Source organism: Psychrobacter sp. GP33 (assembly GCF_014119005.1).
Lineage (GTDB): Bacteria > Pseudomonadota > Gammaproteobacteria > Pseudomonadales > Moraxellaceae > Psychrobacter.
Window position 1 is genome coordinate 1 of the sequence record NZ_JACGYX010000004.1, and the last position, 330,220, is coordinate 330,220.

The 330,220-nt window shown below is 41.7% G+C and carries 264 protein-coding genes, 5 tRNA genes and 1 other RNA gene; 123 read left to right on the top strand and 147 right to left on the bottom strand.

Annotated elements, in window-relative coordinates; translation table 11 throughout:
- The 5 genes from dnaX to H2245_RS06495 form a co-directional block, all read right to left on the bottom strand.
- The coding region (gene dnaX, locus H2245_RS06475; RefSeq protein ID WP_182406590.1) for a DNA polymerase III subunit gamma/tau at positions 1–1,422 on the bottom strand (1,422 nt) is incomplete at its 3' end.
- A 215-nt stretch (positions 1,423–1,637) separates the two neighbouring features.
- Positions 1,638–3,167: a lysine--tRNA ligase gene (gene lysS, locus H2245_RS06480; protein WP_182406591.1), complete on the bottom strand. Its 1,530-nt coding sequence runs from the start codon at positions 3,165–3,167 to the stop codon at positions 1,638–1,640.
- A gap of 109 nt (positions 3,168–3,276) precedes the next feature.
- Entirely contained in the window at positions 3,277–3,771 is a 495-nt protein-coding gene (locus H2245_RS06485) for a hypothetical protein (RefSeq protein ID WP_259365121.1), read from the bottom strand.
- Between the two features lie 61 nt (positions 3,772–3,832).
- Complete coding sequence (gene prfA / locus H2245_RS06490) at positions 3,833–4,927, bottom strand: peptide chain release factor 1 (RefSeq protein WP_182406592.1); 1,095 nt, start codon at positions 4,925–4,927, stop codon at positions 3,833–3,835.
- A 210-nt stretch (positions 4,928–5,137) separates the two neighbouring features.
- A complete protein-coding gene (locus tag H2245_RS06495) occupies positions 5,138–6,283 on the bottom strand; it encodes a beta-ketoacyl-ACP synthase III (protein WP_182406593.1) in 1,146 nt (381 codons plus the stop codon).
- Positions 6,284–6,565: 282 nt separating this feature from the next.
- Between H2245_RS06495 and pnuC the strand changes: the two genes are divergently transcribed.
- From pnuC to H2245_RS06515, 4 genes are all read left to right on the top strand, one after another.
- Positions 6,566–7,294, top strand: coding sequence for a nicotinamide riboside transporter PnuC (pnuC, locus tag H2245_RS06500; RefSeq protein WP_182406594.1), 729 nt, complete (start codon positions 6,566–6,568; stop codon positions 7,292–7,294).
- On the top strand, positions 7,245–7,832 hold the full coding sequence (locus tag H2245_RS06505; protein ID WP_182406595.1) for an AAA family ATPase: 588 nt from the start codon (positions 7,245–7,247) through the stop codon (positions 7,830–7,832). Before pnuC ends, H2245_RS06505 begins: the two co-directional genes overlap by 50 nt.
- Before the next feature lie 57 nt (positions 7,833–7,889).
- Positions 7,890–8,546, top strand: coding sequence for a hypothetical protein (locus tag H2245_RS06510; protein ID WP_182406596.1), 657 nt, complete (start codon positions 7,890–7,892; stop codon positions 8,544–8,546).
- A 94-nt stretch (positions 8,547–8,640) separates the two neighbouring features.
- Positions 8,641–9,531 carry a DMT family transporter gene (locus tag H2245_RS06515; RefSeq protein ID WP_182406597.1) on the top strand — a complete coding sequence of 297 codons (891 nt, stop codon included), beginning with the start codon at positions 8,641–8,643 and terminating at the stop codon, positions 9,529–9,531.
- 25 nt (positions 9,532–9,556) lie between these two features.
- On the opposite strand, the gene H2245_RS06520 is transcribed toward H2245_RS06515, so the two are convergent.
- Both H2245_RS06520 and hrpA read right to left on the bottom strand, forming a co-directional pair.
- On the bottom strand, positions 9,557–10,156 hold the full coding sequence (locus tag H2245_RS06520; RefSeq protein ID WP_182406598.1) for a bifunctional 2-polyprenyl-6-hydroxyphenol methylase/3-demethylubiquinol 3-O-methyltransferase UbiG: 600 nt from the start codon (positions 10,154–10,156) through the stop codon (positions 9,557–9,559).
- Between the two features lie 123 nt (positions 10,157–10,279).
- Positions 10,280–14,560 carry an ATP-dependent RNA helicase HrpA gene (gene hrpA / locus H2245_RS06525; protein WP_220464393.1) on the bottom strand — a complete coding sequence of 1,427 codons (4,281 nt, stop codon included), beginning with the start codon at positions 14,558–14,560 and terminating at the stop codon, positions 10,280–10,282.
- A 224-nt stretch (positions 14,561–14,784) separates the two neighbouring features.
- Here hrpA and H2245_RS06530 point away from each other — a divergent pair, with 224 nt between their 5' ends.
- Entirely contained in the window at positions 14,785–15,366 is a 582-nt protein-coding gene (locus tag H2245_RS06530) for a hypothetical protein (protein WP_182406599.1), read from the top strand.
- Positions 15,367–15,609: 243 nt separating this feature from the next.
- On the opposite strand, the gene guaD is transcribed toward H2245_RS06530, so the two are convergent.
- The 7 genes from guaD to H2245_RS06565 form a co-directional block, all read right to left on the bottom strand.
- On the bottom strand, positions 15,610–17,001 hold the full coding sequence (guaD, locus tag H2245_RS06535) for a guanine deaminase (RefSeq protein WP_182406600.1): 1,392 nt from the start codon (positions 16,999–17,001) through the stop codon (positions 15,610–15,612).
- A gap of 83 nt (positions 17,002–17,084) precedes the next feature.
- Complete coding sequence (locus H2245_RS06540) at positions 17,085–18,116, bottom strand: XdhC family protein (RefSeq protein ID WP_310734120.1); 1,032 nt, start codon at positions 18,114–18,116, stop codon at positions 17,085–17,087.
- Positions 18,109–20,676, bottom strand: coding sequence for a xanthine dehydrogenase molybdopterin binding subunit (gene xdhB / locus H2245_RS06545; RefSeq protein ID WP_182406601.1), 2,568 nt, complete (start codon positions 20,674–20,676; stop codon positions 18,109–18,111). The genes H2245_RS06540 and xdhB overlap by 8 nt, the downstream gene beginning before the upstream one ends.
- A gap of 89 nt (positions 20,677–20,765) precedes the next feature.
- On the bottom strand, positions 20,766–22,403 hold the full coding sequence (gene xdhA, locus H2245_RS06550) for a xanthine dehydrogenase small subunit (RefSeq protein ID WP_182406602.1): 1,638 nt from the start codon (positions 22,401–22,403) through the stop codon (positions 20,766–20,768).
- A gap of 770 nt (positions 22,404–23,173) precedes the next feature.
- Complete coding sequence (locus H2245_RS06555) at positions 23,174–23,866, bottom strand: 1-pyrroline-5-carboxylate dehydrogenase (protein WP_182406603.1); 693 nt, start codon at positions 23,864–23,866, stop codon at positions 23,174–23,176.
- 11 nt (positions 23,867–23,877) lie between these two features.
- On the bottom strand, positions 23,878–27,117 hold the full coding sequence (putA, locus tag H2245_RS06560) for a bifunctional proline dehydrogenase/L-glutamate gamma-semialdehyde dehydrogenase PutA (protein WP_182406604.1): 3,240 nt from the start codon (positions 27,115–27,117) through the stop codon (positions 23,878–23,880).
- Between the two features lie 639 nt (positions 27,118–27,756).
- A complete protein-coding gene (locus H2245_RS06565) occupies positions 27,757–29,052 on the bottom strand; it encodes an NCS2 family permease (RefSeq protein ID WP_182406605.1) in 1,296 nt (431 codons plus the stop codon).
- Between the two features lie 470 nt (positions 29,053–29,522).
- Between H2245_RS06565 and tolQ the strand changes: the two genes are divergently transcribed.
- From tolQ to H2245_RS06585, 4 genes are all read left to right on the top strand, one after another.
- Positions 29,523–30,254, top strand: a complete 732-nt coding sequence (gene tolQ / locus H2245_RS06570) for a protein TolQ (RefSeq protein ID WP_182406606.1) — start codon at positions 29,523–29,525, stop codon at positions 30,252–30,254.
- Positions 30,255–30,258: 4 nt separating this feature from the next.
- Complete coding sequence (gene tolR, locus H2245_RS06575; protein ID WP_182406607.1) at positions 30,259–30,717, top strand: protein TolR; 459 nt, start codon at positions 30,259–30,261, stop codon at positions 30,715–30,717.
- A gap of 194 nt (positions 30,718–30,911) precedes the next feature.
- Complete coding sequence (locus tag H2245_RS06580) at positions 30,912–31,934, top strand: cell envelope integrity protein TolA (protein WP_182406825.1); 1,023 nt, start codon at positions 30,912–30,914, stop codon at positions 31,932–31,934.
- A 162-nt stretch (positions 31,935–32,096) separates the two neighbouring features.
- Entirely contained in the window at positions 32,097–33,389 is a 1,293-nt protein-coding gene (locus H2245_RS06585; RefSeq protein ID WP_182406608.1) for a PD40 domain-containing protein, read from the top strand.
- 171 nt (positions 33,390–33,560) lie between these two features.
- On the opposite strand, the gene H2245_RS06590 is transcribed toward H2245_RS06585, so the two are convergent.
- From H2245_RS06590 to H2245_RS06615, 6 genes are all read right to left on the bottom strand, one after another.
- Positions 33,561–34,214: a cytochrome c gene (locus H2245_RS06590; protein WP_182406609.1), complete on the bottom strand. Its 654-nt coding sequence runs from the start codon at positions 34,212–34,214 to the stop codon at positions 33,561–33,563.
- Positions 34,215–34,264: 50 nt separating this feature from the next.
- On the bottom strand, positions 34,265–35,863 hold the full coding sequence (locus H2245_RS06595) for a flavin monoamine oxidase family protein (protein WP_182406610.1): 1,599 nt from the start codon (positions 35,861–35,863) through the stop codon (positions 34,265–34,267).
- A gap of 86 nt (positions 35,864–35,949) precedes the next feature.
- Positions 35,950–37,377: a cytochrome c gene (locus H2245_RS06600; protein WP_182406611.1), complete on the bottom strand. Its 1,428-nt coding sequence runs from the start codon at positions 37,375–37,377 to the stop codon at positions 35,950–35,952.
- Between the two features lie 769 nt (positions 37,378–38,146).
- Positions 38,147–38,758: a flavodoxin family protein gene (locus tag H2245_RS06605; RefSeq protein WP_182406612.1), complete on the bottom strand. Its 612-nt coding sequence runs from the start codon at positions 38,756–38,758 to the stop codon at positions 38,147–38,149.
- 76 nt (positions 38,759–38,834) lie between these two features.
- Positions 38,835–39,806 carry a polyphenol oxidase family protein gene (locus H2245_RS06610; RefSeq protein WP_182406613.1) on the bottom strand — a complete coding sequence of 324 codons (972 nt, stop codon included), beginning with the start codon at positions 39,804–39,806 and terminating at the stop codon, positions 38,835–38,837.
- A 51-nt stretch (positions 39,807–39,857) separates the two neighbouring features.
- Positions 39,858–40,979 carry an RluA family pseudouridine synthase gene (locus H2245_RS06615; protein ID WP_182406826.1) on the bottom strand — a complete coding sequence of 374 codons (1,122 nt, stop codon included), beginning with the start codon at positions 40,977–40,979 and terminating at the stop codon, positions 39,858–39,860.
- A gap of 792 nt (positions 40,980–41,771) precedes the next feature.
- Here H2245_RS06615 and H2245_RS06620 point away from each other — a divergent pair.
- From H2245_RS06620 to yfaE, 9 genes are all read left to right on the top strand, one after another.
- Positions 41,772–42,923, top strand: coding sequence for an outer membrane protein assembly factor BamD (locus H2245_RS06620; protein WP_182406614.1), 1,152 nt, complete (start codon positions 41,772–41,774; stop codon positions 42,921–42,923).
- A 188-nt stretch (positions 42,924–43,111) separates the two neighbouring features.
- Positions 43,112–45,331 carry a DNA primase gene (locus H2245_RS06625; RefSeq protein ID WP_182406615.1) on the top strand — a complete coding sequence of 740 codons (2,220 nt, stop codon included), beginning with the start codon at positions 43,112–43,114 and terminating at the stop codon, positions 45,329–45,331.
- Positions 45,332–45,831: 500 nt separating this feature from the next.
- Complete coding sequence (rpoD, locus tag H2245_RS06630) at positions 45,832–47,751, top strand: RNA polymerase sigma factor RpoD (protein ID WP_182406616.1); 1,920 nt, start codon at positions 45,832–45,834, stop codon at positions 47,749–47,751.
- Between the two features lie 182 nt (positions 47,752–47,933).
- Positions 47,934–48,293, top strand: a complete 360-nt coding sequence (locus H2245_RS06635; protein WP_220464394.1) for a YbeD family protein — start codon at positions 47,934–47,936, stop codon at positions 48,291–48,293.
- A 504-nt stretch (positions 48,294–48,797) separates the two neighbouring features.
- Positions 48,798–51,074, top strand: coding sequence for a class 1a ribonucleoside-diphosphate reductase subunit alpha (gene nrdA / locus H2245_RS06640; RefSeq protein ID WP_182406617.1), 2,277 nt, complete (start codon positions 48,798–48,800; stop codon positions 51,072–51,074).
- Between the two features lie 201 nt (positions 51,075–51,275).
- Positions 51,276–52,040, top strand: coding sequence for a DUF4145 domain-containing protein (locus H2245_RS06645; protein ID WP_182406618.1), 765 nt, complete (start codon positions 51,276–51,278; stop codon positions 52,038–52,040).
- A 108-nt stretch (positions 52,041–52,148) separates the two neighbouring features.
- Complete coding sequence (locus tag H2245_RS06650; protein WP_182406619.1) at positions 52,149–52,544, top strand: hypothetical protein; 396 nt, start codon at positions 52,149–52,151, stop codon at positions 52,542–52,544.
- Positions 52,545–52,648: 104 nt separating this feature from the next.
- On the top strand, positions 52,649–53,782 hold the full coding sequence (nrdB, locus tag H2245_RS06655; protein ID WP_182406620.1) for a class Ia ribonucleoside-diphosphate reductase subunit beta: 1,134 nt from the start codon (positions 52,649–52,651) through the stop codon (positions 53,780–53,782).
- 105 nt (positions 53,783–53,887) lie between these two features.
- Positions 53,888–54,154, top strand: a complete 267-nt coding sequence (yfaE, locus tag H2245_RS06660) for a class I ribonucleotide reductase maintenance protein YfaE (protein ID WP_182406621.1) — start codon at positions 53,888–53,890, stop codon at positions 54,152–54,154.
- 121 nt (positions 54,155–54,275) lie between these two features.
- Here the strand turns inward: yfaE and H2245_RS06665 are convergent, their stop codons facing one another.
- Positions 54,276–55,601 carry a S1C family serine protease gene (locus tag H2245_RS06665; protein ID WP_182406622.1) on the bottom strand — a complete coding sequence of 442 codons (1,326 nt, stop codon included), beginning with the start codon at positions 55,599–55,601 and terminating at the stop codon, positions 54,276–54,278.
- Positions 55,602–55,859: 258 nt separating this feature from the next.
- On the opposite strand from H2245_RS06665, the gene H2245_RS06670 reads away from it, so the two are divergent.
- Together H2245_RS06670 and H2245_RS06675 are read left to right on the top strand one after the other, a co-directional pair.
- On the top strand, positions 55,860–56,735 hold the full coding sequence (locus H2245_RS06670) for a Nif3-like dinuclear metal center hexameric protein (protein ID WP_310734121.1): 876 nt from the start codon (positions 55,860–55,862) through the stop codon (positions 56,733–56,735).
- Between the two features lie 524 nt (positions 56,736–57,259).
- The gene (locus H2245_RS06675) at positions 57,260–58,498 is read left to right on the top strand and encodes a transglycosylase SLT domain-containing protein (protein ID WP_259365123.1); all 1,239 of its coding nucleotides are present in this window, start codon (positions 57,260–57,262) and stop codon (positions 58,496–58,498) included.
- A 90-nt stretch (positions 58,499–58,588) separates the two neighbouring features.
- On the opposite strand, the gene H2245_RS06680 is transcribed toward H2245_RS06675, so the two are convergent.
- The 3 genes from H2245_RS06680 to H2245_RS06690 all read right to left on the bottom strand — a co-directional run bounded on the left by H2245_RS06680 (position 58,589) and on the right by H2245_RS06690 (position 63,827).
- The gene (locus tag H2245_RS06680) at positions 58,589–61,552 is read right to left on the bottom strand and encodes a LysM peptidoglycan-binding domain-containing protein (protein ID WP_182406623.1); all 2,964 of its coding nucleotides are present in this window, start codon (positions 61,550–61,552) and stop codon (positions 58,589–58,591) included.
- A 289-nt stretch (positions 61,553–61,841) separates the two neighbouring features.
- Complete coding sequence (locus tag H2245_RS06685; RefSeq protein WP_182406624.1) at positions 61,842–62,336, bottom strand: hypothetical protein; 495 nt, start codon at positions 62,334–62,336, stop codon at positions 61,842–61,844.
- A 369-nt stretch (positions 62,337–62,705) separates the two neighbouring features.
- Positions 62,706–63,827, bottom strand: coding sequence for a hemolysin family protein (locus tag H2245_RS06690; protein WP_182406830.1), 1,122 nt, complete (start codon positions 63,825–63,827; stop codon positions 62,706–62,708).
- A gap of 476 nt (positions 63,828–64,303) precedes the next feature.
- Between H2245_RS06690 and yajC the strand changes: the two genes are divergently transcribed.
- The 6 genes from yajC to H2245_RS06720 all read left to right on the top strand — a co-directional run bounded on the left by yajC (position 64,304) and on the right by H2245_RS06720 (position 70,881).
- A complete protein-coding gene (gene yajC, locus H2245_RS06695; protein ID WP_182406625.1) occupies positions 64,304–64,582 on the top strand; it encodes a preprotein translocase subunit YajC in 279 nt (92 codons plus the stop codon).
- Positions 64,583–64,923: 341 nt separating this feature from the next.
- Positions 64,924–66,801: a protein translocase subunit SecD gene (gene secD / locus H2245_RS06700; protein ID WP_182406831.1), complete on the top strand. Its 1,878-nt coding sequence runs from the start codon at positions 64,924–64,926 to the stop codon at positions 66,799–66,801.
- Between the two features lie 9 nt (positions 66,802–66,810).
- Positions 66,811–68,088 carry a protein translocase subunit SecF gene (gene secF / locus H2245_RS06705; RefSeq protein WP_182406626.1) on the top strand — a complete coding sequence of 426 codons (1,278 nt, stop codon included), beginning with the start codon at positions 66,811–66,813 and terminating at the stop codon, positions 68,086–68,088.
- A 262-nt stretch (positions 68,089–68,350) separates the two neighbouring features.
- Positions 68,351–69,751: an MATE family efflux transporter gene (locus H2245_RS06710; RefSeq protein WP_182406627.1), complete on the top strand. Its 1,401-nt coding sequence runs from the start codon at positions 68,351–68,353 to the stop codon at positions 69,749–69,751.
- A gap of 139 nt (positions 69,752–69,890) precedes the next feature.
- Positions 69,891–70,535, top strand: a complete 645-nt coding sequence (locus H2245_RS06715) for an AzlC family ABC transporter permease (protein ID WP_182406832.1) — start codon at positions 69,891–69,893, stop codon at positions 70,533–70,535.
- Positions 70,525–70,881 carry an AzlD domain-containing protein gene (locus H2245_RS06720; RefSeq protein ID WP_182406628.1) on the top strand — a complete coding sequence of 119 codons (357 nt, stop codon included), beginning with the start codon at positions 70,525–70,527 and terminating at the stop codon, positions 70,879–70,881. The genes H2245_RS06715 and H2245_RS06720 overlap by 11 nt, the downstream gene beginning before the upstream one ends.
- A gap of 133 nt (positions 70,882–71,014) precedes the next feature.
- Here the strand turns inward: H2245_RS06720 and purF are convergent, their stop codons facing one another.
- The 11 genes from purF to H2245_RS06775 all read right to left on the bottom strand — a co-directional run bounded on the left by purF (position 71,015) and on the right by H2245_RS06775 (position 81,872).
- A complete protein-coding gene (gene purF / locus H2245_RS06725) occupies positions 71,015–72,541 on the bottom strand; it encodes an amidophosphoribosyltransferase (protein ID WP_182406629.1) in 1,527 nt (508 codons plus the stop codon).
- Between the two features lie 151 nt (positions 72,542–72,692).
- Positions 72,693–73,196, bottom strand: coding sequence for a CvpA family protein (locus H2245_RS06730; protein ID WP_182406630.1), 504 nt, complete (start codon positions 73,194–73,196; stop codon positions 72,693–72,695).
- A 93-nt stretch (positions 73,197–73,289) separates the two neighbouring features.
- Positions 73,290–74,324, bottom strand: coding sequence for a quinone-dependent dihydroorotate dehydrogenase (locus tag H2245_RS06735; RefSeq protein ID WP_182406631.1), 1,035 nt, complete (start codon positions 74,322–74,324; stop codon positions 73,290–73,292).
- A 174-nt stretch (positions 74,325–74,498) separates the two neighbouring features.
- Entirely contained in the window at positions 74,499–74,900 is a 402-nt protein-coding gene (locus H2245_RS06740) for a hypothetical protein (protein WP_182406632.1), read from the bottom strand.
- Between the two features lie 162 nt (positions 74,901–75,062).
- Positions 75,063–75,608, bottom strand: a complete 546-nt coding sequence (gene gspM / locus H2245_RS06745; RefSeq protein ID WP_182406633.1) for a type II secretion system protein GspM — start codon at positions 75,606–75,608, stop codon at positions 75,063–75,065.
- 27 nt (positions 75,609–75,635) lie between these two features.
- Positions 75,636–76,931: a type II secretion system protein GspL gene (gene gspL, locus H2245_RS06750; RefSeq protein WP_182406634.1), complete on the bottom strand. Its 1,296-nt coding sequence runs from the start codon at positions 76,929–76,931 to the stop codon at positions 75,636–75,638.
- Between the two features lie 86 nt (positions 76,932–77,017).
- Positions 77,018–77,476 (bottom strand): phosphohistidine phosphatase SixA, encoded by a 459-nt coding sequence (sixA, locus tag H2245_RS06755; RefSeq protein ID WP_182406635.1) that lies wholly within the window; start codon positions 77,474–77,476, stop codon positions 77,018–77,020.
- A gap of 149 nt (positions 77,477–77,625) precedes the next feature.
- Positions 77,626–78,975 (bottom strand): NAD(P)H-dependent glycerol-3-phosphate dehydrogenase, encoded by a 1,350-nt coding sequence (locus H2245_RS06760; protein WP_404944665.1) that lies wholly within the window; start codon positions 78,973–78,975, stop codon positions 77,626–77,628.
- Between the two features lie 133 nt (positions 78,976–79,108).
- A complete protein-coding gene (locus H2245_RS06765) occupies positions 79,109–79,768 on the bottom strand; it encodes a nitroreductase (RefSeq protein WP_182406637.1) in 660 nt (219 codons plus the stop codon).
- A gap of 90 nt (positions 79,769–79,858) precedes the next feature.
- Complete coding sequence (zapE, locus tag H2245_RS06770; protein ID WP_182406638.1) at positions 79,859–80,959, bottom strand: cell division protein ZapE; 1,101 nt, start codon at positions 80,957–80,959, stop codon at positions 79,859–79,861.
- 253 nt (positions 80,960–81,212) lie between these two features.
- A complete protein-coding gene (locus tag H2245_RS06775) occupies positions 81,213–81,872 on the bottom strand; it encodes an alpha/beta hydrolase (RefSeq protein WP_182406639.1) in 660 nt (219 codons plus the stop codon).
- 365 nt (positions 81,873–82,237) lie between these two features.
- Here H2245_RS06775 and H2245_RS06780 point away from each other — a divergent pair, with 365 nt between their 5' ends.
- The 3 genes from H2245_RS06780 (at position 82,238) to xseB (ending at position 84,749) form a co-directional block, all read left to right on the top strand.
- Positions 82,238–82,597 (top strand): hypothetical protein, encoded by a 360-nt coding sequence (locus H2245_RS06780; RefSeq protein WP_182406640.1) that lies wholly within the window; start codon positions 82,238–82,240, stop codon positions 82,595–82,597.
- 239 nt (positions 82,598–82,836) lie between these two features.
- The gene (gene xseA, locus H2245_RS06785) at positions 82,837–84,420 is read left to right on the top strand and encodes an exodeoxyribonuclease VII large subunit (RefSeq protein WP_182406641.1); all 1,584 of its coding nucleotides are present in this window, start codon (positions 82,837–82,839) and stop codon (positions 84,418–84,420) included.
- A gap of 74 nt (positions 84,421–84,494) precedes the next feature.
- The gene (gene xseB, locus H2245_RS06790) at positions 84,495–84,749 is read left to right on the top strand and encodes an exodeoxyribonuclease VII small subunit (RefSeq protein ID WP_182406642.1); all 255 of its coding nucleotides are present in this window, start codon (positions 84,495–84,497) and stop codon (positions 84,747–84,749) included.
- 10 nt (positions 84,750–84,759) lie between these two features.
- Here the strand turns inward: xseB and pncB are convergent, their stop codons facing one another.
- The 5 genes from pncB to H2245_RS06815 all read right to left on the bottom strand — a co-directional run bounded on the left by pncB (position 84,760) and on the right by H2245_RS06815 (position 93,244).
- Positions 84,760–86,007, bottom strand: coding sequence for a nicotinate phosphoribosyltransferase (gene pncB / locus H2245_RS06795; protein WP_182406643.1), 1,248 nt, complete (start codon positions 86,005–86,007; stop codon positions 84,760–84,762).
- A 351-nt stretch (positions 86,008–86,358) separates the two neighbouring features.
- Positions 86,359–88,149 carry a bifunctional peptide-methionine (S)-S-oxide reductase MsrA/peptide-methionine (R)-S-oxide reductase MsrB gene (gene msrAB / locus H2245_RS06800; protein ID WP_220464395.1) on the bottom strand — a complete coding sequence of 597 codons (1,791 nt, stop codon included), beginning with the start codon at positions 88,147–88,149 and terminating at the stop codon, positions 86,359–86,361.
- 526 nt (positions 88,150–88,675) lie between these two features.
- Positions 88,676–89,569: an ATP-binding cassette domain-containing protein gene (locus H2245_RS06805; RefSeq protein ID WP_182406644.1), complete on the bottom strand. Its 894-nt coding sequence runs from the start codon at positions 89,567–89,569 to the stop codon at positions 88,676–88,678.
- A 64-nt stretch (positions 89,570–89,633) separates the two neighbouring features.
- On the bottom strand, positions 89,634–91,595 hold the full coding sequence (locus H2245_RS06810; protein WP_182406645.1) for a glycine betaine ABC transporter substrate-binding protein: 1,962 nt from the start codon (positions 91,593–91,595) through the stop codon (positions 89,634–89,636).
- 236 nt (positions 91,596–91,831) lie between these two features.
- Positions 91,832–93,244 carry a coniferyl aldehyde dehydrogenase gene (locus tag H2245_RS06815; RefSeq protein ID WP_182406834.1) on the bottom strand — a complete coding sequence of 471 codons (1,413 nt, stop codon included), beginning with the start codon at positions 93,242–93,244 and terminating at the stop codon, positions 91,832–91,834.
- A 455-nt stretch (positions 93,245–93,699) separates the two neighbouring features.
- On the opposite strand from H2245_RS06815, the gene lipB reads away from it, so the two are divergent.
- The 4 genes from lipB (at position 93,700) to H2245_RS06835 (ending at position 96,508) form a co-directional block, all read left to right on the top strand.
- On the top strand, positions 93,700–94,518 hold the full coding sequence (lipB, locus tag H2245_RS06820) for a lipoyl(octanoyl) transferase LipB (protein ID WP_182406646.1): 819 nt from the start codon (positions 93,700–93,702) through the stop codon (positions 94,516–94,518).
- 256 nt (positions 94,519–94,774) lie between these two features.
- Positions 94,775–95,305 (top strand): inorganic diphosphatase, encoded by a 531-nt coding sequence (locus H2245_RS06825; RefSeq protein ID WP_182406647.1) that lies wholly within the window; start codon positions 94,775–94,777, stop codon positions 95,303–95,305.
- Between the two features lie 244 nt (positions 95,306–95,549).
- Positions 95,550–96,014, top strand: coding sequence for a hypothetical protein (locus H2245_RS06830; protein ID WP_182406648.1), 465 nt, complete (start codon positions 95,550–95,552; stop codon positions 96,012–96,014).
- Between the two features lie 80 nt (positions 96,015–96,094).
- Positions 96,095–96,508: a DUF1622 domain-containing protein gene (locus H2245_RS06835; RefSeq protein WP_259365124.1), complete on the top strand. Its 414-nt coding sequence runs from the start codon at positions 96,095–96,097 to the stop codon at positions 96,506–96,508.
- An 82-nt stretch (positions 96,509–96,590) separates the two neighbouring features.
- Here H2245_RS06835 and H2245_RS06840 read toward each other — a convergent pair whose 3' ends face one another.
- From H2245_RS06840 to H2245_RS06855, 4 genes are all read right to left on the bottom strand, one after another.
- A complete protein-coding gene (locus H2245_RS06840; protein ID WP_182406649.1) occupies positions 96,591–97,478 on the bottom strand; it encodes an SDR family NAD(P)-dependent oxidoreductase in 888 nt (295 codons plus the stop codon).
- Between the two features lie 171 nt (positions 97,479–97,649).
- Entirely contained in the window at positions 97,650–98,693 is a 1,044-nt protein-coding gene (gene dusB, locus H2245_RS06845; RefSeq protein WP_182406650.1) for a tRNA dihydrouridine synthase DusB, read from the bottom strand.
- Positions 98,694–98,826: 133 nt separating this feature from the next.
- Positions 98,827–100,875, bottom strand: coding sequence for a BCCT family transporter (locus H2245_RS06850; protein ID WP_182406651.1), 2,049 nt, complete (start codon positions 100,873–100,875; stop codon positions 98,827–98,829).
- Positions 100,876–101,244: 369 nt separating this feature from the next.
- Entirely contained in the window at positions 101,245–101,691 is a 447-nt protein-coding gene (locus H2245_RS06855) for an HIT family protein (RefSeq protein ID WP_182406652.1), read from the bottom strand.
- Positions 101,692–101,910: 219 nt separating this feature from the next.
- Here H2245_RS06855 and H2245_RS06860 point away from each other — a divergent pair, with 219 nt between their 5' ends.
- The 3 genes from H2245_RS06860 (at position 101,911) to H2245_RS06870 (ending at position 106,263) form a co-directional block, all read left to right on the top strand.
- Positions 101,911–102,651 (top strand): hypothetical protein, encoded by a 741-nt coding sequence (locus H2245_RS06860; RefSeq protein WP_259365125.1) that lies wholly within the window; start codon positions 101,911–101,913, stop codon positions 102,649–102,651.
- Positions 102,652–102,890: 239 nt separating this feature from the next.
- Positions 102,891–104,801 (top strand): dihydroxy-acid dehydratase, encoded by a 1,911-nt coding sequence (gene ilvD / locus H2245_RS06865; protein ID WP_182406654.1) that lies wholly within the window; start codon positions 102,891–102,893, stop codon positions 104,799–104,801.
- Positions 104,802–105,012: 211 nt separating this feature from the next.
- Positions 105,013–106,263: a sodium:proton antiporter gene (locus H2245_RS06870; protein WP_182406655.1), complete on the top strand. Its 1,251-nt coding sequence runs from the start codon at positions 105,013–105,015 to the stop codon at positions 106,261–106,263.
- Between the two features lie 116 nt (positions 106,264–106,379).
- On the opposite strand, the gene H2245_RS06875 is transcribed toward H2245_RS06870, so the two are convergent.
- Entirely contained in the window at positions 106,380–107,147 is a 768-nt protein-coding gene (locus tag H2245_RS06875; RefSeq protein ID WP_182406656.1) for a M23 family metallopeptidase, read from the bottom strand.
- A 145-nt stretch (positions 107,148–107,292) separates the two neighbouring features.
- Positions 107,293–108,204: a 5'/3'-nucleotidase SurE gene (surE, locus tag H2245_RS06880; RefSeq protein ID WP_182406657.1), complete on the bottom strand. Its 912-nt coding sequence runs from the start codon at positions 108,202–108,204 to the stop codon at positions 107,293–107,295.
- A gap of 645 nt (positions 108,205–108,849) precedes the next feature.
- On the opposite strand from surE, the gene H2245_RS06885 reads away from it, so the two are divergent.
- The gene (locus H2245_RS06885) at positions 108,850–109,284 is read left to right on the top strand and encodes an MCR_0457 family protein (protein WP_182406658.1); all 435 of its coding nucleotides are present in this window, start codon (positions 108,850–108,852) and stop codon (positions 109,282–109,284) included.
- A gap of 195 nt (positions 109,285–109,479) precedes the next feature.
- Here H2245_RS06885 and H2245_RS06890 read toward each other — a convergent pair whose 3' ends face one another.
- The 13 genes from H2245_RS06890 to H2245_RS06950 form a co-directional block, all read right to left on the bottom strand.
- On the bottom strand, positions 109,480–111,438 hold the full coding sequence (locus H2245_RS06890; protein WP_182406659.1) for a HAMP domain-containing sensor histidine kinase: 1,959 nt from the start codon (positions 111,436–111,438) through the stop codon (positions 109,480–109,482).
- 172 nt (positions 111,439–111,610) lie between these two features.
- Positions 111,611–113,041 (bottom strand): ribosome biogenesis GTPase Der, encoded by a 1,431-nt coding sequence (gene der / locus H2245_RS06895; RefSeq protein ID WP_182406660.1) that lies wholly within the window; start codon positions 113,039–113,041, stop codon positions 111,611–111,613.
- A gap of 309 nt (positions 113,042–113,350) precedes the next feature.
- Complete coding sequence (bamB, locus tag H2245_RS06900; RefSeq protein ID WP_182406661.1) at positions 113,351–114,544, bottom strand: outer membrane protein assembly factor BamB; 1,194 nt, start codon at positions 114,542–114,544, stop codon at positions 113,351–113,353.
- Positions 114,545–114,766: 222 nt separating this feature from the next.
- Entirely contained in the window at positions 114,767–115,576 is an 810-nt protein-coding gene (locus H2245_RS06905) for a tetratricopeptide repeat protein (protein ID WP_182406662.1), read from the bottom strand.
- Between the two features lie 105 nt (positions 115,577–115,681).
- A complete protein-coding gene (gene hisS, locus H2245_RS06910) occupies positions 115,682–116,980 on the bottom strand; it encodes a histidine--tRNA ligase (protein WP_182406663.1) in 1,299 nt (432 codons plus the stop codon).
- Positions 116,981–117,131: 151 nt separating this feature from the next.
- Positions 117,132–118,247: a flavodoxin-dependent (E)-4-hydroxy-3-methylbut-2-enyl-diphosphate synthase gene (ispG, locus tag H2245_RS06915; RefSeq protein ID WP_182406664.1), complete on the bottom strand. Its 1,116-nt coding sequence runs from the start codon at positions 118,245–118,247 to the stop codon at positions 117,132–117,134.
- Positions 118,248–118,361: 114 nt separating this feature from the next.
- Positions 118,362–119,246: a helix-turn-helix domain-containing protein gene (locus tag H2245_RS06920; RefSeq protein WP_182406665.1), complete on the bottom strand. Its 885-nt coding sequence runs from the start codon at positions 119,244–119,246 to the stop codon at positions 118,362–118,364.
- On the bottom strand, positions 119,243–120,130 hold the full coding sequence (gene pilW / locus H2245_RS06925; RefSeq protein WP_259365126.1) for a type IV pilus biogenesis/stability protein PilW: 888 nt from the start codon (positions 120,128–120,130) through the stop codon (positions 119,243–119,245). The genes H2245_RS06920 and pilW overlap by 4 nt, the downstream gene beginning before the upstream one ends.
- Before the next feature lie 204 nt (positions 120,131–120,334).
- On the bottom strand, positions 120,335–121,546 hold the full coding sequence (rlmN, locus tag H2245_RS06930) for a 23S rRNA (adenine(2503)-C(2))-methyltransferase RlmN (RefSeq protein WP_182406836.1): 1,212 nt from the start codon (positions 121,544–121,546) through the stop codon (positions 120,335–120,337).
- Positions 121,547–122,123: 577 nt separating this feature from the next.
- The gene (ndk, locus tag H2245_RS06935; RefSeq protein WP_182406667.1) at positions 122,124–122,555 is read right to left on the bottom strand and encodes a nucleoside-diphosphate kinase; all 432 of its coding nucleotides are present in this window, start codon (positions 122,553–122,555) and stop codon (positions 122,124–122,126) included.
- A gap of 295 nt (positions 122,556–122,850) precedes the next feature.
- Positions 122,851–123,267, bottom strand: coding sequence for a lysozyme inhibitor LprI family protein (locus H2245_RS06940; RefSeq protein WP_182406668.1), 417 nt, complete (start codon positions 123,265–123,267; stop codon positions 122,851–122,853).
- 288 nt (positions 123,268–123,555) lie between these two features.
- Positions 123,556–124,845, bottom strand: coding sequence for an adenylosuccinate synthase (locus H2245_RS06945; RefSeq protein WP_182406669.1), 1,290 nt, complete (start codon positions 124,843–124,845; stop codon positions 123,556–123,558).
- A gap of 120 nt (positions 124,846–124,965) precedes the next feature.
- Positions 124,966–126,234, bottom strand: a complete 1,269-nt coding sequence (locus H2245_RS06950; protein WP_310734122.1) for an ATP phosphoribosyltransferase regulatory subunit — start codon at positions 126,232–126,234, stop codon at positions 124,966–124,968.
- A gap of 583 nt (positions 126,235–126,817) precedes the next feature.
- Here H2245_RS06950 and H2245_RS06955 point away from each other — a divergent pair.
- From H2245_RS06955 to H2245_RS06970, 4 genes are all read left to right on the top strand, one after another.
- On the top strand, positions 126,818–127,207 hold the full coding sequence (locus tag H2245_RS06955) for a DUF2237 family protein (protein WP_182406671.1): 390 nt from the start codon (positions 126,818–126,820) through the stop codon (positions 127,205–127,207).
- A gap of 70 nt (positions 127,208–127,277) precedes the next feature.
- Positions 127,278–128,489 (top strand): magnesium/cobalt transporter CorA, encoded by a 1,212-nt coding sequence (gene corA / locus H2245_RS06960; protein WP_182406672.1) that lies wholly within the window; start codon positions 127,278–127,280, stop codon positions 128,487–128,489.
- Between the two features lie 291 nt (positions 128,490–128,780).
- Positions 128,781–130,445 carry a chromosome condensation regulator RCC1 gene (locus H2245_RS06965; protein WP_182406673.1) on the top strand — a complete coding sequence of 555 codons (1,665 nt, stop codon included), beginning with the start codon at positions 128,781–128,783 and terminating at the stop codon, positions 130,443–130,445.
- A 190-nt stretch (positions 130,446–130,635) separates the two neighbouring features.
- Positions 130,636–132,123, top strand: coding sequence for a di-heme oxidoredictase family protein (locus H2245_RS06970; RefSeq protein ID WP_182406674.1), 1,488 nt, complete (start codon positions 130,636–130,638; stop codon positions 132,121–132,123).
- Between the two features lie 151 nt (positions 132,124–132,274).
- Here the strand turns inward: H2245_RS06970 and folD are convergent, their stop codons facing one another.
- Positions 132,275–133,207, bottom strand: coding sequence for a bifunctional methylenetetrahydrofolate dehydrogenase/methenyltetrahydrofolate cyclohydrolase FolD (gene folD / locus H2245_RS06975; protein ID WP_182406837.1), 933 nt, complete (start codon positions 133,205–133,207; stop codon positions 132,275–132,277).
- Positions 133,208–133,582: 375 nt separating this feature from the next.
- Between folD and H2245_RS06980 the strand changes: the two genes are divergently transcribed.
- Together H2245_RS06980 and H2245_RS06985 are read left to right on the top strand one after the other, a co-directional pair.
- A tRNA-Cys gene (locus H2245_RS06980) sits at positions 133,583–133,656 on the top strand.
- A 137-nt stretch (positions 133,657–133,793) separates the two neighbouring features.
- A tRNA-Leu gene (locus H2245_RS06985) sits at positions 133,794–133,879 on the top strand.
- Positions 133,880–134,049: 170 nt separating this feature from the next.
- On the opposite strand, the gene H2245_RS06990 is transcribed toward H2245_RS06985, so the two are convergent.
- Entirely contained in the window at positions 134,050–135,396 is a 1,347-nt protein-coding gene (locus tag H2245_RS06990) for an LD-carboxypeptidase (protein ID WP_182406675.1), read from the bottom strand.
- Between the two features lie 387 nt (positions 135,397–135,783).
- Between H2245_RS06990 and H2245_RS12225 the strand changes: the two genes are divergently transcribed.
- On the top strand, positions 135,784–136,320 hold the full coding sequence (locus tag H2245_RS12225) for a YkvA family protein (RefSeq protein ID WP_182406676.1): 537 nt from the start codon (positions 135,784–135,786) through the stop codon (positions 136,318–136,320).
- A gap of 179 nt (positions 136,321–136,499) precedes the next feature.
- Here H2245_RS12225 and H2245_RS07000 read toward each other — a convergent pair whose 3' ends face one another.
- Together H2245_RS07000 and H2245_RS07005 are read right to left on the bottom strand one after the other, a co-directional pair.
- Entirely contained in the window at positions 136,500–136,805 is a 306-nt protein-coding gene (locus H2245_RS07000) for a hypothetical protein (RefSeq protein WP_182406677.1), read from the bottom strand.
- 92 nt (positions 136,806–136,897) lie between these two features.
- Positions 136,898–137,473 (bottom strand): hypothetical protein, encoded by a 576-nt coding sequence (locus H2245_RS07005; protein ID WP_182406678.1) that lies wholly within the window; start codon positions 137,471–137,473, stop codon positions 136,898–136,900.
- Positions 137,474–137,798: 325 nt separating this feature from the next.
- On the opposite strand from H2245_RS07005, the gene dnaQ reads away from it, so the two are divergent.
- The 8 genes from dnaQ (at position 137,799) to H2245_RS07045 (ending at position 147,030) form a co-directional block, all read left to right on the top strand.
- Positions 137,799–139,415: a DNA polymerase III subunit epsilon gene (gene dnaQ, locus H2245_RS07010; protein WP_182406679.1), complete on the top strand. Its 1,617-nt coding sequence runs from the start codon at positions 137,799–137,801 to the stop codon at positions 139,413–139,415.
- Between the two features lie 162 nt (positions 139,416–139,577).
- Positions 139,578–141,260: a hypothetical protein gene (locus tag H2245_RS07015; RefSeq protein ID WP_182406680.1), complete on the top strand. Its 1,683-nt coding sequence runs from the start codon at positions 139,578–139,580 to the stop codon at positions 141,258–141,260.
- A 150-nt stretch (positions 141,261–141,410) separates the two neighbouring features.
- Entirely contained in the window at positions 141,411–142,385 is a 975-nt protein-coding gene (gene nudC, locus H2245_RS07020; RefSeq protein ID WP_182406681.1) for an NAD(+) diphosphatase, read from the top strand.
- A 96-nt stretch (positions 142,386–142,481) separates the two neighbouring features.
- Positions 142,482–143,306 carry an RnfABCDGE type electron transport complex subunit B gene (locus H2245_RS07025; RefSeq protein WP_182406682.1) on the top strand — a complete coding sequence of 275 codons (825 nt, stop codon included), beginning with the start codon at positions 142,482–142,484 and terminating at the stop codon, positions 143,304–143,306.
- Between the two features lie 88 nt (positions 143,307–143,394).
- On the top strand, positions 143,395–144,090 hold the full coding sequence (gene nth / locus H2245_RS07030) for an endonuclease III (RefSeq protein ID WP_182406683.1): 696 nt from the start codon (positions 143,395–143,397) through the stop codon (positions 144,088–144,090).
- Between the two features lie 547 nt (positions 144,091–144,637).
- Positions 144,638–145,804 (top strand): methionine adenosyltransferase, encoded by a 1,167-nt coding sequence (gene metK, locus H2245_RS07035; RefSeq protein ID WP_182406684.1) that lies wholly within the window; start codon positions 144,638–144,640, stop codon positions 145,802–145,804.
- Between the two features lie 359 nt (positions 145,805–146,163).
- Entirely contained in the window at positions 146,164–146,448 is a 285-nt protein-coding gene (locus H2245_RS07040; RefSeq protein ID WP_182406838.1) for a DUF3144 domain-containing protein, read from the top strand.
- 243 nt (positions 146,449–146,691) lie between these two features.
- A complete protein-coding gene (locus H2245_RS07045) occupies positions 146,692–147,030 on the top strand; it encodes a hypothetical protein (RefSeq protein ID WP_182406685.1) in 339 nt (112 codons plus the stop codon).
- 152 nt (positions 147,031–147,182) lie between these two features.
- On the opposite strand, the gene H2245_RS07050 is transcribed toward H2245_RS07045, so the two are convergent.
- The 5 genes from H2245_RS07050 to H2245_RS07070 all read right to left on the bottom strand — a co-directional run bounded on the left by H2245_RS07050 (position 147,183) and on the right by H2245_RS07070 (position 155,058).
- Positions 147,183–148,838 carry a BCCT family transporter gene (locus H2245_RS07050; protein WP_182406686.1) on the bottom strand — a complete coding sequence of 552 codons (1,656 nt, stop codon included), beginning with the start codon at positions 148,836–148,838 and terminating at the stop codon, positions 147,183–147,185.
- A 97-nt stretch (positions 148,839–148,935) separates the two neighbouring features.
- A complete protein-coding gene (locus H2245_RS07055) occupies positions 148,936–150,129 on the bottom strand; it encodes a PQQ-dependent sugar dehydrogenase (RefSeq protein ID WP_404944666.1) in 1,194 nt (397 codons plus the stop codon).
- A gap of 235 nt (positions 150,130–150,364) precedes the next feature.
- Positions 150,365–152,959, bottom strand: coding sequence for an ATP-dependent chaperone ClpB (clpB, locus tag H2245_RS07060; protein ID WP_182406688.1), 2,595 nt, complete (start codon positions 152,957–152,959; stop codon positions 150,365–150,367).
- 325 nt (positions 152,960–153,284) lie between these two features.
- Positions 153,285–153,806, bottom strand: coding sequence for a murein L,D-transpeptidase family protein (locus H2245_RS07065; protein WP_259365127.1), 522 nt, complete (start codon positions 153,804–153,806; stop codon positions 153,285–153,287).
- 142 nt (positions 153,807–153,948) lie between these two features.
- Positions 153,949–155,058 (bottom strand): DNA topoisomerase IB, encoded by a 1,110-nt coding sequence (locus H2245_RS07070; protein WP_182406690.1) that lies wholly within the window; start codon positions 155,056–155,058, stop codon positions 153,949–153,951.
- A gap of 192 nt (positions 155,059–155,250) precedes the next feature.
- Between H2245_RS07070 and H2245_RS07075 the strand changes: the two genes are divergently transcribed.
- Positions 155,251–155,718, top strand: coding sequence for a GNAT family N-acetyltransferase (locus H2245_RS07075; RefSeq protein WP_182406691.1), 468 nt, complete (start codon positions 155,251–155,253; stop codon positions 155,716–155,718).
- A gap of 95 nt (positions 155,719–155,813) precedes the next feature.
- Here the strand turns inward: H2245_RS07075 and H2245_RS07080 are convergent, their stop codons facing one another.
- The 4 genes from H2245_RS07080 to H2245_RS07095 form a co-directional block, all read right to left on the bottom strand.
- A complete protein-coding gene (locus tag H2245_RS07080; protein WP_182406692.1) occupies positions 155,814–156,098 on the bottom strand; it encodes a pyrimidine/purine nucleoside phosphorylase in 285 nt (94 codons plus the stop codon).
- Positions 156,099–156,146: 48 nt separating this feature from the next.
- A protein-coding gene (gene prfB, locus H2245_RS07085) for a peptide chain release factor 2 (protein WP_182406693.1) occupies positions 156,147–157,242 on the bottom strand; the annotation gives its coding sequence in 2 pieces (ribosomal slippage) (positions 156,147–157,169 and positions 157,171–157,242; 1,095 coding nt in all).
- Between the two features lie 159 nt (positions 157,243–157,401).
- Positions 157,402–158,118 (bottom strand): HAD family phosphatase, encoded by a 717-nt coding sequence (locus H2245_RS07090; RefSeq protein WP_259365128.1) that lies wholly within the window; start codon positions 158,116–158,118, stop codon positions 157,402–157,404.
- 135 nt (positions 158,119–158,253) lie between these two features.
- Complete coding sequence (locus tag H2245_RS07095; RefSeq protein ID WP_182406694.1) at positions 158,254–158,790, bottom strand: gamma carbonic anhydrase family protein; 537 nt, start codon at positions 158,788–158,790, stop codon at positions 158,254–158,256.
- A 217-nt stretch (positions 158,791–159,007) separates the two neighbouring features.
- On the opposite strand from H2245_RS07095, the gene H2245_RS07100 reads away from it, so the two are divergent.
- The 8 genes from H2245_RS07100 to H2245_RS07135 all read left to right on the top strand — a co-directional run bounded on the left by H2245_RS07100 (position 159,008) and on the right by H2245_RS07135 (position 170,218).
- A complete protein-coding gene (locus tag H2245_RS07100) occupies positions 159,008–159,556 on the top strand; it encodes a phosphatase PAP2 family protein (RefSeq protein WP_182406695.1) in 549 nt (182 codons plus the stop codon).
- 384 nt (positions 159,557–159,940) lie between these two features.
- Positions 159,941–161,182, top strand: coding sequence for a glutamine-hydrolyzing carbamoyl-phosphate synthase small subunit (gene carA, locus H2245_RS07105; RefSeq protein WP_182406696.1), 1,242 nt, complete (start codon positions 159,941–159,943; stop codon positions 161,180–161,182).
- Between the two features lie 127 nt (positions 161,183–161,309).
- Positions 161,310–164,573: a carbamoyl-phosphate synthase large subunit gene (carB, locus tag H2245_RS07110; RefSeq protein WP_182406697.1), complete on the top strand. Its 3,264-nt coding sequence runs from the start codon at positions 161,310–161,312 to the stop codon at positions 164,571–164,573.
- A gap of 218 nt (positions 164,574–164,791) precedes the next feature.
- Positions 164,792–165,268, top strand: coding sequence for a transcription elongation factor GreA (gene greA / locus H2245_RS07115; protein WP_182406698.1), 477 nt, complete (start codon positions 164,792–164,794; stop codon positions 165,266–165,268).
- 159 nt (positions 165,269–165,427) lie between these two features.
- Positions 165,428–166,372: a hypothetical protein gene (locus H2245_RS07120; RefSeq protein WP_182406699.1), complete on the top strand. Its 945-nt coding sequence runs from the start codon at positions 165,428–165,430 to the stop codon at positions 166,370–166,372.
- A 217-nt stretch (positions 166,373–166,589) separates the two neighbouring features.
- Positions 166,590–167,858 (top strand): putative DNA modification/repair radical SAM protein, encoded by a 1,269-nt coding sequence (locus H2245_RS07125; RefSeq protein ID WP_182406700.1) that lies wholly within the window; start codon positions 166,590–166,592, stop codon positions 167,856–167,858.
- Positions 167,859–167,931: 73 nt separating this feature from the next.
- Entirely contained in the window at positions 167,932–168,828 is an 897-nt protein-coding gene (locus H2245_RS07130) for a TIGR03915 family putative DNA repair protein (protein WP_259365129.1), read from the top strand.
- Positions 168,829–168,955: 127 nt separating this feature from the next.
- Entirely contained in the window at positions 168,956–170,218 is a 1,263-nt protein-coding gene (locus H2245_RS07135; protein WP_182406701.1) for a glycosyltransferase, read from the top strand.
- A 128-nt stretch (positions 170,219–170,346) separates the two neighbouring features.
- Here H2245_RS07135 and H2245_RS07140 read toward each other — a convergent pair whose 3' ends face one another.
- The 3 genes from H2245_RS07140 to H2245_RS07150 form a co-directional block, all read right to left on the bottom strand.
- Positions 170,347–171,801: an APC family permease gene (locus tag H2245_RS07140; protein ID WP_182406702.1), complete on the bottom strand. Its 1,455-nt coding sequence runs from the start codon at positions 171,799–171,801 to the stop codon at positions 170,347–170,349.
- 316 nt (positions 171,802–172,117) lie between these two features.
- Positions 172,118–173,389, bottom strand: a complete 1,272-nt coding sequence (gene gabT / locus H2245_RS07145) for a 4-aminobutyrate--2-oxoglutarate transaminase (RefSeq protein ID WP_182406703.1) — start codon at positions 173,387–173,389, stop codon at positions 172,118–172,120.
- 73 nt (positions 173,390–173,462) lie between these two features.
- Complete coding sequence (locus H2245_RS07150; RefSeq protein WP_404944664.1) at positions 173,463–174,929, bottom strand: NAD-dependent succinate-semialdehyde dehydrogenase; 1,467 nt, start codon at positions 174,927–174,929, stop codon at positions 173,463–173,465.
- A gap of 303 nt (positions 174,930–175,232) precedes the next feature.
- Between H2245_RS07150 and H2245_RS07155 the strand changes: the two genes are divergently transcribed.
- Positions 175,233–176,003, top strand: a complete 771-nt coding sequence (locus H2245_RS07155) for an IclR family transcriptional regulator (RefSeq protein WP_182406705.1) — start codon at positions 175,233–175,235, stop codon at positions 176,001–176,003.
- A gap of 274 nt (positions 176,004–176,277) precedes the next feature.
- Here the strand turns inward: H2245_RS07155 and H2245_RS07160 are convergent, their stop codons facing one another.
- From H2245_RS07160 to H2245_RS07175, 4 genes are all read right to left on the bottom strand, one after another.
- Positions 176,278–177,075 (bottom strand): nuclear transport factor 2 family protein, encoded by a 798-nt coding sequence (locus H2245_RS07160; protein ID WP_310734124.1) that lies wholly within the window; start codon positions 177,073–177,075, stop codon positions 176,278–176,280.
- 33 nt (positions 177,076–177,108) lie between these two features.
- A complete protein-coding gene (locus H2245_RS07165) occupies positions 177,109–178,536 on the bottom strand; it encodes a gamma-aminobutyraldehyde dehydrogenase (RefSeq protein ID WP_182406841.1) in 1,428 nt (475 codons plus the stop codon).
- Between the two features lie 349 nt (positions 178,537–178,885).
- On the bottom strand, positions 178,886–180,106 hold the full coding sequence (locus tag H2245_RS07170) for a CaiB/BaiF CoA-transferase family protein (RefSeq protein WP_182406707.1): 1,221 nt from the start codon (positions 180,104–180,106) through the stop codon (positions 178,886–178,888).
- A gap of 171 nt (positions 180,107–180,277) precedes the next feature.
- Positions 180,278–181,462 carry an acyl-CoA dehydrogenase gene (locus H2245_RS07175; RefSeq protein ID WP_182406708.1) on the bottom strand — a complete coding sequence of 395 codons (1,185 nt, stop codon included), beginning with the start codon at positions 181,460–181,462 and terminating at the stop codon, positions 180,278–180,280.
- Positions 181,463–181,637: 175 nt separating this feature from the next.
- On the opposite strand from H2245_RS07175, the gene H2245_RS07180 reads away from it, so the two are divergent.
- Positions 181,638–182,465 (top strand): IclR family transcriptional regulator, encoded by an 828-nt coding sequence (locus tag H2245_RS07180; protein ID WP_182406709.1) that lies wholly within the window; start codon positions 181,638–181,640, stop codon positions 182,463–182,465.
- Between the two features lie 153 nt (positions 182,466–182,618).
- Here the strand turns inward: H2245_RS07180 and H2245_RS07185 are convergent, their stop codons facing one another.
- Positions 182,619–183,611 carry a DUF4062 domain-containing protein gene (locus H2245_RS07185; RefSeq protein WP_182406710.1) on the bottom strand — a complete coding sequence of 331 codons (993 nt, stop codon included), beginning with the start codon at positions 183,609–183,611 and terminating at the stop codon, positions 182,619–182,621.
- Positions 183,612–184,031: 420 nt separating this feature from the next.
- Between H2245_RS07185 and H2245_RS07190 the strand changes: the two genes are divergently transcribed.
- From H2245_RS07190 to H2245_RS07210, 5 genes are all read left to right on the top strand, one after another.
- Complete coding sequence (locus tag H2245_RS07190; protein ID WP_182406711.1) at positions 184,032–185,882, top strand: FMN-binding glutamate synthase family protein; 1,851 nt, start codon at positions 184,032–184,034, stop codon at positions 185,880–185,882.
- 86 nt (positions 185,883–185,968) lie between these two features.
- Entirely contained in the window at positions 185,969–186,802 is an 834-nt protein-coding gene (locus H2245_RS07195) for a phosphodiester glycosidase family protein (RefSeq protein WP_182406712.1), read from the top strand.
- A gap of 205 nt (positions 186,803–187,007) precedes the next feature.
- Positions 187,008–188,099 (top strand): redox-regulated ATPase YchF, encoded by a 1,092-nt coding sequence (gene ychF, locus H2245_RS07200; RefSeq protein WP_182406713.1) that lies wholly within the window; start codon positions 187,008–187,010, stop codon positions 188,097–188,099.
- A gap of 152 nt (positions 188,100–188,251) precedes the next feature.
- The gene (locus H2245_RS07205) at positions 188,252–189,670 is read left to right on the top strand and encodes a deoxyguanosinetriphosphate triphosphohydrolase (protein WP_182406714.1); all 1,419 of its coding nucleotides are present in this window, start codon (positions 188,252–188,254) and stop codon (positions 189,668–189,670) included.
- A gap of 153 nt (positions 189,671–189,823) precedes the next feature.
- Positions 189,824–190,504 carry a TetR family transcriptional regulator gene (locus H2245_RS07210; protein ID WP_182406715.1) on the top strand — a complete coding sequence of 227 codons (681 nt, stop codon included), beginning with the start codon at positions 189,824–189,826 and terminating at the stop codon, positions 190,502–190,504.
- A gap of 50 nt (positions 190,505–190,554) precedes the next feature.
- Here H2245_RS07210 and gspK read toward each other — a convergent pair whose 3' ends face one another.
- From gspK to tsaA, 7 genes are all read right to left on the bottom strand, one after another.
- Positions 190,555–191,601: a type II secretion system minor pseudopilin GspK gene (gene gspK / locus H2245_RS07215; RefSeq protein ID WP_182406716.1), complete on the bottom strand. Its 1,047-nt coding sequence runs from the start codon at positions 191,599–191,601 to the stop codon at positions 190,555–190,557.
- Between the two features lie 36 nt (positions 191,602–191,637).
- Positions 191,638–192,486 carry a type II secretion system minor pseudopilin GspJ gene (gene gspJ, locus H2245_RS07220; protein ID WP_182406717.1) on the bottom strand — a complete coding sequence of 283 codons (849 nt, stop codon included), beginning with the start codon at positions 192,484–192,486 and terminating at the stop codon, positions 191,638–191,640.
- Complete coding sequence (gene gspI / locus H2245_RS07225; protein ID WP_259365130.1) at positions 192,487–192,984, bottom strand: type II secretion system minor pseudopilin GspI; 498 nt, start codon at positions 192,982–192,984, stop codon at positions 192,487–192,489. It lies immediately after the preceding gene.
- A gap of 3 nt (positions 192,985–192,987) precedes the next feature.
- Positions 192,988–193,842, bottom strand: coding sequence for a prepilin-type N-terminal cleavage/methylation domain-containing protein (locus H2245_RS07230; protein WP_259365131.1), 855 nt, complete (start codon positions 193,840–193,842; stop codon positions 192,988–192,990).
- Between the two features lie 76 nt (positions 193,843–193,918).
- Positions 193,919–194,608 carry a TetR/AcrR family transcriptional regulator gene (locus H2245_RS07235; protein WP_182406718.1) on the bottom strand — a complete coding sequence of 230 codons (690 nt, stop codon included), beginning with the start codon at positions 194,606–194,608 and terminating at the stop codon, positions 193,919–193,921.
- A 103-nt stretch (positions 194,609–194,711) separates the two neighbouring features.
- A complete protein-coding gene (locus tag H2245_RS07240) occupies positions 194,712–195,500 on the bottom strand; it encodes a TatD family hydrolase (protein WP_182406719.1) in 789 nt (262 codons plus the stop codon).
- Between the two features lie 205 nt (positions 195,501–195,705).
- Entirely contained in the window at positions 195,706–196,545 is an 840-nt protein-coding gene (gene tsaA, locus H2245_RS07245) for a tRNA (N6-threonylcarbamoyladenosine(37)-N6)-methyltransferase TrmO (RefSeq protein WP_182406720.1), read from the bottom strand.
- Between the two features lie 393 nt (positions 196,546–196,938).
- Between tsaA and H2245_RS07250 the strand changes: the two genes are divergently transcribed.
- The 5 genes from H2245_RS07250 to H2245_RS07270 all read left to right on the top strand — a co-directional run bounded on the left by H2245_RS07250 (position 196,939) and on the right by H2245_RS07270 (position 201,487).
- Positions 196,939–197,712 (top strand): ferredoxin--NADP reductase, encoded by a 774-nt coding sequence (locus tag H2245_RS07250; RefSeq protein ID WP_182406721.1) that lies wholly within the window; start codon positions 196,939–196,941, stop codon positions 197,710–197,712.
- Between the two features lie 177 nt (positions 197,713–197,889).
- Positions 197,890–197,976 (top strand) — tRNA-Leu (locus tag H2245_RS07255).
- Between the two features lie 871 nt (positions 197,977–198,847).
- A complete protein-coding gene (locus H2245_RS07260) occupies positions 198,848–199,867 on the top strand; it encodes a DUF1852 domain-containing protein (RefSeq protein ID WP_182406722.1) in 1,020 nt (339 codons plus the stop codon).
- A gap of 55 nt (positions 199,868–199,922) precedes the next feature.
- Complete coding sequence (locus H2245_RS07265) at positions 199,923–200,951, top strand: methionine synthase (RefSeq protein ID WP_182406723.1); 1,029 nt, start codon at positions 199,923–199,925, stop codon at positions 200,949–200,951.
- A 44-nt stretch (positions 200,952–200,995) separates the two neighbouring features.
- A complete protein-coding gene (locus H2245_RS07270) occupies positions 200,996–201,487 on the top strand; it encodes a flavin reductase (RefSeq protein WP_182406724.1) in 492 nt (163 codons plus the stop codon).
- 297 nt (positions 201,488–201,784) lie between these two features.
- On the opposite strand, the gene H2245_RS07275 is transcribed toward H2245_RS07270, so the two are convergent.
- Entirely contained in the window at positions 201,785–202,480 is a 696-nt protein-coding gene (locus H2245_RS07275) for a hypothetical protein (RefSeq protein WP_182406725.1), read from the bottom strand.
- 213 nt (positions 202,481–202,693) lie between these two features.
- Here H2245_RS07275 and dinB point away from each other — a divergent pair, with 213 nt between their 5' ends.
- From dinB to infA, 7 genes are all read left to right on the top strand, one after another.
- Positions 202,694–203,782: a DNA polymerase IV gene (dinB, locus tag H2245_RS07280; RefSeq protein ID WP_182406726.1), complete on the top strand. Its 1,089-nt coding sequence runs from the start codon at positions 202,694–202,696 to the stop codon at positions 203,780–203,782.
- A 229-nt stretch (positions 203,783–204,011) separates the two neighbouring features.
- Entirely contained in the window at positions 204,012–205,181 is a 1,170-nt protein-coding gene (queA, locus tag H2245_RS07285) for a tRNA preQ1(34) S-adenosylmethionine ribosyltransferase-isomerase QueA (protein ID WP_182406727.1), read from the top strand.
- A gap of 245 nt (positions 205,182–205,426) precedes the next feature.
- Entirely contained in the window at positions 205,427–206,356 is a 930-nt protein-coding gene (locus H2245_RS07290) for a FimV family protein (protein ID WP_182406728.1), read from the top strand.
- 62 nt (positions 206,357–206,418) lie between these two features.
- Positions 206,419–208,074, top strand: a complete 1,656-nt coding sequence (locus H2245_RS07295; protein ID WP_182406729.1) for a FimV/HubP family polar landmark protein — start codon at positions 206,419–206,421, stop codon at positions 208,072–208,074.
- A gap of 152 nt (positions 208,075–208,226) precedes the next feature.
- Positions 208,227–209,333 (top strand): asparaginase, encoded by a 1,107-nt coding sequence (locus H2245_RS07300; protein WP_182406730.1) that lies wholly within the window; start codon positions 208,227–208,229, stop codon positions 209,331–209,333.
- 50 nt (positions 209,334–209,383) lie between these two features.
- Positions 209,384–210,232 carry a tRNA pseudouridine(38-40) synthase TruA gene (gene truA, locus H2245_RS07305; RefSeq protein WP_182406731.1) on the top strand — a complete coding sequence of 283 codons (849 nt, stop codon included), beginning with the start codon at positions 209,384–209,386 and terminating at the stop codon, positions 210,230–210,232.
- Between the two features lie 112 nt (positions 210,233–210,344).
- Positions 210,345–210,569: a translation initiation factor IF-1 gene (infA, locus tag H2245_RS07310; protein WP_007395612.1), complete on the top strand. Its 225-nt coding sequence runs from the start codon at positions 210,345–210,347 to the stop codon at positions 210,567–210,569.
- A gap of 300 nt (positions 210,570–210,869) precedes the next feature.
- Here the strand turns inward: infA and H2245_RS07315 are convergent, their stop codons facing one another.
- From H2245_RS07315 to leuC, 5 genes are all read right to left on the bottom strand, one after another.
- Positions 210,870–212,159 carry a L,D-transpeptidase family protein gene (locus H2245_RS07315; RefSeq protein WP_310734123.1) on the bottom strand — a complete coding sequence of 430 codons (1,290 nt, stop codon included), beginning with the start codon at positions 212,157–212,159 and terminating at the stop codon, positions 210,870–210,872.
- A 281-nt stretch (positions 212,160–212,440) separates the two neighbouring features.
- Positions 212,441–213,544 carry a 3-isopropylmalate dehydrogenase gene (gene leuB, locus H2245_RS07320; protein ID WP_182406732.1) on the bottom strand — a complete coding sequence of 368 codons (1,104 nt, stop codon included), beginning with the start codon at positions 213,542–213,544 and terminating at the stop codon, positions 212,441–212,443.
- A gap of 88 nt (positions 213,545–213,632) precedes the next feature.
- Positions 213,633–214,328 carry a hypothetical protein gene (locus H2245_RS07325; RefSeq protein WP_182406733.1) on the bottom strand — a complete coding sequence of 232 codons (696 nt, stop codon included), beginning with the start codon at positions 214,326–214,328 and terminating at the stop codon, positions 213,633–213,635.
- Between the two features lie 208 nt (positions 214,329–214,536).
- Complete coding sequence (gene leuD / locus H2245_RS07330) at positions 214,537–215,187, bottom strand: 3-isopropylmalate dehydratase small subunit (RefSeq protein WP_182406734.1); 651 nt, start codon at positions 215,185–215,187, stop codon at positions 214,537–214,539.
- A 56-nt stretch (positions 215,188–215,243) separates the two neighbouring features.
- The gene (gene leuC, locus H2245_RS07335) at positions 215,244–216,662 is read right to left on the bottom strand and encodes a 3-isopropylmalate dehydratase large subunit (RefSeq protein ID WP_182406735.1); all 1,419 of its coding nucleotides are present in this window, start codon (positions 216,660–216,662) and stop codon (positions 215,244–215,246) included.
- Positions 216,663–217,064: 402 nt separating this feature from the next.
- On the opposite strand from leuC, the gene H2245_RS07340 reads away from it, so the two are divergent.
- Both H2245_RS07340 and putP read left to right on the top strand, forming a co-directional pair.
- On the top strand, positions 217,065–217,937 hold the full coding sequence (locus H2245_RS07340; RefSeq protein WP_182406736.1) for a LysR family transcriptional regulator: 873 nt from the start codon (positions 217,065–217,067) through the stop codon (positions 217,935–217,937).
- Between the two features lie 506 nt (positions 217,938–218,443).
- Positions 218,444–219,943, top strand: a complete 1,500-nt coding sequence (putP, locus tag H2245_RS07345) for a sodium/proline symporter PutP (RefSeq protein WP_182406737.1) — start codon at positions 218,444–218,446, stop codon at positions 219,941–219,943.
- A gap of 193 nt (positions 219,944–220,136) precedes the next feature.
- Here the strand turns inward: putP and H2245_RS07350 are convergent, their stop codons facing one another.
- The 3 genes from H2245_RS07350 to H2245_RS07360 all read right to left on the bottom strand — a co-directional run bounded on the left by H2245_RS07350 (position 220,137) and on the right by H2245_RS07360 (position 223,739).
- Positions 220,137–221,591, bottom strand: a complete 1,455-nt coding sequence (locus tag H2245_RS07350; RefSeq protein ID WP_182406738.1) for an outer membrane protein transport protein — start codon at positions 221,589–221,591, stop codon at positions 220,137–220,139.
- A gap of 342 nt (positions 221,592–221,933) precedes the next feature.
- Positions 221,934–223,172, bottom strand: coding sequence for an OmpP1/FadL family transporter (locus tag H2245_RS07355; protein ID WP_182406739.1), 1,239 nt, complete (start codon positions 223,170–223,172; stop codon positions 221,934–221,936).
- Between the two features lie 252 nt (positions 223,173–223,424).
- The gene (locus tag H2245_RS07360) at positions 223,425–223,739 is read right to left on the bottom strand and encodes a SlyX family protein (RefSeq protein ID WP_259365132.1); all 315 of its coding nucleotides are present in this window, start codon (positions 223,737–223,739) and stop codon (positions 223,425–223,427) included.
- 267 nt (positions 223,740–224,006) lie between these two features.
- On the opposite strand from H2245_RS07360, the gene H2245_RS07365 reads away from it, so the two are divergent.
- The 6 genes from H2245_RS07365 (at position 224,007) to H2245_RS07390 (ending at position 230,284) form a co-directional block, all read left to right on the top strand.
- Complete coding sequence (locus H2245_RS07365; RefSeq protein WP_182406740.1) at positions 224,007–225,947, top strand: ATP-binding cassette domain-containing protein; 1,941 nt, start codon at positions 224,007–224,009, stop codon at positions 225,945–225,947.
- A 464-nt stretch (positions 225,948–226,411) separates the two neighbouring features.
- Positions 226,412–226,996 carry a ubiquinol-cytochrome c reductase iron-sulfur subunit gene (gene petA / locus H2245_RS07370; RefSeq protein WP_182406741.1) on the top strand — a complete coding sequence of 195 codons (585 nt, stop codon included), beginning with the start codon at positions 226,412–226,414 and terminating at the stop codon, positions 226,994–226,996.
- Positions 226,997–227,003: 7 nt separating this feature from the next.
- Complete coding sequence (locus tag H2245_RS07375; RefSeq protein WP_404944667.1) at positions 227,004–228,224, top strand: cytochrome bc complex cytochrome b subunit; 1,221 nt, start codon at positions 227,004–227,006, stop codon at positions 228,222–228,224.
- Positions 228,224–228,934 carry a cytochrome c1 gene (locus tag H2245_RS07380; RefSeq protein WP_182406742.1) on the top strand — a complete coding sequence of 237 codons (711 nt, stop codon included), beginning with the start codon at positions 228,224–228,226 and terminating at the stop codon, positions 228,932–228,934. The genes H2245_RS07375 and H2245_RS07380 overlap by 1 nt, the downstream gene beginning before the upstream one ends.
- 214 nt (positions 228,935–229,148) lie before the next feature.
- Positions 229,149–229,763, top strand: coding sequence for a glutathione S-transferase N-terminal domain-containing protein (locus tag H2245_RS07385; protein ID WP_182406743.1), 615 nt, complete (start codon positions 229,149–229,151; stop codon positions 229,761–229,763).
- A 74-nt stretch (positions 229,764–229,837) separates the two neighbouring features.
- Positions 229,838–230,284 carry a ClpXP protease specificity-enhancing factor gene (locus tag H2245_RS07390; RefSeq protein ID WP_182406744.1) on the top strand — a complete coding sequence of 149 codons (447 nt, stop codon included), beginning with the start codon at positions 229,838–229,840 and terminating at the stop codon, positions 230,282–230,284.
- A 142-nt stretch (positions 230,285–230,426) separates the two neighbouring features.
- Here H2245_RS07390 and dcd read toward each other — a convergent pair whose 3' ends face one another.
- The 4 genes from dcd to H2245_RS07410 all read right to left on the bottom strand — a co-directional run bounded on the left by dcd (position 230,427) and on the right by H2245_RS07410 (position 234,998).
- Positions 230,427–231,002, bottom strand: a complete 576-nt coding sequence (dcd, locus tag H2245_RS07395) for a dCTP deaminase (RefSeq protein ID WP_182406745.1) — start codon at positions 231,000–231,002, stop codon at positions 230,427–230,429.
- A gap of 143 nt (positions 231,003–231,145) precedes the next feature.
- Positions 231,146–232,387, bottom strand: a complete 1,242-nt coding sequence (gene apbC / locus H2245_RS07400) for an iron-sulfur cluster carrier protein ApbC (RefSeq protein ID WP_182406746.1) — start codon at positions 232,385–232,387, stop codon at positions 231,146–231,148.
- A gap of 199 nt (positions 232,388–232,586) precedes the next feature.
- Positions 232,587–233,924 (bottom strand): magnesium transporter, encoded by a 1,338-nt coding sequence (gene mgtE, locus H2245_RS07405; RefSeq protein ID WP_182406747.1) that lies wholly within the window; start codon positions 233,922–233,924, stop codon positions 232,587–232,589.
- Positions 233,925–234,197: 273 nt separating this feature from the next.
- Positions 234,198–234,998: a 3-hydroxybutyrate dehydrogenase gene (locus H2245_RS07410; protein ID WP_182406748.1), complete on the bottom strand. Its 801-nt coding sequence runs from the start codon at positions 234,996–234,998 to the stop codon at positions 234,198–234,200.
- Between the two features lie 1,010 nt (positions 234,999–236,008).
- On the opposite strand from H2245_RS07410, the gene metG reads away from it, so the two are divergent.
- From metG to H2245_RS07435, 5 genes are all read left to right on the top strand, one after another.
- Positions 236,009–238,111, top strand: a complete 2,103-nt coding sequence (gene metG, locus H2245_RS07415; protein ID WP_182406749.1) for a methionine--tRNA ligase — start codon at positions 236,009–236,011, stop codon at positions 238,109–238,111.
- A gap of 252 nt (positions 238,112–238,363) precedes the next feature.
- Positions 238,364–239,410, top strand: coding sequence for an ABC transporter substrate-binding protein (locus tag H2245_RS07420; protein ID WP_182406750.1), 1,047 nt, complete (start codon positions 238,364–238,366; stop codon positions 239,408–239,410).
- A gap of 115 nt (positions 239,411–239,525) precedes the next feature.
- Positions 239,526–240,548, top strand: a complete 1,023-nt coding sequence (locus H2245_RS07425; RefSeq protein ID WP_182406751.1) for an ABC transporter substrate-binding protein — start codon at positions 239,526–239,528, stop codon at positions 240,546–240,548.
- 366 nt (positions 240,549–240,914) lie between these two features.
- Positions 240,915–241,814 (top strand): ABC transporter permease, encoded by a 900-nt coding sequence (locus H2245_RS07430; RefSeq protein WP_182406752.1) that lies wholly within the window; start codon positions 240,915–240,917, stop codon positions 241,812–241,814.
- Positions 241,815–241,880: 66 nt separating this feature from the next.
- The gene (locus H2245_RS07435; RefSeq protein WP_182406753.1) at positions 241,881–242,675 is read left to right on the top strand and encodes an ABC transporter ATP-binding protein; all 795 of its coding nucleotides are present in this window, start codon (positions 241,881–241,883) and stop codon (positions 242,673–242,675) included.
- A gap of 72 nt (positions 242,676–242,747) precedes the next feature.
- Here H2245_RS07435 and H2245_RS07440 read toward each other — a convergent pair whose 3' ends face one another.
- Positions 242,748–243,425 carry a response regulator transcription factor gene (locus tag H2245_RS07440; protein WP_182406754.1) on the bottom strand — a complete coding sequence of 226 codons (678 nt, stop codon included), beginning with the start codon at positions 243,423–243,425 and terminating at the stop codon, positions 242,748–242,750.
- Between the two features lie 37 nt (positions 243,426–243,462).
- A complete protein-coding gene (locus H2245_RS07445; protein WP_182406755.1) occupies positions 243,463–245,643 on the bottom strand; it encodes a PhnD/SsuA/transferrin family substrate-binding protein in 2,181 nt (726 codons plus the stop codon).
- Between the two features lie 170 nt (positions 245,644–245,813).
- On the opposite strand from H2245_RS07445, the gene H2245_RS07450 reads away from it, so the two are divergent.
- The 4 genes from H2245_RS07450 (at position 245,814) to fdhD (ending at position 251,833) form a co-directional block, all read left to right on the top strand.
- Positions 245,814–247,232: a cytochrome c gene (locus tag H2245_RS07450; protein WP_259365133.1), complete on the top strand. Its 1,419-nt coding sequence runs from the start codon at positions 245,814–245,816 to the stop codon at positions 247,230–247,232.
- Positions 247,232–248,149: a c-type cytochrome gene (locus H2245_RS07455; protein ID WP_182406756.1), complete on the top strand. Its 918-nt coding sequence runs from the start codon at positions 247,232–247,234 to the stop codon at positions 248,147–248,149. The genes H2245_RS07450 and H2245_RS07455 overlap by 1 nt, the downstream gene beginning before the upstream one ends.
- Before the next feature lie 228 nt (positions 248,150–248,377).
- Entirely contained in the window at positions 248,378–250,732 is a 2,355-nt protein-coding gene (locus tag H2245_RS07460) for an FdhF/YdeP family oxidoreductase (protein WP_182406757.1), read from the top strand.
- 75 nt (positions 250,733–250,807) lie between these two features.
- Complete coding sequence (gene fdhD / locus H2245_RS07465) at positions 250,808–251,833, top strand: formate dehydrogenase accessory sulfurtransferase FdhD (protein ID WP_259365134.1); 1,026 nt, start codon at positions 250,808–250,810, stop codon at positions 251,831–251,833.
- 214 nt (positions 251,834–252,047) lie between these two features.
- Here the strand turns inward: fdhD and ppiC are convergent, their stop codons facing one another.
- Both ppiC and H2245_RS07475 read right to left on the bottom strand, forming a co-directional pair.
- Positions 252,048–252,326, bottom strand: a complete 279-nt coding sequence (gene ppiC / locus H2245_RS07470) for a peptidylprolyl isomerase PpiC (RefSeq protein ID WP_182406758.1) — start codon at positions 252,324–252,326, stop codon at positions 252,048–252,050.
- A 131-nt stretch (positions 252,327–252,457) separates the two neighbouring features.
- Entirely contained in the window at positions 252,458–252,745 is a 288-nt protein-coding gene (locus H2245_RS07475) for a hypothetical protein (RefSeq protein WP_182406759.1), read from the bottom strand.
- 206 nt (positions 252,746–252,951) lie between these two features.
- On the opposite strand from H2245_RS07475, the gene H2245_RS07480 reads away from it, so the two are divergent.
- Positions 252,952–253,113 carry a hypothetical protein gene (locus H2245_RS07480; RefSeq protein WP_182406760.1) on the top strand — a complete coding sequence of 54 codons (162 nt, stop codon included), beginning with the start codon at positions 252,952–252,954 and terminating at the stop codon, positions 253,111–253,113.
- Between the two features lie 314 nt (positions 253,114–253,427).
- Here the strand turns inward: H2245_RS07480 and H2245_RS07485 are convergent.
- From H2245_RS07485 to msrB, 4 genes are all read right to left on the bottom strand, one after another.
- A tRNA-Asp gene (locus H2245_RS07485) sits at positions 253,428–253,504 on the bottom strand.
- Positions 253,505–253,558: 54 nt separating this feature from the next.
- A tRNA-Val gene (locus H2245_RS07490) sits at positions 253,559–253,634 on the bottom strand.
- A 312-nt stretch (positions 253,635–253,946) separates the two neighbouring features.
- Positions 253,947–254,438, bottom strand: a complete 492-nt coding sequence (locus H2245_RS07495; RefSeq protein WP_182406761.1) for a glutathione peroxidase — start codon at positions 254,436–254,438, stop codon at positions 253,947–253,949.
- A gap of 156 nt (positions 254,439–254,594) precedes the next feature.
- Positions 254,595–255,017 carry a peptide-methionine (R)-S-oxide reductase MsrB gene (gene msrB, locus H2245_RS07500; RefSeq protein ID WP_182406762.1) on the bottom strand — a complete coding sequence of 141 codons (423 nt, stop codon included), beginning with the start codon at positions 255,015–255,017 and terminating at the stop codon, positions 254,595–254,597.
- 484 nt (positions 255,018–255,501) lie between these two features.
- Between msrB and H2245_RS07505 the strand changes: the two genes are divergently transcribed.
- Positions 255,502–257,226: an aminotransferase class I/II-fold pyridoxal phosphate-dependent enzyme gene (locus H2245_RS07505; RefSeq protein WP_182406763.1), complete on the top strand. Its 1,725-nt coding sequence runs from the start codon at positions 255,502–255,504 to the stop codon at positions 257,224–257,226.
- 187 nt (positions 257,227–257,413) lie between these two features.
- On the opposite strand, the gene H2245_RS07510 is transcribed toward H2245_RS07505, so the two are convergent.
- Positions 257,414–259,018 carry an inorganic phosphate transporter gene (locus H2245_RS07510; protein WP_182406764.1) on the bottom strand — a complete coding sequence of 535 codons (1,605 nt, stop codon included), beginning with the start codon at positions 259,016–259,018 and terminating at the stop codon, positions 257,414–257,416.
- Between the two features lie 593 nt (positions 259,019–259,611).
- Positions 259,612–261,414, bottom strand: a complete 1,803-nt coding sequence (locus H2245_RS07515; RefSeq protein ID WP_182406765.1) for an ATPase — start codon at positions 261,412–261,414, stop codon at positions 259,612–259,614.
- 298 nt (positions 261,415–261,712) lie between these two features.
- On the opposite strand from H2245_RS07515, the gene H2245_RS07520 reads away from it, so the two are divergent.
- The 4 genes from H2245_RS07520 (at position 261,713) to H2245_RS07535 (ending at position 266,229) form a co-directional block, all read left to right on the top strand.
- Positions 261,713–262,426 carry an FFLEELY motif protein gene (locus tag H2245_RS07520; RefSeq protein ID WP_182406766.1) on the top strand — a complete coding sequence of 238 codons (714 nt, stop codon included), beginning with the start codon at positions 261,713–261,715 and terminating at the stop codon, positions 262,424–262,426.
- A 363-nt stretch (positions 262,427–262,789) separates the two neighbouring features.
- Positions 262,790–263,596 (top strand): bifunctional demethylmenaquinone methyltransferase/2-methoxy-6-polyprenyl-1,4-benzoquinol methylase UbiE, encoded by an 807-nt coding sequence (gene ubiE, locus H2245_RS07525; RefSeq protein WP_182406849.1) that lies wholly within the window; start codon positions 262,790–262,792, stop codon positions 263,594–263,596.
- Positions 263,597–263,773: 177 nt separating this feature from the next.
- The gene (locus H2245_RS07530; protein WP_182406850.1) at positions 263,774–264,472 is read left to right on the top strand and encodes a hypothetical protein; all 699 of its coding nucleotides are present in this window, start codon (positions 263,774–263,776) and stop codon (positions 264,470–264,472) included.
- A gap of 95 nt (positions 264,473–264,567) precedes the next feature.
- Positions 264,568–266,229, top strand: coding sequence for an AarF/ABC1/UbiB kinase family protein (locus H2245_RS07535; RefSeq protein ID WP_182406767.1), 1,662 nt, complete (start codon positions 264,568–264,570; stop codon positions 266,227–266,229).
- A gap of 110 nt (positions 266,230–266,339) precedes the next feature.
- Here H2245_RS07535 and ruvB read toward each other — a convergent pair whose 3' ends face one another.
- From ruvB to H2245_RS07560, 5 genes are all read right to left on the bottom strand, one after another.
- Entirely contained in the window at positions 266,340–267,320 is a 981-nt protein-coding gene (gene ruvB / locus H2245_RS07540) for a Holliday junction branch migration DNA helicase RuvB (protein ID WP_220464396.1), read from the bottom strand.
- Between the two features lie 199 nt (positions 267,321–267,519).
- Positions 267,520–268,140: a Holliday junction branch migration protein RuvA gene (gene ruvA / locus H2245_RS07545; protein ID WP_182406769.1), complete on the bottom strand. Its 621-nt coding sequence runs from the start codon at positions 268,138–268,140 to the stop codon at positions 267,520–267,522.
- Between the two features lie 95 nt (positions 268,141–268,235).
- The gene (gene fba, locus H2245_RS07550; RefSeq protein ID WP_182406770.1) at positions 268,236–269,273 is read right to left on the bottom strand and encodes a class II fructose-bisphosphate aldolase; all 1,038 of its coding nucleotides are present in this window, start codon (positions 269,271–269,273) and stop codon (positions 268,236–268,238) included.
- Between the two features lie 436 nt (positions 269,274–269,709).
- Positions 269,710–270,150, bottom strand: a complete 441-nt coding sequence (locus H2245_RS07555) for a hypothetical protein (RefSeq protein WP_182406771.1) — start codon at positions 270,148–270,150, stop codon at positions 269,710–269,712.
- A gap of 267 nt (positions 270,151–270,417) precedes the next feature.
- Positions 270,418–271,632, bottom strand: coding sequence for a phosphoglycerate kinase (locus H2245_RS07560; RefSeq protein WP_182406772.1), 1,215 nt, complete (start codon positions 271,630–271,632; stop codon positions 270,418–270,420).
- Between the two features lie 340 nt (positions 271,633–271,972).
- Between H2245_RS07560 and H2245_RS07565 the strand changes: the two genes are divergently transcribed.
- Positions 271,973–272,302, top strand: a complete 330-nt coding sequence (locus H2245_RS07565) for a TraR/DksA C4-type zinc finger protein (RefSeq protein WP_182406773.1) — start codon at positions 271,973–271,975, stop codon at positions 272,300–272,302.
- Positions 272,303–272,381: 79 nt separating this feature from the next.
- On the opposite strand, the gene H2245_RS07570 is transcribed toward H2245_RS07565, so the two are convergent.
- The gene (locus H2245_RS07570; protein ID WP_182406774.1) at positions 272,382–273,023 is read right to left on the bottom strand and encodes a thiamine phosphate synthase; all 642 of its coding nucleotides are present in this window, start codon (positions 273,021–273,023) and stop codon (positions 272,382–272,384) included.
- 122 nt (positions 273,024–273,145) lie between these two features.
- Complete coding sequence (locus tag H2245_RS07575; protein ID WP_182406775.1) at positions 273,146–274,207, bottom strand: serine hydrolase; 1,062 nt, start codon at positions 274,205–274,207, stop codon at positions 273,146–273,148.
- 466 nt (positions 274,208–274,673) lie between these two features.
- Between H2245_RS07575 and H2245_RS07580 the strand changes: the two genes are divergently transcribed.
- The 3 genes from H2245_RS07580 (at position 274,674) to H2245_RS07590 (ending at position 278,988) form a co-directional block, all read left to right on the top strand.
- A complete protein-coding gene (locus tag H2245_RS07580) occupies positions 274,674–275,309 on the top strand; it encodes a response regulator (RefSeq protein WP_182406776.1) in 636 nt (211 codons plus the stop codon).
- A gap of 17 nt (positions 275,310–275,326) precedes the next feature.
- Positions 275,327–277,168: a PAS domain-containing sensor histidine kinase gene (locus H2245_RS07585; protein WP_182406777.1), complete on the top strand. Its 1,842-nt coding sequence runs from the start codon at positions 275,327–275,329 to the stop codon at positions 277,166–277,168.
- A gap of 137 nt (positions 277,169–277,305) precedes the next feature.
- Entirely contained in the window at positions 277,306–278,988 is a 1,683-nt protein-coding gene (locus tag H2245_RS07590) for a sigma-54 dependent transcriptional regulator (RefSeq protein ID WP_182406778.1), read from the top strand.
- 71 nt (positions 278,989–279,059) lie between these two features.
- On the opposite strand, the gene H2245_RS07595 is transcribed toward H2245_RS07590, so the two are convergent.
- Positions 279,060–280,781, bottom strand: a complete 1,722-nt coding sequence (locus H2245_RS07595; RefSeq protein WP_182406779.1) for a S41 family peptidase — start codon at positions 280,779–280,781, stop codon at positions 279,060–279,062.
- Positions 280,782–280,998: 217 nt separating this feature from the next.
- Positions 280,999–282,639, bottom strand: a complete 1,641-nt coding sequence (gpmI, locus tag H2245_RS07600) for a 2,3-bisphosphoglycerate-independent phosphoglycerate mutase (RefSeq protein ID WP_182406780.1) — start codon at positions 282,637–282,639, stop codon at positions 280,999–281,001.
- 270 nt (positions 282,640–282,909) lie between these two features.
- Here gpmI and ssrS point away from each other — a divergent pair.
- Positions 282,910–283,105, top strand: a non-coding RNA gene (gene ssrS / locus H2245_RS07605) — 6S RNA.
- Positions 283,106–283,255: 150 nt separating this feature from the next.
- Here ssrS and H2245_RS07610 read toward each other — a convergent pair.
- A complete protein-coding gene (locus H2245_RS07610) occupies positions 283,256–283,912 on the bottom strand; it encodes an FxsA family protein (protein WP_182406781.1) in 657 nt (218 codons plus the stop codon).
- Positions 283,913–284,041: 129 nt separating this feature from the next.
- On the opposite strand from H2245_RS07610, the gene ruvC reads away from it, so the two are divergent.
- Positions 284,042–284,626: a crossover junction endodeoxyribonuclease RuvC gene (gene ruvC / locus H2245_RS07615; protein ID WP_182406782.1), complete on the top strand. Its 585-nt coding sequence runs from the start codon at positions 284,042–284,044 to the stop codon at positions 284,624–284,626.
- 159 nt (positions 284,627–284,785) lie between these two features.
- Here the strand turns inward: ruvC and H2245_RS07620 are convergent, their stop codons facing one another.
- From H2245_RS07620 to H2245_RS07640, 5 genes are all read right to left on the bottom strand, one after another.
- Positions 284,786–285,676 carry an META domain-containing protein gene (locus H2245_RS07620; protein WP_182406783.1) on the bottom strand — a complete coding sequence of 297 codons (891 nt, stop codon included), beginning with the start codon at positions 285,674–285,676 and terminating at the stop codon, positions 284,786–284,788.
- A gap of 348 nt (positions 285,677–286,024) precedes the next feature.
- Positions 286,025–286,690, bottom strand: a complete 666-nt coding sequence (locus H2245_RS07625) for a glutathione S-transferase family protein (protein WP_182406784.1) — start codon at positions 286,688–286,690, stop codon at positions 286,025–286,027.
- Positions 286,691–286,954: 264 nt separating this feature from the next.
- Positions 286,955–287,593: a peroxiredoxin gene (locus tag H2245_RS07630; protein ID WP_182406785.1), complete on the bottom strand. Its 639-nt coding sequence runs from the start codon at positions 287,591–287,593 to the stop codon at positions 286,955–286,957.
- A 363-nt stretch (positions 287,594–287,956) separates the two neighbouring features.
- The gene (locus H2245_RS07635; protein WP_182406786.1) at positions 287,957–288,703 is read right to left on the bottom strand and encodes a phospholipase D family protein; all 747 of its coding nucleotides are present in this window, start codon (positions 288,701–288,703) and stop codon (positions 287,957–287,959) included.
- A gap of 151 nt (positions 288,704–288,854) precedes the next feature.
- Positions 288,855–290,582 carry a glutamine--tRNA ligase/YqeY domain fusion protein gene (locus H2245_RS07640; RefSeq protein ID WP_182406787.1) on the bottom strand — a complete coding sequence of 576 codons (1,728 nt, stop codon included), beginning with the start codon at positions 290,580–290,582 and terminating at the stop codon, positions 288,855–288,857.
- Positions 290,583–290,830: 248 nt separating this feature from the next.
- Between H2245_RS07640 and H2245_RS07645 the strand changes: the two genes are divergently transcribed.
- The gene (locus tag H2245_RS07645; RefSeq protein WP_062533525.1) at positions 290,831–291,343 is read left to right on the top strand and encodes a peptidylprolyl isomerase; all 513 of its coding nucleotides are present in this window, start codon (positions 290,831–290,833) and stop codon (positions 291,341–291,343) included.
- Between the two features lie 80 nt (positions 291,344–291,423).
- Entirely contained in the window at positions 291,424–292,311 is an 888-nt protein-coding gene (locus tag H2245_RS07650; protein WP_182406788.1) for a UDP-2,3-diacylglucosamine diphosphatase, read from the top strand.
- Positions 292,312–292,418: 107 nt separating this feature from the next.
- Here the strand turns inward: H2245_RS07650 and orn are convergent, their stop codons facing one another.
- Positions 292,419–293,006 carry an oligoribonuclease gene (orn, locus tag H2245_RS07655; RefSeq protein ID WP_182406789.1) on the bottom strand — a complete coding sequence of 196 codons (588 nt, stop codon included), beginning with the start codon at positions 293,004–293,006 and terminating at the stop codon, positions 292,419–292,421.
- A gap of 222 nt (positions 293,007–293,228) precedes the next feature.
- On the opposite strand from orn, the gene rsgA reads away from it, so the two are divergent.
- The 4 genes from rsgA to secB all read left to right on the top strand — a co-directional run bounded on the left by rsgA (position 293,229) and on the right by secB (position 296,144).
- On the top strand, positions 293,229–294,332 hold the full coding sequence (gene rsgA / locus H2245_RS07660) for a ribosome small subunit-dependent GTPase A (protein WP_182406790.1): 1,104 nt from the start codon (positions 293,229–293,231) through the stop codon (positions 294,330–294,332).
- A gap of 181 nt (positions 294,333–294,513) precedes the next feature.
- Positions 294,514–294,969: a rhodanese-like domain-containing protein gene (locus tag H2245_RS07665; RefSeq protein WP_182406791.1), complete on the top strand. Its 456-nt coding sequence runs from the start codon at positions 294,514–294,516 to the stop codon at positions 294,967–294,969.
- Positions 294,970–295,327: 358 nt separating this feature from the next.
- Positions 295,328–295,591 carry a glutaredoxin 3 gene (gene grxC / locus H2245_RS07670; RefSeq protein WP_182406792.1) on the top strand — a complete coding sequence of 88 codons (264 nt, stop codon included), beginning with the start codon at positions 295,328–295,330 and terminating at the stop codon, positions 295,589–295,591.
- Positions 295,592–295,691: 100 nt separating this feature from the next.
- On the top strand, positions 295,692–296,144 hold the full coding sequence (gene secB, locus H2245_RS07675) for a protein-export chaperone SecB (RefSeq protein ID WP_182406793.1): 453 nt from the start codon (positions 295,692–295,694) through the stop codon (positions 296,142–296,144).
- Between the two features lie 141 nt (positions 296,145–296,285).
- Here secB and adk read toward each other — a convergent pair whose 3' ends face one another.
- From adk to H2245_RS07705, 6 genes are all read right to left on the bottom strand, one after another.
- Complete coding sequence (gene adk, locus H2245_RS07680; protein ID WP_182406794.1) at positions 296,286–296,942, bottom strand: adenylate kinase; 657 nt, start codon at positions 296,940–296,942, stop codon at positions 296,286–296,288.
- 229 nt (positions 296,943–297,171) lie between these two features.
- Positions 297,172–298,452: a c-type cytochrome biogenesis protein CcmI gene (ccmI, locus tag H2245_RS07685; protein WP_182406795.1), complete on the bottom strand. Its 1,281-nt coding sequence runs from the start codon at positions 298,450–298,452 to the stop codon at positions 297,172–297,174.
- Positions 298,449–298,955, bottom strand: a complete 507-nt coding sequence (locus H2245_RS07690) for a cytochrome c-type biogenesis protein (RefSeq protein WP_404944668.1) — start codon at positions 298,953–298,955, stop codon at positions 298,449–298,451. The genes ccmI and H2245_RS07690 overlap by 4 nt, the downstream gene beginning before the upstream one ends.
- 77 nt (positions 298,956–299,032) lie before the next feature.
- Positions 299,033–299,668 carry a DsbE family thiol:disulfide interchange protein gene (locus H2245_RS07695; protein ID WP_259365136.1) on the bottom strand — a complete coding sequence of 212 codons (636 nt, stop codon included), beginning with the start codon at positions 299,666–299,668 and terminating at the stop codon, positions 299,033–299,035.
- Between the two features lies 1 nt (position 299,669).
- Complete coding sequence (locus tag H2245_RS07700) at positions 299,670–301,673, bottom strand: heme lyase CcmF/NrfE family subunit (RefSeq protein ID WP_182406796.1); 2,004 nt, start codon at positions 301,671–301,673, stop codon at positions 299,670–299,672.
- 250 nt (positions 301,674–301,923) lie between these two features.
- Positions 301,924–303,258 (bottom strand): hypothetical protein, encoded by a 1,335-nt coding sequence (locus H2245_RS07705; RefSeq protein ID WP_182406797.1) that lies wholly within the window; start codon positions 303,256–303,258, stop codon positions 301,924–301,926.
- Positions 303,259–303,660: 402 nt separating this feature from the next.
- Here H2245_RS07705 and mrdA point away from each other — a divergent pair, with 402 nt between their 5' ends.
- The 8 genes from mrdA (at position 303,661) to scpB (ending at position 311,480) form a co-directional block, all read left to right on the top strand.
- Positions 303,661–305,661, top strand: coding sequence for a penicillin-binding protein 2 (gene mrdA / locus H2245_RS07710; protein WP_182406798.1), 2,001 nt, complete (start codon positions 303,661–303,663; stop codon positions 305,659–305,661).
- 28 nt (positions 305,662–305,689) lie between these two features.
- Complete coding sequence (gene rsmD, locus H2245_RS07715; protein ID WP_182406799.1) at positions 305,690–306,349, top strand: 16S rRNA (guanine(966)-N(2))-methyltransferase RsmD; 660 nt, start codon at positions 305,690–305,692, stop codon at positions 306,347–306,349.
- A 217-nt stretch (positions 306,350–306,566) separates the two neighbouring features.
- Positions 306,567–306,995 carry a 50S ribosomal protein L13 gene (gene rplM / locus H2245_RS07720; RefSeq protein WP_182406800.1) on the top strand — a complete coding sequence of 143 codons (429 nt, stop codon included), beginning with the start codon at positions 306,567–306,569 and terminating at the stop codon, positions 306,993–306,995.
- A gap of 10 nt (positions 306,996–307,005) precedes the next feature.
- Positions 307,006–307,392: a 30S ribosomal protein S9 gene (rpsI, locus tag H2245_RS07725; RefSeq protein WP_182406801.1), complete on the top strand. Its 387-nt coding sequence runs from the start codon at positions 307,006–307,008 to the stop codon at positions 307,390–307,392.
- 269 nt (positions 307,393–307,661) lie between these two features.
- A complete protein-coding gene (locus tag H2245_RS07730; RefSeq protein ID WP_182406802.1) occupies positions 307,662–308,765 on the top strand; it encodes a lysophospholipid acyltransferase family protein in 1,104 nt (367 codons plus the stop codon).
- Between the two features lie 143 nt (positions 308,766–308,908).
- A complete protein-coding gene (trpS, locus tag H2245_RS07735) occupies positions 308,909–309,994 on the top strand; it encodes a tryptophan--tRNA ligase (protein ID WP_182406803.1) in 1,086 nt (361 codons plus the stop codon).
- Positions 309,995–310,026: 32 nt separating this feature from the next.
- The gene (locus H2245_RS07740; RefSeq protein ID WP_182406804.1) at positions 310,027–310,848 is read left to right on the top strand and encodes a ScpA family protein; all 822 of its coding nucleotides are present in this window, start codon (positions 310,027–310,029) and stop codon (positions 310,846–310,848) included.
- A 71-nt stretch (positions 310,849–310,919) separates the two neighbouring features.
- Entirely contained in the window at positions 310,920–311,480 is a 561-nt protein-coding gene (gene scpB, locus H2245_RS07745) for an SMC-Scp complex subunit ScpB (RefSeq protein WP_182406805.1), read from the top strand.
- Between the two features lie 88 nt (positions 311,481–311,568).
- On the opposite strand, the gene H2245_RS07750 is transcribed toward scpB, so the two are convergent.
- The 15 genes from H2245_RS07750 to H2245_RS07825 all read right to left on the bottom strand — a co-directional run.
- Positions 311,569–313,038, bottom strand: a complete 1,470-nt coding sequence (locus H2245_RS07750) for a capsule assembly Wzi family protein (RefSeq protein ID WP_182406806.1) — start codon at positions 313,036–313,038, stop codon at positions 311,569–311,571.
- An 83-nt stretch (positions 313,039–313,121) separates the two neighbouring features.
- Positions 313,122–314,339, bottom strand: a complete 1,218-nt coding sequence (locus tag H2245_RS07755) for a DegT/DnrJ/EryC1/StrS aminotransferase family protein (RefSeq protein WP_182406807.1) — start codon at positions 314,337–314,339, stop codon at positions 313,122–313,124.
- 409 nt (positions 314,340–314,748) lie between these two features.
- Positions 314,749–315,336, bottom strand: coding sequence for a sugar transferase (locus tag H2245_RS07760; protein ID WP_182406808.1), 588 nt, complete (start codon positions 315,334–315,336; stop codon positions 314,749–314,751).
- Positions 315,337–316,479 (bottom strand): glycosyltransferase family 4 protein, encoded by a 1,143-nt coding sequence (locus H2245_RS07765; protein ID WP_182406809.1) that lies wholly within the window; start codon positions 316,477–316,479, stop codon positions 315,337–315,339.
- Positions 316,469–317,536: a glycosyltransferase gene (locus tag H2245_RS07770; protein WP_182406810.1), complete on the bottom strand. Its 1,068-nt coding sequence runs from the start codon at positions 317,534–317,536 to the stop codon at positions 316,469–316,471. Before H2245_RS07770 ends, H2245_RS07765 begins: the two co-directional genes overlap by 11 nt.
- Positions 317,533–318,903, bottom strand: coding sequence for an O-antigen polysaccharide polymerase Wzy (gene wzy, locus H2245_RS07775; protein ID WP_182406811.1), 1,371 nt, complete (start codon positions 318,901–318,903; stop codon positions 317,533–317,535). Before wzy ends, H2245_RS07770 begins: the two co-directional genes overlap by 4 nt.
- A 40-nt stretch (positions 318,904–318,943) precedes the next feature.
- Complete coding sequence (locus tag H2245_RS07780; protein WP_182406812.1) at positions 318,944–319,828, bottom strand: glycosyltransferase; 885 nt, start codon at positions 319,826–319,828, stop codon at positions 318,944–318,946.
- Positions 319,815–321,086 (bottom strand): O-antigen translocase, encoded by a 1,272-nt coding sequence (locus tag H2245_RS07785; RefSeq protein ID WP_182406813.1) that lies wholly within the window; start codon positions 321,084–321,086, stop codon positions 319,815–319,817. The genes H2245_RS07780 and H2245_RS07785 overlap by 14 nt, the downstream gene beginning before the upstream one ends.
- Before the next feature lies 1 nt (position 321,087).
- On the bottom strand, positions 321,088–322,188 hold the full coding sequence (locus H2245_RS07790) for a DegT/DnrJ/EryC1/StrS aminotransferase family protein (RefSeq protein WP_182406814.1): 1,101 nt from the start codon (positions 322,186–322,188) through the stop codon (positions 321,088–321,090).
- Complete coding sequence (locus tag H2245_RS07795; protein WP_182406815.1) at positions 322,185–323,123, bottom strand: GNAT family N-acetyltransferase; 939 nt, start codon at positions 323,121–323,123, stop codon at positions 322,185–322,187. Before H2245_RS07795 ends, H2245_RS07790 begins: the two co-directional genes overlap by 4 nt.
- A 486-nt stretch (positions 323,124–323,609) precedes the next feature.
- On the bottom strand, positions 323,610–324,005 hold the full coding sequence (locus H2245_RS07805; protein WP_182406817.1) for an FdtA/QdtA family cupin domain-containing protein: 396 nt from the start codon (positions 324,003–324,005) through the stop codon (positions 323,610–323,612).
- A complete protein-coding gene (gene rfbA, locus H2245_RS07810) occupies positions 324,005–324,883 on the bottom strand; it encodes a glucose-1-phosphate thymidylyltransferase RfbA (protein WP_182406818.1) in 879 nt (292 codons plus the stop codon). The genes H2245_RS07805 and rfbA overlap by 1 nt, the downstream gene beginning before the upstream one ends.
- Before the next feature lie 5 nt (positions 324,884–324,888).
- The gene (rfbB, locus tag H2245_RS07815) at positions 324,889–325,941 is read right to left on the bottom strand and encodes a dTDP-glucose 4,6-dehydratase (RefSeq protein ID WP_182406819.1); all 1,053 of its coding nucleotides are present in this window, start codon (positions 325,939–325,941) and stop codon (positions 324,889–324,891) included.
- A 56-nt stretch (positions 325,942–325,997) separates the two neighbouring features.
- Positions 325,998–327,986, bottom strand: coding sequence for a nucleoside-diphosphate sugar epimerase/dehydratase (locus tag H2245_RS07820; RefSeq protein ID WP_182406820.1), 1,989 nt, complete (start codon positions 327,984–327,986; stop codon positions 325,998–326,000).
- Positions 327,987–328,020: 34 nt separating this feature from the next.
- A partial coding sequence (locus H2245_RS07825; protein WP_182406821.1) for a polysaccharide biosynthesis tyrosine autokinase occupies positions 328,021–330,220 on the bottom strand: 2,200 nt, incomplete at its 5' end.

Consider the following 330,220-nt stretch of genomic DNA (forward strand, 5'->3'; position numbering starts at 1 on the left):
TTCTACAATTGGTTCTACAATTGGTTCTACAATTGGTTCTACAATTGGTTCTACAATTGGTTCTTCTTCAACGTCATGTCTGTCCGCTAAATTATGCGAATCAAGATTTAAATATGCAGAGCTATTGACAGTATCTTTTGATAAATAAGATTCTGCTTCATTTAACTGTTGTTTATTTTTTACTGGCGTTTCGCTATCAACAGCAGCAATTTGGTCGATACGGTAAGACTGCAATTCATGCGTAGCAGCAACAATAGTTTCATTAGCAGCTAAAGAAGTTGGATTATTAATAGCTGGCGTAACTGACGTTACCAACATCTCATCAACTGGCAATGGACGGAACGCTAACAGACGTAAAATGCACATCTCCAGCGCCTGCATCGGCGTACTAGCAAGCTTAATGCCTTCGCGCGCTTGCACCACAATCTCATAATACAATTGCAAGACATCAGGGCTGATATGCTGAGCCAACACCGTTATCGCTTGCGCCTGTGCTTCATTCACATTCAACGCGACTTCAGGTAGCAGCTGAGTTAATGCCAGTTGATGAAGCAATTCTGCTAGTCCATCAAACATACTGGTGGCATCGACCATTTGGGCGCGCATCTGCTCAATATGCATGGCAACAGAAGACTTATCATGATTATAAATATCATTAATTAAACGTACTAAGTCAGCAGCATCAATCAAACCAAGCATTTCATTGACAGTCACATCATCAAGCGCGCCTTGCCCAAAGGCAATCGCTTGATCCGTCAATGATAGCGCATCCCGTACTGAGCCTTTAGCCGCACTTGCCAGCTGCCATAATGCTGGTTGAGTGTAGCTCACGTGCTCTTGGGTTAATACATTTGCTAAATGCTCACTAAGCAAGGTTTGTGACAATGGACGTAGAACGAATTGCAGGCAGCGTGAAATAATAGTTATCGGCAGCTTTTGCGGATCAGTAGTCGCCAGCAAAAACTTCACATGCTCAGGTGGTTCTTCTAAAGTTTTGAGCAGCGCATTAAAGCTGTGCGTCGATAGCATATGCACTTCATCAATAAGGTACACTTTATAGCGACCTTGGCTCGGCGCATATGGCACATTATCAAGCAGCTCTCGGGTATCTTCAACTTTAGTACGCGAGGCGGCATCAATCTCAATCAGGTCAATAAAGCGCCCTTGGTCAATCGCCACGCAGTTATCACACACGCCACACGGGGTGCTCGTTACACCCATATCGCAATTCAAACATTTGGCTAAAATACGGGCAATAGTCGTTTTACCCACGCCGCGCGTACCGGTAAATAGATAAGCATGATGCAAACGATTATAATCAATGGCATTAATTAGTGCTTGCGACACATGATTTTGCCCAATCAACTCATGGAAGTTTTTGGGGCGATATTTGCGCGCTAAGACTTGATATTGCTGAGTCATATCTATCCATTTTGCCAAGTGACTGGTTCGATTTAATTGTTTTATTTAATGTTTCTATTTAAAGGTAACAAGTCAATAAAAGTGCTATTTAAAGAGCTATTTTGCTGTGTTTATTATAGCAAAAAGCCAGCGCATTCGTCTGGCTTCTTGCTATGGTAATCTCTGTTTGCGCACTACTAATTTGAATTAATAGCTACCCCGTAAATAGCAACTTACTAATCCATTTTACGGCGCATATGTGGGAATAAAATCACGTCACGAATACTTGCTGAATCGGTAAATAGCATTACTAAACGGTCAATACCAATACCCTCACCTGCCGTTGGCGGTAAGCCATAAGCTAATGCTTCGATATAATCGGCATCAAAATGCATCGCTTCATCATCACCAGCATCTTTTTCAGCAACTTGTCCACGGAAACGTTCAGCTTGGTCAGCAGGATCATTTAATTCACTAAAACCATTTGCCAATTCGCGACCACCAACGAACAGCTCAAAACGATCGGTAATCTCAGGATTGTCATCGCTGCGGCGTGCTAGCGGAGAAGTTTCAGCCGGATATTCAGTGATAAAGGTTGGCTGACGCAATTGATGTTCAGCGGTTTCTTCAAAGACGATGGTTTTTAATTTACCCACACCAAAGACATCTTTGACTTGCTGCTTTAAAGTGTTCGCGACATAATCCGCTAGATACTCACGATCATCAATACGCGTCATATCAAAGCCTTCCGCATATTGGGCAATTGCATCAGACATAGACAGACGGGCAAATGGGGCTTTTAAACTAATAGCCTCTTCTTGATAAGTAATCTCAGTGCTACCCAAAATATTATTAGCTAGCTCTGCAAACATACGCTCAGTCAAGTCCATCAAATCATGATAATCAGCATAGGCTTGATAGAACTCAATCATCGTAAATTCAGGATTGTGACGGGTTGACACGCCCTCATTACGAAAACTACGGTTAATCTCAAATACTTTTTCAAAGCCGCCAATTACTAAACGCTTTAAATATAACTCAGGCGCGATACGCAAATATAATGGCATATCAAGCGCATTATGATGCGTCTCAAACGGACGAGCTACCGCACCACCTGGAATCGGATGCATCATCGGCGTCTCAACTTCCATAAAGCGCTCGTTCAACATAAACTGACGGATACCACTAATAACTTGGCTACGAATCATAAAGGCATCACGCGTTGCCTCATTGGTCATCAAATCAAGATGACGATTGCGATAACGGGCTTCAACATCCGCTAAACCATGAAACTTATTTGGCATCGGACGCAGCGACTTAGTCAGCAAACTAATCTCTTCGATATGTACATATAGATCACCTTTTCCCGAGCGACCGATATAACCTGAGACGCCAACGATATCGCCTAAATCTAACGACTTGATACCAGCCAGCGTCTCTTCACTAAGCTCTTTACGTGCCACATATAACTGAATACGACCAGTCATATCCTGAATAACAATAAACGCGCCACGGTTCAGCATCACACGACCAGCAACGTTTACCTGAGTTTTCTCACCTTTAGCGTCATTACCGGCAATGTCTTGCTTTGAGAGTCCGTCAAAGGCAGTTTGCAAGTCTTGAGCGTAATCGGTGCGTTTAAATTGATTCGGATACGGCTGCTTACCTGAAGCCTTTATCTCGTCTAGCTTGGATTGCAACTGAGCGATCAATTCATTAGCGTCTTCTACCGCTGGGACTGGGTCTTGATTTTTTTGCTTTGACATAACACTCTCAAAATTGTTGAATAATTAGAGGAATAATAAAAAGGGTAAATAAATCTAATAAATTAGCAATACATTAGAAAACAAATAGATTAGAAAATAATTTTTATGACTAATCGACGCAAATTGCAGGTTGCGTAATACCTTTTTTAATCAATTGACGACAGCCAAAGGGGCTGCTATCAGTGGTACATTGCCCGACCTGATTGGGTAATCCAGGAGCAATAAATTCTCCCTTATTCTCACAAGTTCCCTGACAGTCAGCACTATCTTGGCAGGATTTTCCCGCATCTGCATACGATATTATGCATTGATGACACTGTTGACGACCGACTTTCGTGATTGTACCCTCATTCGCGGTACAAGCTTGCACAATATCGGCAGGCGGATACACACAGCCCTGATACGCTAACGGGTCAACGGTAGTGGTCGGTTTAGGGGTATTCTTAGTGACATCAACCGCAGTTACCGGCGTTTGGGTCTGCACTGTTGAGGATGGCGTTATCCCACATGCAGACAAACAAAAGACCATAAACATTGAAATGGCAATTTTTGAGCTATGATTTACCATTAATTTTAAAGATACGTCATTATTAATTTTTATCATAATCACCGCTACCTTTTAATTACATGGCTTCTGCATAATCATTAAATAGTTACTGATTATGTTATTCGCTGCCGCCACCAATACTCGCCATTAAGTCTGCTTGATGCTCACGTAACAATGCATCAAGTAACTCATCCATATCGCCTTCCATAATCGCATCAAGCTTATAGAGCGTCAGATTAATACGGTGATCCGTCATACGACCTTGCGGGAAATTGTAAGTACGAATACGCTCTGAACGGTCACCGCTACCGACCAAATTACGACGTATCGTATCGGCAGCATCAACTTGTGCTTGCACTTTAACTTGCTGAATTCTTGAAATCAGCATTTTCATGGCTTGCGCACGGTTTTTATGTTGACTACGTTCTTGCTGACACTCTACCACGGTTCCTGTCGGTATGTGAGTCAAGCGCACGGCAGAATCTGTGGTGTTAACGTGCTGACCGCCCGCGCCACTTGAGCGAAAGGTATCCATTTTTAGATCCGCAGGATTAATATCAACCGTATCATCAATCTCAACTTCCGGCATCACTGCAACGGTACAAGCTGAAGTATGTACGCGACCTTGGCTTTCGGTTTCAGGCACACGCTGCACACGGTGCACACCCGATTCGAACTTTAGCCGGCCATAAACGCTGTTGCCAGAGACACGGGTAATAATCTCTTTATAACCGCCATGCTCGCCTTCATTAGCTGACAATACTTCCAGAGTCCAGCCTTGCGTCTGCGCATATTTTTGGTACATTCGGAACAAGTCACCAGAGAATATCGCTGCTTCATCGCCACCCGTACCAGCACGAATTTCTAAAAACGCAGGGACTTTATCGTTCGGATCTTTTGGCAGCATCATGACGTTCAATGCTTCTTCCATGTCTATAATAGCATTGCGCGCATCATCAATTTCATCCTGCATCATCTCTTTCATGTCAGGATCTGATGCATCAGTTAACATCGTTTCGGCATCGGCTTGGTCGCGTTCTGCGCGTCCATAATTCAACCATAAAGTGGTGATATCCATCAAGTCGCTGTGCTCAACCGATAACTCGCGAAATTTATTATTATCGCTGATGACACCAGGATCGGATAACAAGGCGGTCACCTCTTCATAACGATCCACCATCTGGTCTAAACGTAGGCGCAAGGATTCTTTCATAACGTAACTTTATCTAAATGAGGGAAATAAGACCGCGATTATAGCAAATTTTTGCGGTGAAATTAAAACCACTGCGTAAACTTACGGCTTATCTCATCAAAAATCTATAAATAAACATAATTAGCGAAGTTTAAAGCAAAAAAATAGCCAAGCGTGGGCTAGGCTATTTTTTAAATAAGGACGAATCTAATTATAGTATTAAGTGACTGGTTAAACTTTACGCACCAATACCGAGCCAATCGAATAACCCGCCCCAAATGAGCAAATCACGCCCAAGTCGCCAGATTTTAGGGAATCTTTATAACGATGGAACACAATCATCGGACTGGCTGAGCTGGTATTGGCAAATTCTGCAATGACGCTTGGGGCAATGGCTTTATCGGCGTCTTTACCCACGACCGTTCGTAGTATCAAATCAATCATATTGGCATTGGCTTGATGCAACCACATCATTTTGATCTCATCGGCTTGCAAGTCATTAGCTTGTAAGTGTTCGGTGATGATTTCAGACACCTTTGGACAGACTTCGCGGAATACTTTGCGACCATTTTGTAAGAACAATTTATTCGTGACCGGCTCTTTAATATCAGGATACATCCCAGTGCCTGCAGCTAAGTATTCTGAGCGATCCATAAAGCCATATTCGTTTTTGATGTTGGTTGAAAACTGAGTAAATAGCTTGGCATTCAACACCTCATAACCTTTTGGCGTATCCAAATCTTCTATAATACAAGCAGTTGCCACGTCACCAAAGATAAAGTGGCTATCACGGTTGCGCCAGTTTAGGTGCGCTGAGGTAATCTCAACATTGACCATTGCCACCCGTTTCGCCAGACCTGATACAATCAGTCCATGCGCTTGTGCGATGCCAAAAGTTGCTGCACTACACGCCACATTCATATCAAAAGCAAAGCCGCCAACCATACCAATGCCATTTTGAATCTCAATGGATAACGCAGGATACGTACGCGGAAAGTTTGAACAAGCAAGGATAATACCGTCCAAATCATTTGGCTCTAAACCAGCATCTTTTAACGCCGCTAATAGCGCTGCTGTACCCATCTCTGCCATTACGGACAATTCTTTATCCATATCGCGATGCGCAATGACCGGTGCCATAATTTCAGGGTTTAAAATACCTTCTTTTTCCATCACATAACGTGACTTAATACCGGATACCTTTTCGATAAATTCTGCAGAAGAATGTTGTAGCGCAGGGATGGCTTCGCTGGCTATCTCCTCAGCATGCTGCTCATTATAATTATCCACGTACTGGTTAAATGAGGTTACCAGCTCTTCATTACTGATGCTATATGGAGGAATGTATAAGCCAGTGCCGGTGATACAAGTCGTCATGATAAGCTTCCTTGTCTACTACTAATCGCTTAAATATAAGCATAAAGGTGAGAAAAAATAGCATAAGGCTATTTTTAATGAATATTAGTTCGGTGAATAACTGTAAACTTAAAATCGATATCTTTATTATGCCTGAATAATATTATATTTCTAATCGTTTGTTACAAATAATCCGTTTCGCGCAGTGAACCAGCAAAGACTGTCTTTATTACGCCAAACCTAAGTATAATTGGCTATGATTAAAATACCCACTTTTATTAAAAGTAAAACTAAGGACAGACAGTGATCGCACTTTTTGACTGGCTATTCGGTCAGTATGCCGACTACTCCACCCTATTTATTGGGCTTGAATTAATCGCCGTGATATTTGGGGTTGCAAGCGTATTACTTGCCAGCAAAACCAATATTTTAGTCTTTCCTATTGGACTTGTTAGCACCGCCATTTTTGTGTACCTATTATGGAAGTGGCAGTTATTTGGCGATATGTTTATCAATGCCTACTATACTGCCATGAGTCTATATGGCTGGGTAAATTGGTCGAAAAATAAAGTAAGTACGGGTCAGGTTAATGATGGTAATGCAAGTCGAGACAGACAGCAGCCAAACGACTTGGCTATCGAGCATATTCAGTCAAGCGATATACCCATTATGGCAGTACTAGCAACAATGACTGTCGCATTTGTAGCGCTGATTTATTACTTCCGTCCTGTTATTAACAATAACTTTAGCTTTGATGGCGCGATACTCGGTTTGCATTTATTTACATGGGTCGATTATACCGATATGTTGACGACCGCACTATTCTTGATGGCGATGTGGCTGATGGCCAGCCGTAAAATCGAACATTGGCTATTATGGATCGTGGCTGATGCCATCTCAGTGCCGCTGTACTTTCATAAAGGTCTGACCTTCACCGCACTACAGTACGTGGTGTTTACCTTCATTGCAATCTGGGCATATTATGAATGGCAACGACGTTATCGCGTTCAATTTAACGCAGCATACGCCTAAATCAGTTATCAATGTTGCAATTTTGGGCGCAGAAAGTACCGGGAAAACTACCTTATGTCGCGACTTAGCCGCGCATTTTGGTAGTCCTTGGGTGCCAGAATATATGCGCACTTATTTGCAAGATAAATGGGATAGTGAGCAAAAAACCTGCACGTGGGAAGACTTGTTACCGATAGCGCAAGGTCAAATAGCGCTAGAAAACAAGCTCGCTTTACAAGCTGAGCAACGGACAAGTGGCTTTCTGTTTTGTGACACAAGTCTATTTGAGCTGATGATTTATGCCTATTGGTATTATGATGACTGCCCAGATGCGCTGACGAAAGCTGCTTTAGCACATCATTACGATTTAATTTTACTCACCGAAGTCGATATCCCGTGGGTCGCTGACGATTTACGAGACAGTCCGCATGAACGTGAAGACATAAGCGCGCGGTTTGCCGCCGAACTGACTCGTCATCATAAATCGTTTCTGCGGATTGGCGGCGATAAAAATGAGCGCGTTCAGCAAGTAGTGAACTGGCTTGAGGCATATAAATAGCAAACGTTAAAAATTACGGATAAATCAATATCTTACTACAACGATTAAGGAAGATTTATGGAATCTCTTTATAAATTACCTATCACCCTATTATCACTGACAATGTGTGTCGGTATTGTCTCTTGTGAATCTGGCTTCTCTTCTCATTCTATTGCTCAGACGGAGACAATCTCAAATTATCCCGTTCCTATTTCGATTAATGTGCCAACTGATTCCGCTAATAATAAGAATATCCCTGCTACTAATGGCAATGAGGTAACCACCAAAGCGCCTTGGTCTAATCCTACTATTACTAATAGTGAAACTGATGCAGTTTACCAGCAAGAATGGCTAAAAGCTGAGAGTAAACTACTATGTCCGATTCTAGCGTTGCCAAGGAAAGCGTCCGCGCACCTCACTGGGCATAGCGTTCGACGCGCTAATTTCTCTGGCGGTTGGGGCGTCGCGTATGATTTGCCAAAACTACGTAGTGCCTATGGGGTTGCCAATGCAGGTACGGCAGATCCTAAAGACGCGTTTAATAACTGGCCCTATAACATTACTTATAAAGACGGTAGCATATTAAGCTATGGTCATGAAGGGGGTGACCCTTCAGGGAAATGGCTAGCGTATATTTTTATACCTCAAAATAAATGTTTTTATAATGTCTGGAGTGCTCAAGGTAAGGTACATTTAGAGCAAATTATTGCAGATTTACGAATAGTGAATTCTTGATAGAGATTTGTTAATGAACAGGGATAAAAGAAGCTCTAGGTTTTGATAGCGATGCGCCCTTATTACAAAACTTAGACATTATTAGGGATAACTTTTGAAAGTTACGTTGTATACGGTTATTGCTCTCATTGCATTTGCCGCGAACTCGCTGTTTTGTAGAATGGCGTTAGCAGAAGACTATATTGACCCTTGGAATTTCACGGTCATTCGTCTGCTAAGTGCTGCGCTCTGTCTTAGTATTATCATGACAATTTATACTTATAATCTAAAACGTAAGAGTGACTTTAACCAAGCGGCTAATAGTGCCATTTTAGGCGACAAAGGTAGTTGGATAAGTAGTATAAGCCTATTGATTTACACGCTATGTTTTTCGATTGCCTACGTAAAGCTAGATACGGGCACTGGGGCGCTCATTTTATTTTCAGCCGTGCAACTGACTATGATAGGTTGGGGTATTTATAAAGAAGAGCGCTTAAGTGTCTTACAATGGGCAGCTTTTATAGTGGCAGTGATCGGTTTTGTGTATTTAATGTTGCCGTCAGCGGCTTTGCCCTCTCCAATCAGCGCATTGCTGATGGCAGTTAGTGGTACAGCGTGGGGCATCTATAGCATTCGCGGCAAAGCCTGTATCTCACCACTGCGAACGACAGGTTGTAACTTTATCAGAAGCCTAATCGCCATTCCAATACTGTTATTAGTAGGTATGAGTAATATAAAAAATATCAGCATTGAGGGCATATTATTAGCTTGTGCTTCAGGAGCAATAGCATCTGGCATTGGGTACAGCATTTGGTATATGGCAATACCACTATTGAAAAGTACACAAGGAGCGGTTGTGCAGCTCTGTGTACCGGTACTTGCTGCTTTTGCAGGCATGCTATTTTTAGCTGAGCCGCTGACAGTACGATTTATGGTGGTAAGTACGATAATTTTGGGTGCGGTGTTGGTATTTATTTTGGGTAAGGATAAGGTCAAAGAAGCATAGTAATATAGAATACATTTTACCTAGGCTATTCTTTAACACCAACAAACTGAACGACTGCGCTCAAACCATGATGGTACATTCCTTCTGAAATGCTTCGATGTTTCTCAATAGCGACTACTTTTTTAAGCGCTGCAAGTTCTGGCTGTAGTTTTTGTAATGACATAAACAGCTCTTGTTGCGTTGAAGGTGGTCCACCGACGCTTTCCATAGTAGTTTGCTCATAAGTATAGGCTTCTAGGATAAATACCCCGTTCTGCGTTAGCGCTGGCGCAATCTGTGTATGAAGACGTTGGCGTATGGCCTCTGGCAGATGCGCCCAAACAGAGACTATACCATCCCACCTCTCTATACCTAACGCATAATCAGCCAAATCTGCAACCTGAGTGGTTATCATAACGCCTTTGTCTTTGGCTAATTTTAGTGCTTTATTTAAGCCCACTTCAGACAAATCCATTGCCGTGACCTGGTAACCGTTTTGAGCTAAGAATACTGCGTTACGTCCCTCGCCTTCAGCAATACACAGCACACGCCCGCCTTTTGGTATTCTATGAAATTCTTCCTTTAGGAAGTCATTGGCTTCTGTGCCATAAGCAAAACCAGCTTCACTGTAGCGTTCATCCCACATGTTATTTCCCTTATAGCAGTTAAGTTCTAATGATTAGAGTGGCTCAAGTGTAGAGTAGTAGAGCATATATTTTCCATTAACATATAGCTCACCCACTTTACTACTAATTAAACAGCCTTAACCTTAACTCATCTTATCCCAAATTTTACTCAGACGCTTCGGCGACACTGCCATGCGCGTTTTCATTGGCTGAGCAAACAATTGAATACGATACTCTTCCACCATCCAGCGATACTCACTAATTTTCTCGCTATCTGCACGACCAGATAAACGCTCCATATGTAAATCGAGCGCATAAACCCCGTCTAAATCCGCCTCAATATTGTGCTCAAGGCGCTCAAGGCGAATCTCAAGCGCTTCTAAATAACGTGGATACTGCTGCCAATGACTATAATCCATCCGATAAACAAAGTCGGCAAGATGCAAGTCTTCCAACTGGTCTTCGATGTCGTCAATTGATTCGCCAAAGATTTCACGATCCATCATTAACAGCCCTTGGCGAATACGTTGCCAGCGCGTATAGACAGTTTTAAGGGTCTTAATGACCGCTTGTCCGGTTAATAAGAAATTGCTAATGACCACTTCAGCCGTTTTTTGGTATTCTTCTAGCGTAAATGGTAGCTCTTCTGACAAGCCTACAGCAATGTTATCGGCGCTTTCTGGTAAATCAGCACTGTGATCAAACAGCACATAATGCTCTTCAATTGCGGCATCTAACGCAGCATCAATAACGATGGTTTTGAGTTTTTCCATATCGCCAAGCGGTGCAAATGCTAGCTTAAATACAGCGTCAACTTGACTGGTTAACTGTTTTTTCTTAGCGCCCAGCTGTTTTTTAATGAGCGTTAAGACGCCAATACGGTGCGCTTGTAGGGCAGCATTCACGTCAGTATATTGATGGATTGATACTGCCTCGCCAGATTTATCCGTTACCAAAGCGGCAAACTGCTTCATCACCACGCCGGCGCTATGATGACTTTTACTAAATTTAAAATGTTCAGGAAAATTAGTATGCGCGCCTTGTTGCTCATTCACCGCTTGGCGAGTTTCACTGGCATGGCGTATTTGTAAGGTTTGTAGGTCACGACCTTTTTCGATAATGCGATTTTTATCATCAACCACACAGATTTGCGGTTGTAGATAGCGGTCAATGGTGGACGGATTAAAGCTATCGGGCGTCACCGACATAATCCCTCGACGATGTAGCGCTTGGCATAATTGTTTAAGCAATCCTTGCGATTGCGCTGGTTGTAGCTCATCAAATAAGCTGTCAGCAGTATCAGGAATCGGTACGATTTGGCGGCGAATCTCTTTTGGTAACGATTTGAGCAGCTGCAATACCAGCTCAAAGCGCCAACCGGGCACTCCCCATAGTAACTCAATCGCATCCAGCTGCGGCAGTGCCACTAATGGCACCCGAATAGTAACCCCATCATCATCACTGGCCGGATCGAAGATATAACGTAGCGGCAATTTCAAATCGCCTAACTTCCAAACTTCGGGGAAGTCGCCTGTGGTTGGCGCTTGGCTATTTAAAACATCGTCATCAGTGAAGAATAAATGCCTAGTGTCTGTTTTTTCTACTTCGGCACGCCAATCTTCAAAGGCTTTGCGACTGGCAATATGTTCAGGGATTTTTTTATCGTAAAACTGATACAGCGACTCTTCATCGACCAATAAATCACGTCGGCGCAATTTGTCTTCAATACGCTCAATATCAGCAATTTTATCCAGATTATGCTGTAAAAATGGTGCCGCGCGACCCAAGTTACCCGTGACCAGACCATCACGAATAAATATCTCGCGTGATTCAATCAAATTGACTTGTTCATAGTTGGTCAGCTGCTTACCAATGATAATCAGCCCAAATAAGCTAATCTGTGCATAAGCTTTGACGCGACCGGTTTTTTTCGACCAGTGCGGCTCAAAGTAATGGTATTTTAATAAGTTACCAGCAGCTGAAATAATCCATTCCGGCTCAATTTTGGCAACCGTGCGCATAAAGACCTGCGACGTCTCCACCATCTCAAACGCCATCACCCAAGGCGGTATTTGCTTAAATACCGTACTAGCGGGGAAGATTTTGGTTTTTTGCTGACGTGCTGCTAGATATTCGCCACGATTTTCGGTTTTATGGGCAATAATAGATAATAAGCCTGTTAATAATGCGCGGTGCAAATTGGCATATTTAACCGCTTTTAGCGCTTCATCATTAACGCCCGTTGGATCACTATTGGCTAATTCATCATTTTTAGCACTGTTTTTAGCATCAGCCTTGCCATTAGATATCTCATTAGTCAGCTTAAGCTCAGTGACCATTTGTACCAGCTGCTTATGGGTTTGATGCCATTCGCGCACGCGTGGAAAGCTAAGATAGTTCTTTTTAGTAAACTGTTTACGCTGATTTCCCGATAGCTTATTACCATCCTCATCTTTTTCGAACAGCGCTTTCCAAAGACTCAAATAAAATAAGAAATCGGAATCATCTTGACGAAATTCGGCATGTTTTTGATCCGCTTGCGTGCGCTTATTTGCCGGACGTTCACGTGGATCTTGCACGGCAAGCGCGGCAACGACAATCAGCATTTCACGAATGCAGTCAAAATCACTACCTGCAACCAGCATACGTGCCAGCCTTGGATCGATGGGCATACGTGCCATTTGCTGCCCGATACGTGTCAGTTTTAAATGATATAAACCTTGCCGTTTTGACTTGCTGTTTGTAGTACCGGTGCTACTGACGACTTTGTCATCTTTTTCGGTAATCGCACCGAGCTCATTAAGCAGCTTATGCCCATCGGTGACTAGACGACTATCAGGTGGCTCAATAAATTCAAAGTCATCGACACTGCCTAAACGCAGGTTTGCCATCTGTAAGATAACAGATGCTAAGTTGGTACGTAGAATCTCGGGTTCCGTAAACTCAGGACGACCACTAAAGTCTTCCTCGCTATAAAGGCGAATACAAACGCCAGGCGCAATACGACCACAGCGACCTTTACGCTGATTGGCGGCAGCTTGGGCAATGGCTTCAATCGGTAAACGCTGGACGCGTGAGCGATAGGAATAGCGTGAAATACGCGCAAATCCTAAATCAATGACATAACGAATACCAGGTACGGTCAATGCAGTCTCAGCAACGTTAGTCGCGATAACAATACGGCGACCGCGACCAGACGGCTGAAAAATGCGCTGCTGCTCTTCGTAAGTTTGCCGCGCAAATAACGGCAGCACTTCAGTATGCTTGGGACCGTGCCGCTCAAGGACTTCTTGTAGCTCACGAATCTCAGCTTCGGTGGCGGCAAATATCAAGATATCGGCTTGATCGGCATGACCTTTGTTTTGCGCATCGCTAAAGCATTCCTCTACAGCAGCGACCACTGCACGCGGTAGATTTTCCTCAAAGTTATCATAGCTGTCATCATCTGAGCTGGTAACCGGCTCATCAGTCAGTGGGCGGTAACGTACTTCAACCGGAAAGCTGCGACCTTCAACATTAAAAATGGGCGCTGGTATTTTCCGTTTAAGTTTGGCATCGTAATGACTAAAGTATTCACTAAAGCGTTTAGTATCCAGTGTTGCCGAAGTAATAATAACCTTTAAATCAGGACGCTTGGGCAGTAGCTTCTTAAGATAACCCATAATAAAGTCAATATTAAGGCTACGCTCATGCGCTTCATCAATAATAATCGTATCGTATTTACTCAAAAATCGATCATGACCCAATTCAGCCAATAAGATACCATCGGTCATCAGCTTGACTACAGATTGCGCAGTCCCTTGCTCATTAAAGCGAATTTTAAAGCTGACAGTATTACCTAACTGCTCACCCAGTTCTTCCGCAATCCGGTTTGCCACGCTGCGTGCTGCAAGCCGTCGTGGTTGTGTATGCCCTATTTGACCTCGTATCCCGCGACCTGCAAGCATAGCAAGCTTCGGCAGCTGCGTCGTTTTACCTGAGCCGGTCTCGCCAGCAACGATAATCACTTGATTATCAATAATCGCTTGTATTAAATCATTTGCACGTTGGCTCACCGGCAAATCAAGATTTAACTTTTCAGGTAAATCAGCCGGAATACTGTCTATGCGCGCTTGTACCGCTTGCTGTGAGCGGGTTTTTAATTTTTCAAATTGAGCGTGCTTTTTCTCTAAGCTTTCACTGTGTTTGCTATTTGAATTAGACTCACTATTAGATGCAGAGCTTTTAGACGATTTGGCACGCGCCAGTTCACGTTCAAGGCGGCTGAGATAATACTCATCTTTGGCAAGTACAGGTAAATCAGCAGTAGAAATAGCGTTTTGAGCTACTGTATCTGCTCGATGTTTATTATTCGCATCAGCGCTTAAACTTTCTGTTTGGGCAAGATGGGCGTTTTCTTGAATATTTTGCAGAGTATTAGGCATATTTGCTTAGGCTATTTATTGTTTAAAAGTAGTTAGATTATGGGGTTAATTAGAGTGTGATTCAAGCTAGGAATATGTTGATAAGAATTACATTGGCGATAATTAATATTTTTACTTAAATGCATACTATAAATTTAATTCTAGTAATTTCGATAAAAATCGTTAGAATCACCTACAACCTAAGAGGCTCAATTTACAATACAACTTTAGATTAAGGAAAATCTATGTCAATTTGGTCATGTACAAAAATTACTATTTTACCAATATTAGCAATTTCGCTGACGGGTTGCCTAAGTAGTCAATCCTATCAACCCTCCGCTAATGCTCAGACTGCAAAAATGAGTTACGATATTGACACTTCAAGTTTTTATAGCCCTAATCGCTTCATAGATCGAGGCTTTATTGAGCGTATAGATATCCAACTCAAACACAGTCGTGTGGGTACGCCAGATACTATAAACATGGAACTTAAAGACCTAGGTAGTTTCAGACCGATTAATATAATTGAGGCTAATAAACCTTTAACGTTTACTTATGAACATAAAGTAGTAAAAGGACTAGGAGACTGGCCATTGTTATGCGTTGTTGCTGTAAATGCAACCCTAACACCAAATGGAAATTACGTATTAAAGGGCAAGACAACAACTGAAAAATTTAGAAGTAAAACTAATTTTATGGGTGAAAAAATAGAAGCCGAAGATACCAGTTGTCAAGTTCAAATTATTGATACTCAATCTAATAAAGTTATAGGGGAAGGACGTACGCATAAATTTGAAAAAATGATCCCAATCTATAATCGATTTTAAATACTTTGTTCATAATGGATAGAAATAACAATATTTACTTAGGCTATCTATTGTTTCAAAGTAGTTAGATTATGGGGTTAATTGAAGCGTGATTAAAGTTGCCGTTTTTTAATTCAACCTTTACGCTTAAAATATAAAACTTATAAAGTCAAAATAAAAAATCCTAAGCCACCGCTTAATAAATGCAAGCGATGCTTAGGATTTATCTATATTTATACAAGAAACACTCATGTCATGAGTACTTTAAGCAGCACTCAACCGATTATAACGATTCACTCCAGCAACAATCGTCTGCTGAATTACCCTATCGTCACCTAGCATCATTAACACAAACAGCTGCTCATCAAGTGTCTTAGTCTGTGCCATTCGGCGTTCTAGTAGCGGGGTTGCCGCCATATCAATGGCCACAAAATCTGCTTCTTTATTGGGCATAAAGTTACCAATTTTATCGTCTAATACCAGCGATTGGGCGTTGCCAAGTGTGATTTGATACAAACCTTGATGCGCGGATAAGGGATTACTTTGTAATTGCTGTACCTTGTACGCTTCTGACAAGGTCGTCAGCATCGATAAGCTTGTACCAGCGCCTACATCTGTGGCAATACTCACGCCGGTGTAGCTTAAGGTTTTGGGTAAATTAAACAGTCCACTGCCTAAAAATAAATTTGAGGTCGGACAATGAGCGATTTGTGTGCCCGTCTCGCGCAGCCGTTCATACTCAGCAGTCTCAAGGTGAATGCCATGCGCTAAGGTAGTACGTCGACCGAGCAATCCCATATTATCATAGACGTCTAAATAGCCTTTATGATTGGGATACAGACTGCGCACAAAAGCAATTTCATCATGATTTTCTGCCAAATGCGTTTGCATATAAACGCTGTTATAACTGGCGTATAACTCGCCCGCCATTTGTAATTGCTTAGGCGTTGAAGTGATGGCAAAGCGCGGCGTAATCGCCACATGCTGACGCCCGCGCTCATGCCATTTATCAATGATATTTTGCGTATCGCGAATGCCTTGCTCAGTTGATACACACAAATTGGCAGGCGCGTTTTGATCCATCAATACATTACCCGTAATCATACGGGTATTAAGTCGCTGACTTTCGGTAAAAAAGGCTTCCACAGATTGAGGATGGCTGGTAGAAAATACTAAAGCGCTCGTTGTTCCATTAGCAAGCAGCTGATTTAAAAAGAACTTGGCTGTGTCCTGCGCAATCTTTGGATCAGCAAAGGTTGCTTCAGTCACAAAAGTATAATTATTGAGCCAGTCAAGCAACTGTTCACCAAATGCTGCCATCATATCAATTTGCGGATAATGCACATGGGTGTCAATAAATCCGGGCATGATAAGCTTTTGGCGATAGTCATGAATCTGAACGGGTTCTAGCCCTTCTTGAGCACTGGCATAATCGGCTAGTATAGTTTCACTATTGCCGTAATCGACAATGAGACCTGTTGCATCATCGACAACTAAAGCACCGTTAGCAATATACTCAGGATATACACTCACGCCAGCAACTACAGGCATAAGCGTGACACCTTTATCAACTATTGGCATTTTTGGTAAGCGCTTATCCACATCATCTTCGGTAAGATAATGTAGCAATTGGGCTTGGTAGATATGTAGGGTCATGAATATACCTCTTAGCGCTTTAGTAATACCAAGCTTTTAAATGTTGAGTTATGAGAGTATAAATTAATTGTGCAACCACTATGCTATAGCTGACGATTGTACTGTTGTAAAATCTGAGCAGCGATGGAAACAGCAACTGCCATAGGTTCTTTACCCCCGATTGGCAACCCAATCGGCATAGTCAATTGATTGACGATTTGCGCACTGTAACCACGCTGGAGCAAACGATTTTTAAAACGCTCAGACTTAGTCGCTGAGCCAATACAACCAATATAGGGCATTGAATTTTTTAGACTGTCATTAGACAAACCAATATCGACAGCCGCTCGCACCAAATCAAAATCAAGGCTGTGGTCATGGGTCATAATGAGAATAAAACGCTGACCACCTTGTTCGTTAAATAGTTCAATAAAAGGTCGTACAAAATCAACAGGCTCATCACTAATATGCGGTCGAATATGCGCAGGAAGTTGGTAAAGAGTGGGTGTATCTAGACCATTTAAACCTTGCTGTAAACTTTCTTTTCCATGTGATTTATTGAGTAAATAAGGTTCAAACATCTCAGGACGACTGTCTACCCAATCCACTTGGCAAGGCAACTCAGAAAGTATGGTCATGAGTGCTGCTGCAACATGTCCAGCGCCAAATACTAATATCGACAGCGGCGGCGTCACATTGAAACATTCAAACATCACAGTGACACTACCACCGCAGCACTGTGCCAACTTAGCTCCCAGTGGATAATGCTTAGTATAAACAGCATCACGGCGAATCGCTTTTTTAGCTTGAAGCAATTCAGTGTTACTTTCACTATTTCTATAAGCATTTTTTGAATTTACTTTTTTATCTTTAGCTTCTTTTGATACGTTCGTTTCTATATCACCATTTAGCAATTGCCTTGCAGTCAGCATCACATCGTACTCAAGACCACCACCACCAAGGGTATCGCAGTAGCTATCAGTCGTGATGACCATTTTAGCCTGTAACGCTCTAGGCGCTGAACCATTGACCGCAACAACAGTCGCTAAAACATGCGCAATACCTTGTTGTTGGTATTGCGCTAGACCATCATACCAACGTGTGGGCGGCATTGTTGGCGACAATAAATCATTCACTGTGAGCAGGGCCTCTAGCCGTTGCTACGTTAGGGTTTTCTATTGCTTCAGGTTGATCGTCAACTAATTCTCCTTCAACCTCAGGTGGGTTAATATCTTTGGCATGACGTACTTGCTGCGGTTTGACTTTATCATCGTCAACACCACAAGCATCATCTTGAGTTAAGCTATCAATAGTATTAACATCTACTTTGGCATCGATATCCCACGCTTCGCCTTCCATGCGCATGACTGCTTTAAGCACCGCTTCTGGCGTTGCTGGCATGGTAAGCTCTGGGTTTTTCTTATAATTACCTAAACTTGCTACTGCATTATTAATCGCGCACCAAACGCTCGCTGCCAACATAAATGGTGGCTCACCAACAGCTTTAGAATTATAAATAGTCTGCTCTTCATTTTTACGATCAAAGAGTTTAACGCTCCACTGCTTCGGTAAATCGTGCGCGGTAGGAATTTTATAATTAGCAGCAGCATTGGATGCCAGCTTGCCTTGTTTATCCCATGTCAACTCTTCTGTCGTCAACCAGCCCATACCTTGAATAAAACCGCCTTCAATCTGACCGATATCAATCGCTGGATTAATCGACTGCCCAACATCATGTAAAATATCGCAGCGCAGCACTTTATATTCACCCGTTAAGGTATCAATCTCAACCTCAGAACATGCTGCCCCTAAAGCGAAATAAAAGAACGGTCGACCCCATGCTTTTGAGCGATCATAAAATATCTTTGGCGTTTTATAATAGCCCGTAGACGATAGGCTGATACGATGTTGATACGCAAGAATAATCATCTCAGCAAAGGTAAAGGTTTCCTTGTCACCAATATAAACATGATTATTCTCAAAGCGTATGGCTTCTGGCGCGACCTCAAAGTGTTCAGCAGCAAAGTCAATAATACGACTTTTAATCGTTAAACAGGCATTTTGCGCTGCCTTACCATTAATGTCCGTCCCTGATGAAGCGGCAGTTGGCGAGGTGTTAGGTACTTTATCCGTCCGTGTCGCTGATACTTTAACGGTATCTAAATCGACATCAAATTCATTGGCAACGATTTGGGCTATTTTGATATATAGCCCCTGTCCCATTTCAGTGCCGCCATGATTGACATGAATGCTGCCATCAGTATAAATATGAACCAGTGCGCCGCCTTGATTTAAAGTTTGCACAGTAAAGGAGATACCAAACTTCACTGGCGTTAACGCCAGTCCAAACCGGATATCGCTGCTGTCTTCTTCGGCTTGTTTGTTTTTCTCGGTAATTTGCTTACGGCGCTGATGATAATCACAATCATCAGCCAAATCTGCCATCAAAGTCGCTAAATCAAAATGCTCGATTGGCTGTCCATAATGGGTACTTTGACCATTTTGATAAAGGTTATTTAGTCGCACTTGTAGTGGGTCTTGCCCAAAGGTATAAGCGATATGATCCATCATATATTCAGCGGTCATCACACCTTGTGGACCACCGAAACCACGATAAGCAGTATTCGATACGGTGTGCGTTTTGCAGCGGTGACCGGCAATATTAGCGGTTGGATAATGATATGCGTTGTCGCAATGGAACATCGCTCTATCGACAATGGCATCGGACAAATCAGGTGAATAACCGCACAATCCTGCCAGCTGCATATCAACGCCTACTATTTTACCGGATGCATCAACGCCGACTTCATAACGGTTAGCAAATTCATGTCGCTTACCCGTCACCACCATATCATCTTGGCGATCTAGGCGCATACTCACTGGTATATTGTGACGCTTAGCAACGATAGCGCAAAAACACGCCCAAGCCGCCGCCTGCGTCTCTTTGCCACCAAAGCCGCCGCCCATTCTGCGCACCACAGTATTCACCGCATGAAATGGCAAGTCTGTCACTTCAGCAACCAGCTGCTGTACTTCACTTGGATGCTGCGATGAGGTATATACTTCAAGCCCACCATCGTCGCAAGGCACGACATACGACACTTGACCTTCAAGATAAAAATGTTCTTGCCCCAGCATATGAATATGCCCTGCAATACGCATGGGTGCATCTTTAAGCGCTGCTTCAGTATCGCCGCGCTGCATAAAATGACTGGGACGCACAAAATATTCCTGCTCTAATGCCTCATCGATAGAGAGCACAGTAGGTAATGGCTCATACTCCACCACTGCATTGAGCGCGGCTTTTTTTGCCGCACGGTGACTGGTGGCGACCACCAAAAATAGCGTTTGTCCAACGTATTCTGTAATTTCATCGACCATCAACGGATCGCCATCAAAGACAGGTCCGATATCAGTTTTTGCGGTTAAATCCTTAAAGGTAATGACATCAATCACGCCATCAGACGCTTTTACCGCTGATAAATCCATGCTTAAAAGGCGTGCATGCGCATGACTGCTCTTGCCAACGGCTAAATGCAAAGTACCCTGCGGCTTCAAAATGTCATCCACATATGTTGCCGTCCCCATGACATGACTAATCGCACTGTCATGCTTGGCTGAAGTACCAATCTTACTTTTGGGTGGACGCACGCGGCGGATACTGTAACTATCAAATAGGCTAGAATGATGGCTCATAGTTATTCTCTTTTCGTTACTCTTGCAATGAGATTCTTTTTTTATTGGTATTAATGCTATAGCGATTTCATAATGATCAAACGCTAATTTTATGCGATTTCATTTTGCATACTTTCTATTAATTGTTTGCCGCATTTAATTAACAAACGCTGCATCACGTGCATGCGATATTCACGGCTCGCTCTAACATCAGTCATTGGCGAGACATCTTGTGGCAACACTTGTGCTGCCTTTTTAAAACTAGCAACATCAATAGGTTGATTGATAAGTGCTTGCTCACAGTGAGTTGCTAGTAGTGGTATCGCTGCCATACCGCCTAGACCGAATTTTGCATTACTAATTGTCATACCATCTGCTGAAAGGGCAATTTTTGCGGCAAGTAGACAAGCAGAAATATCATCTTCGTAACGCTTACTAATCTTGTGAATAAATAAATGCTGATTGTCTTGCATCAATGGAATATGAAGGGCAACAATATAGCTACCAGCGCGCAGCTTGGTCTGCTTATAATCTAGGAAAAATTCTGATAAGGGTATGGTCTCATCAGTATAAAGCTGTCCGACAAGGTCGTTATTTAAAATATCGCAGTGACGCAAATGAATACGCGCCTCTAATGCCAATAAAATCGGCGGCAAATCACCAATTGGTGATGCATTAGCGACATTACCACCAATAGTGCCCATATTACGGATTTGCGGGGATGCAATGCGCTCGAACAAGTTTGCAAATTTAGGAAAATACTGTTCAAGTATTGGCAGCATTTTTTTGTAGCTCATGCCAGCACCAAGAACTAACTCTTGAGAGGATGATTGAGAGTTAGCAGTGTCTTCGATATCAGCCAACGACCAAGACTTTAATTCCTCAACAGCGGACAGCTGAACAATGACGTCATGGTCGACTAAGTGCTGCGTGATGCTCAAGCCCAAGTCTGTGCCACCTGCCCAAATAGTCGCTTTTGGATGGGCTGCTAAAACTTGATTCAGCTCATCAATAGATTGTGGCATAAATAATTGTCGCGAGCCTTCGGTGAGTGCCGGTTCTATTCTTCCTGTTTTAGAAATTGACTCTTTTTGATTTGTATTTATTTGAGTATTTGCCATCGCATCCGTGGCTAGGTTTATAGTTAAGTTTTTTACTGCTGTTTGATCGGTATCTCGTTGCTGACCAATTTTTCCCATCATCAAACCTGCATCTATAATAGGTCGGTAGCCTGTACACCGGCATAAATTCCCTGATATTGAGGCGACAATATCGTCATAACTCAAATTATTATCATTTTGTTTACCACTGGCAGCATTTTGACCTTTTTCCAGACGTTTATTTTCATACACACTGGCAAGCGACATCACAAATCCTGGAGTACAAAAGCCGCACTGTGAGCCATGACATTCGACCATGGCCTGCTGAGCCGGATGCAAGCGCGCACGCTCTGGATGATTCTCAGGATTTTCCGCTAAATAAGATGCCGTCATAACATGATGACCATCCATTAGCGACAATAATGTGATACAAGAATTTAGCGTATAAAAAGGCTCTGGTTTAGAATTATTCGCGTCACCCATTGGCAACCGCTGCGCCATGACCGTACAAGCACCGCAATCGCCGCTGCCACATCCTTCTTTGGTATCCGTTTGCCGCGCATGCAGACGCAAATACTCAAGCACCGTGGTATTAGGATTAAGGTGGGTAAGCTCATGGCGCTTGCCGTTGAGATAAAATTTAATCATAGCAATACTCGGCTGTCAAAATAAAAGGGAGATAAAAGAATGCTTTTATCTAATCGAATAATAAAATGTTAACAACCAATATCTCAAAAGATAGACGCACGTCAATGCACCGCCTTTAAGGTAGTATTTGATAATTATGAACATAAAATTTATACGATGATGCTCATCATACCTACATCAATACTGAGAGTTATACATGTATTGAATAAGCTGACTGCCTATATGACTACTGACTCGCTCAGGCTTAATCGAAGTGAATTTTGGAATTTAGTATTTATTAATAATATCATCTCATCAATAAAACTAAAAACAAAAGTATAGTTTTTTGTTACTGAGTTTTAAAACGGAAAACGTCTTTAATCATAGAAAACCTATCCTTTGTTAGTGGCAACAAGCTAACTTTCCTTGTTAGTTGTAGAAAATTATTACTTAAAAAACAATTACTAATCTATTGATGAGCCATTGTGTGATGGATAAATAACTACAGAGTTAACTTATACTAGCAGCATACTTATTTAACTTGCAACTTAAAAAGCATAACTTCTAAGCTAGAAATAAAACAATGTGGCGAATCGAAAAAAACCTATGAACGCAGTCGGTTTCACCATTTCACAACGTAAGAGCCACTCTTAAAAGGATAAGCCATAAAAGGCAATCAATCCTTATTCATCATTGCATGAAAAATAAGTGCTGACTGCTAATTTTATAGCTTACTCTAATATTTGATGTTGGACAAATGGCTGCCATATTCACTCATCGCTACCGACTATCTATTCCGTTCCCAGCTCAAGCAAACTGGCATTGCCACCAATCGCAGTAGTATTAATGGTTCTGACCCGTTCAGTGACAAAACGATACATATAATCAGGCGCTAGCATCTCTACTAAGCCGACCATATCTGTGACCGCAATTACTTGCGTCAGGATACCATCAGTACCTGCCAGCTTTTGGCTAATGGCTTGCACCTCAGCTCGACTACCAGCGACGCCAACTTGAGCTAAGCGATCGATATGCAATAAGGTAACGGTTTGTGAATCATTGGCAATGCTAATTACATCCTCACTAATGCCCGCTTGATACAGCGCCTTTACTGCAGCAATGCACATCTCATCTTGGCTTGGACAATGTAGAATCACCTCATTTCCAGTTAACAATGCAGCAACCAATTGTCCCAGTATCGCCATGGTTTTAGCAGATTCGCCACCAATAACCATGGTTTTACCACGCGCCGTAATATATAAGTCATTAGACTCGCCCGTTGCACCAATCATTCGCTGCACGTCATCAAGCTTTGGCGCAAAGCTTAACAAATGAGCAAACAAGCGCCGCGCTTTATTGGCATTACCCGTCAGTAGTGCCAATTTAGGCAGCGCCAGTTCAAGATAACTTGCGCGTTCAATGGCTGTCAATAATCGCCAAGCTTCACAAATTTGGGCATGATTTTCTTTAAATTCAGTCGCCATGTTGCTACTCCTTATGCGATATCGGCTTGAATAGAGAATGAAACGCTGTCTGCGCTTACTAGAGGTTTAGTGGTGAGCTGCATTAAACGGGCGACATAATGGGGACCGCCAGCTTTGGGACCGGTTCCTGACAAACCGCAGCCACCAAAAGGCTGGACGTTGACTATCGCACCAATTTGGTTACGATTGATGTAAGTATTTCCTACCAGCGCGCGGCGCTCGATATGTTCAACGATATTTTCAATACGGCTATGAATACCTAAGGTTAAGCCAAAACCCGTTGCATTAATAGCATCAATCAGCTTATCCAAATCGCGTGCTTGATAGCGCAATACGTGCAATATAGGACCGAAATGCTCACCGCCGATGACATCGATACTTTTTACTTCAATCGCAGTTGGCAAAACGAAAGTAGACTTCTCTTGACTAACTACCGAGCTTGCACTCATCGTTGCTTGCGCTAAAATATTGGCAGTTGGCTCAGCTTGCATACGTTCAATATGCGCTTCGAGCCCCTTTTTGGCATCGTTATCAATGACTGGTCCGACGTCAGTAGTGACCTGAGTAGGATTGCCCACGACCAATTCAGCCATCGTGCCTTGAAGTAGCTCGATTAAGCCATCCGCCACTTCTTCTTGCACACATAGGACACGACATGCTGAACAACGCTGACCTGCTGACCCAAAGGCGGATAGTACCGCATCGCGTACCACTTGCTCCGGTAAAGCCGTTGAATCGACAATCATGGCATTTTGACCGCCAGTTTCAGCGATAAATATCGGCAACTCACCATTTGCTTGCGGATTAGCGTTCAAGCTTTGATTAATACGCTGCGCGGTTTGGGTCGAACCGGTAAAAATTACGCCAGCAATGTTATTTGCTGTGGTCAAAGCTCCACCCACGTCGCCAGCACCAGTAACAAATTGAAGCGCCTCAGGAAGCACGCCCGCTTGATACATGAGTTGCGCACCAAAATGAGAGATTAAGCTGGTTTGTTCAGCAGGTTTAGCAACCACCGTATTACCTGCTGCCAATGCCGCAACGATTTGCCCGGTATAAATTGCCAATGGAAAGTTCCATGGGCTAATACAGACAAAGGTTCCACGCGCTTTATAGACTTGATGCAACGGCATGCCGGATAAATCAGTAATTTCATGTACGATGCCATCGAGACGCTCAGCTTCATCGGCATAAAAGCGGCAGAAATCAACCGCTTCTTTAATCTCATCAATACTGTCTTGAATCGTCTTGCCTGCTTCTACCTGACATAATGCCATTAATTCAGCGTAATTTTCTTCATACAAATCGGCTATTTTTCGCAAAATAGTCGCACGCTGCGATGCCGATACTAATTGCCATGCCTTTTGTCCAGCCACTGCTGCATCTATCGCTTGTTTGGCAACGTCAGCGTTGGCATAACGCACGTCACCAGCGATAACGTCATGATTCCAAGGAGCACGCACTTTATGGCTGTCAAGGATAGTAGATACGCCCTCTACTGTGAACTCATTGACTGCTTGTCCATTAATAATAGGTGCTGCTGACCACGTTTTATTTAATTGCGCATCTATCGCCGCTTTAAATGGGTGCCACTGTGACTCAACAAAGATATTAGGACCGAAACTTGCGCGACGCGAGCCATAGATATCCAGTGGCAATGGAATGTCGGGATTATGCAAATTATCATTCGCAAGCAGCTTGTCATACGGATGTACGACCAGTTTATCTATCGGATAAGACTTGTCTAATAACTGATGGACAAAGGAGCTGTTCGCGCCATTTTCAAGTAAACGACGCACTAAATACGGTAGCAAATCTTTATGCGCGCCAACGGGTGCATAAATGCGTACCGGAATATTATAGGCTTGCAAAATATGGTCATAGAGCGCATCACCCATGCCATGTAGGCGCTGAAACTCAAAGTCTCGGTGCGTACTCATGGTCATCACGGTTGCAAGCGTATGCGCGTTATGAGTCGCAAATTGTGGCCAAATTAGCCCACGTAAATGCTCCGATAATAAGAAGCGTGCACACGCTAGATACGCAGTATCCGTGCCTTCTTTTCGCGTCCATACCGGATATCCGGATAGCCCTTTTTGCTGAGCCAATTTAATCTCCGTATCCCAATATGCGCCTTTTACCAAGCGCAATGGAATGCGGTCACCAACTTCCGTAGATAAACGCGCCAGCCATGCAAAAATCGCAATTGCACGTTTTGAATACCCTTGCACTACCAAGCCCAAACCATCCCAACCAGCGGTTAACGGATCACGATATAACGATTCAAATAATTTTAGTGAAATCTCAAGACGATCCGCTTCTTCAGCATCGATACTAAGATCAACATTGACCTCACGAGCCGCTTCGATTAGTAACAGGCAACGTTGACGCAGTAAGCCCATCACTTGCGCTTCTTGCGTGGCTTCGTAACGTGGATGCAGCGCTGACAGCTTAATAGAAACTGATGGCTTCGGCATACCGTCTTTTACTTTGATACTGGCAGTTGCCTTAATCGCATGCAGATAGTCATTAAAATACTTTTCCGCATCGCGATTGGTAATTGCCGCCTCTCCCAGCATATCGAATGAATAGGTATAACCTTTATCACGGTAACTTTTGCTATTTTTGTTGGCGTCTTCGATGGTTTCACCCAATACAAACTGATGCCCCATAATGCGCATGGCTTTTTGCATTGCCGCACGAATCATCGGCTCGCCCATCTTTTTGGTCATCCGATCCAAAAATCCTGACGCGGTGGTACTGCTATCAATGCTAACCACACGACCGGTCATCATCAGCCCCCATGTCGAGGCATTGACAATCAAACCATTATCATCTTTTAAATGCTTTTTCCAATCCGCCACGCTCATTTTGTCACGAATCAGCGCATCAGCCGTATAGTTATCCGGCACTCGAATCAGCGCTTCTGCTAAACTCATCAGCAAAATGCCTTCTTGGGTATCTAAGCTATATTCTAATAATAGCGAATCTACCATTTTGACTGCTTTGCCATCATTACGCACATGCTCAACCAGCTTGCGTGTCTGTTCAGCAGCAGCGTCACGCTCTACATCAGTCGGTTTAGCAAGTGGCAACAATGCCGTCAACCAGCGGTCTTCGTCAGCACTATATAAAGGCGAAATACGCGCATACAGCTCAGCCGCTGACTGCTTGATATAATCTGGCGCAAGCAAATCAGTTGGATTAAATAAAATCGGTTCTTGCGGGGTAAACTGATCTAAGGGGTTCATACCAACTCCGTAATGGTCATATAGAGGATTAACATAAGCAAAATAGTATTTACACTTCTGAAAGTTAAATGTGCTATTCAATTATGCAAAGGCAACAACGATCAGCTAAGCGGCATTAGTGCCTTCTTCTTGTTGGTCGTGAATAAAATCAGCTCAGGAGATGTTTGCTTGATTACTCTTTATTGATGCCTTCTTAAAGAACAAATAAAGCATATTTAGCAAAAAACTGTGCGCTGATTTACCGCTTATTCACTATAAGAAAAACCTCTACGGCGTTGATTGAGGTGATGCGCTTAACTCGATTATGGTATCACGGAAAACCGGTGCAAACTAATGCAATCATTTGGCTGCATACGCGCGTATAGCTTTTAAAAACAATTAGTTACCATAATCTTACCAATATATGGTTTCAATCATAACTTTTTGTTTGCTATTACCTAACTCACCTATTTTTTAGTACTGATTCATAACTTTGCTTTACTGTTCTCAATATTACTTTTATAAATAAATATTTTGCATTTTCCAAAAAAAACCTTCTTATCGCACAATGATAAGAAGGTTTTTTAATTATTTTCACTCTTTATAAAGCGCTATATTGCAAATACTATGATTCTACATTATAAAAAATGCCGCTTTGTACTATAAAAATATGATTTTTGATAATAGCACTAACGTCAATATCCATACCGGAATGCTTACTTCCTCATATCTGCCCGTTAGTAACTTAACCGCAGTAAAAGTGATAAACCCTAATGCAATACCATCGGCAACTGAATAGGTTAATGGGGTAAATAATAACACCACTACAACCGGTCCAGCTTCCGTCAAATCACCCCATTCGATATCTTTTAATGTCGCCATCATTAACACGGCGACATAAAAAATAGCGCCCGCCGTTGCATAAGCAGGAATCATACCTGCCAGCGGTGCAAAGAAGGTACTGAGTAAAAACATCACTCCAACCGTGACTGCCATCAAGCCGGTGCGCCCGCCCGTGGCAATACCTGACACACTTTCAATATAACTGGTTGTTGATGAAGTACCAAGTAAGGTACCAGCTACTGTTGCCGTTGAATCGGCAAGTAACGCCTTACCCATGTTAGGAATCTTACCATCTTTACCAATAAGACCTGCTTGACTGGTGGTAGCAATCAACGTACCTGCCGTATCAAATAAATCGACGAATAAAAAGGCAAAAATGACACTGATCATTCCTACATCAAAGGCACCGGCAATATCTAGCTGCATGAACGTCGGCGCAATTGACGGCGGCGCTGACATGATGCCAGTAAACTGCGTATGACCGGTTAATAAACTGACTAACGCCACCAATAAAATACCAATGGTCACAGCACCCGGTACTTTTCGATAAGACAAAGCTAAAATAACAATAAAGCCTAATGCTGCCATTGCGGGTGAAAACGTCGTCATGTCGCCAAGACCGACCAATGTGGCGTCATTATTCACAATCACGCCTGAGCTTTGTAACGAGATAAAAGCTAAAAAAGCACCAATACCAGCAACGACGCCCTGTTTTAAACACATGGGAATGGCATTAATAATTACTTCGCGAATTTTAAATAAGCTTAGTAAGACAAAAATACACCCAGACAAAAAAACCGCGCCAAGTGCAGTTTGCCACGCGTAGCCCATGCCCAGCACCACGCCATAGGTAAAGAAGGCGTTGAGCCCCATACCCGGTGCCAGCGCGACTGGCAGGCGAGCATAAATCCCCATAATAAAGCAGCCGATTGCCGCAGCAAGACAAGTCGCCACGAAGACAGCGCCTTTATCCATTCCTGCTTCTGCCAAGACATTAGGGTTCACAAAGATGATATAAGCCATCGTTAAAAACGTGGTTAATCCGGCTAAAACTTCTGTTTTGACCGTGGTATTTTCACCGTTTATCCCAAAATAGCGTTCAATTGCGTTCATGAGCGTCGCTTCCAACTGGAGAGTGAAAAAGTTACAATTAGTAAAAACCAAGAAAATAACGTCAAAAAATGGATATTCTCATTAGAAAGCTATAGTAACAAAGGTTAACATTTTAGAGAATATTACCTACAAATTCAATAAATACCCCCACTCTTAAATTAAGACAAAATCATTCCCATAATTTTATTAAACAATAGTTTACTAATATTTGAAAGTATTTAATCGTTAATAAAAGCGCAAGAGTTGAGTATTAACCATATTAATAAATGACCTTTGATGCTTTTAGCAGTACACTAGCAGATTATTGGCAGCATACGCTTGCCATTCTGAATTATCCTAATACTATGGCATACTTTTGTACGCTTTATTTTACCCCTTATATAAGCTTCGTTATTAGAAGTTTTCACTAATTTAAGAATAAGATACATCCGCTTAAATTGGTTATTGTTCATCGTCAGTGAGTCTGTTATATGCCCGAATCTTTAAATATTATTGACCTTATTACCCAAGCAAGCCTACTGGTAAAAATTGTGATGGGGTTATTGTTGCTCGCATCTTTGGTCAGCTGGGTAATTATTTTTCGCCTAAGCGCGCGTTTGGGAACCGCTAAAAACTTTGATGAGCAGTTTGAGACATGGTTTTGGTCAGGCGAAGATTTAGCCAAGCTTTATCAAGGTATTCAAGGCTCACCTGACCGCCAAGGGCTTGAGCAGATTTTTTATGTCGGCTTTTCTGAATATTTAAGAATGCACAAAAAACGCCAGCCAAAAGACGATATCATTGATGGCGTTGAGCGCAAACTACGCGTAGGACTTGGGCGTCAACAGCAGCAGCTCGAATCTGGTATTGCTACCCTTGCCAGCATTGGCTCTGTCGCCCCGTATGTCGGACTATTCGGTACGGTCTGGGGCATCATGAATGCCTTTTTAGGACTGTCACAAAACGAGCAAGCATCGATTGCTACCGTTGCCCCAGGTATTGCTGAAGCGCTTATTGCCACGGCGATGGGTCTGTTTGCAGCTATCCCTGCAGTATTGGCATACAACCATTTTACTTCTAAATCAAGTCGACTGTATGATTCACGCGCCCTGTTTTGTGATGAAATGACTGGTATGTTGCAGCGTGAAACCAGTACTGAGCATCCTACGGTTGTGACCGCCACTACTCAAGTTGCCAAAGCTAGTCAGGTTGCAGGACGATAATGCTATGAAACCAAGTCCGTATGCCCGTAAAAAAGTAGCGCTCAATTCTGATATGAATGTGGTGCCCTACATTGATGTAATGTTGGTGTTGTTGGTTATTTTTATGGTCACAACGCCAATGCTAACTACAGGCGTTGATGTTGATTTGCCTAAAGAGCAAACCAAAACTATTACCCAAAGTCAGCTGCCCGTGATTGTATCCTTAACAGGCAGTGGCGAGATATTTATCAGTTATGAAAATAATATTGATGTACCTATCAGTGAACCTGAGCTAATTGATACCTTGTCAAACTTGCAAGCCAAAGGCAAGGCGGACGCATTACAGCCCTTACAAGTGATGATTAATGCTGACCAAAATAATCAATATGGCGCGATTATGGGACTGATGGCAAACTTACAACAGGCAGGCATTCAAAAGGTCGGTTTATTGACTGGTGCGCCTTTACCAACGCCCAAACTATAATATGTCTATATTTTATAGCTGCTATTTTGTAATGTGCCTATGTTTTAATCTACTTATATTTTAATAGACATTATTGCAACTAGTAACTGATGATTAAAACTTACGATCTTAAGTTATAATGAAACAGATTTGCTTAATTTATCATTCGATAAATCACGACCAAGAGTATTTAAGTGTCCAAGAATATTAAAATAATGAATCTTGCTCCTGTCGTCTACGTGCCTACCGAACCTGAAGGTAACGGTATTACGCTACCTACGCTGCTCAGTGTATTGGCACATGGTATCGTGCTTGGGATATTGATTTATACCTATCAGCATATGGACGTCGATACCGTAGGTAGTCTTGAGACCACAATGGTATCTCCAGAACAGCTGGCGGAGATGCAAGGGCAAATCCTTGCCAATCGCGCGGCAGCGTCTGATGGTACGCAAAATGATAGCAATGCCAGTGGCGCAGTTAGCAATGAGCCATTTAATAGCAATAATGCCAATAATGCTGGCGCAAATAGTGCGCAGTCCACTTCACAGCGCGTGCCTGTATTTATGCAATCCGACAACCCTGCCGATGGCTATAGCGAAGCACCCATACTCATGAGTCAAGAGCAGCATGAGCGCCTATCTGAGCAGTCGCAATCGTATGAAAGTGAGCTTGCTGAATGGGCAGCGCAGCAAGAAGAGTTAACGCTTGAACGACTGGAACGCATTGAAGAAAATAAAAAAAGCGATAATAATGAAGGAAGTGCGCGCTTAAAAGAATTGCGTGACAAAAAAAACAACCCACCAAAGATTGAAAAGCCTACCAGCTCACAGCGTAATATAGAAATCAACTCCGGAAGCTCAGGTGGCGGCGGTAAAAATTATAGCTTATCAGACGGTCAGTCTACACTATCTGGGGATGCGTCAACGTCTAGTACCTCTAAAGGCAGTAGCCGCTCCGCCTCCAGTGGCAGTCGCGGCGCAAGTAATAGCGAGATTATTAATTTAATCAAACGAAACTATAATCCACCGACCGCTGCTCAAGGCTCAACCCAGCGCGCAACCTTAACCATTACCGTCAATAGCAGTGGCGATGTGGTCAATGTCTCTGCATCAGGTTCAGATAGCGCCGTGAATGACGCCGCAAAACAGGCAGTGATGAGCACGCGCAATTTACCAATTGATACTGACGATCCTAAATATCCAACCTTTACCATACAGTTTAAAGGCAGCAATTAAGCCGTTGCGCAAATGAGATATACTAGCAATTTTTATATTAAGTGAGTTGTCTCGTTTATAAGACTCACTTATCGCTAGTCAGTCCTGCATGTGATAAAAAATGGTCTATAAAACTGCTCTATAAAAATAATTATCCCCCGATTTCAGGAGTTCTATTTGGTCATGCGCACCCATAAAAAACTATTAATAACCCTACTTGCCAGCGCCTCGGGATTCCTCGTTGCGCCTAATTTATTTGCCGCGCCCGTGGTATTAGAATTGGATTATGAGATTCCAGTCCAGCAAACCCAAGTGGCTTTTGTACCTTTTGCTGGAGATTCTGTTTTATCACCCATTATTTTTAACGACTTAAGCCGAACTGAGCTTAGTGTCACCAATAAAAACCTACCCCAGCAGCCACGCAGCAGTAGTGAGCTTGCAGGAACATTGCCTGTCTGGCAACAATTAGGTATTCCTTATTTGGTCGTTGGCAGCACACGAACCGATCGCGGCAAGATTATCACCGATTATGAAGTCATTGACGTCAAGACAGGACGCGTGATTGAAGGCAAACAAAGCCTATCTGCTAATAAAGATGCCTCAAGCATGCGTTATGCCGGGCACGTTATTGCGGATAAAGTGTACGAACTTATCACTGGCATTCCAGGTGACTTCTCCGGTCGTATCGCTTATATTGAAGAAAGCGGACGCGGTAAAGACAAAGTATCACGCCTAAAAGTCATGGATGCGGACGGTGAAAACGCAACCACCATTACCGAAGTAAAAGGCTCAATTTTCTCACCATCGTGGTCGCCAGATGCCTCGCGCATTGCCTACGCGGTGCAACGCGACAAATCTTATCCACTCATTTATGTACAAAACGTCAGCGGCGGTGCGGCAACTGTCATCACACCATTTAAAGGCAGCAACTTAAGTCCTTCATTTTCCCCTGATGGCAGTAAAATCCTGTTCTCTAGTAGTTTTGAAGGTAGCTCACACATTTACGAAACCAGCGCCAGCGGCGGTACGCCAAGACGCTTAACCAGTTGGCCGAGCAGTGAAGTGCAGCCAAGCTACGCACCAGATGGTAAGTCCTTTGTTTTTGTCTCCGATAAAGCAGGCTTTAATAAGCCGCAAATCTATCGCTATGAGTTTGGTTCAAGACGTATCACCAAAGTATCTGGCGGCGGTTATGCAACCAGCCCGCAATTTAGTAGCGATGGTAAACAAATTGCTTTTTTAAGTGGACGTTCCGCTGCTATCATGAACAGTAGTGGTGGCGTGACGGCAAACCTTGGCAGCACGGGCATTGATGAAGCACCTAGCTTTTCGCCTAATGGTAAACGCGTGGTCTATGCCTCAACTCAAGGTGGTAAAGGCGTGTTAACCATTAAATCTTTGAATGGCGGACAATCTTTTGGCAAGTCTGGTCAAGGGATTATCCGCTCACCCGTCTGGTCAGCAAGTCCTAAATAATATTATATAATTAACAAATATGAAGTACAAAAAAGCGCTTAATAATATTATTAAGCGCTTTTTTAATGCCTTACTGATAATTACTTACTAACAATTCAATAATGGGAATTTGACAACTTTATTGCAGTAATGACAATACAATCTTTTCTCATAAAACTACTCACTATGCAATCACTGATCCCAAGGGTCAAGATCTGATGGCATCGCATGTCGAAGCTGTGCCACATCCTCAGCCGTTACTGGGTCTTTATAACCATTTAACTCAGTACGAATATATTGAGTGACTGCCGCCATCTGTTCATCATCCATCATCCTATGGAACGACGGCATACCACGGAAGCCATTAATTAAAATATCGATGATATAGTATTTTGATTCCATTTTACTATTGTTCGCTAGGGGCGGATAATATCCTGCACCGATTGCGCCCTCACCTTTATGCATATGACAGGCAGCACATGATTCATGGTACAGTTTTTTGCCATCGTTGGTGCTGTACGAGTTGTCATCGCCAAAGATAGTATGCCACTGTTTTAGCTCAGGGTCATCGGCTATCGTTGGCAGCGCTTTAACATCTAGAAGGTTACCACGTGGCTCAGCCAGCTCTTCACGGCTCATATAGACACCGCCCCAAGCCCCATTATTACGACTGGATTGTACATTATAGCCATCGACAGTATCGGCCTGCTTGACGTTTGCTGTTTTACCCGCTGGCTCAGCAATAGTCGGTGCATCTTTATCCGCCGATGAGCAGCCGGACAGTAATACCATGGCTAGGCTGATACTAGTAATGGCTGTCAAGACTGGATATTTATAATCTTTCATAATCACCTCTTTATTTCTTAATCTGTGACAGCTTAATTTATGACAGATAGCTATACCGCAAGCTTCGCTCTTTGATGAAGCCGCTTTGCTGTATCCAACCCAGACAAAATCGCGCCTTCTTGCCAAGCAGGAATATATGAGCAATGCTCACCTGCCAGCACAATACGATTATCGATACTACAAAGCGTATCATAATACTGCGCGCGACTGGACTCACTCCAAATGCCATAGCAGCCCAATGTCCACGGGATACGGTGCCACACCACAGACGTACCTGCCTTAAACTCCTTCGTATATTGCGGATGAATATGCTTGCCATAAGCCAGTGCAGCATCGATACGTTGCTGGGGTGTTAGCGCATTGAACTTATAAGAGGTTGCACCATAACCATAACCACCTAACAACACGCCCGGACCATCGCCAAACATATTGTCTGATGGATAAGAGATTTGCGTAATCGGCATATCAGTGTAAGTGACGCCACCATAAATCCACTCGTCTTCTTCCCAAAAACGGCGCTTGAATTCTAATCCAACTTTAAATGAGGTTTCATAAGGTACAGCTGCCATCGCCTGTTTCATCGATTTTGAGACATTGACATCCAGCTGGGTCAATACCGTTAATGGAATAGTACAGATACACCAATCAGCACGAGCTATTTTTGCAACACTACCACCGTTATTGGTATCAACATAATGGACACTCACACCATTATCATCTTGGTTGATACGGGTGACTTTAGCATTTAGGGTAATCATTTCTTGGCATTCACGGGTGAAAGCATCACCAATTTTACCCATACCGCCAACAGGCTGAAACATGGTCGGATGATGGCTATAAGTCGTGAAATTGGATAAGTCTGACCACATACCTGACTGTAATAAGGCATTTAACGGAATAGGTTTGGAAGATTTCGACTCCGGCATCAAGCCACCACCTGGATACACTTCGAACCCTCGATAAAATCCTGTGTCATGACTACGCTCATAGCGGTAGTCTTTGTTCAGCACGCCCCAGCCTTTCAACCCCTCAAGAAGCATTTCTTTATCTTCAGTATTAACTGAACGGTCGAGACCACCGACATTCACCGCTTTTGATAGCAGTTCTGAGACATGGCCTCTAACATCTGCCTGCACATCGCCCAACCGCTGCGGTACACCATTAAAATGATTGGCACGGTGTAAATAAGCGCGCGAGTTTTCTTGAATAAACGGCTCCATTGCCACACCAAACTTCTTACAATAATGCAATACGCCATAGTGATGACTAGGTAACCGCCAAGGTCCGCCGTTCAGATAATTGCCTTTTTCAAAATCACAAGTAACCACTTCGCCACCAAGCTCTGTATAGCTCTCACCTGCATTGACCGTCCAGCTACGCCCACCACCACGGTTTTGATATTCTAGCACTTTGACGCTATAACCCGCTTTACGTAGCTCGTAAGCGGCGGTAAGACCTGCAAGACCTGCGCCTAAAATAATAATACTGGCACCAGGAGGCGCGCCTTTAAGGTCCATTCCTGCTTTAAAGCTTGACTCGGAGGCAAACCCTAAAGTGGTCATTGCTTGATACATGGCGGTTGCCCCTGCCGTCTTACCAATCATACTGAGTAATTGCCGGCGTGTTGGGGACTTAAGCGTGTCTGTCATCGTCCTATCCTTTTAGATCTTGCAAGCAGATCATATCTAAACTGTCTTAATTATTATCAACTGATTATTAGTGAGTCGAAGCGCTATTAATAAGTATGACTCTTCCGACGCAATAACCAGCGTACCAATAAACCAAGTAGTAGCAATGCTACGATGATGCCAAGCCCTGCTAATATTCCTGCATATTTAATCAAAAAAGGCTGAGCAGGTTTGGTGGTCATAATCCGATCAACATCAGCAACACTGACATTACTGTCTTTAAGACCACCAAAATTAACACGAACGTAATTGGCAATACCAGCTATCTGTTCTGCATTCAAATCTTCTGAAAATCCTGGCATTTTAGGACTGGTATTGGTTGCGCCATCAACCCCATGCACGATAACATTGACAAGAGCGTCAGGTTTCTCACGGCGGATACTGCTCAGACCAACAATAGGCGCGTAACGAGCATCAGGCTGACCGTATCCATTAATACCATGACAACTGCCACAAGCCGCAAGATAAAGGGCTTCAGGAGAATTACTACCACCTGCAACACTGGCTTTCGCTTGCTCTAAATAGTCTATTTGAGCAATCAAATCATGAGTAATAGACTCGTTAATTGGTTTTGGTAAACGCGACACATCAACAGGAGTAACTTTATCGTCGGCTTGAATAGCAGGAACTGCTTTTAGATAAGATGCTATCGCACCTAAATCTTCGTCTTTAAGATAGCGTGTACTGTGCGCCACTGCCTCGCCCATCGGTCCACCTGCATAGGCACGCTGATCAAGCTCACCCGTACGCAAATAAGTGACGATATCTTGCTCACTCCAACTGCCAATACCGCTTGACTTGTCAGGCGTAATATTTGGCGCATGCCAGTTACCCAAAGGCGCACCTGATAGATATTTTTGCTTATTAAAGCCCATCGTACTATTACGTGGCGTGTGACATGTGCCGCAATGCTCTAAATTATTAACAAGATATTCACCGCGTTGCTGTACTTTAGTCAATCCATCGCGTTTTTCTGTTGATGGAACATTAATCGCATTCCACCCGACCATTAAAATACGAAAGTTAAACGGAAATGGTAGTTTGGTTTCATATTCCGGGGCTTCATCCACTGCTGGCACGGTTTGAAGATAAGCAAATAACGCATCAATATCATTATCAGTCATACCGCTAAATGAAGGATACGGCATGGCAGGATAAAGCATACCGTCAGGAGCACGACCTTTATGCAAAACATTTTTAAGATCAGATTTGGTATAATTACCAATACCATAGCGTTTGGATGGAGTAATATTGGTTGAATAAATATCGCCCATCGGTGTGGCAATCGGTGAGCCTCCAGCATAGTTTTCGCCATGGCATGCCACACAGTCAGCAGAGCGAGCGATATAAGCACCTCGGTTGGCAAGGTCGCTATTAGCAGGGCTCACATTGGGTAACATGATACCCTCAGCCATGGCGGTACTGGATATGACGCCCATAGCAAGCATCGATAGCATTATAGAAAATGGCTTCATAACATCCTCATCTCGCGGGCTATTTATAATAATTTAAGTCCTTTAAATAGCTTACTTATATCAATTCTTCTCAATTCTGCGCAGCAGCTTTTGCTGTTATAAAACATATATTGCTTAAAAGTGTTTGCTTTGCCCTATTACAGTAAAACTATTTCGTCAATATTGCTTGGTTATTAACTTATCTCTCTAATTTCTTTACATAACTATCAGTAAAGCTAAACACAGAATTTATTGATACATTATCATTTATGAATTACAAAAGATGGTATTAAGATAAATTAGCTGGTTCTCCGCCATATAAAAAAATTTAATAGTTACTTGATATATAGCGATAGAAACAAAAGCGAAGAAAAGATATAAATGAAGGCATTAACTTACTATAATGTCTGCCTTTATATAATATCTACCTCTATTAATAGCATATATATAGATTAATTTTTATTGGCGATGTTTATTTCAGTCTTGTACAAGATGCTATCGCCAACGATTTATTATGATGAGAATCATTATGAAAATATTTAATTTGAGCTGCTTACTTGTGGTATTAACGCTTCTAAGCGGTTGTCAGTCTTTTCAGTTTGTTGAAAGTCCTATTCCAGTTACCAGTCACTTTTCCTATATTGATGAAGTATCGCCTACGAAATGAGACATTAATTACAATCGGTAGGCAGTTAGGCATGACAGTAGATAAATAAAAAGAGCAGATACTTATTCTAGTATCTGCTCTTTTTATTTATCTTTGGCTAATTTAAAAAATTAGGGTGTTGGTTTATCTTGCAGGCTGATGCTTAAGCACTGTTTTTGCCACATGATCGCCAAACCAGATAGCGGTGTCAATATCTCCTTGTCCTGGCGTTTCTTCAGGTGGCGCATTCACCGACTGGGTCATTAAGCCTAAAAAGCTGGATAGACGATTTAAATCATTTTCATTGTGACCTGTTGGCATCAGCGGCATACCAATCCAATTCATCCCGTGCTGCATAGCGAATAAGCAAATTTGTTGTAATACAGCAAGTTTATCGCCGCTTAAACCGCCAGAGTTGGCGAATCCTGCCGCCCATTTTCCTTCCCATTTGCGATGATACCAGCGTTTTGAGGTCTCATCCATAAAGGTTTTAAACGCTGCTGGTGCACTACCCATATAGACGGCACTGCCAAAAATCAGCACATCTGCGGCATCTACAAAATCCCAATCCACATCATGAATATCTATCGCTTTAACCTGTGATTCTGGCAACTGTTGGCGCGCACCCATGGCGACTGCTTCAGCAACGCGCTTGGTATGACCATAACTGCTATGATAGATGACGGCGAACGTGACATTAGACGGAGTATCAGTGCCATTAGCAGGCTGTAAAGATGGCGTTACAGGTGTATTCATACAAACTCTAATACTCTAGTCATAAATGATAAAAACGAATTAAAAATGAGGATAAAAAGAAACAGATAAAACAATTCTACTCAGGCAACTCTGTCAATGTTTCAACATTGCGCGCAATAATCAATGCCATACGACCAGTTGCAGGCTGCTTCAAATGAGTCTGACGACGATAAGAATAATATTGCTCATTTGCATAACCACAAAAGCGCTGTCTTTCATTGCCAATTTCGACATCTAAACTTAATAACTGATAAGCCGCAAGTTTGGGTAAGTCTATGTTGACTTTGTTAGGGCTTATTGTAACGTTATTTACGCATTTATCAACATTATTTTGCAAACTTTTATCGATAGATTTAATTTTAGCTGGAGCGACTGCACAGAATAGCTTATCAAACTCCTGAATATATTTATCTGTTAACAATTGGTTTTTTATACAACCGGATAATAGCTTATCGCTAACTTGACTGTCCACTTCATAATTTGCTTGGCTAATAGAAACCCCTATCCACGCCGTAATCTGAGTCGTGTCAGTAAAACGCTCTACAGTGGCTTTAATAACGCCACATGCCAGCCCTTGCCAACCTGCATGAATAGCAGCTATTTTCCCAGTGCTTGGTTGATATAAGACGATAGGAACACAGTCAGCAGTCATGATTGCCAGTCCCACATTAGACTGCTGACTGACCAGCGCATCCGCATCGGATGGCTGCATACTAAACTGATTAACATCCACATCATATATCTGTTTGCCATGCACTTGATTAACCCAGTGCAAACTCTCAATAGGCGATTTGTGCTTGGCAGCAAGATGCTGATTTATGGTTGCTAACAAACTCATACGGTTATCTAACACCTTTGTCGCATGGTCATTCACATGCAGACCTACATTCCCTTTACCATAACTTGGCTGCCCTACTTGGTTCATGTGCTGACGACTTATTGACCCCATATCATTTGACACCATATCAGCATCAGCAAAAGCTGCCGTCTGGAAAACGGTCACATCACCAAGCGTCGCAAGTACCATCATAGGAAAATTATGAGTCATAGTATGGGTATTATCCTAGATATCGTCTTTCTATCTCATAACAGTTTACAGTCATGATAGCTTATAGCGCTCATTTTTTAATTCTTCGTCGTAGCCATCACTTAATACCGCTATCAGCTTTTCCATATCTTCTGGTATCGGTGTGGTGACTTCAATATCTTCACCCGTAACAGGGTGCACAAAACCCAAGGCATAGGCATGCAACGCTTGACGTGGGAAGTTACCGATTGCCTGACGCTGCTGCTCGGTTAACCCGGAGCGCAACTGACGACGCCCACCATAGACGCGATCGCCAACCAGCGGATAAGTAATATGACTCAAATGAACACGGATTTGGTGCGTGCGTCCAGTTTCAAGTCCAATATCTAATAAGCAATAATTATCATTTAATGGTGTGACATTTAACAAGTGGGTGACGGCTTCACGTCCAGCAGTCATTACGGTCATTTTGGTGCGCTGATTACGGTGACGCCCAATAGGCGCATCAATACGACGATGGCGCATCAAGCTTGCCTGATCACCAGCAACGACACATCGATAATGACGATAAACTGACTTATCTTTAAGCTGTTCCATTAATGCCATTTGGGCAGGCTTGGTCTTACCAATTAACAATAGCCCTGAAGTGTCTTTATCAATACGGTGCACCAGACCTGCTCGTGGCAAATGATGCTGCTGCGGATAGTGATACAACAACGCATTAACCAATGTACCAGTTTGATTGCCCGCACCTGGATGCACGACCATACCAACTGGCTTATTAATTACCAAGACATCATCGTCCTCATAGACCACATCAATATCGATATTTTCTGGCAAATCATGGCTATGCTGTTGCAAAGTGGTCGAAAGATGCAATACATCACCTGCTTTACAGCGCAGTTTAGGTTTTTGCACCGCACCGTTATAGAGCAAGCTGCCGTCACTGATCCAGCCTTGCAGCTGAGCACGTGAAAAATTGGTAAAGGCTAGAGAGGCAATCTTATCAATACGCAGCCCGCTTTCAGCTTCAGTAACTATATATGTCTCATCGATCACATCTAGTCCTGAACTCGTAGCAGGCGCGTCATCATCTTGTACGTCATCATCGTCAATACTGTCGTTTTCGATATCGTCATCAATATCTTCACCTTCTGTGTTATCAAAAAATGGTGAATCGTTATCATCTAGCATCGGCTCATTTAACAAGTCATCTGTATCCGCAAGCATCTGCCCTGATAATTCTGCTTCTGATAAAGGCGTATCTGGCTTAGTTTTAGAGATAGGTTCAGGCATAGATTTAGACATAGATTTATTCGTTATATTTGTGGTCATAGCATCATTATTCATGGCAAGTTAATATATAGCAAAGTCACAATCGTGAGCTTTATAAAAAAGATAGACAATTTTTAGCCATTAAAAATAATAATATCGGCAATAAAAACCAGTCTAATGTCGCTATAGTGTAGCATGACCAACGCTCAAGCCATATAGCTACCCTGCGTTATCTATGCATTGGTTAACACAGATGTGTGAGTATCGAATATTTTTAGCTTATTGCTTGCCCCATCTTACCTCTACGTAACACGCTTAAAATGAATGCGCATTGATAATTTACTAAGACTCTTATCAACAACAGAACTCAAAAATATAGATACCACTATTCAGCACGATTCTCCCTCACCCAAAGCGCTTACCATGCTAAACTGTGGGCAAAATACGTTACGGTTATTAATAGCACATTATCATCGCGCGCCCGTCAACTACAAAATAGCTGACGAAAAAATAGACGAGACGCACTTTATTCTATAAAGTAGGCGATATTTTGCAGGTAACTTTGCAGGTGATTATGCAGCGGTAATGGACATTATTATTAAATGTTTCACTGACCTGTATATATGCCTTTGCAATAACAGATTTTTATCATTAACCAGTTCTATAGCATAATAGCGCTATTGTTATTATTCATCTTGTGCGGAGAGAAGTATGCGCCCTGTTGGCAACACGTTTATCAAGCTATCATCAATCACTTTATTGGCGTTAAGTGTCAATTTGGTGGGTTGTCAGACCTTTAAAAACTTGACCAATAAAGATGCCGATACGATAGAAACTGCGCAGAAATCTGAGCAGAACTATTACCGTGACGCCATTACCCAAATTGATAAAGGTCGCTATACTCAAGCCATTGAAGACTTGACCAATCTGCGTACCTTTTATCCTACTGGTCAGTTTTCTGAACAGGCATTGCTCGATATGATGTATGCCCAGTACGCCAGCGGCAGCTATGAAACTGCAGCGTCTAGTGCTGAGCAGTTTATTCGTCTATACCCTTCTAACCCGCAAGTCAGCTACGCCTATTACGTGCGCGGTGTTGCCAATATGCAAGGGTCATCGGAAGGCATTAAGCTTTTCAAAACCAATCAAGCCAAGCGTGATACTGCCTATTTGCGTTTGGCATTTGCTAATTTTCAAGAGCTGATTAATAAATATCCAAACAGCCCTTATGCGCCAGATGCGGCGCAACGGATGCTGTTTATTTACAATCAATTTGCCCAAAGTGAGCTGACCGCTGCCAACTGGTATATCAAACGTGATGCTTATGTTGCCGCAGCGAATCGCGCCAAGTGGACTTTCCAATATTACCCACTGAGCGAATCAGTACCTGAAGCCATTGCTATTTTGGCTTATAGTAATCAACAGCTTGGGCTGACGGATTTGGCAAATGATTATAAAACGCTATTGCGCATCAATTATCCAAACTGGATAACCGCTGATGGGCGCGTAAAATTAAGTACCAAAGCGGATCGCACATGGTTGAATAAACTTACCTTTGGTCAATTGGGGCGTTCAACCGTGGAAGGTGCCTCACTTACTGAAGGTCAATATGACGGCGCGACAAAAACGCAAATGATTTATGATGCTGCCAAGCTGACCTTACCTGCAGCTAATGCTGGCAATACAGCGTCGCGCGCTACACTGGCACCTGCTCGTAGCGGCGTTAATATTGGTTTAGGTTTACCAGAAAATGCTACTGAACAGGTAACAGGACAAGGCAGCGCTTCTGACGCGGCAACAGATGCGGTCGTTGAGCCACAAAACACCAATCCAACGCGCCGTACCACGCTTCCTAATAAATAATAATCGTTCTAGAAAGCTGACCCCATTTAGTCGCGATTATTATTGCTAGTTATCATACAACTTATGCTAAAAATAAGGTCAACTGTCTGGTTGACCTTATTTTTCTTTTTTTAGCCGTTTTTAGAGCTATTTTCATTATTTTTATTGTTACTGATTTTATTATTACCTAGTGGTGAACTATTTTTTGTATGAGTATCCCTAATCATATTCTTGAACAATTAAACAGCCAAGCTGACCTTATCAGCATCATTGGTCGTCATACCACACTGAAACGTGCTGGTGGTGAATATAAAGGCTGCTGTCCGTTTCATGGGGAAAAATCGCCTTCGTTTTATGTTAATCCGCAAAAAAATATTTACCACTGCTTTGGCTGTAGTGTCGGCGGTAACGCCATCAGCTTTTTGCGAGATTATGAAAACCTTACCTTTATGGAAGCGGTCACTGAATTATCTAAGCAAACAGGCATTGAAGTACCAAAAGAAGAGCAACAAAACGTGCGCTATCAACGCACGAAAGCTAAGCCTAAGCCGAAATCTGTTCAATCACCGTCAGTATCTAGCCCACCTGTTAGCACTAAAAATCCGGTTAAAGCTATTGATGTGCCGTCTATCAGCTCTACTTTAGACAATCAGCAGCAACCACAACAGCAGACAGATTATGATAGTAATGGGTATGCAGATTACCCCCCATTAGACAGTTATGATTCAGATAACTATAGTTCAATGCCTTATATGGCTGACGGTTATGGCGCTAACTATACTGATAACTACGACAGTAATTATGGCTCAAAACATCACAACGAACATCAAGGTGAGCATCAAGGGGCGCATAGTTATCCGCCAGGTGATGCTATGCATGCAGGCTTTGGTAGCGATAGCGCAGACAATATAGTTCATGATAAAGACGGTAATCTATACGAATTACTGATCCAAATTCAGCAGTTTTATCAGCAGAATTTGACCAGCCATCCGCATGCCATGCATTACTTTAAGTCGCGCGGTATAACTGAGCAAAGCTTAGAGACCTTTAGGCTTGGCTATGCGCCCTTTGGTTGGCAACATCTTGAACATGCTTTTCCGCAGGATATCGAAGGTCTTAAAGCATTGGGCTTGGTGCGCCAATCTGATTCTGGACGCGATTATGACTTGCTGCGCGATCGGATTATCTTTCCAATTCGAGACAATCAAGGTCGCACCATTGGCTTTGGTGGACGCGCTTTAGATGATGAGGTAAAGCCTAAATATATTAACTCTTCGGACTCACCTGTTTTCCATAAGCAGCATGTATTGTATGGCTATTATGAGTCACGCCAACAGCGGGCAAATGACTGGCTGGTGGTCGAAGGTTATATGGACGTGATTGCTTTACACCAAGCTGGCATTTATGGCGCGGTGGCGTCGATGGGCACGGCGATTAACGAGAGTCAAATCTCACGCTTATTAACGCTAAATCCAACTTTAACCTTAAGCTTTGATGGTGATAGTGCGGGACAAAAAGCCGCGTGGCGCACCCTTGAGATTGCCTTACCCATCTTAAGCGATGATAAAGAATTACGCTTTTTAACCCTACCTAACAGTCATGACCCTGATACCTTTATTAAGAGTAATGGCGCAGATGCCATGCGTGAGCAAATCGTCAATGCCATGCCATTGTCGCAATATATTTTTGCTTATTTAAGTGAGCGCCACGATTTATCTTTGGTTGAAGGTAAAGCCAAGCTCATGTCACAAGTGCGTGCACTGACGGCAGCATTGCCAAAAGGCAGCAGCTTTCGCTATCTACTGAACAATGACATTTACCAAAAACTTGGCGGTAGACGCAGCCAAAATAGTGAAGCAAAAGACGCTTTATTAAACTTTGATGGCGATATGACCATCAGCCAGCAGTTACAGCTGTGTTTATTGTTCCAGCCGCGTGTGCTCCGCGATGACCCTATTGAAGCGATTTGGCAGCAAGCAGGTATCGACCGCCTTACTTTACCAGCACACATTCAGCAAAGAGCGCCGACCGATGCCAATCGCCCACTTGCTTGGGCAGACCTGCAAGATAATGCTCTACTCGATGTGGTCAATACCACTCAGCGTTGCCTAGAGTGCCTCCCAACGGATGTAAATGCCGCGGCACATTTTATTTTGTCCAATCTAGAGCCAATTACTCAAGCATCGCTTAGTCGCAGTTGGGGTGGATTTTTTAAAACCTTAACTGCGAGAAACATTCTGAGTCTGGATGAGCAAATTGAAACCTTAGTGATGCAGCTGATTAATAATAGTATGCAAAAAAAGATGCAAGATTTAATAAAAAACCCCGATACTATTAGGCTGGCTATTGTGCGCAAGCAAACGCAATTACTCAATGACTGGCTACGCGCGCAGCAAGCGGAACAATCAGCGCAAATGATTAGCGTTTAACATATATTTTGGCTCACTTTTGCTTAAATGGTCGCTTAAACAATTACTTATAATGGGTTAGCCCTTTAAAACTATACGCCTTAACCCCATTATTAATGATTATGCGCAACAAGCCTTTATAATGAAATGGTGAAAAACAGCAGATTATGACGGTTTAGCAGCACCTTGACGGATAGCCATAGTCTGGATTATATAGACTGTGTTAAAATATGCCGCTGTCATGTTTACTATATGTTGTTACCGCATATTAATGACAACTATTTTTAGGGTTTAAAATCTAATATTCGCCCTACCAATTACATTTTTTAAAGATTTATATTATTTAAGTAAGACTTTGAATGATTTGAGATTTTAAGTTTTATTAATATCCATTTATTTTTATTATTAATGATACGCCTGACGTTTTTTGGTCACCATATAGAGTCGATCAACGCCCACCCCGCATCACGTTTCAGCAGGTCATATAATGAAGATTCCCGACGCAAACAAAGTGAGTATTTATGAACGATAAGTCAGTTTCTAAGTCCACATCTCAACTGGCCACCTTAATCCAAATGGGTAAAGAGCAAGGGTATCTGACCTATGCTGAGGTGAATGATCAGTTGCCTGACTCGATCACAGAAAGTGATCAAATCGAAGATATCGTCCAGATGTTAACCGACGTTGGTATCAAAATCTTTGAATCAGCACCTGATGCTGATGACATTTTGATGAATGACGATTCTAACGACGATGAATCGGCAGCGGATGAAGCAGCAGCCGTATTAGCAGCGGTTGAGACCGATCCCGGTCGTACCACTGACCCTGTACGTATGTATATGCGTGAAATGGGTACGGTTGACCTACTTACCCGTGAAGGCGAGATTGCCATTGCCAAACGCATCGAAGAAGGTATTCGTGATGTTCAGCATGCTATGTCTTATTGGCCGGGAACAGTGCAATTTGTACTAGATGAATATCAAAAAGTCCAAGATGGCGAAAAGAAACTCTCTGACGTCATTACTGGCTTTTTAGATCCTGAAACTGAGGAAGATAAAGCGGCAACGTTAGCTGCGAAAGAGGCAGCAAAAGAAGAAGCCGCCGCTGCGAAAGAAGAGAAAGTTCCTGTCATTAAAGCAAAATCTAAAGCCAAAGTCGACTTAGATGATGACGAGGAAGAAGAAGCAGATGTGGTTGAAGACGACGATGCCGAAGAAGAAACTGGTGGTATTGATCCAGAAGAAGTACGCATGCGTTTGGAAGAAATTGAAGGCTTATTCATCACTGCCAAACAAGCATTGCTAGATTATGGTCGTGGTAGCGTACAAGCAAGCGAAGCGTATGAACAGCTTGCCTGCCGTTTCATGATGCTTAAGCTCAACAACCGCTTATCAGACCAAGTCATGGCCATTATGCACGACGTTTATGACGATGTGCGCAAGCAAGAGCGTCAAATCATGCGTCTGGTCATTCGCCGTGGTCGTATGCCGCGCGAAGAGTTCCGTAAGACCTTCCCAAGTAACGAGACCAACGTCGATTGGCTCACCGAACGTCTAAAAGGTAAGCCTGGATTTGCCGCGACGCTTGAAAAAGTGACCGACGATGTGATTCTTTTACAGCGTGCTATCCGTGATTATGAGCATAAGCTCGACATGGAAATCCACGACATGAAAGACGTCGCTCGCCGTATGGCAGTTGGTGAAGCTAAAGCCCGCCGTGCTAAGAAAGAAATGGTTGAAGCCAATTTACGTCTGGTTATCTCTATTGCCAAAAAGTACACCAACCGTGGTTTACAGTTCTTGGATTTGATTCAAGAAGGTAACATTGGCTTAATGAAAGCGGTTGATAAGTTTGAATATCGCCGTGGTTATAAATTCTCAACCTATGCGACATGGTGGATTCGTCAGGCAATCACCCGCTCTATCGCTGACCAAGCGCGCACCATTCGTATTCCAGTGCATATGATTGAGACCATTAATAAAATTAACCGGGTCTCTCGTCAATTATTACAAGAAATGGGACGCGAGCCGACGCCTGAGGAATTAGGCGAACGCTTAGAGATGGATGAAGCTAAAGTCCGTAAAGTGCTTAAAATCGCTAAAGAACCGATCTCTATGGAAACCCCTATCGGTGATGATGAAGACTCGCACCTAGGCGATTTTATTGAAGATGGTACTATTTCAAGCCCTGTTGATGATGCTACAGCTGCCGGTCTACGTGAAGCCACGCGTGATGTATTAGGCAACCTGACTGAGCGTGAAGCACGTGTGTTAAAAATGCGTTTTGGTATTGATATGCCAACCGATCATACGCTAGAGGAAGTTGGTAAGCAGTTCGATGTCACGCGTGAGCGTATTCGTCAGATTGAAGCAAAAGCTTTACGTAAATTGCGCCATCCATCACGCTCTGAACATCTGCGCTCTTTCCTTGAAAATGACTGATAAGCGCCTTATAAAGACAGTAGCTTTTTAGCATATTATCTTTTTGTATCGCAAAATATATGACCAAAAAGCTGAGCGCGTCTCAGCTTTTTTGTGTTTATTCGATAATCTATTGTTAAAATATTTGTTAAAATACTAGCAACATCTAAACCCCATTATAAAATAGCATTGAGGACTCTACCATGAGCGATAATCAACAAAAACCTAAAAAAGATGTCAACGTCTCTCAGATATCGTTAGGCAATGATAAAATAAAAGGTAAAAAAACCGATATTCAAAATCCTGAATTATGGGATTTTCCAATGAATTATCCGATGAGCATCATCGGTCATGAAGGTGAACACGAAACTTTATTAAATGAAGTAAAGCTGATTCTCGGTAGTCAGTTTCCTGATTTTGATTTAGCATCCATCGAAGTCAAACCGTCCAAAACGGGGCGCTTTCACTCTGCGCGCGTTAATCTATACCTAACTACCGCTGAGCAAGTGAACACACTGTATGCCGCACTTGATAGCGCGAAAACAGTACGCATCGTTATGTAGTCTGAACTTTTTAAATGAATACCTAGTTTCAAAATAAATAACTGACAGTAATCGCAATCGTCATGCTTTTGGGTGGCGATTTTTTGTGGTCTCAGGTACAATCAGCGCCCGTCATTACAAAGTCGCGAGCGCTTAAATGACCAACTGTTTCAAAGTTGCTGCTACAAGAAAATACAAGCATTTTATTTTATTTTTTTTATGAATTCGCCTATCCCTTGCCCCATCGCCCTTTGCTAAACATTACGCCCGCCATCAACTGCTGGCAACATAGTTTCCCTCTAAAATCAATATAGCATTTTCAAAATTTTCCCGCTATATTGTGCCTATCTACTAACCCACACGCTATATATAGTGTTTACTGTTTTTAATACTAACAGTGACTGACGGTAGCTTTTTGCGTTGAAAAACTGCAATAGTTACTGTGATAAGTGATTGTACGGTAATAAAAACCTGACGAATAGTATTTATAAACGCCAATACCAGCAATAAACAACCGAGGCCAGCATGACACATATTGATAAAATTAAAGTGACCAAACGCGATGGTAGTCTTGAGCTTATTAATTTAGATAAGATTCATAAGGTTATCGAATGGGCGGCTCACAAGTTAAATAATGTGTCGGTATCACAAGTGGAGCTGAAGTCGCATATTCAGTTTTACGAAGGCATCAAAACTCGTGATATTCACGAAACCATCATTAAATCTGCGGCTGACCTCATCTCTGAAGATACCCCTGATTATCAATATTTAGCGGCACGTTTGGCAATTTTCCATTTGCGTAAAATTGCTTATAATAAATTTACCCCGCCACCGCTATTTGACCATGTGCAAAAGCTAACCAACGATGGTAAATATGATGCTCATATCTTAGCTGATTATAGCCGCGCTGAATTTGATGAGTTGAATGACTATATCGACCATTGGCGCGATATGAATTTGGCTTATGCTGCTGTTGAGCAAATGGCAGGTAAATACCTCGTGCAAGACCGCGTGTCCAAGACCGTTTTTGAAAGCCCGCAGTTCTTATATATGCTCGTTGGAATGTGTCTGTTCGCCAGCTATGACAAGTCAAATCGCCTTGACTACGTAAAGCGTTTCTATGATGCAACCTCACAATTTAAAATCTCATTGCCTACTCCGATTATGTCAGGCGTGCGTACCCCTTCACGTCAGTTCAGCTCATGCGTGCTTATTGAATGCGGCGATAACTTAGACTCAATTAACGCGACCACCAGCGCTATCGTACGCTACGTATCGCAGCGTGCAGGTATTGGCATCAATGCCGGTCGTATCCGCGCCCTTGGTAGCCCTATCCGTGGCGGTGAAGCACAACATACAGGTTGTGTGCCGTTTTATAAACTGTTCCAAACCGCGGTAAAATGTTGCTCACAAGGTGGCGTTCGTGGTGGGGCTGCAACTTTATTCTACCCATTATGGCATCTCGAAGTTGAGTCGCTATTGGTACTAAAAAACAATCGCGGCGTAGAAGACAACCGTGTCCGTCATATGGATTATGGCGTTCAGCTTAATAAAACGCTATATACTCGTTTGATTAAAAATCAAGACATTACCTTGTTTTCGCCATCTGACGTGCCGGGCTTGTACGATGCTTTCTTTGAAGATCAAGACAAATTCGAAGAGTTATATACCAAGTACGAGCAAGACAAATCAATCCGTCAGCGCCAAATTCCAGCAACCGAGTTGTTTAGTTTGATGATGCAAGAACGTGCCAGCACCGGTCGTATTTATATTCAAAACGTCGACCATTGCAACACCCACAGCCCATTTGACGCCAGTGTTGCTCCGATTCGCCAATCCAATCTCTGTATGGAAATCGCGCTACCAACCAAGCCACTTGATAATATCAATGACGAAGCCGGTGAGATTGCACTATGTACGCTATCTGCGGTGAACTTGGGTAAAGTTGAGCACGTTAGCGATATCGAAGAGCCTGCTGAGCTGATTGTTCGTGCGCTTGATGCCCTGCTCGATTATCAAGACTATCCGGTAAAAGCCGCTGAAAATGGCAGTATGCGTCGCCGTACCTTAGGCGTTGGCGTGATTAATTATGCGTATTATCTGGCGAAAAATGGCGTGCGCTATTCAGATGATTCAGCACTTGGTCTGACCCATCAAACTTTTGAGGCGTTGCAATTCTATCTCTTGAAAGCGTCAAATAAATTGGCAAAAGAGCAAGGCGCGTGTCCGGCATTTAATGAGACCACTTATTCGCAAGGTATCTTACCGATTGATACTTATAAAAAGGATTTGGATAAAATCTGCCAAGAGCCGCTACATCTCGATTGGGAAACGCTGCGCACCGAAATCACCACCCACGGTCTGCGCAACTCTACCCTAACTGCCTTGATGCCGTCTGAGACTTCGAGCCAGATTGCTAACGCCACCAATGGTATCGAGCCACCACGCGGTCTGGTGTCTATCAAAGCGTCAAAAGATGGCATCTTAAAGCAAGTCGTGCCTGACATTGAGAATCTCAAATATCAGTATGAATTACTGTGGCAAATGCCGAACAATGATGGCTATCTAAAGCTGGTCGCTATCATGCAGAAGTTCGTTGACCAAAGTATCTCGGCAAACACCAACTATGACCCGACTCGCTTTGAAGGTCAGCGCGTACCGATGAAAGTGCTGCTCAAAGACTTATTGACCGCGTATAAGCTTGGCGTAAAAACCTTGTATTACCACAATACTCGTGATGGCGCGAATGATGCGCAAGCGGATATGGAAGATGATTGTGCTGGCGGGGCTTGTAAGATATAGGTTTACAGGAGAGGCTCTTTAAATATAATTTCTGATAGATGGCGGGTTTGGCTTTTGGGTTGAGCTCGCTATGTTTCAATATTGAGACTAGCGGTGAAACCTCTGTGCCAAGTAAGATTATTGTATCATTGGCTTAAAAAATAGAATGGTAATTTATGACTATATAAATAATTATAGACTTACTACATGAGACCATATTTCATGATTGATAAAGAACTCTTAACTTCCTATTTCACAAAAAGCCAAAATATTTCTTGGCCTTGTTCAACTTGTTCTAATGGTTATTTAGTGATTAATGAGGATACGTTTTTTAGTAAAGAAACTTCTGTTTCTCAAAAAGGACACTCTCACTATGGATGGGAGCCAGAATGGGTTAGTTTCGTATATAGTTGCATTTTTAGATGTTCAAATAACAATTGTAATGAACAGTTTGCAAGCTCAGGTCATGGTTGTTTGGATGTGGATATAGAGGAAGATGACCACGGTATCCCACAGCAAGTTTATTCACCATGTTTCGAGCCTTATTATTTTTATCCATCATTAAAAATCATCGACATACCTGAAAATGTTCCAGATGATATTACTAATCAACTTAATAAGTCTTTTGAATTATTTTTTAGCTCTCCTTCTGCTGCAATAAATCATGCACGCTCCGCCTTGGAGCTAATATTGAATCATCTCAAAGTACCAAAGACTACTATAAACAATAAAAAGAAGAGAGTTAAAATAAACTTACACAATAGAATTGATAAACTAGCTAAGCAACATTCTGAACTTAAGGAATTACTTTTGGCAATTAAATGGATTGGCAATGAAGGTAGTCACCCGGAAAAGAGCTTAACCAAAAATGATGTCATCGATTTATATGAGATACTAGAACATGTTCTATCTGAGTTATTTGACAATAAATCTAAAACTATTCTAGCAAAAGCTAAAAGAATTAATAAGGCAAAAGGTATTAAGTAGTGCGGTTAACCAAACCTTAACTATCAATATATTTGATTAAAGGAAAATATTTTTGCTTTACCGCTATAATTAAAACACAGACAGAATAAAAATAACGGAGGTCATAGAGTGCAATATACCGCAATCATCAAAGACGGTGGTTTGTTTATCCCTAACGTATTTGCCGACCTAAATAATGGCAACGATGGTGGTGCGCACATTGTACAAGTCACCGTCGATATCGCAGCAGTGCGTCAGCAATTAAGCGCAAGCACAGAACCAAAACAAGAAATCCTAAAACAAGAGACAGTAAAGACCACAGCGCCAAAAGAAACAGCAGCAAAAAAACCAATCAAAAAGCAACCAAAAAAAGAAGCGCCAAAAGTATCACAAGACCTTGATTTGGGAACACACCACAATGGCGCTATCGGTGAGCTAGAAGCATTAAACGATAGTGAGCTTAGCGAAATCTTTAAAGCCTATATGAACGATGGACAGACACAGATATCGTTAGAAGATTTGTAATATAGAACGGCTCATAAAGCGTTGATAACGCGCTGTTGACCACATTTCTACAGCATTATTTTTAAATTTAGATTCATAATCGCATAACTTATAAAGGCAGTCCCATGACTTACTCGATTTTCTCTCAAACGCCAAATAACGCCCTAAAAGAACCGATGTTTTTTGGTCAGCCGGTTAATATTGCCCGCTATGACCAACAAAAGCACCCGATTTTTGAGCAATTGATTGAAAAGCAGTTGTCATTTTTTTGGCGTCCAGAAGAAGTCGATGTGTCAAAAGACCGCATGGACTTTGGCAATTTATCCTCGCATGAACAGCACATTTTTTTAAGCAATTTGAAATATCAGACGCTACTTGACTCGATTCAAGGTCGTAGCCCAAACGTGGTTTTGCTGCCATTGGTATCGATTCCTGAGCTGGAAACATGGATTGAGACATGGTCGTTTTCGGAGACCATTCACTCGCGCAGTTATACCCATATTATTCGTAATATCGTCAATGACCCAAGCCTCATATTTGATGACATTATGACCAATGAGCATATCTTGGAGCGCGCCTCCGATATCGCGCAATACTACGATGAGTTATATCATAGCTCGCAGCTGTATAGCTCATACGGTGCGGGCACGCATACGATTAACGGTAAAGAAGTCACCGTTGATTTAAAATCGCTGAAAAAGCAGCTTTATCTCTGCATTGTGGCGGTTAACGTGTTGGAAGCAATTCGTTTTTACGTGTCATTTGCCTGTTCATTTGCCTTTGCTGAGCGTAAGCTAATGGAAGGTAATGCCAAGATTATCAAACTGATTGCCCGTGATGAGGCGCTGCATTTAACCGGCACGCAGCATATGATTAATCTGATGCGTAACGGTAAAGACGACCCAGAAATGGCGCAGATTGCCAATGAATGTTACGAGCAAAGTATTGAGATATTCAAAAAGGCAGCTGAACAAGAAAAAGCGTGGGCTGGTTATTTATTTAAAGACGGCTCGATGATTGGGCTAAATAAAGACATTTTATGCCAATATATTGAATATATCACCAATTTACGTATGGAAGCAGTTGGCTTGCCGTCCGCGTTCCCGAATTCGAAATCAAACCCAATTCCGTGGATTAATACGTGGTTGTCGTCAGATAATGTGCAAGTTGCGCCGCAAGAGACCGAAATCAGCTCGTACTTGGTTGGGCAAATTGACTCAGATTTATCAAACACTGATTTTGATGACTTTGAGTTATAGGATTTTAATTATAAGCCTTGAGTTATAGCATTTAATTTATAACACGTGATTATAACTAAAAATTTGATGTATATTTAAACGTGATAGCGCTTTGTAGGATGAATGATGACTTGGGTAATAACCCCTAAAATGCAGTTTTATTTGCATGAGGATGAAAATTTGCTCGATGGCCTATTGCGTACAGGGCACGAGGTCAACTATCAGTGCCGCGAGGGCTATTGTGGCAGTTGTCGGATTCGTAAGATATCAAGCTCGCATGCGGTTGCTTATGCTGTTGCACCTTTGGCAATGATTGATGAAGATGAAATATTGCCTTGCTGTTGTCGGGTTCAAGGCGTGATTCATATCGATAATGAGTTAATAATAGAATAAGTTACTATAAACTTATTCTCTATAACCAATAAAAAAGCGCGCCCTCTTAATGTAGATGGCGCGCTTTTTTATTGATTCATGTTATTTTTTAACGATTATTTATTAGCATTTAATCTGTTAATTAACGTTTAGCCGCATCTTGTTCAAACAATTTGAGCAACTCTTCTCGCATGCGTAGGCGTTCTTCTTCAGACATTGGTGGGGCATCTTGACCTTGACCATCGCCATGATAGTTTGGCTGCCCAGTAAAGCCATCGTCATAAATAACATTAGGCTCTTCCGTTTTTTCCTGAGCTGGACGCTCCATTAATACAATTTTAACTTGCTTATTCTTACCACCGCGTAGCACTTGGGCATGCAGCTCGGTATTAGGCGGTTTACGCGCCACATATTGTACCAAGGTGTTGTCATCGGTCATCTCAACACCATCAATCGATAAGATAATATCGCCTACTTTCAGACCGCTTTTAGCTGCTGAACCTTGCGGAATGACGTTTAATACTTCCACCCCAGTTGAGCTCTCTAAACGCGTCGGGTCGCGCATCTGCGACTGTATTTCAATTCCTAACCATCCACGACTAACACGTCCATCTTTAATAAGCGCATTCATCACTTGCTCAACCAATGCGGTTGGAATGGCAAAGCCAATGCCCATCGAACCACCTGAGCGCGAGAAAATTACTGTATTAATACCGACCAGCTCGCCCTTAGCATCGACCAAAGCACCACCTGAGTTACCGGGGTTAATCGCGGCATCGGTTTGGATAAAGTCCTCATATTTATTAACCCCAAGCCCCGTACGACCAGTCGCCGAAATGATGCCTTGAGTAACCGTTTGTCCAACACCGAACGGATTACCAATGGCTAAAGCAACGTCACCCACCCGACTTGGCGCTTCACGGAAAGCCAATGGCGTTAATCCGGTCATCTCAACTTTAATCACGGCCAAGTCGCTATCAGGATCCGTACCAACAATTCTGGCACGACTTTTGCGTCCATCGTTAAAAGCAACGGTGATTTCATCCGCTTTTTCAATCACATGCGCGTTAGTGACAATATAGCCATCCGGCGACACGATGACTCCTGAGCCTAAATTGGTTGCGCCCTGACTATCAGGGCTGCCGTGATACTCAAAGAAACGGCGCAGAACAGGATCATCCATATATGGATGCTCTTCCATCACTTGCGTGGTATAAATATTGACTACAGACTGAGATGCGCGCGCGACCGCGTCATGATAAGAAGAAATCGGTGCTAAGCCATCGCTATTTGGGATAGCTATTTGTTGCTCAGCGGGTGGCGCGACAGGTTTTTCCCATTTCGCCTCTGATGGTGCCCTCATGCTCGCAAACAACCAGACAAATGCTGCAATGGCAATCAGCAATAAAATCCAAGGTAACCACTTAATAATAGCAACCTTATCCTTGGCGTTCGGGGATGGAGACATACAAAAACCTTTATATTAATAAAATAGGGATAAAAGATGGTGGTAATAAACTGGTACAGCAATACAAATTATAACTGCCAAGCCGCTACAATAGTACGCTATCCTGTAGCCTTTCAGTTATGACAGCTATCTGTCTGCTTTTGCCATTGTGCTGATATAACGAGTATAGTAACGCATAACAGTCACGCATAACCATTAAAAATAAGCTCAGTATTACGCTATTTGATATAAAAAAAGTAGATTTTATAAGGAAATATAATGACGATTACAAATCCGGCTATGCCAATCGATAATCAGCTGCTTAGTGCCCAAGCATTAACCCAGTTTTGTGATGACTATCTATCTACTGAGGAATTTAAAGATTATGCCCCCAATGGCTTGCAAGTCGATGGTGGTCAGCCCATCCAGTGCATTGTCACTGGTGTCACCGCTTGCGAAGCTTTGATTGATGCCGCAATTGCTGCCAATGCTGATGCCATTATGGTGCATCATGGCTATTTTTGGAAAGGTGAGCCAGAACCTCTTATTGGCATGAAGGGTCGACGAATTCGCAAGCTATTACAGAATGGCATATCTCTTATCGCCTATCATTTACCGCTTGATGCCCACCCTATCATTGGTAATAATGCCACGCTTGCCAACATGTTAGGACTGACGATTGTTGGTGGGCTATATCCCAATGAATCGCGTCCTGTGGGTAATATTGCCACTTGTGCGCCGCAAAGTTCAGAAACTCTTATTAATACCATCACACAAGCATTAAACCGTGCCCCACTCCATATTTCTAGCACATATCAGAATACGATTCATATTAATAAAGATGATGACAGTAAAGAGAGTACTAATAAGAATAGTCAGAAGAATACTGACGAGGCAAAATTGATTCAACGAGTGGGCATCTGCACAGGCGGAGCACAAGATATGATTGAGCAAGCGGCAACGATGGGCTGTGACGCTTATATTTCTGGTGAAATATCGGAGCGGACGACGCATAGTGCGCGCGAGCTTGGGATAAATTACTTTGCTTGTGGACATCACGCCACGGAGCGCGGCGGTATTCAAGCATTAGGCGAGTTGGTAGCACAGCAATTCAATATTCCCGTGACCTTTATCGATATTGCCAATCCTGCTTAAATGATTAATATCTTTGTTAATAATTAATGGTAGATACTCATCATAACAGAATATGTGCTAAATATTACTGTCTAAGTCATCTTACTTAATAAGAGGAATATTGTTAAGTTTTATCACACGCTTATTAATATATCTTGAATAATATGTCTATGCCCAACATATCATAAACTTGTAAATAACGATATATACACGTTTTGTCATGAGACGTTTAATCGACTACCGCCTCCGATTATGATATGAGTGTTATAGACGAGGATATCCCTATTATCGTCTGTGCTGCCGCTCGGCAACAGTTAAACCAATGATTAAGTTATCTATAATGGTGCAACCGCTTTCACTCAATAACGGTTTGCCGCTTAGCATTTGGGTTGCCATTGTCATTCTTTATTCATGACCTTATCTCAATTTGATGATATGAGTTTTTTATGATGCGACTTACTACTAAGTACTTCATAAATGTAAGCTTATATCAGCATACACTGTTTATTTGAGAAAAGCAGGATGGCGACTATCAGGAGACATTCATGCCGCGTATGACGTATCGCGCCAATCTATTGCCGCAAAGTACCAAACGCAGTATTTCTCGTTTATTTCACTCAAGCAAACCCACACCTAACCTTGTCAGCGATTCTGTTAACACTAACAACAATCTTGATTCCCCCATTATTTTTCCAATAACTCGTTTTCGTAAAACAAAAAAACTGGTGCAGATATCAAGTATTGCGTTGCTATCACTACCAGCGCAAAGCCTAACGACCATGCATATGGATATCAATACGCAAATACCGGCTTATGATAAAGTGATGCTACAACGGACCTTAACCATTGCTGCGGTTCCAGGTGACAGTACTTATTTTGCGACAGACGGCTTTCAGCATGGATTTGGTTATGATTTAGTACGCGGTTACGCAGATGAGCTCGAGGTGTCAATTGACCTAAAGGCCTATGCCAGTGATGAGGCAGCATTGCGCGCGCTACAGTCTGGCGCGGTTGATATGGCGCTTACTACAGCAAGTACGCAGCTTAGAAATGAACTGGCACTGCCTTCTATAAATATCAGCTGTGGTTATGATAGCAGCTTGACCAATAATGGGCTAAATCCTAAAGTCAGTTGGGCATTTAGACAATCGAATGACCCGTTGTCCCAAAAAGCCAGCTACTTTTTATGTGACAGCGTTAAGCTTGACAGTACCCAAAATTTGGCAGCATTTTACAATCAAAAGTTACTTAAAGATAATTATAGCCAACAACATTTTCAACAAACCTTAATAGAAAAACTGCCTGTTTATCAAACTTCATTTATTAATCAAGCAAAAAACTATGATCATGATTGGGAATTACTGGTTGCAATGGGTTATCAAGAGTCACACTTAAATGCAGATGCTGTCTCACCAACTGGAGTACGCGGACTGATGATGCTGACCAATAGCACGGCAAAAGCAATGGGCGTTGCTGACCGCGTAGATCCGATGCAAAGTATCGGTGGCGGTGCACGTTATTTGGAGCAGATGAAGTCCGACTTCGCTGATGTGCCAAAAACAGACCGTATTTGGTTTGCCCTTGCTGCCTATAATATGGGGCCAAATGCGATTAAAGGTATCCAGCAACAGCTAACGGCAAATGGTATTGATGATAAAAACTGGGCAAATATTTATGCATATTTGGCAAAAAATCAAGCCTCGAACAGTCGCTATGGTCAGGCCATGCAGTATGTCAGTAATATTAGAAGTTATCTTGAAATTATGAAACTGCAACCAGCATAGAACCTGTGTGCCATTTATTAAAAAAGCTGCTCTTTAATAAGAGCAGCTTTTTTATGGAAAAAACATAAATTAAACACAATCAATAACTCATTACTGGCGATTAGGTACTGTCATACGCTGTCCAAGCTGCAACATAGCATCAGGTGCGATTTTATTCATATCCGCCAATTCCTGCGTTGAGACACCATATTTACGTGCTAGCACAATCAAACTATCGCCTGATTCAACCTTGTAGCTTATGGTCGTTTTTGGAACTTTAATGGTTTGTCCAAGCTGTAGCTGAGCATTGGTTGCTATATTATTGGTTGCAGCCAAATCTGCTACTGACACACCGAAACGACGTGCTAAAGCAATTAGACCATCACCTGGCTGGACTTTATAGTTTTCAGTATTGCTTAAGTTTTTACCACTACTTGTATTACTGCTAGTCTCTACTGACGGAGGATTGCGGACGACTGCAGCTGTAGGCTCGCTTTTAGCAGGCGGAGTACTAGCAGGGGCGCTGGTGCTATTACTGCTGTTGCTAATAGAACTAGCACTGCCCACAGGCGGAATAGTAATAGTGCGACCCAATATCAGGTTTGAAGTGGGCGTCAATCCATTGGCAGATGCCAATTCGCTAATGCTAAGATTGTAGCGCTTTGCAATTGCCGTTAAGCTATCCCCTGATTGGACTTTATAGCTGGCTGGCTGATTCTTTAATTGGCGCTCAACTTGAATTTTAGAGACCGGCAATTTAATCACTTGCCCAACTTGCAGGCGCGCTTGTGCATCAAAGTTACTATTTACCGCTGCCACTTGCGCCGTACTTAGTCCAATGCTATTGGCAATACCTGTAAGGGTATCACCCGCTTTTACCGTATAGTTGCTGGTAGACGCATTGCTACTGCTAGAGACGGTAGCAGCACTATTCGTATTGTTATTGCTGCTAGGGCTTTTAGTGGTTGGACTACTGCTTGGCGTTGTTTTGGGTGGCGTGACTTTGCCTGCTACTAACCATAACTTTTGCCCTATCAACAAATCAGCACGGCTACTTAAATTGTTATAAGTCGCCAGCTGGGTGACAGATAAACCAAAACGATTGGCCGTACCAATTAAAGTGTCGCCCGTTTGTACCACATAGCTTTCAGGCTGTTTGACGGTAGCCGCAGCAGCAGGTAAAGGCTCAACATTTTTGGCATTGTATAGGTATAAAGTGCTTCCAGAGAATAACTTAGCGTTTGCATCTATCTGATTCCATTCTGCAATATCACGCCAGCTAACGCCGGCGCGACTGGCAATATTAGCTAACGTATCGCCAGGATTCACGGTATAAGTACTGCGAGTGCCCTTAGGTTTTTGATCACTGGCAGGGGGAGTTGCAAAGCTGAGCTTCTTATCTTGACCACTGGCTTCCAGAATAGACTGCTGAGTTTGAATCGCTGACAGATTAATATTACCATCAGCGTTAATCACTTCCTTGACTTCAGGCGTTTGGCGCATGATTTGCGCTGCAATAAAATCACGCTCTTCTTTGGTTAGTGCTGGCTCTTGAACGATAGTATTGTTTCGGGTAATCTGCGCTGAGGTCGTCGGCAAGCTATTACTATTTTGCAGCTCAGCATTAATTTTATTCATCTCAGTGCTGGTGATTGCAGGCTCTCTACTGACAGCAACGCTACTGCTATAAACAGAGCTACTGGTCGGCTTAGTTACTGGGGCAATATAACTGGTCGTTTGCTGAGGGACACGGGCACTGGCTGCATAATCTGCTAAGCCTTTGCCCGTGTTTGGCAAGGAGGAACTACCATAAGGCTGGCTATTATAGCTTGTTGTCGGCTTAGCAGCGCTCCCACTATAGCTCGGCGTTGGCGTATAACTTGGGGTAGAACTGCTTGGCATCGGCGTATAAGTAGGACTTGGAATACTTGCTGCACTTGCCGCAATAACATTGCTAGTCCCATTACCTTTTAACGAGCTGAGTTTGGCATCAAGATTGAGATTAACATCATGAGGGATTACCACGCGCTGTGGACCTGAAACATCAATACGGGCTGAAGTAAGCGCAGGATTTAGCTTTTGCAGCTCATCATAACTGACTCCAGTCATCTGTGCGACTTCCGCTAATCCTACTCCATAATTAACAGGCACACTACGAAAATGCTGACGATTCGCAATTGCTGGTAAATACACACCATACTGTGAAGGTTTCGAGACAATATCAGCGACGGCTAAAAAGCGTGGGACATAGTTCATGGTTTCAGTAGGCAATCTAAGCGACCAATAATCGGTTGGCAACCCCTGAGCCGCATTAGCATCAATCGCCTTTTGTACACGTCCAGGTCCAGCATTATAAGCAGCAAGTGCTAGCTCCCAAGTGCCAAACTGATTGTGTAAAGCAGTCAAAAAGTCATAGGCAGCGCGCGTAGATTCAATAACGTCACGGCGACCATCATAAGTACTACTTTGGTTTAGTCCATAAATACGTCCAGTACTGGGAATAAACTGCCACAACCCAGCAGCAGCAGCACTACTTGTTCCGGTCGGATCATAGGAGCTCTCAATCACCGGCAGTAATGCCAGCTCAGTTGGAATATTACGGCGTTCAGCTTCCCGCACCGTATGATACAAATAACGACTAGAACGTGCCGTGAGACGATTTAGGTAATCTTGTCGACTGGTAAACCAGCTTTTTTGTGCTTCAATACGGGGATCATACATGGGCTTACCAGCGTTCATTCGGTAGCCTGCACGCAGCCTATTCCATAAGTCACCATATTGCTGAATAGCAAGCTGACTGCTCTCTACCATCGTCATATCCGTTGCTTCTAACAGATCAGCCAACTCATCCAAACTCTCTGCATCTAAATAAGCAGTTGAATAACCTGTCGTACCACTTGGCTTGACAGTATTACTCTGATCAGTCGGGCGCTTGGTCACCGCAGTAGTATGAGGAAGTGCATTGGTATTTTTTGCAGGTGGCGTACTGCTACAGGCGCTGACAAGCAATGCTGATACGGCAAGGGTCAGAGGTAAAGCAATAAATGGTCGAGAAGATGAGAACACAGTAGGCATAATGATAGAATTTTCCTAACGAGATATAAATAAAGGATGAATAGTATAATAGGTAATACAAAATACTATGCAATAAAAATCAGACACTAGGCTACTATCAAAGATAGCAAGTGACATCAATATGATAAGACACCTTATAAGCCAGTAATACGACCGGTCAGCAATACGAATCTATCAGTGGCATTAGCTGCAGTATGCTGTTAATGAATGTACATGAGTTATAGCTGTTAACTGTCATCTAAATGATTTAATAGCAAATGCCATAATAAATGTCTTTTTAACGGCTTATTCAATCAATTGTAACTTGTGACACGGCACGTAATAATATGGCATTACCTGTTGATAATGTCAGCGTAACCCGAGACTTGGTAACAAATGAAGCACTCTTACCGTCTCTTAACCAACTTTCAGTTGTCACCACATTAGCTTTAGCTTGAGTACCTGTAATGACAACATTATCAATACTAATGTCATATTTATAATCTGTAGATTGGCTCCAACTTCTTTGAATAAGTTTTAAATAGGCATCTTTATCTAAACTTGTTGATTTACCTTTACGCGACATTGAAATGAGCGCATCATCTGACACCAACTGCGCCACTCTATTGACGTTTTTACTATTGGCAGCTGATTTCATAGCAGCAGCATAATCATTTACCAATCCTTCGGTCATCACTGCTGCATTTGCGCTAACAGCAGCGGTACTGGCAACTGCCATTAAGCCGCTGATACTAACGCTTTTTATTAATAATGCCAGCAGCCCTTTTTTCCAAATACGTTTCATGATATTCCTTAGCAATAAGTGCGCAATCTATCAGTCATAATTGACTGTGGACTGTCTTTATTTATATACCAGCACCTGCCCTATAAGGTTAGCATTCAATTCTCACACCTATGTAACGTCATGTGCAATTATTGATAGTATAAATAGCTGAATGCCTGTTGAACCGAAACTGGGCAAATTACTTATTAAGTTAAATGCGCGCCAAATACTGGCTTTGCAATAGTTACTTGAAATAGTTGCAAAATATAGGCTGTCTCGTCTACGGTAATGATGACATTATAAGAGCATATCAACCTGTAAAATGATAATAAATCAGGTTAGTAAGTATTCATGATTTAAAATTAAGAGCTTTAAATATAAAGCTTCACGTTAAATTTTCGTAGCTGCCACTTCATCATCTCCCTCTTGCTCATCGTCACTTAGCTTCATTCCCAAACGCTCAACACGTCTGTCCATCATCTGCCGCGCCAGCGCTTGCATATCTTCAACGCGGTCTATTTCATCGACAATCTCAAGCCCCAGCAAAGTTTCTAAGACATCCTCTAACGTCACTAGCCCTTTCACTTCGCCATATTCACCAACGGTGATAGCGATATGAATGCGATTTTTCAGCATCAACTCCAGCAAATCAAACAGCTTCATTTTAGAAAAAACAAAGGTAATCTCACGTTGAAACTGGGTCAATGGCTTGTGCATCGCATGATTAACCTTAGCTAACAACATATCAGTTTTTAATACAAAACCGGTGATATGATCAATGTCACCATCATAAACAGGCAATCGCGAAAAGGTTAATTTTGGACGATCAGCCAGTACTTCAGCGATGGTTTTATTTTCATCAAACGCTAACATAACCGAACGTGGCGTCATAATATCCTCAACCTTGATGGCACCAAACGCCAATAAGTTACGGATAATACGCGCCTCTAATGGATCGATATGTCCTGCTGCTTCACCAATACTAGCCAGTGCTGAAAACTCACGGCGACTAAACACATCAGTTTTTTTACCGCGTACTAATAATTTAGTTAAACGCTCTGAGAGCCAAATAAGCGGATATAAAACGATAATAATACCGCGAACAAAGTAAGCCACCAGTCCGCTAAGCTGTCGCCAATATACGGTTCCTAATGTTTTTGGAATAATCTCTGAAAAAGTCAGAATAGCCAACGTCATTAGGGCTGAAAACAGTCCAAACCATGCACTTCCGAAGACAATCGTTGCCTGAGCACCTGCGCCGATAGAGCCTAATGTATTAGCCATCGTATTTAACGTTAAAATAGCCGCTAATGACTGATCGACTTTATCCTGTTTTAAACGCTTAAGCATTTGTGCTTTTTTAGGATTACTTTCTTTGACATCAGCAATATATGAGGGCGTCATACTTAATAGTACGGACTCTGCCATTGAGCATACAAAAGACAATCCAATCGCAATACTAACAAAAGTAATCAGTAAAACCACATTGGCAGTGGTTGGCTGCGTAACCATGTCCTCAGCAAATGCTGGATAAGGCAAAAGGGCAAGTGCGAATAAAGGTAGCGCCGTTATAGAGTCACGCTGCCGGTAATGACGTGTCGATGTCGGGGGAGGTTTAGCAGATGCTGTTTGACGGCAAGCGCGAGGACGACACAAACGAGGAACAGACATAAAAGTGGTGGACAAGGTAGGTAACCTAAACAAAGAAAAGAATAAAAGAAGACAAACATTGGCTTCTTATGGCTATAACAATAGCCATTTGATAGTAGCATTGATAAGCATATTTAACAATAAGTCACGATAATCGGTAATAGTATTATTGCATTGCAATCCTGTCTCAAGCCTTAAGCCATTACTTTAATCATGTCATAATAAGAATCGTTAAGGCGGAAAAATACCCATGAGCTATGATTAACAGTTACCAAGTCTGGGAATTTTTGTTACTATGCGTCTAATTTTATTATTACTTACTATTCATTGAGAGAGATATGGAACAATTAGGTCAATTCTTATTACCCGTTGCGTTTTTTGCTATTTTTTACTTTTTGGTGATTCGTCCGCAGTCTAAGCGTACCAAAGAGCATCGTGCTATGGTTAATGCCTTGACAGTCGGTAGCGAAGTGATTTTTGCAGGTGGATTAATGGGTCGCATTAAAAAAATCGAAGGCGACTATGCGGTAGTTAGCTTAAATAATAATACCGATATCAAGGTGCAGCGAGCTTCAGTTATCTCTGTATTACCAGCTGGTACTATCGAAGGCGTATAGCTTGACGTAGTTTTTTGGTAACTGATTTTTTTATTCACATATTAATAGTTATCCTAAAGATATGGTATGAGTGGCCGTTAATAATTTACGGTCATTCGCCCCTATAGGCTAGTGGGATTCTATTGATAGTGTGCTCTACTTTTTTAAAGTATTTTTTAAATTGCGCTTTAAACGGCTTTTAAAATTACAGTAGCTTTACTTATAGCGATACGCTTTATTATCGTCACGCATAGATGAAATAATAGATAATAATTATGGCGAATTTAGTCGTCCTTCTACTACTTAATATCTACTTTTCTAATCCTGTGACGCCAGTATCTTATCAACCTAAAGAAGTGATTATGCAATATCCTGCTTGGAAATACTTCGTCATCATCATCGTGCTTATCATAGCCGGTCTGTACGCTGCGCCCAATCTCTATCCAGATGAACCAGCGGTACAGATTACCAGTTCTGCTGCAGGCACACAGCTGTCAGAGGGCATCTTGACCCAGTCACAAAGTCTGCTTAAAGAGGCAGGCTTAAGCTATCATGATGGTACTTTTGAGGGTAACAGTGCCCTTGTTCGTCTCGATAATCCTGAAACACAGCTCAAAGCTCAAGAAGTACTACGTCAGAATTTAGGTGATGACTATGTGGTGGCATTGAACCTTGCGCAGACAACACCACAATGGTTGCGCGATATCGGTGCTAAGCCGATGAAGCTGGGACTGGATTTACGCGGTGGGGTGCGGTTCGTACTTGAAGTAGATATGAATAAGGTGCTTGAGCAGCGGCTCACCAGTGCCAGCCGTGACGTACGTCGTGACTTGCGTGCTGAGCGTATCGCTATTAAAGGTATCAAGACAGAAGCGCAAGGTATTGTGCTGCATTTCGCCAATACTGATATTCGTAATCGGGCGCAAAATATTTTACAAAGTACAATGGGCACCACCTTTAACTTGCAATCATCAATTGATGAGCAAGGTGCGGCGCTGATCATGGCGTATAACGATGCTACGTTAGAAGAAATCAACAGTTATGCGGTTAGCCAAAACTTAACCACCTTACGTAATCGTATCAGTGAGCTTGGCGTTGCCGAAGCCTTGGTGCAGTCACAAGGTGCCAATCGCATTGTCGTTGAGCTACCGGGCGTACAAGATACCGCTGAAGCCAAGCGTGTACTGGGTCGTACCGCTAACCTTGAATTCCGTATGGTGGCAAAAGACAGCGAAACGTATATGGGTGGCATTCCACCAGCTGGCACCGAAGCATTCCCCTTTAAGACGCTTGATGGTCAACCCGTATTGCTAGAGCGTCAAGCTATCGTCACCGGTGATAAAGTCACCAACGCTCAGACCAGCCTTGATGAAAGCGGACGTCCTGAAGTGAATATTACTTTGGACAGTGCCGGTGGTAAGCTCATGCAAAACGCCACGCGTACCGCAGTCGGCGAGCAAATGGCAGTACTCTTCATTGAGAATAAGCAAAAAATTACTTATGAGCCAGACCCAGCGAATGGCGAGACGGTTGAAGTTCGTACGCCTTATGCTGAAACCAAAGTCATTAACCGCGCCAATATTCAGGCGGTGCTTGGCTCATCATTCCGTATTACCGGTCTTGATAGCAATGCTGAAGCGGCTGAGCTGGCGTTATTATTACGCTCAGGGGCGCTAGCTGCACCGATGTATTTTGTTGAAGAGCGCACCATTGGTCCATCACTTGGTCAAGAAAACATTGATAAAGGCTTGTTTTCTACCCAAGTGGGCTATTTATTAGTCTTTGCCTTCATGATTATTTTCTATCGCCTATTTGGTTTGATGGCAAATATTGCCCTTGCCATTAACGTGGTGATTATTATGGCAATCATGTCTATTTTAGGCTCTTCACTGACGCTGCCTGGTATCGCTGGTATCGTATTGACCATTGGTATGGCGGTCGATGCTAACGTGTTGATATTTGAGCGGATACGCGAGGAGCTGGCGAACGGGGTACGACCCAAATCCGCTATCGGTGCAGGCTTTGATCGCGCCTTCAGTAGTGTATTCGATGCCAATATCACCACCTTGCTGGTTGCATTTATTTTGTTTGCTATCGGCACCGGTCCAATCAAAGGCTTTGCGATTACTTTAGCGATTGGTATTATCAGCTCACTATTTACCGCACTGTTGGTCACAAGAGCTCTAATACAAATCGCTTATGGTAAGCGTAAATCTATTAAACGTTTGAGCATCGGCTAGGAGAAAAATATGGCGATTGAACAGAATATTCCCCCAGAAAATCAGAATACGCCGACGTCTAGTAGTTCAGGTGGTGGCTCAGACGGCAATCCAAATAACCCAAACGATAAGTCACGTCGCCGCCGTAATAAGCCGCGCCGTGATGGTAAAGGTAGCAATAATAAAAGCAATAGCCCAGCGACACTAAGCGCAGGTAAATCAGAAAAGCGCCGTGCTGGTAAAGACAACCAAGTATTAGTAACGCAAGATATCAATACTGATATCAATCACCAAGATACGTTAGATAATGCAGCGGATGCAGCAGCCGCACACGCTGAAGGCGGTATTAAATCTATTGGTGATCAGCGTATCATCCCGTTTATGAAGATAGAAAAGCCGATGGCGTTGTTATCTATTTTCTTAGTCATTGGTAGTATTATTGCGATTGCGGTGAATGGTCTCAACTTTGGTCTTGATTTTACCGGCGGCGTGTCAGCAGATGTTCGTTATGAGCAGCCTGCTGAACAGGTAGAAGTCGTAAAAGCCCTTGCTGACAACGGTTTTGATGATGCGGTTGTACAATATTTAGGTACACGTCAAGAGCTTTTAATACGTCTACCACCACAGTCGGACAATATCGATGGTCTTAATACCTCGCTTGGGCAAGCACTAGATTTACCTAATAATAAAGCTGACATAAGCAACGTTAATATTATTGGTAGTCAAGTTGGTAACGAGGTTTATTTAAACTCGGTGATGGCGTTGGGCTTAGCCTTACTATCGATGCTCGGCTATGTGGCGCTGCGCTTTCAGTTTAAACTAGCACTTGGTGCAGTCATATCATTATTCCATGATGCTATCGTGACCATTGGTGTATTTGCGTTATTTGGCTTTCCATTTGACTTAACCGTTTTAGCAGCGATTTTGGCACTGATTGGTTACTCATTGAACGATACCATTGTGGTATATGACCGTATTCGTGAAAACTTCCGCCGGGTACGCGGTATTAGTCCAAGGCAAACTATTGATTTATCATTGACTGAAACTTTGCGCCGTACGATTATGACCATCTCTACCGTTTTGCTTGTGGTGTTAGCCATGATGCTACTTGGCGGTGATGGCTTGTACTGGTTCTCAGTAGCGCTATTTATCGGTTTGCTTGCGGGTACGTATTCTTCAACCTATATTGCCAGCTCAATTCCATTGGCAATGGGTCTATCACGCGATGACTTTATCGTAAAAGTAAAACCTGAGTTTGAAGAAGAAATTGTGACCTTTAATGATCCAAAAATGTTTGAACAAGACTAATAAGCGGATGCAATATATATATTTATATCCACTGATTTCTTATAAATAAGCATAAAAGCACCTAATTATCTAGGTGCTTTTATCTTTACATCATCTACTAATATCTTTAAATATAGCGGTAGCAATACTATACACTTTCAAAGTAATCTTTAAAGCAAATACCTTATATACAATAACTATATAGCCCTTTAGTGCTGCCATATTACTGCCTACTTTCGATAAAGTATTTACCTCTTCGCATTCTTGTATAAGTGATTTTGTCATGTCCTCTATACCACCGGCTAACGCTCTGCCGCCTATCGATACCCGTTACGCTCGCATCATTGCCATTGCTGTGCCAGTCTTACTTGCTAATTTAGCCATGCCGCTACAAAGCCTGATTGATACCGCGATTATAGGTCATATGAATGATGCCGCTAAGCTTGCGGGCATGGGACTTGCTATTCAATTGCTGTCTTTACTACTTGTCAGCTTTAACTTTTTACAATATGCATCTTCAGGATTATCGGCTCAAGCACTAGGGCAACTTGGCAGTAGCAAAGATGCGCCAGTTACCAGTGAATTGGCAGCATTACTTCTCTCCATCTTGCAGCGGGCATTGTTACTCGCCTTTATCATCGGTACGATATTATTGCTTGCAAAACCCTGGTTACTCAATTTTGGCTTGCATGCTTTGTCTGCTAATCCGGCAAGTGGCGCTGCTGCAAAAAGTTACTTAGACGTACGCTTTTGGGGTGTCATTGCGGAGCTTATGAACTTTGCATTTATTGGCTGGTTTGCTGGGCAAGGTAAGACCCGTTACATGCTGTATCAGCAAGGTTTTATTGCAGTGATGAATATTATCTTAACTCTATTTTTTGTATTTGGCATGGATATGGGCATCGAGGGTGTGGCGCTTGGCACTATGATTGCATTTTGGTCGGGAATATTATTAGCACTGTGGTTAAGTAAGCAGCATCTAAATATAACTTGGTCAGCACTATTTCGTGCAGATCCGCAGTATTTTACCAAATATAGATTACTTAGGCTGTTTTCATTAAATAAAGACATCTTTATTCGTACGCTGATACTGACGTTAAGCTTTGCTTGGGTGACGCGTCTATCCGCGCAAAGTGGCGATTTGGTATTAGCAGCCAACGCTATTTTATTACAAGTATTGAGCATTTCAGCCTTTGCGCTCGACGGTGTGGCGGTATCAGCCGAGGCATTAAGTGGACAGGCAGCAGGACGACGAGATTGGCGACGCTTTAGCATTATTATAAAGCGTACAGGAATAGTCAGCTATGGGCTAGCGCTCCTGTTAAGCATTATGTGGTGGTTTGCCATGCCGCATTATTTGCAAATGATGACCAATATTGAGCCCGTATTTGAGCTTGCAGCAGCGTATCAGTCCTTTGCGATTTTATTACCACTGATTGGGGTCGGTGCTTATTGGCTTGATGGGATATTTTTTGGTTTGACGGCAGGACGAGCTATTCGTAATGCTGCATTAACGTGGGCAGTGATATTCTTTCCGCTCAGCTGGATGCTATATCGACAGTGGGATATGACTGGGATTTGGCTCAGCGTTTGGAGTATTTTAATATTGCGTATGCTGGTATTGGCTGGGTTCTTATATCATGCACGCTGCAAAGGCGGTTATGCAAGCTTGCAGCCCCATTAAATTATTAATTTCTAGATAATTATGACCCTCTATTATTAATATCGATAACAATTTAGGATAGCCTGTGATTTCTTATTCTAAGCAAGCCTCTTCATCTACTCAGTGGGCAGTAGGGTTTAAAAAAAGCTTACCAGTTGCCATGGGTTATCTGCCCGCTGGTATCGCTTTTGGCGTACTTGCGCAAGTCGCAGGTGTGCCGATTTGGGCAACGATTATGCTCAGCATAGTACTTTATGCTGGGGCGGCGCAATATGCCTGCCTACCAATGTTAAGTGCAGGACTGCCAATTGGTAGTGTTGCTACCAACATTGCTGCTATTAATTTGCGCCATGTTTTTTATGGTGTACCATTATTGAACCATCTACCCACGCATAAACTTGCTAAAACTTATTGTTTATTTGCGCTCACTGACGAGACATTTTCAGTGATGACCAGCTTGCCAGCAGAATCAAGGCAGGCACTTATGCTACCTATTAGTTTATTTAATCAAAGCTGGTGGGTACTGGCAACGGCAATTGGAGTAATGATAGGGAGCACACTTAATGATTTAGTGCCCCATTTAGACTTTGCATTGGTGTGTTTATTTGCCATATTGGCGTATGAGCAGTTGCAAACCATTAAGCGCTATTTTCCGATTGGTATTGCTATCATTGCTTTAGTCCTTGCTGCGCTATTTACCAGTCAGTGGCTACTACTGGTGGCAATCGCTATTTGTATGCTTCTTATCCTAGGGCGCGCTTTTATGGTAAAAGATAAGCCAATGGGAGGCAGTCATGGGCAGTAGTTATTTGATTTTGGCAACCTTGGCAATGGCAGCGGTCACATTTATAACCCGTGCCATTCCTGCACTGATACCACAAAAAATGCTCGACAAACCGTGGTTGCATCGCCTTAACGAAAGCCTACCTTTATCAGTATTGGTATTATTGATTCTTACCAGCCTTGCCTATCAGGAACTGTCATTCACTACACATTTATCTGATGCCGCGCTGCATTTACTACTGGCCCAAATTGGGGCGTTGGCACTGGTTTTACTGGTATATCATATCAGTCGTCAGCTGCTTATCAGTATGATTGTTGGCATTGCTGCTATTAACGGCTTGCTGTGGATATTTGAAAATTTTTTATAAGTAATTAAAATAGCTACCAATAATTTGATGTTGATAAATTAGGACTAATAAACTAAAAACTATAAAAAGGCTAAATCCTATAGAGGGTTTAGCCTTTTTTAAAATCAAGAATGCTTATTGATACATTAAAGTCCTAGAACTCTTCAACACCCATCATATCGACTGGGGTATCAGCAATCACTTCCACACCATTTTTGGCTGACTCACTACGCTGTTCTTGTAAATGCTCAAGATAGGCTTCGTTGATTTGTCCAGTAATATAACAGCCATTAAATACGGCACAATCAAAGCCTTCGACCTTACTGTGCTTGGTGTCTTTTACTGCTTCAATTAAGTCATCCAAGTCTTGAAAAATCAGGCGATCAGCACCGATAATCTTGCGCACTTCTTCTACACTGTGACCCGATGCGATCAGCTCGCTGCGTACCGGCATATCAATCCCATAAACATTGGGATATTTTACCGGTGGTGCTGCACTAGCAAAAAATACATTTTTTGCACCAGCATCACGTGCCATTTGGATGATTTCATAGCATGTAGTACCACGAACAATAGAATCATCGACCAGCAATACATTTTTGCCTTTAAACTCTAGCGGGACTGGGCTTAATTTTTGACGTACCGACTTTTTGCGTTGCTGCTGACCCGGCATAATAAAGGTACGCCCGATATAGCGGTTCTTCATAAAGCCTTCACGGTACTTGATATTCATTTTGAGCGCCAGCTCCATCGCTGACGTACGCGAGGTATCAGGAATCGGAATCACCACATCAATATCATGGTCCTCGCCCCATTCACGCAAGATTTTTTGTCCCAGCTTCTCACCCATGCGCAGGCGGGATTTATAAACTGAGATATTATCCATAATTGAATCAGGACGAGCAAAATAAACATACTCAAAAATACACGGCGTATATTCTTTTGGCTCAACGCATTGTTTGCTATGTAATTGATGATTCAAGTCAATAAAAATAGCTTCCCCTGGTCGTACATCACGAATAATCGTAAATCCTGAACCGGTAAGCGCTACCGACTCCGATGCTACCATATATTCAGTGCCGCCATTGTCCGCTAAGCGTTGACCAAATATTAATGGACGAATACCATTTGGATCACGGAACGCGAGCAAGCCATGTCCGGTAATGAGTGCTACTACGCCATACGCGCCTTCAATGCGACCATAAACTGCAGTTACTGCTTCAAAAATATCGGCAGGCTTCGGATGAGTCTTATCTAGATTCTGCATTTCATGAGCAAGTACATTCAGCAGGACTTCAGAGTCTGAATCGGTATTTAAATGGCGACGGTCTTCCTCATAAAGCTCTTTTGCCAAGCTCTCAGCATTGGTCAAATTGCCATTGTGCGCAAGCGTAATCCCATACGGTGAGTTAACATAAAAGGGTTGCGCTTCTGCACTGCTCGATGTGCCAGCAGTTGGGTAGCGGACATGACCAATACCAAACTTACCCACTAGCTTGAGCATATGACTGTTCAAAAAGACATCACGTACCATGCCGTTTTCTTTACGCAAATATAAGCGACCATCTTGCAACGTCACAATACCCGCAGCGTCCTGCCCACGGTGCTGTAACATGGTTAAGGCATCATAAAGAATTTGATTGACTGGCTCATGAGCTGCAACCCCGACGACTCCACACATAGTTATGTCCTATTTTAGATCACACATTAGTAACACGATGACGGTATTAGACGACTAAAATAGGCCGACCTTACCGCTAAACTGATGGTACTGCTTGCTAATATTTATGAATAAGTAGCTTACTTAATACTGGCTTTCGCGTTTAACAGGTTTAAATTGACGGCTGATTAACCTGATCCCATGCCACGCCCAACATATCGGCTGCCAAAGTTTTTGCCATGGGCGCATAAGGCAACAATTCAGGCGCTAATATTGACGACTGCCACTGAGGTAATTGCATTAATAATGGCGCACTGACGCTGAGCAATACCAACACGACCAGCACATTCTTTGCAGCGCCCAGCACACCGCCTGCCATCTTATCGAGCACCCCAAGCCGTAACGTTTTTAGCACCCCTGAAAATACAAAGGCAACCAAATGCATAATGGCTAAAATAACAATAACCACTAATAAAAAAGCCGCTGCCATTTGTAATACTGGGTTTTCTACCATACCGGACAATTGCGGCGCGATAACACCTGCCAGCCGCGTTGCCGCAATCAAAGCAATAAACCAGCCGACCAAGCCGACTGCAGTTTTAATCAAGCCCACTTGAAAACCGCGCCATAAGCCAATTAAGACAACCACGGCAATGATAATATCCAAACCACTCATACCTTTCGCCTTGCTCTATAATTTACCTAAATGTTTATGACTATATTTGGTGTTAGTAAACGCTATTATCAACCTTTAGATAAAATACAGCATTTAGCCTTCCATCGCGTCATAATAGCCGCCAATGGCTTGGATACACGATTGCACTAACCCCGGACCTTGATAAATAAGCCCCGTATACAATTGCACCAAATCTGCACCGGCTTTGATTTTTTTAACTGCCTTCTCACCGCTATCAATCCCACCAACCCCAATTAAAGCCACTTGATCACCCAGTTGATCTGAGAACTGCTGCAGTATTTGAGTGCTAATATGGCTGACCGGACGACCTGATAAACCGCCTGTTTGGTCACCATCGGTCAAGTCTTCAACACCAACGCGACTTAACGTGGTATTGGTAGCAATCAGTCCATCGATTTCAAAATCGAGTAGCTGCTGCGAGATATAATCCACTTGTGCTGGCTCTAAATCAGGCGCAACTTTAAGCACCAATGGCACATAAAAACCGTACTCCGTTGCCAATTGGTCATGACGATTTTTGATGGTATCTAATAAATAAGTAAGCGCCTCACCACTTTGTAAGTCACGCAAATTTGAGGTATTGGGCGAAGAAATATTAATGGTAATGTAGGACGCATGCGGATAAACACGCTCCAAACAATAGACGTAATCGTCAGCGGCATTTTCAACCGGCGTACTGGCATTTTTACCAATATTAATACCGATATTTCCTTTATATTTACTGCGCTTAACATTGTCAATCAGATACTCAACGCCCTGATTGTTAAAGCCCATACGATTAATAATGGCATCGGCTTGTTTAATTCTAAACAAACGCGGCTTATCATTGCCTACTTGCGGTTTTGGGGTAACCGTACCCACTTCAATAAAGCCAAAGCCCAATTCGGCAAGCGCATCAATATAATCGCCATTTTTATCTAGACCTGCCGCCAGCCCAACCGGGTTAGCAAACTGCAAACCCATACAGTCTATAGGCTGCATATGCTGACCATATACCAAGCCTAATGCGCGTGCTTTGTGCGCTTTTGCCAATAAAGACAAGGTCATGTCGTGGGCGTGCTCAGGGTCCATCTTAAATAAAAACGGTCGAAGTAAGGCGTAGGACATAATGACGATGAACCCTGAATAAGAAATAGGTGAATGAAAAATGAGTCAAATGAAGCGCAGCGATTATATCAGCTTAACGGAAAGAAGAGCAAAGTTTCATAAAAGTCTGTGGTTAGGCAAACAAAACCTTAGATAATTATTTTGATATTGTATTTAATAATAAAATAGATGAGATTAAGGCACAGAGCGACTGTCAGTCAGCGCAATCCAGCCGCGCACAATACGATACAGATGCCAAATAAAGGTAAACGCGATAATCATTAGCCCAAGACCGGTCAATAAAATTGAGACAAGTGCCAAGTTACCGCTATCTGATAGTACACTGAAACCAATACCTCCGAATGCGATGACCAGCAATAGCCCGCCAACAGCAAAAAAGACAATGCTGTACCAAAAGGTCTTAATCTGCCAATCAAAATGCGTGGCAAGCCAAGTGCCATCCGCTGCATGGCGTCTGGTATAGTTCATCACAATAGGCACAATCCAAAGCAGCCCTGCTGTAAAATAGCTCAATACATAAAGTAAATAAGTCACATGATTATAAGTTACTAACGAGCGTTTTTTGTCATCAATCATCTGACTGCCTTATTACTTAAAATGTGTTGGATATGTTTTTATATTGATATTGATATTGCATTATGATACTGCCGACTATTATTATCATTGTGGCGTTGCGTGCGGTTTTCAAGAACGCTTGGAACTAAGCCCTAGAATCTAAGCACTAGAAACCAGACAACACTAGGTGCTAAATGTGGCTTGTACTTGCAACTGCTTAGTAATGGCATCTTGCAGAATAGATAATTGGGTCAATTGCCAGCCTTGTTGTTCAAGCTGGGCTAGTGTGGTACTAACCACCGCTTGGCTAGGATGACTAAAGCTTAACTGTACCGTATCACCCGTTGCCACCACTTGTGCATCATTAATACCGGCACCGTTTAGAGCGGTACTGATACGACTTGCCGGCGGTATAGCAGTCTCATTTTGGTCAACATCACTACCAGCACGGGTATCAATATTACCTGCTTGCGCCCGCAACCAAAAATAATCAGCCACTTGTGTCTGATAGTTTTCCTTACTTTTTTTAGCCGCTTGCTGCAAGCTATAGCCACCGTAGCCACCAATAAACAACAGTAAAAACAGCGTTAGCGCCGCCAACGCCATCTGGTCGCGTGCAGACAATAACTGCCAGCGTGTCCATACCATATCATGGTACTTCGTGATACGCGCAGATAATGCACTGCCTGCTGGAGCGCTCCGTTTAACACGGCGCTGTAATATATTCATGCCCTAACCTTATTTGAATGCCGTTAATTAAGTTTCCGCCTCAGCTGTAGCCGTTTTCGAAACTGCTGAGCTGTCAGGCTGTATGTTGACGGTAATTTGACCGCTAAATTGTCCTTGCTCATTACTATTTACTTGCTGCAAATTAGCAGCTAACCCTTGCGCGGTCAGTGTATTGGCAAACTCATCGAGGCTTTGACGATTAGGTGCAATTAGGGTAAAACTCAAGGCGTTTGGCGCTATGACCAACGCTTGCGCTTGTAAGGAGGATTGCTTAATAAGAGGGGCGATACGCGACAAGATAGCCGTATGCGATGCGGGTTCTTGATTCTCATTCATTAGTTTTGGTTGCAACTGTGCTTGCAATTTGGTACGCGTGCTGAGCGCTTCGTTTGGAAACCAGGATTGATACTGAGTAGTAATTTCTGCTTGGGTGGCAGTTGCGACATCATTATAGCGATACCACTGCACCCCATCGGTTGCCATCTGTAACACCAATGCTGAAAACGCAACCATCATGGCTACTCGCAGATAAGGCGACAGCTGGGAGCTGGATGCTTTTGTAAAAAAGTTAAGGGCATGGCGTTCAGGGTTATCAATGGGCGCAGGCACAAGTGGCAATATACTCATTAATAACTGGCGCTCAGACAATAGTGCTACCGTTTCTACTGATATTGCGCTTGCTAACGCCATATTAGCTTGCACTGTTAACTCATCATCTAAAGTAGCCGTTAATGCCTCAAGCACTGTATTAGCTGACAGGTCAAGCATAGGTAAAACGCAAACTTCACTTAACTGCGGCAAATGCTCAAAAATCAATGGTAAATAACTAACAGCCAACCCTTGATGAGCGGACTGACGCAACAAAGTAGTATAGGCATCTTGATACAGCACCACCTGCTGCTCTGCTGCCTCTTCTGGGATAGGTAACAGAAAAAAATCAGGCAATAAGGCATGAATACTTAACCCTACTAGCTGCGCACTTTGCTGCCATGATTCAATATCGCTTTCTGGAAGCGCATATAAATAATTGCTATTGGCATAACCAAGCTGACGTATGGCTAATTGCTCAACGGGCGCAAGCGAAACCTCTTCAAACAAATACTGTTTACCAACGGTACCCAGCTGCTTGAGCTGTGCACTACTTAGTGGCGTCTCTACTTGCAATACATACTGTGATGGAAAATATAAACATAGCGATTTTTGTCCATGAATACTATAAATATCGTGCAGCTGTTGCCAGCTATCAACCGCATGCCACTTTTTTGTAGCGCTATGCCACACTGCCAGCGGACTGTGCTGTGCTCTTAACCATACATGTAACACTAAGCGTGACCTTATTTTTTAAACCACTTACTACCAACAATTTGACAATTTGCTAATAAAACAAGAAGAAAATTAGCAGTATTATATTAGTACGGCTGTTGAGGAACAAATCGGTCAATCTCGCGCGCCATCCCTGCCATAATAAACTCCATTTCAAAAACACGCGCTTCCGCTAGAGCATATGACTCTGGAGTATCGCCTGTTAATAAGCTGGCAAGATAAGCGATAATAGACATATGACACACAACTATTACGCATTCAGCTTCAATAGTCGCGAGTTCTGCAAGCGCAGTGCGTGCGTCATCTGAAGGAGTAATATTATTCTGTACCTTGACGGGAACATTATGAGTCTGTAATTGAAGCTGTGCCAATGTTTGCTGTGCGCGAACGTAGGGACTCACTATAAAAATATCCGGAGTATAAGAAGTGCTGATATAGGCTGCTGTTTGCGCTGCTTGTTGTTGTCCAAAGTCAGTCAATTCACGCGCGCTGTCTGGGCGCGTTTCATCTTCTGCTTGTCCGTGGCGCATTAAGATAATTTTCATAACTTTTCTAATTTTCCTGACTATTTATCTTTTTAGATAACTTGTTAATGATGATTAGCCATTACTCAGATGACGTTTTGCCATTGTTATTATCGTCATAGCTAATGCTATTATCTAAATCCAAAGACGTTTGCCTTGTAGAACGTGGATCAGAGATCAGACTTTTCATTATACACTTTGTCATTTTTATCGTTGTCTATCTTAGTGGTATCGGCTGGAAAATCTTTAGTAGCCGCCTGTATCTGAGCGGTTAGGGATGCGTTACTGTGGTCATGCGCCATCACAAACTCCACATCACTCCGGAAGCCAGCTTCCATTAACTGTAGCGCCACGCCCAATGCCGCTTTGTCTTCATAAATAACCGCATAAAGTGCATGGGTAATCGGCATATAAATGCCTTCTTTGGTTGCCTTTTCATGCACTTGCTGAATGGTATTGACCCCTTCTGCCGTTTGACCCAGCTTTTTAACCGCAGCATCAATATTCATGCCGCGCCCAAGCATATTACCAATGCGATAGTTGCGACTCAGCTCAGAGCTGCATGTGGCATATAAATCACCAACCCCTGACAAGCCTAAAAACGTCAATGGATTAGCACCAGCCTCTACACCAAAGCGGCTCATTTCGGCTAAGGCACGGGTTAACAGCATTGCTTTGGTATTTTCGCCAACCTCGTAAGCGGCTGCCATTCCCATTGCAATAGCATATATATTTTTTAGAGCGCCACCAAGCTCAACGCCGCGAACATCATCACTAGCAAAGACCCGAAAAAATGCACTGTGTAGCGCCGCTTGCACGGCATGGCGCAGAGGCTCTGACTCGCTGGCAATTACGGTAGCTGACGGCATATTTTTCATGATTTCGATGGCAAGATTGGGTCCTGACATTACCCCAAAATTCACCTCTGGTAGCTCATCTTTAATGATATCGCTCATTAACGCAAAGGTATCTTTTTCCATGCCTTTGGTCAAAGACACCAGCGACTGCCCTGTCATAAAAGGGGCGATATTCTTTAACGTTTCCCGAAACGCTAGGCTCGGAACAGCAAGAAAAATAATGTCTTTGTCTTTAACTGTCGATTCTAGATCATGGCTGTATTTTAGGCGCTCATCAAGCTTATAGCCAGGTAGATATTTTTTATTCATCCGCAACTTTGCCATCGACTTCACCGTACGTTTATCACGTACCCAAATCGTGGTATCGCAGCCATTACGCGCGGCTAAATTTGCCATTGCAGTGCCAAAGCTGCCACCACCCAAAAACGCTAAACGTAACTTGCCAGAATTTTTGGAAATTTTTTCCATATTATTAGCAACATCTGCTTCAACCGTGCTTGGATCAAGCTTTTTTCTCCCTAGTCCTGTTTTGGTCGCACGTTCAATGATACCAGCAAGCAGTCCACCCGGCTTGTCATGACGGTCATCTATACTCGCTACTGGTTTATTCGCAACAATTTTAGGAGATTTATTATTTTTAATAGGGCTTGTCATATCTTTTATCCATGTTAATGCACTTTTCACTATCCCTGCAGCTTATACATTTACAGTTGGTAGGTATAGTGCAATTATATTGCTGATACCTGCCAAGCCTGTTGCACAACCATGATTTAAAAAACTACCACTCAAAGAGGAATTATGATTCAAACTTTATCAGTGATTCAATATCTAAGGGTTTGCGCGTCGGTGTATGACGCAAACTTGTTCCAGTATAGATAAAGGCCGTGACATAATCCTCTGTGCCTACACCAAAATATGCTTTCACAGCAGGTTCGTTACATAAAAATCCGGTACGCCAAACGGTACTAAAGCCTTGTGCTTTCAAAGCTAAAATAAGATTTTGTACTGCAGAACCCGCACTGAGCATTTGTTCAAATTTCGGTACTTTTTTATGTTCCTTCATTTGAGTGACAACAGTGATAATAACAGGTGCTCGCAGAGGCATAGCGGCAGTTTTTGCGCGCTCTTTATCAGATAAACTCTCACCAGCAGCGATAGCTTGCGCTTCAGCCGCAGCCACCAATGCGTTACCAAGAGCGTGACGAGCATCACCTTCCGTCACAATAAAGCGCCATGGCTGTAATTTTTTATGATCAGGGGCGGTTGCCGCACAATGAATGGCAGCTTTAATCTGCACATGTGTAGGTGCAGGCTCATTCAAATTGCCAATACTACGCCTTGAGTTTATCCAGTTAATCAGCTGCTCATCGGTTACTGTGGCATCTGCTAATGCCGTATTTGCAGCACCCTTTGCCTCTGATATAGAGATATCTTTATTCTTCTTAGCATCACTCATTGTTTATCCTTAGTTGTTATTATCATTATTAAAATATTTTTAAATTGTCTATCTTTTAAATTATCGTATAAAACACTTTTAACAATAAAATTATGCCGCATCATCAAGGCGGTGTTTCATTTTAAGATAATCCTCTGACTGCATTTCTAGCAATCGCGACCGTGTTCGCTCAATCTCAAATGCTAATTTCTCACCTTGATATAACTCAAGAATAGATTGTTCAGCGCGAATCAGTAACTTTACGCGTCGGTCATAAAACTCATCAACCATATAAATAAAGCGCCGGGTTGGGTCACGTAAATCATCATTTAAGGCAGGCACGGCATTGACCAAGACCGTACTATAACGGTTGGCAATCTCTATAAAGTCCGCAGCTGAACGTGGCTGCATACATAAATGACGGAAGTCACAAAATAAGATGGTTTCAGTTCGAGCATTGATGATAACTTCACGCCCATTAATAACAATAGGCTCTTTACTGATTTTAATATTGTTAGAAAGACTGGCAAAACGATTCGCTAGCCAATGATGATTGCTCTTAGTCATGGGTGATTTATAAAGTTCCGCTTGTTGTAATACGCGTAACCGATAATCAATACCTGAGTCAATATTCATCACGGTGGTATGCTTTTCTACTTCAGCAATGGCAGGTAATAAACGATCACGATGCAAACCATCCTTATACAATCCTGATGGTGCAATATTAGACGTTGCCACCAAAGTAATGCCTCGATCAAACAACATGGTAAATAAATCACCTAAAATCATCGCATCAGAGACATTCGAGACAAAAAACTCATCAAAACAAATCACCACCGCTTCGGCATAAATAATATCTGCCACTTTTTCTAGCGGATTACACTCGCCATGAATCAGATTCAACTCATGATGGACACGTTGCATAAAGTGATGAAAGTGCTGACGCATTTTACGATCAATGGTCAGTGAATCATAAAACAAATCCATCATCCATGTTTTGCCACGCCCAACCCCGCCCCACATATATAAACCTTTTGGCGCAACAGGCTTTGCTTTTAGAAAGCTAAAAAAACCTTTTTTGCGCTGCGTACTGACATTGAGCTGATAATAGAGCTCATCAAGGTAACACATGGCCTGATACTGCTGCTCATCTCTAGTAAAGTCATCATTATTGATGGATTGCTCGTAGCGCTGCAATGGAGATAATCTCATAAGACTGCTCGTCATTCGACAAAATAAATAGTGAAATTATGTGTTGAAACCGTCAGTTGATCCTAGCTTATGTCTTTTACACTGAGACAGTAACAACTGAGATGTCAGAGTAGCTTATTAACACTACTCCCTAGGTTAGCACGGCTTAAGGGGTAACAATAATCAATTAAATTTATCGAAATATAGTAAAATCAATCGCTTTATTTTAAGCACTCATCACTTCATTTTGAGTAACAATATTATCAATACATCATTACGTATCGACATTAAAACTTTGCTGCTGCAGTAGCTTTTTTAATTCTGTTAAGCGACCATGAAAAAAGTGTCCGGCACCTTCAATAATACTGACTCTAATACCTAAGCGATCGGCAAAGGCTTGCATATTCTCAGGCTCTATCACCTCATCTGCATCACCGTAAATCTCAAAGGTTTTTGCAATGGGCAAACTTAAATCACTACCGTCATTCTTTTCTATAGAAGGGGAAATTAAGGCAACGTTGACAATTTCAAAGTCGCTTAGATCCCAAACATGGGCTGACGTCAGAACTTGCTCGGCCACGCGCGCAGTCACATAACCACCAAATGAGAAACCACCAAGCCACAACTTTCGAGCATTGGTTTGACTTGCCAGCCATTGTAATACGGTCATCGCATCCAGTACTTCACCGTTAGCATAATCATGCTCGCCAGTCGATTGCCCTACCCCACGAAAGTTAAACCTTACCACATGCATACCACTATCACGAGCAAAGCGGTACATAGTAGTCACCACTTTATTGTTCATCGTACCATCAAACAGCGGGTTAGGATGGCATAATAAAGCGACGGTATCAGTATTTGGATCATTAGGATTGTCTTGCTGCCATAGCGCATCAACTTCAAGGACACCGGCAGGAGCAGGAATTAAGGGCATAATAGTCATTATTCATTAAAAAAAAGATAATCTAATTATCCTAGATATGAGTTATATTTCAAGTCATTTGCTGTGTATCTGCTCGGTTTGTTTTATTTGATGGGCAATAAGGTTATAAAAAAGAGAAATACCGAATAAATAATGCTTTATAGATGATCAATGGCATATCAATAAGATACTAATAGTGCTTAAGCAAAAATTAGTTTAGCAGGATACGTATGAGGAATGGATATCACGAAACATGGTGGCAACACCCTACACATTAACCATCTAGACGGTAAGGTTATAAATAGGTTAAATTCATATTTTGTATTTCTCGATTTTTGCCTTATTTTTTTCTACTGATTTATTTATAGGATTCACTTATGACCACTTTTAGCAATACTGTCACTGTATCTGCCACATTAGCCGCTGCACTGATATTAAGCGCTTGTCAATCGACCTCTACCACTTCACCTGTGATTCAACGGGCCAACTCTACTTATGAAACCACTGGCGTAAGCTCTACTAAAATAAAGGCTCAGCAAAATGCTTTAGACAGTGCCAAAAAAACCTGCGGCTCTCGTCAAGTGATTGTGGTGAATGACACAACCAAATATAACGGTATTTTAGGCGAACGTACCGGTCGAGTGATTGGACAAATCGGTGGCATCTTCGGCAAAACCCCAACAGATACCGCACGTAATGATGATTATGAATATATGATTAATTTCCGTTGCCAGTAATCGGTTTTGATACATATTTAAAGTTTTTACAAATCGAAAACCTGCTTTTAATAAGTAAAAAAGCCAATAAATATACGATTTAGATATTTTTCTTATCGTATGCTTATTGGCTTTTTTATTGTAAATAGTTTTTTGTTGTGAATAATAGGAACAAGTTGTTCATTAAGCTGATTTTACGCTAAGCTACCCTTCTTATCGCTCTCTTTTTTCCACGCTAGCTATTCTTTTGGTCTATTATTATGCGCAAACCTAATCTCGCCAATATCGCTCATGTGAATGCTAAAAAATCAGGAACGAATAAAGGGACGGATAAAGTACTGGTGCCTGCCAAAGATTTGGCGACTCTTGAAGCTGAGCTTGCTGAAATCGAAGACAGTTTGGCAGAAAACCTTGAAGATACGGTGTTGCGCTTGAGCGACTATTTAGCCGCTGTTGATATGGTTATCAAACAGACCTTTGATCACAGAGTATGGGTAAAGGCTGAAATTCGCAATCTCTCAAGTAAAGGCGGGCATTATTACTTTGAGTTGGCGGAAAAAGACGATGACGGTAAGGTTGTTGCAAGCTGCCGTGGTAATTTATGGCGCTTTAAAGCCACGCGTGTCTTAGCAAAATTTGAGCGCGCAACCGGCATGGCGCTCGATCGCGACTTAACGGTTTTGCTAAAAGTATCCGCAGGCTTTCATGCGCAATATGGTTTTTCGCTGACTATCGAAGATATCGACCCCAGTTATACCTTGGGTGATTTAGCGCGGCAATACGCTGAAATGGTCGATCGATTAACTGGTGAGGGTTTGATTCACCTTAATCAGCAATTACCTAGTCCGTTTGATATTGAGCACGTGCTGGTCATTGCCCCTGAAAGGGCAGCAGGCTTGGGCGATTTTCAAGCGGATGCCGATAGGCTGGCACAAACCGGAGCCTGTCATTTTCATTATCATCATGCGACTTTTCAAGGCAATCATGCGCCCATGGAGATACGCCAAGCCATTGTGAGCGCACAGCAACATTTTTATGCAACTTATCAGCGTTTGCCTAATTTATTAGTGATTATTCGTGGTGGCGGCGCTGTTGGGGATTTGGCGTATCTTAATGATTATGAGCTAGCGGCTTTGGTGGCAGAGCAGCCAGTACCTGTATGGGTCGGCATTGGGCATGAACGCGATAAAGTGATTTTGGATGAAGTGGCGCATACCAGCTTTGATACCCCATCGAAAGTAATCGCGGCTATCAGCGCCCATTTGGCACAATTAGTCGCGCAAGTGTCAAATTATCAGAGCCAAATACAGCAAACTGCTAACTATCAATTGCAAGCCGCTGAACAACAAACGACGCGACAACTGAATCGAATACAGTCGCAGACAATTGGACGCTTGACAGCGCTACAAAAAGACAGTGATTTTGCATGGCGCAGTATTGAGCAAAGTGCCCAGCGCCAAATCAGTCAAGCCGCACGATTGGCAAAAGAGTCTCTTGAACAAACACAATCAGTCGCTTATCAACAGATTAATAGCGCGCGCAATAACAGCCAAGACTATCAACACAGCATTATAAAAAGCGCCCAACAACAAGTAATGCAAGCACAGCGAGATACCCAGTATTTACGCGATGTTATCGTTTTGCATCAGCCCGCGCGCGTACTCAAACAAGGTTATGCATTCATTAGAGATGGAAAAACCAACCAAAGGCTAACTAGTAGTGAGCAGCTTTCTCCTGACCAAACCATCAAAATTATATTAAAAGATGGTCAAGCAACCGCTCATATTAACTATGTTGAAAATGATAATATCGCAACCGTAACTACCGATCATTCACCAAATTAAACGCCCATTACTACCTGATTATTATTATGCTAAACCTTTCCTTTTAATAACACTTCAAAATATTAGGATATATTATGACTATTTCTACCACTGCCCCTGCTCGAAAACGTAAAAAAGCCGCCCCAAAAAATTTTAAGGCAGCTTACGATATTTTAAAAACCAATGCTGCTGAACTACAGCAGCAAGATGAGCCAGATATTGATAATTTAATGACCACAGTTGAAGAGTCTATCGCCGCCTATCGCGTATGCGAAACCCGCATTAATGCCATTCAACAGGCGCTAGACGCTGCCTTTGCCGATAAAGAATCCACTAACAGCAACCTTTAAGAAAAACTTACTATTCCGGCGCATCTACTTCAAATACTTGACGTAAGTAAGCCAAATATGTGTCATTGTTAATCATGGTTTTGCCGGGGCTATCAGACAATTTAGCTACCGGTTGCCCATTACATTCTACCAATTTTAAGACAATATTTAATGGCGTTAAGCCCATATCGTTAGTCAAATTCGTACCAATGCCAAAGCTGGTTTTGATACGGTCATTAAAATACTGATGCAACGCCCACGCTTTTTGCAAATCCAAACCATCACTAAAGGTAAGCAATTTAGTTTTGGGGTCTATTTTCAGTTTTCGATAATGCGCAACGGCTTTATCACCCCAAATATAAGGGTCGCCACTGTCATGACGCAATCCATCAAATAACTTGGCAAAATATAAATCAAAATCGCGTAAAAACGCATCCATGCCCACCACATCGGTCAATGCAATACCCAAGTCACCGCGATACTCATGTACCCAAGATTCTAACGCCGCTTTTTGTGAATCACGCAAACGCACATCTAACGCCTGAAATGCCTGCATAAACTCATGTGCCATGGTGCCAATGGGCGTCATATTGAGTTTTTTCGCTAAGTATACGTTGGATGTGCCACCCACTATTTTTGGTACTGCTTTATGTAGCGTTTCTACCACATGCGCCTGCCATGCTTTGCTAAATCGTCTGCGTGTGCCAAAATCAGCGACGATAAATGGCGGCTTATCAACTATCTGCTGCTGAGAAGCTTGTTGCTCAGCATAATCGTGTAATAAGGCTACCTTTTCGTCAAGTCTTCGCTGACCTTCTGCAATGACAGAGGAGTTTGATAAGGCATTAAAATACAACTCATTAACGATAGCTAGGACAAATACTTCAAAGAACATCGCCTGAATCATCGGTCCTTCAATGTCGATAAACAACCGACCTTTCTTGTCCGCACTCACGGTAATAAAGCGACGTTTTAGCTTAAACAACTCAAGATAATCGACAAAATCTGAACGCATAAAACGTAAACTACGCAAGTAATCGAGTTCATCTTGCAAGAAGCGCAATTCACATAAGCTATCTAATTGTGCCTCAAGCGCTTCTTTAATATCTGCCAACGGGTAAGCGGCGTCTTGATTATTACGGCAGCGAAACCGATAAACGCCATGTGTCTGCGGAAACTGATGGAGCATCGCTTGTAACATGGTGAATTTATACAAATCGTTATCAAGTAATGATGTGATAATGGGGGCAACGCTAGTAGGAATATGGGTAACGGTCATGTTACAGCCTTAAACGCGAAAATAAAAAGTGAGCATCATTCAATCCGTAAAGTTGCGCTGTAAGTCAATCTTGAGTAGCACATATTTATGACGGAGCAATGATAGTAGTCGATAAATAGAGGTTTGAGTATAACGAAGTTTATTATTTTTTGCAGAATTGACCGATATTAACAGCAAAACTACTACGTTTTTAGCATCGCTTTAATACCAATTTATCGCTTAATTTCAAGAATTGAACCACGAAAAAGACGCTAAAAATTAATTCTAGCGCCTTTTTTACCGTTAAGTAAGAGTGAATACGTTAAATCATTTAGTGGAAAAATAAGCTAATGTATTCATAATAACAGGGACTTATTTAACCAGCTTGACTAATGGCGCATAGCCGGATTGTGGCATCGCACTGACAGGGATAAACTGTAAAGCCCCGCCATTGATACAGTAGCGCAAACCGCCGCGATCCTTAGGACCATCCGGGAATACATGACCCAAGTGCGAATCGGCAACCCGTGAACGAATCTCAGTGCGCACCATATTAAATGCCATATCTTTATGCTGGGTAATCACTTGCATGTCAATCGGTTTGGTAAAGCTTGGCCAACCGCAGCCTGAGGCGTATTTATCCGTTGATAAAAATAACGGCTCACCACTTGCCACATCGACATAAATACCGGGCGCAAATAACTCATCATATTCGTGACTAAAGGCGCGTTCTGTGCCAGCATCTTGAGTAATATTATACTGCTCTTTGGTCAAAGTGTTTTTGAGCGCATTTTTATCAAAACCAGCGTAACGCTTAGCGGATAAAGTTTCAGCAACCGTGGTCACCGGTGCAAGTTTCGTCTTTGCAACACCCTCAGGTTTGTCATCAGCCAGACTTAAATCAACATGACAATAACCGTTTGGATTCTTAGCTAAATAATCTTGATGATACATCTCAGCCAAGTAAAAATTATCTAATGACTTATTTTCAACCACGACTTTCTGTTGGTATTTGCTTTGGACTTCTTTCACGGCAGCATCAATAACGGCTTTATCTTTACTATCCGTATAATAAACGCCAGAGCGGTATTGCACGCCACGATCGTTGCCTTGTTTATTAAGGCTGGTTGGGTCAATCACGCGGAAGTAGTATTTTAAAATAGTGTTCAAATCAGTCTTATCAGCATCATAAGTTACTTTGACGGCTTCTGCATGTCCAGAGCCAGCAATAACCTGCTCATAGCTTGGATTTGGCTTATTAGCCGCACCATTCGCATAGCCGGATACTGCATCGATAACGCCATCGACCCGTTCCATATAGGCTTCAACGCCCCAGAAACAGCCACCTGCTAAGTAAATCGTACGAGTATTAATCGGCTTACCTTGGGCGTTATAATATACCTCGCCCTTTTTGTTGATAGATTCAATTTTGCTATTATTTGCTAAAGGCGTTGCATCAGGTTTGGCACTTCCCGCTTTGAGTTCAGCGAAATCGTTACCAGCATTCTCCGCCAACGCATAGGCTTGCTGTTCGGTCATATTGCCTTTGACTAGATGTACCAAGTTACCTTTTTTATCGAGGATTGCCCAACTTGGATACACTTGCACGCCAAGCTTATTGATTAGCTCGCCTGATACGTCAACCAATACCGGTAACTTTGGATAGTCAGACTGCACTCCTGCATACCATTTTTCAAACTCACCTGTGGCTTTCTCATTCAGATGCCCCGGACTTGCGACAGTAACGACATTTAAGCCTGCAAATTTAGGATCAGTACGCCAGCTTTCAGTTTCCTCCAATGTACCTAAGCACAGCGGACACCAGCTCGCCCAAAATTTTACTAGCGTTGGCTTATTAGGGTCAATAACAGCTGCCCCATTTTTACCCAGCCCTTTGGTTAACTGCGGTAAGGCTTGCATTTGCTTGAGCATATCGGATGGCAGCATGTCACGTGAGCTTGTCACGCCACTATTTTGGTTGGCTTTCTGACTGCCCGATTTGGCGTTATTTTCTGCACTACTCATTTGCCCGCAGGCTAACAATAGCCCGGCACTTAACACACTGGTGACCCCAACTGCGCTGATGTTTTTTAACCAACGCGATGGTTGACGCTGTGATTCTGGCGTTGAGTCATTGTCATTTTGAGAATTTTTATATGACATGATATATCCTTGTTACGAAGCCTTACGACTATTTATGAGGTAGCAGCTATTATTTCTCTGAAATTTTTTATACGCATGAAAAAGGATTAAATATAATGAGATTATTTTAGAAAAATACACCTTATCTCATACAATATAAATAATAAATAGAAGCGAAAATTTAGATGAGTAATTTGGTTATATGTAAATGATACGAGGGTTGGATAATAATTACAATTAGATAATTTTAATAGTATACATTTATAATTTAGTTTAAATTAACAGTAAAATACAAGCAGATACATTTATTTTACAGCCGCGTAAGACTGTAGATAAAAATAGTGGCTTATACATTTTAAATAACAAGCTAATTGAATTTTCGCTTGGGAATTGTCTAACGAAAACAGACTCTTTAGAAAGAAGATGTAAAAATGGAGAATAACTTTTAAAATATTTAAGACGTTATAATTACTTAGGCTATTTGATACTTATTACTATATTTTGATTGGTTTTATAGACTATTTTTTAAGAAATCATGGTTTGATATTTACTTTCTTGATTGCATAAATTGCGCAACATAATCATCAACTGGATTATTTCGTAATTCGCTGGGCGTACCCGTCTGTACCAAACGTCCACCATTTAAAATGCTAATACGTTGACCCACTTTGACCGCTTCATCAATATCATGAGTAATAAATACAATCGTTTTATTCAACCGTGCTTGCAGTTCTAACAGTTGGTCTTGCAATTGCGCACGAATTAAAGGATCAAGGGCAGAAAAGGCTTCATCCATCAGCAAAATAGGATTATCAGTGGCTAATGCACGTGCCAGCCCGACACGCTGCTGCATACCACCAGATAATTCATCAGGATAGCTATTTTCTAAATTTGGCAGACCCACTTCATTAAGCCAGTGCCGTGCAATATCATGGCGCTCTTTTATGCTCATTTTACGCACACGCAGACCGTATGCAACATTTTGCAGCACGGTCATATGTGGCGTTAAGCCAAAATGCTGAAAGACCATACTGACGTTTTGTTGCCGATACTGCTGTAGTCCTTTATCATCGAGCTCTAAAATATTAATAATAGTTGAAGGTGTAGACTGAGAAGCGCGGGCTACTATAGGGTCATCTTCTATAATATTGGTTTGAGCGTTGATGGCAGTATCGACCCAAATTTTGCCACTAGTCGGGTCAATAAGGCGATTAATATGACGTATTAGTGTGGATTTTCCTGAACCTGACAGCCCCATAATACAATGTAACTCGCCCGCTTTAATAGCTAGATTAATATCATAGAGTCCTACCGAATAGCCTGTTTGCTCTTTTACCGCAATACTATTCATGCCTTCAGCTAATAATGATAGCGCAGACTGTGCTTGCGCATTGGTCGCATTATAAATCTTACTAATATTTTCTAGCCGAATATGATTCATTATTATTCTCGTTTTTTATGCACTGTTTCATTTATATATGCGTTAAGGTCTATTCAAACTTCATTTAACCAACATGGCGTTTACCATCTGCTATGGTTTTTTGGCGAGCGCGGCGACCTTGACCAAATGCTTGGGTAATGCGGTCAATGATAATCGCTACAATGACAATCGCTGCGCCTGCTTGTAACCCTTGACCAATATTAAGCGTTTGAATAGACTGCAATACGTCCTCTCCAAGACCCGGCGCACCAATCATAGACGCGAGCACCACCATTGCCAGCGACATCATCACTGCCTGATTGATACCTGCCATAATACTGGGTAATGCTTGCGGCAGTTTAATCCAAATTAATAATTGCCAATGAGTGCTACCAAATGAGCGTCCTGCTTCCACCATTTCATGATTAACTTGAGTAATGCCCAATGTGGTTAAGCGAATCAATGGTGGCAAGGCATAAATAACGGTGGCAAATAAGGCTGGCACTTTACCAATACCGAATAGCATCAGTACCGGTATTAAATACACAAAGCTTGGCATGGTCTGCATCACATCAAGTATGGGCGTAATAATTTTGCGTAGCAGTTTACTCCCTGACATGGCAATACCAATAGGAATACCAATAACTACTGTCACCAATACTGAAACAATTAATAACGCTAACGTATCAATTAATGCGCCCCACAACCCAAAAGCACCAATTAAAAATAATCCTACGCCGCATGCCAGCGCAAACCATATCTTACGCACGCCAAACCATGCCAATATTGTCACCAGCGCAATGATTAACCACGGTGGAATAATCGTTAATAAGCGCTCAAGAGGCAATAATAAGTAGGTTAAAGCTAGATGGCTAATACTACGAAAGACATCGCCATAATTTTTAACGAGACTGGCAAGAGACTTGTTGAGCGGTGTTTCAAGCGACCACGAAGGAAAGCTCGATGATAATCCTAATATAGTATCAGTTCGTGATTTTGATACTGAGGTATTTAACGAAGAAGAAGAATTAGTATTATCTGCGCTATCCGCTTTTAAGTTAATTCCTAAAGCAGTCGCAAGATTATTGGCTGCGGTATCAGATATCCATGCTTGCCAGACTGTTGGGTTGTCACGTAGAAATTCTAATGCCTGTTCATCGCCACTACGCTTACTTTCACTCATTGCCAAAATAGCACCATTGAGCTCATCAGGTGTAAACTGCACTTTCTTGAAAAACTCAGAGACTTCTGGATTGGTGGTTATAAATGGCGTTGATACCGCAATACCTAATGGTGAAACAGGAAAGCCCGAAACACAATCAGCGTTGCCATCAGCTCTTAGCAAGTCTTGCCAGCACGCATCATCATGAGTAGGAAATTCTAACGGTGCAAAGTCGTATTTAGCAATTAAACCCGTCGGCTGCCAGTAGTAAAATAATAATGGTTTGCGCTGCTCAAATGCCGAGGCAATCTCAGCATCGAGAGCTGCGCCTGTACCGGGATGAACGTTGTTAAAGGTATTAACAAGACCGGTATTTTTGAGCAAACGCGTGTTAAACACCTCACACGCCCACCCAGAGGGACAATTCATAAAACGTGATTTTTTTGGATCTTCAGGATCTTTAAATAGATGCGCGTATTTTGGTAAATCTTGATAGCGACGTAACCCTGGATTATCTTGTATAACGTATTTAGGGACATACCAGCCTTGCGTCGCGCCACCTTTGAGCGTATCACCAATAACTGCCACTTTATTGTCCTTGATGGCTTGCTCCATAATAGGCGAACGCCCTACCCACTGCTCGCCAATGACTTGAATATCGTTTTGTGATAGCGCGGTTTCAAGCGCTGGACCTGCGCCTGGCACTTCTTCAATCTGACAATCATAGCCATTTTCAGCAATGTACTTGAGCACACCAGTGGTAAATTGACCACTCTCCCACGTTAATGCGCCAAATTTAATCGGAGTATCACACGCCGCCGCTGCGGATACTGGCAGCAACCACGAACTCAATAGCAGTAAACTTAACGCAATCCATTGGCGCATGACATATCCTATTTATCGTTATTTTTAATAAAAAACAGTAACAATAATGTGAAATAAAACGGCAAATACACAATCATCTTAACTATCGTTTAACCTTACTAAGAAATATAGTAATTTATAGTTCTAATAACAAAAGTTTACTCATAAAAAATAGCGCCTATTATCATAAGCGCTATTTGAATAAGCTGTTTAGATGAAAAGTGATACCTAGCTAATCTGCTATTTTAATAGTTCAATTATTTTAATAATAATGCCATGCCCTTTTTAAATAAGTCACCATAAGGTGGTAGTAGTAAATTCATACCATTCAGCTTAGATTGCACAAACACAGGTTTAAGATGACTTAAACGCTCAAAGCCAGCTTTGCCGTGATACGCACCCATGCCTGAATGCCCAACCCCACCAAAGGGTAAATCATGCTGCGCTACGTGAACGATGACTTCATTGATACAGACGCCACCCGATACTGTCCGCGCCAGCACTTGTTCTATCTGCTGTTCATTATTACCAAACACATATAATGCCAACGGACGCGGACGCTCATTGACAAAATCAATGGCATCATCAACTGTCTCATAATGAATCAGCGGTAAAATCGGGGCAAAAATTTCATTCTGCATGAGTTTGCTATCGGCATCAGGCTCAGTAACAATCACCGGAGTGAGCAATCGTGTCTCAGCATTAGCAACAATATCAGTCAGCGGATGAATACTGTCTGCTGGCAACTCCTGTAGATAACCTTGCACGCGCTCAAATTGCTGATCATTAATGATATGGCTATAGTCTGGATTGTTGGCAATATTAGGATAATGCTGTTGTAGCCATGCTTTCGCTAGACTAATAAAGCGCACATGAGAATGACGTGGAATAAGGACGTAATCCGGCGCAATACAAGTTTGTCCAGCGTTCAAGGTTTTACCCATCATAATTCGATTGACCGCACTTTCTAAATGGGCGTCCTCTAACACAATTACTGGCGACTTGCCACCCAGCTCAAGGGTCACAGGCGTTAAGTTGGGCGCCGCTGCTGCCATTACTTTTTTACCAACCTCAGTTGAGCCGGTATATAACAGATGATCAAATGGCAGCTTGCTAAAGGCTTCTGCCATATCCACCTCACCAATCACCACACAGACCATATCGGCTGAAAAATAATGAGCGATGGCTTTAGCAAAGGCGTGCGCAAATTGCGGTGCTGCCTCGCTCATCTTAATCATCACCCGATTGCCTGCGGTTAACGCATCAATCATCGGTCCTATTGCCAAATATAATGGATAGTTCCACGGTACCATAATGCCCACCACACCTAAGGGCTGCGGCTGAATTTCATTATGAGCAGGTAAATAAAGCGCGGAGATAGACGCACGGCGGGTTTTCATCCACGCTTTACCATGCTTTTTGGCATGAGTAATACCGGTAAAGCTCGGGAATAATTCGGCAAACTGCGTCTCTGACACACTGCGGTGCCCAAAGTCCTCACTAATGGCTTTTGCTAACGCGTCTTGATTGTCACTCAGCATTGCCTCTAAATTATCCAATTGGGTCTCACGCACTTTCCAATCCAATATAGGTTTGCTACGGCTTAGCGTTTGCAGACGAGAGAACTGCGCTTGCAGTTGCGCCTTATCGGTCACTATCGTTATTGCCATATCAGTAACATTCATCGCTGCTGTTGCATTATGGTTGCGTTGCTGGTTGTCGTGTTGTTGATTATCCATCTACTGGCTACCTATCATGAGTCATATTATTTTTAGTATCAGGGTTCGTTATCATGCTGTACTAGATTCGATTAGAACTATATCTATGCTTTGTCTGTCAATGTAGCCTATTGATTCCTAAAAGAAAAGCGCGTTTAATATACCAATCGGTGTGTAAAACGTTAAGTAAGTGACAAAATAGACAGTACTGTCAAAAATTTTAGCCATTTTTTTGGGCACGTTAACCCTATAATGCTTCTGAATGCTGCTATTAAAAGCTGCTACACTTATTCATTGTCAGCTTTTTTTCATCATGAAACTTTAAGTTTAATGATTTTAAATCGCCTGCGCCATCATCTTTCTATTTCTATATCCTACTTTCTACACAATAAGAAGACACCTTCCTCATGACACTCCATAGTAATGATACGCTGATAAGCGACACCCTTCTAAGCAAATCGCTAATAGCTGCCGATTATAATCCAACTCATGATGCCATGCTACAGCGAACTCTTGAGCGCATTGCCCTTAAAAAAGAGCAAGAACTGCGCACGCCTGACGAGCTGTGGATTGTCGATCATAACGATGTATATACGCTTGGGCAAGCAGGTAAAGAAGAGCATATCTTACGTCATACCAATACGCCGATTATAAAGACCGATCGCGGTGGACAAGTCACTTGGCATGGACATGGGCAACTGGTTATTTACTGGCTGTTTGACTTGCATAGCTTGGGCTGGAGTGTGCGCCATCTGGTTTCTCATGCTGAACAAGCAATCGAAGATGTGGTTAATGACTGCTTAAAAAATCATCCGTTAGCTATTACAACGAATATTAGCGCTCATGCGCGTCGTGATGCGCCCGGTGTTTATTTATATGCCAATCACGCTGGCAATATTGCTAATGACGATATTGATAAAAGCAATAATAAGCCGACTAATAACGCCATCATGATTGGTAAAATTGCTTCATTAGGTTTTAAGATTAAGCACGGCTTTAGCTATCATGGCATCGCGCTTAATGTCGATTGTGATTTAGCTGCCTTTAATGCCATCAACCCGTGTGGCTATGCCGGTATGCAAATGCTACGCTTGTCCGATTTTACAGCGATGACTGCCAAGCTTACTGATGCCTTAAATTATGAGCAAGTGACGCAAAAACTCATTGATAATATCGCCCAACGTCATGCTGGATTAATTGAATTACGTGCCATTGCACCAAAATAATAGCCGTATTTTGAGTTGAAATTTAACTGCAACCTGACTGAAACTTAAATTGTCACGTACAATCGTTTGTCTAATTGTGCATAATATCGTGCGCGCTTAGACTTAAGCAGAGCAAGAAAAAAATATTCAAACTTGCTATACTCGCAAGCAGCACAAATTGAGTGCAGCGTCGACTCGCGATATGAGCGTTGCTGCGCCAAAACTACCCTTTTATTTTTAACCCAGTAGCGATAACAAAAGCAATCAGGAGCACTTTATGGCAGATTTTAATAAAATTCTAGACGCAGGCGATGTTGATGGCGGCATTATTAACGTGGTTGTTGAAATCCCAACCGGTAGCAGCCATAAGATCGAATGGAATCGCGACTTAGCCGTATTTGAGCTTGACCGTATTGACCCACAGATTTTTGCCAAACCTTGCAACTATGGTTTTATTCCACAAACGCTTGACGAAGATGGCGACGAATTAGACGCACTTATTATCACTGAATATCCTTTGACTACTGGCATCTTCTTAAAAGCCAAAGTAATTGGCGTGATGAAGTTTGTTGATGATGGTGAAGTTGATGACAAAATCGTTGTGGTACCAGCCGATGACCGTAACAACGGTAATGCTTATAACAGCTTAGAAGACTTGCCAAAACAGCTTATCAACCAATTACAGTTCCACTTTAGCCACTATAAAGACTTGAAAAAAGCAGGCACAACTGTGGTTGAATCATGGGGCGATGTTGCAGAAGCCAAAGAAGTGATCAAAGAATCTATCCAACGCTGGAAAGATAAATAGGTTTTAGTATTTTTAGTAATACCTAATTTTGCAGTATATATGCCGCAGTCATGATGATTGCGGTATTTTTTTGGCTGAGATTTATGACTATCTCTCTACAGATTACTGAGACAAAGTTGCTATACTAACTTTTATTCTCGTGGTTATATCCCTATTATTGCGCTTATTACTATCAAACTATCCACCAAACTAACCCTCAAAAGACAAGCCCTTCTAAACATAAAAATTGTCATCAAGGACTGCCATGTTTAACTCTGATCCCAGCTCAAAACCTATTAAGGTAAAACTGCCAAAAACGGTCATTATGATGGTCGAAAAAGGCAATATTGTCATGGCAATCAAAACCCTAGTGGCAGAAGAAAGTATCAGTATGGATGCCGCCAAAGAACGTATCGACGCTTATGAGACCGAATTTAAGGCTAAGCAGCAACAAAAACTCAATGCCATTGCCAATAAACAAGGAATTCCCACAGAAGCGCTAACTTTTGATGGAGAACAGGCTCGCGAAGAGATACCAGTCCTAATCAAAGACCGTGTAAAATCAACCCCAGACCAACAAAGTTTTAAAACATTACAACGTGGACTTGACAGTAAGCTTAATGAATTGGGCTATAACAAACCGCTCGTTCCTTATTGGTTGAAGCGGATTTTCGTTATTATTATTATCATGGCAGGACTGTTTTGGATATTGCGGCGGGTATTTGGTTAGGCAGTCATCCAGCTTACCTAATCAATATTAATGTTAACCGGCTATCTAAATAGTGAGCTCGCTAACTAAGGATAAGTATTTTGATAGAACAATTAGCGCATTATATTGATATCATTGCCAAAACTATTGAGTTTATTGGTGTGATCATTATGGTGGCAGGGTTGCTGTTTGCCGTCTACTTAGCTGTTAGATCCATTCATAATTTTACTCATAACACTTATCTTGAAATTAGACAAGCCGTTGGTAAGTCGATCCTATTAGGTCTTGAGGTACTGATTGCCGCCGATATTATGGCTACTGTGGTTACAACCCCTACCTTGCGTGACGTACTGATATTAGGTTTCATTGTCTTGATTCGCACTTTTTTAAGTCTGTCCTTACAAGTAGAGTTAGAAGGTCGCTTTCCTTGGCAAAATAAAAATACCACGCTTGAAAATACCGTCTCTAAAAATATGATGTCTGACAAAATAATGTCCGAGAAAACATTACCATAGAAAACACTACCTAAGAAAAAGTACCCGCAACCTCTAATAACTCTTTTTAATATATCAACTATTTTGTAAATCTCACAGGATTCTAATGAAGCTCTCCAGGGATAATTCTAGCAAAGGCACGTTGGGCTAGGTTTGGTTTAGAGTCAGTAGTCTGCGCAGCCGTTGAGCTTGGGAAAATACGATAGCCTATGGACTGGACACTGACGTTAAACGCTGGTACTAAGGCGTAACTTGCCGATGCAAATTTCCCCATATTACTGGCAATGCTGTTTGGCTGTTTGACAATGGCTTTTGCTACCATTAATGCTGCTTCATCTGGCATAAGCGCTGGCATATAACGGTACAGCTTGGTTGGGGCAATCATCGGCGTACGCACTAAAGGCATAAAGATATTGGTTACAGTAATATTATCGCCTTTTACTTCGGCCGCCAAACAGCGACTAAACGCATCCAATGCTGATTTTGATGCCACATAAGCGGCAAAACGCGGACTATTTGCTAGTACACCAATAGATGAGATATTAATAATTTGTCCGGATTTCCTAGCAATCATGGTCGGTAGAAAGCCAAGAATGATTTTGACTGCACCAAAATAATTAATATCCATGGTGCGCTCAAAATCATGAAAGCGATTGACAGATTCATGAACTGAGCGTCGAATTGAACGACCGGCGTTATTGACCAAAACGTCAATATGATCAAAATCAGCAATGATTTGCGCGGTGATTTTTTCAATATTATCCATATCGGTGAGGTCACAAGGATAGTAGCTTGCCTTACCGCCTTTTGCCTCAATAATTTCCTTCACCAGTTTTAATTTTTCTTCCGTACGGGCTAACAAGATGACGTGCGCCCCACAGTCACTAAGCAAGTATGCAGTACGCTCGCCGATGCCACTTGATGCTCCTGTAATCAGGATATTCTTGCCGTTAACCACTTTAGTAATTGCTGCTTTTGAAGGATTAGCCATAAAACGCCCTTATTAATTATTATCCGTCCATTAAATCTAGCACAATTGTTCGATATTTTTCTCAGTTCAATATAACAAAAATGAAGAGTCAGTACTTAGCTAAATGGCGGATAATCATCAAAGCGTTGCTATATGAGTGCTATTAGTGGATTAGAGGTTTGTTAATACGCGTTATTCATGGGCGGTTAAAAACGTCTCCACCACCCGAAACTGACCAGCGGTACTTTCTTCACCATACATGGCTTGGCGAAAGGCGTTAGAGTTGGGAATTCCTGTGGTATACCAAGCGATATGCTTGCGGGCAATTCGGCAGCCAGAATACTCTCCATAAAATTCGTATAATTCTTGGAGATGGGTAAGCACGATGGCTTTAATTTCGCGAACGGTTGGCGCAGGCAACGTTTCACCAGTCTGCAAAAAGTGTCTGATATCGCGAAATAACCACGGCTGCCCTTGTGCTGCGCGTCCTATCATCACAGCATCACAACCCGTCATTTCGTAGACACGTTGGGCTTTTTGCGCGCTATCTATATCACCATTAGCAATCACAGGAATATTAATGCTTTCTTTAACCTCACGAATTAAGTCGTACCGAGCATCGCCAGTATACATATCCTCACGAGTGCGACCATGAATAGCAATGGCAGCAATGCCGGCTTGCTCAGCTCGGCGCGCCACCCGTAAAATATTTTCGCGTCCATTTTCATAACCCAGCCGCGTTTTAAGTGTCACTGGCGCATCTACGGCATTAACCGCCGCATCAAGCAGCCGCGCAACCAAATCCTCATCTTGTAGTAACGCTGAACCTGCCAGCTTACGGCAGACCTTTTTCACTGGACAGCCCATATTGATGTCAATAATTTGTGCGCCATTGTCAATCTGGTAGCGGGCAGCTTGCGCTAATTTATCTGGCTCAGCGCCTGCTATTTGTGCAGAAATAGGCGCAATTTCATTATCAAAATTCGCCCGATACAAGGATTTTTTGCGTGCATATAGAGCGGTATCAGCAATTATCATCTCGCTGACGGCGTGACCTGCGCCAAAAGATTTACACAATCTGCGAAAGGGATTATCCGTCACCCCTGCCATAGGCGCAACAATAAGACGGTTTTCAATCGTCAAACCGCCAATCATTAACGGCTGTAATAATGGGTGGTCATTATCTGACAGAGGTTTAGATTCAATAGAGTCATGTAAAAAAAGAGTAGTAGGCATAAAAAAACGGCTTGATTTATCATAAAAACAAGCCGTTATTCTAAGCGTTCACACATATATTGCAAGTCATTAACTTCGACTAAAAAGATAATAAGCTTATTAATTAAATCATTAATAAGCTTATTACGATTAATTATTTATCAAATACACTTCCTTGCTCAAGGGTGATATCGTCATCATGCTCTTGCATTCGCCATGGCAAAATATTTGGTGAGATATTAACAAAGTATAAATATTTCTCAAACTGGTCAATAATATCATTAATAATCGCTTCTGAATGGTAGCCATACAAATCATAAGTTTGACCACCACGGCGCAGATAAACTTCAGCACGATGATCATGCTGTTGCGGCAATGTATCAGCACCCTCTTCAGTATAATAATCGGGAGCATCATATTCAGATAAACGCACTTCATACCAAAACTCAACATCATTACCGCGTTGCAATTCGAGCACCACGCGATTATTAATCTCATCATAATTTACATCAGTGGTCCAACCGGTTTCAGCGAATTTCTCGGACACTTCAATCATCGAGGTCATCACTACCTCTTTGATATAATTGAGCACTTGATCACGCGTTGGCTGATTGGTGATATAGTCGATGCGGTCGCGCCATGCGGATGGCTTGAGCAGATGTGGTGGCAAATGATTGTCTTTATATAAACTTTTATTACGGTGCCCTTCAATTCGTAGCGCTCGCCACATGCCAAACATCGAAATCAGCATAATAATCGCAAAAGGCAATGCGCTAACAATGGCTGCCGTTTGCAATGCCGTTAAACCACCTGCTAATAATAATGCTGCTGCCACTGCACCTTCTGTCACCACCCAAAACGTACGCTGCCACCACGGGGTATCACTGCGACCACCCGCTGCCAGCGAATCAATCACTAACGAGCCCGAGTCTGATGAAGTGACAAAAAAGGTAATGATTAATAATACCGTCAATGACGATACAAACTCAGTAAAAGGTAGGTTTTCTAATAACTTAAACAACGCGATCGCTTGATTATTCTGCACTTCATCGATTAATGACGTATAACCATCCACCATAATCATGTGCAGCGCCGTATCACCAAACACTGAGAACCAAAAGAAGGTAAAGAGAGTTGGTACCAACATCACACCCAATACAAACTCACGAATGGTACGACCACGGCTAATTTTTGCAATAAATAGACCTACAAAAGGTGCCCACGCAATCGTCCAGGCAAAAATAAACAGCGTCCAATTACCAATCCAATCGCTATTTTCATAAGCCTGTAAACTAAAGGTACGCTCAACAATATTACCTAAATAACTGCCAGTATTTTCCATAAAGGCATTTAAAATAAATATAGTCGGACCCACGATAAATACGAACAGCATGAGCCCAGTTGCTAATACCATATTCAATATAGACAACCGCTTTACGCCTTTATCCATACCCGCCAGCACCGACATCAGTGCCGCTGCAGTGACTACAATAATAGCGATAACCTGAACCGTAGTACTTATAGGAATTAAGTCAGGTAACAGATAATGAAGACCGGCATTAATTTGCGATACCGACAATCCTAAACTGGTCGCAATACCAAACATCGTACCCACAATCGCAAACACATCCACCGTATGCCCAATTGGACCGTAAATTTTATCGCCAATTAACGGATACAGCGTTGAGCGCATAGATAGCGGCAAACCATGACGAAATGAGAAATAGGCGAGTGAAACACCAACGACCGCATAAATCGCCCAAATATGAAAACCCCAATGGAAATAAGCAATCTGCATCGCCTCTTTTGCCGCCTCAATCGTCTGCGGACTGGACAGTGGCGGACTGGCAAAATGAATCACCGGCTCTGCCACTCCATAAAATAATAAGGCAATGCCATATCCGGCTGAAAACAGCATCGCGAACCATTCTAGGAACTTGTATTCTGCCTCACCATGATCGGGTCCCAGCTTAATACTGCCATAAGAAGAAAACGCTAATACGATGATAAACATCAAAAATATTGATACCACCAGCATATAGAACCAACCAAAGGTCTCCGTGGTAAAGTTCAATACACTACTAAATAGCTCGCCAGCCGATTCAGGATTCATCGCGGTACCGATCACTAATAACAACATAATCACGGCAGCGGGTATAAATACCGGCAATAAAATAGTAGAACGAGGTAACTTACTTTTCATAAATACGGTCTCTTAAAAGTCTCAAAAAGGCGGTTGTCCTTAAAGCGATCCCTGATAAGAGACCTCCTCAAAAAAGTCGGCGTGTCTTTCTGACAGCCAAAGAACTTAATCCCCGTAATAGGGGAAACCAAAGAACAAAACAAACAACGAACGCCGCTTGTCTAAATAAAGGTTGTTTTTATCACAACGACGCTATAAACCCCAGAAACACGACTATTTCGTAACATTATTTTAAACTTCGTTACACGACTATTACCAAGCAACAAAAAAGGCAGCTTGTCAGCTGCTCTTTTATAATGATGAAAAAAACTTAGATTATGTTGCTAAACGCTTTTAAAACCAGTGAAACTCATCATCATCAAAAATAAGTTATGCGTTAATGACAGCAGCCAGTTGTTTAGCCGTAGCCGCAAGCTTGTCATGATCAACCTCAGACGCTGCATGACGACCAAGCTCATGAACACTGGCGGGAATCAGATGTAAATGGTAATGAAATACGGTCTGTCCCGCCTGCGCCCCATTAAATTGCATTTGGATAATACCTTCTCGAGCGAAAACTTGACGTTGCGCTTGCATGATTTTTTTAGCGGTCATTAATACGGCAGCGGCATATTCTGGCTCTAAATCACCCAAATCGACCGCTTTTTGCTTGGGTATCACCAGTACATGACCTTCTGCTTGCGGCATAATATCCATAAAGGCGAGGGTTTTATCATCTTCATAAACTTTGTGATACGGAATATCACCGTTTAACATTTTGGCAAAGATATTATTATCATCGTAGATTGTTTGCTGAACATCATTTGTTTGCGTCATAATTTTTCCTTTCCTATTTACGGGTTAGTCGTACTAATTTCTATCTCTGCAATATAGTGAATGAAATATGGCGATGGCACAAGCTACGGTTACCATAGTCATTTATTAATAATATATAAGATTGATGAGTCAAACGCGCTAATTTATTGGCGAGCAACCTCTATTAAATGGTATATTAAGGCCCTACTTTCCTAACTTACGTTTATGGATTTGACCGCCTTGCCAACTCAAGTATCAGATGACAGTAACCTCAATCATTCGCTATCGGCTTCCTCATCGAGTCACGAGGTACAAGAACCAATTCTTGATAATAGCCCTAGCAAAACTGTTGACCCTAACGCTATTATCTTGACGCAAGCGTTGACAGATAGTGCTATTAGCTGGCGTATTCATAATTGTAAAATCAGTGAAAAGGTCGTGACGCAAGACATGCCGTTGCCGTTTTTATACCATTATGATAGCTTAGATGACAGTGCTAAACAGGCACATCCGTTAACGCCAGCCCTACTTGCACAATTTAACACGCCGATGACAGCCAATGCTGCCGCAGAAGTTATCGGTATCACAAGTGATTTACTCATGTCACCTTGGCATGTAAAGATTGTCGGCTCATTAGTTGTCTTTAGCGAAGCGCTACAATTGGCGGTACGGCTGCATTGGACAAATACAGGCAAACGTACGCAGCAGATTTATACTAAAAGCGCAAAAGAAGCCCTAACTGCCGCCTTGAAAGACTGGCAGTTTTTTGGGCGTATTGATGTGCTGTATAAAAACGACAAACAGATACTAATTAGTATTGATGAGCAAGCACAAGCCGATGAGCAAATACTCACTATCAACGCCAGCGCTGACTATCAAAAGTTGTCAGCCACTCACGCATTAATAGTGATTGCAAAACTTGAGGCAGATAAAGCTCAACTGCCATGGTTTGATACTGCCATTTTAGAACGCCTTGAGTAGTTTTTTAACTTTAATATTTTATTATGCTTAGCTAATTATTTTTAGTTATTCATATCTAATGGTATGGTAGCTACTTAGTATTATTCACTGGTAGTTACCCAACATAAAAAGCACACTATTACTCATAAAAACACATTATCACGTCTCATTATCGCGGCTTATTATCGCTGCTCATTATTAAAACCATATTGAGAAGGTGAACCCGTTCATATATCTCGCTTACTCGTAAGGAATATCACATGGATTATAATTCAAAAACCTCTACCGGCGGTCGTAATATGGCAGGTGCACGTGCCCTTTGGCGTGCGACTGGCATGACTGATGGCGATTTTGGTAAACCAATTATTGCCATTGCTAACTCATTTACCCAGTTTGTACCGGGTCATGTGCATTTAAAAGACTTGGGACAATTAGTCGCACGTGAGATTGAAAAAGCGGGTGGCGTGGCAAAAGAATTTAATACTATTGCCGTCGATGACGGTATCGCTATGGGTCACAGCGGTATGCTGTACTCATTACCAAGCCGTGATTTGATTGCCGATTCCGTTGAATATATGGTTAATGCGCATTGTGCAGATGCCTTGGTGTGTATTTCTAACTGCGATAAAATCACTCCGGGTATGTTGATGGCCGCTATGCGCCTTAATATTCCAGTGGTCTTTATTTCAGGTGGCCCAATGGAAGCGGGCAAAATTATCGCCAGTACCGTGGCACACAGTCATAATAATGACGGCGGAAGTGATGCGCAAGGTGTTGACAGTAAAGGCAATGCCATTCGTAAGCTTGATTTAGTCGATGCGATGATGGACGCCGCCGACGACAGTATTAGCGATGAAGATGTCGCAGCGATTGAAGCCTCAGCGTGCCCAACTTGTGGGTCGTGCTCTGGTATGTTCACTGCCAATTCGATGAACTGCTTGACCGAAGCCTTAGGATTGGCATTACCGGGTAATGGCTCGCTATTGGCAACACATTCGCTACGTCGTGAGCTATTTTTAGAAGCGGGTCGCACTATCGTTTCACTTGCCAAACGTCGCTATGAGCAAGATGATGATTCAGTGCTACCGCGCTCCATCGCTACCAAAGCGGCGTTTGAAAACGCGATGACTTTAGATATCGCGATGGGCGGTTCAACCAATACTATTTTACATTTGCTTGCTGCTGCTAATGAAGCTGAAGTCGACTTTAAGATGCACGATATTGACCGTCTAAGTCGCGGTGTGCCTTGCCTTGCTAAAGTTGCCCCTGCTTCGCAAAAATATCATATGGAAGATGTGCATCGTGCTGGTGGCGTATTTGCGCTGTTAGCCGAGCTAGATCGTGCAGGGTTGCTCCATACTGATCTGCCAACGATTCATAGCGCGACAATGAAAGAAGCGATTGATAAATGGGATATTATGAATCCTGACAATCTTGAAGCGCGGGCACGCTATATCGCAGCACCAGGCGGTATTCGTACCACTGAGGCTTTCTCACAATCGAAAGAATGGTCAAATCTTGATGTAAACCGTGAATCAGGTTGTATTCGTAGTGCGCAGCATGCGTATTCAACCGATGGCGGTCTTGCGGTACTGTATGGTAATATTGCGGAGCGTGGCTGCGTAGTCAAGACAGCGGGCGTTGATGATAGCATTTTAGTATTCACTGGACGCGCGCGTATTTTTGAATCACAAGATGATGCTGTTGCTGCTGTGCTTGATGATAATATCGTCGCTGGTGACGTGGTTATCATTCGCTATGAAGGTCCAAAAGGTGGACCGGGTATGCAAGAAATGCTTTATCCAACGACTTATCTAAAATCAAAAGGTTTAGGTAAAGAATGTGCGCTACTCACTGATGGTCGTTTTTCTGGCGGCACGTCTGGCCTATCGATTGGTCATGCCAGCCCAGAAGCTGCTGAAGGTGGTGCCATCGCTCTAGTACAAGAGGGCGATACCATTCATATCGATATCCCAAATCGTACCATTAACATGATTGTGGGCGATGCTGAATTAGCTGCACGCCGAGAAGATATGGAAAGTCGTGGCAGCAAAGCATGGAAACCAGTCAGTCGTGAGCGTCATGTGTCCCCTGCTCTACGCGCCTATGCGGCAATGACCACTAGCGCTGATACAGGCGCGGTACGTGATGTGAGTCAAGTTGAACGTTAAGATTCCATAACCTTGATTAAAAAGCATTATTATTAAAAATATCTAAAGCCTGCCTCATGCAGGCTTTTTTTTCACCAAAAAACAACGTAGCTGCCGTTTTGATAACGTTTATTTTCTGAAATTAAAAGCTGATGGCGTCATGATAAGCACGATAAGCTAACGTGATTGATGCGCTTATTTTTAATTTAACCTAACGATGTGCGCAAACCTTATGCTTGAAAATTACAATTTATTCTTATTAATTTGCGGTATTGCGTTTTTATTTGGCGCGCTATTTCCACTAATGTTTAAACGCCTGCCCATCTCTCTGCCCATGCTCCAAGTCAGCTTTGGTATGATTATGGGCTATTGGTGGACGACTCTGTCTTTTTTAGACCCGATCAATAATGGTTTTATCATTGAAAAACTAACCGAAATTGTCGTTTTGGTATCTTTAGTAGGCGCTGGGATTAAGATTGACACGCCACTTACTTGGCAATTATGGCGACCGACCGCGCGCTTGCTGCTTATTACAATGCCAATTGGCATCTTTGCTATGGCGTTTTTAGGTTATTATGCGTTCGGATTAACTATGGGCGCAGCGCTATTATTAGGCGCGGTACTAGCACCCACTGACCCGGTGCTTGCTTCTAGTATTCAGGTCGGTCCGCCTAATACCGGCAGTGAAGATGCGCCTCGTTTTACCTTAACCTCAGAAGCCGGACTTAATGATGGTCTGGCATTTCCTTTTGTATATTTAGCTATTAAAATTGCAGAAGCCTATAGTGAAGGTCAGCAATTCAATGGAAAAATGTTATGGACATGGTTTACTGATGATGTGCTATGGAAGATTGGTGCAGGCTTAGCGGTTGGGATAATCGTCGGTAAAGTGTTAGCCAAGCTGATATTTTCAAAACGTACACGTGGAACGGCTATTTCTCAAGGTTATGTAGTCATTGCATTGACATTACTGGCTTATGGATTGGCTGAATACGTACACAGTTATGGTTTTATTGCTGTTTTTGTTGCCGCCTTCGCATTCAGACGCTCCGAATGTGAGCATACTTATCATCACAAACTGCACGATTTTGCTGAACAATCGGAAGGATTGCTCATGTCTTTGGTACTGGTAACTTTTGGAATGTTTATCGGACAAGGGTTACAATCAGGAATTGAGCTGACATGGCGTGTTTATATTATCAGCTTTATATTCTTAGTTTTTATCCGTCCAATTGGCGGTATTATTGCCTTATCAGGGTTGAATATGCCGCGTACAGAAAAATATACCATATCGGCACTGGGTATTCGCGGTATTGGTACGCTTTATTATCTATCCTATGCGCTTAATCAAGGTTTTTTTGGTGAAGAGGATGCCATTAAATTATGGATTGTCTGTTCTATAGTAATTTTAATCTCCATTTTTATGCATGGTTTAAGTGCACCGAAGTTACTGCAAATGACCCCGAATAAAGCACATAAATGAAAGCGGTAATGATATATTTTCTGACATTAAAAAACCTACGATTTATGTTTATATCGTAGGTTTTTTAATACCAGTTACAGGAATAGAAGCAGAAGAGGAATAAAACACAGTTTAAATTAACGACTTAATACAGAGCGCGGATCGATAGGATTACCGTTCAGACGCACTTGGAACTCAAGCCCGACTTGATTTGTCTGTCCGCTATTACCCATGCTGGCAATACGCTGACCGCGTTGTACTGAATCTCCCTCTTTAACCAATAGCTCGCTATTATGGGCATAAGCAGTAATGTAATTGTCACTATGACGAATCATAACCAGATTCCCATACTCTTCTAACCCGTTACCGGCATACATCACATTACCACCTTGACTTGCAAGAACAGGGTCACCTATGTTTCCTGAGAATAACATCCCTAAAGAGCCTGTTGACTCATCAAAGTTACGGACGACTTGGTTGCGACTTGGGTATTCATACCCTAAATTTGCATTTGTTGCTACGTCATAAACAGGATTGGCTGATGGGGTATTGATGCCAGTAGCTATAGGCTGGTTGTTATTACTGCCGACATTAGCACTGCTATTTCTGTAGTTATTTTCATTGCCTTGCCACAATTTAAGATACTGACCGCTGTAAATAGTGTACTGACTATCAAGCCCGTTCAGCGAGCCAATTTGGCGATAGTTGAGACGGTAACGAGAGGCAATTTGACTGACGGTATCGCCACGCGTGACCACATGGTAGTTTGGCACCCCTTGAGCATTGGTAATTATCTTGGGACCTGACGCCTGCTGATAGCTGGGCTTTGTGGCACAGCCTGTCATTACAAGTGCTCCAATTAGCGCAGCTGTGACAAACGGTGCTTTAAAAATGAGTTTTTTCATACAAGTATTCCTATACTTTACTTTATATTATTTATAAGCAGACTTGAGCGATTACAATATTTAAATAAAAAAATCTGAATGACAGTAGGTGTCAAAATAAATAGACTGGGTTCTACTAGTCTATAAAATTTAACAGCATTTTATACTATGAGACTAAGGCAGATAACCGATTTAATGTATGTGTTGGCGTATGATGCACTCTTACAGGCGATATACTGATATAACCTGCTGCGACAGCGTAAACATCAGTATCGTTTAATACATCTATATCATTCAATACGTCAGCATTATTCAATACGTCAGCATTATTCAATACGTCAGCATTATTCAACGTACCAATATCATGCGTCTCAACTGTAATCGCATTAATAGGCTGAACACCTTTTTGCTTAGAAGATAGCTCACCTTTGCGTAAGCTCAGCCAATACGCATCACGTCCCCTTGGATCCGTAACGGGATGTACCGGACGAGCGATATGACTGTGACCTAGACGAGTGATTTTGCGCCCTTTAATCTCTGTTATACAATTTACATCAGGGATGTTAACGTTTAACACATGATAGGGCAAACCCTTAATCTCTGCTAGTAAAGGCGTCTCATCTAAGAGTTTGACGATTTCGGCTGCTGCTATGTGATACTTCACCATCTCATCTTGTACATTACTCTTAATCCCGCCACCAACCAGTGACGTTGCTATCGCTGGAATACCGAACAACTGAGCAGTTAATGCTGCGCCGAACGTTCCTGAAAATAATACGTCTTGACCTAAGTTTGCGCCAGAATTGATACCAGTAATCACACAATCAAACTTAATGTCACGATATAACTGATTCAGTGCTAAATAAACACAATCTGCCGGAGAACCAGTTACCGCTATAAATCCCGAGGCTAGTTCCTGTGTATATAATGGCTGAGAAATATTCAATGCACTGGCAGAGCCACTTTGTTCAGTGGCAGGGGCAACCACTTTTACCACACCTAATGCTGACAATGCCTCATATAAAGCTAATAACCCTGGTGCATGAACACCATCATCATTACTTATCAAAATATTCATAACTGCTCACTATATTTATAGACGACCATCTATCCACTTAACTGCTTTGTTAGGACAAAATTGCTATACTAAGGATAATTATAATTTTAAAAACAATATTAATATTAACCAACTTTTGTTGTAATTTTTTTTATCATTATGATAATTTGTTACCGTGATGGTCAGTATATTATTAATACCTTCCAAAATTGAAGTCATAGCAAAGTTCAAAAAACGACAATAAATACTTTTATTATAGGCAGTCAGAGTATAACTGAATAGTAAACCGTCATAAACCCAGTTATAAAATCATTGATACTGTTGACATAATATTTGAACGAAACTTTCAATTCAAAGCCATGTATCTTAGAGTTATAACCAAATAAATGAGAATTTTTAGTGCAAAACGGCTCTAATAGTAACGAATCGAAACGATAGTTTTCGGTAAATGATCTCATTAGCTCAGGGACAAACGTTACAAAATACTACATGATATATCCCTATCTTAATGTTGATGTAACTTGTTTATCAATGCTGCGCATATGTTGCTATATCACACTCTCAGCTCACAATACCCCTACACATAAGATGATATTTTATGTGACTTTTGTTTTTTTTCCTATTACCATAACACCATTCAATCATGCAAAGCGAGTGTCACACCGAATGAAAAAGCAATCGATGTTATCTATAGTTTCTATGGCGTCAAAAACAGTATCAAAAGTTGGGGTTGCTGGATTAATTACTTCGGTTGCCATGCTGTCTCAAACCACTAATGCGGCAAATAATGCAGGAACCACTATTCCACTTGATATGTCAGGCATGAATATTACCAAACATGAAATTGCCGTGATGCAAGTGTTATCAGAGATATGCCCACCGATGTTAAAAGGCAATCAAAAACAGCGATTTTATAAATCTTATAATACACAGTTGCATGAACTGATGCCTACATTAGATGATCCGAAGGCAGCAATTCAATATTTATCTACTCAGCAGGATTACCGTCAGATTCTGCAAGGAATGCGTAGCTGGACAATGAGCTTTTCTAAGCAAGACAACAAAGAATTATGTGAAGATATGGCGAATGCCCAATTTTAATCTCTATTTGAAGAAACCTATTATTGTTTCATCATTTTAATTAGCTTTATAGTTTTTATGAATCACATAATAAAATATAAGTCATAAAATAATAAAAAGACACTCACAGATAGGAGTGTCTTTTTATCATCTAAAGATAAAATAATAAAGTACATCTCTTTAAAACCTGCTATCAATTATAGTGATGACATTCTATTAAGCATACGCTAACCATTGCTTAAGCAAATTATAAAACTCTTTACTATCGCGGGTTGTACTGTGAAGAAAATCTACTCCCACTGCTTTCAAGCCATGTTCGAAACTACTTAAATTAGGAGTGTTTTGCTCTGGATACCAATAAACCAACAATGCTCGATGTGTACTTTCTTGCTCGCGAATATAACGCGCCAATTGAGCTGCTTTTTCCGGTGAAACTTCCTCTGCAATCATGATCATATCTACAGTTGTCATCGTTAGCTGCTCTATGACTGATAGACCGTACTGATGACAAGTTACTGAAGCGCCTAACCGCTGCAACTCTTCAACAATGAAACCGGTTTGTTCGTGATAGTAATAAGCAAAATTAAGCCCTGTGAAAGAAAAATGACGCTGATTTTGATAGGCGTTACGCAGAGGTATTGTTACTGTGAATTCACTACCAATATCAAGCTTACTACTTACTTCAATAGACGCCCCAATTAGCTGCGCTATTTGATTCACAACGGTCAGCCCCACACCAAGCCCACTGTACTCACGCGTATGGCTGGAATCTACTTGAAAAAATGCAGTAAAAAGGTCATCGATATACTTATCGTCAATACCGACACCAGTATCAGTGACCTTGATTTGCCAGCGAATACTTTGATGAAAGTAGTTCAACTGCGATTCGACAATCACTTGGCCTGATAAGGTAAATTTAATTGCATTTTCTATCAAAGTTGAAATAATTTGCTTGATTTTATCAATGTCACCTTGGAGCATATAATCAATGTGCTTAACTCTACTGGTTAACTCTAGACCTTTTTGCTTCGCTGTGGGCTCAAATTCAGACAGTAAATCAGCCAATAATTGCAAAGGATTAAAGTCGCTGAGACTAATACTTACCTGACCTTTTTCTATTTTATTTAACTGAATAATTTGTTCAAGTGTGTTGTCTAAATGCTCACTACCTTGTCGAATAATGGCTAATATATCTTTTTGTTCTTCATTTAATGTTCGCGGATTTAACAACTGGATTCCACCTGAGATAGCATTCAGCGACGTTTTTAACTCATGAGTGATCATGCTTTGAAAATTGGCGCGCTGCATACTAAGAGAGACGTCTTTGTTATGTAACTGCACTTCAAAAGCAGCAATTGCATCCAATTTTTTCTCAGTTATTTTTAACCGGTTGAATAAAGTGATAATTGCTAATCTGATACGGCTTAATTCCTGAAAATCAAAATTCTGCTGAACGCTAGGTAACTCTCTTAGTTCTGGACTGCCAACAACGATATCGCAAACCTTTGCCAATTCAGTAATATCTTTGGTTGACCAGTTAAGCTTACGCATAATAAATATCATGCAACTTACAGTAAATGCAACTGTTGCTAGCCATAACCAAATATTTTTAAGAACCCATTCTAAACGTAATTTATTTAAGTCTAAGGTAATATTAATATAACCGATGACAGCATTAGATTCTAACGAGTTATCTGTATTTGTATTCACCTTCCTATTATTAGAAGATAAAACCTTCGATAACTGCTGCTCATTTTCATTGAAAATTGAGCGCTTATTTATATCATTTATATGGCTATTAGTTACTGCACTGTTAAAGCTAATAGTGTTAATAAATAAGCTGATATACCAATCATTTTTATTCGCCTCAATTTCAGGCTGCTTAAGAGCAACTGCCGGATGATCACTAGGGTAAAATACAATGCTTTGAATACTGGAATCTTCTTCTAATATCATTCCTATATTTCTGGCAGCTAAATTAGCTCCATCAACTGTGGATGCAATGTCTGAGAGAACATCTGCTAGTTGCTGGATATGTAAGCGCTTTTGTTGGTAATGATGGACAAAGCCATAAATAAAAGACAGCAAAAAAGCAGTCAGAATAGCTACCGCTATGACTTGGAATGCAGAAAGCCTGACGAGATTAGGAATACTTCTAACGTGATGTGTAGACATGAGATTCAATAGTCTTAAAACAGTTACGTTTAGCGGCAGGAATAAGAGTCGTCATTACATTTATGTAGTAAAAGCTTATAATGATGACAAAAGTTGCCATCATTATACTTAAGATTAAAGTTCGCCAATAGACTTGGAATAAGACGGCATACCGCCAAATAAGTATGTCTTATTACCGTTTTTTATCAGGACGCTTATCCTTAGTAGTAAATTTCTGCGCACGATTACGTTCACGCTGACGTAGCTGCTGCTCTTTTGCTTTGGTTGGGGTATCACTTTTGTTAGCGTAAGGGTTCTCATTCAGTTTAAAGACCACGTTTAGTGGCGTGCCTTCTAACTTAAATACCTGACGGAATTGATTTTCAAGATAGCGCTGATAACTCTTAGGTAACGAGCCTGTCTGATTGCCATGAATCACAATAACGGGTGGATTGTGTCCACCGATATGCGCATAACGCAACTTAATTCGGCGACCTCCTACCGTTGGCGGCGGGCTTGCAGCAACCGCATCTTGCAAGATTTGGGTCAAGCGATTGGTTGATACTTCAAACATAGAAGACTGATAAGCACGTAGGATTGACGGATATAAGTTACCCACATTCGTACCGTGTAGAGCGGATATCTGATGCACTTTTACATAGGGAATAAAGTTAAAACGACGATCCATTTCTATTTTAATATAGTTCTTTTGATCAGCAGTTAGACCATCCCACTTATTAATTGCCACCACTAAGGCGCGACCTGCATCAAGTGCATAGCCAATCATATGCAAATCTTGATCGACGATACCTTCTTGCGCATCAATAACAATGACGGTTACATTTGAATCTTCAATCGCTTGCAAAGTCTTGATGACCGAGAATTTTTCAACCTTATCATCAATCTTGCCGCGGCGACGGACACCGGCAGTATCAATTAAGACATAGTCTTTACCATCACGCTCATAGGGGATATAAATACTGTCGCGTGTGGTTCCTGGCATATCGAATACGACAACGCGGTCTTCACCTAATAGGCGGTTAACGAGCGTAGATTTACCAACATTCGGACGACCAATAATAGCAAGCTTTAAGCCTCTCGGCTCTATGATATTTTCTTGATCAGGCATATCAGCCGTTAAAATCTCAAGCAGATTACCAACACCGCGACCATGGCTTGCCGCCATTGGATACGGTTCACCCAAACCTAACGCATAAAATTCAGCAGGCGCTGAATCATGAGCGCCATCTACTTTATTAGCAACGACGTATACTGGCTTGCCAAGCGTGTGTAAAAATTTACCAATCTCGGCATCCGCACCAACCATGCCAGCCCGCGCATCCACTACAAAAACAATGATGTCAGCTTCATGAATGGCAGTATACGACTGCTCAGACATATAGTCATCAATCGCGCCTTTGCCGTCGTCCGCTTCGCCGATACCACCAGTATCTACCACAATAAATGACTTGCCTTCATATTCGGCATCGCCATATTGGCGATCACGGGTCAGACCTGACAGGTCAGCAACCAATGCTAGGCGACTTTTGGTGAATTGATTGAATAAAGTGGATTTACCGACGTTTGGGCGACCAATTAAGGCGACCACAGGCTTGATACTCATGCGTTACTCTCAGTGACGGACCATAATGACAGCAAATAGGCTGCACTTGACCGCAAACTTAAATGAATGATAAAAATAATAAAATAGCGATAAATAATAATAAAACAATTAATTGTGTTTCGGCTTAACATCTGCTTATTGCCGCCAATGTCATACACAGATAACCATTAAGGCGCATAGATTACGCGAAACCAGTAGTCTAAACAAGCAATTTGCATAATGCACTAAACGCTGACTGAGCAGCGTTCAATAAAGTTAAAAAATAAGCATAGCGGGTACCCAAATACTCAATAATTAGTATCGAGACATTTATTGGGCAACTTGCCAAATAGCCACTTGCCCTGACGTACTTTGAGTTAGTAGACGATTCCCTTCTACTTGTAACGTCGTCAACGTACCTTTGGTTTGTACTCGGCTCACTATAGTGCCCGTTGCAGGATCAAATAAATGCACGACACCGTCAAGATCACCCACAGCAATATAGTTACCAATCATAACAGGATTAGTCAACTTACGATAAGCAAGCGCCTCATTTTCCCACAATTTTTCACCAGTACGGCGATCATAAGCAACGATTTTGCCATCTAAGCTTGTTGCAATCACTTGCCTATTGTTAACTGCTAATGATTTCAGGCTAGCAAGCTCATTAACAAACATCACTTGTCGTGATGCCAAGTCTATTGCTATTAGCTGACCGCTATAGCTAATGGCAAATAATTGATTATTATCAACAATCGGTTTGCCATCCACATCACTCATACGCTCGATTTCACTGCTGCCCATGCCCACACCAATACGGCGTGACCATTGCGGTAAGCCATTATCTGCGGTAATAGCATGCAAGCGACCGTCAGCTGTGGCAAGTAATGCAGTTTTGTCATCTAATAGCGTCGGTGCAGCGGTACCGCGCACACTAATTGCGGGCACTTGTGTGGCAAACTGCCAAACGGATTGACCAGTTTGCAATGATAATCCATGTAAGGACCCATCAGTTGCTGATAAAATAACTCGATTGTTGGTAATAAGAGCAGGAGTTAAGACCGAACCTGATAATTGTTGCTCCCAACGTTCAGCGCCAGTCATACTATCAAATGCCAGCACTTGCCCATCACGCGTAGTTACAACCGCAGTCTGACTAAAAGCATCTACAGTCACGCCACCTGTGATTGGTTTTCCAATATTAACCGACCATAATCGTTTGCCATTGTTATCAAAACCGATTACATCACCAGCTCGTGACGCAACGACCATCTGATCATTGTCATAACCAATTTGTAAGCTTAACGGGTCTTTTTTATTGGCATTTTTACTACCGATATTGGTATCAAATACCGGTTGAAGCACACTAATCGGCTGCGCTATTTGTATCAATTTAACTGGATCATTAACGACAGGTTTGATACCGCGGTTACAACCAACGACTGCGGTGGTCATCAGCGCTAATACTGCCACGTGCATGACAGTCGCTTTTATCGTTTTACGAGAGCGCATAGATAGGGTCATGATAGATTCTCACTACAAATAAATTAATAATCAATAAAAGCAAAGAACATTATAAAATAAGAATAACATTAATATAAATAAACATTTTAAAAGCTTTAATATCTAAAAACATGAGTATGAGAAGGCAATAGCGATATAAGTATAAGTATAAGTATTTAGCTTTGCTGTATCTGTCTTACGCTCACTTTATTCGTTTACAAAATAACAAGTTCATTTATAAAGTTACTGAGCTATTTTTTCAGTGACATTAGCGGAATCAACTTCTGCAGCATTCGCAATACTTAATGACGTTTCAGGGGCAGTTGACGCTTGAATAAGCGCTGCTTGGTCAGTCATTGGTTCAGGAACAATACCGAGACTTTCCATTTTTAATGCTAATACTGCTCGCGTCTCATGGCGGGTGCGCAATAATTCCCATGCATTGTTATAGGCTTTAATGGCGGCTTCTTTATCGCCCTTGGTAACATAGATATCACCCAATAATTCTTGTTGGCTGGGTTCAAACGAGCTTGGCATCTCGTTATTGGCTTCAGCTAATGCTGCCGTAGTGTCGCCAGAGGCTAGCAATACTTTAGCGTAGCGCAAACGGGTAATCGCCTGTAAACCTGCATCTCCTAAATCAATGGTTAACGCTTGTTTCAAAGTTGTCGCAGCACCCTTGAAATCATCACTATCGACTTGCCCACGCGCTTTAATCATGAGGGCTTGCCACGCATAAACCGAATCACCATGGCTCTTCACTAGCGTGTCAATATTTTTATTAAGCTCTACGCGACTTGCTGCCAAAGCAGCTTGCGCATCCGCTTCCAAATCAGGATTTTGCGCCGCCAAGCTGACTTCTGCATTTAATCTTTGAATATCTGCGTAGTGGTCAGCAGCAACGGTATCGACACGTGCATGATTACTTTGCCAATATGTCCACCCAAAATAGCCAGCCAATGCCAATAAAATAGCGGTAATAATATAGCTACCATATTGCTTAAGTGCCTGCATTGAGTTGTCTGCGTTGGGCGAATTCGGGGTCAGAGCCATGTTTATTTACCTGATAAGAACGAGTGACTTAAATATGGAAGTGCTTAAATATAAGGCAGAATTAATAATGAGTACAAGTATCATTAAACAACTACTATTAACTATTTAACGTGAAAAATTAGCAAGCTGTGATAACCAATCTTGAGCAACCGTTGTCTGCTCACCTGTCTGCATATTTTTAATACTAATGGTCTGATCTTCCAGTTCTTGCTGCGCTAAAATAACAGTCAATGCAGCACCTGACTTATCCGCCTTTTTCATCTGCGCTTTTAAGCTGGTAGCACTTGCCATTTTAATACGCAAATCTGGACGCGCGTAACGCAAATTCTGCGCATAGCGAATACCAGCACTATAAACTTCTGGATGGGTCACCACAAACACGTCACAAGCGGGCGTGTCAGCAAACGGTGCAACGGCTTCAATTAACAGCAGCAAGCGCTCAAGACCCATGGCAAAACCAACCGCAGGTTCAGACTTAACTGGTTTATTATCCGACGCGCCATCACGATTATCCATCGATTTTAGCTGTCCAAGTAAGCCATCATAACGACCACCGGCACATACGGTTGCTTGACTGCCAAGCTTATCCGTCACCCATTCAAAAACCGTTTTATTATAATAATCAAGTCCACGTACCAGATGCGGATTGATCTCGTACGTAATACCCAGCTCATCTAGATACGTTTGCACTTGAGCAAAATGCTGCTGGCTTTCTTCACCTAGAAAGTCAGCAAGCTTTGGTGCATCTGCCAATAAAGCTTGTGTAGACGCCTCTTTACTGTCCAAAATACGTAATGGATTGGTCGTCAAACGGCGCTTACTGTCTTCATCTAACTGTTCTTGCTTGTCTGTTAAATAGGCAACCAAAGCATCACGATATGCATGACGCTCATCACTCTCTCCCAAGCTATTAAGCTGCAAGCGCATCTCATCTTTTAGACCCAGCTCTTGCCACATCAGATGGGTCATGGCGATGAGTTCAGCATCCGCATCGGGTAAAGCACTACCAAAGCTCTCAACACCCAGCTGATGAAACTGGCGATAGCGTCCTTTTTGCGGACGTTCATAGCGAAACATCGGACCGATATACCATAATTTCGGGGTATCGCCACGTAATAAATTATGTTCAATAACAGCGCGTACTGCCCCTGCTGTGCCTTCAGGACGAAGGGTTAACGGCGTTGGCGGCTCTGATTTATCAGCAAAGCTATACATCTCTTTTTCAACAATATCGGTCGCCCCGCCGATCGCCCGTGCAAACAAATCAGTTTGCTCAACAATCGGTAGACGAATATGCTCATAGCCATATCTGCCCAGCACATTTTTCAAAATCGACTCTAAATGTAGCCACTTTGCCGATTGGTCTGGTAAAATATCGTTGAAGCCCTTAATTGCTTTAATCATGGCGCTGTCATATCCTTAAAATTTTTAACGGTTAATGCTATTATTATGTTTATTTTTAATATCAATACTTAAAGGTAAGCAAGCTAAAGTCACCTGTATATAGCGTTTAATAAAAACCATATATCAATAATATATCAATAGAAATTAATCCCTATCTTACTCGAATAATCTCATTTTCACGTGACTTCGCTAACGTATCTGCGTGAGCGCGCACCATACTTTCTATCTCATCAACTAAGTTATTGGTGTCGATTAAATGACTTTTTTCACCCATGCGGTAAACCAGTGACTTGCGTGCAGCACCAACAATACCGATATCCGCCTCTTTAGCTTCTCCAGGTCCATTAACCTTGCAACCAATGACTGACAGGTTCATCGGTTCACGGATGTCTTCTAGGCGCGACTCTAGCGCTGTCATCACTCTAATCACGTCGAACTCTTGGCGTGAACAGCTTGGGCAAGCGATAAAGTTTACCCCATTTGAGCGGATATTCAGTGATTTTAGGATATCAAATCCGATTTTAATTTCTTCTTCAGGTTCTGCTGCTAATGAGATACGAATAGTATCGCCAATACCATCGAGCAATAAGCCACCCAGCGCAATCGCGGATTTGACAGCACCAGTACGATACACACCCGCTTCGGTCACGCCCAAATGCAGTGGATTGTCAATTTGCGCAGAGATTAAGCGATAGGCATCTAAGGTTAAAAATACATTACTGGCTTTAACCGATATTTTATATTGGTCAAAGTTCAAACGCTCTAATATATCAATGTGTCGCATTGCTGACTCTAGCATCGCCGCGCCAGTTGGCTCACTGTATTTACGTTGAATTTCTTTTTCTAGCGAGCCTGCATTGACACCAATACGAATAGGAATATTATGATGCTTAGCACATGCCACTACTTCTCGTACTTTAGCATCACTACCGATATTACCAGGATTGATACGCAAGCAATCTGCACCTGCTTCAGCAACGGCAAGCGCAATTTTATGATCAAAATGAACATCGGCTACCAGCGGCACACTGACCAGTTTTCGGATTTCACCAAAGGCTTTTACCGTATCCATCGTCGGTGTTGAGACACGCATAAAGTCTGCGCCTGCCTCGACACAGCGCTCAATTTGGGCGACAGTCGCTGCTACATCGCAGGTATCCGTATTGGTCATACTCTGCACGCTAATCGGTGCATCACCACCTATCGCGACATCACCAACATAGATTTTTTTGGTAAGGCGACGGTTAATGGGTGCTGATGTTGACATATATAAATCCTTCGATCAGAGCAAAACAAATAAAATCGGTTACTTAGTTATTTCGATTACTTACTCGTTAATGGTATAACAATATTTTTAAGTAAAAGTACAAACTTCTATAAATTAAAGCGTCAGCTCAAACCTGACTTGCTTTTCAGCGCCAACTTCACTTCCAGTCGCATAATCAAGCAATGACACTGGCTCTTGATTAAGTAACAAGCTGACGTTATCGATATTATCAATATCAACCTTAAATGGCGGCGTACCAATAAGCTTATAGTTGCCACGCGTTTGGCTGCCCGTTATTAAGTTGCTTCCTGTCGCATCGGTAATATTAACCGTCGTAGTATCGGTCAGTATAATCTCTAATGCTGTACTGCCCACAGTATTGCCAACTATCGGATCAGATGTGCTTAGCCCATTAGCATCCATACTCACGGCTGCCCCTTGTTCTTGCGCTTGTGCAGTCAAATCCTCAGCCAGTGGACGCACTGCTTCTGGCTCTTGGCGAGCATTACTTACCATACGCGATAAAAAAATTACCAAAATAACCAAAGCAGCAACCGCGATAATTAATAATGGATTCAAGCGCACGCGATTATCACTATTAGGCGGCAGGGTACCCATAGTTTGTAAAGGGGTGGCAACCTTGGCAACTGATTGCTGCATAAGTGCTTTAGGATAAGCAGCATCAAAAAGTTTTGCCACTTGTGCTGAATCCAAGCCCAAAAATTTTGCATAATTAATTGCAAAACCACGCGCAAATGCTACTTGTGGCAACGCATCAAACTGCTCTTCTTCTAATGCTTGCAAATGACGCTGCAAAATAAAAAGCTCAGCGGATATATCCTCTAACCGAAGCTGCTGATTCAAGCGTGCCTGCTGTAACATTGCACCAAATGAAGGTTGCACCTCGTTTTGAGACTCATCTTTTTTAGCAGTATTCTCCTGACCCACTATGCGCTTCGCCTTATTTTTAGACTTATTGGTTGCTGGTAAATCACTCATTGCCAAGTAGCCTTTGGATTATTCAGCCACACTTTAAGCTGTTTTGCTTCTGCGCTTAAGGGGTAAGCCGATAGCAACTGCTGCGCTAACTGCTGACGCGTGGTGATGTCTTTTTGAGCAGCGGCAAGTTTAATACCTTGTAATAACAAGCGCGGACTTATCCCCTGACCTTGCACCAATACCAATGTTTCTTCATAAAGCATTTTTGCTTGGGTAATGCGCTGCTGTTCAAGCAATAAATCCACCAACTCAATATGAGCAATAATACTATTACGATTGCCTTCTAATGCCCGTAAAAAAGCTTTTGCAGCGGCTGGGCGGTCATTTAATTGCAAATACGTACGACCAAGATTTTCCAGTGCCCCAATACGACCATCATAACCCAGTGCAGCACCAGCAATCTCAAACTGTGCTGCTGCTTCGCTATAGCGTTTCATCTGCGATAAATACACGCCATAATTATTACGCGCCTGCTCAAAATCTTTATCCAAAGCAATGGCTTTTTTAAAATACTGATCGGCTTTTTCTAGATTTATTGGGCTACCTTCTTGCTGCAACAGCACGCCCATCATATCATAGGCGGGCGCATATCGGCTATCCGCTGCAAAAGCTTTTTCAAGTTGCTGCTGTGCAGCATCAAGTTCATTTTTACGAATATATTGCGCGGCAAGTGAGGTGCGAACGCGTGCTACTTCCTGCTTGTCAACCTGTCGCTTGCCCTTTGACTGCGCCGTGGTCTGATAACCGGCACTGCCTAATAAGTCATTGGCTGGAACCGTCTGACACCCCGTTAATAGCATTGTCATTAATGCCATCAACGTTACAATACTTTTGCTATTAGGCAAAAATTGCCCCCCGCGTAGAACAGAAAATGTAGAGCTCATAATAGCCGCCATCTTAACACTGTGAGTCCATATTAGTACGTATCAGCACGTATAAAGGGTTTCAATGAGCCCACAGTTTAATAGATTTCGCAGCCATAAGTAAAATTTAGTTACCTTTGCTACATATCTATTACCATTACGACAGTTGAAGCCGAGATAAACGGTTCAAACTCCCATATTTGTCCCTATTTATCTTATGTTTATTTATTTTTCCGCAGCTTCACGATTTTTAATACTTTGTTGCCAAGCGGCTGAGCGGCGCGTTCTATCAGCCACCTGCCCAACCAATTGACCACACGCCGCATCAATATCATCGCCACGCGTTTGACGAATGGTACAAACAAATCCAGCTTCACTTAAGATATTGCTAAAAGCATGAATGCGGTTGTTACTGGATTTATCATAGCCGGCATGCGGGAAAGGATTAAATGGGATAAGGTTGATTTTGCTTGGTAGACCTTCTAGTAAAGCGACCATTTGATGAGCATGCTCATCCTTATCATTGACCCCATCAAGCATCACATATTCAATGGTCACATGCTTTTTATGGCGCGGATTAACGTCATGGACATAATTTTTAGCTGCCGCAATCAGCTCATGTAAGGGGTATTTCTTATTAATAGGCACCAGCTCATTCCGCAATTCATCATTGGGCGCATGCAGCGATATCGCCAATGCCACGTCAATTTCTTTTGCCAAGTCATACATTTTAGGAACAACACCGGAGGTTGATAAGGTCACGCGACGTTTTGACAGCCCATATGCATGGTCGCTCAGCATCAGCTCCATCGCACTAACAACAGGGCGATAATTCAACAGCGGCTCACCCATGCCCATCATCACCACATTGGTGACATTATTTTCCCATACGCTGTGATCCGTATGCTCTAGACTGTCCTCAGCATCCGTCATATATGAGGCATTGGCTACCCACAACTGCCCTAAAATCTCAGCGGCGGTCAAATCGCGCTCAAAGCCCTGTTTGCCGGTACTACAAAAGCTACAGTCTAAAGCGCAGCCCACTTGCGAAGAGATACATAAGGTTTTGCGACCATTGACCTTACCATCATCAGCAGGGATTAACACAGTCTCAACCAATGAGCCACCGGTGACTTCAAATATCCATTTACGCGTGCCATCATCGCTATATTGACGATGAATGACTTTTGGCGGAATGACACAAGCATGAGTGGACAATTTGTCACGTAGACCCTTGCTTAAATTGGTCATTTCTTCAAAATCAGTCACGCCTTGCTGATAAATCCATTTGATAACTTGTGTGGCTCGAAATGGCTTTTCGCCAATACTTTTGAAATAATCACCAAGCTGAGCTGGCGTCATGCCCAACAAATTGGTTTTCGCCTGCGCCTCATCTACCAGCTGAATGGGATTGTGGCGGCGTACTGGTTTAGGCATTGGCTGAGGCGCTGATTCAGATATTGAATTAGAAGAAGGCGCAGTGGGCGTGGCAGAAGTTGGAGCTACAGTTGACATAATCGGTTACCTATTGGTCTTACTGGTTTGCATCACATAAAAGATGCACTAAAATAAAAATTAGCAATTCTTTATCAGCGTACTGACGATAATAGTATTCGCGTTAAGCGCTTTTATCGTACCAAGCATACTAACGTAAAACACTTTGAGACAAACGGTATGCTAATAAAGGATTGATAACGTTGAAAATGCTAACAAGCTTATCAGTATTTCATATTAATAATAATAGGTTACTGATAAAAATAGGGTGACGTGAAGCATTTATCATGAGGCAGAGAGCTGATATTTTCAATGACTGACAGCTGATTAAAGTATTTTTTATTAAACAAACATTATAAATAATAATCGAATAACAAGAAGATAAACGGCTTATACCCTAGTGGATATAAGCCGTTTAGCGACACGCTGGATAAATATTTCATAGGATTGATAGTGAACGATCAATCATTTTTAACACGACTATTTACATTTATCATGCGTGTTCTTAGTGTAAATGCGATTAGCGCGTACGAGCACAAACTTCGTCATCACTGAAGAAGTAGCTGATTTCACGTTGCGCTGATTCTGCTGAATCTGAACCGTGAACTGCATTTTCATCGATGCTGCTGGCGAAATCGGCACGAATAGTACCTTCAGCGGCTTCTTTAGGGTTGGTTGCGCCCATGATATCGCGATGCTTAGCGATAGCATTTTCGCCTTCTAACACAGATACCAATACTGGACCTGAAGTCATGAATGATACTAGATCATTATAAAATGGACGCTCAGCATGTTCAGCGTAAAAACCGCCAGCTTTTTCGTCATCAAGTTGTTGCATTTTAGCGGCAACGATTTTTAGACCGGCTTGTTCAAAACGGTCATAAATAGCACCGATATGGTTGCCACCAACGGCGTCAGGTTTGATGATAGATAGCGTGCGTTCGATAGCCATGAGAAGCTCCTAATGAGGTAACAGTGAAAAGGGTAAGTTTATATTATAATTGACCACAGTACTTGGCAAAATAGCACTTACTAAAATAGTTTCTAGCCTACCAAATATGTGATTGTTGTCTATTATAATGATTAAGGCTATAAATGATAGGGGCAATTACGCTAACTGCTCAGAAAAGGAAGGTTTAAAAAGCTTTGAAATTACCATCTTTTGAAATGGATAATTTTAAAGCTTAGCTATATAAAGGCAATATCAGTCATATCTCAATGGCTTTTTCATGCTTACGATTGAGTAATTACTCTCCTAGACGGCTGTCGCGGCAGCTGCCAGCGCTACATTCACGTATTCGATCATTTAAGAAATTAACGCGACTGGTAGTCGTACGAGTAGCACAGTTCATATTTACAAAGAAACCTTCGTCATTATGATAGCTACAACGCTCATCGCGGTCACGTATCCAAGCCAATTGCCCACGTTTAAGTTTAGATTTTTGTGTACTATTTAAGACTTTATTTAGCTTAGTATAAGAGTTATTCAGCTCTTTATCGGCTTCCAAATATACCTTGGTTAAACAGTACAATCCGTCAAAGTCATTGATCGGTTTATCACAATTCTGTGCGCCCCAAGAGAGCATAGGAAACATAAAAGCTGCTGACGCCAAAATCGTTAGAGACGTTTTACTAATAGTACGATTAACGCTGTTCATTTTCATAATAGATCCCTCTTGTTATTTAACGGTTAGCAAAATCCTTTTTACTATATTATTTTTACAATGTTACCTCTTCAATTGTTAAATGCTATTGAATAAAAATAGTAATTTCACTACACCTTATTGCTATAAGCCTACCCCTTTTTAAAAGGGGTTATACTAACTTTATGTAATTAAGAAGTAGCATTTTTTTATGATTGTTTAAAAAAATGCTGTAAAAAAACCTCCATTGCATTTAAACAATAGAGGTTATTATTAAGTATCTTTTTTGCCACTTAACTTTATTACTAGTTAAGCATCATACGGATCACGTAGTACGATGGTCTCTTCGCGGTCAGGACCGGTTGAGATGATATCAATTGGGCAATCAATTAATGCTTCGATACGCTTGATATAAATTTTAGCATTTTCAGGCAAGTCATCATAGTTAGTGATACCAACCGTAGATTCGCTCCAGCCTTGTAGCGTCTCGTAGATTGGCGTAACTGACTCATAGAATTCAGCATCATGCGCACCAGCACATTCAGTTTCTGGCAACTCATAGCCAACGCCGATAAGTAGCTCTTCTAGACCATCTAATACGTCAAGTTTGGTTAAGCAAATACCCGTTAGTGAGTTTAATACCACAACACGGCGTAAACCGGCGGCATCAAACCAACCACAGCGACGCGCACGACCAGTCGTTGCCCCAAATTCATGACCAACTTTGGCTAAATGTGCACCCACATCATCGAATAATTCAGTTGGGAATGGACCACTGCCTACGCGCGTAGTATAGGCTTTAGTAATACCCAATACGTAGTCTAAGTATAATGGACCAATACCTGTACCAGTTGATACGCCGCCCGCCGTAACGCTTGAGCTAGTCACAAACGGATACGTACCATGGTCGATATCAAGTAACGTGCCTTGAGCACCTTCAAACATTAGATTTTTACCAGCACGACGCAGTTGATCAAGCTCTTCAGTGACGTCAGTAACCATTCCTTTGATGGCTTCTTTCCATTCTTTACAAAGCTTAAGTGTCTCATCAAAATCAATCGCTTCAACTTTATAATACTGCGTCAGTTGAAAGTTATGATATTCAATCAAGTTACGCAATTTTTCTTCTAAATCTTCACGGAACAAGTCCGCAAGCTTAATGGCACGGCGCGCTACTTTATCTTCATACGCAGGACCGATACCACGACCTGTCGTACCGATTTTACCGCTACCGCGTTTGGCTTCACGCGCTTGGTCGAGAGCCACATGATACGGCATGATAAGTGGACAGTTTGGCGAGATACGTAGGCGCTCGCGAACAGGTACACCGTTATCTTCTAAGCCTTTCATCTCTTTTAGTAAGGCATCAGGCGCTAGTACAACCCCATTACCGATAAAGCAAGTCACGCCTTCACGCAAAATACCAGATGGGATTAAATGTAAGATGGTGGTTTTGCCATCGACAACCAATGTGTGACCCGCGTTATGTCCGCCTTGAAAGCGTGCAACCGCTGAGGCTTTTTCGGTAAGCAAGTCGACGATTTTACCTTTACCTTCGTCGCCCCATTGGCTACCTAAAACTACGACATTCTTACCCATGATCAATCCTTACAATGATGTATTGAGGTGTGTACGATAACGATTTTAACAATAACCCTAGTGGGCTGTAACGTAAAAATTTCTTGAAAATATTCATTTAAAACTTATGCAGTTAACTTATCAAACGGCTAATAACTGCCATTGACTGTCAATTAAACTTAAACGATGAGTGCTGTTTTTAGGACAATCTTGCGCATCTAACGGCATGGTTACGCGATACCCTTGCTCACGCAGACTGACCAACTGTTGCTCTAGCGCATTTAACTGGGTCTCATCAGCATTATTCAAAGCAGCATAATCAACGATAACCACCGTTGGCGCCTCAAGTTGCGTATGTGCCAATAAACGACTGACATCCATACTAAAACCGGTTGCTGCACGTGGCTGCTGGGTATGACTTTGTAAGCCATCAAAACGTCCACCGCGTACCAAAGGCTGCGTTTCACTATTTATATAACCATTAAAAACAATACCGGTATGATAGTGATACCCTGACAATTCCGTGATATCAATACTCACTTGACACTGCCAATGATCTTGCAAATGGTGAGTCAAGCGCTGCAACTCATCGATTGCTTCTGCAATTTGCGTATCCTGCTGCGCGGTATCTGATAACTTAGATAACAGATGCGTTATATCATGCCCGAAACGCGCTAAGGCATAAAAGTCATCACCCATCGGCAGAGACTGACAAACGCGCTTTAGCTCTGGCAAGTTTTTGTTGGCATAAAGATGCATCAAGTGCTCAGTGTCACTATCAAGCATTTGCGCCAATACCGCTAAGCGTTTAAATATCGCCACGTGTCCTAAATCAACGTGTAGAGCAGCATCCATGTTCAAGCTATTAATTAAGGTAAAGAGTATATCAATCAGCTCAATATCCGCCGTCAATGATGCACAACCAAAAATCTCTGCACCCAGCTGTAGTGGAATACGCGAGCCAAACAATCCTGATGGCAAGGTATGAACCACGTGCCCAGCATAACAATAGCGCGCGATACCCTCGCCTCCTTGATGCGCATCGATGCGTAAAATCTGCGGCGTAATATCTGCACGCACACCCATCAAGCGACCAGAAAGCTGATCAATAATCTTAAAAGTTTGACGTTTTAGATCCTCTGATGCCTCGCTCAATAACGATTCGGTAAACTCGATCATCGGCGGGCAAACCAGCTGATAGCCATAGGTAATCAGCTGTTGAGTCAGCTCGTGACGCAAGACTTCTTGTTTTTGTGCCTCTTCAAAAAGTACATCTGCCACGCCATCAGGCAATAGCCAACTGTTCGCCACATCGCTGGCAACGTCACTTAGATAAGGAAGACTGTTAGCGACTACTTGATTAGGCGCGCTTGATGAGACGAGGTTAGTAGAATCAGAACTGACAGACACAATGAATCCTTGTTTAGCATAGCGCTTACCAAAAAACGCGGCATTATAATTATAAGGGTGGGTTATCATTAATTTGGTATTTATGACAGCCACTTTGTATTTTTAACGCACAACTTCATCAGCCCAATTATTATAAAAAAACTAGGTAATCTCAGATGAGTGAATAATAAATATTGGTAAAGCAGGTAAAACGAAGCCATTAACATGCTAAATATTTAAGGCGCTTTACGCTTAAGTTTAGCATAAACGCTAAGTCTCGCCTAGTCACAATTCGCGCTAATATTTACTCGTACTATGATTAATTGTTATTTAATAAGTGAATACAAACAAAGAGTTTTTATAATAGAGAACCTCTATTTTGGAATTTAGATTACCTACTATAATGAAGTTATACCTTATAGAACCTATCGCTCAACTCGTATTCCGCGCGCGATTTGAATGATATCTTTACGTTATAGTCATGTTACACTAGCCGCACTTTTTATCGGCTGATGGCTATTGTTCTAACTATCCTCCTGACCATTATTCTGACATAGCCAGTCATACCTTATATCACTCTTTTATTAGTCCTCTCGGAGACCTTATGTCATCTGATTACCACCCAAATCCTGCTATTAATGGCATTAACGTATTAGGCGGCGAGCTTGCCAGTTGCTGTTTTGACCCCATCACCGGTTATTATCGTAATGGGTTTTGTCATACGGGCAATCACGATGTTGGTCAACACACCGTTTGTGTAAAAATGACCAGTGAATTTTTAAACTTTTCGTCAAGCCGTGGTAATGACTTAATCACGCCCCTTCCCGAATATAATTTTCCGGGTTTAAAACCGGGCGATTTTTGGTGCATTTGTGCTTTGCGTTGGGTTGAAGCGTTAGACTATGAGGTTGCACCACCGATTAAGCTGACCGCTTGTCATGAAAGTTTATTAACATTGGTTGATATGGATACCTTAAAGCGTTATGCAATATAACCGCTAGCAGAATTGTTATAATTGCTTAGGCTAATTTTTATTATTTATATTTTTTATTAAGGAGGGGTGAATGAGCCGCGATGATTTACAGCCACTAAAAGTAACGACTCGTATCACGCCTGAAACCAATCTTGATCATACATATTCAGATATGGAGGACAACCGCTCTTATCTCGATTATGACAGCTACATCTATGGCGATACGGATGCCACGTTCGAAGATAGACTGGAAACCATGACGGTATACGATCCAGACTCTGAGCGTTATGAAGATATCGATATCTCTAACGCGGATGAGGTCGTCAATTGCTATGCCTATTCACGTAAAACAGGTGAACAACTGGATCAGCTGCCGCTCAGCGATGTTAATAAGGCGTTGACTAATACTGGACAGTTCATATGGTTAGGTTTATACGAGCCCAGTTTAAAAACCATTGCTAAAGTACAAAATGCTTTTGATTTGCATGAGCTGGCGATTGAAGATGCGTTTGCCGATCATCAACGTGCTAAGGTTGAGAACTATGACAACGATACGATATTTGTGGTTATACGTACTGCCAAGCTTGAAGATAATGTAATCCGCTACGGCACAACAGCGATATTTATGGGTAAAAACTATCTGATTACTATTCGTACTGGTCCGTCAAATCCTTATACGCCAGTACGAGACCATTGCAATCGTCGCCCTGAAAAGCTACGTATGGGCCCTATTTTTGTTCTGCATGCGATTTTAGACTTTATTGTTGATAACTATATGCCGGTGACAGATCGCTTGGGCAGCTACTTGCGCGAACAAGAACGCAATATTTTCACTTATGAATTTAATAAAGAAACGCTCAAAAATTTGTATGAGCTAAAGTCGCAATTGGTGCACATGCGCGCAGTTATTTTGCCTGTGCAAGACATCTGTAGCTTTTTTATCAATCATAAAAAAAGTGACTTGGTCTCCTCTTTTTCGCAAGCAGCAAAGCCTTATTTTCGTGATGTGAATGACCATCTATTACATTCACTTGATGCAATAAATGGGTTAAATGAGATGCTAAGCGTGGTGATGAATACTTATCTAGCCATGGTTAATATGGGACAGAATGAGGTAGTGCGTAAGCTTGCCGCATGGGCAGGTATTTTAGCTGTGCCGACTGCCATTGCTGGTATTTATGGGATGAACTTTGACTTTATGCCCGAATTACACTGGAAATATTCGTACTTAATTATTATGTTATTTATCGGCTCATTATGTAGTTATCTATACTATAACTTTAAAAGATTGGGCTGGTTATAAGGTTATTAATTTGATTTAAGATGGCTTTATTAACATAGCTCTATCTTCAGTTATCTTAATATGAAGAGGCTTTAATATATAATATTAGGCAATTTTTATATCATTTAGATCTACTTTTAAACAGCATGTTTTTATACGTGAATAGCGAAACGAAAAGGTTTTTGTGACCCAATCGTTTCGCTATTTTTTATTTATATTATTGATAACAAGTCTTATTTGTAATAGTATTCGCAGCTTTTAAGTATGGTATGGGCAATTTATGCTCCATGATGCTTATTTGTTGAGGTTTTTATGCGTTTATCCCGTCTGTCTCAAGCATTAATTTTTATCAGTTCAGCTTTGATGCTGTCTGCCTGTGGCAATGATGCTGACTCGAATACGACGGTTCACGATGTAACGCCACCGTTGGTGACAACTGACAGCAACTTTGCCGACGGTTATAGTGCGGTAGCCGCCTTATTTTTATCAGGGACGGTACAAGACAATGGCGGTATACAGTCGATCACTTATCAGCTGAACCAAACGCCTGCGCAGCCGCTAAACCTTGATAAAGACGGTGGTTTTCACGATAGTATTTTATTAGCAGCAGGCAGTAACGTGGTCACGTTAACAGCAACGGATAATGCGGGCAATATTATGCGCATTACCAAAACGCTGTATGTTGGCAATATTGTTGCCGCTGGTAACTCTCATACGGGCGCGCTACAAGATGGCAAATTATATGGCTTTGGCGGTAATAACTTTGGGCAAACGGGTCTGGGGATGACCTCCAAAATTGCAGATACTATCGGGCATCCTGACACGCCTATGCTGATGCATAGTGCACCTCGTAATTTAGTTGCTATTGATTTTAATCAAAACCATTCGTTAGCTATTGCGCAAGATGGACGTGTCTATAGCTGGGGTGAAGACAAATCTGGTCAATTAGGGCGCGGTGACAGTGGTCATAATGATTGTACCAATAGTAAAAACGACTGCCGCTTAGACATCAGTGCCATTGCTGGTATCGACCATGCCGTTATGCTAGCAGCAGGATATAGTCATAATCTGGTACTGACCACAAACGGTAGTATTTGGGCATTTGGCGCGAATGGGCAAGGTCAATTGGGCAACGCCAATCTGACGACTGCTAATAATAGCACTCCGGTCAAGGTTGACTTTTCAGCGGCACAAGGCATTGGTCGTATTGTTCAAGTAGTCGCCAGTGCCAATAGCTCGTATGCGCTTGATGATAAAGGGCAAGTGTGGGGTTGGGGCAGCGATGCCTATGCCAATCTTGGGCGCGGTCAAGCCTGTAATAAGGTCAATAATTGTAACAACTTTAATGCTGTACCTGTTCTTATTAATGTCATCCCTGCTACTACTGTCAATAACGACAGCCCAAATACAGCAACCGATAAACAGTCAAAAAACCCTATCAATGTTGAACAAGTTATGCAGCTTGCCGCTGGTAAAGATCACGTCTTGGCTCTGACCAATAAAGACAGCGTCTATGCTTGGGGACTCAATGGCAACAGCCAAATTGGCTATAACGGTATTGGTTATAAAAATACGGAAAAGGCTTGGGGTAGCGTGATTACGACACCTACCAAACTACCATGGTTCACTGATAAAGCCGTACGTCATGTCTATGCTAATGGCAATGCCAGCTATGTCTTGCTAGATAATGGAACGGTCTATCCGTGGGGAATGTTTGGAGAGACTGACGGTACAGGTAAAACCGTTTATAACAATTTGAATGAACCAACAGACACCCTGCCTAGCTTAACCAATATCGACACAATGGCAATGGGCATTATGCATCTGATTGCGCATGAAAAAGGGAGTGAGAGCAATAAAAACGGCAGCTTATTTACTTGGGGCTGGAGCTTTGAGGGTTCATTAGGTAATAAAGACACCACCCATATTTGGATGTATAACAATCCAATTCCGACCATTTTGCCGAATCAATTATAAAATACAGAATATTTATATCTCAAACCACAGAAAAGCGATTCAAAGCAATTTATAGAAATAAGCTACAGAAAGGGGACACGTCATATATCGCCCTTTTTGCTTTATATCATGGTTATTGATAGCTCTTGTTTTACATGTATCAGTCAGTATTTTTAAAAACTGTTTTAAACCAATTTTTTTAGGTAGCCCCATGTTTTTACCCGTAAAATCGTTACTCTTCGCAGCAATTCGTCCAACGCCTACCCTCTTATTCCCGGTCATACGCGCCAGCCTACTGAGCTTGACAATGGCGCTCAGCGCTTGTGGTGGCTCAGATGACAATAACGTATCTGATATACCTAACAACCCGGCACCTCCGATGATCCCTGATGACGATAACAATGGCAATAACGATAATAGCCAAGCTGAAGCGGATACTAATTGGCTACCTTCTGGCGGTTCAGCCACGATATCGGCGGATATTAATCGTCCATTTTTACAAATTATGCCCAATTTGCCCAGTAGCGCGCTTGGCGGTGTATCACCAGGACGCGAGCTATTTATCACCCATTGGACGCCTGCTGGTGAAGGGCGCATGCTATTCGATGGAGTCGGTCCGCTTCTTAATGCTAACGCCTGTACGCAGTGTCATAGCGCAGAAGGGCGCAAACCTATTTATCGGGAGAATAATGAGTTAAGTGATGCAATTTTGTTTCGGCTTGGCGATAAACAAGGTCAAGCGCACGCTTATTATGGCGAGCAAATGCAGCACCAAAGCATTGATGCCAATATTGAGGCTGAAGGGCGTGTGCAGTATGTTACAACAGCGGCAAGTGACTATGCGCCAGCCGGGGTTCGTTTTAATTTCACCCCAACTGATCATAATCAGCCGTTAGGTAGTACGGTCATGAGCGGACGTATTTCACCGCAATTGGTCGGTATGGGATTAATTGATTTGATTCCTGAAGCCAGCATTGTAGCTGCGGCTGACCCAAATAATCGTAACAAAGACGGTGTCAGCGGTCGAGTGCATTGGGTAGATGTTGATGGTAGCCAACGAATCGGGCGCTTTGGTTGGAAAGCCATCAACGCCAGCTTACGTATTCAAAACGCCAATGCCATGTCGCAAGATATGGGTCTAACGACGTCCTTATTTATGGAGCCTAATTGTACTGTGAATCAGCCAATTTGCTGGACGGCAATCAATGGTGGTAGCCCTGAAGTAACAGATAGCAGCTTGGATGCGGTGACGGACTTTATGACTGCGTTGGCAGTTCCTGAGCGTCGCATCAGTGATTTGCAAACTTTTAATAAAGGCGCAAATTTATTTGTTCAAGTTGGCTGTGCTAGCTGTCATACGCCGAAGCAAAAAACGGGCGATAGTCTGCGCTTCCCACTTTTATCGCAGCAAACTATTTATCCTTATACTGATTTATTGCTCCATGATATGGGTACAGGGCTCGATGATGGGGTTAAGGAAAAAAATGCCGAGAGCTTTGAATGGCGCACCCCACCACTTTGGGGCATTGGTATTGTCGCTCGTGATCCTGAAGCGCGTTTTTTACATGATGGTCGCGCCAGCAGCTTAACTGAGGCAATACTGTGGCATGGCGGCGAAGCAGAAGCGACTAAAATGCGCTTTAAGCAATTACCTATTGCTCAAAAAGAGACCTTATTAAGCTTTTTAAGCGGTATTTAAATAGTATTATTAGAACAATTAAAATCTTAAAGTACAAAAAAAGGGCTGCCAATTAGAGCCCTTTTTTATGCAGTAATTTTGATGACTATTTTTAAAATGAGGTCACGTTATTAGGTATAAATGTCAGAGTATTCACTAATTATCAACCGTCCTAACCACATATTTCGCTAAGTATATCAACCGTAATACCTGCTGATTTTTCAGCTGCAGTAACTGTTTGGCGGATTAAAGTATTGATGGTCATTGGACCTACACCGCCCGGAACTGGCGTATAGGCGCCCGCTACTTCTTTCATACCAAGACGCTGGGTATCGCCCACACCGCCACCTTCTGAAGGATGGAAACCAGCATCAATCACTACCGCTCCCTCTTTGATCCATTCAGTACGTATCAGCTCAGGTATACCCACTGCCCCAACAATAATATCAGCACGCTTGACAAAAGCCGCCAAATCTTCAGTGTGCGAGTGACACATCGTTACTGTACAGTTGGCATTCAAAAGCATCATTGCCATCGGTTTTCCCAAGATAGGGCTGCGACCAACCACGACCGCCTCTTTACCAGACAGCTCAATATTATAATGACGCAGTAAATGCATCACCCCTTGCGGCGTACAAGAACCAAATGCAGGCTGGCGCATACTCATACGTCCAAAGCCCAAGCAAGTCACACCATCCACATCTTTTTCGAGATCAATTTGCTCAAAGCAAGCACGCTCATCGATGTGACTCGGCACAGGATGCTGGAGCAAAATACCATGCACATCTTGATTGTCATTCAACTCTTGGATTTTAGCTTTGAGCTGCTCTGTCGTTGTTTCATGCGCCATATCAATACGTATAGAGTCCATACCGACACGCTTACAGGCATTACCTTTCATACGCACGTAGGTTGCTGATGCCGGATCACCACCGACCAAAATCGTCGCCAAAATCGGCGTACGACCTGTCTTTTCTTTAATGACATCGACACGCACACGCAAATCTTTCTCTATCTGCTGAGCAAGTGCTCTTCCATCAAGCACTAACGCTGACTTATGTTGCGACGACGTCTGTCCCTCATACGTTGTGGTCTCAGTTGACATAGATGGTGACTCATTACCCGATAAGGCTGATGACGATTCGGCTTTTGACATAGTAACTCCATAGATAATGCGATAAAAAAGTAGTGTCAGCGCAAATTTAAGGTTGGTATTGTACCTATCTTGCTTGCAAAAGCCTACCCGTTAACCCCTATTGGGTCAAAATTCTTCTATACTCAATAAGCACATTATATTAAAAATAAGCGCTACTTAAGCTTAGCAACTAATCGGCATTATATACTACATTACTCACCTTCAATTTCGCTCAGAATATTAAGATAAAAATATAGAATATTTATTTTTTTTAAAAAAACACGTAATTGCTTAAAAAATAGCTTGTATTTTAAATTATTCTTGCTAATATAGGCCACCTTGATTGGCTGGATAGCAAAGTGGTAATGCACTGGACTGCAACTCCTTGATCGCCGGTTCGATTCCGGCTCCAGCCTCCAATTATTTAGGTCAAATTATTTGAAATTTTTTATTAATTTTATCTTGCATTAATAATAAAAACCCTTATAATAGCGACCACTTATCTAAGAAGATAATTGCTGATTAGCAAGCTTTAAATTAGATAAATACAAGTTTTGCCCGGGTGGTGAAATGGTAGACACAAGGGATTTAAAATCCCTCGCTAGCAATAGCGTGCCGGTTCAAGTCCGGCTCCGGGTACCATTATAGTAGTACAGAAAATACCGTTAACGATTTATTGTTAACGGTATTTTTTTGTCTTAATTTTATCTTATGCCATTTTTAGCATGCTACTTTTATAAAGATGACATAAATGAATATTTCATCATTATAAAAGTTAAATCGTTGCATCTTTAATCATAAATAGCAGTCATTTATGCTTGTTGCCATAACCCTGCAACATGGATAAGTTTTGCATTGATGGTCGGATAATCGGCAAAGATTAATTGGTAACCGCCATTTGTATTCGTCGCAATTTGGCACCGAGCACCGAGCGGAAAGCTCTGCTTATGCTCAATATGCCCAAAGCTCATGCCACTATAAATGGGCAGTCCGGTCAGTTTATGAAGTTGCTGAATCACGGTTGCCACATCATATCGGGCATCATAGCTGTCTGCCCCTATACCTGAGAATGCCCCAAGAACAATAGCTTGTTGATTTTTAAAGCCGCCTGCCAAATACAAATCATACAGCATGCGCTCAATACGATACGGCTGCTCGCCCACGTCCTCTAAAAATATAATCCCGCCATTAATACGTGGCAAATAATCACTGCCCGCCAGCGCCGATACCACACTTAAATTACCTCCCCAAATCGTGCCCGTTATCGTATTACTGGCATTGGTTACTAAAATAAGCGGTAACTTCTTACTGGTTAAATCAGCACTGTTAATATTAATAGTTAGCTTAGGATTGCTGAGCGCTTCTACAAACTGCCGAGAGCTGACTTCATCTGGAATAGTTTTACCAAACTCGCTATAAAGCATCGGTGCTGCAAGCGAACTCATACCACCTTTTGCCAATAGCGCGCACTGAATCGCAGTCACATCACTAAAACCTGCCAATATCGTGCCGCGCTCTTTCATAATGCGCCCAAGGGTTTGCCAATCAATCATCGACAGCAGACGCATCGCTCCATAACCGCCACGCACTCCAAGCAGCAGTTTGGGCGCAACAATAGCACCTGTGGCAATATTCTGTAAGTCACTGACACGCTGACCATCCGTACCGGCAAAGCGTAAATATTGGCGACTGACAATATCAGGATTGCTGACCTTGAAGCCAGCACACGCCAGCCGCGCTAACCCCAACTCATTACGGGCTTTATTGCCGCCCACATTGGAGCTGGCAAATAGTCGCGTCTCAATACTTGGTACCATACAATTCGCTTGCGCAGCTAACGGCTCAGAAAACGAACGCGTGTGCAGCTGTGCCAATGGCAAATCGTCTTTGGTAAGTAGTCCATTGCTGTCTTGAAAATCATTGCCTTGAAAACTATTCGCTTGAGGATTACCAACTCCTACCAAAGTCTGGCTTATACTTTGCGTAGCCACTAACCCTGCACTAGCTCCTAACCCTATATGCCGCAAAAACTGGCGGCGATTTAGCCCTATTACTTTTTTAACGTCAACGTTTTTAACGTTAGCGCTTTCCACTTTATCATTTACGGATTCCACTTTATCAGTAAATGATATTTTTAGGGCTGAGCTTTTGTTAGACATAGGGTTCACCAGTTTTATAAGATTATTATATTTATTGTTATAAAGGTTTTATTCAAGGCAATATTCTAAAAAGTCTTTCTTGAAAAAAGTAATACGCTAAAATCGATTCACATGCTTAATGAGTATCTCGATAATATGCCATTGTAGCCTATCTTATTATCATCACGGCAGTAGACGAACGATTTGATATAAGCTAGATTCTATTAAAATACACAAGAGTCACACCGCCCTACTGCTATACAGTAAAACGTTGTGCAACAAAACAATACCCAAGCGGTTTGGTACTTAACGCTCGGCTTGCTATAGTATAGGCGTGCGAAATTATCAAAAATATTGATTTTTATCACGGACAGTAATTTTAAAAACATTATACAAGGAATAATCATAATGACCGATAAGAGCCAAAGCGACACCAATCTTAGTAAAAATATGCTGTATAACGATAAGATAAATCAGAAAAAAGCAGAAATCGCCCATAGCGAAACCAATGAAAAACTGCTGGATGCGGATCTTGAATACATTCTGAATGAGGAAGAAAAACTTAAAGAGAAACTAAAAGACAGCAGCCATCTCAATCGCTTTACGACCGACGTTGGGTTGTTTATTAGTTTAGTGAAAGACTACTCTCAAGGCAATTATCGCACTGTACCGTATAAATCCATTGCCGCTGTTGTGGCAGGATTGGTTTATATCCTAAACCCACTTGATATTATTCCAGACTTTATCCCGGTAATTGGCTACATTGACGACGCCATTATTATTGCGTTCTGCTTAAAAATGGTCGAAAAAGACCTGCAAACGTATCAAGTATGGAAAGAAGCTCAAACCGCAACGGATAGCAATATCGATACTAAAGCGGACAAAGAAGCTAATACTGATACAGACACGGATGCAGAAACAAGCACAGAAATGCCCAGCGCTTAATTTTAGCTTATGCTAATGTTTTATTAAGCCAAATCAGAAAAGTGGTAAGAATAATTTTAATGCCGCAAAAAAGCAGCGACCTATGAGTGAATCATCGGTCGCTGCTTTTATTCATATTAACGAATGTTTTTATGCTGTATGAATAAATATAGTATGCATACTTTTAACATCATTTAGATTCAGTCTGGCACATCATAACGCACTTTTTCTGGATTAAGCCCAAATGAATAGACAAAGGTAGCAACCAAACTATTAATAATAATAAAAGGCAAATCAATCGTAGTGTGCCCAAGCAGGTAACGTCCTAGTAACCAAGAGACAATCAGCATAATAATAAAAAAGCCACCCATGTAGCCTAAGATAAGCGGATGCTTTAGATTATAAGGCTGCTCAGGCTCTGGCTGTTTATCTAATATGTAAGTACGAATCGCCCAACCTGCGGCATAAGAAAAGCCGCCCAATACCACATAACTAAAAAAATTCATATTATTCGACCGAGTTATTCAAGGATTTGGAAGTTGGTTAACGTTTGCTCTTAAATCTTGTAAGTCTTGGCACTTAGATCGCAGCGCTAAAGTTATAACTCTACAATACTATTCTTTTCATGCTTCATATTAGCATGCGGATTGGCTAAAATATCCGTCTTAACCTCGTCGCACTCAACGCGATAAATAGTGTTGGCGCCTTTATAAATATAAGATAAATATTCACTATCGAGCAATGGGTCGATATTGGCATAAACTGGCTTCACATGCGCCATAACCAATACTCTATCAGGACGCCCAATAATCGCATCAACGTTGTTAGGTTCAATTGAGAAATATTTGGGAATCTCTTCAGCTGTCATGACCTCTAACGGCTCTGGTGTATCCCAAACGCGATTAGCACTGGCAGGCTCTTTCATTTGCATCACCCACTTACCGCCTTGTTCGCTCACTTTAATTTGCGCAGGCTCATCATGACTGACGGTATAGCATCCTGCAAATATAGACAAATCAGGCTGAGCGGCAGTAGCGCTGGTGTTTGCTGTATCAGTTGACTTTGCTTGTTGACTATTGTCGCAGCCAACCAGTAATAACGCAGTACAAGCAGTGATACTGGCAGCCAGCAATGATAATTTTTTATACATTGTATCTGGGCGTAAGCTCAACATAAGGGCATCCTACATAAGGCGTAAAGGCATGAAAAAATTGGCTTTTAAAAGGTTAACTACTTTATCTATTTTAACAGAAAAATAGATGCAGTTGATTTTGATATAAGCTTTTATAGCGGGCTTTATGAAATTATATATGGATTGCCCAATGGCTTGATTTATATTTTTTTTCACCATCGAGAATGTCCATATAGGTAGCGAATTTGTTATAATCAATAGCGCCTAAACCCTGCTCATTGCCAAATCAAAATGGCGTCCATGTGCTGGTGTTGTCTTTTTCACTAAGCCTGTGTTATTAAGGCGTCTATTGACCAATTGAGTTTTTATGCCCGATAATGTGATGTCGCTCGCTAGTGCTGCTACTTGCGCTACTATTAATCCGCTTGCTGCAAAACCTGATACCACAGTGGCATACACCGATGGTGCTTGTAAGGGCAATCCAGGCGCCGGTGGCTGGGGTGCACATCTGATATTTAGTGACGGTCAAACACAAGATTTGTATGGTGGTGCACCCGATACAACCAACAATCGTATGGAGCTGATGGGCGCAATTCAAGCGCTCACCCATAGCCCGCATGAGCCTACTCTTGAGATTTGGACCGACTCAAGTTATGTTCAAAAAGGTATCACTGAATGGGTTGCTAATTGGAAAAAAAGAGGCTGGAAAACAGCAAGTAATAAGCCAGTTGCTAATCAAGACTTATGGCAACAGCTCGACGCCCTTTGTCAGACGCGTAAGGTCGAATGGCACTGGGTAAAAGGGCACGCCGGACATGCTGGTAATGAGAAAGCGGACGAACTGGCAAACCTTGGCGTGACATCAAGTAGCAAAACTAAGGGCAAAGATGCTTTCCCTAAAAGCACTGTCCTTACAACTTCTGAAGTTAAAAAAAAAGAGCCTTTAATGACCAATAACACCTCTCAAGCAGACCATAGTGATTGGCTATTAGATGACCCTTTAGGGTTAAATGTGATGGATGAGGGCTCAGACCAATCATTCTCAACGCAAGCGCTTGACACTAATACCGCTCATCAATCAGACGTTAGCGCACCGCATTCTATTAATGCTAGTTATGCGTCAAATTCTTCTCATCGCACATCTGTTTTAGGAGGTTCTACATCAGATAGCACTGCTTTAGAAATTCAAGATTCAGTAGAAAAATCGTTGCCTAAGTTTGACGGCGATACCAGCCGTGCCAATCCACATTTTCGCCCGTTATTACCTCAGCCTATTAATCGTCATGCTGCCAATCGCCAGCTGATTATGGACACTGAAACGACGGGGCTTGACCCGCTAAAAGGCGATCGCGTTATCGAAGTCGGTATTGTTGAAATGATAGGTCGTAAATTTACCGGTGAAAAATTGCACGTCTATATCAACCCACAACGCGGCATGGATGAAGTCGTTATTCGTATTCATGGTATCTCTGAAGCATTCTTAACGGATAAACCTACTTTTGATCAAGTCGCGCAGTCGCTATACGACTTTATGGACGGCGCTGAAATCATTGCCCATAACGCCTCGTTTGATATGAACTTTTTATCGATGGAGTTTGAACGCGTCGGGATAACCGATTTTGCTGAGCGGGTACAAGTAACTGACTCTTTAGTGATGGCAAAACAGCAGTATCCAGGGCAAAAAAACACCCTTGATGCACTTGTCCGTCGTCTTGAAGTCGGTAAGCAAGACCGTACCTTTCACGGCGCACTCTTAGACTCAGAGATTTTAGCTGAAGTGTATTTAGCAATGACCGGTGGTCAGGTGACACTTGCCATTGAAGACGATATCCAAACAACAGAAGGTGGACAATCGAGTAATAGTCATTTTGCCAATCTTGCTGCGTTATTGGTCGAATCTATTGCTGATGACAGCGGAAATAAAGATTGGTTTACAAGCTTATCGAGCAGTTACCCAGAGATTAAAAATGTTATAAGCCAGTGATAATGGGCTATTTTTCAAGCAGATACAGTTGGTATTCAATTGAAAATTCCTGACTCGCCAACCTGCGCAGCTAACGTATATAAAACCCCAATTACCAAAAGAATAAAGACAATAATAGCGTGATAATGTTACTTATTAACCGCATTTTATGGATGAAACATTATGAGTCAATCAGAGCACGATCTTTTAACCCCACCGACGTTAAGTATTACTAACTTCGACTTACCGTCTCTACATTTGCTACATGATGAAATTATTACTACGCTTAAAGATACAGAGGTTTACTTAAACGAATTTACCAATGGTCGACAACAAAGCGCTTTATTACTTGACTCTATTGACGTATTGACTCAGCTGTCGCGTATATTTGAGCTGATTTTATTGGCAGGTGGACAAAAACTCAGTAGTGCGATTGCGCACGGTCTACAACACTTACATGATAGTGACGATAATAGCAATACCGCACTAATTATGGATTTATCAGAAGCGATTATGACTCTTGATCGTTATGTTGAATTTGTCTTATTAACGGAAACGGTAGAACCGTCATTACTTTTGCCAATTATTAATAAGTTGCATACCCATGCCAATCTTGAGCTACTTGCTGACGATTACTTTTTAAACTTCGGTAATAGCAGTGTTATTATTGCTAATCCTGAACAAAACTTTCAACCGTTAATTGCGCTCAACCTTGACGATAAGCGTTTAAGCAATGCGTTCCGTAGTGGGTTCTCAGTTGTTCTGTCCAATACCGATGGTCAGTTATCAAATGATGAGTTACAAAAATTAGTAGCGATGAGTAGTGCGTGTACTTTTATTGCTGCTCATAGCGGTTGCTTATTTTGGCAAGCGGCAGCAGCGGCAATGACCGACATTGAGACTATTTTGCCGTTAAGTGCCAGCCAAAAACACACGTTAATTTATTTAGAACAGCAGTTTCATAGTTACCTGCCGGTGAATGATAGCCGGTTTGCAAAGCTGGTCAGCTTGGCCTGTCAGCGTGACAATGCGCAGGGACAAAAACTACGCAGCCAGTATGCGATCAATCAATTAGAGATGCCTCAGCGCGAGCAAATGAGACGCTTTTTATTTGGCCCTAATCGAAAAGTTACTGATACGCTGCATCAATTAGTTCAAGCCAAAATTAACAATATTAAAGAAAAGGTAGATAATTATTCACGTGGCCATTCGCTCACTGCAACTGACTTACAAGTTAGTCAGATCACTCAAGAACTGATTGAGATGAGCTCTACATTGCGACTACTATGCTTAAATACGGCAGCAACCGCGCTCTATGAGGCAGGCATAGCAGTGACAAAATGGCAAGTACCAAGCCCAAGCGACTTTGATCATCTATTACAGGCATTGATGAGCGCTGAGAATGCACTCATTAAGATGGCAAAACTCCATACACCGGGTATTGTCAAATTACCATTGAATAATGAAGGCATCTCTTTACACCAGCTGGATACTGCTTATAATACATTAATTCAAGAAAGCCGAACTGCCATTGCTAGTGCTGAGCAAGCGATAAATGATTATGTTGCTGATACTAATCATGACGTACTTCATATACAAAATTTACCAGAAATGCTGCATCAAGTTTCAGGAGCAGCGCGTTTTTTACAAATGCCTATTTCTGCTAGTATGCTTAGTCAGTTGACTCATTACTTAGAGAAGCGCATAACAGTTAACTATCCTTTAAATAGTCATACTCTTGAGCATATCGCTGATGTATTGATGTCTGTGGACTACTTTTTGCAGAGCTATGAAAATAATCGTCCTATCAGTCGTCAGTCACTGGATATCGCTCAACATAGTCTCACACAGCTTTTAGCCGCTTAGCGTCTGAAATAATTAATGACTGGCATACTAGTCAATGGAATAGTGGTTCAATAGCGCAAACCTCATCCGTAACATGCGTTTGGATATTTAATTGTCTTATTGTGGTACTTTAATCATCAAGCATATTATGCCTGATTTGGAACATGAGTTATGAGTTTGACGGCAAGTTTTGTACTTAATAATGAGACAGTGTTATGCCGTTATATAGGTGAGGGCTGGTTGCCTATTCAGGTTGCTATGCCTCTTACTTTTATTAATAATGACGGAGCACATCAAACTTACCAGTTAGGCTGCGTGCCTTTACTGGTAAGTAATGAAACAGCAAAAGCTACAAAGACAATAGAAATCGATCAACTAGACGAGTCCGCTCCTATATCAGCAACATACGCCGTAACTGTCTGTTACGCTAACTCTCAACACATTGTTTTTCCTACGCCAACTGTAGAGGTTAGTGCGGATGCAGTTAGTGGTAGTAGTACGGATGAGCCGATTGCATTAGGAAGTGTGGCATTGGTGGCATATCGTCAACTAATTCCACATCTGCCTATAAACTTAGCCTGTCAGCTGAGCCAAGCCATACAGCTGTTACGCTGGCAAGCAGATACCAGGTTTTGTAGTCGCTGCGGTGAACCAGTCACTGTGGCTAGCCGAGGTGAACGGGCGATGGTATGCACAAACTGTCGTTTGCGTCAGTATCCACGCGTGCAACCGTGTGTGATTACTGCCATTACTCGCCCCAATCCACTAACTGGTGAGATGCAGATTTTACTTGCACATCATCATCGTTATGGCAGACAGACGCCACCATTACAATATGGGCTGATTGCAGGCTTTGTGGAAGTTGGTGAAAGCTTGGAGCACGCGGTAATGCGTGAGGTAGGCGAAGAAGTGGGTATTAAAGTCACTGATATTGATTATGTTAGCAGTCAACCATGGCCGTTTCCTTCTAATTTGATGTTGGGCTTTCGCGCCTGTTATGCTGGTGGTGATATTGTGCTACAAGAAGACGAGCTGTCACATGCAGACTTTTTTGATATATCGAATTTGCCAAAAATACCGTTTAAAGGCAGTATTGCTTATCACTTGATTGAGCAGATTGCTCATGAGCAGGGAATAATTCTTTAATCATTATTCACACTTATGGTTGATAATTCTACTTTTTCAAATCTATTTTATTTTTTATACCAGCTTATAATGACTGCTGTTAAGGTCTGTAATTCAATGTCCAGTACTATCCACGACCGCTTATCAAGTTTGCCAATATTATTTGATACATTAGCCCTTAATGAGCTGCCTTTTGACGTGCAAACACAAATTGCGCAGATTGATGCTTGCTTGCCGCAGACACAATGCGGACTATGCAATCATCCAGATGGTTGCCTGCCCTATGCTGCTGCCATAGTCACCAATAATGAGCCACATAATAAATGTGTGCCGGGTGGTCAGCCTGTTACTGATAAGATTGCCGCTATCTTAGCAAGCAAGGAGCACCTTATAGCAGCGGCATCTAAATGGACAATAGAAACACGCACACAGCGACCGCAAGAAGTTCGTGCCGTTATCCGTGAAGATGATTGCATTGGATGTACCAAATGTATTCCTGCCTGCCCTGTCGATGCTATCGTTGGTACAGGCAAACACATGCATACGATATTCACCGATTTATGTACCGGCTGCGAGCTGTGTATCGCCCCTTGTCCGGTGGATTGCATTGACTTAGTGACTATTGAACGCGAGTTATCGATATACGAGCGTGAACAAGAGCAAGATGATCTACGCCAACGTTATTACACTCATCTCGAACGGGTGACCAAGCAACTTGCCGATACTAGTAATAGCAGACCTGTAGTCAGTATGGTCGAGGCGAAATTGAATAATGTAGCCAATCAAACCCTTGATATCAGTGAGCAACAAGCAAAAGACACTATTGCTGCCGCAAAACTACGCAGTAAAATTAAAAAGTTAGAAAAACAACTGAGTGTCCGAGCAAATCCTGCCAAGCAAGCTGAACTGAATGCTTTAAATATCGAACTTTCGCAGATTTAGATATAATTTTTTAATCTAACTTAGAAATAAATGCAACTTAAAATAATAGCCCGTTAAAATAAAATTAAATAACGATAGCCAAAATACCATGAGTAAAACTGTCAAACACAAAACTGCGGATACCCCACCATCACGACGTATGCCTAATCGTGATGTACGTCCGTTCTTTGAAAAATTGGCGGCGACCATTGACGAGCCAGTCACTGAATTGCACTACGATAGCAATTTTGAGCTACTTATCGCTGTGATACTCTCAGCGCAAGCGACCGATATCAGCGTTAATATTGCGACCAAACAGCTATATCCGGTTGCCAACACGCCTGAGTCTATTTTGGCATTAGGTGAGGAAGGACTTAAATCATATATTAAAAACATTGGCTTATATAATGCTAAAGCAAAAAACGTGATTAAGACTTGTCGCGCCTTAATAGATAACTTTGATAGTATCGTTCCCGATAACAGACAAGACTTAGAGTCCCTGGCTGGCGTGGGACGCAAGACTGCGAATGTGGTGTTAAATACTGCCTTTGGGCAACCGACCATGGCAGTTGATACCCATATTTTTCGAGTGGGCAATCGCACAGGGCTGGCAACCGGCAAAAACGTCTTAATCGTTGAACAAAAGCTGGTAGAGCGGATTCCAGACGATTTGATGCTTGATGCTCATCATTATCTGATTTTGCATGGGCGTTATACTTGTCAGGCGCGCACACCTAAATGCGGTGCATGTCCGGTGTATGATGAATGTATGTTTAAGGATAAAGCTGCCTTTATTGAGATTTAGCTGGGTATGGTTGCCAAATAATTTTGATGGTTTATTCTGTCAATTAAGAAACCAAAAATTGGATACTTATCTTAAAAAATTATTGTGGTTTATTTTTGATAAACTCTGTAATGAGTATTACTGGTAATACTGCAAACTCAGCTTACTAGAGTTTTACATTATTTCAAGGTAGAATAACGCTACTTTTTAATGTCTATCTGTCTTATATTGAACACCTAAGATTAGATAGCTTGCCTCATGATAATAATACTGCGCAGATAAATAGAAGATGCGGGTTGACGCAAGATAATGACAACTGTCGCTATTTTAGTAGCAGCAACCATAACCTCCTATAATACGGTCATATGAGTTATCTTAGTTAACGCCATTCTTGACCATTACGTTTTGTCACGTTTATACTCACGATATTTTATCATTCGTATTATTGTTATACCCTTTTCAGAAGTTTATTAGACAAGCACCTTGATGCAAGGCACTTATTATGTAGAGCTGCGCTCAGACGCTATGCTTTTTCCTATTATTATTGATTCAATTAAGCGATCCCACTATGCGTGAATACAGTTTATTTACCTCAGAATCTGTGAGCGAAGGTCATCCTGACAAAATGGCTGACCAAATATCCGATGCTATCCTCGATGCCATCCTACGCGAAGACCTCAATGCGCGCGTGGCGTGTGAGACCTTGGTTAAGACCGGCGCTGTAGTATTGGCAGGCGAGATAACTACCACTGCTAATGTGGATTTTGAACGTATTGTTCGTGATACAGTTAATGGTATTGGCTATCATCACTCAGACCTCGGCTTCGATGGCGAGACTTGTGCCGTTATTAATATGCTCGGTAAGCAGTCACCTGAGATTGCCCAAGGCGTAGACCGCAGCGACCCTGAAGAGCAAGGTGCAGGCGACCAAGGTTTAATGTTTGGCTATGCGAGCAATGAGACTGAAGTCCTGATGCCAGCGCCAATCGAATACGCACACCGTCTGATGCAGCGCCAGTCTGAACTGCGTCGTGCGGGCGAATTGCCATGGTTGCGCCCTGATGCCAAAGCACAAGTAACCTTGCAATATGAGAACAATCGTCCCTCTGCTATCGATGCCGTAGTGCTTTCAACCCAGCACGATCCAAGCATCTCACAAGCGGATCTGCAAGAAGCGGTGATGGAATCTATCATTAAGCATGTGTTGCCAGCAGAATTATTGCATGCTGGCACACGCTACCATATTAATCCGACTGGTAAGTTTGTCATTGGCGGTCCGGTTGGTGATGCAGGATTAACGGGTCGTAAAATTATCGTTGATACTTATGGCGGTATGGCACGTCACGGCGGCGGAGCATTTAGTGGTAAAGACCCCTCTAAAGTTGACCGTAGTGCCTCATATGCTGTACGTTATGTGGCTAAAAACTTGGTCGCAGCAGGTATTGCTGATCGTTGTGAAGTCCAAGTCAGCTATGCTATTGGGGTTGCAGAACCAACTTCTATTTCGGTCAACACCTTTGGTACTAGCAAAATTAGCCATGAAGAGATCATTCGTCTGATTCGCAAGCATTTTGATTTGCGCCCTTATGGTATAACCCGCATGCTAAACCTATTACAGCCTATGTATCAGCAAACTGCCAGCTTTGGGCATTTTGGACGCATTGGTTCAGATACTGCCTTTACTTGGGAAAAAACGGATAAAGCTGAAATATTAAAAGCGAATGCCGGTTTATAGTTCTCAAGCTTGCGACTCACGAGCCTGTAAATAATAGCTCTAAATATTAATAAGTATGATATAAAAGCCAGACTTCCTAGCAGCATATTGCCTACTTTGAAGTCTGGCTTTTATTTGTTCTTACTTTTTAGCTTACATTTTAATATTACTCTTTATATTTTTAAGCGTTACTATCTATCGATATTTATTATTAGCCAGCGTTGCCATACCATACATTATAATATGGTTTAAATGAGCGACGTTAACCATTCATATTCACCCACTATTATTAGGAGTAGCTTATGTCTGAAGACAATACATTAAACCTGAATGGCCAGTCTGAAACCAATGCTGATGCTGCCGTTGAAATAACGCCTGAAATGCAAGGATTCTATCAACGCGCCGATGCGATTATTGGTGTAGCAAACAGTCAGCTCGGTGACGAGGCGCATTCAGGACAAGTAGGAGCATCATTACTCTACGCCGCAGCCCGTTATAGTGCTTCGGTTGCCTCTATTGGCTTTGTAAAGGGTGATGATTTTGCCAAAGAAAAAGACGATATCGTAGAGTTTTATGTTAAACAATATCGCCAAATGTTAAGTGACAATCTGACCGATTATGCTCAAAATTTTGATAAGTATATTAATATTAATAAAACGTCATAAGTCGTGAATAAATGTTTTAATTGATTAGTCTGTAACTCATTTATTTAATTTTCAGCAGACTCAGCATTAATAGCCCGTCTACTAGCAATAATAAGTAGGCGGGCTATTTTTTGCCTATGATAAATAGCTGGCTTACTTTTATTAACTTTTATATGCTTAAAACAAGTTATGATTAAGAATAATACTCATTACTAACAGGACGTTAGAGCGTTAATAAATAAGGAACTATAATAAGGAGCTATTATGTTTATAAATAATTTTTCGGCATCGTGGCGATCGTTCTTCACTTTACTGACGTTATCAGTGACGATGGCGTTGACCGGCTGTAATAATATGCCAAGCTTTGATGCGCCCGATACTAAGCCCATTCATACGCCCACGAACCACCAAACCTCTGGCAATAACGTTTTTACGCAATGCCCGCTTTATAACCCCGAACAAACCATCTGCAACGCACAATATGATCCAGTGTGCGTTAAGATTAAGAATGGCTCAACGATTAGCTATCGCACTGCGGGCAACGCCTGCTCTGCCTGCGGTACGTCTTCGGCAATTGGTTATACAAAAGGCGCATGCAATTAATTCTGCTCTTTATAGCAGCATAATATTTGGTACAATGATGAAGTATTAATCAGACTTAACTCATAATAAATAAATGAGTGATTACATCTCATAGAAAAAACCCCAGCCTACGTATGTATAGACTGGGGTTTTTACGATCATATCTCTAATAATTATTCGTTAGGGTCTTTAATTTTAGGCGGCCCTGTTAATAGATGCTCATCGACGAACTCATTAGCGGAGTTATGCTCTGCTGATTCCTCAGTGATAAACCATTGCTGATTGCGATATAGAATCAAGCGATCACGACTCAAACCGCGTAGCAGAGAATACAGCATCACCACTATTACAATGGCAAATGGAAAACCTGAAACAATAGATGCCGCTTGCAATGCCCCAAGTCCCCCTGCTGCTAATAATACCGCAGCAATAACGCCTTCAGTACCTGCCCAGAATAGACGCTGAATTTTCGGCGGATTGGCATCACCACCTGATGTTAGCATATCAATCACAAAGCTAGCCGAATCTGATGAGGTCACAAACCACAGTACAATCATCACAATAATTAATAGCGTTACGGGCTGAGTTAGCGGATATAGCTCCATTAACTTAAAGATAGCACTACCATAATCAGCCTGCACCGCCTCAATAAGACCTGGGCTAGCCAAATTAGGGTCAGCAGCCGCTAGTAACTCCAGATGTACTGCTGAACCACCAAAAGCTGTAAACCACAAGAATAAAATAGTGATAGGAATTAATAATACCCCTAATATAAACTCGCGAATAGTACGACCACGAGAAATACGAGCGACAAACACCCCAACGAATGGCGACCAACTAATCCACCATGCCCAATAGAAAATCGTCCATGACGACTGCCATTTGTCCACACCAGCATAAGATTCAGTCCAAAGACCTAATGGAATAACCTGATGTAAATAATTACCGATATTTTCTACAAAGCTATTAAAGATAAACTGTGTTGGGCCCAAGATAATCACAAAGCTTAACAGTACAAAAGTGAGAAAAATATTGATATCGCTTAAACGCTTGATACCTTTATCTAATCCCAAAAATAATGAAAGACCTGCCAACATGGTAATAAAGACAATTAAAATAATCTGTACGGTAATGGTGTTTGGAATACCGAATAAGGTTTCGAGGCCAGAATTAATCTGTAATACCCCAAGACCTAACGTGGTGACCACCCCAAACATCGTACCAAATACGGCCAAGGTATCGACCATATGACCCCATGGGCCGTATATTTTTTTACCAATTAGTGGATACAGGGTCGAGCGAATAGCCAACGGCAGACCACGGCGATAGTGAAAATAGGCTAATGATAAGGCTACCATGCCATAGATTGCCCACACGTGCAGACCATAATGCAAGAAAGAAATATTCATCGCTTGCTTAGCGGCAGCAATAGTTTCAGGCTCGCCGAGTGGTGGCGCCATAAAATGTTGTAGCGGCTCTGCAGTACCCCAATAGAGCAACCCAATACCGATACCGGCTGAGAACAGCATACCAATCCAAGAAATCAGATTGTATTCCGGTTTCTCTGTCTGATGCCCCAATCGAATATCACCGTACCTGCTAAATATTAAGTAAATACTCATGATCAATGCTAAATTAACCACCACAATAAAAAACCAGCCAAAGCGCACAGAAAGGAACTCTTTTGCTTGACCAAACACTTCATTTGCCAACTCATTAAAAAAAGCGCCAAAGATAATAAAGGCGAGAATTAAGAGGGCTGAAGATAAAAAAACAGGTTTACTGACGCGCGGAAAGGGTCCTAAGCGCCCAACTTTTACATGATCCATTCATAATCTCAATTTTTTGAAGGGCCTACCTTAACAAGATATTTAATAACTATCAAATCTGAATAGTCATCTCTTTAGATATCAACGAGCTCCAAGCTTATTTTGGCAGTAACTGTAAAAGCCTGCCCTCAGACCCATCTTCTAATAGCCAAACCTCGCCATCCATACTCAGTACACTACGAATGCGTTCGCCCATATCATAGCGATAACGTTCAGATGCCACATTGTTGTCATCAAAATCGACGACAATCAGCGCTTTTGATGACAAACCACTGATAAGCGCATTGTTCTGCCATGCCGGAAAGTCATTATGACGATCGGCTGTGTAAATGCTTATCGATGAAGGTGATATCACAGGTGTCCATGTAATTTTAGGTGCTTCGAACTCAGGGCGCGTTTCATGATCAGGGATATCGATACCAGAATAATTTCGTCCATTAGATACAAGTGGCCAGCCGTAATTTTTACCTTTTTTAATCAGATTGAGCTCATCGCCACCTCGTGGTCCCATTTCATGCGCCCACAATTGTCCCTTATTATCAAAAGCCATGCCCAATACATTACGATGACCGATACTCCAAAACTGAGCAGCAATGGTATTAGTATTAAGATTGTCCGCAAATGGATTGTCTCTCGGTATTGAACCATCTAGATTTAATCTAACAATTTTACCTAAGTTAACACTCATATCTTGCGCTGGCGTTTTTTGTTGTCGTTCGCCTGAGCTGATATATAAATAACGACCATCAGGAGAAAATAGTAGTCGATGGCTATAATGCCCTTGACCTTTTACCTTTGGGGTTTGCTGCCAGACTGGTATTATTCTTTGCAAGCTTGGAGATTGGCTATCTAACCCTGATAGTTTGGCTTTAATAACTTTAGCACCAAATTTTTTGCTATCAGTACCTTTACCTGCTTCAACGTAGCTCATATAAATAATATTAGAATTGGCAAAATCTGGTGCAACAATGATATCTCCAAGACCGCCCTGCCCGCCATATGCTATTTCCGGCACGCCAGTTACGGCTGTCTTAATACCTGTTGCCGTATTGACTATCAATAGCTCGCCTGACTTTTGGGTGACAAGCAATTTGAGTGACTCATTGTTTTTTTGGGGTAGCGCTGTCATTGCCCATGGCTCATTAAAGGTGGCTATGGTTTTGGTAGTAAAGGTAGGTTTGGCAATACTTGCCTGTATATCAATAGCAGATGTTTTCGCTTCTTTATACTCTGCAAGATCTTCATTAGTATTGATTGCTGATTGATTAGAGCAGGCAGGCGCACTAAACATTAGAACTATAATGAGTATCGATAACGTTAATGATGTACTGATATATTTTTTATGAGTCATCCTAAGGCCATCTCCACTATTTTTGTATTTGTTTAATTAGCGTCTAAGATACTTATAACATAGTAAAAGCGTGACGACGGTAAATAATAATAATACACCCAGCAAAAACCCCTTACTTGCCAAAGCAAATAAGGGGTTCGAAATAATCTTTAATCATTGAAATAAATAGTTAATATTAACTCATTCGCAACTTATCAAAGGTCAACTTATTATCGGCACCAACATCAACCTTAATAATGTCGCCAGCGACAAAGTCACCAGCAAGCAATTTTAAAGACAAGGGATTTTCAATCTCTTGCTGGATGGCACGTTTCAGAGGACGCGCACCATAAACCGGATCATAACCCACTTCAACCAGCTGATTCATCGCAGCGTCAGACAAGGTGATATCTAATTCGCGATCTTGCAAGCGCTGACGCAGACGTGTCATTTGAATATCAGCAATACCCGCCATTTGAGCTTGTCCAAGCGCATGAAAGACGACAATCTCATCAATACGGTTCACAAATTCAGGACGGAAATGCTCGCCAACTGATTCCATGACTTCCGCTTTAATATCTTCGTAGCTTTCACCTACCATTTCTTGAATTTTATGCGAACCCAAGTTACTGGTCATAATAATCACGGTGTTTTTAAAGTCGACCACCCGACCTTGCGAATCGGTTAAGCGTCCATCGTCCAATACTTGCAGTAGAATATTAAACACGTCTGGATGCGCCTTTTCGACCTCATCAAACAGTACAACGCTATACGGTTTGCGGCGCACAGCTTCAGTTAACGCACCGCCTTCTTCATAACCAACATAACCGGGAGGTGCGCCAACCAAGCGGCTGACGCTGTGCTTTTCCATATATTCACTCATATCGATACGCACCAGCGCATCTTCACTATCGAACAAGAAGTTAGCAAGTGATTTAGTCAGCTCCGTTTTACCAACCCCTGTTGGTCCTAAGAATAAGAATGAGCCTGAAGGACGGTTGGGATCTGACAAGCCTGCGCGACTACGGCGTACCGCATTAGCAACAGCTTCAACCGCTTCATCTTGACCGATAACGCGCTCATGGAGTTTTTCTTCCATTGCTATGAGCTTATCGCGCTCGCCTTGCATCATTTTATTGACCGGAATACCCGTTGCAGCACTAACGACTTCTGCAATTTCATTATCTGTCACTTTATTACGTAACAGCTTGATATTTGGCGCGTCCGTTTGTTCTGTTTGTTCAGCCAAATCAAGCTTAGCAATTTGTTTCTCAAGCTCAGGTATTACGCCATATTTTAACCGTGACATTTCAGCGACATCGCCTTCACGAGTCTTCTTTTCTAACAAAATACGTGCTTTGTCCAAGTCTTCTTTATACTGGTTGCTGCCTTCTACTAACGCTTTTTCAGCCAGCCATATCTCAGTTAAATTTGCATGCTCTCTTTCTATTTCTAATATTTGCGCATCAAGCAATTTTTTTTCAGCTTGCGCACCTGCATCTTCTTCATTTTTGAGCACTTCACGCTGCATTTTGAGCTGCATAAGACGGCTATCTAATTTACCTAACGATTCAGGTTTGCTATCCATTTCCATACGCAGGCGACTTGCTGCCTCATCAATTAAGTCAATGGCTTTATCGGGTAATTTGCGGTCAGTGATATAGCGGTGACTCATGCGCGCAGCAGCAATGATAGCACTGTCTTGGATAACGACCCCGTGATGCAGCTCATAACGACCTTTAAGACCACGCAAAATGGCAATGGTATCTTCAACGGTTGGCTCATCGACCAATACTTTTTGGAAACGGCGCTCGAGTGCGGCATCTTTTTCAATATATTTGCGATATTCATCTAATGTGGTCGCGCCCACACAATGTAATTCACCACGAGCCAGCGCCGGTTTTAGCATATTGCCAGCATCCATCGCACCGTCCGCTTTACCCGCCCCAACCAAAGTATGAAGTTCGTCAATAAATAAAATAACGTTACCTTCTTGCTTTGATAAGTCGCTCAGTACTGCTTTGAGGCGCTCTTCAAACTCACCGCGGAATTTTGCTCCAGCGATTAACGCCCCCAAATCTAGCGACAATACTTCTTTCCGGCGCAAGCCTTCAGGCACATCGCCATTAATTATTTTTTGCGCCAAGCCTTCGACAATGGCCGTTTTACCAACACCCGGTTCACCAATCAATACCGGATTATTTTTGGTACGCCGTGACAGCACTTGAATGGTACGGCGAATCTCTTCATCACGTCCAATCACTGGGTCTAGCTTGCCAAGTTCTGCTTGTTCCGTCAGGTTAATCGTATACTTATTAAGAGCATCACGTTGATCTTCTGCATTTTGATCGTTCACGGTATCACTCCCGCGCAGCTGCTCAATAACGGCTTTTAGTTTCGCCGCTGTCACACCCGCTGTCTCAAATATTTTTTTGGTATCGCCTTGCTCAGCTAAAGTTAACAACACCCATTCGGTAGCAATAAAGTCATCGCCTGCCTTTTGTGCCTGGCGGTCAGCAAGATTCAATACTTTGACCGAATTTGGATTTAAATTAACATCGCCGGTTGGTTCGCTAATGACTGCTTGGTTTTCCAAAGCTTTCGCCACGCCATTTTTAAGCGCAGGAATAGACGCGCCAGCCTGCTGACAAATCGATAAATTGGACTCGTCTTGTAATAAAGCGGCGAGCAAATGCACCGGATCAATGCCGGTATGGTCACGACCTAAAGCAAGGCTCTGAGCCTCTTGAATAGCAGCTTGTAGTTTCTGAGTGAATTTTTCAAATCTCATGATAGTGTCCTTTTATAATTAGTATTGATGGATATCTACAGCAGCACTTTTATTAAGTCTTCATGAAATAGCGCTTACCATAATCTAGCATTTATATGTGGCAAGCTGAGTAAAATTTCAACTCATTCGTGGTGAATTACTATTAGTAGTAGTCATACAATCCGTAAAAACATGCTTATTATTATAAGTAGAAATACTAAACAATTTAGTGTTTAGTTGTTTAAAAAAAAGACATTATTAAAAACAATGATATAAATCATAAATAACCTATTAAAACAAAAAGTTCAACAAATACTCAGAGCGACCATAAGTATAGAATAATCAATTATTCGACAATCTCAATCGAAGTACCGAGTTTCACTGCTGCCATAATTTCATCCATTTCAGCATTGGTTACGGCAATGCAGCCTTCTGTCCAATCCAACTTTTGTGTGTCTACTGTCAACGCACCTTTACCATTTTGCTGCCCATGGATCATAATATCGCCACCAGCACTAATACCCAGCGCTTTTGCACGTGCTTTGTCTGCAGCATTTGGATAGCTGATGTGGATTGAGCGGTAAAATTTAGATTTTTCATTTTTATAGTCTAAAGTATAGCTGCCAATTGGTGTACGCTTATCGCCTTGGCGTTGCTTATGACCAATCGGATTGCCACCCAATGCCACATGATACGATTTAATCACCTCATTACCGCTTAATAATTGCAAGCGGCGCTCAGATTTATCTACGAATACTTTATCAATTATAGGTGTATCAGCAATTATCTGCATGGAAGTTGTCACCTTATTTTGAGTTGTCGATATATGGTTAACATTATTATTGGTGGCACTTACCGACATATTCATACTCAACCCTATAAGCAAAAATAGCCAGTGGTGGTGTTTTTTATAATGTTGCCTAGAAAATGACATAGAGGATGACCTTAATAACTAATGATGATTACTGTTGCTTTAAAAATATCCAAGACTTGTATGTAATAATTTGCATTTAGGAATTGGTGCTTAAAAACCCAAGTAATGCTTTCTCTTCGCAACTTTGATGCTGTTTTGTACGTCCACGACGGGCTTGTTTATAATTCTCAAAGAATTGCCCTGCCAAAAATTTCTCAATAATAACTGGATGAATATACGAGGCGCGGCAAACCGTTGGCGTATTGCCCAGCTCATCAGCAACATTTTTAACCATCTCTGTGACCATGTTTTGTCGCAACTTACTGTCAGGGGCGCTTGCTAGAATCTCTTGTCCTGTAGGCGTTTGTATTTCATAATATAAATAGCTTGCCGCAAGCACACTCGCCATCCAAGTACGAAAGTCTTTAGCGCTATACATACTGTTATTACTACCGCCACAAGTATACTCCCGTAGGTAGTCATTGATATCTTCACTATCAACGACTTGTTTATGACCCTTTTCATCCAAATATTTAAATATCTGATAACCAGGCAGCTCTGAGCATGCTTGTATAATCTCGATTAGGCGCTCATCTTGCAATTCAATATGATGCCTTTTGGCACTTTTTCCAACAAAATCAAAGGCTAAACCGTTATCCATTTCGCTGATATGCTTGCTGCGTAGCGTACTAAGCCCATAGCTTTTATTGAGCTTAGCATAGCGACTATTACCAATACGAATTAACGTGGTTTCGAGCAATTTAATTACGGCGGCGAGCACATTAGCACGTGATAGCGGCGGCGCGTCCAAATCTAGCTCGACTTGAGCACGCAGTTTTGGGAGCGCTTTGGCAAAACCTATCATGGCAGTAAACTTTGCTTGATCGCGCACATGATTCCATAACGAATGATACAAGTATTGCTTACGCGCCTTATCATCGCGCCCTGTCGCTTGCAAATGCCCATTCTCATCAAGACAAATCCATACCTCTGACCACATTGGTGGGATGATCAATCCATCAAAGCGTTCGCGTAGCTTTTTGCAAGTCACCGTCTTGCCAGCCGTATCACGGTAGGTAAAGCCGCGTCCGTGTCGCCTGCGCGCAAAGCCTGCTTCGTCATCGCTCACATAGCGCAAATTGGCACGCTTGGCTAATTGCTCATAATCGTGGCGCAAATCTTCTGTAGTTATTTTTTTATCCATCATAAACGCTCGCCTTGGCTTAAAATTATCAGCAATCTATCATTATGGTTTAGCATAAATAAATGCGATGCTAGTTACTGTGCGTTTGACGCAGATAATGTGTAAGTCTGTGTAAAACTAAGTCGACAAAAGAATAATAAAGCGCCGATATTTCAGGCATACTTCAAGGTCTTTTTTAATTAATTAGCACAAAATATGACTAACAATAACGCTACCAAAAACTCTATCCAAATAGTTCCATTGACTCATTATGATTACGATGCGTGGTTAACGCTATGGCAAGGTTATCTCACTTTTTATGAGACCACTTTGCCATTAGAAACCACCAATACAACGTGGAAAAAAATCATAGACAGTAACGTGCCAATTTACGGCTTTGGCGCATGGCAGGACAATACACTCATAGGTTTTACTCATGTGGTGCTTCATCCTAATACCTGGAACACAACTGAATGCTGTTATTTAGAGGACTTGTACGTTAATGAATCTGTACGTGGGCAAGGTATCGGAAGGATGCTAATTGAATATGTGTATGCCTTTGCCACTGAAAAAGGCTGTAATCGCGTCTATTGGCATACACAAGAAAGCAATACCTCAGCGCGTGCACTTTATAAAAATATCGCCACTGAAACCGATATGATGCAATATCGAAAGAACTTATGATTGCAATGAAATTGTAGATGAGATAATAACGGAAATAAAAAAACGCCAAGCGCTGAACACTTGGCGTTTATTATTATCTCTATATCAGCTAAAAACTACTTACCATAAGTACATAAATACGCGGTTTCTACAGCAACTTTAACGCCAAATTTTTGATTGGCTTCAATAGTAAATTGCTCGCCAGCATTAAAAGTTTGCCATTCATCACTTTCTGGCAGCTTTACTGTCAATGCACCGCTTACAACGGTCATGGTTTCGAATTCACTGGTACCAAATTCGTATTCACCAATTTCCATCACGCCAACCGTTGCAGGTTTGGTTGCAGTCTGAAAAGCAATAGAAGTGACTTTATTATCAAAATAATTATTCACGCTTGGCATCATTTTTCCTTAAATTATTATCATTTATATTAAAAGCTAAGCACTGTTTTATAGTCCAGCTTTTAAACTGGCTTCAATAAATTGATCCAAATCGCCATCGAGTACCGAACCAGTATTAAAGGTTTCAACGCCCGTGCGTAAGTCTTTAATACGTGAATCATCCAGCACATACGAGCGAATTTGACTGCCCCAACCGACATCAGATTTACCATCCTCAACCGCTTGTTGACTCTCCATACGTTTTTGCATCTCTAATTCATACAATTTGGCACGCAGCATTTTCATAGCTGTGGCTTTATTACCATGTTGGCTACGCTCATTTTGACAAGTCACCACTACCCCACTTGGCTCATGGGTAATACGTACCGCTGAATCGGTAGTATTCACGTGCTGACCACCAGCGCCCGATGAGCGATAGGTATCAATGCGCAAATCTGCCGGATTGATATCAATTTCAATATTATCATCAATTTCAGGCGACACAAAAACTGCAGCGAATGAGGTATGACGACCATTATTACTATCAAATGGTGACTTGCGAACTAGACGATGCACGCCAATTTCAGTGCGTAGCCAGCCAAAGGCATAATCACCTTTAATCTCAATAGTCGCTGATTTAATACCCGCGACACTACCGGACGATACTTCAATCATCTCCACCTTAAAACCGTGTGCTTCTGCCCAGCGCGTGTACATCCGCAGTAGCATTTCTGCCCAATCTTGTGCTTCTGTGCCACCACTGCCTGATTGGATATCCAAATAGCAATTATTCGGGTCCATCTCGCCGCTAAACATGCGGCGGAACTCTAAATCGGCAACACGGGCTTCTGCTTCATCTAATTCAGCCTGAACGTCAGCAAGTAGCGACTCATCATCCTCTTCTACTGCCAACTCCAGCATGGCGGAAGCATCTTCCAATATAGTCTCTAGCGACACCACCACATCAATAACCCCATCTAACAGGCTTTTTTCTTTATTAATCTTGGTCGCGCGTTCGGGGTCATTCCACAACTCGGGATTTTCTAATTCTAAATTGACTTCTTCCAAGCGCTCTTGCTTACCATCGAAGTCAAAGATACCTCCGTAAATCATGACCACGCTCAGATAAGTCTTTGATGCGTTCTTGATACGGGTTAATTTCCATAACTATTCCTGTTTATTTTAAAAAAACTACTGTGCCGCTATTTTAAAGGAGATTGGCGCAAAATGTACGATTGATTCATGCCAACATTTTATTAAGTTGTTTTACTAAGTTATTTTATTGAGACACTTTTTGAACCAACTTATTCAACGCTCAACATGGTTAAATCGACCAGTCTTCAACTGCCCATTGATGCGCCAACGCATGAGCATGTAGCGCATTGTCCGGTGACACACAGATCGCCACATCTGCCCACTCAAGCAATGGAATGTCATTTTTAGAATCAGAATAGGCATAGGTTTTGGCATAGTGTAAGCCTGCCAATTGTTGCTTATTTAGCCATTTATCTAAATGATAAATCTTACCTTCTTTAAAGTTTGGCTTATCGGTTAATTTACCGGTATAGCGCTCATTTTTTATCTCAAGTGGCGTTGAGAGTACATTGCCGTCTTCAATACCAAAGCGTTTGGCAATCGCAGACACCACAAAGTCATTGGTCGCAGAGATAATCACCACATCGTGACCTGCTTCGACATGCTGACATAATACTTCCATCGCTTTTGGGCGAATGTGCGGTTCAATCTCAGCTTTAATATAATCTTCCCGTATATCGTGCAGACGCTCAATCGGTAAGGTGATCAAAAACTGGGCAACAAATTCATTATATTCCGTTGCATCAAGCGTACCTTCAATATATTGCTCATAAAACGCTTGGTTAGCAGTGCGATACTGCGCCTCATCAACCAAGCCATTATTGACAATGTACTCGCCCCACAAGTAGTCGCTATCGACATCAAGCAAGGTATGGTCTAAATCAAAAAGCGCTAGGGTGCGTACATTTTCAGTATTGGTCATATTATTGTTTATATCAGAAGTCATATCATTATTCTCATTAAATTTTAAAGGGTTTTGAATTATAAATAATCTTTAATGTAGCATTTAATATAAGAGTTTATAGCAGCGTTAAATCTGCCCAGCTTTATATTTGTTCTTAATTTATGTTAGATGCTGTTTTTAATCGGGTTGGGTAATCGGTTGCAGACCATTTTTAAAGGTTTGGCAATGAATAGCATAATGCACCGCCGAGGCAGTAATCATTTGAGCTTGCTCATCGGTTAAGGTTTTGACGACTTTAGCAGGCGCACCCATGACCAATGAGTTATCGGGAATAATTTTGCCTTCGGTGACCAGTGCCTTGGCGCCAATAATACAATTTTTACCTATTTTGGCATTATTGAGTACCACCGCGCCAATACCAATCAAACTGTTATCGCCAATCTCACAGCCGTGCAACATCGCTAAATGACCGATGGTGACATGATTGCCGATGGTGACAGCAATGCCTTCATCAGTATGAATCACGCTATTTTCTTGGACATTACTATAGTCACCAATATGAATACGCTCAATATCACCGCGAATCACCGCACCGAACCAAACACTGGCTTGATGACCTAAATACACATTACCAATCACTTGTGCAGAATTCGCCACCCAGCCGTTAAACGGACTGGCAAATTCAGGCGTCTTATCTAAATAGCTATAAATCATGGTTCATCCTTAGTGTTGGCGAAACGGTTAGCAAAACGACTGGCAGAGACAACGCTCTGACACGAGCGATTTAAATCGGCATGAATAAAAACATTAATGTATAAAGGCACGCGCTGAGTTATTCATAATAACCCTTTATAAATATAAGGCGTTATGCAAAATAGTAAAGCCGTTATAGTACACTAGCGCGAATATAACCATCTTAAGGAATAAAACCATGAACAGCAAAGGATATGCATCGTTAATCTTGTTATCTACCAGTTTAATGGTGGCAGTGCCCAGCCATGCTGGCAATAATAGCCGTACCGAAACTGCTGGAGATATCATTGCCGTCGCCATCCCTGCCATTGCTTATGGCAGTACCTTTTATATGGATGATAAAGAAGGTCGGCAGCAGTTTTATTATGGTTTTGCGTCCAATATGGCAGCCACACAACTTTTAAAGTCCACCGTTCATAAAGAACGTCCCAATGGTAGCGACGATCACTCTTTCCCCTCGCGCCATGCCTCTGTTGCCTTTCAAGGTGCCAGTTTTATTCATAAACGTTATGGTTTAGAGTATAGTATTCCGGCATATATTGGTGCCGGATTTGTAGCGTATAGTCGCGTGGATACTGATCAGCATGATGTTACCGATGTTCTTGCGGGCGCGGCATTGGGCATTGCCAGTAGTATGTATTTAACCAAAAGCTATAACGACCAGTTGCATATTGCCACTGATTTATCCCCTGACTATTATGGCTTATCGGTGCATTATAACTTTTAACTGTCTCTCTGGATTTGATTATTGAGATGGACTGAGATACCTTTATAAAGAAATTTACAAAGCGTTAGCTCGTTGATTTTAGCTCCTTTGCCCCCACATTCTCTTTTATGATAAAAGAATCGGCTGGCTATCTGCACCATTATTGTATATAATGCGCAAAATCTGTGCCTAAGCGAGCGGACATGATGCGACTTACCCATTCACTACCCTGTGAATTTTGTAGTTCTCATCTATAATGTCTCCTCGCTTTTTTGTGGAAAAAATTTGCCTTTAGCCCTTTTTTAGACGTAATTTTAGTAAAAATTAGTCCATTAATCACGGCGAGAGACAGATTCTAGTCCATGAATGATAATGGCACTTACTACATAACAGCGGAGGCAACCCTTGAATTCATCGGCAGAAGTACAAGCAATTTTGGCACTAGCAGACGGTACGATTTTTCGCGGTGTCAGTATCGGTAGCACAGGTCATCGTGTCGGTGAGGTGGTATTTAATACAGCCATGACAGGGTATCAAGAAATTCTGACTGACCCAAGCTACGCGCGTCAGCTGGTGACGCTTACTTATCCGCATATCGGCAATACCGGCACCAATAGCGAGGACGCTGAGTCGGGCAATGACCATCAAGTTTGGGCAGATGGTCTTATCATTCGTGACTCAACGATGGTCACGTCGAACTTTCGTAACTCTGAGTCGTTAACCGACTATTTAAAACGTAACGATACTGTTGCTATCGCTGAGATTGATACCCGCCAATTGACTCGTTTATTACGTGATAAAGGCGCGCAAAACGGTTGCATCATGACCGCATCAAACGGCGAAACTATCAGTGCAGCAGATGAGCAACAAGCCATTAGATTGGCACAAGAATTCGCGGGTATTGCGGGTATGGACTTGGCAAAAGAATGCTGCCATCCTGAAGGCTTTGAATGGACTGCGGGTACTTGGGACTTATCAGACACGTTACTGAATCGTGACATAGTAGGCAATCATGATAGCGGTACAGGCGGCTTTTTTAAAGAATTAGGTACGCATATCGATTCAAAATATAACGTCGTGGCTTATGATTTTGGTAGCAAAACCAATATCCTACGTATGCTCGTTGACCGTGGTTGTCATGTGACGGTAGTACCTGCGCAAACGCCTATCGCAGATGTGCTAGCGATGAATCCAGACGGCATTTTCTTATCGAATGGTCCTGGCGATCCAGCAGCTTGTGACTATGCGATTGATAGCGTGCGTCATATTATTGAAGAAACTAACATTCCAACCTTTGGTATTTGCTTAGGGCATCAGCTGATTGGTCTTGCCAGCGGCGCAAACACAATTAAGATGAAAACCGGTCATCATGGCGCCAACCATCCAGTACAAGATTTAGAGTCTGGTATTGTGATGATTACCAGTCAAAATCATGGTTTTGCCGTTGATGAAGATACGCTTCCTGCCAATGTTAAGTCAACCCATCGCTCATTATTTGATGGCACTAACCAAGGAATTGAACTGACCAATAAGCCGGTATTTAGCTTCCAAGGTCACCCAGAAGCCAGCCCGGGTCCTCATGATTGCGCGCCGTTGTTTGATAAATTTATCACCATGATGGCAGATGCGAAAACAGCGTCAGTTTAAGCCGTTCGCAATCGATAGATAATAACAAAAAAATGCTTGGATCATTAACAGTGGTTCAAGCTATATCATATAAAACCAGTATATACCCCTCTATTAAAATATCACTTAAACGAAGGTAGCCCTAATTATGCCAAAACGTACCGACATAAAAAGTATTCTTATCATTGGCGCAGGCCCTATCGTCATCGGTCAAGCGTGCGAGTTTGACTATTCAGGCGCACAAGCATGTAAAGCACTAAAAGAAGAAGGCTACCGCGTCATCTTGGTCAACTCAAACCCTGCCACCATCATGACTGACCCAGCCATGGCAGATGCCACTTATATTGAACCAATTACGTGGCAGACCGTTGAGCAAATCATTGCTAAAGAACGTCCTGATGCCATCTTGCCAACGATGGGCGGACAAACGGCACTGAATTGTGCTTTAGAATTGGATAAGCACGGCGTATTAACCAAGTACAATTGCGAATTGATCGGTGCGACCAAAGATTCTATTGAGATGGCAGAAGACCGCAATCTATTTGATAAAGCCATGAAGCGTATTGGGCTTGAATGTCCACGTGCTGAAACCGCTGAAACCATGGAAGAAGCGTTTATTACCCAAGAAAAAATGGGCTATCCGTGTATCATTCGTCCGTCATTTACCATGGGCGGTTCAGGTGGCGGTATCGCGTATAACCGCGATGAATTTATCGAAATTTGTGAGCGTGGTTTTGACTTATCGCCAAACCATCAGTTGCTTATTGATGAGTCGTTGATTGGTTGGAAAGAATATGAGATGGAAGTGGTTCGTGACAAAAACGATAACTGCATCATCATCTGTGCGATTGAAAACTTTGATCCGATGGGTGTGCATACCGGCGATTCAATCACCGTGGCACCAGCGCAAACCCTGACAGATAAAGAATATCAAATCATGCGTAACGCCTCCATCGCCGTATTGCGTGAGATTGGCGTGGAAACAGGCGGCTCAAACGTGCAGTTTGGTATCAATCCTGAAACGGGTCGCATGGTCGTCATTGAGATGAACCCACGCGTCTCACGCTCATCAGCATTGGCATCAAAAGCGACTGGCTTCCCGATTGCTAAAATCGCGGCAAAACTTGCAATTGGCTATACGTTAGATGAATTGCAAAATGACATCACTGGCGGCAAAACACCTGCCAGCTTTGAGCCTGCGCTTGACTATGTCGTGACTAAAATTCCACGCTTTAATTTTGAAAAATTCCCACAAGCGGATAATGTATTATCAACGCAAATGAAATCCGTTGGCGAAGTCATGGCAATTGGTCGTAACTTCCAAGAGTCCATGCAAAAAGCCTTACGTGGCATGGAAACAGGCTCAGACGGTTTTGATGAGCAAATCGACTTGACCCAAGTTCCCGCTGATAAAGCCCGCAGCGAAATTACCAACCGTTTAACCATCCCAACGCCTGAGCGTATTTACTACGTGGCTGATGCTTTCCGTATTGGCATGAGTGTTGATGAAGTGTTTAATCTCACCAAAATCGACCCATGGTTCTTGGTACAAATTGAAGATATCGTTAAGACAGAAGCGACTGTTAAAGCATTGGGCTTTGGCGGTTTAACTGAGAACAACTTACGTCGATTTAAACGTAAAGGCTTATCAGATTTACGTTTGGCCAAATTACTTGGTATTTCACAAAAGCAATTGCGGGCTAAACGTTGGGATTTAGGCGTCCATCCAGTTTATAAGCGCGTTGATACTTGTGCGGCAGAATTTGAAACCAGCACCGCTTATATGTACTCCACCTATGACAGCGAATGTGAAGCCAAGCCGACTGACAATAAAAAAATTATGGTCATCGGTAGTGGTCCGAACCGTATCGGTCAAGGTATCGAGTTTGACTATTGCTGTGTGCACGCGGCGCTTGCCATGCGCGAAGACGGTTACGAAACCATCATGGTCAACTGTAACCCTGAAACGGTTTCAACCGATTATGACATCTCAGACCGCTTGTATTTTGAGCCAATCACGCTTGAAGACGTGTTAGAAATCGTCCGTATTGAGCAGCCTGATGGTGTTATCGTGCAGTTTGGTGGTCAAACTCCATTGAAATTGGCACGTGCACTTGAAGCAGCTGGCGTAAAAATCATTGGTACGAGCCCAGATGCCATCGACCGCGCGGAAGACCGTGAACGCTTCCAGCATATGATTCAGCAGTTAAATTTGACTCAACCAACCAATGCCTTAGCCACCAGCTTAGAAGATGGTTTGGTTAAAGCAAAAGACGTTGGCTATCCGTTGGTAGTACGTCCATCATACGTCCTTGGCGGTCGTGCGATGGAAATCGTCTACAATGAAGATGAGCTTAGACATTATTTACGTACCGCCGTACAAGCCTCTAACGAAGCGCCAGTACTGCTTGACCGCTTCTTAGACGATGCTATCGAAGTGGATGTGGATTGTATCTGTGACGGTACTGATGTGGTGATTGGCGGTATTATGCAGCATATCGAACAAGCCGGCGTCCACTCTGGCGACTCAGCTTGTTCATTGCCACCGTATTCATTATCAGAAGAATTATGTGATGTGATGCGCGCACAAACCGTTGCGATGGCAAAAGAGCTTGGCGTTGTAGGCTTAATGAACGTGCAGTTTGCGGTAAAAGGCGAAACGGTTTATATCTTAGAAGTGAATCCACGTGCGGCGCGTACCGTGCCGTTTGTTTCTAAATGTATTGGTACGTCATTAGCAAAAGTTGCTGCTCGCTGTATGGCGGGTACGTCGCTTAAAGACCAAGGTTTTACCAAAGAAATCGTGCCTTCTTTCTTTGCGGTCAAAGAAGCCGTCTTCCCATTTGCTAAATTCCCTGGCGTTGACCCTATCTTGAGCCCTGAGATGAAATCAACCGGCGAAGTCATGGGCGTGGGCAAAACCTTTGGCGAAGCGTTCTACAAAGCCATTATCGGTAGTAATGAGCGTTTGCCAGGTTTGCCGACTGCAGGCGAAACCAAGACCGTCTTTATCTCTGTACGCGATAGCGACAAAGAACAAATTGCCCCTATTGCGCGTCAGCTTATCGACTACGGCTTTAACATTGTCGCGACTACGGGTACGCAAAAAGTATTGGCTGCCAACGGTATTGACTGTAAGCAAATCAATAAAGTCACCGAAGGTCGTCCACATATCGTTGATGCGCTAAAAAATGGCAAAATCGACCTGATTATTAACACTACCGAAGGCAAGCAAGCGCAAGAGGATTCATTCTCTATCCGCCGTAGCGCACTGCAAGGTAAAGTGTTTTATGTCACGACATTAGGCGCAGCAGATGCCGTCTGCAAATCTTATGCAATTGAGTTGCCGTTTGAGGTCTATAAGCTACAAGATTTGCATGCACAAGCAAAGGGTCTTGACGCCGCCGAATAAATTCAGTAAATTAGACGTCACGAGTTAACTTATTATTAACGTCTTATGAATACCTAAAAAGCATAGTGGCTAGACAGCTACTATGCTTTTTATTACGTATGTTTATAGTGTGCGGATGTACCGCCACGCTTCTCTCCCATACCCATTGCAATAATATCATCGCACATCACACCATCTCATTACGAGGTGGTGTAATGGTGTTGGTTTAAGGAAAAAATATGCAACGTTATCCCATGACTCCGCAAGGACATGCGGCTTTAGAAGCCGAATTAAAACAATTAAAAAGTATTGACCGCCCCCGTATCACCGCCTCTATTGCAGAAGCACGTGAACATGGTGACTTAAAAGAAAACGCAGAATACCATGCCGCTCGTGAGCAACAAGGCTTTTGTGAAGCGCGTATCCGTGATATCGAAGCCAAACTTGGCGGCGCACAAGTGATTGATCCGGCAACTTTACCAAAAGAAGGTCGTGTGGTATTTGGTGTGAGCGTCGTAATCGAAAACATGGACACCGAAGAAGAAAAACAATATAAAATCGTCGGTGATGATGAAGCGGATTTTAAAGCCGGTAAAATCTCTGTCAACTCGCCGATTGCACGCGGTCTGATTGGCAAATCTGCAGGCGATGAAGCCCGTATTGAAACGCCAAAAGGTGTGGTTGAGTATGAAGTGATGAAAGTAATTTATGATTAAATTTGGCTAGACTAGCACCTGTAACACTTATAATAATTGGTTAGCCATAACTTATATTGCCCTCGCAATTGACATTAATATTCGGTCAGTTGCGAGGGTTTTTTATAGGACAACTGGCTACTTAACGCTTATTTGTAAAACATTTATAAAACGGAATTTATGACCCATATGATAATAAATAAAATTAAACAGACTCAAAAAATAACGCCTGTGTGCATCGTTAGCATGTTAGCCAGCAGCCTACTGTTAATTAGTAGCGCCCATGCTGCTCCAAAAGTTATCGTTACCCCGAACGCTGCTAGCAGTACCATTATTGAGCAAACCTCTGACGGTCAAGTGGCAACCATCACTACAACGCCAACTGGCATCAGTATGCAAAGCGGCATGCCGTACTCAGTAACCCAAGTGACCAACGTACCACGCTATACGATTCGTCAAAACGGCGTATTACAAAGTAATACTAATCAAGTGGTAGTTAGTCAAAGCAATGTTATGAATACGGGTACAACGGTCACTACCTTACCGCTTAATACCATTCCTGTGACCAATCAAGTCACTTCTGTCGGTGTTGTGACCACCCCTGTTAATATCGTTACGCAAACATTACCCGTAACGACTTTACCAGTCACCACACTGCCAATTACTACCCTGCCCATCACTAACAATAATGCCGTTGCGGTTACCACGACAACTTCCCTCGATACGTTGCAATTAAAACCCGTATTTAGCACCCCAAATGTGGTTGCCGCCAATACCAAAGTGATGAAAATTCTTAAAAATCGCGAAGGTCGTGAATTTGCAGTGCCTGCCAACCATATTGCACCCGGTGACATTATCGAATATCACACCGTTTATACCAATACGACTGCAAGACCAGTCAGCGACATCAATGCAACGGTAACCCTACCCAATGGCATTAAATTGCTTTCGCTAAATAGCACCCTGCCAACCCTTGCGACTGTTGGTGGTAATAATTACCAAACTATCGGACAAGTTGGTATGTCTACCGTCATTCAACAGCCTTATTCAGGTTTAAAATGGAATTTGGTTGACCTTGGCGCTAATGCTGCGCAAACCGTTGTGATTCGCGCCACAGTACAATAGTCCTATTCTAATAGCGTATTGTTAGTGCATAATGTTATCGATAAGGCTTTAAATTATAAAAAGGTCTTTATTATTAAAGACCTTTTTTTATGCGTTTGGACAAACCCAACAGGCGACAACAGTTGTCGTCTTACTCTTTAAAATCTACCAGTAATACAATGACTTAACGTTAATTTTGTTAAAATAAGACTTATTAATTGATTGATAAGATTCTATTATGACAACGATTAATTACGAACGATTGCAAGGCAAGCTCAATATTTTAGCCGATGCGGCAAAATACGATGTCTCTTGCTCCTCCTCCGGTAGCACCCGTAAAAATCAAGGCGGCGCGCTCGGTCATGGCGAAAAATCAGGCATTTGCCACAGCTATACCGAAGATGGACGCTGCGTCAGTTTATTAAAAATACTATTAACCAATCACTGTATTTATGACTGTGCGTATTGCACCTCGCGCAAAAGTAATGACACGCCGCGCGCCGCCTTTAGCGTTGAAGAAGTGGTGGAATTAACCATGCAATTTTATCGCCGTAATTATATTGAAGGCTTATTTTTAAGCTCCGGTATTTTTAAAAATGGCGATTATACGATGGAGCGCTTAGTTGAAGTTGCCAAAATCTTACGCACTCGTGAGCGCTTTAATGGCTATATCCATCTTAAAACCATTCCGGGCGCGTCAAAGGAATTGCTGATTGAGGCAGGGCTGTACGCTGATCGTTTAAGCGCCAATATTGAGATTCCAACCAAATCTGGGCTAGCACTGCTTGCGCCTGAGAAGTCGCATGAACAATTAAAAATGCCAATGCAAACGGTTAGCGAGCAGATAATCACTTTCCGTGATAGCCAAAAAACTCATAAAAAAGCGCCGAAATTTACCCCTGCTGGGCAAACCAGCCAAATGATTGTTGGTGCCAGTAACGAGACTGATTTGCAAGTAATTCAGTTGTCTAGTCACTTTTATAAAGAATATGCGCTCAAGCGGGTCTATTATTCGGGTTATGTGCCGATGTTGTCCGACAGTCGCCTGCCAGCAATTGGCACACCGGTGCCGATGGTACGTGAAAACCGCCTCTACCAAGCCGATTGGCTGATGCGCTTTTATGGCTTTGATGCAAACGAAATCGTCGAGCCGGAGTCACCATTTTTGGACTTAGATTGCGACCCAAAACTGGCATGGGCAATTCGGCACCGTGAGCATTTTCCGGTGAATATTCAAACCGCGCCTTATGCCATGATTGTGCGTATTCCGGGGATTGGCACTAAGACGGCAAAGAAAATGATTAAAGCGCGCAAGTTTCATAATCTAACGTTAGAGCATCTTAAAAAAATGGGTGCTGCGGTAAACCGTGCCAAATACTTTATGGCGATGACGGGTAAAAATGAGCATCTCGCCCATTTAACCCGCGATAATTTTCGTCAATATGTACTGGCACAAACACAGACTAAGTTTAAAGATCAACGTGATGGACAACTGGCTTTGTTTTAATTAAATTTGGATAAGCCATCTTATATTAAGGTGGTCACAATCCTTTTTAATGCTAATGTCTTTTAGGATAAAAATGCCGATGTTGTTATTAGAAAATGCTAAGCCAAATAAGATAAACGCACATACAACGCTGAGCGCGGTTATTCCGAGTATTATTCTCTACGAGCCAAGCTTCGAAGGTTGGTTGAGTGCCGTTTTTTATATTTATAGTAAACGTTTGCAAGACCATGCTGGGCTACAGCTATATGCGCAGGATAATTATGTGCCCTCTTTAATTGACCCAGCTATTTCTGTACCCAGTGACACCGACCATGCCGAGCGCGTGCTTAAAACCCTAAATAAACTATTGGGGCGTTCAGGTATGCGTCAGATATTGTGGGGGTTTTTGTCCGAAAAGCAGACCATTGGCATCACTCTTTTTGAGGTTGTTAAATACGCAATTACCTATCCGAATCGTGACGTGATGGAAGATTTGGGTAACTTACACGTTCTTGAGCTGGCACAAATAGTCAAGTCTGTTGGTCGCGAAAAGCATCGAATGGAAGCGTTTGTGCGCTTTGAGCACACCACACAAGATATCTACTTTGCCAGAATTGAGCCGGATTTTAATGTCTTGCCATTAATTGGCGCGCATTTTCATAAGCGCTATCAAGATCAAGACTGGGCGATTTATGATGTGCATCGCGGTTACGGTATTTTTTATGATAAAAGTAAAGGTACGCCAAAGCATCCTACACCGCTACAAACCATCACCGATATTGATGAAGAGGTCTTGCGCCATCCTGCCAGCATTCATAGTCCTGAGGAACAACGCTATCAGCATTTTTGGCAAGGTTATTTTGCCAATGTGAATATCAAAGAGCGCAAAAACCCACGCCTGCATCGCCAATATCTACCGCAGCGCTATTGGAAATATTTGAGTGAAAAACAAGTATTATCAAATGCCGAGCATTTACAAAAACGGCGTTAAGAGAAAGGTGATATTAATATGACGATTGCCTTTTCCTTTACACCTGCCATTACCTTTAAGGTTGAGTTTTAACCATTTTTAACTGACAATAGTAGCTTGCCTCTTTTCACGGATATTTACCGCTATTATGATTGTAATGCGCCTATTATCGTCGTTAAAACATGATGAATCCGAACGCGGTATCTTTTATCTTGGGCGTGCTTTGGTCAAAAATGGTCATACCTCTATTATTATCTCTAGCGCCGATGAGGACAATGAGCTTGTCAAACGCCTAGAGCGCGATGGTAACATCTACCATCAACTGCATATGAATAAAAAATCGTGGCTATCGCTATTACAAGTTGCGCCGCTGCGTCATCTGATCAAACAATACAATCCTGACGTCATTCATGTTCATTCACGCACGCCAGCGTGGATATTGCATCTGGCTCTACGCCATATGCGACTTAAACGCAGACCTAAATTAGTCTCAACCATGTATGGCTTTTATCCGATTAATAAATACTCGCAAGCATTATTGGATGTCGATACGGTGATTACCGTCTCTAATAGCGTTACTAATTATCTCAAAAAAGGCTTGCGCCATGAGTCTTTAGGTCCTAAATCAATCAAACGCATTTACCGCGGTATCGATATTCGGCGCTACCCATATCGTCATAATCCGTCGGTCTATTGGCTGCGGCATACTTTTGCTGAATATCCTGAGCTTGAGAATAAAAAGTGGCTGGTGTTTCCCACCGTTATTGGCAATGAATATGGGCAAGAATGGCTTATTGATATCTTGGGTAATTTAAAACATCAGTTCCCCAATATTCACGCCATTATTATGGATGAAGATTATAGAGAGGGGGATGTGGCACACGAGGACTTTCGCCAGCGCAGCAATGCCCTTGATTTGGGTGACCATATTACCTATGTTGGCAGCAAACGTAACGACATGCGCGAGTGGCTATCGGCTGCCAATATTGTCATGGCGCTTGCCAATCAGCCAGAATCTATCGGCATCAACGCCTTACAAGCCATTCACTTGGGTACACCGGTGATCGGCTGGGATCAAGCAGCGTTTAGTGAAATTTTAAAGCCGCTTTATCCGCAAGGATTGGTAAAGAAATACAATGCTCATGCGTTATGTAAAGCGGTTAAAAATCAGCTAGAAGGCGTGACCCGTCCTGAGATGACGGACAAATTTACCATGCGCGAGATGATTTATGAGACTTTGAGAGTTTATGAAGACTTGTATGAACAAGCGTTAGAAGAAGAACAGATATTAAAAGGTACACATATTTTAGCCAAGCTAAAACCCAAAGTACAATTGACGGCAGCAAAACTACCTATCGTATCTGATAGTAAGCAGCCGATACTAACTAAGCAGTCATTAAAGAAAAAATGACGATCAACTTATAAAATTATTTACAGTCCGACTATTATTTATACTGACTGATTCTTAATCATAAAAAAGCCTAACATTTTAACGTTAGGCTTTTTTGATATGAGCTACCACATAAATAGAGAAATGATTTAAAGCTTAACTTTTACCTTAGGTGGATTGTCTTTTAACCACAGCTGATTGACAATTTTTAATTCGCGCAGCTCTTCTGCCATAATGGATTCACTGATACCAGGATATTTAATAATGGCATAGGCATATAAGCCAATCCCAAGTGACGTCCAACCAAAGAATATCCACCATTCAACAGCCGTCAGTGCTGACGGCATACCTGGCATATATAAAACAAGCAGACCAAAGCCTAAAACAATGGTAACCATTCCCACTAACTTGCCAGCTGGCACTTTAAATGGACGCACCATATCAGGTTCACGATAGCGCAGAACTAAAAATGAGATAGCAACGCAAGTATAGGCAATGACAATCCCAAAACCACCCGCATCCACAATCCATACCAGCATCTTACGACCAAATAACGGTGCCAAAGTGGCAAGACCACCAATAAGCAAAATAGCATTTTTTGGGGTTTTATATTTTGGATGTAGCTTACCTAAAAATGCAGGCAGCATATGGGCTCTTGACATAGCATACAACAACCGACTACCACCAATCAAAAACGCATTCCAGCTGGACAAAATACCAAGTACACCACCAATGACTAATAAAATACCTGCCCACTTGCCTTGCCATGCATTAGTCATGGCATCAGCAGTTGCTAAAGTTGAGCCTTGAGCTTGTAGCAGTGGCAAGGTACGACCCACGCTCCAGGCTACCCCCACATACCACATGACGGCAATAATAATAGAAATAATTAGGAATTTACCAATATTAGGACGGGTCAGATCAATCTCTTCTGCTGCTTGAGGAATAACGTCAAAACCAACAAACATAAAAGGCACCATAACAATAACAGTCATCATGCCGCTGATACCATCTATGAATGCTGGCGCTTGAACCGCTGTTGAGGTCTCAGGGTTATAAAGCACTGCGCCAATAAATAACAATGTACCGACGAACAAAATACCCAGTACAGCGGTTTTTTGGAACCAAGCACTGACTTCCATACCGCGAATATTTAGCCACGTGACAATGACTGAGCCCAGCATTCCCACCCCAACCCAAGTGGCATAGACATCCCAACCAGCAATGGTCCATAGATAGCCTTGATTATAATTGGGAATGAAGTATTCAACTACGGTCGGTAAAGCCACCGCTTCAAACGCCACGACTGAAAAGTAACCAAACAAAATACTCCATGAACAAATAAAGGAAACTGTAACCCCTAAAGCACGGTGAGTATAAGTGTGCTCACCGCCAGTAACCGGCATCGATGCAGCCAGCTCCGCGTAATTAACACCAATCATAATGACGGCTAAACCACCAATCATAAAGGCTAACATCGCGCCCCATGTCCCAGCAGAGATAATCCAATCACCTGCCAAAACGACCCAGCCCCAACCCACCATAGCACCGAAAGCCAGTGCAATAATATCAAACACACCCAGCGATTTTTTTAGTTCAGACATAACCTGCTCCTTGTCCGTATATCATCCGTGTCATCATTTACGTTTAGATTTATAATTACATTATTTTGTATGTAGTCAGATGTTGCCTCTCATATGCGTTTTTCTAAAAAACTCTTGTATTCATTCAATCTATAATTTTTTACTCGTTTTTTTCTAAAGCTCGCATAACATTCTGATAGTAGAGACAACAACGGCGTCTTGACTTGCAAGGCGCCGTTATAAAGTGTCCACTCAGAATAGACATTTTGAGTGCGACTTTATTACTACTCTTAACATTAACCGCTAGTCAATCTAGACCTATCGGCTAATTGACTGTTTATGATGCTAATATCCCTTTAATAATATCAAGACCTTCTTGTAGCACCTCATCTTCTACGGTAAGCGGCACCATCACTCGGATAGCATTGCCATACATGCCGCAAGAGGCTAATAGCAGACCTTGCTCAAATGCTTTAGCTTTTAGGTTAGTAGTCGCTTCAACATCGGGCTTGCCATCACTATCGATGAGCTCAAACGCTAACATCGCACCTTTATGACGAATATGACCAATGCTACTTAGATTTAAACCTTTTAAGAACGACTCAATTTTATCGCCAATTTCAATACTACGCTCCAGCAGATTTTCTTCTTCAATTACTTCCATAACCGCAAGCGCTGCCACACAAGCGAGTGGGTTACCAGAATAAGTACCACCCAAACCGCCTACTTGCGGCGCATCCATGATATCAGCGCGACCGATAACCGCAGAAATAGGATAACCACCCGCTAAGCTTTTAGCGCTGGTCATCAGATCAGGTTCAACGCCCAACTGTTCACAGGCAAATAACGTACCGGTTCTGGCAAAACCACACTGTACTTCATCAAAAATCAGCACAATGCCATGCTCATCACAGATATCACGTAATGCTTTGGCAAATGTTGGCGTGACTTGATGAAAGCCGCCTTCGCCTTGAACAGGCTCGATAATCATCGCCGCCACTTCACTAGGATCAATGTCTGCTTGAAAAATCATATCAAGACTATGTAATGCTTGCTCTTCGGTCACATTCAGCTCTTCAGCGGGGAACAGAGCATGAAATACCGGACCTGGCATCGGACCAAAATTCTTTTTGTATGGCAATACCTTACCCGTTAGGCTCATACACATCAGCGTACGACCATGCCAACCACCAACAAAAGAAATCACACCCGGACGACGGGTTTTAGCGCGGGCAATTTTAATGCAGTTTTCAACTGCTTCTGCGCCCGTGGTTAAAAAAAACGCTTTTTTCTGACCGCTGATAGGCGCTCTTTCACACAGTTTTTCGGCAAGCTCAACATAGCATTCATAGTTAATCATTTGCGCGGCAGTATGGGTGAACTTATCAAGTTGCTCATGAACACGCTGTGTAATTTTAGGATGACTGTGACCCGTGTTTAGTACAGAGATGCCGCCCACAAAGTCAATATAACGATTGCCTTCAATATCCCAAACTTCTGAGTTTTTGGCTTTTTCGGCAAATATAGGGAAAGCAATACCAAGTCCAGTTGGTAAAATTGCTTTACGGCGTTCAAGTAGTGATTGATTGGTCGCTCGAGTAGTAGTCATAAGAAAATCCCTTTCTTTATTTAAAATGTAGATTGTATTAAGTTAATTACTAATTAAATCTCAGGAAATTTCATTAGCTGATATCAGAACACCAGTATTTGGTAACGACATATTCTTCGATACCATACTTTGAGCCTTCACGACCAAATCCTGATTGCTTAACCCCACCAAATGGCGCAACTTCGGTTGAAATCATACCGGTATTATGACCAACCATGCCATATTCTAAACCTTCAGTTACTCGCCAAGCGCGCGCGTAATCACTACAATAGAAGTAAGCTGCTAATCCATAAATGGTATCGTTAGCCGCGTTGATAACCTCTTCTTCGCTCGAAAAGGTAAAAATCGAGGCAATAGGACCAAATATCTCTTCGCTAGCAATGTCCATATCCGCACTAATATCCGTAATCACCGTTGGATTAAAGCTGAGCGCTGACGCCACATTCTTATCGCCACCAGTGACTATTTTTGCACCCTTATCTAGTGCATCCTTTAACAACACTTGTACTTTTTCTAAACCATCTTTGTTGATAAGTGGTCCGATATCAACACTTTCATCCATACCATCACCAACTTTGAGAGCTATCACTTTTTTAACAAAGATATCTAAAAATTTATCTTTAATACTGTCTTGAACATAAACGCGATTAGCGCAGACACAGGTTTGACCCGCATTACGATATTTGGAAGCAATCAAGCCATCAGCGGCTTTTTCTAAATCAGCATCGTCAAACACGATGAACGGTGCGTTACCACCAAGTTCTAATGACAGCTTTTTAATCGTCGGTGCACACTGTGCCATCAAGGTACGTCCGACTTCAGTAGAACCGGTAAACGATAATTTATGAATACGCGCATCGCCGGTTAATATTTCACCGATAACCGATGATTTACCAGTGATGACTTGAATAACACCTGCTGGAATACCAGCTTCCTCTGCAAGGACACCTAATGCTAATGCAGAAAATGGTGTTTCTGTCGCAGGCTTAATGATAATAGTACAACCAGCAGCCAATGCTGGCGCGGCTTTACGAGTGATCATTGCAGCTGGGAAATTCCAAGGGGTAATCGCAGCGCAGACGCCTACTGGCTGTTTTAGAATGACGTAGCGCAGCTGAGACTGAGTAGCAGGGATAACGTCACCATAAACGCGTTTAGCCTCTTCAGCAAACCAGCGGATAAAACTATTGGCATAACCAATCTCGCCGCGAGATTCTTTTAATGGCTTGCCTTGCTCAGCCGTCATAATGATTGCTAAATCTTCTTTATTAGCATCAATCAGATCTGCCCACTTTTGTAGCAGTGTCGCCCGCTCTTGTGCTGTTTTTGCTGCCCACGCTACTTGTGCCTCATGAGCATAAGCGACGGCATCGTTGACATCTTGCTTGGTCAAACTTGGAATAGTACCGATAATTTCAGCGCTGAATGGATTGGACACTTCAATAGTTGCCGCATCACTAGCCGCATGCCAGCCATCTTTGATGAAGCATTGTTGCTTAAGCAAACTTGAGTTAGATAGATTTAGCGTAGATTTTGACACTGTGACACTCCTTGTCATTTATTTTTAAATACTGTTTGTGAATATTGGGTATTTTTTGCTTCTTAATAAAAACTTGTTCCATCATCTCAGGTATTAATGACATCTGTATAAAACCAATTTAAAAATAAATTATTACTATGTTAATTATTGATAATCTTTGATTTGTTCAGTATATTGAACATGTATTCTATATACGAGACATCATTATAAGAATGAAGAAAGAAAGTTTGCAACCGTTATTACTGCTTTAAACGTTACTTTATATATCTTTTTGTATACTTTTGTTTTTATAGGTCATAAATTATGAATTCTACAACCGTGCCTGCATTAGATAAAATGTTTCAAATTTTAGATTTAATTACTGCCAATCCCCAACCACTAACCGCAGCGCAAATTGCTAAAGAATTGGCATTGCCACGTAGCTCAACTCATAACATATTGCAGAGTCTGCTTACCAAACATGTGATTTATAAAGACGCTGATAGCCGCTTTCATTTAGGCTCATATTTGTTGTATTGGGCGGGCAGGTACGAGCAGCAGCAAGGTATTATTCAGTTGTTCAAAGACCTTATTGTGCAATACCCAACATTACTGCAACATACTGTCACCTTATCTAAGTTAGATTTGGGTGAAGTGGTGTTTTTAACCTGTCATGAAGCACCTGCACCCCTAGGCTTTACTTTCCGCGCTGGCGTCCGAGTTCCGGCGGTATTTTCAGCCACGGGTAAAGCCATGTTGTCTACTCTATCTATGCCAGCTATCGAATCTTTGTATAACGGCAACTTTCCTGAACCAATCACGCCAAATGGTGTCAATAATTTCACCGATTTATCGACTGAGCTCAATATTATCCAGAGCAGTCGCATCTCGCTTGATGATGGGCAGCTACGCGATGGCATGTATTGCTTGGGCACTTATATCCGTAATGCCTCGGGTAATGCCATTGCTGGTATGGCGGTCAGCTTTTTGCAATCAGAGTACGATTCTAAACGTGCTGAGGTCAGTGCAAACCTGATTAAACTCGCTGAGCAAATAGAACAGCGCTTAGGCTTTATTACTGCCAATTCTCTTTAAATTCTTTTAACATAATTAAACGATATCATCGGTCTTTAATGTAGCAATGATAAAAATTCGTAATTAAAATAAAGTATCACTTATACAAATATGATGGTTGCTAAAAAATTCTGAATTTCCCTTTAAGCTTTTAACAGCCACTAAATCCTGTAAGTTAAAAAACTTAATTTATTGAATAAATTATCTTTATAGCAATGAACGAAATAAAAAAAGAGGTAATTATAAAAGTGTAATTACCTCTATTATTCTATGTATTAAAAACAAGCACTCAGTATTAGGATTGCGTAGAAGTAAACGCACCGTGACGATGCGCAAGTTCATCATCCGGTAGTACTGGTGCAATGGCATCCCACAACTCAACCACGTAACCATCTTCAATGCGCCACAGCTCAAAGAAAGAATGCCGCTCGCCACCGATCGAACCTTCAGAATGCGTTAATACAAAGTTTCCGTCAGCGACAATGCGGTGCAGCGTGTCATAGGTTAGTGCGCTATTATCTCGTTTCAGCTGTTCCAAGAACTCTGTCATGTTCGCAACACCATCAGCGATGTCGCCAGAGTGCTGCGTGAAAGTACCATCTGGACGAGCAAATCTAGTCATAGATTGGTAGTCCTGCTGTTGCAGAAAAGTGTGCCATACCTCCTTCACAAGCGCACGATTTGCTTCGGTGTCCGCTGACCTGTCGATCTCAGTCGGTCCATCCAGTTGAGTATGACCAGATTCATTAGGTGGCGTCTCGGTGACCAGTCCATCCCAGTGTTCAACGATCTTGCCATCGGCAACGCGGTAGATGTCGAAACCGACATATAGATTATCCGGATCTAAACCAGGGTACGATCCATGCAAGGCAACCAACCCGTTTGTCTCGTCTACTAACACGCGCGCTACGTCATGGCGCATGTCGGGAGCACCAGCAACAAGATCCCTTAAACCTTGTAGACCATTAGCGACGAGCGGTGAATGCTCGACGTAATCGGATGAGAAATTACGATCTAGAGTAGTCACATCATGTTCAGTAAACAATTCCCGATCAGCCCTAACTACAAGCTCACGAATATCAATCATATCGATTTTCTCCTTGTATGTTGCATTCTGTATGAGGTCTTATTCCATTGAGCTCATGACATGTTTGAGTCGAGTGTACTCTTCTACGCCGTACCGAGATAAATCCTTGCCATAACCAGAATTTTTAAAGCCACCGTGAGGCATCTCTGCAACGAGTGGGATATGGCAATTTATCCAAACACATCCGAAATCTAAGTCACGCGATACTCGCAACGCCCTAGCATGATCCTTTGTCCACACTGATGATGCTAAGCCATACTCGACATCATTGGACATGCGTACCGCTTCCTCTTCCGTTGAGAAAGTCTGTACCGTAATAACGGGTCCAAAAATCTCGTCCTGAATGACCTCATCATCCTGACGCAAACCATCAACCACAGTCGGCTCGAAGAAAAATCCTGACATGTCTTTAGCCTGCTTACCTCCAGTCACTACCGTAGCATGGGCAGGCAGGCGGTTTAGTAGACCTTCAATACGTTCAAGTTGGTTTGCATTATTGAGCGGTCCATACAAGATGTCATCTTTCTCTGGGGTTCCGTATGACGTAGCTTCGGCGGCCTCAACTAGCTTAGAAAGGAAGTCATCATGGACTGATTCGTGGACGAGGATTCGGGTGGAAGCCGTGCAATCTTGACCAGCATTGAAGAAACCAGTTTGAGCAAGATTCGTAGCAGCTGCGTCTAAATCCGCATCATCGAAAACCACACACGGTGCCTTGCCACCAAGCTCCAAATGTACTCGAGTCAAATTCTTTGCGGCAGCGGCAGCGACTGCCATACCCGCTTTTACAGAACCAGTAATGGCCACTAGACCAGGCACTTTCGAGCTTGATAATAAAGCCCCAGTCTCACCGTCACCCAGTACCACGTTAAATGTGCCTTCGGGCAAGAACTCTGCCGCAATCTCTGCCATCAGCAGAGTGGAATCAGGTGTCGTGTCTGACGGTTTTAAGACAATGGTGTTACCAGCCGCGAGCGCAGGCCCAATTTTCCATATCGCCATCATGATTGGATAATTCCATGGGGTAATCTGTCCAACGACACCAATCGGTTCGCGACGAAGCGCAGAGTTATAACCTTCCAAGTATTCACCAGATGGAACACCATCCAGCATACGTGCTGCACCTGCAAAGAATCGTAGTTGGTCGATACCAACGTCAACTTCTTCCGAAGCAACCAAATACTTCGGCTGTCCCGTGTTGCGAACCTGGGCATTTACTAAATCATCACGGCGTGCTTCTAGGGCGTCAGCAATCTTCAGCATTGCAGCTTGTCGAGCTGAGGGCGTGGTGCGTCCCCATGTCGCTGTAGCGGCTTCAGCCGCTGCGTAGGCTTCCTCGACGTCCTGTTTGTTGGAGTTCGGAGACTGACCAATGACCTCGCCAGTGCTCGGATCAACTAGATCAAAAGTCGCTGAACTATGCGACTTAACATATTGGTTATTGACGAAATTCTGACGTTGACTCATGGTGTACTCCTCAGATTTTTGTTTGGTAATATCAAAGGTAACATTGCTTATACACAGTTGCAAATGGTAGCCTGTAAGTGTGTTAAATCTTGTAATTTCAATCAGTTAACTCTGTCAGTTAACTTAAAAGCATCTAAAGAAACTAACTTTGTACTATTTAAACTAAAATAGTGTTTAACCCTAAGTTTGATAATTAATATGCAACCTTCTCATAATGGCTGCGCTAACTTTTACATTGTTATCACCAACTTAAAATTTCAAAAGGTTATCGCTGCATATACACTGACCGACTGTTCTAAAATAGTTAATTTATAACCTTTACTGCTACTGCTATTTTGAAAAATATTAATTAAACAATACCGTCCGCTCTTAATTTAGCAATCATATCGCTGTCGTACCCAAGCGCGGCAAGCGTACTATCAGTATGCTCACCCAAGTGTGGTGGTGGCGAGCGGTAAATAACCGATGAATCTGAGAGTTTAATAGGATTGCCAAGAACTTTGACTGGACTGCCTTGATTAGTAAAATCAACCACCATCTCACGTGCTTGCGTTTGCGGCATACCAAGCGCTTCTGCGATATTATGAATCGCACCGCTTGGAATACTGGCTTGCTGCAAGCAATCTAACCAATAGACACGCGAATGTTCAGTAAATTTTTGCGCCAACCAGCCACACAGCAGCTCACGATGTACCACTCGCGCAGGATTGGTCATAAAGCGCTCATCTTCATACCAATCGACGCCTAATACTTTACAAAGCTTGGTAAATTGCTGATCGTTGCCACAGGCTAAGATGAAGTGCTGATTGCCTTCAGCTGCAAAGACTTGATAAGGCACTATATTAGGATGTTGATTGCCCAGTCTTGGTGGCACTTGACCGGATGCCAAGTGATTCATACCAACATTAGCCAGCATCGAGATAGCACTGTCGAACAATGCCACATCAACCAGTTGACCTTGTCCGGTACGCTGACGCGCTATTAATGCGGCTTGTATACCAATCGTGAGCTGCAAGCCTGCAAATAAATCGACGACTGCCACGCCAACCTTATGGGGCTCGCCATCAACAGGTCCGGTAATGCTCATCAAACCTGACAAACCTTGAATGATATAATCATAACCGGGAAGCGCCGCATCGGGACCCGTTTGCCCAAAACCGGTTAAAGACGCATAAATAAGACGCGGGTTGCTTTGCTTTAAACTCTCATAGTCCAAGCCGTATTTTTTTAGCCCATTAACTTTAAAGTTCTCCACTAAAATATCGCTATCAACGGCAAGCTGTCGGATAATTTTTTGTCCAGCAGGCGTGGTTATATCAACGGTCAATGATTTTTTATTACGGTTAATAGTCGCATAATACGCAGACGTATTATCAGCAAATATTGGCGGTGCCCAGTGGCGCGTTTCATCGCCAATATCGGGACGCTCGATTTTAATGACTTCTGCACCAAAGTCTGCAAGCACTTGGGTACAAGATGGACCTGCCAATACTCGAGACAAATCCAGCACTTTAATGCCGTGCAGAGCTCCTTGTTTATCCGTAGGTAAATCTAGTGTATTGACAGTCATAATAATCCCTTATTGCATAACGTCTTTCTTGCTATAACTTTTACTACAGCATTGCTTTGACTTTAAATAAATACGGCATCAACACTAAAAAACGTACGCTACCGCTTATAAGCAATTAGTAAAAGCTCAACACTAACGTACATTTATAGTCTAAAAATGAACGATTACTTGTTAATAAAATGCCTGAATACCGGTTTGTGCACGCCCTAGAATAAGCGCGTGGATATCGTGCGTGCCTTCATAAGTGTTAACAGCTTCTAAATTCATCACATGACGAATGATATGGAACTCATCAGAGATACCATTACCGCCATGCATGTCACGTGCGATACGCGCAATCTCTAATGCTTTACCACAGTTATTACGCTTAATCAGTGAAATCATTTCAGGCGCCGCATTATCTTCATCCATTAAACGCCCGACACGTAGCGCGGCTTGCAGACCCAGCGTAATCTCAGTTTGCATATTGGCAAGCTTTAACTGTACCAACTGCGTAGCGGCAAGAGGACGACCAAATTGTTTACGGTCAAGGGTATACTGGCGTGATGCTTTCCAGCAGAATTCAGCTGCCCCCATCGTGCCCCACGCAATGCCATAACGGGCTTTATTTAGACAACCAAACGGACCTTTTAAACCACGGATATCTGGGAAAGCATTTGCTTCAGGGACAAATACCTTATCCATGACAACCTCACCGGTGACAGACGCACGAAGCGAGAACTTACCTTCGATTTTCGGTGCGGACAGCCCTTTCATGCCTTTATCCAAAATAAAACCACGAATATCACCAGCATCATCTTTTGCCCACACCACGAACACATCAGCAATCGGGCTATTGGTAATCCACATCTTATTACCAGTCAGCTCATAGCCTCCAGCAACTGCGCGCGCGCGCGTTGTCATGGATGCAGGGTCTGAACCTGAGTCCGGCTCTGTTAAACCAAAGCAACCCACATATTCGCCGGTTGCAAGCTTAGGTAGATATTTTTCTTTTTGCTCTTCAGTACCATAAGCATGTATCGGATGCATCACCAAGCTTGATTGCACGCTCATCGCTGAGCGGTAGCCAGAATCAACGGCTTCTACTTCTTTAGCAATCAAGCCATAAGCCACACTCGACAAACCTGCACAGCCATAACCGTCAATCGTTACGCCAAGCAATCCCATCTCGCCCATCTGACGCATGATATCGCGATCAAAATGCTCATTACGGTTTGCTTCAACAATGCCAGGCATCAGCTCTTTTTGAAAAAACTGACGCGCGCTGTCCGTTACCATGCGCTCTTCATCAGTGAGCTGGTCACGTAATAAAAAAGGATCTTCCCAGTCAAAACGTGGACTGCTGTAATTTGCCATGTGATGCTCCTTGTTATCAGTCGTTCTGACCAATAGATTATTATTGCCTAGTATGATTGATACGATAATAATTGACTTATTTGTTCCGCTATGCAAAACTTAGTTTCACATTATTAATCCATTTAAGCAAAAAACTTATCCCATGTAAACCTTTATTCTAAAATACGGTTATAAAATGACTAAAAACTTAGTAAGTCCGACCTCTTTACTCGAGCGAATCAATGACACCTCAAGCCAAAGCAAGGCTAATGAAGATCGGCAATTTGTCACTGCACTAGCACGCGGGCTGGCATTACTTGCCGCATTTGAACAGCATGAAGAACTCAGTCATCAACAATTATGTCAATTAACCACCTTGCCCAAAGCGACAGTGACTCGCTTAATTTATACTCTCACCACCCTTGGGTTTTTACGGACAACCCTGCATGGACAATATAAATTGGGCAGTAGTGCAGTACGGTTGAGCGCAACAGCTTGGAGTCGTTATGATGTCGTCACGTTTGCAGAACCATTATTACGGCAGTTTGCAACAGAAAATGAAGTGTCAGTAAATTTAGCGACAGAAATTGATGGCGAAATGCGCTACTTAGCCTGTTGTCGTAGCCCAGCGCGTTTATCAGTGAATTTAAAGGTCGGCTCAGCAGTGCCTGTTGAACATACGGCGATTGGACGGGCTTTTTATGCAGTAAGCTCACTGGCTAGACAAGCCGTTATTACCGCTAATTTGAAGGAACGTTTAGCTGACAACGACTATCAGGAAGCACAAAATTCACTCGCTCAAGCAGCACAGTATTATGACACGCATGGCTATACGCTCTCAGATGGAGAGTTTTCTACTGATATTTTGGCGGTAGCAGTAGGTATTTTTGATGTTACGACAGGACGTTATATGTATTCGTTAAATGCCAGTGTGCCTCGGGCTAATTGGCAAAGCGATGATTATGCGGCAAAAATTGTGCCCAAATTGCAGGCGCTTGCGGAGAAGATTGGGCGCGGTGACTAAGAATTCATTTATAATAGATACCAAGACCATAAAACTTCTATATGGTCTTGCGCTTATTAAGTCATAGTATCAAGAAATATTTAAATCAATAGTTTTATCTGATTATTAAAGCAATTGTCTGCCCTTATAATAATAAGGGCTATATAAGCTTATTTACTCATTACTTGTTTCGTCTGCTTCACGTTTAATTGACATTATTTCTAATAGGTACTTTTTACCTTCAGGTGTTATTTCCCAATAACAATTAGACCCTATACTATTAAAGATTATATAACCTAAACCTAAGAATTGAACTTTTACTCTCTCAAAATCAGTAAAATCTATTTCTGCTGACTGAAAACTTTCATATCTCCTCGAAGATATATATTCGCCCAAAGTATTGAATACTACACTTTCATCTTCTTCATTGAGAATTTTTAGACCAATACTTTTGAACAAGTTGTTCCAAGTTACTTCTTGTTCCCAAGATGTTTCTTCTCCTTCAAAGAAAGTACATTTCACTGAAATTGAAACTTTATCATCACCTTGAGCTAAATTTAGCATATCACTTTTATGGTTTTGTAACTCTTGAACTTGTTTCTCTAATCTACTGTTTTCTTGTCTAAGTTCATTCAGTTGCTTTAATAATTCAGTATTATCAGTTGCTTCATTACCTCTTATCCATCCGATAGCCGGATATGTTTTAATTGTTTTAGGCAAGCTCAACGCGACTAAACCAGATAATTCTTTTGCATCATTCCAAAACTTAACTAAACGATTAGTAGTCACTTTTTTCTTAAATACTTGTAGTTTTTTTTGAGCAGTAGAGTCCATTTCTACTTTTTCAACAGCTAGCTTTTCAGGGCTACCATGTACTAATGCGATAACCTTAATACCTTTACTAATGGCATAGTCGTACTCCATTTCTGTATAACTGACGCCCTCATCGGATAAACTGCCATATCTACCACCTATAATGAGTAGATAATAATCACTGTCATCAATTACTTTTTTAATGAATTCAAACTGCTCTTCATCCAAAGCAGGAAATAGTTCCATGCCAGCAGGAATACAATCCATCTCCATCAGTGTCTGAATAACATTGCTTCGTTCATCCTTTAAGTCTGCAAATGTAGAGCTTACAAACACTTGATATCTCTTATCCACTTTTTTTCCTTATAATTTAATATAGCTTAGTGATTTCTCTAACTGAGATAGTTATTCAAATAACATCAATCATAGTCGATGTGTATATAGTGCTTGATACGAATATTAATAGTATGGTTATATTTTATATAGCAAATTCCTCATTCATTCGCCTTAGATGTATGTAGTTTTATCAATTCCTCATTATAGCTATTAATAATGACTGGTAAGCTCAAAGCCGTTTCGTATAATATTAGACCCGTTAGCAAGCCGTTACGCACTTTATGCTTGTCCCGTGATATCATAGGCACCAGATATACGCAGCTCTTTAATAGTTGAGCGACTGACCTTATATTAACAGTCTGTCTTCTATTATATTCATTACTTATGGTAATGAGAGCTGCGTTTTTTATTTTTCATGTTTTCTAGTTGAGCGTTACTATGCCCAAATCTCGTACCAATCTGAATCCTACATCGGAACATAACTCCCCTTATTTGATCGGCTTGTTATTACGCTATAGCACCTTTGGCGCGGCGATATTATTATTCCTGGCAGGATTGTTATTATGGAATTGGTGGCTAATTGTCATTGGAGGATTCGGGGTAGCTTTGGGTATTTATGATGTACTGCAATCGAAACATGCCATCTTAAACAACTATCCAGTTGCCGGTCACATCCGCTACGTGTTGGAGGATTTTCGTCCTGAGATTCGTCAGTATTTGTTAGAAAACGATAAAGAACAAGTGCCGTTTTCGCGCCAGCAGCGGGCGCTGGTATATCAGCGTGCTAAGAACGTCAGTGATACTAATGCGTTTGGGACACTCGATAATTTATACGCGCATGGTAAAGAGTGGTTTTTACAATCAGCACTAAGTGAACCGTTAAAAAACAAAGATTTTCGGATTACGGTAGGCGGTGAGCGTTGTTTGCAGCCGCACGATATGTCGGTGTTTAATATCTCTGCAATGAGCTTTGGTAGCTTATCGGCAAATGCCATTATGGCGCTCAATCAAGGCGCAAAAATGGGCGGCTTTACCCATGATACCGGTGAAGGTGCTATTAGCCCGTATCATCGCAAATTTGGTGGGGATTTAATTTGGGAATTGGGCACCGGCTACTTTGGCTGCCGTGATGATAAGGGTCACTTTGACCCGCAGTCGTTTGCCGAAAAAGCCATTGACCCACAAGTCAAAATGATTGAAATCAAGCTGTCGCAAGGGGCAAAACCTGGGCAAGGCGGCGTGCTACCAGCCGAAAAAATCACTCAAGAAATTGCAGATACTCGTCAAGTACCAATGGGACAAGATTGCGTATCGCCCTCTTCGCATTCAGCATTTAGCAACCCACGCGAACTGGTGGCGTTTTGGCAAAATTTGCGTGATTTATCAGGCGGTAAACCGGTTGGTTTTAAATTATGTATTGGGCAGCCGTGGCAATTTATGGCAATCGTTAAAGCCATGATTGAAGCCGATAATTATCCTGATTTTATTGTAATTGATGGTGCTGAAGGCGGTACGGGTGCTGCACCAGTAGAGTTTATGGACAATGTTGGTATGCCCATGGTTGATGGGTTTTTATTGGTACACAATACGTTAGTTGGTGCAGGTATCCGTGACAAAATTAAACTTGGCGTTAGCGGTAAAATCGTCTCAGGTTTTGACATTGCACGCTTAATTGCGCTGGGTGCAGACTGGTGTAACTCAGCGCGCGGCTTTATGTTTGCCGTTGGTTGTATTCAATCGCGCTCATGTCATACAAACACCTGCCCGACAGGTGTAGCAACCCAAGACCCGTATCGTCAAATGGCGCTTGATGTGCCAAGTAAGGCGGAGCGAGTGGCAAGTTTTCATAAAAACACTCTTAAATCTCTTGCCAGCATTGTGGGCGCGGTTGGTTTACAGCACCCAAGCCAGTTACAGCCGTATCATATCGCCCGACGTTTGGATGATGGGCAGATCAAACTGTTGTCCAAGTTCTTTTACTTTACCGATGAGGGCGCGCTGCTCGACCAAAGTGCCCGCGCTGATGTCTTTAATCAGATGTGGGTGATGGCAAATGCGGACAGCTTCTTAGCGGATAATGATGCGCTCATTGCTTACAATAGAGACTCGCGTGATAGAGGTAAAGAAACCAAAGCGCCTACTCTAGAAACCAAGCCAGAACTAAACTTAGAACCAAATATGTCAACCACTTTAGAACCAACATTTAGTAAAGTCAGCTACAGCGATGGTGGTCGATTGACTGGGAATGTCAATCATACTTCTCGTGATTTTCCCGAATCGACAAGCTAAATTGTTAAAAATTTATTTGTCAAACTTAGCTATTGCTAATTACCTCAACTGTTAACTATCTCCACGTTATAGAAGACTGACGAACCATGCTGCGTTCTATTTTTACTTTCCCTTATTTAACGGTGTTAGCGCTTGGCGTGTTTGGCTTGAGCGTCAGCGCTTGCCAGCCAAATTCTACGGACGCATCTGACATTGATGCTGAGCCTTGGTCATGTGAAGAGGCATCATCACCCTTTACGTATAGCGTCTGTCATATCAGTGCCGATGCGGTTGCTGACACCAACGTAAATAACGGCAATTATGCTTTACAGTTATTTTGGCAGAAGACTGATAACAAGACCCGGCTGCTCACCTTCGAGAACGTATTAAATACGTTACCCTCATCAAAAAACTTGGTTTTTGCCATGAATGCCGGCATGTATAACGAGGTTTATGCCCCAATTGGCTATACCGTTATTAAAGGTAAAGAGATACGCGCACTGAATACCAATAAAGGCGGTGGCAACTTTCATTTACTGCCCAATGGCGTGATGTGGTGGGACAAAGCTGGTAGCGTGCACATTACAGAAAGTCGTGAGATGAAACGGCAGCTGGCTAAAGGTACAAAACCTTGGTTTGCTACTCAATCAGGTCCCATGCTGGTTATCAACAACAAGATTCATCCGCAGTTTAATAAAAATGGCACCTCCACCAAATTCCGTAATGGGGCTGGCGTCTGTGAGGATGGCAGCATACAGTTTGTCAATAGCAATGAGCCAGTGACCTTTTATCAGTTTGCCGCTTTATTTAAAGATAAGCTGAAGTGTCCGAACGCGCTATTTTTTGATGGCGGGATTGCTTCAGCGTTTTATGCACCAAGTATCGATAAGCACGATAAAAAAGATATGGGTGTCATCATCGGCGTGGTTAAGCGCCAGTAAATAGTCAGGCGGAACTGCCCAAGAAAGCTGCCCAAGTGCGTGTTTAGTTTGCTACAATAGCGCCAATTTTTGACGTAATTTTTTATACTTAACGCTTATGCTTTTATACTGAACGTTTATCCTTGCATCTCTGTATTGTCATTCACCTCCGTTATCAAATCACTGTTAAATAACAGGATTATTACATTAATAAAGCGAGACTATTATGGGTTTTAACTGTGGCATCGTCGGTCTACCAAACGTGGGTAAATCCACCTTATTTAATGCCTTAACCAAAGCGGGTATCGCTGCTGAAAACTTCCCGTTTTGTACCAAAGATCCCAATACAGGTATCGTACCCGTACCAGACCCACGCTTAAAGAAATTGGCTGATATTGTCAATCCTGAGCGCGTATTACCAACGACGATGGAGTTTGTTGATATTGCAGGTTTGGTTGCTGGCGCATCAAAAGGCGAAGGCATGGGCAACCAGTTCTTAGCCAATATCCGCGAAACCGATGCCATTGCTCACGTGGTACGCTGCTTTGATGATGATAATGTGGTGCACGTTGATGGTCGCGTCAGCCCGATTGATGATATCGAAACCATCAATACCGAATTGGCGTTAGCTGACCTTGAAGCGGTTGAACGTGCCGTATTTAACTTGACCAAAAAAGCCAAAGGCGGCGATAAAGACGCAGCAGCCATGCTTGATGTGTTTAAGAAAATCGAGCCATTATTAGCAGAAGGTCAAGCCGCACGTGCTGCTAACTTAGATGCCGATGAGAAAAAACTGATTAGAAGTTATGGTTTAATTACCCTTAAGCCGACCATGTATATTGCTAACGTCAGCGAAGATGGTTTTGAAAATAACCCTTATCTTGATGCGGTACGTGACTATGCGACTGGCGATGATTCTATTGTCATTGCGTTATGCAACCAAATCGAATCTGAAATTGCCCAGCTTGATGAAGACGACAAAAAAGACTTTTTGGCTGAGATGGACATGGAAGAAGCGGGTCTTGACCAAGTGATTCGCGGTGGTTACGACTTACTTGATATGCAGACTTACTTTACTGCTGGGGTCAAAGAAGTACGCGCATGGACAGTAGCCGTTGGTGCAACCGCTCCGCAAGCAGCAGGCGTGATTCATACCGACTTTGAGCGCGGCTTTATTCGTGCCGAGGTCATTGCATATGATGATTTTATCGAAAATAACGGTGAAAAAGGCGCAGCTGCCGCTGGTAAATCACGTTTAGAAGGCAAGACTTATATTGTGCAAGATGGTGATGTGATGCATTTCCGCTTTAACGTATAAATGCCTTGTAATACGCTTTGATATCTCTCTTTACACAGTCTTAGCATAGAACAACCAAAAGTCAGCCTTTGTGCTGGCTTTTTTTATTATACTGAATTCACTATCAGCTCGAAGCAGACAGCATTCAAAATAATAAAAAGGAATATGGATTTATGAGTACTCAGTTGCATAAGCCACTTAACGCCAATGAGCATTGGGCACGATTGTTTAGCGCACAGCGTTTGGGCAGTGATAAGCTACCGCCTACTCAAAATAGCGCCCGTAGTGCCTTTCATAAAGATTATGATCGGCTGGTATTTTCGCACTCGTTTCGTCAACTCAATCAAAAAACCCAAGTCCATCCGCTCACCAATCGATTGGGCATTCATACCCGTTTGACTCACTCGTTAGAGGTTTCCTGTATCGGGCGCTCTCTTGGCATGATGGCAGCAGAAAAGCTACATGATAAGCTGGAAGGTGGTTTACCTGACGGTGTTACCCCTGCCGATGTTGGCGTGATTGTACAAGCGGCTTGTCTTGCCCATGATATTGGTAATCCGCCATTTGGTCATGCGGGCGAATATGCGATTCGAGATTGGTTTTTACATCCTGAACGCGAGCGTCTTTTGCAGCATTTAAGCGTTGAAGAACGGCTAGATATCACCACCTATGAAGGCAATGCGCAAGGGTTTAGATTATTAGTCAACAATGAACATCACCCTGATAAAGGTGGTATGCGCTTAACCTGCGCAACTTTGGGTGCCTTTATGAAGTATCCGTGGCGCGCCATTCACAGCAATGCGACCCAGAATAAAGAGCTTCAAAGCAACACTCAAAAATTCGGTTGCTTTTCTAGTGAAGCTGCCCAATTAGAACAACTAGCTGTTTGTTTGCATCTGCCACGCTCCTTGCAGCATGAGGGTTACGCTCGTCATCCGTTAGCGTATTTATTAGAAGCAGCGGATGATATTTGCTATGCGCTGATTGATTTAGAAGATGGCGTGCATTTAAATATGCTCAATTATGATGAGGTTGCTGCTATTCTGCAGACCTTGATTGGTGAATCATCAGATGCTATCCGCTTACCCTCGCACATGTCAGTACGTCAACGCCTAGCAGCATTACGGGCACGAGCGATGATGCGCTTAGTTAATACAGTTACCGATGCATTCGTCGCCAATAGCGATGCCTTACTAGCGGGTACATTGATAGGTAGTTTGTTCGCGCATTGTGATGCAACAGTACAAAATGGCATTAATAATGCTAAGCAATTGGCACGTGAAAAAATCTTTAATCATCCCAGTAAAGTGCGTATGGAGCTGATGGCTAATCAATGTCTACATCGGCTACTGGACGCCTTTATGCCACTGGCGTGGATGGGTATCGCGCAATTACAAAGCGCGCCCATGTCATTTGAACAACAGCGTCTACTACGCTTGCTACAACCGCATCTTGATGAGCAGCAGCGCTTATTGAGCAATAACCTTTATCATAATATCCTAATTATATTAGACTTTATCACCGGTATGAATGATCATGAAGCCTATCGCTTAGCTCAAGAGCTGCAAGGTCATTGGGGCAACATGGTTTAAAAGACGGTTTAAAAAATGGTTTAAAAAAACCAGTGAGATTTGAGCTTTTAGAACTTCAATCTCATTTTTACGTTAAAATGAGTAACATATCCTTTTATAAACAACATAGCTTTCTATAAATAACATACTCCCTATTAGGTAATATTAGATATTATGAGCAGTCGCGAACAAAAAAAGCTCCAAACCCGTCATGCCTTTTTTAATGCCGTACTTGATTTATGCATGACCGGACAATCTTTTAGCTCAATCAGCTTACGTCAAGTGACGCGTGAAGTTGGCGTCGTACCCACTGCATTTTATCGGCATTTCGATGATATGGAGTCGCTTGGGCAAGCATTGGTAATTGAAGAGCTCGGCAGTACGCTGGCAATATTAAGTCAGGGCTTACAAATTGGGCGTAAACGCAGCTTTGATCGGCAAATTGCCAAAAGTATTCAGTTATTTTTATATACCGTCAGCGATAAGCCGCGCTACTGGCAGTTTTTGGTCAGCGAACGTTTTGGTGGCTCAGAAGCGGTGCGTAAAGCCATTGGCAATCTGATGAAATTGCATGCACAAAGTTTAAGCGAAGATTTGGCATTGCAGCCAGCATTTGCTCATATTAATGCTTTTGATCGGCGGCTGTTGTCTGAAGCTGGCGTCAATATGTTCTTTTCGTGGATTATTGATTGGCTCGAGTTGAGCTATTCTGAGGATCATGATGATGAAGCTGACTTGGCAGAGATTGAGAAAAAGAAGCAGTTAATGCTACATAACTGTACCCGTCAGGCACAAATGTTGTTTTATGGCGCATACAATTGGAAATCGAGTGAAGAGACGCGCTTGAACGATTAGTTTTTTCTTTCACGCGCACCATCTATCTAAAACATCATGAGTATTATGCTCTAAAAACTGGGACGAAATGCCCATAACCGTTGCGACACAACTTTAATCACTTTAGCGTTTTGCTCATTACCGTTAGCATTACCATTGCCATTAGCAACATTATTATTCTCAGTAGCGGGCGCAGCGTCAATTTTACTAATGAGTACCGTCGCATACCGTTGCCGTGCTTTGTTCGTATTGGCATTATCTGTTGCAGTGATCAATGCCATAAACGCGCCGCTATCGACTGCCAGTAATGTCGCTAAAGCTTTGCGCTGCTCGCTATCAAGCGTCATAAACGGTGGTAATTGCCAAATATCATTTACCAAAGCAATCGGCTGCTGTTGACGTAATGTTATCAGTGGTTGCAGTTGCTCAGCGCTACTGCCTTCTATCAACGCTGCCAATACAGCCGGACTTGCTGTATTGATATTAATAGGCAAATAATAAGGAACAGCGGTTAGATAAGGACGCAAGGTTACTAACGCTTCAGTAGTCACGCCGCGCACCTCTTGCAGTTGCTCAATACTGACAAACGGCTGATTGGGCAGCGTGGTAGTCGTGCCAGAACTTGCAGCCTGCCTATATACCACGTTTTCATCACCACCATCTTTATACACTTCGGCATCGGCATCTTGCCAATCAAGTATCGCAACAGCAATCTCAGGCGCTAGATTGAGCTGGGTCAATAACCGCTGCAAGACTTCAAGCGCTACGGTATCCGTCTTGCCATCATGATACAAATTATTAATGTTAAAGCGGCTGGCTTCATCGCGTAATTCAGCGCTAATGCTATGCGTACCCAAGCTATAAGGCAGTAATGGCTGCGCCCAGATATCTTGTGCACTATCAGTCTCATTTAGCGTGTTATCGGCGCGAATCAACGTTATTGCCAGTTGTTGACCGGCATTGATGTCTTGTGAGAGCTGGTTTTGATCAAACAATACCCCACTACGGCGGATGGCAATTTTTTGACTGGCAAGCATCGCCCCTGCAACCACAGTGATGCTAACCACCAACAGTAAAATGGTTAATAATGCCACGCCGCGCTGAGAGGTTGCTGTCATTGCTCGTATTCACTTATTATGGATAGAGTGCCATGATTAAGGTACAGGTGTATTGTCCAATGAGAGATTGCCTTGCCCATTACCTTCATCATTACCGTTAGGATTGTTATTAGCATTATTGCCATTGGGATTATTATTTGCGTTTTTTCCTGAATCTGTGTGGCGGTTTAAAGGAATGGCTTGTGGTGCTAACGCCCATTGCCAAGTTATCGGTAGCTCTTGGTAAGTAAAACCAAGCCCGATACCTTTGGGAAGTAGCATTGGTGGTTTGTTAGCTGCACTATTTGCTTGACCTGATACTGCGTTATTATTTTGATTGTCACTGTTTTTATTAGGAAAGGTTGCACTAACCTCTGGCAAAAAAGCTTGCCAGCGACCTGCTGTGACGCCTGCTAACACGACGCTATCAAGACTAATACCATCTGCGCCGCCCTGAATACTGACATATTGGCGACGAATCAACTTTTCATCGGTGAAAATATAGGCAACACGCTGCAAACTTGGACTGGTTTTATAGCGCGGATCGGGATCGGCAAAGCGAATAAAGCTCAGCTGTTCACCATCTAAACGTATAAAGGGTTCAGGAATAACAGCAGCAGTATTGGGGTTAGCACTGTTATTGGGGCTACTATTATTGGCATTGTTATTTAAGTTGTTGCTAATACTATCTTGCGCCATAAGTGAATGATAAGACACGATTTGCCCCATATCTTGCTGGATTTGCAAATAAGCATATTGTAAGACCGCCAGCTGATCGGCATGAAATTGCGCCCGTTCGCGCGCACGATTGACACTATCAAATACTTGCCAACCAGCAACGGCAAGCACAGAAAATATCGCCATGGCTACCATCAGCTCAAGTAAAGTAAAGCCGCGCTGCTGCATTTATTGCCCTACCTTTTGCTCAGAACGACCCATATCCAAACTAGCAACTTCCTGCTTTGCATCACTTAATATTAAATTTATATCGTTAACAACTGGACGCGATTGCCTATCTATAATGGGCGCAACGGTTATATTTACCTGTTTTAATGCAGGCGATAACGTGTCAGATAGGGTGGTGGTTACTTGCCAGTCTCGACCTTGTTCATTAATTGTTTGCACGCGATTGCTAGTCAGCCAAGTGTCTTGGATACGTAAGTCTGCCGCTGCATTTTGTGCGACAAAGTGGGCAAGCGTACGGGTTTTTAGCACATCTACTGAGTTTAGATAGGCGCTACTGGCGCGACTAGCAGAAACCGCAACCACTGCTAAAATCGCCAGCGCTACCATCACTTCAATCAAAGTAAAACCTTGCTCGCGCGATGACATGGATAATGATGGTGGAGATAATAGTAAAGGTAATTTTTTCGGTTTATGCATCTTTTTTAAGGTATCGGACATTACTTATTGCCCTTTTCCAGTAATGATACTGCCATCCGGCATTATCGTAATCACCTCACCTACCAAGCGCGATTGGTGCCGCACCTCGATGGTAACCGGCGCCGCTTGCCCGGTGCCAAACCATAACACTTGCGGCACCAATTGCCCTGTAAACCACGGCTGTAGCACTTGCGCATCTGACGCGCTATTCATACCATTACTACCACTCGACGCCTCTAAACTTTGGATATTTAAGCTAACACCAGCTGGCAGTTCAGGTAAGGTAACATCCATTTCCCGCTCCCAGCTTGGTGTGGGTATTTGCGCGGTAGCTGTGTTCGAAAATTCTGTTAGCCCTGATATATCAGTAGATAGCTCCATCGCATTTTTAGGCACACTATCCTTATTATCACCTGTCTGAATCGGTGTTTGATAATGCGCATAAGGATTAGACAACGTAATAATGACTGGTACGACTTGACCTTGCTTGTCGGCTTGCAAGCTCAGTCCCATCGGTTGCATACGCTCAGCAGATAGCAGACGAACGTAATTCAAAGAGTCGGTAAGATGCTCATAAAAAGCATGGTTTTTACGCGATTCACTGCTACCAACGGATAAACTTATCATGCCAGCAAAAATAGAGATGATGACCACCACCACCACGATTTCAACCAAAGTAAAACCTGACTCTGAGCCAGATATCATTGATGGGCGCATTGGTAATGCTATTGATGATGGACGTATTAGCGAGGGAAAATTATGGACGTTAGGCGTTACAACAACAGGAGAGAATATTAAGGATGGATAGGAGAAAAATTGAGGCGTATAAGCTGGCAAAATAGGTGCGAAGCTGAACTGACGTTGGACAGTGAGCGGCATTATGCACCTATGAATAAGTATGTAGCCTATTATTTACGTAAGAGCCATTTAGGTGTAGCTATTAGATATAGCCATCTTAATAAGTGGTATTACGATGCGCTTCAGATTCAGTCTCAATCTGTTCAACCAGCTCTTGCATATCGACATCCAGCACGCCTTCATTCACCTCACAAAGTGGGTAATGACTGGGTAAATCGAGCATTTGCACCACAAGTGCATAGCGCAAAGTATCACGGCGACCCAAATAGCGCTGATAAAAACTAGAATTTAGCAGTCCTGCCCCGCCCTGACCCATTGCCCAAATCGAGGACAAATAATCTCGCGTCGTCATACTGCTCTGCTCATTTTTTAAATGGGCACTGACAATATCAATCAGGCGTTTCATACGCTGACGGCGAATATCATATAGCTCGCCAAACAGACGATTAAGACCTGTGGCAGACGCCGCAAGGCGCTCTTCAATTTGATTGAGCAACATGGCTTTTTGCGGATTGAGCAGCTGCTGAAAAATCATCCGTGCTACGCCCGCTGAGGGGCAATCGTCAATCCGATTAATAGCAAACAACTGCTCTTCATAACGAATAATAATACGCAAATATAGTTCATCTTTACTGGAAAAATGCTTATAAAGCGTACCTTTTGCCAAATCCAATTGGTCAGCAAGACTGTCCAAAGTGATATCGCCATTGCCCGACTCTAGCAGTAACTGCTCAGCCATCGCTAAGATATTTTCTTCTCGAGCTTTGAACTGGTGTTGACGACTCATGACTGCTCCAAAAATCCGTTAAGATATCGCCACTAACCACTATTATATAAGCGACTTGACGACTGCCATTGCTAAATGACTGACTGGTCATAGCATAACGACTTTAGAGATACTGTGCCAGTAAATTTTCAAAGTTTTTTGCTGTTAATGCACCAACTTCTTCAACATCCATACCGTACAAATCAGCAAGACAACTTGCCACATAAGGCACATAAGCCGGCTCATTAGGACGACCCCGTTTGGGTACGGGCGCGAGATAAGGGCTATCGGTTTCAATCAATAATCTATCTTTGGGCATCTTTTGCGCGGCATCACGAATTATTTGTGCGGTTTTAAAGCTGACAATACCTGAAAATGAGATATAAAACCCCAAATCAAGGGCTTTTTTTGCCGTCTCCCAATCTTCAGTAAAGCAGTGAATAATACCGTGCTCTGCATTTTCTGCCTTTAAAATAGCAATGGTATCGTCTTTGGCTTCACGAGTATGAACAACTAAAGGTTTTTTCAATTGCTTACTGGCTTGAATATGGCGAGCAAGGCTAGCTTGTTGCTCAATTTTATTATCCGTTGACCAATAATAATCCAGCCCCGTTTCGCCGATTGCCCACACTGAATCGTTGCCTGCCAACTCGACCAAGCGCTCTACCGTCGCCGATTGCAGCACGTTCATATCCTCACACGGGTGAATGCCCACACTCATGCCCAAGTTTAACGACTCATCACTATAAGTGCGAACAATGTTAGCAATCTCGTCATACTCAGCAAAATCGCACATGATTGCCATTGCCCGTGTGACATTGGCTTCTTTCATCGCGGCAATCGCGCCGGACAAGTCACCATTGTGACGAGTCAAATCTAAACGGTTTAAATGGCAATGAGTATCGGTAAACATAAAGGCTCTCATAGTTATAAAAATGCGATTATAAAATTTGTGCTCACAAAGCTTTCTGTAAAAAAAGTATATAGCTATAAAACTTAACGTTATAAAATATAGTAACAGAGGACTTAATTGCCTTAATCATGCTATTTTTCAAGAGCATATATTTTAATTACCAATGGCTTTGTTTATAAACTTAAATACTATCTCATTATAACTATTACTCTATACCACCTACCCTAACAATATCCATAATTTGCAAATACTCGTCTTCTATCAGCCAAAAGTGAATATCGACCGACTTATAACGCATCACAAAAGGCTGAAGCTGCTCCTTTCGGCGATACGCAGGACGTGGATCTTGAGCAATGAGTGCCGTAATAGTTTCTATATCTGCTGCTAATAGCTGCTGTTGCATCGTGTAAATAACGGCAGATATATCAAATTTACTATCTGCGTTTTTATCTTGCTGACTAATTTCTATTATATGTTCAAACTTTGCACGTGCCTGCTCTGTTATCGTTACCGTTAACGGTGCTGGCGCAGCTGGCGCAAAACCACTTTTTACGCCCTCCAGCGCATCGCTATAAGCCACGTATGGCTTAATATCGACTATAGGCGTACCGTCAATCATATCAGCACCACTAATAATTAATAGTACCCGACCTTCTACCACCTCAATACGCTCAAGCTTAACCACAGACAAGCCTAAACCCGATGGACGATACATACTCCGGCTGGCAAATACACCTATTTTTTTATTGCCACCGAGGCGTGGTGGTCGAACTTGAGCGCGAAATGCATGCTCATTGTTAGCAGATTTAGTAGACGAATTGGCTTTATTAATAAAATTATGATGAAACTGCCAGCTTATCCAAATGTGACTAAACGCATCTAAACCTACAAATGCCGCTGGCGTATCATAAGGCGCGCGCATTTCAATCACGCTAGTAAGCGCTACTAGATTTGGTTGTCTTGGTGCGCCAAATTTTTGTGATAAGGGCGCACGGTGATAGCCAATAATCGGCATAGCATGGCTAGTTTCCGGACAACAGGACATAAAGCCTCTCCGTAAAGCATTAAATGAGGATAAATCAGCGACGATAACCTTATATAATCCTCTATACAGAGTTTTTCGCTAACGATATTCCATTTTATCATGCTATGACTGAGCAGCTTGGCGGATTTTTATTTTAAATTTTGGTATGATAAGCAACCATATTTATTGAGAATGGCTTGCATTCATCTGAGTATAGCGCTGCTGTAGCTTTATAACTGGCTGACTTACGTCATTGTTAAAACACGAAAGTTGCTAAGATATACTTTACATTTACTACTGTGCCAATGCTATTTTCATATTTACTATGATGAGCGCCATACCCTCTAATTTTATAGCAAAATTATTTTATTATTATAGCTTTTAAACCAATAACGAGAAATTAACGGGGACTTTATGTCAAAACTTCGCACCGAAACGGTCACAGAGGTTCATCATTGGAATGACGCCTTATTTAGCATCAAGACCACACGCGACGATGGCTTACGCTTTCGTAATGGTGAGTTCGCCATGATTGGTATCGTGGTTGATGGTCGCCCATTGCTACGCGCCTACTCGATTGCTAGCCCCAATTATGAAGAACATTTAGAATTCTTTTCTATCAAAGTTCAAGATGGCCCATTAACCTCACGCCTCCAGCACATCAAAGTGGGCGATGAGCTATTAGTGAGCAAAAAACCAACGGGTACTTTGGTATTAGATGACTTACTGCCAGGTAAACACTTATATATGCTCTCAACAGGCACCGGACTTGCGCCATTTTTAGCATTAGCACGTGATCCTGAAGTTTACGAGCGCTTTGAAAAAATTATTTTAGTCCATGGCGTACGCTGTGTTGGCGACTTAGCATATCGCGATATGTTCGAGAACGAACTGCCAAACGATGAAATATTTGGCGAGTGGTTCCGTGAAAAATTCATCTATTACCCAACCGTCACCCGTGAAGAATTTCGAAACCAAGGTCGCGTGACTGACTTAATGAAATCAGGCAAGCTATTTAAAGATATCGGTCTGCCTCCAATTAATAAAGATGACGATCGTGTAATGTTATGCGGTAGTATGCCATTTAATGCTGAAGTCTCTACAATTTTAGATGACTTTGGGCTGACGGTCTCTCCAAGAATGGGTGTACAAGCAGATTACGCTGTTGAGCGTGCCTTTGTTGGTTAACATGACGCTACATCAGTCAGTAATTGCACATTTTATGTCTATTAGATAATTTAATCGCTAATTGTGATAAATAATTCTTGACGGTTAAAAATAGGCTGCTATAATACGCAGCCTATACAGTAACTACTGTAGCCCAATTCAATAATGTTTAGCTAAAGTAACATTATTACCTAACACGCCGGTGTGATGGAATTGGTAGACATGACGGATTCAAAATCCGTTGCCTTTAAAAGCGTGTCGGTTCGAGTCCGACCACCGGTACCACTATACGAAACCCTTATAATCTATGGATTGTAAGGGTTTTTTATTGCGACTAATTTTTGCTTTTTAAATTTACTGATGAAAAGTATCAATTTATTTGTTGATGTATGCTAGATTCAATTATTACTGCTTGTTTTTGGATACGCTATAAAAGTAAAACTAACTAAAAATTTCGTCGATTCAATAGATTATACTGAAAGTGGAATTGATGTATACCGAGAAAATATTAAATCGACCCGTGATTATCGAAGACTGAACATTCTTATAGAATGCGACAATGAAAAGATAAAATTAAACTTCTCAGATTAAAGAAAACGCCACTCATATGCTGATTGAAGCATTAAACGACCATCCTTCCCACATGATTAACTATCCAAGTTATAGCATGGCTGTACGCCTAAAACGCTACGATCGTGTCATAGAAAGCGTATAGATAAAACCATTCGTGCATCGTTGTAAACCCAAAGCCAAGAGATACTCATTAAAAAGTTTAAACGAGAAAAAATACAATTCCCACTAAGTTTCGTGACGATCAGAAGCGAGCTAATGACTTATTCTATTGTCAGTTCACCGCTCATCGCCCTAATCCTTGCGAAGCAATGCTTCTTACAGTCGCTAATTTTATCTATATCGAGACGATTATCAGCTAAGTTTGTATAGTCAAATATTTTACGGTCTTAATTCTTCTTTAAGTAAGTCGTCAAAATATCCCATATCCATTTTTTCCATACAACAAATCCTCATACATGAATTTTACTCATCTTTAATTCAATTTAAGTCGTTTTTATTCATGGTTTGGTTCAGGTATGATTCATCTCATACAGACATTTGGTTTTCTCTCAGACAATGAGAATAGATTAAGGGTGCAATCACCATGAGTAATGAATTCAGCTGTTCAATTTCGAGCATTCGTTTTGATGAAAACTATCAGCCTGCAGACAGCACACGTCTGACGACTAACTTTGCAAATTTAGCTCGTGGCGAGCATCGCGAAGAGAACTTATGCAAAACGTTAAGAATGATCAATAATCGTTTTAACGCGTTGGCGCATTGGGACAATCTAACAGCAGACCGTTATTCTGTAGAAATTGATATTATTTCTGCAAACATGGATATTGAAGGTAATGGTAATACCTTCCCTGTAATCGAGATGTTGCAAACCACGATTGTTGACCACAAAGATAACACGCGTATTAACGGTATGATTGGCAACAGTTTCTCGTCTTATGTGCGTGATTATGACTTTAGTGTCGTCCTGTTAGAACATTATAATAAAAATCCAACATCAAAATCACCTGCGCATTTTGGCGATTTGCATGGCAAACTATTTCAATACTTATTAAATTCAGAAGCATATCAAGCCAACTTTAATAAAAAGCCTGTGATTTGCCTCAGTGTGTCAACCAGTAAAACCTACCACCGTACTGCCAATCAGCATCCGGTATTAGGGGTTGAATACAGACAAGATGACTATTCGTTAACTGATGAGTATTTCCACAAAATGGGCTTAACCGTTCGCTACTTTATGCCTGTCGGTAGTGTTGCGCCATTCGCGTTCTATTTTGCGGGTGACTTGCTGAGTGATTACACGGATCTTGAGCTGATCAGTGCGATTAGTACGATGGAGACGTTCCAAAAGATTTATCGTCCCGAGATTTACAATGCCAATTCTACGGCTGCTCAAGTGTATCAACCCAGCTTGAAGTACCAAGATTATTCACTGACGCAAGTAGTATACGACCGTGAAGAGCGCAGCCAGATGGCGGTAACTCAAGGTAAATTTACTGAAGAACAGTTTATTAAGCCTTACCAAGCCATTCTTGAGCAATGGGCGGCAAGCTATTCTGTGAAAAAAAGTGACGTTAAAAAAACAAGCTGCCTAAGTTACTTATAGTCATACTATAAAAATATAAGAAAAGTCTAATATAAAATATAAAAAGTGAATAAATATGAAACTATTATTACCCACGTCAACCGCTGGCAGCTTACCAAAACCATCTTGGCTTGCAGAACCTGAGACCCTGTGGTCACCTTGGAAACTAGAAGGTGACGAATTGATTGAAGCCAAACAAGATGCACTACGTTTATCATTGCAAGAACAAGTGCATGAAGGGCTGGATATTGTCAGTGATGGCGAGCAGACCCGTCAGCATTTTGTAACCACCTTTATTGAGCACCTTGATGGTGTCGATTTTAAACAGCGTGAAACCGTGCGCATTCGCAATCGCTATGATGCGAGTGTGCCGTCAGTCGTTGGTGCGGTAAGCCGTCAAAAACCAGTGTTCGTTGATGATGCGAAGTTTTTACGTCAGCAAACCAATCAACCGATCAAATGGGCGCTGCCAGGTCCGATGACGATGATTGACACGCTATATGATGGTCATTATAAAAGCCGTGAAAAATTGGCTTGGGAATTTGCTAAAATTCTAAATCAAGAAGCGCGAGAATTAGAAGCTGCTGGGGTTGATATTATCCAATTTGATGAACCAGCATTTAACGTGTTCTTTGATGATGTGAACGACTGGGGTATCGCCACGTTAGAGCGCGCTATTGAAGGTCTAAAATGTGAAACGGCTGTGCATATTTGTTATGGCTATGGTATCAAAGCCAATAATGATTGGAAAAAAACACTGGGTTCGGAGTGGCGCCAATATGAGCAAGCCTTTCCTAAACTACAACAGTCTAAAATTGATATTATCTCGTTAGAGTGTCAAAATTCACATGTACCGATGGATTTGATCGAATTGATTCGCGGTAAAAAAGTGATGATTGGTGCTATTGATGTGGCGACCAACACCATCGAGACTCCTGAAGAAGTGGCAAACACGCTACGTAAAGCGCTGCAATTCGTTGATGCTGACAAGCTGTATCCGTCGACCAACTGCGGTATGGCACCCTTGCCTCGCGAAGTAGCACGAGGTAAGCTAAATGCGTTAAGTGCAGGTGCGGAAATCGTTCGTAAAGAACTGACTGCCTAAGCGCCATCTAAAGACAAGCGATAGTCAAATTTGGGATGCAAGAGATGATTGAAGCAAGCGATTTTAAAAATGGCATGGCGTTGTTAACCACTGCAGTTAGTGTGATCACCACAAAAGGTGCCTCGGGTGCTCATGGATTTACGGCATCTGCGGTATGTAGCGTCACCGATACACCGCCAACTTTGCTTGTTTGCATGAATCATGCGTCACGTTCACATGCCCATTTTATTGATAATAAAACTTTAAGTGTCAATGTGTTAGGCGCACAGCACGAAACCATATCCAATGCCTTTGCCTCCAAATTAGGTTCAGAGGAACGGTTTGAGCAGGGCTCTTGGGCTGAACTAGCAACGGGTGCCCCTGTATTAGAAGATGCACTGGTCAGTTTTGATTGTGAGATTGAGGACATTCAGCAAGTTGGCACGCACAGTATTTTTATGTGCCGTGTTGTGGCCATCAAACAAAGTGAACAAAGTGAAAGTTTAATTTATTTTAATCGGGCTTATCATCATGTTGCTCAAGTAGAAATCGCTTAATTTAGGTGTCTAATTATTAGCAATAATAATTATCTTATTATGAAAAAATATTATGCACATCATAATGCGTACTAATTCATATTTTAATCAAAATATCAGACAAAATAATAAAATTAATAGGATAGAACAGTTCTGACCATCGTTAATACTTATAGCAAAAAAGCCTCCCTATTCGGAGGCTTTTTCGTATCTACTATTTTTTATCAAAAATGCATTCTATCAATAAACTTTAACCCAATAAAAAACCTTACCACTTAGGTAAGGTTTTTTATTAATAAATGACGCTCATTTATTATCTTATTCAGCGTTATCTAATAATGTATTAAGCGCGTCTATCATCTCGTCATCAATGATACTGTCGTCGACATATTCGACTATCTCATTGATGGTAGTCACATCCATACTACGAATCCCTAAACCTGCTAACTGCTCATTAATGGATTGTAAACTTGCTGTCTCTTGCGCTTCATCTGTTTCAGTTTCATTTTTAGCTTCGGTTTCGTCAAACCTATCACTAACAAACCAATACAGTTTTTCTAAAATACTCTCTTTTTCTGGCAATACTGAATAGCTGTCGCCATGAATAAATAGGTTAAAATGGTACGGCAGCTCAACATCATTAATAAAGAAAATACGTCTACAGTCTAAACTATAAGCTTGTGCTTCACTGCCTTCTTCTTGCTCAACATCTTCTTTTAACAAGCCACCTAGAATTTCATATCCGCCTACTTTAATTTTATGATTATAAATGATACAAAAATCAGCAATAGCATCGAAGATAACAGCGCCAATATCCAAGGTATGGCCATCAATACCATAAAACGCTTTTAGCGCGGGTAAAAATTCTGTGATTTTATCCTCTGGCACTTCAGTGAGAAACTGCTGTTCATATATCTTAATCATGTCATCAGGGGTGTAGGTATTGGAAGTATTGGTCTCATTTCTGCCAGTTGGCTGTAAGGGCACGAAATTATAAGGGTTGCTAGATGTCATAATGGACGACCTTTTTGGTGGATATAGTGAGGCATTAACAGGTTCTCATCGGCCAAACGTTATAGTATTTAGAGATGATTACGAGATACCAAGCTTTATGCAGGCTATTATCGCTTATTACATCATTTTTAGATATATCGTTGCGCTTGTCAGCATTTATTTACGGCTATTGAATACCATTCACATGAGGCAATTTCAGGTAAAATACCACCTATGACTGCACTTATAAAACCGACTCCCCGCAAAATCATCCATATTGATATGGATGCATTTTATGCCAGCGTTGAACAGCGCGATTTCCCAGAATTGCGTGGTAAGCCGTTAGTGGTTGGCGGTGATCCGAGTGGGCGCGGTGTGGTCGCAGCTGCCAGTTACGAGGTGCGTCAGTTTGGTGTGCGCTCAGCGATGTCTTGTTATGAGGCGCGCAAACGCTGTCCTGACGTCATTTTTGTACTGCCACGTTTTGATGTGTATCGTGCAGTCAGTGCCCAAATTAGGGCAGTTATGCTCAGCTTAACAGCGCATGTAGAACCTTTGTCATTAGATGAAGCTTATTTGGATGTTACAGGACTACAAGTGCATCGTGGTTCAGCCACTTTAATGGCAAACTGGGTACGGGCGCAAATCTTTGAGCAAACAGGTCTTACAGCGTCGGCTGGGGTATCCTTCAATAAAATGCTGGCAAAAATTGCGTCTGATATCAATAAACCTAATGGCACAGCCGTCATTACGCCAGATGAAGCCGACGCCTTTATCAGTGCGCTACCGATCGAACGTTTTCACGGCATTGGCAAAGCCACGTCAGCACGCATGCATGCTCTTGGCATTTCCACTGGAGCAGACTTACGGGCAGTATCAGCGGCAATATTGGTCGATGAATTTGGCAAGCGTGGGCAATTTTATCATGATATTGCTCATGGTCGTGATGAGCGTCCAGTCAAAGCGGAACGTCAGCATAAATCGGTAGGTTCTGAGACTACCTTTCGAGAAAATTTAAATAATGATAAAGCGTTATTAAGCTACATTTATGAGCAGAATGCTGATGCTTTTACACAATTGACCCATAAACAGCTGACTGCCTATACCATTACCCTTAAAATTAGATACGCAGATTTTAGCCAAATAACACGTACACATACGTTATCGACTGCCTTTACTGAAAGTCAAGCCGCTCATTATTGGTTGGACAAATTATTTGCAGATATTCCACGCCTACTACCGATTAGATTGGTCGGCGTTACCTACTCCTCTTTGTGTCCTGCTAACCAATTGTTAACTCAGCTGGATTTGTTTAGCTCTTAAGTTATTTAGTAAAATATATATAAGCCTCTTAGTAATGTCGACTGTAAGATTCAATTTACTAACTTACATTAAAATTAAAGGACATCCACTTAGGCTATTCTAAAGAGCAACAGTACATTAAACTACTTTTTATTTAAATAAATACCAGTAATAAATTCAGAAATGGTGCTGACAACACACCATTTCTGTTACAATTATGACAAAATTATTTGCTATATAATGAGCTACGATGACTGATGCTTTAGATTTCGTTTCCCCTGAAAATACAGATGCACAAGAGGATAAGATTGGCTATTTAAGTGTCGCTGATTATGATTATGAACTGCCTGATAATCTTATTGCCCGTTATCCATTAGAACAGCGCTCAGCATCTAAACTATTATACGTGCCAGCCAGCATTGATGCAGAAAATCCTGATTCACCTGAAGACCATATATTTACAGCGCTGCCTGATCTCTTAAAGACCGGTGATTTGATTATCTTTAATGACACGAAGGTGATGAAAGCTCGCTTATTCGGTAAAAAAGACACAGGCGGTCGGGTCGAGGTATTGGTTGAACGTTTGATTGATGACAGTATTAATACTAATGATGAATTAGCAACTACTCAACACAATGTGGCACTTTGTCATGTCAAAGCCAGTAAAGCGCCGAAGCTGGGTCAGCGTTTATTATTAGCCGATGAACAAATGGGCTGCGTAATGATAGGACGGCAAGAGAATTTGTTTATTCTAGCTTTTGATGCGCCTATTTTACCCGACTTAGAATCTTATGGTGAGCTGCCGATTCCACCCTATTTTGAACGTCATGCTGATGAGACCGATAACGTGCGCTATCAGACAGTGTTTCATGACCCAGCCAAGCTTGCTAGTGTTGCTGCCCCCACCGCGAGTCTACATTTTGATGACGGTATTTTACAGCGTTTAGCTAATAAGGGCGTACAAACTGCTTTTGTGACCCTGCATGTAGGTGCAGGAACATTTGCACCGGTTAAAACTGAAAATCTACTCAACCACACCATGCACAGTGAATACGCACATTTGCCGCAAGCAACTGCTGATATGATTAATCAAACCCATACCAATGGCGGTAATGTGATCGCCGTAGGTACAACAGTCACCCGAGTGCTTGAAACCGCTTACCAAAAAACCGCTCAAAATGGTATGCCGCTGTCTGCTTGGTCGGGAGATACCGATATCTTTATTTATCCAGGATTCAAATTTGGTGTGATTGATCGGCTATTAACTAATTTTCACTTACCCAAATCAACCTTATTAATGTTGGTATCAGCATTTGCTGGCAAAGCGGCAATTGAACAAGCTTATCAACACGCTATCGCTAATCAATATCGTTTTTTCAGCTATGGTGATGCCATGCTTTTAGATAATATTGCGGGTTAATGTTGCTGGTCAAAACAGCGATTATTTATTAGCAGATTTCTGGTTTTTACTGATGAGATACTTTACGATCATTTATTGTTGTAGGAAACTATTCGAGATATCTAAGGATTAAATAGTATAAGATATTGCTTTCGGAAGTTTACTTGAACTTAAAAACTTTAACTGTATTTAAAAGTAGGAAGATTTAATTATCGCGCTACTTTAGATTCGATAATCTGTAAGCCAGTATTAAAAAAGGGTGATATATGTTTGGGCATCTAACTAGTCGTATCCCAACTTCACATCATACGATTGCGGTCGCGCTTTTACATTCAGTCAGCCTAATAGCCCTACCAATTTCCGGATATGCAGTAAGCTTTGGTCAGACGATTATTACTTCAGCTCAGCATGAACCGCTTAAGGCAAGTATATCAATAACGGATTTTAAACCGCACAACTTTTCTGTTGCTCTAGCCAACAGTGATGTTTACCAACAATTTGGACTGACGTACCCTACTTCGCTATCAGCGCGCTTTGTCCCCTCCTCAGCGACATCCGGTCACGTTATTATTCGTACCAGTCAGCCTGTGGCGGCACCATTTGCTGATTTGGTGTTGAGCATTAATGAGCAAGGACAACGTACGATGGTGCCAAAGACTTTGCTATTACCACTAAGCAGTAATGTTATGCTTAATTCTTTAAAAAGTGAATCAGGCAGTTATCCTATTTTGTCACAAGGCACTAGCCTTCAATCAATAAATTCCTCAAATATCCAGGTTCTAACTGTAACTCGCGGTGTGCCACCACCGTTATTCACAACACCTGATACTCAAAAGCCAATGCCGTTGCAAGTTCAAATATTGACGACTGAGGCAAGTCTCCCTTCTTTAACAAAGAGTACAGTGCCGCTCGATCAAGAGCTCAATGCTATTAATAATACTGACCGCAATAACAGCACTAATCGCCAAGTTTCCAATACCGATAATATTCAAGCATCAGAAAATCTACCTTCAGACCCAATGAAAGATAAGCCGCTTGGTACTCTCAACATACAAGTAAAACGGTATATCCAAGTTGCTAATAAAAAAGCGATTGATAAAAATACGAGCCAGCCCAAAATCTTAGTAGATGCGACAAACGAGTCAAGTAAACCGTATGAGCTTGAAGCTCGTCTTATAAAACCATACCATCAATAAAATAAAAACTCACTGCTCAGCATAATATGTTGTGAACAGTATCGATAGGCGCGAGAATATTTATGGACAACATGCTATACATCATTGCAGGCTTAATAATCATTCTACTGATAGGCGTCTGGATACTGCGGAAAAATAAAGCGCAACGACCGCTTAATCAGTCTATTAGACAAGACAGCTCAGCACCTTCATTAGCACCAATCCATCATATAGCAGCAGCTAACGCCACTACGAGCACGGCAACTATGTTTGATGACATTACAGTTGCTCAGCGCTTTATCGATCAGCAACGATATGACAAGGCGATTGAAACCTTAGAGCGAGGGCTAAGCCAGAAACCGAATGATAGTGCACTGTCTCTTAAGCTACTTAATGTCTATGCGCTAAGCAACAATAACGAGGCATTTTATAACACGTATGCTGCTATTACTGCTCATGGGGATATGGCCACCATTGAACAAGCAAGCCAGCTAAAAGAGTTGTTGGATGAAGATCAAGGTACACAAGCTTCAACAGCTTTTACTCAAAATCATAAAGCTGATATAGATTTAGATAGTGTAAGTAAGGCTGCTGATTCTAGTATAGCAACGCTCGTTCCAGCTCATCCTAACCGTACTCCTGATGCCAATAATATATCATTAGACTTTGACTTTCCTACATCTACTGCTAATAAGGAGTCAGCTGCCACTCCTGTCGTTGATAACAATATTAAGCATCAAGATAATACCCTCAATAATACCTTCGACCTCACATTAGATGACCTAGAATCTACTGATGAGACTACAGTATTTGAGCAAGATTCTTTATTAGATACAGAAAATTTAGATATAGAAAATAATGCGGTTACTTTAGATTTTTCAGCGATTCAATCGCCTGATGCTGTCGCTAATACAGAAAATAATGCAATAGATAACTTGATATTAGACTTTGACACCATTAAAAATGGTAACCAAATACAACCTGTTATTGACAGTTCTTTTAATAGTCATTCTGACACCCATAGTGAATCTGACTTTGCGCTTGATTTTGAGAGTTTATTAAATGATGTCGTAGACACAAAATCTATAACAGAGCAAGTGGACACTTTTATTGATGATTTTATTCTTAATTCTGATGAGTCGTTAGCCCCAGATATAGGAAACAAAACATCTATAGATGCTTCAGTGCCAAGCATAGAGAATACTCAGGTAAAAAGCGTTGATAATGACTTCTCATTATTTTTTGATGAAGTAGCTGATGAAGAAACTGGTTTTGATGCTATGGGCAATGATGCCACTAGCACCGACAGCGTTACTAGCACTGATATTAATCAGCATGGCGTACAGAACACAACTCCACCTAACATAAACATAGCTCATGAAAACACGCTGACATTTGGTGATGATAGCGATATTGAAGCACTCGACTTTAATATTGATTCAAATGAGCAAGCTCCCATTCTATCACTTGAGACAGTATCAACCGATTCTATCAGCAGTCCTGTACCTCTTAGTGAAGACAAAGACGTTGATCTATCAACCAACTTTGATGCGCAATTTGCGGCAGATTTTGCATTTGTGGATACCTTAGACAGCCATCAAATCACTCTGGATCTAGCAGATCAATATCTACAACTTGGTGAATACGACAGTGCCAAACGTCTGCTCAATGAAGTAGTTGCCCAAGGCAATTCGGAACAACAACAGCAAGCTCAATTGCTTCTAGCTCGTACTGCTTAAGCGTTTATATTACAATAATTTATTGGACAATAATTAATTCTACAGAGTTAGGAGTCATTACAAGCATTCTATTACAATAGAATGCTTGTTTCAATTTTTGCTATTATCATTTATATTATTCTCGTCTTCCTTATTGGTCTTACGGTATTCTCATGCACGCGCACTCAGCTCCAACACCCTTTATCTCTTCAACTATTCAACTAATTTACGCTGGTGGTACTTTTGGCAGTTATGGTAAACCGCTTGCACCCCTATCTGCGGCAGAATTTTTACCAGCTATGCAAACGCTATTAGCTGATCGAGATAACCCAAATAATCAGCTGACAATCTCTTGGCTGGATAATACGTTGATTAAAGACAGTAGCCAATTTAATGCGCGCGACCTTGTGCATTTTTATGCGCTTTTATTAGATGCTTATGCAACAGGTCATCGTCAGTTTGTTTTAATTACTGGAACCGATACTTTAAGTTATTTGGGCGCTTTTTTAGCAGAAGCGTTTGCTGGTAGTGACTTGTGTCTTGTGGTTACGGGCAGTATGCGTCCGCTACTTAATAGCGAGATTATTGACGTTTACTGTGTCGATGCCAGCAGCGATGCATGGGACAATTTTAATGATGCGCGACGCTTAGCAGCAGCTGGCGAACCCGGTGTAAAAATAAGCTTTGGCGGAGAATCGTGGGCGGCGCAAACGGTACAAAAAATTCATAGCCATGACTTCATGGCATTTACAGGGCACTCGCGAGCAGCATATCCTGCGAACAGCTATGTCAAAAATTTACCAGATACCCGTAAGCAGCATTGGTTGGATGATCAGCGCGCCATTGTCGATAGCATTCAAACTCGTGCCGAGCAAGCGACGATTCATGCACTATATTGCCTACCAAACGATCCAGAAGTGCTGTGCCGTCAACTACAAGCTTTACTCAATCATCCCCCATGCGGAATTATTTTATTAGGCTTTGGTGCAGGTAACATTCCTTATTCACCAACACTAGCAGAAGCATTACAGCAAGCGCATGACTGTGGACATATGGTAGTATGCGCAAGCCAATGCCCCTTTGGCGGCGTGAGTGACAGCTATGCGGCAGGAAGCTGGCAGTATGAATATCAAGTGATTGCAGGAGGTCGTCTGACCATCGCAGCTATCTATGCCCGCTTATTGTGGCTACTATTACGTTATGATAGTCCTGCTCGTAGAAGGCAGCGCTGGACGCATACGGTTAATCAAACCTCAACGACAGTGCGTAAAAATCGTTAGCAAATTGCTTAAGATTCCAACCCCATACTTAATTATCGCTGTGAACTATTATGCCTGACCCTATTTTATCTGACGAACAAACGATATCAGCTCTACCCACTTATACTCTAGCCATTGGCATTGAGTTTTTAGGGACTCATTATCATGGTTGGCAACGACAGAAAGAAGTGTTGGGCGTTCAGGAAGCGTTAGAGACAGCCATTAGTAAAGTCGCTAATGAGCCAGTTGAGGTTATTGCCGCAGGACGTACCGATTCTAGCGTTCATGCCAGCAATATGATTGCGCATTTTGTCACTCACGCCTATCGCCCCACGCACAATTGGTTGCGTGGGGTTAATAGTCTATTGCCTGATGACATCTCCGTGCGCTGGATCCAACCGATGCCAACAGACTTCCATGCACGCTTTGGTGCCATTGCCCGTCGTTATCGCTATATTACTTTAAATCAGATTCAGCGCCCAGCGATTTTAAATCATCAAGTAACACATATCCATGAACCGTTAGATTTAGCCGCCATGCAAAAAGCCGCTGCTGATATTATAGGTACGCATGATTTTAGCAGCTACCGCGCAGCAGCTTGTCAATCTAATCAGCCCGTACGCAATGTGAGTCATGCTAAATTATTCGAGCATGGTGCTTTTATTGTTTTTGATATTCAAGCCGATGGCTTCTTGCATCATATGGTTCGCAATCTAATGGGGACGTTATACGCCATTGGCAGGCATGATTTGCAGCCTGCTGACTTTCTTAATATTCTAGCAAAAAAAGACCGTACCATAGCCCCGCCTACTGCTTCCGGAGATGGTCTATACTTTATCAATGCGTACTATCCTGAGCATTATCAGAAGTTATTGCCTGTGCTGCCACTAACGCCTCTTTGGCTCAATCTGCCTAACTAGACTAACATACATAACACTTACACGCTGTCAAGTAAAAATCATATATTTTGTTGCTTTAGCGCGCCAACTTACGTATAATATGGTCTTATTTTTCACTGATTGATATATAATTATGGCCAAAAAAGACGACATTATTGAATTTGAAGGCGAAGTCATTGACACCCTTCCAAATACTTTGTTTAAAGTTCGTTTAGAAAACGGACACGAAATCATTGCGCACATCTCAGGTAAGATGCGTAAACACTATATCCGTATTTTAACCGGTGATAAGGTTAAGGTTGAAATGACCCCTTATGACCTATCTAAAGGTCGTATTACTTATCGCGGTAAAACCTAATTTACTTTATATATCATCTACTTTGTATATTATAGAGTGAGCCTGACGATACTCCGCGTTTTTGATAACGATTTAACATAAAAGTAATGAGTCAAAGCGGTCAGACTATTATGAGCGTTAATCATACATGTCTCTGATTCTGCCACTCTATTGCTCTATATAAAATTGTGATACATAAAAAATACCGCTTATGATTAGCGGTATTTTTGTTTTTAGATTTTGGTCATTTTAACTAAAAACTATATTAAAAGTACGTTGACTTAAGTTTGGCAATCAATTTTTGACTACCTTATTAAGTACTTAGATAAATTCAACTGTCGCTTCATCGTTAATCGTACTTAACAATGTCAATGCATCCCAATTGGTTAAGCGAACGCAGCCTGCAGAAGCTTGACGACTGATGCGCGATGGATCTGGTGAACCATGAATACCGTACGAGGGTTCACTCAGCCCAATCCACACTGAGCCAACTGGATTATTCGGACCAGGTGGTAAAATATATCTGCTGCCTTCGGGACTGGTGTAGGTATAGTTTGGTTCATGAACTTTTACCTTTATTGTATGCTTACCAGTCGGTGATGGCGTGGCCGTACTTCCTACTGTTGTAGGATAACTTGCAATCAGCTTATTGTTATCATCATAAGCATATAACGTTTGGGTAGTCTTGTCTGCTACCACTCGGCTGACCGGAACAGTATTGGCTCGGCTCGAGTTGTATACGGTAATGGACTCGCCACTTTCAAAGGTTGCCTTAGGATTTAAAAAACGTAAATAACTTTCATCCATCCGGAACTTCTCTGCCAGTCCTTCAACAACGGATTCATAATACATACCCTCAAGCTTAGACTTCTCGACGGCAGTGCTAGGAATCGTGGCAGTTTTGATATGCACATCATCGTCTGTTAAAGTGTAATTCACCAATACTGGCTGACTGCTGAGTGTGCTATTTTTATTTAATGCATTCCAGGTTGCCTCATCTAGAGATTGAGTCACTTGTAATCCTTGCGCTGTTTGAAACGCTTGCATTGCTTTACGGGTATTTTTACCCCAATATCCATCAACCGCGCCGATACCATGTTGATGCCAATTTAATAATGCTTGCAATTTAGTTCCAATCACGCGATCTATGGGTTCGTCCTTTTTCCAACTGGATGTATTGACCTGCTGAGCTACTGCTTGCAAATTTGCGGTATGATAAGGAATTATAGGTAAAAACTTATTAAGCAATCGCGCTGATTTACGACTGTTCATCGATTGCTGCTCTGGATTAGAGGCTATTCTAGTGGCTGGGCTTACATTCTCATTAATTTCTACATTTGTTACTGGGCTGGCGGCATCTGCCATTCTGATAGCATCCTGAGTATTTTTATCATTACTAATACTTGACGATGCAACACTTGATGATATATCTTTATTTTTAATCATCTCCGCTGGCGTTACTGCTGATGTAATTATTGGCTGAGTGTATGTCGCTACTATATCACTAGCCAGCATATCAACAGGCGTCTCTGCCATGCTTTGGTTAATAAATAAGGTGGTCGATAAACTCACTAGCCATATGGCAGTACTCATCTTATTTAATAAAGGCACAAGTTACTCCTAAAATGATTTTTATTATTTTTTAACTTTTTATTTTAGAGATGATGCCATATACACCAGAAAGGCTGTAATGGATTTATGTTAATAAGCACTGACTCATACGGTCACTGCGTAACTTTCCACATTTAAGGCAGCTTGTCTTTATAATAGCCTTACTCACATAGGCTAAATTTATTAGTAAACATAAAAAACCCATAAACTGCTCAGCAATTTATGGGTTTTAATATAATAAACGCAACGCTAAAAAAGCAGGCTTATGTGAAAAAGAAAGCCTATTGCAATTTAGCCAATACGGCTTCGCCCATTTGCTGACAGCCAACTTGAATAAGACCAGATTCATTTTTATCTAGAATATCAAGGGTACGCAGACCATCATCAAGAACATCGCTAACTGCTTGTTCAATCGCTTGTGCGGACTCTTCATGTTTAAAGGTATAGCGCAGCATCATGGCCACCGATAAAATCGTCGCTAATGGATTGGCTTTATCCTGCCCTGCAATATCAGGTGCTGAACCATGGCAAGGCTCATACATGCCTTTGCCTTGCTCATCAAGACTGGCTGATGGCAACATACCTATAGAGCCGGTTAACATTGCTGCTTCATCAGACAAAATATCGCCAAACAGATTACCCGTCACCATGACATCGAATTGCTTAGGATCACGAATGAGCTGCATACAAGCATTGTCGGCATACATATGCGACAAGCTTACATCCGTATAGTCCGCTTCTTGCATAGCAGTAATGGTCTGTTTCCACAGCTCCGTCACTTCTAAAACGTTGGCTTTATCTACTGAACATACTTTAGCAGGGTTACCTGACGCTTTTGCACGGGTTTGCGCCAGATCAAACGCCACTTTACCAATACGCTGAATCTCGCTGGTGCTATACACCATGGTATTGTAGCCTTGCTGTTCACCATTTTCTAAAGTGCGAATACCACGTGGCTCGCCAAAATAAATACCACCGGTCAGCTCACGTACGATAAGTAAATCGAGACCTTTGATAATTTCAGGCTTAATACTAGAGGCATTTACCAGCTGTGGATACAGCTTGGCGACGCGTAAATTGGCAAATAATCCAAGCTCGCTACGAATTTTAAGCAAACCACGTTCAGGACGTTTGCTACGCTCGATACCATCCCATTTAGGACCGCCCACTGCACCTAATAATACGGCGTCTGCTGCGCGTGCACGTGCTAACGTTTCTGCGGGTAGTGGCTCGCCCGTTGCATCAAATGCCACGCCGCCGATCAGTCCCGACTCCAGCGTCAGGTCTAACGCAAATTTTTCATTGACGGCTTGTAGCACATTAATTGCTTGGGTCATAATCTCAGGACCAATGCCGTCGCCTGCTAAGGTTAATATCGTTGCCATACTCATCCTTGTGGGTAAATGATATAAAAAATATTCTACTTAAAACATAAAGGTATTTTACGATTTATTTACTTTTAAACTCTAGTTTTTATTTAGTTACTGCTTTAGTAGCTATTTTCGTTTCTACAAATTCGCCTTGATGCTTAGTATCTGACTGCTTACAAAAACGTCTCACGACCTTATTACCTTGCAACAAGTCAACGCATAATGGCTCAGGTGAGGCAGTGTCTAATAGGCTGCCTGTTTCTTGTAACGACTTTTGGCGATAGGCGCGCAGCTGATATGTGCCCGGCTGCATAAAGTCATGAATCATCGCAAAACGTTCAACATAATCAAGATTATTTTCAGGATAAAAACTAATGTGTACTTCACGCTTAGCGGGCTTGACGCGCGCGTAATAATTGGTCAAACCTTTCATATTAGAGCCAATTAATGGCACTATTTTTACTGATTTTTGGTTTAATAGTGGTGTCATTGGCGTTTGCGATGAAAGTTGTTTCGTCGCAAGTTCTTCCTGATTCAACTTCGCAACTACTGATGCATTAACTGGTTTATGTGAATTAGGAGCAATCAGCAGCGTTTGACCAATTTGGGTGATTTCGCAATGATAGGTGCCAGCACACACGATATTCACCTCACCCGCAACAGGATAAACTTTACCTACCAACGCATCCGGACTTTCTGCCTTTTCTATTTGCTGATAGCCGGTCAGTGATTGACAGCCAGACATTAAGCTGACAGCAACAACGGTACTTGCAAATAGAGCATAACGTTTTTTATTCATAATGGCGGCTACTATAGATAAGTGATGAAAGATAAGTGATAAAGGTGAGAAGGCATTTGAAAGCAATTATAGCCTATATATTGCTGTTCAATATAGCCAGTTCGACGTTATAACTCAACGCTATAGGCTACCTTGTCACCTTTTATTCGCACTTATTTCAACGATTATAGTGGCAGGTCACCCTCACTTATCGCATTTACTGTAATCGCTAAGCATGAACTTCATTAAATATCCATGGAGTTTGCTGTTGCATCTTTTGCTCATACATTTTTATCGCCTCTGCGTGCTGTAGCGTTAAGTCGATATCGTCAAGACCGTTTAGCAAACATTGCTTGCGAAAGGCATCAACTTCAAACGGATACTCTTTACCGGTTGGCGTAATGACTACTTGGCGCTCAAGATCAGCAGTCAGCTCATAGCCTTCAGTTGCTAATGTTGCTTTCATTAATTCATCGACAATTGCTTCATCAAGCACGATAGGCAGCATGCCATTTTTGAAACAATTATTATAAAAAATATCGGCAAAACTTGGTGCAATAACAGTACGGAAGCCATATTCTGATAATGCCCATGGCGCATGCTCACGACTAGAGCCACAACCAAAGTTCTTACGCGCAAGCAAAATGTTAGCGCCTCGATAACGTGGTTTATTTAAGACAAAATCTGGATTGATGATACGTTTGCTGTTGTCTTGACCAGGATAGCCATCATCAAGATAACGCCAGTCATCAAACAAGTTGACCCCAAAGCCCGTACGTTTGATAGATTTTAAAAACTGCTTGGCAATAATTTGGTCAGTATCGACATTTGAGCGATCAAGTGGGCAGACGATACCGGTTTGGATACGATAGGCTTGCATAAATAATTCCTATAAATAAGAGGTCTTCTAAAAGGTTAAACGGCTAGTACAGATTGCTAGTACGTGCGCACGTCGACGAAATGTCCAGCCAACGCTGCTGCGGCTGCCATTGCTGGACTCACCAAATGCGTGCGTCCGCCATTCCCTTGACGACCTTCAAAGTTGCGATTAGACGTTGAGGCACAATGTTCCTGTGGTTCAAGTTTATCGGCATTCATTGCTAAACACATCGAACAACCTGGCTCACGCCATTCAAACCCTGCATCCGTAAATAAGACATCTAAGCCTTCGGCTTCGGCTTGCAATTTCACTTGCCCTGATCCTGCAACCACAATAGCTTCTTTGATATTATCCGCAACTTTACGACCTTTAATCACTGCTGCGGCATCGCGTAAATCTTCAATACGCGAATTGGTACATGAGCCAATAAATATTCTATCTAACTGAATATCAGTAATTTTTTGACCAGCTTCCAAGCCCATATAAGTATAAGCGCGCAACCACCCTTCTTCTTGCGCCTCATCCGCTGCTTGATCTAGCGTTGGTACTGACTGGGTGATATCAACAACCATTTCAGGCGATGTACCCCAAGATACTTGTGGCGCTATTTGACTGCCGTCAATCTCAATGATGCTATCAAATACAGCATCAGCGTCTGAATATAAGGTACACCAGTAAGCTTCTGCTTGATCCCATTGCTCAGCGGTTGGTGCATATGGACGACCTTTCACGTAATCAATAGTGGTGTCATCCACTGCGACCATTCCCACGCGCGCGCCCGCTTCAATTGCCATATTACAGACGGTCATGCGCCCTTCCATGGTCATTTCTTCAAACACCTGTCCTGCAAATTCAATTGCATGACCGGTGCCACCAGCCGTGCCAATCTGGGCAATAATAGCAAGTACCACATCTTTTGAGGTCACGCCAGTGCCAAGCTTACCGTTGACACGGATTTGCATGTTTTTCATTTTTTTGGCAATCAAGCACTGGGTTGCAAGCACGTGCTCAACCTCAGACGTACCGATACCATGAGCCAAACACCCAAGTGCGCCGTGCGTTGCGGTATGTGAATCACCACATACTACGGTCATACCCGGCAATACCAAGCCTTGCTCAGGACCAACAACATGCAAAATACCTTGACGCGCATCATTAATGGTAAATTCAGCAATATTAAACTTCGCACAGTTATCATCCAACGTGACCACCTGTAAACGCGACACTTCATCTTTAATACCTGCCACGCCTTCTAACCGCTCTTTCGTCACGGTCGGCACATTATGGTCGGGGCTGGCAATATTAGCCGACAATCGCCACGGTGCTCTATTGGCAAGCTCTAAGCCTTCAAACGCTTGCGGGCTTGTTACCTCATGTAGTAAATGACGGTCAATATAAATAAGGCTCGAGCCATCATCTCGTTTGCTGACTTCGTGAGCATTCCAAAGTTTGTCGTATAAAGTTTGACCGGCCATGTTGCTATCCTTTATTGGTTGCTAATTGCTTAAAACATCATTACAGATTATCACCTGATAAACCTACTTTTTAAGCGTTGGCGCCTGCTGTTTTTCTATATTTGGTTGTCTATATCTGGTTATCTACATAATAAGGCTTAATTGGGCATTTATCTTTTACTTGCTAGATACGGCGCAACGTTAGCGTAAAATAAATACCTTTATTAAATGGATATTAAAATATCATAAAGTGAACACAATAAATATCTTAAAAACTGCCTTCTATAGCTTGTGATTATAACAGGCTAATTCTATAATAATAATTGATGATTTTTATCTATTCGCAAACTTTTATTTCTAATACTTTATTAATAATATAGCCAACTTTTAATTATAGCTAGATTAACAGCTAAGGACACCGGATTGAACACCACTAATTTGACAACGTTTGTGACCGTTATGCAAGTAGGCAGCATCTCAGGTGCAGCAGAAAAACTGTTTATTACCCAACCGGCGGTAAGTAAGCGTATTAAAAATCTAGAAGATGAGTTTAAAATCACGTTATTTGATACCGTCGGACGCGGTATTGTGCCAACACAAGCAGCTAATGAGATGCTGCCACACGCTAAACGCTGGCTGGATGATTACGAAAATTTTAAGATCAATTTGCAGCATTCCCAAAAGATCATTTCTGGTAAATTAGTCATAGGTACCAGTCATCATATTGGGCTACATCATTTAGCACCGGTACTCAAGCATTTTATTCAAAGTTATCCTGCCGTACAGCTAGAAGTGCATTTTGTTGACTCAGAAGAAGCACACAAAGCGGTACTTGATGGAGATTTGTCTCTTGCCTTTTTAACTTTGCCGCCTGTCTACGACAAGCGCTTGACCTATCAGACCTTATGGTCAGATCCACTTTACTTCATGACGGGCACCTTATCACCATTGGCACAAAAGACCAATGTGACTTTGGAGCAATTGGCGCGTTACCCTGCTATTTTGCCGTCTGCTAATACCTTTACCAGTCAAATTACCTTAGCCGAATTTGCTAAACACAATCTAAAACCTTATGCCACAATGAGCACCAATCCATTAGAATCTATTCGTATGTTAGTGTCTGTTGGGTTGGGCTGGTCAGTACTACCGCAAACAATGATTAGCCAAGATTTAGAACGTATTGATATGGCAGATAATATTGAGCTGCAGCGTTATTTGGGCGTGGTTATTAATCCAAAACTTACGCCTTCTAATAGCGTGACGGCATTGCTAGATATGCTTACCCCTATTGATTAGCCTATAATTATTAATAAATAAGCGTCGATAGTCAGTGGCTATTAATATATAGACGTTACCATATAAAGTATTTATTCTAGTGTGATGTAAGCGATTTATCTACATCTGAGCCTTTCTATATTCGCTATTTTCATAATTTTTCAAGTCCTTATTCGCAATTAAAACATCTATACGTTATAATTCAATCATAGTTGCTTTATAACGTACTGTTACTACAACCGCACTGAAGATTACACTTTGCATGTTTTCAGTAAGGTAGTATGGCGTAATGGTTGTTTAGGGCTTACCAATGCCTTAATAGTTAGTTAAGCACTATCAATCTTATAAAACTTACTGCAAATAATTGAAAAAAGCCATTACGTCTTACTTAATGGCTTTTTTTGTCTTTAGATATTGTCTTTTACAGATAGTATCTTCTAACACTTTTTAAGCGCTATCATTTTTACGAATATGGTTTTGCCGTTAAATATTATTACCACCAACACGGTTGGTTAAGGACAGTTTATATGAACGGAGTTTCTAGTGGTGTGCTGATATCCCTTGGCGCCTATTTTTTAGTTATGATTGGAATTGGAATTTATGCTTATTTTAAGCAATCCAATGATTCAGAAGGCTATATGCTTGGTGGTCGTAGTCTTGGTCCTGCCGTAACAGCCTTATCAGCAGGCGCATCAGACATGTCAGGCTGGTTATTGCTTGGTCTGCCCGGTTACATGTATGCAGATGGCGTGGTCAGCGCTTGGATTGCGATTGGCTTAACGACGGGTGCATTTTTAAACTACATTATCGTCGCGCCAAGATTGCGGGTATACACCGAAATTGCGGACAATGCCATTACCCTGCCAGATTATTTTGCCAATCGCTTTGAAGATAAGTCGCATATGCTGCGCGTTATCTCAGCCGTGGTTATCATTTTATTCTTTACCGTCTATACCGCAGCCAGCTTAGTTGGTGGTGGTAAGTTGTTTGAGAGTTCGCTTAACTTATCCTATAGTACTGGACTTTGGGTAACTGCCGGTGTTGTAGTGGCTTATACTTTATTCGGTGGGTTTTTAGCAGTATCGATGACCGATTTTGTTCAAGGGGTCATCATGCTCTTTGCCATGGTTATTGTACCAGTAGTGGCGTTTACCGACTTAGGCGGTGTATCAGCTACGACAGCAGCCGTTCGGAATATTGATCCGAATTTACTCAACATTACCAGTGGTATGACGATTATTGGTATTATTTCGTTATTGGCATGGGGCTTAGGCTATTTTGGACAGCCACATATTATTGTTCGTTTTATGGCGATTCGCTCGGTAAAAGATATTCCAACTGCGCGTAACATTGGTATGAGCTGGATGATTGTGAGTTTGCTTGGTTCTTTAGCTACGGGTTTTGCTGGTCGCGCTTATGTGCAAAAAACAGCAATGACATTAGAGGATCCTGAAACTATTTTCTTAGTATTTACTCAGTTTTTGTTTACACCATTGGTTTCAGGATTCTTATTAGCCGCTATTTTGGCTGCTATTATGAGTACTATCTCTTCACAATTACTGGTTGTGTCAAGTTCATTGACAAAGGACGTTTATAAGCTATTTTTGGATAGAGAAGCGCCAGAGTCTCGCCAAGTATTGGTAGGTCGTATTTCGGTTGTATTGGTCGCTATCATATCGATTATGTTGGCATCTAATCCTGAAAGTTCGGTCTTAAGCCTCGTGTCACATGCATGGGCTGGTTTTGGTGCGGCGTTTGCACCATTAGTAATCTTTAGCTTAACGTGGCGTCGTATGAACCGTAACGGCGCGGTTGCTGGCATGGTAGTTGGTGCCTTAACCGTAATTTTATGGGTATATGGTGGTTTTGAGCACAATGGTATGCCGCTTAATGATTGGTTATACGCCATTGTTCCAGGCTTCGTGCTTAGTACCATTGCTATCTTTGCTGTGAGCATCATGACTGGCGACCCTAAACCTTCAGTGTTAGCGAAATTTAAAGAGATGGAGCTGCATTTAAATAAGTAATTGATAACAGATAAAGGTGTTTTAATTATTAAAAAAGCCCTGTTACTTGATAGTAGCGGGGCTTTTTTGTAGCGTTAATCTTATAGATATTAATAGTTAAATATTTAAGCTTAAAATTCTTATTAAAAAAGCGACCCATTATGGATCGCTTTTTTTACTTCAATACTTCTTTAACTTTAATATAGAAAGTAGACTATTTTGCTTGGTAAGATACTTTTACACCCAATACATAGCCATCGTTATCTTGGAAGTCACCAACGATTTTCTGAGTTGGCAGCTGACCTTTGGCATCACCGAACCAAAGATATTTACCACCAGCAGATACTGCCCAATTTTCAGTTAAATTATACTTAGCCCCTAAACCTGCACTGTAATAACCCTCGATCGGACCTAAAGAAGTAGTTGGATCACCTGCACCACTGTCCCAACCGACCGTACCACTTAACGCCAATGCTGGTGAGAGACGCTTCGCCAAACCAAGCTCTACCTGCCACTGATCTTCATCATAGCCGACTAATGCTAGTCCGTCAGGACCATACGAGCCTTTACTAACGTCATTGTATAGTGGCGGTACGATGGCAAAATCGCTCCACGGAACCCAGCGCACTTTAGCAGTCGCTAACACGGTAGGATTAAGACCTGTTTGGAAGTCAAAGTTCACAGATTTAGGGGTAGTCACTTCAAAAACACTGTTTCTATTTGCAGCAGCAGCAGCGGCAGCTATTTCTGCTTGTGAAGCTCCTGCTGGAAGACGACCAACAGCACCAATACCTACAATAGGATAGGTCTCAGAAATCTTTGCATTATGGTCAATTTCAGATCGGTAAGTTAGCGCAGCTTTTAAAGCGATTTCAGGCTTACTATAGGATACGCCAGCCAGCCAGCCATAATCTTGATCTGGGCTAACATGCGCAGTATAACCACTAGCAGGACCATAAGCCAAACCACGTAACTTTACATCTGCTTGTAGACGCTGAGCGACTGGACCACCGTACACTTGAAAAGCTTTATTAGGCCCAAATTTTGCGCCTAGAATAGCTGTGATGTTTTCAGTACGCACTTCAACATTAGTGCCTTCACCTACCGTACCGGCTTCAGCACGTGCAATTCCTACAGCTGTAGATAGATTTGTAGCACCAGCTGCAGCTGCAGCTCTCTCTTGTGGAGTTAGCGTTGTATCACCGGCAATCCCCGTTAATCTAGTAATCTCGCCCTCAACGGTTGCACCATTAAACTGACCACCAGTTAGCTTCGTAATAGAACCATTAGGGTCACCTTTCGCCACAAAGTTATTATCACCCCTATAATCAGCGGCGGCACCAAAAGGCTCGTCATATAAGATACCGACACTAAAAGTGTCATTGATATCTGCCTTTACGCCATAACGGAAAAAGTCATAAGACTCAGCGATATCGCCAATTTTATTACCCTGAACATAGCCATTGCTATTAGGAACATTATTAGCACTGTCATAACCGCTCACATCAGCATCAATATAAGTATAGACAGCCTCAGCATATACACCGTCTTGCAGGAATGCAGTGATGTCTTGACCTGAGCGATCGAGACCAGCAGCATGACTCATGCCAGCAACTGATAGCGCAGCAGCAGCTAATACAAGGGGTTTTAAATTAAAAGTTGGGTGCATATATTTCTCCAAATATCCTTATTATGTACCGCTTTATCCTTTACAGATGCCTATTAAAGAACATTTGCTCACTAAAAAAACGGTTTCCTATCTAGAATAGTAATGTCTTTCTGACAGTAAGACAACAATTAAAGCGCTTTATTTCCATAATATGACCGTACAGTACAAATTATATATCGTATTATTTCTATAAAATATTGTTTATAGAATAAGAAATATTTTATAGAAAAAAGGCGACCCATTATGGATCGCCTTTTTATAATTATTAAATATCTCACTTTAAAATATATTAATTACTTTATTTAATAGCCGCTTGTTGTAGTTTTTTATAAAATCGCTACATTATTTGGCTTGGTAAGACAGTTTCATACCTAAGATATAACCGTTATTGTCTTCAAAGTTACTGACGATATTTTTAGTCGGAATTTGTCCTTTAGCATCGCCGAACCATAGATATTTACCACCTGCAGATACTGCCCAATTCTCAGTAAGATTATATTTCGCGCCAAGACCAGCGCTGTAATACCCTTCAATCGGACCCAGAGAGCTCACTGGATTACCAGCACCGCTATCCCAACCGATATTACCGCTAATTGCTAAAGCGGGAGTAAAACGCTTGGCAAGACCCAATTCTACCAGCCATTGATCTTCATCATAGCTCACTAATGCACGACCATCAGGACCATTAGTTGGATCAAGTTTAGTCACTTTGTTATACAAGGACGGCACAATGGCAAAATCGCTCCACGGAACCCAGCGCACTTTAGCCGTTGCTAACATAGTAGGCGTGATACCAGTCTGAAAGTCAAAGTTCACAGACTGAGGCGTCGTGATGTCAATGGTATTACCTTGTGCTTCATAACCCGGTCTTGCTGCCACTGCAGGGAAACTTTCAAACGTTTTCGAGCTGTGATCAATTTCCGAACGATAAGTCAGTGCCGCCTGTAACGCAATTTCAGGCTTACTATACGATGCTCCAGCCAGCCAACCGTAGTCTTGACTAGGGCTAATATGAGCCGTATAGCCATTTGCCGCACCATAAGCCGTTCCACGCAATTTCACATCGGCTTGCACACGCTGGGCAACTGGCCCACCATACACTTGGAAGTTTTTCTGTTGACCAAATTTTGCCCCGATAATACTGGTAATATTTTCACTGCGGACTTCAACATTTGCACCCTCGCCATTTCGTGGTGAAAGCGGATTTTGGTCTACAAATTTATTGTCGCCACTATAGTCAGCTGCTGCACCAAAAGGTTCGTCATATAAAACACCAACACTAAAAGTATCGTTGATATCGGCTTTTACGCCATAACGAAAGAAGTCATAAGACTCAGCGATATCATTAACTTTATTACCTTGTTGATAAGCATTTTTATCAATTGCAGTACTGGCATTATTATCATAACCACTGACATCTGCATCAATATAGGTATACACCGCTTCTGCATACAAGCCATCTTGCAAAAATGCTGTGATATCTTGACCTGAGCGATCAAGACCGGCAGCAGAAGACATACTGGTTATAGAAAAAGCAGCGACAGCCACCGCTAGGGTTTTGGCATGAAAGGTAGGGCGCATGGTATATCTCCGAACATCTTTATTATTGTGCTGCTACGTTGCTATTAAACAATAGGCAGTGGACCGCGCTGCATCATAAAGATTATTCAGTTTCAAAACAACATAAAGAATACATAATTCGCTATTTATGACTTATTAGTCACAGATTGGTAACTTTATAAATCCTAATTATATTTACCCCCATAAAGTAGATGTCTTTATCACTTCGTGTAAATAAAAATTTTGATAAAAGTCAAAGCGAGCAGCATAAGCCTAATAATGGGGTGGACGATCAGCATTCACATCAAACGGCGCAATGCCCTCATCAGCACTTTGACTTTCGACTTGTTTATAAATCAGCTGAAGCTGGCGCTGTAAGGTACGAATATGCTTGTCTTGCTGAGTAATGACATCATCAAGGCGTTCAACGGTTAGCTCCAGATGCGCCATGCTCATTTGGAGCTCAATCATCTGTTGTTGTAGCTCATGCTCTACTACTTTACTTTCTGAGTTGGCGTTGGTATGAATACTGGCACTAACCTTGGCACTGTCATTTTGTGGTTGCGGCGATTGTTGCGGTTGCATCATGGGTATCTCGCTATGGTTAATCTATTATCGGTGAATAATGTCGTTTTATAGCTCATGCTGCGATATCTCTAAATATCAATAATGAGCATATCGAATGGTAATATATATAGTATGAATATTCCGATTAGAAAATCATAGCGATAAAAAATATCAGCCATCGTTAAAGTCAGGTAACAGCATGTTATACTGATGACCCTCTAGTAACATCCTTTATCTGATAATCATTTTATCCCCTCTTCTTCCCTATATATAAGCTTAAGATACCCTATGGCACTGATACATTTAAAAGATATTCATCTCGCTTTTGGCGTCGCGCCTGTTCTTGATGGCGTTGATTTTAGCATTGACGCTGGCGAGCGTGTGTGTTTGATTGGCCGCAATGGCGAAGGCAAATCGACTTTATTTAAACTGATTAATGGCACATTGTCACCTGACAGTGGCGAAGTTATCATTAATAATAGCGTGCGCGTGGCGATGCTTGAACAGGATGTGCCCGAGACTAGCGGTAAAATCTTAGATATCGTCATGGGTGGTAGCAAACGTACGGCAGAGCTACTAATCAATTATAATGCCCAAACTGATTTATGTGCGAATGGTGACATGGATGCCTGCGAGCGTATGGCAGATTTGCAGCATGATATTGATGCCGTGCATGGTTGGGATTTGGAACGCGAAGCGACACGCCTGATTACTACCATGGGTCTAGATCCGGAAGACGATTTATCCTCTCTATCTGGCGGTCGTAAGCGCCGTGTATTATTAGCACGCTCGTTAGTGACCAAACCTGATGTATTGCTCCTTGATGAACCGACCAACCATTTGGACGTCGACAGCATTGAGTGGCTAGAACGCTTTTTATTAGAATGGCAAGGTTTGACGTTATTGTTCGTGACCCATGATAGAGCGTTCGTTAATAAACTATCGACTCGCATTATTGAGCTGGACCGTGGTCAATTGACCAGCTATGACGTGACGCAAGGTGAAGGTGGGTATGCACGCTACCAAGAGCTAAAAGAGCTGCAACTATTAGCAGAAGAAAAAAACAATGCCAACTTTGATAAAAAATTAGCACAAGAAGAAGTTTGGATTCGCCAAGGTATTAAAGCCCGCCGTACCCGTAATGAAGGTCGTGTCCGTGATCTAAAAGCATTGCGTGAAGAACGTGGTGAACGCCGTGAGCAAGTTGGTAATGTTAATATTACCATGGGTCAAGGCGAGAAAAGCGGCAAGCTGGTCTGTAAAGTCAAAAATCTACATCTACAGTATGATGACCATGTATTAGTCGATAACTTTAGTACCACCATCATGCGTGGCGACAAAATTGGTATCGTTGGTCCTAATGGTGCGGGGAAAACCACGCTTATTAAAGCCCTACTCGATATGTCAGACGATGACGTCATCAAAACGGGCAGCGTTGAGCTCGGTACGAACTTAAAAATCGCCTTCTTTGATCAATTACGCGATCAATTAGACCTCGAAGCCACCGTGGCACAAAACGTCTCAGAAGGCTCAGACTTCGTTGAAGTTGGTGGTCGTAAGACGCATATTATGAGCTATCTGCAAGACTTCTTATTTGCTCCAGAGCGTGCACGTACGCCTGTAAAAGCGTTATCAGGCGGCGAACGTAATCGCGTGCTACTTGCCAAACAATTATTAAAACCTGCCAACATCCTCGTGCTCGATGAGCCAACCAACGACTTGGATATGGCAACCCTAGAGCTATTAGAAGAGTCTGTTGCAAGCTTTGGCGGTACGATTCTATTAATTAGTCATGATCGCTCATTTATGGATAATGTCGTTACATCGACGTGGGTATTTGATACTGATGAAGATGGTAAAGGAACTGTTAGCGAATATGTTGGCGGCTATCAAGAATATTTGGTACAAAAAAACCGCAGCGATGCGGCAAATGCAGCCAAGACTAATAATAGCAATGCTCAAAACAAAACTACCAAACCTGCCTTTACTGCCCCAAAAGTATCGACAGCAGCCAAAAAACTAAATTTCAATGACCAGCGCGAACTTGATAACTTGCCAAAAGAAATTGCAGCATTAGAAGCAGAACAAGCTGAATTACAAGAAAAGCTTGCCGACGGTTCATGGTTTATTAAAGACTTCGATGCCGCAACGGTAGCCAGTGAGCGCCTGTCCGTTATTGAAGATGAAATGATGCATAAGCTTGAGCGTTGGGATGCACTTGACGGCTAAGTTTTACTATTTATAACTATATATCAATTAAAGCTATAGAGAGTGTTTTCATAAGCATCATTGGAAATATCGCGATGATGCCTATCGCTTTTACTGCCCTCAATACGAGAAGGGAGTGAAAGTTAGTGAACATTAGGCTTATTTCAAGTATCATTCCGTATTGTTTAATACCTTAACAATTTTAAGGTAATGATTACATTACTCTCAGTCATTTAAACTTAGCAGCTACGTATATCTATCAAGGCGGCTACGGTCATTTTTATCTGGTTTAACTACCCGGAATGTCCGAGTGAGAGTGTTTTATTTTTAACACTATAATTTATTTTATGACCAAAATAGCTTAGAATAGCAACAATTAGCAAAATTAGGCACAGCTAACGTGGCTTGACAGTGACATTGTAAATTTTCTAAGCCACAAACCCAGTGTGGGATAATCCCATTTCATTCACCTGGAGGAAGTATTAATGAGCCATGCCGAAGGCGTTAATGTACAACGCCGTAGAGTTCTTATTGCCTCGACTGCTGCGATTGGAGCAGCTGGGGTAGCTGCCGTGGCAACACCTTTTGTCCGTTCATGGTATCCAAGTGCCAAAGCGGAAGCTGCTGGTGCTGCCGTGACCCAAGATATTGGTTCAATCGAAGACGGTCAAATGATCGTTGTGAAGTACCGTGGTAAACCTATCTACGTGGTTAAGCGTACCAAAGAGATGTTAAGCAAGCTTGAATCAGTAAAGCCATTATTATCTGACCCTGATTCCGATGCATCTTTGCAACCTGAGTATTGTAAAAACCCTGAACGCTCTTTAGAACCAACGGTGTTGGTTGTAGAAGGTGTGTGTACGCACTTAGGCTGTGCACCCAACTACCGTCCTGATGTAGGCGCGGCAGACTTAGGTGGTAATGACTGGTATGGTGGGTTCTTCTGTCCTTGCCACGGATCCAAGTATGACTTAGCGGGTCGCGTCTATAGTGGCGTTCCAGCACCGCTTAACTTACCCATCCCAGATTATAGTATGGATGGCACCATCTTGACGGTTGGGGAGGCTTAATATGAGTATGGGTAAAAAATTGATGCATTGGGTGGACGCTCGCTTTCCAGCGACTGAAACCTATGAATATCATATGTCAAAGTATTACGCACCAAAAAACTTTAACTTTTGGTACTTCTTTGGCGTGTTGTCAATGGTGGTATTGGTCAACCAATTGGTGACTGGTATTTGGCTTACCATGATGTATAACCCAAGTGCCGAAGGGGCATTTGCGTCTGTTGAATATATCATGCGTGACGTTAAGGGTGGCTGGCTCATCCGTTATATGCACTCAACGGGCGCTTCAGCGTTCTTCGTTGTCGTGTATTTGCACATGTTTAGAGCGTTACTCTACGGTTCATACCAAAAACCACGTGAGCTTATTTGGCTCATCGGTATGGGTATTTACTTAGCATTAATGGCTGAAGGCTTCTTCGGGTATCTACTACCATGGGGCAACATGTCATTTTGGGGTGCACAGGTTATCTTGAACTTACCTGCAGCCTTACCTGTTATTGGTGATGGTCTTGCTGAATGGGTTCGTGGTGATTATATCATCTCAGGTATTACCCTAAACCGCTTCTTTGCTTTGCATGTTGTAGCGATTCCCTTGGTACTAGTTGGCCTAGTCTTTATGCATTTAGTAGCACTACATCATGTGGGTTCTAACAACCCTGATGGTATTGATATTAAAAAGCTAAAAGATAAAAACGGTGTGCCATTAGACGGTATTGAGTTCCATCCATACTATACTGTGCATGACATGGTTGGTATTGTGGTGTTCTTTATATGCTTCTTTGCAGTGGTGTTCTTCTTCCCAGAAGGCGGCGGCTTCTTCCTAGAGCCACCAAACTTTGAGGCAGCAAACTCTCTGAAAACACCGGCGCATATTGCACCTGTTTGGTATTACACCCCCTTTTATGCAATCTTACGTGCAGTTCCTGATAAGCTTGGTGGTGTTATTGCTATGGGCGCAGCTATTGCCGTATTGTTCTTAATACCGTGGCTAGATAGATCACCTGTACGCTCAATGCGCTACAAAGGTATGTTATCAAAAATTGCTTTAACGGTATTTGCGATTAGCTTCTTAGTATTAGGTTATTTGGGCGCAACACCAACGACGCCAACAGCGACGTTGATGGCTCGTATATTCACGGTCTTATACTTCTTGTTTTTCTTATTGATGCCAATTTATACGTCAATTGAGAAGTGTAAACAGCCACCCGAACGCGTTACCGGAGGTCACTAATGAACACGCTAATAAAATACCTAACAGGTTTAGGCTTAGGCGCGGCATTAACATTGACTGCTGGTACCGCTATGGCAGATGGTGGTTGTGGCACGTTCACCAATGCCGATGGTGTGGAAGAACATTTGGCTTGTAGTACAGCGCCTATTGATTTTACCAATAAGGGCTCGCTACAGAACGGCGCAAAAATGTTTATGAACTACTGCGCTGGGTGTCACTCAGCAAAGTATGTTCGTCATTCACAAATTGCAAAAGACTTAGAGATTCCGCCGGAATTGGTTGAAAAGTATCTAATGGTGACGACCGATCAAATCGGTGATCATATCAATGCTGAAATTGATCCAGACGTCCAAGCCGCATGGTTTGGCGCTGCGCCACCGGACTTGTCACTTGAGACTAGATTGCGCGGTGATGACTGGGTATATACCTACTTACTATCCTTTTACGAAGATCCAAATCGACCTTGGGGCGCTAATAACTTAGTACTTCATAATGTTGCGATGCCTCATGTGCTTCATAACTTGCAAGAAGACTTGAGTAAAGAAGAATTTGAGTCTGAAGTGGGTGACTTGGTGAACTATATGGCATGGATGGCAGAGCCTGTCCGTCATGATCGCCAAGTGATTGGTTTCTTTGTTATCATCTTCTTACTGGTTTTACTAATTCCAGTATACTTATTGAATAAAGAATTCTGGAAAGATGTGAAATAGAAAGCTAAAAAGATACTGGTTTTAAATCTAAAAAAGCACTACTTCGGTAGTGCTTTTTTATTGACTGGTATTTTGCAAAGCAATGATTGGTAGCTTATGTTCTGACCTGTTTGCTAGCCTAAAGCCAATACTGGGCACTGTTTACGCATCCTAGCTTGATAAATAGAGCGACATTGTTTACGATGACAGCCTTACTATATAACCCTAGGCTGCTATGATTGATGCGAATGACATTCCAAGTAGTCAGCTGATTTTATATGCTGATGATGGCTACGACAGTCATGTTGTACGCTTACTACTTGAAGAGAAAAAGCTGGCCTACTATTTGTCTCGTCTGCATTCTGAGCGCCCTGAAGACTTAACTGAGCTGAATCCTTATCATACGTTGCCAGTGCTGCAACAGCGTGACATTTCTCTGTATGAGATTAATGTCATCTTTGAGTATTTAGAGGAGCGCTACCATACTAATAAATTGCTCCCAGAAACACCGCAAGAGCGTGCGCAATTTCGCCAGTTAGCATGGCGCATTCAACGCGACTGGCTGCTACTGGGCAAACGCTTGCTGATGCATCCAGACAGTTTTAACAAGGCACAAGCAGCGTTGGCAAGAAAGCAATTGACTGATTCGCTGATTACCTTATCGCCGTTATTTGCTCATAAACCTTATTTTATGGCAGATGATTTTGGCTGGTGTGATGTGCTACTTGCCCCGTTATTATGGCGTTTAGATGAGATGAAAATTGTCTTGCCGCCTGCAATTAGCCGACCTTTAATTGAGTATCAAACCCGCCTTTTTGAGCGCGGCAGCTTTCAAAAAAGCATCAAATAAGTTACCAATTTCATTAACAACACTGTTATAAATTTCATGATATTAATAATAGTACTCGTATAGGACACAATCAGATGAGTGATGACAGCATTGCAACTACTCCCACCCGCCCTTATATGGTGCGCGCGCTTTATCAATGGATAGAGGACAATGCGCTCACTCCTTACTTGATGGTCGATGCCACTGCTGACAATGTGCAAATACCGACTGAACATGTGCAAGATGGGCGGATTGTACTCAATATTGCCAGTCGCGCGACAGGCAATATGACAATGGCAAATGAATATATTAATTTTAGTGCCCGCTTTGGTGGTGTATCGCAAGAAATTTGGGTACCGCTCCAAGCCGTCATTGGCATTTATGCCAAAGAAAATTCACAAGGAATGTTCTTTGACGCTAATGAATATGATAATTATGAGCCAGAAGATTTTGAGTCTGCACCTATTGCTAATGATAAGTCACCAACTGATGCGCCAAAACCTAAGCGCGATAATAAAGCCGGTCTCAAAGTTTTAAAATAACTGCTATTACAATGCTTGTTTTAAACATCAGCCATAGAAATGGCAAAAAAAGCTGAACATATGTGATATGTTCAGCTTTTTTTTGATTGTCTTATTAATGGTCTTATAGCTGTTTAAAAATATAAGAGAGCAGTAGATTCCCTTACGTTTTTGGTAGCGTTACCCCAGTTTGACCTTGATATTTGCCGCCCCGGTCTTTATAACTCGTCTCACAAACATCATCAACATCACTTTGGAAAAACAACATTTGTGCCACGCCTTCGCCTGCGTAAATTCGTGCGGGTAGATTGGTAGTGTTACTAAATTCTAAAGTCACATGACCTTCCCACTCGGGCTCAAGTGGGGTGACGTTGACGATAATACCGCAACGCGCATAAGTCGATTTACCAAGACAAATGGTTAATACGTCACGCGGAATGCGGAAATATTCTACAGTACGTGCCAGCGCAAAAGAGTTCGGAGGAATAATGCATTCGTCGCCAACGATATCAATAAAGCTTCTTTCATCGAAATTTTTGGGATCAACCACAACAGAATGTACGTTGGTAAATACCTTAAATTCAGGGGCGCAGCGCACATCGTAGCCATAGCTTGACGTACCATAGCTGACCAGACGCTCGCCTTTATCATTAAAGCGTACTTGACCAGCTTCAAATGGTTCAATCATGCCATGTTCTTCGGCTTGCTGACGTATCCAGCGGTCAGATTTGATAGACATTGTTTTTCCTTAGCAAAGGGTAAATAGCGACGATTATACGAAATTATGGCTAAAATTTATAGGGTCGCCATTATTTAAAAAATACAACGTTGAAAGCGCACAACATTTGAAACAAATAATCTAAGTTAACGACCTTTTAGCGTTTAAAAAATGCGCTTTTGATCGACTGGCTTAGCAAATTTCTCAATATGAGCATCAATATTTTTAGCAATATTAAGATAATACGGCGCAAACTCATCATCTACTAAGACACTAGGCTCACCTTTATCAACTTGCGCGCGAATACCACTAGCAAGGGGTAATTGACCCAATAGTGGCACATGATACTGCTCAGCAATACGCTCACCGCCACCCACCCCAAAGATAGCTTCGGTATGCTGACAGTTACTACAGGTGTGCAGTGCCATATTTTCAACCACGCCTATTACCGGAATCTTGGTTTTATTAAACATCTCAATGCCTTTTTGCGCATCTAATAAGGCAATATGCTGCGGAGTGGTGACAATGATGGCACCCGTCACTGGAATACGCTGCGCCAGCGTAAGCTGAATGTCACCTGTACCCGGTGGCATATCAATTACCAAATAGTCTAGCTGCGGCCAGTTGGTTTGATTGTACAGCTGCATTAGCGCGCCGGTTGCCTTGGGACCACGCCAAGCGACAGGAACATTATCACCCTCAAGTAAACTTCCAATAGACAACATTGCTAAGCCATGCGCCTCAATCGGCACAAATTGCTCATTTTCTAGCTCAGGTCTTACTCCAGCGACCCCAAGCATCGCAGGCATACTGGGTCCGTAAATATCAGCATCAAGCACACCAACGCGATGACCAAGCTTTTGTAATGCCAGCGCAATATTTACTGTCGTCGTTGATTTACCAACGCCACCTTTCCCCGATGCCACCACAATAATATGACGAATATGCGGATGCGGACTTAGCGAGGCTTGAGTCGGTGCAGGCTTAGTAATAGGCACTTCTGCATCGGTTTTTGGTGTCGTATTTGGCATAGAACTGGGTATGGCAGAAGCACTCGGCTGACTACTCATGGCATCAGTAGTTTTTGGCATATGTTTTGGCAATGTTGTAGCCGCCCCTTTAGCAGGCGCAGGCAAGCGTACATTCATATGAATGGCTTTGATACCATGCAGATGTAGTAAAGCTCCTAGCTCTTGCTGAATGACTTCAGGTTCAGCGTGATGTGGCAAGCGTAAATCGAGGGTCAAATCGTCAACATCACGATTGATACCGATGACCATGGTAGCAATGCTTGTTCCAGAAACTTGATAATCATGCAACACCTTATCAACCGCACTATCACGTGCGACTTTTTGTTGCGCAGTTTCAGGCTTTGAACCGGTTCTTTTTTTTATAAAGTTAAACATGGCGACCTTTATTGTGATAATAATGATGAAAATCATTTATTAATGAGTGTTAACGATACGCTTACCAGTGTAGCCGAATTGACCTAATAAAAAAACCACAACGCTATTAAATATACGGGCTGACCTTGCTATTAGATGCGCGCTATGCTGCTAAATGAATATGCTATTTTAAAATGGCTTTTTCGTGCTTAGCTAATACTTAAATTGCTAAGAATTTTGAGGCAATAAATAGATAAATAATAACCCCGGTGGCATCACACACAGAGGTGATTAAAGGAGCGCTGGCAGTAGCCGGGTCAAAGCCCATTTTATTAAGCACAAAAGGTAAACTCATACCAATCACACAGCCTATCATCACCACAGACATCATGCTCAGCGCCAATACTAACGACACCATCTCATCACCGCGAATATAACCAATGATAGCAATAGCCACTGCCATCGTCCCACCTAACAACAACGCTACCATTGCCTCACGACCCAGTAGTGAGAACCAATCGCGCATGACCACATCGCCCGTTGCCAATGCTCGTACCATTAATGTTGCTGACTGCGAGCCAGCATTACCACCACTATCAACTAACAGTGGTAAAAAAAACACCAATACCAAATTGGCGGCAATTAGGTCTTCAAAGTGCGAGATACCAATACCAGAGAGCAAATTGCCAAACACTAGAAATACCAACCAAAAGACACGCTTGCGATATAACACTCGAATACTGACGTCTTTTAATTTGCCTACCATGGTCGAGACACCGCCCGACTTATGGAAGTCATCGGTGGCTTCATCGCTTGCCACATCCATCGCGTCATCGTGGGTTACGATACCAACTAACGCGCCAGTGTCATCGATAATGGGCAGGGCAATTAAGTCATAACGGGCGACCGTTTTGGCAACGTCTTCTTGGTTATCACTTACCACACAAGAAACAATAGAGCGCACCATAATATCGCTAATTAGCTGTTCTGGCGCTGCTAATATTAATATTCGTAATGACACCACGCCCAACAGTTTGCGTTGCTCATCAATCACATAAGCATGATAAATGGTTTCTGCATCTGGTGCTTCTAAGCGTAGGGCTGCCAGCGCCTCCGTCACATTCATTTGTGCGCCTAACGTGGCGTAATCCGACGTCATCAGCGCCCCAGCAGTACGCTCATCATAAGCTGCTAATCGGCGAATATCTTCACGTTCAGCTTGGGCAAGCGCTGGCAATAAGGCATCACGCTGATCTTGATCGAGACATTTATACAAATCTGCCCGCTCATCCGCTGGCATCTCACCCATCAATTTTGCCATATTATCTCGTGGAAACGTCTGCGCGAGTGCCACTTGAATATTGGGTTCTGAATAAGAAAATATCGTCGAGCGATTGGGCAGCCGCTCTAATAACTGCCAAGCAAGCTTCGGCTCTATTAATGCTAAAATATCCGCAATATCAATCGGACGGAGGCTTTGAACGTATTGTATAGCCTCATCAAAGTTTTGTTGCTCAATGGCATTGCTAACTACTAACGCCGAGGCTTTATTATTCATGATAATGATACTCCATACGCTGCCACAGTCGTGTAGCAAACGCCATTAACGAGGGCTATATATAAATTTATATCAAAACAACGTAACAATAATGGTTATAAAAAACACTATCTCATTTTTGATTATTCATTCTGAACCTGTCTAACCAGACAGTGTAACCGAGTCGCACCCATAAAAAAACCACAATGCCAGACCTACCGACATTGTGGATAACTAAACGTAGTTTTTGTTTTTTATAATTGTTATGTTATAACTAATTAAATATAAATCAGCTTATCTCATGCACCAACCATGACTAGCATTGATAGACTGACCGGTAAAGACGTTAGTTGGGAATGCTGCTAAGAATAGCGCCGTTTGTGACACATCTTCAATGGTCGTAAATTCTTTATTAAGCGTATTGGCAAGCAAAATATCATTAACAACTGCCTCTTCGCTGATACCTTTTTCTTTAGCTTGTAGCGGAATTTGATCATTAACCATAGCCGTTTTCACAAAGCCTGGAGAAATCATATGCGAGCGCACATTATGCGGGGCACCTTCTTTAGCTACCGCGCGACATAAGCCAAGCAAGCCGTGCTTAGCCGTGATATAAGGGGCTTTAAATAATGAAGCATCATGAGCATGGATTGAGCCGATATAAATAATCGTGCCACCTTTATTGTCTTTATACATATACTCTACAGCTGCTTTAGTGGTCAAAAAGCCACCATCTAAATGCGTTGCTAATAGATTTTTCCAGTTCTCAAAAGTCATTTTAGTAATTGGGTCAATCAGCTGAATACCAGCGTTCGATACCAAAATATCAATACCACCGAACGTATCAACCAGCAGCTTAACACCATTATTCACAGCATCTTCTAAGCGGACGTCCATATCAATTACAAGGGCTTTGCCGCCTGCTTTAGTGATGATATCAACGGTTTCTTGTGCGCCTGCAACATTGATATCAGCAACGCCAATGGCGGCACCAGCTTTGGCATAAGTTTCTGCGATATCACGTCCGATACCTGCTGCTGCGCCAGTAATTAAGGCTACCTTGCCCGTTAAGTCTTGTTGTATTTGGGTCGCCATATATTGTCCTTATTATGGGTAGAGGTGGTGATAACAGTCATACGTCAGAGTTGTGGCAGACGATTTACGGATGCCACCATGATCGCGTATAGACGCTATACCAAGGGTTAACACGCAATGTGTTGCGCGGTTTTGAATAAAAAAACAGGCTGTTAAGCACTGTTATTAGAATAAATATGTGATGCAATTTTTTGATTTTTTTTGATAACATCTTGCTCGATATTTTGCTCAGCGCATGGCAAATGATACGTGCTAAAAATCGTTAGCGTTGAATACTTATGAATTGTTAATTACGAACAGTGTTGAATCATTACGGATCAGATAACGATTTTAAATGTATTAAAGAACGCTAGATAATAGGTTGCCTACTAATAAAATAAGCATGTGCAAGCAAATGAGTCAATGTTACTAGGTGCGAGGAATCAGGCGTTGGTTGCGGTATGCTGGATACGATGTGGAGCTTCAATATAATAGGATTGAATAGTGTTAAACATGCAAAGGTGTAATCAACGTAGTCGAGAGCATCTGATATAACAAGAAGTTAAATAGCGTGTGGCACTGATATCCGTCCGTTGGATGACGCGCTCAGTTAATATAAACCATTTATCAAACGTTTGCAGGTTAATTTTTACTTATTATGCCCTAAACAAAGTTATTAAGAACAAAATAAAAAGTTATGATTGCCAGTTCTCGATATTGAAGTACCCTCTCAGATACTTTTATTAACCCTGAAAATCGCGCTAATAAGTGTACGCTGGCGTTAATTGTGCCGCAACGTCACAAATTTTATCCAAATTACGGTATCATAGGCACAATTTTTTAACGTTTATAAACTCGTTTTTAGAGTATAGATTTTATAGCTTAACTTTTGTATATAACCTAGCTTGCATATACAGCTTAGTTTTTAGCATAACAACAGCGCGTCTGCCAATAGCTAGCCATACATAGATGGAATAGCTGATTGAGACGCTTGATAATTAATCGGTTCATACTTTGATATAGGTGATTTTGTGCGTGAGATTTTAGTAACCAGTGCCTTGCCCTACGCCAATGGCGACATTCATTTGGGGCATCTTGTAGAATATATCCAAACCGATATCTGGGTGCGGGCGATGAAGGCACAAGGTCATAAGGTTACTTATGTCTGCGCGGATGATGCTCATGGTACTGCCATCATGCTCAAAGCTGAAGATAATGGCATAACCCCAGAACAACAAATTGCCAATGTACAAGCCGCTCATGAAGCAGATTTTACCAAGTTTTTAATTAACTTTGATAATTATCACTCAACCCATTCTGTCGAAAATAAGGAATGCGCTGAGCTAATTTATCGTCGCCTAAGAGATGCGGGTCATATCTCTACCCGTGATGTTGAGCAGTTATTTGACCCTGAAAAACAGCTATTTTTAGCGGATCGCTTTGTCAAAGGCACGTGTCCTAAATGCGCTGCACCAGACCAATACGGTGATAACTGTGAAGTCTGCGGTACCACCTATGACGCAACCGATCTAAAAAATCCGCATTCTACCTTATCTAACGCCACGCCTGTGCTCAAAACCTCCAAGCATTACTTCTTTGATTTGCCAGAGTTTGAGCAATTCTTAAAAGATTGGACGCGCAGTGACAATCGCTTGCAGGTATCGGTTGCCAATAAATTGCAAGAATGGTTTGATGCTGGCTTGACCAGTTGGGATATTTCACGCGATGCGCCCTATTTTGGTTTTCAAATCCCTGATACGCCAAGTGATGAGCCAGAAAAATACTTTTATGTATGGCTAGATGCACCGGTCGGCTACATGGCAAGCTTTAAAAACTTATGCGAGAAACGTGCTGGCACCGATGAAGCACTTGATTTTGACCATTACTGGATGCAAGAAAACGAGCATAAAACCGAGGTGTATCACTTCATTGGTAAAGACATCGTTTACTTCCATGCGCTATTTTGGCCAGCAATGCTTGCCGGTAGCGAGTTCCGTACCCCAACCGGCGTCTTTGCTCATGGCTTCTTGATGGTCAATGGCGAAAAAATGAGTAAGTCACGCGGCACCTTTATTAAAGCGGACACATACGCTCAATATCTGCATCCTGAATATCTGCGCTATTATTTCGCCAGCAAACTGTCTGACAAAGTCGAAGATATCAACCTAGATTTAGAAGACTTTATGCAAAAGGTTAATTCTGACTTGGTCGGTAAAGTAGTCAATATTGCCAGTCGCAGCGCTGGATTTTTGGTTAAAAAATATGATGGCATGCTAACAGACGTCTGCGCTGAGCCAAATTTATTAGCAGACATTACCAAAACCGGTGATGAGATTGCCGCCGCTTATGAAAACCGCGAGTTCTCTCGTGCCATGCGTTTGATTATGCAATGTGCTGATAAAGCTAATGAATATATTGATGAGAAAAAACCTTGGGCACTTGCAAAAGTTGAAGGCGCAGAGCAAGAAGTACAAGACGTCTGTTCAGTAGCTATTAATATTTTCCGTCAATTGATGGTTTATCTTGCGCCTGTATTACCTGAACTGACTGAAAATGCTAGAGAGTTTTTGAATATTGACAGTTTAAGCTTTACTAGCCGCAATGAATGGCTACTTGGACATCAAATCAATAAATTTAAGCCACTGATGCAGCGTATTGATGAAAAAGACGTTGCAGCGATGGTTGAGGATTCTAAAGCCTCATTAGGCGTAACGGCGACACCAACCGCTACCCAAGACATAAAATCAGTGGCTAAAAACAAGCAGCCAGCAGCGAAAGATGTCGATGCAAATGCAGAGCAAACTGATTACATTGGCATTGAAGACTTTGCTAAAGTTGAGATGAAAGTCGCTCATGTCGTGTCGTGTAGTTATGTAGAAGGGGCGGATAAGCTGTTGCAATTTACCTTAGATGTCGGTGAAGCGCAGACGCGCAATGTGTTTAGCGGTATCCGCAAATTTTATGAGCCTGAGCAACTTCAAGGTAAAAAAGTCATTTGTGTCACCAACCTTGCTCCGCGTAAGATGAAATTTGGTATATCAGAAGGCATGATACTATCCGCAGGCGATCCAAAAACCGCACTTGTCGTGATTACCCTACCGGACGCTGCGGTCATTGGTGATACGCTGGCGTAATGTAAGTAAAATATCCGCTTTAATACCTACAAGTAATAAATGCAAAAAAGATGTCTATATGGCATCTTTTTTTATAAGCGGCTAAGAGTGTTAGTATCAAGACGGATGTGGTTGAATTTTTGATTGCGATAAGTAGCATTACTGTCATAATATAACAATCTTAATCATATGCCTCACCCCTTTTATGTTAGTCCGCTCAGCTTATCTTGACGGGTCTAGCTTGCACCTTCTAACCGACGAGTTAAACTAATAATGACTATTGCCGCAACCCTACGCCTTAGCCTGTGCGCAGCTGCTATTAGTGCCCTTGGGCTAATTGGCTGCTCGAAACCCTCGACCGATAATACTGCAACTACTGAGAGTAATACGACAGCAGATAAACCTGCCAAAACTTTGGCAATTACCCAAATTGTCGAGCACCCCTCTTTAGATGATATGCGCCGAGGTATTATCGATGAGCTGGCGGACAATGGTTATGTTGAAGGGAAAAATCTAACGGTCAACTTTCAAAGTGCGCAAGGCAATACGGCAACGGCAGGTCAGATTGCTAAGCAATTCGTCGGTGATAATCCTGATGCGATTGTGGCGATATCTACCCCATCTGCGCAGTCTATTGTATCCGCTACGCGCAGTATTCCTATTGTGTATACGGCAGTGTCAGACCCAGTAGGCGCAAAATTACTCACCGCTGATGGCAAGCCGTTTCAAGATAATTTAACCGGCTTATCAAGTCAATTACCATTAGAACCGCAGCTTGATTTATTACAAAAGATTAAACCTAATCTTAAAACCATCGGTTATGTGTACAGTCCGGGCGAGGCAAATTCAGTATCGCTACGGGACGAGCTAAAAAAAGCATTACCCGCCCGTAACTTAGCTTTGTTAGACATTCCAGCCAACCGTCCAACCGATATTGGCATGGCAACGCGCAGCTTGCAGGGACGCGCGGACATTATTTATACCTCATTTGACAATAATGTGGCATCTGCGTTTGAAGCCATGACCCAAGCGGCAAATGAGATACGTTTGCCAATTGTGGCATCTGATGAATTTAGCGTGCAACGCGGAGCAACAGCAGCACTTGGGGTCAATGATTATGACTTTGGGCGCGTTACCGGAAAAATGGTGTATCGCATTTTAAACGGTGAGGCAGTGACTACTGTTAAGCCTGAGGTTATGAATGAGCTGACTTTATATATCAGCCCAAAACACGCCAAAGCGCAGGGCGCAACCTTATCAACCGATATGCTCAAAAACGGGGTTAACGTCGATACCAAAGCCCAAGCTGCTACTAAGTAACTGCTTATAAAGCAGCGCTTGTCAGTAGACACTTGTACAGCAACCTTATTCATATCGCACTCAATTTATATCTTATTTGTCGTATGGACACATTATTATTTTTAGGAGTTACACCATGTTGTATCAAAATCGTTTTGCCAAAGCCTTATTGTGGGGCGGTGTTTGTACCGCTATTTTAACGGGCTGTAGCCAACCTGCCAATGACGGGGCAGCAACGGATAACGCCACTGGTACAGATGCAACAGCAGCAAAAACCGTTGCGATTACCGCTATCGTTGAGCATCCAGCCCTAGACGCTGTACGCAAAGGGGTGATTGATGAACTGGCTGAAGCAGGCTTTAAAGAAGGCGAAAATTTAAAGGTTAATTTTCAAAGTGCGCAAGGCAATACCGCAACCTCTGGGCAGATTGCTAAGCAGTTTGTCGCGGACAATTCAGACGTTATCGTCGCCATTGGTACGCCATCAGCGCAATCGGTTGCAGCAGCGACCAGCACCATTCCATTGGTATTTTCAGCAGTGACTGATCCGGTTGAAGCCAAATTAGTATCTAAACTTGATGGCTCAGGCACCAACGTTACAGGTGGTTCTGATGCCCTTCCTTATGAGCCACAAATTGAATTGATGCGCCAAATTATTCCCAATCTAAAAAATGTTGGCTATGTATATAGCCCTGGTGAAGTCAATTCAACCATTATTCTAAAAAACCTTAAAGAGAAGCTGACGCCACTAGGTATCAAAGTGCATGAAGCCCCTGCCCAGCGTAGTACAGATATTGCTATGGCAGCGCGTAGCTTGGAAGGCAAGGTCGATATGATCTACACCTCAACTGATAATAATGTGGTGTCTGCATACGAGTCGCTGTTTCAAGTAGCAAAAGAGAGTAAGATCCCATTGATTGCTTCTGATACTAGCTCAGTAGCACGAGGTGCTGTTGCTGCCCTTGGCGTTGATTACTACGCACTTGGTCGCGAAACTGGTAAAATTGTCGTGCGTATCTTAAATGGCGAAAAAGCAGGTGAAATTCCAGTATATACCCCGCAAAAGCTTGATTTATTTGTCAGTCCAAAAAATGCGTTGGCTGAAGGCATTACTTTGCCACAAGCCATTATCGATAAAGCAAAAGAAGTGGTAGAATAGCGCCTGCTTATTAGCCGCTAGTATAAGACAGACGAATAACGGATGTAATAAACAGTTATTCATCTGTCTTTAGGGCGTTAATGCTTTTCTTAATGACAAACACCCAGCGATTACTCAATCAGCTGGGCTTATTTTTAAAGCGCTTAAAGTATTAAATTTGCTTTAAGGGTTAAAATTCAAGTTTTAGCTCTAAGCTTTAAATCAAGGGAGTTTATGTTTATTCCTCATTGTAAGCTGTTTTGGTTTACCCTAACTGCAGATTGCTTAATCTGTTAAATTCACCGCTTAGCCGTTTGACATGTAAAGTATGCTGGTACATGCAGTAATTTATGTGCAAGACGCTTGGTTATGACTTGCTGATTTCTTATGTCTTTAATTGCTTTTTTTGGTGCGCTTGAAAGTGGTCTGATTTATGGCCTGGTTGCACTTGGTGTTCTTATCTCGTTTCGAACACTTGATTTTCCTGACTTAACCGCTGATGGTAGTTTTCCGTTAGGGGGCGCTGTCGCTGGTATCTCCATTGTTGCCGGTATTAATCCGTGGCTTGCTTGTGCTTTTGGCATGCTTGCAGGGTCGGTTGCCGGTATTGTGACCGCATGGCTACACGTTAAGCTGGGTATTTTACAGCTGCTTGCCAGTATTTTGGTGATGGTGGCGTTATATTCGGTCAACTTACGCATTATGGGTGCGCCAAACTTACCCTTACTGGGTGAGACCACCGTTTTTAGCTCATTGGTCAGTGATGGTAATGGCTATTGGATGCGCTGCGTGATTATTGGCGCGGTGGTGATAGTCGCCAAGCTGTTATTAGACTGGTTTTATAATACTGAAACGGGTCTATCCATGCGTGCGACTGGCTCTAACTTGCGTATGGCGCAAGCGCAAGGCATCAATACCTCATGGATGACCATCGTTGGTATGGCAGTCTCTAACGGTTTGATTGCCTTGGCTGGTGCGCTATTTGTACAAACGCAAGGCGGCGCAGATATCTCGATTGGCATTGGCACTATTGTTATTGGTTTGGCAGCGGTGATTATTGGTGAAACCATCATTCCAGCTAAACGCATTTGGCTTATTACCTTAGCCGTGATTATTGGTGCCATACTTTATAAGCTGTTTATTCAAGTGGCGTTGTCGAGTGATGCATTGCGCAGTATTGGTTTCGGTCCACAGGATTTAAACTTGATTACAGCATTGCTAGTGGTACTTGCATTGGTATTGCCAAAGGCGAAATCTAAATTTTTAACCCGTAAAGTTCGGGCGTAATGTCAACTGATAAATGCTGATTCGCCTTTATCATTTAGCATAGAGCAAACATAAGGAATAACGATTATGATGCAAGCCACAGATTTACGGTTGACCTTTAATCCTGGCACGCCGATTGAAAACCCTGCTTTGCGCGGTATCAATATGAATATTGCAGATGGCGAATTTGTCACTGTTATTGGTACTAATGGCGCAGGCAAATCTACATTTTTAAATGCAGTTAGCGGTACGACGCGCGTTGATAGCGGCTCGATTTTACTCAACGGCATTGACGTTACTAAAAAAACCGCTCATCAACGTGCCCATTGGGTCGCCCGTGTTTTTCAAGATCCAATGGCTGGCACTTGTGAGGCGCTAACCATTGAAGAAAATATGGCGCTCGCCTACAAACGTGGTGGCAAACGTGGCTTAAGCTTTGCGCTCAATCCCAATAATCGTGAACTGTTTCGTGAAAAGTTATCTGTTCTTAAATTGGGGTTAGAAAATCGCTTGACTGACCGTATGGGTCTATTATCTGGCGGTCAACGCCAAGCCGTGAGCCTATTGATGGCATCGCTGCAACCGTCTAAAATCCTATTATTGGATGAACATACGGCAGCACTTGACCCAAAAACAGCGGCTTTTGTATTGGAATTAACCGACAAAATCGTCACTGATAATAAACTAACTACCATGATGGTTACTCACTCCATGCAACAAGCATTGGCACATGGCACACGCACCGTGATGCTGCACCAAGGACAAGTGGTACTCGATGTGTCTGGCGATAAGCGTCAGGGCATGACTGTACATGACTTACTAGATATGTTTGAGCAAACACGCGGTGAAAAAGTTGAAGATGACAGTTTGATTTTGAGTTGATTGTCTTTAAAACAGTATATATATGAATCAAAAAACGCCTGTCTATTAGCAGGCGTTTTTTATAGCGAGCAGTTAAGAGTCAATCAACACGAGCTTTTGTATCAACTCACTAACATGCTGCGATTCCATCTTTTTCATTACCTGCGAGCGGTGCACTTCTACTGTCCGCACCGACACCTCCAAATGATCCGCAATAATTTTATTTAAATTGCCTTGCATCAGCTCGTTTGCCACTTGTTTTTCTTTATTGGTTAACTGCGAATAAAGTGTTCGAATATAATAAAGCTTGGCACGTTTGAGTGTTAACGCTTGCGCACGAATAATCGCCTCTTGTAATCGCCGACTGTTCACTGGCTTTTCTAAATAATCTGCCGCCCCTTGTTTAAGCATATTGACCGCATCAGTAATCTCACCATTCCCTGTCAAGGCAATCAATGCCAGTGGACTATTATGTGTATTCAAATGTGCTTGTAGCGCCTGCCCGCTCATGTCTGGCAGCATTAAATCACTAATGACTACGGCTGGCATGTAAATATCAACCTGTTGCAGAAACGCCACAGCGCTTGACCAAACTTGAGTCGTAAGCCCTAAGCTGCTGACTAAGAAGTCACACGAGGTACGCACACTTTCTTCATCATCTATAATGTGAATCATCAGCTGCTCAGCATCAGTCTCATTATACAAGCTATCATTACTATAATCAGCGACTTGCGAATTAATATCTTGATTAGGTATCTGCAAAAAAGTCATAACCTACCTTTTATCTTGTTTACTATTTTTAGCAGGATTAACATTGAGTATTATTGTTTGTATCAACAATAATACTCAACGGTAGATAGACTGCCACTTGCGCCCCAGACTTATTTTTTGGAGAAGACGTGCCCTCCGTTCCGCTCAATTGTACTTTACCATTTAATAAGCGCTTGATCCGCTGATACTGATGACCATGTATTGCCTTGACATGATTGAGTTCAATGGACACATCAACATTCTTCAGCTGCATAAAACCTCCAAGTGATTTGCATAAACGCTGACAAATCCTCAATCCTAATCCTAGTCCATCTGCTTTGGTCGAGCTCAGATTATAGTGGGGTTGCTGATTGTTATTATAATTATAGTTATGACTGCTATTTTGGTGACTGTTTTGACTGGCTGCCAATTGTGGCTCATCGAAGCCACCGGCATCATCAGTAATAAATAATCCCAGCCAGCGCGTGCCATTAATGTCTACAGCCTGACAGCGAAATAAGATTTGGGTCGCGCCTTGCTGCTGGGCGTTCAATAGTCCATTAATCAATAACTGGTCGAGCACTAAATTGGGCAATCGTAGCTGTGAACACTCACTAGCAAACCAAAAGCTCATGCCTCCTACCTTTTCACTCAGCAATAGCACACACTGCTGATGAATGTCGGCAATACTCACGTCAATCTCTGTAGGCTGCGACCTGCCTGCCCAACGTCTGATATTGCTAATCACCGCAGCGACACGTTCAGTCTCTGTGATGATTTGCGCCAATGCACTCTCGGTGCTACTTTTATCATCACGGTTATGTTCACTGCGAATGAGTAAGCCTTGGGCGTAGTTTTGAATCGTCGCTAATGGCTGATTAATTTCATGGGCAATCGCACCACTCATCTCACCAATAACTGCAAAACGCTCCGACTGTTGTAGCTTGTAATCATAATCACGAATCAGCTGATTTTGCTTGATGATTTGTTGCCGACGTCGCAATGCCAGCCAACTCATCCAGCCATAATTAATTGTTGAGATGACAATCATAAAAAATAACACACCGACCCACAACCGATGCGACTTTATCCAATCTATAATATGAGCACCAAACTGTTTTTGTGACGGATGTTTTCGCATTTCATACAGAATACGCTCAGCATCGCTATTAGATTCAGGCGCTAACCAGCGTAAATCCACACTCTTATTATTATCAAAATTATCAAATTTGGCGTTACTGTCACTACCTTGCTGAACGGCTGTAAATAAATGCTGACTCATTTGCTCTGTTAGTTCAACTGGCGCTTGACGGGTTGCCGCCAGTGTCCAATTTGGATAAATCTTAGTCGAGGATTGGCAATTAGAATCTGTCGTGACGGGATTAATCAGTCGATATTGTGACCGCTCTATCTTGCCTTGATTTGCCATCTCCTCCATCAAGCATAGTGGCGCTATTGCCGCCTCGACTGCCCCACTTGCCAGCGTACTCAGTGTCAGCTCAATCGGATAACCGACAAACTGGGTATCATAATCACTTGAAGACACTCCGTTTTGTTGTAATAAATGCGCAATTAATAAATAACCGGCAAACGCATCGGGGTCAACCGCCACCACTTTACGATGCTGTATATCTTGCAGTTGCTGAATGTCACTATCAGCTTTGACCCACAACGCACTAGCAATCTGCTCCATAGCACTGGGCTGATTGATGTTGTCCGCTTTCGCCTGCTGAGTTGTTGCAAGCTCATGCTCCAACTGCTTATATAATTTATATTGCTCATCGGTTTTAAAATCTGCTTGCTTGACGTCAGATATTTTAAATTCTTGATTATTCACAGGTGTTGTATTCGCTTGCAAGGTCGCAAGCCAGCGCCAACCGGCGGTATCCATTTTTACAAACTGTACTTGTGGACCCAATACAAAAGCAAATTTCTGCGCTTCTATTTGTTGTTGCCAATTCTCTAACGCCAATGGCACCAATATCACCGTATCGTCTTTAAGTTTTTTATTCAGTTCACTTAACCACGGCTGCCAACGTTGTTGTGCAGCAACCTCGCCCTGCGGGGCAAGCACGCCCAAATAGTAGATCTCGGCTAACGCCTGCCTTATCGGCACTATTAACAATAGCGCAAGCCCAACACTATTAAAAAGGACCGCTCTTTTTAATAATATCTTTAAATATTTTTTTAACAACGCATGCTTGATTAGCCGCTGCTTTTTATCCCACCAAAATCGCATCAACAACAAAACCTTATAATTAATGTGGTTTTCCACAATATCACTATGTTACGCTTTATCCTATACTGTATAGCAAGATTGTATCTTTTCATAAGTTCGCTTAAAAATACCCATGCTCAAAAGTACTTGTTCTTAAAAATATTTATGATAAAGCACTTATGGCTAAGCTAATGAAAAAGAGCAACAACTATTTTATTATGGAGGGCGTGCTTGTGAAAAAGTGGTCATCAATTATACTGATTGCAGCGGTCATCGGCTTAGCGTTGGCATTTATGATTGGGCAAATGCTGCCCAATATGCGCACATCGCATAGCGATCTTGAGGTCAATATCGCTGACCCTGCGTTGATTAAGCAAGGTGAATATGTGGCGCGTACCGCCGACTGTGTGGCATGTCATACGGTACTCGGTGGCGAAGATTATGCCGGTGGTCTGCCGATGCTGACCCCACTTGGCGCGATTTACTCTACCAATATTACCCCTGATAAAGCGACTGGTATCGGCAACTATACCTTTAATGACTTTAAAAATGCGGTGAAACACGGTGTCGCCCCAAGTAATAAAGCGCTATATCCTGCCATGCCTTATCCTTCTTATCAAATCATGCCAGATGATGACATGGCAGCGATGTATGCTTACTTTATGTCGGATGTTAAAGCTGTTAACAAGCCAAACTTAAAAGGTGAATTACCTCCAGTTGCCAACTGGCGCTGGCCATTGGCGTATTGGCAAGTATTGTTTGACCGTAAACGCGATTTTGTCCCAGAAACCGATGATGCGGTTATCGCTCGTGGTCAGTACCTCGTTGAAGGTCCTGGACATTGTGGCTCTTGCCATACCGAGCGCGGAATTGGTTTCCAAGAAATTGCTTTGACCAATGCCGATTCAGATGAATATCTAAGCGGTGCGGTCATCGATGGTTGGCGCGCCAAAAGTATTCGCGGTGAACATCGCGGCTTAGGAACATGGACAATTGCCGAGCTCAATGACTTCTTTAAAACCGGTCGCACCGATACCACTGCCGCCTTTGGCGCGATGGCGGAAGTGGTTGAGCACAGTACCCAATATATGACAGACACAGACTTAAATGCTATGTCAACCTATCTAAAAACGCTTACACCTGCACCAAATAAAGAAGTAAAACTACCGGTGAAAAAAGACGTTACCACTGAAAAGTTATTAGCAGGTAACTACGATTCACGCGGCGCTCTGCTTTATGTTGAATACTGTACCGTTTGTCACCGTGCCGATGGCAAAGGCGTGCCACGTATCTTCCCAGCCCTTGATGGCAATAGTGCTGTTTATGCCAAAAATGCAGACTCGGTATTACAAATCACCCTCGGTGGTGGACGCATGCCAGAAACACCGCATGACCGCATGGCATTTACCATGCCAGAATTTACCAACCTTGCCGATGCCGATATTGCAGAAGTGGTGAATTACGTGCGCAACAGTTGGACGAATCAAGCGCCTGAAATCACGGTTACTGATGTGGTGAAAATGCGCGCATTCCTTGCCAAAAAGCCAAAAACAGGGACGGATATCGCCCCAGATTTAAGCCTTGATGCTGCTGTAAAAGGAGCAAAATAATGAACACTTTACCTAAAAACTTATCTAACGTTGCCGTATTGACTGCCGCTGTGTTCGTCATTGGTATTAGTGGTTGCTCGCAACCTGAACCGACCGAGCGTAACCCCGTTGAATATAGACTGGTCACCGCTGACGATGCCAATGAAGATATTGGCTCCTATGTGTTGCCACAAGACACCTCGATTGCCGATGAGCCAAACGCCAAGCAAATTATGTATGGCAAACGCTTACTCAATGAAACCAAGCGTTTATTGCCTGACAATGTTGGCGCTCAGATGAACTGCAACAGCTGTCATATTGGTCAAGGTAAAATTCCACTAGGCGACCCATACATCAACAGTCATAATTTTTATCCTCGCGTCATGCCACGTGCCGGTGTAGAAATTGATTTGACCAAGCGTATCAACGGCTGTTTCCAACGCTCCATGAATGGCAAGCCGTTAAAGCCTGACTCAGAAGAAATGCTATCAATTTTAGCTTATATGGAATGGTTGGCACAAAAAACGCCAAAAGCCCAAAAGGTCAACATTGATAACGCGGGTAAAGTGGATGAATCATTGATACCCGACCCTGTACATGGTGAAAAAATCTACCATGCCCAGTGTGCCACCTGTCATGGTGACAATGGCGAAGGCATCAAAGACAGCCGCGGTGATATCGTCTTCCCACCGCTGTGGGGCGATGAATCCTTTAACATTGGCGCCGGTATGGCACGTACTTATAAAGCTGCAGCATTCGTTAAGTACAACATGCCAATGGGCATCCAAACCCAAGGTTTATGGGGTCATGGCAACGTCTTAAGCGACCAAGACGCTGTCGATGTTGCAGAGTTCTTTACCCACATGCCACGCCCTGACTTTGCTAAAAAGGACGGTGACTGGCCAACTGCGAAAAGACCAAAAGATGCGCGTTATTAAATTCTACTCATAGCTTCATAACGCAGTCTTATAAAGCAACCTATTAATATAGTCCACAAAAAATCTCAAGTGTTTAATAACCTTGAGGTTTTTTTATTTCCTAAATGTCTATTAGTACAAAACTAACAATACGATAAAGTTGCAATTTTTTACTGGTTATTCTATAGATATCATTTAGTATTATTTAGTAATCACCATTTATCTATTTACTCACTTACGAGGTCTATCATGCGCAAAATTCCTGTTTATACGCACCCTGCAGCGGGCTGGCCTGCGCTGATTGCCTCCACTCGTAAGCTGATGGATTACAAGGCGTTTTTACGCGGTAGTATAAGCGTATTAGGCAGCAATCAACCCAAAGGCGGATTTGATTGCCCGGGCTGCGCATGGCCTGATCACAAAAGTCATAAAACACTCGATGTTTGTGAAACTGGTATTAAAGTAATTGCCAGTGAAGCCATGTCAACACGTGCTGATGCGGCATTTTTTGCAAAGCATACGGTGACTGAGCTACAAGGGTGGTCGGGTTATGAGCTTGAGCATAGCGGACGTTTATCAGAGCCACTTTATTATAATGCGACAGAAGAGCGTTACTTGCCCATTTCTTGGCAGAGCGCTTACACACTTATCGCGGAGCAGCTAAAGGGTCTCAACTCACCGAATGACGCTTTATTCTATACTTCAGGGCGCGTCACCAATGAGCCGGCTTTTATGTATCAGTTGTTTGTCCGTCGTTTTGGGACGAATAATTTGCCCGATTGCTCCAACATGTGTCATGAACCGACGTCGGTAATGTTAGGTAAGCAGTTGGGCATTGGCAAAGCGACTGTGGTGTTAGAGGACTTTGAGCAAGCCAAGCTGATTATCATGTTTGGGCAAAATCCAGCAACCAATCACCCACGAATGCTAGAGATGCTCGCCCATGCACACAAGCAGGGCTGTCGGATTATTTCTGTCAATCCTATGCGCGAACAAGGCTTACGTAAATTTAGAAACCCACAAAAACCAACTCACATGGCAGCAGGTCAAAGCGATGACATGGTCGATGAGGTGATTCAAATCCAAATCGGCGGTGATGCCGCACTATTAACCGGCATGGCAAAATGGCTGATTAAGAATAATAAAATTAATAACGATTTTATCCAAATACATACCTCAGGATTTGAGCCGCTAAAGCAGTGGCTTGAGCAGCAATCTTGGGCAGATATTGAGCGGGGCTGTGGTATCGCTCAGGCAGATATTATTAATCTCGCACGCTTGGTTGCCAACAGTCCAGCAACCATTTGCACGTGGGGTATGGGCATTACTCAGCACGTGCAAGGCGATGACAATGTCGCCATGATTACCAACTTATTGCTATTGATGGGTATGATTGGCATTGACGGTGCAGGCGCATCGCCAATTCGCGGACATTCCAACGTGCAAGGCGATCGGACGATGGGTATCCATGAGCGCCCTAAACAGAGCTTACTCGACACCCTTGAGCGCGTTTTTAACCGTCCAATGCCGCAAGAGGACGGTCTTGATGTCATTGCGGGAGCAAAGGCAATGATAGCGGGTGATATTAAAGTCTTTATGAGTATGGGCGGCAACTTTTCGGTTGCTGCGCCTGATACCAGTACCATTCAACAGGCATTAACCCAAAATCAGCTTAATATTTTTGTGGCGACTAAGCTTAATGAAACCATGCTCTATCCAGGTAAGAATAATCTGATTTTACCTTGCATTGGTCGTACCGAACGCTTAATCACCGCTCATGGCGAGCAGTTTGCCACCATTGAAGATTCTATGTGCAAGATTGTGCGCACTCAAGGTAGTCTAAAACCCATTAGCGATACGCTAAAATCTGAGGCGCAAATTGTCGCTGATATCGCTACTCAAATGTTTGGGACTGACACCTCAATCCCTTGGCAAGCCATGGGCGAGGATTTTAATGTCACACGTGATTATATTGCTCAAGCTATTGACGGCTTTGAGGACTTTAATCAGCGTATTCGTACCGCTGAGCGCGGCTTTAATTTATATCATCCGGCGCGTCATCGTGAATGGAATACGGATAGTGGCAAGGCGCAATTTGAAGTACCACAATATCCTATTACTTATGTTGCTGACCAAATGGCAGAAGATACGGCAAAGCTTAAAAATGATTTAAATATGCAAAGTATTGCCAGTCAACTCAGTAGCACTCAGCCTCATGAACAAGCGGTCTGGCAACTCACCAGCGTTCGCAGTCATGATCAATTTAATACCATGATTTTTGGTTATCAAGATCGTTATCGTCAAACCAATCGCCGCGATGTGTTATTTATGCATCCTGACGAGATGAACCGCTTAGGTTGGCAAAAAGGCGATACCATCATGGTATCACGCCAAGACAGTCATAATCAGGCACGCACCTTAGGACCGCTTATCCTAACTGACATGGACATTGCCGCCAACGCCGTCGCCACCTACTATCCTGAATGTAATGATTTATTTGACTTAGATACTTATGCTCCCGACTCTCATATCCCTTCTTATAAATCAGTCACTGTGGTTTTAAAAAGAGTGAAGGCAACTGATAAAGTTACTGATGTTGCTTAAACAATATCGAAGACTAATAAGGTAAAAGGATGATAGATATCAATAAACTAAATATGATGCCAATAACGAGCGCTTATGACGTCTAATTACAAGCATTTATTTTTAGATACTGAATTGCTAGACACTGACGCAACAAACTTGCCAGAAATGCCACTTGCACGCGAGCATTCAACGCAAAAGCACTCTTATCCTTTGAATAAAGGTAATCGCAGTGGCAGTCGTTCTACCAATCAAGGAGATACGCTCCAGCTTGAGATTAAAAATACTCAAGATAGTTTGGTAGTAGAAGCAGCAGTCGCAATTGTTATTAACGGTATTCATTATGCCGTGCTTATGGCAAGTCCTTGCCAGCTGGAATACTTAGCTATTGGTTTTTTATTTAGTGAAGGTTTAATTCAGAACAGTCATGAATTGCTTGATTGGGAAGTGACGCAATTAACGAATGATACAAATTTTTATAAGTTTAGCGAAGATAAAAACGATGATATCAACGCATCAAAGCTCGTCGAACAACTGCAGGATTACGATATTTATGTGGTGGAACTGGTCTTAAATCAGCGCTGCCATCAACGTATCCAAGCCCAAAAACGCCAACTTGCAGGACGTACAGGCTGCGGTATGTGTGGCATCACCGGATTAACGCAAGCATTACCAGATTTAAGCGTTTATACGAAAAATAAGCTACAAAATAATCATACAGATAATTCACAGATGACAGCCTCTATACCAACGCTCGATTATTTGTTAAACATACGCGCAAAAATTGACGCGGCACAGCATACTCACCAATTAACAGGTGCAGTTCACGCTGCTGCCACTCTGTATCATGAGCAGTTGCATTTGTTTGAAGATGTCGGTCGTCATAATGCCCTTGATAAACTTATCGGTTGGAAGCTACGTCATAAAGCAGATATTGAATGTGTGGTCGTGACTTCACGACTGTCGATTGAACTGGTACAAAAATCTATCCGTATTCAAATACCGTGGCTGGTTGGCATGTCTGCGCCTACTAGCACAGCGGTGCGTGTTGCTCAACGTTATGGGTTGGGATTAGCAGGGTTTTTACGTGATAATCGCGTGACATATTACTCAAGGTTTTAAACGCTTACTCACCAAGAATAGTTTAAACGTTTAAAAATTGAAGGCTTAAAAAGTTCTAGTAAAAATATTGAAAATAAATAGACACAAAAAAACCCAAGTAAAGAAATACTTGAAGCTGAAACCTTGCTTAAACTTAAAACGTTAACTAAGTTTTAAATATAGCGTAGCGGACGAGACTCGAACCCGCAACATAACAATCTAGACTCACTAAACTTTATGTTCTATAAAGCACTTTAACCACATGCCAACCAAACTTAGTTTTTACTAAATGCGGGGTGAAAAGTTCACCATTGAAGCAGATTTTATCAAATGCTGGTACCATTTGGCCCTTTTTAAATTCACCTAAGTCGCCGCCTTTTTTACCTGATGGGCAGGTTGAGTGTTTCTTGGCCAGTACGTCGAACATAGCACCTTTCTTTAGCTTAGCCATAATGTCGTCAGCCAGTTCTTTTTCTTTTACTAAAATATGTAATGCGCTAGCTGTACGAGCCATAATGTAAACCCTTCATAAAATATCGATTATCGGGATATTATATCATTACTTACCTTGGTTGCTAACCTCACTTTTATGCTCCACTTCATCAAAAGTCATTATCTAAACAGAGGCTACAATTTGAATGAGAATTAGTGCTTTTTGAGTGTCGCTGCCACTACAGTCTTTGAACTACAATATTTGATGGTAACGACAATCTCTGTGGCAGTCTGACCTTTTGCATATGAGCAAGGATAAGAAAATGTCTGGGAGACACTTGCCCTAAGCATAAGACGTAAGGCTGTGTCTATAGAGGATAGGATCTTATCATCAAGACCTAAATTATGGGTTTGGTGCTTACTGATCAATACAGTATCAAAACTTCTCATGCTACCAGCCATGTGCTCGGCCAGTTTTTTAATGTCAGATTGAGTGGTCATTGCTTACTCTCTGGTTAGTGAGTTATAAGCATCTACACAGTTTTTAGGAAAAGACCCAAAATCAAAGCCCCCCTGCCTTAAACGTAATCTAATACTCCTCGGTACTAAATTTGACTAGCAAAGTGTTTACCTAGCTAAATTAACCAGATTAACGCTTTTAACTATTTTTGACCCTATTAGGCATATTGGACAAGCTAGGTTACCATATGGTAGAGGAGCAATCATCAAAGGTTGTTAGCTGTGCCGTTATCTACACTGATCAAAAAGCAGGCAAAAATCTACCAGACAATTTGACCACTGGAGCAGAGATTGAAGGCTTTACCAAATTTTATAAAGTTCCGATTGCTGTTCCTATTCTGGACAATTAAACATCTGAATAAACCTTGCCAAATGGGATCGACTACTACAACTAACTTCTAACAATCTTGGTCACCAAATGGTCACTGTTTAGTTAGCGAGCACTTGGTCACTGATTTTCTCAAACCAATTTACTGCCTATAAAATTATATTAGATGAGATAATAGAGAGTAAGCTGCTTCTGAGAAACTAGTACAAAGTAAGTAGAGAACCTATACATATAGAGAACTTAAAGAGGAGTAGCAGACACAAAAAAACCCCAAGTAAATAAATACTTGGGGCTGAAACTTTGCTTAAACTTAAAAAGTTAACTAAGTTTTAAATATGGCGCAGCGGACGGGACTCGAACCCGCGACCCCCGGCGTGACAGGCCGGTATTCTAACCAACTGAACTACCGCTGCTTAGGTCGTTTTTAGCGTCTTGCTCTTATTAAGGAGCCCACTTCGCTAAAAGAGTGGTGGGTGATGACGGGCTCGAACCGCCGACATTCTGCGTGTAAGGCAGACGCTCTACCAACTGAGCTAATCACCCTGAGAAGCGTTTAAAAATTGCAGTGCAATTTTAGCTTCGCAAGAGAAAATACTTTAAATAATATTTTCTAAAGCTTTATTCACTAAAGGAGTCATTCTTTAGTCAACATTCGAGATATCTTAACGATATATCTAACAGCGTGGAACTCATTAAAGCCCGTTGCTGTGGGTGTGTATTATATAGATTTATAAGCACCTGTCAAATATTATTTAACTTTTTAGTGTTAATTTTAATATTATTTATCAAAAATTATGACAAGTATTTGTTTTTAATAGATTTATATTTTTAAAATATATAATTAAATTTACTAAGCTACTGCTTAGTATTGTTTATTGCTTGTTCAATATCAGCTGCTATTGCTTTAGGCTTCGTCGTGGGTGCGTAGCGCTCAATGACTCGTCCCTCACTATCTACTAAAAACTTAGTGAAATTCCATTTAATACCATCGGTTAAGACTCCACCCTTCTGCTGTTTTAGCCAATCAAATATTGGATGCGCATCTCGACCATTAACCTCCACTTTAGCCATCATAGGAAAGGTTACCCCGTAGTTTTTTTGACAAAATGCACCAATTTCATCATTAGTACCAGGATCTTGACCGCCAAACTGATTGCAAGGGAAACCTACAATCACTAGCCCTTGTGTCTTATATTCTTGGTACAACGCTTCTAAATCGGCAAACTGAGGAGTAAATCCACATTTACTCGCCGTATTGACGATAAGCAACACTTTTCCTTTATAGTCAATAAATGCTTGCTGAGTACCATCCATACGCTCAGCGTTAAATTCATAAATAGTACTCATTGAATGTCTCCTAATTTAATAACTTAGCTAATTATTATGATGGTCGATTAACACAGCTTAGCTTGATGGCATCAATTGACACCGATAAAGTAAATAAGATAAGACTGATTGATGCGCTTATCTTATTCATTGTCAGCTATATTTTTTTACTGACTATTATTCTTGTTGGTCTAAATCAATAGAAACTGAGTTGATACAATAGCGCATACCTGTAGTCTCACGTGGACCATCAGGGAATACATGACCCAAATGCGCGCCGCAGTTACTACAAGTCACTTCAGTACGTGTCATGCCTAATGAGTTATCAACGTGCTCATTAATAGCACTGTTATCAATGCTTTGATCAAAGCTTGGCCAGCCGCAACTGGCATTGAACTTGCTTCCAGAGTCGAATAATTGAGCGCCACAGCCTTTACAGCGGTAGATGCCCTTTGCACTATTATCATTATAGACACCAGTAAATGGACGCTCTGTACCTTTTTCGCGCATGACATGATATTCGTCAGCACTAAGACGTTGTTTCCAATCCGCTTCTGTTAATTGAGCGATTTCTTCTTTAGTAAGTTGACTGTCTTGCATGATTTTTCCTTTTCGAATAAGAATGAGTGTGGAGTTAAAGCCTACTATTTATCAAGATAACGCATTCACGCTTATAGACGCAATGCGTTATAACTACTTTTTACCAAATCCCCACGTAGATTTTTACTCTCGTATTTTTATAACTAAAATGACTACCTTTAGAGTATTTATCATACCTTGTATTGCTATCTCATCAAGAATAATAAACACGTTTCGAATGAAAGTATATCTTGCATTTTAGAGAGACTTATTACAAAATGTTGCTTGCTTATCATAAAAAATTGCAATAATATCTTGCAATGAAAGCAGTAAAGCAAGTTTATCTTGCCTTAGCGTTATCAATTAATTTAGAAGTAGATAAGTCACTATTGATAGTAGATACTTACGATATGTTGAAATGTAAGTGATCACAATAGTGACTCTCATAATGGTGGGTTTGGTAGCATCAAGATTTGCTAAGTTTGCATAAAAGGCTTTAACGATTATGAATACTGATAAGGATAAGATGGGTCAAGCTCAGCGGTTGGTTCACTTGCGCCGTGAGAAGGGGCTGACTGCCGAGCAGCTGGCACAAGCAATGACAAAAGCGGGCACTAAGGTCAGTCGCGGTGCTATTTCTAACTGGGAACGTGGCACCAACGGTATTGTTTCCTCAAAGTTGCCGATACTTGCGCGTATTTTAGGCTGTAGTGAGGGTTATTTATTACGAGGCGATATCAATGCAAATAGTAGTGACGATCGCCCTGTTCATGATGCAAAGAATGCGTCTATCGAAAACAATAAGAAGGTAACTATGACAACTCTAAGCGATTCAAATACTAAGAATGTAACCCTTGCCGTTCCTACAGATACGCAAGCAAATAGCGATAACACAACAACAAAACATAGCCAGGCAAACTCACAAAATAGTTCAACGATGGATGGTAAACCTATGTCTGTTTTAAAAAAATCCGATAAATTACAAAACGTTTGCTACGACATTCGTGGTCCTTTGCTACAAGCTGCCAATAAAATGGAAGCAGAAGGTCAACGTATTTTGAAGCTCAACGTGGGTAATCCAGCACCATTTGGCTTTGAGGCTCCGCATGAGATCTTACGTGATGTAGCATTGAATTTACCCGACGCTACTGGTTATTCAGACTCACAAGGTATCTTCTCAGCGCGTAAAGCGGTTTTGCAATATTATCAATCAAAAGGTCTGTTATCTGCAGTAGATGTACGGGACGTATATTTAGGTAATGGTGTATCTGAGCTGATCGTGATGACCATGCAAGCGCTCATGAATGATGGCGATGAAGTATTGATTCCTATGCCTGATTATCCATTATGGACGGCAGCGGCGAATCTTGCTGGTGGTACAGCGGTACATTATCGCTGTAACGAAGAAGATAACTGGCATCCTGATATTGAAGATATCAAATCAAAAATTACCAGCAAAACTAAAGGCATCGTGGTTATTAACCCTAATAATCCAACGGGCGCCTTGTACTCAGATGATATCCTTAAACAAATCATTGAAGTGGCTATCGAGCATGACCTAATTATCATGGCAGATGAGATTTATGACCGTGTGCTTTATGACAATGCTGTTCATACGCCGATGAGCACTTTGACAGACGATGTATTAGTATTGTCTTATAATGGTCTCTCAAAATCGCACCGTATTGCAGGCTTTCGTGCCGGTTGGATGATGTTATCAGGCAAAAAACATCACGCTTCTGACTTTATTGAGGGCTTAAACATGCTGGCCTCTATGCGTCTATGCTCGAACGTGCCGGGACAGTATGCCATTCAAACCGCAATGGGCGGCTATCAAAGTATGAAAGAGCTGACCTCAGAAAAAGGTCGTTTATTTAAACAACGTGAATTAGCAATCTCTCGTTTGAATGCCATTCCAGGTATCTCTTGCACTATGCCACAAGGCGCATTTTATTGCTTCCCAAAAATGGATCCTGAAATCTATCCGGTCAAAGATGACATGGAATTTATGATGGATTTGTTGAATGAAGAACAAGTTCTGATGGTACAAGGTACTGGCTTTAACTGGGATGCGCCTGATCACTTCCGCGTGGTATATCTGCCTAACGTTCATGACTTAGAAAACGCCATGGATCGTTTAGATCGCTTCTTTGCTAAGAAACGTCAGCAATATGGTACAGAGAAGCTAGTAAATAAAGAATCATCAAAAGCCAAGTCATTAAGTGCTTAAGCATAAGATGAAAGCGTAACAATGATAACTACCCTATTATAGCTGCCATAAAAAACGCTTATCGACTGAATACCGATAAGCGTTTTTTTGTGTCAGATACTTTTGGTTTACGTAAGTTCAAGTTATAAACTGATAACTTGAACTTATAAATATAAGTCTTTAAGATAATTGGTTTAAAATATATGATTTAGAATATTTGTTTCAAAATCATAAAGCTGACTGCGGACATGATTGCAGCGGCAGGTAGGGTGATTATCCATGCCAATCCAATTGGTTTCATTAATGCCCAATTGGTGTCTTTATTTACAATACCAATGCCCAATACTGCACCCACTAAAGTATGCGTACTTGATACTGGTAAGCCCATCGTTGATGCGCCCATAACCACTGCTGCTGCCGCAAGCTCTGCTGAAAAGCCAGAAGCGGGATGCATTTTTGCTAAGTTTGTTCCAACTGTTTGAATTACTTCCTTACCAATGAACCACAAACCTACAATCAGCGCCACGCCAAAAGTCAGCATAACCGCTGGAGGTACAGCTGCTTGTGAGGCAATCTCATTGGTACGAATAACATCCATAATCGCTGCAAACGGACCAACAGCGTTGGCGATATCGTTTGAACCATGACTAAAAGCAAACGCTGACGCGGTAAAAACCTGCATCCAGCTGAACATAATAAAGGTCGCTTTAGTAAGATCTTCTTTATGCTTACCACGGATACTTTTGGTATAAATAAAGGTCGCAAGCCACACTAGCGCGCTTACCATACCCATAATCAAGAAGCCATTTAGATTAGTCATATGGCTAGTGACATTTTTGAGCCCTTTAAAGACAACCATCGCCGTCATGACTGCCGCGCCTGCAGCAGCGATAATAGGCACCCATTTTTTAAGGGCTTTTAGTGTATCTAAGTCACCACGTTCACGATCAAGCGTATATAGTTTTTGGTAATAATCCGTTTCAAGTTCTTCGATCGTACAGTCATCGTCTTTATAGATTTCTTGGTCACGCAGCATTGCTGAAGTATAAGATAGCTGTTCTGATTCTGACAAATCAGCTAAGAATATTTTATGCTGTTCTTTGACACTTTTTTTGCTGTCTTTTAACTCAACTAGGTGTGCTTCTGTTCTATCATTATAGTCAATAATATTCTTTTTAATTTGACCATATAACAAGTAAGCAATCACGCCGCCAAGCAATGGCGAGATAACCCAAGAGATAGCAATTTGCCCAATCGTTGCCCAATTGATAGTAGATAGCGCCATTTCGCTGCCACCCAAATCAAAACCAAGCACAATAGAGCTACCAATTACACCGCCAATAATGGCATGTGTAGTTGAAACAGGTAGTCCTTTTTTGGTGGCAAACAATAGCCAAAATGCCGCTGCAATAAGTGCAGATAACATCACATAGATAAATTCATTTGGTGTTACAGAGTAACCATCCAAATCAACAATGCCTTTACGAATAGTGTCGGTAACTTCGCCACCAGCAAGGACCGCTCCTGATACTTCAAATATCGCCGCCACACCGAGTGCTTGCGGAATTGTTAACGTCCCTGCACCGACCGAGGTGCCAAACGAGTTAGCAACATCGTTACCACCAATATTGAACGCCATAAAGATACCAAATGCGGTAGCTATAACGAACAATAAGGTTTGCTGGTGCATCGTGTAATCAAGACCCCACCACAAGAAATAAGCGGTCATCCCGACTAATAATAAAGCGAAGAATACATTGACTTTCATAGTACCGATGTTTGCCGATTTTACAGACTGATTGCTAATACCCATAATTGGTATGCCTTGCGTAAACTTAGTGAAGATACATGCAATTGATAATATTACTCTTATGTGTACGGTATCAATAAACCAACATTCTAATATTAGAAGTAAGATAGACTTAGACTCGATCGCATAAGTGAAGCAATATCATCTCCTCTTGATATAAAAATTAAAATATAAAAACTTATAAAATCATGACATAAATTGTATTAAATAATCATTTGCCTTAATATGAACATGGTTTGTAATAATTTCTAAGCGCTTTATTATAAGAATATATTAAAAAACGTAATATAAAACCATGTATCCAGCGGGTGACATAGTAATAGATAATAAACTGGATAACGCTCAATTTATGAAGCGGTTCATTAGCAAATATCTTTAATATAGCGTCTTGTAAGCTGAAAGTTTTACTGCCTGTGCAGTCGTTGATGACGCACGGAAATGTGGTTGATACTTTGGTTAATAAATGGTTATAAAGTGACGCAATAATAGACACGTTGTTAATTTGCGTGCGCTATTGCGTGCCTATTATATTCAATATAGGCAGACAATGCATGATGAAGGTGAATTTTTTTTCAAAATATGGTTATTAACTTAATTTATAACTGTTTTTGAAGCTGCAAAATAGCATAATCAAGTACCTCTAAACGAGCAAGGCGCTTGTCATTACTAGCGACCACACACCAGGGTACCGCCTCTGTACTGGTACGTGCCAGCATATCTGCAGCAGCTTGTACATAGTCTTGCCACTTATCACGATTACGCCAATCGTCGTTCGTTAATTTAAACTGCTTGTATGGCGTATCATCACGTTCTTCAAAGCGTTGCAATTGCTCTTGTTTATCAATAGCCAGCCAATATTTTAATACAATGATATCAGCAGCTTTTAACTGTGCCTCAAAGCGATTTATTTCAGCGTAAGCGCGCTGCCATTCATTAGGAGTGGCGAGGTTCTCAATACGCTCAACCAGAACTCTGCCATACCACGTTCGATCAAAAATAGCGATACGACTCAGACGCTCGGTTTGCTCATTGGGTAGCTTTGTCCAAAATCGCCATAGATACGGATGCTGCAATTCGTAAAGCATGGGTGCGCCAACATTATAAATTTGGTATTCTCGAGGATCGAGCGGTGCAACCAATCGTTTAATTGCCCCGCCCTTACCTGCTGCATCCATTCCTTCAAAAGCGAACACTACATGACGCTTGCCACGCGCCCGTAAAAGCTTAGCAAGCGTTGCTTGTTTAATCGCCAACTGCTCGTTATAGGCAGATTTATCTATCTCTGATTTTTGAATATCTATTAATAATTTAGGTATTTCCACCGGCATAAATAACGCTGATTCATACGCCAAGCAGGCGTTATTTTTATTAACAGCGGCTAACAGTAAAGCATTAGTATCAACACTTTTGTTACTCTCTTCTTCATTACTTTCTCTGCTATCACCACCCTCCTTATTCTCTGTATTCACGCTTCCTTCATCACTATAATCGTATGCGGTAACGAGCATTTGGCTACTTGCAAGCGCAGCTTGCATCGCTTGTAGTACTTTATGACAAAAATTGGTGGCAGCTTTTGACTTGTCACTGCCATCAATAATAATCCAATCGCCTTGTTGACTTAAAAGGGTAACCGCAACCTTATTAAACTCCTGAACAATGTATTCATCACTCCAATCAATTTGATATAAGAATTCTGGATCTGCCTCATCATCATGTAAGCGCGCACTTAGGGTTGCTGCATCGACATGAAACCAACACTTTAGTACTTTAGTATGGTTGGTCACAAGGTCACTCTCAAAGGCTTGCAATTGTCGCAGTTGCTGTTGTAAATAATGTTGCCATTCTACGATAGGCAGTTTCTTACTGGTTACCATGCGCATAACGTTGTAGAGCAAATCAGCATACCAATTACCAAAATAAACCATCACGTCACCGTGGCGTGGCATCACTTTAATATGTGCCTGCCAAATCGGCTGATGTGCTAGTGATGGATAACCAATAGTTGCCTCAACTTTTAACAGCCGCGGATCGACCCATTGGCGTAACTGGGTGACTGCTGTACCTTTTCCGGCTTGCTCCATACCATTGACCAATACCAGTAATCCTGTGGGTTTGGTTGTTGCTGGAGAGGTTTGCTGGCGAGTCGCGCGTAAGGCAAACTGAGCGGTGACCAATGCCAATCTAAGTTCATCCTCACCTAGTGAAAACTGACTGAGCGGATTAAGCGTCAATCGAGCTTTCACTTCATGTATGCTGAACGATTCGTTCAGCGTTTGCTTTGGTTTTTGAGTAGGTGACGATGATAATTTTTTAACTAGTAAATTGTCCTTATTGGCTTTAGGTGCGAGCTTATTTTCTTCTTTCTTGTTTGAGTTATTATTTAATTTATTATTTGGCATGGCTATTCTCTCTAGCGGAGGATGCAAAGGAGTAACGGTCCTAGGTCAGCAATCAATAAATCATAACATTCACTGCTACTATAAATAATGCGGCTATGTAACCATTTGCTATTTGTATTCTGCCTACTTTTATTCTAAGGTGGCGTACTAAAATAGTAATATGCTTTATACTTACTTTTGTTGTCTATTTTTTAGCTATTACTTTTATCATTGTTCATGATATGAATTGCCCGCCAATTTTTTGGTATCACTATTATTTATCTTAACAGCCATACTTATTTATAGAGGATGATCTACCATGTCTGCATTATCTGAATTACAACAACATTTAACCCGTTATTGGGCATTGCCTTATCATAACGATGCGACCCTTGAAGCCAAACTGGTTGAAGTACAGACTTGGCAACGGGCACGGCTTCAGCGTACACACAGCGAGTTATTTGAACAACCAAAAAACAAACCAATGGCAGATTATTTTCTGACTCAATTATATGGTGGCGGAGAATTTAAATTATTAGCCGAGCAGCTGGAACGCATTTTACCAAAAGCCAAAAAACTTGAACGTTTAGCAAAGGAGACGGTTCTTGAAACCGGTAGCCTAGCAATTCAAGCAGCAATTTTAGCGATTGAGCTGGATATGCATTTAGCGCAGTGGTTAGTTGCCCAAGATTTACCCGTAAATGAGGAAAATATACTTGCGGCTTATCAAGCGATTGATGAATCGGCTGAACGCCGTGTGCAAATTAACAATCTTAAAGATGTCTGCTATCGTACAGATAAATATCTGAACTCATTTATGCTTAAAAAGGCATTTGCGTTGGCGAAAGGTACGGCATATCGTCATAATTTCCAGCCGATGTATGATTTTATTGACGCTGGCTTTAAAGCGATGAAACCACTTGATAGCGTGGGCGGCTTTATTGAACCCTTCTGTAAACGTGAGCTGCTGATTATCGATCAAATTCATGCTGCTGGCAATGAGGGCAAGGTTGCGGCATTTGCTGTATCATAGTCTTATCTTTTATAACACCATTTATATATAGTACCACTCATAAAAAACACATAAACGGATATTCTTATGTCTGATTCATCAAATGATACTTTACATGATAAATCGAATCCTGTTGCAAAATCAGCAACAGCAAACGGTCACATTCAAGATAAACTTATCAAAGATAGCATTGCTCATAGCCAAGATATCAGCGCCAAAGCACAAGCACGTAACAGTGCAACGTTAGAATCGCCTGCGGCAAATGACTTTACGCAAGCGCAAGACTTGCCAGTAGGAACGCCACAAGGTCAGCAAACGATTGCGCCTAACGACAGCGCTGATGATAGTAAGTCTGAGACAACTGCTAGCAATAAAGCATCAGCGGTGAAAGCTGCGCTATTTCATGAGCGCGACGATATTAATAATCCGCATACACCAGATACCGATGGCGAAGAAAAGACGCATTTCGGCTATAAAACGGTTAATAAAGCGGAAAAACAAGCGCGTGTGGCGGATGTCTTTACGTCTGTTGCCAAAAAATATGACATTATGAACGACCTTATGTCATTTGGTATCCACCGTTTATGGAAGCGTTATGCCATTAGCTTATCGGGCGTGCGCGCAGGTCAGCATGTGCTTGATATTGCCGGCGGTACGGGCGATTTGGCAAAAGTATTTAGCCGTGAAGTGGGTAAAAATGGTCATGTGGTGTTATCTGATATCAATGCGGCAATGCTTGAGGTTGGTCGTGAGCGCTTGATTAATGCTGGCTGTAATAACGTTGATTTCATCCTAGCCAATGCCGAAACCCTTGCCCCATTTGAAGACAACAGCTTTGATTTAGTCACCATCAGTTTTGGTTTGCGTAACGTGACTGATAAAGATGCGGCGCTACGTGCCATGCACCGTGTGCTTAAGCCGGGCGGTCGTTTATTGATTTTAGAATTCTCAAAACCTATCTTTGAACCTTTATCTAAAGCTTACGACTTGTACTCATTTACCGCATTGCCGCTCATGGGTAAACTTGTCGCCAACGATTCTGAAAGCTATAAATACCTAGCAGAGTCGATTCGCATGCATCCTGATCAGCAGACGTTAAAGCAAATGATGGAACAAGCGGGCTTTGAAAATTGTGATTTTAATAACTTGACCGCTGGTATCGTAGCGGTGCATCGCGGCTTTAAAGCATAATCATTTTCGTGGCCTTAAGGTTTTAAAACCTGAAATCCTAATAAAGCTTTAAAATAAGGGCGATAGCTATAAAACGTATCGCCCTTATTCATGTATTTATTTACTATTTAAAATCTTAGATGACTGTCTTTATTTCACGCTTTTAATCCATTTAAAGATTTAATACGAGAGAATATGATGCTGACTGTATTACTTTTGGCAGGTGCTGAAAAGCTTGTTAATATAGCAATTGGCAGCGACGAGATTACTAAAGCAGGACTTGCACCGCTTACAGGTAAAGTATTGCGGCTGAATATAGCGATGCCTGAGCTACAAGTCGATATTTTATTCAACCATGCGCATGTGCGTTTTGAGCCTGTCACCACAAATCATTTGTTTGAGGCACAGGCTCAAACAAATGATGAGCGCATTCGAGCAAGTAAAGACAGGGTACGTTTGGGTCATAGCCTACCTGACTGTACGCTCAACGTTGAAAACTTTGCCCAGGTGCTTAATTTAATGCGCAGCGCTGAAGGTAACTTACCGATTGCAGGTGATTATAAAGTGCTGATGCAAATTAAGCAGTTGGTTGCTGGTTTTGACCCTGATATCGCAGGACAGCTGGAGCCTATTATTGGTAAGCCGCTTGCCAGCCAATTACAGCTACTTATCTCGCAGCTCAAACGTAGCTTTGGCGAAAATGCCAAACGCGCCTTTGGTGATGTGAGCGACTGGGCGAATGAATTAGCAGGTAACCATGCACCTAACCCGTATGATAGAGCGCAATCTGATGCGTTAAAGCAGCAATTATTAAAGCTACGCGCTGATACTGAGCGTGAAGAGGCACAATTGCAGGCTATTAAAGCAGAGCAAGCGCGCTTGAGCCATAATCGATAATAACTATTAAATATACAATCGTATTTTTCCTTTCTTCGTATAGCCATTTAGAAGTATTATCTAAAACAGCTAGTTATTTAGAGTGACCCACGCTCATGCTACTATCTCATCGTGCCCGCCTACTTGAGCTTTGGCGCATTGCGGCAAGCTATCGAATCGATACTCACTTTCCGCTAGAAGACGCGCCGCAGCTGCAACCATTGGCGCGGCTGATTCGATTGCATCCCGCAGCTTGGGGCAAAAATCATCAGCCAAATGCGATTAAGTATGCACTTGAAGATATGGGCACGCTATTTTTAAAGCTGGGTCAATTGCTCTCTACCCGCCGTGACCTCGTTCCTCCTGAAATTATTAACCAATTGGTTCAGCTACAAGACCAAGTCAAACCCTTTCCGGTTGACATTGCCATCACTCAAATCGAAGATACCAAACATGGTTTAGGTGAATCTATTGCTACGCTTTTTGCCCGTTTTGATAGCAAACCGTTGGCAGCAGCATCCATCGCGCAAGTACATACAGCATCGCTCAGAGATGGACGCGAAGTAGTGGTAAAGGTGGTGCGCCCTGATATTCGACCCATTATTATTGCAGATTTTGAACTACTGCGGACGATTGCCAATTGGGTATCGGCACGGGTCGAAGCAGCACGCGCGGTACATATTATTGATATTGTCGAAGATTATCGGCAAGTGATGCTAAATGAGCTGGATCTCACCTTAGAGGCAGAAAACACCACACAGATGCGTAATAACTTCTTAGGCTCGACGTTGATGTATGTGCCAGAAGTTTATGACGCAGCTAAAAATGTAATGGTAATGGAGCGTATACAGGGTGTGCCCATCTCTCAAACTGAGCTTTTTGATACATTAGGTTACGACCGCGCTACATTGGCAGAAAAAGGTCTGACGATATTTTTTACCCAAGTTTTTCGTGATAACTTTTTTCATGCCGATATGCATCCGGGTAATGTCTTTGTTGAAACGCCGCCCGTCCATACGCTAAATGCTACGATGTCGCCTATAGATTTGGGTCATGAGCCACGTTACATTGGGCTTGATTGTGCCATTATGGGTACGTTATCTCACAACGATCAGCTGATTGTGGCGCGCATGCTGCTAGCGGTAATGAATAATAATTTTACAGCCTTGGTCAATATTGTTAGCCGCGCAGGTTGGATACCACCGAATACGGATAAGCACGCCTTGATGCGTGATATGAGTCGCACTGTCGCGCCCATGTTGCAAAAATCCATTAACGATATCGACTTTGCTGGCGTATTGATGCAAATACTGGATATCGCACGCCGTCATCATATGACCATTCCACCGCAGTTGATGCTACTGCTAAAAACCTTAGTGCATGTCGAAGGTTTAGGGCGTGACCTCTACCCTGACCTTGATATTTGGGCGCTTGCCAAACCTATTTTAAGCAGCTGGGTAAAAGAGCAACTCGACCCGATGCGGAACTTACAACAACTGCGCGATCGGTTACCAGAGCTGTTACTATCTGCCACCGATATTCCAAAATTACTTGATAATGGCTTGCAAAGTCTTGCGTCACAAGGTTCGAGGCAAGACAGTCAATTGCGAGAAATACAACAAATTCGTGCTGACATGCTTAATGATCGCCGTCGTGACTGGATAGCATTAGCAGGCTTTGTGCTGTGTATTGCAATCGCTATGCAAGTGGTCGGTTGGTTATCACCTGTGTTTTATATATTAGCCATAGTTAGTGTTTTTTGGCGTATCTTAGCCTAATATTAAAATCTGTAGAATGCTAGAAATATTAAAGACTGCTCATAATTTAGATAAAAAAATGCCCATACTTTGTTTAAAAGATGGGCGTTTTTTCTTAAAAAAATCGGCCATTACATTTGATCAATCGCCATTTGTGTCAGTACCCGTCCGCGCGCAGTTCGCAGTACATAGCCTTGCTGAATCAAATACGGCTCAATCACATCCTCAAGCGTACCACGATCTTCCGCCATAGCAGCCGCAACCGCTTCAACACCTGCAGGACCGCCATCAAAACGCTCATGCAATATCTCGATATAACGTCTGTCCAAATGATCCAAACCACGTCTATCGACTGCCAACATATCGAGGGCACTTGCTGCAATCACCCCATTAATACTGCCATCACCCCTGACCTCCGCGTAATCACGTACACGGCGCAGTAAACGGTTGGCAATCCGCGGTGTACCACGCGCACGGCGCGCAATCTCAACCGCCCCATCCTCACTCATTGGCACACGCATCAACCTTGCCGCACGGCTAACAATCGTGGTCAAATCAGCAATATTATAAAACTCTAAACGCTGCACAATACCAAAGCGATCACGCAATGGCGAGGTTAATAACCCAGCACGCGTGGTAGCAGCAACCAAGGTAAAAGGCGGCAAATCAAGCTTAATCGAGCGTGCCGCAGGTCCTTCACCAATCATGATATCAAGCTGGAAATCTTCCATAGCAGGATACAGTATTTCTTCAATCACGGGGCTGAGACGATGAATTTCATCAATAAATAGTACGTCACCTGCTTCTAGATTAGTGAGCATCGCTGCCAAGTCGCCTGCGCGCTCAAGCACTGGTCCTGATGTTGAGCGCAAATTACCACCCATTTCACGGGCGATAATATTGGCAAGGGTCGTTTTACCCAACCCCGGAGGACCAAAAATTAAGGTGTGATCAAGCGCCTCATCACGTGCCCGCGCTGCACCAATAAAGACTTCCATCTGCTCACGTACCACAGGCTGTCCGATATATTCAGCCAGTAACGCTGGGCGGATATTCGCATCAGGAGCATCACCTACCCCTTCTAGCGGATTAATCAAACGGTCTTGGCTCATAGGTTTTATCATTATATAGTCAGAGGAAAAATAGGAGAACAGTAATAAACAGCATAACCAAACCATCAGAATAAGTCATGCAAAAACGCTGAAAAAGAGGCTTCAACATAAAAAAAGCGACAACCAGTGTCGCTTGTTCATTAATAAGATAATAGTTTGATGGTAAAAGACTTTATAGGTTTATAAAAAATAAAGACAATTAAAATCCAGACAGCTGTTGCAACGTTGCTTTTAGTAAGCCTTGCGTATCTTCAAAAATATCGCCGTTACTTTTCGCCGCTTTTATCGCCAGTTGCGCCTCTTTTTCTTTATAGCCCAAGCTCATTAGTGCGCCTTCTACTTCAGCGATGATGCTACCTTCGTGCGACACTTGCACCGATTGCGGGATATATTCTAAGTGACCGCTATCAACTTCGATATTTTTTAGCTTGTCTTTTAGCTCAATTAATAAGCGTTGCGCTGTTTTTTTACCAATACCCGGAATACGCATAAGAGCCGTTTCTGAATCTTGCTCAACATGCATTTTTAGCTCAGCTGCGGACATCGCCGACAACATTGCTAGTGCCATTTTTGCCCCGACACCGTTAATTTTAATCAGTTGCCGAAACACATCACGCTCTTTACGGTCGATAAAACCAAACAGCAATTGCGCATCTTCACGCACATGAAAATGCGTCCAGATACTCGCTTGCTGATGCAGATGCAACTGGCAAAATGACGGTAATGGTAGCTCAATATCATAGCCCACGCCAGAGGTAGTCATGATGCACGCCGTTGGTGCCATCAAATACTGCACCTGCCCGGTAATCAATCCGATCATAACCTTTTCCTATTAACATCAACTATTTGTGATTAATCATGGCATAAAATGAGCTACTATATCATTATTCAATATAATCACTTAACCCCATTCATTTACGCGTAAAAATCTACCATGCTTTCCAGACTAATCGGACGGATTTTATCCGCTTGACCAGCTGAACCAAAGGCTTCAAAACGATCCATACAAATAGCTGACATCGCAACCATAGAAGCTTTGAAGTATTTACGGGGATCAAATTCACTAGGATTTTCGGCAAGGAATTTACGGATAGCGCCAGTTGATGCGAGACGTAAATCGGTATCAATATTGACTTTACGCACACCATGTTTAATCGCTTCAACGATTTGTTCAACGGGCACGCCATACGTTTCGCCAATATTACCGCCATTTTCATTGATAACTTTTAGCCACTCTTGCGGTACAGACGACGAGCCATGCATCACTAGATGCGTATTAGGAATACGCGCATGAATCTCTTTAACCCGTTCAATGGATAAGATATCGCCAGTCGGTGGACGGGTAAATTTGTACGCGCCATGACTGGTGCCAATAGCGATGGCTAACGCATCAACGTTGGTGTCTTTGACAAACTGCTCTGCTTCATCCGCACTGGTTAATAACTGTTCGTGATCAAGTATGCCTTCTGCGCCAGAACCATCTTCTTCACCAGCCATACCCGTCTCAAGGCTACCCAAACAGCCAATCTCGCCTTCAACAGACACACCGCAGGCATGGGCAAGTTTCACTACTTCACGAGTGACGCTGGCATTGTATTCATAATCCATTGGCGTTTTGCCATCTTCTCCTAGCGAACCATCCATCATCACCGATGAAAAACCAAGCTGAATTGAACGCTGACAAACCGCTGGTGACATGCCATGATCTTGATGCATTACGACTGGGATATGCGGCCATTCTTCAATCGCAGCAGTAATTAAATGCCGTAAAAATGACGCTCCTGCATAGCCACGTGCGCCTGCACTTGCCTGAACAATCACTGGTGAATTGCACGCATCTGCTGCCATCATGATTGCCCGCATTTGCTCTAAGTTATTCACATTATAAGCTGGAACACCGTAGCTATGTTCAGCAGCGTGGTCTAAAAGTTGACGCAAGGAGATTAAAGCCATAACACATTCTCTAATTAAGGTTTAAAAATGGTGACATGCTGAGGTAAAGGGTTGGAAATCGTACGACATGAACAAACGGGTGTCATAAAAATTAAGCAGTAAGCCCGCAAAATGTCCAATATTAAGCATGTACTATCACCCTTTATTCTCAAGCGCATATTATAGCAAAATTTATCCACGTCTCGCAGAGGTTAGCGCAGTATTTATCTGTTCAACAGATTTTCTATCTATTTTTAATGACTTGTGAACATTCATATCTCATTCATATAGCGCAACCAAATGTCCGTATAAATTTTACATAAAAAAGCCTTGATAGGTATCAAGGCTTTTTTGATAGTGCAAGAGTCGTTATAATTAAAAAACTGCTATGTAAATGTTTATATAATAGTATCTGATTATAACTTTCTTAGACTATCTAGTACTGACATATTAAATACTAGTACTTTTGATCTTCAGAAACGGCTTCTTTTACAGCAGGGTCAGCTTTCAAGTCAGTTGCAGGCTTCGCTGCGGCATCAGCAGCAACGTTAGATGCGCCATCAGCTACTGCACTGGCACCCTTAGCGACAGCATCAGCAGTACCTTCAACGGCTTTATTAGTACCATCTGCGATTGCTTCACCAGTATTCACTACAGCACCTGCAGCAACTGCGCCCGCCGTTTTAGCACCATCAGCAATTTCTGCACCAGTATCTTGAGCAGCTACTTCAGCTTCAGCAGCAGCTTGTTCAGTATTAGCAGCAATATCATCGCCTGCAGCTTCAGCAGCCGCTTCAACGTTACCCGCATCAGCTTGTTCTTCTGTTTGCTGGCTACATGCAGTGACTGCAAAAGTTCCAGCAAGGATGCTAGCAAGTAACAAATGACGTTTTAACATAATAAACCTCTAGTAAATAATGCATGTCAAATACATGGTGACGCCATTTTATAGTCAGCAAATACGACATGCAATAACAATTTTCAGTATATTAACAATATAATAACTGCTCAATAATCGTGGTCAAAATTCATTACTATAATTCAGCTCGCTAAAATATTTATCCAATTAGATTAGCGCTACTGTATCGTTTTCTAATACTCGCAAGATTTTGACAACCTGTTAGACTACCTTAGTCAATAAACAGTTGTTGTACAAATCATGTTACTAGGCAGGCATTTGCAGCGCTGCTACGGCAGGTAAAGTCTTGCCTTCAACAAACTCTAAGAACGCGCCACCACCTGTTGACATGTAGCTGACACCTTCGGCAACTTGGTATTTATCAATAGCTGCAAGCGTATCGCCACCGCCAGCAATTGAAAAACCAGCGCTCTGCTGTACGGCTCTGGCTAAAATCTCAGTACCTGCGCCAAAGGCATCGACTTCAAACACCCCAACTGGACCATTCCATAAAATAGTTTTAGCATTCATAATGGCTTCAGCTAACTTCTCTGCACTTTGCGGAGCGATATCTAATATCATATCATTATCCCCAATGTCGCTAACGGCTTTTACCGTTGCCGTGGCAGCTTGTAAAGAACCAATAAAATCATCAAAATCAATCTCTTTTTTATCAGCAACAACCACATATTCAGGCAGTAAAATCTCGGTTTTTTGCATGATGTCACGCGCGGTATCCACTAAGTCAGCTTCATACAATGATGCACCAACACTATGACCTTTTGCCGCTAAGAAAGTATTGGCAATGCCGCCACCGACGATAATTTGGCTGCATAGCTCTGCCAAGCTATGTAAAACTTCGAGTTTAGTGGATACCTTTGAGCCACCAACGATGGCTAACATCGGTTGCGCTGGTGTGTCCAGTCCTTGCGTCAATGCATCAAGTTCTGCTGATAATAAAGGTCCTGCGCATACTGTTTTACCAGCAGCACGCATCGCTTGCGTGACTCCTTCGGTAGAGGCTTGTGCCCGATGCGCAGTGCCAAAAGCATCCATCACAAACACATCACACAAGTCAGCATAAGCTTTCGCTAAACTTGGCGAGTTTTTCTTCTCCCCAGCGTTAAAACGTACGTTTTCTAGCAGGATAACTTCACCTGCTTTCACATTCACACCTGCAGTTAGATAATCACGATTTAAGCTAACCGGCTGCTTAATTTGTGTACCTAATTTATCGGTTAAATAATCGGCAACAGGCGCAAGCGAATATATTTCTTCAGGACTACCTTCGGTTGGACGACCCAAATGTGAGCAGACAATAACGCCAGCACCCTTTTCTAACGCTAATTTTATCGTCGGCAAACTGGCTTGTAAACGTGCATCACTTGTCACTTTGCTATCTTTAATAGGCACGTTCAAATCTTCACGAATCAACACGACTTTTTCAGCTAAATCCAACTCACTCATACGCAAAAAATTCATTCACTACTCCTGATATTAATTAATGATTAAAAAATATGAATTAACAATTATTCGATTTATAAACACTATTTGATAGCAAAGGTGCTGTTTATTTACATGACAGCTTCTTTTTAATAGTAATTTCTGCTAATGACTTTAGATAAGGGGTCTAACAAATTTAGGACGTGAGTGTAGCATAAGGTGAACTTTTCTAAACAGGTCTATCCGATGAAATTTAGCTGTTTATTGACAACGGGTTTTAATATATTAAAAGTTCGATAACATTTCGTGGTGGCGCGTGGTCTTCATAGCTCTTATGATGAATAGCCGAACAATAACTATAATCTCTGGAGAGAATATCATGAGCATCAACTTAGATACCGCCAAAACCAATTTATTGGCTTTAAAAGACGAATATGAAACCCGTATTGATAAAATAGAAGACCATATTCAGCATCCACAAGATGATTTAAATGAGCACTGGGACGACCAAGCGATTTCCTACAGCCAAAACGACATGCGCAAAAACTTGCTGATAGAAGCGAAGCAAAGCTTGGTTTATGTTAGAAATGCGCTCAGCCGCATTGAGAATGGCACTTATAGTGACTGTGAAATCTGTGGTAAAGAGATTGCAGAACAAAGACTAGAAGCGTTGCCGTACGCCACATTATGTATGGAGCATGCTAAATAAACTTGCTGTTGAGCTAAATTAATATTTTAATCAAATGCTAATTTATAAGATAACTTGTCAAAAGCTAAGCAGGCGTGTGCTATGAATGTAGCGCCTGCTGCCATTGATGACAGCGCTCTGCTATTTTATCCACTGGCAAATCCATAATGTCACCCACTATCGCGATATAAGTTAGTGGTAGCTCTGCTAAGTTTGCTATGTTTTCAGCGGTTAAGCCACCAATAATGCAAATATCAATCTCTTGCTGGCAGCCATCAATCAGCTGCTGGCGCGTGATGGTCGCCGCATTTGGCTTGGTATGCGATGCAAATACTGCGCCCATTGCCGCATAATCTGCTCCATCATCCTTAGCTTCTTTAACAAGTTCAATATCACCATGACAAGTGCGCCCGATAATTTGATTGGGCAACAGTCTTTGTTTTGCTGCGCTGATGTCACCATCGCCTTGTCCAAGGTGCACACCTACCCCAAGCTTAGCCGCTAACTCAATATCATCGTTAATAACAACTTTAATCTGATATTTTTTGGCTAATGCAACAATTTGCGCAGCCTCATGATATAACTTGGCTTGCCCTTGCTGCTCCGCCAATACCTTTTTGCGCCGAACTTGTAATAACGCAATGACGCCTGTTGCTAAGGCAATTTCCAGCTTAGCATATAGCAAGTCAAACACATCATCGTTGGTCAGTAGATAAAGCTGCGGTATTAGTGGCTGAGTCATGTTAATCCTTACGCTTTTATACACCCAAAAAAAAGAGCCGTTATATGAATAACCGCCCTCTTTATATTTATAACTTTCTAATTTTTATTACTTCTTAATAAAAACCAGAATAACAAGTTACCTTAAACGGTACGGCGACTTGATAAACTGTTTAAGATATTCTTAGCATCACCCCAACGAGTATCTGAGCTACCAGCACCTAAAATCACGATAATCGCTGGTCGGTTATTGACTTTAGTTTCCATCACCACGCAACGACCGGCTTCATTAATAAAGCCTGTTTTAGAGATACCAATTGGATAGTTACCTGAACGTACTAGCGAGCTAGTATTACTGGCTTTATAGGTGCGATTGCCACTACTATAGTTAGCAACGTAGAAATCATAGTCTTTGGTGGTTGAAAAACGACGGATCACATCGTAATTGCCAGCAGCACGTACCATTTTCACTAAGTCATTTGATGACGCAACATTACGTGCATCAAGACCTGTTGGATCACCGAAGAATGCTGTGGTCATGCCTAGAGATTTGGCTTTATTATTCATTGCACGCATAAAGGCACTATAACCACCCGGATAATTACGCGCTAATGTTTTTGCAGCCGGGTTTTCAGATTTCATCAATGCCATAAGTAATATTTCAGCGCGATTCATGCGATCGCCTACTTTTAGACGCGTACTCGCACGTTTAGGACCGACGAAATCTTCTGCATCAAAGGTAATCTCTTCACGCATATCAAGATTAGCATCTAGTACTACCATTGCTGTCATGATCTTAGTGATACTCGCCATAGGACTTGCGGTATTGGCATTTTTTTCATAAATTGTTTCGCCAGTTTCCACATCAATCACCGCCACACTGCGCGAACTGGTGCTGATCGGAATCATATCGCTACTGCCAAAGCCGCCTTTATAAATCGTATTGTAAGTATTACGATTGGCGCTGCTATCAGCATTGGTTAAGCTGGTCGTGCCGTATCCGTTATCGACCTTTTTAATCGCTGAGCCTTGTGACTTTGACATGATATTGCGAGCTTCAGATAAACTGTTAACCCCGCCCCAGCTTACGCGCGCAACCGATTCGGTATTACCATTAATGGTCAATGCAGCTTGTGCGGCACTGCCCAAACTCAATGAGATAATGGCAGCAACCAACTGCTGTTTGGTTAATGGTAGATTTTTCATTCTTCCTCCGGCTATTGTTATCACAATATTGTGATACAGGTTGACGTGAGTAACTTACGTAGCGATTGTGGATGCGTTTGTAGGCACTCGTATAGAGTTTTTGTACTTTTAGTGTATCATGGATTGCATTCAAGGGTAATCCAATGACGTTATGACATTGAAATTAATCATCTAAATTGAATATTTGCTACACTTGCTTTGCTTTTGTGCAATGTTCATTAACATATGAGTCATATTCTCTTTCACTTTGTATTTTAAGCAGTATCTTGGAATCTATATATAAGTGATAATAGATGAGATGATATTTTTTCATGTCTTTGAACTCAAGACTTTTCTGATATTCCATATATTCATTTAATATAGATAAGTAGCATTATAAAGTTCAATATCCGCATTTTTTTCTTAACTAAAAAAATCGTTAAGACGAAACAATTGTTAAAATAAAACAATTACTAAGAGTTTAACTATGATTCGAGTATTGGTAGTAGATGATCACGATTTAGTGCGAATGGGCATCAGTCGTATGTTGTCTGACAGCACTGATATTGAGGTGGTGGGTGAAGCGGATAGCGGTGATATGGCAATCAAACTTGCCAAACAGCTGAACCCTGATGTGGTGCTATTAGATGTTAACATGCCTAATATTGGCGGGCTTGAGGCGACTAAACGTTTGATTCAGCTAGATATGAACATTAAGATCTTAGCGGTGAGTAGTATGGTGACTCAGCCCTATCCTTCTATGTTATTGAAGGCTGGAGTTAATGGCTATATTACCAAGGGCACCCCGTTAGATGAGATGATACGTGCTATTAAAAAACTGTATCAAGGCGGACGTTATTTTAGCCATGATATTGCTGAGCAATTAGCTGAAGTTTTATTATCCGATAATGCCTCTTCACCATTTGACTTACTGAGTGATCGCGAAAAACAAGTTGCCATGATGGTTGTGAACTGTCAAAGTCCACAGCAGATTGCCGATCAGTTATTTGTTAGTGTCAAAACCATCAACACCTACCGCTACCGTATTTATGAAAAAGTCGGTGTGGATAGCGATGTAAAATTAACTCATATGGCGATTCGTCATGGTCTCATTCATCCTTAGAATGCTGTAATCTTGTTATGAGAACACCTATTTCCTTCATTAGCGACTATTTGCAGCACGGCAATGTCTTGCCTGCGCCTCAACTGCGGCGTTTAGGTCTGCTTTATAGCAGCTATCGGCTGGTCATCAGCATTTTTTTTGTGGTGATGAGCTATATTACTGCTCATTCTGAGGGCAGTTTGCTGTTGCCCAGTTTGTTATCGCAAACTGCGCTTAGTGTTTATGTGTTGGTAAGCTTTGGCCTGTTTAATTTATTTTATGTGATGCACAAGCTGGCCTCTCAACAATTAGCATTTGGGCTGACCCTTGATATCATTATGCTTAGCTTATTGCTGTATACCAACGGCGCTCCAGACTTACAATTAACCTTGTTGTATATGGTCGTGGTTGCTACCAGCTTTATGCTACTGCAAGGCTCGCAAGCGATTATCATCACTTTATTAGCGGTCATTTTTGTCATCTACCAGCAGTTTTTTTATGCTATTACCAATAGTATGAGCCTCACTGACTTGGTCGATGCTCTCCTCATCTCTTTTAGTTTTTTGGCAGTCGGTTTTTTAAGTTGGTCAGTCTCTCAGCGCTTGATTCATGTTGAAAAAATGGCTTTCCAGCAGGCACAAGAGGTAAAAAGGCTCAGTCATATCAATCAAGAAGTCATCAGTCAGATGCTTAATGGCGTGATGGTCATTGATAAAGGCAAGATTGTGTTGGCTAATACTGCAACTTATCAGTTACTGGATCTAAAAGGCATCCGTATAAATGATTCAGGCACTTCACCTGAAACGCTAAAAAACCAACTCTTTAATTCTGATAAGCCACGTTTTTTACAGTGGTTGCGCCCTACTATTAATCAAAAAAAAGCCACTAATAATCAGCAAAGTAGTGCGCTTCTGACCGTTCAACAACAAATCCAAGCGTTGCACGCACCATTATTTGATAGTTGTTTAACTGTGGCTGCCGGAATGTCACGAAATTTTATTTATGAGCTACCGGTAGAGACAAGTACCGCGTTAAGCAATAAGCTACGCATTCAAATTATTCCACTTAAAGATAGTAGCCAACTGATTTTATTGGAAGATTTGCAGCGTGAGCAAGCGGGCGCTCAACAGTTAAAGCTTGCCTCATTAGGACAATTGACCGCCAGTATCGCTCATGAAATTCGTAATCCATTAGCATCTATCTCACAAGCAAGTCAGCTATTAATGGAAGATATCATGTTTGATAATGCCAAAAATAGTGATGATGACGGTGTTGAGAATTATGAGCATTCAATAGCTGTCAATCATTCATCTGCTACGTCATTCAATCATCATGATATATCAGGTAATTATGAGCTATACAAAATTATATTTGCTCAGACCAAACGCGTAAATCGTATTATTGAAGACGTATTAAAGTTGTCGCGACAACAGCCCCCAAACCAGCAAACCATCTCTATTATACCGTGGATACACCAGTTTTTAGTTAACTACTTTCCGAATAACGTGGTACTTCATGTCTATTCTCAACCCATTATCGAGTTTGATACGCACCAATTAGAGCAAATATTAATTAATCTTATTAATAATGGATTGCGCTATGGTCATCGTGTCAACCCAGAATCGTCTGTCGAAGTTGAAATTTATAATAAGCAAAATAATGTTATTATTGACATTCTAGATCATGGTAATGGTGTTGATACTGCGCACTTAAAACAGCTATTTAATCCATTTTTCACCACTGACAAATCAGGAACTGGATTGGGGCTTTATTTATCGCAAGCATTTAGTGAAGCCAATCATGCCCGTTTACGCTACGCACCTGAGCATAAGAAAAGCTGCTTTCGTTTGATTATTCCTGCTTTATCGCTGGAAACATAATTATTATTATTAATTAATATGGACAGTTAGTGTTTAAATATACCTATTCAAGCTCTTTTTAGCATTCGTTTTAACCCTTTAGATTCGACCCACAATTTTTTATTATTTGTACATATTGAATACATTTGAGGTGATATATGACAGCAACAGCGCTGATAGTTGATGACGAAGTAGATTTATGTCGGCTGATGCAAATCACTTTGACAAAGATGGGTATTAAAAGCGATGTTGCCTATAGTTTAGCTCAAGCCGAAGGGTACTGGAATTCTAATAGTTATGACTTTTGTTTAACTGATTTAAATTTACCAGATGGTTCGGGACTGGATTTGGTCAAGCGCATCAGCAGCAGTTCAAGTACCCCGATTGCGGTTATTACAGCACATGGTAGTATGGATTTAGCGATTGAGGCATTAAAGCTTGGGGCATTCGATTTTGTGAATAAACCGCTTGAATTGCCACGCCTACGCCAACTGGTTGAAAGTGCTTTGAAAGTGATTCGGCAAGATAGCAATGTTAAAGTAGTAAGCCTGCATACACCAGAGCAACAGCTATTAGACAGTCGTCTTATCGGTAACTCAGCTGTCATGCATCATCTCAAAAGCACTATTTTAAAATTGGCACGCTCGCAGGCACCTGTATTTTTATCAGGGGCATCAGGCACGGGTAAAGAAGTGGTGGCACGACTCATTCATGATTTGAGCGCCCGCCGAGATGGAAGTTTTGTACCTGTCAACTGCGGGGCAATCCCATCGGAGCTCATGGAGTCTGAGTTTTTCGGTCATAAAAAAGGAAGCTTTACCGGTGCAGTGGCGGATAAGCAAGGACTATTTCAGCAAGCCAGCGGCGGCACACTATTTTTGGATGAAGTCGCAGATTTACCGCTTGCCATGCAGGTAAAGCTGCTACGCGCCATTCAAGAAAAAACGGTTCGTGCCATTGGTGATACGCGTGAAATTCCTGTCGATATCCGGATTCTTTCAGCCACTCATAAAGATTTAAATCAATTGGTACAAAGTGGCGCTTTTAGACAAGATTTATATTATCGTATTAATGTTATTGAGTTAAAACTACCCGCGCTTAACGAACGCTATGAAGATATCCCCGCGTTAGCCCAACATTTTTTAATGCTCATTGCCGAAGAATGGCAATTAGAACACCCATCCGAATTATCACCTGCTGCTTATCAACGTTTACAACAGCATAATTTTGCTGGTAATGTTCGCGAACTGCGTAATATTCTCGAGCGCGCCATTACCTTATCGGAAACGATTTTGATTGAGGTGGCACATTTAGGCTTGCCTGAAATAACTGCCCATGATGAACCTAATGATAAAAATACAACAGTTAAACAGACTATAAACGACAAGCCATCCAATACTCAGAATACCAGTAATACGACTTCGGCTTCTCATTTACGGCCGTCTGATAGTACAGTACCACCTATTCAAGCCAATGTTCAAAACAAGACGGGACAAATAGCGCTAAATTCTTATCGCACCAATGGCTATTCTTACTCTAGCGCTATTAAAGGGATTATCTCTCAGCATTTTGAGTCGACTTTTGCGCAAAACAAATTGACCGATGATAAGACTATTAAAAATACAGATACGCTATCTGATACCTCATCAGTGCTGCCAGAAGATAGGGACGAATTACCTACAATAGGGCTAGAAGCATATTTACAAGAGCAAGAAGAGCGTCTAATTATTAAAGCGCTGCAACAAACCAGAGGTAATAAAACTCAAGCAGCCGAACTACTGGGCACGACTTTTCGCTCGCTACGTTATCGAATGAAAAAGCTAGAAATCGATGACGATTAACAAACTAAGAACGCTTAGCCACTTACTTAATAGCGCGTACGGTTTTAAAGTAAAGTCATCAATAAGCTTTACTATTTATCAATAATGATGCTACTTTTTGCCTCATTATTTTTATGATCAATGCTTTTAGAATCAATGTTTTTAGAATTAATACTTTTAGCGTCACCTTGTACAAGACGAATACCAGAGGAGCTGATTTGCTTGCGTAATAATGCAAGTGCTTGTTGCTCCCAACCTTGTTCATTGCCTGATAAGCGCACATCTGGCTGTACGCCAATTTTTTCTATTTGCTTACCGTTTGCTGTAAGATAATGAGCAACGGTAAGTTTAATTGCTTGCTCATTATTAAGCGGTATCACTGATTGTACTGACCCCTTACCATAGCTGACCTCGCCCACAATAGTGGCGCGTTTTTGCGTTTGCAAACTACTGGCAAGTACTTCAGCAGCAGAGGCTGAATACCGGTTTTGTAGTATCATTAGCGGCAATGGCTTAAGCACAGCGCTACCCCGCGTGGTTAAGGTGCTGGTTTCACGTTGACGTCCTTTAACTTGTACTACCTTGGTATCTTCCATAAATAAGCTGGCTACTTGTACCGCTGAGGTCAGTACGCCGCCCGGATTATCACGTACATCCAATAATATAGCCGTGACAGGAGCATTTAAGTCAGTTAAGCTTTTTAAAATTTGCTCCCGACTGTTATTTTGAAAAGCAGGCAGCCGCACAATAGCAATACCGTTTACAAGGCGCGTTTCAATCGCTTGAGAGTGCATATTATTGCGCTGCAAGGTGCTGCTATGTTTGCGACGTCCTGCTTTTGAGGTAATGACATCAACTTGTGTGCCTGCAACGCCGGTGAGCAACTGCTGAATATCATTATTAAGCTTACTCTCATCCAATTTAAATTCATCAATTTGATGCAGATAATCCCCAATAGTGATGCCTTTTTTATCCGCAGATGAATTATTTTTAACATCAGTGATTACCCAATAACCAAGTTTGGAATCATAATCAGCCTTAATCCCGACATCCCCAACATCACCTTCGGTAAAGGCACGTAGGTTTTCATAAGCCGCAGCATCTAAAAATTCAGCGTGACTGTCCAAATTAGTCAACATACCGCTCATAGCGTTATTGAATAATACTTCATCATTAACCGGCTCAACATATTCGCGCCGTATCAAGTCAACTACCGACACAAATGTCTTTAAGGTTTCAGGTGAAATGGCATTTAGAGATACTTGTGCGACGCTATCAGGAATATCAGTATTAATGTTCGGAGGCGTGGTGGGTCGTTTAACATTCGCATTGTTGATAATCGCTGTGGTATCTGGTGCTTCATCAATCCAATCATCGGTTTGATCCACAACCGCTGCAATATCATCTAGCTCATCGGCACCATCCTCTGCACTGACTTCATCACTTTTTAGATTAATGAGTTTTAAACCCGCAGTAGGATTAAGAATAGTTGATTTAATAACCGGTTTGACAGGGGTCTTAATCGTATTAACTGGCTTCTTTTTTACCGACCTGCTTGATACTTGCTTAGCTGGCACACTTTTGGTTGACCCTGTTTTACTTTGAATGGCGCTCTTATTTTTTACCGCACTGGCAATGGGCGCTTTTACATTAGGCGACTTAACAGGGCTGGCTGCCAGTGCCGCTTGAGAATAGATATTAAGCACCCCTAACAGCCCAAATAACGCTATTTTTATTATCGGTCGCTGCCATACATACGTAACGGACGACAATAATTTTAATGGGCACGATAAGGGATGAGCGGATAAGCGCATAAAAAGACTCATATAAAATAAAAAAGAGAGGTCAAATGGAGATATAAAGGTAATGAGCAGTAGTATAGCAATAAATACGCGACACATGAAAAAGGGAAGGATAATAGATATCCTTCCCTTAACAAGTTGTAAATAACCATTAAGTGTCGACAATGTTAAGCTGTAAAGATTCGGATAGCCACATTTATTACTATAGTTATAATTTAAGAATTTATAATTAAACTGGAATTAGTAAATTCTCGCCCGTCATCTCAGTAGGCGCATCAAGATCCATCAATGCCAAAATCGTTGGTGCGATATCACTCAACTTGCCACCTTTACGCACTCGCACTTTTTGCTCACCAACATAAATAAGCGGTACATGCTCTGTGGTATGCTGAGTGTGGACTTGCCCACTTTCATAATCTTGCATTTGCTCGCAATTACCATGATCAGCGGTAATCAGAATGTCGCCGCCCGCAGCACGCACTGCTGATTCAATACGACCTACGCACACATCAAGCGCTTCTACGGCTTTAACGGTCGCATCAAAAACGCCCGTATGCCCGACCATATCGCCATTGGCATAGTTCACGATTAATACATCGTATTCACCAGATTCAATAGCAGCAACTAACTTATCCGTTACTTCAGGCGCACTCATTTCTGGTTGTAAATCGTAAGTAGCTACATTTGGAGAGGGTACTAAAATACGCGTCTCACCGGTGTATTCTGCCTCACGGCCACCACTAAAGAAAAAAGTGACGTGCGCATATTTTTCAGTTTCAGCAATACGTAGCTGGGTTTTGCCGTTATCTTGCAGATATTCGCCTAACGTATTACTCAATGACGTTGGATAGTAAGCAATACTAGTATTTGCGCTATCTGCCAAAATATCTGAGTACTTGGTCAACATTACAAAGGCAGCAAGCTTAGGACGCTTATGACGGGCAAATCCTGAAAACTCATGGTCAGGCAAGACAAATGCCTGTGCCAACTCACGCGCACGGTCAGAGCGGAAGTTCATAAATATCAGCGCATCATTATCATCAACGGTAAATGGCATCTCATCACGACCGATTACAATCGTTGGATTAATAAATTCGTCAGTCTCACGTGCTTTATAAGCTGCTTGTATCGCCCCATCAGCACGAGTAGCTAGGCGATCCGCTTTACCTTCTGTCAACAGCTCATAGGCTTTTTGTACGCGATCCCAGCGATTGTCACGATCCATCGCATAATAACGCCCGATGATACTGGCAATGCGTACTCGACCTTCGTAATGAGCATTCAGCTTTTCAATATAATCACGCAAGCGATTAATATACTTATCAGCAGACTTAGGTGGCGTATCGCGACCATCTAAAAAGCAATGCACAAAAACATTCTTCGCCCCATGGACTAAAGCGGAGTGACACATGCCCTCAATATGATCTTGATGTGAATGCACACCACCATCCGACAATAAACCCATGATATGTACGTTACCACCCAGCTCATTCGCCGCTTGTACCGCGCCAACTAATGCCTCGTTTTTATAAAAATCGCGGTTAGCCAATTCATTTGAGATACGCGTTGAGTCCTGATAAAGCACACGTCCAGCACCTAAATTCATATGCCCCACTTCAGAGTTACCAAACTGACCATCTGGCAATCCCACATCCTCTCCCGATGCAGATATCAGCCCATGTGGATACTGTTGATAAATCTTATCTAGATTGGGCATATTGGCAGCAGCGATGGCGTTATCCTTCACCTCTTCACGATGTCCAAAGCCATCCAATATCATTAACACATGCGGTATTTTTTTATTTAGCTTGTTATTAGCTTGGGTCTGATTCTCGTCAATAGACTCTGATTGTTGCTGCGTACTGGTCATAGATTACCGCTCCTCAAGTGAATGAACGCCTATCGTGCATTATTAGAATGAATTAGCATTGATACTTATCAAGTCATACATACTACCACAAATACTAAAATACATGAAAAATCAACCCTTTTTAAAAAAGTTCATACCTATTTTTTAATTGACCTTATTAATATTTAACCTAGATCATTGATAATATAGAAGTGATAGACCTCCTAGTGACTCTCACGTATCAAACTGTAAATCAGACTTGCAATCGCGTTTTTCATTGGGTAATATGGTTTTATTCTGGAGTGTTAGCTAGTAGATGTTTATTCCCTGAGCCGATAATGTTATACCTGGATGCGCTACCTATTGCTTCATTGTGTATGCCTGCACCGCTTGCGGTGACTCAGGAAACCTGCAGAGGCAGTGACGTATCCGCCCTGAACTTCACGGTTCATGGGTCATCATCTTACGGCGGCACTCCGGTTGTTAATTTAAGTGACTGTCATTTATTATTTAGCAAAAGTGCGATAGAAATGATATGTCCAAGTATTGTCCATAGACATTAAGATAAATATTAAAAAGCCCCTTTAACTAATCATTAAAGGGGCTTTTTTTATATAAGATACTAGGTATTTATAAATTATTCATCATTAGCAGATTTAGTAATTTCCTTAACATCTTTTGGAATATCTTTAGCCGTACCATCAACGGTTGTATGCTGCTTAAACACATCGCCAAATGGGTTTTGTTGCTGCTGACTAAATGGGTTTTGTTGCTGCTGACCAAATGGGTTTTGTCCACCCATACCGCCTGCACCACCGAACGGGTTTTGTCCGCCCATTCCTCCCATGCCACCAAAGGGATTCTGTCCACCACCCATTTGACCGCCCATCTGTTTTGCCATCATTTCCATCATTTTTTGCTGATTATTCATGACATATTTATTCGCCATATCTTTTAGTTTCTTTTGTACAGGCGGTAATACAACCAATAATGCTAGCAAATCACTAATAACACCAGGAATCAGTAGTAATAGCCCAGCGACCGCCATGGCGACGCTTTTAAGCATAGTAGACTCTTGCGGACGCATAGCAGGGTTCATCATACCGCCGGCTTTCATTTGCTGCGCCATCGGATTTAGCGCCACCATACCTTTGCGAATGAGCGAAATACCAATCACAGCAGCAATGATAAACCAGCCAAATACTAGCCAGCCACTAACAAACTGTGCCATTAAGTACCACAGTAGCATTTCAATAATAAACCAAACGATGGCAATACCGACTATCTGACCCATAAAGTGTCGTCCTGTAAAATAATAAAATAAAATCTGCGCATAAATTAAAATGGTTAACTTATGATGTATATGGGGATGGCTTGCTATACTATCAAACTTGTAAGCATTTTTTAAGTGATATGGAAAACTATGGCAATTATTATCGGGATTGATCCCGGCTCAAGAATGACTGGTTATGGGATTATTCAGCAAACGGGCGATAAACTGACGTATATCGATGCCGGTACGATTCGTACAGATACGAAGGAGATGCCGGAACGACTTAAGCGTATTTTTAATGGTTTAACCCGTATTACCCAGCATCATTTAAAGTATAGCGATGAGCCTATTTATACGGCGATTGAGCAAGTTTTTATGGCAGAAAATCCTGACTCTGCCCTTAAGCTAGGTCAAGCGCGCGGTGCCGCAATAGCCGCGATGGTCGCTTTAGATTTGGAAGTGTCAGAGTATACCGCGCGCCAAATCAAACAGGCGGTCTGTGGCTATGGTGCTGCTGCTAAAGAGCAAGTGCAAGAGATGGTTTGTCGTATTCTTAAGCTTGATGTGGTACCGCAACAAGATGCCGCTGATGGTCTTGCTTGCGCCATCTGTCATGCACACTCAAGTCATTCTATGAGCAAGCTGCTACTCAACAGTGGTATGAGTGGGCGCGGTGCTACAAAGAAAAAAGGACGCTGGCGATTAACGGAAGAAGACTTGAACAATCGTCAATAATAGCTACTTTTATTTATTAACTCCTATAAAAAAATACGTGTCCAAATGAAAGGTCACGTATTTTTTTATATTAAATATATGGTTTTGAACGGTTATAAAATTTGGACTATGACTTGATATTGCTATTGCTATTGACCACTTTCTCTGCTGTTAGTACCATTATTTTACCTTTGTACTTTCAATGACCGCATCAAAGACATATGCATGCTTTTCTTTAGCTGAATTATCACTACTATTTATTGAATAACGCTGTAAACGCAGTACTTCATCGTGTGTATTATTATGTTGATAACCTTCAATATTACCGGAAAATTCTACCAACTTACCTTCACTGACCTTGATACCTTGCTCATCAAAAGTCACTGGTTTGATTTGCAAGCACTGTTGACTTCTATTGTCCACGCAAGGTTGGGTTTCAGCGCTTACTGACCAAAATAGTGTGTCTCCTTTGCTGTTATATTTTGCCTGAGACGTCATTCTTCCTGTCCAAACTAAGGTTTCAGAGTCATCGGTAACTTGGGTAAGTGTTGGTGTGTCGCCACTTACCATACTAATTTGACTGTCACCCTCCATGATATCGTTAAATATATCTTCAGCGTTATCTAATTCTCGGCAAGACATTTTGGTACTCATACTGTCTTCAGTCGTCAAGCTAAAGCCTTGCAATTGGTAATTTGCACTCATAATATTACAGCCAACACTATATCTGACAGTGTGTTGCCCCTCATACTGATTAAAGCTTAACGTCACCTGGTCTCTAATATTCATAAGCTCAGTTATGGGCTGACCATCATCATCACGTGCACTAGTCAGTGACCAGCGGTAATTGGCAAGATTATCAATCAATTGTTGTTCAGGAGTTGTCGCTGCATCTGTAGGCGTAACATCCACAGGACTTGTATCCGCAATAGATGCGCCAGTATCTTTGTCCATCTCTACATTATCATTGTTAGGCCCATCAGTCGGCGTAGACGGTTTTTGGCAAGCAGTCATAGTCAAACTCACTGCCAATAATGTCGGCATTATTATAAGTTGCAAAGGTGATGTCATAATGGGTATACCTATAGAGTTACAAAGCGATATGTCTTGTTGAAATGTATCTTATTAAATCAGTTGTAGTAAATCACAATATCTTGATTACTTTTATAGCAGATAAGATTATTTACGTACTATAACCTTGCTACTCCAAAATTTTGTAATAAAGTGTTTGGTTTCATAACCAAAATTTTTATAAGCCTTATTTAATATTGACATTTTAAAATAACATTCTTCTTAATTAGACATTACCTTGTTAAATTTTCATCCATGAAAAACCATAAAAAAATGGACATCCACTTGTGATGTCCATTTTTTTATCAATAATTGATACTATTTATTTGATTAAATATTTATTATTTTTTACCTGTCATCAGCATTAGCAGGTTTAGCTTTCGCCATAGTTTGAATACTAAAACGTTCATGCATACGCTTATAAAACTGAGCAAGATTGTCGCCTTGCTTGGTCGGATTCACCTTAAGTGCTTTACCAAAATCCAGTCCAATATATAGGACGATATCAGCAAAGCTAAGCTGATCACCAACTAAGTAATCATGTCCCTCAAGCGCCTTTTCAAAATACGGCAATGCTTTTATGGCACGTGCCACTGATTTTTCAGCAAATTCAGGTACTTGATCTACACGCTCAGCTTTAGAAGGACTACTGTGCTGAAACGCTAGCATGAAGTTATATAAAACCTCAAACTCGGCAATCCGGCGCATGGCGCAAACTTGAGCACGTTGCACCACATCATTGCCCATCACAGAGCGCTCACCATAAACGCGGTCAAGGTACTCACAAATAGCTTGTGAATCATTTAACACAGTACCGTCATCTAACTGCATCACTGGCAACGTTTGCATTGGGTTCAGCTTAGTAAATGCATCGGTCATATGCTCTTTATTAGCAATGTCAATATCAACCACATCCAGGTCGTCCATGTCATCGATATCGATACCTTTAGAAGCAAGTAAAATAAGTGCTTTGCGCGGATTTGGCGCGATACGAGATAAGTATAATTTTTTCATGAAAAAATCCTTGTAAAAAATATGAAGCAGCGACAATGCGCCGTTAGTTTTTATTTTAAGAACCACTAAATGTCGATCTAATGGTAGCGACCAATACCTAATTTTTATCGTTTAAACATAAGATTAAGATAATGAGCGACTCTAATCATCATAGCAAAAGCTTATCAACACTTGTCAAAAACCTGCTATAAAAAAGCAAAAGCCCCACAACGTTATGTTATGAAGCTTTTGCTTTTTAATATAAGATAAGTTTTTATAGCATGCTTATCTATTAGGTGCAGGTGTGATACGTAAATAGGGCTTAATTTCAGTATGACCTTTTGGGTACTTAACAGCGATGTCTTCATTTTTTACACTGGTTGGAATGATAACGTCATCACCATCTTTCCAATCTACTGGCGTGGCAATATTATATTCATCAGACAATTGTAGCGCATCAATAACGCGGATAATTTCTTCAAAATTACGACCGCAGCTGGCAGGATACGTTAATATGAGGCGAACTTTTTTGTTCGGATCAATGATATAGACACTTCTAACGGTCGCCGTTGTACTGGCATTCGGATGCAACATGTCATAAAGATTCGCCACTTCTTTATTAGGGTCAGCGATGATTGGGAAGTTCAAGTCAGTGCCTTGGGTCTCGCCAATATCTTTTGCCCACGCATGGTGATCGTCTAACCCATCTACTGAGATACAGATTGGCTTCACATTGCGCTTTTGGAACTCGCCATTCAATGCCGCTGCGCGACCAAGCTCAGTGGTACATACTGGGGTAAAGTCTGCTGGATGTGAGAAAAAAACCACCCAGTTATCGCCTGCCCAATCATAAAAATTGATATCGCCGTCGGTAGTGCTTGCATTAAAATTCGGTGCGCTATCGCCTAAACGTAAATGTGCCATTCTTTTGTCCTTATTTTTTAGCTATTAAAAATTTAGCCGTTATTAAGCGGTGATCAAAGAGTTATCAATTATCAGAGTAATTAGCGCCAATCTCAGTCAGTATCGGTACTAGATATTATTGTTTTTCGGATATTTTTTCATATATATTGTTTATAAGTAGCGCTAGGCTAGCACTTCTAGGTCAGCGCTATCATATTAAAAAATCCATTTCATCTTAACAAACTGGTTATGAATGTCTTGTGACAGATTGTAATGCGCTTATTCCATTTTGAATTAAGCGAATTATACTTTATATAAACTAAAGCCCCCGTTGTCTGAAGTGAGGCTTTATCAATGGCAATAGTGAATCATATTGTTTCTGGACTAGATAACCATGCCTGTATCCCACAAGCAAAAATCACCAAATTTACCGCGTTTGCTCACGCCACCTGCTGCACTGCCGGCATCAGTCAGTACGAGCTCGCCTTCTTTCTCTTCAAGATATCCTGCTGCGACCAATTTATCTTTTAACTCTTGGGTTTTGAAGCCAAGTTCTTGTGCCAATTTAGAAGTGGTTAATTTTGAATAAGTAGGCTTATCAGCTGCTACTGCTACTTTAGCTTCAGAAGGTGCGACATCATTTACTGTTTTATCAGAAGCATTATTGACATTATCTGCTGTGGTTATTTTTTCAAGCGACATCCGTACTTCATCGCTGATACGAATAATACGCTGCGCTTCATCGTAAGTATCAGCGTATAGTTTTGCATCGTCATTACGATTAATCAGTACGCCCATCTCATTATTATTGACTTGGCTAAACTCATAAAGATTTAGACTGGTAATGATGCATTCATTTTCATTTAGATAGCATTTAGCATGCAAATTTTTGCAAAAGCTGGTACGAATAAAGGTCAGATTTTTAAGCCAGTTGATTTCTTCGGGTTGCAAGTCATTCTTGCCATAAACAATACGAATGTCAATTTTCAGGCGATTTCTATCTTCTAATAACTCTTTGATACGGTCGTTTAGCTTCAGATAAGGGCTAATAATAATCAGCCTATCAGATGCATTTTTAATTAACTCTTCTAGATGATAGGTCGTACCACTACTGTTTAAAAACTTTGCCATAATTATATCCCTACTCTTTACTATTTTTAATAATGACTATTGCCAAAAAAATTATTATTGCTCATAAAAAAGCCCATCCCTAACGTACTAGAAATGAGCTTACTTGCAAACTACTATTGTTGAGTTTGGCGAGTTAAGCCGATGTCATTAATTACGCAGGTTTATAGCTGTCACGCAAGCTGACGATTTGATTAAATACTGGCTGCTCGGTGCTGTGTTCTTGCTCATCCGAGATAAAGTAGCCTTCACGCTCGAACTGAAAACGCGTGCCAGCAGGTGCATTGACTAATGACGGTTCAACGACGGCGGCAAGCTCAGTCAGTGAGTTTGGATTAAGCGCTTCATGAACGTCGCTCACACTGCTTGGGTCTTCAACACTGAATAACTGCTCATAAAGACGCACGGTGGCGGGAATCCCTTGGCTTGCCGATACCCAATGAATCACGCCTTTTACTTTGCGACCTTCAGGATTTTGACCTAAAGTGGTTGGATCAATGGTGGCTTTTAGCTCAATCACCTTGCCAGCATCATCGAGCACATGCTCAGTGACGGCCAAGACATAAGTATTACGTAGGCGAATCTCATTTTTCTCTGGTGATAAACGCTTATATCCGGCTGGCGGTTCAATCTCGTAATCGCCTTGGTCAATATACAAGTCTTTGGTAAACGGAATTTCACGCTCACCCATATCAACATTTGGATGGTTTGGTTGCACCAGCCATAAGGTTTGTAACTCTTCGTCCCAGCGTGCTTTGACGCCCTCTGCTTTTAAGGATTCCCAGTCTTTTACCGCTTCGTCAAAGTTGGTAATCGTCACTTTTAACGGTTTCAATACTGCCATACCACGTGCGGTAGTATTATCCAGCGATTGACGAATACTAAATTCTAATAAACGAAAATCAACGACGCTGTCTACTTTGGTTACACCGACACGCTCACAGAAGTCGCGTAAGCCCTCAGGGGTATAACCACGGCGGCGCATGCCAGCAATCGTCGGCATACGCGGATCATCCCAACCACTGACGATATTTTCATCAACCAGCTGCTTTAATTTGCGCTTACTGGTCATGGTATGGTCAACATTTAGACGCGAGAACTCATACTGATGTGGTGGTTGTGCAAAGCCAACCTTTTCTACTGCCCAATCATAAAATGGACGATGATCTTCAAATTCTAACGTACATAATGAGTGAGTAATCCCTTCAATCGCATCAGAGAGCGGATGAGCAAAATCATACATCGGATAAATGCACCATTTATCACCCGTTTGGTGATGCACTTGATGCATAACACGGTAGATAACTGGATCGCGCATGTTCATGTTTGGGCTTGCCATATCAATCTTAGCGCGCAATATCGCTTTACCTTCAGCGTATTTGCCATTTTTCATGTCAGCAAAAAGCTGCAGGTTTTCTTCGACGCTAGCATCACGATGTGGTGACGCTGTGCCCGCTTCATTAAATGAACCACGACTTTCTTTAATTTGCTCAGGTGACTGCAAATCTACATAAGCATCACCTTGTTTAATGAGCTTTACTGCCGACGCATATAACTGATCAAAGTAACTTGATGTATATAGCGCCTCACCTGCCCATTTAAAGCCCAGCCATTTCACATCATTTTTGATATTATCAATATAATCTTGCTTTTCTGCAGTTGGGTTAGTGTCATCAAAGCGCAAATTACAAACACCATCGAACTCTTTTGCTACCCCAAAATTTAGACAGATAGCTTTAACATGACCCAAATGCAAATAACCATTTGGCTCAGGCGGGAAACGCGTGACAATTTGCTGGTATTTCTGCGCGCTAACATCTTCACGAATCATATTACGAATAAAGTCGTTTTTTTGTTCAATAGTGCTCGATTGCTCACTCATGGGGCATTGCTCCTAACGCAAGTTATCAGATGATACGACGCGCCATCACGCCGCATAAAAATGTCAAAAGGGGATAAAAAAGGATTGAGAAACATACGGAGAAAAATTAAAATGACCTTATTCTATCAGGTTTCGTAAAGCCATTAACAGCCTGATACATGACACAGGATAAAAAAGCCGTTAGACTAGCGACAACTTTAACGCCCCACAGTACCACTTTTGGTGCTGCAATTAGAAAGGATGACAACATGGTTGATATGCCAGTAGTACAACTTGACACCAATATGGGTGCAATCGTTATCGAACTTAACGAAGAAAAAGCCCCAAAAACAGTAGAAAATTTTTTAAATTATGTAAAATCTGGTCATTATGACGGTACTATCTTTCATCGCATCATCGACGGCTTTATGATCCAAGGCGGCGGTATGGACGCTGAGATGAAAGAAAAAGGCACAAATAAGCCAGTTGAAAACGAAGCAGACAACGGTCTAAAAAACGACGCAGGCACTATCGCTATGGCGCGTACTCAAGATCCGCATTCAGCGACCAGCCAGTTTTTTGTTAACGTAAAAGACAATGACTTCCTAAACCATTCTGGCAAAAACATGCAAGGTTGGGGCTATACCGTGTTTGGTAAAGTAACAAGCGGTATGGACGTGATTGAAAAAATGAAAGGCGTACCTACTGGTCGTTTTGGCATGCATGCTGATGTACCAAAAGAGCCTGTTGTTATTAATTCAGCGACAATCATTACTAAATAATTGACACTAAGTAATTGATGTTTTTTTAAGACACTGATTTTTTAAAATGTGATTTTAAAAATTTATTAGGATTATGATAAATGCAGACGTTCAATCACCTTATTACCACCCGTCCTCATGACGTACGGCAAATATTGATAAGTGATTTGCATTTATCCCCTGAAGAGCCTGCCTTAGTGCAGGCTTTTTTGGCATTGCTTGATGACTGCCTTGCTCTGCCTGCGCTCAAATGCTTATTTATTTTAGGCGACTGGTTTGAAGTGTGGCTGGGTGATGATGCGTATCTCACATTGAGCGCAAACGCGCGCCAAACGCATTGGTTAAGCCCTATTATCGCCAAATTACAACAACTTCAGTCTACTGGCTGCGATATTTTAGTAATGCATGGCAATCGCGATTTTTTGTTGGCACAGGATTTTTGTGACTTGTTTGGCGGCAAGTTGATTTTTGAGCCGTATACTCTACAGGTTGGTCAAGAAAAATATCGACTTGAACATGGCGACGCCCTATGTACCGATGATAAAAAATATCAGTTTTTTCGTAAAATAATGCGCCATCGTTTGACCCAGTGGTATTTACTCAATAAATCATTAGAAAAACGCTTAGAAATCGCAGATAACATGCGTCAAAAAAGCCAGCAAAATAACACCAAAAAAGCCGCTTATATCATGGATGTCAATGACGCTGCGGTTAATCGAGCTATCTATAGTTTTGATGCGCTGCTACATGGACATACGCATCGTCCTGAGATTCATTACAGCTCTGACGGCAAGACCCGCTATGTGCTTGGTGATTGGCGACTGCTTGATGCAGACACGCGCCAGCCTAAAGTTAGTGCAGTTATTGGCGTCGTTACAGTAGCTATCAATTCAAATAATAGTAATGGTAGTAGCAATAACACCCATAAAAACAATCACGACGACAACGCTGAATTTAATTTATTTGAATTTAATTTTTTACAACGATGATTTTTTTGGACATAATAGAGTTTTATATCAGTAGAAACTGTTAAAAAAAAAGGGTCTGTCAAATAGTTAACATACCCTTTTTTCTTATCGTAATTAACAATAACTACTTAAGGTAGCAAATTAAAGAAGTGCTGACGATAATGCTTTAGCTCACGAATAGAATCGCGAATATCGTCTAATGCTAAATGACTGCCATTTTTTTCAAAGTTTTTAAGGATGTCTGGTCGCCAGCGAAAGCACAGCTCTTTGATAGATGACACATCAAGATTGCGATAATGGAAAAATCTTTCTAATTCTGGCATTTGGCGTGCCATAAAACGGCGGTCTTGACATATAGAATTGCCGCACATCGGCGACTTACCACAGTCGACCCATTTATCGAGAAACTTAATAGTTTCTGCTTCTGCTTCCCCCAAAGTCACTGTACTACGGCGCACGCGATCAATCAGCCCTGACTGTCCATGTTGCTTGGTATTCCAGTCATCCATCCCATTTAACTTTTGATCTGATACTTTGATCGCAAAAACAGGTCCTTCTGCTAAGACATTTAAATCTTCATCGGTCACGACGGTTGCAATCTCGATAATCTCATCCGTTAATGTATCGAGTCCGGTCATTTCTAAATCTATCCATACCAGCCCTTTTTTACCTTGGTTTTTGATTCTAATCTTATTGGGATGGTCGCCAGTACTCATACAGTATCCTATGGTCAATAAAAATGGTCGATAAAGTTTGCAGCTACTAATAACCAGCTATATAACAATATCTTAAATAACATACAAAGGGGAACGCGACCGTTATGGCTGCTTATGGTGCGTAAAACGTTACAAAACCACCGTCTCATGCAGTCGCTTAAGGCTGTATGTTAGCAAATTTTCACGCTACACTGAGCAATATTTTTATAATAGGTCTTACCCATGGCATTAATTCGGCAACGCAAACTGACCAAACAGCAGATTCGTCGCATCGATAAACAGCAGCTGGAGAGTCAAACCAGCATTGATGACAGCTTGATGGATGGCGTGGTCATGGCACATTATGGCAAGCAATTAGAGGTGCAAGTGACCAGTCTGCCTGATTTTATTCCTAAGCAACCAGAAATCGCTCCTGATGATCCTGAGCCGTTTTGGCAGGAATTAGTGCTTGGCGACATTTGGCGCTGTCATGTGCGTACTAACTTGCCGATGCTAGCCGCTGGCGACCAAGTGCGTTGGAATGCCGATTCTAATACTGGATTTGGACGCATTGAGTCAGTAAAACCGCGCACCTCTCTTGTTTCGCGTCCCGATCGTTATCATAAGCTTAAACCAGTTGCTGCCAATGTCGATATTCTTGCGATTGTATTTGCGCCATTGCCTGCCGCTGCACCTACTTTGATTGACCGTTATTTAGTCGTTTGTCATCATGCCGGTGTCAAGCCCCTACTGGTGCTGAATAAAGCCGATTTATTAGCTGAAGAAAACGGGGTCGATACCAATGAGCTGTTGGCGCAATATGCCGCACTGGGTTATGAAAGTGTGCTAACGTCAGTTGATTGCCCAGAAAATATTGCAGATAGCAATGATCAGCAAGGACTTGGCGATTTAAAACAGTTTATTGATAACAAATTGGTCATCTTTGCCGGTCAATCTGGTGTCGGCAAAAGCAGCTTAATCAATGCCCTATTGCCCGACTCCGCGCAAAGCGTTAATATCATCTCTGATAACTCAAAGCTTGGGCAACATACTACCACGACTAGCCGCTTATTGCCGTTTAATCCAGATGACCTGACCCAAGGCGGTATTGTTGATACACCCGGTATTCGTGAATATGGCATTTGGCATCTGACACCTGATGATATTATCTCAGGCTTTGTCGAGCTTGCACCCTTATCTGGTGACTGTCAGTTCCGTGATTGTCGGCATACGCATAATAGTAAAGGCTGCGCCTTATGGCACGCAGTAACAGATGGTCAAGTACTCCAGCGCCGCGTTGAAAATTTAGTGACCTTGCGAGAAGAAGCCGATACCAAACCGTATTAGTGGTTATGAGTGACGATAAGAAAAGCTGAATACAAGTCACTTTTAAATCCAAAAGTAGCAAAATAGCAGTCGCGTTATCGCTCGTTTACTATGAATCGCCAAATCGGTATAATAGCGCCTTGTTCTCTGACTTAAGCTGTATCTGCAGTTTAATAGAACACTTATTTTTTGGAGGTATGTTTTGGATCGTGCGTTTGAATTTGTGGGTCACCACCCGTTTTTGTTTGGTATTTTAGCCGTACTTGCCGTCATGTTTTTTGCTATTGAAAACAAACGTAGCGGCAAAAAAGTGTCGCCTAATACGCTTGCTATGATGGTCAACTCGCAAAACGCGCAATTGATTGACATTCGTGCCAAAAAGAAATTTACGACCGGCTATATCCAAGGCAGTCGCAACATCCCTTTTACTGACCTTAAAGACCGTATAGAAGAGATACGCGCTATTGAAGCCCCTGTTATTATCATCTGTGATATGGGCATACAAGCAGGCGCAGCTATTCAAATGATTGGTAAAGACAGCGTGTATCGTCTAGATGGCGGTGTTGGTGGCTGGCAAGCAGCAGGCATGCCCTTGGTTGGTATCAAAGACGTACCGGCTAAAAATAAAGGCAAATCTAAACCAAATTTGCTTAAGTAAATTGATTTAAGCCTTATGTTGTTCATGTTGTATAAGAGAGTATATAAAAAGACACGCCATTATGCCGTGTCTTTTTCACAATAGGACTTTTTTATAAGTGACTTTTTATGAGCGACTTTGTAAAACTTTAATAATTGACGCTTGAATTTAGTCACCTTATCCCCACTTTATAATGAGCATAATAAAATATCGTATTATCTTCATATAGAGCTATAGCGCGCTACATAGAGTGATTATCAATATATATCTACCAGCAATACATAGCGACCGGCTTTGGTAATTTTTAGCAAAATGCTTTTTATTACACCGTTTGCTAGTTCCTCTACAGCTCGATACACTTAGAAATTAAGGATTTACAATGACTGTTTCTGTTAAAGTTTATACTACCCCTATCTGCCCTTATTGCACCAACGCTAAGCAACTTTTAGCATCAAAAGGCGTTACCTACGAAGAAATTGGCATGCATGATATGAGCGGTGATGAGCGCCGTGCCTTGATGCAAAAAACCAATAACTATCGTACCGTACCGCAAATCTTTGTGGGTGATACCTTTGTTGGCGGTTTCGATGAGCTGAATCATTTAAATCAGCAAGGCAAACTTGATGAGTTACTAGCCGGTTAAGGTGCGCTTTTGATTACCTGAAATATTCAGAGTATTTTATTCTGACTGTTTTTATAACGACCATAACGACAACAACATTTTTTATATTTGAGGATTTATAATGGCTGACGAACAAGTACAACCACAATTGGCACTAGAGCGTATTTATGTAAAAGACATGTCACTTGAAGTTCCAGGCGCAGAAGTCTTCACTAAAGAGTGGAATCCTGAGCTGGACATCAACTTATCTAGCAATGCTGATAAACTTGACGATGAGCATTATCAAGTGGTGTTAACGGTTAGCGTTAATGCTAAAAATGCTGGAGAAGCGGCATTTATTGCTGAAGTCCATCAAGCGGGTATTTTCTTACTAAAAGATATTCCAGAAGATCAAATCGGACAAATCCTAGGCGCATATTGCCCTAACGTATTGTTCCCTTACGCGCGCGAAGTGATTAGCGACATCGTTACCCGTGGTAGCTTCCCGCAGTTATTGTTAGCACCGGTTAACTTTGATCAAGCTTATGCACAAAGCCAGCAGCAAGCTCAAATCGATGCTGAAGGTAATGCTTAAGTTTTTATGAAGCTTTTAGCAGCTATTTGAGTAAGTATCTGATTATTTAAGATGTTTTCTATTACTTTCAGCTAATAAAAAACCCTGCTTATTGTGAGCAGGGTTTTTTATTAGCTGAAAATGACTGAATGAAAGTAACGATTAACCTTTTAGCGTGGTTAATACTTGCTGCTTCACATCATCAATTCCTTGTGTACCATCAAACTTATTATAGACAGGCGCATTCTCGCCTTCTTTAGCTTTATCTTGATAAAAACCAACCAAGGCTTCTGTTTGATGATGATAGGTGGCTAGACGCTCGCGAATCGTGCCTTCTTTATCATCTTCACGCTGGATAAGCGCTTCACCTGTGACATCGTCAATGCCTTCAACCTTAGGTGGATTATGATCAACGTGATACACACGACCTGAACCGGCATGCTGGCGACGACCAGACAAGCGCTTAACAATTTCATCATCCGGCACACTGATTTCGACCACATGATTGATTGCCACATCAGCATCAGCAAGGGCTTGTGCTTGCGGAATGGTGCGCGGAAAACCATCAAAGATACAGCCATTAACACAATCAGGTTTTGCGATACGCTCTTTTACTAAGTTGATGATTAAATCATCAGAAACCAGACCACCGGCATTCATGATACCTTGTGCTTGTTTGCCTAGCTCCGTGCCTTCTTTTATCGCAGCACGCAGCATATCGCCTGTCGAGATTTGGGGAATATCAAATTCTTTAGAAATAAACTGGGCTTGAGTACCTTTTCCGGCACCGGGTGGACCTAGCAAAATAATGCGCATCATCAGACGACTCTCCTCAATGGGTAGAATAAATGTTGGGTTAATAAATCTTAATAGTGGCTTTTTTTCAGCGCTTACCTTACCTTGTGGCTTTAAAAACCTCAAGTATTTTTAAGCGTGATGAGTAAAATTCTGTTGATTTAGCTGTTCAGAGACAATTATTAGACAGATATCAGTGCGCAAGCCTATGGCTAGCGCACTAATAAAATTAGAGTAGTATTAAGACATTCAACTAAGGTACTTGTTGATTAATGTTAACTTTTACTTGGTTTTGCTCAGCACTAATCACTACAGGATTACCGGATAAATCACCGGACTCTGCAATGGCATTACCGCTATGACTGATACGGGCAACGACAGCAAGCTGGGTTTTGTCAGCGCGTGCTGATTTCAAATTACGCTCAGGCATCATAGCATCCAAATCACTTAGGCTAATGGTTGCCTGACCTTGCTTAATCACGCTAATCGGCAAACGCTTAGCAGCAAATGGTGGACCACCCTTAACATCACGAATTGCAACGAATAACACATCATCACCTTTAACAAGCGGCAATAAACTGGCATCAACTGTTACTGTGACATCAATACCTTGCGCTGCTTGAGCTTCTTGAGCACGCACATTGGCACTAAGCTCGTCCAAACTTGCCAGCGCCTTTGAATGGTCGCCAGGCTTAGCAGAAATACTATCACGTAAGCGCTTAATCCAGCCTTGTGCTTGCTCAAAGTTACTGCCACGCGCCTCACCCATTGCCATCAGCATTTGCGCACCTTCATGCTCTGGGTTCTTTTCTAATACGCCTTGCAACACGCGGCGGCTATTGGCATCAAGCTGACCTTCATTGGCAAAAAAGCTAATTTGCGCATAAGTTGTGGCAATTTCGTCATTGTCGGGCGATAAGCGATAAGCGCGCGACAAGGCTTCTATCGCATAATCAGTGGCTTCTAGTGATAAAAACAGCTCCGACAATCGCATCCAACGATCAGGGTCATCAGCATGACGATGGACATTGGTCTGCATTGCCGTTATCAGCTGACGACTGTCTTCGATTGCCCAAGCTGGTGGCTGGTCAATTTTCCCCGTTAATAAATCATCGGCAACTTGCCCAACTTTATCTTCTGCCTGCCAAAGCTCAAACACCGGTGTTCGATTGCCTATCATTAGATAAGCCATTGCGGCCAGTATAGGCACCCAAATTGCCACGATAAAACGACTTTTAACATTGGGCGTTATCATAGGTGCAACTTGGCGCTGAGCGTCTAATAGTTGGCGCTCAAGCTCAAGCTTTTGGTTTTGATAATGACTGTCATCGATAGTGCCATTTTCGTTATCTGTTTTTAGCTCTGCGAGGCGCTCACGAAAAACCGCTACGTTAATATCTAAGAGCTGATTATCAACGGGGTTTTGTTGCAAGCGTGATGCACGTAGCCATGGCATGATAACAATCAGTGCCAGTACTAAAGCAATGGTAGCGCTTAGGGCAATAAATAAGCCGATAGTAGAAAAAATGGTCATTTTTTGTCCTCAGGGCTTGTGATGTCATGATCGACATTCTTAGCACGCGATAATAGGCGATCTAGCTCAGCTTGTTCTGCAGGCGTTAATGCATCGTTAGTAGGGTCAACGGTGGCGTTACTGTGCCCACGAGCCACCACTTGGCGACGCTTGGTTTGCCAAAACCAACCGATGATTAAAACGACTAATAATAAGGGTGGAAAGAACCATAATATCCATGTCGACGGACGAACTGGCGGCTTATAACTGATAAAATCCCCATAACGCTCCTGCATATAAGCGCGTATTTCAGCATCACTGCGCCTATCTTTGACCATATCAAAAGTTTTTTGCTTTAAGTCCTGTGCAATCGGCGCATCAGATGCCGCAAGATTTTGATTCTGGCATTTTGGGCAACGCAGCTCTTCGATTAAACCACGATACTGGGCTTCTTGTTGTGGCGAGTCAAAGTCATAAACATCAATGGCAGCGAATGCGCTTGCGCTTAGCATACAAGCCAGCATAAAACCTACGATTTTTAAGAGTATAGATGACATTACATTAGACGGCATTAATATTGCTATTTTCAATGCTGATTTTTTCATTGACATGCCTCCCCAACCTGCTTCGCATCTGGGCTATTACCAGCTTTACTGGCATCATTAAGCACCATTAAGCATGGCGTAATACGATTCTGCCAATTTTCCTCATTAATTTCACCGATAATATGCTGGCGAATAATGCCATCGCCGCCTACGACAAAGGTTTCAGGCGCACCGGTTAAGCCTAAATCTAAAGCAAACTGACCTGACAAATCTTGAATGGACATCGAGAACGGATCGCCGCGCTGGTTCAAGTAGCTGAGCGCATTGCCAATCTCGTCTTTATAATTAACTCCAACAATATTCACGCCACGCTCTTTTAGCTGCATTAAAAATGGATGCTCAATAATGCAAGTTGGGCACCAAGATCCCCAGATGTTGATTAAAAATGGCTGTTTGGGTAAATTGTCATTATTCATGGTACGAGTCGTGTCTGACAATAAAGGCAGTTCAAAAGCAGGTACGGGACGCTCAAGTGCCGTATTTGTCACAATCTCTACCGGCTTACCAAGGCGCATATATAATATAATCATCAACCCAATAAAGATGATGAGCGGAATTAAAAACCATACTTTAAGTTGTTTTTTATTCATGGTTTTGGTGCTTTTCTTTACAGTAGTATCAGACTCTTTCATCTTATTTGTCCCCCACGATGTTCAGGGTAGGCTCATTGTTAGGCTTTAGTAGCGTAGTAGCTGGCACTTTTTTAATACGGTAGCGCTTATCAAACATACTGATTAAACCGCCCAACGCCATAATAATCGTACCTAACCAAATCCAACGTATCAGTGGTTTGACATAAATCCGTACCGCCCACTGATTGCTGCCTTCACCAATTGGTTCGCCAAGGGCCACGTAGACGTCACGCATAAGACTGGCGTCAATTGCTGCTTCAGTGATTGGCATACCACTAATTACATAGGTACGTTTTTCAGGATATAAGGTCGTCACTGCTCGACCATCTTTCATAACTGCTACTTGCGCTTGCATACCATCAAAGTTACTGCCTTTAACTTCATGGAAGTCTTTGACTTCAAAATCATAACCTTGCACATTAACCGTATCGCCAAGTCCAAGCGCCACATCACGCTCGATACTTAAACTACTGGTAAATGCTACGCCAATCACCGCAATAACCACCCCAATATGGGCAGTTTGCTGACCCCAGTAGCTCAGGCGTAATTGACGCAAGCCACTAAATAAATTGGGTGCATTTTTAGTTTTGTCTTTAAAATCGACAAGCATCCATAACAATACCCAAAAGCTAACAGCTAAAGTCACACCAATATTTAGCATCGATGATGGATGAACAAAATACGTAATAATTGCCGCTAAAACTAGGCTACTGACCGCAATGACCATACCCACGCCCAACAACGGGCGCTTATCTTGCTTCCATCGAATATTAGACCCCATGCCCATGGCAATTAATAACAACCACGTTAAAGGAACAAACAGTGCATTGAAATAAGGGGGACCTACAGATACCTGACCTAAACTAAAGGCATCAGCGATAATAGGATATAGCGTACCAAGTAGTACCACGAGTGTGGCAATCAAAATGATTGTATTGTTAATGACTAAAAATGACTCACGCGATATCAGCTGATATTGGCTTTCAACCGTCAAGCGCCAACCACGTACGGCAAACATCAATAAGCCGCCACCCACAATAATGCCTAAAATTATTAAGATGACCAAACCACGAGTTGGATCAGCAGCGAATGAGTGTACTGAAGTAATTACTCCAGAACGTACTAAAAAAGTACCTAACAAGCTTAAGGCAAAACCGAATATCGCCAGCATTATGGTCCATGCTTTAAATACCCCACGCTTTTCAGTCACCGCTAAAGAATGCAGCAACGCCAAACCTGCGAGCCATGGTAATAATGACGCATTTTCTACCGGATCCCAGAACCACCAGCCGCCCCAGCCAAGCTCATAATACGCCCACCACGAACCAAGCCCGATACCAATGGTCAAAAAACCCCAAGCAGCAAGCGTCCATGGACGTGACCAGCGTGCCCATGCCGCATCTAAGCGACCTGCCCATAAGGCTGCCATACAAAACGCAAATGGCACAACCATACCCACATAGCCCATATACAGCATTGGTGGGTGAATAATCAAACCAAAATCCTGCAATACAGGATTTAAATCGGCGCCATCAACAGGCAAGTTAGGTAGCGTACGATCAAACGGCGATGAGGTGAAAATTAACATTGCTAGCATCATTAACTGCACGCCTGCTAGAATAATCAATACCCGCGCACGCATCGACAGCGGCAGACCACGGCTAAAGTACGATACCAGCGCACACCAGGTGGCCATAATCGTCATCCATAGCAACAGTGACCCTTCATGCCCGCCCCATGTTGCCGATAGCTTGTAATACCAAGGCAACAACGTATTAGAATGCTGCGCGACGTAAACCAAACTAAAATCATTATAATAAAATCCGGCCATCAACGCGCCGAATGAGACAATCATTGCGGCAAACTGTGCCCACGCTAAGCTTGGTGCCAAGCGCTGTAATGCGACTTGGTCACGCATCACGCCAAAGGTTGGTAATACCACTTGCAAAATCGCCAACATAAAGGCGGCAAGCAAGGCAAAATAGCCCAATTCTGTGATTAACATACGGTCTAACCTTGTTTACCTTAATACGGTTTCAGTTGCGGATAGGACAGCTTTTTAATATTAAAAGCGCCTAGTATTTGTATGGCTGCTGGTGTTATAGATATCAATCTTAGAAAAAATAAATATGCTAAATCATTTAATTTACTTACGTTACAAAGGTGTACATTACCGATATTTTATTGCAGCGGTGTATCTGTGCTGTATGCACTTTGCATATGTATTTTAAATAAAAACCTACTCAGAAAACACCCTACTGCATGGCTGGAAAAAACACCAATATAAGATGTAACCAACCTGCCAAAAATCCAGTTAAGCCACCCAATACAATCAGTGTCATCTCATCTTCTTGAAACGCAGGACGCAATAAGTTTTGAAATTCATTAGGTGATAACGCACGAATACGATCCCGAAACAGCCCAAATATTTTACTGGCGCGGCTCTCATTCAGCTCAGGGTCACGTAAAGGCACCATCGTTGCCGTGATTGACTTATCAATAATCGTGTTTTTCAATTGCCCAAACTCACGACGACCTAAGCTCATACGCAATGTGGTCTTCACGACTGGCGACTCCAACACTTGATACAGATGCGACTTCATTAACTCGCGCGTCTGTGCTGCCCTTTCACCGTACATCATCTCATTCATGATGTTTTCTAACGTAACTAAATCAGTCACTACTATCTCTGCAAAAACCTCAGACACTTCCTCTTGACGCTTCATAAAACCACCTTGCCAGCGAAAGCGAGTGATATGCGGCAATTGCAACTTTATAAACGGAAAACCAGACACACGGGTAAAAAACTGAATATAGCGGATATAGCGCGGCTCAACCGGATTAAAGACCATCCAAATAGCAATCCAATTGGTCAAAAAACCCCAAATAGCAGCAAAAAATGGCACCGTCCAATGCGCTGGCACTACCAGAAAGATAAACATCTGGATAACACCAAAAATGAGTCCAATCAAAGCACTAATGTGCCATATAAAATCAATCTCTTTTTGTCCCACTTTCAAGAACATATTCACCATCAAACGACGGTCACTTTCCATCTTATTGACAATCATTTGGCGCATATCGACCAACTCTTCGACATGATAAGTTAAATCAGTCACTAGCGCCTGCATCATTTCCGGCAACGCTTCATGCGCTTGCTTATATATTCGCCGTTTCAGTGCATAAGGAATATTACCCCACAGCGTCTCTGAGCGCTCCAGCATAATCTCATCAATCAACGCCTCAAGGTTTTCATCTACCGTATCGGTAATGAAGCTCGCCATCTGTGCAGGTTCCATCGCTTGAAAAAACTCATCGAGCGAACCCAGTTTTGAGAGTGTCTGATCGACAATAACGCCCGATATCTTACCCGCTTTGCGCGGCACGATACCTTGCCAGCCAATACCTGGTAAACCAAAAAAAGGAAAGCCTTTGATGCGAATACCACGAAATTTAATCGGATAAAACAGCATCTTGAGCGCCATCCATACATGTACCCACGTCACAAATGCGGTCACTGGCGGAATGGTCAGCATGGCAAAAAACTCTGGATGCTCAGCAAGCGTCTGCCATATTGAAGTTGCCACCATGACTCTTTTTGCCCCTAACTTAACGAGTATTATTATTTAATATAGAAGCCACCTATAAACGTCAAATGAACGAGGATAGCTGTGGTCAATAAAAACGTCCAATTTTAACATACTTGCTATTTATTAGCACATACTACCCTTCATGATAAAAACACTGTTCAGTATTTTAATGTTTTTCATCTGCACTATGGCTTCTTATCCATACAGTATTAATCGTAATTGATAAACGTGACCATTTTTCTAGGCTGTACTTGTCGCTTTAGCTTGTGTTTTGTTATACCCATGTTCTGCTATAATTATCATCGCATCATTCTTTTAAGGATGTATCCGTTATAATTTCGCTTCTTTTTATCGCACTGACTGCCATTCTCTATACAGCCTGCGCTTTGGTAACAACTTTACATGAATAAACCGATATCTCCCGATACTGATCAGATTGACCGTATTTTTACCCATCGCATTATTATACTTGGGCTGCTTATTTTCGCCGGTCTAGCGGTGTTGATACTGCGCTATAGCTACTTGCAAGTAGTCGCCCATGACAAATATAAAACCCAAGCCAATAATAACCGCACTAAGCTGATATCGTCACCGCCCAGTCGCGGCTATATTTACGACCGTAATGGTATTTTACTGGCGGACAATCAGCCGGTATTTACCGCTATGCTGAATCCCGATGAAGCTGAAGATCCTGAGCGCACTTTAACCTTACTTGCGCCTATTTTTGACTTAACTGATGAAGACATTGTTAATATATTGGCAAGGTTAAAGCAAAGCAAAAAAAATGATCCGGTGACCATTAAAATTGATGTCACCGATGCACAATTGGCACAGTTTAGTGAACGCCAGCCATTTTTTCATGGTGTGACTATAGAAAGTAAACTGACCCGAACCTATCCTTATGATGAGCTGTTCGCCCATGTGATTGGTTATGTCGGGCGCATTAATGATAAAGAAAGTAAAGAGATTGATAAAGAACGTTATGGCGGCACTGATCTTATCGGTAAAATTGGTATTGAAGCCTTTTACGAAGATATTTTATTGGGACAGCCCGGGCATAAAGCGGTAGAAACCGATGCGCACGGAAATCTGTTACGGCAGTTGGATACCAAAGCACCCATCGCTGGTAATGATATTACCTTAAGTTTAGATTACGGCTTACAAATGGTTGCCCAGCAGCAGCTTGCCGGACGTCGTGGCGCAATTGTAGCGATTGATCCACAAACAGGCGACGTATTGGCTTTTGTTAGTAACCCAAGCTATGACCCAAACCCTTTTATCTCTGGTATCTCGTTTAAAGATTATGGCGAGCTGCGTGAAGACCTCGATCAGCCGTTATATAACCGCGCTCTACAAGGTATGTATCCGCCCGGCTCGACTATCAAGCCTTTTGAAGCAATGGGTGGTCTGCACTATGGTTTGCGCACTTGGAATACTACTATTTTTGACCCAGGTTATTTTAGCCTACCGGGCAACTCGCATCGATTCCGTGACTGGAAAAAAGGCGGTCATGGCACGGTTAATATGACCAAATCTATCGTCATGTCCGTGGATACTTATTACTATAAATTAGCATATGAGATGGGCATTCAGCGCTTACATGATTGGATGGTGCGCTTTGGTTTTGGTGAAAAGACAGGTATCGACTTACCTAATGAAAAAGCTGGTATTATGCCCTCGCCTAAATGGAAGAAAGACAGCTATGGTACCGATTGGCTTCCAGGTGAAACTATTTCGGTCAGTATTGGACAAGGGTATTTTCTAGCAACGCCGTTACAGATTGCCAAAGCCACTGCCATTACTGCCAATAAAGGCTATAAAATTACACCACATCTATTAAAGAACAGTAAAGGCGCGGCTCCCGTCAACATTATCAAAAAACCAGATGGCAAACTTGACTATGATGGCGACGATGAGGACTGGACACGAATGCAAGAGACGATGGAAAATGTCGTCAAACAAGGTACGGGGCGACGCATTTATACCTCAGATTATCGTATTGCCGGTAAGACAGGAACGGCACAGGTAAAATCTATTGCTCAAGGTAAAAGTTATAATAAAGCCGCTCTCGATAAGCGCCATTGGGATCATGCTTGGTTTAATGGCTTTGCTCCAGTAGACAATCCACAAATTGCCCTCTCTGTATTGGTAGAAAATGGTGGCGGTGGTAGTGTTGTTGCCGCACCAATTGGTCGCGCGCTGTTTGACTATTGGGTAATGCAGCGACACATTGACCCTATTTTACCGCCTACAGACAGTGAACTAAAAGCAATCAAACGCCAAAAAGCACTAGACAAGGCGCATCATGATGCTCTTCGCGATCAAGAAGATGCTATAGAAAAGAAAGCAATGGAAGAAAAAGCGCTTAAAGAAAAAACAACAACCACGCCAATTCCATCTTAAAAAATTGCCTAAAAATAGTATAAACATTATGAAAAAATTATCAGCTTCATCAAGCAAGAACAGCAAGAAAAATGCAGTTAGCCAGGTGCGTATTATTGGCGGACAACATAAACGTCGCACCGTGAGCTTTATTGACGCTAATGGTTTACGCCCGACGCCCGATCGCCTCCGTGAAACCATTTTTAACTGGTTATTGATGGACATTCATGATGCGCGTGTACTCGACAGCTGCGCTGGTAGCGGCGTACTGGGCTTTGAAGCTTTATCACGTGGCGCGGCACACTGCACTTTTATTGAAGCCAATCGACTCCAAGCTGAGCAGCTTAACCAAAGTGGCGAGCAACTGCGTCTTGAACCTAATAGCTATAAGATTATTTATGGCGCAGCGGAACAGGTTTTAGAGCAAAATGCGAGTATAAACACACCATTTAATATCATCTTTATTGACCCTCCCTATGCCCAAGATCTTTGGCAACCTATTTTGACTGCGCTGATTAGCCGCGCGTTAATCAACGCCGATACGCTTATTTATTTAGAAGCAGATAAAGAATTGACACAGCCACTTGCTGAGCTGGCTGTATTATTACAGGACACGTTATCTGCCCAAGGATTAACAACTTTTGATTGTATTAAACATACTAAAGTTGGGCAAGTTGTTGCTGGACTTTATCGGCTAACCTCGTCATAATTGAGCGGCTATTATTTTTAATAGTCTATAAAAGCCTTTAAGACACAAAAATCACTAAAAAAACCTGCTATACATTATTATTTAATAGTCAGTAGGCGAAAATAAACCCCGATGCAGCTTGCAAGCGTAGGCGCTACTGCTTATAATGTGCAGTCTGTTTTTTGAGAGCCCCGTTCCCAGACAAACTCTCAACGAATTTTAAATTTAAGGTTTTATCATGAAAACACTTAGTGCAAAACCAGCTGAAGTGACCCATGACTGGTTCGTCGTCGATGCTGACGGCAAAACCCTTGGTCGCTTAGCCACTCAAATTGCTAGTCGCTTACGTGGCAAGCATAAGACCAACTATACCCCGCACGTTGACACTGGTGACTTCATTGTCGTCATCAATGCTGAAAAAATCGCAGTAACGGGTAAAAAAGCGCAAGATAAAAAATACTATCGTCACAGTGGCTACCCAGGCGGTATTAAAGAAACCAACTTCACTAAGCTGATTGCACATAAGCCTGAAGATGTTCTACACAAAGCGGTTAAGGGTATGCTTCCTAAAGGTCCTCTTGGCTACGCGATGATCAAGAAGCTAAAACTTTATGCGGGTACCGAACATCCACATGAAGCTCAGCAACCTAAAGAACTAGACATCTAAGGATACACTTATGGAACGCAATTACGGAACTGGTCGTCGTAAGACTTCTACCGCTCGTGTCTTTTTAGCGAAAGGTACTGGTAGCATTGTTGTTAACGGCAAACCACTTGACGAATACTTCAGCCGCGAAACGTCGCGCATGGTTGTTCGTCAGCCTTTAGAATTACTTGATACACCTACTGCTTATGACCTTTACATCACTGTAAAAGGTGGTGGTATTAGTGGTCAAGCTGGCGCAATCCGTCACGGCATCACGCGTGCATTGATTGAGCTTGATGAAACTAACAAACCTGCACTAAAAGCAGCTGGCTTTGTTACTCGTGACTCACGTCAAGTTGAACGTAAGAAATTGGGTCTACGTAAAGCACGTAAACGTCCTCAGTTCTCGAAACGTTAATCAAAACGGTAACTTATTGCCTTATGGCTGTCGTTATTATTTGACACGTTCAGCTATAAGACTAATTAAGTTAATTGTTTTGCAAAACCTTATAAGTGCACTAGTACTTATAAGGTTTTTTTATATCTTGTTACTTGTCACTTACTATCTACAATATAATTTTAATACTAGAAAGCTTTATAGGTAAGCAAGTAGCATTGTAAAATCACCTTGCAAATTTATACAGGCTGCCCCATCATCATAGTAACTCTTTACTATTAGTTATTATCATGAAACCCCCTGAGCAATACGATCCCCGTCCTCATTCTAAGCAAGATATTAAATCTTCACCAATTTCGCCTAATCATCAAGGTACGCATAACCAATCACCTGCGCTACCCGTTGGCACACCTACGATTACAGAAACGCATAAACGAACGGCAGAAGCTGTTAAAAAGCCTTTTCAATGGCACTTTTTGCTGCCTAAATACTGGGGGATTTGGCTTTTATTAGCGATTATTTTGCCATTAATACTGCTACCGTTACATTGGCAATTTTGGTTAGGTCGCCAGCTCGGTATAGGTATTTATAAAATAGTAGGATCAAGAAGACGTGACACGCTTATTAACCTGAGCTTGGCGTTTCCTGAGAAGCCTGAAGCTGAGCGTGAGCTGATGGCAAAGCAAGTGTTTGTTAATCAAGGGATTGGTGTCTTTGAGACCTTATGTGCCTGGTTTCGACCCAATGTCTTTACCCGCACAGTGTCTATTTCTGGATTACAGCATATTATTAATGCACAAAATGACGGTCGCGCAGTTATCTTGTTGGGTGCTCATTATACGATGCTAGACCTAGGCGGTATGTTCTGTACTCAGTTTTTTCCAATGGATGGTATGTATCGTCCGCAGAATAACTCCCTATTAGATTGGTTTATTTATAATGGTCGCACCAGTATCATGGGCAAGCAAATATCCAGTCGCGACATGCGAAGCTTAGTCAGCTCTATTAAAGCTCGGCATGTGATTTGGTATTCGCCCGATCAAGATTACGGTCTGAAACAAGGGGTGATGGCACCATTTTTTGGTGTACCTGCTGCGACCATTACCGCGCCAAGACGACTGGCAAAACTGGGCAGTAAAGAGCACCCACCAGCTATTATGGCTTTGCATACCTATCGGCAAACGCCAGATAGTCTGCCAAAAGGCAAGCGTCCCCATTACCATCTGACCATTACGCCAGCACTGGATAATTACCCTACTTCTGATGAAGTTGCCGATGCCACGCGTATTAACGAACTGTTAGAAGGGTTGATACGCATTGATCCTACCCAGTGGATGTGGTTTCATCGACGTTTTAAAAATGGTTCCCATGGTCGCACAGATACCTATAATTGATAATAATAATGCGCTATAAATGGTTCAATAGTAGCGAAAGGATATCAGCGAAGCTGCAAATTTGCTATACTCTTCAGCGACTATCTCGTACCCCTAACTTGCCTTTTTTATAACCTCTTAATAAAAATACTAATGGATTTTTCATGACAGATATCGTGAGTACCGCCCCTTCAAATCAATCTTCTAAGACTGTAGCCAAGCGTATTTTAACGGGCATTAAACCAACTGGCACCTTGCATTTGGGTAATTACGTTGGCGCTATTCGTCCGGCTATCGAATCTATTCACAACAGTACGGATGAAGCATTTTTCTTTTTAGCGGATTATCACGGTATTATCGGCTGTTATGACCCTACTATTATTCATGAATCTACTAAAGCCATTGCCGCAACTTGGCTTGCCTGTGGTCTTGATCCTGAGCGCGTGACTTTTTACCGTCAATCGGATGTACCAGAAATATCTGAGTTGGCTTGGATTTTAAATTGTTCGTGTGCCAAAGGACTAATGAATCGGGCGCACGCTTATAAAGCAGCGGTCGATATCAATGCAGAGAAAGCTGATGTTGATCCCGATCAAGGTATCACGATGGGGCTATTTGGCTATCCGGTACTTATGGCAGCAGATATTCTGATGTTTAATGCTACCGATGTACCGGTTGGTCGCGATCAAATTCAGCATATTGAAATGGCACGTGATATAGCCGGTACTTTTAATCATAAATATAAATCCCTTTTCACTCTACCTTCAGCCTTAGTTGATGATAATATCCCGTTATTAACTGGTCTTGATGGACGTAAGATGAGTAAAAGCTATAACAATACTATCCCCTTATTTGGTGAATTAAATCCACAAGTCAGCGCTGAAAAACAGATGCATAAAGCCATCATGAAAATTGTGACCAACTCACAGTTGCCTGCTGAGCCAAAAAATCCTGATGACTCGGCTATTTTTGAGATTTATAAAGCTTTTGCAACTCCTAACGAAATCGCTGATATGCGTGCGCAATTCGCTGCTGGTATTGGTTGGGGTGATGCTAAGCAAGCGCTTTTTGAAAAAATAAATACTGAGATTGCCCCATTCCGCGAGCGTTATCAAGAATTAATGGCAAATCCAAAAGAGTTGGAAGAGATATTGCAAATGGGTGCAGAAAAAGCACGACGTCATAGTCGTAAACAGTTGGATAAAGCACGACGGGCTATTGGTATCCGCCCACTGGCTAAATTAAAATAGATTATTTTTTATAATAATAATAGACTGTCGCCATGCAACGTGAACGACCAACTGAGTTTAGGGCTGACGATACGCTTGATATAGCATTACGTATTTATCAGACGCCAGTACAGCAATTGCCGGAGGATTTATATATCCCTCCGCAAGCTTTTGCCATTTGGCTTGAGCAGTTTGCCGGACCCTTAGATTTCTTACTCTATTTGGTTAAAAAGAACAATGTCGATTTGACTCAAATGCAAATATTGCCCATCACTGAGCAGTATTTGGCATATATTAGCGAGCTCGATACGGCGCATTTTGAATTGGCGGGTGACTATTTACTCATGGCGTCTACCTTAATTGCCATTAAAACTGAGCTATTACTGCCTACATCGCAAATGTCAGCGGACGAACGTGACCCAAAAGCCGAGCTGATCGAACGTCTTACTGATTACGCCCAAATTAAGACAGCCAGCCAGCGCTTGGACAATCTAGTACGTCTTGAGCGCGACGTATTTTTAGCAATGGTGAGTTTGCCCAGTACGGATGTCATGGCTGCGGAGCTTCCCAATTACTCGCCGGAGCTTCTGATTAACAGCTTAGTAAATATGCAGCTGCAGACAGATTATCATATGCATACGATTAAGGTAGATATTGTGCCTTTGTCAGAGCGTATTGCCAGCATCAGTCGCCAGCTAAGCAATAGAGGGGCGCGTTCGTTTTACCAGCTCCTTGATAAATCGCAAGGGAAAGTTGGCGTAGTGGTTAGTTTTGTTGCGGTGCTTGAATTGCTTAAGCGCCAATTAATAGCGGTGGTCAATACTGATACACCACATGATTCGCTTGAACAGTTAACCTTAGAATGGTTAGCTTAATCCGTGTTAGAGCTATAGTCTATTTAGAATATTAGGATAAAAGCATCATAGTTATATAAGAGCAAATTGTAATGGCAAACGTAGGTAATACTGAAGAATACCGACTATCTATTGAAAAGATAAGTAAACATATCGAAGTACTACTGCATGCATCAGAATCCCCACTTACGGCAAACATGCTAAAAAAACAGCTCTTACTATCTAATCAAGAGTTGGAACTTGCATTAGAGGCACTAAAAATTCGCTTAACAGAGAGCGTCCTTAGCCTTCATGAAACTGCAAGTGGCTACCGTCTTCAAATCGCCGATCATTATAGCCCTTTGATTCAACGCATTTTTCCCCAACGACAAGAGCGTTTAAGCCAAGCGTTATTAGAAACCTTAAGTGTGATCGCTTATAAGCAACCAGTAACTCGTAGTGATATTGAATATATACGTGGCGTAACATTATCAAGCAACATTTTGCGCCAACTGTTTGATAAAGGCTGGATTGTGGAAAAAGGTTATAAAGAGACTTTAGGGCGTCCAGCACTTTTGCACACTACTACGCAATTTCTAGATGCGTTTGGATTAAGTCACTTAAATGAGTTACCGCCATTACCAGAATTATCGAAAATCAGAGCAACTTCTTAGTTGGCTTATAAACAAACACGATTTGCCAAAAACTTAGCGAATCCTGTTTGTTTAACAACCTAATTAACTATAAACTCACAAGAATAAATTACCGATATTTTAACTCAAGTCCTATTGCAGCGCCAACTTCAGTCGATTCTACTTTTGAATCTACTGCCCATAACCTGGTAGTCATCAATGCTTGAGGTTTAAGCTTGTGCGACCAAGCTACATCAACAGCTTTTAAAGTATCCGTTGATGGAAAATTTTGATTGGTTTTTTTATCAGATTGATTTACTTTTGCGTACTGTAGTTTTGTCGTCAGAAAATCTTTTTCATTTAGCCAAACCTTGCTACCAACTGCGATGCTTTCAGCATCGCCGCCTAGCCCATAACCTAAAGGATATCCTTGCTGATAATAACCATCTTTATAAGTACTATGGTTATATGAGATACCTCTTACCTCGCCACCCGTACGCGTATCAGTATATTCAGCGTAGAGCTGGTAAGGCTTATCATAAATGCTAGAAGCGTAATCGGCACCAAGCAAATACATATTTTTAGATGGTAGCCCACCTGCCTCGTCTTCGCCTATATACTGGGCATAAATACTACCTGGCACATTAATTAAAGGCGCGAGACTCACCCGCGCATCAAAACCTGCCAGTTGATTAGCAGGGTCTCCGTCTTCTTCACCTGGGATTTGATTATCTCTATTATCTCTCGTTCCAGTTAATGCATCGAAGAATGAGCTAAAGCTTTGCGATCTACCTTCACCGCCCCACATAAAGGTACGTGATGCGCCTACTTCTAACCACGGTAATGGTGCAGCAGTTGCTCGTATACCAAATAACTTGGTTTCAGGCACAGCTTTATAATCATCAAGCTGACCACCAAATAATTGATATTGCCAAGGTCCTACCCAAGAAAGATATTTTGATGTTGGGGCTTTTTGCTCATCGCGTTGCATAGTGACGCCAACAACCGGACGACTTGCATCTCCTCGAATCAAGCTACCATCGTTTCCAGGTCCCCACCATGTAGGAATCTGACCAGCTATTAGCCATTGGTTGGCAGCAGTGCCGGCAATATATGACCCTTCAAAGCTGACGTCAGAATCATCTATCAAATCATCATGCTTCACATTAGCTTGTAAATTAGCTTCCCACTGCTGATCTGTATACCCCACTGTTGCAGTAATTTGTTGTCTCGCCATCTGATTATCTGCAAAAGTCTGAGGCAGCTGCTGGCGATCAGTTTGCGCATATAATCCAAGAGCAGCGTCAATACCAGTTTTAGTAGTCGCATCAACCGTGGTTTTGACCGATTGTAATACTTGTTGCTGAGCAGTCGTTGACACATCAGCAGTTGCAAGTCCACGTCCAATTTCACTAGCAGTTAGTGGCCATGTACTGGTACTAATTTGAGTAACCCCTTGAGCATTTAACCAATCAATTTCTGACTTCAGCTTCAGATCATTCATATAAAGGTTCTGCGCAGCTGCTGCCATCGATACTGACGATAGTATGCCAATACAAGATAAGCAAATTAGCAAATTACCTTTTTTTGATTGATACATGATTACTCACTTACTCTAAGGGGCGAATGGATAAATAATGACTCACTTTAAACATAAATTATTCATTACGCAAGGAAATATCTTTACGCCTTACTTCCAATATCACTTTCTAACTTAGAAAATACTGAGTTTATCGCTTCAACAGTCTGTTCAATTTCAAGTTCAGTTAAAGTAGGATGAACTAAAAACATCAAACTCGTTTCTCCCAGTTGCTTAGCTACAGGCAGCCTTTGCTCTGGACGCATTCCTGTATTATCAAAAGCTTTTTCTAAATATACTTCAGATGCAGAGCCCGAATAGCAAGGTACGTCTAATTTATTAATTTCATTAATGATACGGTCACGTGACCAATCCTCCGGCAAGTTATTAGTCTGTACGTAAACATATAGTTTGTAATAAGCATGCTGACAACCTTCATACTGAGGAACTTCCTCTGGTTTTGGAACGTATAGATAATCTTTAGCTGCCCATTGATCACAAGCATCTAGGATCATTTGTGCATTTTCGGTGCGTCGCATTGTCCATTCATCCATACGTTTAAGCTGAATGCGCCCGATTATTCCTTGCATTTCAAGCATACGCCAGTTGGTACCGAAGCTCTCATGTAACCAACGATAGCCCGGTGGATGATCAGTTTCATATACTGCTGCATAACTTTTACCATGATCTTTATATGCCCACATTTTGCGCCATAGCTGCTCATCATTGGTAGTAACCATACCGCCTTCACCACCCGTAGTCATAATCTTATCCTGACAAAAGCTCCAAGTGCCAATATGACCAATACTACCCACACTGCGCCCTTTATATTTAGCACCATGCGCTTGTGCACAGTCTTCAATAACATATAAGCCATGCTCATCTGCCAGAGCCATCATTGCATCCATATCGCACGGCCAACCTGCTAAATGTACACAGATAATTGCTTTAGTCTTATCAGTTAAGACTGCTCTGATCGTATCCGCTGTGATGTTGCCAGTCGTTTCATCAACATCTGCAAAGATAGGAGTAGCTCCTGCATTTATTATGCAGGAGATACTAGCAATAAAGGTACGTGGCGTAACCACAACTTCATCACCTGCGCCTACTCCAAGTGCTTGCAATGCCACATCTAACGATAAAGTACCGTTACCAATAGCAATCGCGTAATTGCTTCCTGTCCAATCGGCAAACTCCGTCTCAAATTGGCGACATTCTTGTCCTGTCCAGTAATTCACTTTATTCGATAATAAAACTTTGCTGACGGCATCAGCTTCTTGTTGAGTAAAACTTGGCCATGGTGAAAATTTAGTATTTAGCATGGTTACCTCGATAAGTATAAATGACTATTAGTAATGATAAATGACCAATAAATAGAGGCGCATCTATCATTTACATTCTGGTGATTGTACTAGCAGAATTATCTGCCGCCATTTTTGCAAGCGATATATCTTTATTAACTTCATCACTTATACCAATAACAAAGATTTACTCAGAGTCGCTCTATTTAGAAGTAGCGTCTGTACTGGTATAGGCAGGGCCGCTGAATACTCATCTAAACAAGTATTTCCACACAATATATTACTGATAGAAATGGTCCAATTGTCACTTCCTATTTCATGAATTACTCAACAATAATAGGCTCTAGACCAAAAATAAAACATAGATTGCACTAGACTTTAAAAACCTTATTTATATTTTTTCAATTTCATGGTTAGTCTTTATGTGTCACTAGCCTTTAAAATGACTCATAGTCGCTTCACCATCTTCACTAATACCCTCCTTAATAAAGACTTTTTTAACCGTTTTAAGTAGAATTTTAATATCTAGTAGTAACGAATGATTGTCCACATACCATGTATCAAGCTTAAACCTTTCTTCCCAAGCCACACTGTTACGCCCATTAACCTGTGCATATCCAGTAATGCCAGGGCGCATCAAATGGCGCCGTTTTTGTTCTTCACTATATAGCGGTAAATATTCCATTAATAATGGGCGCGGACCTACTAGACTCATGTCTCCTTTAATCACGTTCCATAGGCCTGGCAATTCATCAAGGCTAGTATTACGTAACGCCTTGCCAAAATCAGTCAAACGCTCACTATCTGGCAACGGATTTCCATCATTATCTACTGCATCTTTCATTGAACGAAATTTGATCATCTCAAATGGTACACCATGCAAACCGGGACGTGTCTGCCGGAATAACACTGGTGAACCAAGATTTTCTTTTACCTTATAAGCGGTAACTATATACACCGGTGCCAATACCACTAAAGCGGCACTTGCAGCAGTAATATCAAAGAAACGTTTCAGCATTTATACACCTAAAATATTTAGTAAGCGTTGGTTAACTTTATTAACGTCAAATTTTTCTTGAGCGATTTTATAACTCTCATAACCCATCTTTTCAATTTGCTCAGGATTTTCTATAAAATGTATCATTTTGTCGGCTAAAGCCTGTGGCTTCCATTTACCTACTAGGAACCCATTAATACCGTCAACTACTGTCTCACGGCATCCTGGGACATCAGTAGTAATAATGGGTCGACCAATTGCCATTGCTTCCTGAGTACTACGTGGAACCCCTTCACGATAGGATGGAAGTACAAAGACATGGCTATCACCAAGCCATTGTTGAACATTGTCGACCTGTCCTGGATAATTTATAATATCTGATGATATCAAATCATCTAATTCTGACTGTTGTAAACCTCCTAAACTAGCAGGATCCGTGGTTCCCAGAATTGTAAATACGGTTTTAGGGTACTTTTCTTTAACTATCTTAGCTGCTGATATAAAGTCATGAATGCCTTTTTCTTTGATTAAACGTCCAATAAATAAAAATTTAATCGGTAAATGAATATCTTTTATAGATTGATACGAATAGTTATTTAAGTTGAGACCGATACCACCTAATATTTCTACATTTTTCACTTTAATTGAGTGTGCATCTAACAGATCTTTTGGATCATCAGGATTTAAAAATATTAGCGTGTTTAATTGAGGTAATGAAATCGTATATAACATAACCTGAATTTTTTTTATAAGCTGAGTCTTTTTACTTAAACCTTTAGGCTGCTCTGTAAATGCATATCCAAGACCCTCTAACATGCCTATTACTTTGGGTACCTTAGCTAATTTAGCCGCTAACGTTCCAAAGATTACTGGTTTTGCAAAGTAAGACAAAACCATATCTGGTGCTAATATTTTTATTTGTCTTGATAACCGATACATCATCTTTATATCGGTCAATGGATTCAGACCACCTCGACTTAATGTATATGACACAGGAACGGCTCCCAATTCTTTTATCTTTTCAAGCTCTTTTTCATCATAAGAAGAGGTAAAAGCATATACCTTATAACCTTGTTTCAAAAGCTCACTAATGAGATCAGCACGAAAAAATAAAAAACTATCTGCGATAGTGCCAATAATGACGATTTTTTTATTATTTTTCATAAATTTCTAACCACTTTTCTACCGAAGATTCTAGAGAAAAAAGCTGCTCAGCTCTTACTCTCGCTTTTTTATTGTTATCCACTCTATCTTCTATATTTAGAGAAATGACTTCTTTTAAAGCATTAGCAAGTGCTTGACTGTCTTGGATAGAGACAAGCTTTCCCGTATCACCTAAAATCTCGGCTGTACCGCCACAATCAGTTGCGACTACGTAACATTCACACGCCATGGCTTCAATAACTACCGTTGGCAATCCTTCAAACTTAGAAGACAAGACGAAAACATCAGACTGACTCAAAAGTTGCGGAATATCTGTACGATGCCCTAGTAGCTCGATACTATCGTTTAAATTCAGTTCTTGAATCAGTTGTTCAATTTGAGGTCTAAGCTCACCTTCGCCCACAATGGTTAACTTCGTTTTCTGATAGGTATTTTTTATTAGCAATGCATAAGCGTGAATTAAGTTAGGATAATCTTTAGGATCATAAAACCTACCTACTGCAATAATATTTAAAACATCTTCATCAGCTTTTGTTCTATCGGTAGATTTTTTATATCTTTGAATATCAATACCGTTATATAGGGTTATTAGATTATTTTCAGTAAACGCACGTTTTGCGACAAAGATATCTTTTGCTTCTTGACTAACATGAGTATTAGTATCTGATAAGAAATTAGTCATCTTATAAGCTAACATTCTTATGGCTCCACCTTCATTAGAGCTATGAGCGGTACAGACTATTTTTGGAACACGACAGACCATACGGTTCAAGCGAATAAATAAATTTGCATGAACCATGTGAGCATGTACAACGTCAGGACGAAAAGCTTTTATTAACTTCCTATATTTTTTTGATGCTGCTGCAAAATCAAGTGTTGAATTTAAATTTAATGCTAAAATCTCTATTTCGGGCTTTGTTGGTCTTGCGAATATTTCACCAGTTAAATAAGCAATCTTAACTTCATGGCCCAGATCTATCATCTTATCCGCTAAGTCGCAGACAACTTTTTCGGCCCCACCTCGACCAAGCCCAGTAGTCACATATAAAATCTTCAATATTTTTTCCTTATTACTAATTTGAGTGAAAAATAAAGTGCCGTATATAGAAAAATTAGAAAAATCAGATAAGAGATACTAGCTCTATTTATATTAAAAACTGAGATGATAAAGCAAAAAAACAAACCTCTAAAATAAGTATTAGTGCCATTTAAAGCTGATATTTTATAAAGCAATTTTCCCCAAACAAAGTTATAAAATAAGAAAATAGCGGTGACCCCAAAAGAAAAGGCATAGAAATCTCCTAATAGCGTCCAACCCCACCCCATATTGTCATAGTAAACAGAAGGTGCTAATTTATGAGTCAAACTGGTTGAAAACGATAAATCATATGGTTCTACGTTAAAAATTGATTGATATATAACTTGTATGCCAGGAAAAATAGTTTTCAAATAAGCTACTACAGGATAGCTAACTTCCATGGTTCCAATGCTGAATACCATCATTGAAATACCTTGACCATAGAAAATTTCTAATACGATACTTTCATACAAGCTATTACCAGTATCGTTAATCCTTGCTCCAGTTAATGAAGATACGTAGTTAGTTACAGAAATTATAAAAATGGCAGAGATTATGACAGCAAACTTTTTTAAACCAAACTTTCCTCTTCCTAAAAATATCCATAATAAAATTACTATCGCAGTAATAAAACCTGCCCTTGCCCCAGTTAAAACACTCATTAACTGACTAAAAATATACATAGAAACTAGGACATAGAAAATGTACGGCTTAATTTTATTATTAACACTATAAGCTATCGCAACAGTGGCTAAAAAAATAGTACCAATTAATAGTGTGACTGGTGTTTGGTACTCTTCAGCTGAGCCTTGACCTTCATACAAAACTCCATACCCGCCTTTTATAGCATCTACAACCGATCCAAACTGGTAATAAATTGATAGAAGTCCTAAGAATACAGATGCAATTAAAATTATTGTCAATGCACTTTTATTAATAAACTCTTCTTTTTGCTTAATTACGATACCTTCTTCTTTAGATCTAAAGATAAATCCTAGAACAAAGAAAACTAAAGAAGAGTTCAAAAGAAAATTTAATTTCATTTTTTCGTTCGTATTTAAACAATAAGTATAACCAAATTCAAAACAATATATATCTTCTGCGCCAAACAAGTTAGCCACAAACCTTCCACCAATAAATAAAGTAAATCCCATCAAATAAACTAAAGAAAGCTTTAATACATAATCTTCTGGAGAGTTTTTCAATAGAACGTAAAAACTTATTATTATATTTAAAACTATAGATATAGAAAATAAAATATCATAATTATAAAAATTATAAAACAATAGAGTAAATGTGCTATTTATAAGCATAAATAAGATAAATATAATATTTTTAGAATTCATTTTCTATTTTTCTACCCTAGTGTTTAATACCAAATAATCTCTATTTAAAAGCAAAATTTCTAATACAGCGATAAAAGTTTTTTGTGAAAATCGCGGAAACATCAGAAGTCAACATGGATTTAAAATGTATTAGCCCCTTTTTCTTATCTTTAATTAGTATTGATGCAGTGTAATGCCAAATGATGTTTTTCGTTGCTTTAAAATATAGAGGATGATGCTTGTACTCATTAGCAGCTTGCATTAAACCTGTATATATGATGTTGCCGTCGTTTATCGTATTATTAATATGTACACGATAATTTACGAAATATTCTGGTACGCTGACAACTCTGCTCTTTTTTTCAGTTAACTTTAACCACATATACCAGTCTTCAACTAAGAAACCGTCTTTATAGCCTCCTGCGTTCCTTATAGAATCAAGGCGAGACATTTGCGTACATACATTTAAATCTTGTTTCAGCAAAAAAATCTCTTCGAAAGAATACTCTTTACTGATTAAAGGTCTTTTACTGACTATGATATTGTCGCTATTTATCCAATTAACTCCACCCATTACTGCACATATATCATTATGCTTTTCTAAATACTCAACTTGAATCGCCGCTTTATCTTTAAGGATTTGATCATCAGAAGCTTGAGATGAATAATATTTTCCTTGACACCACTCTAATCCTTCATTAAGGGTAGAGCTCAGTCCTATATTCGGTCTACTTCTAAACTCGAACCTTGTGAATCTTTGCTTACATAAATCAATCATTTCTTGAATCTTCACTACGGAATTATCTTGTGAACCATCATCAATAATAATTAATTCAATATTTTTATAGGTTTGGTCGACTACGCTCTGAATACTGTCTTGTATAAAGCGCTCATGGTTATAACAAGGAATCACTATAGATACTAAAGGGCATTCAACTTCCAGCATAACTCTCTCCGTCATTTCTAAGCTGCTTAAATACGAATAAACTCATTACTATCCAGTAACATGCATAATTTATTAAATGAGCTATCGAAACACCTTCAAAACCAAATAATTTCGTACACAAATACGTTAATAACACTAAAATAATCGAAAAAGATATCTCTGTAACGATGAAAAGTTTCGTCATCGCTTTACTTAACATAAGATATGCTAATATCCAGCTACCAATTTTGAGCGAGTCACCTATCATTTGCCATAAAAACAAATCACGCATAGGCAAAAAAGAATCTGTAAATAAAACAGCAATTATCCAGTCTCTCAAAAAATAAACTGACATTGCACCTAACAATGCTAATGGAAATATGAACTTGTATCCTAAATACACTTCTTTTTTAATATCACTAATTATAGATAGTTCTGAAAGCCTTGGTAAATAGTAGACTCCTAAAGTGGTAGTAACTAGCATAAGATAACCACCACTTAAACGAATCATTGCTTCCCAATAGCCCGCATAATCTATACCAAACTCTCCCGTTAAATATGAACGGATAACAATTTGAGATAAAGGTAAACATACTGCGCTAGTTAAAGCCATTAAAGCAAACGCGCCAAATTTTTTCGCTATATTAGGGTCTATACGGCCGAATAAATAGGATAACCTGAACCAATCGGCTTTATAACATAACAGTAGCGTGATAAAAAAAACAATAGACTGATATATAGATAATGCAATAAGTGCACCATATAGCTTATATTTTATAGCTAGGATACTAGTTATCACGAGCGAAAAAAGGCTACCACTAATATTCGCTACTACTAATTTTAATATCTCTTTCTTTCCATTTAATATGGCTAAAAATAAAGCATTAAAATTAAAAAATACTAAAAATACTGCAAACCATACAAATATAGATTGATATTCATAATTATGAAAAATAAGAAACGACAATTGCTTTTGGAAGATTATTATTAAGACAGTAGCTATTATGCTAAATAATAGAATAATACTGCCTGCAGCTTTCCAAACAATTCGTTGCTTATTTTCATTTTCATAATATTCGGCAGTATATTTTATTACTGCCGTATTAATAGCGCCGCCTGCAAAAGTAGTAACAATCTGAATAAAGTTTTGAAACTGACCAATAACTGCATAACCAGAAGGACCAACATATACTGCTAATATCTTATTAAGTATAAATAAAGTGGCCGTTCTAATTAGTACTGCAATGCCATTTAAAACACTCGTTTTTAGTAGGTTCATATTAATACTTAAAACTATTACAAAGTTCGATCACTTTCTTGACATCATCAAAATTTAAAGTAGGTCCGATAGGTAAGCTTAATACTTCACTATGTACTTTCTCTGAAATTGGATAACTTAACTCATTCCATTCAGCATATGCCTGTTGTTTATGCGGCGGAATAGGGTAATGTATTAAGGTTTGCACTCCATTGTCCGCCAGATACTGCTGTAGTGCGTCACGTTGAGGAGAACGGATGACAAACACATGCCAAACATGAGAATTATCCTTATAGCTAGGTAAGGTTATTTCCTGGTTCTTAATACCTTCAAGATATTTAGCTGCTACTGCACGCCGGTAATCAATCTCAGTATCAATGTGTTTAAGTTTGACACTTAGCATCGCTGCTTGTATCTCATCTAGACGGCTATTAACTCCTTGATAAATATTTTTATATTTTTCATGAGAGCCATAGTTACGCAGAGCACGTAGTGTATTAGCAAGCTCAACATCATCTGTTGTTATCGCTCCAGCATCGCCTAGAGCGCCTAAATTTTTACCAGGATAGAAACTAAAGCCAGATGCATCTCCCCAACTACCAGCTTTTTTTCCGTCGATATTAGCGCCATGCGCTTGAGCAGAATCCTCTAGCACTAATAAGTTATGACGTTTAGCAATATCATTAATCGCTGGCATATCAGCTAATTGACCATACAAATGTACTGGCAGTATTACTTTTGTTCTATCTGTAATTACTGCCTCAATCTTATTAGGGTCTAGATTAAAACTATCTAAATCAGGTTCAACCAGCACAGGTATTAAGTTATTAGCAGTGATTGCTAAGATACTGGCAATATAAGTGTTAGAAGGAACAATAACTTCATCACCTTCTTGAAGCTTACCTAGTTCCATCCAAGCGCGAAGCGTTAAAATAAGCGCATCTAGACCATTAGCTACCCCAATAGCGAACTTAGTGCCACAATAATCTGCAAAACCTAATTCAAACTGTTCGAGCTCATTACCACCAATATACCAACCTGAATCAATAACACGTGTACACGCTTCTATTAATTCTGCTCTATATTGTTTATTAATAGCTTTTAAATCTAGAAAATTTATCATGTAATATTAATCTCATAGAAATCGTGAACAACAGCTCTCGCACCAAAACCTTCTTTTTGAGCGATTAGCCCTGTATTTAACACTTTACCTTCTTGTTCATTTGATATACCAAAATCAAAGAACTTCCTCTCTTTATATTTATCATTTATTAGATAGTCCAACAAAAAGTCTAAAGCACCTATATCTCTACCTTGTGCATTATTAGCCAGATATTGAGTATGAACTATTCCAGTATTTTCATAGATCACAGTGCCGCATAATACTTCTTCACCTTTTAAAGCCAGATATAACTTAATATTCTTTGGAAAATGATTTGATAATTCTTTTATTTCTTCGAATGTATGTACAGGCTTGGAACCATGTTGCGCTTCCAATACACTTTCTAGCAAATTCCAAAACAACTTATAATCATTACTTTCAATAATCTGCAAATCTTCTTTTTTAGCTTTATTTATACTTGATTTTCTTCCTCTTGAATATCTTACATCTCCAGTCAAATCTATAGTACATGAAACATCTCTTCTTATTAATTCTGCTTCATTAATAAACAACGCATATCTGTCTTCTTCCGTTGGTTTTATATGATATGTATAAGGAATACATTTATAAACCAACTTACTAAAATTATTCTCTTTCAAGAAATACTTTAGTGTCTCGAAAATATTCAACATAATCTCTGTTGTCATCTTATCATTAACAATAAGACCACCAAAAGTTAAGCCTTGATGAGAATAAAGAACATCATTTTTTTTATTAGCTGGGAGTACAGCAATAAGTTTATCTTTTTTGTCATGGAACATTAAAGAGAAATCATCAAATCTATCTGAATGATAATTCATATAATCACGTTTAAAAAAGAAATGAGCGTTCTTAGAAGAATCTATGAAATCATCCCAGCCATTTTTACATTCTATGCTATATTTTAATATTTTCATTATTTAAGCTTCTTAATTAATTTCGTAGGATTACCGCCTATTACAGAATACGGCTCAAAACTTTGATTAACAAAACTACTGGCCGCAACTACACAAAAATCATCAAGTTCCACCTCTGGTATAACCTCGCTTTTAATACCTAACAAGCAATGATTTCCAATTTTCACACTTTCTATCATTGAATGGGAAAACTCTTGCATTTTTTAACTAGCACTAAGTCCTAAAGCCATGATGTTTATATATGAGAAGTGCTTATATGGCTTCTTATTGTAACTTTAGTTCTAAATCCATTTATTATTGTCTTTACGCCTAAAAATAATATTTTTCTATGGGAACCTATTAGAGAAATACTTTTCAATATCCAACTCACCTATTCCTTTTAAAATATTTTTCCTATAAGAATCTACCGTACAAAAAGGGCTTATTCTATAAAAAGGAAGTAAAAGCTCTGGAACGTCAATAATAAACTTATTCATTAATATAAATTTATAGTGCCTTTACGAAATCATCATAATCACGAATATAATCACTTTCATCATAACAGTCACTTGCCAACACCAACATGACACAATCTTCACTAAAGTCATGCATCTCATGCCAAACGAGAGGTGGGATTATTAAACCTTTATTAGGTTGGTTAATATAAACCTCTTGTTTCTCAACTCCATTATCCATTAACATTTTGCAGCTACCTTTAAGGCAAAATGCTAATTGTATTAGACTTTTATGCGCATGGAAGCCGCGGGGTACATCAGGCTTAGCATCAAGAATGTAATAAATTCTTTTAACTTCAAAAGGTACATTTTTAGCAGACTCAGCCACCATTAATGAACCACGATGATCGCCTAAGTTTGGTAGCTCAACCCATTTAATTAAACTCATTACTCATCATCCACTAAAGATATTAGATATTGACCATAGCTATTCTTACTCATACTTTGACCAATTTTCAGAACTTCCTCATTACTCAACCAGCCATTATTCAATGCGATTTCTTCTAAACAGGCTACTTTATAGCCTTGTCGTTTCTCAAGCGTTTCAACAAAATGCGCCGCTTCTAATAAGCTTTCATGAGTGCCTGTATCGAGCCAGGCAAATCCACGACCTAAAAGCTCTACATTCAAATCACCACGTTCTAAATATTTCTGATTTACTGTGGTGATCTCAAGCTCACCACGTTCAGATGGCTTAACGTCTTTCGCGATTTGAATAACATCATTATCATAAAAATAAAGACCCGTTACTGCAAAATGCGATTTAGGTTTTTTTGGTTTTTCTTCTAAAGAAATTGCCCGCTTGTTCTCATCGAACTCAACCACTCCGAAGCGTTCAGGGTCTTTAACTTGGTAACCAAAAACGGTAGCTCCTTTTTGGCGGCTGACAGCTTGGCGCAATAATGGAGTAAAACCTTGACCATAAAATATATTGTCGCCCAGTACTAAACATACATTACTGTCACCAATGAAGCTTTCACCAATAATAAAGGCTTGCGCAAGACCATCAGGACTTGGCTGTACAGCGTAAGATAGATGAATACCAAAATCGCTACCATCGCCAAGCAAACGCTTAAAACCTTCTATATCATCAGGCGTACTGATAATAAGTACATCTTGAATACCAGCAAGCATGAGTGCTGATAAAGGATAATAAATCATCGGCTTATCATAAACAGGCAGTAGCTGCTTTGAGACGCCTTTAGTAATAGGGTATAGGCGTGTGCCTGAGCCTCCTGCCAGAATAATACCTTTAGTAGTTGTCATCTTACTTATGCTCCTAAGCGCTCACGTTGATAGCTGCCATCTTGTACACGGTGACACCAGTCTAAATTGTCTAGATACCATTCAACTGTTTTACGAATACCAGTCTCAAATGTCTCATCTGGTGTCCAATCTAGGTCCTGTTTTATTTTACTGGCGTCAATAGCGTAACGTAGATCATGACCAGGGCGATCCTTGACAAAAGTAATCAGGTTCTCATACGGCATAGCATTATCCTGAGGCTTTATTTCATCTAAAATCTTGCAAATGGTTCTGACTACATCAATATTCTGCTTTTCGTTATGACCGCCAATATTATAAGTCTCGCCAATTTCGCCTTCCGTGACCACTTTATAGAGCGCTCGTGCATGATCTTCGACATATAACCAGTCTCGAATCTGATTGCCAGTGCCATAAATTGGTAACGCTTTGCCATCTAAAGCATTTAAAATAACTAGAGGAATAAGCTTTTCAGGAAAATGATACGGACCATAGTTGTTCGAGCAATTAGTAATGATAATAGGAAAATCATACGTACGGTGCCACGCCCGAACCAGGTGATCAGAACTGGCTTTACTAGCAGAATATGGTGAACTAGGGGCATAAGCCGTTGATTCAGTGAATAAATCCGTTGTACCCTCTAGATCACCATAAACCTCATCAGTTGAAATATGATGAAATCTGAAATTATTTTTTTCTTCATCATTAAGACCCAGCCAATATTGACGAGCAACCTCTAGTAACGTGTAGGTACCAACAATATTAGTAGTAATAAACTCTGCTGGACCATCAATAGATCTGTCTACGTGGGACTCAGCTGCTAGATGCATAATTAGATTAGGCTGAAACTCTAAAAATGCTTGCTTCAAAGCATCTGCATCACAAATATCAATTTTTTTAAATTGATACCTTGAGTCTTGTTCTAATTCTTTTAACGACTCAAGATTGCCAGCATAGGTTAGCTTATCGATGTTTAGAACAGTATTACTGGTATTATTTATAATATGGCGCACCACTGCTGAGCCAATAAACCCTGCTCCGCCTGTAATCAAAATATTCATAATTTTCCTATTTAATTAGTAATATGGTAGTAAAGACATTCATACGATAGATAAAATCATGGTTTCGGTGCTGTAGAGTTATCCTGATACCCTTCTACAAAATGATAAAACTGGTTTTTTAACCATTTAACATCGTGTTGCTCTGCTTTTTGTGGAAGTTTATCGAGGGTCTGCTCAACTTCATTTAATGGGAATCTATGTTCCATCGCTTGCATGATCAAAGGATGATGCGTATCTTTAACGTTATCTTCACCAATGATAAGTTCTTCATACAACTTTTCACCCGATCTAAGTCCAGTGAAGATAATCTCAATATCACCATTAGGATGTTGATCATCTTTCGTTTCACAACCACTTAAATGAATCATACGGCGTGCTAGATCCACAATTTTTACTGGCTCGCCCATATCAAGAACGAAAACTTCACCACCTGAGGCCATAGCACCAGCTTGAATAACTAGATTTGCAGCTTCTGGAATCGTCATAAAATAGCGGGTAACATCTGGATGGGTTACAGTAATAGGGTGACCGTTCTCAATTTGTCTACTAAATACGGGTACAACTGATCCTGAGGAACCGAGAACATTACCAAAACGCACCATACTGATACAGGTCTGATGAGCCGATGGATTAGCTTTGACCTCATAACTGAGTCCTTGGCAAACCAATTCTGCCATGCGCTTAGATGCTCCCATCACATTTGTTGGTCTTACTGCTTTATCAGTTGAAATAAGTACAAAGGTTTCTACATTCGCCTGAATAGCAGCACGGGCACAATGATAAGTTCCTTTACTATTATTGATCACACCTTCAAACGGGTTATGCTCAACTAATGGCACATGTTTATAAGCCGCAGCATGGTATACCGTCTGTATATGGTGACGTTTAAGAATCTTAATCAGGTTGCTTTCATTGGTAACATTTCCAATAACTGCCACAATTTCTATATTTTGGTACTCGGGATTTGCAGCCTGCTTCCCTAGTAGCTCTTGATGAATACTATAAAGAGCATATTCAGACAGTTCATAAAGTACTAAACAAACTGGCTGATTTTTAATGATTTGACGACAAAGCTCACTACCAATAGAACCGCCAGCGCCTGTGACCAAAACACACTTATCTTTGATATTTTTTAACAATAAAGTTTCATCTGGCTCAACAGTTTGTCGATCTAAAACATCAAGGATGTCTATTTTACGCATATTACTGACAGTAACCTTACCATCCGCAATTTCCTGCAAACTCGGTAACTCTTTAATTTTTATGGAAATATTTGCTAACTTATCCATAATCTCTCTTTTACGAGCACGACTTATAGACGGTACTGCTAAAAATATTTGTGCTATGTTTAAGGTATCAATCATGTCAACCAGTTGATCGGCAGCATAAATACGTTTACCGAATATATAGGCACCGGTTAACTGTGGATTATCATCAACAAAAGCGACTACATTATATTTATGTGAGTCTCTTAAGCCATCTAACAACTCGCGGCCTGCCATACCAGCACCATAGATAACAACATTATCATAGACACTATCTTTGCTACGTAGGACACGATTACCTTGAAAACGGTTTAATAACTCTTTTATCGTTAAGCGGCTATTCCATAACCATATAAAAAATAAAAATAGATAAAGAATAGGCACAGAACGAGGAATAGAGGGCATCCATTCCACATAAATGAGCAGCTCATATACTATAATGAGTACGGCAAATAACTGTAGAACCCCTCGCATTACTGAATCAATGAATACGCGAGCGACTGCCTTATAGAAACCAATAACATAGAGCCCTAAAATAGGAAATGATGCATATAGAGCTAATTCTAAAGCGGTAATATGATTACCAGTTACACCAAACCTAAGCGCCAGAGCAAAGTAGAGACAAACTGCTGCCATAAAAAAATCGGCAACTATCAGAATTCCTTTTTTGAAAGAGCGTGGCAGCGCAAGCAAGTACTGGATGTTACGATATAATCCACTATTGCTATAACTCTCTGTTTTGCTTTCATTTTGAGGAATCAAATTTGTCTCAATACTCATAGTTTTATTACTCAATTATTTCTGTAGACACTACTCACTTAGCATTACCATATGCGTATGTGTAGTGATAATTATATTTACCCATCAGACCATGTTGCATATCATTCAGAACAATACCGTCAACATGTACATTAGCTTTAGCCAGCTGATTAATTGCATAAACAACCTGACCTTCTACCGATTTACCATAACGCGCTATCATCAATATGTTGTCAGCATAGCGGGATAGTATAATAGCATCTGACGCTGCTAATACTGGCGGAGTATCAATAATAATATAATCGTAATGAGCACCTAGCTGTTTCATTAAACTGCTAAACTTCTCGCTTGCCAATAACGAAGTAGGATTATAAGGACGTTGACCACGTGGTATAAAGTCAATATTCTCCATTGCAGTTGGATGGACTATGCTTGCAATATTATCTGATACTTGCAAACTATTGTTTTCTTTCGAAAAATAATCAGCAAGTCCGTTTTCTTGATCCATATTAAACAGTTTATGCAGTTCACCTAAACGCATGTCTGCATCAATAATAAGCACTTTTTTATCCAACTGGCTAAATACTTCAGCAAGGTTAGCTGAGATGAACGACTTACCAATACCCGGACTTTCACTCGTAACTAAAATAACCTTCGCACGTTGATCTGATTTTTGTTCAACTGGCATACCAAACATAAGATGTGTTCTTAAGCTCTTTATAGCTTCATAACTTAATCCGTTGTTATCTATATAGGCAAGTAAGCGATTAGCACTTTTCTTGTTCTTAGATAATCTTGAAACAACTGCTGAATGTGGAATAGTTGCAATAACTGGAATACCTGCTTTTGCCTCTAAACGTTCCGGATCTTTAACCATAGTTTTTAGTAGACTTTTTACTAATGTTATTAACAATCCAATTAAGAGACCTAACAATAGAGCAAGGGCAATTATTAATGGCTTTCTTGGAGCGATAGCTTTAAAAGTACTAATAGGTAAGTCAATAATACGTGCGAAACCGATTTGTCCCGCTTTGACGATTTTTAATTGCTCATAGTTTTTGAGCATGGTGAGATAAATCTCTCTATTAATTCCTACATCCTCTGAAAGAGTTAAGAACTCTCTTTGCACTTCTGGCAGGCGACCCACTGTATCCTTAATTTCTTGCTTTCTATCATTAAGTACTTTTAGTTGTTCGTTGATTTGGAGAACTAACGGATGATCCTCAGTATAATAGGTTGTTAAATCCGCTTTTTTTAATCGTAACTCATTGAGCTGAGCATCAATCTGTCCATTTTCTGTTATTAGAAGCTCACCTTCTTTACCAACATCAATCGTTCCAAACTTTTCACGGAATTTATTAAACAAAGCTTCAGACTCTTGCAACTTCTGCTTAAGAAGCGGTATCTGAGTTTGCATAAAATCTATTGTTTTGGTGGTTTCTTCTGAGCCTCTTGATTCATTCTGATCAATATAAGATAAGATAATTTCTTTTAGAATAAGAGTGGTTTGTTGTTGGTTATCACCTATTAAAGCAAGCTGAATGATACCAGTTTGTTTGCCAAGTTCTGCAACTGTCAATGTAGTATTTATTTTGTTTATCGTATTGTGTAACGCTTGTTTTACTAGTTTAATAGGGTGTCCATTACTAGGCAATTGATTCACTTGAATTTGAATCACGCCATCTGTCCCTTGAAAACGGTAAGCTTGATTCAACTGACCTTTGAAATCATCATAGCCATTATTTAAGACAAATCCATTTGCAACAGACTTTATAGTAAAAGGTTTGTTCAGATAGGCCTGAGATACATTAAATTGGCTAATCTGAATTTTACCATCCTCAGTATCAAGCATCACGCCTTCAGGAGAGTTGATTTGAGTATATTTATTATTGTTCTTTATTTTATCAAAACCATTAATTTCAGGATCGTTTAAAGTAATCCTTAGATGAAGTAGGTCAATGACCGGCTCCAATATCATACGCGACTTAATTAATTCAGCTTCAGTTTGTGCTGGACTTACATCTGCTGAAACCAGATCGGAAATATTAGCACCTAAGGCAGAAATACCTTGTGATTTGTCATCAATCTGTATGAGAGCATCGGCTTGAAAAACCGGATCTACGTATCGACTATATAGTACACCGATAATCAAAGCTATTAAGGCAAAAGAAAGTATTGTCTTCCAGCCGTTCATAAGTGTTAGCAAAAATGCTAATACATCAACTCTATCGTCATCCGTCTTTGTAGTAAGCGTG

Coding starts and splice junctions, on each gene's coding strand:
- lysS (WP_182406591.1), bottom strand. CDS start 3,167: ATGTCAAAGCAAAAAAATCAAGACCCAGTCCCAGCGGTAGAAGACGCT.
- H2245_RS06485 (WP_259365121.1), bottom strand. CDS start 3,771: ATGATAAAAATTAATAATGACGTATCTTTAAAATTAATGGTAAATCAT.
- prfA (WP_182406592.1), bottom strand. CDS start 4,927: ATGAAAGAATCCTTGCGCCTACGTTTAGACCAGATGGTGGATCGTTAT.
- H2245_RS06495 (WP_182406593.1), bottom strand. CDS start 6,283: ATGACGACTTGTATCACCGGCACTGGCTTATACATTCCTCCATATAGC.
- H2245_RS06505 (WP_182406595.1), top strand. CDS start 7,245: ATGAATGGCAACGACGTTATCGCGTTCAATTTAACGCAGCATACGCCT.
- H2245_RS06510 (WP_182406596.1), top strand. CDS start 7,890: ATGGAATCTCTTTATAAATTACCTATCACCCTATTATCACTGACAATG.
- H2245_RS06520 (WP_182406598.1), bottom strand. CDS start 10,156: ATGTGGGATGAACGCTACAGTGAAGCTGGTTTTGCTTATGGCACAGAA.
- hrpA (WP_220464393.1), bottom strand. CDS start 14,560: ATGCCTAATACTCTGCAAAATATTCAAGAAAACGCCCATCTTGCCCAA.
- H2245_RS06530 (WP_182406599.1), top strand. CDS start 14,785: ATGTCAATTTGGTCATGTACAAAAATTACTATTTTACCAATATTAGCA.
- guaD (WP_182406600.1), bottom strand. CDS start 17,001: ATGACCCTACATATCTACCAAGCCCAATTGCTACATTATCTTACCGAA.
- xdhB (WP_182406601.1), bottom strand. CDS start 20,676: ATGAGCCATCATTCTAGCCTATTTGATAGTTACAGTATCCGCCGCGTG.
- xdhA (WP_182406602.1), bottom strand. CDS start 22,403: ATGATTAAATTTTATCTCAACGGCAAGCGCCATGAGCTTACCCACCTT.
- H2245_RS06555 (WP_182406603.1), bottom strand. CDS start 23,866: ATGGCGACTGAATTTAAAGAAAATCATGCCCAAATTTGTGAAGCTTGG.
- putA (WP_182406604.1), bottom strand. CDS start 27,117: ATGAACCCCTTAGATCAGTTTACCCCGCAAGAACCGATTTTATTTAAT.
- H2245_RS06565 (WP_182406605.1), bottom strand. CDS start 29,052: ATGAACGCAATTGAACGCTATTTTGGGATAAACGGTGAAAATACCACG.
- tolQ (WP_182406606.1), top strand. CDS start 29,523: ATGCCCGAATCTTTAAATATTATTGACCTTATTACCCAAGCAAGCCTA.
- tolR (WP_182406607.1), top strand. CDS start 30,259: ATGAAACCAAGTCCGTATGCCCGTAAAAAAGTAGCGCTCAATTCTGAT.
- H2245_RS06580 (WP_182406825.1), top strand. CDS start 30,912: ATGAATCTTGCTCCTGTCGTCTACGTGCCTACCGAACCTGAAGGTAAC.
- H2245_RS06585 (WP_182406608.1), top strand. CDS start 32,097: ATGCGCACCCATAAAAAACTATTAATAACCCTACTTGCCAGCGCCTCG.
- H2245_RS06590 (WP_182406609.1), bottom strand. CDS start 34,214: ATGAAAGATTATAAATATCCAGTCTTGACAGCCATTACTAGTATCAGC.
- H2245_RS06595 (WP_182406610.1), bottom strand. CDS start 35,863: ATGACAGACACGCTTAAGTCCCCAACACGCCGGCAATTACTCAGTATG.
- H2245_RS06600 (WP_182406611.1), bottom strand. CDS start 37,377: ATGAAGCCATTTTCTATAATGCTATCGATGCTTGCTATGGGCGTCATA.
- H2245_RS06605 (WP_182406612.1), bottom strand. CDS start 38,758: ATGAATACACCTGTAACGCCATCTTTACAGCCTGCTAATGGCACTGAT.
- H2245_RS06610 (WP_182406613.1), bottom strand. CDS start 39,806: ATGACTCATAATTTTCCTATGATGGTACTTGCGACGCTTGGTGATGTG.
- H2245_RS06615 (WP_182406826.1), bottom strand. CDS start 40,979: ATGCTAGATGATAACGATTCACCATTTTTTGATAACACAGAAGGTGAA.
- H2245_RS06620 (WP_182406614.1), top strand. CDS start 41,772: ATGCGCCCTGTTGGCAACACGTTTATCAAGCTATCATCAATCACTTTA.
- H2245_RS06625 (WP_182406615.1), top strand. CDS start 43,112: ATGAGTATCCCTAATCATATTCTTGAACAATTAAACAGCCAAGCTGAC.
- rpoD (WP_182406616.1), top strand. CDS start 45,832: ATGAACGATAAGTCAGTTTCTAAGTCCACATCTCAACTGGCCACCTTA.
- H2245_RS06635 (WP_220464394.1), top strand. CDS start 47,934: ATGAGCGATAATCAACAAAAACCTAAAAAAGATGTCAACGTCTCTCAG.
- nrdA (WP_182406617.1), top strand. CDS start 48,798: ATGACACATATTGATAAAATTAAAGTGACCAAACGCGATGGTAGTCTT.
- H2245_RS06645 (WP_182406618.1), top strand. CDS start 51,276: ATGATTGATAAAGAACTCTTAACTTCCTATTTCACAAAAAGCCAAAAT.
- nrdB (WP_182406620.1), top strand. CDS start 52,649: ATGACTTACTCGATTTTCTCTCAAACGCCAAATAACGCCCTAAAAGAA.
- yfaE (WP_182406621.1), top strand. CDS start 53,888: ATGACTTGGGTAATAACCCCTAAAATGCAGTTTTATTTGCATGAGGAT.
- H2245_RS06665 (WP_182406622.1), bottom strand. CDS start 55,601: ATGTCTCCATCCCCGAACGCCAAGGATAAGGTTGCTATTATTAAGTGG.
- H2245_RS06670 (WP_310734121.1), top strand. CDS start 55,860: ATGACGATTACAAATCCGGCTATGCCAATCGATAATCAGCTGCTTAGT.
- H2245_RS06675 (WP_259365123.1), top strand. CDS start 57,260: ATGCCGCGTATGACGTATCGCGCCAATCTATTGCCGCAAAGTACCAAA.
- H2245_RS06680 (WP_182406623.1), bottom strand. CDS start 61,552: ATGCCTACTGTGTTCTCATCTTCTCGACCATTTATTGCTTTACCTCTG.
- H2245_RS06685 (WP_182406624.1), bottom strand. CDS start 62,336: ATGAAACGTATTTGGAAAAAAGGGCTGCTGGCATTATTAATAAAAAGC.
- H2245_RS06690 (WP_182406830.1), bottom strand. CDS start 63,827: ATGGTTACGCAGCCAACCACTGCCAATGTGGTTTTACTGATTACTTTT.
- yajC (WP_182406625.1), top strand. CDS start 64,304: ATGGAACAATTAGGTCAATTCTTATTACCCGTTGCGTTTTTTGCTATT.
- secD (WP_182406831.1), top strand. CDS start 64,924: ATGCAATATCCTGCTTGGAAATACTTCGTCATCATCATCGTGCTTATC.
- secF (WP_182406626.1), top strand. CDS start 66,811: ATGGCGATTGAACAGAATATTCCCCCAGAAAATCAGAATACGCCGACG.
- H2245_RS06710 (WP_182406627.1), top strand. CDS start 68,351: ATGTCCTCTATACCACCGGCTAACGCTCTGCCGCCTATCGATACCCGT.
- H2245_RS06715 (WP_182406832.1), top strand. CDS start 69,891: ATGGGTTATCTGCCCGCTGGTATCGCTTTTGGCGTACTTGCGCAAGTC.
- H2245_RS06720 (WP_182406628.1), top strand. CDS start 70,525: ATGGGCAGTAGTTATTTGATTTTGGCAACCTTGGCAATGGCAGCGGTC.
- purF (WP_182406629.1), bottom strand. CDS start 72,541: ATGTGTGGAGTCGTCGGGGTTGCAGCTCATGAGCCAGTCAATCAAATT.
- H2245_RS06730 (WP_182406630.1), bottom strand. CDS start 73,196: ATGAGTGGTTTGGATATTATCATTGCCGTGGTTGTCTTAATTGGCTTA.
- H2245_RS06735 (WP_182406631.1), bottom strand. CDS start 74,324: ATGTCCTACGCCTTACTTCGACCGTTTTTATTTAAGATGGACCCTGAG.
- H2245_RS06740 (WP_182406632.1), bottom strand. CDS start 74,900: ATGATTGATGACAAAAAACGCTCGTTAGTAACTTATAATCATGTGACT.
- gspM (WP_182406633.1), bottom strand. CDS start 75,608: ATGAATATATTACAGCGCCGTGTTAAACGGAGCGCTCCAGCAGGCAGT.
- sixA (WP_182406635.1), bottom strand. CDS start 77,476: ATGAAAATTATCTTAATGCGCCACGGACAAGCAGAAGATGAAACGCGC.
- H2245_RS06765 (WP_182406637.1), bottom strand. CDS start 79,768: ATGAGTGATGCTAAGAAGAATAAAGATATCTCTATATCAGAGGCAAAG.
- zapE (WP_182406638.1), bottom strand. CDS start 80,959: ATGAGATTATCTCCATTGCAGCGCTACGAGCAATCCATCAATAATGAT.
- H2245_RS06775 (WP_182406639.1), bottom strand. CDS start 81,872: ATGCCCTTAATTCCTGCTCCTGCCGGTGTCCTTGAAGTTGATGCGCTA.
- H2245_RS06780 (WP_182406640.1), top strand. CDS start 82,238: ATGACCACTTTTAGCAATACTGTCACTGTATCTGCCACATTAGCCGCT.
- xseA (WP_182406641.1), top strand. CDS start 82,837: ATGCGCAAACCTAATCTCGCCAATATCGCTCATGTGAATGCTAAAAAA.
- xseB (WP_182406642.1), top strand. CDS start 84,495: ATGACTATTTCTACCACTGCCCCTGCTCGAAAACGTAAAAAAGCCGCC.
- pncB (WP_182406643.1), bottom strand. CDS start 86,007: ATGACCGTTACCCATATTCCTACTAGCGTTGCCCCCATTATCACATCA.
- msrAB (WP_220464395.1), bottom strand. CDS start 88,149: ATGTCATATAAAAATTCTCAAAATGACAATGACTCAACGCCAGAATCA.
- H2245_RS06805 (WP_182406644.1), bottom strand. CDS start 89,569: ATGAATCATATTCGGCTAGAAAATATTAGTAAGATTTATAATGCGACC.
- H2245_RS06810 (WP_182406645.1), bottom strand. CDS start 91,595: ATGCGCCAATGGATTGCGTTAAGTTTACTGCTATTGAGTTCGTGGTTG.
- H2245_RS06815 (WP_182406834.1), bottom strand. CDS start 93,244: ATGGCAATAACGATAGTGACCGATAAGGCGCAACTGCAAGCGCAGTTC.
- lipB (WP_182406646.1), top strand. CDS start 93,700: ATGACACTCCATAGTAATGATACGCTGATAAGCGACACCCTTCTAAGC.
- H2245_RS06825 (WP_182406647.1), top strand. CDS start 94,775: ATGGCAGATTTTAATAAAATTCTAGACGCAGGCGATGTTGATGGCGGC.
- H2245_RS06830 (WP_182406648.1), top strand. CDS start 95,550: ATGTTTAACTCTGATCCCAGCTCAAAACCTATTAAGGTAAAACTGCCA.
- H2245_RS06840 (WP_182406649.1), bottom strand. CDS start 97,478: ATGGCTAATCCTTCAAAAGCAGCAATTACTAAAGTGGTTAACGGCAAG.
- dusB (WP_182406650.1), bottom strand. CDS start 98,693: ATGCCTACTACTCTTTTTTTACATGACTCTATTGAATCTAAACCTCTG.
- H2245_RS06850 (WP_182406651.1), bottom strand. CDS start 100,875: ATGAAAAGTAAGTTACCTCGTTCTACTATTTTATTGCCGGTATTTATA.
- H2245_RS06855 (WP_182406652.1), bottom strand. CDS start 101,691: ATGACGCAAACAAATGATGTTCAGCAAACAATCTACGATGATAATAAT.
- ilvD (WP_182406654.1), top strand. CDS start 102,891: ATGGATTATAATTCAAAAACCTCTACCGGCGGTCGTAATATGGCAGGT.
- H2245_RS06870 (WP_182406655.1), top strand. CDS start 105,013: ATGCTTGAAAATTACAATTTATTCTTATTAATTTGCGGTATTGCGTTT.
- H2245_RS06875 (WP_182406656.1), bottom strand. CDS start 107,147: ATGAAAAAACTCATTTTTAAAGCACCGTTTGTCACAGCTGCGCTAATT.
- surE (WP_182406657.1), bottom strand. CDS start 108,204: ATGAATATTTTGATAAGTAATGATGATGGTGTTCATGCACCAGGGTTA.
- H2245_RS06885 (WP_182406658.1), top strand. CDS start 108,850: ATGAAAAAGCAATCGATGTTATCTATAGTTTCTATGGCGTCAAAAACA.
- H2245_RS06890 (WP_182406659.1), bottom strand. CDS start 111,438: ATGTCTACACATCACGTTAGAAGTATTCCTAATCTCGTCAGGCTTTCT.
- der (WP_182406660.1), bottom strand. CDS start 113,041: ATGAGTATCAAGCCTGTGGTCGCCTTAATTGGTCGCCCAAACGTCGGT.
- bamB (WP_182406661.1), bottom strand. CDS start 114,544: ATGACCCTATCTATGCGCTCTCGTAAAACGATAAAAGCGACTGTCATG.
- H2245_RS06905 (WP_182406662.1), bottom strand. CDS start 115,576: ATGGCTCTGACCCCGAATTCGCCCAACGCAGACAACTCAATGCAGGCA.
- hisS (WP_182406663.1), bottom strand. CDS start 116,980: ATGATTAAAGCAATTAAGGGCTTCAACGATATTTTACCAGACCAATCG.
- ispG (WP_182406664.1), bottom strand. CDS start 118,247: ATGTCAACATCAGCACCCATTAACCGTCGCCTTACCAAAAAAATCTAT.
- H2245_RS06920 (WP_182406665.1), bottom strand. CDS start 119,246: ATGAGTGATTTACCAGCAACCAATAAGTCTAAAAATAAGGCGAAGCGC.
- pilW (WP_259365126.1), bottom strand. CDS start 120,130: ATGAGCTCTACATTTTCTGTTCTACGCGGGGGGCAATTTTTGCCTAAT.
- rlmN (WP_182406836.1), bottom strand. CDS start 121,546: ATGCCTAAACCAGTACGCCGCCACAATCCCATTCAGCTGGTAGATGAG.
- ndk (WP_182406667.1), bottom strand. CDS start 122,555: ATGGCTATCGAACGCACGCTATCTATCATCAAACCTGACGCCGTTGGT.
- H2245_RS06940 (WP_182406668.1), bottom strand. CDS start 123,267: ATGAAAATGAACAGCGTTAATCGTACTATTAGTAAAACGTCTCTAACG.
- H2245_RS06945 (WP_182406669.1), bottom strand. CDS start 124,845: ATGGGTAAGAATGTCGTAGTTTTAGGTAGCCAATGGGGCGACGAAGGT.
- H2245_RS06955 (WP_182406671.1), top strand. CDS start 126,818: ATGTCATCTGATTACCACCCAAATCCTGCTATTAATGGCATTAACGTA.
- corA (WP_182406672.1), top strand. CDS start 127,278: ATGAGCCGCGATGATTTACAGCCACTAAAAGTAACGACTCGTATCACG.
- H2245_RS06965 (WP_182406673.1), top strand. CDS start 128,781: ATGCGTTTATCCCGTCTGTCTCAAGCATTAATTTTTATCAGTTCAGCT.
- H2245_RS06970 (WP_182406674.1), top strand. CDS start 130,636: ATGTTTTTACCCGTAAAATCGTTACTCTTCGCAGCAATTCGTCCAACG.
- folD (WP_182406837.1), bottom strand. CDS start 133,207: ATGTCAACTGAGACCACAACGTATGAGGGACAGACGTCGTCGCAACAT.
- H2245_RS06990 (WP_182406675.1), bottom strand. CDS start 135,396: ATGTCTAACAAAAGCTCAGCCCTAAAAATATCATTTACTGATAAAGTG.
- H2245_RS12225 (WP_182406676.1), top strand. CDS start 135,784: ATGACCGATAAGAGCCAAAGCGACACCAATCTTAGTAAAAATATGCTG.
- H2245_RS07000 (WP_182406677.1), bottom strand. CDS start 136,805: ATGAATTTTTTTAGTTATGTGGTATTGGGCGGCTTTTCTTATGCCGCA.
- H2245_RS07005 (WP_182406678.1), bottom strand. CDS start 137,473: ATGTTGAGCTTACGCCCAGATACAATGTATAAAAAATTATCATTGCTG.
- dnaQ (WP_182406679.1), top strand. CDS start 137,799: ATGCCCGATAATGTGATGTCGCTCGCTAGTGCTGCTACTTGCGCTACT.
- H2245_RS07015 (WP_182406680.1), top strand. CDS start 139,578: ATGAGTCAATCAGAGCACGATCTTTTAACCCCACCGACGTTAAGTATT.
- nudC (WP_182406681.1), top strand. CDS start 141,411: ATGAGTTTGACGGCAAGTTTTGTACTTAATAATGAGACAGTGTTATGC.
- H2245_RS07025 (WP_182406682.1), top strand. CDS start 142,482: ATGTCCAGTACTATCCACGACCGCTTATCAAGTTTGCCAATATTATTT.
- nth (WP_182406683.1), top strand. CDS start 143,395: ATGAGTAAAACTGTCAAACACAAAACTGCGGATACCCCACCATCACGA.
- metK (WP_182406684.1), top strand. CDS start 144,638: ATGCGTGAATACAGTTTATTTACCTCAGAATCTGTGAGCGAAGGTCAT.
- H2245_RS07040 (WP_182406838.1), top strand. CDS start 146,164: ATGCAAGGATTCTATCAACGCGCCGATGCGATTATTGGTGTAGCAAAC.
- H2245_RS07045 (WP_182406685.1), top strand. CDS start 146,692: ATGTTTATAAATAATTTTTCGGCATCGTGGCGATCGTTCTTCACTTTA.
- H2245_RS07050 (WP_182406686.1), bottom strand. CDS start 148,838: ATGGATCATGTAAAAGTTGGGCGCTTAGGACCCTTTCCGCGCGTCAGT.
- H2245_RS07055 (WP_404944666.1), bottom strand. CDS start 150,129: ATGTTTAGTGCGCCTGCCTGCTCTAATCAATCAGCAATCAATACTAAT.
- clpB (WP_182406688.1), bottom strand. CDS start 152,959: ATGAGATTTGAAAAATTCACTCAGAAACTACAAGCTGCTATTCAAGAG.
- H2245_RS07065 (WP_259365127.1), bottom strand. CDS start 153,806: ATGAATATGTCGGTAAGTGCCACCAATAATAATGTTAACCATATATCG.
- H2245_RS07070 (WP_182406690.1), bottom strand. CDS start 155,058: ATGATGGATAAAAAAATAACTACAGAAGATTTGCGCCACGATTATGAG.
- H2245_RS07075 (WP_182406691.1), top strand. CDS start 155,251: ATGACTAACAATAACGCTACCAAAAACTCTATCCAAATAGTTCCATTG.
- H2245_RS07080 (WP_182406692.1), bottom strand. CDS start 156,098: ATGCCAAGCGTGAATAATTATTTTGATAATAAAGTCACTTCTATTGCT.
- H2245_RS07090 (WP_259365128.1), bottom strand. CDS start 158,118: ATGACTTCTGATATAAACAATAATATGACCAATACTGAAAATGTACGC.
- H2245_RS07095 (WP_182406694.1), bottom strand. CDS start 158,790: ATGATTTATAGCTATTTAGATAAGACGCCTGAATTTGCCAGTCCGTTT.
- H2245_RS07100 (WP_182406695.1), top strand. CDS start 159,008: ATGAACAGCAAAGGATATGCATCGTTAATCTTGTTATCTACCAGTTTA.
- carB (WP_182406697.1), top strand. CDS start 161,310: ATGCCAAAACGTACCGACATAAAAAGTATTCTTATCATTGGCGCAGGC.
- greA (WP_182406698.1), top strand. CDS start 164,792: ATGCAACGTTATCCCATGACTCCGCAAGGACATGCGGCTTTAGAAGCC.
- H2245_RS07120 (WP_182406699.1), top strand. CDS start 165,428: ATGACCCATATGATAATAAATAAAATTAAACAGACTCAAAAAATAACG.
- H2245_RS07125 (WP_182406700.1), top strand. CDS start 166,590: ATGACAACGATTAATTACGAACGATTGCAAGGCAAGCTCAATATTTTA.
- H2245_RS07130 (WP_259365129.1), top strand. CDS start 167,932: ATGCCGATGTTGTTATTAGAAAATGCTAAGCCAAATAAGATAAACGCA.
- H2245_RS07135 (WP_182406701.1), top strand. CDS start 168,956: ATGATTGTAATGCGCCTATTATCGTCGTTAAAACATGATGAATCCGAA.
- H2245_RS07140 (WP_182406702.1), bottom strand. CDS start 171,801: ATGTCTGAACTAAAAAAATCGCTGGGTGTGTTTGATATTATTGCACTG.
- gabT (WP_182406703.1), bottom strand. CDS start 173,389: ATGACTACTACTCGAGCGACCAATCAATCACTACTTGAACGCCGTAAA.
- H2245_RS07155 (WP_182406705.1), top strand. CDS start 175,233: ATGAATTCTACAACCGTGCCTGCATTAGATAAAATGTTTCAAATTTTA.
- H2245_RS07165 (WP_182406841.1), bottom strand. CDS start 178,536: ATGAGTCAACGTCAGAATTTCGTCAATAACCAATATGTTAAGTCGCAT.
- H2245_RS07170 (WP_182406707.1), bottom strand. CDS start 180,106: ATGACTGTCAATACACTAGATTTACCTACGGATAAACAAGGAGCTCTG.
- H2245_RS07175 (WP_182406708.1), bottom strand. CDS start 181,462: ATGGCAAATTACAGCAGTCCACGTTTTGACTGGGAAGATCCTTTTTTA.
- H2245_RS07180 (WP_182406709.1), top strand. CDS start 181,638: ATGACTAAAAACTTAGTAAGTCCGACCTCTTTACTCGAGCGAATCAAT.
- H2245_RS07190 (WP_182406711.1), top strand. CDS start 184,032: ATGCCCAAATCTCGTACCAATCTGAATCCTACATCGGAACATAACTCC.
- H2245_RS07195 (WP_182406712.1), top strand. CDS start 185,969: ATGCTGCGTTCTATTTTTACTTTCCCTTATTTAACGGTGTTAGCGCTT.
- ychF (WP_182406713.1), top strand. CDS start 187,008: ATGGGTTTTAACTGTGGCATCGTCGGTCTACCAAACGTGGGTAAATCC.
- H2245_RS07205 (WP_182406714.1), top strand. CDS start 188,252: ATGAGTACTCAGTTGCATAAGCCACTTAACGCCAATGAGCATTGGGCA.
- H2245_RS07210 (WP_182406715.1), top strand. CDS start 189,824: ATGAGCAGTCGCGAACAAAAAAAGCTCCAAACCCGTCATGCCTTTTTT.
- gspK (WP_182406716.1), bottom strand. CDS start 191,601: ATGACAGCAACCTCTCAGCGCGGCGTGGCATTATTAACCATTTTACTG.
- gspJ (WP_182406717.1), bottom strand. CDS start 192,486: ATGCAGCAGCGCGGCTTTACTTTACTTGAGCTGATGGTAGCCATGGCG.
- gspI (WP_259365130.1), bottom strand. CDS start 192,984: ATGTCCGATACCTTAAAAAAGATGCATAAACCGAAAAAATTACCTTTA.
- H2245_RS07230 (WP_259365131.1), bottom strand. CDS start 193,842: ATGCCGCTCACTGTCCAACGTCAGTTCAGCTTCGCACCTATTTTGCCA.
- H2245_RS07235 (WP_182406718.1), bottom strand. CDS start 194,608: ATGAGTCGTCAACACCAGTTCAAAGCTCGAGAAGAAAATATCTTAGCG.
- H2245_RS07240 (WP_182406719.1), bottom strand. CDS start 195,500: ATGTTTACCGATACTCATTGCCATTTAAACCGTTTAGATTTGACTCGT.
- tsaA (WP_182406720.1), bottom strand. CDS start 196,545: ATGTCCTGTTGTCCGGAAACTAGCCATGCTATGCCGATTATTGGCTAT.
- H2245_RS07250 (WP_182406721.1), top strand. CDS start 196,939: ATGTCAAAACTTCGCACCGAAACGGTCACAGAGGTTCATCATTGGAAT.
- H2245_RS07260 (WP_182406722.1), top strand. CDS start 198,848: ATGAGTAATGAATTCAGCTGTTCAATTTCGAGCATTCGTTTTGATGAA.
- H2245_RS07265 (WP_182406723.1), top strand. CDS start 199,923: ATGAAACTATTATTACCCACGTCAACCGCTGGCAGCTTACCAAAACCA.
- H2245_RS07270 (WP_182406724.1), top strand. CDS start 200,996: ATGATTGAAGCAAGCGATTTTAAAAATGGCATGGCGTTGTTAACCACT.
- H2245_RS07275 (WP_182406725.1), bottom strand. CDS start 202,480: ATGACATCTAGCAACCCTTATAATTTCGTGCCCTTACAGCCAACTGGC.
- dinB (WP_182406726.1), top strand. CDS start 202,694: ATGACTGCACTTATAAAACCGACTCCCCGCAAAATCATCCATATTGAT.
- queA (WP_182406727.1), top strand. CDS start 204,012: ATGACTGATGCTTTAGATTTCGTTTCCCCTGAAAATACAGATGCACAA.
- H2245_RS07290 (WP_182406728.1), top strand. CDS start 205,427: ATGTTTGGGCATCTAACTAGTCGTATCCCAACTTCACATCATACGATT.
- H2245_RS07295 (WP_182406729.1), top strand. CDS start 206,419: ATGGACAACATGCTATACATCATTGCAGGCTTAATAATCATTCTACTG.
- H2245_RS07300 (WP_182406730.1), top strand. CDS start 208,227: ATGCACGCGCACTCAGCTCCAACACCCTTTATCTCTTCAACTATTCAA.
- truA (WP_182406731.1), top strand. CDS start 209,384: ATGCCTGACCCTATTTTATCTGACGAACAAACGATATCAGCTCTACCC.
- infA (WP_007395612.1), top strand. CDS start 210,345: ATGGCCAAAAAAGACGACATTATTGAATTTGAAGGCGAAGTCATTGAC.
- leuB (WP_182406732.1), bottom strand. CDS start 213,544: ATGGCAACGATATTAACCTTAGCAGGCGACGGCATTGGTCCTGAGATT.
- H2245_RS07325 (WP_182406733.1), bottom strand. CDS start 214,328: ATGAATAAAAAACGTTATGCTCTATTTGCAAGTACCGTTGTTGCTGTC.
- leuD (WP_182406734.1), bottom strand. CDS start 215,187: ATGCAAGCCTATCGTATCCAAACCGGTATCGTCTGCCCACTTGATCGC.
- leuC (WP_182406735.1), bottom strand. CDS start 216,662: ATGGCCGGTCAAACTTTATACGACAAACTTTGGAATGCTCACGAAGTC.
- putP (WP_182406737.1), top strand. CDS start 218,444: ATGAACGGAGTTTCTAGTGGTGTGCTGATATCCCTTGGCGCCTATTTT.
- H2245_RS07350 (WP_182406738.1), bottom strand. CDS start 221,591: ATGCACCCAACTTTTAATTTAAAACCCCTTGTATTAGCTGCTGCTGCG.
- H2245_RS07355 (WP_182406739.1), bottom strand. CDS start 223,172: ATGCGCCCTACCTTTCATGCCAAAACCCTAGCGGTGGCTGTCGCTGCT.
- H2245_RS07360 (WP_259365132.1), bottom strand. CDS start 223,739: ATGATGCAACCGCAACAATCGCCGCAACCACAAAATGACAGTGCCAAG.
- H2245_RS07365 (WP_182406740.1), top strand. CDS start 224,007: ATGGCACTGATACATTTAAAAGATATTCATCTCGCTTTTGGCGTCGCG.
- petA (WP_182406741.1), top strand. CDS start 226,412: ATGAGCCATGCCGAAGGCGTTAATGTACAACGCCGTAGAGTTCTTATT.
- H2245_RS07375 (WP_404944667.1), top strand. CDS start 227,004: ATGGGTAAAAAATTGATGCATTGGGTGGACGCTCGCTTTCCAGCGACT.
- H2245_RS07380 (WP_182406742.1), top strand. CDS start 228,224: ATGAACACGCTAATAAAATACCTAACAGGTTTAGGCTTAGGCGCGGCA.
- H2245_RS07385 (WP_182406743.1), top strand. CDS start 229,149: ATGATTGATGCGAATGACATTCCAAGTAGTCAGCTGATTTTATATGCT.
- H2245_RS07390 (WP_182406744.1), top strand. CDS start 229,838: ATGAGTGATGACAGCATTGCAACTACTCCCACCCGCCCTTATATGGTG.
- dcd (WP_182406745.1), bottom strand. CDS start 231,002: ATGTCTATCAAATCTGACCGCTGGATACGTCAGCAAGCCGAAGAACAT.
- apbC (WP_182406746.1), bottom strand. CDS start 232,387: ATGTTTAACTTTATAAAAAAAAGAACCGGTTCAAAGCCTGAAACTGCG.
- mgtE (WP_182406747.1), bottom strand. CDS start 233,924: ATGAATAATAAAGCCTCGGCGTTAGTAGTTAGCAATGCCATTGAGCAA.
- H2245_RS07410 (WP_182406748.1), bottom strand. CDS start 234,998: ATGGCGACCCAAATACAACAAGACTTAACGGGCAAGGTAGCCTTAATT.
- H2245_RS07420 (WP_182406750.1), top strand. CDS start 238,364: ATGACTATTGCCGCAACCCTACGCCTTAGCCTGTGCGCAGCTGCTATT.
- H2245_RS07425 (WP_182406751.1), top strand. CDS start 239,526: ATGTTGTATCAAAATCGTTTTGCCAAAGCCTTATTGTGGGGCGGTGTT.
- H2245_RS07430 (WP_182406752.1), top strand. CDS start 240,915: ATGTCTTTAATTGCTTTTTTTGGTGCGCTTGAAAGTGGTCTGATTTAT.
- H2245_RS07435 (WP_182406753.1), top strand. CDS start 241,881: ATGATGCAAGCCACAGATTTACGGTTGACCTTTAATCCTGGCACGCCG.
- H2245_RS07440 (WP_182406754.1), bottom strand. CDS start 243,425: ATGACTTTTTTGCAGATACCTAATCAAGATATTAATTCGCAAGTCGCT.
- H2245_RS07445 (WP_182406755.1), bottom strand. CDS start 245,643: ATGCGATTTTGGTGGGATAAAAAGCAGCGGCTAATCAAGCATGCGTTG.
- H2245_RS07450 (WP_259365133.1), top strand. CDS start 245,814: ATGAAAAAGAGCAACAACTATTTTATTATGGAGGGCGTGCTTGTGAAA.
- H2245_RS07455 (WP_182406756.1), top strand. CDS start 247,232: ATGAACACTTTACCTAAAAACTTATCTAACGTTGCCGTATTGACTGCC.
- H2245_RS07460 (WP_182406757.1), top strand. CDS start 248,378: ATGCGCAAAATTCCTGTTTATACGCACCCTGCAGCGGGCTGGCCTGCG.
- fdhD (WP_259365134.1), top strand. CDS start 250,808: ATGACGTCTAATTACAAGCATTTATTTTTAGATACTGAATTGCTAGAC.
- ppiC (WP_182406758.1), bottom strand. CDS start 252,326: ATGGCTCGTACAGCTAGCGCATTACATATTTTAGTAAAAGAAAAAGAA.
- H2245_RS07475 (WP_182406759.1), bottom strand. CDS start 252,745: ATGACCACTCAATCTGACATTAAAAAACTGGCCGAGCACATGGCTGGT.
- H2245_RS07480 (WP_182406760.1), top strand. CDS start 252,952: ATGGTAGAGGAGCAATCATCAAAGGTTGTTAGCTGTGCCGTTATCTAC.
- H2245_RS07495 (WP_182406761.1), bottom strand. CDS start 254,438: ATGAGTACTATTTATGAATTTAACGCTGAGCGTATGGATGGTACTCAG.
- msrB (WP_182406762.1), bottom strand. CDS start 255,017: ATGCAAGACAGTCAACTTACTAAAGAAGAAATCGCTCAATTAACAGAA.
- H2245_RS07505 (WP_182406763.1), top strand. CDS start 255,502: ATGAATACTGATAAGGATAAGATGGGTCAAGCTCAGCGGTTGGTTCAC.
- H2245_RS07510 (WP_182406764.1), bottom strand. CDS start 259,018: ATGGGTATTAGCAATCAGTCTGTAAAATCGGCAAACATCGGTACTATG.
- H2245_RS07515 (WP_182406765.1), bottom strand. CDS start 261,414: ATGCCAAATAATAAATTAAATAATAACTCAAACAAGAAAGAAGAAAAT.
- H2245_RS07520 (WP_182406766.1), top strand. CDS start 261,713: ATGTCTGCATTATCTGAATTACAACAACATTTAACCCGTTATTGGGCA.
- H2245_RS07530 (WP_182406850.1), top strand. CDS start 263,774: ATGCTGACTGTATTACTTTTGGCAGGTGCTGAAAAGCTTGTTAATATA.
- H2245_RS07535 (WP_182406767.1), top strand. CDS start 264,568: ATGCTACTATCTCATCGTGCCCGCCTACTTGAGCTTTGGCGCATTGCG.
- ruvB (WP_220464396.1), bottom strand. CDS start 267,320: ATGAGCCAAGACCGTTTGATTAATCCGCTAGAAGGGGTAGGTGATGCT.
- ruvA (WP_182406769.1), bottom strand. CDS start 268,140: ATGATCGGATTGATTACCGGGCAGGTGCAGTATTTGATGGCACCAACG.
- fba (WP_182406770.1), bottom strand. CDS start 269,273: ATGGCTTTAATCTCCTTGCGTCAACTTTTAGACCACGCTGCTGAACAT.
- H2245_RS07555 (WP_182406771.1), bottom strand. CDS start 270,150: ATGTTAAAACGTCATTTGTTACTTGCTAGCATCCTTGCTGGAACTTTT.
- H2245_RS07560 (WP_182406772.1), bottom strand. CDS start 271,632: ATGAATTTTTTGCGTATGAGTGAGTTGGATTTAGCTGAAAAAGTCGTG.
- H2245_RS07565 (WP_182406773.1), top strand. CDS start 271,973: ATGAGCATCAACTTAGATACCGCCAAAACCAATTTATTGGCTTTAAAA.
- H2245_RS07570 (WP_182406774.1), bottom strand. CDS start 273,023: ATGACTCAGCCACTAATACCGCAGCTTTATCTACTGACCAACGATGAT.
- H2245_RS07575 (WP_182406775.1), bottom strand. CDS start 274,207: ATGAAAAATCTACCATTAACCAAACAGCAGTTGGTTGCTGCCATTATC.
- H2245_RS07580 (WP_182406776.1), top strand. CDS start 274,674: ATGATTCGAGTATTGGTAGTAGATGATCACGATTTAGTGCGAATGGGC.
- H2245_RS07585 (WP_182406777.1), top strand. CDS start 275,327: ATGAGAACACCTATTTCCTTCATTAGCGACTATTTGCAGCACGGCAAT.
- H2245_RS07590 (WP_182406778.1), top strand. CDS start 277,306: ATGACAGCAACAGCGCTGATAGTTGATGACGAAGTAGATTTATGTCGG.
- H2245_RS07595 (WP_182406779.1), bottom strand. CDS start 280,781: ATGCGCTTATCCGCTCATCCCTTATCGTGCCCATTAAAATTATTGTCG.
- gpmI (WP_182406780.1), bottom strand. CDS start 282,639: ATGACCAGTACGCAGCAACAATCAGAGTCTATTGACGAGAATCAGACC.
- H2245_RS07610 (WP_182406781.1), bottom strand. CDS start 283,912: ATGGGTCAGATAGTCGGTATTGCCATCGTTTGGTTTATTATTGAAATG.
- ruvC (WP_182406782.1), top strand. CDS start 284,042: ATGGCAATTATTATCGGGATTGATCCCGGCTCAAGAATGACTGGTTAT.
- H2245_RS07620 (WP_182406783.1), bottom strand. CDS start 285,676: ATGACATCACCTTTGCAACTTATAATAATGCCGACATTATTGGCAGTG.
- H2245_RS07625 (WP_182406784.1), bottom strand. CDS start 286,690: ATGAAAAAATTATACTTATCTCGTATCGCGCCAAATCCGCGCAAAGCA.
- H2245_RS07630 (WP_182406785.1), bottom strand. CDS start 287,593: ATGGCACATTTACGTTTAGGCGATAGCGCACCGAATTTTAATGCAAGC.
- H2245_RS07635 (WP_182406786.1), bottom strand. CDS start 288,703: ATGGCAAAGTTTTTAAACAGTAGTGGTACGACCTATCATCTAGAAGAG.
- H2245_RS07640 (WP_182406787.1), bottom strand. CDS start 290,582: ATGAGTGAGCAATCGAGCACTATTGAACAAAAAAACGACTTTATTCGT.
- H2245_RS07645 (WP_062533525.1), top strand. CDS start 290,831: ATGGTTGATATGCCAGTAGTACAACTTGACACCAATATGGGTGCAATC.
- H2245_RS07650 (WP_182406788.1), top strand. CDS start 291,424: ATGCAGACGTTCAATCACCTTATTACCACCCGTCCTCATGACGTACGG.
- orn (WP_182406789.1), bottom strand. CDS start 293,006: ATGAGTACTGGCGACCATCCCAATAAGATTAGAATCAAAAACCAAGGT.
- rsgA (WP_182406790.1), top strand. CDS start 293,229: ATGGCATTAATTCGGCAACGCAAACTGACCAAACAGCAGATTCGTCGC.
- grxC (WP_182406792.1), top strand. CDS start 295,328: ATGACTGTTTCTGTTAAAGTTTATACTACCCCTATCTGCCCTTATTGC.
- secB (WP_182406793.1), top strand. CDS start 295,692: ATGGCTGACGAACAAGTACAACCACAATTGGCACTAGAGCGTATTTAT.
- adk (WP_182406794.1), bottom strand. CDS start 296,942: ATGATGCGCATTATTTTGCTAGGTCCACCCGGTGCCGGAAAAGGTACT.
- ccmI (WP_182406795.1), bottom strand. CDS start 298,452: ATGACCATTTTTTCTACTATCGGCTTATTTATTGCCCTAAGCGCTACC.
- H2245_RS07690 (WP_404944668.1), bottom strand. CDS start 298,955: ATGCTGGCTTGTATGCTAAGCGCAAGCGCATTCGCTGCCATTGATGTT.
- H2245_RS07695 (WP_259365136.1), bottom strand. CDS start 299,668: ATGAAAGAGTCTGATACTACTGTAAAGAAAAGCACCAAAACCATGAAT.
- H2245_RS07700 (WP_182406796.1), bottom strand. CDS start 301,673: ATGTTAATCACAGAATTGGGCTATTTTGCCTTGCTTGCCGCCTTTATG.
- H2245_RS07705 (WP_182406797.1), bottom strand. CDS start 303,258: ATGGTGGCAACTTCAATATGGCAGACGCTTGCTGAGCATCCAGAGTTT.
- mrdA (WP_182406798.1), top strand. CDS start 303,661: ATGAATAAACCGATATCTCCCGATACTGATCAGATTGACCGTATTTTT.
- rsmD (WP_182406799.1), top strand. CDS start 305,690: ATGAAAAAATTATCAGCTTCATCAAGCAAGAACAGCAAGAAAAATGCA.
- rplM (WP_182406800.1), top strand. CDS start 306,567: ATGAAAACACTTAGTGCAAAACCAGCTGAAGTGACCCATGACTGGTTC.
- rpsI (WP_182406801.1), top strand. CDS start 307,006: ATGGAACGCAATTACGGAACTGGTCGTCGTAAGACTTCTACCGCTCGT.
- H2245_RS07730 (WP_182406802.1), top strand. CDS start 307,662: ATGAAACCCCCTGAGCAATACGATCCCCGTCCTCATTCTAAGCAAGAT.
- trpS (WP_182406803.1), top strand. CDS start 308,909: ATGACAGATATCGTGAGTACCGCCCCTTCAAATCAATCTTCTAAGACT.
- H2245_RS07740 (WP_182406804.1), top strand. CDS start 310,027: ATGCAACGTGAACGACCAACTGAGTTTAGGGCTGACGATACGCTTGAT.
- scpB (WP_182406805.1), top strand. CDS start 310,920: ATGGCAAACGTAGGTAATACTGAAGAATACCGACTATCTATTGAAAAG.
- H2245_RS07750 (WP_182406806.1), bottom strand. CDS start 313,038: ATGTATCAATCAAAAAAAGGTAATTTGCTAATTTGCTTATCTTGTATT.
- H2245_RS07755 (WP_182406807.1), bottom strand. CDS start 314,339: ATGCTAAATACTAAATTTTCACCATGGCCAAGTTTTACTCAACAAGAA.
- H2245_RS07760 (WP_182406808.1), bottom strand. CDS start 315,336: ATGCTGAAACGTTTCTTTGATATTACTGCTGCAAGTGCCGCTTTAGTG.
- H2245_RS07765 (WP_182406809.1), bottom strand. CDS start 316,479: ATGAAAAATAATAAAAAAATCGTCATTATTGGCACTATCGCAGATAGT.
- wzy (WP_182406811.1), bottom strand. CDS start 318,903: ATGAATTCTAAAAATATTATATTTATCTTATTTATGCTTATAAATAGC.
- H2245_RS07780 (WP_182406812.1), bottom strand. CDS start 319,828: ATGCTGGAAGTTGAATGCCCTTTAGTATCTATAGTGATTCCTTGTTAT.
- H2245_RS07785 (WP_182406813.1), bottom strand. CDS start 321,086: ATGAACCTACTAAAAACGAGTGTTTTAAATGGCATTGCAGTACTAATT.
- H2245_RS07790 (WP_182406814.1), bottom strand. CDS start 322,188: ATGATAAATTTTCTAGATTTAAAAGCTATTAATAAACAATATAGAGCA.
- H2245_RS07795 (WP_182406815.1), bottom strand. CDS start 323,123: ATGAAAATATTAAAATATAGCATAGAATGTAAAAATGGCTGGGATGAT.
- H2245_RS07805 (WP_182406817.1), bottom strand. CDS start 324,005: ATGAGTTTAATTAAATGGGTTGAGCTACCAAACTTAGGCGATCATCGT.
- rfbA (WP_182406818.1), bottom strand. CDS start 324,883: ATGACAACTACTAAAGGTATTATTCTGGCAGGAGGCTCAGGCACACGC.
- rfbB (WP_182406819.1), bottom strand. CDS start 325,941: ATGAATATTTTGATTACAGGCGGAGCAGGGTTTATTGGCTCAGCAGTG.
- H2245_RS07820 (WP_182406820.1), bottom strand. CDS start 327,986: ATGAGTATTGAGACAAATTTGATTCCTCAAAATGAAAGCAAAACAGAG.